Source organism: Variovorax xiamenensis (assembly GCF_050916385.1).
Lineage (GTDB): Bacteria > Pseudomonadota > Gammaproteobacteria > Burkholderiales > Burkholderiaceae_C > Variovorax.
Genome location: NZ_CP139038.1, coordinates 6,532,363 through 6,977,264 on the forward strand (window position 1 = coordinate 6,532,363; position 444,902 = coordinate 6,977,264).

The 444,902-nt window shown below is 68.1% G+C and carries 447 protein-coding genes and 2 tRNA genes (2 of these 449 only partly in view); 179 read left to right on the forward strand and 270 right to left on the reverse strand.

The window, feature by feature from the left end; translation table 11 throughout:
• The 11 genes from SFB74_RS29925 to SFB74_RS29975 all read right to left on the reverse strand — a co-directional run.
• Positions 1–315: the 5' portion of a DUF4129 domain-containing protein gene (locus SFB74_RS29925; RefSeq protein ID WP_432728029.1), read on the reverse strand. Its footprint begins 489 nt before the window's first position; 315 of the gene's 804 nt are visible here — the first part of the coding sequence; its start codon is at positions 313–315; the stop codon falls past the left edge of the window.
• Positions 302–1,033: a hypothetical protein gene (locus SFB74_RS29930; RefSeq protein ID WP_432728030.1), complete on the reverse strand. Its 732-nt coding sequence runs from the start codon at positions 1,031–1,033 to the stop codon at positions 302–304. Before SFB74_RS29930 ends, SFB74_RS29925 begins: the two co-directional genes overlap by 14 nt.
• A complete protein-coding gene (locus SFB74_RS29935; protein WP_432728031.1) occupies positions 1,023–2,012 on the reverse strand; it encodes a stage II sporulation protein M in 990 nt (329 codons plus the stop codon). The genes SFB74_RS29930 and SFB74_RS29935 overlap by 11 nt, the downstream gene beginning before the upstream one ends.
• Positions 2,009–2,737: an RDD family protein gene (locus SFB74_RS29940; protein ID WP_432728032.1), complete on the reverse strand. Its 729-nt coding sequence runs from the start codon at positions 2,735–2,737 to the stop codon at positions 2,009–2,011. Before SFB74_RS29940 ends, SFB74_RS29935 begins: the two co-directional genes overlap by 4 nt.
• Before the next feature lie 16 nt (positions 2,738–2,753).
• Positions 2,754–3,272: an RDD family protein gene (locus SFB74_RS29945; protein ID WP_432728033.1), complete on the reverse strand. Its 519-nt coding sequence runs from the start codon at positions 3,270–3,272 to the stop codon at positions 2,754–2,756.
• A 73-nt stretch (positions 3,273–3,345) separates the two neighbouring features.
• Positions 3,346–4,359 carry an FUSC family protein gene (locus tag SFB74_RS29950; protein WP_432728034.1) on the reverse strand — a complete coding sequence of 338 codons (1,014 nt, stop codon included), beginning with the start codon at positions 4,357–4,359 and terminating at the stop codon, positions 3,346–3,348.
• Positions 4,356–4,826, reverse strand: coding sequence for a MarR family winged helix-turn-helix transcriptional regulator (locus tag SFB74_RS29955; RefSeq protein ID WP_432728035.1), 471 nt, complete (start codon positions 4,824–4,826; stop codon positions 4,356–4,358). The genes SFB74_RS29950 and SFB74_RS29955 overlap by 4 nt, the downstream gene beginning before the upstream one ends.
• Positions 4,827–4,869: 43 nt before the next feature.
• On the reverse strand, positions 4,870–5,580 hold the full coding sequence (locus SFB74_RS29960; RefSeq protein WP_432728036.1) for a DUF2242 domain-containing protein: 711 nt from the start codon (positions 5,578–5,580) through the stop codon (positions 4,870–4,872).
• A gap of 86 nt (positions 5,581–5,666) precedes the next feature.
• Positions 5,667–6,326 (reverse strand): nucleoside/nucleotide kinase family protein, encoded by a 660-nt coding sequence (locus SFB74_RS29965; protein WP_432732021.1) that lies wholly within the window; start codon positions 6,324–6,326, stop codon positions 5,667–5,669.
• A 37-nt stretch (positions 6,327–6,363) separates the two neighbouring features.
• Positions 6,364–6,888, reverse strand: coding sequence for an alpha-ketoglutarate-dependent dioxygenase AlkB family protein (locus tag SFB74_RS29970; RefSeq protein ID WP_432728037.1), 525 nt, complete (start codon positions 6,886–6,888; stop codon positions 6,364–6,366).
• A gap of 34 nt (positions 6,889–6,922) precedes the next feature.
• On the reverse strand, positions 6,923–8,197 hold the full coding sequence (locus SFB74_RS29975) for a Glu/Leu/Phe/Val family dehydrogenase (protein ID WP_432728038.1): 1,275 nt from the start codon (positions 8,195–8,197) through the stop codon (positions 6,923–6,925).
• Positions 8,198–8,429: 232 nt separating this feature from the next.
• Between SFB74_RS29975 and SFB74_RS29980 the strand changes: the two genes are divergently transcribed.
• The 3 genes from SFB74_RS29980 (at position 8,430) to SFB74_RS29990 (ending at position 9,958) form a co-directional block, all read left to right on the forward strand.
• Entirely contained in the window at positions 8,430–8,756 is a 327-nt protein-coding gene (locus SFB74_RS29980) for a DUF4148 domain-containing protein (RefSeq protein ID WP_432728039.1), read from the forward strand.
• Positions 8,757–8,893: 137 nt separating this feature from the next.
• Complete coding sequence (locus SFB74_RS29985) at positions 8,894–9,352, forward strand: hypothetical protein (RefSeq protein WP_432728040.1); 459 nt, start codon at positions 8,894–8,896, stop codon at positions 9,350–9,352.
• A gap of 138 nt (positions 9,353–9,490) precedes the next feature.
• Positions 9,491–9,958, forward strand: coding sequence for an Lrp/AsnC ligand binding domain-containing protein (locus SFB74_RS29990; RefSeq protein WP_019657564.1), 468 nt, complete (start codon positions 9,491–9,493; stop codon positions 9,956–9,958).
• 14 nt (positions 9,959–9,972) lie between these two features.
• Here SFB74_RS29990 and SFB74_RS29995 read toward each other — a convergent pair whose 3' ends face one another.
• Positions 9,973–10,677, reverse strand: coding sequence for a YggS family pyridoxal phosphate-dependent enzyme (locus SFB74_RS29995; protein ID WP_432732022.1), 705 nt, complete (start codon positions 10,675–10,677; stop codon positions 9,973–9,975).
• Between the two features lie 51 nt (positions 10,678–10,728).
• Between SFB74_RS29995 and SFB74_RS30000 the strand changes: the two genes are divergently transcribed.
• Together SFB74_RS30000 and SFB74_RS30005 are read left to right on the forward strand one after the other, a co-directional pair.
• The gene (locus tag SFB74_RS30000) at positions 10,729–11,772 is read left to right on the forward strand and encodes a type IV pilus twitching motility protein PilT (protein WP_093206426.1); all 1,044 of its coding nucleotides are present in this window, start codon (positions 10,729–10,731) and stop codon (positions 11,770–11,772) included.
• Positions 11,773–11,799: 27 nt separating this feature from the next.
• The gene (locus SFB74_RS30005) at positions 11,800–12,936 is read left to right on the forward strand and encodes a PilT/PilU family type 4a pilus ATPase (protein WP_093206425.1); all 1,137 of its coding nucleotides are present in this window, start codon (positions 11,800–11,802) and stop codon (positions 12,934–12,936) included.
• Between the two features lie 5 nt (positions 12,937–12,941).
• Here SFB74_RS30005 and SFB74_RS30010 read toward each other — a convergent pair whose 3' ends face one another.
• Both SFB74_RS30010 and SFB74_RS30015 read right to left on the reverse strand, forming a co-directional pair.
• Positions 12,942–14,495: an MFS transporter gene (locus SFB74_RS30010; protein WP_432728041.1), complete on the reverse strand. Its 1,554-nt coding sequence runs from the start codon at positions 14,493–14,495 to the stop codon at positions 12,942–12,944.
• Entirely contained in the window at positions 14,492–14,974 is a 483-nt protein-coding gene (locus tag SFB74_RS30015) for a MerR family transcriptional regulator (protein WP_432728042.1), read from the reverse strand. The genes SFB74_RS30010 and SFB74_RS30015 overlap by 4 nt, the downstream gene beginning before the upstream one ends.
• Positions 14,975–15,061: 87 nt before the next feature.
• On the opposite strand from SFB74_RS30015, the gene SFB74_RS30020 reads away from it, so the two are divergent.
• On the forward strand, positions 15,062–15,970 hold the full coding sequence (locus tag SFB74_RS30020) for an NAD(P)-dependent oxidoreductase (protein ID WP_125952207.1): 909 nt from the start codon (positions 15,062–15,064) through the stop codon (positions 15,968–15,970).
• A gap of 61 nt (positions 15,971–16,031) precedes the next feature.
• On the opposite strand, the gene SFB74_RS30025 is transcribed toward SFB74_RS30020, so the two are convergent.
• The 3 genes from SFB74_RS30025 to SFB74_RS30035 all read right to left on the reverse strand — a co-directional run bounded on the left by SFB74_RS30025 (position 16,032) and on the right by SFB74_RS30035 (position 17,931).
• Positions 16,032–16,859, reverse strand: coding sequence for a BON domain-containing protein (locus tag SFB74_RS30025; protein ID WP_432728043.1), 828 nt, complete (start codon positions 16,857–16,859; stop codon positions 16,032–16,034).
• On the reverse strand, positions 16,856–17,467 hold the full coding sequence (locus tag SFB74_RS30030) for an SIS domain-containing protein (protein ID WP_432728044.1): 612 nt from the start codon (positions 17,465–17,467) through the stop codon (positions 16,856–16,858). Before SFB74_RS30030 ends, SFB74_RS30025 begins: the two co-directional genes overlap by 4 nt.
• Before the next feature lie 86 nt (positions 17,468–17,553).
• Positions 17,554–17,931 carry a YraN family protein gene (locus SFB74_RS30035; protein WP_432728045.1) on the reverse strand — a complete coding sequence of 126 codons (378 nt, stop codon included), beginning with the start codon at positions 17,929–17,931 and terminating at the stop codon, positions 17,554–17,556.
• A 70-nt stretch (positions 17,932–18,001) separates the two neighbouring features.
• Here SFB74_RS30035 and rsmI point away from each other — a divergent pair, with 70 nt between their 5' ends.
• Entirely contained in the window at positions 18,002–18,955 is a 954-nt protein-coding gene (gene rsmI / locus SFB74_RS30040) for a 16S rRNA (cytidine(1402)-2'-O)-methyltransferase (protein WP_432728046.1), read from the forward strand.
• Here the strand turns inward: rsmI and SFB74_RS30045 are convergent.
• Together SFB74_RS30045 and SFB74_RS30050 are read right to left on the reverse strand one after the other, a co-directional pair.
• Positions 18,952–19,497, reverse strand: coding sequence for an RNA 2'-phosphotransferase (locus tag SFB74_RS30045; protein WP_432728047.1), 546 nt, complete (start codon positions 19,495–19,497; stop codon positions 18,952–18,954). The genes rsmI and SFB74_RS30045 overlap by 4 nt on opposite strands.
• On the reverse strand, positions 19,494–20,387 hold the full coding sequence (locus tag SFB74_RS30050; RefSeq protein WP_432728048.1) for a LysR family transcriptional regulator: 894 nt from the start codon (positions 20,385–20,387) through the stop codon (positions 19,494–19,496). Before SFB74_RS30050 ends, SFB74_RS30045 begins: the two co-directional genes overlap by 4 nt.
• A 105-nt stretch (positions 20,388–20,492) precedes the next feature.
• Between SFB74_RS30050 and SFB74_RS30055 the strand changes: the two genes are divergently transcribed.
• The gene (locus SFB74_RS30055; RefSeq protein ID WP_432728049.1) at positions 20,493–20,996 is read left to right on the forward strand and encodes a hypothetical protein; all 504 of its coding nucleotides are present in this window, start codon (positions 20,493–20,495) and stop codon (positions 20,994–20,996) included.
• Between the two features lie 37 nt (positions 20,997–21,033).
• Here the strand turns inward: SFB74_RS30055 and SFB74_RS30060 are convergent, their stop codons facing one another.
• The 11 genes from SFB74_RS30060 to SFB74_RS30110 form a co-directional block, all read right to left on the reverse strand.
• Positions 21,034–21,762 carry a glutathione S-transferase gene (locus SFB74_RS30060; protein ID WP_432728050.1) on the reverse strand — a complete coding sequence of 243 codons (729 nt, stop codon included), beginning with the start codon at positions 21,760–21,762 and terminating at the stop codon, positions 21,034–21,036.
• Between the two features lie 107 nt (positions 21,763–21,869).
• Positions 21,870–22,406: a hypothetical protein gene (locus SFB74_RS30065; RefSeq protein WP_432728051.1), complete on the reverse strand. Its 537-nt coding sequence runs from the start codon at positions 22,404–22,406 to the stop codon at positions 21,870–21,872.
• A 12-nt stretch (positions 22,407–22,418) separates the two neighbouring features.
• Entirely contained in the window at positions 22,419–24,287 is a 1,869-nt protein-coding gene (locus SFB74_RS30070; protein ID WP_432728052.1) for a LysM peptidoglycan-binding domain-containing protein, read from the reverse strand.
• Between the two features lie 18 nt (positions 24,288–24,305).
• On the reverse strand, positions 24,306–27,053 hold the full coding sequence (locus tag SFB74_RS30075; RefSeq protein ID WP_432728053.1) for a type VI secretion system Vgr family protein: 2,748 nt from the start codon (positions 27,051–27,053) through the stop codon (positions 24,306–24,308).
• Between the two features lie 288 nt (positions 27,054–27,341).
• Complete coding sequence (locus SFB74_RS30080; protein ID WP_432728054.1) at positions 27,342–28,469, reverse strand: FAD-dependent monooxygenase; 1,128 nt, start codon at positions 28,467–28,469, stop codon at positions 27,342–27,344.
• Positions 28,470–28,494: 25 nt separating this feature from the next.
• Positions 28,495–29,592 carry an ABC transporter substrate-binding protein gene (locus SFB74_RS30085; protein WP_432728055.1) on the reverse strand — a complete coding sequence of 366 codons (1,098 nt, stop codon included), beginning with the start codon at positions 29,590–29,592 and terminating at the stop codon, positions 28,495–28,497.
• Positions 29,593–29,641: 49 nt separating this feature from the next.
• A complete protein-coding gene (locus tag SFB74_RS30090; RefSeq protein ID WP_432728056.1) occupies positions 29,642–30,532 on the reverse strand; it encodes an ABC transporter permease in 891 nt (296 codons plus the stop codon).
• A gap of 13 nt (positions 30,533–30,545) precedes the next feature.
• On the reverse strand, positions 30,546–31,352 hold the full coding sequence (locus SFB74_RS30095) for an ABC transporter ATP-binding protein (protein WP_432728057.1): 807 nt from the start codon (positions 31,350–31,352) through the stop codon (positions 30,546–30,548).
• Positions 31,353–31,371: 19 nt separating this feature from the next.
• On the reverse strand, positions 31,372–32,148 hold the full coding sequence (locus SFB74_RS30100; RefSeq protein ID WP_432728058.1) for an alpha/beta fold hydrolase: 777 nt from the start codon (positions 32,146–32,148) through the stop codon (positions 31,372–31,374).
• Complete coding sequence (locus SFB74_RS30105) at positions 32,145–32,552, reverse strand: VOC family protein (protein ID WP_432728059.1); 408 nt, start codon at positions 32,550–32,552, stop codon at positions 32,145–32,147. The genes SFB74_RS30100 and SFB74_RS30105 overlap by 4 nt, the downstream gene beginning before the upstream one ends.
• Entirely contained in the window at positions 32,543–33,106 is a 564-nt protein-coding gene (locus tag SFB74_RS30110) for a GAF domain-containing protein (RefSeq protein ID WP_432728060.1), read from the reverse strand. The genes SFB74_RS30105 and SFB74_RS30110 overlap by 10 nt, the downstream gene beginning before the upstream one ends.
• Positions 33,107–33,181: 75 nt before the next feature.
• On the opposite strand from SFB74_RS30110, the gene SFB74_RS30115 reads away from it, so the two are divergent.
• On the forward strand, positions 33,182–34,153 hold the full coding sequence (locus SFB74_RS30115) for a LysR family transcriptional regulator (protein WP_432728061.1): 972 nt from the start codon (positions 33,182–33,184) through the stop codon (positions 34,151–34,153).
• A gap of 300 nt (positions 34,154–34,453) precedes the next feature.
• Here the strand turns inward: SFB74_RS30115 and SFB74_RS30120 are convergent, their stop codons facing one another.
• From SFB74_RS30120 to SFB74_RS30130, 3 genes are all read right to left on the reverse strand, one after another.
• Positions 34,454–35,305 (reverse strand): inositol monophosphatase family protein, encoded by an 852-nt coding sequence (locus SFB74_RS30120; protein ID WP_432728062.1) that lies wholly within the window; start codon positions 35,303–35,305, stop codon positions 34,454–34,456.
• Between the two features lie 257 nt (positions 35,306–35,562).
• Positions 35,563–35,637, reverse strand: a tRNA-Arg gene (locus SFB74_RS30125).
• Between the two features lie 42 nt (positions 35,638–35,679).
• Positions 35,680–36,354 (reverse strand): TetR family transcriptional regulator, encoded by a 675-nt coding sequence (locus SFB74_RS30130; RefSeq protein ID WP_432728063.1) that lies wholly within the window; start codon positions 36,352–36,354, stop codon positions 35,680–35,682.
• Between the two features lie 179 nt (positions 36,355–36,533).
• Between SFB74_RS30130 and SFB74_RS30135 the strand changes: the two genes are divergently transcribed.
• The 4 genes from SFB74_RS30135 (at position 36,534) to SFB74_RS30150 (ending at position 43,378) form a co-directional block, all read left to right on the forward strand.
• Entirely contained in the window at positions 36,534–37,829 is a 1,296-nt protein-coding gene (locus tag SFB74_RS30135) for an efflux RND transporter periplasmic adaptor subunit (RefSeq protein WP_432728064.1), read from the forward strand.
• A gap of 18 nt (positions 37,830–37,847) precedes the next feature.
• Positions 37,848–41,015: an efflux RND transporter permease subunit gene (locus SFB74_RS30140; protein ID WP_432728065.1), complete on the forward strand. Its 3,168-nt coding sequence runs from the start codon at positions 37,848–37,850 to the stop codon at positions 41,013–41,015.
• A gap of 156 nt (positions 41,016–41,171) precedes the next feature.
• Positions 41,172–42,602: an efflux transporter outer membrane subunit gene (locus SFB74_RS30145; protein WP_432732023.1), complete on the forward strand. Its 1,431-nt coding sequence runs from the start codon at positions 41,172–41,174 to the stop codon at positions 42,600–42,602.
• Between the two features lie 152 nt (positions 42,603–42,754).
• On the forward strand, positions 42,755–43,378 hold the full coding sequence (locus SFB74_RS30150; RefSeq protein WP_432728066.1) for a c-type cytochrome: 624 nt from the start codon (positions 42,755–42,757) through the stop codon (positions 43,376–43,378).
• Positions 43,379–43,449: 71 nt separating this feature from the next.
• Here the strand turns inward: SFB74_RS30150 and SFB74_RS30155 are convergent, their stop codons facing one another.
• The 3 genes from SFB74_RS30155 to SFB74_RS30165 all read right to left on the reverse strand — a co-directional run bounded on the left by SFB74_RS30155 (position 43,450) and on the right by SFB74_RS30165 (position 45,578).
• Entirely contained in the window at positions 43,450–44,010 is a 561-nt protein-coding gene (locus tag SFB74_RS30155; protein WP_432728067.1) for a DUF2946 family protein, read from the reverse strand.
• Positions 44,011–44,014: 4 nt separating this feature from the next.
• Positions 44,015–45,040, reverse strand: a complete 1,026-nt coding sequence (locus SFB74_RS30160) for a YheT family hydrolase (RefSeq protein ID WP_432732024.1) — start codon at positions 45,038–45,040, stop codon at positions 44,015–44,017.
• Positions 45,041–45,125: 85 nt separating this feature from the next.
• Complete coding sequence (locus SFB74_RS30165) at positions 45,126–45,578, reverse strand: YybH family protein (protein WP_432728068.1); 453 nt, start codon at positions 45,576–45,578, stop codon at positions 45,126–45,128.
• A gap of 218 nt (positions 45,579–45,796) precedes the next feature.
• Between SFB74_RS30165 and rutA the strand changes: the two genes are divergently transcribed.
• Genes rutA through rutF form a run of 6 tightly spaced genes read left to right on the forward strand, consistent with a single transcriptional unit; the run spans position 45,797 to position 50,104 of the window.
• Positions 45,797–46,909, forward strand: coding sequence for a pyrimidine utilization protein A (rutA, locus tag SFB74_RS30170; RefSeq protein WP_432728069.1), 1,113 nt, complete (start codon positions 45,797–45,799; stop codon positions 46,907–46,909).
• A gap of 16 nt (positions 46,910–46,925) precedes the next feature.
• On the forward strand, positions 46,926–47,717 hold the full coding sequence (gene rutB, locus SFB74_RS30175; RefSeq protein WP_432728070.1) for a pyrimidine utilization protein B: 792 nt from the start codon (positions 46,926–46,928) through the stop codon (positions 47,715–47,717).
• Between the two features lie 26 nt (positions 47,718–47,743).
• Complete coding sequence (gene rutC, locus SFB74_RS30180; RefSeq protein ID WP_019657601.1) at positions 47,744–48,136, forward strand: pyrimidine utilization protein C; 393 nt, start codon at positions 47,744–47,746, stop codon at positions 48,134–48,136.
• Positions 48,137–48,141: 5 nt separating this feature from the next.
• The gene (rutD, locus tag SFB74_RS30185) at positions 48,142–48,948 is read left to right on the forward strand and encodes a pyrimidine utilization protein D (RefSeq protein ID WP_432728071.1); all 807 of its coding nucleotides are present in this window, start codon (positions 48,142–48,144) and stop codon (positions 48,946–48,948) included.
• Complete coding sequence (locus SFB74_RS30190; RefSeq protein WP_432728072.1) at positions 48,945–49,541, forward strand: malonic semialdehyde reductase; 597 nt, start codon at positions 48,945–48,947, stop codon at positions 49,539–49,541. The genes rutD and SFB74_RS30190 overlap by 4 nt, the downstream gene beginning before the upstream one ends.
• A 14-nt stretch (positions 49,542–49,555) precedes the next feature.
• Positions 49,556–50,104 (forward strand): NADH-dependent FMN reductase RutF, encoded by a 549-nt coding sequence (rutF, locus tag SFB74_RS30195; protein WP_432728073.1) that lies wholly within the window; start codon positions 49,556–49,558, stop codon positions 50,102–50,104.
• A gap of 15 nt (positions 50,105–50,119) precedes the next feature.
• Here rutF and rutR read toward each other — a convergent pair whose 3' ends face one another.
• The gene (rutR, locus tag SFB74_RS30200) at positions 50,120–50,842 is read right to left on the reverse strand and encodes an HTH-type transcriptional regulator RutR (RefSeq protein WP_432728074.1); all 723 of its coding nucleotides are present in this window, start codon (positions 50,840–50,842) and stop codon (positions 50,120–50,122) included.
• A gap of 219 nt (positions 50,843–51,061) precedes the next feature.
• On the opposite strand from rutR, the gene SFB74_RS30205 reads away from it, so the two are divergent.
• From SFB74_RS30205 to SFB74_RS30235, 7 genes are all read left to right on the forward strand, one after another.
• A complete protein-coding gene (locus SFB74_RS30205; protein ID WP_432728075.1) occupies positions 51,062–52,063 on the forward strand; it encodes an isopenicillin N synthase family dioxygenase in 1,002 nt (333 codons plus the stop codon).
• A 4-nt stretch (positions 52,064–52,067) separates the two neighbouring features.
• Positions 52,068–52,454, forward strand: coding sequence for a VOC family protein (locus SFB74_RS30210; RefSeq protein ID WP_432728076.1), 387 nt, complete (start codon positions 52,068–52,070; stop codon positions 52,452–52,454).
• A 79-nt stretch (positions 52,455–52,533) separates the two neighbouring features.
• Positions 52,534–53,643 carry a BMP family ABC transporter substrate-binding protein gene (locus SFB74_RS30215; protein ID WP_432728077.1) on the forward strand — a complete coding sequence of 370 codons (1,110 nt, stop codon included), beginning with the start codon at positions 52,534–52,536 and terminating at the stop codon, positions 53,641–53,643.
• 15 nt (positions 53,644–53,658) lie between these two features.
• Complete coding sequence (locus tag SFB74_RS30220) at positions 53,659–55,185, forward strand: ABC transporter ATP-binding protein (RefSeq protein WP_432728078.1); 1,527 nt, start codon at positions 53,659–53,661, stop codon at positions 55,183–55,185.
• The gene (locus SFB74_RS30225) at positions 55,178–56,341 is read left to right on the forward strand and encodes an ABC transporter permease (RefSeq protein WP_432728079.1); all 1,164 of its coding nucleotides are present in this window, start codon (positions 55,178–55,180) and stop codon (positions 56,339–56,341) included. Before SFB74_RS30220 ends, SFB74_RS30225 begins: the two co-directional genes overlap by 8 nt.
• 61 nt (positions 56,342–56,402) lie before the next feature.
• Positions 56,403–57,335, forward strand: a complete 933-nt coding sequence (locus SFB74_RS30230; RefSeq protein ID WP_432728080.1) for an ABC transporter permease — start codon at positions 56,403–56,405, stop codon at positions 57,333–57,335.
• Positions 57,332–58,006 carry a cysteine hydrolase family protein gene (locus SFB74_RS30235; protein WP_432728081.1) on the forward strand — a complete coding sequence of 225 codons (675 nt, stop codon included), beginning with the start codon at positions 57,332–57,334 and terminating at the stop codon, positions 58,004–58,006. Before SFB74_RS30230 ends, SFB74_RS30235 begins: the two co-directional genes overlap by 4 nt.
• Before the next feature lie 6 nt (positions 58,007–58,012).
• Here SFB74_RS30235 and SFB74_RS30240 read toward each other — a convergent pair whose 3' ends face one another.
• The gene (locus SFB74_RS30240; RefSeq protein WP_432728082.1) at positions 58,013–58,771 is read right to left on the reverse strand and encodes a hypothetical protein; all 759 of its coding nucleotides are present in this window, start codon (positions 58,769–58,771) and stop codon (positions 58,013–58,015) included.
• A gap of 46 nt (positions 58,772–58,817) precedes the next feature.
• Here SFB74_RS30240 and SFB74_RS30245 point away from each other — a divergent pair, with 46 nt between their 5' ends.
• From SFB74_RS30245 to SFB74_RS30255, 3 genes are read left to right on the forward strand one after another with little or no spacing between them, the layout of a single operon-like run.
• Positions 58,818–59,417 carry a LemA family protein gene (locus SFB74_RS30245; protein WP_432728083.1) on the forward strand — a complete coding sequence of 200 codons (600 nt, stop codon included), beginning with the start codon at positions 58,818–58,820 and terminating at the stop codon, positions 59,415–59,417.
• Between the two features lie 12 nt (positions 59,418–59,429).
• Positions 59,430–60,344, forward strand: a complete 915-nt coding sequence (locus SFB74_RS30250; RefSeq protein WP_432728084.1) for a TPM domain-containing protein — start codon at positions 59,430–59,432, stop codon at positions 60,342–60,344.
• A 5-nt stretch (positions 60,345–60,349) separates the two neighbouring features.
• The gene (locus SFB74_RS30255; protein ID WP_432728085.1) at positions 60,350–60,895 is read left to right on the forward strand and encodes a TPM domain-containing protein; all 546 of its coding nucleotides are present in this window, start codon (positions 60,350–60,352) and stop codon (positions 60,893–60,895) included.
• A 1-nt stretch (position 60,896) separates the two neighbouring features.
• Here the strand turns inward: SFB74_RS30255 and pdeM are convergent, their stop codons facing one another.
• Positions 60,897–61,580 (reverse strand): ligase-associated DNA damage response endonuclease PdeM, encoded by a 684-nt coding sequence (pdeM, locus tag SFB74_RS30260; protein ID WP_432728086.1) that lies wholly within the window; start codon positions 61,578–61,580, stop codon positions 60,897–60,899.
• A 65-nt stretch (positions 61,581–61,645) separates the two neighbouring features.
• On the opposite strand from pdeM, the gene trxC reads away from it, so the two are divergent.
• Positions 61,646–62,095 carry a thioredoxin TrxC gene (gene trxC / locus SFB74_RS30265; protein WP_093206391.1) on the forward strand — a complete coding sequence of 150 codons (450 nt, stop codon included), beginning with the start codon at positions 61,646–61,648 and terminating at the stop codon, positions 62,093–62,095.
• Between the two features lie 4 nt (positions 62,096–62,099).
• Here trxC and SFB74_RS30270 read toward each other — a convergent pair whose 3' ends face one another.
• The 20 genes from SFB74_RS30270 to SFB74_RS30365 form a co-directional block, all read right to left on the reverse strand.
• Positions 62,100–64,730: a ligase-associated DNA damage response DEXH box helicase gene (locus SFB74_RS30270; RefSeq protein ID WP_432728087.1), complete on the reverse strand. Its 2,631-nt coding sequence runs from the start codon at positions 64,728–64,730 to the stop codon at positions 62,100–62,102.
• Positions 64,727–66,382: an ATP-dependent DNA ligase gene (locus tag SFB74_RS30275; protein WP_432728088.1), complete on the reverse strand. Its 1,656-nt coding sequence runs from the start codon at positions 66,380–66,382 to the stop codon at positions 64,727–64,729. Before SFB74_RS30275 ends, SFB74_RS30270 begins: the two co-directional genes overlap by 4 nt.
• Before the next feature lies 1 nt (position 66,383).
• Entirely contained in the window at positions 66,384–67,415 is a 1,032-nt protein-coding gene (locus tag SFB74_RS30280) for a ligase-associated DNA damage response exonuclease (protein ID WP_432728089.1), read from the reverse strand.
• A gap of 77 nt (positions 67,416–67,492) precedes the next feature.
• The gene (locus SFB74_RS30285) at positions 67,493–68,050 is read right to left on the reverse strand and encodes a DUF3617 domain-containing protein (protein ID WP_432728090.1); all 558 of its coding nucleotides are present in this window, start codon (positions 68,048–68,050) and stop codon (positions 67,493–67,495) included.
• 77 nt (positions 68,051–68,127) lie between these two features.
• Positions 68,128–68,835, reverse strand: coding sequence for a phosphatase PAP2 family protein (locus SFB74_RS30290; RefSeq protein ID WP_432728091.1), 708 nt, complete (start codon positions 68,833–68,835; stop codon positions 68,128–68,130).
• Positions 68,836–68,860: 25 nt separating this feature from the next.
• Positions 68,861–70,027 (reverse strand): Gfo/Idh/MocA family protein, encoded by a 1,167-nt coding sequence (locus tag SFB74_RS30295; protein ID WP_432728092.1) that lies wholly within the window; start codon positions 70,025–70,027, stop codon positions 68,861–68,863.
• 166 nt (positions 70,028–70,193) lie between these two features.
• Positions 70,194–71,156, reverse strand: a complete 963-nt coding sequence (locus SFB74_RS30300) for a substrate-binding domain-containing protein (protein ID WP_432728093.1) — start codon at positions 71,154–71,156, stop codon at positions 70,194–70,196.
• A gap of 43 nt (positions 71,157–71,199) precedes the next feature.
• A complete protein-coding gene (locus SFB74_RS30305; protein WP_432728094.1) occupies positions 71,200–72,210 on the reverse strand; it encodes an ABC transporter permease in 1,011 nt (336 codons plus the stop codon).
• A 162-nt stretch (positions 72,211–72,372) separates the two neighbouring features.
• The gene (locus SFB74_RS30310) at positions 72,373–73,893 is read right to left on the reverse strand and encodes a sugar ABC transporter ATP-binding protein (RefSeq protein WP_432728095.1); all 1,521 of its coding nucleotides are present in this window, start codon (positions 73,891–73,893) and stop codon (positions 72,373–72,375) included.
• On the reverse strand, positions 73,890–75,059 hold the full coding sequence (locus tag SFB74_RS30315; protein WP_432732025.1) for an ROK family protein: 1,170 nt from the start codon (positions 75,057–75,059) through the stop codon (positions 73,890–73,892). Before SFB74_RS30315 ends, SFB74_RS30310 begins: the two co-directional genes overlap by 4 nt.
• A 246-nt stretch (positions 75,060–75,305) precedes the next feature.
• Positions 75,306–75,725, reverse strand: coding sequence for a F0F1 ATP synthase subunit epsilon (locus tag SFB74_RS30320; protein WP_019657634.1), 420 nt, complete (start codon positions 75,723–75,725; stop codon positions 75,306–75,308).
• A 12-nt stretch (positions 75,726–75,737) separates the two neighbouring features.
• Positions 75,738–77,138 (reverse strand): F0F1 ATP synthase subunit beta, encoded by a 1,401-nt coding sequence (atpD, locus tag SFB74_RS30325; RefSeq protein ID WP_432728096.1) that lies wholly within the window; start codon positions 77,136–77,138, stop codon positions 75,738–75,740.
• 149 nt (positions 77,139–77,287) lie between these two features.
• Complete coding sequence (locus tag SFB74_RS30330) at positions 77,288–77,680, reverse strand: hypothetical protein (protein WP_432728097.1); 393 nt, start codon at positions 77,678–77,680, stop codon at positions 77,288–77,290.
• 88 nt (positions 77,681–77,768) lie between these two features.
• Entirely contained in the window at positions 77,769–78,644 is an 876-nt protein-coding gene (atpG, locus tag SFB74_RS30335; RefSeq protein ID WP_432728098.1) for a F0F1 ATP synthase subunit gamma, read from the reverse strand.
• A gap of 33 nt (positions 78,645–78,677) precedes the next feature.
• Entirely contained in the window at positions 78,678–80,231 is a 1,554-nt protein-coding gene (atpA, locus tag SFB74_RS30340) for a F0F1 ATP synthase subunit alpha (protein ID WP_432728099.1), read from the reverse strand.
• Positions 80,232–80,269: 38 nt separating this feature from the next.
• Positions 80,270–80,800 (reverse strand): F0F1 ATP synthase subunit delta, encoded by a 531-nt coding sequence (locus SFB74_RS30345; protein WP_432728100.1) that lies wholly within the window; start codon positions 80,798–80,800, stop codon positions 80,270–80,272.
• Positions 80,801–80,808: 8 nt separating this feature from the next.
• A complete protein-coding gene (locus SFB74_RS30350) occupies positions 80,809–81,279 on the reverse strand; it encodes a F0F1 ATP synthase subunit B (RefSeq protein ID WP_093206376.1) in 471 nt (156 codons plus the stop codon).
• A gap of 81 nt (positions 81,280–81,360) precedes the next feature.
• Positions 81,361–81,624 (reverse strand): F0F1 ATP synthase subunit C, encoded by a 264-nt coding sequence (gene atpE / locus SFB74_RS30355; RefSeq protein ID WP_019657641.1) that lies wholly within the window; start codon positions 81,622–81,624, stop codon positions 81,361–81,363.
• 59 nt (positions 81,625–81,683) lie between these two features.
• A complete protein-coding gene (gene atpB, locus SFB74_RS30360; protein ID WP_093206375.1) occupies positions 81,684–82,553 on the reverse strand; it encodes a F0F1 ATP synthase subunit A in 870 nt (289 codons plus the stop codon).
• 4 nt (positions 82,554–82,557) lie between these two features.
• The gene (locus SFB74_RS30365; RefSeq protein ID WP_432728101.1) at positions 82,558–83,043 is read right to left on the reverse strand and encodes an ATP synthase subunit I; all 486 of its coding nucleotides are present in this window, start codon (positions 83,041–83,043) and stop codon (positions 82,558–82,560) included.
• A gap of 157 nt (positions 83,044–83,200) precedes the next feature.
• Between SFB74_RS30365 and SFB74_RS30370 the strand changes: the two genes are divergently transcribed.
• Genes SFB74_RS30370 through SFB74_RS30405 form a run of 8 tightly spaced genes read left to right on the forward strand, consistent with a single transcriptional unit; the run spans position 83,201 to position 90,447 of the window.
• Positions 83,201–84,103: a D-amino acid aminotransferase gene (locus SFB74_RS30370; protein WP_432728102.1), complete on the forward strand. Its 903-nt coding sequence runs from the start codon at positions 83,201–83,203 to the stop codon at positions 84,101–84,103.
• Positions 84,100–84,411 carry a YbeD family protein gene (locus SFB74_RS30375; protein WP_432728103.1) on the forward strand — a complete coding sequence of 104 codons (312 nt, stop codon included), beginning with the start codon at positions 84,100–84,102 and terminating at the stop codon, positions 84,409–84,411. The genes SFB74_RS30370 and SFB74_RS30375 overlap by 4 nt, the downstream gene beginning before the upstream one ends.
• Before the next feature lie 31 nt (positions 84,412–84,442).
• A complete protein-coding gene (gene lipB / locus SFB74_RS30380) occupies positions 84,443–85,144 on the forward strand; it encodes a lipoyl(octanoyl) transferase LipB (RefSeq protein ID WP_432728104.1) in 702 nt (233 codons plus the stop codon).
• Between the two features lie 7 nt (positions 85,145–85,151).
• Positions 85,152–86,153, forward strand: coding sequence for a lipoyl synthase (lipA, locus tag SFB74_RS30385; RefSeq protein ID WP_432728105.1), 1,002 nt, complete (start codon positions 85,152–85,154; stop codon positions 86,151–86,153).
• Positions 86,150–87,571 carry a glycosyltransferase gene (locus SFB74_RS30390; RefSeq protein ID WP_432728106.1) on the forward strand — a complete coding sequence of 474 codons (1,422 nt, stop codon included), beginning with the start codon at positions 86,150–86,152 and terminating at the stop codon, positions 87,569–87,571. The genes lipA and SFB74_RS30390 overlap by 4 nt, the downstream gene beginning before the upstream one ends.
• The gene (locus SFB74_RS30395; RefSeq protein WP_432728107.1) at positions 87,568–88,344 is read left to right on the forward strand and encodes a hypothetical protein; all 777 of its coding nucleotides are present in this window, start codon (positions 87,568–87,570) and stop codon (positions 88,342–88,344) included. Before SFB74_RS30390 ends, SFB74_RS30395 begins: the two co-directional genes overlap by 4 nt.
• A gap of 28 nt (positions 88,345–88,372) precedes the next feature.
• Complete coding sequence (locus tag SFB74_RS30400; RefSeq protein WP_432728108.1) at positions 88,373–89,326, forward strand: Gfo/Idh/MocA family protein; 954 nt, start codon at positions 88,373–88,375, stop codon at positions 89,324–89,326.
• The gene (locus tag SFB74_RS30405; RefSeq protein WP_432728109.1) at positions 89,323–90,447 is read left to right on the forward strand and encodes a DegT/DnrJ/EryC1/StrS family aminotransferase; all 1,125 of its coding nucleotides are present in this window, start codon (positions 89,323–89,325) and stop codon (positions 90,445–90,447) included. The genes SFB74_RS30400 and SFB74_RS30405 overlap by 4 nt, the downstream gene beginning before the upstream one ends.
• Positions 90,448–90,460: 13 nt before the next feature.
• Here SFB74_RS30405 and SFB74_RS30410 read toward each other — a convergent pair whose 3' ends face one another.
• Positions 90,461–91,165 (reverse strand): response regulator, encoded by a 705-nt coding sequence (locus SFB74_RS30410; RefSeq protein WP_432728110.1) that lies wholly within the window; start codon positions 91,163–91,165, stop codon positions 90,461–90,463.
• Between the two features lie 16 nt (positions 91,166–91,181).
• Positions 91,182–92,570, reverse strand: coding sequence for a sensor histidine kinase efflux regulator BaeS (gene baeS / locus SFB74_RS30415; protein WP_432728111.1), 1,389 nt, complete (start codon positions 92,568–92,570; stop codon positions 91,182–91,184).
• A gap of 135 nt (positions 92,571–92,705) precedes the next feature.
• Between baeS and SFB74_RS30420 the strand changes: the two genes are divergently transcribed.
• From SFB74_RS30420 to SFB74_RS30430, 3 genes are read left to right on the forward strand one after another with little or no spacing between them, the layout of a single operon-like run.
• Entirely contained in the window at positions 92,706–93,977 is a 1,272-nt protein-coding gene (locus SFB74_RS30420; RefSeq protein ID WP_432728112.1) for an efflux RND transporter periplasmic adaptor subunit, read from the forward strand.
• Between the two features lie 12 nt (positions 93,978–93,989).
• Entirely contained in the window at positions 93,990–97,130 is a 3,141-nt protein-coding gene (locus SFB74_RS30425; protein ID WP_432728113.1) for an efflux RND transporter permease subunit, read from the forward strand.
• Between the two features lie 5 nt (positions 97,131–97,135).
• A complete protein-coding gene (locus SFB74_RS30430; protein WP_432728114.1) occupies positions 97,136–98,587 on the forward strand; it encodes an efflux transporter outer membrane subunit in 1,452 nt (483 codons plus the stop codon).
• Positions 98,588–98,593: 6 nt separating this feature from the next.
• On the opposite strand, the gene SFB74_RS30435 is transcribed toward SFB74_RS30430, so the two are convergent.
• Positions 98,594–99,085 carry a hypothetical protein gene (locus tag SFB74_RS30435; protein WP_432728115.1) on the reverse strand — a complete coding sequence of 164 codons (492 nt, stop codon included), beginning with the start codon at positions 99,083–99,085 and terminating at the stop codon, positions 98,594–98,596.
• A 32-nt stretch (positions 99,086–99,117) separates the two neighbouring features.
• On the reverse strand, positions 99,118–99,360 hold the full coding sequence (locus SFB74_RS30440; protein WP_093206317.1) for a GlsB/YeaQ/YmgE family stress response membrane protein: 243 nt from the start codon (positions 99,358–99,360) through the stop codon (positions 99,118–99,120).
• A gap of 221 nt (positions 99,361–99,581) precedes the next feature.
• Here SFB74_RS30440 and SFB74_RS30445 point away from each other — a divergent pair, with 221 nt between their 5' ends.
• The 5 genes from SFB74_RS30445 to SFB74_RS30465 all read left to right on the forward strand — a co-directional run bounded on the left by SFB74_RS30445 (position 99,582) and on the right by SFB74_RS30465 (position 104,310).
• A complete protein-coding gene (locus SFB74_RS30445) occupies positions 99,582–101,114 on the forward strand; it encodes a class I adenylate-forming enzyme family protein (RefSeq protein ID WP_432728116.1) in 1,533 nt (510 codons plus the stop codon).
• Complete coding sequence (locus SFB74_RS30450; RefSeq protein ID WP_432728117.1) at positions 101,095–102,225, forward strand: SLC13 family permease; 1,131 nt, start codon at positions 101,095–101,097, stop codon at positions 102,223–102,225. Before SFB74_RS30445 ends, SFB74_RS30450 begins: the two co-directional genes overlap by 20 nt.
• A 52-nt stretch (positions 102,226–102,277) precedes the next feature.
• Complete coding sequence (locus SFB74_RS30455; RefSeq protein ID WP_432728118.1) at positions 102,278–102,973, forward strand: AraC family transcriptional regulator; 696 nt, start codon at positions 102,278–102,280, stop codon at positions 102,971–102,973.
• An 89-nt stretch (positions 102,974–103,062) separates the two neighbouring features.
• Positions 103,063–103,902, forward strand: coding sequence for a DMT family transporter (locus SFB74_RS30460; protein ID WP_432728119.1), 840 nt, complete (start codon positions 103,063–103,065; stop codon positions 103,900–103,902).
• Between the two features lie 90 nt (positions 103,903–103,992).
• Positions 103,993–104,310: a hypothetical protein gene (locus tag SFB74_RS30465; protein ID WP_432728120.1), complete on the forward strand. Its 318-nt coding sequence runs from the start codon at positions 103,993–103,995 to the stop codon at positions 104,308–104,310.
• 36 nt (positions 104,311–104,346) lie between these two features.
• On the opposite strand, the gene SFB74_RS30470 is transcribed toward SFB74_RS30465, so the two are convergent.
• The 15 genes from SFB74_RS30470 to SFB74_RS30540 all read right to left on the reverse strand — a co-directional run bounded on the left by SFB74_RS30470 (position 104,347) and on the right by SFB74_RS30540 (position 118,286).
• The gene (locus tag SFB74_RS30470; RefSeq protein ID WP_432728121.1) at positions 104,347–105,366 is read right to left on the reverse strand and encodes a fimbrial protein; all 1,020 of its coding nucleotides are present in this window, start codon (positions 105,364–105,366) and stop codon (positions 104,347–104,349) included.
• Positions 105,363–108,026, reverse strand: coding sequence for a fimbria/pilus outer membrane usher protein (locus SFB74_RS30475; protein WP_432728122.1), 2,664 nt, complete (start codon positions 108,024–108,026; stop codon positions 105,363–105,365). Before SFB74_RS30475 ends, SFB74_RS30470 begins: the two co-directional genes overlap by 4 nt.
• A gap of 11 nt (positions 108,027–108,037) precedes the next feature.
• Positions 108,038–108,817: a fimbrial biogenesis chaperone gene (locus SFB74_RS30480; protein ID WP_432728123.1), complete on the reverse strand. Its 780-nt coding sequence runs from the start codon at positions 108,815–108,817 to the stop codon at positions 108,038–108,040.
• Between the two features lie 220 nt (positions 108,818–109,037).
• The gene (locus tag SFB74_RS30485) at positions 109,038–109,595 is read right to left on the reverse strand and encodes a fimbrial protein (RefSeq protein ID WP_432728124.1); all 558 of its coding nucleotides are present in this window, start codon (positions 109,593–109,595) and stop codon (positions 109,038–109,040) included.
• A gap of 172 nt (positions 109,596–109,767) precedes the next feature.
• Positions 109,768–110,811, reverse strand: a complete 1,044-nt coding sequence (locus SFB74_RS30490; RefSeq protein ID WP_432728125.1) for an NADP-dependent oxidoreductase — start codon at positions 110,809–110,811, stop codon at positions 109,768–109,770.
• Positions 110,812–110,930: 119 nt separating this feature from the next.
• A complete protein-coding gene (locus tag SFB74_RS30495; RefSeq protein ID WP_432728126.1) occupies positions 110,931–112,280 on the reverse strand; it encodes an ATP-binding protein in 1,350 nt (449 codons plus the stop codon).
• Between the two features lie 62 nt (positions 112,281–112,342).
• Positions 112,343–113,038, reverse strand: coding sequence for a response regulator transcription factor (locus SFB74_RS30500; RefSeq protein WP_432728127.1), 696 nt, complete (start codon positions 113,036–113,038; stop codon positions 112,343–112,345).
• A gap of 50 nt (positions 113,039–113,088) precedes the next feature.
• Positions 113,089–113,478: a hypothetical protein gene (locus SFB74_RS30505; RefSeq protein WP_432728128.1), complete on the reverse strand. Its 390-nt coding sequence runs from the start codon at positions 113,476–113,478 to the stop codon at positions 113,089–113,091.
• 5 nt (positions 113,479–113,483) lie between these two features.
• Complete coding sequence (locus SFB74_RS30510) at positions 113,484–113,960, reverse strand: DUF4260 domain-containing protein (protein ID WP_432728129.1); 477 nt, start codon at positions 113,958–113,960, stop codon at positions 113,484–113,486.
• Positions 113,953–114,417 carry a Spy/CpxP family protein refolding chaperone gene (locus SFB74_RS30515; protein WP_432728130.1) on the reverse strand — a complete coding sequence of 155 codons (465 nt, stop codon included), beginning with the start codon at positions 114,415–114,417 and terminating at the stop codon, positions 113,953–113,955. The genes SFB74_RS30510 and SFB74_RS30515 overlap by 8 nt, the downstream gene beginning before the upstream one ends.
• Before the next feature lie 134 nt (positions 114,418–114,551).
• Positions 114,552–114,926: a DUF4148 domain-containing protein gene (locus SFB74_RS30520; protein WP_432728131.1), complete on the reverse strand. Its 375-nt coding sequence runs from the start codon at positions 114,924–114,926 to the stop codon at positions 114,552–114,554.
• 144 nt (positions 114,927–115,070) lie between these two features.
• Positions 115,071–116,873 carry a phosphoenolpyruvate--protein phosphotransferase gene (gene ptsP / locus SFB74_RS30525; protein ID WP_432728132.1) on the reverse strand — a complete coding sequence of 601 codons (1,803 nt, stop codon included), beginning with the start codon at positions 116,871–116,873 and terminating at the stop codon, positions 115,071–115,073.
• A 10-nt stretch (positions 116,874–116,883) separates the two neighbouring features.
• Positions 116,884–117,153, reverse strand: a complete 270-nt coding sequence (locus tag SFB74_RS30530; RefSeq protein WP_093247284.1) for an HPr family phosphocarrier protein — start codon at positions 117,151–117,153, stop codon at positions 116,884–116,886.
• Positions 117,122–117,577, reverse strand: a complete 456-nt coding sequence (locus SFB74_RS30535; RefSeq protein WP_432728133.1) for a PTS sugar transporter subunit IIA — start codon at positions 117,575–117,577, stop codon at positions 117,122–117,124. The genes SFB74_RS30530 and SFB74_RS30535 overlap by 32 nt, the downstream gene beginning before the upstream one ends.
• A gap of 166 nt (positions 117,578–117,743) precedes the next feature.
• On the reverse strand, positions 117,744–118,286 hold the full coding sequence (locus SFB74_RS30540; protein WP_432728134.1) for a hypothetical protein: 543 nt from the start codon (positions 118,284–118,286) through the stop codon (positions 117,744–117,746).
• A 99-nt stretch (positions 118,287–118,385) separates the two neighbouring features.
• On the opposite strand from SFB74_RS30540, the gene SFB74_RS30545 reads away from it, so the two are divergent.
• Positions 118,386–118,883, forward strand: a complete 498-nt coding sequence (locus tag SFB74_RS30545) for a TlpA disulfide reductase family protein (RefSeq protein WP_019657670.1) — start codon at positions 118,386–118,388, stop codon at positions 118,881–118,883.
• Between the two features lie 76 nt (positions 118,884–118,959).
• On the opposite strand, the gene SFB74_RS30550 is transcribed toward SFB74_RS30545, so the two are convergent.
• Positions 118,960–119,406: a c-type cytochrome gene (locus SFB74_RS30550; RefSeq protein ID WP_432728135.1), complete on the reverse strand. Its 447-nt coding sequence runs from the start codon at positions 119,404–119,406 to the stop codon at positions 118,960–118,962.
• A gap of 161 nt (positions 119,407–119,567) precedes the next feature.
• Here SFB74_RS30550 and SFB74_RS30555 point away from each other — a divergent pair, with 161 nt between their 5' ends.
• Complete coding sequence (locus SFB74_RS30555; RefSeq protein WP_432728136.1) at positions 119,568–120,278, forward strand: cytochrome b/b6 domain-containing protein; 711 nt, start codon at positions 119,568–119,570, stop codon at positions 120,276–120,278.
• A complete protein-coding gene (locus SFB74_RS30560) occupies positions 120,275–120,862 on the forward strand; it encodes a GNAT family N-acetyltransferase (protein ID WP_432728137.1) in 588 nt (195 codons plus the stop codon). Before SFB74_RS30555 ends, SFB74_RS30560 begins: the two co-directional genes overlap by 4 nt.
• Positions 120,863–120,876: 14 nt before the next feature.
• Here SFB74_RS30560 and SFB74_RS30565 read toward each other — a convergent pair whose 3' ends face one another.
• From SFB74_RS30565 to SFB74_RS30675, 23 genes are all read right to left on the reverse strand, one after another.
• Entirely contained in the window at positions 120,877–121,383 is a 507-nt protein-coding gene (locus SFB74_RS30565) for a peroxiredoxin (protein WP_432728138.1), read from the reverse strand.
• Between the two features lie 82 nt (positions 121,384–121,465).
• Complete coding sequence (gene rpsQ / locus SFB74_RS30570; protein ID WP_015867662.1) at positions 121,466–121,735, reverse strand: 30S ribosomal protein S17; 270 nt, start codon at positions 121,733–121,735, stop codon at positions 121,466–121,468.
• Between the two features lie 9 nt (positions 121,736–121,744).
• Positions 121,745–121,954, reverse strand: a complete 210-nt coding sequence (gene rpmC, locus SFB74_RS30575; protein ID WP_026284221.1) for a 50S ribosomal protein L29 — start codon at positions 121,952–121,954, stop codon at positions 121,745–121,747.
• A 55-nt stretch (positions 121,955–122,009) separates the two neighbouring features.
• Positions 122,010–122,426 (reverse strand): 50S ribosomal protein L16, encoded by a 417-nt coding sequence (gene rplP, locus SFB74_RS30580; RefSeq protein WP_007838137.1) that lies wholly within the window; start codon positions 122,424–122,426, stop codon positions 122,010–122,012.
• 52 nt (positions 122,427–122,478) lie between these two features.
• Positions 122,479–123,393, reverse strand: coding sequence for a 30S ribosomal protein S3 (rpsC, locus tag SFB74_RS30585; RefSeq protein WP_019657677.1), 915 nt, complete (start codon positions 123,391–123,393; stop codon positions 122,479–122,481).
• 17 nt (positions 123,394–123,410) lie between these two features.
• Entirely contained in the window at positions 123,411–123,743 is a 333-nt protein-coding gene (rplV, locus tag SFB74_RS30590) for a 50S ribosomal protein L22 (protein ID WP_019657678.1), read from the reverse strand.
• A gap of 9 nt (positions 123,744–123,752) precedes the next feature.
• Positions 123,753–124,031 carry a 30S ribosomal protein S19 gene (gene rpsS, locus SFB74_RS30595; protein WP_007838132.1) on the reverse strand — a complete coding sequence of 93 codons (279 nt, stop codon included), beginning with the start codon at positions 124,029–124,031 and terminating at the stop codon, positions 123,753–123,755.
• Positions 124,032–124,041: 10 nt separating this feature from the next.
• On the reverse strand, positions 124,042–124,866 hold the full coding sequence (rplB, locus tag SFB74_RS30600) for a 50S ribosomal protein L2 (protein ID WP_176669033.1): 825 nt from the start codon (positions 124,864–124,866) through the stop codon (positions 124,042–124,044).
• 2 nt (positions 124,867–124,868) lie between these two features.
• On the reverse strand, positions 124,869–125,204 hold the full coding sequence (gene rplW / locus SFB74_RS30605; protein ID WP_093206293.1) for a 50S ribosomal protein L23: 336 nt from the start codon (positions 125,202–125,204) through the stop codon (positions 124,869–124,871).
• On the reverse strand, positions 125,201–125,821 hold the full coding sequence (rplD, locus tag SFB74_RS30610; protein WP_019657681.1) for a 50S ribosomal protein L4: 621 nt from the start codon (positions 125,819–125,821) through the stop codon (positions 125,201–125,203). Before rplD ends, rplW begins: the two co-directional genes overlap by 4 nt.
• The gene (gene rplC / locus SFB74_RS30615; protein WP_125952641.1) at positions 125,821–126,501 is read right to left on the reverse strand and encodes a 50S ribosomal protein L3; all 681 of its coding nucleotides are present in this window, start codon (positions 126,499–126,501) and stop codon (positions 125,821–125,823) included. Before rplC ends, rplD begins: the two co-directional genes overlap by 1 nt.
• 236 nt (positions 126,502–126,737) lie before the next feature.
• Positions 126,738–127,280, reverse strand: coding sequence for a hypothetical protein (locus tag SFB74_RS30620; RefSeq protein WP_432728139.1), 543 nt, complete (start codon positions 127,278–127,280; stop codon positions 126,738–126,740).
• Positions 127,281–127,305: 25 nt separating this feature from the next.
• A complete protein-coding gene (locus tag SFB74_RS30625; RefSeq protein ID WP_432728140.1) occupies positions 127,306–128,898 on the reverse strand; it encodes a hypothetical protein in 1,593 nt (530 codons plus the stop codon).
• Between the two features lie 152 nt (positions 128,899–129,050).
• Positions 129,051–129,365, reverse strand: coding sequence for a 30S ribosomal protein S10 (rpsJ, locus tag SFB74_RS30630; protein WP_007838118.1), 315 nt, complete (start codon positions 129,363–129,365; stop codon positions 129,051–129,053).
• 24 nt (positions 129,366–129,389) lie between these two features.
• Positions 129,390–130,583, reverse strand: coding sequence for an elongation factor Tu (gene tuf / locus SFB74_RS30635; RefSeq protein ID WP_093210122.1), 1,194 nt, complete (start codon positions 130,581–130,583; stop codon positions 129,390–129,392).
• A gap of 141 nt (positions 130,584–130,724) precedes the next feature.
• Positions 130,725–132,824, reverse strand: a complete 2,100-nt coding sequence (gene fusA, locus SFB74_RS30640; RefSeq protein WP_093208510.1) for an elongation factor G — start codon at positions 132,822–132,824, stop codon at positions 130,725–130,727.
• A gap of 96 nt (positions 132,825–132,920) precedes the next feature.
• Entirely contained in the window at positions 132,921–133,394 is a 474-nt protein-coding gene (gene rpsG / locus SFB74_RS30645; RefSeq protein WP_007829591.1) for a 30S ribosomal protein S7, read from the reverse strand.
• Positions 133,395–133,543: 149 nt separating this feature from the next.
• A complete protein-coding gene (gene rpsL, locus SFB74_RS30650) occupies positions 133,544–133,921 on the reverse strand; it encodes a 30S ribosomal protein S12 (RefSeq protein WP_013543948.1) in 378 nt (125 codons plus the stop codon).
• A 213-nt stretch (positions 133,922–134,134) separates the two neighbouring features.
• The gene (locus SFB74_RS30655; RefSeq protein ID WP_432728142.1) at positions 134,135–135,304 is read right to left on the reverse strand and encodes a D-alanyl-D-alanine carboxypeptidase family protein; all 1,170 of its coding nucleotides are present in this window, start codon (positions 135,302–135,304) and stop codon (positions 134,135–134,137) included.
• A gap of 40 nt (positions 135,305–135,344) precedes the next feature.
• Positions 135,345–135,977, reverse strand: coding sequence for an alpha/beta hydrolase (locus SFB74_RS30660; RefSeq protein WP_432728143.1), 633 nt, complete (start codon positions 135,975–135,977; stop codon positions 135,345–135,347).
• A 35-nt stretch (positions 135,978–136,012) separates the two neighbouring features.
• Positions 136,013–136,366, reverse strand: a complete 354-nt coding sequence (locus tag SFB74_RS30665; protein WP_093208502.1) for a (2Fe-2S) ferredoxin domain-containing protein — start codon at positions 136,364–136,366, stop codon at positions 136,013–136,015.
• Between the two features lie 57 nt (positions 136,367–136,423).
• Complete coding sequence (locus tag SFB74_RS30670) at positions 136,424–137,563, reverse strand: VanZ family protein (protein WP_432728144.1); 1,140 nt, start codon at positions 137,561–137,563, stop codon at positions 136,424–136,426.
• Positions 137,564–137,574: 11 nt separating this feature from the next.
• The gene (locus SFB74_RS30675; protein WP_176664998.1) at positions 137,575–138,003 is read right to left on the reverse strand and encodes a CopD family protein; all 429 of its coding nucleotides are present in this window, start codon (positions 138,001–138,003) and stop codon (positions 137,575–137,577) included.
• Positions 138,004–138,347: 344 nt separating this feature from the next.
• On the opposite strand from SFB74_RS30675, the gene hemB reads away from it, so the two are divergent.
• A complete protein-coding gene (gene hemB / locus SFB74_RS30680) occupies positions 138,348–139,361 on the forward strand; it encodes a porphobilinogen synthase (protein WP_432728145.1) in 1,014 nt (337 codons plus the stop codon).
• A gap of 20 nt (positions 139,362–139,381) precedes the next feature.
• The gene (locus SFB74_RS30685) at positions 139,382–140,563 is read left to right on the forward strand and encodes a magnesium transporter CorA family protein (RefSeq protein WP_432728146.1); all 1,182 of its coding nucleotides are present in this window, start codon (positions 139,382–139,384) and stop codon (positions 140,561–140,563) included.
• Positions 140,564–140,645: 82 nt separating this feature from the next.
• On the opposite strand, the gene SFB74_RS30690 is transcribed toward SFB74_RS30685, so the two are convergent.
• A complete protein-coding gene (locus tag SFB74_RS30690) occupies positions 140,646–141,014 on the reverse strand; it encodes a DUF4148 domain-containing protein (RefSeq protein WP_432728147.1) in 369 nt (122 codons plus the stop codon).
• Between the two features lie 220 nt (positions 141,015–141,234).
• Positions 141,235–141,561 carry an alpha/beta hydrolase gene (locus tag SFB74_RS30695; RefSeq protein ID WP_432728149.1) on the reverse strand — a complete coding sequence of 109 codons (327 nt, stop codon included), beginning with the start codon at positions 141,559–141,561 and terminating at the stop codon, positions 141,235–141,237.
• Between the two features lie 133 nt (positions 141,562–141,694).
• Between SFB74_RS30695 and SFB74_RS30700 the strand changes: the two genes are divergently transcribed.
• Positions 141,695–142,609, forward strand: a complete 915-nt coding sequence (locus tag SFB74_RS30700) for a LysR family transcriptional regulator (RefSeq protein ID WP_432728150.1) — start codon at positions 141,695–141,697, stop codon at positions 142,607–142,609.
• Between the two features lie 52 nt (positions 142,610–142,661).
• On the opposite strand, the gene SFB74_RS30705 is transcribed toward SFB74_RS30700, so the two are convergent.
• Positions 142,662–143,345, reverse strand: a complete 684-nt coding sequence (locus SFB74_RS30705; RefSeq protein ID WP_432728151.1) for a dienelactone hydrolase family protein — start codon at positions 143,343–143,345, stop codon at positions 142,662–142,664.
• Between the two features lie 48 nt (positions 143,346–143,393).
• Positions 143,394–143,999 carry a 2-hydroxychromene-2-carboxylate isomerase gene (locus tag SFB74_RS30710; RefSeq protein ID WP_432728152.1) on the reverse strand — a complete coding sequence of 202 codons (606 nt, stop codon included), beginning with the start codon at positions 143,997–143,999 and terminating at the stop codon, positions 143,394–143,396.
• Between the two features lie 133 nt (positions 144,000–144,132).
• On the opposite strand from SFB74_RS30710, the gene SFB74_RS30715 reads away from it, so the two are divergent.
• Together SFB74_RS30715 and SFB74_RS30720 are read left to right on the forward strand one after the other, a co-directional pair.
• Entirely contained in the window at positions 144,133–144,879 is a 747-nt protein-coding gene (locus SFB74_RS30715) for an SDR family oxidoreductase (protein ID WP_432728153.1), read from the forward strand.
• 3 nt (positions 144,880–144,882) lie between these two features.
• Positions 144,883–145,536 (forward strand): MarC family protein, encoded by a 654-nt coding sequence (locus SFB74_RS30720; protein ID WP_019657800.1) that lies wholly within the window; start codon positions 144,883–144,885, stop codon positions 145,534–145,536.
• Between the two features lie 22 nt (positions 145,537–145,558).
• Here SFB74_RS30720 and SFB74_RS30725 read toward each other — a convergent pair whose 3' ends face one another.
• The 10 genes from SFB74_RS30725 to purT form a co-directional block, all read right to left on the reverse strand.
• A complete protein-coding gene (locus tag SFB74_RS30725) occupies positions 145,559–146,020 on the reverse strand; it encodes an EVE domain-containing protein (RefSeq protein WP_432728154.1) in 462 nt (153 codons plus the stop codon).
• Between the two features lie 164 nt (positions 146,021–146,184).
• Positions 146,185–147,348, reverse strand: coding sequence for an ABC transporter substrate-binding protein (locus tag SFB74_RS30730; protein ID WP_432728155.1), 1,164 nt, complete (start codon positions 147,346–147,348; stop codon positions 146,185–146,187).
• A 34-nt stretch (positions 147,349–147,382) separates the two neighbouring features.
• Positions 147,383–149,242: an AMP-dependent synthetase/ligase gene (locus tag SFB74_RS30735; RefSeq protein ID WP_432728156.1), complete on the reverse strand. Its 1,860-nt coding sequence runs from the start codon at positions 149,240–149,242 to the stop codon at positions 147,383–147,385.
• Between the two features lie 5 nt (positions 149,243–149,247).
• Positions 149,248–150,021: an ABC transporter ATP-binding protein gene (locus SFB74_RS30740; protein ID WP_093307289.1), complete on the reverse strand. Its 774-nt coding sequence runs from the start codon at positions 150,019–150,021 to the stop codon at positions 149,248–149,250.
• 238 nt (positions 150,022–150,259) lie between these two features.
• Positions 150,260–151,081 (reverse strand): ABC transporter ATP-binding protein, encoded by an 822-nt coding sequence (locus SFB74_RS30745; protein ID WP_432728157.1) that lies wholly within the window; start codon positions 151,079–151,081, stop codon positions 150,260–150,262.
• Positions 151,078–152,154 (reverse strand): branched-chain amino acid ABC transporter permease, encoded by a 1,077-nt coding sequence (locus tag SFB74_RS30750; protein WP_432728158.1) that lies wholly within the window; start codon positions 152,152–152,154, stop codon positions 151,078–151,080. The genes SFB74_RS30745 and SFB74_RS30750 overlap by 4 nt, the downstream gene beginning before the upstream one ends.
• Positions 152,155–152,161: 7 nt before the next feature.
• On the reverse strand, positions 152,162–153,037 hold the full coding sequence (locus SFB74_RS30755; protein ID WP_432728159.1) for a branched-chain amino acid ABC transporter permease: 876 nt from the start codon (positions 153,035–153,037) through the stop codon (positions 152,162–152,164).
• A 19-nt stretch (positions 153,038–153,056) separates the two neighbouring features.
• Positions 153,057–153,899: a helix-turn-helix domain-containing protein gene (locus tag SFB74_RS30760; protein ID WP_432728160.1), complete on the reverse strand. Its 843-nt coding sequence runs from the start codon at positions 153,897–153,899 to the stop codon at positions 153,057–153,059.
• 121 nt (positions 153,900–154,020) lie between these two features.
• Positions 154,021–154,962, reverse strand: a complete 942-nt coding sequence (locus tag SFB74_RS30765; RefSeq protein ID WP_432728161.1) for an alpha/beta hydrolase — start codon at positions 154,960–154,962, stop codon at positions 154,021–154,023.
• 141 nt (positions 154,963–155,103) lie between these two features.
• Positions 155,104–156,306 carry a formate-dependent phosphoribosylglycinamide formyltransferase gene (gene purT / locus SFB74_RS30770; RefSeq protein WP_432728162.1) on the reverse strand — a complete coding sequence of 401 codons (1,203 nt, stop codon included), beginning with the start codon at positions 156,304–156,306 and terminating at the stop codon, positions 155,104–155,106.
• A 169-nt stretch (positions 156,307–156,475) separates the two neighbouring features.
• Between purT and SFB74_RS30775 the strand changes: the two genes are divergently transcribed.
• From SFB74_RS30775 to SFB74_RS30785, 3 genes are read left to right on the forward strand one after another with little or no spacing between them, the layout of a single operon-like run.
• Positions 156,476–157,324, forward strand: coding sequence for a 3-hydroxybutyryl-CoA dehydrogenase (locus SFB74_RS30775; protein WP_125952385.1), 849 nt, complete (start codon positions 156,476–156,478; stop codon positions 157,322–157,324).
• A 37-nt stretch (positions 157,325–157,361) separates the two neighbouring features.
• Positions 157,362–158,177, forward strand: a complete 816-nt coding sequence (locus tag SFB74_RS30780; protein ID WP_093208455.1) for a crotonase/enoyl-CoA hydratase family protein — start codon at positions 157,362–157,364, stop codon at positions 158,175–158,177.
• A 26-nt stretch (positions 158,178–158,203) separates the two neighbouring features.
• On the forward strand, positions 158,204–159,532 hold the full coding sequence (locus tag SFB74_RS30785) for a serine hydrolase domain-containing protein (protein WP_432728163.1): 1,329 nt from the start codon (positions 158,204–158,206) through the stop codon (positions 159,530–159,532).
• Between the two features lie 10 nt (positions 159,533–159,542).
• Here the strand turns inward: SFB74_RS30785 and SFB74_RS30790 are convergent, their stop codons facing one another.
• A complete protein-coding gene (locus tag SFB74_RS30790) occupies positions 159,543–160,331 on the reverse strand; it encodes a type III pantothenate kinase (protein WP_432728164.1) in 789 nt (262 codons plus the stop codon).
• A gap of 134 nt (positions 160,332–160,465) precedes the next feature.
• On the opposite strand from SFB74_RS30790, the gene lysM reads away from it, so the two are divergent.
• The gene (gene lysM / locus SFB74_RS30795) at positions 160,466–160,927 is read left to right on the forward strand and encodes a peptidoglycan-binding protein LysM (RefSeq protein ID WP_184639759.1); all 462 of its coding nucleotides are present in this window, start codon (positions 160,466–160,468) and stop codon (positions 160,925–160,927) included.
• A gap of 18 nt (positions 160,928–160,945) precedes the next feature.
• On the opposite strand, the gene SFB74_RS30800 is transcribed toward lysM, so the two are convergent.
• Complete coding sequence (locus SFB74_RS30800) at positions 160,946–161,899, reverse strand: AraC family transcriptional regulator (RefSeq protein WP_432728165.1); 954 nt, start codon at positions 161,897–161,899, stop codon at positions 160,946–160,948.
• Positions 161,900–162,036: 137 nt separating this feature from the next.
• Here SFB74_RS30800 and SFB74_RS30805 point away from each other — a divergent pair, with 137 nt between their 5' ends.
• Positions 162,037–162,309 carry a DUF4242 domain-containing protein gene (locus SFB74_RS30805; RefSeq protein WP_432728166.1) on the forward strand — a complete coding sequence of 91 codons (273 nt, stop codon included), beginning with the start codon at positions 162,037–162,039 and terminating at the stop codon, positions 162,307–162,309.
• Positions 162,310–162,333: 24 nt separating this feature from the next.
• On the opposite strand, the gene SFB74_RS30810 is transcribed toward SFB74_RS30805, so the two are convergent.
• Positions 162,334–162,744, reverse strand: a complete 411-nt coding sequence (locus SFB74_RS30810; protein ID WP_432728167.1) for a rhodanese-like domain-containing protein — start codon at positions 162,742–162,744, stop codon at positions 162,334–162,336.
• 177 nt (positions 162,745–162,921) lie between these two features.
• Here SFB74_RS30810 and SFB74_RS30815 point away from each other — a divergent pair, with 177 nt between their 5' ends.
• The 5 genes from SFB74_RS30815 (at position 162,922) to SFB74_RS30835 (ending at position 168,032) form a co-directional block, all read left to right on the forward strand.
• A complete protein-coding gene (locus SFB74_RS30815) occupies positions 162,922–164,037 on the forward strand; it encodes a TRAP transporter substrate-binding protein (protein WP_432728168.1) in 1,116 nt (371 codons plus the stop codon).
• 104 nt (positions 164,038–164,141) lie between these two features.
• Positions 164,142–164,762, forward strand: coding sequence for a TRAP transporter small permease subunit (locus SFB74_RS30820; RefSeq protein ID WP_432728169.1), 621 nt, complete (start codon positions 164,142–164,144; stop codon positions 164,760–164,762).
• On the forward strand, positions 164,759–166,717 hold the full coding sequence (locus SFB74_RS30825; RefSeq protein ID WP_432728170.1) for a TRAP transporter large permease: 1,959 nt from the start codon (positions 164,759–164,761) through the stop codon (positions 166,715–166,717). Before SFB74_RS30820 ends, SFB74_RS30825 begins: the two co-directional genes overlap by 4 nt.
• Before the next feature lie 287 nt (positions 166,718–167,004).
• On the forward strand, positions 167,005–167,712 hold the full coding sequence (locus SFB74_RS30830; RefSeq protein ID WP_432728171.1) for a hypothetical protein: 708 nt from the start codon (positions 167,005–167,007) through the stop codon (positions 167,710–167,712).
• A 2-nt stretch (positions 167,713–167,714) separates the two neighbouring features.
• The gene (locus SFB74_RS30835) at positions 167,715–168,032 is read left to right on the forward strand and encodes a DUF2645 family protein (RefSeq protein ID WP_432728172.1); all 318 of its coding nucleotides are present in this window, start codon (positions 167,715–167,717) and stop codon (positions 168,030–168,032) included.
• A 36-nt stretch (positions 168,033–168,068) separates the two neighbouring features.
• On the opposite strand, the gene SFB74_RS30840 is transcribed toward SFB74_RS30835, so the two are convergent.
• Positions 168,069–170,114 carry a PEP/pyruvate-binding domain-containing protein gene (locus SFB74_RS30840; protein WP_432728173.1) on the reverse strand — a complete coding sequence of 682 codons (2,046 nt, stop codon included), beginning with the start codon at positions 170,112–170,114 and terminating at the stop codon, positions 168,069–168,071.
• A 153-nt stretch (positions 170,115–170,267) separates the two neighbouring features.
• Between SFB74_RS30840 and SFB74_RS30845 the strand changes: the two genes are divergently transcribed.
• On the forward strand, positions 170,268–171,578 hold the full coding sequence (locus SFB74_RS30845; RefSeq protein ID WP_432728174.1) for a hypothetical protein: 1,311 nt from the start codon (positions 170,268–170,270) through the stop codon (positions 171,576–171,578).
• A 15-nt stretch (positions 171,579–171,593) separates the two neighbouring features.
• Here SFB74_RS30845 and SFB74_RS30850 read toward each other — a convergent pair whose 3' ends face one another.
• The gene (locus SFB74_RS30850; RefSeq protein ID WP_432728175.1) at positions 171,594–171,896 is read right to left on the reverse strand and encodes a double zinc ribbon domain-containing protein; all 303 of its coding nucleotides are present in this window, start codon (positions 171,894–171,896) and stop codon (positions 171,594–171,596) included.
• Positions 171,897–172,070: 174 nt separating this feature from the next.
• Between SFB74_RS30850 and gorA the strand changes: the two genes are divergently transcribed.
• Positions 172,071–173,429, forward strand: coding sequence for a glutathione-disulfide reductase (gorA, locus tag SFB74_RS30855; protein WP_432728176.1), 1,359 nt, complete (start codon positions 172,071–172,073; stop codon positions 173,427–173,429).
• Between the two features lie 109 nt (positions 173,430–173,538).
• Here gorA and SFB74_RS30860 read toward each other — a convergent pair whose 3' ends face one another.
• The gene (locus tag SFB74_RS30860; protein ID WP_432728177.1) at positions 173,539–174,441 is read right to left on the reverse strand and encodes a ketopantoate reductase family protein; all 903 of its coding nucleotides are present in this window, start codon (positions 174,439–174,441) and stop codon (positions 173,539–173,541) included.
• A gap of 55 nt (positions 174,442–174,496) precedes the next feature.
• Entirely contained in the window at positions 174,497–175,411 is a 915-nt protein-coding gene (locus SFB74_RS30865) for a LysR substrate-binding domain-containing protein (protein ID WP_093307307.1), read from the reverse strand.
• A gap of 185 nt (positions 175,412–175,596) precedes the next feature.
• Between SFB74_RS30865 and SFB74_RS30870 the strand changes: the two genes are divergently transcribed.
• The 8 genes from SFB74_RS30870 to SFB74_RS30905 all read left to right on the forward strand — a co-directional run bounded on the left by SFB74_RS30870 (position 175,597) and on the right by SFB74_RS30905 (position 183,695).
• Entirely contained in the window at positions 175,597–176,364 is a 768-nt protein-coding gene (locus tag SFB74_RS30870) for an ABC transporter permease (RefSeq protein ID WP_432728178.1), read from the forward strand.
• 19 nt (positions 176,365–176,383) lie between these two features.
• Positions 176,384–177,412 carry an ABC transporter ATP-binding protein gene (locus SFB74_RS30875; RefSeq protein ID WP_432728179.1) on the forward strand — a complete coding sequence of 343 codons (1,029 nt, stop codon included), beginning with the start codon at positions 176,384–176,386 and terminating at the stop codon, positions 177,410–177,412.
• 34 nt (positions 177,413–177,446) lie between these two features.
• The gene (locus tag SFB74_RS30880; RefSeq protein ID WP_432728180.1) at positions 177,447–178,526 is read left to right on the forward strand and encodes an extracellular solute-binding protein; all 1,080 of its coding nucleotides are present in this window, start codon (positions 177,447–177,449) and stop codon (positions 178,524–178,526) included.
• Between the two features lie 6 nt (positions 178,527–178,532).
• Positions 178,533–179,357, forward strand: a complete 825-nt coding sequence (locus SFB74_RS30885) for an ABC transporter permease (RefSeq protein ID WP_432728181.1) — start codon at positions 178,533–178,535, stop codon at positions 179,355–179,357.
• Positions 179,305–179,856: a TIGR00725 family protein gene (locus tag SFB74_RS30890; RefSeq protein ID WP_432728182.1), complete on the forward strand. Its 552-nt coding sequence runs from the start codon at positions 179,305–179,307 to the stop codon at positions 179,854–179,856. Before SFB74_RS30885 ends, SFB74_RS30890 begins: the two co-directional genes overlap by 53 nt.
• 50 nt (positions 179,857–179,906) lie before the next feature.
• Positions 179,907–181,424 carry an AMP nucleosidase gene (locus SFB74_RS30895; RefSeq protein WP_432728183.1) on the forward strand — a complete coding sequence of 506 codons (1,518 nt, stop codon included), beginning with the start codon at positions 179,907–179,909 and terminating at the stop codon, positions 181,422–181,424.
• A gap of 125 nt (positions 181,425–181,549) precedes the next feature.
• The gene (locus SFB74_RS30900) at positions 181,550–182,563 is read left to right on the forward strand and encodes a Bug family tripartite tricarboxylate transporter substrate binding protein (protein ID WP_432728184.1); all 1,014 of its coding nucleotides are present in this window, start codon (positions 181,550–181,552) and stop codon (positions 182,561–182,563) included.
• Positions 182,564–182,738: 175 nt separating this feature from the next.
• Positions 182,739–183,695: a Bug family tripartite tricarboxylate transporter substrate binding protein gene (locus tag SFB74_RS30905; RefSeq protein ID WP_432732026.1), complete on the forward strand. Its 957-nt coding sequence runs from the start codon at positions 182,739–182,741 to the stop codon at positions 183,693–183,695.
• 153 nt (positions 183,696–183,848) lie between these two features.
• Here the strand turns inward: SFB74_RS30905 and SFB74_RS30910 are convergent, their stop codons facing one another.
• Positions 183,849–184,553 carry an ArsR/SmtB family transcription factor gene (locus SFB74_RS30910; RefSeq protein ID WP_432728185.1) on the reverse strand — a complete coding sequence of 235 codons (705 nt, stop codon included), beginning with the start codon at positions 184,551–184,553 and terminating at the stop codon, positions 183,849–183,851.
• A 112-nt stretch (positions 184,554–184,665) separates the two neighbouring features.
• On the opposite strand from SFB74_RS30910, the gene SFB74_RS30915 reads away from it, so the two are divergent.
• A complete protein-coding gene (locus SFB74_RS30915; RefSeq protein WP_432732027.1) occupies positions 184,666–185,811 on the forward strand; it encodes a cytochrome P450 in 1,146 nt (381 codons plus the stop codon).
• Here SFB74_RS30915 and SFB74_RS30920 read toward each other — a convergent pair.
• Together SFB74_RS30920 and SFB74_RS30925 are read right to left on the reverse strand one after the other, a co-directional pair.
• Positions 185,769–186,758, reverse strand: coding sequence for a pyridoxamine 5'-phosphate oxidase family protein (locus SFB74_RS30920; protein WP_432728186.1), 990 nt, complete (start codon positions 186,756–186,758; stop codon positions 185,769–185,771). The two genes, SFB74_RS30915 and SFB74_RS30920, sit on opposite strands and share 43 nt — an antisense overlap.
• A complete protein-coding gene (locus tag SFB74_RS30925) occupies positions 186,755–187,423 on the reverse strand; it encodes a glutathione S-transferase family protein (protein ID WP_432728187.1) in 669 nt (222 codons plus the stop codon). The genes SFB74_RS30920 and SFB74_RS30925 overlap by 4 nt, the downstream gene beginning before the upstream one ends.
• Before the next feature lie 118 nt (positions 187,424–187,541).
• On the opposite strand from SFB74_RS30925, the gene SFB74_RS30930 reads away from it, so the two are divergent.
• On the forward strand, positions 187,542–188,432 hold the full coding sequence (locus tag SFB74_RS30930; protein WP_432728188.1) for a LysR family transcriptional regulator: 891 nt from the start codon (positions 187,542–187,544) through the stop codon (positions 188,430–188,432).
• Here the strand turns inward: SFB74_RS30930 and SFB74_RS30935 are convergent.
• The 5 genes from SFB74_RS30935 to SFB74_RS30955 form a co-directional block, all read right to left on the reverse strand.
• Positions 188,422–189,435 carry a nucleotidyl transferase AbiEii/AbiGii toxin family protein gene (locus SFB74_RS30935; protein WP_432728189.1) on the reverse strand — a complete coding sequence of 338 codons (1,014 nt, stop codon included), beginning with the start codon at positions 189,433–189,435 and terminating at the stop codon, positions 188,422–188,424. The two genes, SFB74_RS30930 and SFB74_RS30935, sit on opposite strands and share 11 nt — an antisense overlap.
• On the reverse strand, positions 189,432–190,034 hold the full coding sequence (locus tag SFB74_RS30940) for a hypothetical protein (protein ID WP_432728190.1): 603 nt from the start codon (positions 190,032–190,034) through the stop codon (positions 189,432–189,434). The genes SFB74_RS30935 and SFB74_RS30940 overlap by 4 nt, the downstream gene beginning before the upstream one ends.
• The gene (locus SFB74_RS30945) at positions 190,031–190,720 is read right to left on the reverse strand and encodes a hypothetical protein (RefSeq protein WP_432728191.1); all 690 of its coding nucleotides are present in this window, start codon (positions 190,718–190,720) and stop codon (positions 190,031–190,033) included. Before SFB74_RS30945 ends, SFB74_RS30940 begins: the two co-directional genes overlap by 4 nt.
• The gene (locus SFB74_RS30950) at positions 190,717–191,559 is read right to left on the reverse strand and encodes a hypothetical protein (RefSeq protein WP_432728192.1); all 843 of its coding nucleotides are present in this window, start codon (positions 191,557–191,559) and stop codon (positions 190,717–190,719) included. The genes SFB74_RS30945 and SFB74_RS30950 overlap by 4 nt, the downstream gene beginning before the upstream one ends.
• A gap of 101 nt (positions 191,560–191,660) precedes the next feature.
• Positions 191,661–192,026: a hypothetical protein gene (locus tag SFB74_RS30955; RefSeq protein WP_432728193.1), complete on the reverse strand. Its 366-nt coding sequence runs from the start codon at positions 192,024–192,026 to the stop codon at positions 191,661–191,663.
• Positions 192,027–192,052: 26 nt separating this feature from the next.
• Between SFB74_RS30955 and SFB74_RS30960 the strand changes: the two genes are divergently transcribed.
• Both SFB74_RS30960 and SFB74_RS30965 read left to right on the forward strand, forming a co-directional pair.
• Positions 192,053–193,039: an ATP-binding cassette domain-containing protein gene (locus SFB74_RS30960; RefSeq protein ID WP_432728194.1), complete on the forward strand. Its 987-nt coding sequence runs from the start codon at positions 192,053–192,055 to the stop codon at positions 193,037–193,039.
• A gap of 3 nt (positions 193,040–193,042) precedes the next feature.
• On the forward strand, positions 193,043–193,873 hold the full coding sequence (locus SFB74_RS30965; protein WP_432728195.1) for an ABC transporter permease: 831 nt from the start codon (positions 193,043–193,045) through the stop codon (positions 193,871–193,873).
• On the opposite strand, the gene SFB74_RS30970 is transcribed toward SFB74_RS30965, so the two are convergent.
• Positions 193,863–194,918 carry a MerR family transcriptional regulator gene (locus tag SFB74_RS30970; protein WP_432728196.1) on the reverse strand — a complete coding sequence of 352 codons (1,056 nt, stop codon included), beginning with the start codon at positions 194,916–194,918 and terminating at the stop codon, positions 193,863–193,865. The two genes, SFB74_RS30965 and SFB74_RS30970, sit on opposite strands and share 11 nt — an antisense overlap.
• A 165-nt stretch (positions 194,919–195,083) precedes the next feature.
• Between SFB74_RS30970 and SFB74_RS30975 the strand changes: the two genes are divergently transcribed.
• The 4 genes from SFB74_RS30975 to SFB74_RS30990 all read left to right on the forward strand — a co-directional run bounded on the left by SFB74_RS30975 (position 195,084) and on the right by SFB74_RS30990 (position 198,423).
• Positions 195,084–195,539, forward strand: coding sequence for a MarR family winged helix-turn-helix transcriptional regulator (locus tag SFB74_RS30975; protein WP_432728197.1), 456 nt, complete (start codon positions 195,084–195,086; stop codon positions 195,537–195,539).
• A gap of 105 nt (positions 195,540–195,644) precedes the next feature.
• Positions 195,645–196,070: an organic hydroperoxide resistance protein gene (locus SFB74_RS30980; RefSeq protein WP_019657755.1), complete on the forward strand. Its 426-nt coding sequence runs from the start codon at positions 195,645–195,647 to the stop codon at positions 196,068–196,070.
• A gap of 165 nt (positions 196,071–196,235) precedes the next feature.
• Entirely contained in the window at positions 196,236–197,351 is a 1,116-nt protein-coding gene (locus SFB74_RS30985; protein WP_432728198.1) for a DUF2855 family protein, read from the forward strand.
• A gap of 37 nt (positions 197,352–197,388) precedes the next feature.
• The gene (locus SFB74_RS30990; protein ID WP_432728199.1) at positions 197,389–198,423 is read left to right on the forward strand and encodes a serine/threonine protein kinase; all 1,035 of its coding nucleotides are present in this window, start codon (positions 197,389–197,391) and stop codon (positions 198,421–198,423) included.
• On the opposite strand, the gene SFB74_RS30995 is transcribed toward SFB74_RS30990, so the two are convergent.
• Entirely contained in the window at positions 198,414–199,322 is a 909-nt protein-coding gene (locus SFB74_RS30995) for a LysR family transcriptional regulator (protein ID WP_093208520.1), read from the reverse strand. The genes SFB74_RS30990 and SFB74_RS30995 overlap by 10 nt on opposite strands.
• A 100-nt stretch (positions 199,323–199,422) precedes the next feature.
• Between SFB74_RS30995 and SFB74_RS31000 the strand changes: the two genes are divergently transcribed.
• From SFB74_RS31000 to SFB74_RS31010, 3 genes are all read left to right on the forward strand, one after another.
• The gene (locus SFB74_RS31000; protein WP_432728200.1) at positions 199,423–201,114 is read left to right on the forward strand and encodes an acyl-CoA dehydrogenase family protein; all 1,692 of its coding nucleotides are present in this window, start codon (positions 199,423–199,425) and stop codon (positions 201,112–201,114) included.
• Positions 201,115–201,152: 38 nt separating this feature from the next.
• Positions 201,153–202,130: a Bug family tripartite tricarboxylate transporter substrate binding protein gene (locus tag SFB74_RS31005; protein WP_432728201.1), complete on the forward strand. Its 978-nt coding sequence runs from the start codon at positions 201,153–201,155 to the stop codon at positions 202,128–202,130.
• A 286-nt stretch (positions 202,131–202,416) separates the two neighbouring features.
• Complete coding sequence (locus SFB74_RS31010; protein WP_432728202.1) at positions 202,417–203,559, forward strand: CaiB/BaiF CoA transferase family protein; 1,143 nt, start codon at positions 202,417–202,419, stop codon at positions 203,557–203,559.
• Here the strand turns inward: SFB74_RS31010 and SFB74_RS31015 are convergent.
• Positions 203,545–204,891, reverse strand: coding sequence for a UDP-glucose dehydrogenase family protein (locus SFB74_RS31015; protein WP_432728203.1), 1,347 nt, complete (start codon positions 204,889–204,891; stop codon positions 203,545–203,547). The two genes, SFB74_RS31010 and SFB74_RS31015, sit on opposite strands and share 15 nt — an antisense overlap.
• 96 nt (positions 204,892–204,987) lie before the next feature.
• On the opposite strand from SFB74_RS31015, the gene SFB74_RS31020 reads away from it, so the two are divergent.
• The 4 genes from SFB74_RS31020 to SFB74_RS31035 are packed head-to-tail and all read left to right on the forward strand — an operon-like array spanning position 204,988 to position 208,970.
• Entirely contained in the window at positions 204,988–206,016 is a 1,029-nt protein-coding gene (locus SFB74_RS31020; protein ID WP_432728204.1) for a glycosyltransferase, read from the forward strand.
• 46 nt (positions 206,017–206,062) lie between these two features.
• Positions 206,063–207,073, forward strand: coding sequence for a hypothetical protein (locus SFB74_RS31025; protein ID WP_432728205.1), 1,011 nt, complete (start codon positions 206,063–206,065; stop codon positions 207,071–207,073).
• Entirely contained in the window at positions 207,063–207,821 is a 759-nt protein-coding gene (locus SFB74_RS31030; RefSeq protein ID WP_432728206.1) for a hypothetical protein, read from the forward strand. Before SFB74_RS31025 ends, SFB74_RS31030 begins: the two co-directional genes overlap by 11 nt.
• Before the next feature lie 3 nt (positions 207,822–207,824).
• Positions 207,825–208,970, forward strand: coding sequence for a hypothetical protein (locus tag SFB74_RS31035; RefSeq protein ID WP_432728207.1), 1,146 nt, complete (start codon positions 207,825–207,827; stop codon positions 208,968–208,970).
• A 40-nt stretch (positions 208,971–209,010) separates the two neighbouring features.
• Here the strand turns inward: SFB74_RS31035 and SFB74_RS31040 are convergent, their stop codons facing one another.
• The 5 genes from SFB74_RS31040 to htpG form a co-directional block, all read right to left on the reverse strand.
• Entirely contained in the window at positions 209,011–209,376 is a 366-nt protein-coding gene (locus SFB74_RS31040) for a nuclear transport factor 2 family protein (protein ID WP_432728208.1), read from the reverse strand.
• Between the two features lie 172 nt (positions 209,377–209,548).
• Positions 209,549–211,240, reverse strand: coding sequence for a hypothetical protein (locus tag SFB74_RS31045; RefSeq protein ID WP_432728209.1), 1,692 nt, complete (start codon positions 211,238–211,240; stop codon positions 209,549–209,551).
• 85 nt (positions 211,241–211,325) lie between these two features.
• Entirely contained in the window at positions 211,326–212,318 is a 993-nt protein-coding gene (locus SFB74_RS31050; RefSeq protein ID WP_432728210.1) for a Bug family tripartite tricarboxylate transporter substrate binding protein, read from the reverse strand.
• 99 nt (positions 212,319–212,417) lie between these two features.
• On the reverse strand, positions 212,418–213,113 hold the full coding sequence (locus tag SFB74_RS31055) for a hypothetical protein (protein ID WP_432728211.1): 696 nt from the start codon (positions 213,111–213,113) through the stop codon (positions 212,418–212,420).
• Positions 213,110–215,146 carry a molecular chaperone HtpG gene (gene htpG, locus SFB74_RS31060; RefSeq protein WP_432728212.1) on the reverse strand — a complete coding sequence of 679 codons (2,037 nt, stop codon included), beginning with the start codon at positions 215,144–215,146 and terminating at the stop codon, positions 213,110–213,112. The genes SFB74_RS31055 and htpG overlap by 4 nt, the downstream gene beginning before the upstream one ends.
• A 362-nt stretch (positions 215,147–215,508) precedes the next feature.
• Here htpG and SFB74_RS31065 point away from each other — a divergent pair, with 362 nt between their 5' ends.
• The 7 genes from SFB74_RS31065 (at position 215,509) to SFB74_RS31095 (ending at position 221,838) form a co-directional block, all read left to right on the forward strand.
• Positions 215,509–217,800 carry an SdrD B-like domain-containing protein gene (locus tag SFB74_RS31065; protein WP_432728213.1) on the forward strand — a complete coding sequence of 764 codons (2,292 nt, stop codon included), beginning with the start codon at positions 215,509–215,511 and terminating at the stop codon, positions 217,798–217,800.
• Between the two features lie 58 nt (positions 217,801–217,858).
• Complete coding sequence (locus SFB74_RS31070; RefSeq protein ID WP_432728214.1) at positions 217,859–218,464, forward strand: hypothetical protein; 606 nt, start codon at positions 217,859–217,861, stop codon at positions 218,462–218,464.
• Positions 218,464–219,087, forward strand: coding sequence for a hypothetical protein (locus tag SFB74_RS31075; RefSeq protein ID WP_432728215.1), 624 nt, complete (start codon positions 218,464–218,466; stop codon positions 219,085–219,087). Before SFB74_RS31070 ends, SFB74_RS31075 begins: the two co-directional genes overlap by 1 nt.
• Positions 219,084–219,581: a hypothetical protein gene (locus SFB74_RS31080; protein ID WP_432728216.1), complete on the forward strand. Its 498-nt coding sequence runs from the start codon at positions 219,084–219,086 to the stop codon at positions 219,579–219,581. Before SFB74_RS31075 ends, SFB74_RS31080 begins: the two co-directional genes overlap by 4 nt.
• Before the next feature lie 143 nt (positions 219,582–219,724).
• Positions 219,725–220,537, forward strand: coding sequence for a COG1470 family protein (locus SFB74_RS31085; RefSeq protein ID WP_432728217.1), 813 nt, complete (start codon positions 219,725–219,727; stop codon positions 220,535–220,537).
• Entirely contained in the window at positions 220,534–221,196 is a 663-nt protein-coding gene (locus tag SFB74_RS31090) for a hypothetical protein (RefSeq protein ID WP_432728218.1), read from the forward strand. Before SFB74_RS31085 ends, SFB74_RS31090 begins: the two co-directional genes overlap by 4 nt.
• A gap of 147 nt (positions 221,197–221,343) precedes the next feature.
• Positions 221,344–221,838: a DUF3761 domain-containing protein gene (locus SFB74_RS31095; RefSeq protein ID WP_432728219.1), complete on the forward strand. Its 495-nt coding sequence runs from the start codon at positions 221,344–221,346 to the stop codon at positions 221,836–221,838.
• Positions 221,839–221,956: 118 nt separating this feature from the next.
• Here the strand turns inward: SFB74_RS31095 and SFB74_RS31100 are convergent, their stop codons facing one another.
• Entirely contained in the window at positions 221,957–223,003 is a 1,047-nt protein-coding gene (locus SFB74_RS31100; RefSeq protein ID WP_432728220.1) for an ABC transporter substrate-binding protein, read from the reverse strand.
• A gap of 54 nt (positions 223,004–223,057) precedes the next feature.
• A complete protein-coding gene (locus SFB74_RS31105; protein WP_432728221.1) occupies positions 223,058–223,966 on the reverse strand; it encodes a LysR family transcriptional regulator in 909 nt (302 codons plus the stop codon).
• A 101-nt stretch (positions 223,967–224,067) separates the two neighbouring features.
• Between SFB74_RS31105 and SFB74_RS31110 the strand changes: the two genes are divergently transcribed.
• Both SFB74_RS31110 and aqpZ read left to right on the forward strand, forming a co-directional pair.
• A complete protein-coding gene (locus SFB74_RS31110) occupies positions 224,068–225,081 on the forward strand; it encodes a zinc-dependent alcohol dehydrogenase family protein (protein ID WP_432728222.1) in 1,014 nt (337 codons plus the stop codon).
• Positions 225,082–225,267: 186 nt separating this feature from the next.
• A complete protein-coding gene (aqpZ, locus tag SFB74_RS31115; RefSeq protein WP_432728223.1) occupies positions 225,268–225,975 on the forward strand; it encodes an aquaporin Z in 708 nt (235 codons plus the stop codon).
• 40 nt (positions 225,976–226,015) lie between these two features.
• On the opposite strand, the gene SFB74_RS31120 is transcribed toward aqpZ, so the two are convergent.
• The 5 genes from SFB74_RS31120 to SFB74_RS31140 form a co-directional block, all read right to left on the reverse strand.
• Positions 226,016–226,354 carry a hypothetical protein gene (locus SFB74_RS31120; RefSeq protein WP_432728224.1) on the reverse strand — a complete coding sequence of 113 codons (339 nt, stop codon included), beginning with the start codon at positions 226,352–226,354 and terminating at the stop codon, positions 226,016–226,018.
• Between the two features lie 175 nt (positions 226,355–226,529).
• Positions 226,530–227,909 (reverse strand): sensor histidine kinase, encoded by a 1,380-nt coding sequence (locus tag SFB74_RS31125; protein ID WP_432728225.1) that lies wholly within the window; start codon positions 227,907–227,909, stop codon positions 226,530–226,532.
• Positions 227,906–228,562, reverse strand: coding sequence for a response regulator (locus SFB74_RS31130; protein WP_019657727.1), 657 nt, complete (start codon positions 228,560–228,562; stop codon positions 227,906–227,908). Before SFB74_RS31130 ends, SFB74_RS31125 begins: the two co-directional genes overlap by 4 nt.
• A gap of 144 nt (positions 228,563–228,706) precedes the next feature.
• A complete protein-coding gene (locus tag SFB74_RS31135; RefSeq protein ID WP_432728226.1) occupies positions 228,707–229,831 on the reverse strand; it encodes a winged helix DNA-binding domain-containing protein in 1,125 nt (374 codons plus the stop codon).
• Positions 229,798–230,631, reverse strand: coding sequence for a pseudouridine synthase (locus SFB74_RS31140; RefSeq protein WP_432728227.1), 834 nt, complete (start codon positions 230,629–230,631; stop codon positions 229,798–229,800). The genes SFB74_RS31135 and SFB74_RS31140 overlap by 34 nt, the downstream gene beginning before the upstream one ends.
• Positions 230,632–230,713: 82 nt before the next feature.
• On the opposite strand from SFB74_RS31140, the gene SFB74_RS31145 reads away from it, so the two are divergent.
• The 6 genes from SFB74_RS31145 to SFB74_RS31170 all read left to right on the forward strand — a co-directional run bounded on the left by SFB74_RS31145 (position 230,714) and on the right by SFB74_RS31170 (position 236,817).
• Entirely contained in the window at positions 230,714–231,784 is a 1,071-nt protein-coding gene (locus SFB74_RS31145) for a bifunctional nicotinamide-nucleotide adenylyltransferase/Nudix hydroxylase (RefSeq protein WP_432728228.1), read from the forward strand.
• Between the two features lie 61 nt (positions 231,785–231,845).
• The gene (locus SFB74_RS31150; protein WP_432728229.1) at positions 231,846–233,291 is read left to right on the forward strand and encodes a nicotinate phosphoribosyltransferase; all 1,446 of its coding nucleotides are present in this window, start codon (positions 231,846–231,848) and stop codon (positions 233,289–233,291) included.
• Between the two features lie 89 nt (positions 233,292–233,380).
• A complete protein-coding gene (locus SFB74_RS31155) occupies positions 233,381–234,535 on the forward strand; it encodes an MGDG synthase family glycosyltransferase (RefSeq protein ID WP_432728230.1) in 1,155 nt (384 codons plus the stop codon).
• The gene (locus SFB74_RS31160; RefSeq protein WP_432728231.1) at positions 234,532–235,029 is read left to right on the forward strand and encodes a hypothetical protein; all 498 of its coding nucleotides are present in this window, start codon (positions 234,532–234,534) and stop codon (positions 235,027–235,029) included. Before SFB74_RS31155 ends, SFB74_RS31160 begins: the two co-directional genes overlap by 4 nt.
• Positions 235,026–235,598 carry a dual specificity protein phosphatase family protein gene (locus SFB74_RS31165; RefSeq protein WP_432728232.1) on the forward strand — a complete coding sequence of 191 codons (573 nt, stop codon included), beginning with the start codon at positions 235,026–235,028 and terminating at the stop codon, positions 235,596–235,598. The genes SFB74_RS31160 and SFB74_RS31165 overlap by 4 nt, the downstream gene beginning before the upstream one ends.
• A gap of 88 nt (positions 235,599–235,686) precedes the next feature.
• Positions 235,687–236,817 carry a zinc-binding dehydrogenase gene (locus tag SFB74_RS31170; protein ID WP_432728233.1) on the forward strand — a complete coding sequence of 377 codons (1,131 nt, stop codon included), beginning with the start codon at positions 235,687–235,689 and terminating at the stop codon, positions 236,815–236,817.
• A gap of 43 nt (positions 236,818–236,860) precedes the next feature.
• Here the strand turns inward: SFB74_RS31170 and fusA (SFB74_RS31175) are convergent, their stop codons facing one another.
• The 12 genes from fusA (SFB74_RS31175) to SFB74_RS31230 form a co-directional block, all read right to left on the reverse strand.
• Positions 236,861–238,879 (reverse strand): elongation factor G, encoded by a 2,019-nt coding sequence (fusA, locus tag SFB74_RS31175; RefSeq protein ID WP_432728234.1) that lies wholly within the window; start codon positions 238,877–238,879, stop codon positions 236,861–236,863.
• A 481-nt stretch (positions 238,880–239,360) separates the two neighbouring features.
• A complete protein-coding gene (kdpE, locus tag SFB74_RS31180; protein WP_432728235.1) occupies positions 239,361–240,056 on the reverse strand; it encodes a two-component system response regulator KdpE in 696 nt (231 codons plus the stop codon).
• 4 nt (positions 240,057–240,060) lie between these two features.
• On the reverse strand, positions 240,061–242,817 hold the full coding sequence (locus tag SFB74_RS31185) for a DUF4118 domain-containing protein (protein WP_432728236.1): 2,757 nt from the start codon (positions 242,815–242,817) through the stop codon (positions 240,061–240,063).
• Between the two features lie 12 nt (positions 242,818–242,829).
• Positions 242,830–242,973 carry a hypothetical protein gene (locus tag SFB74_RS31190; RefSeq protein WP_432728237.1) on the reverse strand — a complete coding sequence of 48 codons (144 nt, stop codon included), beginning with the start codon at positions 242,971–242,973 and terminating at the stop codon, positions 242,830–242,832.
• Entirely contained in the window at positions 242,963–243,283 is a 321-nt protein-coding gene (locus SFB74_RS31195; RefSeq protein WP_432728238.1) for a hypothetical protein, read from the reverse strand. The genes SFB74_RS31190 and SFB74_RS31195 overlap by 11 nt, the downstream gene beginning before the upstream one ends.
• A 67-nt stretch (positions 243,284–243,350) precedes the next feature.
• On the reverse strand, positions 243,351–243,995 hold the full coding sequence (gene kdpC, locus SFB74_RS31200) for a potassium-transporting ATPase subunit KdpC (RefSeq protein ID WP_432728239.1): 645 nt from the start codon (positions 243,993–243,995) through the stop codon (positions 243,351–243,353).
• Between the two features lie 13 nt (positions 243,996–244,008).
• Positions 244,009–246,111 carry a potassium-transporting ATPase subunit KdpB gene (gene kdpB, locus SFB74_RS31205; RefSeq protein ID WP_432728240.1) on the reverse strand — a complete coding sequence of 701 codons (2,103 nt, stop codon included), beginning with the start codon at positions 246,109–246,111 and terminating at the stop codon, positions 244,009–244,011.
• A gap of 13 nt (positions 246,112–246,124) precedes the next feature.
• Entirely contained in the window at positions 246,125–247,924 is a 1,800-nt protein-coding gene (gene kdpA, locus SFB74_RS31210; protein WP_432728241.1) for a potassium-transporting ATPase subunit KdpA, read from the reverse strand.
• 1 nt (position 247,925) lies between these two features.
• Positions 247,926–248,024: a K(+)-transporting ATPase subunit F gene (gene kdpF, locus SFB74_RS31215; protein WP_019657711.1), complete on the reverse strand. Its 99-nt coding sequence runs from the start codon at positions 248,022–248,024 to the stop codon at positions 247,926–247,928.
• Positions 248,021–248,164 carry a hypothetical protein gene (locus SFB74_RS31220; RefSeq protein ID WP_432728242.1) on the reverse strand — a complete coding sequence of 48 codons (144 nt, stop codon included), beginning with the start codon at positions 248,162–248,164 and terminating at the stop codon, positions 248,021–248,023. Before SFB74_RS31220 ends, kdpF begins: the two co-directional genes overlap by 4 nt.
• A gap of 120 nt (positions 248,165–248,284) precedes the next feature.
• Positions 248,285–248,698, reverse strand: coding sequence for a hypothetical protein (locus tag SFB74_RS31225; RefSeq protein ID WP_432728243.1), 414 nt, complete (start codon positions 248,696–248,698; stop codon positions 248,285–248,287).
• 19 nt (positions 248,699–248,717) lie between these two features.
• Positions 248,718–249,710: a M35 family metallo-endopeptidase gene (locus tag SFB74_RS31230; RefSeq protein WP_432728244.1), complete on the reverse strand. Its 993-nt coding sequence runs from the start codon at positions 249,708–249,710 to the stop codon at positions 248,718–248,720.
• Positions 249,711–250,030: 320 nt separating this feature from the next.
• Here SFB74_RS31230 and SFB74_RS31235 point away from each other — a divergent pair, with 320 nt between their 5' ends.
• The 5 genes from SFB74_RS31235 to SFB74_RS31255 are packed head-to-tail and all read left to right on the forward strand — an operon-like array spanning position 250,031 to position 256,983.
• The gene (locus SFB74_RS31235) at positions 250,031–251,143 is read left to right on the forward strand and encodes an efflux RND transporter periplasmic adaptor subunit (protein ID WP_432728245.1); all 1,113 of its coding nucleotides are present in this window, start codon (positions 250,031–250,033) and stop codon (positions 251,141–251,143) included.
• The gene (locus SFB74_RS31240) at positions 251,140–254,220 is read left to right on the forward strand and encodes a MexW/MexI family multidrug efflux RND transporter permease subunit (RefSeq protein WP_432728246.1); all 3,081 of its coding nucleotides are present in this window, start codon (positions 251,140–251,142) and stop codon (positions 254,218–254,220) included. The genes SFB74_RS31235 and SFB74_RS31240 overlap by 4 nt, the downstream gene beginning before the upstream one ends.
• Positions 254,217–255,656, forward strand: coding sequence for an efflux transporter outer membrane subunit (locus SFB74_RS31245; protein ID WP_432728247.1), 1,440 nt, complete (start codon positions 254,217–254,219; stop codon positions 255,654–255,656). The genes SFB74_RS31240 and SFB74_RS31245 overlap by 4 nt, the downstream gene beginning before the upstream one ends.
• A 35-nt stretch (positions 255,657–255,691) precedes the next feature.
• Positions 255,692–256,360 carry a helix-turn-helix transcriptional regulator gene (locus SFB74_RS31250; RefSeq protein ID WP_432732028.1) on the forward strand — a complete coding sequence of 223 codons (669 nt, stop codon included), beginning with the start codon at positions 255,692–255,694 and terminating at the stop codon, positions 256,358–256,360.
• 41 nt (positions 256,361–256,401) lie between these two features.
• Positions 256,402–256,983, forward strand: a complete 582-nt coding sequence (locus SFB74_RS31255) for a superoxide dismutase (protein ID WP_432728248.1) — start codon at positions 256,402–256,404, stop codon at positions 256,981–256,983.
• Positions 256,984–256,999: 16 nt separating this feature from the next.
• On the opposite strand, the gene SFB74_RS31260 is transcribed toward SFB74_RS31255, so the two are convergent.
• Positions 257,000–257,377, reverse strand: a complete 378-nt coding sequence (locus SFB74_RS31260) for a VOC family protein (protein WP_432728249.1) — start codon at positions 257,375–257,377, stop codon at positions 257,000–257,002.
• Between the two features lie 252 nt (positions 257,378–257,629).
• Here SFB74_RS31260 and SFB74_RS31265 point away from each other — a divergent pair, with 252 nt between their 5' ends.
• The gene (locus SFB74_RS31265) at positions 257,630–258,625 is read left to right on the forward strand and encodes a Bug family tripartite tricarboxylate transporter substrate binding protein (RefSeq protein WP_432728250.1); all 996 of its coding nucleotides are present in this window, start codon (positions 257,630–257,632) and stop codon (positions 258,623–258,625) included.
• Positions 258,626–258,685: 60 nt separating this feature from the next.
• Positions 258,686–259,708, forward strand: coding sequence for an MBL fold metallo-hydrolase (locus SFB74_RS31270; protein WP_432728251.1), 1,023 nt, complete (start codon positions 258,686–258,688; stop codon positions 259,706–259,708).
• Positions 259,709–259,721: 13 nt separating this feature from the next.
• Here SFB74_RS31270 and SFB74_RS31275 read toward each other — a convergent pair whose 3' ends face one another.
• Both SFB74_RS31275 and SFB74_RS31280 read right to left on the reverse strand, forming a co-directional pair.
• Complete coding sequence (locus SFB74_RS31275) at positions 259,722–259,979, reverse strand: hypothetical protein (RefSeq protein ID WP_432728252.1); 258 nt, start codon at positions 259,977–259,979, stop codon at positions 259,722–259,724.
• A 21-nt stretch (positions 259,980–260,000) separates the two neighbouring features.
• Positions 260,001–260,765, reverse strand: a complete 765-nt coding sequence (locus SFB74_RS31280) for an SDR family NAD(P)-dependent oxidoreductase (RefSeq protein ID WP_432728253.1) — start codon at positions 260,763–260,765, stop codon at positions 260,001–260,003.
• A 176-nt stretch (positions 260,766–260,941) separates the two neighbouring features.
• On the opposite strand from SFB74_RS31280, the gene SFB74_RS31285 reads away from it, so the two are divergent.
• Together SFB74_RS31285 and SFB74_RS31290 are read left to right on the forward strand one after the other, a co-directional pair.
• Complete coding sequence (locus tag SFB74_RS31285) at positions 260,942–261,214, forward strand: helix-turn-helix domain-containing protein (protein WP_432728254.1); 273 nt, start codon at positions 260,942–260,944, stop codon at positions 261,212–261,214.
• Entirely contained in the window at positions 261,204–262,424 is a 1,221-nt protein-coding gene (locus tag SFB74_RS31290) for a type II toxin-antitoxin system HipA family toxin (protein ID WP_432728255.1), read from the forward strand. The genes SFB74_RS31285 and SFB74_RS31290 overlap by 11 nt, the downstream gene beginning before the upstream one ends.
• Positions 262,425–262,457: 33 nt before the next feature.
• On the opposite strand, the gene SFB74_RS31295 is transcribed toward SFB74_RS31290, so the two are convergent.
• Together SFB74_RS31295 and SFB74_RS31300 are read right to left on the reverse strand one after the other, a co-directional pair.
• Complete coding sequence (locus SFB74_RS31295) at positions 262,458–262,925, reverse strand: hypothetical protein (protein WP_432728256.1); 468 nt, start codon at positions 262,923–262,925, stop codon at positions 262,458–262,460.
• Positions 262,922–263,701, reverse strand: a complete 780-nt coding sequence (locus SFB74_RS31300; protein ID WP_432728257.1) for a Crp/Fnr family transcriptional regulator — start codon at positions 263,699–263,701, stop codon at positions 262,922–262,924. Before SFB74_RS31300 ends, SFB74_RS31295 begins: the two co-directional genes overlap by 4 nt.
• Before the next feature lie 84 nt (positions 263,702–263,785).
• On the opposite strand from SFB74_RS31300, the gene SFB74_RS31305 reads away from it, so the two are divergent.
• The 7 genes from SFB74_RS31305 to SFB74_RS31335 all read left to right on the forward strand — a co-directional run bounded on the left by SFB74_RS31305 (position 263,786) and on the right by SFB74_RS31335 (position 272,499).
• Entirely contained in the window at positions 263,786–265,741 is a 1,956-nt protein-coding gene (locus SFB74_RS31305) for an AMP-dependent synthetase/ligase (RefSeq protein ID WP_432728258.1), read from the forward strand.
• Positions 265,738–266,571, forward strand: coding sequence for an ABC transporter ATP-binding protein (locus SFB74_RS31310; RefSeq protein ID WP_176665110.1), 834 nt, complete (start codon positions 265,738–265,740; stop codon positions 266,569–266,571). Before SFB74_RS31305 ends, SFB74_RS31310 begins: the two co-directional genes overlap by 4 nt.
• A gap of 2 nt (positions 266,572–266,573) precedes the next feature.
• Positions 266,574–267,503: a branched-chain amino acid ABC transporter permease gene (locus SFB74_RS31315; RefSeq protein ID WP_432728259.1), complete on the forward strand. Its 930-nt coding sequence runs from the start codon at positions 266,574–266,576 to the stop codon at positions 267,501–267,503.
• Positions 267,504–267,597: 94 nt separating this feature from the next.
• On the forward strand, positions 267,598–268,662 hold the full coding sequence (locus tag SFB74_RS31320) for a branched-chain amino acid ABC transporter permease (RefSeq protein ID WP_432728260.1): 1,065 nt from the start codon (positions 267,598–267,600) through the stop codon (positions 268,660–268,662).
• Between the two features lie 54 nt (positions 268,663–268,716).
• Positions 268,717–270,048: an ABC transporter substrate-binding protein gene (locus SFB74_RS31325; protein ID WP_432728261.1), complete on the forward strand. Its 1,332-nt coding sequence runs from the start codon at positions 268,717–268,719 to the stop codon at positions 270,046–270,048.
• Between the two features lie 171 nt (positions 270,049–270,219).
• The gene (locus SFB74_RS31330) at positions 270,220–271,032 is read left to right on the forward strand and encodes an ABC transporter ATP-binding protein (RefSeq protein ID WP_432728262.1); all 813 of its coding nucleotides are present in this window, start codon (positions 270,220–270,222) and stop codon (positions 271,030–271,032) included.
• A gap of 216 nt (positions 271,033–271,248) precedes the next feature.
• Positions 271,249–272,499, forward strand: coding sequence for a phenylacetate--CoA ligase family protein (locus tag SFB74_RS31335; RefSeq protein ID WP_432728263.1), 1,251 nt, complete (start codon positions 271,249–271,251; stop codon positions 272,497–272,499).
• On the opposite strand, the gene SFB74_RS31340 is transcribed toward SFB74_RS31335, so the two are convergent.
• On the reverse strand, positions 272,490–273,503 hold the full coding sequence (locus SFB74_RS31340; protein ID WP_432728264.1) for a hypothetical protein: 1,014 nt from the start codon (positions 273,501–273,503) through the stop codon (positions 272,490–272,492). The two genes, SFB74_RS31335 and SFB74_RS31340, sit on opposite strands and share 10 nt — an antisense overlap.
• 102 nt (positions 273,504–273,605) lie before the next feature.
• The gene (locus SFB74_RS31345; RefSeq protein WP_432728265.1) at positions 273,606–274,736 is read right to left on the reverse strand and encodes a citrate synthase/methylcitrate synthase; all 1,131 of its coding nucleotides are present in this window, start codon (positions 274,734–274,736) and stop codon (positions 273,606–273,608) included.
• A gap of 82 nt (positions 274,737–274,818) precedes the next feature.
• Here SFB74_RS31345 and SFB74_RS31350 point away from each other — a divergent pair, with 82 nt between their 5' ends.
• The gene (locus SFB74_RS31350) at positions 274,819–276,060 is read left to right on the forward strand and encodes a citrate synthase (RefSeq protein ID WP_432728266.1); all 1,242 of its coding nucleotides are present in this window, start codon (positions 274,819–274,821) and stop codon (positions 276,058–276,060) included.
• On the opposite strand, the gene SFB74_RS31355 is transcribed toward SFB74_RS31350, so the two are convergent.
• The 11 genes from SFB74_RS31355 to SFB74_RS31405 all read right to left on the reverse strand — a co-directional run bounded on the left by SFB74_RS31355 (position 276,005) and on the right by SFB74_RS31405 (position 287,567).
• A complete protein-coding gene (locus tag SFB74_RS31355; protein ID WP_432728267.1) occupies positions 276,005–276,580 on the reverse strand; it encodes a type 1 glutamine amidotransferase domain-containing protein in 576 nt (191 codons plus the stop codon). The genes SFB74_RS31350 and SFB74_RS31355 overlap by 56 nt on opposite strands.
• Positions 276,581–276,721: 141 nt before the next feature.
• Positions 276,722–278,185: an NAD-dependent succinate-semialdehyde dehydrogenase gene (locus tag SFB74_RS31360; RefSeq protein WP_432728268.1), complete on the reverse strand. Its 1,464-nt coding sequence runs from the start codon at positions 278,183–278,185 to the stop codon at positions 276,722–276,724.
• A 19-nt stretch (positions 278,186–278,204) separates the two neighbouring features.
• Complete coding sequence (gabT, locus tag SFB74_RS31365) at positions 278,205–279,467, reverse strand: 4-aminobutyrate--2-oxoglutarate transaminase (protein ID WP_432732029.1); 1,263 nt, start codon at positions 279,465–279,467, stop codon at positions 278,205–278,207.
• Between the two features lie 44 nt (positions 279,468–279,511).
• The gene (locus SFB74_RS31370; protein ID WP_432728269.1) at positions 279,512–280,558 is read right to left on the reverse strand and encodes an ABC transporter permease; all 1,047 of its coding nucleotides are present in this window, start codon (positions 280,556–280,558) and stop codon (positions 279,512–279,514) included.
• Positions 280,555–282,063, reverse strand: a complete 1,509-nt coding sequence (locus tag SFB74_RS31375; protein WP_432728270.1) for a sugar ABC transporter ATP-binding protein — start codon at positions 282,061–282,063, stop codon at positions 280,555–280,557. The genes SFB74_RS31370 and SFB74_RS31375 overlap by 4 nt, the downstream gene beginning before the upstream one ends.
• Before the next feature lie 11 nt (positions 282,064–282,074).
• Positions 282,075–283,160 carry a TMAO reductase system periplasmic protein TorT gene (gene torT, locus SFB74_RS31380; protein ID WP_432728271.1) on the reverse strand — a complete coding sequence of 362 codons (1,086 nt, stop codon included), beginning with the start codon at positions 283,158–283,160 and terminating at the stop codon, positions 282,075–282,077.
• A gap of 51 nt (positions 283,161–283,211) precedes the next feature.
• Positions 283,212–284,189, reverse strand: coding sequence for a biotin-dependent carboxyltransferase family protein (locus SFB74_RS31385; RefSeq protein WP_432728272.1), 978 nt, complete (start codon positions 284,187–284,189; stop codon positions 283,212–283,214).
• Complete coding sequence (locus SFB74_RS31390; RefSeq protein WP_432728273.1) at positions 284,179–285,078, reverse strand: 5-oxoprolinase subunit B family protein; 900 nt, start codon at positions 285,076–285,078, stop codon at positions 284,179–284,181. The genes SFB74_RS31385 and SFB74_RS31390 overlap by 11 nt, the downstream gene beginning before the upstream one ends.
• On the reverse strand, positions 285,075–286,484 hold the full coding sequence (locus tag SFB74_RS31395) for an acetyl-CoA carboxylase biotin carboxylase subunit (protein ID WP_432728274.1): 1,410 nt from the start codon (positions 286,482–286,484) through the stop codon (positions 285,075–285,077). The genes SFB74_RS31390 and SFB74_RS31395 overlap by 4 nt, the downstream gene beginning before the upstream one ends.
• A gap of 11 nt (positions 286,485–286,495) precedes the next feature.
• Positions 286,496–286,744, reverse strand: a complete 249-nt coding sequence (locus SFB74_RS31400) for an acetyl-CoA carboxylase (protein WP_416490674.1) — start codon at positions 286,742–286,744, stop codon at positions 286,496–286,498.
• Positions 286,745–286,787: 43 nt separating this feature from the next.
• The gene (locus SFB74_RS31405) at positions 286,788–287,567 is read right to left on the reverse strand and encodes a 5-oxoprolinase subunit PxpA (RefSeq protein WP_432728275.1); all 780 of its coding nucleotides are present in this window, start codon (positions 287,565–287,567) and stop codon (positions 286,788–286,790) included.
• Positions 287,568–287,807: 240 nt separating this feature from the next.
• Between SFB74_RS31405 and SFB74_RS31410 the strand changes: the two genes are divergently transcribed.
• The 4 genes from SFB74_RS31410 (at position 287,808) to SFB74_RS31425 (ending at position 293,128) form a co-directional block, all read left to right on the forward strand.
• Positions 287,808–288,734 carry a LysR family transcriptional regulator gene (locus SFB74_RS31410; RefSeq protein WP_416490676.1) on the forward strand — a complete coding sequence of 309 codons (927 nt, stop codon included), beginning with the start codon at positions 287,808–287,810 and terminating at the stop codon, positions 288,732–288,734.
• Positions 288,735–288,882: 148 nt separating this feature from the next.
• A complete protein-coding gene (locus SFB74_RS31415; protein WP_432728276.1) occupies positions 288,883–289,857 on the forward strand; it encodes a tripartite tricarboxylate transporter substrate-binding protein in 975 nt (324 codons plus the stop codon).
• Positions 289,858–289,967: 110 nt separating this feature from the next.
• Positions 289,968–290,708, forward strand: a complete 741-nt coding sequence (locus tag SFB74_RS31420) for a hypothetical protein (protein ID WP_432728277.1) — start codon at positions 289,968–289,970, stop codon at positions 290,706–290,708.
• Entirely contained in the window at positions 290,705–293,128 is a 2,424-nt protein-coding gene (locus tag SFB74_RS31425; protein WP_432728278.1) for a hypothetical protein, read from the forward strand. Before SFB74_RS31420 ends, SFB74_RS31425 begins: the two co-directional genes overlap by 4 nt.
• A 12-nt stretch (positions 293,129–293,140) precedes the next feature.
• Here SFB74_RS31425 and SFB74_RS31430 read toward each other — a convergent pair whose 3' ends face one another.
• Positions 293,141–295,255 carry a PQQ-dependent dehydrogenase, methanol/ethanol family gene (locus tag SFB74_RS31430; protein WP_432728279.1) on the reverse strand — a complete coding sequence of 705 codons (2,115 nt, stop codon included), beginning with the start codon at positions 295,253–295,255 and terminating at the stop codon, positions 293,141–293,143.
• A 131-nt stretch (positions 295,256–295,386) separates the two neighbouring features.
• Between SFB74_RS31430 and SFB74_RS31435 the strand changes: the two genes are divergently transcribed.
• Complete coding sequence (locus SFB74_RS31435; protein WP_432728280.1) at positions 295,387–296,670, forward strand: helix-turn-helix domain-containing protein; 1,284 nt, start codon at positions 295,387–295,389, stop codon at positions 296,668–296,670.
• Here the strand turns inward: SFB74_RS31435 and SFB74_RS31440 are convergent, their stop codons facing one another.
• From SFB74_RS31440 to xylF, 4 genes are all read right to left on the reverse strand, one after another.
• Complete coding sequence (locus SFB74_RS31440) at positions 296,671–297,834, reverse strand: ROK family transcriptional regulator (RefSeq protein ID WP_432728281.1); 1,164 nt, start codon at positions 297,832–297,834, stop codon at positions 296,671–296,673.
• Positions 297,835–297,858: 24 nt separating this feature from the next.
• Entirely contained in the window at positions 297,859–298,659 is an 801-nt protein-coding gene (locus SFB74_RS31445; protein ID WP_432728282.1) for an ATP-binding cassette domain-containing protein, read from the reverse strand.
• 1 nt (position 298,660) lies between these two features.
• Positions 298,661–299,860 carry a sugar ABC transporter permease gene (locus tag SFB74_RS31450; RefSeq protein ID WP_432728283.1) on the reverse strand — a complete coding sequence of 400 codons (1,200 nt, stop codon included), beginning with the start codon at positions 299,858–299,860 and terminating at the stop codon, positions 298,661–298,663.
• Between the two features lie 154 nt (positions 299,861–300,014).
• Positions 300,015–301,037 (reverse strand): D-xylose ABC transporter substrate-binding protein, encoded by a 1,023-nt coding sequence (gene xylF, locus SFB74_RS31455; RefSeq protein WP_432728284.1) that lies wholly within the window; start codon positions 301,035–301,037, stop codon positions 300,015–300,017.
• Positions 301,038–301,636: 599 nt separating this feature from the next.
• Here xylF and SFB74_RS31460 point away from each other — a divergent pair.
• The gene (locus SFB74_RS31460) at positions 301,637–303,091 is read left to right on the forward strand and encodes a hypothetical protein (protein ID WP_432728285.1); all 1,455 of its coding nucleotides are present in this window, start codon (positions 301,637–301,639) and stop codon (positions 303,089–303,091) included.
• Between the two features lie 161 nt (positions 303,092–303,252).
• Here the strand turns inward: SFB74_RS31460 and SFB74_RS31465 are convergent, their stop codons facing one another.
• Positions 303,253–303,951, reverse strand: coding sequence for an alpha/beta hydrolase family protein (locus tag SFB74_RS31465; protein WP_432728286.1), 699 nt, complete (start codon positions 303,949–303,951; stop codon positions 303,253–303,255).
• Positions 303,948–304,580, reverse strand: coding sequence for a response regulator (locus SFB74_RS31470; protein ID WP_432728287.1), 633 nt, complete (start codon positions 304,578–304,580; stop codon positions 303,948–303,950). The genes SFB74_RS31465 and SFB74_RS31470 overlap by 4 nt, the downstream gene beginning before the upstream one ends.
• 399 nt (positions 304,581–304,979) lie before the next feature.
• Here SFB74_RS31470 and SFB74_RS31475 point away from each other — a divergent pair, with 399 nt between their 5' ends.
• The 7 genes from SFB74_RS31475 (at position 304,980) to SFB74_RS31505 (ending at position 312,673) form a co-directional block, all read left to right on the forward strand.
• The gene (locus SFB74_RS31475) at positions 304,980–305,972 is read left to right on the forward strand and encodes an AraC family transcriptional regulator (protein WP_432728288.1); all 993 of its coding nucleotides are present in this window, start codon (positions 304,980–304,982) and stop codon (positions 305,970–305,972) included.
• 315 nt (positions 305,973–306,287) lie between these two features.
• On the forward strand, positions 306,288–306,947 hold the full coding sequence (gene paoA, locus SFB74_RS31480) for an aldehyde dehydrogenase iron-sulfur subunit PaoA (RefSeq protein ID WP_432728289.1): 660 nt from the start codon (positions 306,288–306,290) through the stop codon (positions 306,945–306,947).
• Entirely contained in the window at positions 306,944–307,894 is a 951-nt protein-coding gene (locus SFB74_RS31485) for an FAD binding domain-containing protein (protein WP_432728290.1), read from the forward strand. Before paoA ends, SFB74_RS31485 begins: the two co-directional genes overlap by 4 nt.
• A gap of 2 nt (positions 307,895–307,896) precedes the next feature.
• Positions 307,897–310,107, forward strand: a complete 2,211-nt coding sequence (gene paoC / locus SFB74_RS31490; RefSeq protein WP_432728291.1) for an aldehyde oxidoreductase molybdenum-binding subunit PaoC — start codon at positions 307,897–307,899, stop codon at positions 310,105–310,107.
• Between the two features lie 106 nt (positions 310,108–310,213).
• On the forward strand, positions 310,214–311,248 hold the full coding sequence (locus SFB74_RS31495; protein ID WP_432728292.1) for a thiamine pyrophosphate-dependent dehydrogenase E1 component subunit alpha: 1,035 nt from the start codon (positions 310,214–310,216) through the stop codon (positions 311,246–311,248).
• A complete protein-coding gene (locus tag SFB74_RS31500; protein WP_432728293.1) occupies positions 311,239–312,204 on the forward strand; it encodes an alpha-ketoacid dehydrogenase subunit beta in 966 nt (321 codons plus the stop codon). Before SFB74_RS31495 ends, SFB74_RS31500 begins: the two co-directional genes overlap by 10 nt.
• Positions 312,205–312,217: 13 nt before the next feature.
• A complete protein-coding gene (locus tag SFB74_RS31505) occupies positions 312,218–312,673 on the forward strand; it encodes a MarR family winged helix-turn-helix transcriptional regulator (RefSeq protein WP_432728294.1) in 456 nt (151 codons plus the stop codon).
• Here the strand turns inward: SFB74_RS31505 and SFB74_RS31510 are convergent.
• The gene (locus tag SFB74_RS31510; RefSeq protein WP_432728295.1) at positions 312,661–313,425 is read right to left on the reverse strand and encodes an SDR family oxidoreductase; all 765 of its coding nucleotides are present in this window, start codon (positions 313,423–313,425) and stop codon (positions 312,661–312,663) included. The genes SFB74_RS31505 and SFB74_RS31510 overlap by 13 nt on opposite strands.
• 11 nt (positions 313,426–313,436) lie before the next feature.
• Entirely contained in the window at positions 313,437–314,222 is a 786-nt protein-coding gene (locus tag SFB74_RS31515; protein ID WP_432728296.1) for an SDR family oxidoreductase, read from the reverse strand.
• A gap of 123 nt (positions 314,223–314,345) precedes the next feature.
• Between SFB74_RS31515 and SFB74_RS31520 the strand changes: the two genes are divergently transcribed.
• Together SFB74_RS31520 and SFB74_RS31525 are read left to right on the forward strand one after the other, a co-directional pair.
• The gene (locus tag SFB74_RS31520) at positions 314,346–315,284 is read left to right on the forward strand and encodes a LysR family transcriptional regulator (RefSeq protein WP_432728297.1); all 939 of its coding nucleotides are present in this window, start codon (positions 314,346–314,348) and stop codon (positions 315,282–315,284) included.
• Positions 315,285–315,366: 82 nt separating this feature from the next.
• The gene (locus tag SFB74_RS31525; RefSeq protein WP_432728298.1) at positions 315,367–316,404 is read left to right on the forward strand and encodes a Bug family tripartite tricarboxylate transporter substrate binding protein; all 1,038 of its coding nucleotides are present in this window, start codon (positions 315,367–315,369) and stop codon (positions 316,402–316,404) included.
• A 116-nt stretch (positions 316,405–316,520) separates the two neighbouring features.
• Here the strand turns inward: SFB74_RS31525 and SFB74_RS31530 are convergent, their stop codons facing one another.
• Together SFB74_RS31530 and SFB74_RS31535 are read right to left on the reverse strand one after the other, a co-directional pair.
• Positions 316,521–316,844: a DUF1840 domain-containing protein gene (locus tag SFB74_RS31530; protein ID WP_432728299.1), complete on the reverse strand. Its 324-nt coding sequence runs from the start codon at positions 316,842–316,844 to the stop codon at positions 316,521–316,523.
• Between the two features lie 11 nt (positions 316,845–316,855).
• A complete protein-coding gene (locus SFB74_RS31535; protein WP_432728300.1) occupies positions 316,856–318,124 on the reverse strand; it encodes a class I SAM-dependent methyltransferase in 1,269 nt (422 codons plus the stop codon).
• Positions 318,125–318,255: 131 nt separating this feature from the next.
• Here SFB74_RS31535 and SFB74_RS31540 point away from each other — a divergent pair, with 131 nt between their 5' ends.
• Genes SFB74_RS31540 through SFB74_RS31565 form a run of 6 tightly spaced genes read left to right on the forward strand, consistent with a single transcriptional unit; the run spans position 318,256 to position 325,199 of the window.
• Complete coding sequence (locus SFB74_RS31540; protein ID WP_432728301.1) at positions 318,256–320,640, forward strand: bifunctional salicylyl-CoA 5-hydroxylase/oxidoreductase; 2,385 nt, start codon at positions 318,256–318,258, stop codon at positions 320,638–320,640.
• Position 320,641: 1 nt separating this feature from the next.
• Entirely contained in the window at positions 320,642–321,127 is a 486-nt protein-coding gene (locus tag SFB74_RS31545; RefSeq protein ID WP_432728302.1) for a MarR family winged helix-turn-helix transcriptional regulator, read from the forward strand.
• On the forward strand, positions 321,124–321,978 hold the full coding sequence (locus SFB74_RS31550) for an enoyl-CoA hydratase family protein (protein ID WP_432728303.1): 855 nt from the start codon (positions 321,124–321,126) through the stop codon (positions 321,976–321,978). The genes SFB74_RS31545 and SFB74_RS31550 overlap by 4 nt, the downstream gene beginning before the upstream one ends.
• 4 nt (positions 321,979–321,982) lie before the next feature.
• Entirely contained in the window at positions 321,983–323,176 is a 1,194-nt protein-coding gene (locus SFB74_RS31555) for an acyl-CoA dehydrogenase family protein (protein ID WP_432728304.1), read from the forward strand.
• A gap of 5 nt (positions 323,177–323,181) precedes the next feature.
• Positions 323,182–324,804: an AMP-binding protein gene (locus SFB74_RS31560; RefSeq protein WP_432728305.1), complete on the forward strand. Its 1,623-nt coding sequence runs from the start codon at positions 323,182–323,184 to the stop codon at positions 324,802–324,804.
• A complete protein-coding gene (locus tag SFB74_RS31565) occupies positions 324,801–325,199 on the forward strand; it encodes a RidA family protein (RefSeq protein ID WP_093196106.1) in 399 nt (132 codons plus the stop codon). The genes SFB74_RS31560 and SFB74_RS31565 overlap by 4 nt, the downstream gene beginning before the upstream one ends.
• A 131-nt stretch (positions 325,200–325,330) precedes the next feature.
• Here SFB74_RS31565 and SFB74_RS31570 read toward each other — a convergent pair.
• The 18 genes from SFB74_RS31570 to rplN form a co-directional block, all read right to left on the reverse strand.
• A tRNA-Met gene (locus SFB74_RS31570) sits at positions 325,331–325,407 on the reverse strand.
• 18 nt (positions 325,408–325,425) lie between these two features.
• Positions 325,426–325,824 carry a 50S ribosomal protein L17 gene (gene rplQ, locus SFB74_RS31575; RefSeq protein ID WP_432728306.1) on the reverse strand — a complete coding sequence of 133 codons (399 nt, stop codon included), beginning with the start codon at positions 325,822–325,824 and terminating at the stop codon, positions 325,426–325,428.
• A gap of 96 nt (positions 325,825–325,920) precedes the next feature.
• Positions 325,921–326,910: a DNA-directed RNA polymerase subunit alpha gene (locus tag SFB74_RS31580; protein WP_009124827.1), complete on the reverse strand. Its 990-nt coding sequence runs from the start codon at positions 326,908–326,910 to the stop codon at positions 325,921–325,923.
• A 142-nt stretch (positions 326,911–327,052) separates the two neighbouring features.
• Positions 327,053–327,676: a 30S ribosomal protein S4 gene (gene rpsD, locus SFB74_RS31585; RefSeq protein ID WP_093196104.1), complete on the reverse strand. Its 624-nt coding sequence runs from the start codon at positions 327,674–327,676 to the stop codon at positions 327,053–327,055.
• Between the two features lie 131 nt (positions 327,677–327,807).
• Positions 327,808–328,212 (reverse strand): 30S ribosomal protein S11, encoded by a 405-nt coding sequence (gene rpsK / locus SFB74_RS31590; protein ID WP_009124825.1) that lies wholly within the window; start codon positions 328,210–328,212, stop codon positions 327,808–327,810.
• Positions 328,213–328,224: 12 nt separating this feature from the next.
• Positions 328,225–328,590 carry a 30S ribosomal protein S13 gene (rpsM, locus tag SFB74_RS31595; RefSeq protein ID WP_013544105.1) on the reverse strand — a complete coding sequence of 122 codons (366 nt, stop codon included), beginning with the start codon at positions 328,588–328,590 and terminating at the stop codon, positions 328,225–328,227.
• A gap of 23 nt (positions 328,591–328,613) precedes the next feature.
• The gene (rpmJ, locus tag SFB74_RS31600) at positions 328,614–328,727 is read right to left on the reverse strand and encodes a 50S ribosomal protein L36 (protein ID WP_013544106.1); all 114 of its coding nucleotides are present in this window, start codon (positions 328,725–328,727) and stop codon (positions 328,614–328,616) included.
• Positions 328,728–328,791: 64 nt separating this feature from the next.
• On the reverse strand, positions 328,792–330,105 hold the full coding sequence (gene secY / locus SFB74_RS31605; protein WP_432728307.1) for a preprotein translocase subunit SecY: 1,314 nt from the start codon (positions 330,103–330,105) through the stop codon (positions 328,792–328,794).
• Positions 330,106–330,132: 27 nt separating this feature from the next.
• Positions 330,133–330,564 carry a 50S ribosomal protein L15 gene (rplO, locus tag SFB74_RS31610; protein WP_019653975.1) on the reverse strand — a complete coding sequence of 144 codons (432 nt, stop codon included), beginning with the start codon at positions 330,562–330,564 and terminating at the stop codon, positions 330,133–330,135.
• An 11-nt stretch (positions 330,565–330,575) separates the two neighbouring features.
• Positions 330,576–330,758 (reverse strand): 50S ribosomal protein L30, encoded by a 183-nt coding sequence (gene rpmD, locus SFB74_RS31615; RefSeq protein ID WP_019653974.1) that lies wholly within the window; start codon positions 330,756–330,758, stop codon positions 330,576–330,578.
• A gap of 35 nt (positions 330,759–330,793) precedes the next feature.
• Entirely contained in the window at positions 330,794–331,312 is a 519-nt protein-coding gene (gene rpsE, locus SFB74_RS31620; protein WP_125950502.1) for a 30S ribosomal protein S5, read from the reverse strand.
• A gap of 18 nt (positions 331,313–331,330) precedes the next feature.
• A complete protein-coding gene (gene rplR, locus SFB74_RS31625) occupies positions 331,331–331,696 on the reverse strand; it encodes a 50S ribosomal protein L18 (protein WP_026346312.1) in 366 nt (121 codons plus the stop codon).
• A 14-nt stretch (positions 331,697–331,710) separates the two neighbouring features.
• The gene (rplF, locus tag SFB74_RS31630) at positions 331,711–332,244 is read right to left on the reverse strand and encodes a 50S ribosomal protein L6 (protein WP_093196102.1); all 534 of its coding nucleotides are present in this window, start codon (positions 332,242–332,244) and stop codon (positions 331,711–331,713) included.
• 24 nt (positions 332,245–332,268) lie between these two features.
• Positions 332,269–332,664 (reverse strand): 30S ribosomal protein S8, encoded by a 396-nt coding sequence (rpsH, locus tag SFB74_RS31635; RefSeq protein ID WP_081267428.1) that lies wholly within the window; start codon positions 332,662–332,664, stop codon positions 332,269–332,271.
• Positions 332,665–332,684: 20 nt separating this feature from the next.
• Positions 332,685–332,990 (reverse strand): 30S ribosomal protein S14, encoded by a 306-nt coding sequence (gene rpsN, locus SFB74_RS31640; protein WP_019653969.1) that lies wholly within the window; start codon positions 332,988–332,990, stop codon positions 332,685–332,687.
• An 8-nt stretch (positions 332,991–332,998) separates the two neighbouring features.
• Entirely contained in the window at positions 332,999–333,538 is a 540-nt protein-coding gene (rplE, locus tag SFB74_RS31645) for a 50S ribosomal protein L5 (RefSeq protein ID WP_093196100.1), read from the reverse strand.
• An 11-nt stretch (positions 333,539–333,549) separates the two neighbouring features.
• Positions 333,550–333,882 carry a 50S ribosomal protein L24 gene (gene rplX, locus SFB74_RS31650; RefSeq protein WP_093196099.1) on the reverse strand — a complete coding sequence of 111 codons (333 nt, stop codon included), beginning with the start codon at positions 333,880–333,882 and terminating at the stop codon, positions 333,550–333,552.
• A 12-nt stretch (positions 333,883–333,894) separates the two neighbouring features.
• Complete coding sequence (rplN, locus tag SFB74_RS31655) at positions 333,895–334,263, reverse strand: 50S ribosomal protein L14 (protein WP_009124801.1); 369 nt, start codon at positions 334,261–334,263, stop codon at positions 333,895–333,897.
• A 214-nt stretch (positions 334,264–334,477) separates the two neighbouring features.
• On the opposite strand from rplN, the gene SFB74_RS31660 reads away from it, so the two are divergent.
• Both SFB74_RS31660 and proC read left to right on the forward strand, forming a co-directional pair.
• Entirely contained in the window at positions 334,478–335,665 is a 1,188-nt protein-coding gene (locus tag SFB74_RS31660) for an esterase-like activity of phytase family protein (RefSeq protein ID WP_432728308.1), read from the forward strand.
• Positions 335,662–336,519 carry a pyrroline-5-carboxylate reductase gene (proC, locus tag SFB74_RS31665; RefSeq protein WP_432728310.1) on the forward strand — a complete coding sequence of 286 codons (858 nt, stop codon included), beginning with the start codon at positions 335,662–335,664 and terminating at the stop codon, positions 336,517–336,519. Before SFB74_RS31660 ends, proC begins: the two co-directional genes overlap by 4 nt.
• Positions 336,520–336,521: 2 nt before the next feature.
• On the opposite strand, the gene SFB74_RS31670 is transcribed toward proC, so the two are convergent.
• The 15 genes from SFB74_RS31670 to SFB74_RS31740 all read right to left on the reverse strand — a co-directional run bounded on the left by SFB74_RS31670 (position 336,522) and on the right by SFB74_RS31740 (position 357,994).
• Positions 336,522–337,001, reverse strand: a complete 480-nt coding sequence (locus SFB74_RS31670) for a MaoC/PaaZ C-terminal domain-containing protein (RefSeq protein WP_432728312.1) — start codon at positions 336,999–337,001, stop codon at positions 336,522–336,524.
• An 8-nt stretch (positions 337,002–337,009) separates the two neighbouring features.
• The gene (gene ubiA, locus SFB74_RS31675; RefSeq protein ID WP_432728313.1) at positions 337,010–337,909 is read right to left on the reverse strand and encodes a 4-hydroxybenzoate octaprenyltransferase; all 900 of its coding nucleotides are present in this window, start codon (positions 337,907–337,909) and stop codon (positions 337,010–337,012) included.
• Positions 337,899–338,474, reverse strand: coding sequence for a Dps family protein (locus SFB74_RS31680; protein WP_432728314.1), 576 nt, complete (start codon positions 338,472–338,474; stop codon positions 337,899–337,901). The genes ubiA and SFB74_RS31680 overlap by 11 nt, the downstream gene beginning before the upstream one ends.
• Before the next feature lie 148 nt (positions 338,475–338,622).
• Positions 338,623–339,588, reverse strand: a complete 966-nt coding sequence (locus tag SFB74_RS31685) for a LysR substrate-binding domain-containing protein (RefSeq protein ID WP_432728315.1) — start codon at positions 339,586–339,588, stop codon at positions 338,623–338,625.
• Positions 339,589–339,664: 76 nt separating this feature from the next.
• Positions 339,665–340,903, reverse strand: coding sequence for an acyltransferase family protein (locus SFB74_RS31690; RefSeq protein ID WP_432728317.1), 1,239 nt, complete (start codon positions 340,901–340,903; stop codon positions 339,665–339,667).
• 166 nt (positions 340,904–341,069) lie between these two features.
• Complete coding sequence (locus SFB74_RS31695) at positions 341,070–341,291, reverse strand: MbtH family protein (protein ID WP_432728319.1); 222 nt, start codon at positions 341,289–341,291, stop codon at positions 341,070–341,072.
• A 38-nt stretch (positions 341,292–341,329) separates the two neighbouring features.
• A complete protein-coding gene (locus SFB74_RS31700) occupies positions 341,330–342,652 on the reverse strand; it encodes a glycosyltransferase (protein WP_432728321.1) in 1,323 nt (440 codons plus the stop codon).
• Position 342,653: 1 nt separating this feature from the next.
• Complete coding sequence (locus SFB74_RS31705) at positions 342,654–350,186, reverse strand: amino acid adenylation domain-containing protein (RefSeq protein WP_432728322.1); 7,533 nt, start codon at positions 350,184–350,186, stop codon at positions 342,654–342,656.
• 294 nt (positions 350,187–350,480) lie between these two features.
• Entirely contained in the window at positions 350,481–351,479 is a 999-nt protein-coding gene (locus tag SFB74_RS31710) for a TRAP transporter substrate-binding protein (RefSeq protein WP_432728324.1), read from the reverse strand.
• An 11-nt stretch (positions 351,480–351,490) separates the two neighbouring features.
• On the reverse strand, positions 351,491–353,221 hold the full coding sequence (locus tag SFB74_RS31715) for an acetyl/propionyl/methylcrotonyl-CoA carboxylase subunit alpha (RefSeq protein WP_432728325.1): 1,731 nt from the start codon (positions 353,219–353,221) through the stop codon (positions 351,491–351,493).
• A 10-nt stretch (positions 353,222–353,231) separates the two neighbouring features.
• Positions 353,232–354,800: a 5-oxoprolinase/urea amidolyase family protein gene (locus tag SFB74_RS31720; RefSeq protein ID WP_432732030.1), complete on the reverse strand. Its 1,569-nt coding sequence runs from the start codon at positions 354,798–354,800 to the stop codon at positions 353,232–353,234.
• A gap of 2 nt (positions 354,801–354,802) precedes the next feature.
• The gene (locus tag SFB74_RS31725) at positions 354,803–355,567 is read right to left on the reverse strand and encodes a LamB/YcsF family protein (RefSeq protein ID WP_432728326.1); all 765 of its coding nucleotides are present in this window, start codon (positions 355,565–355,567) and stop codon (positions 354,803–354,805) included.
• A gap of 18 nt (positions 355,568–355,585) precedes the next feature.
• A complete protein-coding gene (gene pcp, locus SFB74_RS31730) occupies positions 355,586–356,281 on the reverse strand; it encodes a pyroglutamyl-peptidase I (RefSeq protein ID WP_432728328.1) in 696 nt (231 codons plus the stop codon).
• A 10-nt stretch (positions 356,282–356,291) separates the two neighbouring features.
• Positions 356,292–357,248, reverse strand: a complete 957-nt coding sequence (locus SFB74_RS31735; RefSeq protein ID WP_432728329.1) for a DUF979 domain-containing protein — start codon at positions 357,246–357,248, stop codon at positions 356,292–356,294.
• 5 nt (positions 357,249–357,253) lie between these two features.
• Positions 357,254–357,994, reverse strand: a complete 741-nt coding sequence (locus SFB74_RS31740) for a DUF969 domain-containing protein (RefSeq protein WP_432728330.1) — start codon at positions 357,992–357,994, stop codon at positions 357,254–357,256.
• A gap of 302 nt (positions 357,995–358,296) precedes the next feature.
• Between SFB74_RS31740 and SFB74_RS31745 the strand changes: the two genes are divergently transcribed.
• Positions 358,297–359,004 (forward strand): GntR family transcriptional regulator, encoded by a 708-nt coding sequence (locus tag SFB74_RS31745; RefSeq protein WP_432728331.1) that lies wholly within the window; start codon positions 358,297–358,299, stop codon positions 359,002–359,004.
• 13 nt (positions 359,005–359,017) lie between these two features.
• A complete protein-coding gene (locus tag SFB74_RS31750; RefSeq protein WP_432728333.1) occupies positions 359,018–359,827 on the forward strand; it encodes an aminoglycoside phosphotransferase family protein in 810 nt (269 codons plus the stop codon).
• A 10-nt stretch (positions 359,828–359,837) separates the two neighbouring features.
• Here the strand turns inward: SFB74_RS31750 and SFB74_RS31755 are convergent, their stop codons facing one another.
• On the reverse strand, positions 359,838–360,326 hold the full coding sequence (locus tag SFB74_RS31755; RefSeq protein WP_432728335.1) for a GNAT family N-acetyltransferase: 489 nt from the start codon (positions 360,324–360,326) through the stop codon (positions 359,838–359,840).
• Positions 360,327–360,391: 65 nt separating this feature from the next.
• Between SFB74_RS31755 and SFB74_RS31760 the strand changes: the two genes are divergently transcribed.
• Positions 360,392–361,024: a LysE family translocator gene (locus tag SFB74_RS31760; protein WP_432728337.1), complete on the forward strand. Its 633-nt coding sequence runs from the start codon at positions 360,392–360,394 to the stop codon at positions 361,022–361,024.
• Positions 361,025–361,030: 6 nt separating this feature from the next.
• Here SFB74_RS31760 and recG read toward each other — a convergent pair whose 3' ends face one another.
• Genes recG through SFB74_RS31775 form a run of 3 tightly spaced genes read right to left on the reverse strand, consistent with a single transcriptional unit; the run spans position 361,031 to position 365,342 of the window.
• Entirely contained in the window at positions 361,031–363,166 is a 2,136-nt protein-coding gene (gene recG / locus SFB74_RS31765; protein WP_432728339.1) for an ATP-dependent DNA helicase RecG, read from the reverse strand.
• 11 nt (positions 363,167–363,177) lie between these two features.
• Complete coding sequence (locus SFB74_RS31770; RefSeq protein WP_432728341.1) at positions 363,178–364,668, reverse strand: TIGR01777 family oxidoreductase; 1,491 nt, start codon at positions 364,666–364,668, stop codon at positions 363,178–363,180.
• A complete protein-coding gene (locus tag SFB74_RS31775; RefSeq protein ID WP_432728342.1) occupies positions 364,665–365,342 on the reverse strand; it encodes a DUF4166 domain-containing protein in 678 nt (225 codons plus the stop codon). The genes SFB74_RS31770 and SFB74_RS31775 overlap by 4 nt, the downstream gene beginning before the upstream one ends.
• Before the next feature lie 121 nt (positions 365,343–365,463).
• Here SFB74_RS31775 and queA point away from each other — a divergent pair, with 121 nt between their 5' ends.
• Together queA and tgt are read left to right on the forward strand one after the other, a co-directional pair.
• Entirely contained in the window at positions 365,464–366,507 is a 1,044-nt protein-coding gene (queA, locus tag SFB74_RS31780) for a tRNA preQ1(34) S-adenosylmethionine ribosyltransferase-isomerase QueA (protein WP_432728344.1), read from the forward strand.
• Positions 366,508–366,512: 5 nt separating this feature from the next.
• The gene (gene tgt / locus SFB74_RS31785; RefSeq protein WP_432728346.1) at positions 366,513–367,685 is read left to right on the forward strand and encodes a tRNA guanosine(34) transglycosylase Tgt; all 1,173 of its coding nucleotides are present in this window, start codon (positions 366,513–366,515) and stop codon (positions 367,683–367,685) included.
• Positions 367,686–367,694: 9 nt separating this feature from the next.
• Here tgt and SFB74_RS31790 read toward each other — a convergent pair whose 3' ends face one another.
• Positions 367,695–368,072 carry a hypothetical protein gene (locus tag SFB74_RS31790; protein WP_432728347.1) on the reverse strand — a complete coding sequence of 126 codons (378 nt, stop codon included), beginning with the start codon at positions 368,070–368,072 and terminating at the stop codon, positions 367,695–367,697.
• Between the two features lie 113 nt (positions 368,073–368,185).
• Between SFB74_RS31790 and SFB74_RS31795 the strand changes: the two genes are divergently transcribed.
• Positions 368,186–368,968, forward strand: coding sequence for an SDR family NAD(P)-dependent oxidoreductase (locus SFB74_RS31795; RefSeq protein ID WP_432728348.1), 783 nt, complete (start codon positions 368,186–368,188; stop codon positions 368,966–368,968).
• A 69-nt stretch (positions 368,969–369,037) separates the two neighbouring features.
• On the opposite strand, the gene SFB74_RS31800 is transcribed toward SFB74_RS31795, so the two are convergent.
• The 7 genes from SFB74_RS31800 to SFB74_RS31830 all read right to left on the reverse strand — a co-directional run bounded on the left by SFB74_RS31800 (position 369,038) and on the right by SFB74_RS31830 (position 375,416).
• Positions 369,038–369,427 (reverse strand): DUF3597 domain-containing protein, encoded by a 390-nt coding sequence (locus tag SFB74_RS31800; protein WP_432728349.1) that lies wholly within the window; start codon positions 369,425–369,427, stop codon positions 369,038–369,040.
• A 137-nt stretch (positions 369,428–369,564) separates the two neighbouring features.
• Positions 369,565–370,641 carry a serine endopeptidase gene (locus SFB74_RS31805; protein ID WP_432728350.1) on the reverse strand — a complete coding sequence of 359 codons (1,077 nt, stop codon included), beginning with the start codon at positions 370,639–370,641 and terminating at the stop codon, positions 369,565–369,567.
• 22 nt (positions 370,642–370,663) lie between these two features.
• Entirely contained in the window at positions 370,664–371,464 is an 801-nt protein-coding gene (locus SFB74_RS31810) for a DUF2145 domain-containing protein (protein WP_432728351.1), read from the reverse strand.
• Positions 371,461–371,919, reverse strand: coding sequence for a hypothetical protein (locus SFB74_RS31815; RefSeq protein ID WP_432728352.1), 459 nt, complete (start codon positions 371,917–371,919; stop codon positions 371,461–371,463). The genes SFB74_RS31810 and SFB74_RS31815 overlap by 4 nt, the downstream gene beginning before the upstream one ends.
• Before the next feature lie 27 nt (positions 371,920–371,946).
• Positions 371,947–372,459 (reverse strand): YiaA/YiaB family inner membrane protein, encoded by a 513-nt coding sequence (locus SFB74_RS31820; protein ID WP_432728353.1) that lies wholly within the window; start codon positions 372,457–372,459, stop codon positions 371,947–371,949.
• 126 nt (positions 372,460–372,585) lie between these two features.
• Positions 372,586–374,547: an MFS transporter gene (locus SFB74_RS31825; protein WP_432728355.1), complete on the reverse strand. Its 1,962-nt coding sequence runs from the start codon at positions 374,545–374,547 to the stop codon at positions 372,586–372,588.
• Positions 374,548–374,561: 14 nt separating this feature from the next.
• Positions 374,562–375,416: a hypothetical protein gene (locus SFB74_RS31830; protein WP_432728357.1), complete on the reverse strand. Its 855-nt coding sequence runs from the start codon at positions 375,414–375,416 to the stop codon at positions 374,562–374,564.
• A gap of 146 nt (positions 375,417–375,562) precedes the next feature.
• Here SFB74_RS31830 and SFB74_RS31835 point away from each other — a divergent pair, with 146 nt between their 5' ends.
• The gene (locus SFB74_RS31835) at positions 375,563–376,297 is read left to right on the forward strand and encodes a helix-turn-helix domain-containing protein (protein ID WP_019653935.1); all 735 of its coding nucleotides are present in this window, start codon (positions 375,563–375,565) and stop codon (positions 376,295–376,297) included.
• Positions 376,298–376,404: 107 nt separating this feature from the next.
• On the opposite strand, the gene pyrF is transcribed toward SFB74_RS31835, so the two are convergent.
• The 5 genes from pyrF to SFB74_RS31860 are packed head-to-tail and all read right to left on the reverse strand — an operon-like array spanning position 376,405 to position 380,154.
• Positions 376,405–377,226 carry an orotidine-5'-phosphate decarboxylase gene (gene pyrF / locus SFB74_RS31840; RefSeq protein WP_432728359.1) on the reverse strand — a complete coding sequence of 274 codons (822 nt, stop codon included), beginning with the start codon at positions 377,224–377,226 and terminating at the stop codon, positions 376,405–376,407.
• 33 nt (positions 377,227–377,259) lie between these two features.
• Entirely contained in the window at positions 377,260–378,063 is an 804-nt protein-coding gene (locus SFB74_RS31845; protein ID WP_432728360.1) for a uracil-DNA glycosylase family protein, read from the reverse strand.
• A complete protein-coding gene (gene rimI / locus SFB74_RS31850) occupies positions 378,060–378,602 on the reverse strand; it encodes a ribosomal protein S18-alanine N-acetyltransferase (protein ID WP_432728361.1) in 543 nt (180 codons plus the stop codon). Before rimI ends, SFB74_RS31845 begins: the two co-directional genes overlap by 4 nt.
• Positions 378,599–379,324 carry a tRNA (adenosine(37)-N6)-threonylcarbamoyltransferase complex dimerization subunit type 1 TsaB gene (gene tsaB / locus SFB74_RS31855; RefSeq protein ID WP_432728362.1) on the reverse strand — a complete coding sequence of 242 codons (726 nt, stop codon included), beginning with the start codon at positions 379,322–379,324 and terminating at the stop codon, positions 378,599–378,601. Before tsaB ends, rimI begins: the two co-directional genes overlap by 4 nt.
• 8 nt (positions 379,325–379,332) lie before the next feature.
• Entirely contained in the window at positions 379,333–380,154 is an 822-nt protein-coding gene (locus SFB74_RS31860; RefSeq protein ID WP_432728363.1) for a DeoR/GlpR family DNA-binding transcription regulator, read from the reverse strand.
• A gap of 79 nt (positions 380,155–380,233) precedes the next feature.
• Between SFB74_RS31860 and SFB74_RS31865 the strand changes: the two genes are divergently transcribed.
• From SFB74_RS31865 to SFB74_RS31875, 3 genes are all read left to right on the forward strand, one after another.
• On the forward strand, positions 380,234–380,821 hold the full coding sequence (locus tag SFB74_RS31865) for a GDP-mannose pyrophosphatase (RefSeq protein WP_432728364.1): 588 nt from the start codon (positions 380,234–380,236) through the stop codon (positions 380,819–380,821).
• A gap of 7 nt (positions 380,822–380,828) precedes the next feature.
• Positions 380,829–382,262: a D-alanyl-D-alanine carboxypeptidase/D-alanyl-D-alanine endopeptidase gene (gene dacB, locus SFB74_RS31870; protein WP_432728365.1), complete on the forward strand. Its 1,434-nt coding sequence runs from the start codon at positions 380,829–380,831 to the stop codon at positions 382,260–382,262.
• Positions 382,263–382,426: 164 nt separating this feature from the next.
• On the forward strand, positions 382,427–384,031 hold the full coding sequence (locus tag SFB74_RS31875) for an alpha/beta hydrolase family protein (protein ID WP_432728366.1): 1,605 nt from the start codon (positions 382,427–382,429) through the stop codon (positions 384,029–384,031).
• A 115-nt stretch (positions 384,032–384,146) separates the two neighbouring features.
• On the opposite strand, the gene SFB74_RS31880 is transcribed toward SFB74_RS31875, so the two are convergent.
• Genes SFB74_RS31880 through purE form a run of 3 tightly spaced genes read right to left on the reverse strand, consistent with a single transcriptional unit; the run spans position 384,147 to position 386,901 of the window.
• Positions 384,147–385,148 carry an L-threonylcarbamoyladenylate synthase gene (locus SFB74_RS31880; protein ID WP_432728367.1) on the reverse strand — a complete coding sequence of 334 codons (1,002 nt, stop codon included), beginning with the start codon at positions 385,146–385,148 and terminating at the stop codon, positions 384,147–384,149.
• Entirely contained in the window at positions 385,145–386,353 is a 1,209-nt protein-coding gene (locus tag SFB74_RS31885; RefSeq protein ID WP_432728368.1) for a 5-(carboxyamino)imidazole ribonucleotide synthase, read from the reverse strand. Before SFB74_RS31885 ends, SFB74_RS31880 begins: the two co-directional genes overlap by 4 nt.
• A complete protein-coding gene (gene purE / locus SFB74_RS31890; RefSeq protein ID WP_093196053.1) occupies positions 386,350–386,901 on the reverse strand; it encodes a 5-(carboxyamino)imidazole ribonucleotide mutase in 552 nt (183 codons plus the stop codon). The genes SFB74_RS31885 and purE overlap by 4 nt, the downstream gene beginning before the upstream one ends.
• 36 nt (positions 386,902–386,937) lie before the next feature.
• Here purE and SFB74_RS31895 point away from each other — a divergent pair, with 36 nt between their 5' ends.
• Positions 386,938–387,858 (forward strand): tetratricopeptide repeat protein, encoded by a 921-nt coding sequence (locus tag SFB74_RS31895; protein WP_432728370.1) that lies wholly within the window; start codon positions 386,938–386,940, stop codon positions 387,856–387,858.
• Between the two features lie 147 nt (positions 387,859–388,005).
• Positions 388,006–388,455 carry an META domain-containing protein gene (locus SFB74_RS31900; RefSeq protein ID WP_432728372.1) on the forward strand — a complete coding sequence of 150 codons (450 nt, stop codon included), beginning with the start codon at positions 388,006–388,008 and terminating at the stop codon, positions 388,453–388,455.
• 29 nt (positions 388,456–388,484) lie between these two features.
• Here the strand turns inward: SFB74_RS31900 and SFB74_RS31905 are convergent, their stop codons facing one another.
• The 5 genes from SFB74_RS31905 to SFB74_RS31925 form a co-directional block, all read right to left on the reverse strand.
• On the reverse strand, positions 388,485–390,083 hold the full coding sequence (locus SFB74_RS31905) for a hypothetical protein (protein WP_432728374.1): 1,599 nt from the start codon (positions 390,081–390,083) through the stop codon (positions 388,485–388,487).
• Positions 390,084–390,147: 64 nt separating this feature from the next.
• Positions 390,148–391,053, reverse strand: coding sequence for a phosphoribosylaminoimidazolesuccinocarboxamide synthase (locus tag SFB74_RS31910; RefSeq protein ID WP_432728375.1), 906 nt, complete (start codon positions 391,051–391,053; stop codon positions 390,148–390,150).
• 104 nt (positions 391,054–391,157) lie between these two features.
• Positions 391,158–392,222 carry a class II fructose-bisphosphate aldolase gene (fba, locus tag SFB74_RS31915; protein WP_093196048.1) on the reverse strand — a complete coding sequence of 355 codons (1,065 nt, stop codon included), beginning with the start codon at positions 392,220–392,222 and terminating at the stop codon, positions 391,158–391,160.
• Between the two features lie 64 nt (positions 392,223–392,286).
• A complete protein-coding gene (locus SFB74_RS31920; RefSeq protein ID WP_432728376.1) occupies positions 392,287–393,219 on the reverse strand; it encodes an alpha/beta hydrolase in 933 nt (310 codons plus the stop codon).
• Between the two features lie 35 nt (positions 393,220–393,254).
• Complete coding sequence (locus SFB74_RS31925; RefSeq protein ID WP_432728377.1) at positions 393,255–393,740, reverse strand: Lrp/AsnC family transcriptional regulator; 486 nt, start codon at positions 393,738–393,740, stop codon at positions 393,255–393,257.
• Positions 393,741–393,888: 148 nt separating this feature from the next.
• Between SFB74_RS31925 and SFB74_RS31930 the strand changes: the two genes are divergently transcribed.
• Complete coding sequence (locus SFB74_RS31930) at positions 393,889–394,905, forward strand: 1-aminocyclopropane-1-carboxylate deaminase (RefSeq protein ID WP_432728378.1); 1,017 nt, start codon at positions 393,889–393,891, stop codon at positions 394,903–394,905.
• Positions 394,906–394,925: 20 nt separating this feature from the next.
• Here the strand turns inward: SFB74_RS31930 and pyk are convergent, their stop codons facing one another.
• The 3 genes from pyk to SFB74_RS31945 form a co-directional block, all read right to left on the reverse strand.
• The gene (pyk, locus tag SFB74_RS31935) at positions 394,926–396,374 is read right to left on the reverse strand and encodes a pyruvate kinase (RefSeq protein ID WP_432728380.1); all 1,449 of its coding nucleotides are present in this window, start codon (positions 396,372–396,374) and stop codon (positions 394,926–394,928) included.
• An 89-nt stretch (positions 396,375–396,463) separates the two neighbouring features.
• The gene (locus SFB74_RS31940) at positions 396,464–397,657 is read right to left on the reverse strand and encodes a phosphoglycerate kinase (RefSeq protein WP_432728381.1); all 1,194 of its coding nucleotides are present in this window, start codon (positions 397,655–397,657) and stop codon (positions 396,464–396,466) included.
• A 103-nt stretch (positions 397,658–397,760) separates the two neighbouring features.
• Complete coding sequence (locus SFB74_RS31945) at positions 397,761–398,669, reverse strand: LysR family transcriptional regulator (protein ID WP_432728382.1); 909 nt, start codon at positions 398,667–398,669, stop codon at positions 397,761–397,763.
• 93 nt (positions 398,670–398,762) lie between these two features.
• On the opposite strand from SFB74_RS31945, the gene SFB74_RS31950 reads away from it, so the two are divergent.
• The 6 genes from SFB74_RS31950 to SFB74_RS31975 are packed head-to-tail and all read left to right on the forward strand — an operon-like array spanning position 398,763 to position 404,269.
• Positions 398,763–399,302 (forward strand): VOC family protein, encoded by a 540-nt coding sequence (locus SFB74_RS31950; RefSeq protein WP_432728383.1) that lies wholly within the window; start codon positions 398,763–398,765, stop codon positions 399,300–399,302.
• Positions 399,295–400,416, forward strand: a complete 1,122-nt coding sequence (locus SFB74_RS31955) for an alpha/beta hydrolase family protein (RefSeq protein ID WP_432728384.1) — start codon at positions 399,295–399,297, stop codon at positions 400,414–400,416. The genes SFB74_RS31950 and SFB74_RS31955 overlap by 8 nt, the downstream gene beginning before the upstream one ends.
• A 7-nt stretch (positions 400,417–400,423) precedes the next feature.
• Complete coding sequence (locus tag SFB74_RS31960) at positions 400,424–402,076, forward strand: FAD-dependent oxidoreductase (RefSeq protein WP_432728385.1); 1,653 nt, start codon at positions 400,424–400,426, stop codon at positions 402,074–402,076.
• Positions 402,073–402,288: a DUF2783 domain-containing protein gene (locus tag SFB74_RS31965; RefSeq protein WP_432728386.1), complete on the forward strand. Its 216-nt coding sequence runs from the start codon at positions 402,073–402,075 to the stop codon at positions 402,286–402,288. Before SFB74_RS31960 ends, SFB74_RS31965 begins: the two co-directional genes overlap by 4 nt.
• Positions 402,285–403,247: an MBL fold metallo-hydrolase gene (locus SFB74_RS31970; RefSeq protein WP_432728387.1), complete on the forward strand. Its 963-nt coding sequence runs from the start codon at positions 402,285–402,287 to the stop codon at positions 403,245–403,247. Before SFB74_RS31965 ends, SFB74_RS31970 begins: the two co-directional genes overlap by 4 nt.
• A gap of 47 nt (positions 403,248–403,294) precedes the next feature.
• Positions 403,295–404,269: a Bug family tripartite tricarboxylate transporter substrate binding protein gene (locus tag SFB74_RS31975; RefSeq protein ID WP_432728388.1), complete on the forward strand. Its 975-nt coding sequence runs from the start codon at positions 403,295–403,297 to the stop codon at positions 404,267–404,269.
• 25 nt (positions 404,270–404,294) lie between these two features.
• Here SFB74_RS31975 and SFB74_RS31980 read toward each other — a convergent pair whose 3' ends face one another.
• From SFB74_RS31980 to def, 5 genes are read right to left on the reverse strand one after another with little or no spacing between them, the layout of a single operon-like run.
• Positions 404,295–404,606, reverse strand: coding sequence for an AzlD domain-containing protein (locus tag SFB74_RS31980; RefSeq protein ID WP_432732031.1), 312 nt, complete (start codon positions 404,604–404,606; stop codon positions 404,295–404,297).
• Positions 404,607–404,638: 32 nt separating this feature from the next.
• Positions 404,639–405,379 carry an AzlC family ABC transporter permease gene (locus SFB74_RS31985; RefSeq protein WP_432728390.1) on the reverse strand — a complete coding sequence of 247 codons (741 nt, stop codon included), beginning with the start codon at positions 405,377–405,379 and terminating at the stop codon, positions 404,639–404,641.
• On the reverse strand, positions 405,379–406,338 hold the full coding sequence (fmt, locus tag SFB74_RS31990; RefSeq protein WP_432728392.1) for a methionyl-tRNA formyltransferase: 960 nt from the start codon (positions 406,336–406,338) through the stop codon (positions 405,379–405,381). The genes SFB74_RS31985 and fmt overlap by 1 nt, the downstream gene beginning before the upstream one ends.
• Entirely contained in the window at positions 406,335–406,850 is a 516-nt protein-coding gene (locus SFB74_RS31995; protein ID WP_432728393.1) for a hypothetical protein, read from the reverse strand. Before SFB74_RS31995 ends, fmt begins: the two co-directional genes overlap by 4 nt.
• Before the next feature lie 5 nt (positions 406,851–406,855).
• Positions 406,856–407,374, reverse strand: coding sequence for a peptide deformylase (def, locus tag SFB74_RS32000; RefSeq protein ID WP_432728394.1), 519 nt, complete (start codon positions 407,372–407,374; stop codon positions 406,856–406,858).
• Positions 407,375–407,532: 158 nt separating this feature from the next.
• Between def and SFB74_RS32005 the strand changes: the two genes are divergently transcribed.
• From SFB74_RS32005 to SFB74_RS32015, 3 genes are read left to right on the forward strand one after another with little or no spacing between them, the layout of a single operon-like run.
• The gene (locus SFB74_RS32005; RefSeq protein WP_432728395.1) at positions 407,533–408,750 is read left to right on the forward strand and encodes a LysM peptidoglycan-binding domain-containing protein; all 1,218 of its coding nucleotides are present in this window, start codon (positions 407,533–407,535) and stop codon (positions 408,748–408,750) included.
• A gap of 34 nt (positions 408,751–408,784) precedes the next feature.
• On the forward strand, positions 408,785–409,930 hold the full coding sequence (gene dprA / locus SFB74_RS32010; protein WP_432728396.1) for a DNA-processing protein DprA: 1,146 nt from the start codon (positions 408,785–408,787) through the stop codon (positions 409,928–409,930).
• A 34-nt stretch (positions 409,931–409,964) separates the two neighbouring features.
• Positions 409,965–410,483: a DUF494 family protein gene (locus tag SFB74_RS32015; protein WP_432728397.1), complete on the forward strand. Its 519-nt coding sequence runs from the start codon at positions 409,965–409,967 to the stop codon at positions 410,481–410,483.
• A 123-nt stretch (positions 410,484–410,606) separates the two neighbouring features.
• On the opposite strand, the gene SFB74_RS32020 is transcribed toward SFB74_RS32015, so the two are convergent.
• The 5 genes from SFB74_RS32020 to SFB74_RS32040 form a co-directional block, all read right to left on the reverse strand.
• Complete coding sequence (locus tag SFB74_RS32020; protein ID WP_432728399.1) at positions 410,607–413,030, reverse strand: DUF1631 family protein; 2,424 nt, start codon at positions 413,028–413,030, stop codon at positions 410,607–410,609.
• Between the two features lie 165 nt (positions 413,031–413,195).
• Positions 413,196–414,149 carry a protein translocase subunit SecF gene (gene secF, locus SFB74_RS32025; RefSeq protein WP_432728401.1) on the reverse strand — a complete coding sequence of 318 codons (954 nt, stop codon included), beginning with the start codon at positions 414,147–414,149 and terminating at the stop codon, positions 413,196–413,198.
• 24 nt (positions 414,150–414,173) lie between these two features.
• Positions 414,174–416,057, reverse strand: a complete 1,884-nt coding sequence (gene secD / locus SFB74_RS32030) for a protein translocase subunit SecD (protein WP_432728402.1) — start codon at positions 416,055–416,057, stop codon at positions 414,174–414,176.
• A 78-nt stretch (positions 416,058–416,135) separates the two neighbouring features.
• Complete coding sequence (yajC, locus tag SFB74_RS32035) at positions 416,136–416,465, reverse strand: preprotein translocase subunit YajC (RefSeq protein WP_432728404.1); 330 nt, start codon at positions 416,463–416,465, stop codon at positions 416,136–416,138.
• 288 nt (positions 416,466–416,753) lie between these two features.
• Positions 416,754–420,365 carry an indolepyruvate ferredoxin oxidoreductase family protein gene (locus tag SFB74_RS32040; protein WP_432728406.1) on the reverse strand — a complete coding sequence of 1,204 codons (3,612 nt, stop codon included), beginning with the start codon at positions 420,363–420,365 and terminating at the stop codon, positions 416,754–416,756.
• Positions 420,366–420,540: 175 nt separating this feature from the next.
• Here SFB74_RS32040 and SFB74_RS32045 point away from each other — a divergent pair, with 175 nt between their 5' ends.
• Positions 420,541–421,038, forward strand: a complete 498-nt coding sequence (locus SFB74_RS32045; RefSeq protein WP_432728408.1) for an Lrp/AsnC family transcriptional regulator — start codon at positions 420,541–420,543, stop codon at positions 421,036–421,038.
• Between the two features lie 20 nt (positions 421,039–421,058).
• On the opposite strand, the gene SFB74_RS32050 is transcribed toward SFB74_RS32045, so the two are convergent.
• The 5 genes from SFB74_RS32050 to SFB74_RS32070 form a co-directional block, all read right to left on the reverse strand.
• Positions 421,059–422,750 carry a M28 family metallopeptidase gene (locus SFB74_RS32050; RefSeq protein WP_432728409.1) on the reverse strand — a complete coding sequence of 564 codons (1,692 nt, stop codon included), beginning with the start codon at positions 422,748–422,750 and terminating at the stop codon, positions 421,059–421,061.
• A 193-nt stretch (positions 422,751–422,943) separates the two neighbouring features.
• Positions 422,944–423,303: a hypothetical protein gene (locus SFB74_RS32055; RefSeq protein ID WP_432728410.1), complete on the reverse strand. Its 360-nt coding sequence runs from the start codon at positions 423,301–423,303 to the stop codon at positions 422,944–422,946.
• A gap of 118 nt (positions 423,304–423,421) precedes the next feature.
• Positions 423,422–423,805, reverse strand: a complete 384-nt coding sequence (locus SFB74_RS32060) for a roadblock/LC7 domain-containing protein (RefSeq protein ID WP_432728411.1) — start codon at positions 423,803–423,805, stop codon at positions 423,422–423,424.
• Entirely contained in the window at positions 423,802–424,344 is a 543-nt protein-coding gene (locus tag SFB74_RS32065) for a GTP-binding protein (protein ID WP_432728412.1), read from the reverse strand. The genes SFB74_RS32060 and SFB74_RS32065 overlap by 4 nt, the downstream gene beginning before the upstream one ends.
• Before the next feature lie 10 nt (positions 424,345–424,354).
• Positions 424,355–424,927: a hypothetical protein gene (locus SFB74_RS32070; protein ID WP_432728413.1), complete on the reverse strand. Its 573-nt coding sequence runs from the start codon at positions 424,925–424,927 to the stop codon at positions 424,355–424,357.
• Positions 424,928–425,251: 324 nt separating this feature from the next.
• Between SFB74_RS32070 and SFB74_RS32075 the strand changes: the two genes are divergently transcribed.
• From SFB74_RS32075 to SFB74_RS32130, 12 genes are all read left to right on the forward strand, one after another.
• Positions 425,252–426,016 carry a basic amino acid ABC transporter substrate-binding protein gene (locus SFB74_RS32075; RefSeq protein WP_432728414.1) on the forward strand — a complete coding sequence of 255 codons (765 nt, stop codon included), beginning with the start codon at positions 425,252–425,254 and terminating at the stop codon, positions 426,014–426,016.
• A gap of 84 nt (positions 426,017–426,100) precedes the next feature.
• Positions 426,101–426,871, forward strand: a complete 771-nt coding sequence (locus SFB74_RS32080; RefSeq protein WP_432728415.1) for an amino acid ABC transporter permease — start codon at positions 426,101–426,103, stop codon at positions 426,869–426,871.
• 148 nt (positions 426,872–427,019) lie between these two features.
• Positions 427,020–428,645, forward strand: coding sequence for an MFS transporter (locus tag SFB74_RS32085; RefSeq protein ID WP_432728416.1), 1,626 nt, complete (start codon positions 427,020–427,022; stop codon positions 428,643–428,645).
• A 121-nt stretch (positions 428,646–428,766) separates the two neighbouring features.
• Complete coding sequence (locus tag SFB74_RS32090) at positions 428,767–431,388, forward strand: autotransporter outer membrane beta-barrel domain-containing protein (protein WP_432728417.1); 2,622 nt, start codon at positions 428,767–428,769, stop codon at positions 431,386–431,388.
• 172 nt (positions 431,389–431,560) lie between these two features.
• A complete protein-coding gene (locus tag SFB74_RS32095; protein ID WP_432728418.1) occupies positions 431,561–432,382 on the forward strand; it encodes a creatininase family protein in 822 nt (273 codons plus the stop codon).
• Positions 432,379–433,191: an ABC transporter ATP-binding protein gene (locus SFB74_RS32100; protein WP_432728419.1), complete on the forward strand. Its 813-nt coding sequence runs from the start codon at positions 432,379–432,381 to the stop codon at positions 433,189–433,191. The genes SFB74_RS32095 and SFB74_RS32100 overlap by 4 nt, the downstream gene beginning before the upstream one ends.
• Positions 433,169–434,059 (forward strand): ABC transporter permease, encoded by an 891-nt coding sequence (locus SFB74_RS32105; protein WP_432728420.1) that lies wholly within the window; start codon positions 433,169–433,171, stop codon positions 434,057–434,059. Before SFB74_RS32100 ends, SFB74_RS32105 begins: the two co-directional genes overlap by 23 nt.
• Complete coding sequence (locus tag SFB74_RS32110; protein ID WP_432728422.1) at positions 434,049–435,434, forward strand: FAD-binding oxidoreductase; 1,386 nt, start codon at positions 434,049–434,051, stop codon at positions 435,432–435,434. Before SFB74_RS32105 ends, SFB74_RS32110 begins: the two co-directional genes overlap by 11 nt.
• Positions 435,435–435,493: 59 nt before the next feature.
• Complete coding sequence (locus SFB74_RS32115) at positions 435,494–436,522, forward strand: ABC transporter substrate-binding protein (protein WP_432728423.1); 1,029 nt, start codon at positions 435,494–435,496, stop codon at positions 436,520–436,522.
• A gap of 167 nt (positions 436,523–436,689) precedes the next feature.
• Positions 436,690–437,280 carry an NAD(P)H-dependent oxidoreductase gene (locus tag SFB74_RS32120; RefSeq protein ID WP_432728424.1) on the forward strand — a complete coding sequence of 197 codons (591 nt, stop codon included), beginning with the start codon at positions 436,690–436,692 and terminating at the stop codon, positions 437,278–437,280.
• Positions 437,281–437,317: 37 nt separating this feature from the next.
• The gene (locus SFB74_RS32125; protein WP_432728425.1) at positions 437,318–438,283 is read left to right on the forward strand and encodes a PDR/VanB family oxidoreductase; all 966 of its coding nucleotides are present in this window, start codon (positions 437,318–437,320) and stop codon (positions 438,281–438,283) included.
• Positions 438,280–438,948, forward strand: coding sequence for a TetR family transcriptional regulator C-terminal domain-containing protein (locus SFB74_RS32130; protein WP_432728426.1), 669 nt, complete (start codon positions 438,280–438,282; stop codon positions 438,946–438,948). Before SFB74_RS32125 ends, SFB74_RS32130 begins: the two co-directional genes overlap by 4 nt.
• On the opposite strand, the gene SFB74_RS32135 is transcribed toward SFB74_RS32130, so the two are convergent.
• The 7 genes in view from SFB74_RS32135 to SFB74_RS32165 are tightly spaced (at most 25 nt apart) and all read right to left on the reverse strand, a layout consistent with a single transcriptional unit that may run on beyond the window.
• Complete coding sequence (locus tag SFB74_RS32135; protein WP_432728427.1) at positions 438,941–439,426, reverse strand: RidA family protein; 486 nt, start codon at positions 439,424–439,426, stop codon at positions 438,941–438,943. The two genes, SFB74_RS32130 and SFB74_RS32135, sit on opposite strands and share 8 nt — an antisense overlap.
• Positions 439,423–440,622: an amidohydrolase family protein gene (locus SFB74_RS32140; RefSeq protein WP_432728428.1), complete on the reverse strand. Its 1,200-nt coding sequence runs from the start codon at positions 440,620–440,622 to the stop codon at positions 439,423–439,425. The genes SFB74_RS32135 and SFB74_RS32140 overlap by 4 nt, the downstream gene beginning before the upstream one ends.
• Complete coding sequence (gene otnI / locus SFB74_RS32145) at positions 440,619–441,440, reverse strand: 2-oxo-tetronate isomerase (RefSeq protein WP_432728429.1); 822 nt, start codon at positions 441,438–441,440, stop codon at positions 440,619–440,621. The genes SFB74_RS32140 and otnI overlap by 4 nt, the downstream gene beginning before the upstream one ends.
• A 12-nt stretch (positions 441,441–441,452) precedes the next feature.
• Complete coding sequence (locus tag SFB74_RS32150) at positions 441,453–442,121, reverse strand: aldolase (protein ID WP_432728430.1); 669 nt, start codon at positions 442,119–442,121, stop codon at positions 441,453–441,455.
• A complete protein-coding gene (gene otnK, locus SFB74_RS32155) occupies positions 442,118–443,389 on the reverse strand; it encodes a 3-oxo-tetronate kinase (RefSeq protein ID WP_432728431.1) in 1,272 nt (423 codons plus the stop codon). The genes SFB74_RS32150 and otnK overlap by 4 nt, the downstream gene beginning before the upstream one ends.
• Positions 443,390–443,395: 6 nt before the next feature.
• Positions 443,396–444,412 carry a D-erythronate dehydrogenase gene (gene denD / locus SFB74_RS32160; RefSeq protein WP_432728433.1) on the reverse strand — a complete coding sequence of 339 codons (1,017 nt, stop codon included), beginning with the start codon at positions 444,410–444,412 and terminating at the stop codon, positions 443,396–443,398.
• A 25-nt stretch (positions 444,413–444,437) separates the two neighbouring features.
• On the reverse strand, positions 444,438–444,902 hold the 3' portion of the coding sequence (locus tag SFB74_RS32165; RefSeq protein ID WP_432728434.1) for an alpha/beta fold hydrolase. Its footprint extends 432 nt past the window's final position; only the last 465 of its 897 coding nucleotides appear in the window; its start codon lies off the right edge, out of view; its stop codon occupies positions 444,438–444,440.

Genomic DNA, 444,902 nt, shown 5'->3' on the forward strand with positions numbered 1-444,902 from the left:
CCCCCAGATGAGCCAGCGCGCGCCCTCGGCCACGGCCCGCACGAAGTCGCGCAACCAGTCCAGGCTGTCGGGCTTCTTCTCGGGCTCTTCCTCGTCCTCCTCGCGCTCCTTGAAGCGCAGCTTCTTCTCGGTCCGCGTGCCGGGCATGTTCGGATCAGCCCGGACCTTGTCGGCCGCGGCCTTGACCTGCTCGCGCGTCAGAGGCGTCTCGGCGGCGGCAGCGGCAACCGATGGCAGCATCGCGCCGGCCACCGCGACCCACGCGGCCAGCGCTGCTGCCGCAACGCGAAGCCCGGGGGTGTCACCTGAACCCACGACGGAACTCCTGTTCGATGTCCCAGGCTTCCAGCTCTACCCGGCGGTTGAGGTACATCGCGAAGCCCGCCGCCACGTAGAACGGCTCCAGCACGCCGACGACCAGCGCGTACGCGCCCGCCGTCAGCAGGCTCTGCACCAGCGAGTCCGATTGCGTGAGCCAGTTGAAGAGGTCGCGGGAGCTGCCTTCGGGCGCGAACCAGAACAGCAGCGACAGCAGGCAGATGTCGAGCGCCATCTCCACGTTGGCGAACACCAGCTGCATGCCCGTGGCCGAGCCGCGCCGTCCGCGCAGCAGCTGCGTGCGCCGCTTGCGCCGGGCGCTGCCGCGCTGGCCCTCGAGCTGCTCGATGGCCTGGGTGAACGAGCGCCAGGGCGAGAAGCGCCGCCACAGCAGCGTGCGCAACAGCTGACCGCCCCACACGGCACGGCGGTTGGCCCACAGGTCGGACCAGCGCGTTTCCTGCCCGAACACGGCGCGCGAATGGACGAAGAGCAGGCTGCGGTCGAGCCAGGGCTTGAGCCAGAAGATCAGGAGGCTGGGCAGCCAGCCGGCGATCTCGACCGTGCTGAGGGCCAGCAGCACCGTCACGATGTAGACCGGCAGGAAGGTGCGCCACACCGAGCGCGCGTGGCTGCGCACCAGCTGCGCGCCCAGGTCGGCCGCCTCGGCCATGGGCCTGGGCCGCAGCGCGATGGCGAGGCCGTCAACCTGCATGGTCTTCCCCCGGTCCGGCGGCGGCGCGCGGACGTCCCTGCCAGCCCAGGTAGGCCAGCACCACCAGCCAGCAGGCGCCGCCCACGCCGTACTTCACGCCCGGCGCGATCCAGCGCGCCGAAGACCAGAAGGCTTCGACCGCCGCGGCGACGAGCAGCAGGCCGATGACGCCGTAGACGATCACCACCGCATGGCGCGCGGCCAGGCGCAGCGCCTCGAGCCGCGTGTGGCGCCCCGGTGCCACCCACGAGTAGCCGAGCCGCAGGCCCGCCGCGCCGGCCAGCACGATGGCGGTGAGCTCGAAGGACGAATGCGTGACGACGAAGGACAGGAAGTTCTCGGCATGTCCCGCCGCGATGAGGTAGCCGCCCACGGCCCCGATCTGCACGCCGTTGAACACCACCACCGCGGCGCTGCCCACGCCGGCGAAGATGCCGGCCGCGAAGCAGCGGAACCCGATGCCGATGTTGTTCATGATGTAGTAGCCGAACATCTGCCAGTCGTCCCCCGCGCTACGCGTGCGGCCCAGCGACTCGGCGCCGTCGCCGTACATGGAATCGAACTGCTGCACCGAGCTGGCGTCGAGCAGGTGCAGGATGAAGCCCGGGTCGCGCCACGCCGCCCAGCCCGACGCCAGCAGCGGCAGCACGAACATCAGCGCCGACACCAGCAGGTAGATGCGATGCGCGCGCACCGCCTCGGGAAAGTCGACCAGCGCGAGCCGCGCGAAGCGCGCGAGGCCGTAGTCGTGGCGACGGTAGATCAGCCGGTGTGCGCTCTGCGTGAGACCTTCGAGCCTCTGCGTGAGATGGATCGGATAGGCGCGCGCCTGCGCCAATGCCAGGTGCTCGCACACGCGCCGGTAGAGCGTCGCGAGCCGGGCGCCGTCGAACTTGCGCTTGGTTTCGGCCGTGCGGATGACGGCTTCGAGCTCGGCCCACAGGGGCGCGTAGGCGGTTTCGAAATCGAGCGGGGTCATGGCCCGGCCCTTCCCTGCGCGTCGGCACCTGCGCCGGTGCGCCGGCCCAGCACCCACTGCGCCACGCCGAGCAGCCGCTGCGAGGCGGAGGCGCCGGTGTTGTCGGGGCCGAGCACCGGCTCGGCGACGCGGGCGAGTTCGTCGAAGCGCTCGGGCGTGAGGCGGGTGGCGCGCCCGGCCCACGAGACGATGGCCATCTGCTCGCGCGCCGACAGCGGCCGCGCGGGCGCCTGCGGCTCGGCCGGGGGCAGGCTGCCGTGCAGGCTCACCTGGTCGCTGAACACCACCAGCGTGCCGGCGGCGAGGTCGCCCAGTCGCTTGCTGTCGTGCCGCCACAGCATCGACACGATGCCGGCACCGTAGAAGGAAGGAACGAAATCGGCCGCGCGCAGCAGGTTGCGCGTGAGCGCGGCGGCGGGCGTGACGGGCAGGCCGGAATCCATCACCACCCGCAGGCCCATCACGCGCTTGCCGGGCGTGGCGGCCGCGCGCGTGAGCTCGAACACCACCGGATAGAACCACTCGAGGCAAAAATACGCGATGAGCAGGATGCCGAAGCCCATCTTGCCCATCATGCCGACGCCGATGGAGATGGCGACGAAGATGCCGAGCCGGATCGCGAAGTCGATGAGATACGCCAGCCCGCGCGCGACCAGTCCGGCCGGGCGCAGCGAGAGCGCGATGCCTTCCGGGGTCTCGGCGGTGTAGAGCGTGTCGAGGCGCACTGGCGTCGAGCCCGGCTCAGGCCTGCAGCACGACGGTGTCGGCGATCTGGTCGTGCAGGCAGCGGCGCGACGCGCGGAAGATGAAGAGGCTGTCGATCAGCACGTAGATCGGGCCGAGCAGCGGCCAGATGGTCGTGAAGAACGCCGGGCCGTCGCGCAGGGCCAGGATGCGCCCGATCTGCGCGCGCGAGCCGTCGGGCCGCGCGATGCGGATCTTGAACAGTGCCTTGCCGATGGTCTGCCCGCGCGTGGCCAGCAGGTAGCCGTGCAGGACGAGGTAGAGGACGACGCCGGAGGCCGCGCTGGAGATGCGTGGCTCCCAGAGCCCGAGGCCGTCGTCTTCCCAGAGATTGATGGGCGTGAACTTCGCGAGGAGCCAGATCGCGGCGATGGAGATGCCGGCGTCGAGCATCGCGGCGAGGAAGCGCGTGCCGCGCGACGCGAGCTCTCCCGACTGTGCTCCGCCCGGCTGCACCACGTCTTCCACATGGGATTGCGGAGGCGCGTAGCGCGCGTCCTGCGACTGGTCTTCCATGCCCGTCCCTCTCCGAAACGAATGAATTTTCGGAAGATTCTAGGGTGAATCGATGTCCGCCCCGGCCGGCGGACTACCCCGGCGGGCGCATTGCGAGGGCGCCTTGCAGGCGGCGCAGGTCGTCGAGCAGCAGGTTCAGCGGCGCGGCCAGCAGCGCGCTCGATGCGCTGTCTTGCGAGGAAGCGTGTGCGGCGCAGCGGCCGAGTTCGCCGAGGTCGGGCGGAGCGGCCTTGCCCGCGAGCGCGTCGGCCATGCCTGCAATGGCCGCGCCGGCGGCCTGCGCGGCATCGGCCTGCATGCCGGGCGCCAGGCGGAGCACGCGGTCGAGCATCGTGGCGTCCTGGAAGATGCGCGCCGCCAGCCGGGCCTTGTCGCGATAGCTGCCTCCGGTGGCGCCTGCGACGACGCCGCGGCGCCACCATCGCGCCTCCAGGTCGGCGCTGCCGGCCAGTGCGCTCAAGCGGGCCAGCGCGGCGCGGGTGCCGGCCTGGATGCGCTCGATCTCCACTGCGTCGACTGGCCGTTTCGTGGCCGACATGCGCTTGGCGATGCCGCGCAAAAGCGCGGCGCAGCCTTCGTCGAAGCGCACACCCGCGTGGTACTCCGACATCACCGTCGAGACCGCCAGCGCGACGCCCACGCCGATGCCGATCTGCACCATGCGCAGCAGCGCCACCTGCAGCGGCGTGTGGCCGGGAATGCCGCCTGCCGAGAGGATGATCAACGCGGCCACCGGCGCGCTGCGCATGCCCGGGACGGACGCGCTGGCGAACGCGAGCAGCACGACGAGGGCCAGCGTGGTCGCGAGCGCCGGCGCGCCATGGTGCTGCAGATAGACGCCCGCCAGGCCGACCAGCGCTCCGGCCGCGGTGCCGCGCACGCGGTCCCAGCCGGCGTCGAGCGTGGAGCCGGCGCTCGGACGCATGACGATCAGCACGCTCATCACGGCCCAGAAGCTCTCGGGCAGGTGCAGCGCGGTGGCGACGCACCAGGCGATGGCCACCGCCGCCGCGAGCTGCACACCGGGGCGCCAGCGGCCGTTGCGCCAGGGGCCCGCGAGACGTTGCAGTGCGCGCGCGCCGCTCATGGCCTGGGCGCCTTCGCGTTGCTGCCGAGCGTGGCGGCGATGCCGTCGATCAGCTCGCAGGCTTCGAGCAGCAGGGCGCGCTGGTCTTCGCTCAACGTGGCGCCTATCGCCTCGGCCAGCGCGGCCTCGCGCGTGCGCATGATCGCCTTCAGCCGCCGCGTGCCCTCGGGAGTGAGCGAGAGCAGCCATTGGCGGCCGTCGGTGGGATGCGCCGAGCGGCCGATCCAGCCTTCGGCCTCGAGTTCAGCCAGCAGCCGGGTCAGCGACTGGAGCTTGACGCGCTCCAACCCGGCCAGCACCGTGGGCGTGCACGGCCCGTGCTGGTGAAGCTGGCCCAGCACGCTGAGCTTGGCAACGCTGGGAGCATCCGGCGTGGTGCTGCCGCTGCGCAACTGGCGCGCGAGCAGCGACACCGATGCACGAAGACGCGAGGCGCACTGCGCCGGATCCGGGATGGTGGAGGCCATGCCCAGATTGTAAGACGCATCTTGCTATTTCGAGCTTCCGGCTTCAGCCCCGGTTGGGCGACGAAGTCACGGGATAGGTGACGGCCGGTGCCGGATCGGATGCCGGGGCGGCGGCTGGCGCAGGCGCCGCGGCCGGCGATGCGACCGGCGTTTCCTCGGGCTTCGTCGCGGCTTCGTCCTCCGCCTCAGGCCCTTCGAGGTAGCGGTCGAGCAGCGAGAAGAAGCGGTCGTAGAAGCGCTCGTCGGTCAGCGTCTCGCTCGCCACCTTCACCATCGCGTCGTCGCTGCCCGAGAACGGCAGCGAGAGCGAGCCGATCGCGCCCACGCCAAGGCTCGCCGAGTTGTTGACCTTCTTGAGCCCGTAGCGGTCCTGCAGCGCGGTGGCGAAGGCCACGGTGCTTTTGCTCGCCTTGCCGCTCCGGGTGCTTTCCCGCGCGCAGACCACGCGGAACTCGACCTCCACATGCACCTCGGCCGCCGGCTGGAAGCTCTTGCGGCCGGTGACGAGATCGGAGTTGGCGGCCGTGATCATGTAGCCCTGGCTCAGCAGCGCACGGCGCGCGGCCTCGCAGGTCTGGGCCTCGGTCGCCTCGTAGTCGCGGGTGTGGGTGGTGGTGGAACCGAAGGCCTCGGGCTCATAGTTGACCCGGCGGGAGGTACTGCCGCAACCGGCGAGCACGAGGGCGGAAAGCAGGCCGATGACGACGGCCCGGGCGTGGACGACAGGAAGAAAAGAGGAGTGCATGGACGGCATGAAGCGGCGAATGCTAACCGGCGGCCTTGCCGGCAAGCCTTCGAGCGCGCCCGTGCAGGCGCGTTCCCGCCACGCGGTCGAAATTTTCAGGACCAGGGCAGCACGTGATGCGCCCGCACCCGCGTCGCCGCGATCAGCCGCGCGTTCGGCGCGTCGGTGCTCGCTACCCAGGCGCGCGCTTCATCGGCGCTGCGGCCGAACTGCTGGTGGCGGCGCACCAGGCGCTCCTCCCGCAGGGCATCGTCGATGTCCACGTACCAGACCTCGTCGAGCATCGCGGCCGCGCCGGCCCACGGACCGACGTCGTGCAGCAGGTAGTTGCCCTCGGTGATGACGAGCTGCGTCGAAGGCAGCACGGCGATCGCGCCGGCGATCGGCTCCTCGATCTCGCGGCGAAATTCGGGCGCATAGACGATGTCGCCGTCGGGCCGCTGCTCGCGCAGACGCTGCAGCAGCGCAACGTAGCCGGCGCTGTCGAAGGTGTCGGGAGCGCCCTTGCGACCGGCACGGCCGAGCCGTTGCAGCTCGACATTGGCAAGGTGGAAGCCGTCCATGGGAACGACCTGCGCGCGGTCGGCACCCACCGCCTGCAAAAGCGCCGCCGCGAGCGTGGACTTGCCCGCGCCGGGCGCGCCGACGAGCCCCAGCAGCCGACGCTGCCCGCTGGCCATGAGGGCCTGCAGGCGGGCGGTGCTTTCGGGGGGAAGAGAAGGAAGCGGGAGGCTCTGCGCGGGGGTGGTGGTCATCCCCCTGAGCGTAGCTTCTTCGGACGTCAAGAAATCATCAGCTGATCAGGATCGCGCGAAACGTCAGACTGATGCGCTCCCCGACGCCCTCGGCCTTGGGAATGGCATGGAGCCAGTCCCGCTGCACGGCGTCCGACATGTAGAGCAGCGAGCCGTGAGGCAACGGGTATTCGAAGCGCAAATTCCTGTCAGCTTTGCTGCGGTATGCAATCGACCGTGTGGCTCCGATCGAAACGATCGCGACGCCCGTACCGGGCGCCAGTGCCGTGACGTCGTCCGAGTGGAAGCCCATTGACGACACGCCGTCGGCATAGTGGTTCAACAGGCAATTGTTGGGACGAAAGTCGAGCTCGGCTTCGATCCTGTCGCACAGAACCTCCAACTCCGAGGGCATCGGCACTGGCTCATAGGCAATCTGCGAATAGTCGTACGGCACGCCGAAGCTTGCAGTCTTGCGTGCGCGCATGCGCTCGTCCCACTTCACCGCGGACCGAAGCCATTCGAGAAGGGCATCGGGCGACGCGATGAACGCGGGATCGAGGTGGATGGGCGGGCCGCTCATGGGCCCGCAGGATACAGGGACCGTCGCTTCCAGATCAGGGATACAGACCGCGTTCTTGGCGAGCCATCAGGATGCGCTCGCAGGCCACCGCGTACGTCGCCGTGCGCAGGGTGATCTTGTGCTTGTCCGCCGTGTCCCAGATGTGGTTGAGCGCGTTCATCATGATGCGGTCGAGGCGCACGTTGATCTCGTCCTCGTCCCAGAAGAAGGACGAGAAGTCCTGCACCCATTCGAAGTAGCTCACGGTCACGCCGCCGGCGTTGCAGATCACGTCGGGCACCACCAGCACGCCGCGCTCGGCGAGGATGTCGTCGGCCTGCGGCACGGTGGGGCCGTTGGCGCCTTCGAGCACCAGCTTGGCGGTGGTCTTCTGCGCGCGCTCGGCGGTGAGCTGGCCTTCGAGGGCGGCCGGGATCAGGATGTCGCAGGGCGTGTTCCAGAAGTCCTCGTTCGGCACGATGTCGCCGCCGGCCTTGAAGCCGATCACGCCGTCGGTGCGCGAGATGGGCACGAGCTTGGCGAGGTCGAGGCCGTTGCTGTTGACGATGGTGCCGGTGTGGTCCTGCACAGCGACGATCTTGGCGCCCGCTTCGGCGAAGAGCTCGGCCGCGACGGAGCCCACGTTGCCGAAGCCCTGCACGGCGATGCGCGCGCCGCGCAGGTCGAGGCCGAGGCGGCGCGCCGCTTCGCGACCGGTGACGAACACGCCGCGGCCGGTGGCCTTCACGCGGCCCAGCGAGCCGCCCAGGTGCAGCGGCTTGCCGGTGACGACGCCGGTGGCGGTGCCGCCGACGTTCATGGAGTAGGTGTCCATCATCCACGCCATGATCTGGGCGTTGGTGTTGACGTCGGGCGCGGGGATGTCGGTGTGCGGGCCGATGATGATGCCGATCTCGCTGGTGTAGCGGCGGGTGACTTTCTCGAGCTCCTGCAGCGAGAGTTTCTTCGGGTCGACGCGGATGCCGCCCTTGGCGCCGCCGTATGGCAGGTTGACGGCCGCCGTCTTGACGGTCATCCAGGCCGACAGGGCCATCACTTCTTCGAGCGTGACGTCGGGGTGGAAGCGGATGCCGCCCTTGCCCGGGCCGCGGCTCATGTTGTGCTGCACGCGGTAGCCCTCGAAGTGGGCGATGGTGCCGTCGTCCATTTCGATGGGCACGTCGACGATGAGCGCGCGCTTGGGGCGCTTGAGGGTTTCGACCCAGCGGGCCAGCGGGCCGAGGTACGGCACGACGCGATCGACCTGCGAGAGATATGTGCCCCACGGGCTGTTGGCTGTAGGACTGACGAAGGAGAGTTGTTCGCTCATATGAGTTCCCTTGCTTGGTTTGTTAGGGTGGCCGCAACGATAGACCTCCGCCGCGCGTTGCGCCATGGCTTATGCGCGCCGCGGAGGCGGTTATGCAAGAGAGGTTGGTGGCGCCGCGGCGCGCACATTGCGCCGATGTAATCGCGGCGTGCGGAGGCTGACGGCCTCGCTTCCTAGATTGGCACGGTCGGCGCCATTTCCGGCGACGGCGAACAACCAGGAGACACCGACCATGCCGCATCGCACGCTTCTTCTTTCTTCTTCCCTTCTCGCCGCCGCCGCGCTGGCACCGCTGGCCGCGTCCGCCGCCGGCGAGTACCACTTCGCGCCCACCGAGGCCGGCGTGACGCGCTACCCCGATCACGCGAAGCAGGACCCCTCGCGCGACAGGGTCGTCGCCGAACTGGCCACCGCGCAGAAGCAGCCCGCCTGGAACAGCGTGAGCCGCGGCGCGCCCTGGCCCGCCGCACGCGCCGGCCAGCCCGCCACGCGCGAGGCGGTGGAGGCCGATGCCATCAAGGCCATGCGGGCGGGAACGATCCCGTCGGGCGAGCGATAGGCACGCACGAACCCGTAGATGACAGAAACGTCATCGACGGGTTATCGACCTCGCGGATCCGCTTCGTAGAGTTGGCTTCACCAACCAGGGCAACCCAAGCAATCAACCAACCAACGTCACACATCAAGGAGTAACGAATGAGCAAGCAAGCTTCCGCCACCCGACTGATCGGCACCGCCGCCCTCGCCGCCCTGCTGGGCACGATCGCCGCGCCGAGCTTCGCCGGCAACTACGCCGAGGGCGATCCGCGTCCCGCGCCGCTGGCCTCGTCGACCACGCGCGCCGCGGTGACCGCCGACGCGGTGCAGTGGCTGAAGACCGCGCCCACGCAGGGCTACACCAGCGGCTACCAGCAGGAGCCGCTGGTGGTCTCGGCCAACAGCCGCGCCGCCGTGGCGGCCGACACGCGTCTCTGGATCCAGTCGGGCCTGGCGGCCCAGCAGGCCAGCGAAGCCGGCGCCGATTCGATGAAGCCGGGCTACCGCGAAGCTGCCGCCGAATACGCCAAGCTGCGCGCAAGCCCGGCCTACGGCGCCCTGGTCGACCAGCTCAAGAACCAGCAGGCGGCCGCGCAGTCGCAAACGCAGGTTCGCTGACGGCACGCGGAACGCGCGGTGCCCCCTTGGGTAATCCAGGGTAGGCCGCCGGCAGTTCCTTGGTTCTATCTCCTACGGCATGAGGTCATAGACCGCATCTTTTGCCACGAATCGATGCCTGAGCCGGATAATCCTCCGATGCTCGACCTGGACCGCATCGATCTGCGTCTTCTGAAGATCCTTCAGGAGGACGGCCGCATCACCAACCTCAAGCTGGCCGAGGCGGTGGCGCTCTCGCCCACCGCGGTGCTGGCGCGGGTGCAGCGGCTCACGCGCGACGGCTTCATCCAGGGCTACGAGGCGCGGCTCGATCCGCACAAGCTCGGCCGCGGCTTCACCGTCTTCGTCGAAGTGCTGCTCGATCGCACCACGCCCAACGTGTTCGACCAGTTCAAGGCGGCCGTGCAGGTGCGCGACGAGATCATGGAATGCCACATGGTCGCGGGCGGCTTCGACTACCTGCTCAAGACCCGCATGGCCGACATGGCCGCCTACCGCGAGTTCGCGGGCACCGTGCTGTGGCAGCTGCCCGGCGTGCGCGAAACGCGGACCTATGCGGTGATGGAAGAAGTGAAGAACAGCGCGCGGCTGCCGCTGGGAGTCTGACGAGCAAGGAGCAGTCAGGCCGGCTTGGCGTAGGTCCGCCCGCCGAAGATCGCCGTACCCACGCGCACCATGGTGCTGCCTGCGCTGATGGCGGCCTCGAGGTCCGCGCTCATGCCCAGCGACAGCGTGTCCAGCGCGATGCCCGCGTCGCGGATCGACTGGTACACCGCGTGCGCGCGCAGGCACAACTCGCGCTGCGCTTCGAAGCCGGCGGCCGGCTCCGGAATCGCCATAAGCCCGCGCAGCCGAAGTTGTGGCAAAGCCGCCACAGCGCGCGCCAGCGCAAGCGCCTCTTCAGGAGGCACGCCGGACTTGTTGGCGCCGCCGTCCACATTAACCTGAAGGCATACATCCAGCGGCGGCAGGTGCACCGGCCGCTGGGCCGAAAGACGCTCGGCGATCTTCAATCTGTCGATGCTGTGGACCCAGTCGAAGTGCTCGGCCACGGGCCGCGTCTTGTTGCTCTGAAGCGGCCCGATGCAGTGCCATTCGAGGGAAGAACGCAGGTCGGCGAGGGCTTCGATCTTGTCCAGCCCCTCCTGCACATAGTTCTCGCCGAAGGCCGACTGGCCCGCCGCGTGCGCCTCGCGCACCGCATCCGGTCCGAAGGTCTTGGACACCGCCAGCAACCGCACTTGCGCGGGGTCGCGGCCGGCCGTTACACATGCCTTCGCGATCCGGTTGTTTACTTGCTGGAGGTCGTCGCCAATCATCGTCATAATCGTCCAAAATCGTATCAAAACGTCACGAAACCCGAGCCGAGGAGCCCCGTGGACATCACCCAACTGCTGGCGTTCAGCGTCAAGAACAAAGCCTCCGACCTGCACCTTTCCGCGGGCCTGCCGCCCATGATCCGCGTGAACGGCGACGTGCGCCGCATCAACGTCGACGCGCTCGACCACAAGGGCGTGCACGCCATGGTGTACGACATCATGAGCGACACGCACCGCAAGCACTACGAAGAGTTCCTGGAGGTCGACTTCTCGTTCGAGATCGACGGCCTCGCGCGCTTCCGCGTGAACGCCTTCAACCAGGCGCGCGGCGCGGCCGCGGTGTTCCGGACCATTCCTTCGAAGATCCTCACGCTCGAACAGCTCAATGCACCGAAGATTTTCGGCGAACTGGCGCTCAAGCCGCGCGGGCTGGTGCTGGTGACGGGCCCCACGGGCTCGGGCAAGTCGACCACGCTGGCCGCGATGATCAACTACCTCAACGAGAACGAGTACGGCCACATCCTCACGGTGGAAGACCCGATCGAGTTCGTGCACGAGTCGAAGAAGTGCCTGATCAACCAGCGCGAAGTGGGGCCGATGACGCTGTCGTTCTCCAATGCCCTGCGCTCCGCGCTGCGCGAAGACCCCGACGCCATCCTGGTGGGCGAGCTGCGCGACTTGGAAACCATCCGCCTGGCCATGACCGCCGCCGAAACGGGCCACCTGGTGTTCGGCACGCTGCACACCTCGTCGGCCGCCAAGACCATCGACCGGATCATCGACGTGTTCCCCGGCGAAGAGAAGGAAATGATCCGCGCGATGCTCTCGGAGTCGCTGCAGGCCGTGATCTCGCAGACGCTGTGCAAGACCAAGGATGGCCAGGGCCGCGTGGCGGCGCACGAGATCATGCTGGGCACGCCGGCCATCCGGAACCTGATCCGCGAGGCCAAGGTGGCGCAGATGTACTCCACCATCCAGACCGGCCAGGGCTCGGGCATGCAGACGCTGGACCAGAACCTGACGGAACTGGTGCGCCGCAATACCATCTCGGCAGCAGAGGCCCGCGGCAAGGCCAAGATCCCCGAAAACTTCCCCGGCTGATCCACAGCCCTTCGGAGCACCGACATCATGGAACGCGATCAAGCCAGCCAGTTCATCAACGACCTGCTCAAGCTCATGGTGAGCCGCAACGGCAGCGACCTGTTCATCACGGCCGACTTCCCGCCGGCGATCAAGGTCGACGGCAAGGTCACCAAGGTCTCGCAGCAGGCGCTGGGCGCGCCGCACACGCTGGCGCTCACCCGCTCGATCATGAACGACCGCCAGACGGCCGAATTCGAGCGCACCAAGGAATGCAACTTCGCGATCTCGCCGACCGGCATCGGCCGCTTCCGCGTGAACGCCTTCGTGCAGCAGGGCAAGGTCGGCATGGTGCTGCGGACCATTCCGGCCAAGCTGCCGACCATCGACGGCCTGGGCATGCCGCAGGTGCTCAAGGACGTGTCGATGACCAAGCGCGGCCTGTGCATCCTGGTGGGCGCCACCGGCTCGGGCAAGTCGACCACGCTGGCCGCGATGATCGACTGGCGCAACGAGAACTCGTTCGGCCACATCGTGACGGTGGAAGACCCGGTCGAATTCGTGCACCCGCACAAGAACTGCGTGGTGACGCAGCGCGAAGTGGGCATCGATACCGACAGCTGGGAGGCCGCACTGAAGAACACGCTGCGCCAGGCACCCGACGTGATCCTGATGGGCGAAATCCGCGACCGCGAGACCATGGAGCACGCCGTGGCCTTCGCTGAAACGGGCCACCTGTGCATGGCAACGCTGCACGCCAACAGCGCCAACCAGGCGCTGGACCGGATCATCAACTTCTTCCCCGAAGAGCGCCGCGCCCAGCTGCTGATGGACCTGTCGCTGAACCTGCGTTCGCTGGTGTCGCAGCGGCTGGTGCCGACGGAAGACGGCCTGGGCCGCGTGGCCGCAGTGGAAGTGCTGCTGAACACGCCGCTGATTTCCGACCTGATCTTCAAGGGCGAGGTGGGCGAGATCAAGGAGATCATGCGCAAGAGCCGCAACCTGGGCATGCAGACCTTCGACCAGGCGCTGTTCGACCTTTTCGAGAGCCACTCGATCAGCTTCGAAGACGCCATCCGCAACGCCGACTCTGCCAACGACCTGCGCCTGCAGATCAAGCTCAACAGCCAGCGTGCGCGCAGCACCGACCTGGCCGCGGGCACGGAGCACTTCGCGATCGTCTGATCGGATCAGTCGATCGTCCGCTGCCACGCGGCGAACACGCCGGCAGCCAGCGCAATCACAGCCATCGCGGTGAAGCCGTCGAGCGAGGCCATGAACGTGGCCTGCTGCTCCAGCGTGCGCCACAGCGTGCCGAGCGCCATCGCATGCGCCTCGCCGGCCGCATGGCCCGCCGCGGCGAAGCTGCGGGTCAATGAATCCAGCGCCTGCATGAAGCTCGCGTTCGCGGCATTGGCCGATTCGCTCAGCCGCACCTCGTGCAGCGCCAGCCGGTGCTGCTGGAGCGCGATCACGGTCGAGGTCGCGAACGAGATCGCCAGCTGGCGCACGAGATTCTTCAGGCGATAGCCGTGCGCGAACTCCTCCGCCGCGAAAGGCTTGAAGGTGAGGTTGGCGACCGGCAGCACGACGAACAGCATCAGCAGCCCACGCAGCAGCAGCGGCACCAGCAGGGCCTCGCGCCCGGCCTGCGGCGTGACGCGCGACAGCAGCCACGCCGCCAGCGCCGCGATGCCGAAACCGACGACGATCAGCCACTTCTTGCGCGCCAGCCGCGCCGAGTACTTCAGGTAGACGAACACCAGCAGCCCGGTCGCGAACGAAGCCGCTCCCGTGAAGTAGCCGGTGTTGCCCACGGTGAAGCCCAGGCCGCCTTCCATCATGCGCGGCAGCAGGTAGCTGAAGCCCGTCGAGAGGTAGTAGTAGACGACGTAGAGCGCCAGCCCGACGCGGAACGACGCATTGCGCAGCGCATGCAGCCGCACCAGCGGTGCCGGGTGCCTCCACTGCTGCCAGCCGAACCATGCGAGCCCCGCCACGCCCGCGATGGTGAGGCCGATGAGCGCGGGCGAGCCGGCGAAGAGTTCGAAGTGCGAGCGTGTCAGCACCACCTGCAGCGCGGCCTGCGCGAGCGCGAACACCACGTAGGCGACGTAGTGCGGCTCGGTGCGCTCGTGCGGCTCGACGTCGCCGATGTCGGGCAGCGTCCAGAGCACGAGCAGGCCGATCAGCGCCGCGGCCGGCGCGGTACTCGCGAACAGCCAGCGCCAGTCGAAATTGGCGACCAGAAAAGCGCCCGCGATGGGCGCCAGCGCGCCGCCGAAGACGATCAGCACCATGAAGGCCTTCAGCGCCTTGGCGCGGCGCGCGGGCGGAATGCCGATCTGGATCAGGATGCGGCAGGCGCCCAGCATCGGCCCGACGAAGTAGCCCTGCAGGGCCCGCGCGGCCGTGAGCTGCATCGAGCTGTCGCACAGCGCCGCACCCACGCCGCCCGCGGCGAAGGCGAACATGCTGACGGCCAGGTAGCGCCGGTAGCCCAGCCGCTCGATCCACGCGTGCTGCTGCAGGATGCCGAGCACCGCGCCCAGCGCGTAGGCGCTCGAGGCCCACACGAGCTCGTCGGGCGAGGCGTTCACGCCGCCGGCGATGTAGCTGGCGAAGAAGGCGAAGAGCGCGTTGTCGAAATAGTCGATGGCCGTGACGAGGCCGATGGCCCAAGGCAGCAGCGCGACCGCGGCACTGCTGCCGCGCGAAGGCCATGCCAAGGCCGTCGTGCTCATGATGCAGGCCGTTCCTTGCGGCGCTGTTCGAGCGCCTCTTCCACCGGCTCGCCGCCAAGGCGGCGCTCCACGTAGTCGAGATCGCGCCTGAGCTGCGCCTGCAGCGCCGCGGCTTCCTTGAGCTCGCGGCGGACTTGCGCCACGCGCGCGTCGAGCGTCGCCAGCTGCCCGGTGAGGGTTTCGCGCAGCGTCTTGAGCGAGGCATTCGACAGCCGCGGACGCCCGCCTTCGGCCGGCGCCTCCATCGGCTGCTGAAGCATCGCGGTGATGGCCGTGAGCGAGAAACCCAGCGAGCGCATGCGCAGCACGCGTGCCAGCTTGTCGAGATCGGCCTGCTCGTAGAGGCGGTAGCCGCCCTCGCTGCGCACCGGCACCACGATGCCAAGTTCCTCGTAGTACTTGAGCGTGCGCGGCGTAACGTCGAGCCGGGCCGCGGCATCGCGCACGGTGATGGTCCTGGCGGGGTTCTGGTCGGTCATGATGGGGCGATTCTACCAAAACCTGCACGTTCACGTACATGTTAGGCGCATCCCACCTGTCGTGGAATGGCTTTAAGCTGTGCCCCCATGAGCAGCATCAACCCCCGCACCTACGAATCCATCCCCGCACAGACAGTGGCCTTCCTCGGCCTCGGCGTCATGGGCGGCCCGATGGCCGGCCACCTGGCCAAGGCCGGCCACAGCGTCACGGTCTACAACCGCACCCCCGCCAAGGCACAGGCCTGGGCCGCCGAATTCGGCCCGCCCGGACGCCACGCCGCCACCCCGCGCGAAGCGGCCGCCGGTGCCGACATCGTGTTCTGCTGCGTCGGCAACGACGACGACCTGCGCTCGGTGGTGCTGGGCGACGACGGCGCCTTCGCCGGCATGAAGAAGGGCGCGGCGCTGGTCGACCACACCACCGCCTCGGCCGACGTGGCGCGCGAACTCTCGAAGGCAGCGCAGGCGCTGGGCCTGCACTTCATCGACGCGCCCGTCTCGGGCGGCCAGGCCGGCGCGCAGAACGGCGCGCTCACGGTGATGTGCGGCGGCGACGCGGCGGTGTTCGAACGCATCAAGCCGGTGGCCATGGCGTTCTCGCGCGCGGTCACGCTGCTTGGCGAGAGCGGTGCCGGCCAGCTCGCGAAGATGGTGAACCAGATCGCCATTGCGGGGCTGGTGCAGGGCCTGTCCGAGGCCATCGCCTTCGGCCAGCGCGCCGGCCTCGACATGGAAGCCGTGCTGGGCGTCATCAGCAAGGGCGCGGCCCAGAGCTGGCAGATGGAAAACCGCGGCAAGACCATGATCGAAGGCAAGTTCGACTACGGCTTCGCGGTCGACTGGATGCGCAAGGACCTGGGCCTCGTGCTCGACGAGGCCAAGCGCAACGGCGCGCGCGTGCCGGTGACGGCGCTGGTCGACCAGTTCTATGCCGACGTGCAGCAGGCCGGTGGCCAGCGCTGGGATACCTCGAGCCTGATCACCCGGCTCAAGTAGAAAGGTGCCGAGATAAAAAAAGCCCGCATCAGCGGGCTTTTTGTTCTGGCTCGGCAGCGCCTCAGCGCACCGGCGAGGTCGTCACCCCGCTCGAGGACGGCGTCGACGAGGACGAGCCCGAAGCGGGCAGCGGCTCCATCGGCGGCAGCGGCACGCGCGAGGTGGAAGAGGATGAAGGCGACGAAGGCGTGGAGGGCGTTGCCGAGGTCACCGGCGCCGGCCCCGTGCCGCCGCGCTGCGCCGCGGCCTGGTTCGCCGCCTGGCTGGCCGCCAGATCGGCCTCGCTCACGACCTCGACCACGCGCACGACCTTGACCACGCCCGACACGCCGCGCGTGATCTCGGTGGCGCGATCGGTCTCGCGCCGCGTGGCGATGCCCATCAGGTAGACCACGCCGCGCTCGGTCACCACCTTGAAGGAATTGGCGAAGATGTCCTTGGCGTCGAGCAGCGAGGCCTTCACCTTGCCGGTGATGTAGAGGTCGTTCGAGCGGTCCTGGAAGGTGCTGGAGGAACCGACGGTCAGCTCGTTGACCACCGAGCGCACGTTCACGATGCGGCCCACTTCATCCTCGACGCGGCGGCGATCGGCATCGCTGCCGACGGCGCCGGTCAGCAGCACCTGGCGGTTGTAGCTGGTGACGCTCACGTACATCTGGTCGTTGGCAATGTCGCGCACGCGGGCCGCGGCGCGCAACTCGATGCCCTGGTCGTCCAGTTGCGCGCCCGAGCTGCGGCGGTCGGTGGCCACCATGCCCACGCCCACCACGGCCGCGCCGCCCACGACGAGCGGCACGCAGGCGGAAAGTCCGGCCACCATTGCGGCGCCCAGTGTCAGGGCAAGGGCGAAACGTTGGGTCGATGTCGTCGTCATGGTCGTCAAGGTCATGAGGAAGCTTCCTGTTCTCCGAGTAACTGGGCGTCCACGCCGTCGCACAGGCAATGCAGCGCGATCTGGTGGATCTCGTGGATGCGCGCCGCACGCTCGTGCGGCACGCTGATCTGAACGTCGGTCTCGCGCAGCGCGCGGCCGATGGCGCCGCCGGCGCCCGATGCCGCGTTGCCCAGCAGCGCGACCACGGTCATGTCACGCTCGTGCGCCGCGGTCACCGCGGCCAGCACCGATGCCGACTGGCCGCTGACGCTCAACGCGAGCAGCACGTCGCCGGCCTGGCCGAGCGCGCGCACCTGCCGGGCGAAGCGGTCGGCATCCGTGGCCTCGGCGCTGTCCGCTGCGGGGTCTGTGGCATCGCCGGGCAGCGCGATGGCGCCAAGCTCGGGCCGTTCGCGCTCGAAGCGGCCCACGAACTGCGCGGCGAACTGGGCCGCGAGCAGTCCCGAGACGCCTGCGCCGCAGGCGAGCACCTTGCCGCCGCTGGTCACGCAGGCGAGGATGGCCTGCATCGCTTGGGAGATGGGTTTGCTGAGTACCGGCCCGGTCTGGTACTTGAGGTCGGCACTGTCGATGAAGTGCTGCTGAATCCGTTGCTCGAGCATGGGGCGGGATGATAACTGGGGGCTGTGAAACAAGACGTTCGAGTTGTGGAGCCTCCTGCGAGGCTTCAGTTCCCTTGCGGGGCGCTTCAGCCGGCGTCGAAGGCGGCCTGCAGCCACGTGATTTTCTCTTCGACCAGCACCACGTCGAAGCGGCACGGCGGCAATGTGCGCAGCCGGCTCAGGTAGTGCTGCGCGGCGAACACGATGCGCCGCTGCTTCAGCCCCGTGATGCTGCCGCCCGCGCCGCCATGCGCGCCGGTGCTGCGCTGGCGCACCTCCACGAACACCAGCGTGCCCATGGGCGACGGGCGCGGATCGCGCATGATCAGGTCGATCTCGCCGCCGCCGCGTCCGGGCGTCCGATAATTGCGGGCAAGCAGCACGAGGCCGGCGTACCGCAGGTGGTCGAGCGCGGCGTCTTCCGCCGCATCGCCGCGATGCTTCGTTGTGGTGTCGGTCTTCATGGCCCTCCCTGCCCGACTGCAAAAGGTCTTCTTTTTTCTTGCTGCCTGTTCGTTCCGACGGAGAAACCCCTTGGCTTCACTCGCCCCCGCTTCCTTTGGCGCCGCCCTCGCGGCCGCCCACGATGCCGCGGGTGCGCAGCATTATCCGCAGGGCACGCTCTACGTCGTCGCCACGCCCATCGGCAACCTGGCCGACATCACGCTGCGCGCATTGCACGTGCTGCAACTCGTGGACGCCATCGCCTGCGAGGACACGCGACACACGCAGACCCTGCTGCGTGCCTACGGCATCGACCGCCCCGGCTCCCGGCTGCTGGCGGTGCACCAGCACAACGAGGCCGAAGCCTCTCAGGCCGTGGTCGCGCGGCTCGCCCAAGGTGAGCGCATCGCCTACGTCAGCGATGCGGGCACGCCCGGCGTGAGCGACCCCGGCGCGCGGCTCGCGGCCGCCGTGCGCGCGGCCGGGCAGCGCGTGCTGCCGCTGCCGGGCGCCAGCAGCGTGACCACGCTGATCGGCGCAGCCGGGCTGGTGGCCGACGGTGGCGACGGCAATGCCAGCAGCAGCGCCTTCGTCTTCGCGGGCTTCCTGCCGAGCAAGGCGGGCGAGCGCGACACGGCCGTGCAGGCGCTGTCGCAGGAGCCGCGCGCGGTGGTGCTGCTCGAGGCACCGCACCGCATCGAGAGCCTTGCGCGCGCACTGGCCACGTTGGGCGGGCGCCGCGTCACCGTGGGCCGCGAACTCACAAAGCAGTTCGAGGAAATCGCCACCGTCGCGGCCAGCGCCCTGCCGGACTGGTTCGGCGCCGACCGCGACCGCACGCGCGGCGAATTCGCGCTGGTGCTGCACCCCGTGGCCGTGAGCGGCGACGGCGGCGCGGAAGGCGAGCGCGTGCTGCGCCTGCTGCTGGCCGAGCTGCCCGTGAAGACGGCCGTGAAGCTCGCGGCCGAAATCAGCGGCGCGCCGCGCAACACGCTCTACGACACCGCCCTGCGCATCCGCAACGAGGCGGAGCAGCAGGACTAGTCCGCCGGCGGAAGCAGAAACTCCGGCGGCACAGCTGCCGTCAGCCAGACGCCGTTCTCCGCGCGATGGAAGACGCGGCCCAGCGCATGCATGCGGCCCGCATCGACGGTGAGCACATGCGCCTTGCCGTGGCGCTGCCCGACCTGCACCGCCGTGGCTTCGTCCGCGGACAGATGCACGTGCTGCCGCGAACCCGGCAGCAGTCCCTGGGCGCGGATGGACGCCAGGAAGCGCGTGGCCGTGCCGTGGAAAAGAAGCGGCGGCGGTGCAACCGCCTCGAAACTGCGGCTGACCTGCGGCGTCGAATGCCCTTGCAGCGCGCGGATGCGCAGCCCGTCGGCCGACAGCTCATACCGCTTCTTCGTGCCCGAGTCGATGGCCAGCAGGACATCCGCCGTCGCCAGGTCGCGCCCTGTAGCCACGGCCCCGGCCACCAGCGCCTCGATGACGGCCCAGCCCTGCGTATCGAGCCGCAGGCCGATGGACTCCGGCGCGTGCCGCAGCACGTAGGCGATGAACTTGCTGGCGTCTTCGGGCGTCATCGGGTCTTCCAGTGGTCGCCGTGCGCCAGCAGCGCGTCCATCAGCCGCTGCACGTGCGCGGTCGGTGGCCGGTCGGCTGCATGGAACACGTGGTAATCGAGCGACGGATAGCCCTGCAGCGGAATCGCCGCCAGGCCATTGGGAATGTGGCAACAGGCATTCACCACCGTCAGGCCGAAGCCCAGCTGGGCGAAACGCAGCATCAGCTCCCAGCCATTGGCTTCGAGCGATGGCTGCCACTGCACCGACTCGGCCTGCAGCAGCCGGCCCAGCAGCTCGCGATGCGGCCGCCCCGCCGGCGGCACGATCAGCTGCGCGCCCTTGAGATCGCGCAAGCGCACCGACTTGCGCGAGGCCAACGGATGCGCACGCGGCACGACCAGCACCTGCCCCACGGCGGTCAGCCGCACGGCACGCAGGTCGGCAGGCACCGTGCCGAGCGGCGCGATGCCGAGATGCGCCTGCCCCGAACGCACCGCCTGGATCGACTCGTCTCGACCGCGCGTGAGCAACTGCAGGTGCGGCGATGCCCCCGCGCCCGAGAAGCGCGACAGCGCCTTGCCGAGCAGGTAGAGGTATGCGCCCTCGCCGGCCGCCAGCGTGACCACCGGGGCGTCCTGCCCCTGGGCCAGCCCCTTCACGAAGCGCTGGTTGAAGGCGAGCAGCTCGCGCGCATGCCGCGCAACCTGCTCGCCTGTTGCCGTGAGCTCGAGGGCTCCGCCCACCCGCACGTAGAGCTTCGCGTCGATCTGCTCCGACAGCTTGCGCACCTTGGCGTGCAGCGCCGGCTGGCTGATGTGCAGGAGGCGCGCCGACTCGCTGAAGTTCAGCGTATCGGCGAAGACGGCGAACGACTGCAGCGCGTCGAGGTTGGTGCGGGGGATGTCCATGTGGCTATCCATTTTATGGATAGCACATCCAATATCAGTAGTTCCTGATGATGGGCTTCATTTCTACGATCCGCCTGCTTCAACACACAAGAGGAACAGGAAGAAATGAAGAACACATCCGCACCCGCACTTCCGCGTCTCGGCATCGACATCGGCCGCGTGCTCATCGCGGCCGAAGGCGCCGACGGAGCGGACACTTCGTTCATCGGCGGCTCGCTGGAAGACGCGCTGAACACCCCGCCCTACGAAGGCATGTTCGACGCGGTGGCGCCGCTGGTCGAGAAGTTCGAAGGCCGTGTCTGGCTGGTATCGAAATGCGGCCCGAGCGTGCAGGCCAAGAGCCGCGCATGGCTGGGCCATCACCGCTTTTTCGAGCGCACCGGTATTCCGTCCGCGAACCTGCGCTTCTGCCTGCAACGCCCGCAGAAGGCCGATCACTGCCGCGAATTGCGCGTCACGCATTTCATCGACGACCGCAGCGATGTGCTGCGCCACCTGGAAGGCATCGTGCCGAACCGGTATCTGTTCGGCCCGCAGCGCAAGCCGGTGACGGTGGAGGGGCTGGTGTTGCTGCCAGCCTGGAAGGACGCGGCCGCGCTCGTCGGCTGACTGAGTCTGGCGGCGGAACTCGGCGGCCGAGATCCGGCTAGCCGTCCAGCTCGGCGTAACGCCTGAAGATGCCGTCCTCGTTGAACGCGATACGGCGCGGGCTCTGCAGATAGGCCTGCACGCGCTGGCGGCGCCGGACATTGGCGTGCAGCTTCTCGACCGCGGGCGTCGCGGCCAGTGCGCGGGCCGTGGCCTTCGGAAACGCATAGCGCAAGCCGTCCACCAGCTGGAACAGCGACAGGTCCGCGTAGGTCAGCGTGTCGCCCACCAGGTGCAGGCTGCCCGCGGGGTTGCGCTGCAGCACCCGCTCGAACCAGTTGAGGAATTTCGGGATGCGCTCATCGCGAAAGGCCCGCGCGCGCATCACCGCCGCATCGCGCTGGTCTTCATAGTAGGCGCCGACCGAGATCGGATGGTGCGTGTCGTGCGCCTCGGCCACCGCGTCGGCGATGGTGAGCTGCAGCTGGTGCGTCCACAACCCGTCGGACTCGCCCACGCCCGACAGGCCAAGCCGCGGCCCAAGGTACAGCAGGATCGCGGCGGTTTGCCCGACCACGATGTCGCCGTCGACGAGAAATGGCGGCGCAAAGGCGGGACGAGCGCTATCGGGATCGCCCAGCCGCTCGCCAAGAGCGGATTCGCCCCCGCCTTCGGCCTCGGGCAACCGCGCTACATCGACATAGTCCGCACCGGCGGCCTCGAGCGCGAGCCGAACGAATTCACCGCGGCCCTGGATGGTGGGCCAGTAATGGAGTTGGTAGGGCATGGAGGATGGTGGCACGAGTTCGACGCTCACCGCAACGGCGCGGAGCAGACGCTAGCAAGAAAGCGCGCGGACGCAATTTATTGAAAGACAAATAACTGGGCGTGCATCTAAGGAGCCCGCGTAACGGGCGGCAAAAGAACACAAAACGCTTCTTCAATTTCTCGAATCGTTGGATCTGACTTATCCGATGTCATTTTGTAGGTTTTTATTTTCTTTCCGCCAACTACAAAATTCATCATTCGAGGGTATTTTTTTCCAGCATACACCACGACTCCGTCCAGCCCTTCATCCACTCCGTTCTCAGAGTCTCGAAATGTCCTCAGAAGTCGATCTAACTTATCGAGTGAGGCTTTATTCTTCTCAAGAAAAACCTCTTTAATCAGATCATTCGTTATCCCAGCGGGGCGTTTTTTCATGTACAACGCGGAGCCCCAAGCTGCCCAGTCAACACCACACTCCTTGTCAATTCTGCCAGAGCGTATAAATTCTCGAATTGTGGAACTCACATCCAACCCGCCTGACCCTTCATCAAGATTGACCCACATTACCAATCGATCATCTCTATACCCAGCAAGTGACGTAAAAGGAAGAGAAGAAAAGGCGAGCAACACAACGATATAAATAAAAAATTTCTTAAAAAACATTGATCACTCCATTCATAAAGTATTTTCTTTTGGCTGCACCCCCCGTTTAGCCGGCTTATCAGGGGGTATTCCCAACATCAAGTTCAAGGACACAATGTTCATTTTTTCAATGCCTGGAGCCCCCAGATCCTTTTTCGCTTGCTCATAATAAGCAACAGGAACAAAATATTTCAAATAACTTGAACTTCCGGCATTCTCAACCTCCACCCTTCCATCTTTTCCTCTGACCTTCACAGGAGCTCGCAGCCTTTTCGAAAAAGGAGAAAACCTAATCTGGCTGCGTTGATTTCCTCCGAGCAAAATCAATTTTTCCTCATCATTCTCGGCATAGACAAATCCGACATGATTACCATGTCCTACCTTGGATGTAACCATTGCAATGGCACCATATATCGGTCTCTCCAGCTCGACAAATAATGGATTTCTGATTTTTGGTGTCGTTTTTTCTGCTTTCTCCTTTGGTCCATCGACCTCGTAGAACCCATGCGCACGGGCTTTCGCCACCTTGCGATTGGGAAAACCAGCGTTTTCGATTGGATATTTCGCCTGCATCAGGCACCAGTTAACAAAGGCGGCACACCACGCATTGCTGTTGCCGTACATGGCCTTGAGTCCGTCGTCTACCTCGACGTGGTAATTGATCTTGTCTTGGAGGGTGAGCTCGAGTTCTCCCTGCCTGAGCTTCGCTTCCGCAATGGCAATGGGCATCCAGGGAACACGCCCTGGCACCGGATTGATCAGCGCCAGAACCTTCCCCGTCCCCTCCTTCGATCGCTCCGAATCCGATGACCTGATTCCGGAAGGAATGGGCGGCGGTGGAGGAGAAACCGCTTTTCGCCTCGACGGCACTGTCGGTGCCTCCGAGGTCGATGGCTTGGCGGCAGCTGCGGCAGGAGGAGCAATCGAAGGCCTGTGATCCGGCCTTGCCTTGCCGCTCCCTGTGATCCGCAACACCTCACCGGGATAGATCCTGTCGTGCTCCAGCTCGTTGTCATCCCTGATGGCTTCCACGCTGGTGCGATACAGCTTCGCGATCTTCCAGAGGCTGTCGCCAGGCTGCACCACGTAGCTCATGGACTTCTTCTGGCCCGGAGTCGAGCTGTTGATCTTTTCCGAGCCGGCAACGCCCTTCCATCTCTTGAATTTCGCCAGAAGGTTGAAGTCCTGTCCGACGTCACCCTGGATGGTTCCGACCGCCACGGCCTCCTTGCTCTTCGGATCCGTCACCTTGACGTGCACGGCCGATTTGTCGGCGGGATGAATCACGGGAGGGAAGCGCCCGGCGGCATCGGACCTGACCGTTTCCTCCCTGCCGCCTCTTTGCAGAATGATCTCCGTGTCGGGCAACGGCTGGCTGCCATCGGTCGCGTTGATCCTGCTCACGGCAACCCAGGTTTCCTTTCGCGTGTCGGCGTTCGCGTGGTAGCCCTCGATCTCGGCGATGCTGCTCACGATCTTCTCGAGTTCGGCGTCGCTGCATTCGCCGATCTTTCTGCCGGCCGGAATGCCGCTGGTCCTGAGCAGGTCGCGCACATACTTTTCCGTGTCGTTCTCCTTCTTCGGGGCGTAGACGGGAATGGCCTCGGAGATCGTCCTGTCGCCGTGCAGGCGCTTCAGGTTCGCCTTCAGTTCTTCACGGCCGGCGCTTTCATCGGGAAAGATCAGAAAGGTCCTGCCAGATCGGGTCGTGGCGAAGCCGATGTAGCCCTTTGCCTTTCTGGGCGAAGGCACGCCGTCGACCACCCGGGCGGTCACGTCGCCGGGGTTGTTGATCCGCCATGGCAGTGTTCCGCCCGAGCGCAGCAGGTGCCGGCCGTCTTCGCAGATGAATTCGGCGACTTCGATGTTGGGGTGGTAGGTTGCAGATATCAGTCTGGGCATGGCTGTGTATCCGTGTGCTCAGGCCAGCCCGCTCAGGTGGGCTTCGACGGCCGACTCGGGAAGAAAGTGGCCTTGATCGAAAGCGCTTCCCGGCCGGGCATACCTGGAGCCCTCCGCATCCGGCGACCCGGGTTCATCGTCATCGTCGATGGCAGCGCCTTCGTCGCTTTCCGGCTCGTCGTGCGTCGCACGCATCGTCGGAACGGAGGTCCAGTCCCACGCCTCTTCGCCCACGATCAGCACCGCCTCGTCCGGCGTTTCGAAGCCGACCCTGGGCAGACGGCCGTCTTCCGGGATGACTCCCTCGGCCATGGTTTCCCGCTTCTCGCCCAGGATCCTGTAGGGCAGCCCTGCCATTCCCACGTGCTTGAAGATCTCGTCGCTGCCGAGGGGCGCGAAGCGGACGCTGTACCTGTCGTCATGGCTCACGCCTTCCATGCGCAGGCGCTTGGCCATGTCCATCGGCCCCGCGTAGCTGTGGGTGGCCGCATGCTCGCGCCACAGGCCCTGGGTGCCGTGGACGATGCCCGAGGCGCTCCACCTCGAGAAGCTGCCGCCGCCGTTGACGACGATTTCTTCCCTGGCGGTGATGCTGATCCTGTCGGACTCCAGCTTGATGTCGAGCTTCGCCAGAAGCTTGATGCTGTTCTGCAGGGCGACGATGTCGATGCCGGCTGTCGCCGCAGTCAGGCGGATCGCCTTGTACGCGAAGAGTCGCGCGGCCTCCTTCACGCTCACCAGGAAGCTCCTGCCCGCGCTGATGCTGGTGTGCCCGCCGCTGCTCAATGCGTTGTGCGTGATGCTGGCGATATGGGTGGCACCCGCCGCTGTGCTCTGGATGCCGGCAGCGCTGGCGAGCACGAGGTGCGGCTCGCCTAGTTCCAGGAACGCGCCCTGCCGTGAACCGACGCCTGCGTCGGACCTGCCCTTGATGGCGTCGTTCTGCTCCTTGAGGACTTGCGTGACCGCATCCTGGTCTCCTGCCTCGTGCGCCTTCGCTTCCAGTGCGGTCTGGCTCTGGCGCTCATGCAGGTCGCGCGCGGCGGTCAGGCGCGCGACGGTTTCTCCGAGATCGGTGACATGCGCCTGAGCATCGGGTCGCGGCTCGGTGGTGAGCAGCAAGCCCCTTGCGGCACGCACGGCGGCATGACCGTCGGTGCGCAACTCGGCGCCCTCGCCCCGGTCGTCCTTGCGGCCCGCAGTGTCATCGATGCGCCCGATATGGCCGAGGCTCAGGCTGCTGCTGAGATGGTCGCTCCTGAGTTGAGCCTGGATCTTTCGCGGATGGTCGTCCAGCACCAGATGGTTGCCCCGCGATCCGCCCACCCCCAACTCGCGGCTGCGAATGCCCGACAGATTCTTCTGGTCGGGCAGGCGCCATGCAGGCATGTTCTCGGCGTTGAACACGCGCCCGGTGATGATCGGGCAGTCAGGGTCGCCGCTCAGAAAATCGACGATCACTTCCTGGCCGATGCGCGGCAACGCGGCCGCACCGAAAGTCTCGCCGGCCCAGGCCATGGACACGCGCACCCAGCAGCTGGAGTTTTCATCGCGCTGCCCCCATCGATCCCAGTGGAACTGGACCTTGACGCGACCGTACTGGTCGACCCAGATTTCCTCGTTCTTCGGCCCGACCACGATGGCGGTCTGAGGACCACGGGTACGTGGCTTCGGCGTGATGCGCGGCGGCCGCCACGCATGGCCGGCGGGCTGCGCCTCGAAGCCGAAGCGCTGGACGGAGCCCTCGCCGGCACTGGCGCCTTCGGTGGCCTGGAGGTTCTCCCGCAGGTCGTAGTCGACGCTGGTCAGAAGATATTTCTGGTTCTGGTCGTCCCTCGGGTGTCCCGCCAGCAGGAAGGTGCGGCCCGGCGCGAGTTCGCGCCTGTTGGAACGGCCGCGCGCAACGCAGCGGCCGCTCAGCTGCTCCTCGGTCCGGATGCGCGCGCAGGTTTCGCCGTCGTCGTACTGCCTGTAGCCGCCGGGCCATTCGTAGAGCTCGAAGTCGTCGTGCGCGTGGCCTGCTCGCAGCTCCCGCCGGCAGGAGAGGTCCGCCCTCGGCTTGAGAGGGTCGAACTCGTCGGTGAAGTGCAGGCCGGAGCGGATTTCTTCGCTCGCGCTCCACTCGTGGATGCGCTCGTTCGGCCCCTGGCCGCCTCCGGTCATGCCTGCCTGTTCCAGCGGGTGGAAGCGCACGGTGTCGCCTCCCGGCAGCGGATCGTGCGAGCTCGCGATGTCGTCCGCGAACACCAGCACGTGCCGCTGCGCCTCGTGCCTGAAGTAGTAATAGATGCCTTCCAGTTCGCACAACCGCGAGACGAACGAGAAGTCGCTCTCGTGGTATTGCACGCAGTAGTCCCGCACGCGGTACTCGCGGGCCAGCCGTTTCTCCACCGGATGGCCATAGCCCTGGAGCACATCGGCCACGACGTCCGGCACGGTCTTGCCCTGGAAGATGCGGAAGTCGCTGCGCATGGTTGCAAGCCACAGCCACGGACGCAGCCGCATTCGGTAGAAGCTGTGCCGGGCATCCTCTTCGCTCAGGCCGAAGGATGCGATGACGCCGCCCAGGTAGCGAGGCGCTCCGCTCTCCGTTTTCATCGCCACGGTGGCGGGCCTGCCGAGCAGCCTCTTCGGATCGATGCTGTTGCTGCTGCCCAGCAGATCGACCTCGAAGTCATGGAGCTGGCTCAGCGCCTCGCGGCCCGTCAGCCGCCGGAACTGCAGTTCCTCCCCGAGTGGGGTCTGAATGGAAACCCGCCGCGTCATCGCACCGCCGAAGACGCAGGAAAAAAGACGCACGACACCGGGCGCAAATGCCGGTGCGTGCCATCGAAGATGGACATGGATCCTCCCTGAAATCATTGCCGCTCTGGTCGGCGGCGTGTTTCGTCGGAGTATCCGAGCGCGTGGCGTCTTCCATTCGACACCTGCGAATACGGCGGCGGATTCGTGAACGAATTCGCGCGGCTTCAGCGACGCGCATCCCAGCGCGAAAGCACTGGTGTCGAATGTTCACAAGCCGGGTGGCCCGGCATGCAACGACCGACTGGTCGATCAGTTCACTTTCGCGAACCTCTCCGCGTACGCACGGAACATCGCGTTGCGTTCGTCGAGCGCACCCTGCGTCGCGGGCACCATGATCGGCGCGCCTTCGTGGGCAAATGCCTGGCACTGATCCACATAGGGCCGCAAGCGCTCGTGATAGACCGGAGATGCCTTCTTCATGTCGCCCCCGTGCTCGGTCCACGCATTCGCGAGCAGCTCGGCGGACACCATCGCCAGCGTCGTGCCCATGCCCGACAGCAGCGCGGCGCAGTGGCCCGCGTCGCCGATGACCGCGACGTTGCCGTTGATCCAGCCCGGCATGCGGGTCTGGCTGACCGAGTCGAAGTAGAAGCCCCGCGCATCGGGATCGGTGAACGCCGCGCGCATCGCGGGCACCTGCCATGCGTCGACGCGGGAGAGGAACCCGTCGATCAATCTGCGCTGCGCATCGAGATCGCGGTAGTCGTAGTCGATCTCGGGACTGGCGACGATCATCATCCCCTGCGGCCCGTCGCCCGCATCGCGTATCGCGATGGTGAGGCCGGGCACGTTGAGCATCGCGCGGTGCCACTCACGTCCGGCCGGAAGATCGACGAGCGCGACGTAATGGCCGAAGTGCCTCACGTAGTCCTTCTCCGGACCGAATGCCAGCCTGCGCACGTTGGAGTGCAGGCCGTCGGCGCCGACCAGGAGGTCGTAGCGGCCCCGCAGCCCGTCGGCGAAAGCAACCTCCACGCCGCCCGCACCGTCGTCGATCGACACGATCGAAGTCCTGAAGCGGAACTCGACGCCTTCAGGTATGGCGCCCAACAGGATCCGGTTGAGCCGGTCCCGCGTGATCTCGATGTCCTCGTCGGTCTCGTTGGCGAACCAGCGCAGGTCCAGGGTCGCGACCTGCGCTCCCGTACCGTCCAGAACCGGCGCCGGCTCGACGATGGCGACCTTCTCGTCGGCGATCTTCTCCAGGATGCCCATGCGTTGCGCCGTCGAGAGCGCGCGCCCGCGAACATCGATGGGCGCGCCACCCGGGCGCAGCCCGTCGGCCCGCTCGACGACGGTGACCCGATGCCCGAGGCGGGCGAACCAGCAGGCCGCCGAAAGGCCGGCCATGCTGGCGCCGGAGATGAGAACGTCCATGGCGTGTTCCTTTTCCACCTGCCGCCTACAGCTTGAATTCCCTGGCCATCTGGATCACCGCCTGCTTGTCGAAGGCGTTGATCTCGTCGATGAGCTCGTTGGTGTACAGCCGGCTCGGGTCGCCGAGCTCGCTGGCGAGCCTGGGGTTCTTCGTGCTCTCGGCGGTCATCTCGATGTTCGCCTTCCACTCGGCCGGCGACGAGGCGCCCATGCGCTGGTCCGGATCGTCGGGCCGGCGCATCCAGCTGCTTTTGCGGTCCTTGAGGATGAAAGCCAGCTCCTTGCGCGCCTCGTCCTCGCTGCGGCCCTTGGGGCGGCTCTCGGGGTAGGTCGCCCAGTGCAGGTCGATCGCCGCGTCGAGGTTGGCGTTCGAGAACAGGGTCGACTTCGCGACGCCGCGAAACAGCGCCACCAGCGACTTGCGCTCTTCCTTCAACAGCTTGCGCGGCACGCACAGCCAGCCCGATCCCACCTGCGCGAACTTCGGCGTGAGCGGCACGTAGCGCAGCCTGGTCCCCACCAGCTCGATGCGGGCGGCGGCGGTGTCGAAGGCCACCATGGCGTCCACGCGGTCGTTATCGATCGCCGCGCCGGCCGGCGCGCCGTCGCCGATGGCGATGTACTCGCAGCCGTCGTCCTTCAGCCCCAGCTCGGCCAGCATGGTCTTCGTGACGACGATGCCGGTGTCGCCCTGGCTGCGCACGCCGATGCGCTTGCCCGCGAGGTCGGCGGCCGACTTGATCGGGCTGCCGGGCTTCACCACGATGACGTTCGCATTGCGCGGCAGCCACTTGTAGACGCTCACCAGGTCGAGCGACCGGTCCTTCGCCATCGCCGGCAGCAGGATGCCGGGCACCGCCGGCCCGAAGTCCACGTGACCCGCGCGCAGGCTCTGCAGCGCCTGCGTCATGCTCGACATGTTGACGTACTCGACGTCCACGCCGTCCGGCTTGTAGAAGTTGAGCCTCGGGTGCTGGCCGGCGGTGCAGAAGCACTGCTGCGGGTCGTTCACCGCCGCGGTGTTCGCCACCTTCATCACCCGCACACTCTGCGCCAGCGCCGGCAGGCCGGCGGCCAGGCCCAGGGCGCCGAGGCCCAGGCCGAAATCACGTCGCGTCAACATGGCTCGCTCCTTCGATGGAAAAACGGGAATGGCACGTGCGGCGGCGGACTCAGACATTCACCGTCCGCTGCGAGGCGTCGGCCGGCATCCAGTGCAGCACGCGGCGCTGGATGCGGCGCAGCAGATCGGTCAGCACGATGCCTATCACCGAGAGCACCACGCACACCGCGAAGCTGCCGCCGGTGTCGGCCTGCGCCTCCATCTGCAGGATGAGCACGCCGAGCCCGGCCTGCGCGCCGACGAACTCGCCGACCACCGCGCCGACCACGCTGAAGGCCGCGGCCATGTTCAGCCCCGCGAAGATGTACGGCAGCGCGCTCGGAAACTTCGCCTTGCGGAAGATCTGCCACTGCGTGGCCGAGAGCGATCGCAGCAGGTCGATGCGGTCGGGGTCCACCGCCTTGAAGCCCGCGATGCTGGTCACCAGCACCGGGAAGAAGGTGAGCAGGCAGATGATCATCACCTTCGAGCCGATGCCGAAGCCCAGCCACACCACGATGATCGGCGCGACCGCCACCTTGGGCACGCTCTGCAGCGCGGCGACGTAGGGCTCCAGCAGCGCCTCGACCCTCGGCATCTGCGACACCACGATGCCGATCGCGAGGCCGACGCCGCTGCCGATGAGAAAGCCCAGAAGAATCTCGGTCACCGTCACGCCGCCGTGATACCAGAAGCCGTCCTTCGCGAGCGGCCCGGTGGCGAGGCCGCGCCACAGCGCGACCATGATGTCGCTCACCGGCGGCACCAGGTGCCCCGGCACCTTGAAGACCCGCACCGCGGCCTCCCACGAGCCGAGCAGCGTGGCGAGCAGCAGGATCGACTGCACCCGCGTCGACGCGAGGGGATTGGCGCGGCGCTTCGGCTTCTGCCTTGCCGGAGTGGGGGCACGATCCTCCGGCGGCGCGGCGGAACTGGTCTTGGCGAGCATGGCGGTGGTCATCTGCGGTCCTCTGTCAATCGAACGAAGCGGCATGCGAGAAGCGTTCGCGGATCGATGCGGACGCGGCGGCGAAGGCGGGATGCGACATCACGTCCATCGACCGCGGACGCGGCAGGTCGACCGGCAGCACGCGCTCCAGCGTGCCGGGGCGCGGCGACATCACGAACACCCTGTCGCCGAGGAACACCGCCTCGGGAATGGAGTGCGTGATCAGCACCACCGTCTTGCCGCTTTCCATCCAGATGCGCTGCAGCTCCAGGTTCATGCGCTCGCGCGTCATGGCGTCGAGCGCACCGAAGGGCTCGTCCATCAGCAGGATCTTGGGGTCGTGCAGCAGCGCCCGCGCGATCGAGGCGCGCTGCTGCATGCCGCCGCTGAGCTGGCGCGGCAGCTTGTGCTCGAAGCCGTCGAGGCGGACCATGTGAAGCAGCTGCATCGCGCGCTCGCGCGCCTGCTTCGCGGGGATACCCAGCACCTCGGCCGGCAGCATCACGTTCTCGAGGATGGTGCGCCAGGGCAGCAGGATCGAGCTCTGGAACACCACGCCAACGTCGCGCCGCGTGCCGCGTATCGGCTGGCCGTCGAGCACCACGCGGCCGATGTCGTAGTCGAGCAGGCCCGCGAGGATGCGCAGCAGCGTGCTCTTGCCGCAGCCGCTCGGCCCTACGATGGTCACGAAGCTGCCCTGCTCGATGCTGCAGTCGATGTCCTTCAGCGCGAGCACGCCCTCGCCGCCGTCGCCGAAATGCTTGGTGAGCCCTTCGATGCGGATGTAGTCGGGGCGGCCGTTCACCCGCGCGCGGTCGTGGTTCGTGCTCATGGCTTGGTTCCTTCGGGTTTCAGTTCTTCAGGAAGCGGACGATGTGCTGCGCCAGCATCTGCGGCGCCTGCATCGCGGTGACATGTCCGATGCCGGGCAGCAGCACCGCATCGGCACCGCGGATGCGGCCCGCCATCGAAAGGGTCACGCTCGCAGGCACCACGCGGTCGAGTTCGCCGGCCAGCACCAGTGTGGGCGCGACGATGTCGGCCACGCCTCTTTCGAGCGAGGTCTGCACCGTCGCCAGCCGCCGCGAGGAACGCGCGGAGCCGGGCCGGGCGTTCGCGAACACGCGCCGCAGCTCCGGCCGCTGCGCGAGGAAGGCTTCCGGAAAGAACCATGTCGCCAGTTCTTCCGCGCTGGCCGGCAGGGCGCTGCGCAGCCCGGCCAGGCGCTTCGCATCCGGGCACAGCTCTTCATAGGGCCTCGGCAGCGGCCAGGTGCTGCCCAGCACGAGGTGATCGACCGAGCGCGGATGGAGCAGCGCCAGCGCCTGCGCAACGCGGCCGCCGAAAGACGAGCCGAACACATGCGCGCGCCTGAACCCCAGTGCCTTGACGAGCTGCTGCGCGTCGTCCGCGAGATCCGCGAGCGTCGACGGGCGCTCCGGTCCTTCGGTCTCGCCGCAGTCGCGCTGGTCGTAGGCGATCACGGCGAAGTGCTTCGACAGGTGCGGCACCAGCGCCGCGAACATCTGGCGCGAGGCTTCCGCGCCGTGCATGAGCAGCAGCGGGGGGCCCTCGCCCTCGCGCTCGAAGGCGATGCGCAACTCGCCGGCCTGGACGAAGCTGGTCATGGCGCGCCGCCTTCTTCCTGATCCATCCAGAAAGTCATTTCGATCTTGAGGCCGCGCGGGTCGTGCAGAAAGAGCTGGTGGATCGCCCAGCCGGGAATCGGCGCCTCGGCGAACGGAATGCCCAGCGCGCGCAGGTGCCCGCGCATCTCGGCGAGCCCGTGGGAGCGGAACGAGATGTGGTCGACGTGGCCCGTGACGGGCTCGGCTGGTTCGTCCGGCGTCGACAGATGCGCATAGAGGTGCACGATCGGCTGGCCGTCGGCATACAGCCATGCGCCGGGCGCGGGAATCTCCGGCCGCGCGCCGACCGTGAGGCGCATCACGCGCGTGTAGAAATCGACCAGCGGCGGCAGTTCTTGCGGCGCGCAGCGGATCGTGAAGTGGTGCAGGGCGGTCACAGGCATGGCGTCCCCTCGAGGCTGTAGGCGAGCCCGGTCACGGAAGGCACCCAGCGCGCGGCGGCGAGCGCCAGCAGGCGGATGCCCAGGAGCTCCTCCGGCAGCCAGCGCTCGCGGATGCCGAAGACGTTGAAGGTGGCGTAGCAGAGGTTTCCCTGCATCAGCGGCACGTTGATCACGCTGCGCAGACGGTAGTCGCGCATCTGCTCGAAGTCGTCGAAGTTCCGCGCGAGCACGTGCTCGCCCTCGCCGACGAACACGCGTCCGCGCACGAAGAGGCATTCGCTCCACGGCGTATGCGTCTTGCGCTTGGCGCCGTTGACCGGAAAGGTCGCCGCTTCCGACGAGTAGAAGCGGCGCAGCAATACCTCGCCGGCCGCATCGCGCCCGGTCGTCACGTTCTGCTGGATGCTGAAGATGCTGCCCGGCGCAAGCTGCAGGCGGCGCTGGTCGATCAGCCGCAGCGCCTCGCCGGCGTCCCGCGCCTCGGCCAGCGAGTCCAGGAAGCCGGCTGTGATGGCAGTGTCGGCGGTGGTTGTCGAAGCGGTGATCGGGTCCATGGGGAAAAGTCTAGGACTCGCAATTCACCAAAATGAAATAATTTCTGATAGCCCGATAACTGTGGAGTTATGGCCTTGCCGACTGCCCGCGACCCCGCCGCCGAACTGCAGCGCGCGCTGCTTTCCCGCCTCAAGCTGCGCCAGCTCTCGCTGCTGCAGGCCATCGACCGCCATCGCACGCTCGGCCGCGTCGCCGCCGAGATGCAGCTCAGCCAGCCCGCGATCACCAAGGCGCTGCACGAGGTCGAGGACATCTTCGGCAACACCCTCTTCGACCGGACCAGCAGGGGGCTGGTGCCGACCGCCGCGGGCGACGCGGTGCTGCACTACGCGCGGCGCTGGCTCGCCGAACTCGAGGCGACCACGCGCGTGCTCACCTCGCTCGAAGCGGGCCGCGCCGGCCGCCTGCGGCTGGGCTTCACGCAGCAGGTGCCGCAGCAGCTCATGTCGGCCGCGCTCAGGCATCTGCTCGACCGCTCGCCGCGCATTTCGGTGATGGCGCGCGAAGGCACGACGGACGAGCTGGTCGCGGGCCTCATCGCGCGCGAGCTCGACTGCGCCATCGGCCGCTCCTACGACGGCGACGCGAGCGGGCTGGTGCAGGAGGCGATCCACGAGCAGGAGCCCTGCCTGGTGGTCGGCGCAAAGAACGTGAAGCGGCTCTCGCGCGGGCCGCTGGACTGGGCCAGGCTCGCCCAGCTCGACTGGATCCTGCCGCCGCCCAACACGCCCATGCGCAGGACCTACAACGCGATCTTCGTCGGCGCGGGCGTCCAGCCGCCGCTGCCCATCCTGGAGACCACCTCGATCCGCAGCATCGAGACCCTGCTGCGCCAGGAACCCAACGCGATCACCATCTTCGCGCGCGACGTCGTGGCCGGAATGGAAAGCGCGGGCCACTGGGCGCCGCTGCCCTACCGGCTGAACTGGAACCTGCCGCCGGTGAGCTTCTTCACGCTGAAGGAACTCGAAGCGCACCCGACGGTGCGGTCGCTGCGCGACGTGGTGGTCGAGACGGCGCGGCGCATGAAGCAGCCGGCCGGCTGAGCCGTCCGCTACCGGACGCCGGAATCGCCTGCAGGCACGCGGACTTGCTTCAACTTCTTAATTACTTACTTTCTTTATTTAAAGATAGTAGTAGTAGATAAGGGTAAACCCGCGCTGTGGACAGCAGCATTTTTTCCTTGCGCGACAAGGACTTGCGGCTCCCGTGCTGCTGTGTGTGTGCCTGCTTCCGAACTGCATCCGGAAATGGAACAACATCCTGGAAGTTGTTCCGGCTGTGGATAACGCAGCACTTGTGCCGAAACTGTCCCCAGAGTTGTTTGCAGACGTTTCCTCGCGCGCTCAGCTCCTTGGCGCCGCCGGGGCATCGAGCAGGGCCGAGCGGACCAGCGCCCACGACTGCGCATCGGTGGCACAGATGAGCCCGCCGGAGGTGTGGGTCGGCAGGTAGGGGCTTCCGTCGAAGTGCGCGCTGTAGCCGCCGGCCTCGCGATGCAGCAGCCAGCCCGCCGCATGGTCCCAGGGCATCAGCTTGTTGTAGACCAGCACATGGCAGTGCCCGGCGGCGGCCAGCCTGTATTCGTGAGCGGCGCAGCGCAGCCAGAAGTTCAGGGAGATGCGCGAGAGGTTCCCCGCCACGGTCGAACGCAGGGGTTCGGGCAGGAAGTTGGTGCCGGCCACGGCCTGGATCTGGTCCAGAGGCACGGGATCGGCCACTCTCAGGTCGGCACGAGGCCGCCCTCCGCCCTGCCTCCATGCGCCCTCTCCCCGGACCGCGACGGCGGTGTCGCCGCACACGGGGTCATGGATGGCGCCGAAGACGACTTCGCCGCGCACGGTTGCCGCGACCATCACGCCGAAAAGAGGGACGCCCGATGCGAAATTCCTGGTGCCGTCGATCGGGTCGATGATGAAGGCCAGGTCCGCCGTGGCGATCTGCGCCAGCAGCGAGGCATCGCGGAAGACGGCCTCCTCGCCGATGAGGGCCGCGCCCGGGAACTCGGCGCGCAACTGCGCGGAGATCCGCAGTTCGGCCGCCTCGTCCGCTTCGGTCACGATGTCGAAGGCCGTCGTCTTCTGCGTCGTCCTGTTCGGCATCGCGCCCGAGAACCTGGGCATGATTTCCTGGGCGGCGGCGCTGGCCATGATGTCGACGACGGTGTCTGCATGGCGAAGGCTGAATGGCTTGGTCATGCGGGTCGGAGGATTCCTGGTCGAGGAGTCTTCGGCGGGCCGGGTGGCTGCGCGGGTTGCCGTGAGCGAAGAATACCGGCGACAAGCTCGGTACGCATCGTCGAAGCGGATGGTGCTTCGCCAGGAGCCCGAACGACGTGGCGGCCGTCGAGACTTGCACGACGCATGAAGCTGCCGGCTTGCCTGGCCGGCGCTCGTCGAGGCGGAAAACAAAAAAGCCGGACACATTGGAATGTGTCCGGCTTTGTCTTGGTGTCTGGTCCCGCCGCCAGGAATCGAACCTGGATCTCAGCCTTCGGAGGGCCGAATTCTATCCGTTGAAATACAGCGAGGAATCGGGTCCGGTTTGCACCGGAGTCCGACATTATCGCCTATCAGGCGGCGACGGTTTCCGCTTCGGCCGCGACCGCGGCTCCCGGCTGCGGCCGGACGAACCCGAGCCCCGCCAGATAGACCCTGAACGTGCGCCTTCCGGTGGGCACGAGGTCGAAGGCCTCGGGGTCGAGCAGCCAGTTCTGGATGAGCCCGCTGATCAGCGCGTGCAGCCCCTGCGCCGCCACGTGGCCCGGCACCGGCAGCTTGATGCGGCCGCGGCGCGCGGCCATGCGCAGGGCCTTCTCGAAATCGGCCACGCAGGCGTTGCGGGCATCCAGGTGGCGCTGCTGCACGGAGGCCATGTCATGCGTGTACTCGACCTTGTGGGTCGCGATGTCGAACACGCGGCGCACCTGCGGGTCGGTGGTCATGAGGGTGAGCGCATGGACCATGCCCTCCTCGATCTCGGCCAGCGGGTCCTCGACCGTGGGAGCGGTGGCCGCCGCCCTCGGCGTGGCCTCCAGCGGCAGGATGACGCGCTCCATCATCGCGTTGAAGAGATCGGCCTTGTCCTTGAAGTGCCAATAGATGGCGCCACGCGTCGCGCCGGCCTGCTGCGCGATCTGCTGCAGCGTGGTCTGCGAGACGCCTTGCGCCTGAAACAACAGCTCCGCGGCATCGAGCAACCGATGCCGCGTGGCCAATGCTTCTTCCTTCGTACGACGTGCCACCAAGTCTCCTGATTTGTAAAGGCAACGCCCTCTATGTATCGTGGGGCCATTGCTCGGCCTGTCACTATACATCCATGAATGTATGTAAACTAGCCGGCTTCCCCGATGGCCCACCTGGCCGTACAGGTTTCCGGTTCGCCCCGCGAACGCGCCATCTCCTGTCTTCGCTTCAAAGGAATCGCATGCCTCTCTTGCATGTCTCGCGCCAATCATCCTTTTCGCCGCGTCTCGCGACCGTGGCCGCCGTCGTCCTGCTGGTCCTCGCGGGCTGCGGCAAGAGCGATGCGCCCGGAGGCCCGGGCGGCGCAGGCGGTGGCGGTGGTCACCCCGCCCCCGAAGTCGGCGTGGTCGTGGCCGCGCCGACCGACGTCGGACTTGTTACCGAACTGCCCGGCCGCCTCGAGGCCTCCCGCATCGCCCAGGTCCGCGCCCGCGCATCGGGCATCCTGCTGAAGCGTGAATTCCGCGAAGGCAGCGACGTGAAGGCCGGCCAGCTGCTGTTCCGCATCGACCCCGCGCCGCTGGTGGCAGCCGCCCAGAACGCCCAGGCCACGCTGGCCCGTGCCGAAGCCAACGCCGTGCAGGCCAAGGCCCTGGCCGACCGCTACAAGCCGCTGGTCGAGGCCAATGCGGTGAGCAAACAGGAATACGCAACCGCCGTCGCATCGCAGAAGACCGCCGAAGCCGACGTGGTCGCGGGCCGCGCCGCGGTGCAGACCGCCAAGATCAACCTCGGCTATGCCGACGTGACCTCGCCCATCGCCGGCCGCATCGGCCGCGCCCTCGTCACCGAAGGCGCGCTGGTGGGCCAGGGCGACGCCACCGAGCTCGCCGTGGTGCAGCAGATCAACCCGCTGTACGTGAACTTCACGCAGTCGGCCTCCGACGTGCTGAAGCTGCGCCGCGCGGTGGCCGACGGCCAGTACAAGCGCGCGAGCGGAGAAGAAGCCGCGAGCATCCGCGTGGTGCTCGAGGACGGCACCGACTACCCGCTCGAAGGCAAGCTGCTGTTCTCCGACCTCACGGTCGACTCCACCACCGGCCAGGTCACGCTGCGCGCCGAAGTGCCCAACCCCAAGGGCGAGCTGCTGCCCGGCCTGTACGTGCGGGTGAAGCTCGAGCAGGCCCAGGCCACCAACGCGATCACGCTGCCGCAACAAGCCGTCACGCGCACCCAGCAGGGCGACACGGTGTCGGTGGTCGACAAGGACGGCAAGATCAGCAAGCGCACCGTGAAGATCAGCGCCGCCAAGGACAACCAGTGGGTGGTGCTCGATGGCCTGAAGGCCGGCGAGCAGGTGATGGTCGACGGCTTCCAGAAGCTGCAGATGATGCCGCCCGGCACGCCGGTGAAGGCGGTTCCGTGGACCAAGCCGAACCCGAACGGCGGCGGTGCTGCCGCCAAGCCGGCCGCCGAAGGCGCCGCGCCTGCCGCGGCGCCCGCCGCGGCCGACAAGGCCCCGGCCGAGAAGAAGTAATCAGGAGCGCCCCCTCAAATGGCCAAGTTTTTCATCGACCGACCGATCTTCGCCTGGGTGATCGCACTGTTCATCCTGGTGGTGGGCGGCGTGTCAATCACCCAGCTGCCGATCTCGCAGTACCCGCCGGTGGCGCCGCCCGCCATCGTCATCAACGTCGCCTACCCCGGCGCCTCGGCCCAGACGCTCGAGGACAGCGTGCTGTCCGTCATCGAGCGTGAAATGAACGGCTCGCCGGGCCTGATCTACATGGAATCGGTGGCCCAGGCGGACGGCACCGGCTCCATCACGATCAGCTTCGAGCCCGGCACCAACGACGACCTCGCGCAGGTGGACGTGCAGAACCGGCTGTCGCGCGCGACGCCGCGCCTGCCCTCCGCCGTGACGCAGCAGGGCGTGCGCGTGGACAAGTCGCGCAACAACTTCCTGATGTTCGTGATGCTGTCCTCGGACAACCCGAACTTCGACCCGGTGGCGCTCGGCGACTACGCCGCGCGCAACGTCGTGCCCGAGCTGCAGCGCGTGGTCGGCGTGGGCCAGGCGCAGCTCTTCGGCTCCGAGAACGCGATGCGCGTGTGGATCGATCCGGCCAAGCTGCAGGGCTTCAACCTGTCGGCGACCGACGTCAACAACGCCATCCGCGCGCAGAACGCGCAGGTGTCCTCGGGCACGCTGGGCGACCTGCCCAACATTCCTGGCCAGGCCATCGCGGCCACGGTGACGGTGAACGGCCAGCTGGTCAATGTCGAACAGTTCAAGAACATCGTGCTGCGCGCCAACACCGACGGCTCGACCGTGCGGCTGAAGGACGTGGCCCGTGTCGAACTCGGCGGCCAGTCGTACGCCACCTCGGCGCGCCTGAACGGCGTGCCCGCGGTCGGCGTCGGCGTGCAGCCCACGCCCAACGGCAACGCGCTGCAGTCGGCCAAGGCGATCCGCGCCAAGATGGCCGAGCTCGAGCGCTACTTCCCGCAGGGCGTGAAGTGGGCCATTCCGTACGACAGCTCGCGCTTCGTGCAGATCTCGATCACCGAAGTGGTCAAGACGCTGCTGGAAGCCGTGGCGCTGGTGTTCGTCGTGATGTTCCTGTTCCTGCAGAACTGGCGCTACACGATCATCCCGACCATCGTGGTGCCGATCGCGCTGCTGGGTACCTTCGCTTCGCTGCTGGCGCTGGGCTTCTCGATCAACGTGCTGACCATGTTCGGCATGGTGCTTGTGATCGGTATCGTGGTGGACGACGCCATCGTGGTGGTGGAGAACGTCGAGCGCATCATGAGCGAGGAGGGGCTGTCGCCGCTCGAAGCCACGCGCAAGGCCATGAGGCAGATCTCCGGCGCCATCATCGGCGTGACGGTGGTGCTGATCTCGGTGTTCGTGCCGCTGGCCTTCTTCGCGGGCTCCACCGGCAACATCTACCGCCAGTTCTCGGCGGTGATGGTGGCCTCGATCGCCTTCTCGGCCTTCATGGCGCTGTCGCTCACGCCGGCGCTGTGCGCCACGCTGCTCAAGCCCGTCGAGGCGGGCCACCACCACGAGAAGACCGGCTTCTTCGGCTGGTTCAACCGCGGCTTCTCCCGCACGGCCAAGGGCTATGAGAGCGTGGTCGCGCGCATCCTGCGCCGCGCCGCCCGCTACCTCGTGATCTACATCGCGATCATCGGCGCGGTGGTGTTCACCTACACCCGCCTGCCCAGCTCGTTCCTGCCGCAGGAAGACCAGGGCAACATCATCGTGAACGTGCAGCTGCCGCCGGGTGCGACGCAGGAACGCGCGCTGTCCGTCATGCAGCAGGTCGAGGGCTTCATCCTGAAGCAGCCCGAAGTGCAGAGCATGGTCGGCGTGATGGGCTTCAGCTTCTCCGGCCAGGGCCAGAACGCGGGCCTCGCCTTCGTGACGCTGAAGGACTGGGAAGAACGCAAGGACCCGGCCCACTCGGCCAGCGCGCTGGCCGGCCGTGCCTTCGGTGCGCTCTCGGGCATCCGCGACGCCTTCATCTACCCGCTGAGCCCGCCGCCCATTCCCGAACTGGGCAACGCCAGCGGTTTCAGCTTCCGCCTGCAGGACCGCTCCGGCGCAGGCCACGAGGCGCTGATCAACGCGCGCAACCAGCTGCTGGGCATGGCCTCGCAGAGCAAGGTGCTGGCCCAGGTCCGTCCCGACGGCCTGGAAGACGCGCCGCAGCTGCAGATCGACATCGACCGCGACAAGGCGAACGCGCTGGGCGTGAGCTTCGACGCGATCAACGCGACGCTGTCGACCGCGCTGGGTTCGAGCTACATCAACGACTTCCCGAACCGCGGCCGCCTGCAGCGCGTGGTGGTGCAGGCCGACGCTCCGGCGCGGATGCAGCCCGACGACCTGCTCAAGCTGAACGCCAGCAATACCCAGGGCCAGCCGGTGCCGCTGGCGTCCTTCGCGTCCACCAAGTGGGTGACGGGCGCCACGCAGACGGTGCGCTACAACGGCTATCCGGCGATCCGCATCAGCGGCGACGCCGCTCCGGGCTACAGCACGGGCGCGGCGATGGCCGAGATGGAAAAGCTCGCCTCGCAGCTGCCGGCCGGCTTCGGCTACGAATGGACGGGCCAGTCGCGTGAAGAAAAGCTCGCGGGCTCGCAGGCCATCATCCTGTACGGCTTCGCGATCCTGGCGGTGTTCCTCTGCCTGGCCGCGCTGTACGAGAGCTGGTCGATCCCGCTGTCGGTGATCCTGGTGGTGCCGCTGGGCGTGCTGGGCGTGCTGGTGGCGACGATGCTGCGCGCCTATTCGAACGACGTGTACTTCCAGGTGGGCCTGATAACGATCATCGGCCTGTCGGCGAAGAACGCGATTCTGATCATCGAGTTCGCGAAGGACCTGCAGGCGCAGGGCAAGGGCGTCATCGAATCGGCACTCGAAGCCGCCCACCTGCGGTTCCGCCCGATCGTCATGACCTCGCTGGCCTTCGGCCTCGGCGTGGTGCCGCTCGTGATCGCCTCGGGCGCGGGCTCCGCCAGCCAGCGCGCCATCGGCACCGGCGTGCTCGGCGGCATGGTGACGGGCACCGCCCTGGCCGTGATCTTCGTGCCGGTGTTCTTCGTGGTGGTGCGCAGCCTCTTCAAGGGCAGCGCGCGCCAGCATGAAGCCGACAAGCGCCATGCAGAAGCCGCCGGCATCGCACCGGAGGAAACCAAACATGACTGAACCCGGGCACACCCCCAGGCTTCGCGCACTGCGTGTCGCTGCGCCCACCCCCTTGCAGGGGGCAACACCAGCGGCCCGGCGGAGCCGGTTCCGCGGTGTTTCCCGAACAGGCCGCGCCGTGAATGCGGCGCGAGCGGCCATGGAGTCGATATGACAATGACGAAATTCATTCCCACAGCCCTGGCCGCCGCGATGCTGCTGGCCGGCTGCTCGCTGATCCCGACCTACGAGCGCCCCGCGGCGCCGGTGCCGACCACCTACCCGGGCGACCCGTCGCAGCCGCCGGGCCAGGCGGCCGCCAACCTGCCCTGGCAGGACTTCTTCACCGATCCGAGGCTCGCGGGCCTGATCCGGACTTCGCTCGCGAACAACCGCGACCTGCGGGTGTCGGTGCTCAACATCGAGCAGGCGCGCGCGCAGTTCCAGATCGAGCGCTCGAACCTGTTCCCCGCGCTCGGCCTGACGGGCACGGGCTCGCGCTCGAGCCCCAACGCCTACCAGGCGATCGACCCGAGCCAGGGCAGCGTGGCCTCTTCGTACAGCGTCAACTTCGGCTTCACGGCCTGGGAGCTGGACTTCTTCGGCCGCATCCGCGCACTGAAGGACCAGGCGCTGGCGCAGTACCTCGCCACAGACGAGACCCGCAAGGCCGTGCAGATCAGCCTGATCGCCTCGGTTGCCAACGGCTGGCTCACGCTGCTGGCCGATGACGAGCTGCTGGAGATCACGCGCCAGACGATGGTCACGCGCGAGGAGTCGGTGCGCCTCACGAAGCTGCGCTTCGACAACGGCGTGTCGTCGGAGCTCGACTTCCAGGCCGCGAACTCGCTGCTGGAAACCGCGCGCGCAGCCTATGCGCAGCAACAGCGCACCCGCGCGCAGGACGAGAACGCCCTCGCCCTGCTGCTGGGCGCGCCGGTGCCGGCGGAAGCCACGGCGGGCGGAGCCAAGGGCCTGGACGGCATCAAGCCGATGCCCGACGTGCCGGCCGGCCTGCCCTCCGACCTGCTGGCGGAACGGCCCGACATCCGTTCGGCGGAGCAGCAGCTGATTGCGGCCAACGCCAACATCGGCGCGGCGCGTGCGAACTTCTTCCCGCGTGTGTCGCTGACGAGTTCCATCGGGACCGCGAGCAGCGAGTTCTCGGGCCTGTTCGACCGCGGCTCCAAGGCCTGGTCGTTCGCACCGACGGTGACGCTGCCGATCTTCGATGCCGGGCGCAACTTCGCGACCCTCGACTCGGCCAAGGCCGGGCGCGAGATCGCGGTGGCGCAGTACGAGAAGTCGATCCAGACCGCGTTCCGCGAAGTGGCCGACGCGCTCGCGGGCCGCGCCACGCTGGGCGAGCAGGTGCGCGCGCAGCGTGCGCAGGCCGATGCTGAAGCCGTGCGCTTCAAGCTCTCCGACCTGCGTTATCGCAACGGCATCGCCAGCGCGCTAGACCTGCTCGACGCGCAGCGCTCACTGTTCACGGCGCAGCAGTCGGCGGTGACGACGCGCCTGCAGCAGCTGCAGAACCAGGTCACGCTGTACAAGACGCTGGGCGGCGGCTGGGCCACGCGCGACGGCGGCGCCGACAAGGGCTGAGCCTCCGGGGCGTCTCGCAGTCCCGACAGGGGCCGAGACGCCTAGGCGTCCCATAAGGGTGCTCCCTTGCCCCTGCCGGCAAGGGCTCTCTCTATAATCGCCGGTTGGTTAGGAAAAGCCCCCCGACGAGCCCCCGATAATTGAGGACGCGAATGAGCGCAGACCCGCATTACCAGGCCACAGAAGAAGCCCACACCGGGCCGATCAAGAACCCGAAGCAACTGCTGCTCGCGGTATTTTTTTCCTTCATTGCCCCGATCCTGATCATCGTGGGCCTTGTCTCCTACGTGGTCTCGGGCAACAAGCCCGCCGGCACCGCCGAGGGCGACAACATGGCGCTCTACGGCGTGACCAAGGAAGCCCGCGACCGTGAAGTGGCCGAGCGCCTCAAGAAGGTCGGCAGCATCGAGATCCGCGACGCCAACCGCCCGCTCGCAGCCGGCGAGGCCGTGTTCAAGGCCCAGTGCGTCGCCTGCCACGGCGCGCCCGGCATCCCCGGCGCCCCCCACCTGAACGACGCCGCAGCCTGGGGCCCGCGCATCGGCCAGGGATATGCAACGCTCCTCGAACATGCCCTGAAGGGCAAGGGTGCCATGCCTCCGCAGGGCGGCGGCGACTTCGAAGATCTCGAAGTGGGCCGTGCCGTGGTCTACATGGCCAACGCCGGCGGCGCCAAGTTCCCGGTGCCGGATCGCCCCGCCGCAGCCGCGACAGCGCCTGCCGAAGGTGCCTCTGGCGCGGCTCCCGCCGCACCGGCGAGCGCGCCAGCCAAGTAAGCGTTTTCCCTGATCAACCAAGAAAAAAGCCGGCCAAGCGCCGGCTTTTTTCTTGGTGGCATTTCATTCGTTCAGGCGTGCGGCGCAGCGGCCACGGCGGCGTGGCGTTCGGCGGGGCTCAGCACATGGCCGAAGCGCGCCGGAAGTTCGCCGGCCTGCACTGCCTCCGGCGTCCAGATGCCCCGCTCGACGGCCTCGGCCGCGATGCCCACGTCCTGCGTGTGCACCAGCCCCAGCCCCAGCGGCGAGGCCAGATAGAGCCGTCCGTCCTCGTCGAGCAGGCAGCCCGACACCGTTGCCGCCGCGCCCGTATGGGCAGCGACGGCGAAGCCGCCGTTCGCATCTTCGGCAACGCGCCACACCAGCGGCGCGGCCTCCAGTTCCACGTACACGCGCTGCGGGCCGTTCTGGAAGAACCACTGCCCCTCGTCGTCGTGCTCGTAGTTGCGGTGGATGAATTCGATCAGCTTGTCGTGCCGCAGCATCGAGCCCTTGGCCGAGCGGAACGGGCCCATGGCCTGGGTGCGGTCGTCGCGCATGTACCAGTTGCCCCGCGCGTCCAGGCCCAGCCAGCCGTAGCAATGCGGCACGTTGGGCCACTTGGCGAGCGCCTGCTTGACTATGTCGTCCATCGCGTCATTCTCTTCCCGGCGGCAGGCCCGCGGCGTCAGCCGAGGCGCCGCCGTGAAGCTGCAGCCAGCCGCCGACGCGCTCGGGCATGCCCCGCACGTGCCCCGGCGGCAGCCCCATGGGGAAGCCGACGTGCCCGCCATGCTCGGGCTGCCACAGCGTGACGTGCGAGCCGACCTCGCCGGGCTTCGGCAGGCTGTGGGCCGGAATGAACGGATCGTTGCGCGCATTCACCACCAGCGCCGGCACGCGGATCGAGGCCAGGTGCGGCTTGGCCGAGCCCCGGGCCCAGTAGTCGTCCGCATCGCGAAAGCCGTGCAGCGGCGCGGTGAAGATGTTGTCGAATTCGTAGAGGTTGCGCGACGACACCAGCCGCTCGCGGTCGAACAGGCCCGGAAACTGCGCCAGCTTGGCCAGTGCCTTGGGCTTCATGGTCGAGAGGAACATGCGCGTGTAGACCAGCTTGTTGAAGCCCCTGCCGATGGCTTCGCCGCCCGCCGCGAGGTCCAGCGGCGCGCAGACCGAGGCCACCGCGCTCACCACGCCCGAGGCGGTTTCGCCCGCTTCGCAAGCCCACCGCATCAGCGCATTGCCGCCCAGCGACACGCCAGCGGCCAGCACCGGCCCGCCGCCCTTTTGCACGTGCTGCTCGCGCATGCGCGCGAGGATCCAGCCGATCTCCTCGAAGTCGCCCGAGTGGTAGGCGCGCGGGGCGAGGTTCATCTCTCCGCTGCAGCCGCGGAAATGGGGCACCGCGAAGGCCATGCCGCGCGACGCCGCGAAGGCGGCGAAGGCCTCGGCGTAGTGGCTGCGCGACGAGCCTTCGAGCCCGTGGAACAGCACCAGCAGCGGCCTCGCGCCGGGCTCCGGCGCATCGATGAAGTCGACGTCGATGAAGTCGGTGCCGTCCGGCGTCGACCAGCGCTCGCGCCGGTAGACCGGGGCCGGCCCGTCGAAACGCCGGGCATAGAGCGCGGCCCAGATGGTCTGCAGGTTGCCGCCGGGCAGCCAGGGCGGCGCGGCGTAGTCCATCGACTGGAGCGAAGTCGCGGCGGCGGGAGAAAAGGAAGCGACGGGAGAAAGCATCGACCGGTCAATCAGGCAATCTAGCAATCAATCAATGCAGGACCTGGGGCGGATCGTTCGCGTCGTCCGGCTCCCGCGCGCTGCCGGGGCTCGCATGGTGCGCCACCATGCGCCATCCCTGCGCGGTCTTGTGATAGACGTTGGTGGCCAGCACGAAGGCATGGCGCGGGCCCTCGGCGGTGAGCACCTCGATGCGCTCCAGCACGTTGTGCACCGCGCTCGCGAGCGAGTCGATCTTGCGCACCCGCGCCGGCATGGCGTGGATCGCGCCGTTGCCGAACATCTGCTCGAAGGCCGCGCGGATCGCCACGGCCCCCACCAGCCTCGGGCCGCCGGGGTGCACGCAGAAAACCTCGTCCTCGTCGGCCCAGCAGGCCATCAGCGCGTCGATGTCGCCGCGCTGCAGTGCTTCGTAGAAAGCCGCCTCGACGTCGTCGGCAGTGCCGCCGATGGCCGCGGCGGCGCGGAGTGGGGTCTTGGGCATGGCGTGATTTTGCCGCGTGCTCCGTGACGCAGGCACTGCACCGCTTTGGTCCGGATCGCACCGCGTTGCCGCAGCCCTGGCGGAGCTTATGCTCCGTTTTGGACCAAATGGTCAAACAAAAAGCACCGAATTTCCACAAGTCATTGATTTGAAAGGACTTATCCAACTGGCACGGCGCATGCAAGGAGCCTCCCGAACCCGCAACAGGAGCCCTTCCAATGAACGTCGGCATCTTCATTCCCATCGGAAACAACGGCTGGCTGCTTTCCGAGAACGCACCGCAGTACAAGCCCAGCTTCGAGCTCAACAAGCAGATCACGCTGAAGGCCGAGCACTACGGCGTGGACTTCGCGCTGTCCATGATCAAGCTGCGCGGCTTCGGCGGCAAGACGGAATTCTGGGACCACAACCTGGAGTCGTTCACGCTCATGGCCGGCCTCGCGGCCGTCACCAGCAGGATCAAGCTCTTCGCCACCGCCGCCTCGCTGGTGATGCCGCCGGCCATCGTGGCGCGCATGTCGTCCACCATCGACTCGATCTCCAACGGCCGCTTCGGCCTCAACCTCGTCACCGGCTGGCAGCGGCCCGAGTACTCGCAGATGGGCATGTGGCCCGGCGACCAGTTCTTCGGCACGCGCTACCAGTACCTGTCCGAATACATCCAGGTGCTGCGCGACCTCTGGGGCAAGGGCTCGTCCGACTTCAAGGGCGACCACTTCAGGATGGACGACTGCCGCCTGAGCCCGCAGCCGCAGGCCGACATGAAGGTGATCTGCGCCGGCCAGAGCGACGCGGGCATGGAGTTCTCCGCCAAATACGCCGACTACAACTTCTGCTTCGGCAAGGGCGTGAACACGCCCAAGGCCTTCGCGCCCGCGGCCGAGAAGCTCATCGAGGCCACCGCGAAGACCGGTCGCAAGGTCACCACCTACGTACTGATGATGGTGATCGCCGACGAGACCGACGAGGCCGCGCGCGCCAAGTGGGAGCACTACAAGGCCGGCGCCGACCACGAGGCCATCGCATGGCTGGGCCAGCAGGGCGCGGCCGACACGAAGTCGGGCGCCGACACCAACGTGCGCCAGATGGCCGATCCGACCTCCGCCGTGAACATCAACATGGGCACGCTCGTAGGCTCGTACGAGAACGTCGCGCGCATGCTCGACGAGGTGGCCGAAGTGCCCGGCACCGAAGGCGTGCTGCTGACCTTCGACGACTTCGTGCAGGGCGTCGAGGCCTTCGGCGAGCGCATCCAGCCGCTGATGAAGAGCCGCGCGCACGTGCCGAGTCCCGTGCCCTCGCAGGTCGAGCCTGAGCGCCTCGCGGCCTGAGAGGAAGGAGCGCCACATGACCACTCCCGCACGCAACACTACCCTCACATCGAACACGCCCGTCGGCGCACCGCGCGCACCCGGTGCACCGGCGCCGCTGATACTTCCCGCGCGCCCCGAGCCGCTCGCGCTGCACGCGAGCGACTCCGCACTGATCGTCGTCGACATGCAGAACGCCTATGCCTCCATCGGCGGGTATGTCGACTCGGCCGGCTTCGACATCTCCGGTGCGCAGGGCACCATCGCCGGCATCGTGCGCGCCATCGCGGCGGCGCGCGCCGCCGGCATGCTGGTCGTGTTCCTGCAGAACGGCTGGGACGCAGGCTATGTCGAGGCCGGCGGCCCCGGCTCGCCGAACTGGCACAAGTCGAACGCGCTCAAGACCATGCGCGCCAGGCCCGAGCTGCAGGGCAAGTTCCTCGCCAAGGGAGGCTGGGACTACGAACTCATCGAGCAGATGAAGCCCCAGCCCGGCGACATCGTCGTGCCGAAGACGCGCTACAGCGGCTTCTTCAACAGCACGCTCGACAGCACGCTGCGCGCGCGCGGCATCCGCCACCTGGTGTTCACCGGCATCGCCACCAACGTGTGCGTCGAATCGACGCTGCGCGACGCCTTTCACCTCGAGTACTTCGCCGTGATGCTCGAAGACGCCACGCACGAACTCGGCGGGGCCGCGATCCAGAAGGCATCGGTCTACAACGTGGAGACCTTCTTCGGATGGGTCTCCACTGTGGACCACTTCTGCAGCGTCTTCGCGCCCGCCTCCGCTACCCGACCCGCACCGGCCGAAGCGGCCATCGCCTGATTTCTCTTCACCAGCAAGGAGTCTCCATGCCCAAGCAAGCCATCATCCCGCCCGGCACCGGTGTGCCGATCGCCCCCTTCGTTCCCGGCACGCTCGCCGACGGCGTGCTCTACGTGTCGGGCACGCTGCCTTTCGACAAGGACAACAACGTGGTGCACGTGGGCGACGCCAGCGCGCAGGCGCGCCACGTGCTCACCACCATCAAGGGCGTGGTCGAGGCCGCCGGCGGCACCATGGACGACGTGACCTTCAACCAGATCATGCTCAAGGACTGGGCCGACTACGCGAAGATCAACGCGGTGTATGCCGAGTTCTTCCCCGGCACCAAGCCCGCGCGCTACTGCATCCAGTGCGGCCTGGTGAAACCCGATGCGCTGGTCGAGATCGCCTCGATTGCACACGTCGGCAAGAAGGCCTGATCTCCATGAGCGCCCTGCACTACGAGGTGCACGGACCGTCCGATGCCGCAGCCACGGTGCTGCTGTCGTCAGGCCTCGGCGGCTCGGCCGGGTTCTGGCAGCCGCAGCTCGGCGCGCTGATCGTCGCCGGGTATCGCGTCATCGCCTACGACCAGCGCGGCACGGGCCGCAGCCCCGCCGCATTGCCGGCGGCGTATGCCATCGAAGACATGGCGCAGGACGTGCTCCAGATCCTCGACGCAACGAACACCTCGCAGTGCCACTTCGCCGGCCATGCGCTCGGCGGCCTCGTGGGCCTGCAGCTCGCGCTCGATGCACCTTCGCGCGTCGCGAGCCTCGTGCTCGTCAACGCGTGGTCCAAACCCAATGCGCATTCGGCCCGCTGCTTCGATGCACGACTCGCACTGCTGGGCGCATGCGGACCGCGCGCGTACGTGGAAGCGCAGCCGATCTTCCTCTACCCCGCCGCCTGGGCCGCGGAGAACGCGCAGCGCGTGGCCGACGAAGTCGATCACGCCTTCGCGCACTTTCCGGGCGAAGCCAACATGCGGGCGCGCATCGCCGCCCTGCGTGCCTTCGACATCGATGCCCGCCTCGCCGACATCGCCGCACCCGCGTTGATCGCAGCCGCCAGGGACGACACGCTGGTGCCCTGGACCTGCTCACAGCGCCTGGCCGATGGCCTGCGCGACGTCACGCTCGACTTCGTGCCGCATGGCGGCCATGCCCACAGCGTGACCGAGGCCGAAGCCTTCAACCGCAGCCTGCTCGACTTTCTTTCGCGGGTCAGCGCACCCGCCGTTCCAGCATGACTTCCATCAACACTCTCGACGACGCCGCGCTGTCGCTGCTCTTCACCGGCGCGCGCACCCACAACGGCTGGACCGGCGAGCCCGTCACCGACGCGCAGCTGAAGCAGATCTACGCACTCGCGAGCCTCGGCCCCACCTCGGCCAACTGCTCGCCCGCGCGCTTCGTCTTCGTGCGCACGCCCGAAGGCAAGCAGCGCCTCGCACCCGCACTCTCCAAGGGCAACCTCGACAAGACCATGGCGGCGCCCGTCACGGTCATCGCCGCGTGGGACCGCAAGTTCTACGACCGGCTGCCCACCCTGTTCCCGCATGCCGACGCGCGCAGCTGGTTCACCGGCAGCCCCGAGGCCGCGCACGAAACCGCCTTCCGCAACGCCAGCCTGCAGGCGGGCTACCTTCTGCTCGCGGCGCGCGCGATCGGCCTCGACGCGGGCCCGATGTCCGGCTTCGACAAGGCGAAGGTCGACGCGGCCTTCTTCGAGGGCACCGACTGGACCGTCAACTTCCTCATCAACCTCGGCCACGGCGACGCGTCGAAGGTTTTCGGCCGCCTGCCGCGGCTGGCCTTCGACGAGGCCTGCGTGCTGGCCTGAAGGAGCCGCGCGACATGCTGCACAACGTCATGGCCTCGAACCCCGTCTCCCCATCGGCATCGATTCCCCCCGGCCTGCAGAAGGCCGATTTTCGCAATGCGATGGCGCGGCTGGGTGCTGCGGTGAACATCATCACCACCGACGGTCCCGCGGGCCGTGCCGGCTTCACAGCATCGGCCGTCTGCAGCGTGACCGACGAGCCGCCGACGCTGCTGGTGTGCCTGAACCGTTCGGCCTCGGTGTACCCGGCGTTCAAGGCGAATGGCGTGCTGTGCGTCAACGTGCTCGCCGCGGGGCATCAGACCTTGTCCGCCCTCTTCGGGGGCAAGACGCCGATGGACGAACGCTTCGCCGCAGCCCGCTGGAGCAGCAAGACCACCGGTTCGCCGATGCTCGACGATGCGGCCGTGTCCTTCGATTGCCGCGTGGTGCATGCCACCAGCGCGGGCACGCACGACGTTCTGTTCTGCGAGGCCGTCTCCATCGCCATCGGCGGTGCGGCGCAGGGCCTCATCTACTTCGACCGGCAGTACCACGAGATCGCGGCACCGCAGCAGCACTGACCGCAGTCAGTGCTGTCAGCGCGGCGCGATGCCCTGGAGGACGATGCGCTGCACGTTCTCCACCGCGCGCTCGAAGAATCCTTCGTCTTCCAGCGTGTGTCCCGACAGCGCCTGCACCTGCACGCCGAAGTCCGCGTAGTGCTGCGTCACGGCCCACAGCGCGAAGATGAGGTGATGCGGATCGACCGGCGCCAGCTTGCCCGCATCGACCCACGCGCGGATCACTTCGGATTTCTTCTCCACCAGCTCGCGCAGTTCGCGGTCGAGTTCGTCGCGCAGCAGCGGCGCGCCCTGAATCATCTCCAGGCAGAAGAGCCGCGACGCATCGGGCCGGTCGCGCGAGATCACCAGCTTGCGGCGGATGTAGTCGCCGATGGCCTGGGCCGGGTCCTGCTCGGCGCTGAAGCCGCGCAGCGGTTCGAGCCACAGCGCGAGCAGGTCGCGCAGCACGTTGACGTACAGCTCTTCCTTGTTCGCGAAGTAGTAGAGCAGGTTGCTCTTCGACACGTCGGCGCGCGCAGCCACCTGGTCGATGGACGTGCCATGCAGGCCGAAGCGCGAGAACAGCCCCAGCGCCGCGCCGAGGATCGCGCTGCGCTTGTCCTCGATCTGGCGCAGCCTGCGGTTCACCGAAGAGGCACTGCGCACCGCGCGCTTGCGCGCAGGGCTCTTTTCCTTGTCCTTTTCCTGCTTGGTCTGCTTGCTGGCCGCTGCGGCCAGCGCCTTGGTCTTCGGCATCTTCCCTCGCTCTCCTGCGTGTTCCTGTCCGGTTCCGGCATCCGTGTTGCGCACCACTGTAAGGCCACGGTGCATCGCCTTGCGCCATGACCGTGTTCGCATGCCACCGCGAAGGCCTCGCGGCGCACCATGCTGACGCGACGGACGCTGTTTGTCCATTTGGTCCAACTGGCACAGACGTTGCATGGCGAAAGGCATGCCAAGCATGAGGAAACTGCCATGACCCTGCTGTCCGTTCCCATCATCGATCTAGCGCCCTACTTCGCCGGCACCGCCGAAGGCAAGGCGGAGGTCGCGAAGAAAGTCGACGAAGCCTGCCGCAGCATCGGCTTCCTCGTCATCACCAACCACGGCATTTCGCCCGAGCTGATATCGCGCGTGTCCTCGCTCTCGCGCAGGTTCTTCGACATGCCGCTGGGCGAGAAGCGCAAGGTCGATCGTCCGCGCGAGGACGCGGTGCGCGGCTACAGCGCGGTGGGCGAGGAAGGCCTCTCCTACAGCCTCGAGGAGGCGGCGCCGGGCGACCTGAAGGAATCGTTCTCCATCGGCCCCTCGAACGTGCCGGACGACGACTACCACCGCGGGCCTGCCGCAGGCCCGCACTTCGAGCCCAACAGCTGGCCGCCCATCGACGGCTTCCGCGAAGCCTACGAAGGCTACTTCGAGGCAATGAGCGATCTCTCGCGCTCGCTGATGCGCGTCTTCGCGCTCGGCCTGTCGCTGCCCGAATTCTTCTTCGACGACAAGATCGACAAACACATCAGCATGTTCCGCGTGCTGAGCTATCCGCCCCAGCGCGAGCAGCCGCTGCCCGGCCAACTGCGCGCGGGCGCGCACAGCGACTACGGCAGCCTCACGATCGTGCTGCCCGACGACAAGGGCCTGCAGGTGTTCAACAAGGCCGGCCAGTGGGTCGACGTGCCGCAGGTCGAGGGCGGCCTGGTGGTCAACATCGCCGACCTCATGATGCAGTGGACCAACGATCAGTGGGTGTCCACGCTGCACCGCGTGATCAACCCGCCCTTCGAAGTGGCGAGCACCAACCGTCGCCAGTCGCTGGTGTTCTTCCACCAGCCCAACTACGACGCGATGGTCGAATGCCTGCCGAGCTGCCTCGCGCCGGGCGAGCAGGCGAAGTACGCGCCCATTTCCTCGGGCGACCACCTCACCTCGAAGTTCGTCAAGCAGACGACCTTCGGCGGCACCAAAGTGGCGGCCTGAACGCATGGCTCACCTGTCCTACGTCAACGTCTTCGCGAAGGACGTGGTCGCGCTCAGCGGCTTCTACCAGCGCGTCTTCGGCTTTCCGGAGATCGAGGCGATCCGCTCGCCCATCTTCCGCGGGCTCGATACCGGCAAGTCGAGCCTTGGTTTCAATGCCCTCGATGCCTACGAGCTGCTGCACCTGGGCGAGTTCTCCGACACGCGCGGCGTGAAGTTCCTGCTGAACATCGACGTCGACAGCCAGGCCGACGTCGACCGCATGGTGCCCGTTGCGCTCGAAGCCGGCGCCACGCTCGTGAAGCCGCCATACGTCACCTACTACAACTGGTACCAGTCGGTGCTGCTCGATCCCGAGGGCAACGTGTTCCGCATCAACTTCATGATGTGACGCGCCTCTGCGTTCCCCTCCCCGCTTTTGCCTCCCTTCCTTCAACGCTTCTTCAACGCCTCTTCTCAAAGGTAGTTCCATGCAGCAGCTGCGCACCCTCACTCCCGGCCTGGGCCTAGCGATGACCATCGCGGCCGGCGGCGCGTTCTTCACCACGCTGCCCGCCGCGGCCGCCGACGGCTTCACGCTCAAGGACAAGCCGAAGATCGCGATGCTCTACTTCGGCCCCAAGAACGACGGCGGCTGGACGCAGGCCTTCGACGAGGCCCGCGTGAAGATCGAAAAGGAGATCGGCCAGAAGATCCAGTTCGTGGAGAACGTGCCCGAGGACGCGTCGGCCATCAAGCCGGCGGCCGAGAAGTTCATCCAGCGCGGCGCCAACATCGTGATCGGCACCGCCTTCGGCTACTCCGACAGCTTCAAGGACCTGGCCGCCAAGTACCCCGACGTGGCCTTCCTCAACGGCTCGGGCACCACCAACGGCAGCAACCTCGAATCGTTCTACGGCCGCACCTACGAGAGCCAGTACCTGTGCGGCATGGCCGCGGGCGCGGCCTCGAAGACCGGCAAGCTCGGCTTCGTCGCGGCCAACCCTTTCGGCGTGGTGAACTGGACCATCAACGCCTTCGCGCTCGGCGCGCAGAAGATGAACCCGAACGCCACCGTCAACGTGATCTACACCGGCGCGTGGAACGACCCGGTGAAGGAGCGCGCTGCCGCTGCCGCACTCATCGACCAGGGCGCCGACGTGATCGGCCAGCACGTCGACAGCCCCACGCCGCAGATCGTCGCGCAGGAGCGCGGCGTTTACGGCACCGGCCACCACCGCGACCTGCGCCAGTTCGCGCCCAAGGCCACGCTGTGCTCCTCCGTGTGGGTGTGGGACCGCTTCCTGACGCCGGAGCTCAAGAAGATCATCGCCGGCGGCTGGAAGCCCGCGCAGTACGGCGCCTTCATCGAGATGAAGGACGGCGGCACCGACATCGCCGGCTTCGGCCCGGCCGTGCCCAAGGACAAGGCCGCGCTCATCACTGCCGAGCGCGACGCGATCATGAAGGGCAAGCAGATCTACGCCGGCCCGCTCGCCGACCGCGACGGCAAGGAGCGCGTGGCCAAGGGCGCCGTGCTGTCGGACGCCGACCTCTGGAAGATGGACTGGTTCGTCAAGGGCGTGGTCACGCAGAAGTAAGCCGAAGGCCAGGCCATGCCCAATGCGCTCGAACTCACCGGCATCCGCAAGTCCTTCGACGGCTTCGCGGCCCTGACCGACGCCCACTTCGCAGCGCGCTGGGGCGAAGTGCACGCACTGCTGGGCGAGAACGGCGCGGGCAAGTCGTCGCTGATGAACATCGCGGCCGGGCTCTATGCGCCCGAGGCCGGGCAGCTGCTGGTGGACGACAACGCGGTGCGCTTCACCGGCCCGCGCGACGCGGCGAAGCACCGCATCGGCATGGTCCACCAGCATTTCAAGCTGGTGCGGCCGTTCACGGTGGCGCAGAACATCCTGCTCACCGCACCGCCGCCGGCCGAGTTCCAGAGCCATGGCGAGCGGCTGCGCGAGATCACGCGCGACATCCGCAACAAGGCCGCGGAACTGGGCTTCGACATCGATCCGTCGAAGCGCGTCGACGCGCTGTCGATCGCCGAGCAGCAGCGCGTGGAAATCCTCAAGGTGCTTCTGGCCGGCGCGCGCATCCTGATCCTCGACGAGCCCACGGCCGTGCTGACCGACCAGGAGGCCGCGCGCCTGCTTCAGACGGTGCAGGGGCTGGCGCGCAAGGGCGCCGCCGTGGTGCTGGTCACGCACAAGATGGCCGACGTGAAGACGTATGCCGACCGCGTGACGGTGATGCGCGGCGGACGCACGGTGGCCACGCTGAAGCCGGAAGAAGCGTCGGTGGCCGAGCTGGTGAAGCTCACGGTGGGCGATTCGATCGCCACGCAGGGATTCCAGCCTTCAGCCGCATCGCGCGGCCCCGTGCGCCTCTCGGTGCGCGGACTTCGCACGCCCGCCTCGCCCGAGGGCCGGCGCGTGCTCGACGGCGTGGACCTCGAACTGCACGCGGGCGAGATCTACGGCCTTGCCGGCGTCGGCGGCAACGGCCAGGGCGAGCTGGCGGGCGCGATCATGGGCCTGCCGGGCGAAGCCACCGAAGGCGAGATCCGGCTCGAGGGCCACGGCGACCTGAAGACCATGGCCGCATCGGCGCGCCGCGGCATCGGCATCGCCGCCATTCCGGCCGACCGCTACGGGCTCGCGCTCGCAGGAGGCCTCTCGGTGGCGGAGAACTACGCCATCGGCCGGGTGCACACCGGCCGCTACGGTCCCGTGTGGCGCCTGCGCCGCAACCGCATCCAGAGCGACACGCAGGAAGCGGTACGGGCCTTCGACGTGCAGGGCGTGCGCTCTGTCGCGCAGAAGGCCGCGCTGCTCTCGGGCGGCAACGCGCAGAAGCTGGTGCTCGCACGCGAGTTCGGCAAGTCGCCCACGCTGGTGCTGGCGCACAGCCCGAGCCGAGGGCTCGACGTGCGCGCCAGCGCCGAGGTGCATGCCCGCCTGCGTGCCGCGCGCGACAGCGGCGCCGCGGTGCTGCTCATCAGCGAGGACCTCGACGAGGTTCTGCAGCTCGCCGACCGCGTGGGCGTGATGACGCGCGGGCGCATCGCCGGCGAATTCGCCCAGCCCGCCGACCGGCAGGCCATCGGACAGGCGATGGTGGACCATGGCTGACGCATCCCTCATGGCCGACATGGCAGCGCCCTCTTCCAAGACTCCTTCTCCCATCGCCCACGAGACACCGCGCGCGACGCAGCCGCTGGCCCGCCGCCGCTACGCGCTCGAGGTCCGCCAGCACATGCCATGGCGCTGGCAGGCGCTGATCCTTGCGGCCGCCTTGCTCGCGGGCTTCGCCATCTCCGCCGCGATCCTCGTGGCCGCGGGCGTGCCTGCCGACGAACTCGCCAACGAGTTCGTGATGCAGACCTTCTTCGACGGCCAGAACTTCCGCGCCGTGCTGTTCCAGGCCGCGCCGATGATCCTCGTCGGCCTCGCCGGCTCCATCGCGTTCCGCGCGCGCTTCTGGAACCTCGGGCTCGAGGGCCAGATGATCTGGGGCGCCATCGGCGCGACCACCATCTCGATGTGGCAGATCGGCCCCGAGAACCTGCGCCTGCCGCTGATGTTCGTCGCGGCCGTCGGCTGCGGCCTGCTGTGGGTGCTGGGGCCCGCATGGCTCAAGCTGAAGCTCGGCGTGAACGAGATCATCTCGACGCTGATGCTCAACTACATGGCGGCCAACTTCCTGCTGCACCTGGTCTACGGCAGCTGGAAGGACCCGAAGGACAACTTCCCCTACTCGCCGCAGTTCCGCGCCTTCGAGCGCCTGCCCGAGCTGGGTGCAGGCATCGGCAGCTCCATCCTGCTCGCGGGCGTCGTCGCGCTGCTGGCGTGGTGGCTGGTGAGCGTGAGCCGCGTGGGGCTCTACCTGCGCTTCGTCGATGCGAATCCGCGCGTGGCGCATGCCAACGGCGTGCCGGTGCGGCGCACGATCTACGGCGCGGTGCTGCTGTCGGGCGCGATGGCCGGGCTGGCAGGCTTCGCGGTGGCCGCGGGGCAGGAAGGACGGCTCACGCAGGCCTTCTACCAGGGCTACGGCTTCTCGGGCATCCTCATCGCCTTCCTCGCGCGCAACAACCCCCTTGCGGCCACGGTGGTCGCGCTGCTGGTGGCGGCTCTCTTTGTCACAGGGCGCAGCCTGCAGGTGTTCTACCAGGTGCCATTCTCGATGGTGCAGCTCATACAGGCGGTGATCGTGGTGTGCGTGGCGTCGAGCGACTTCTTCATCCGCCACCGGCTGCGCCGCGTGGGCGGGGAGGCTTCGGCATGAGCGCCGCGCCGGGCCGCCCCAAGCAAGCTCGCGCCGCAGCGCGAAGCGCGGAGGCTTATCGATGAGCGGTGGCATCGTCCTAAACTGGCTGGCGAGCACGCCGGACTTCGCTGTGCCTTATGCATTGGCAGCGCTCGGACTCATCATCTGCGAGCGCGCGGGCGTGCTCGCGCTCGGCGCAGAAGGCCTGATGCTGGTCGGCGCGCTGGCCGGCATCGGCGCACAGATCGTCATCGGCCAGCCGGCCGTGTCGCTGGTGCTCGCGATGCTTGCAGCCAGCGTGGTCTCGGTGCTGTTCGCGGTGATGGTGATCTGGCTGCGCGTGAACCAGGTGATCGCCGGGCTCGCGCTGGTGTTCTTCTGCCAGGGGCTCACCGCGCTGGTCGGCTCGATGGCCGAGTGGACCAACCATGCCACCGAAGGCATCGGCGCGATGGGCCTGTGGCCGTTGTCGCTGCTGCCGGGCGTGGGCAGGCTCTTCGAGCAGAACGCGATGGTGTGGCTCACGCTGCCGATCTTCGGCGCGGTGGCGTGGTTCTTCGCGCGCACCTCCACCGGCCTGCGGCTGCGCGCGGTGGGCGAGAACCCGCAGGCGGCCGACGCAGCGGGCATCCGCGTGACGGCATGGCGCTTCGCGGCGGTGCTCGCAGGCTCCGCGCTGGTGGGGCTGGCGGGCGCCTACATCTCGGTGGTGAGCACCAAGCTGTGGATCGCGGGCATGACCGGCGGACGCGGCTGGATCGCCGTGGGCCTCGTGATCTTCGCGCGCTGGTCGCCTTGGAAGGCGCTGGTGGGCGCGCTGCTCTTCGGCTGCATCGAGGCACTGATCCCGCAACTGGCGGCCGCTGGCGTGCAGCTGCCGCAGTACTTCGTGATGATGACGCCGTATGCGGTGACGCTCGGCGTGATGGTGTGGGTCGCGCTCTCGCGGCGCGGCGCCGATGAAGAGCCCGGTGCGCTGGGCCAACCCTATGTGCGGGAAGAACGCCGATGAAGGCCTGGGTCTACGACGAGGAGCGCGAGCTCGACACGGCGAAGTTCGCCGACTACCTGAATCCCGCCACCACCGCGGTCGTCTCCATCGACATGCACCGAGGCCATCTCGACGACAGCCCCGACTGCCCCTGCCCCGCGCCTCGCGCACGCGACGTGGTGGCGCCCATCGACGGCTTCCATGACGCGGTGCGGGCGCTGGGCGTGCGCATCGTGCACGTCAGGTCGGTGCTTCGGCCCGGCGGGGTGGACGACATCAACGGCATTCCGTCCGCATGGCGGCGCACCTTTCCGCTGCACGTGGGCGAGATTCCGAATGCCGACGCGCATGCCATCGAAGGCTCGAAGTGGACCGAATGGGTCACGCGCGTGGAGCCGGGCGACATGCGCGTGGACGGTAAGCGCCGCCTCTCGGCCTTCTACCCGACCGACCTCGACTTTCTTCTTCGCAACCAGCGCATCGAAACGGTGGTGCTCGACGGCGGCTTCACCGACTGCTGCGTGCTCAACACGGCCTTCGACGCCAGCAACCGCAACTACCGCGTGATCGTGCTGCGCGACCTGGTGCGCGGCACCGATGCGCACCTGGAAGGCGCGGCGCTGGCGATGGTGTCGCTGCACCTCGGGCTGGTGGTCGACTCGGAGCAACTGCTGCGCCAGTGGCGCGGCTGAACCTCGTCAGCCCGGCACACCCAGCCAGCGTGCGGCCACGGCCTGCATCTCGCCCTGGGCGGACTCCCACACCAGCTCCGGCGCCGCCACATGCACGCCGGGCGGCGCGATGCGCAGCGCCACGTCGACCAGCTCGGCCACCTTCGCCGCACGCACCGGCTGCTCGCTGCTGGGCACCATGAAGCGCACGACCGACAGCATCCACGCGGCCACCCGCTCGAAGGGGTTGGCGAGCTTCGCGTTCGCCGGCTTGCGCGCCGATCGCACGAGGATCACGCGCTCGAAGCCGCAGGCCACCACCGCCTGCTCGTCGAGGCTGGCGAGCCCGCGCTTGAGCGCCTCGGGCAGCTTGCCCTGGTCGTGCGGCTGCACGATGGCCAGCGTCTGCACGCCGCAGGCACGCAGCCAGCGGGCCAGCTCGGGCAGGTCCGAAGGCTCGGGCACCCACAGCGCGCGTTCGCGGTCGTGGTACAGGCGCGGCGGGTCGAAGGCAATGATGGCGGTGTGGGCCGAGGTCGGCGGCCACTGCCCGATGGGCAGCTCCGGGCTCAGGTAGGTCTCGACGCCGCGCAGCCCGTCGCGGATCGGCTCTTTCGCCAGCACGCGCGTGTGCGCATGACGGTGGCTGCCCGCCAATCGTCGCAGCAGCTCTGCGCCCAATGCGCCGGTCGCGCCCGCGATCAGCAGCGTTCCGAAGGCGGAAGAGGCAACGGGCAATACCGCACGATTGGCGGCCTGCAGGGCTTGTAGAGGATCGACGGGCATGGAGCCGTCTATGCTACCTTCCGCATCTTCTGCGGAGGTAATGCAAATGATGATGAAGCGCTGGCTCTTGATTCTCGCGGCTGTCGTGTCCCTGAGCGGCTGCGGCTACAACCAGTTCCAGTCCCTCGACGAGGCCAGCAAGTCGGCCTGGAGCGAGGTCCTCAACCAGTACCAGCGGCGCGCCGACCTCGTGCCGAACATCGTGGCCACCGTCAAGGGCGAGGCCAGCTTCGAGCAGGACACGCTCACCAAGGTGATCGAGGCGCGCGCCAAGGCCACCTCGATCCAGGTGACGCCCGAGACGCTCAACAACCCCGAGGCGTTCAACAAGTTCCAGCAGGCGCAGGGCGAGCTTTCTTCAGCTCTGTCGCGGCTGATGGTGGTGTCGGAGCGCTACCCCGACCTCAAGGCCAACCAGTCGTTCCGCGACCTGCGCGTGACGCTCGAAGGCACCGAGAACCGCATCACCGTGGCGCGCAACCGCTATATCGAGAGCGTGCAGGAGTACAACGTGCTCGCGCGCAGCTTCCCGACCAACATCACGGCCAAGGTCTTCGGGTACGCGACCAAGCCGAACTTCTCGGTGCAGAACGAGGCGCAGATCTCGACCCCGCCGACGGTCGATTTCGGTACTCCGAAGAAGTAAGAGCCCGGACCGATGGCAGCCGCCGCACTGCTCCGCCGCGCGCTGGCCGCCGTCGTTCTCGTAACCCTGGCCGGCGTCGCGCTGGCCCAGGGCCTGCTTCCGATCCCCACGCTCACCGCGCGCGTGATCGACCAGACCGGCACGCTCGACAGCGCGCAGCGCAATGGCCTCGAGACCAAGCTCGCCGCCTTCGAGCAGCGCAAGGGCTCGCAGATCGTTGTGCTGATGGTGCCGACCACCGCGCCCGAAGACATCGCCGCCTACACGCAGCGCCTGGGCGATGCCTGGAAGATCGGCCGCAAGGACGTCGGCGACGGCCTGCTGGTGGTGGTGGCCAAGGACGACCGCAAGATGCGCATCGCCACGGCCAAGACGCTCGAAGGCGCGGTGCCTGACCTCGCGGCGAGCCGCATCATCGACGAGGAGATGAAGCCGCGCTTTCGCAACGGCGACTTCGCGGGCGGTCTGAACGCGGCGGTGGACCGGCTCATCGGGCTGGTCGACGGCGAGCCGCTGCCCGAGCCCTCGCGCAACACGGGCAGCAGCAACAACGGCGGCAACGACGGCTTCGACTGGGAGAACCTCGCGATCTTCCTGTTCGTCGGCGTCTTCGTCGGCGCGCCGATCGCGCGCGCCATCCTCGGCAAGAAGCTGGGCACGATGGTCGTGGGTGGCGGCGTGGGCGTGGTGGTGTTCTTCATCACCACCAGCATCGCCATCGCGGTGATCGCAGGCCTCGTGGCTCTGATCGTTTCGCTGGTCGCAGGCACGGGCAGGCCCGGCGGCGGAGGTGGTGGCGGCTGGAGTTCCGGCGGCGGCGGTTGGGGCGGTGGTGGCGGCGGCTTCAGTGGCGGCGGCGGGGGCGGCGGTTTCAGCTCCGGCGGCGGCGGCAATTTCGGCGGCGGCGGCGCGTCGGGGGACTGGTGAAAACGATGCAGACCACGAACACGAAGCCGGCCGACGCGGGCCTCTTCACGAAACTGGGCCGCATCTGGCGCCATCGCTGGATCGACGAATCCGAGGTTCGCCGCGCGATTCCTCCGGCCGCGCTGGAGCGCCTCGCCGGTCGCGTGACTGCGAGCGAGCGGCGCCACAGCGGCGAGATCCGCATCTGCGTCGAAGCCGGCCTGCCGATGTCGTACCTGTGGCGCCATGCGCCGCCGCGCGAGCGTGCCGTCACGCTGTTCGGCAAGCTGCGCGTGTGGGACACGGCGCACAACAACGGCGTGCTCATCTACCTGCTGCTGGCCGAGCACGCCATCGAGATCGTGGCCGACCGGGGTATCGACGCGCACGTCGACGATGCTGAATGGGCCGCGATGGCGCAGCGGATGAGCGCGGCCTTTCGCGAAGGCCGCTTCGAGGACGGGCTCACGCAGGCGCTGGAAGAAATCTCCGCCTTGCTGGTCGAGCACTTTCCGCTGGCCGAGGGTGAGCTCGACGTGAACGAACTGCCCGACGAGCCTGTGGTTCTCTGAGCTAGTTGCCTTCGCGCGGCGGCACCGCCCACACGGCCGAGCCGCCCACCGCATGAAAGCGCCGCCCCGGCGCCGATTCCATCAGCCACCCGCCCGTGAACTCGCCGAAGGCCGGCAGCACGGCCTGCTGCTCGTCGCTCGCGAAGCACGGCAGCCGCACGCTGTCGCGGCCCCGCCCCTGGAGCCTGCAGACGGGATGCAGATGCCCTGCGAGCACAAAGTGCGTCGCATGCGTCTGCGGATGGTGGCAGCAGGCGAAAGGCCCCAGCAGGAAGGGTTCGTCGACCACCTCGATGCGGAGCGCCTCGGGCGGGTCGCCCGCGCGGCTGTCGTGGTTGCCGCGCACCAGCGTCATGGCGATGGCCGCATGGCGTACGCGCCAGGCCTCGACCACTGCGAGCACCGTGCGCGCCTGGGCCGCATGCAGGAAATCGCCGAGGAACACGATGCGCCGCGGCTCATGCCTTTCGATCAGCGCATCGAGCCGCGCCAGATTCTCCTGCGTGGTGCCGCCCGGCACCGGCTGGCCGAGCGCGCGGTAGGCCGCGGCCTTGCCCAGGTGCAGGTCGGCCACGAACAGCACACGCTGCCCCGGCCACCAGAGCGCGCGCTCGGGCAGCAGGTGCAGCAGCTCGCCCGCCCAGTGGACGGCGAGCGGCGATGCGGATGTATCGGGGGAAGTCACGCAGCCAGTGTCGCAAAACCGGCGACCGCCTTGCAAAGGCCCTCCAGAGCCCCCATTTGCGTGCAATGACCGAATCGCCACCGCTGCACATCGTCTGCCCGCACTGCCACACGACCAACCGCGTCCGCACGGCGCAGCTGGGCAGCGCGCCAGACTGCGGAAGCTGCCATCGCCCGCTGTTCACCGGCCATTCCACCGCGCTGGCGGATGCAGCCACCTTCGACCGGCATATCTCCCGCAACGAGATTCCGGTGCTGGTCGATTTCTGGGCGCCCTGGTGCGGCCCCTGCCGGCAGATGGCGCCGGCCTACGAGCAGGCCGCCGCGCAACTGGAGCCCTACGTGCGGCTCGCCAAGGTCGACACCGAGGCGGTGCCCGCACTGGGCGCGCGCTTCAACATCCGCAGCATCCCGACGCTGGCGCTGTTCCGCGGCGGACGCGAAGTGGCGCGGCAGGCCGGCGCGATGGGCGCGGCCGACATCGTGCGCTGGGTGAAGGCGCACGGCGCGGGCTGAGGGCTCAAAGCGGCGGCAACGGCCGTGAGGGCCGCGACGGCCGCCTGCGGTCGCGCCGCTGGCTCACCGGCTTCGGCGGCTTGCCCGGCCCTTCCTGCCCGAAGGCCAGCGTCCCCTTCACGCGCTCCACGCCGCCGGCCGTGACCGCGCCGCCCGCGGCTTTTTCGAGTTGCTCGACCATGCGCGCGATGCGGTCGGCCACGTTCTCGTTCGACAGCTTCTCGCGGAACAGCTCGACCATCAGCGGAAACGAGAAAGGCGTCGGCCGCGCGAGCGGCTTCAGCACCAGCTGCTGCGTGGCGATTCGCTCCAGGCTGGCGCGCAGTCGGCCGATCTCCAGCTCCTGCGAGAGCAGTTCCTGCTCGGCCTGCTGCAGCAGCCTGTTGCCGGGGTCGTACTTGCGAAACACCTCCCAGAACAGCGACGACGAAGCCTGCAGCTGCTTGCTGCTGCGCTTCTCGCCCGGATAGCCCTGGTAGATGAGGCCCGAGACGCGCGCGATCTCGCGGAAGCGCCGCTGCGCAAGCTCGCTGGCGTTGAGCGAGGCCAGCACCTCGTGCAGCAGCAGCGCATGCGCATCCTCCCCCTGCGGCAGCGCCAGCACCTGCGGCAGCAGTGCCGGCCAGTCGACCTCCGTCGCACTCAGCAGCTCGAAGCCGTAGTCGTTGACCGCGATCGAGAAAGTGCGCGCCTCGTGCTGCGCGATGCGCCAGGCCAGCAGGTTCGCGAGCCCGAGATGCACGTGCCGGCCCGCGAAGGGATAGAGGAACAGGTGCGAGCCCTCGCGCGTGCTCAGCGTTTCGGCCAGCAGCGTCCGCGGCGTGGGCAGCGCCGACCACTGCTGCTGTATTTCGAGCAGCGGGCGCACGCACTGCAGCTCGGGCGAGTCGTAGCGCCCCTCGCCGGCCTGCGCGAGCTGCTGCACCACCGCATCGGCCAGCGTGTTCGACAGCGGCATGCGCCCGCCGCCCCATCGCGGCACCGCGGCCCGCTTGCCGCTCGCGCGCCGCACCCAGGCCGTCATGTCGTGGATGCGCACGAGTTCGAGCATGCGGCCGCCGAACAGGAAGCAGTCGCCCGCCTTCATGCGGGCGACGAAGCTTTCCTCCACGTTGCCGATCTTCGAGCCGCCGAGGTACTGCACCGAGATGCTCGCGTCGCTCACAATGGTGCCGATGTTCATGCGGTGCCGCCGCGCGAGCCGCGCATCGGGTACGCGCCAGATGCCCTCGGCATCGGGCACCACGCGCTTGTAGTCGGGGTAGGCCGCAAGCGACGGCCCGCCCTGCGCCACGAACTCCAGGCACCACTGCCAGTTCTCGCGCGAGAGGCCTTCGTAGGCGGCGGTGCCGCGCACTTCCTCGTACAGACCGTCAGGCACGAAGCCGCCGCCCAGTGCCACCGTCACCAGGTGCTGCACCAGCACGTCGAGGGGCTGCTCGGGCGAGTGGCGCGCCTCGATGTGCCCCGCCGCGATGGCAGTGCGCGCAGCCGAGCCTTCCACCATCTCGACGCTGTGCGTGGGCACGAGCGTGATGCGCGAAGGCCGCCCCGGCGCATGGCCCGATCGGCCCGCGCGCTGCAGCAACCGCGCCACGCCCTTCGGCGAGCCGATCTGCAGCACGCGCTCCACGGGCAGGAAGTCCACGCCAAGGTCGAGGCTTGAAGTGCAGACCACCGCCTTCAGCTCGCCGCTCTTAAGGCCGAGCTCCACCCATTCGCGCACCTCGCGGTCGAGCGAGCCGTGATGCAGCGCGATGAGCCCGGCCCACTCCGGCCTGGCCTCCAGCATCGCCTGGTACCAGATCTCTGCCTGCGATCGCGTGTTGGTGAAGACCAGCGTGGTGCTGCTCGCGGCGATCTCCTCGATCACCTGCGGCAGCATCGTGAGGCCGAGGTGCCCTCCCCACGGAAAGCGCTCCGCGACGCCGGGCAAGAGCGAATCGATGACGAGCTTCTTCGGCACCTGGCCCTGAACGAGCACGCCGTCTCCATGGCCCAGCAGCGCATACATCGCCTCGTGCAGGTTGCCCAGCGTGGCCGACATTCCCCAGATCGCGAGGCCCGGGTTCCAACGCTTCAGCCGCGCGAGCGCGAGCTGCACCTGCACCCCGCGCTTGTTGCCCAGCAGCTCGTGCCATTCGTCGACCACCGCCATGCGAACGTGCCCGAGCACCTCGCGCGCGTCGGCACGCGCGAGCATCAGCGAAAGGCTCTCTGGCGTGGTGACGAGCACCGTCGGCAGGCGCTGGTTCTGCGCATTGCGCTCGGCCGAGGTGGTGTCGCCGCTGCGCGCACCGGCACTCCATGGATGCACTTCGGCACCGAGGGCTTCGAGCGCCTGCTGCAGCGCGCGCAGGGTGTCGGCTGCCAATGCGCGCATCGGCGTGAGCCACAGCACGGTGAGCGGCTCGGCAACGGGCCGTGCGTTTGCAGTCGTCTTGCGCGCCCGTGCGAAGGCCTGCAGCGCACCGAGCCACACGGCATACGTCTTGCCCGCGCCGGTGGTCGCATGCAGCAGGCCCGACCTGCCATCGGCAATGGCCTTCCATACCTCGCGCTGGAACTTGAAAGGCTTCCGTCCGCGCGCGGCGAACCACGCATCGAGCGCTGTCCTGACGATCCTGCTGCTCATGCGGGCAACAACGCCGCCAGCGTCTGCAGGGTGTCGGCCTCTTCCACCGGCTTGTCCTCGCGCCAGCGCAGCATGCGCGGAAAGCGCACCGCGATGCCGCTCTTGTGCCGCGTGCTGCGCGCGATGCCTTCGAAGCCGAGCTCGAACACCAGCGTGGGCCTGACGCTTTTCACCGGACCGAAGCTTTCCACCGTGGTCTTGCGGATGACGGCGTCCACGCGCGCCATCTCGGCATCGGTCAGGCCGGAGTAGGCCTTGGCGAAGGGCACGAGCTTGCGGTCTTCCTGCCCGGGCGGGCCGTCCCACACCGCGAAGGTGTAGTCGCTGAAGAGGCTCGCGCGCCGGCCATGGCCGCGCTGCGCGTAGATCAGCACCGCGTCGATGCTCAGCGGATCGATCTTCCACTTCCACCACACACCCACGTCCTTGGTGCGGCCCACGCCGTACTGCGCGTCGCGGCGCTTGAGCATCATGCCTTCCACGCCCATGGCGCGCGCCGCTTCGCGCTGGCGCGCCAGGTCGGGCCAGTCGGGTCCGGTGAGCATCGGGCTGGGCAGCAGCGAGGGGTGCCGCATGCGCTCGACCAGTTCGTCGAGCAGCGCGCGGCGCTCCGACTGGGGCCGCGCGCGCAGGTCGCGCCCTTCCCATTCGAGGATGTCGTAGGCCAGCAGCACCACCGGTATGTCGCGCAGCAGCTTCGCACCAAGCGTCTTGCGGCCGATGCGCTTCTGCAGCTCGGCGAAGGGCTGCACGCGGTCTTCGCGCCAGACGACGATCTCGCCGTCGAGCACGGTGCCGTCGGGCAGCGCCTCGCCGAGCGCGGCGAGTTCGGGGAAGCGCTCGGTCACCAGCTCCTCGCCGCGCGACCACACCCACGCCGTGCCCGCGCGCTTGATCAACTGCGCGCGGATGCCGTCCCACTTCCATTCGACGATCCAGTCCTGCGGCGGACCCAGCACCGCGTCGAACTGCTCTAGCGGCAGATTGAATGGATGCGCGAGGAAGAAGGGATACGGCTGGCCACTGGTCTTCTGTTCCTGCTCCGCGCCCGACTCGGGCGCGACGAGCGCCTGGTAGTCGACGGCCCGAGGCCGCCCGCCGATGTGCGTGTAGCCCATGAGGCGCTGCGCGACGCGCTTGGCGTCGATGCCTCCTACAGCCGCCAGCGCCTGCGTGACCTGCAGCTTCGACACGCCGACGCGGAAGGCGCCGGTGATGAGCTTGAAGTACACCAGCCGTTCCTCGGGTGCGAGCTGCCGCCATTGCGCGCGCAGGCGGTCGGCAAGTTCGTCGGGCGCGTTCTTCGCGGCATCGCGCAGCGGCAGCAGGTGCTGTTCGACCCAGCCTGCGAGGCCGAGATCGTGCGCCTCGCTGGGCGGCGGCAGCAGCAGCGCGATGGTTTCGGCGAGATCGCCCACCGCGTCGTAGCTCTCGTCGAAAAGCCATTCGGGCAGGCCCGCCGCCTCCTGCGCGAGCAGGCGCAGCAGCTTGACCGGCACCAGCTGGCGCGGCTTGCCGCCGGCGAGGAAGTAGACGGCCCAGGCGGCATCCGCCGCATCGGCCTCGCGCAGGTAGCGCTGCAATGCCGCCTGCTTGGCGAGGCTCGAGGTGCTGGCGTCGAGCTCGTGGTACAGCGCGGCGAAGTCTTTCATCTCACGCCTGCGCCCCCTGGTCGTCCTCGTCGCCGTACTCTGTCTTGAAGGCCTGGGCGTCGAGGCCGTTCTCGCCGAGCCAACGCACCATCACCTGCACGCTGCCGTGCGTGACGAACACGCGCTCGGCGCCGGTGCCGGCGATGGCCTGCTGCAGGCCGGGCCAGTCGGCATGGTCGGACATCACGAAGCCGCGGTCCACGCCGCGCCGCCTGCGTGTGCCGCGCAACTGCATCCAGCCGCTAGCGAAGGCGTCGGCATAGTTGCCGAAGCGGCGCATCCACGGCGAGCCCTGCGCGGAGGGCGGCGCAAGCACCAGCGATCGCTTCAGCAGCGCGGCATCGACGCCCGCGTCGTCGGCGCGCAGAGTGGGCGGCAGCGCCACGCCGGCGGCCCGGTACACGGCGTTGAGCGGTTCCACCGCACCGTGCACGACGATAGGCCCGATGCTCACGTCCACGCCGTGCAGGATGCGCTGCGCCTTGCCGAAGGCATAGCAGAAGAGCACCGACGCGCGCCCCGCCTCTGCATTCGCGCGCCACCATGCGTCGATCTGCGCGAACAGTTCGGCCTGCCGGGGCCAGCGGTAGATGGGCAGGCCGAAGGTCGACTCGGTGATGAAGGTGTCGCAGGGCACCGGCTCGAAGGGCGCGCAGGTGCCGTCGGGCTCGGTCTTGTAGTCGCCCGAGGCCACCCACACGCGCCCGCCGTGCTCGAGCCGAACCTGGGCGGAGCCCAGCACGTGTCCCGCCGGATGCAGCGAGACGCGCACCCCGTGGTGCTCGATCGCCTCGCCATAGGGCAGCGTCTGCAAAGGGATGTCCTGGCCGAGGCGCGCGCGCAGCGTGCCGGCGCTGTCGGTATGGGCCAGGTAGTGCGCATGCCCCGGACGGGCGTGGTCGGAATGCGCGTGCGTGATGACGGCACGCGCCACCGGCCGCCACGGGTCGATGTAGAAATCGCCGGGCGGGCAGTACAGGCCTTCGGGCCTTGCGACGACGAGGAGGTCTTCTTCCTGCTTTGCGAGAGGCATGGCACGCCATCGTAGGCGCTGCCGGGTTTTCTCGCCGCCGAACGGCGGGCGCAAAGCGCTGTGGGCTGGCTCCTACCCTACGGACGCTTCGGGCGGTTCTTCATCATGTCGAGCACGTTCATCTTCATGCCGTTGGGCATGACCATGTCGCCCGGCTTCTGGTCGGCCTTGCAGGGGCCGATCCAGCGTGCTTCCATGGCGCTCGTGCCTTCGGCCCGGCCCATCAGCGGCGGGCTGTAGGTCGACTTGCTTTCCATGCGGTAGGCGGAGTTGAAGTCGCCGCTGATGACGGCATGCGAGGTGGCCACCGTGTTGCCGATCTTGCAGACCGAGTCCATGACCAGCTTGCCGCCGTCGGTGCGCAGCTCCTGCTTCGAGCACAGGTCCTTGCCCATGCCCTGGCCCATGTCTCGCAGGGCCTTGTCGGTGGCGGCGTCGATGCACTGCTGCATGGTGTGGGTGCCGCCCGTGCCGCCCGCTCCGGCGGCGGTGCCCTTGCCGCCCGCGGCTTCCCCGGTCTGCGTCTGGATCTCCCAGAGGCCGGGCTTGCGGGAGGGGAGGTCGAGCGCGAACGCAGGGCTCGCGACGGCGCCGGCCGCGATGCATGCGATGACGGCGGACAGGCGAATCTTCATGGCGGGCTCCCGCTCCTTCTGATGGCGAAGCCCGGGTTGTACCGTGCGCGCCGCCATGCGGGAATACCGCGATCGGCCTACGCCGCCGTGTTGCGTTGCCGCGTGGCGACGCCGAACGCCAGGCCCAGCACGAAGCCGCCCAGCACGTCGATCAGCACATGCTGGCGCACCGCCATCGTCGAATAGACGATGCCCGCTGCCCACACCACGTTGGCGACGCGCAGCCAGGCCGGCGCCCCCACCGCACGAAGCTGCCGCGCCAGCGCGACGCAGGTGAACACCGAGAACGAGACATGCAGCGAGGGAAAGGCATTGCCGGCCGAGTCGACCATCTTGAGGAACTGCAGCGAAGTGCCCGGCGTGGTCTCGACCACGAAGTTGGGAATCGCCGTGGGCATGAACCAGAACACGAGCAGCGCCAGCAGCGTCATGCAGGCGCAGCCCAGCGAGAAGCCTTGCAGCTCGCGCATGTCCCTGGCCAGCAGCACCGGCAGGGCGATGTAGCCCCAGAGCGAGAGATACACCGGCAGAAGCCACGGCCAGAAGGCGATCAGCCGGTCGATGGGCGTGAGCGGCAGCACCCAGGCCTGGCCCGCGTTCTTCATGATCCAGAAGTACAGCGGGAAGAAGCCGAGCGTGGCGACGGTGTTGCCGACCAGCTTCAGGGGGAACAGCGTGATGCTCCGCTTCCACAGGGCCGCAAGCCACGACGGCACCCTCGACGAAGACGATGCGGAAGAGGACGACGGAGAAGAAGATGTGACGTCGGACGCGGGAGGTGTCATGGAGGCCCGGGCAACGCGCCGCGCGCTACCAGGGCGTCCACTTTAATTCGCTTTTCGCCGAAGCCACCGTGCGTTCGATGAAGCGCACGCCGCGCGCGCCGTCCTCCACGCGCGGGTAGTCGGCAGCCAGCGGATCGGCCGGCTGGCCAGCGAGCCTGGCGCGGATGTCCGCTGCCAAGCCCGCATACACGTTCGCGAAGGCCTCGATGAAGCCTTCCGGATGCCCCGCCGGCAGCCGGCTCGCGCGCTTCGCCGACTCGCACAGCCAGGGCGCGCCGCGCGTGAGCACCTGCAAGGGCCCGTCGTGCGGCAGATGCACCAGCCGGCTCGGCTGCTCCTGGTGCCACTCGAGCGTGCCCAGCGTGCCCGACACGCGCAGGCGCAGGTCGTTCTCCAGCCCGGTATTGATCTGCGAGGCGATGAGCACGCCGCGCGCGCCGCCTTCGAAGCGCAGCAGCAGGCTCCCGTCGTCGTCGAGCATGCGGCCCGGCACCAGCGCGCCGAGGTCGGCGCACAGGCTTTCGATGCGCAGCCCGGTGACGGTGGCCACGAGGTTCTCGGCATGCGAGCCGATGTCCCCGATGGCGCCCGCCGCGCCGCTGCGCGCGGGGTCGGTGCGCCAGTCGGCCTGCTTGTTGCCGCCGCTGCCCTCGACATGACTCGCGAGCCAGCCCTGGTTGTATTCGACGACAACCTTGCGCACTTCGCCGATCAGGCCCGAGCGCACCATCTCGCGCGCCTGACGCACCATCGGATAGCCGGTGTAGTTGTAGGTGACGCCGAACACCGTGCCCTTCTTCGCGACGGTGGCGACCAGTGCGTCGGCCTGTTCGCGCGTGTGCACCAGCGGCTTGTCGCACACCACGTGGAAGCCCGCTTCGGCGAAGGCCTGCGCCACCGGAAAGTGCACGTGGTTGGGCGTGACGATCGACACGAAGTCGATGCGCTCGCCCTCCGGGCGCTTCAGCTCGTCGGCCAGAAGCGCCTGCCAGTCGCCGTGGTTGCGCCCGTCGGTCAGGCCGAGGTCGCGGCCCGAGGCGCGCGCCTTGTCCGGGCTCGACGACAGCGCGCCGGCAACGAGCTCGATCTGCCCGTCGAGCGCCATGGCCTTGCGGTGCACGGCGCCGATGAAGGCGTCGCGGCCGCCGCCGACCATGGCATAGCGCAGTTTGCGAGGAGGTGTGTCTGTCATCGATCGTCTCGGCGTTTCCGGAAACTGTTCCCTCTCCCCTTGGGGAGAGGGCTAGGTGAGGGTGGCGGCACTTGCGCACGCACCGTTTTCGCCGGCGCCACTGGCCCTCACCCCAACCCTCTCCCCAGGGGGAGAGGGAGCAAAGCGGGCCTGCCGCTTCAGAACATCAGAACGGCGAATTGGGGTGGTAGAAGTCCTTCGCGTTTTCCTTGGTGATCAGCACCGAAGGAATGATCGTGGTCGCGGGCAGCTTCTCGCCCTTCAGGCGCGCCTCGGCCGTGAGCTTGATCGCGTCGTAGATGAACTTGGGCGAGTAGCTCACGTCGGCCGTGATGCGCTTGTCCTTGCCGTCCATGATGGTCTTGACCATGTCCTTGGCACCCGCGCCGCCGAACACGATCTTGATGTCGTCGCGCTTGGCCTGAGAGATGGCCTTGAGCACGCCCACGGCCATGTCGTCGTCGGCCGCCCAGATGGCGTCGATGTTCTTGAAGCGCGTCAGGTAGTCCTGCGTGACCTTGAAGGCGTCGTCGCGGTTCCAGTTGGCGTACTTGGCGTCGAGCAGCTTGATGTCGGGGCTGCCCTTGAGCACGGCGTTGAAGGCGTCCATGCGCTCGTTGTCCAGCGTGGTCGCGATGCCGCGCAGCGCCACCACGTTGCCCTTGCCGTTCAGCTGCTTGACGATGTACTCGGCCGGGATCTTGCCGAAGGCCGTGTTGTCGCCTGCCACATAAGCGTCTTGTGCGCTGGTATCGGTGAGGCCGCGGTCGACCACGGTGACGTAGGCGCCCTTGGCCTTGACCTGCGCCACGGGCTTGGTCAGCGCCGCCGACTCGAAGGGGAACACGACCAGCGCGTTGATCTTGGTGACCGTCGAGAGGTCCTGCAGCTGGTTGGCCTGCTCGGGCGCGTTGGCGGCCGTCTTGATGGTGATCTTCAGGTCCTTGTGTTCCTTCTCCAGGTCCTTCTTCGCCTGGTTGGCCCAGTAGTTGATGCCGCCCATGAAGCTGTGCGTGGCCGCGGGAATCGAAACGCCGAGGTTGACCTTCTCCGCGGCAAGCGCGGGCAGGCTGGCGAACGCTGCGGCGGCAACCGCCGTGAGTGCGAGGCGTCGGGTGAAAGTCGTCATGCTGGATGTCTCCTCTTGGTTGATGGAACGGAACGGGAAAGAACTAGCGCCGGCCGCGTTGAAGGAACGCGACGATGATGATCACGAAGCCCTGCACCGCCGCGTTGAGGTACACGCTGATGATGCTGGTGAGGTTCAGGATGTTGCTGATGACCGAGAGCAGGATCGCACCCACCACCGTGCCGGTGATGCTGCCCGCGCCGCCCTTGAGCGCCGTGCCGCCGACGATCACCGCGGCGATGGCTTCCAGCTCCCACAGCAGGCCGGTGGTCGGCGAGGCCGAGCCCAGGCGCGGCACGTACAGCAGCGTCGCGATGCCCACGCACACGCCGAGCAGCACATAAGTGAGGATCTTCACGCGGTCGACGTCCACGGCCGCGTAGCGCGCCACCTGCTCGTTGGAGCCGATGGCCTGCACGTAGCGGCCGTAGGCCGTGCGGTTGAGGATGAGGCCGCCGACGATGGCGACGATCACGAACACCCACACCGGCACCGGAATGCCCGCGAGGCTCGCGTAGTACACGGGCGCGTAGAGGTCCGACAGCTCGTTGTCGAGCGTGAGCGCGCCGCCGTCGGCGAAGTACGTGAGGTAGGCGCGGAAGATGCCCAGCGTGCCCAGCGTCACGATGAAGGGCTCGATGCGGCCCTTGGTGATGAGCAGGCCGTGCGCAAGGCCGAACACCGCGCCGAGCACCACGGCCAGCACGGCGCCCATCACCACCGCCAGCAGCGGCGAGCCAGAAGCCGGCCCGGCCCAGTTGATGAACATGATCACGCTGCCCGCGATGAGCGCGGCCATCGAGCCCACCGACAGGTCGATGCCGCCCGAGATGATCACGAAACACATGCCCACCGCGATGATGCCGATGAAGGCCGTGCGCGTAAGCACGTTCATCGCGTTGTCGAGCGTGGCGAAGTCGCCGTTCAGCAGCGTGCCGGCGATGCACAGCAGCACCAGGCCGATGACCGGGCCGAGGCCGTGCAGGCGCTCGGTCCAGCGCGGCTTCGCCTCGCTGCGGTGCATGGTTTCGGCGGAATCGGTAGGGGAAGCCATGTCTTTTATCGATTCGTCAGGGCATGTAAATTCGACTTGGCAGCGAGCGCAGCGAAGCTCGTTCGGGGAACACCGCGGAACCGGCTTTGCCGGGCCGCAGGTGTTGCCCCCTGCAAGGGGGTGGGCGAAGCGACACGAAGTGCGCGCAGCCTGGGGGTTGGCTCATCTCGTTCCGGTGGCATGAGCGATGAGCTCCTCTTCTGTCAGATGGTCGGCGTCGAGCGTGGCGACGATGCGGCCCGCGCGCATCACCGCGACGCGGTGGCACAGGCCGATCAGCTCCATCAGCTCCGACGAGACGACGATCACCGCGAGCCCTTCGCGGGCGAGTCGCTGGATCAGGAAATAGATGTCGCGCTTGGCGCCCACGTCGACGCCGCGCGTGGGCTCGTCGAGCACCACCACCTTCGGCCGCGGCTGCAGCACCTTGGCGAGCGCGAGCTTCTGCTGGTTGCCGCCCGACAGCGACGAGGCCTTCACGTCGAGCGAGCCGGTGCGGATGCCGTAGTCCTTCACCGCTTCGGTCAGCGCCCCACGCTCGGCCTCGGGCTTGAGCCAGGGCTGGGCGTAGCGCTCGAGCGCCATCAGCGTGAGGTTCTGGCGCAGGCCGAAGTTGACGTGCAGGCCCTTGCCCTTGCGGTCTTCGCTCAGATACGTGAGGCCGTCCCTTGCCGCGTCACGCGGATTGCGCCAGCCCTTGCCGTGCGGCACGGGCTTGCCGAGCATCTCGACGCTGCCACCGCTCGCGGGTCGCAGGCCCAGTAGTCCTTCGAAGAGCTCGGTGCGGCCCGCGCCGACGAGGCCCGCGAAGCCGAGGATCTCGCCTGGGCGCACCTCGAAGCTCGCGTCCTGCGCCCAGCCGGGCACGCTGAAGCCTTGCACGCGCATGGCGGGGACGCCGGTCGCGGCGACCGCATCGCGCGGCGGATAGAGGTCGGCCAGCTCGCGGCCCACCATCAGGTTGGCCATCTGCTGGCGCGTGACGTCGGCCGTCGGGGCACGCGCGACGAAGCGGCCGTCGCGCATGACGATGACTTCGTCCGTCACCTGTTCCACCTCGTCGAGCTTGTGCGAGATGTAGACGATGGTGACGCCGTCGGCGCGCAGCTGCGCGATGAGCTTGAACAGGCGCTCGGTCTCGCCGGGCGTGAGCGTGGCGGTGGGCTCGTCCATGACGAGCAGGCGCGCGCGGCGGGCGATGGCCTTCGCGATCTCGACGAGCTGCTTCTCGGCGACGATCAGCTTGCGTACCTTGGTGCGCGGGTCGATGTTCAGGCCGACAGCCGCGAGCGCGGAGGCGGCGTCGCGCTCCATGGCGGCGTCGTCGAGCAGCCAGCCTTTCTTCTTTTCGTGGCCGAGGAAGATGTTCTGCGCCACGTTGAGGTCTTCGGCGAGATTGAACTCCTGGTGGATCAGCACGATGCCCAGCGCCTCGGCGTCGCGCGAGCTCGCGAACTGCTGCGGCTGTCCGTTGATCTTGAGCGTGCCGCCGGTGGCCGACTCGTAGCCCGACAGGATCTTCATCAGCGTGGACTTGCCTGCGCCGTTCTCGCCGAGCAGGCCGTACACGCGGCCGGGCGCGAGCGCGAAGCTCACGCCGTGCAGCACCTGGACGGGGCCGAAGGCCTTCACGATGCCGTCGAACTCGACGGCAACGCTGCCCTTGATTTCGGCGGCGCTCATGGTGCCACCCCGCGGGCCTTCAGCGTTTCCTGCATCGCGAGCACGCCGGCGCCGATGACGCCGCCCTGCATGCCCAGCGGCGTGTACTGGATCTCCAGGTGCCGCGTGGAAAGCGCCAGCGAGCGTTGGTACACGCTCTGCCGCACGGCCGCGAGAAACAGCGGCCCGATGCGCGTGATGCCGCCGCCGATGAACACGTGCGACGGATTGAAGAAGTTGACCACCGAGGCGAGCATCTGCCCGATCAGGCTGCCGGCGCGCTGGATGATCGCGTTGGCGGCCGTGTCGCCGCCGCGGCTGGCTTGGCCCACGTCGACGGCATCGATGCGGCCATGCAGGCGCAGGACTTCGGCCAGAGTGGCGCTTTCGCCGACCTCGGCGGCCTGCACCGCCATGCGCGTGATCGCCGGGCCGGCGGCCATGGCTTCCACGCAGCCGAGGTTGCCGCAGTGGCAGCGCGGGCCTTCCTGGTCGACGCAGATGTGGCCCACGTCGCCGGCCGAACCGGCGGCGCCGCGGTACACCTCGCCGTGGCAGACGATGCCGCAGCCGATGCCGGTGCCGATCTTGATGACGAGGAAGTTGGTCAGCGAACGCTTGAGGCGCCAGAGCTCGCCGAGCGCCATCAGGTTCACGTCGTTGTCGACGAAGACCGGCGCCGCGTAGTCCTCGCGCAGGTAGTCGCGGATCGAGAAACTGTCCCACGCGGGCATCAGCGGCGGATTCACGAGCTGGCCGATCTCGAAGTTGACCGGGCCGGGCACGCCGATGCCGATGCCGAGTACGTCCTTGGGGCCATGGCCGCAACGCGCCAGCAGCTCGCGCATCAGCACGCGCACGCGCGCCAGCACCACGGCCGGGCCCTCGCGCACGTCGGCGGGTTCGTCGTGCTGCGCGAGCACGCTGAGGTCGGGGCGCAGCACGGCCACGTCGAGGCTGGTGGCGCCGATGTCGACGCCGACGAGCACGCCGAGTCCGGAATGAAGCTGGAGGTTTTCGGGGCGGCGTCCGCCCGAGGAACGCTGCAGGCCGGCTTCGGCGAGCAGGCCCTGGTCGACGAGGCCGGCGATCAGCCCGTTGGCCTTGCTCTTGGAGAAGCCGAGCTGCTCGGCCATGGCATGGCGAGAGCCGCCGGCCGACCAGAAGGTCGTTTCCAGCAGCCGCATTTCGTCCGCAGTGATGCCACTCCAGGGTGCCACGCGTCTTGTCTCCGGTGTTCTTTGTCCTGGCCCGGCAGCGGCAGCCGCCGGACGAAGGCGAATACTAGGTGGCGGGCTTCAGCCGGACAAGGCCTAACTTCGACCTTGTTCAGACCAAAGATCGCCAGCCCGAAGATGAATGGACGAAAAAAAGCCGCCTGGGAGGCGGCTTTCTTCTTCGTTGCTCGACGACGGGCCTGGAGCCCGACTCGATTACTTTTTCTGGCGGTACTTGCGCAGCGCCGCGATCTGGGCGGCCATCACGGCCAGCTCCGACTGCGCCATCGCGATGTCGATGTCGCTCTTCGCGTTCTTCAGCGCTTCTTCAGCTGCTGCCTTGGCCTGGTTGGCCTTCTCGTCGTCGAGGTCCTTACCGCGGATCGCGGTGTCCGACAGCACGGTGACGGCGTTGGGCTGCACTTCGAGAATGCCGCCGGCCACGAAGACGAACTCTTCCTTGCCGTCGGCGGTTTCGATGCGCACGGCGCCGGGGCGAATGCGCGTGATCAGCGGGGTGTGGCGCGGGAAGATGCCGAGCTCACCGGCTTCACCGGGCAGCGCGACGAACTTGGCTTCGCCCGAGAAGATCGACTCTTCCGCGCTGACCACGTCCACATGAATGGTGCCTGCCATGGTGATTCCTTCTTAAGCGACCTTCTTGGCCTTCTCGAACGCTTCGTCGATGCTGCCCACCATGTAGAACGCCTGTTCGGGCAGGTGGTCGGCTTCGCCGTTCACGATCATCTTGAAACCACGGATGGTTTCGGCCAGCGGCACGTACTTGCCGGGCGAGCCCGTGAACACTTCGGCCACGTGGAACGGCTGCGACAGGAAACGCTGGATCTTGCGAGCGCGGGCCACGGCCAGCTTGTCTTCGGGAGCCAGTTCGTCCATGCCCAGAATGGCGATGATGTCGCGCAGTTCCTTGTAGCGCTGCAGCGTGCCTTGCACGGCGCGGGCCACGTTGTAGTGCTCTTCGCCGACCACGTTCGGGTCGAGCTGGCGCGAGGTCGAGTCCAGCGGGTCCACGGCAGGGTAGATGCCGAGCGAAGCGATGTCACGCGACAGCACCACGGTCGAGTCCAGGTGGGCGAAGGTCGTGGCGGGCGACGGGTCGGTCAAGTCGTCGGCAGGGACGTACACGGCCTGGATCGAGGTGATCGAGCCGACCTTGGTCGACGTGATCCGCTCCTGCAGGCGGCCCATTTCTTCTGCCAGCGTCGGCTGGTAGCCCACGGCGGAAGGCATGCGGCCCAGCAGAGCCGACACTTCGGTACCGGCCAGCGTGTAGCGGTAGATGTTGTCCACGAAGAACAGAACGTCACGGCCTTCGTCGCGGAACGACTCGGCGATGGTCAGGCCGGTCAGCGCCACGCGCAGACGGTTGCCCGGGGGTTCGTTCATCTGGCCGTAGACCATGGACACCTTCGAGTCCTCGAGCTTCTCGAGGTTCACGACGCCGGAGTCGGCCATCTCGTGATAGAAGTCGTTGCCTTCACGGGTACGTTCGCCCACGCCTGCGAACACCGACAGACCCGAGTGAGCCTTGGCGATGTTGTTGATGAGTTCCATCATGTTCACGGTCTTGCCCACGCCGGCGCCACCGAACAGACCCACCTTGCCGCCCTTGGCGAACGGGCACACCAGGTCGATCACCTTGATGCCGGTTTCCAGCAGGTCTTGCGAAGGCGACAGTTCGTCATACGCGGGAGCCTTGCGGTGGATGGAAGCGGTGAGCTCCTGACCCACGTCGCCGCGTTCGTCGATCGGACGGCCGAGCACGTCCATGATGCGGCCGAGGGTGGCCTTGCCGACCGGCACGGTAATGGGAGCGCCGGTGTTGGTCACGATCAGGCCGCGACGCAGGCCGTCGGACGAGCCCAGTGCAATCGTGCGCACCACGCCGTCGCCGAGCTGCTGCTGAACTTCGAGGGTCAGCCCGCCGCCTTCGAATTTCAAGGCGTCGTACACCTTGGGCATCTGGTCACGCGGGAACTCCACGTCGACCACGGCGCCGATACATTGGACAATTTTTCCTTCAGCCATGGCGTTTCCTTCTGGATGGATCTCAATAAATTTGCGACAGGTTCTTGCAGAAGCGTCCTGCTGCCAAGACGGGCCGCTTTTGCAAGAAGGCCGGACGGGCCGGCATCCTTGAATTTCTCTTTGCTGTCTCGCTGTCCGTCAGTTCCCGATCAGCACTTCATGGCCGTCGCCTGTGCGGCGAAAGCGTCCGAAGCAGCCTTGCAGGCCTGACCCAGCGCAGCCTTGTCGGCGCCCATCGAAGCCCAGGTGGCCTTCGTCTGGTCGAGGCTTGCCTTCATGGCGTCGGCAGCAGCACCGCTTTGCGCAGCAACGCAGGTCTGCACCTTGGCCAGGTAGTCGTTGCATTCCTGCGGCAGATCGGCGGCGGATGCCGTCGGAGCTGCGGCGGGAGCAGCCGCCGGCGCTGCTGCAGGAGCGGGCGCGGGAGCCGGAGCAGCAGGTGCCGCAGCGGGAGCTGCCGGTGCAGGCGCGGGCGCCTCTTCCTTCTTCGAGCAGGCGGTCAGAGCGGCAGCAACAGCCACCAGAGCAAGCATCTTCTTCATTTTGCGCAGAGTCCCCTAAAAAAGGCCTTGGGTTACCGGGGGCGCGGAACGCCCCCGATCAGCAACGCGGCCTGTTGCATTGCCTCAATCAAACGCCAGCGGCAGCGGCCGCGCCGGACACGATTTCCGACAGTTCCTTCGTGATGCCGGCCTGGCGGGTCTTGTTGTAGACCAGCTTCAGCTCGTTGATCACGTTGCCTGCGTTGTCGGTCGCGGCCTTCATGGCCACCATGCGCGCCGAGTGCTCGGACGCCATGTTCTCGGCCACGGCCTGGTACACCAGGGATTCCACGTAGCGCACCAGCAGCTCGTCGATCACGCTTTGCGCGTCGGGCTCGTAGATGTAGTCCCACGAGTGATGACCCGACTCGGTCTGCAGCGTCTCGGCCTTCAGCGGCAGGAGCTGTTCCACCATCGGCTCTTGCTTGATGGTGTTGATGAACTTCGTGTAGCACAGGTACACGGCCGACAGCTTGCCTTCGGCGTAGGCGTCCAGCAGCGTCTTGACTGGCCCGATGAGCTTGTCCAGATGCGGCGTGTCGCCCAGCTGCGTCACATGGGCCACCACGCGGGCGCCGATGCGGTTCAGGAAACCCAGGCCCTTGTTGCCGATGGCGACCGACTCGACCACGTTGCCCGCCGACTGCGCTTCGCGCAGCTTGCTGGTGACAGCACGCAGCAGGTTGGTGTTCAAGCCGCCGCACAGGCCCTTGTCGCTGGTCACGATGATGAAGCCGACGCCCTTGGCGTCGCTCGTCTTCATGAAAGCGTGGGTGTACTCCGGGTTCGCCTTGCCGAGGTTGGCTGCGATGTTGCGGATCTTTTCGCTGTAGGGGCGAGCGGCGCGCATGCGTTCCTGCGCCTTGCGCATCTTGGAAACCGAGACCATTTCCATGGCCTTGGTGATCTTCTTGGTGTTTTCCACCGATTTGATCTTGCCGCGGATTTCCTTACCAGCTGCCATGAGAGCTCCTTCTTGCGTCGATCAAGGGGTCGATCAGGCGAACGACTTCTTGAACGAGGTGACGGCGGCCAGCAGTTCGGCTTCCGATTCCTTGTCCAGAGCCTTGGCCTTCTCGATCTTGTCGAGCAGCGCGGCGTGGCTGGACTTCAGGAACTGGTGCAGGCCGTGCTCGAAAGGCAGCACCTGCTTGATTTCGAGGTCGTCCATGAAGCCCTTGTTCACTGCGAACAGCGACGCGCCCATCAGCGAGATCGACAGCGGGCTGTATTGCGGCTGCTTCAGCAGTTCGGTCACGCGGGCACCGCGGTCGAGCTGCTTGCGGGTGGCTTCGTCGAGGTCGGAAGCGAACTGCGCGAACGCAGCCAGTTCACGGTACTGGGCCAGGTCGGTACGGATACCGCCGGACAGGCCCTTGATGATCTTCGTCTGGGCCGACGAACCCACGCGCGACACCGAGATACCGGCGTTGATGGCGGGGCGGATACCTGCGTTGAACAGGTTGGTTTCCAGGAAGATCTGGCCGTCGGTGATCGAGATCACGTTGGTCGGAACGAAGGCGGACACGTCGCCGGCTTGCGTTTCGATGATCGGCAGTGCGGTCAGCGAACCGGTCTTGCCCTTGACTTCACCCTTGGTGAAGGCTTCGACGTAGTCGGCGTTCACGCGGGCTGCGCGCTCGAGCAGACGGCTGTGGAGATAGAACACGTCGCCAGGGTAGGCTTCGCGGCCCGGGGGACGGCGCAGCAGCAGCGACACCTGACGGTAGGCAACAGCCTGCTTGGACAGGTCGTCATAGACGATCAGGGCGTCTTCGCCGCGGTCGCGGAAGTATTCGCCCATCGTGCAGCCCGAGTAGGCCGCGACGTATTGCATTGCCGCCGATTCAGAGGCGGAGGCCGCGACCACGATCGTGTAGTCCATGGCGCCGGCTTGTTCCAGGGCGCGCACCACGTTCTTGATCGACGAAGCCTTCTGGCCGATCGCAACGTAGACGCAAGTCATGTTCTGACCCTTCTGGTTGATGATCGCGTCGATCGCCACGGCGGTCTTGCCGGTCTGGCGGTCGCCGATGATCAGCTCGCGCTGGCCGCGACCGACGGGCACCATCGAGTCGATCGACTTCAGGCCGGTCTGCATCGGCTGGTCGACGGACTTCCGTGCGATCACGCCGGGAGCGACCTTCTCGATCACGTCGGTCATCTTGGCGTTGATCGGACCCTTGCCGTCGATCGGCTGGCCCAGGGCGTTCACCACGCGGCCGATAAGCTCGGGGCCCACCGGCACTTCCAGGATGCGGCCCGTGCACTTGACGGTGTCGCCTTCGGAGATGTGCTCGTACTCGCCCAGAATCACGGCGCCGACCGAGTCGCGCTCGAGGTTCAGGGCCAGACCGAACGACGGCACGCCGTCAGCCGTGGGCGGGAACTCCAGCATTTCGCCCTGCATCGCGTCGGACAGGCCGTGCACGCGCACGATGCCGTCCGTCACCGACACCACGGTGCCTTCGTTGCGGATGTTGGCGCTGACCCCGAGGCCCTCGATGCGGCTCTTGATCAGTTCGGAAATTTCTGCGGGATTGAGTTGCATGACTCTTTCCTTCTTTCTTTGTAAGGGGCTGGAAACCGTCAGGCCGCCAGCGCAACTTTCATTTGTTCAAGGCGCGCTTTGACGGAGGTGTCGAGCACCTCGTCGCCGACCACCACACGGATGCCGCCGATCAGATCCGGCTCTTGCTGGACCGTGACCTGGAGCTTGCGACCGAAACGCTTCTCGAGCGCGGCCGACACGTTGGCCAGTGCCGCAGCTTCGATCGGGAAGGCGCTGTAGACCACGGCGTCGGACGAACCGCTCTTCGCGTTGGCGAGTGCCCGGAACTGCTTCGCAATTTCCGGCAGCACCGAAAAGCGCCCGTTCTCGAGGAGCGCGGACAGGAAGTTCTGGGCAGGAGCGGCCAGCGGTGCACCGAATGCACCGGCGACCACGCCGACCACCTGTTCGGCCGTAGCCTTGGGGTTGTCGGCGAACTGCTGGAGCTCCGGATTGGCCGCGATGGCGGCAATCTTTTCGAGCCAGGCGCTGGTTCCGGCGACGTCGGACGACGACGCCTTGAAGAGCGCCTCGGCGTAGGGGCGTGCAATGGTGGCGAGTTCTGCCATGGCTTCTATCAGAGTTCGGTCTGCAGACGGGCGAGCAAATCGGCGTGAACGCCCGCATTCACTTCCTTGCGCAGAATCTGCTCTGCGCCCTTGACTGCCAGTGCCGCAACCTGCTCGCGCAGGGCTTCACGGGCCTTCAGTGCCTGCTGTTCGGCTTCGGCGCGTGCGGCTGCAACGATCTTGTTGCCTTCCTCGGTCGCGCGGGCCTTGGCCTCTTCAACGATGGCCTGGGCGCGACGTTCGGCGTCGGCAAGACGTTGCGCGGACTCGTTGCGCGCCTGACCCAGTTCGGCTTCCACGCGCTTGTTGGCGGCGGACAGCTCGGACTTGGCCTTGTCGGCGGCAGCGAGGCCTTCGGCGATCTTCGCGGCGCGGTCGTCCAGCGCCTTCGCGATCGGCGGCCACACGTACTTCATCGTGAACCCGACCAGGATCAGGAACACGATCATCTGAACGATCAGGGTACCGGTAATGCTCACTTTTCACCCTCTCTATGGGATTGAATCGAAGCCATTCGCTAGCAGGCTAGAGAACGACGACGCAGGTCCGACGAGAAAGACTTACTTCGGCAGGTTGGCGATTTGCGACAGGAACGGGTTGGCCGTTGCGAACCACAGGGCGATACCGGTGCCGATAATGAACGCGGCGTCGATCAGACCAGCCAGCAGGAACATCTTGGTTTGGAGTTCACCCATGAGTTCGGGCTGACGTGCGGCCGACTCGAGGTACTTGCTGCCCATGATGCCGATGCCGATACATGCGCCCACAGCGCCCAGACCGATGATCAGGCCGGCGGCCAGTGCAACAAAGCTAATAACTTCCATGATGACTCCTAGAGGACTTTGGTTGAAGAGAAAACAAAAACAAGAACGAAAACTGATGATCAGTGGTGATCGTGGGCCTGGCCGATGTAGACCAGCGTCAGCATCATGAACACGAAGGCTTGCAGCGTGATGATCAGGATGTGGAAGATGGCCCAGGCCGTGCCCGCGATGATGTGGCCGATGGCCAGGCCGATGCCGGTGGCCGACATGGACCAGGCACCACCCATCAGGGCGATCAGCAGGAAGATCAGTTCGCCGGCATACATGTTGCCGAACAACCGCATGCCGTGCGAGACCGTCTTGGCGACGAACTCGATCATCTGCATGGCGAAGTTGAAGGGGTACAGGGCCCAGTGATTGCCGAAGGGCGCGGTGAACAGCTCGTGGACCCAGCCGCCGGCACCCTTGATCTTGATGTTGTAGTAGATGCAGATCAGCAGCACGGCCACCGACATGCCCATGGTCACCGACAGGTCGGCGGTGGGCACGACGCGCAGGTAGGCGTGGTGCGGGTCTTCGCCGGCGATGTGGAAGATCTTGGCCCAGATCGCCGGGAACAAATCGACCGGGAACAGGTCCATTGCGTTCAGCAGGAAGATCCAGACGAAGATGGTCAGGGCCAGCGGAGCGACGAACTTGCGGCTCGTGGCGTTGTGGACGATGCCCTTGGCCTGCTGGTCGACCATTTCGACGAGCAGTTCGACAGCCGCTTGAAAACGGCCGGGAACACCCGAAGTGGCCTTGCGGGCAGCCAGCCAGAGCAGCCAGCAACCCAGGATACCGAGCGTGATCGAGAAGAAAAGAGAGTCGAAGTTGAAAACCGAGAAGTCGGCCACACCTCCAGGCTTGGAGCTTTGCAGGTGCGTCAAGTGGTGAACGATGTATTCACCAGCGGTCTGACCATGTTCCGCAGCGTTTTCAGCAGCCATTCGGTTACTCGTCTCTCAGTTTCCGGCGCCGGGGCGAGAACATCACCGCCAACCAGGCCGCCTTCATTGTCACCACCAGGCCGACCAGCATTGCTGGCCAGCTCAGCGCCGTAATCAGCCTTGGCGCAGCGATCAGCATCGCCACCGACAAGGCCATCTTGACCATTTCCCACAGGAAGAATCCGAACACCGCAGTGCCCGGATTCAGGGAGGAAAACCGACCGGTCAGCCCGCGCGCGAAGACCGCCGATGGAACAACCACCGCGATCGCGCCATAAGCGGCGGACCAGCCCAGATTTTGCCTCCCCGTCAGTCCCCAGGCGGCCAAAGCCACCACCAGACCGACAACCAACTGACCCGCGATCACCCGCCAGGGGGAGATCGATGGGTTCTTTGCTCGCAGTTCACGCGCCTCATCGGCGGTCAACGGCTTGAATTCCGTGTCGAGGCCTTCAGGGGCCTCCGAGTCATGACGGGCGATTGTTTTCATTTCGAATGAAGCCCGGATGACGACCCAGAATTTCTACAAAGCCATTGATTATAAGTAAAAACCCAGCCTGTCCCGCCACCCGTGCTGTCGCGCATGCAAATCGGCGCCGCATTCCCTGACGAGAGCCCGACGTGGCGCACGCAACCATAATTCCTTCATGCACCCTATCACCGACGCCCTGCCCGCCACGCTTTGTTACCTCGACGGCGAATACACCGCCCTGCGCGACGCGAAGATCAGCGTCCTCGATCGCGGCTTCATTTTCGGCGATGGTGTTTACGAATACGTCCCCGTCTACTTCGGCCAGCCCTTCTGCTTCGAGGAGCACATGGCCCGCCTCGACCGCTCGCTCACCGAGCTTCAGATCGAGAACCCGCTCTCGCTCGCACAGTGGCGCGAGATCGTGATGCGCCTCGTCGCTCCCGCGGGCGACGCACCGCAATCGGTGTACTTTCAGGTGACACGCGGCGTGGCACCGCGCGACCATGCGATGGTGCGCGGCCTTCGCCCCACGGTGTTCGTGATGGTGAACCCACTGCCGCCGATCTCCGAAGCCATCCGCACCAAAGGCGTTGCATGCGTCACCGCTGCCGACTTCCGCTGGCAGAAGGCGCACATCAAGAGCACCAGCCTGCTGGGCGCAGTGCTCGCACGGCAGATCAGCGTGGAGGCCGGCGCGGCCGAGACCATCATGTTCCGCGACGACTGGCTCAGCGAAGCATCGTCGAGCAACGTGTGGATCGTGAAGGACGGCACGCTGACCGGCCCGCCCAGGAGCAACCTCGTGCTCACCGGCATCCGCTACGGCCTCTTCGAGCGCCTCTGCAAGACGCTGGACATCCCCTTCGCGCTGCGCCCCGTCTCGCGCGAGGAAGTGTTCGCCGCCGACGAGGTGCTGATCTCCTCGGCCAGCAAGGAACTGCTGCCGGTCGTCACGCTCGACGGCAAGCCTATTGGCAACGGCCGCCCTGGCCCCATCTATGAGGGCTTGTACAAGGCCTACCAGGAGGCCAAGGTCCTCAACGCACAGAAGCAGCAGAAGCACGGAGTCACGGCATGACCGACAACAACACGACCACCACCGAAACCACCTCGATCCCCGATCCGCGCAAGGAATCGCTGATCGAGTACCCCTCGCAGTTCCCGATCAAGGTGATGGGCGCCAAGGCCGACGGTTTCGTGCACGCCATCACGCAGATCGCCGAGCGCTTCGATCCCACCTTCGACGCCAGCACCGTCGAGCTGCGCGACAGCAAGGCCGGCAACTATCTCGGCGTGACCATTACCGTCACGGCCACCAGCCGCGAGCAGCTCGACGACCTCTATCGCGCGCTGTCCTCGCACCCGATGGTCAAGGTCGTGCTTTGAGCGGCGAGCTGCCCGCGCAGCAGGCCATGCAATGACGGACACCGCAGCCATCGCCGCCCCCGCCATCGAACTGCGCCCGCTGGGCCGAGTCGACTACGCCGACACCTTTGCGGCGATGAAGCAGTTCACGCTCGAGCGCACGCCCGACACGCCCGATGCGCTATGGATTTGCGAGCACGCACCGGTGTTCACGCAAGGCATCGCGGGCAGGCAGGACCACATCCTGAACCCCGGCGCGATCCCCGTCGTACAAACCGACCGTGGCGGCCAGGTCACCTTCCACGGCCCCGGCCAGGTGGTGGCCTATCCGCTGATCGACCTGCGGCGCGCGGGCTATTTCGTCAAGGAATACGTCTATCGCATCGAGGAATCGGTGCTGCGCACGCTGGCCCATTTCGGCGTCACGGGCCATCGCGTGGCGGGCGCGCCGGGCATCTACGTGCGGCTGGACGACCCGTTCTCCCATGCCGCGCTCACCGGCCCGATGCCCGCTGCCGACCCGTTCCGAGGGCTCGGCAAGATCGCCGCGCTGGGCATCAAGGTGAGCCGCCACGCCACTTATCACGGCGTGGCGCTCAACGTGCGGATGGACCTCGAACCCTTCTCGCGCATCAACCCTTGCGGCTATGCAGGGCTGCAGACGGTCGATCTTTCTACAATCGGCATCCAAACCACATGGGAAGAAGCCGCCGCGGTGCTGAGCCAGAAGCTCTCCACCTTCCTGGCGCCTTGACACACCAATGAGCACCACAGAAGTCGTCCGCGACGCGCAGAGCGCCGAAACCTACAACCCCCTGGCCAAGCAGAAGGCGGCAGCCAAGCTGTCGCGCATTCCCGTCAAGGTGGTGCAAAACGGCGAAGTGCTCAAGAAGCCCGACTGGATCCGCGTCAAGGCCGGCAGCCCCACCACGCGCTTCTACGAGATCAAGCAGATCCTGCGCGAGAGCAACCTGCACACCGTCTGCGAAGAGGCTTCGTGCCCGAACATCGGCGAATGTTTCGGCAACGGCACGGCCACCTTCATGATCATGGGCGACAAGTGCACGCGCCGCTGCCCCTTCTGCGACGTGGGCCACGGCCGCCCCGATCCGCTCGACAAGGACGAGCCGCTCAACCTCGCGAAGACCATCGCCAAGCTGCGCCTGAAGTACGTGGTGATCACCAGCGTCGACCGCGACGACCTGCGCGACGGCGGCAGCCAGCACTTCGTCGACTGCATCAAAAATATCCGCGAGCTCTCGCCCACGACGCAGATCGAGATCCTCGTGCCCGACTTCCGCGGCCGCGACGACCGCGCCCTCGAGATCCTCAAGGCCGCACCGCCGGACGTGATGAACCACAACCTCGAGACCGCACCGCGCCTCTACAAGGAAGCGCGCCCCGGCAGCGACTACCAGTTCAGCCTGAACCTGCTCAAGAAGTTCAAGGCGCTGCACCCCGACGTGCCGACCAAGAGCGGCATCATGGTCGGCCTGGGCGAGACCGACGAAGAAATCCTGCAGGTCATGCGCGACATGCGCGCCCACGACATCGACATGCTGACCATCGGCCAGTACCTGTCGCCCTCGGGCTCGCACCTGCCGGTGCGCCGCTACGTGCACCCCGACACCTTCAAGATGTTCGAGGAAGAGGCCTACAAGATGGGCTTCAGCCACGCGGCGGTGGGCGCGATGGTGCGTTCGAGCTACCACGCGGACCAGCAGGCAGGACACGTTCTGGCCGGCGCGCCGGCGCTCGATTGACCCTCCCGGAGGCCGCCTCCACTCCGGACTCCGCGCAGTCCGGCAAGCCCCTGCACATCCTGCTGGCGATGTGCTACCTGTTGCACCGCACGGGTGCCGAGATGTTCACGCGCGACCTGGCGATGTGGCTGCGCCGCCGCGGACACGCCGTCACGATCTTCGCGACAGCATTCGGCGACATGGCGAACGAACTGCGCTTCGCCTCCATCGCCTGCGTCACGGACCTCGCCGACGTGGCGGCACGACCGGACGTGATCGTCGGCAACACGCACCAGGAAACGGTGCGCGCCCTGCTCCACTTCCACGACGTGCCGGTCCTCACGATCTGCCACGACCGCAGCGACGACCACGGACGCCCGGCGCAGTTCGCGCAGGTCGTGCGCCATGTGGCGGTCGACGAGAACTGCGCGGAACGGCTGGTGCACGAGTTCGGCATCGGGCGCGAGCGCATCGAACTGATCCAGAACGGGGTCGACCTCGCGCGCTTTCCCCGCCGGGGTGAGCTGCCGCCGCGCGCCCGTACCGCGCTGCTCTTCAGCAACTACGCCTCGCACAACGCGCAGCTCGAGGAAATCCGCGCCGCCTGCGTGCAGCGCGGGTTCTCGCTGGACGTGATCGGCAGCGGCACGGGCAACCACCTGCCTGATCCGGCAGAGGCGCTCGGGCGCTACGACATCGTCTTCGGCAAGGGCCGCTGCGCCACCGAGGCGCTGTGCACGGGCAATGCGGTCGTGGTGCTCGATCCGGTCTGGGGCATGGGCGAAATGGTGACCGCCGCGAACGTGGCTCACTCGCGGCGCTGGAATTTCGGCCGGGCATTGCTGGTGCGCCCCGTCACGCGTGAGAACGTGGGAGCCGAACTCGACCGCTACGACGCCGGAGACGCAGCCAAGGCTGCCGACTGGATGCGCGCCACCGGCGGGCTGGACGTCACGCTCGGTGCGTTCGAAGACTGCGTGCGGCGCGCGGTGCAAGAGCACCCGGTGATCGAAGTGCCTGCGAGCCGGCGGGCGGACGAGGCCTCGCGCTACGTCGGCGACTGGGTCCGCCGCGGCTACCCGTCGGCGGCGCACGTGAACATCGCGTCGCTGCATCAGCATGTCGCGGGGCTGCAGCAGTCCTTCAACGAGCATCAGCGCATGTACCAGACGCGGATCGAACAGCTCCAGGCTGAAGCCGTCCGACAGCAGGCAGAAACTGCGCAGTGGCAAGTCGAGACCCGGCGGCAGATCGAGCAGTCGTGCGCCGACGCGGATGCGCGCACTGCCGAAGCCGAGCACCAGACCCGTCAGGCGCGGGCCGAACTCGCGCAGCTTCAAGCCAAATTGCATGAGGTCTACGCCAGCCGCTCATGGCGCGTGACCAAGCCGCTGCGCCGGATCTACACCCTCGTGCAGTCCAACGCCCCCCGCCCATGAAATCGCTGGTGATCGCCGCCCATTCGGGCCACGAGCTGCTGCTGTGGAAATGGCTGCGCAACGAGCGGCCCGACTTCGTGGTGCTGACCAATGGCGCCGGCTCGACCGGCGTGCCGCGGCTCGAGCCCACGGTCGACAACCTCACGCGCGCGGGCGCCAACTGGATCCCCGGCGTGGTGCAGCCCGTGGCGGATGCCGACATCTACCGTTCGCTGCTCGAAGGCGACACCGGCATGTTCACGCACTGGGTCGAGGCGTTGACCGCGCACGTCGTCGAGCAAGGCATCGAATGCGTCGTCGCTGACGAAGCCGAGGACTACAACCCGTCGCACGACCTGTGCCGCCTGCTGGCCAACCAGGTCATCGCGCACGCGGCGGCGCGCGGCCGAGTGGTGACCTCGTTCGGCTATCCCACTGTGGGGCATCCGAGTCCGCCGGCCCGGCTGGCCTCCGAGCGCCACGTCATGGTCGAGCTCGACGAGCTCGAGCTGCAGGCCAAGCTCGACGACATGCACGGCTACGCACGCAGCTTCGGCGGCCAACTCGAAAAAGAGCTGGCCGGCTTCATCGCCGAGTTCGGCGCCCAGGCCTATGGTCGCGAATGCCTGTTCGCCGCGCAGCCCACGCGCTACGAGCAATCGGAGCCGCCCGCGAGCAAGCCGGCCTTCGAGATCTTCGGCGAGCAGCGCGTGGCCGCCGGCGTCTACAAGCACGTGATCCGGGGCGCCCACCTTCAGGCCGTGGCTGACCGGCTGCGCGACAAGGCGCACTGACCCGGCAGCAGCAACCGCCACCGCATCGATGAGCTTCACGACGCTTGCCAGCGACGACAGCGCCACGGCCATCGCCGCCGATCCGGCAGCTGCGCTCGCGCTCGACGACGCCACGCTGACCCACGCGGTGGTCGGCCTTGGCCGCTTCGGCGGCGTACACGCGCGAAAGCTGCTGGCAATCGAAGGCTTCCGGCTGCGCGCCCTGGTGGACTGCTCGTCCCCGGCCAGCATTGCAGACGAACTCGCGCTGCTGCCGCTGCTGTCCAGCCTGGACGAACTGCCATCCGGCATCGAGTCGGCCACCATCGCCGCCAGCGACGATGCGCACGCCAGCCTTGCGCTCGCGCTGATGCGCCGCGGCTGCCACGTGCTGGTCGAGAAGCCGCTTTGCGTGGACCGGCACGACGGCCCGCTGATGATCCGGACGGCGCTTCAGTGCGGCGTCACGCTGGCCACGGGGCACATCGAGCGCTTCAACCCGGTGTTCGATGCCGCGATGGTCGACCAGCTGCGCCATGCGGTGACGAATCACCGCCAGGGCTCGCGCCCGTTCATGCGCTTTCGCCGCTACTCGACCCGCGCCGCGACGGCTGCCGACAGCGTGCTCGACCTGATGGTGCACGACCTGGACCTGTTCGCCTGGCTGTGCGCCATCCCCCCTGAAACGCCGCTGGAGGTGCTCGAGCGGCACGTCGGCGAGCAGAACGTGCGTGCGCGCGTGCGGCTGGGCACGCTGGTTGCCGACTTCGAAAGCGGATACGCCAACGCGGCGAGCGCCCGGCTGCAGTTTCTCGACGGTGGCCGGGAGCATCTGCTCGACCTGCGCGGCGACGTGCAATCGCCGCAGGCGAACGGCGACGACGCCCTCGCGCGGCAGTACCAGGGCTTCAGGCACGCCATCCTGGGCCGGCCCAGCCGCATCGCCTCGGGCGCCGACGGTCTCGCGGCAGTGACGCGGGCCTGCCAGGTGCTGCGCGCATGAAGATCCCGCTGTTCCGGCCCCCCGCATCCTGCGAGCCCAAGGCAACGCGGCTGTCGGAAGCACTGGCTGCGGTACTGCGCAGCGGCACCTACATCCTGGGCCCGCAGGTCAAGGCCTTCGAGGCCCGCCTTTCGGGCCTGCTCGACGGCCGCGAGACTGTGGCGGTGGGGTCGGGCTCGGAGGCCCTGCTGCTGGCCTTCAAGAGCCTGGGCGTCGGAAGCGCGGGCGGAGGCGACGCGCTCGACGAGGTGCTGCTGCCCGCCTACACCTTCGTCGCATGCGCGGAAGCGGTGATCGCCGCCGGCGCGCGGCCTGTCTTCGTCGACAGCGCGCCTGGCGACTTCCTGCCTGCGCTCGCCGACTTCCGCAATGCCCGCACTCCACGCACGCGCGCGATCCTCGCGGTCGGCCTCTTCGGCGACGCAAGCGGCCTGCCCGAGCTGGCCGCCTATTGCCGCGACGAGAGCCTGCTGCTGGTCGAGGACGTGGCGCAATGCCTCGGTGCCCATGCCTCCGACGGCACGCGCACCGGCAACGCCGGCACCTGGGGCGATGTCGCGGCGATGAGCTTCTATCCGACCAAGACCCTGGGCGCCGCCGGCGACGCCGGTGCGATGGCCTTCAGGAATCCGGCACACGCGCGCAAGGCACGGCTGCTGCGCAACCACGGCTACGACGACGGCCTGCACCACTGCCTGGGCCACAACAGCCGCATGGACGAGCTCCAGGCCTGCCTGCTCAACGCCGCGCTGGACGACTTCGCACCACACATCGAGCGGCGGCGCGACATCGCCGCACGTTATCTCGCGGCCTGGGCGGACCTGCCGATCCGGCTGCCGCGGGCCTCGGTGGGCCACGCGTGGAACTACTTCGTCGTCGGCTTCGAGGATCCGCGCGAGCGCGAAGCCTTCGCCGCGCGACTGGCCGAGGCCGGCGTCGCGAGCCGCGTCTACTACCAGCAGTCGCTTCACCGCCACGAAGCGCTGCGGCCCTGGCACGAGGCCGACAGCCTGCCGCACAGCGAGAAGCTGGCGGCCCGTTCGATCGCCTTGCCTCTCTACCCGATGCTCGGCGACGACGAGGTCGATTACGTGATCAGCGCGGTGCGGCAAGCCGCCTGAGCCGTACCCCGGCTCAGGGCAGATCCAGCCTGTACCCCACCCCGTAGATCGACCGTATCAGTTCCTGCCCCCGGCTCGCCGCGTCGAGCTTGCGGCGCAGGTTCTTGACGTGGCTGTCGACCGCGCGATCGGTCACGGCGCGCTGGTCGGCGTGCACGTGGTCCAGCAGCTTGTCGCGCGACAGCACGCGGCCGCGCGCGTCGGCCAGGGCCTTCAGCAGGCGGAACTCGATGGGCGTCAGCCCCAGCGGGGTGCCGTGCAGCGAGGCCTTGTAGGTCTGCTCGTCGATCTGCAGGGGCGAGGCTTCGCGCGCCGCATAGCCGCTTCGCCGCAGCAGCGCCTTCACGCGCGCCACGACCTCGCGCGGGCTGAAGGGGGTCTTGCAGATGTAGTCGTCGGCGCCGAGCTCCAGCCCCATCAGGCGGTCGGCCTCCTCGACGCGCGCGGTGAGCATGATGACGGGCACCTCGCTGAACAGCCGCAGCTCGCGGCACACGCTCATGCCGTCCTGGCCGGGCAGCATGACGTCGAGCAGCACCAGGTCGGGCCGGCGGGCCTTCACCGCCGGCACCGCCTCCAGGCCGTTGGCGAGCCACTGCGAGCTGTAGCCCGAGGCCTGCAGGTAGTCCGCGAGCAGGGCCGCCATGCGCGGCTCGTCCTCGACGATCAGGATGTGGGCCATCGCCGCCGGCGCATCGTTCGTCGTTGCTGTCGTCATCGTCTTCCCCTCCTCCTCATGCCCTCGGCAGGCGGATCGCGATCCACACGCCGCCCAGCGGCGAGGCCTTGGCCTCGATGGTTCCGTCGTGCGCCTCCACGATGCTGCGGCAGATGGCCAGCCCGAGCCCCGCGCCGCCGCTGGCGCGGTTGCGCGAGCCCTCGCCGCGGAAGAAGCGTTCGAAGAGGCGCGGCAGCAGCGCGTCGTCGATGCCCGGTGCGGAATCCATGAGGTCTATCGTGATCGCGTCGCCGTCCTCTCGCGCCTCGATGCGCAGCACGCCGCCGGCGTCGGTGTAGCGGCAGGTGTTGAGCACGAGATTGCTGAAGAGCTGCTGCATGCGCCGCTCGTCGGCGAACACCACGAGCGGCTGCGCGGGCAGTGCCAGCTCCAGCCTCAGCCCGGCCGAGGCCAGCCGTTCGCGGAACGCGTCCACGCACGGCTCCAGCAGGTCGCGCACGTCCACGTCGGCCTTGCGGTACGCGAGCGCGCCCACGTCGGCCATCGAGAGGTCGTAGAGGTCGGTCACCAGCTGGTTGAGCATGCCGACCTCGTGCTGCAGCGAGCGCACGGCCTGCGCGTCGAGACGGCGCACGCCGTCTTCCATGGCCTCGAGTTCGCCGTGCAGCACGCCCAGCGGCGTGCGCAGCTCGTGCGACACGTCGGCCATGAATTCGCGGCGCATCTGCTCGTTGCGCTGCAGCGTGTTGGCGAGCGAATTGAAGTCGCGCGCCAGTTGCCCCACCTCGTCGTGCGAGGCCACGGCCACGCGGCTCGCGTAGTCGCCCGCCGCCAGCCGGTGCGTGGCCGCCGCCACGCGCTTCACGGGCGCGAGCAGCACCCGCGCGATCCACCATGCGATGCCCGCGGCCAGCAGCACGCAGAGGCTGCCGATGACCCAGCTCGCGCGCAGCTGGTTCTTCTGGAAGCGCTGGTCGCCGGCCTCGCTCACGCTCTGGAAGGGCATCATGACGACCCAGCCCACGGTCTTGCCGTCGACCACCACCGCACGCTCGACGGCGCCCTTGCCCACCTCCCTGAAGCCGATGATGAGCCGCCGGTCGGAGTCGAGCAGCGAGATGCGCAGCACGGCGCCCGTCAGGTCCGACACCAACGCCGGCGAACGCCCCGGCTCGAAGTGATTGCCCAGGACGGAAGGCGCGGGCCGCATGATCTCGAACCAGGGACGGGGGTTGTCCCGCAGGAAGTCCCAGTTGCCGTGCTCGCGGTAGGCCGCAACCGCGTTGGGCACCACGGCATCGAGCCGCTCCACGCCCTGTTCGTTGAGATAGCCGACGAAGCCGCGCTCGAAGTTCCAGCGCGAGGCGGCGCCCATCGCGACCACGGCCAGCACGGCGGTGGCCAGCACGGCGAGAAAGAGCTTGGTGGTGATGCTGATCTTCATGAAGGGCCACAAGATAAGCCAGATGAGGCCCGCGCGGTGCATCCCCGCCCCATGGCCGTGCGGGCCGCGGGGACCTCCACATTCGCTCCACATTCCCTGAAGACCATGGGTTCCAACCTGATTGGAAACCCGAACATGATGTCTTCCCGCTTCAACCGCACCGGCCTCGCGTGCGCCCTGGCCATCGGCCTGCTGGGCGCTGTCGCGGGATGCTCCGGCTCTTCTTCTGCCCCGTCCGGCCCTTCTTCTCCTTCCGGTCCTCCCGGCCTCTCCGCAGGGCCTCAGGGCGCTTCCGCCACGCAGGTCAGCGTGGTGACGGTGCAGCCCGAGAACCAGTCGGTCACCACCGAGCTTTCGGGCCGCACGCGCGCCCGCCTGAGCGCCGAGATCCGCCCCCAGGTGGGCGGCATCGTGCAGCAGCGCCTCTTCGAGGAAGGCGCGCTGGTGAAGGCCGGGCAGGTGCTCTACCAGCTCGACCCCGCCAGCTACAAGGCGGCCTACGCGAGTGCGCAGGCCAGCGTCGCCAAGTCGGAAGCCACGGTCAACGCAGCGAAGGTCACGGCGCGCCGAAACGCGGAGCTCGCGAAGATCGAAGCCGTGAGCCAGCAGACCAGCGAAGACAGCCAGGCCACGCTGCAGCAGGCCGAGGCGGATCTCGGCGTGGCCCGCGCCGCGCTGGACACCGCGCGCATCAACCTCGGCTTCACGCGCATCACGGCGCCCATCGCGGGGCGCATCGAAGCCTCCACGGTCACGCCGGGCGCGCTGGTCACGGCCAGCCAGACCACGGCGCTCACCACGGTGCAGCAGCTCGACCCGATCCACGTCGACGTGACGCAATCGACCACCGAGCTGCTGCGGCTGCAACGCGAACTGGCGGCCGGCACGCTCAAGGGCAGCGGCGAGAAGGGCGAAGCTTCGGTGAAGCTGCTGCTGGAAGACGGCAGCACCTACGCCCACGCGGGGCGGCTGCAGTTCTCCAGCGTCACCGTGAGCGAAGGCACCGGCGCGGTCACGCTGCGCATCCTGGTGCCGAACCCCGAGCGCACGCTGCTGCCCGGCATGTACGTGCGCGCGGTGCTCGAGGAGGGCGTGGCCGAGCAGGCGCTGCTGGTGCCGCAGCAGGGCGTGACGCGCACGGCCAGCGGCGATGCCTCGGCGCTGGTGGTCGCAGCCGGCGACAAGGTCGAGAAGCGCGCGCTGAAGGTGTCGCGCGCGGTCGGCAACCGCTGGCAGGTGACCGAGGGGCTGAAGGCCGGCGATCGCGTGATCGTCGAGGGCTCGCTCAAGGTGAAACCGGGCGACACGGTGAAGCCGGTCGCGGCCGATGCCACCACCGTGGCCAGCGCGGGCGGCGCGAGCAGTGCGGGCAGTGCGGGCAGTGCGGCAATGGCCGCCACCCGCTGAGGAGCAACGCGCATGGCACGCTTTTTCATAGACCGGCCCATCTTCGCGTGGGTCATCGCCATCGTCATCATGCTGGCCGGGGCGATGTCCATCGGCACTCTGTCGCTGGAGCAGTACCCCGACATCGCGCCCACCAAGGTCAGCATCAACGCGACCTACACGGGCGCCTCGGCCAAGACCATCGAGGACTCGGTCACGCAGGTGATCGAGCAGAAGATGAAGGGCCTCGACCGGCTGGTGTCGATGTCCTCCAGCAGCACCTCGTCGGGCACCGCGCGCATCGAGCTCACCTTCGAGGCCGGCACCAACGCCGACGTGGCGCAGATGCAGGTGCAGAACAAGCTGCAGCAGGCCGAGTCGCAGCTGCCGCAGTCGGTGCAGAGCCAGGGCGTGACGGTCACCAAGTCGGGCACCGACTTCCTCATGATCGTCTCGCTGATCTCCGAAGACGGCAGCGCCTCGGCCACCGACATCGGCGACTACATCTCCAGCAGCCTGCTCGACGTGATCAGCCGCATCGACGGCGTGGGCGACGTGCAGACGCTGGGCTCGGGCTACGCGATGCGCATCTGGCTCGATCCGGCGAAGCTGCAGAAGTACTCGCTGATGCCATCGGACGTGACCAGCGCGCTCACCAGCCAGAACACCGAGGTGTCGGCCGGCCAGCTCGGCGCGCTGCCTGCGGCCTCGGGCCAGCGCCTGACCGCGACCATCACCGCGCGCAGCAAGCTGCGCACCGCCGACCAGTTCCGCGAGGTGATCGTCAAGTCGGACGCCAGCAGCGGTGCCATCGTGCGCCTGGGCGACGTGGCGCGCATCGAACTCGGCAGCGAGAGCTACACCATCAGCTCGCGCTTCGACGGCAAGCCCTCGGCCGCCATGGGCGTGAAGCTGGCCACCGGCGCCAACGCGCTCACCGTGTCGAACGCGGTGAAGGCCAAGCTCGCGGAGCTTGGGCCCTTCTTTCCCAACCAGATGAAGGCCGTGGTCGGCTACGACACCACGCCCTTCGTGCGCATCTCCATCGAGGAAGTGGCCAAGACGCTGGTCGAGGCGATGGTGCTGGTCGTGCTGATCATGTACCTCTTCCTGCAGAACCTGCGCGCCACGCTGGTGCCCGCCATCGCGGTGCCGGTGGTGCTGCTGGGCACCTTCGGCGTGCTGGCGCTGATGGGCTATTCGATCAACACGCTCACGATGTTCGGCATGGTGCTGGCCATCGGCCTGCTGGTGGACGACGCCATCGTGGTGGTGGAGAACGTCGAGCGGCTGATGACCGAGGAAGGGCTCTCGCCCAAGGAGGCCACGCGCAAGTCGATGCGCGAGATCACCGGCGCGCTGGTGGGCATCGCGCTGGTGCTGTCGGCGGTGTTCATCCCGATGGCCTTCTTCGGCGGCTCGACGGGCGTGATCTACCGGCAGTTCTCGGTGACCATCGTGGCGTCGATGCTGCTGTCGGTGCTGGTGGCGCTCACGCTGTCGCCGGCGCTGTGCGCCACGCTGCTCAAGCCCGTGCAGGCCGGCCATCACGAGGAAAAGCGCGGCTTCTTCGGCTGGTTCAACCGCAACTTCGAGCGCAACGCCGACCGCTACCGCTCGGGCGTCGGTGGCCTGCTGCGGCGCGGCAAGCGCAGCCTGCTGACCTACGCGCTGCTGGTGGCCGTGCTCGGCGTGGTCTTCATGCGCCTGCCGACCTCCTTCTTGCCCGACGAAGACCAGGGCACGCTGATGGCGCAGGTGAAGCTGCCCGCCAGCGCCACCGACGAGCAGCTGCAGCAGACCATGAAGAGCTTCGAGGCCTACCTGGGCTCGCAGAAGGAAGTGGCCCACTTCATCACGCTGACCGGCCTGAGCGGCGACCAGGCCACGGGCAACGCCTTCATCACGCTGAAGGACTGGGGCGAGCGCGGCGGCAAGGCGCAGGACGCCGCCTCGCTGGCGCGCCGCTTCACCATGGACATGGCATCGCGGGCCGCCAACGCCAACGTGTTCGTGATGCTGCCGCCGGCCGTGCGCGGCCTGGGCTCGAACGCCGGCTTCGACGTGCAGCTGCAGGACCTGGGCGGCATCGGCCACGAGGCGCTGGTGCAGGCGCGCGAGCAGTTCCTCTCGCTGGCGCGCAAGGACCCGGCGCTGAGCCAGGTGCGCAGCAACAACCTGGACGACACGCCGCAGTTCGCCATCGACATCGACGACCGCAAGGCCGCGGCGCTGGGCCTGTCGACCTCGGACATCAACGACACGCTCTCCAGCGCGATGGGCGGCAGCTACGTGAACGACTTCATCAACAACGGCCGCGTGAAGAAGGTCTACGTGCAGGCCGACGCGCCCTTCCGCATGCAGCCCGACAGCATCGACAGCTGGCACGTGCGCAACGGCAGCAGCGAGATGGTGCCCTTCTCGGCCTTCGCCAGCAGCCGCTGGACGTATGGCTCGCCGCAGCTGTCGCGCTACAACGGCATGTCGTCCTTCGAGCTGATCGGCGACCCGGCCGCGGGCGTGAGCTCGGGCACGGCGATGGACGCTGTGGAGCGCATCATGAAGCAGCTGCCGCAGGGCATCGGCTACGAATGGGCGGGCAGCTCCTACCAGGAGCGGCTGTCGGGCTCGCAGGCGCCGCTGCTGTACGCGGTGTCGATCCTGTTCGTGTTCCTGTGCCTGGCGGCCCTGTACGAGAGCTGGTCGGTGCCGTTCTCGGTGATGCTGGTGGTGCCTCTGGGCGTGCTGGGCGCGGTGCTGGCGACCAAGCTGGCGGGGCTGTCGAACGACGTGTACTTCCAGGTGGGGCTGCTCACCACCGTGGGCCTGTCGGCGAAGAACGCGATTCTCATCGTGGAGTTCGCCAAGCAGTTGCAGGACGAGGGCATGGCGCTGGTCGAGGCCACGCTGCAGGCGGTGCGCCTGCGGCTGCGGCCCATCCTGATGACCTCGCTGGCCTTCATGTTCGGCGTGCTGCCGCTGGCGCTGAGCACCGGCGCCGGCTCGGGCAGCCGCCGCGCCATCGGCGTGGGCGTGCTCGGCGGCGTGGCAACGGCCACCGCGCTGGGCATCTTCTTCGTGCCGCTGTTCTTCGTCGTGATCCGGCGCTTCTTCGCGCAAAAGAAAAAGCCCGAGGCGGCGGCTCCCTCGTTGACCGCACAGCCGGAGGCATGAAAGCCATGACACCCGTTCGTTTCAGACTCCGTTCCCTCGTCCTTGCCCTGCCCCTCGCCGCGCTGATGGCCGGCTGCGTCAACCTCGCGCCGACCTATTCGCGGCCCGAGGCACCCATTCCCTCGAAGTGGCCCGTCGCCTCCGGGGCGAAAGCCGGAGGGACGAGTACCGTCTCCGCCGGCACAGACTGGCAAGGCTTCATCACCGACGAGCGCCTGCGCCGCACCATGGCGCTCGCGCTGGCCAACAACCGCGACCTGCGCGTGGCGTTGCAGAACATCGAGAAGGCGCGCGCTCAGTACGGCGTGCAACGCGCCGAGCTGTTCCCCAGCATCTCGGCCACGGCCGGCGGCACGCGCCAGCGCACCTCGGCGGCCACGAGCAGCAGCGGCGAATCGTCCCTCGGCAACACCTACACCGCCTCGCTTGGCTTCAGCAGCTACGAGCTCGACCTGTTCGGCCGCGTGCGCAACCTCAACGAGGCTGCCCTGCAAAGTTACCTCTCGACCGAGGCCACGACCCGCAGCACGCAGATCAGCCTGGTGGCCGAGGTCGCCTCGGCCTGGCTCACGCTGGCCGCCGACAACGAGCGGCTGAAGCTCGCGCAGGACACGCTCGCGAGCCAGCAACGCTCCTACGAGCTGACCGGCCGCACGAAGGCGCTGGGCGCCAGCACTGCCCTGGCGCTGGCCCAGGCGCAGACCACGGTGGAATCGGCGCGCGTGGACGTGGCCGGCTACACCGCGCAGGTGGCGCAGGACCGCAATGCGCTCGACCTGCTGGCCGGCACCACCGTGCCCGACGAACTGTTGCCGCCCGCCGGCATGAGCACCGCCAGCGCGCTGGTCGACGTGCCCGCCGGCATGCCCTCCACGCTCCTGCAGCAGCGCCCCGACGTGCTGGCCGCCGAGCACACGCTGCAGGCGTCGAACGCCGACATCGGCGCGGCGCGCGCGGCCTTCTTCCCGACCATCTCGCTGACCGCGAGCTCGGGCTCGTCGAGCACCGCGCTCTCGGGCCTGTTCAAGGGCGGCAACAGCACATGGAGCTTCGCGCCCTCCATCAGCCTGCCGATCTTCAACGCCGGCAGCAATCGCGCCAGCCTCGATTCGGCGAAGGCGCAGCGCGAGATCGATCTCGCCACCTACGAGAAGACGGTGCAGACCGCGTTCAGGGAAGTGGCCGACGCGCTGGCCGTGCGCGGCTCGCTGGGCGAGAAGCTGGCGGCGCAGCAGTCGCTGGTCGATGCGACGCAGAAGAGCTTCACGCTGTCGGAGGCGCTCTACCGCAATGGCAGCTACAGCTACCTGGAAGTGCTGGACGCGCAGCGTTCGCTCTACACCGCGCAGCAGACGCTGATCACGCTGCGCCTGTCGGAGCAGAGCAACCGCATCACGCTCTACAAGGTGATGGGCGGCGGTGGAGACGGCAAGGCTCAGCCGGCTTCCGCCGATTGAACCGGCTCAGCCGCGCGTTGCGTTCTCTTTCATCTTCGCCAGCGCGATGGCGATGGCCGCGCCGCCCAGGGTCTTGATGAGGCCCGAGTGCTGCGCATAGAACTGGCTCACCTCGTCGATCACGCCGGCATGCTGTTCCTCGGCATGCGCGGCGATCTCGGTCACCTGCGCGGGCGAGAGCTGCGAGGCCTGGTCGGGCGTGATCTGCGTCTGGCCCGGCTGCAGCATGCGCCCGAGCACGCCGCCGGCCAGCGCCGAGGCGGCCGCCGGCCCGAGCGTGGCCAGGATCTGGTTGAGCACGCCGGCCTGCTGCGCCGGCGAGGACTGGCCGAAGAGCTGGCCCACCGTGTCGCCGAAAGGCGGCGTCTGATCGGAGCGCATCGCGGCGGCGAGCCCCGCGCCCAGCTCGCCGGGAGAAGCGTGCTGCGCGACCTGGTCGAGATGGGCTTCGGCGTTGTTGTTGCCGATGGCCTGCTGGAGGATGTCGAGTAAACCCATGGCGAGCTCCTTGGTGATCGGATCAGTTGGCGTCAGCGGGTCACGAGGTGCCAGACCCCGAGCAGCACCGCGGCGCCGACCACCGAGGCGATGAAGCCGGCGCCCGCGCCCGCGGCATACCAGCCCATGGCCTGCCCGGCATAGGTCGCGACCAGCGAGCCGGCGATGCCGAGCACCGCGGTGAGGATGAACCCCATCGAGTTGTTACCCGGCAGCACGGCGCGGGCCAGGAGCCCGGCGATGAAGCCGATCAGAATCGTCCAGATGATGTGCACGGAAACTCCCTGTCCTTGGTGACAACAAGCGCCGCCGCTTTGTTGCGAAAGGCGCCCGGGCATCGTCGTCCCGCCTTCCTGAGCGGCAACTGACGGCGTGCCGTCCCGCAGCCTGGCGGTCGCCAAGGCGCTGGCCGAAAGCGGGAGCATTTCGCTATCCTGCCGGTTGGCCAAGAAGAAGGAAGATGACTTTGCAAACGCACCCTGCCGTCCAAGCCGCCATGGAACGCAGTTTCGGCGCCATTGCCGATCTGGTCCGCCTCCACGCGCAACACACCCCCGACCACGCCGCCCTGGCGGATGCCACCCGCACGCTGGACTACCGCGCGCTCGACGCGCTGATGGACCGCATCGCGGCCAGCCTGCAGCGCGACGGGCTCAAGGCCGGCGACGCCATCGCCATCTGCGCCTCGTCGTCGGTGAACTACGCAGCCGTGTTCCTGGGCGCGCTGCGCGCGGGCATCGCGGTGGCACCGCTGGCGCCCGGCTCCACGCCCGCCAGCCTGGCCCGCATGATCGAGGACGCCGACGCGCGCATCCTGTTCAGCGACGCATCGGCCGCGGAAGTGATCGGCCCCGCGAAGGAAGGCGGCATCCCGCGCGTGGCGCTCGACGGCTCGCAGGTCGGCCGCGGCATCGACGAATGGCTCGCGCCGGCGGGCGCACGGCCCGAGGCCGTCGAGGTGCAGCCCGGCTGGGCCTTCAACATCATCTATTCGTCGGGCACCACGGGCGAGCCCAAGGGCATCGTGCAGGGCCACGGCATGCGCTGGGCCCACGTGCAGCGCGGCGCCAAGTACGAGTACGGCCCCGACACGGTCACGCTGCTGTCGACGCCGCTGTACTCCAACACCACGCTGGTGGTGTTCTTCCCCACGCTGGCCTTCGGCGGCTGCGTGGTGCTGATGCCCAAGTTCGACGCGCTGGGCTACCTGCAGCTGGCGCAGCAGCGCCGCGTGACGCACACCATGCTCGTGCCGGTGCAGTACCAGCGGCTGATGGCGCACCCGCGCTTCGACGAGCACGACCTGTCCTCGTACAGGCACAAGTTCAGCACCAGCGCGCCCTTCGGCGCGGCGCTGAAGGCCGACGTGCTCAAGCGCTGGCCCGGCGGGCTGGTCGAGTTCTACGGCATGACCGAGGGCGGCGGCACCTGCATCCTGGAAGCGCACCTGAATCCCACCAAGCTGCACACCGTCGGCCGCCCGGCCGAGGGCAGCGACATCCGCCTGATCGACGAAGAGGGCAACGAGCTGCCCAGCGGCAACACCGAGGTGGCCGGCGAGGTGGTTGGCCACTCGGCCGGCATGATGACCGGCTACCACCGCCAGCCCGCGAAGACGCGCGAGGCCGAGTGGTTCGACGCCACCGGCAAGCGTTTCATACGCACCGGCGACGTGGGCCGCTTCGACGCCGACGGCTTCCTCACGCTGTTCGACCGCAAGAAGGACATGATCATCAGCGGCGGCTTCAACATCTACCCGAGCGACCTGGAAGCCGTGCTGCGCGGCCACGCGGCGGTGGCCGACGTGGCGGTGGTGGGCGTGCCTTCCGAGCAGTGGGGCGAGACGCCGGCCGCCTTCGTGGTGCGCCGCGACGGCGACGCCACCAGCGAAGACGAGCTGCTGCAGTGGACCAACGCCCAGCTCGGCAAGACCCAGCGCCTGGCGCGCCTCGCCTTCATCGACGAGCTGCCGCGCAGCGCGATCGGCAAGGTGCTCAAGCGCGAACTGCGTGAACTCGTCGGCCGCTGACACCGGCGCGGCGGCGCCCGACCACGAGGGCGGCGGCAACGGCCTGCTGTGGGTGCTGGTCGCCGTCGCGGTATTGTTCGCGTTCCTGCGCCCGCGCGCGCCGATGGACTGGCTGAGGCTGGTCGACTGGCAGACGGTGGGCGCGCTCGCGGGGCTGCTGGCCATCACGCAGGGCGTGGAGCGCAGCGGCATGCTGCAGTCCGCCGCGCAGCGCCTGCTGGCCCGCACGCACAACCAGCGCAGCTTGGCAATGCTGCTGACGGCCAGCGCGGCATTTCTCTCGGCGCTGGTCACCAACGACGTGAGCCTCTTCTTGCTGGTGCCGCTCACGCGCGTGCTCGCCACGCAGGCGCACCTGCCGCTGGCGCGGCTGGTGGTGCTGCAGGCGCTGGCGGTGAATGCGGGCTCTGCCCTCACGCCCATCGGCAATCCGCAGAACCTGTATCTGTGGCATCGCTCGGGCGAGGGCTTCGTCGCCTTCATGGGGATGATGGGGCCGACGGTGGCGGTGATGCTGTTCTGGGTCTTCGTCGCGGTGTGGCTGCTGGTGCCGCGCACGCCCATCGAGCTGAAGCCGGAAGCCGAAGCCGCGCCGGTGCAGCCGCGCATGCTGGCGCTGTCGGCGCTGCTCTTCGTCGGCTTCGTGGTCGCGCTCGACCGGCACTGGCTGCTGGCGGGGCTGGGCGTGGTGTTCGGCGTGTTCCTGGTGGCCTATCCGCGCGTGCTGCGCGGCATCGACTGGGCGCTGCTCGCGATCATCGCGCTGATGTTCGTGGACCTGCGGCAGCTCGCGGAGCTGCCCGCCGTGGTGGCGCTTCTGGGCCACTGGCCGATCACCGAGGGCTGGCGCGCGTACCTCGCGGCCATCGTCACCTCGCAGTTCATCAGCAACGTGCCGGCCGCCATCCTGCTGGACGGCCACGTGCGCGACCTGCCGGCGCTGGCGGCCGGCGTGAGCGTGGGCGGTTTCGGCTGCGTGCTGGGCTCGCTGGCCAACCTGATCGCGCTGCGGCTCGCCAAGCTGCCGAACGGGCTGCGCGAGTTCCACCGCATCAGCATTCCGTTCCTGCTGGTGTGCGCGGCCTCGGCGCTGCTGCTGCGGCTGGGATGACAGCGGCGGATAGGCGTCGGACAATCGCGTCCTCCCTTCCCCGCCCCTTCCCATGCACACGCCCGCCACGCATACCCTGGCCCTGCGCGACTACGGCCACTCTCACGGCAGCCATGCGCACGAGCATTTCCAGGTGCTGATCGGCCTGGACGGCGTGCTCGAGATCGAGGTGGAAGGCCGCGGCGCCGGCATCGCCGCCGGCGAGGCGCAGGTGGTCGCGCCGGGCGACCGGCACGACTTCAGCGCGCGCAGGCACGGTGCCGTGTGCCTGGTGCTCGACACCACCCATGCGGGCTGGGCCCGCTGCGCCGAACGCGCATCTCCCGATTCGCCCCAGCTGCACACCCTGGCGCGCTACCTTGCGCAATGCATGAAGCAGCCGGAGGCCTCGGCGCTGGCCCTGCAGCACGGCCCCGCGCTGCTGCTGGAGGCATGGAATCCGGCACCGGCATCCTCATCGGATTCGCGCCGCCGCCGCATCGACTGGCGCCTGCTCGCCGACTGGGCCCGCTCCCGCTGGCATGAGCCGCTGTCCGTGGCCGACCTCGCCGAAGTCACCTGCCTGAGCCCCAGCCAGTTCGCGCAGCGCTGCCGCGACGAGCAGGGCATGGGCGCGATGCAGTGGCTGCGCTCGCTGCGGCTGGCGCATGCGCGCGAACTGCGACTCGGCGGCATGAGCGTGGCGGAGACGGCGCGCCGCACGGGCTACCGCTCGCCGTCGGCGCTCACGGCCGCCCTCCGACGCTGAGGCGCTGAAGCTCCTGCGGCCGGAAGACCGTCGTTTCGCGACGACGGACCGGCGTTGCGCGACGACCACATCGCGTAGCCTCGCCGTCCATGCCATCGACCGCCTACGCCCTGATCGCCATCGCCCTGTGGACCACGCTCGCCTCGCTGGGCACGGCCCTGTCGCCTCTGCCGCCCTTCCTGCTCACGGGCCTGGCGCTCATCGTCGGCAGCGTGCCGAGCTGGCCGCTGGTGCTGCGCGACCGCGCCGCCTGGAAGGTGCCGCCGCGCACGCTGGCGCTGGGGATCTACGGGCTCTTCGGCTATCACTTCCTGCTGTTCATCGCGCTGCGCTACGCGCCGCCGGTCGAGGCCAACCTGGTCAACTACCTGTGGCCGTTGCTGATGGTGGTGCTGGCACCGGTGCTGCTGCCGGGCGTGTCGCTGCGGCCGCTGCACCTGGTGGCGGGGGTGCTGGGCTTCGCGGGGGCCGCGGCGGCGATCCTCGGGGCGGGCGGCGGCAATGCGTCCTTCTCGGGCTACCGGGGCTTCCTGCCGGCGCTGGCCTCGGCCTTCGTCTGGGCCAGCTATTCGCTGTGGACGAAGCGCGTGCCGGCCTTCCCGACCTCGGCGATCGGCCTGTTCGGGCTGGTCTCGGGCGCGCTCTCGCTGGCCTGCCACGCGGTGCTGGAGCCCTCGGTGGCGCTGTCGGGCCGCGACTGGCTGCTGCTGGTGCTCTGCGGCCTCGGCCCGCTGGGCGCGGCGTTCTTCGTGTGGGACATGGCGCTCAAGCGCGGCGACGCGCGGCAGATCGGCATCCTGAGCTACATCACGCCGCTGGGCTCGACGGCGCTGCTGCTGCTCGTGACCGGGCGTCCGCTGACCTGGACCATCGTGCTCGCGGCCTGGCTGATCATCTCGGCGGCGATCATGGGCACGCGCGCGCGGTGATGCGTGCGTGCTGAATCAGGCTGTATCCGACGGGGCGGCTTCATTTTTTGTGGCTAGAGTGGAGGCTCAGGAAAAAAGGAGCCAACCCACATGGACGACAAGAACAGGGATTTCGAGATCACGCCCAAGCTGGTGTTCGACCTGAACCTGGCGCTGTACCTCGACCTGGTGGCCGCGCTGGAGGGCGCGGGCGCCGTCACCTACCGCCAGATGGCGGCCCGGGTGCTCAACATCAGCATGGATGCGCGCAGCGACGGCGAAACCGGCCTGTCGACGGTGCTCGAGGGCATCGCCCGGGGCTTCGCGGGCCACGGCGACGGCCTGTCGATCGAACTGCTGAAGGCCGCGCGCGGACTGCGCGAGGACGATGCGCTGGGCGACATCCCGCTGCGGCCCGACCTGGGCTGAGCGCCGGCCCCGCCACCCGGGCCCGGGCTATCGGGGCTACTTGTAGTCGAGGGTGAAGGTGGCGGTGCCGTCCGCGCGTCCCGGCGTCACCTTGTCGGCGGTCTGGTAGTAGCGCGCGGTGTAGGGCAGCACGTAGTCGCCGTCCTTCGACGGCCCGACCAGCGCCTCGTCGCCGAACTTGACCGGCTGGCTCTGGTTGTCCACCACCTGGATGCCCACGCCGGTCGCGGTGCCCGTGCCGCCCTGGGTGATCTTCAGCACCCCCTGCACGTTCGACGGGTCCGGCGTGGCGTCCATGCGCAGGTAGACGGTGTTCTGCGCGTTCTGCCCGGCCTTGCAGTTGAGCCTGATGTCGAATTTGCGGTCACCCGTGGTCGTGCCCTTGCCCTTGAAGTTGTTCTGGGGCACCTTGCCGAAATCCACCGTGATGTTGCGCGAGCCCAGGTCCACCGAGCACGAGGGCGTGATGATGGTGATGCCCTCGCCCAGCAGGTTCGTCGTGAGCACCGACTTGTTGTCCGCCACGCTGTAGTACTGCGTGTAGGTGCCCTGGGCCAGCGGGCCGTTGCCGGTCACGGCCGCGATCTTGAACAGCTCCACCTGGAAGCGGGAAGCCGCGTTGAAGTCGCCGAAATCCGTGGTGGTCGAGCGATCGTGCGGGTAGTAGTTGACCGAGGTCTGGTCGAAGTAGCGCGACAGCCGGATGCCGACGCCGGGCACGTTGGTGGTGTACACGTGGTCGTAGCCCGCCACGGGGGAGCCCTGCAGCATGACGCCCTTCACGTTGCCGCCGCCCGAGCAGGTCCACGGCTTGTTGGTGGTGCCCGACAGAGGCAGCGGGAAGAGCTGGCTCTTGAACATGGTGCCGACCGCGGCGTCGTTCGGAATGACGACCCGGCCCATCGCCATGTTGACGGTCTTCTCGATGTAGCCCGGCGTCACGTAGCAGGCGGCGCGCGCGGCCTGCGCGCCGAACAGCACAGCAAGGGCCCCGAGGGTCGGAATGGCGAGGCGCGCGATCTTCATCGCGCCGGATGGATGGCTGCTGCGGCTCATTCCGCTCCCTTCGGTTGCACGGCGTCCGGCCCGGTGGCGGCGCACTGGCCGTTCAGCTCGCGGATCGGCGGCGGGTTCTTTTCGTCGGGCAGACTGTAGGGCACGACGCACTGGTCGGCCTGGCCCTGGCCCCATCGCACGGTCAGCCGCCCGCTGTCGGCCGCGCCGGTCACGAAGGACTGGCCGTCGGGCCCGACGATGCCGACCTCCTGGCCCGCCTCGTTCTCGATCTTCGAGCCCAGCGGCAGGGCCCGGCCCTTGCTGTCGGTGAGCACCATCAGCAGGCGGAAGCCCACCGAGGTCTCGAATTTCGCGACCACCACGGCGCCGCGGGTGGGCACCAGTTCGGTCGCGGCGTTCTTCACTTCCACGGTGTCGCCGAGGTCGCTCGTGCGCACGGCCAGCCGGTTCAGCCGGTACGGCGTGAGGTTGGGAATGACCGCGTTGCCGGCCCGGTCGGTCGCCACGCCGGGCTGCGACTCGAAGCCCACGCCCTGCGCCTTGGGCGCCTGCACCAGCGCCACCGTCTCGCCCAGCGGCTGCGACGCCGTGACGCCGCCGCCGTGGAACAGCAGGCCGCCGGCCACGCCGACGGTGCTCTGGCCGTAGCCGCGGCCCTGCGAGTAACCCAGGTCGAGCCGGCCCACGGACGACAGGTAGCTGGCGCTCGCGCTGGCGCTGCTGCCGCTGTCCTGGTTCGCATGGCTGGCCGTGACGTTGTAGGTCAGGCGGCTGTCGTCGAAGGCCGAGCCGTAGACGCTGGCCTGCTGGTTGAGGCGGCCGGTGCTGTCGCGGTTGACGGCGTACTGCGCGGTGGCGCGGGTGTCGCCCAGCGGAATGCTCAGCGTGAACATCAGCTGGCGCACCGGCGCCCGGTTCAGGCTGGTGGTGTAGTTGTAGTAGACGCTGTAGCCGAACTGCCTGTAGTTGCCCGAGTAGCCGACCTGCACCAGCCTGTCCTTCGCGCTGGTGCCCCAGTAGCTCTGCTGGCGGGCCGAGGCGAAGACGCTGCCCCAGTCCTTGATCTGCTGCGAGACCTCGAAGCGGATCTCGTTGCGTCGGCTGTTGAAGGACTCGAAGGGCAGCAGGTCCTGCATCTGCACCGCTTCCTGGAAGGTGCGGAAGCCGCTGGTCGAGTAGCGGTAGCCCGCCACGCGGAAATTGGTGCCCGACGAGAGGATGGCCTTCGAGTAGAGGAAGCGCAGCGACTGCCCGTTGAAGTTGCGCTCGCCGTTGACCGGCGTGCGGTCGGTGGTGCGCGCGGCCGAGAGGTCGACCGAGACCGCGCCGAAGTCCTTCATGTTCTTGCCCACGCCCACCAGCACCGACTGGTAGATGTTGGCCGCCAGCAGGCCGCCGTAGAGCGTGAACTCGTTGCCGAGGCCGCGCGCCAGCGTCGCCTGCACGAAGGCGGGCTGCGTCAGCGTGGGACGGCTCCCGGTGCTCGTCGTGCCGGAGTAGTTGTTGCGGTACTTGCCCACGGTGGCCGAGTAGCGCCAGGTGCCTTCGCGCAGCAGCGTGGGCACGGCGGAGAAGGCCTGCGTGTACTTGATCTCGCGGCCGTCGGCCTCGGTGATGGTCACCTCGATGTCGCCGCTCGATGCGGTCGGGTAGAGGTCGTCGATCACGAACGGGCCCGGCGCCACGAAGGTGCTGTAGATCACGTAGCCGTTCTGCCGGACCGTGACGCGCGCGTTGGTCTGCGCCACCCCGCGCACGGTGGGCGCGTAGCCCTGCTGGCTGTCGGGCAGCATCGCGTCGTCCGACGAGAGCTGCACGCCGCGGAACGGCACGCTGTCGAAGAAGTTGCCGGGCGTGTTGCCGTCGCCGATCAGCAGCTGCCCGTTGATCGAGGCGATGTCGCGCTGCGCGTAGGTGTTGATGCCCTGCCAGCGGCTCTGGCCGTCGATGCCGCGGTTGTAGGTGGAGAAGTGGCGAAAGCGCCAGTCCTCGTAGTTGAAGCCGGCGCGCAGGCCCGCGAACAGCGTGTTGCGCTGCAGGGTCTTGCCGGTCTGGGCGAAGGGATTTCCGTCGAACACGCTCTGCGGCGTGGCGAACGGATTGACGTCGTTGCGGTACTTGTCGCCGCTGTAGCGCGCGAAGTTGAGCTGGTAGTCCAGCATGCCGGCGGTGACGCCCTTGTCCCACTTCTCGGGGCCGACCGCGCCGCGCGCCGAGCGCTTCAGCGCCGCCTGCGGGATGCTGACGTACAGGCGCTGCTTGCCGGCGTCGTAGCTGTACCTGGCCTCGGGGCTGATGGCGGACAGGTCGACGCAGGCGTCTTCCGCCAGGTTCGCGAGCGCCGCGAACACCGCCACGTTGACACCCCAGTCGTCGAGCATGCCGCGCGTGATGCAGGCCTCGGCGTCGTTCTTGCCTTCCTTCGGGACGAAGCGGATTCCGGCCTGGCCGGTCGAGCGGTCGTTGAGCGTCACGTCGACCGTGTACGTGCCCGCGAGCACGCGGTTGCCGAAGGAGAAGAGCGAAAGGTCCGCGTGGGGCTGGTCGCCGCCGATGTTCAGGAATTCCTCGTTGAAGCTGGAGGCGGCCAGTTGTTGCTGCGGTTGCTCCTGCGCGTGGCCGGTCGCGCCGAGTGCGCCGAACAGGGCGGCGCACAGGGTCAGCCGGAACGGCGCGCAAGGAGCAGGCAGGCAGCGCATGGCGGTTCGTCTCAGCGCCTGGCGCCGTCGGCGGGCGGCGGGGGAACGACCTCGACCGTCACCGTCGCGGGCTCGGCGGCCGCCGGCACCTGGACGCGCTCCTCGGGCGTCTCGCCGCCGTAGTCGTTGAGCGTGGTGTAGCCGACCTGCACCGCCTGCGGCGCCTTCACCGCGCTCAGCGGGTAGCTGCTCTCGCCGAAGGGCGGGACCATGTCGGCGTTGATGAGCTGCTGGCCATTGTTGACGTTCAGCGCGGTGAAGGTCACGTGATAGGCCGTGGGATTGGCGATGCGCAGCACGGCGCCCTGCCCCTGCGCGCCGGCGCTCACTGCCCACTTGAGCTGGCCGCGCGACTGGTCGGACTTGCCCTGCAGATTCGACGGCCGGTAGAACACCTTGATGCGGCTGCGCACCGCGATCTGGAGCACGTTCTCCTCCTTCGACTTCTCGGGAATCTCCTTGACGTTGAGCCAGAACACCGACTCGCGGTCCGACGGCAGTTCGCCGGCCGTGCGCATGATGCGCAGGATGTTCTCCATGCCCGGGTCGAGCCGCGACAGCGGCGGCGTGACGAGCAGCGGCGTCTTGTTCCGGCCCTCGCCGGCGTCGATCCAGGCCTGGACCACGTAGGGCGAGACGCCGGTGTTCTTCACCGGAATCGAGGCCTCGCGGTCCTTCTCGCCGAGGATCACGCGGGTGCCGCCGAGCATCACGCCCGCACCGGCCGGCCACTGCAGGCCCAGCGTCAGCAGGATGGCGAGAGCCCATCGGAAGCGGTTGTTGCTGCTCATAGGAAAGAAGAGAGAAGAAATCCCCGGCCCGGGCGAAACGCATGGGGCACGCGAACCCCGGCACGGCGGCGCATGCCGGAGCACCGTCGGAAAAATGCGGGAGAGAAAGAAAGAAGGGATGCCGGCGCCGGCGGGACATGGAGTCCGGGCGCGGCGCCTGGCATGGGCGGCATCGCCGGCCGGCGCGAAGCGGCAGGCCGTGGATGCCGCGGGAAGCTGCTTACTTGTAGGCGACGGTGAACTGCGCGACCGAGTTGGCCGGACCGACCGTCACGGCCGTCTTGGTGGCAACGTAGGCAGCCTGGAAGTTCAGCGAGTTGTCGCCGAGGCCCAGGACGTACTGGCCCGATTCCGAACCCAGCGGGATCTTGGTGCCGGCCGAGTCGCCGAGTTCGATGGCCACGCCCGAAGCCGAGCCCACGCCGACCTGGCCGGCATTGGCGATGCGCAGGTTGGTGGCGTCGTCGAGGTCTGCCGTGCCCGAGAAGGTCACGGTCGCGCCCTTGGCGGTCGCGCCGCAGCCGAGCAGGTCGATCTTGAACTTGGAGGGGGTGGCCTTCTTGCCGACCACTGCCGTGCCGGCGGTGGCGCCGTCGAACGCAGTGCGCGAAACCTTGCCCAGGGGCACGGTCATGTTCTGGCTGTTGGGCGAAATCGAGCAGGGTGCGTCGACGATCTCACCGGTGAAATTGATGGTGCCGTCGGCGGCGAAAGCACCTTGCGACAGCACGCCGGCGGCTGCCAAAGCTGCGAACCTGGCGAATACGAACTTCTTCATTTCTTGCGTTCCCTGGGGGTTGATTGACTGGACTGCGACCTGCTGCTGCAAGGCAGGCGCGCAGTCTATGCAGACAATGACGCAAGATGACGGTTCATTACCGCCAATTAACTGTAGTTAACAGTGTTGTTTGAATGTGCGTGAAATTAACACGCGAGTTAACAACTCGACACTACATTTCCGCAACCTGCAGCACCAGCTTGCCGAAGTTCTCGCCCGCGAAGAGCTTGTTGAGCGACTCGGGGAAGGTATCGAGCCCCTTCACGATGTCTTCCTTGCTCTTCATGCGCCCATCCTTCAGGTAGCCGGCCATTTCCGCGATGGCGATGTGGTACCGGTCGGCATAGTCGAACACCACGATGCCTTCCATGCGGGCGCGGTTCACCAGCAGGCTCAGGTAGTTCTTCGGACCGGCGGCCGGCATGCTGTTGGCGTTGTTGTACTGGCTGATGGCGCCGCAGATGATGATGCGGGCCTTGCGCGCGAGTCGCGCCAGCACCATGTCGAGGATCTCGCCGCCGACGTTGTCGAAGTAGATGTCCACGCCCTTCGGGCAGTGCGTCTTGAGGCCCTCGCGCACCGCGGCGGCGCCGGCCTTGTAGTCGATGCAGGCGTCGAAGCCCAGCTCCTTCACCACCCAGTCGCACTTGGCCTCGCCGCCGGCGATGCCGACCACGCGGCAGCCCTTGATCTTGGCCAGCTGGCCCACGGTCTGGCCGACCGCGCCGGCCGCGCCGGAGACCACCACGGTCTCGCCCGGCTTGGGCATGCCCACGTCCATCAGGCCGAAGTAGCCGGTCATGCCGGGCATGCCCAGCACGTTGAGCCACTGGGTGATGGTGCCCACGCGCAGGTCGATCTTCACCAGGCCGTTGCGCTTGATCTGGTCTTCGGGGATCAGGATGTATTCCTGCACGCCCAGCGTGCCGTAGACGGTGTCGCCCACCGCGAACTGCGGGTTCTTCGAGGCGATGACGCGGCCGACGCCGCCGGCGCGCATCACTTCGTCGATGCCCACGGGCGGGATGTAGCTCTTGGCGTCGTTGAGCCAGCCGCGCATGGCGGGGTCGAGCGACAGCGACAGCGTCTTGACGAGCACGCCGCCCTCGGCCGGCTCGCCGACGGGCTCGGTGGTGAATTTCCAATTCTCGCGGGTGGCCGTGCCCTCGGGGCGCTTGGCGAGGCGGACCTGGTGGTTGGTGAGGGGGCTGCTCATGGTGTCTCCTTGACCGTGAATGACAGGCGCTGGCGCGCGGGCGCCTGCATCGTAGTCGCGGGTCGGGACCGGGCTGGTAGCGCAGGTGACAGGCGCCCCGGCCCCGCCCTGCCGGCTTCTCAGGCCAGCCTGACGACGATCCGCAACCCCGGCTGCGCGTTGCCGACCGTCAGCTTGCCGCCGTGCGCCTCGGCGATCAACCGGCACAGGTACATGCCGAGGCCGACGCCGCCGGTGGCGCGCGCCCGGGCGCCGTCGGTGCGGTAGAAGGGTTCGGTCAGGCGCTCGAGCTGTTCGTCGTCCACGCCGGGGCCGTGGTCGCGCACCTCGATCTCCACGCCCTGCCGGCTGCCCTCGAGCACCGCGCGCAGCGACACGCACGGCGGCCGGGGCGCGTCGGCGCTGTAGCGCAGCGCGTTGTCCAGCAGGTTGCGCACCAGCAGGCGGATGCGCATGCGGTCCACGCCGTGCGCAGGCAGGCCCTCGGCCAGGTCGAGGTGCACGTGCTCCGCGCCAGGCATCTCGGCCACGATCTCGCGGATCAGCGACGCCAGGTCGACCGGCTCGCGCTGCAGGGCCACGTGCGGGCTCGCGAGGCGCTCGCTTTCGAGCAGGTCGCTGATGAGGTCGCGCATCTCGTTGAGGTCGCGCAGCAGCGCGTCGCGCTCGGCCTGCCCTTCGGGCGTGGCCGGCAGCAGCTCGGCGTTGAGCCGGGCGCGCGTGAGCGGCGAGCGCAGCTCGTGGCTCAGCGCCAGCAGCAGCCCGCGCTTGGCGTCGAGCATGGCCTGGATGTCCTCGGCCATGGTGTTGATGCGCTCGGCCAGGTCGCCGAGGTCGTCGTTGCGGCGCACCGGAATGGGCTGTGTGAACTCGCCGCGGCCGAAGCGCTGCGCGCCCTCGCGGATGTCGATCAGCGGCCGCAGCAGTCGGCTCACGTAGGCGTATGCCAGCAGCACGCACGACAGCAGCAGGCCGAGCGTGGCCCAGCCGATGACGCGCGGCGCCAGCTGCCAGAGCTTGGGCGACCAGCCGAAGATCACGCGGTGGCCGTCGGCCGTGGGGCGGATGAACCACTTGTCGCCGCCGAACACGTCTTCGCGGTCGTGCATCCAGCCGCCGGGGCCGTTCGCGCCGCCGGGGTTGGAATCCCAGTTGACCTTGGGGCCGACGATGCGGATGGTGATCGGCAATCGCGCCACCAGCGCCTGCGCACGCGACACGTCGGGCGGCGTGCCGATCTCGGCCACGAGGCGGTCGGCGTAGTCGGTCAGCATCGGCTTGGCGGCCTCGGCCCAGCCGGTGGAGAACGACTTCTTCATGCCGCCCATGAACACCGCCGCCATCACCAGCGCGAGCATCACGAACATCAGCACCAGCCGCACGCGCAGCGAACGGCGCCAGCGGCGCTTGCCCTGCACCTTTTCGTTCCAGCGCGCGTGCCACTTGGCGTGCCAGTCGCCGCGCGTCATCTCGTCGCGGCATTCTTCGCCGCGCCACCGCATCCTGCGGGACTCCCTGCTTCGGCCGAAATTCATGCAGGCTCGCTACGGGCCACCGCCAGCGCATAGCCCGCGTTGCGCAGCGTCTTGATGCAGTCCAGCGGCTCCAGCTTCTTGCGCAGGCGGCTCACGACGATGTCGACGGCGCGCGTGTAGAGCTCGGCCTCGTGGCCGCGCAGGCGGTTGAGGATGTCGTCGCGGCTGAACACCTTGCCGGGCTCGGCCGCCAGCAGCGCGAGCAGCTCGAACTCGGTGCCGGTGAGCTCCACCCGCTCGCCGTGGCGCAGCACCTGGCGCCGGTCGAGGTCGATCGACAGGCCGTCGAACACGCGGTGCTGCGTGCCGTTGGCCGCAGCCTGCGGCGTGCTGCGCTGGCGGCGCAGGATGGTCTGCACGCGCGCCACCAGTTCGCGCGGCTCGAAGGGCTTGGGCACGTAGTCGTCGGCGCCGAGCTCGAGGCCGACCACGCGGTCCATCACTTCGCCGCGGGCGGTGAGCATCACGATGGGAATGTCGCTTTCCTTGCGGATCTCGCGGCACAGCGCGAAGCCGTCCATCTCGGGCAGCATGACGTCGAGGATGGCCGCGTCGTAGGTGCCTGCGCGCAGCTTGGCCAGGCCGTCGCTCGGGCGCACGGCGCTCTCGAGCGTGCAGCCGAAGCGTGCGAAGTAGGTGGTCAGCGGCGCGGCGAGGTGTTCGTCGTCGTCGATCAGCAGGATGCGCGGCATGGCGGGATTGTGCCTCCGGACAAGAAATTGGCGGATGACTTCGCTGACCATCAGACCCGCCGGCATCGCACCGCCCAGGTCAGGCCCGTCACGAGAACGGAAAGCAGCAGCGCGTGGTAGACCACGTCGGGCACGGTGCGCGGACCGATGCCCGCGATGATGGTGCCGAGCCCGACCAGCGTGCCCAGCAGCGCGAAGCCCTGGCCGAAGATGGCGGCGCGGCGCGCGTGGTGCGGCCGCAGCCAGGTCTCGACCGAGGCCAGCACGAGCACGGTGGCGATCACCGCCTCGGCGGTTCGGGCCGCCGTGTGCGCGTAGCCGGGCACGAGGAGCCCCGCGTGCACCATCGACGCGATGCCCAGCGTGAGCGCCTCCGTCAGCATCCATGCGCGCGCGGCCGGCGCGTGCACGGCATGGGAAGCGGTGGGGTCGCGGCTCATGCGGCTCACCATGGATCTGCCTTGCCGATGCGGCCCAGGTGCGTGGCGGCGAAACCCGTCGCGTACTTGAGCCCGTAGCCGAGCGCGTGGTCCATGCCGATGTGGGCGAGCCAGATCAGGCTGCCGGCCACCGCCCACGGCATGGCCGCGAGCACGCCGAGCGCCAGCAGCAGCACCGGGCCGACGTACGAGTGCGCCGCGTTGTAGAGCACCGCGCCTGTGCGGGGGCCCGCGAGGTAGCCCAGCAGCGACAGGTCGGGCGCGAGCAGCCAGAGCGCGAACACGCCCCAGCCCGCGCCGAACTGGGCATACGCGGCGAGCGCCACGCCCAGCACCACGGCGCCTTCGAGTTGAAGCAGCGCGCGCACCCCGCCCGTGACCGCCGTCGAGCCCTCTTCAGAGGACACCGCGGAACCGGCCCCGCCGGCCCACGCGTCTAGCCCCCGCAGAAGCGGCAGGCGGAACGACGGGAGCTCAACCACGATGGCTCCAGCGGCGGCCGCCACGCTCCATGAAGTCGCGCACCTTCTGCTGCTGCGCGGCGTTCAGGTTGTCGTAGAAGTCGGCGGCGGCGGCAATGATCTCGGGACTGCCGTTGCGCACGGCCGTGGTCTTCTCGTCGATCAGGCGGGCGGCGCCGGCCTGGTCGAGCTTGTTGCCAGCGAAGAGCGCCTTGAACTGCGAGCGCGGATCGCCCGAGCCGCCCGCACCGCGCATGGCCTCGCGCTGTGCCTGCAGCTTCTCGGCCAGCACCGTGAGCTTCTGTTTCTGGTTGGCGTCGAGTTCGAGCTTGCTGCCCACGCGCTCGACCATCTTCGCGCGGAACTCGGCGCTGTCGCCACCCCAGCCGTGGCGATAGCTGCTGCAGCCGGCGATGCTGCCCGCGACCATGGCGGCGCCTGCAAAACCGAAGAGAGTGCGCTTGATCCAGTGTTTCATGGTGATTCCTTGTGTTCCTGGTGTTGTGTTGAGGAGGAAGCTCCATGGTGCGATCTGCACCGGGCCAAGTCCTCTCGCCGCGGTTGCGGCGTGTTTCGTTTTATTGCGACGGGTGTGGCGGCAAGCCGGGTGGCTTACAGGCGGCTGCTCTTGGCGTTGGCGGCAGCGGCGCGCGCGTCGACGGGGTTGGGCATCGTCGAGATGACCTGGCTGTTCACGCGCGAGCTGGCCGACACGTTCTGGTCGGGCGCGGCAGTTGCGCGCACGGCTTCGGCGACGATGCGCGCGCGCTCGGTCGACACGGCCATGGTCTCGGCGCCGCGCGAACCGCGCACCACGTTCTGGTCGGGTGCCGACGCGGTGCGCATGGCTTCGGCGTTGACATCGGCACGGCTCTTGGCCGACACGGCGGGCTGCACGCCCTCGTAGCTCTCGGCCTTCGCGCCGGCTGCGGCGAGCATGGCGAAGGATGCGACGGCGACGATCTGGGTGAAGGAGACGGACTTCATTTCAGGCCTTTCTTGCAGTGGTTGAAGAGAAGGCCTGATGGTGCTTGCGGGGTCTGCGCAAGTCCTTTCGCCGCAGTTTCGGCGTGTTTCGTTTCTTTTCACTCACCCGCCAGGGTGAGTGCAAAGTACGCTCAGTTCATGGTGTCAGCCAGCCATCGCGGCGGCAGGGTCGTCGGATTCGAGCACGCCCTTGGCCCAGGCCTCGAGCTTGCCGGTGTCGGCGCGCAGCACTTCCTGCTTGACCGCGAGGATGCGCGAGGGATGCATCGAGAAGCTGCGCAGGCCCAGCCCCAGCAGCAAGCGCGTGAAGGCCACGTCGCCCGCCATTTCGCCGCATACGGCCACGCCCTTGCCCTGGCGGCGGCACTCGGCGATGGTGTCTGCCACCAGGCGCAGCACGGCCGGGTGCGCAGGGTCGTACAGATGCGCCACCGACTCGTCGGCACGGTCGATGGCCAGCGTGTACTGGATCAGGTCGTTGGTGCCGATCGACAGGAAGTCGAAGTGCTTGAGGAAGATGCGCAGCGTGAGCGCGGCAGCCGGAATCTCGATCATCGCGCCGAGCTTCACGTGGCCGTACACCGCGCCGCGGTTGTCGAGTTCGGCGCGGGCGAAGTCGATCAGCGAAAGCGTCTGGCGGATCTCGCTCGCGTGCGCGAGCATGGGAATGAGCAGATGGATCTCGCCGTGCGCCGCCGCGCGCAGGATGGCGCGCAGCTGCGTGAGGAACATCGCCGGGTCGGCCAGGCTCCAGCGGATGGCGCGCAGGCCGAGCGCGGGGTTCAGGTGCTCCTGCTTGTTGGCCGAGATGCTGTCCAGCGGCTTGTCGGCGCCCACGTCGATGGTGCGGATGGTGACCGGCATGCCCTGCATGCCCTCGACCGCGCGCTTGTAGGCCTGGTACTGCTCTTCCTCGTCGGGCAGGCGGGTCTGGCGCGTGCTGGTGTCGCGGCCCATGAAGAGGAACTCGCTGCGGAACAGGCCCACGCCCACCGCGCCCGCCTTGACGGCACCTGCGGTGTCTTCCGGCATCTCGATGTTGGCGAGCAGCTCCACGCGCTGGCCGTCGAGCGTGACGGCGGGCTTGTGTCGCAGCCGCGCGAGCCGGCCGCGCTCGAGGTCGCCCTGGCGCTGCTTGAAGCCGTACTCGGCCAGGATGATCGGCGACGGATCGACGATCACCACGCCCGCGTCGCCGTCAATGATGACCCAGTCGTCCTGCCGCACCAGTTGGCTCGCGGTGCGCGCGCCGACCACCGCCGGGATGTCCATGCTGCGCGCGACGATGGCGGTGTGCGAGGTGCGCCCGCCCACGTCGGTGACGAAGCCGGCGAACACGCTCTTCTTGAACTGCAGCATGTCGGCCGGCGAGAGGTCGTGCGCGATCAGCACCAGCGGCACGTCGATGCCGTCACCCGCGGTGGGGTCGTCGTTGTCGTCGTCAGCGGAGGCGGCGCGCTTGCGGCGCGGCGGGCTCGGCGCCAGCACGGCGGCCGTGCCCTTCATGCGGTGCAGCAGGCGCTCGACCACCTGCTCGAGGTCGGCCTTGCGCTCGCGCAGGTATGGGTCTTCCATCTCGTCGAACTGGCGCGCGATGATCTCGAGCTGCGTGGTCAGCGCCCACTCGGCGTTGTAGAGCCGCTCGCTGATCCAGTGCTTGACGCCACCGCTCAGGGCCTCGTCCTGCAGTAGCATCTGGTGCACCTCGAGCAGCGCCGCGAGCTCATGCGGCGCGTCGTTGGGCCCCATCTGCGCGACGTTGGCCTGCAGCTTGGCCAGCTCGTCGGCCACCGCGTTGCGCGCGGTGCGCACGCGGTCGATCTCGGTCTCGATCTCTTCGGGCTTGATGAAGTAGTGGGCGACGTCGATGCGGCTCGACACCACCAGCACGGCGCGCCCGATGGCAATGCCACGGGCGACAGGGAGGCCGTGGACTGCGAAAGTCATGGGACTGTCCTTATTCGCCTTCGCCGAACTTGTCGTCCATGAGCTGGACGATGGCGCTCATCGCTTCTTCTTCCTGCGGGCCGTTGGTTTCGAGCTCGACAGTGGAGCCCAGGCCGGCGGCCAGCATCATGACGCCCATGATGCTCTTGGCGTTGATGCGGCGGTCACCGCGGGAGAGCCACACCTCGCAGGGAAAGCTGCCTGCGAGCTTGGTCAGCTTGGCCGATGCGCGTGCGTGCAGGCCCAGCTTATTGCTGATGGTCACGGATTTCTTGATCACTGTGCTTTCTTTTCGCCTGGTTCTGGGGAGCCGCCACCGCCACCTGCATGACGCCCGCGGTGCCGCCCGCGAGGGCGCGCTGCACCAGCGTCTCCAGGGGTTCGTGCCGGTAGGTGACGGCGCGCAGCAGCATCGGAAGGTTGACCCCCGCCACCAGCCGCGACCGGACGCCGTCCACCAGCTTCTGAGCCACGTTGCAGGGCGTGGCGCCGAACACGTCGGCCAGCACCAGCACCTGCGAGCGCGGCGTGTGCAGCTGCTGCGCAAGCGTGATACGCGCGGCGGCCAGCGTTTCTTCGGGCGACACGTTGGGCAGCACGTCGAGCGCGGCGATGGCCTGCTCGCAGTCGGGAAACACATGCAGCGCGCACTGCCGCATCGCATGAGCGAACGGTGAGTGGGCGATGATGAGGATGCTGTTCATGCGGAAGGAAGGACGACGCGTCGATTATGCGGGGGCGCCCAGGGGAAGTAGATATGCGACATAACGCAGCAGCCTCAGAAATGGGACAGTACCGTGCGAAACGAGCCGGACCGGCCAGCTATCGGAACCATAGCAGGCAGCGTCGGTCCGGCGGGCTCGCCGCCCTTCATGGAAGCCTCAAGCCCTCGAAGAAGGTTTTCGGCGCCTCGGCGGAGGAAGGCTGGCCCAGCACCGTGGCCTGGTAGAGAGCCACCGAGCCGTCTTTCTGCGACTGGGCGAACCACAGCACCTGCAGCGGCGTGGTCGCTCCTTGTTGTTGCGTTTCCAGGCGCTGCGGCGCAGGCACGGCCGTCGCGCGCGGCACGCTGGCGGAGGATTCCGTCACCTGCGCCTCGCCCAACTGGCCGCGCGTGGCCGTGTGCCATGCACGCAGCCAGGCTTCGGCCTGCTCGGGACTGCTTGCGGAAGCATGCGCGATGGCGAAGGTCGCGCCGCCGGCTTCGCAGCCCGTCATGTCGACCTGCACCGATTCGGTGCCCAGCGGCAGCGCGCGGGTCGCGCGGTCGGCCTTGCAGGGCAGCATCGCGACCAGGCCGGCCCCGGCGATCGGCACCTCGCGCCAGTTGAAGGCGGGGCTGCAGGCTGCGAGCAGGGCTGCCGCGGCCGGCACGAGCCGGGAGCAGAAAGTGGCAAGAGACGACGACGGCATGGGGCAGCGATTATCGAACCGCGCGGGAGGGGCGGGATGTCGCCAGCACGATCCGGCTCCCGGAACTAAAATCGCGCCGCCCTTGTCTTGCACGAAGCCATGAAGAAATACCTCGCCGCAGCAGCCGTCGTCGTCGCCCTGGCCACCGGCGTGGGCGTGTACCTCGGCTCCGGCGCCACCGCCGCCCCCGCCTCCACCTTCGTGCTGCTGGACGGCACGCAGAAGAGCACGGCGGACCTGAAGGGCAAGGTCACCCTGGTCAACTTCTGGGCCACGAGCTGCGTGACCTGCGTCGGCGAGATGCCCAAGGTCATCGCCACCTACGACAAGTACAAGGCCCAGGGCTACGACACCCTGGCAGTGGCCATGAGCTACGACCCGCCGAGCTACGTCGTCAACTTCGCCCAGACGCGCAAGCTGCCCTTCAAGGTGGCGATCGACAACACCGGCAGCGTGGCGCAGGCCTGGGGCGACGTGAAGCTCACGCCGACCACCTACCTGGTCAACAAGCGCGGCGAGATCGTGAAGCGCTATGTGGGCGAACCGGACTTCGCCGAGCTGCACAAGCTCATCGAAAAGCTGCTGGCCGAGGCCTGATCCCTCAACCATCCCCAAAATAGAAAAGGCGCCTCGAAAGGGCGCCTTTTGCTTTTGTCTTCCTGCAATCCGCTGCTTACTGCGCGCGGAAGCTGTCGTGGCAGGCCTTGCAGCTCGCGGCGGTCGGGCCGAACTGGGCCTTGAGCGCGTCGAGGTTGCCAGCCTTGGCGGCGGTCACCAGCTTGCCGGTTTCCTCGATCAGCTTCTGCTGGCGTTCCTTGAACTTGGCGTCTTCCTTCCAGATCTCGGGCTTGGCCTTGCCGCCTTCGGTGCCGGCGGCGAAGCCTGCCCAGGGCAGCTTCGCCATGTCGGCGACCACTTCGGCGTTGGCTGCGGCAGCCGCGGCATCGTAGGGAGCGCGGCCGTTGGCCATGGCACCGAGGCGGCTGAAATGCTGGCCCATCACGAACAACGCGCTCTGGCGGTACTTGATGGCGTCTTCGGGCTTGGCGAACTGGGCCGCCGCTGGAAGGGACATGGCAGCGCAGGCGGCTGCAAGGGCGAACGAAGCAAATCGGGTCATCGTGGGTCCTCGTTGTGGGAGAAAAACGCCGTCGTGCGCAGCGCTGCGGGCGAGTGTAGGGGCGGGTCGTGTCCGGCGCATAGCAACAACCCGAAGCGGGCTGGGGCCCGGACTTTGCTAATCTGCGCCTTCCGCAGCATTGCGCCCCCGCGCCTTTCTCGATGACCGACTCCTCCGTGGCCGCATTTCGCGCGGCCTCCGGCCCCGGCGCCCGCACCCGGGTCTGGGACCTGCCGACGCGCCTTTTCCACTGGGCGCTGGCCATCGCCGTCATCGGCATGATCGGCACCGGCCTGAACGGGGCCATGGAATGGCACTTCCGCGTCGGCTACACGGTTCTGGCGCTGCTGCTGTTCAGGCTGCTCTGGGGCTTCGTCGGCGGGCGCTGGTCGCGCTTCGCGGCCTTCGTCTACGGACCCGGCTCGCTCGCGGCCTACCTGCGCGGACGGGCGCATCCGGATCACCTGATCGGACACACGCCGCTGGGCGCCCTGTCGGTGTTCGCGGTGCTGGCCATCCTGGTGCTGCAGGTCGCGACCGGGCTGATGGCCGACGACGAAATCTCCGCCTCCGGGCCGCTCACGCGCTTCGTATCCGGCGAGATCGTGAGCCTGGCCACCGGCTGGCACAAGGCGCAGGGCAAATGGATCGTGATCGCGCTCGTGAGCCTGCATGTGCTGGCGGTGCTGTTCTACGTGCTCGTCAAGCGGCATCGCCTGGTGCGGCCGATGGTGACGGGCGACAAGCTGGTCTCCTCCGAGAGCGGCCAGGTGGCGCCGAGCCGCGACGATGCGGCCTCGCGCTGGCTGGCGCTGGTGCTGTTCGCGCTGTGCGCGGGCGTGGCCTGGTGGGTTTCCTCGCTGCGCGTATGAGCTTCTCCATTTCACGCCCCCTGCCGCTGTCGGCCATGCCGGCGGTGGTGCTGCTCACGCCCGACGCAGCGCACGAGATCGAAGCCACTCGCGCGATCTTCCGCGACTATGCAGGCTCGCTGGGCATCGATCTGGACTTCCAGGATTTCGACGGCGAACTGGCGCAGCTGCCGGGCGAATATGCCGAGCCGCGGGGCATGCTGCTGCTCGCGCTGGTGGATCCGGCCAATGTCAAGGAAGAAGCCGGGCGTCAGACGCCGACGCTGAAACGCGCCGACGGCACGCTGGCGCATGTTGCCGGATGCTGCGCGCTGCGGCCTCTCGACAGCGCGGACTACGTGAACGCGGCGGAAATGAAGCGCCTGTACGTGCGCCCCGGCTTCCGCGGCCTTGGGTTGGGCCGCCAACTGGCCGAGGCGATCCTCGATGCAGCACGCAACGCGGGTTACGGCTGCGTGCTGCTCGACACCCTCGACGACATGGAGTCGGCGCGGGCACTCTACGAAGACCTGGGCTTCGTGGAAGTGCCGCCCTACTATCACAACCCCGTCGCCGGGGCCCACTATCTGAAAGTGGATCTCTGAGCTGACCGGCCGGATCAGCCGCGGGCCTGGGCCAGCAGCGTGTCGGCGTCGCTCACTTCGAACTTGCCCGGCGCCTCGACATTCAGCGTCGCGACCTTGCCGTCCTTCACGAGCATCGAATAGCGATTGCTGCGCAGGCCCATGCCGCGGCCGGTCAGGTCGAGCGTAAGGCCGGTGGCCTTCGCGAAGTCGGCGCTGCCGTCGGCCAGCATGCGCACCTTGGCTCCGGTCTTCTGGTCGCGTGCCCAGGCGCCCATCACGAAGGCATCGTTCACGCTCACGCACCAGATCTCGTCCACGCCGGCAGCCTTGAAGTCGTCGAAGTGCTGCACGTAGCCCGGCACGTGCTTGGCCGAGCAGGTGGGGGTGAAGGCACCGGGCAGCGCGAACAGCGCGATGGTCTTGCCCGACGAGGCCTTGGTCACGTCCACGGGGTTCGGACCGATGCTGCAGCCTTCGCCCTCGACTTCGGAGTATTCCTGCAGGGTGGCCGAGGGAAGGGTGTCGCCGACTTTGATCATTGAATGTGCTCCTGAAAAAGAAAAACGGCCCACATTGTGGGCCGTTTCCGGATCGGATGCCCCTGGGGGCTCCAATGATTGATCAGACCAGGACGGCCTTCTCGACCAGACGGGTCACAACCCAGTTCTTGGTCTTCGAGATCGGACGGCTTTCCGTGATCTCGATGGTGTCGCCCAGCTTGTACTCGCCCTTTTCGTCATGGGCGTGGTACTTGCTCGTCTTGGCCACGATCTTGCCGTAGAGCTCGTGCTTCACACGGCGCTCGACCAGCACGGTCACGGTCTTGGCACGCTTGTCGCTGACCACCTTGCCGATCAAGGTGCGCTTGAGGGATTTTTTAGCTTCCGTCATGTTCACTCCTTACTTGGCGGCTTGGGTTTCTTGCTGCTTCTGGGCAAGAATGGTCTTGGCGCGCGCGATGTCGCGACGGGTCACGCGCAGCGTCGAGGTGTTCGACAGCTGTTGCGTGGCCTTCTGCATGCGCAGGCCGAAATGGGCCTTCTGCAGATCCTTGATTTCGGCTTGCAGGCCTGCGACGTCCTTCGTGCGCAGGGTTGCGGCCTTCGTCACCTTGGCCGGAGCCGCGGTTTCTTTCTTCTTACGGGTTGCCATCAGTGTTCTCCTCTCAGGCGCCGAGCTGGCGAGCGACGAACGTCGTGCGCAGCGGAAGCTTGGCGGCGGCCAGGCGGAACGCTTCGCGAGCGAGTTCTTCGGGCACGCCGACGATCTCGAACACGATCTTGCCAGGCTGGATCTCGGCAACGTAGTACTCGGGGTTGCCCTTACCGTTACCCATCCGCACTTCAGCGGGCTTGGTAGAGATCGGCTTGTCCGGGAACACGCGGATCCAGATACGGCCACCGCGCTTCACGTGACGCGAAATCGCGCGGCGAGCGGCTTCGATCTGGCGCGCCGTGAGGCGGCCGCGGTCGGTGCATTTGAGACCGAAGTCACCGAACGCAACCGAGTTACCCGTGGTTGCGATGCCGGTGTTGCGGCCCTTTTGTTCCTTGCGGAACTTTCTGCGTGCAGGTTGCAGCATGTTTTGTTACTCCGTGAGGGCCCCGGGCACTTGCGTGCCCGGGAGCGACCGATTACTCGGTCTTGGCACCGTCCGCTGCTGCAGCGGGCGCGGCTTTGCGGACGCGCTTAACGGCGGGTTTCGAGTCTGCACCGGCACCGCCGGTTGCTTCTGCGGGCTTGTCGCTGCCATCGGCGGGAGCGGTGTTGCCACCGATCGGGCCACGGGCACCGGCGCGGGGGCCGGGGCCACGACGGTCGCTGCCCGGACGGTCGCCACCGGGGCGGCCATCACGGCGGGGACCGCGCGGACGACGTTCTTCTTCAGGACGCGGCGTCTCGACGGCCGGCAGGTCGTTACGACCCAGCGTGTCGCCCTTGTAGACCCAGACCTTGACGCCGATGACGCCGTAGGTGGTCTTGGCTTCCGAGGTGCCGTAGTCGATGTCGGCGCGCAGGGTGTGCAGCGGCACGCGGCCTTCGCGGTACCACTCGGTACGTGCGATTTCGATGCCGTTCAGGCGGCCAGCCGACATGATCTTGATGCCCAGGGCACCCAGACGCATGGCGTTCTGCATGGCGCGCTTCATGGCGCGGCGGAACATGATCCGCTTTTCGAGCTGCTGCGTGATGCTGTCGGCGATCAGCTGCGCATCGATTTCGGGCTTGCGCACTTCTTCGATGTTGACCGCAACCGGCACGCCGAGCTGCTTGCCCAGTTCGCGCTTGAGGTTCTCGATGTCTTCGCCCTTCTTGCCGATCACGACGCCCGGACGAGCCGAGAAGATCGTGATGCGTGCGTTCTTGGCGGGACGCTCGATCATGACGCGCGAAACCGAAGCGTTCTTCAGCTTCTTCTTCAGGTATTCGCGAACCTTGATGTCTTCGGCCAGCATGCCCGCGAAATCGCGGTCGCTTGCGTACCAACGGCTGGACCAGTTACGGGTGACCGCAAGGCGGAACCCGGTTGGGTGGATTTTCTGTCCCATATTTCTTCCAGGCCTTCTTAGTTGCCAACCGTCACGTACACATGGCACGTGGGCTTGCTGATGCGATTGCCGCGACCCTTGGCCCGCGCCGTGAAGCGCTTGAGCGTTGCACCTTGCTCGACGTAGATGGTCTTGACCTTCAGCTCGTCGATGTCGGCACCGTCGTTGTGCTCGGCGTTGGCGATAGCCGACTCCAGCACCTTCTTCACGATCACAGCGGCCTTCTTCTGCGTGAATTGCAGGATGTTGAGCGCTTGATCGACCTTCTTGCCGCGGATCAGGTCAGCGACCAGACGGCCCTTGTCGACCGACAGGCGGACACCGCGGAGGACTGCACGTGTTTCAGACATGGTCGTTCCTTACTTCTTCTGGACTTTCTTGTCCGCGGGGTGCCCCTTGAACGTGCGCGTGAGCGCAAATTCGCCGAGCTTGTGGCCGACCATCTGGTCGGTGATGTACACAGGCACGTGTTGCTTGCCGTTGTGCACGGCGATGGTCAGACCGATGAACTCGGGCAGAACCATCGAGCGGCGCGACCAGGTCTTGATCGGCTTCTTGTCCTTGGTCGTCACGGCCTTGTCGGCCTTGGCCACGAGGTGGTGGTCGACGAACGGACCCTTCTTGAGAGAGCGAGTCATTGGCTATCCCTTACTTCTTGCGACGCGACACGATGAAGACCTGCGTGCGCTTGTTGTTACGGGTGCGATAGCCCTTGGTCAGATTGCCCCACGGGTCGACAGGATGGCGGCCTTCGCCAGTCTTGCCTTCGCCACCACCGTGCGGGTGGTCGACCGGGTTCATCACCACGCCGCGAACGGTCGGGCGGATACCCATGTGACGCTTCACACCGGCCTTGCCGAGCTGGCGCAGGCTGTGCTCTTCGTTGGCAACTTCACCGATGGTCGCGCGGCATTCGATGTGAATGCGGCGGACTTCGCCCGAGCGCATGCGGACCTGGGCGTAGACGCCTTCACGGGCCAGCAGCGTGGCCGAGGTACCGGCCGAACGGGCGATCTGCGCACCCTTGCCGGGCTGCAGTTCGATGCAGTGGATCGTCGAACCCACCGGAATGTTGCGGATCGGCAGAGTGTTGCCGGCGCGGATCGGGGCTTCGGCGCCCGACAGCAGCGTTGCACCAGCTTCCAGACCGCGCGGGGCGATGATGTAGCGGCGCTCGCCGTCGGCGTAGCAGACCAGAGCGATGTGGGCGGTACGGTTCGGGTCGTATTCGATGCGTTCGACCTTGGCCGGAATGCCGTCCTTGTTGCGCACGAAGTCGACAACGCGGTAGTGGTGCTTGGCACCGCCGCCACGATGACGGATCGTGATGTGGCCGTTGTTGTTGCGGCCGGCCTTCTGGAACTGGGGTTCCAGCAGGGCTGCGTGAGGAGCACCCTTGTACAGGTGGTCACGCGAGATCTTCACCGCGCCGCGTTGGCCCGGCGAAGTGGGTTTCATCTTGATGACGGCCATGATTAAGCGCCTTCCCCGACGAGGTTGAGCTCTTGACCGGCCTTCAGCGTCACATAAGCCTTGCGAACGTTGTCGCGGCGGCCGACGGACTTGCCGAAGCGCTTGGTCTTGCCCTTGGTGTTGAGCACCGACACGCCCTTGACCTCGACCTTGAACATCAGTTCGACAGCGGCCTTGATTTCGGGCTTGGTGGCGTCTTGCAGCACCTTGAAAGTGACAGCGTTCGACTTCTCGCCGACCATCGTGGCCTTTTCGGACACGATCGGGGCGACCAGCACCGCCATCAGGCGGCCTTCTTCGAACGTACGTTCAGCGGCGGTAGGGTTCACGCGGCTCATGCGAACATCTCCTTGAGCTTGTCGACGGCACCCTTGGTGACCAGCACCTTCTTGTAGTGAACCAGCGACACCGGATCGGCGTAACGGGGTTCGACCACGAGAACGTTGACCAGATTGCGCGAGGCAAGGTACAGGTTTTCGTCGACTTCTTCGGCGATCACGAGCACGGACTCGAGATTCATCGCCTTGAAACGGGCTGCCAGCGGCTTGGTCTTGGGCGAGTCGACCTTGATCGAGTCGACCACGGCCAGACGGCCTTCGCGAGCGAGCTGCGAGAAGATGGACGCCATGCCGGCGCGGTACATCTTCTTGTTGATCTTCTGCGAGAAGTTTTCGTCAGGCATGTTCGGGAAGATCCGGCCGCCCCCGCGCCACAGCGGCGAGGAAGTCATACCGGCACGGGCGCGGCCCGTTCCCTTTTGCTTGAAAGGCTTCTTGGTCGAGTGCTTGACCTGTTCGCGGTCCTTCTGGGCGCGCGTGCCTTGGCGTGCGTTGGCCTGGAACGCAACGACGATCTGGTGGACCAGGTCTTCGTTGTAGTCACGGCCGAACACGGTCTCGGGAGCGTCGTACTTCGACGCGGCCTGGCCTTGTTCGTTCAGGAGTTCGAGTTCCATTACTTCGCTCCTTGGGCAGCCTGCGGCTTGGCCTTGATGGCGGGACGCACGGTGACGAAGCCACCCTTCGAACCCGGAATCGCGCCCTTGATGAGCAGCAGTTGGCGTGCTTCGTCGATGCGGAACACGTCGAGGTTTTGCGTGGTGCGGGTGACGTCGCCGAGGTGGCCCGTCATGCGCTTGCCGGGGAACACGCGGCCGGGATCCTGCGCCATACCGATCGAGCCGGGCACGTTGTGCGAACGGCTGTTACCGTGCGACGCGCGCTGCGAACTCATGTTGTGACGCTTGATCGTGCCAGCGTAGCCCTTGCCGATGGAAGTGCCCTGCACGTCCACCTTCTGGCCCACGGAGAAGACGCTTGCCACCGGGATCACGCCGCCAGCCTTGTGCTGACCTGCGGTATCGGCGGTAACGCGGAATTCCTGGATGATTTCACCAGCTTCGACACCCGCCTTGGCGAGGTGGCCGGCTTCGGGCTTGGTCACGCGCGATGCCTTGCGCGAACCGAACGTCACCTGCAGGGCGACGTAGCCATCGGTCTCTTGGGACTTGATCTGGGTCACGCGGTTGTTGGACACATCCACCACCGTGACAGGAACTGCGTCCCCGTCATCGGTGAAGAGACGCATCATCCCCACCTTGCGGCCCAGCAACCCGAGGGAGTTGCTCAGACTCATTTGTTTTCTCCAAAAATGGAAGCTTCCTTCGCCGCTGCCACTTCAATTGGCGACAGCGTTTGCCGGGTTTCCCCGAACAGCGGAAGAAGGTTGATAAATCTCTGCCCGCATAGCACCCATGCGGACGCAACAAGGGCAGAGCCAGCGATTATAGCCCGCACCGCGGGCATAGCGCAAGCGCCATCATTTGCGGCGCTTTCAGGCCATGGAGGCCTGTTTTCGGGGCGGTTTTCCGCCTATTTCGGCTCTTTGGCCGGCATCGAGATGATTTTCTCGCCCTCGGCCGACGACTTCATCTCGCCCGCTGCCTTCATGGCGGGGGCACTCGATCCGGTCTGGATCGGGATGGCGACGATGCTCATGGCGCCGTTCTGCGTGACGAAGACGTTCAGGTAGGCAAGGCCCTCGCGGTCGCTGGTTACCGTTGCAGTCGCGGTAGTGCTCTGGCCGGCGGGCAGGGTCAAGTTGCTGCTCGTGGTCAAGGTCAGTCCGGCATCGACCGTCAGCCGCGCAGTGGCGCCAGCCGCATCGCTCACCCCGTCGAATTGCAGTACGACCGAAATCGACCGGCCGACCTTGGCCGCGCCCTCGACCCGATATTGAATCGCGACGCCGGAATCGTTGGGCTTGCGCGCCGCAGCCGTCATGGGCGCAGCATGGCTGGACGAAGCCGTGCCCTTGGCGGTGCGCGGCGTCGACGCGTTGTCCGCACACGCGGATGCGGCAACAAGCGCCAAGCATGCTGTTGCGGCGATCATCGAGCTGGAACGGAGGTTCATGGCGGACTTCCTCGCTGCTATCCGTTTATTGAATCAGCACGCCGAAGCACGTGCTCGCGGCGGCGTTGTTGACATCGTTGACGACCAGAACATAGTCGCCAGCCGACAGGCTGACCGAATTGGTATTCCGGCTCACGACTCCGCCCCGGTAGATCACGAAGTTGGGGCTGGCGCCTGCAGGCGGGCTGATCGTGAACTGGTAGCTGCGGTTGGCAGGCGCTGTGAAGCGCAGATAGGAGAAGCTGCCAAGCTTGTTTCCGTCGCGCTGAGGGTCCGCGGCGTTGGTCACGCAGGCCGAGGTGGCCGTGCCGACCGTCGCCTGGTTGTACATCGGCAGCACGTAGTTCACCGTCGGCGAGCCGCCGTTGTTGCCTTCCTGCACACCGTAGGCGTCGTTGGCGGCCGTGCTGATGCTCTGGCCCGAAAGCAGCGTTGCCAGTGCCGACGCACTGTTCGGCGCCGCCACGTTGAACGCCGCCGTGAACGGATGAATCGAGGTGACCGGAGCGCCGCCCCTGAACAGCACACTGGTCATCGTGTCGTGAATGGGCTTGAACCCGACCTGCTGGTTCAGATTCCAGAAGATCGACTGGATCGAGGATTCGCGGAACCAGCCGGGGTTGGTGGCAGGCCCTCTCGTGAGGTCGAGGTTGCCGCCCTGCGCCTGGCCCGGGCCGCCCGAGTCGACATAGTTGTTGCGCCCCAGTGCGATGCCCGACCAGCCATTGCCCCATCCTTCGGAGAACGCCAGCCGGCGATCGACGCGCTCGCTCGTGGAGTGCGCGCCGCCGGTCGAGTCATCGCGGCTGAAGGATGCCTGGTAATAGTGCCCCCACTCGTGCGCGATCACCGGCGCGTCGAACTCGTCGGTATCCACGTCTTCCTTGCCGAGCACGTAGATTTCAGCGCCCGAACTCCTGCCGATGAAGAACGTGGTGCCGATCTGCCCCTGCGCGATGCTGCCGCTGGCATTCGTGTTGTTGACGCTCCAGAACACCTTCAGCGAGGGAAACGCCGTCGCCGGCGCGGCCGTCAGCACCTTCTGCATCGCCGTGTAGACCGTGTCCATGATGGCGAACGGCCCCGACACGCGCTGGCTCGTGTAGCTCGATCCGCCCCAGCCGCTGGCGGCACGCAGGTCGCGGGTGAGCGCCGCGCCGCCCGTGGAGAACACCGAGGACTGCATGGAATAGATCGCGCTCGACTGCGTGTTGTCACGAACAGTGACATCCCAGCTCGGAAGCGCGCCGGTGCGAGTCAATTGGGCACGCACGCGGACGATGACATTCGTATTTCCTGGAACGCTCGCTGAATAGGCACCGTTGTCGTCGGTGGAAGTGGTCGCCAGCTGATTGCCGCTGGCAGCGTCGAGCACCTCGACGAAGGCCCCGCGCACCGGCTTGACCGCGGTATCGGCATACACAAGGCGGCCATTGAGATTGGGCACCGATTCGTAGGTAGCCGTGCCGCTCAGCGCGACCGGCGTCGTCGGGACTATAGGCAACAGCGGGATGCCACCGCCGCCGCCTCCTCCTCCGCCACCACCGCAGGCGGTCAGCAGCGTTGCTGCTGCGATGCAAGCCACAAGGCTCGAAGCAAAGGAGATGCGGTGTCTCATGGTTGTGCTGCCCTCGTTTCAGCTACCCGGCGCTTCGATGATTGACGGCGGCCGGCACGGGAGGATGCCACATCCGCGTGACATAAAACACAAAACCCGCCTGCATTTCTGCAGGCGGGTTTCTCAGCAGTTGCGGCGCGAAGCCGAATGGATTACTGCAGCTTGATCTCGACGTCCACGCCGGCCGGCAGGTCGAGCTTCATCAGCGCGTCCACGGTCTTGTCGGTCGGGTCGACGATGTCCATCAGGCGCTGGTGCGTGCGGATTTCCAGCTGGTCGCGCGACGTCTTGTTGACGTGCGGCGAACGCAGGATGTCGAAACGCTTCATGCGGGTCGGCAGGGGCACGGGGCCCTTGACGATCGCGCCGGTGCGCTTCGCGGTGTCCACGATTTCAGCGGCCGACTGGTCGATCAGCTTGTAGTCGAATGCCTTCAGGCGGATGCGGATCTTTTGCTTGGTAGCCATGGTGATTCCTTTGCTCCCGTCTTCTTACAGGTCGAGGATCTTCGCCACGACGCCCGAGCCCACGGTACGGCCGCCTTCGCGGATAGCGAAGCGCAGACCTTCTTCCATGGCGATCGGAGCGATCAGCTTCACGGTGATGCTGACGTTGTCGCCGGGCATGACCATTTCCTTGTCCTTGGGCAGCTCGATCGCGCCGGTCACGTCCGTCGTGCGGAAGTAGAACTGCGGACGGTAGTTGTTGAAGAACGGCGTGTGACGGCCGCCTTCGTCCTTCGACAGAACGTACACCTCGGCGGTGAAGTGCGTGTGCGGCTTGATCGAGCCGGGCTTGCACAGCACCTGGCCGCGCTCGACTTCTTCGCGCTTCGTGCCGCGCAGCAGCACGCCCACGTTGTCGCCGGCTTGACCCTGGTCCAGCAGCTTGCGGAACATTTCCACGCCGGTGCAGGTGGTCTTGACCGTCGGGCGGATGCCCACGATTTCGATTTCTTCACCGACCTTGATCACGCCGCGCTCGACGGCGCCGGTCACCACGGTGCCGCGACCCGAGATCGAGAACACGTCTTCCACGGGCATCAGGAACGTGCCGTCCACGGCGCGCTCGGGCGTCGGGATGTACGTGTCCAGGGCTTCGGCCAGCTTCATGATCGAGCCTTCGCCGAGTTCACCCTTGTCGCCTTCCAGGGCCAGCTTGGCCGAGCCGTGGATGATGGGGGTGTCGTCGCCGGGGAATTCGTACTTGTCGAGGAGTTCGCGAACTTCCATTTCGACCAGCTCGAGCAGTTCCTTGTCGTCGACCATGTCGCACTTGTTCAGGAACACGATGATGTAGCCCACGCCCACCTGGCGAGCCAGCAGGATGTGCTCACGGGTCTGGGGCATCGGGCCGTCGGCGGCCGAGCACACCAGGATGGCGCCGTCCATCTGGGCGGCGCCGGTGATCATGTTCTTCACGTAGTCGGCGTGACCGGGGCAGTCGACGTGTGCGTAGTGACGGTTGGCCGTTTCGTACTCGACGTGCGCGGTGTTGATCGTGATGCCGCGGGCCTTTTCTTCAGGCGCAGCGTCGATCTGGTCGTAGGCCTTGGCTTCGCCGCCGAACTTCGACGACAGCACCGTTGCGATCGCAGCCGTCAGCGTGGTCTTGCCGTGGTCGACGTGACCGATCGTGCCCACGTTCACGTGCGGCTTGGTGCGGGTGAATTTACCTTTTGCCATTTTTCAATCCTTGAAAGAGCAGCCCCGTGTATTGGTTTTATGTCTGCATCCGGTTGCTGGTTCGCCCCGCACGGGAACAGGGCGGCACCGGATCGCAGACAGGAAGGGCCGCGCACTGCGCGGCCCCTGGTTCAGAAAAGCTTACTTGGCGCGAGCGGCCACGATGGCCTCGGCGACGTTACGGGGAGCTTCGGCGTAGTGCTTGAACTCCATCGTGTACGTGGCGCGGCCTTGCGACATCGAGCGCAGCGTGGTCGAGTAGCCGAACATTTCCGACAGCGGCACTTCTGCCTTGATGGCCTTGCCGCCACCGACCATGTCGTCCATGCCCTGCACCATGCCGCGGCGGGACGACAGATCGCCCATCACGTTGCCGGCGTAGTCTTCAGGCGTCTCGACTTCCACGGCCATCATCGGCTCGAGGATCACGGGGTTGGCCTTGCGGGCACCTTCCTTGAAGCCGAAGATGGCGGCCATCTTGAACGCCATTTCGTTCGAGTCCACGTCGTGGTACGAACCGAAGTGCAGCGTGACCTTGACGTCCACGACGGGGTAGCCCGCCAGCACGCCTTGCGTCAGTGCTTCCACGACGCCCTTTTCCACTGCGGGGATGTATTCGCGAGGAACCACACCGCCCTTGATGGCGTCGACGAACTCGAAGCCCTTGCCGGCTTCCTGGGGTTCGATCTTGAGCACAACGTGACCGTACTGGCCCTTGCCGCCCGACTGACGAACGAACTTGCCTTCGGCCTCTTCGACGGTCTTGCGGATCGTTTCGCGGTAGGCCACTTGCGGCTTGCCCACGTTGGCTTCCACGCCGAATTCGCGCTTCATGCGGTCCACGATGATTTCGAGGTGGAGCTCGCCCATGCCCGAGATGATGGTCTGGCCCGATTCCTCGTCGGTCTTGACGCGGAACGACGGGTCTTCCTGCGCCAGGCGCTGCAGGGCGATGCCCATCTTTTCCTGGTCGGCCTTGGTCTTGGGCTCGACGGCCTGCGAGATCACCGACTCGGGGAACACCATGCGCTCCAGGGTCACGACGGAATCCGGATCGCACAGGGTTTCGCCCGTGGTCACTTCCTTCAGGCCTACGCAAGCGGCGATGTCGCCGGCGCGGATTTCGCTGACTTCTTCGCGATTGTTGGCGTGCATCTGCACGATACGGCCGATGCGTTCCTTCTTGCCGCGCACCGGGTTGTAGACGCTGTCACCCTTGGAGAGCACGCCCGAGTACACGCGCACGAAGGTCAGCTGGCCGACGAAGGGGTCGGTCATCAGCTTGAACGCGAGCGCCGAGAACTTCTCTTCGTCGTCGGCCTGGCGCACCACCGGTGCTTCGCTTTCGTCGGTGCCAGCCACCGGAGGAATGTCCGTCGGAGCGGGCATGTACTCGATCACGGCGTCGAGCATGGCCTGCACGCCCTTGTTCTTGAAGGCCGAGCCGCAAAGCATCGGCTGGATTTCGCCGGCGATGGTGCGCTGGCGCAGAGCCTTCTTGATTTCCTCTTCGGAGAGCTTTTCGCCTTCGAGGTACTTGTTCATGAGGTCTTCGCTCGATTCGGCGGCGGCCTCGACCAGCTTCTCGTGGTATTCGTTGCAGACATCGACCAGGTCGGCCGGGATCTCACCGTAGGTGAAGGTCACGCCCTTGTCTTCGTCCCAGATGATGGCCTTCATCTTCACGAGGTCGACGATGCCCTGGAACTTGTCCTCGGCGCCGATCGGGATCTGGATCACGACCGGGTTGGCCTTCAGGCGGTCGATCATCATCTGGCGAACACGCAGGAAGTTCGCGCCGGTACGGTCCATCTTGTTGACGAACGCAAGACGGGGCACCTTGTACTTGTTGGCCTGGCGCCAGACGGTTTCCGACTGGGGCTGCACGCCGCCGACGGCGTCATAGACCATCACGGCACCGTCCAGCACGCGCATGGAGCGCTCCACCTCGATGGTGAAGTCCACGTGGCCGGGGGTGTCGATGATGTTGATGCGGTGCTCGGGGAAATTCTGGGCCATGCCCTTCCAGAAGCAGGTGGTGGCAGCCGAGGTGATCGTGATACCGCGCTCTTGCTCTTGCTCCATCCAGTCCATCGTGGCGGCACCGTCGTGCACTTCACCGATCTTGTGGTTCACACCGGTGTAGAACAGGATACGTTCGGTCGTCGTGGTCTTGCCAGCGTCGATGTGCGCGGAGATGCCGATGTTGCGGTAGCGCTCGATGGGGGTCTTGCGGGACATGATTTACTTTCGGGTTGAAATGCGTTGAGCGCTGGGCCCCGGGCACGGGCACAACGCCCGAAACCCGACACCCAACGCCCAAGCGAAGTTTGATTTTTAGAAGCGGAAGTGGCTGAACGCCCGGTTGGCTTCTGCCATGCGGTGCACTTCGTCGCGCTTCTTCATGGCACCGCCACGGCCTTCCGTGGCTTCCATCAGTTCGTTGGCCAGACGCAGGGCCATCGACTTCTCACCGCGCTTGCGGGCAGCTTCCTTGATCCAGCGCATCGACAGGGCGAGACGGCGGACGGGACGGACTTCGACCGGCACCTGGTAGTTCGCACCGCCGACGCGGCGCGACTTCACTTCGACCATCGGCTTCACGTTGTTGATGGCAACGGTGAACGCCTCGAGGGGGTCCTTGTCCGGGTTCTTCTTCTCGATGAAGTCGAGGGCACCGTAGATGATGCGCTCGGCAACAGCCTTCTTGCCGCCTTCCATGATCACGTTCATGAATTTGGACAGCTCGACATTGCCGTACTTGGGATCCGGCAGGATTTCACGTTTGGGGACTTCGCGACGACGTGGCATTTTTCTAACCTCTTTGCTTCAGTTGGCACCGCTTCCGGGGCCGCGAGAGCCAGTCAGGACTCTCACTTACTCGACCCGACAGTGGGTCACTTCGTTCGATCTACCCGCCAAGGTAACCGAACACCATTTGTTTTTGACGACAGGAAGGCTTAAGCCTTCTTGGGACGCTTCGCGCCGTACTTGGAACGCGACTGCTTGCGGTCTTTCACGCCTTGCAGGTCGAGCGAACCGCGAACGATGTGGTAACGCACACCGGGCAAGTCCTTGACACGACCGCCGCGAACCAGCACGACGCTGTGTTCCTGGAGGTTGTGGCCTTCGCCGCCGATGTAGGAAATGACTTCGAAGCCGTTGGTCAGACGGACCTTGGCAACTTTACGAAGCGCCGAGTTCGGCTTCTTCGGCGTCGTGGTGTAGACGCGGGTGCAGACACCGCGACGTTGCGGCGAGTTCTGCATGGCAGGGCTCTTCGAATTGATCTTTTCGACCGTTCGACCCTGACGCACCAGTTGATTGATGGTTGGCATGAATTAAAAAGTCCCCAAAACGAGAAACGCCCCGGCCCTGGCTGTGAAACCACCCTTGTCGTGACTCAAGGAGGCCGGGAATGACGAAAACGTGAAACCCTTCGGAAAATTCCGAAAAGCCCACGAGTATAGCAAACGAGCCTGAAACGGCAAGGTCGGCCGCCGCGGATGTCCTTCGGCGGCCCTTTCCGTTCCTTTTTTTCTGCCTCCGGCTTACTTGATCCAGAGACGCAGCGCGTCCCAGGCGCGGCCGAGAACGCCGGCCTGCTCGACCGGCTCCAGGGCCACGAGCGGCACGTCGGCCAGGGGCTGGTCGTCCAGCGTGACCTTGAGCGAGCCGACCGCCTGGTACTTGGTGAACGGCGCCACCAGCGGGTCGGGGCGCGACACCTGGGTCTTGATCTTGTTGGCCATGCCCGTCGGCACCGCCACAACGATCGGCTCCGGACGGCCCAGCTTCAGGACGTTGGCCTTGCCCTTCCAGACCGCCGGGGTGGCGGCCGGCTGGCCACCGTCGAACAGGCGAACAGCGTCGTAGGCCGTGTAGCCCCAGTTCAGCAGCTTCTGCGATTCGTTGGCGCGCACGGTTTCGCCCGTGGTGCCCAGAACGATCGACAGCAGCCGGCGTCCGCCCGTCAGGTTGGGAAAGTCGCGCTTGGCGGTGGCGATCATGCAGTAGCCGGCCGCTTCCGTGTGGCCGGTCTTCAGGCCGTCGACGGTCGGATCGCGGAACAGCAGCAGGTTGCGATTGGTGTCGTTGGTCGACGGGGTGCCCGGGTAGCGGTACTTCTTGATCGCGTAGTACTTGGCCTCCTCGGGGAAGTCGCGCACCAGGCGGGTCGCCAGGATGCTCAGGTCGCGGGCCGTGGTGGTGTGGCCGGGCGCCGTCAGGCCCTCGGGATTCTTGTAGGTGGTGTTCTTCATGCCCAGCGCCTTGGCCTGGGCGTTCATCATCTCGACGAAGTGCTCCACCGTGCCGCCCACGCCCTCGGCCAGCGCGACCGTGGCGTCGTTGCCCGACTGCACGATGAGGCCCTTGATCAGGTCTTCCACCGGCACCTGCATCTTGGGGTCGATGAACATGCGCGAGCCGGGCATCTTCCAGGCGCGCGGGCTGACCGGCAGGGTCTGGGTCAGCGTGATCTTCTTGGCCCGCAGCGCGTCGAACACGACGTAGGCGGACATCAGCTTGGTGAGCGAGGCCGGCTCGACCGGGCTGTCGATGTCCTTCTGGGCCAGGATCTGGTTCGCCGTCACGTCCAGCAGCAGATAGCTGCGCGCGGCAATTTCAGGCGGCGCCGGCATCTGGGCGGCGGCGATCAGGCTGAAGGAGGCGGCGGCGGTAAAGACCAGCGCGCGGAGCGCGCCAAGAAAACGATTCATTGGGAGTTCGGAAAGAGACGAAAACAAGCCCGGGAGGCTTTCAAGCGATGTCCGCGCGCAGATGGCGGACGACCAGACCCTTGAGGAGCGGCAATTGTCCGTGAAAGAAATGACCGCCCCCGGGGATGACTGTGACAGGAAGTGACTGCGGCCGCGCCCAGTCCATCACGGCGGACAGGGCAACGGTGTCGTCGGCTTCGCCATGAACCACCAGCGTGCGCTCGTGCGCCTCGACGGGCAGCGTCGCGACGTTGTTGCGCGCCGCGGCCGTGCCGACCAGCACGATCTGCCGGATCTCGCGCTCGCCCCAGAGCCCGGCGACGGCGCCGCTCGCGACGAAGGCACCGAAGGAAAAGCCGGCGATCGCCAGCGGCCCCTCGGGCGCGAGCTGCCCGACGACGTTCAGCATGTCTTCCAGCTCGCCGCGCCCCTCGTCGTGCACGCCTTCGCTGGCGCCCACGCCGCGGAAGTTGAAGCGCACCGTGGTCCAGCCGGAGGCGATGAAGGCGCGCGCGAGCGTCTGCACAACCTTGTTGTCCATCGTTCCGCCGAACAGCGGATGCGGATGGGCGATGACGGCGATGCCACGCGGAGTGCCCGCAGGCTGGTCGCGCTGCACCTCGATCGCGCCGGCGGCGCCCTGGAGGCTGATCTTTTCTGTCTGGGAGTTCATTGGCGCAGGTACGAGCAGAGGGCCGGCGTAAAAGTTCAGCGTCCGACGTTCGGGGGCAGCAGCAGCCGCTCGACGACCTGGCCGTTCTTCAGGTGCGACTCGACGATCTCGTCGATGTCCTCGCTGTCGACGAAGGTGTACCAGACGGCCTCGGGGTACACCACGGCCACCGGCCCGCCCGCGCAGCGGTCGAGGCAGCCTGCCTTGTTGACGCGCACCTTGCCCGGCCCCGATAGCCCCTCTTCCTTGACCTTCGCCTTGCAGCGGTCGAAGCCTTCCTGAGCGTTGTGCATGGCGCAGGAGTCCTCGCCGTTCTTGCGCTCGTTCAGGCAGAAGAAGATATGGCGGCCGTAGTAGCCGGACGGAGCGGCTGGGGTGGAGCTGGGCATCGGCGGATTTTAGTGACCACCCTCTTCACCCTCGCTCCAGCCGAGCAATCCGGCCCCTCAGGCCGTCGTGGCCGAGCCGGGCCGCCCGCGACGAGACACGGCCACCACCACATAGACCAGCACCGCGTAGGGCCACACCCAGCCCAGCCACTGCGCCAGCCCGTGGAAGCGGATGAAGCGCCCCTGCTCCCAGGTGGCCAGGGTCTGCGCGAAGTACGCGCTCTCGGGGGCCTGGTTCAGCAGGCTCAGCTGCAGCACCAGCCCCATCAGCAGCAGCGCCGCGCACAGGCGGCGCGGCGCGAACAGCAGCAGCACGCCGGCGAAGAAAGCCGCAGCCATGCCGACCTGTACCGGCAGCCCCAGCCACGCCCAGGCGTGCTCCGGCCCGTAGCTCAGCGCCGCCGACAGCGCCGAGGCCGCGATGCCGGCCAGCAGCGTCAGCGGCAGCAGCACCGCGCGCTGGACCACCGAGCGCGCGACGAGATAACCCAGCAGGCACGGCACCAGAGCCCCCAGCATCACGCACAGCAGTTCCACCGCCGGCACCAGCGGCTCGAGTTCGAACTGGCGCAGCGGCAGCCAGTCGATGAAAGGCGTGTCGAGCAGCCATTCGGAAATCGCCACCTCGAGCCGCTCGAACACTTGCCCCAGCCCGAAGGTGACTGCCGCCGGAAAAAGCAGTGCGAAAGGCCACAGCGCCAGCAACACCAGCGCGCCGCGCGAGTCCTCGGCGAACCACTGCGAGCGCGCGCGACTCCAGTGCGCGACCGCCCCCAGCCGCTCGAGCCCCGCCGCCAGCACGGCACCGACCAGGGTGCCCGCCGTATTGAGCCCCAGGTCCACGTTCGACGGGATGCGCGCGGGCAGGTAGCTCTGCAGCGTCTCCATGGTGAAGGAAACCGCCGCTCCCGCCACGGTGGCGCGCAGTACCGCATGCCGGACGCCCGCGGCCCGCCCCGTCCGCAGCACCGCCAGGGCGCACAGGAAGCCGAAGGGAACGTAGCCCGCGACGTTGACCGCGAAATCGAAGCCCGTCCAGTACTTGGGCCAGGGCGCCCACAGGTACGCCCAGGGCGCGATCCCCTGGTCGCGCCAGTCGGCGAACGGATAGAGGCTGGCGTAGACGATCAGCGCCCCGTACGCGAGCGCCAGCGGGAGCGCGGCGGACTTGTGCTGCGGCCGATCCACCGTGGACACCGGTGCGCGGCTCAGAACGGCTTGACGACCACCAGGATCACGATGCCCAGCAGCAGCAGCACCGGCAGTTCGTTGAACCAGCGGAACCAGCGGTCGTTGCGGCGGTTCTCGCCGGCCGCGAAGCGGCGCAGCAGCACGGCGCAGCCGTGGTGATAGCCGATCACCACCAGCACCAGCGCCAGCTTGGCGTGCATCCACCCGTTGCCCGGGCCGCGCCCGATGCCGTATCCCAGCCAGAGCCACAGGCCGAAGCCGATCGCCGGAACCGCCAGGAAAGTCGTGAACCTCAGGAGCTTGCGTGCCATGAGCAGCAGGCGCTCGCGCTCCGCTACCGATTCGGGTGGAACCATCGCCAGGTTGACGAATATCCGCGGCAGGTAGAACAGCCCCGCGAACCAGCTTGCGATGAAGACGATGTGGAGAGATTTGACCCAGAGCATGGCGGCAGTTTAGTGGCGCCCTCTCTGCGGCATGGCCCTGTTTTGGGGCGGCCTACTCGTATGACAGGCAAAAAAAAGCCCGACGTCTTCACGTCGGGCTGGGAAGCCCTTTTGCTGTCACACATCAAGGCACCCGCTCAGGGAGGAAAAGCGGGGAGCGGCAAGCCGCCCGCTTCAGAATTTAACAAAGACGAAACAAGGTTTCAAGCGACTGGGGCACTTTCTTTGACATTTAAAGCAAAAAACTGAGAACCTTGGTTCTACGAATTTCCGTAGTTGTCCGACAACCGAACGCCCGTGCCAAGGAGCCTGTAAACAACCGCTTGGGGCACAATTTTGGATATATGACGTCATCATCTTCCCCCCTGGCCATGTTCCCCGCCGGGCGGCCGCGGCGCCTGCGCCGCGACGCTTTCACCCGCAACCTGGTGCGAGAGCACTCACTGACGGTCAATGACCTGATCTACCCGGTATTCGTCCAAGAAGGCGAGAAACGCCGCGATGCCGTCTCCTCGATGCCCGGCGTCGACCGCCTGAGCCTCGACCTGCTCCTGCCCGTGGCCGAGCAGTGCGTGACGGCCGGCATCCCGGTGATGGCCCTGTTCCCGGTGATCGACGCCAGCCTCAAGACGCCCGACGGCCGCGAAGCCTTCAACCCCGACGGGCTGATTCCCCGCGTGGTGGCCGCCCTCAAGGCGCGCTTTCCCGAATTGGGCGTGATGACCGACGTCGCCCTCGACCCCTACACCAGCCACGGCCAGGACGGCCTGCTCGACGACACCGGCTACATCCTGAACGACGCGACCGTCGAGGTGCTGGTGAAGCAGGCGCTCGCCCAGTCGCAGGCCGGCGTAGACATCGTCGCCCCTAGCGACATGATGGACGGCCGCATCGGCGCCATCCGCAACGCGCTGGAGGCCTGCGGCGACATCCACACGCGCATCATGGCCTACAGCGCCAAGTACGCCAGCGCCTTCTACGGCCCCTTCCGCGACGCCGTGGGCTCCGCCGCCACGCTCGGCAAGAGCAACAAGAAGGTCTACCAGATGGATCCGGGCAACAGCGACGAGGCCCTGCGCGAAGTCGCCATCGACATCGCCGAGGGCGCCGACATGGTGATGGTGAAGCCCGGCATGCCCTACCTCGACATCGTGCGCCGGGTGAAGGACCAGTTCCACGTGCCCACCTTCGCCTACCAGGTGAGCGGCGAATACGCCATGCTCAAGGCCGCCGCCCAGAACGGCTGGCTCGACCACGATGCCGTGGTGCTCGAAAGCCTGCTGGCCTTCAAGCGCGCCGGCGCCGACGGCGTGCTGACGTACTTCGCGCTCGACGCCGCGCGCCTGCTGCAGAAGTAACAGCGCGCCGGCAACCGGGCATGCGCATCTTCGAAATCAACCGTTCGCAGGTCAGCGAACACGCCGCGCTGGCGCCGCTGGCCGTACCGGGCGCCTGCGGCGCCAGCGGCTATCTCTGGATCTCGCTCACGCGGGAGGAATTCCGGGCCTCGCTGGCCGAAGTTCAGCAGATCCTGCAGACGCTGTGCATGACGCAGCTGGTCGACCTGCACGTGGCCGACCTGCTCAACGACCAGCTGCCCTCGCACTACGACTACACCTCGCTGTACGACGTGCTGGTGTTCCGGCGGCTGGCCAACGGCCAGGGCCAGGCGGCGCTGGGCAACGGCAAGGGCAACACCAACGAGGCGCCCCCGCCGGCACCAGCCCCGGCCACACCTCCTCGCCAGCCCCGCAGCGGCCCGCCCGTGCTGCGCCGTGTCGACACTCGGCCGGTCGGCTTCGCGGTGTTCGACCGCGTGCTGCTGTCGGTGCACCCCGAAGATGGCGCGGTGCGCGACGCCTTCGCCGCGCGGCTGCTGGCTGCCGCCTCGAGCGACGACCGCGGAGCCCCGGCGCTCGACGTGCGCGCCACCTCGGCCCGCCTGCCTACCAGCCCTTCGGACCTGATGCTGCGCGTCATCAACCAGATCGTTGACGGGTATCTAGACCTGCGGCGCGAGCTCACCAAGCAGCTCGACCACTGGCAGACCGAGCTGATCGACCCGCGCAGCCGCTTCACCAACTGGGGCGCGCTGATGGAGGCGCGCCAGTCGCTGCACCACCTGGACGAGATCTGCGAAGACCAGCGCGCCGCCATGCAGGACTGGATCGACTCGCTGGAAACACTCCCCGTGCCCAAGGGCGAGACGGAGCAGCGCGAGCGGGAACTCATCATGATCCGCAGCCGCGACGTGCTCGAGCACATCGAGCGCGTGGTGCACCACGTGCACCGGCTGGAGCAGAACGCCGAGACCGCCGTGCAGATGCATTTCAGCGTCCAGGGCCACCGCGCCAACGACATCATGCGGGTGCTGACGGTGCTCACCGCCGTGTTCCTGCCGCTGAACCTCATCGCGGGCATCTTCGGCATGAACTTCGAGTTCATCCCGCTGGTGCACAAGGCCGACGGCTTCTGGATCGCGATGACGTCGATGCTGGTCATCGCCGTGCTGCTGGTCGTGATCTTCTGGCGCAAGCGCTACCTCGCTCGCACACGCTGAATACGTCGCGCCAAGGAAAAAGGGCCACGCTTTCGCGTGGCCCTTTTCGATTTCGACGACCCCGATGGGGCCGCTTCTTCTATTACTTGGCGACGGCGCCCGAACCTTGCTGGGCCTGAACGCGAGCGTCCATCGGGTGCGGCATGGTCGAGATGACCTTGCTGTTCACGCGCGAACCCGAGGTCACGTTCTGGTCGGGAGCGTAGGCGGTGCGAACGGCTTCGGCTTCGACGATCGAACGGTCCTTCGACACGGCGACCGTTTCCGGGCCGCGCGAACCGCGGGTAACGTTCTGGTTCGGAGCCGATGCGGTGCGCACGGCTTCGGCGTTCACTTCTTCGCGGCTCTTGGTCGAGACGGCGGTGTTCACGCCTTGGTAGGTTTCAGCCTGGGCGCCGGTGGCGGCGAGCAGGGTCAGGGCGGCGGCTGCGAGGATTTGCGAGGTCTTCATATTCAGTTCTCCTAGGGTGTTCGTTGGATGGTTCGTCCACCAGGCCTGCTGGTTCGCGAGCCTGTGCGGCGAGTTTCCGGGGGAACGGCGTTGCCAGAACACCCTGTTCAGAGACACCGTGTTTCCTCTATTGAAACAATGGCGACATGAAGGCATGCAAAGCAAAAAGCCGAGCCCGGTTCGCACCGGCCCGGCCTTGTTCGAGGGGAAAACTTCCGGCCTAGCGCCCGGGGCCCTGGAACTGCGGCGGCACTTCGCTGTTGACGAAGGCGCGGCGGTCCAGGTTCTGGTTCGGCGCATGGGCGGCAGCCACGGCCTGGGCGCGGACCGAGGCCCGGTCGAGCGAACTCGGCCGCGAGGTCAGGGGAGCGGCCACCACGTCGCCATAAGGATTCCCGTCGCGCGCCGCGGCGCGCGCCTCGGCAGCCACCTCGCCGCGGCTGGTGACGGCCTTCAGCGGCTGCACCGGCTCGAAACCCTGCGCCAGCGCGCCGGAGGCGGCAAGCAACGACAGGGCGGCGGCAGCGATGATGTTCGGGGTGTTCATTCCAGTTCCTTCCAACGGCCCAGCCGGGCTGGCGACGTCGGCGCGTAACGCAAGTGTCGCCCAAACCAGTTAGGAAAAACCCGGGAGAATCGAACCATCGCGTTCCCAAAACGGAAACAATGGACCCATCCACATGGACAGTCTCGATCTGATCAGAACCTTCCGGGAGGTCGCCTCGCACGGCAGCTTCTCCCAGGCAGCCAAGAGGCTGGATATGTCGAAGGCCACCGTCAGCAAGTATGTGGCCGAGCTGGAAACCCGCTTCGGGGTGCGCCTTCTGAACCGCTCCACGCGTTCCGTGAGCCTCACCGACGCCGGCCAGTTGCTGCTGGAGCGCAGCACCCCGGTGCTCGAAATGGTCGAGCTCACCCAGTCCGAACTGCAGGACCGCGCCAGCCAGCCCGGCGGCCGGCTGCGCATCTCGGCCCCGCACGGCATGGGCAACGGCGAGTTCCCGAACCTGCTGGCCGACTTCATGCGCTATTACCCCGACGTGAGCATCAGCCTGCAGCTGACCAACCGCACCGTCGACCTCGCCGAGGAAGGCATCGACGTCGACATCCGCAGCGGCCCGGTGGAAGACGCCAACCTCATCGTGCGCAAGCTCCGGCTCATGCAGATGGTGGTCTGCGCCTCTCCCATCTACTGGAAGAAGCACGGCAAGCCCGAGCACCCGCGCGACCTGGCCAATCACGAGGCCCTCACCCACTCCCTGCTCGGCGCGCAGCCGGTCTGGCGCTTCGACGACGGCGGCCAGCCGCTGGACGTGCACGTCAAGAGCCGGATGGACTGCACCGAGGGCGCCCCGTTGATCCGCGTCGCGATGCGCGGCTTCGGCGTGATCTACCTGCCGTCGATCCTCGTTCAGTCGCACATCGAGCACGGCGAGTTGGTGCCGGTGCTGCAGGACTACACGCGCAAGGACATGTGGCTCTCGGCCGCGTACCTCCAGCGCCGCCACAACAGCGCCGCGCTGCGTGCGCTGCTCGACTTCCTGCAGACCCGCGTGGGCGACGGGCCAGGCCTCAAGCGGAAACCGGCGCCATGAAAAAAGCCCGGCATGCCGGGCTTTTTCTTTTTCCCTTGTTCGCCGGGAAGCGTCAGCCGACGTGCTTCGCGAAGAACGCCAGCGTACGCTCGCGCGCCAGCTTGGCCGCGTCGGCATCGTACGAACCGCGCTGGTCGCAGTTGAAGCCGTGGCCCACCGGGTAGACGTGCACTTCCACCTCCGGATGCGCCTTCTTGAAGGCCTCGATGCTGTCCAGCGGAATCCAGTGGTCCTGGTTGCCGAAGTGCGCGAGCACCGGCACCTTGGGCTGGCGCGCCGTTTCCTCCGGCGAGGTCATGCCGCCGCCGTAATAAGGCGCCGCAGCCGCCAGGCCCGGCAGCAGCGCGGCCGCGCGCCACGTCAGGAGGCCGCCCCAGCAGTAGCCGACGATGCCGACCTTGCCGGCCTTCGATGCGTAGGCGATCGCAGCCTCGATGTCCTGCAGCACGCCCGGCGCCGGCAGCGCCTCGACCGCGGTCTTCAGGCCGAAGCCGTTCTTCATGTCGTCTTCCGAGTAGCCCAGTTCCACGCCCGGCTTGACGCGCTGGAAGGTGGAAGGCGCCACCGCCAGGTAGCCCTCGGCCGCGTAGCCGTCGGCCACCGAGCGGATGTGCGAGTTCACGCCGAAGATTTCCTGCACCACGACCGCCGCGCCGCGCGGCTTGCCCGACGGCTCGGCCACGTACGCGGGGAAGGTGAAGCCGTCCTTGGCCTTGAGATCGATGAATTGACCCATGTTGTCTTGCTCCTTGATGGCATCCGAAGAAAGGAAGGAATGCCGGGGTTACGGGCGCAGCGCCCGCTCGACGAAGTCGAGCCGGTCCTGCCCCCAGAAAATTTCGCCATCGATCACGTAGCTCGGCGCGCCGAAGACCTGGATGCCGATGGCCTCCTGCGTGTAGGCCTCGTAGCGCTCCTGAACCGCCTGGCTCTGCGACTGCTCGCCGCGCTTGGGTGAGAGCCCGCATTCGACGACCAGCGAGTCGAGCACCTTCGGGTCGCCGATGTTGCGCTCCTGCACCCACACGGCCTGGAACACCGCAGCGCACATGCGCATGGCGGCCTCTGTGCCGTCGTGCATGTCGACCGCGATGATGACGCGCGCCGCGTCGTCGCTGGCCACCGGAAAGAACTTCGGCTTGACGTTCAGCGGCAGGCCCAGGTGGCTCGAATAGCGCGCCAGGTCGACCAGCCGGTAGGCCTGGCGCTGCGGCGCCCGCTTGCCCAGCGGCAGCCCGCCCGACACCGGGAACACGCTGCCCATGTCGATGGGCCGCACCCGCACCGTGGCGCCCGCGGCCGCGGCAATCGCCGCAAAGCGGGAATGCCCCAAGTAGGTCCACGGACTCTGGGGTGCAAAGTAGTAGTCGATGGTCTTGCCGGTGTGCATCAGTAACCTCCGTGCTCCGCACCACGGTGCGAGCTTGCCTGGGGCGTGCGCGCGGTGCTCGCGCGCCGCCCCGATGATGTAATCCAAGCCAGTCGTTTTAACTGACACGCAGTTTCTCTGCAGGAGGTAGGTTTTGGACCAGGTGCTATTGATCACGGGCGGAGGCCGCGGCATCGGTGCCGCCACCGCCCTGCTCGCGGCCAGCCGCGGCTACGCCGTGGCCGTCAACTACGCCACCAATTCGCTGGCCGCCGACGAGGTGGTGCGCACCATCCGCGACAACGGCGGCAACGCCATGTCCGTGCAGGCCGATGTGGGGGACGAGGCGCAGGTCATCGCCATGTTCCAGAAGGTCGACGCCCGCTTCGGCCGGCTCACCGCGCTGGTCAACAACGCCGGCGTGGTCGACCTGACGGCGCGCGTCGACGAGATGAGCGTGGCACGGCTGGAGCGAATGTTCCGCATCAACGTGATCGGCAGCTTCGTCTGTGCGCGCGAGGCCGTGCGGCGCATGAGCACGCGCTACGGCGGCTCGGGCGGCGCCATCGTCAACATCTCCAGCGGCGCCGCGCGGCTGGGTTCGCCGGGGCAATACGTCGACTACGCCGCCAGCAAGGGCGCGATCGACACCTTCACCATCGGCCTGGCCAAGGAAGTGGCCGAGGAAGGCATCCGCGTCAACGCGGTGCGCCCCGGCCTGATCGACACCGAGATCCACGCCTCCGGCGGCCTGCCCGACCGCGCCTTCGAGCTCGCGCCCACCGTGCCCATGAAGCGCACCGGCAGCGCCGAGGAAATCGCCGGCGCCATCATGTGGCTGCTGTCGCCCGAGGCCAGCTACACCACCATGGCCCTGCTCGACGTCACCGGAGGCCGCTGATCCATGAGCACATCGATGGACCTGATCAAGCCGCTGGTGACGCTGGTGGCCATCGTCAACCCGCTGGCCATCGTGCCTTTCTTCATCCACTACACGCAGGGCTACAGCGACGCGCAGCGCCGCCACACGGTGCGCATGTCGGCCTTCAGCGCCTTCGTGGTCATCGCCGTCAGCGCGCTGCTGGGGCTGCAGCTGCTGTCCTTCTTCGGCATTTCCATCGCGAGCTTCCAGGTCGGCGGCGGGCTGCTGCTGCTCATGAGCTCGCTGTCGATGCTCAACGCGAAGCCGGCCGAGAGCAAGACCAACGTGGAGGAGCTTCGCGCCACCGAGGTGAAGGCGTCGATGGGCGCGTCGATCGCGGTGGTGCCGCTCACCATTCCGCTGCTCACCGGGCCGGCCACCATCTCCACGGTGGTGATCTACGCCGACAAGGCGCAGCACCTGTGGGAACTCGCGATTTTGGTGGGCTACGGCGTGGTGGTGGCGCTGGCCACCGCCCTGGCCTTCTCGCTCGCGCAGCCGATCGCGCGCGTGCTGGGCAAGACCGGCATCAACATCATGACGCGGCTGATGGGGCTGATCCTTGCCGCGCTCGCTGTCGAGGTGATGGCCGACGGGCTCGGCAAGCTGTTCCCCATACTGAACAAGCTCGGCTGAGTGCTGAACTCGGCCGGGTGGCTCAGGCCAGCATCTTCTCGATGACCTTCCAGTGCGCGGGCTCCACCGGCGTGATCGACAGCCGGTTGCCCTTGCGCAGCACGACCAGATCGGCCAGCTCCGGCTTCGCGCGCAGCTCGGGCAGCGCCAGCAGGCGCGTCTTGCGCAGCGCCTGCACGTCGACCAGCAGCCAGCGCGGATCGTCCTTCTTCGAAGCCGCGTCGTAATAGGGCGACTTCGCGTCGAACTGCGTCGGATCGGGCTTGATGCCCGAGGCCACCCGCGCGATGCCGGCGATGCCCGGCTCCGGGCAGCTCGAGTGATAGAACAGCACGCCGTCGCCGACCTTCATGCCGTCGCGCATGAAGTTGCGTGCCTGATAGTTGCGCACGCCGGTCCACGCCACGGTGGCGTCGGGCGCGGCGAGCGCATCGTCGATCGAGACCTCGTCGGGCTCGGATTTCATCAACCAGTACTGTGGCATTGCGGGCTCGTTACCAGAGTTGGCCGCAAATATAAACCCGCGCCAGCCTGCGCGCCTTCATCGAGGAACACCGCGGAACCGGCTTTGCCGGGCCGCTGGTGTTGCCCCCGGCGAGGGGGTGTGCGTAGCGACACGAAGTGCGCGAAGCATGGGGGAGTGCCGGATCACGGTGTCACATAGTCCGAAACCACGACCCACTTGCCGTCTTTGATCTGGGAAAGACGCGACTGGTCATTGCCCAGGCGCTTGGTGGCCGTGTACGTGCTCTTCGGGCTGCCGAACATGTCGGGCTCGAAGGTCATGCTGTCCATGGCCTTGATGAAGCTGTCGGTCGTGAGGTTCGGGCCGGCCTTGGTCGCGGCCTTGATGAACGAGTCGATGATCACGTAGCCGTACACCGAGAACACCGTCGGGTCCTCGTTGAACTTGGTCTTGTACTTGTTGGCCCAGAAGCGCAGCGGCTGCGACTGTTCGTCGGTGTAGGGGTTCTGCACCGTCATGGTGGCGTAGACGCCGTCCATCGCCTTGCCGCCGAGCTTGTGGATCAGGTCGGTGTAGGCCGCGCTCGAGCCCAGGAAGGTCGGGTTGAAGCCGGTCTTGCGCGCCTCGCCCACGGTGCCGATGGTCTCGCGGATGATGGTGCCGAGCACCACGAGGTCGCAGTTGGCGGCCTTCATCTTCGCGACCTGCGAGCTGAAGTCGGTGGCGCCGCGCTTGAACGAGGTCTTCTCGGCCAGCTCCATGCCCGCGGCCTTCAGGCCCGCCTCGGCGCCGCGCTGCACCTCCAGGCCGAACTCGTCGTCCTGGTAGATGGTGCAGACCTTCTTGGCGCCCTTGTCCTTGATCATCTTCGGCAGCGCCAGCCTGATCTGGTCGTAGTAGGTGGCCGCGAACGAATACTTCAGCCGGTTCAGCGGCTCGTACATTTCGCGCGCCGCGGTGATGGGCATGTAGTTGATGACGTTCTTGTCGAACTGCACCGGCATCGCCGCCATGTTCTGCGCCGTGCCGATATGGCCGGCCATGATGAAGATCTTTTCCTGGTTCACCAGCTTCTGCGCCGCCAGCACGGCCTTCTTCGGGTCGTAGCCCGAGTCCTCCACGAACAGCTTGAGCTTGCGTCCGTTGACGTTGCCCTGCTCGTTGAGTTCGTCCACGCGCAGCTGCATGCCGTTGCGCGCCTGCTTGCCGAAGCCCGCGAGCGGGCCCGACAGATCCTGGATGGTGCCGATGCGGATCTCGTCCTTGGTCACGCCCTGCTGCTGCGCGGACGCGAGCGTCGCGATCAGTCCCAGCACGGCCAGCGTCGTCAGTGTCTTGAGCTTCATGCGGTTGTCTCCTCGGGTTGACGAAAAAAACGGATCAGCTGTACATGGCCTCGATGCGCGCCGCGTACTTGGCCTGGACCAGCTTGCGCTTGAGCTTCATCGTCGGTGTGAGCTCCTCGTCCTCGGCGCTGAGCTGCGTCTCCAGCAGAAAGAATTTCTTGATCTGCTCCACGCGGGCGAACTTGGCGTTGACGCGATCGATCTCGCCCTGGATCAGGTCCTGCACTTCCTTGGCGCGCGTCAGGCTCTCGTAGTTGCTGAACGGCACGTCGTTGTCCTGCGCAAACTTCTCGACGTTCTCCTGGTCGATCATGACGATCACCGTGAGGTAGGGCTTCCTGTCGCCGATGACCACGGCATCGGTGATGTAGAGGCTGAACTTGAGTTCGTTCTCCAGCTCGCTCGGCGTCACGTTCTTCCCACCCGCCGTGATGATGATGTCTTTCATGCGGTCGGTGATGCGGAAATACCCGTCCTCGTCCATCACCCCCACGTCGCCGGTATGCAACCAGCCGTCGGCGTCGATGGTCTCGGCCGTCTTCTCCGGCAGGTTGAGGTAACCCATGAAGACATTGGGGCCGCGCACCAGGATCTCGCCGGTGGCGGGGTCGACGCGCACCTCGTTGTAGCTGGTGGCCGGCCCGATCGAGCCCGGCTTGATGCGCGCGGCCGGCACCGCGGTGGAAGCCCCGCACGACTCCGTCATGCCCCACACCTCCAGCATCGGCACGCCCAGCGCCAGGTACCACTTCACCAGTTCGGGCGAGATGGGCGCGGCGCCCGTCACCAGGAAACGCGAGCGATGGATGCCGATGAGCTTGCGCGCGTTGTCCAGCGCGAGCACGCGCGCCAGCCTGAACTTGAGCTTCAGCGCGGCGCCCACGGGCTGGCCCGCCAGCACGCGGTCGGCGATCTGCCCGCCCACGCCGATGCTCCACTTGTAGGCGGCCTGCTGAAGCGGACCGGCCTCCTTCAGCGCGATCATCACGCCCGAATAGAACTTCTCCCACACGCGCGGCACCGCCGTGAAAACGGTGGGCGCAATCTCGCGCACGTTCTCGGGCACCGTCTCCGGGTTCTCGACGAAGTTGAGGATGGAGCCGGTGTACATCGCGAAGTACTCGCCGCCCATACGCTCAGCGATGTGGCACAGCGGCAGGAAGCACATGCGCTCGTCCTTGTCGTCCTGCGCCACGAGGGTGTTGTAGCCGCGCGCGGTGTACACGAGCCCGGCGTGGCTGTGCATCGCGCCCTTGGGCTTGCCGGTGGTGCCCGAGGTGTAGACCAGGATCGCCAGGTCTTCCGGACGGCAGGCCGCGACCGTGCGCTCCACCGTTTGCGGGTCGGCCGACAGGCGCTCGCGGCCGAGGGCGCGCAGCGCGTCGAGGCTCATCACGCCCGCGTCGTCGAGTTCGCGCAGGCCTTCCATGTCGAACACGATCACGCGGCGCAGCCCCGGCAGGCCGGCGCGCACCTCGAGCGCCTTGTCGAGCTGCTCGTCGTCCTCCACGAAGAGCACGGTGGTGCGCGAGTCCTCGCACAGGTAGTGCACCTGCGAGGCCGCATCGGTCGGATAGATGCCGTTGGAAACGCCGCCGCAGCTGAGCACCGCGAGGTCGGCGAGCACCCATTCGATGACGGTGTTCGACAGGATCGATGCGCACTCGCCCGGCGCGAAGCCGATGGCCTGCAGCCCCGCCGCGATCTCGCGCACCGCGTCGGCCGTCTGGTGCCAGCTCCAGCTGCGCCAGATGCCCAGCTCCTTCTGCCGCATCCAGATGTTGTCGCCGCGCTGCTTCACGGCGTTCCAGAACATCGCGGGGATGGTCTCGCCGGGCACGACGATGTCGAGCTTCGGCGCGAAGGTGTTCAGGTCCCAGAGTCCTTGCTGCATGGCTGCTACCTCCAGGTCTTCTTCTTTTTCCAGCGCCGCTCGCCGCGCACGCCGTCGTCCTTCATGCCGAGGTAGAACTCCTTGATGTCTTCCTTCTCCCTCAGGCGTTCGCAGGAGTCTTCCATCACGATGCGGCCGTTCTCCAGCACGTAGCCGTGGTCGGCCGCGTTGAGCGCCATGTTGGCGTTCTGCTCCACCAGCAGGATCGTGGTGCCGCGCTCGCGGTTGATGCGCACCACGATCTCGAAGATCTCCTTCGTCAGCTTCGGGCTCAGGCCGAGGCTGGGCTCGTCCAGCAGGATCAGATGCGGTGCCGCCATGATCGCGCGCGAGATCGCCAGCATCTGCTGCTGCCCGCCCGAAAGCAGGCCGGCATCCTGCGCGGCGCGCTCGCGCAGGATCGGGAAGTAGCCGTAGACCGTCTCGATGTCGCGCGCCACGCCGTCGCGGTCCTTGCGGGTGTAGGCGCCCATCAGCAGGTTGTCCTTCACCGACAGCAGCGGGAACACCTCGCGGCCCTCGGGCACGTGGCTCAGCCCCTGCTGCACGATGAAGGCTGGGTCCTTCGCGGTGATGTCCTTGCCCTGGAATTCGATGCTGCCCTTGCGCGGGTCGATGATCCCGGAGATGGTCTTGAGAATGGTCGTCTTGCCCGCGCCGTTGGAGCCGAGCACCGTCACGATCTCGCCCTGCCGCACTCGCAGGCTCACGCCCCTGATGGCCTTGATGGGGCCATAGGCGCTCTCGACGTTCATGAGCTGGAGGACTGCGTCGCTCATGGCCGCCCTCCACCACCCAGCCAAGCCCGGCGTGCGGTGCGGTGCGGGCGCCCCCTCTGTGCCGCCGAGGAGCGCAGCGTTTCGCGGATCAGGGCTCGCAGCTGTTTGAGCGAAGCGAGTTCTGCGAGACCCCGCGAAACGCGAGCACCGCAGGGGAGCCGCGAAGCGGCCGGCATAGTGGGGGCGACCGCGCCGTGCCGCATGCCGGGCGTCCCCAGATAGATAGCGAAGAAGGCGCTCATGCCGCCACCCTCCTCAGGCTGCTCACGTCGTCCACGGTCCCGAGATACGCCTCGATGACGCGCGCATCGGCCTGCACCTCCGCCGGAGACCCGGTCGCCAGCACCTCGCCCTGGTTCATCGCGAGCACCCGGTTCGACACCTTGGAGACGAGCGACATGTCGTGCTCGACCATCAGCACCGACACGCCCAGCTCGTGCTGGATGTCCTGGATCCAGAAGGCCATGTCGGCGGTCTCCTCCACGTTGAGGCCGGACGAAGGCTCATCGAGCAGCAGCAGCTTCGGCTCGGTGCACAGCGCGCGTGCCAGCTCCACCACCTTGCGAACGCCGTAGGGCAGCCCCGCCACCATCGAGTCGCGATGGTGCTGCAGGTCCAGCAGGTCGATCACCTGCTCCGCCTTCTCGCGCGCGGCGATCTCGGCGCGCCGCGTGGCCGGCGTGAAGAACACCTCGCTCCAGAAGCCCGTCTGCCGGTGCGTGTGGCGGCCGATCAGCAGGTTGTGCAGCACGGTCGCGTGCTCGAACAGCTCGATGTTCTGGAAGGTGCGCGCGATGCCCAGGGCCGCGATGGCATGCGGCGCCTGCTGCGTCAGCGCAAGCGGCCCGCCCGCCTCGCCGTGCCATTCGATCGCGCCGGTGGTCGGCGTGTAGATGCGGCTGATCAGGTTGAACACCGTCGTCTTGCCAGCGCCGTTCGGGCCGATGAGCGTGAACACCTCGCCGCGACGCACGTCGAAGCTCACCTTGTTGACCGCGAGCACGCCGCCGAAGCGAACGCTCAGCTCCCGCGCGGAAAGAAGGATGTCGCCGCCGCTCATCTCAGCCGGTCCGACTTGGTGAAGGACTTCTGCCGCTTGAACAGGCCCTTGCGGTAGAACGGGAAGAGTTGCAGCCAAGTGCGGATCTTCAGCCAGCGGCCGTACAGGCCCAGCGGTTCGAACAGCACGAACGCGATCAGCACCAGGCCGTACACCAGCCCCTGCAGCCCCGGCGCCTGCCCGATGGCCTCCGGCAGCCAGTCCTTGCCGATGGAAATCAGCTGCGGCATCGCGATCAGGAAGATCGCGCCAAGGAAGGCACCATGCACCGAACCCAGCCCGCCGATCACCACCATCAGCAGCAGGTCGATCGACTGCAGGATGCTGAACTGGTCGGGCGAGATGAAGCTCAGCTTGTGCGCGTACAGCGCTCCGCCCAGGCCCGCCAGCGCGGCCGAGATCGCGAACGACATCGTCTTGTAGCGCGCCAGATGAATGCCCATGCTCTGCGCCGAGATCTCCGAATCGCGGATCGCGACGAAGGCCCGCCCCGTCGGCGAGCGCAGCAGGTTCAGGATGCCCAGCGTCGCCAGCACGGCCACCACCAGGCACAGGAAGTAGAAGCCCTCGCCCGAGCCCAGCGACCAGCCGAAGAGCTGCGGCGACTTCACGTGCAGGCCGGCATTGCCGCCGGTCACGCTCTCCCAGCGCGCGAACACTTCCTCGACGATGAAGCCGAACGACAGCGTCGCGATGCCGAGGTAGATGCCCTTCACCCGCAATGCCGGCAACGCGACCACCACGCCGACGGCCGCCGACAACGCAGCCGCCGCAATCAACGCGATCGGAAACGGCACGCCGAGATTCGTCAACACGCCCTGCGTGTACGCCCCCGCGCCGAGGAAAGCTGCATGCCCGATGGAGAACTGCCCCGTGAAGCCGGCCAGCAGCATCAGCCCGAGGCCGACGATGCCGTAGATCAGCACGAAGGTCAGCTGAGCGAGCCAGTACTCGTCGATGATCCACGGCGCCGCCAGCAGGAAGGCCACCAGCAGGCCGTACCAGAACACGTGCCCGCCGTGCTTGGCGAGGCGGACGTCCTGGTCGTAGGTCGTTTTGAAGATGAAGCGCATACGAGACTTACACCTTCTTGCGCAGCTTTTCGCCGAACAAACCGTTCGGCTTGATCATCAGCATCAGCAGCACCACGATGTACGGCGCCGTGTCCTTGAACCCGTCGGGCAGGTAGAAGCCCGCGAACGACTCGACGATGCCGATCACCAGCCCGCCGACGATCGCCCCCGGCAGGCTGCCGAAGCCGCCCACCACTGCAGCCGGAAAGGCCTTGAGCCCGATGAAGCCCATGTTGGCGTGCACGAAGGTGATGGGCGCGAGCAGCATGCCCGCGATGGCCGCCACCGCTGCCGCCAAGCCCCACACCAGCCCGTTGAGCCGCTTCACCGGAATGCCCATGTAGTAGGCCGCCAGCTGGTTCTGCGACGAGGCCTGCATCGCGATGCCCAGCTTGCTGTAGCGGAACATCGCGAACAGCAGGCCGCACAGGATGGCCGTGGCCACGATGATGACGAACTGCTCCAGGTTCACCACCAGCTCGCCCAGCTTCCAGATCTGGTCCTTGTAGGGCACGGCCAGCGTATGCGTCTCGGTGCCGATGCCCGGCACCATGGTGACCAGCCCGCGCGCCACGTAGGCGATGCCGATGGTCAGCATCACGATGGAGAACTGCGGCTGCCCGAGGATGGGCCGTATCACCACCAGCTCCAGCAGCACGCCGAAGGCCGCCATCGCCACCACCGCGAGGACGGCCGCGAGCCAGAACGGCATGCCGAACAGCGACATGCCCGCGAATGCACCGAAGGCCCCGAGCATCATCAGGTCGCCCTGCGCGAAGCTCACCGTCTCGGTGGCCTTGTAGATGAGCACGAAGCCCAGCGCGATCAGGCCGTAGATGCAGCCTTGCGCGATGCCCGACAGCAGCAGCTGAAGAATCTGCATGGCCTGTGTTCCGCCGTGCTCATTGCCGGGTGAAGCCACCGCCGCCGGCCGCGTCGTGCAGCGCGAGGCGGCGCGAGCCGGCCACGATGTCGCTGGGCTTGAGGCCGTAGACCTGGCGGATCGAATGGCTGAAGTGCGTCGAATCGGGGTAGCCGGTGTCGAGCGCGATGTCGGTCAGCGTGCTGCTCTGGCGCACGTAGCGCAGCAGGCTGCGCGCGCGCTTCCAGGCGCGGAAGGCGCGAAAGGCCATGCCGGTCTCCTGCTTGAACAGGTGCAGGAAGCGCGAGAACGACAGGTGCACCGAGGCCGCCCATTCCTCCGCCGACGCCGGCGCGGCCGGATCGGCGTTGATGGCATCGGCCACCTTGCGGATGCGCGGGTCGAGCACGCGCGGCGCGAGCGGCTCGCCGAAGAACGTCGCGTCGAAGTCGAAGCCCTCGAAGTCCGTGCCACGTGCCGAAGCCGCGAGCAGATGTGCATGGGCATCGCGCACGCGTTGCACGAAGGCCGGCGCGTCGACCGGGCCGCAGTGCTGCAGGAAGGCCGGCATGCGCGCGGGGTCGACCGATTCCGATTCGATGATCAGGCTGAGGATCAACGGGTGCGCGCTCTCGACCTGGTGCGGCACATGCGGCGGCACGACGATGAGTTCACCGCTTTGCCACGCGCCGCCACCGATGCGGATGCGGATAGGCGGCGCGCCGGCGGGCGACACGCACACGCCGTGTCCACCCATCGTGCGCTCGGCGGCGGCACCGAGCAGGCCGGCGTAGAACACGCGATGCGGCGTGAGCCACATCAGGCGCTCTCCTTGCCTCTCGGCGCCGCGCCCGGGCGGCGGCGTCGTCCTCGTTCGCTGCATGGTGCTTGTCTCCTGCATCGGTGGATCGCCACTGCGTGGTGGCGTCCTTTGTTGGCTGGATCGTAGCGGCGAGGGCCGCTGCGGCGATATCGATTTGCGGCGATTTGCGCGGGGACTTTCCCTAGGCCCTGGCGAAGGCCCGGCGCAGCTCGGCGGCGCACAGCGCGACCGCCGCATTGGCCTCGTCGATCACCTTGCCCATGGGCACGAAGCCGTGGATCTGCCGCTCGAAGCACACGTAGACCGCGCTGTTGCCGGCGGCGGTGAGCGCCTCCGCATACGCGGCGCCTTCGTCGCGCAGCGGGTCGTAGCCGGCGGTGAGCACCAGTGCCGGAGGCAGCTTCGAAAGATCCGGATGCAGCAGCGGCGAGGCGCGCCAGTCGAGGTCGTGCTTCGCATCGGTGATGTAGTGGTCGTGGAAGTAGCGGATGGTGTCCGCCGTCAGCAGGTAGCCCTGCCCGTTGGCCTGGTGCGATGGGTGGCCGCGCCGCATGTCGGTGGCCGGGTAGATCAGCAGCTGGTAGACGATGGGCAGGTCGCCGGCGTCGCGCGCCGCGATCGACACCACCGCAGCGAGGTTGCCGCCGGCGCTGTCGCCGCCCACGGCCAGGCGATTCGCGTCGAGCCCCAGCGCGGCGGCCTCGCGGCGCACCCAGCGGGTGGCGGCCAGCACGTCGTCGACGGCGGCGGGAAAGCGGTGCTCGGGGCCCATGCGGTAGTCGACCGCGACCACCGCGCAGCCCGCGCCGTTGGCCAGCTCGCGGCACAGCACGTCGTGCGTGTCGAGGTCGCCGATGACCCAGCCGCCGCCGTGGTAGTACACCAGCACGGGCAGCGGACCCACGCCGGAGCCCATCGGACGGTAAAGGCGCACCGGGATGGTGCCGTGCGGTCCGTCGGCGGCGAGGTCGCGCACCTCGGCCACTTCGGGCGGCAGCGGCTGCGTGGCGGTGCGGCGCTCGCGGTAGAAGGCCCGCGCGTCGGCGGGCGACAGGGTGTGCGTCGGCGGAATGCCGCGCGCCTCGATGAAGTCCAGCAGGGCGCGCGCCTGGGGATGCAGCATGGTGTCTCCGGTGGATCGTTGCGAGCTTCCAGTGTGGAAGGCAACGGGGCCGCGCGGTATCCGCACGCACCCGCACCCGACCGGGCCCGGCAAGCCCCAGCACCATGCCCGCGCCCTTGCGGCGCGGCTTGCGGAAACTGGCTACGCCTTGCGGGGTTTCACGCGCGAGGCGGCTTCCTTGGCGAGCTTGCGGGCCGTGTCAGTGTCGGCCGCGTGCACCAGCGCCACGCCCATGCGGCGCTTGGTGAAGCTCTCGGGCTTGCCGAACAGGCGGATGTCGCTGCCGGGCACCTGCAGCGCCTCGGCCACACCGTCGAAGGCAATGCCGGTGGCGTCCACGCCGCCGTAGATCACCGCGCTGGCGCCCGGGCTCTTGAGCGATGTATCCACCGGCAGGCCGAGGATGGCGCGCGCGTGCAGCTCGAACTCGTTCTGCCACTGGGTGGCCATGGTGACCATGCCGGTGTCGTGCGGACGCGGGCTGACTTCGCTGAACCAGACCTCGTCGCCCTTCACGAAGAGCTCGACGCCGAAGAGGCCCTGGCCGCCCAGATCGGCCGTGACGGCCTGCGCGATCTGCTGCGCCTTGGCCAGCGCGGCGGGCGCCATGGGGTGCGGCTGCCAGCTTTCCACGTAGTCGCCGCTCACCTGCACGTGCCCGATGGGGTCGCAGAACTGGGTCTGCACGGAGCCGCTGGCGTCCTTGGCACGCACGGTCAGCAGGGTGATCTCGTAGTCGAAGTCGATGAAGCCTTCGACGATGACGCGGCCATGGCTCACGCGGCCGCCGGCCATGGCGTAGTCCCAGGCCTTCTGCACGTCGGCGGGGCCGTCGATCTTGCTCTGGCCCTTGCCGGAGCTGCTCATCACGGGCTTCACGATGCAGGGGTAGCCGATGCCCCCGTCGATGGCCGCCTGCAGCTCGGCCAGCGAGTCGCAGAACTTGTAGGGGCTGGTGGGCACGCCCAGCGTCTCGGCGGCCAGGCGGCGGATGCCCTCGCGGTCCATCGTGAGGCGGGCGGCGCGGGCCGTGGGGATCACGCGCACGGTGCCGGCTTCTTCCAGCTCCTGCAGCATGGGCGTGGCGATGGCCTCGATCTCGGGCACCACCAGCGCGGGCTTCTCGGCCTCGATCAGCGCCTTCAGCTGCGCCGGGTCGCTCATGGTGATGGTGCGGGCATGGTGCGCCACCTGCTGGCCGGGGGCGTTCTCGTAGCGGTCGACGGCGATGGTCTCGACGCCGAGGCGCTGCAGGGCGATCAGCACCTCCTTGCCGAGTTCGCCGGAGCCCAGGAGCATCACGCGGGTTGCGGAGGGGGAAAGGGGGGTGCCGAGGGTGGTCATGGTCGGAAGTCGAAAAGAGCGGGAAAAAGCAACCGCAGGACTGTAAGCCACCGGCGGGCCAGGGTGTCGCACGCGGCAACGGGCCGGGCGCAGGGCTGCTTCACAATCGATGTCTTTGCCGTGGCGCGGGCCACGCGCACCCCCTTTGTTTTCTTCAAGGAGTTCTCTCATGGCTATCCAGACTGTCGGCATCATCGGCGCCGGAACGATGGGCAACGGCATCGCGCAGGCCTGCGCGGTGTCCGGCGTGAATGTGGTGATGGTCGACATCGCCCAGGCGGCGGTCGACAAGGGCCTGGCCACGGTGTCGGGCAGCCTCGACCGCCTGATCAAGAAGGAAAAGCTCACGGCCGAGCAGAAGACCGCCGCGCTGGCGCTCATCAAGGGCTCGACCAACTACGAAGACCTGAAGAGCGCCCAGCTGGTCATCGAGGCCGCCACCGAGAACCACGCGCTCAAGCTGAAGATCCTGAAGCAGGTCGACGACATGCTGGCGCCCGAGGTCATCATCGCGTCGAACACCTCGTCGATCTCGATCACGCAACTGGCGGCCGCCACCTCGCGCGCCGACCGCTTCATCGGCATGCACTTCTTCAACCCGGTGCCGATGATGGCGCTGGTGGAGCTCATTCGCGGCTACCTCACGAGCGACGCCACGCACGACACGGTGAAGGAACTGGCCGAGCGCCTGGGCAAGTCGCCGATCACGGTGAAGAACGCCCCGGGCTTCGTGGTCAACCGCATCCTGGTGCCGATGATCAACGAGGCCTTCTTCGTGCTGTCCGAGGGCATCGCCACGGCGGAAGACATCGACGCCGGCATGAAGCTGGGCTGCAACCAGCCCATCGGCCCGCTGGCGCTGGCCGACATGATCGGCCTGGACGTGTGCCTGGCCGTGATGGAGGTCTACCTCGAGCAGTTCGGCGACTCCAAATACCGTCCCTGCCCGCTGCTGAAGGAAATGGTCGCCGCCGGCCAACTCGGCCGCAAGACGGGCCGCGGCGTCTACACGTACTGAGCCGCGCAGCCATAACAACAACACGGAGACAAGACCGATGACTGCGACCCCCACCACCCCACCGGCAGAAGGCTGCATCGACACCCAGGTGCTCGACCACGTGCTGCTGATCGGCATCAACCGCCCTGCCAAGCGCAACGGCTGGACGCCGCCGATGTTCAAACAGCTTGCCGAGGCCTACACCCGGCTCGACGACGACCCGAACCTGCGCGTGGGCGTGCTGCATGCCTTCGGCGACCACTTCACGGCGGGCCTGGACCTGCCGGCGGTCACCGAATACATGAAGCGCGGCGAGAAGGCGATTCCCGCCGGGCTGGTGGAGCCGCACGACTTCGGCCTGCCCGACTACCGCCGCCGCACCAAGCCGATGGTGGTGGCAGTCAAGGGCATCTGCTTCACGGTCGGCATCGAGCTGATGCTGGGCGCCGACATCGTGGTGGCGGCCGACAACTGCCGCTTCTCGCAGATGGAAGTGCAGCGCGGCATCATGGCCACGGGCGGCGCCACGCTGCGCATGGCCGAGCGCGCGGGCGTGGGCAACGCGATGCTGCACCTGCTCACGGCCGACGAGTTCGACAGCGCCGAGGCCTACCGCCTCAACTTCGTGCAGAAGGTGGTGCCCGCCGGCCAGGAGCTCGACGCGGCGCTGGCCATCGCGCAGCGCATCGCCGCGCAGGCTCCGCTGGCGGTGGTGGCAACGCGGCTGAACGTGATCAAGGCCGTGGAGCAGGGGCCGCTGGCCGCGGTGTCGGAATTCATCGAGACGCAGAAGCGCCTGTCGAACAGCGAGGATGCCGCCGAGGGCGTGCGCTCCTTCATCGAACGCCGTCCGGCGCGCTTCAGCGGCCGTTGATTCCTTTCACCGAGAACACAACAAACATGCCTCTTTTCATCCGCACGGCGCTCGCCGCCGCATTCACCCTGCTCGCCGTGAACACCACCTCCGCACAGACGCCCACACCCGCCGCGCTGCCGGACCCCGCAGCCACCTCGGTCGACGCGCTGGGCTGGATGAAGGGCTTCCCGCCCCCGCCAGACAAGCTCATCACCTTCGACAACCCCGCGGGCGGCGTCTTCCCGCGCACGCGCTGGAGCTTCTCGCATGTGCGCGAGACGGTGCCCACCGCCAACGTGTGGCGTGGCGCAGGCGCGGCCAGCCCGCTGCCTTCGGGCACTTCGCCGGTGCAGATCGAGGCCGTCACGTTCAAGCCCCTGGGCAGCGACCAGACGCTGAACTTCGCCCAGATGATCTCCGGCACCTACACCGACGGCATCCTCGTGATGCACCGCGGCAAGGTGGTCTACGAGAAGTACTTCGGCGCGCTCACGCCCGAGCGGCCGCACATCGCGATGTCGGTCACCAAGTCCTTCGTGGGCACGCTGGCGGCCATCCTCGTGGACGAAGGCAAGCTCGACCCGGCGGCGCCTGTCACCAAGTACCTCCCCGAGCTCAAGGACACGGCATACGGCGACGCCACCGTGCGCCAGGTGATGGACATGACCGTGGGCGTGCGCTACTCCGAGAACTATGCCGACCCCAAGGCCGAGATCTGGGACTACGCCCGCGCCGGCGGCATGCTCACCCAGGGCCAGAACTACACCGGCCCGAAGTCGTTCTACGAGTTCCTCGTCACGCTGAAGAAGGAAGGCGAGCACGGCGACGCCTTCGCCTACAAGACGGTCAATGCAGAGGTGCTGGCCTGGATCGTGCGCCGCGCCAGTAACCAGTCGCTGGCCGACCTGCTGAGCGAGAAGATCTGGCGCCGCATCGGCGCCGAGCAGGACGCGTACTTCATGGTCGACCGCATCGGCACCGAATCGGGCGGCGGCGGCCTGAACACCGTGCTGCGCGACCTCGCGCGCTTCGGCGAGACCATGCGCAATGGCGGGCGTGCCTCCAACGGGCAGCAGGCCATTCCGAAGGCGGTGGTGGAAGACATCCAGCGCGGCGGCGACCCGGCCAAGTTCGTGAAGGCCGGCTACCCGCTGCTCAAGGGCTGGTCGTACCGCGACATGTGGTGGGTGTCGCATAACCCGCACGGTGCATACATGGCGCGCGGCATCCACGGCCAGAGCATCTACGTGGACCCGAAGGCCGAGATGGTGATCGTGCGCTACGCGGCGCACCCGGTGGCGGCCAACGGCGCGAACGATCCGCTCACGCTGCCGGCCTTCCAGGCGATGGCAGAGGCGCTGATGCGCCCCTGACGGAGCCTTCTCAGTTCGAAGCCCGCTCGCGGGCAATCACCAGGAGCCCGTCCATGATCAGGCTCTCGACCAGCTCGAAGTGCCCGTTCATCACGGGCGCCATCTTCCAGCCCGCGCCGCCGGTCATGTAGCAGGCCGGCTCGGCGCCGCAGTGCGAGCGCACGTGCTGCACCATGCGCTCCACCGCGCCGGCGATGGCGTAGGTGCCGCCGCTGGTCAGCGCGTCGCTGGTGTTGGTGGGGAATTCGCGCACCTCGCCGGTGGGCACGTGCAGCCCGGCCGTGCCCGACTCGAGCGCGCGCAGCATGATGCCGTGGCCCGGCAGGATCAGGCCGCCCAGGAACTTGCCGTCGGCGTCGATGGCCTCGACCGTCACGGCCGTGCCGATCAGCACCACCACCATCGGCCGCGGCGGCTGCCCCGGCTTCGCGGCGGCCAGCATGCGGTGGCGCGCGCCGATCATCGCCACGAAGCGGTCGGCGCCCAGGCGCGTGGGGTGGTCGTAGCCGTTGACGATGCCGGCCTCGCCCGCGCTCGACATCACCCAGCGCGGCGTGCAGTCGAAGCGCTCGACGATCTGCTCCTCGGCGCGGCGGCGCACCGCATCGCCTGCCACCACGCAGCCCAGCATGGAGCCCGGCGAAGGCAGCTCGGCCCACGGGCCGTCGGCCAGCCGTTCGATGTGGTCGAGGAATTCGGCGCCCTGCGCCTGCAACGCGGCACCGGGGCGGGCCGAGTCGTAGAGCGCCCACTTGAGGCGGGTGTTGCCGATGTCGATGGCGAGGAAGGGGGATGACATGCGCGGGATTATTGCGACTTTGTGGTTATTTCCGCTGGCACGTCGTTGACACACGCGGCATGGGCCTACGCCCGCGCGTGGAGTTCCACCCCTACATTCGCCAGTTCCATTCACCACCGCACAAGGAGAAAGCCATGGGATTGCTGAGTTTCATCAAGGAGGCTGGCGAGAAACTGTTCGGCGGATCGTCGGCCCAGGCCGCCACACCTGACGCCAACCAGGCGGCCGCTGCCGCCATCAAGACCTACATCGAGACGCAGAACCTCGGTCTCACCGGGCTGGAGGTGACCTACACCGCCAGCACCGGGGTGGTCACCCTCGCGGGCCAGGCACCATCGCAGGAGGCCAGCGAGAAGGCGTCGCTCGCCGCGGGCAACGTGGCGAACGTGACCAGCGTGGAGAACAACCTCGTCGCACCGGCCGCGCCGCCCGCGCAATACCACGACGTGGTGCGCGGCGACACGCTCTCGGCCATCTCGAAGAAGTACTACGGCGACGCCAACAAGTACAACGTGATCTTCGAGGCCAACAAGCCGATGCTGACGCACCCGGACAAGATCTATCCGGGGCAGAAGCTGCGCATTCCGGCGCTCTGAACTTTCTGCGGCACGCGGCTACGCGCCGTTGTGCCGCCAGGCCCCCGGCGACACGCCGTACTCGCGCTTGAACGCGCGGTTGAAGGCGGCCTCCGATTCGTAGCCCACGCCCTCGGCAATGCGCGCGAGGTTGCACCGGTCGCTACGCAACATGCCGGCGGCCAGGATCATGCGCCAGCGCGCCAGGTAGTGCATGGGCGGCACGCCCACCAGTTCGGCGAAGCGGTCCGCCAGCACGCTGCGCGAAGTGTGCGTCTCGTGTGCCAATGCATCGACCGTCCAGTTGCGCGCGGGCTCCGCGTGCATCAGCGCCAGGCAGCGGCTCACGTGGGGGTCGCGCAGGCCGGCGAGCCAGCCGGGGCTGCTGGCGGGCGCGGATTCGATATAGCCGCGCAGCACTTCGGCGAACAGCACTTCCGCCACCTTGGCCGCGACCATCTCCGAACCGGGCGAGCGCGAAGCCGCATCGCCCAGCACGAAGTTGACCGACTGCTCGATCCACGGACCCGCCGGCCTGCTGCGCAACGCCGTGGTGAAGAGGCGCGGAATGTTCGCCATGACAGGGTTGGGCGCGTCGCCTTCGTACGCGAACCAGCTGCACACCAGCAGGGTGCGGTCGCCCTCGCCGCCGTAGCGGACGCGCTCGAGCTCGGGTGCGCGTGGGCTCACCACATGCCTCATGTCGACTGCCGCGTGATGCAGTCCGCTGCCCAGCACATGCGGATCGCCATGCGGCACCGCGATCACTTCGCCGGCGCATGCGCGGATCGGTTCGGCGCCGTCGACCTGGGCCCAGCATTCGCCCAGCAGCACCAGGTGGCAGATGGCCAGCCGCTGCACGCCGGGCCTGAGCATCCGGGCGATGTCCTCTCCCCTGGGTACCTTGAAACACCAGGGTGCATACATGTCGCCGTTCAGGAAGAGCGCCCCCTCCAGGCGGATGGTCCGCAGCACGTCCGACAAGACATCCATGGTCACCTCCCGGGCAAGCGAGGGCGGGGTTTCGGTCAATAAGTCAGGCGAGGCGGGCAAGACGCGAGGCCTCCGCCCCGGCACCATGGGTGCTGGTCGCCTTCGACCGATTCTGACAGCCAGACAGGAGTACCACCATGCCCAAATTCGTCATCGAGCGAGACATCCCCGGCGCCGGCAAGTTCACCCCGTCGGACCTGAAGGCCATCTCGCAGAAGTCCTGCGGCGTGCTCAGCAGCATGGGCACCGACATCCAGTGGATCCACAGCTACGTGACCGGCGACCGGGTCTACTGCGTCTACCAGGCCACCGACGAAGCGCTGGTGCGCCGGCACGCGGAGCTCGGCGGCTTCCCGGCCAACCGCGTGGACCGGGTGTACAGCGTGATCGACCCGGCCACGGCCGAGTGAGGCGAGCGGGGTGAGCGGTTCGCTCTAGTTCTGCCGCCAGGGCAGCCCGCGCTTGCGCCAGCCGCCGATCAGCCCGCGGTGGCCGTTCTCGTCCGGATTGCCCTCGAAGCCTTCGAGGATGTTGTAGGCCTCAACGCCCAGCTCGGTCGCGCGTTTCGCGGCGGCGATCGAGCGCACGCCGCTGCGGCACAGCAGCACCACCTTCTTGCCGCCCTCCGCGGCGGCACGCACGCCTTCGTCGAAGGCCGGGTTCATCGCCATGCCGGGCCACTGCTTCCAGGCCAGCGGCACGGCGCCCGGCACGTAGCCGACCCATTCGCGCTCGGCGTCGGTGCGCACGTCGACCAGCACGGCTTCGCCGCTGGTGGTCCACTGCGCGGCCTGCTCGGGCGTCACGTCGCCGGCGTAGCCCTTGTTCTCGACGGGTTCTGTCATCTCTCTCGTGTCCTTGCGATGCGGGTTTTCATTCCCCGGAATTTTTCACCGGTTCGTGAAAACCCTGTTTGTTGCGTGCTCCCTCGCGCCAAAGATGGCGCCTTGGGCCTGTCGAACCATAACTCCAAGACGGACAGCCTGGGTTTTCCCAAGTCAGAACCGTTTGGAGAGAGACAAATGACAGACAGCAAGATGCCCCGCCGCCGCGGGCTGCTCAAGGGCGCCGCCGTGGCTGCGGGCGCCATGTCCGTGCCGATGGTCAGCATGGCCCAGACCACCACCCTTCGCTTCCAGAGCACCTGGCCCGCGAAGGACATCTTCCACGAGTACGCGCAGGACTACGCGAAGAAGGTCAACGAGATGGCGGGCAACCGCCTGAAGATCGAAGTGCTGCCTGCCGGCTCGGTGGTGCCCGCGTTCCAGCTGCTCGACGCGGTGGCCAAGGGCACGCTCGACGGCGGCCACGGCGTGGTCGCGTACTGGTACGGCAAGAACTCCGCGCTCGCGCTGTGGGGCTCCGGCCCGGGCTACGGCATGGACGCCAACATGGTGCTGGCCTGGCACACCTACGGCGGCGGCAAGGCGCTGATGGAGGAGATCTACAAGGGCTTGAACCTCGACGTGGCCTCCTATCTCTACGGCCCGATGCCCACGCAGCCTCTGGGCTGGTTCAAGAAGCCGGTGGCCAAGGCCGAGGACATGAAGGGCCTGAAGTTCCGCACCGTGGGCCTGGCGGTGGACGTGTTCACCGACATGGGCGCGGCCGTGAACCCGCTGCCTGGCGGCGAGATCGTGCCCGCGCTGGACCGCGGCCTGATCGACGCGGCCGAGTTCAACAACGCATCGAGCGACCGCGTGCTGGGCTTTCCCGACGTGGCCAAGAACTGCATGCTGCAGAGCTTTCACCAGAGCGGCGAACAGTTCGAGGTGCTGTTCAACGGCAGCAAGCTCAAGGCGCTTCCGCCCGAACTCAAGTCGATCATCGAGTACGCCACGCAGGCCGCGAGCGCCGAGATGAGCTGGAAGGCCATCGACCGCAACTCGAAGGACTACGAGGAGCTGAAGAAGTCCGGCATCAAGTTCTACAAGACGCCCGACGCGGTGCTGCGCGCGCAGCTCGCCTCGTGGGACAAGACCATCGCGAAGAAGTCGGCCGAGAACCCGATGTTCAAGAAGGTGCTCGACTCGCAGCGCGCCTTCGCCGAGCGCGCGGGCCAGTGGCAGAACGACTACTCGGTCGATTTCAAGATGGCCTACAACCACTACTTCGGACGGCAGGCGAAGAAGACCTGATCCGACGGGATCGATGCGACGCGAGGGCACCCGGGCGGTGCCCTCTTTTCACGCCTGCGCTCAAGCTGCCGCGCGAAGGATGACGCGGCGAGGAGTTCGTTCCGATGCAATCTTTCCTGCTGGCGGTCGACCGGTTCTCCACATGGATCGGCAAGACCTTCGCCTGGTGCGCCCTGCTGCTCACGCTGCTGATCAGCTGGGAGGTGTTCTCGCGCTACGCCCTCAACAAGCCCCACGCCTGGGTGCTGGACGCGCAGATCATGCTGTACGGCACCATGTTCATGACCGCGGGCGCCTACACGCTCTCGAAGAACGGCCACGTGCGCGGCGACGTGCTCTACGGTTTCTTCCGCCCGCGCACGCAGGCGCTGGTGGACCTGGTGCTCTACATCGTCTTCTTCCTGCCCGGCATCGTCGCGCTGACGTGGGCCGGATGGGTCTACGCGGGCGAGTCGCTCGCCATCCGCGAGCAGACCTTCTCGGCGGAACCGCTGCCGCTGTACCCGTTCAAGTTCGTCATTCCGCTTGCCGGCTTCACGCTGCTGCTGCAGGGGCTGGTGGAGATCATCCGCTGCGTGCGCTGCATCCGCGAGGGCGCCTGGCCTTCGCGCGAGCAGGACGTGGAGGAAGTCGACGTCGAGAAGCTCAAGGAGATGGTGCACGTGAAGGACGAGGACATCGCCGCGCTCGACCGCGTGGTCACTTCCAGGGAGGCCGCGCGATGATCCGCCGCGAACTCTGGTTCGGTCTCTCGTTCATGGCGCTGATCGTGATCGGCGCCGTCGCGGTGCTGGCGAACGCGCCCACCATCACCAACGGCCACCTCGGCCTGCTGATGCTCTCGCTGGTGGTGGTGGCCATCATGCTGGGCTTTCCCACCGCGTTCACGCTGATGGGCATGGGCATGCTCTTCACCTGGCTGGCCTACGACCGCGACTGGCACCGCACGCTCGACCTGATGGTGCAGTCGGCCTTCAAGACCATGGCCAACGACGTGCTCATCGCGGTGCCGCTGTTCGTGTTCATGGGCTACCTGGTGGAGCGTGCGAACCTCATCGAGTCGCTCTTCAGGAGCCTGCACCTGGCGCTCGCGCGGCTGCCCGGCGCGCTCGCGGTGGCGACGCTGGTCACATGCACCATCTTCGCCACGGCCACCGGCATCGTGGGCGCGGTGGTCACGCTGATGGGACTGCTGGCGCTGCCGGCCATGCTGCGCGCGGGCTACAGCGTGCCGCTGGCCGCGGGCGCCATCACCGCCGGCGGCTGCCTGGGCATCCTGATTCCGCCATCGGTGCTGCTGATCGTGTACGGCGCGACGGCGGGCGTCTCGGTGGTGCAGCTGTACGCGGGCGCCTTCTTTCCGGGGCTGATGCTCGCGTCGCTCTACGTGCTGTACGTGATCATCATCGCGTGGCTCAAGCCGCAGTGGGCGCCGCCGCTGTCGCAGGCCGAGCGGGTGGTGCCGCTGCCGCCTCTGTCGCAACGACTGGCCGACAGCCCCGCGGCGCATGCGCTGGTCGGGCTGCTGAAAGGCCGGCGCAATGCCGACGTACCGTTCTCGCATGTGCTGAAGCAGTTGGGCATCGTCGCGATGCCGGGCGTACTCTTCCTCGTGCTGGCCGCCTTCAGCTACAAGGCGGTGACGACGGTGCAAGTGCAGGAGCGCTACGAGGTCGAGGAGATCGGGGCGGTGCGAAGCAGCAGCGAGCAGGCGTCGGGCGGCCTTCAGGAGCCACCGGCCGAAGGCGGGCTGCAGGAGCCACCGCAGGAAGGAGGGCTCCAGGAGCCTCCCTCCGACGAGCCGCCGGCCGCCGCCACGGGCAGTTCCGGCTCGCTGGCCGAACCTCCGGGCGCGCCGACCGCGCCACCGGCAGCCGCAAGCGGCACGGAGTCCGCCGAAGCCGCGAGCCAGGCCGCCACCGAACGCCCCGCGCCGACCTGGTGGTGGGTCACCTTCGCCATCTTCGGCGCCATCGTCACGCTCTTCTACCTGTTCCTGAGCTTCGCGCGGCTCGAGATCTTCAAGATGCTGCTGGCGTCGTTCTTCCCGCTGGTGCTGCTGATCCTCTCTGTACTCGGCTCGATCGTGCTGGGCCTCGCCACACCCACCGAGGCGGCCGCCATGGGCGCACTCGGCGGCATGCTGCTGGCGGCGGCCTACCGGCGGCTCAACCTCGCGGTGCTGAAGGAGTCGGTGTTCCTCACGGCCAAGACATCGGCCATGGTGTGCTGGCTCTTCGTGGGCTCGGCCATCTTCTCGGCCGCGTTCGCGCTGCTCGGCGGCCAGGCGCTGGTGGAGGAGTGGGTGCTCGGCATGAACCTCACGAAGGTGGAGTTCCTGATCCTGAGCCAGGTCATCATCTTCCTGCTGGGATGGCCGCTGGAGTGGACCGAGATCATCGTGATCTTCATGCCCATCTTCATCCCGTTGCTGGACAACTTCGGCGTCGACCCGCTGTTCTTCGGGCTGCTGGTGGCGCTGAACCTGCAGACCGCGTTCCTCTCGCCCCCGGTGGCGATGGCCGCCTTCTACCTGAAGGGCGTGAGCCCGCCGCACGTCACGCTGAACCAGATCTTCCTGGGCATGCTGCCCTTCATGGGCATCCAGGTGCTTGCGATCGTGCTGCTGTACATGTGGCCGCAGATCGGGTTGTGGTTGCCGCAGTTGCTGTACAAGTAAAAGCGCGTCGAGTGCGAGCACGGCAATGCCGTGCCCGCTCATTCAGCCGCATGCGACGCTTGGCGTACGGGCAGTAAAGGGCCCGATCAGCCCTTGCGGTTTACAGCCGCCTGAACCCCCGAAACTAGCGCCTTTTCGGAGTCGAATGCTCTCGGCAGGCTGCGTATTGCTCGGCGCGCCGTGCACCCTGAATAAATATATATTCAAGCGTGCAGAATTTCGCAGGCTGCCACTCAATGAAATATTCGCTCTCACTATGATGCCTGGATTCAAAAAGGGAGCGACACATGAGCGGCAGGGAGTTTTGCGCGCCAGATAATTCCAATTATCCAAAATGGAATAGTTGGGATATCTTCAAATGGCGCGCACTATCGGAAAAAATGGGCGGCGGCCGGGCGTATTTGGAAGCCTACAAAGATGGCTGGGTTGTTTACAATAAATTTCGCATCAAAGATGCAGCGGAGCAGCATCGAATCCCTCCAGTTCTGCTCGCCTGCGTTGCCTGGGCCGAGGTGGGCGGCAAGCCTGACGGCATAAAAAGACCCGCATTTCGGGCGCGCACGTTGCAGCGAACGCTAGCGGGAAGACCTGTCAAGTTTGGCAAGCCGCCCGAAGAAACTTCGGTTGGCGCAGTAAGCATTCAACTGCGGGTTGCCTCGAAGGAGCTCGGGATTCCGGTTGAACTGCTGTCGTACCTGGACCGAATGAACTTGATTACGTGCCTTGAGACCGACGCATTCAATTTGAACATCGTTGCTCGGCACCTGAAAAATCTCATCCTGTTCGACTACCCGGGGATCGATACTTCAAATCTCACGGACGAACAATTCATCGTTGCCGGTTCTCGTTATAACCGAGGCATCGAGCGCGCACTGGGTGATTTCGCAAATTCCATCAAACTCCCTCCGGGCAGTCAAGGCAGGCAGTTTTCGGAGTATGGGCGCAGGATGCTGGAGCATCGCGACCACGTTCTAACTCTTCTGGATAAAGTCTGACGATGAAAAAAATAGGTGTGGCACTGGCGTCGGCATATGCTTTCTTTTGCATTGCCTTCATGCTTCTCATGCCAATGAACAAGTATGAATGGATGCTGGACGAACCAAGTGCAAAATCCGAGGGGCTGACATTTTGCGGACTTCCGCTTGACGACGATATCAGCGTCAGGTTCTTTTCTTTCGCCTTTTTAATTCCGCTCCTGGTTTTGGCAGCCACCCAGTCGATTCGAAAGAAAAAAACACATTACTCCCTCTGGATAGCTGTTGCCTTGCTGGCTGTCTGGGGGTGGCGGTTTTTCATCTACTACCCGCTGTGCTGAACTGGCGGTCGCAGGTTGAAGGCCCGCGGCCCCGTCTCAGCGCCGCCGCTCCACGTACGGCCGCGCCTGCAGCAGCACGACGCGATCGCCCACCGTCGCCCATTCGATGTCCTGGTCGACGGCGTTGAAGGTGCGCTTCACCGCCGCGCCCACGTTGGCCAGGCGCACCACCAGCTCGTCGGTCAGCACGTTGCGTCCGGCCTCCACCGGCACTTCCTTCACGCCGCCGTCCTTGTCGAGCTGCAGCGCCGTGTCTTCGGCCGAGCGGCTCAGCACCTGGATGGCCTTGGACCAGCTCGAGTACATCACCTGCTCGGCCACGCGCCGGCCCTCGACCACGCGGATGCCGATGCCGCGCTTGGCCGAGATGTAGGTGATGTGCGGATGCCCCGCGTCGAAGGGGTCGCGGGTGATCATCACGCCGGCATTGGTCGAGTCGATGGCGGTCTGCACGAACACGCCCATCAGCACCGACTCTGCGCCGAAGCCCGCCGCGCTGCGAGCCTCCCAGGCCTCGGGGTTGAACACCGAGGCCCAGACCTTCTTCACGGCCACCTCGAGCGCGTCGCCGGTCTTGACGTTGGGCACGGTGGTGTAGAGCCCCGCGCCGCTGAAGCCGGGCAGGTCTTCCGAGTTGGACGAGCTGCGCACGAACACGCCTCCGCCGCCGAGCTGCGACTGCCATGCCGCGCGCCAGCCGGCCGCGGTGGCAGCATCGACCGGCCATTGCACGATCTCGTCGCGCAGCTGTGCCAGCGCCTTCTGGCGGACCTTCGGATCGCTCGCGAAGCCCGGCTGCTGCTGCATGCGCGCGATGCGATCGGCCAGGCCGTTGGCGCGCATGAAGCGGTCGTAGTGCGCGAAGGGAATGCAGAAGCCGTCGGGCACCGAGGTGCCCGGGATGTGCGCGGCCTGCATGGCGCCGAGGTTCGCGGCCTTGACGCCGCACTGCGCGCTGTTGCGCGCGCGCAGCGAGGCCAGCGGCAGCAGCCGGCTTTCGCGCAGGTCGGGCTTGATGGCGCGCGAGCTGCCGGGCACGGCTCCCGTGGCGGCGGTGCGCACGGCGCGCGGCGGCAGCGCGGCGATCTCTTCCGGCGTGAGCCGTCGCACCTGGTAGCCCGAGGCCGCCACCTTCAGCGCCACCCACTGGCCGGCATGCTCCTTCAGCACGGAGGCGGCGTCGCGCACGTAGGCATTGGGAATGCCCCAGCCCTTGGCCAGCAGGTTGACGTGCGAGAGCGCGGTCGATGGCCGCTCGGTCAGCACGGCCGCCACCGGCGGCAGGCCGATGGGCACCTGCCGCAGCACGGCGATGTCGTCGGGCAGCAGTGCGTTGATGCCTGCCTCGTCGTCCACGATGCGTACGCGGCCGGTGGCGGTGCCGAGGTTCATCGGCAGGAAGGGCTGCTCGCGGATCAGCGCCTCCTGGCTCACGAAATCGATGCCGGTCTCCTTCGCCACGCGCTCGTGCAGCGTCGAGTTGGTCTTGAACTTCACAGGCGCGAAGAAGCTGGCCTTGACCTGCTGGTCGGCCTGCCGCAGCAGCGGCGCGGTGAGCTTGTCGCCTTCCCAGAATTCGTAGGTGAAGCTGCCGATGTTCTGCTGCCAGCTCAGCGTGCCGAACAGGAAGCGGCGGTCGGGCGCGAGGTAGTTGCGGTCGATCTCGCGCTTGATGGTGTTGGGCACGAGCCGGGTGTCGCGCAGGAAGCGCACGTGCAGCTGGTAGCGCGGCGTGTCGATGTAGTACATGCGCGGCGGCTTCGCCTGCCTGTCGATGGCGAACAGCACATGGGCGAGCTGCATCGGCGTGCCGGCATCGTAGACGCGCGCCATCTGGTCGAAGTCGCCCTGGCTGCGCAACGCGGGCAGCGACGACGGCACCGAGGGGCGCGGCACGAGCTGCGCGGCCGGCCCTTCGGGCTGCGGCTGGTTCTGCTGCTGGTAATACGAGGGCTTGCGCGCCAGCTGGGCTGCGGCGGGCAGCGCCGCCAGCAGCATTGCAGCCGCGGCGCAGGCGATGACCGCGCTACTGTTTTGGAAGCACGACTTGCCCGCTGGCCGTGCGCTTTTCTGGTTTTTCATGTGGTGTCCCTCCTTACAGCCGGTTTCCGATTGCACGCGCGCTTCACCAAGCAGGGGTCGCGCGGTGACAGCGGCAGCGGATTCTCGCGCGTTACAAACAGCGTCATCAGAACAGCACCATCGCTTCGTCCATCCGGGGATCAGAGAAACCACATGAATCGCACCACAAGCCTTTCGGCCTTTCAACGACCGCTGCGCCGCTGGCTGCTCGGGCTGGCGCTGGTGTGCGCCGGCTTCGCGGCCAGCGCGCAGCAGGTGCCCATCGCGCGCCTGAACCTGCAGCAGGGAACCGTGAGCGTCTCCTCCGCCGGCGACGACCGCTGGTCCGCCGCCCGGCCGGGCCGCCAGCTCGCCGTCGGCGATCGCATCTGGACCGACCGCAACGCACGCGCCGAGGTCTACATCGGCCCGGCCGCGCTGCGCCTGGACGGCGGGACATCCGTGGAGTTCTCCGGCATCGACGAGGACACCGTGCGCATCGACGCGGGCCGGGGCAACCTGCAGCTGAGCGTGCGCGACATGGCTTCGGGCCAGCGCATCAGCATCGTCACCCCCAATGCCTCGGTGGCGATCGGTGCGCCGGGCGAATACCGCATCGCCATCGACGAGGCCGACACCACGACCACCTGGGCGGCGGTGGCCTCGGGCCATCTCACGCTGCATGGCCAGAACGGCATCTCGCAGCTGCTGACCGCGCGCCAGCAGACCACGGTGTCGGGCCGCAACCTCACGACCGTGCGCACCACGCGATCGCAGAACAGCAGCTTCGACACCTGGGTTGCAGAACGCGGCCGCTTCGAGGGCCAGCCAGGCTCCGCACGCTACGCCCAGCCCGCCGTGGTGGTGCCGCCGGCGGCGCTGATCGCGCGGCAGCAGCAGATCGAGTACGAGCAGGCGCAGCAACAGGAGCAGTGGATGCAGCAGCAGCGCGCCGCGCAGGCCGCCCAGCAGCAGATGGACTGGCAGCGCGAACAGGACTGGCGCCAGCAGGAGGAGTGGCGTCGGCAGGAAGACTGGCGCCAGCAACGCGAGTGGCAGCAGCGGCGCGACTGGCGCCAGCGCGCCGAGCAGGACCGCTGGCAGCAACAGCAGCAACAACAGCAGTTGCAGCTCCAACTCCAGCAGCAGCAACAGCAGGCCTTGCGCCAGCAGCAGGAAATGCAGCAGCGCGCCGCGCAGGCGCAAGCCATGCAGCAGCAACAGCAGTTGCTCCAACAGCAACAGGCACAGCAGATGCGCGCGGCCCAGCAGCAGGCACAGGCGCAGCAGCAGATGCTTCGCCAGCAACAGGAGATGCAGCAGCGCGCCGCGCAGATGCAGCAGCAGGCGCAGGCTCAGCAACAGGCCCTGCAGCAAGCCCAGTTGCGCGCGTTGCAACAGCAACGCGGCATCCCGCCGCAGCCGAACCAGCCCGCCGGCGATGACCCGCGTCGGCTCTGGACTTCCCCGGACTCGCGCCAGTAGGCAGGCTGCAGCGCTTCAGCCGCGCGGCGCGGCTTCCGAAGGCTGGCCGCACTGGGCGCAGAACCTCGCGCCGGCCTGCATCGCGGTGCCGCACTGCCTGCAGGCGGCCGGTTGCATCGAGCCGCCGCATTGCTGGCAGAAGCGCGCGCCCGGCGCATTGGTGGCGCGGCACGACGGGCACGCGCCGCCGCCCGCCGGCGGCGCGCCGTTGCCGTAGCCATGGCCGCCTCTGGAACCATGATGGCCGCCGCCGCCGCCACCACCGCCGCCATGCCGCGATCCGCCGTGGCCTCCGAAAAGCCTTTCGAGCATTCCCATGTGTTTCTCCCTGAGAGCTGACGGCCCGCTGGAGCGTCGCCGACGGCGATGAACTCCCGCAGGGCCTGCGGACAGTGGAATCCCTGAAGCAGCTTCAGAGTCAAGCAAGCCCCGCTTGAAGCGCCGTCTTCACCCCGCCGCTACAGTCGGCGGCCAAAGGAGCCAAGCTTTCTCATGCCCACATTCGACTTCGATCTCTTCGTCATCGGCGGCGGCAGCGGTGGCGTTCGCGCCGCGCGCATGGCGGCGCAGACCGGCGCCCGCGTCGCCCTGGCCGAGGCCGCCGAACTCGGCGGCACCTGCGTCAACGTGGGCTGCATTCCCAAGAAGCTCTACAGCTACGCGGCCGGCTATGCCGAATCCTTCGAGGAGGCCGCGGGCTACGGCTGGAAGCTGCCCGAGGCGCCGCAATTCGACTGGGCACACCTGAAGGCCCAGCGCGCGAAGGAGATCACGCGGCTCAACGGCATCTACGCCTCGCTGCTGAAGAACGCGGGCGTCACGCTCGTCACCGGATGGGCCCAGCTGGTCGACCCGCACACGGTGGAGATCGGCGGCAAGCGCCACACCGCCCGCCACCTGCTCGTGGCCACCGGCGGCACGCCCTTCGTGCCCGACATCCAGGGCCGCGAGCACATCGTGACCTCCGACGCGATGTTCGATCTCGACCCGTTCCCCAAGCGCCTGCTGGTGGTGGGCGGCGGCTACATCGCCTGCGAGTTCGCATCGATCTTCAACGGGCTGGGCTCCAAGGTCACGCAGTTGCACCGCCGCGCGCACCTGCTCACCGGCTTCGACGACGACGTGCGGCAGTTCCTCGCGAACGAGATGGGCAAGGCCGGCGTCGACGTACGGCTGAACTGCGAGGCCGCCTCGGTCACGCGTGGCCCAGACGGCCTCACGGTCACGCTCGCGCGCGGCCAGCAGATCGAGGCCGACACCGTGCTCTTCGCCACCGGCCGCGTACCCAACACGCAGGGGCTGGGCCTGGAGGCGGCGGGCGTGAAGCTCGACGAGCGCGGCGCGATCGCGGTCGACGCGCACTACCGCAGCTCGGTGCCGTCGATCTACGCGGTGGGCGACGTGTCCACGCGCGTGCAGCTCACGCCGGTGGCGCTGGCCGAGGCGATGGTGGTGGTCGACGAACTCTTCGGCAAGGGAAAACGACGGCTCGACTACGAGTTCATTCCCACCGCCGTGTTCACGCATCCGAACATCGGCACCTGCGGCTACACCGAACTCGACGCGCGCGCGAAGTTCGGCGAGGTCACGGTGTTCTCCAGCGAATTCAAGTCGCTGCGCCACACGCTCTCTGGCCGCAGCGAGCGCACCTTCATGAAGCTGGTGGTCGAGAAGGCCACCGACCGCGTGGTGGGCCTGCACATGGTGGGCGCCGACGCGGGCGAGATCGTGCAGGGCTTCGCTGTGGCGATGCGCGCGGGCGCGACGAAGGCGATCTTCGACGGCACGGTGGGCATCCACCCCACCGCCGCCGAAGAGTTCGTGACGATGCGCGAGCCGATGCCGGGGTAAGGGCTCGCCCCCAGGCTGCGCGCACCTCGTGTCGCGCACGCCTTCCCCCCGGGGGCAACACCTGCGGCCCGGCAAAACCGGTTCCGCGGTGTTCCCCGCCAGATCGGGGTCAACTCGAGCGTTGCTTGCCCTCGAGCAGCTTCACCAGCACGAACAGCACGCGATTCGCCGGCGTGGGCACGCCCAGCGCCTCGCCGCGCCGCACGATGAGGCCGTTGAGGTGGTCGATCTCGGTGGGCTTGTCGCGCGCGAGATCCTGCGCGGTCGACGAGTATTGCGAGGGCATGGTCTGCGCGATGGCGCGAACCGCGGCGTCGGTGTCGCCCACCACTTCCACGCCCTCTGCCTTCGCGACCGCGAGGCATTCGGCCACCACGTCGCGGATCACGTCTGCAACTCCGGTTCCCTTCACGATCACGCCGTAGGGCAACTGCGTGACGGCGGAGAGCGCGTTGTAGGCGCAGTTGAGGATCAGCTTGGCCCATAGCGACCCGCGCACGTTGGCGGATATCTGCGTGGGCACGCCGGCGGCCTCGAGGTGCCGCGCCACTTCCTCGCTGCGGCCCGAGGGCGCGATCACCAGTTCGCCGCGCCCGTGGTGCTTCACATGGCCCGGCCCGGCCATCTCAGTCGCCACGTAGACGACGGCGGCCGCCACCTCGTTGGACGGCAGCACCGAGCGCACGCGCTCGTCGTTGTCCACGCCGTTCTGCAGCGTGAGCACCAGCGCGCCGGGAGCGAGATGCGGCTTGATCTGTTCGGCGGCCGATTCGGTGTCGGTGGATTTCACGCAGAACAGCACGAGGTCGGCGCCCTGCACCGCCGAGGCCTGCGTGCTCGCGGCAACGCGCACGCGCTCGTCGAACGCCTTGGTCTCAAGACGCAGGCCCTTGGCATTGACAGCCTCCACGTGCGAGGGCCGGCCGACCAGCACCACTTCGTGCCCGGCGCGCGCGAGCATCGCCCCGTAGTAGCAGCCGACCGCGCCGGCGCCCATCACTGCGACTTTCATCGATTCGTTTCCTTGCTTGTCTGTCCGGAAAAAGAGCCTGACCAGGACGGCGGCTTCATGCCTCGGTTTCCACTCCGCGCGACTTCAGCCCCTCGTCCAGCAGCCATTCACGGAACGCCGCGAAGGCCGGCAGGTCGAGGCGGTCGGGCCGGTAGCAGAGGTAGTGTCCCTGGTTCACGCTGACCGGTGTGCCGCAGGGGCTCAGCAGCGCGCCTTCGGCCAGCTCTTCCTGCACCAGCAGCTTGGGCACCAGGCCGATGCCCAGGCCGTTGAGCGCCGCCTGGATCAGCGCCGAATACTGCGCGAAGCGCGGGCCCGCCACAATCTGCACCTCGGGCACGCCGTGCTGCACGGCCCACAGGCGCCACGCGGTGGGCGCTCCCTCGTGGTGCAGCAGCGTGTGGCCGACGATGTCGGCGGGCTGCGCGATGCGGTGGCGCCCTTCCACCAGCGAACGCGCCACGATCAGCACGAACTCGCGCCCCGCGATGTATTCGGACACCACGCCGGGCCAGCCGTCGGGGCCGTAGCGGATGGCGGCGTCCACGCCGGCCGGGATGCCGTCGCTGGGCTCCAGGTGGCGGCTGAAGCTCAGCATGACGTGCCGGCTCTTCTGGCTGAAGGCGGGCAGGCGCGGAATGAGCCATTTGGTGAGGAAGGTGGGCACGCTGGCCAGCGTGAGCAGGCCGGCGCCAGCGTCGCCCGAGCGCGCCTCGAAGGTCGCGGTCTCGATGGCGCGCAGGCCGCCGGAGATCTTCTGCCAGTACACGCGGCCCTGAGGCGTGAGCTGCACGCCGCGCCCGTTCTTCTGCAGCAGCTCGCGGCCCAGGAAGGCCTCGAGCCCGGCGATCTGCTTGCTGACGGCGCTCACGGTGATGCACAGCGCCCCGGCCGCGAGCGTGATGCTCTGGTGCCGCGCCACCGCGTCGAAGGCCAGCAGCTCCTGGATGGTCGGGCAGTCGCGCTTCATGCTTCGCTCCGCTTCATGAAAGCCGCGTGAAAAACGCTTTCCGATTGCTCAAGTGTCGTCATCCAACTTTCACCCATAAGTACGCACGCGATTCCTAGAATTCGAGGCAACGCGGCGGTTCGCTCGCCGCGAACAGTAGCGCATCCGGAAAGTATGCCGGGCGCCAATGACATTCGGAGGCAAGCTTGGTTCGCGTCATCTCGCTCATCTACGGCCTGTACCTGCTGCTGCCCATCGCGCTGCTGCTGGTCGGCAGCGTGGGCGGCAACTGGACCAACACGCTGCTGCCCACGGGCATCACGGGGCAGTGGTATCTCGACCTCTGGCTCGACACATCCTTCCGCAAGGCCTTCGTGAGCAGCCTCGTGGTGGCGTTGGCGGCCTGCGCCATCAACACCGTGCTGGCGCTGCCGCTGGCCTACGCGCTCTATCACGGCGCGCGGCGCGGCGGCAGCCTGGCGGCGCGCATCGTGAGCGCCACGCCGGTGGCGGTGCCCGCGATCACGCTGGCCTTCGGCTACATGATCGTGTTCAACACCGACCTCGCGCCCTGGCTGGGTTCGATGCCGCTGCTGATCGCGGCGCACGCGATCCTCACGCTGCCCTATCTCACCAACACGCTGCTCACCGACCTGCGCCACCTCGACCTGGGCCGGCTCGAGCAGGCCGCCGCCACGCTCGGCGCCTCGGGCTGGCAGCAGTTCACCGGCATCGTGCTGCCCAGCCTGCGCCAGAGCCTGATCAGCGGGCTGGTGATGGTGGCGGCCATCTCGGTGGGCGAGTTCGGCGTGTCGAACCTGCTCACGAGTTTCCAGAACCGCACCTATCCAGTGGTGCTGCTGCAGGCCTTCTACGGCGCGACGGGTTTTGCCTGCGCGGCCACGGTGATCCTGCTGGTGCTGGCGAGCGCGTCGGCGCTTCTTTCCTCTTCCCTCGTGAAGCAACGCGCATAAGCGGCAGAACCGATACGCCATGAGCCTCCTCCTCGACAACGTCAGCTACAACTACCCCGGCAGCACGCACGGACTGCATGACGTGTCGCTCGACGTGCGCACCGGCGAACTGGTTGCGGTGATCGGGCCCAGCGGCTCGGGCAAGTCGACGCTGCTGAAGCTGGTGTCTGGGCTGGAGACGGGCCACACCGGCCGCATCGCGCTCGACGGCGAAGACATGTCGCGCACGCCGGTGCACCAGCGCCACATCGGCATGGTGTTCCAGAGCTACGCGCTCTTTCCGCACCTGAGCGTGCTCGACAACGTGGCCTACGGCCTCAAGCTGCGCAAGGTGGCGACCGCCGAGCGGCGCCAGCGCGCGCAGGAACTGCTCGACATCGTCGGGCTGGGCGAGTTCTCGCAGCGCGCCGTGGCGCAGCTCTCGGGCGGGCAGCAGCAGCGCGTGGCGCTGGCCCGCGCACTGGCCATCGACCCGCGCGCCCTGCTGCTCGACGAGCCGCTCTCGGCCCTCGACGCCAGCGTGCGCGGCCACCTGCGCGACCAGATCCGCGCCATCCAGCAGCGCTTCAACGCCACCACGCTGCTGGTCACGCACGACCAGGAAGAAGCGCTGGCCATGGCCGACCGCGTCGCCATGCTCAAGGACGGCCGGCTGCTGCAGATCGCCACGCCGCGCGACATCTACGAGAACCCCGCGAGCCGCGCGGTGGCGGAGTTCGTCGGGCTCTCGACGATCCTGCCCGCGAAGGTGGCCGCACCCGGCCGGCTGGACATGGGCTTCGCCGAACTCTTCGCCGACACCGGGCAGCGCGCCTTCGGCACCGCGGTGCACGTGCTGGTGCGGCCCGAGCACATCCGGACCGACCCGGCGACCGACGCCGTGAACCGCCTCGCGGGCCGCACCGGCGCGCAGCGCTACCTGGGCGCGCTCACGCGCTACGACTTCGAAGTGCCGGGCGCTGGCAAGCCCTTCCTCGCCGAATCGGCGATGCCGGCGGCGGAAGCCATCGCCATCGCGCCGGAGCACCTGCGCCTGCTCGACAACTGAATAGACCACTGAAACCTTCCTCCAAGGAGCCACCATGCAACGCAGACATCTGATCCAGGCCGCCGGCGCACTGCCCCTGGCCACCCTCGCGGCACGCACCGCATTCGCCTTCGACGGCCCCGAGCTCTACGCGGGCGAGAAGGCGCTGTACGCCGAGGCGCAGAAGGAAGGCCTGTGCGTCTCCTTCGACACCGGCCCCGAATGGGCCAACTGGAAATCGCTGTTCCGCGACTTCAAGAAGCGCTATCCCGAGATCGAGCTGACCTACAACGACATCGGCTCCGCCGCCACCGTGGTCGCGCTCGAGAAGACCAAGCGCCGCCCGCAGGCCGACACCGCCTACTACTTCGCCGCCTCCGCCGTCGACGCCGCGAAGAAGGACGTGGTCGCCCCCTTCAAGCCCGTCAACTTCGACAAGCTGCCGGCCGTGTTCCGCGAGGCCGAGGGCCGCTGGTTCACCATCCACACGCTCAACATCGCCTTCCTGGTCAACAAGAAGCTGGTGAAGAACGTGCCCACCGGCTGGGCCGATCTGCTCAAGCCCGAGTTCAAGAACACGGTGGTCTACCTCGACCCGCGCTCCACCGGCATCGGCCAGGTTCTGACCTTCGCGGCGGCGTATGCCAACGGCGGCAGCGTCGACAACGTGCAGCCCGGCACCGACTACCTCGGCAAGCTGCATGCGGCCGGCAACGTGCTGCGCGTGGAAGGCACCACGCCCTATGCCAAGTTCCTCAAGGGCGAGATCCCGGTGTGGATCAGCTACGAGAACGACGGCCTCAAGGCCAAGCACGTCGACGGCATGGGCGACGCGGTGGAAGTCGTGATTCCGAAGGAAGCCAGCGTGGCCGCGCCCTACGCCATCAGCCTCGTGAAGAACGGCCCGAACCCGAACGCCGGCAAGCTTTGGCTCAACTTCATCATGAGCGAGGCCGGCCAGTCGCTATTCGCCCAAGGCTTCGTGCGTCCTGCAGTTCCGGGTACGCCTCTCGCCGCCGACGTGGCCGCCAAGATGCCGGCCGCGCCGCAGATCAAGCCGCTCGACGTGGTGAAGGCCTCGGAGCGCAAGGCCGAGATCGACAAGCTCTGGGCGCAGGCCGCGCTGGGCAAGTAAGCAGCCATGCGACGCTTTGGCGCCTGGCCCGCATGGGCCTTCATGGCGCTGTTCTTCGCGGTGCCGCTGGCGGCGCTGCTGCCCGAGGCCTTCGGCGAGGGCGGCAGCGCCTTCGGCCGGCTGTTCGGCAACCCGCTTTTCTTCGGGGCACTGCGCAACACGCTGGCGCTGGGGCTCGCGGCGGGTGCGATGTCGGCGGTCGTGGGCACCTGCATCGCGATCGAACTGGCTCGCCAGCCGGAAGGCCGGCGCCGATGGATGATGACCTTGCTGGGCCTGCCGCTGGCTTTCTCGGGGCTGGTGATCGCCTACGGCTTCATCCTGGCCTTCGGCCGGGCCGGCTTCGTGACGCAGCTGCTCGCGGGCCTGGGAGCCGACCCGGCCGCCATCGGCAGCTGGATCTACAGCGTGTCGGGCCTGGGTTTTGCGTATGCCTACTACCTGATTCCGCGTGTGGCGCTGTCGCTCTACCCGGTGTTCGCGAACCTCGACATGCGCCCGGCACAGGCCGCGCGCACGCTGGGCGCATCGCGCTCGCGCGCTTTCTGGGACACGGTGGTGCCCGAGGTGCTGCCCTCGGTGCTGTCGAACGCCTGCATGGTGGCTGCCATTGCGATGGGCACCTACGGCACGGCGCTGGCGCTGGTGGGTACGCAGCTCAACATCCTGCCGCTGATGCTGCTGGCGCAGGTGGGCGACGGCGGTTCCGATTTCGCGGTGGCGGCGGCCCTGTCGCTGGTGCTGATGGTTGTGTGTGTGATCGTGATGGGAGTGGGCGATGTCTTTACGCGAAGGCGCGAGCGCGGTGGCGCTGCCGGCGCAGGTCACTGAGGCGCTCGCGCGCCTCGCGCAGAAGCAGCGGGGGCCGCAGCGCCACCGGCAGCCGGTGGCCATCATCGGCCCCGGCGACGGCGGCCCGGCCGAATGCGAGGCGGCGCACGCGGTGGCGCATGCGCTGGCCGGCGCGGGCATGTCGGTGGTCTGCGGCGGGCGCGGCGGCGTGATGGCCGCAGCGTCGCGCGGCGCCGTGGAAGCCGGCGGCATCGCCGTGGGCATCCTGCCCGAGGACGACGACCGCAACGCCAACGAGTGGCTCAGCGTGGCCATTCCCACGGGCATGGGCGAGATGCGCAACGGCATCGTCGCGCGCAGCGGCGTGTGCCTGGTCGCCATCGGCGGCAACATGGGCACGCTGTCGGAAATGGCGCTGGGGCTCAAGTGGGGCAAGCCGGTGTTCGTGATGCACGGCGACGTGGCGCTGCCCGGCGCGGTGCAGGCTTCGGACGTGAACGACATGCTGGCGAAGGTGCTGGCCTGCCTCCTGGCCTAGCCCAGCCTGGCGACACAGCGGCCGCCACGGCCGCATTGCACAATGCCGGCATGCCCTACATGCCAACCTTCGTCGCTCCCACCCGCTTCACCGACGCCGCCGCCGCACTCGAGCAGGTCAAGCTCATCTACCAGGGCGGCCTCGCGCACCTGCGTGAATCGATGCTGCGCTTCGTCGCCGGCGAGGAACTGCCGGGGCGGGTGCGGGCCTGCTACCCCTTCGTGCGGGTGCACACCCACACCGTCTCGCGCCACACGCCGCCGGCCAACGCCGGCCTGAGCTACGGCTTCGTGGCCGGCCCCGGCCGCTACGAGACCACGCTCACGCGCCCCGACCTGTTCGCGCGCTACTACCTCGACCAGTTCCGCCTGCTGCTCGAAAACCACCAGGTCGAGCTCGAGGTCGGCACCAGCACGCAGCCCATTCCGATCCACTTCTCCTTCGCCGAGAACGACCACATCGAAGGCACCATGAGCGCCGAGCGCCGCGCCCTCATGCGCGACGTGTTCGACCTGCCCGACCTGGGCGTGATGGACGACGGCATCGCCAACGGCACCTTCGAGGCGCGCGACGGCGAGGCGCAGCCGCTGTCGCTCTTCACGGCCGCGCGCGTGGACTACTCGCTGCACCGCCTGCGCCACTACTCGGGCACGGCACCCGAGTGGTTCCAGAACTTCGTGCTCTTCACCAACTACCAGTTCTACATCGACGAGTTCGTGCGCCTGGGCCACGAGGCCATGGCCGACGAGAACAGCGAGTACGTCGCCTTCATCGAGCCCGGCAACGTGGTCACGCGCCGTCGCGGGCTGCCCGCGGGCTCGAGCGCCACCTACGGCCACCTGCTCGACGGCAGCCAGGGCACCGCGCCGCCGCGCCTGCCGCAGATGCCGGCCTACCACCTGGTGCGCGAAGACTGCAGCGGCACCACCATGGTCAACATCGGCGTCGGCCCGGCCAACGCCAAGACCATCACCGACCACATCGCGGTGCTGCGCCCGCATGCCTGGATGATGCTGGGCCACTGCGCAGGCCTGCGCAACACGCAGCAGCTCGGCGACTACGTGCTGGCCCACGCCTACGTGCGCGAGGACCACGTGCTCGACGAAGAGCTGCCGCTGTGGGTGCCCATCCCGGCGCTGTCGGAGATCCAGCTCGCGCTGGAAAAAGCCGTGGCCGACGTCACGCGCTACGAAGGCCCCGACCTGAAGAAGATCATGCGCACCGGCACCGTGGCCAGCACCGACAACCGCAACTGGGAGCTGCTGCCGGGCAACCAGCCGCAGCGCCGCTTCAGCCAGAGCCGCGCGGTGGCGCTGGACATGGAAAGCGCGACCATCGCGGCCAACGGCTTCCGCTTCCGCGTGCCCTACGGCACCCTGCTGTGCGTGAGCGACAAGCCGCTGCACGGCGAGATCAAGCTGCCCGGCATGGCCAACCACTTCTACCGCGAGCGCGTGGAGCAGCACCTGCGCATCGGCATGCGGGCCATCGACATCCTGCGCGCCGAGGGCTCGACCCGGCTGCACAGCCGCAAGCTGCGCAGCTTCGCCGAAGTGGCGTTCCAGTAAGAAGAACGGCTCCAGCAGGGGCCTCGCGAAGGCCCGGGCCTCAGGGTTTGTCCTGCCCGCGGCCGCGCGGGAATGGCGCGTTTCGCGGACATCATCCGGTCTATCCCACGACAACCGGAAAGAAGATGACCCAGTCGCGCTCCGTTTCCTCCCTCTCCCGTCGCAGTTTCTCTGCATGGATCGCGGCCTCGGCCGCAGCAGTTGGCGGGGGGCATGCCGCCCTGTGGCCGCGCCAGGCTCATGCCGCCGATGCACCGCTGAGCAACAGGCTGCGCATCGTGATTCCCGCCAGCGAAGGCGGCGGCTGGGACCAGACGGGCCGTGCGCTGGGCGCCGCCATGCTGGCGTCGGGCGCGGTCGGCAACGTGGTGTACGAGAACATCGGCGGCAAGGGCGGCACCATCGGCCTTGCGAAGTACGTCGAGAAATTCGACGCCGACCCCGACACGCTGCTGATGAGCGGCATGGTCATGGTCGGCGCGGTGGCCCTGCAGAAGCCCACGGTCACCATGGCCAACATGGCGCCCATCGCCCGCCTCACCAGCGACTACGAGGTGATCGCGGTGAAGGCCGACTCCCCCATCAAGACGCCCAAGGACCTGATCGCCCAACTGCGCACGGACGCGGCCGGCACCGTCATCGCGGGCGGCTCCGCCGGCGGCGTGGACCACATGTACGCCGGCATGCTGGCGCGCGTGGCGGATGCCTCGCAGTCGCTGGTCTACCAGGCACACCCCGGCGGCGCGGAAGTGGTCGAGGCGCTCGAGGCCGGCAAGGCCGCGGCGGGCATCTCCGGCTACAGCGAGTTCGCCGAGAGCATCGCCAGCGGCAAGCTGCGCGCCATCGGCGTCTCGTCGAAGCGGCCGTTCCAGGGCATCGCCTCGGTGCGCGAGCAGGGCGTGGACGCCGACCTCGCCAACTGGCGCGGCGTGCTCACCGGCCGCAAGGTGCCGCCATACCGCAAGGCGGCGCTGCTGACGGTGGTGAAGCGCGCCACCGCCACCGAGGCATGGCAGAAAGCCATCAAGCAGAACAACTGGGACCCGTTCTGGCTCGAGGGCAAGGAGTTCGAGAACTTCCTCGAGACCGACACGGCGATGGCCGGCCCGCTGATCTACCTGCTGAAGCTCAAAGCCTGAACTGCCGGTTCGCTCGCCCGGGGTCTTGTTCGGGTTTTCCCTGAGCAAATGACACTAATGTCTGACACGATTTTCGTTAATCATTCGGTTACTTTTATAGGGAGCCGGAAACAAAATGACGCATTTCGTGCCAACTGTGCCCACGGGCCTGTCTCGCCGCAGCTTCGCCGCGTGGATGGCATCGGCCGCCGCCGCGGGCGTGGCGCCGGCTTCGCTCTGGCCCTCGGTGGCCGGCGCGGCTGACGCCCAGCTGGCGCCCAAGCTGCGCATCGTCATTCCCGCCAACGAAGGCGGCGGCTGGGACCAGACCGGTCGCGCGCTCGGCGCGGCGATGGTCGCCTCGGGTGCCGTGGGCGACATCAGCTACGAGAACATCGGCGGCAAGGGCGGCACCATCGGCCTGGCCAAATACGTCGAGAAGTACGACGCCGACCCCGACACGCTGCTGATGAGCGGCATGGTCATGGTCGGTGCGGTCGCGCTGCAGAAGCCCGCCATCACGATGGCGCAGGTCGCGCCGGTGGCGCGGCTCACCAGCGACTACGAAGTGGTGGCCGTGAAGGCCGACTCCCCCATCAAGACCCCGAAGGACCTGATCGCGCAGTTGCGCGCCGATGCCGCGAAGACGGTCATCGCGGGCGGTTCCGCCGGCGGCGTGGACCACATGTACGCCGGCATGCTGGCACGCGTGGCCGGCAACGCGGGCGCGCTGGTCTACCAGCCGCACCCGGGCGGCGCGCAGGTGGTCGAGGCGCTCGAAACGGGCAAGGCGGCAGCCGGCATCTCGGGCTACAGCGAATTCAGCGACCACCTGGCCAACGGCAAGCTGCGCGCCATCGGCGTGTCGGCCAAGCGACCGTTCCTCGGCATTCCCTCGGTGCGCGAACAGGGCGTGGACGCCGACCTCGCCAACTGGCGCGGCGTGCTCACCGGCAAGAAGGTCGCGGCCGAACGCAAGGGCGTGCTGCTCGAAGCCGTGCGCCGCGCCACCATGGCCGACGTCTGGCAGAAGACCATCAAGCGCAACAACTGGGACCCGTACTGGATGGCGGGCAAGGATTTCGAGAGCTTCCTCGATCTCGATACGGCGATGGCCGGGCCGCTGATCTACCTGCTCAAGCTGAAAGCCTAGAACAGGTTCACCCCCAGGCTTCGCGCACTTCGTGTCGCTGCTCCACCCCCCTTCCGGGGGCGACACCTGCGGCCCGGCAAAGCCGGTTCCGTGGTGTCCCCGGCCTTGGGCCCCGATATTGCAAAGCCTTGCAGCGAACTCGACCCCGCTCGATCAGGCGAAGAGCTCCGGCATCTCCCGCAGCGCCTTCGGCGTCAGCGTGAGCGCCCGCCCGTCGAGCTCCTGCCGGACCCATCCGCGCTTCAGCGACAGCTGCAGCCACGCCGCGCCGAGCGCGCCGCCGAGGTGCGGGCGGCGCTCGCTCCAGTCGAGGCAGGCGCAGGCGAAGCGGCGGCGCGAACGGCGCACTTCATCGATCCCGACACCCAGGCTCTCCAGCGCGATCGCGCCTTCGGTAGTGAGCTCGTAGGAGCCGCTCTGGAGGCCGCTGAGCCAGCCTTGCGCATGCAGCCGGTCGTGCAGCGCGACGCCGGCCGTACCCGCCATGTGGTCGTAGCAGGTGCGCGCGCTGCGCAGGCGGCTCGGCGTGTTGGGTTTGAACTCGGGCGCGGATGGCGTACGGGGCGTGCCGGCCACCACCATCAGGCTTTCGAGCGCGGAAGCGACGTCGTCGTTGGCGAGGCGGAAGTAGCGGTGCTTGCCCTGCACCAGCATGTCGACCAGCCGCTCTTCCTTCAGGCGCGCGAGGTGCGCACTGGCGGTGGAGGCGGCCACCTCGGCGACGGTCGCGAGCTCGGTGGCGGTGCGCGCATGGCCGTCCATCAGGCAGCTCAGCATGCGGGCCCGTGCCGGCTCGGCGATCGCGCCGGCCAGGCGGGCGAGCTGGAAGTCGGCGGATGAGGAAAGGGTGTCGTCCATGCGCCCATCCTAAGACGGCGGCGCACGCCACACTTCGTTCGCGGCCGAAGTGTGGCGGCAGTTTCGATCGCACACTGGCGCCATGACGAATCCAAGCCCCACGCTCTCCACCATGCCCGCAGATCCGGTCGCGGCCGCCACGCACGCGGCCCCCTATCCGTACTACGCCACCCTTCGCGACGGGCCGCCGCTCGTGTGGAACGAGAAGCTGCGTCTGTGGGTCGCGAGCCGCGCGGACGTGATCGAGCAGGTGCTGCGGGCCCACGGCGCCCTGCGCGTGCGACCGGCCGCCGAACCCGTGCCGCGCGCCATCGTGGGCAGCCCGGCCGGCGAGGTGTTCGGCCACCTGGTTCGCATGAACGACGGCGTGGCCCATCAGGCACACCGGCCCGCGCTGCAACGCGCACTCGCCGGGCTCGACCTGAACGCGGCGTACGCGTCCGCCCTGCAGGTGGCGCAGCGCGTGCCGCAACAGCAGCCGCTTTCCGACACGCTGTTCTCGATGCCCGTGCAGTCCGTCGCACACCTGCTCGGCTTTTCCGACGAGGCGCTGCCGCAGGTGGACGGATGGATGCGCGACTTCGTGGCCTGCCTCTCGCCGCTCTCCACCCCCGAACAGCTTCAGCGCGCAAGCACCGCCGCGGGCGAACTGATGACTCGCTTCGAGTCCTTGGCCGCCGGCACGCCGCCCCGGAACGGCACGCTGCTGGCAGCGGTACTGGCGGAGAGCGCAGGCGATGCGCCGCTGTCGCGCTCGCTGCTCGCGAACGTCGTGGGCCTGTTGTCTCAGACATGCGATGCCACGGCCGGGCTGGTCGGCAACAGTCTCATCGCGCTGATGCGCGAGCCTTCGCTGCTGCCGTCGACGCGCACGCGCGACGGCCTCCAGGCCATCGTCGAGGAAACAGCGCGCCACGATCCATCGGTGCACAACACGCGGCGCTTCGCAGCCGAAGCAGTCACCATCGCCGGCACCACGATTGCAGCGGGCGATACGGTGCTGGTGCTGCTCGCCTCGGCCAATCGCGACCCGGCGTTCAACCCGGAGCCAGACCGCTTCATGCCCGTGCGCGCCCGCCGCCGCATGCTCGGCTTCGGCCACGGCATGCACGCATGCCCTGGACAGGCGCTGGCCTGCACGCTGGCGGCGGCCAGCCTGCACGCGCTGCTGCATCGCGGCCTCGACCTCGACGCGCAGCGCCAGCGCGGCTGGGGCTACCGGCCGTCGGTCAACGGGCGCATCCCCGTATTCCACTGACCCGTGCCCGCAAGGTGCGGCGACAGCTGCGCGTCGCCCCAGCGCAGCGGCAGCGCTCCCGGGCGGCGCAGCGCGTGCTCGACGTGAAAGCGCACCAGCCGCTCGGCGCCCTCGAACGCGGCCACCTCGGGCCCGTTCCACACGATCTCCGCGGTGGCTGCCACATGCAGCAGGTCGCCGCTGTCGAAGTCGACGAACAGCAGCCCCGCGCGCGGGTGCACCGACAGGTTGCCCAGCGTGTTGAAGAAGCGGTTGCCGTTGAAGTCCGGCAGCACGAGCGTGTCGTCGCCGTCGATGCGCATGAAGCCCGGGCGGCCGCCGCGATGCGATACGTCGACGCCGTGCGAACTCGCATCGGCCTCGTCGCCCGTCGCGGCCTCGTCCGGATAGGCGGTGGCGATGAACAGCGTGTCGGCACTGCCGATGAGCCTGTGCGCCGCGAGATCGAGCCTGTCGAGCCATTGCGCGGGTGTCACGTTGCCGCGCGGCGCGACGAACTCCGGCTCGCGCGCCTGGATGTAGCGCGGGCAGTTGCCGAAGCTCTGCTGCACCGCGACCATGAAGCCCGCGGCGTCGAGCGACTCCACCGTGCCGTTCATGCGGTTGCGCCGCCGCGTGTGCGGCTGGATGCCGAGCAGGCCCAGAGTGGCGCCCTGCTTCAGCTGGCCGACGAGCGGATCGCCCGCCGTCGGCAGCGCATCCACGCGCAGGTGCGTGGCATCGGGCGAGTGCACGAAGCCGATGGGCGCGGCGAGCACGCTGGCCCAGGGCTGCAGGTCGGCGTCGAGACTGCCGGCCACGATGAAGGGCAGCAGCGAGAAGAACTCGCGGTGCTGGTCGGGCATGTAGTCGCGGATCACGCGGGGGCCGGCGACCTCCATCTGCTCGCGCGAGCCTGCCAGCGCCTGCAGCGCGCGTTCACCGGCATGGAATGGCGCGGCGATCATGAGCTGGCCTCCGTTGCAGGGTTTGCGGGCGTGCGCACCATCGGCACGAAGCCCGGCAGGGCCTCCACCCGAACCAGCCATTCGCGCACGTTCGGATAGCCGTCGAGCGACACGCTGCCTTCGGGCGCGCGCGCTACATACGCATAGTTCGCGATGTCGGCCAGCGTGGCGGACGGGCCCGCGAGAAAGGGTTGCTGCTCCAGGTGCATCTCCATCACCGACAGCAGCGCGTGCGAACGCTTGACGATCTCGGTCGGGTCGGCCGAATGGCCGAACAGCGCGATGATCCGCGCCGCCGCCGGGCCGTACGCCAGCGGACCGGCCGCCACCGAGAACCAGCGCTGCACGCGCGCCGCGCCGACCGCATCGCGCGGCATCCAGCGCGAAGGATCGGGCGCATAGCGCTCGTTGAGGTAGACCAGGATGGCGTTCGAATCGGCCAGCGTGAGATCGCCGTCCTCGATCACCGGCACCTGGCCGAAAGGGTTGCGCGCGAGAAACTCCGGCGTGCGGTTCTCGCGCTTGCGCATGTCGAGCTCGATGCTCTCGAAGGGCAGTCCGAGCATCGTGAGGAACAGGCGCACGCGATGCACATGGCCCGAGATGGGGGAGCCGTAGAGCTTGATGGGCTGGGCGGGCTGAGCGGAGCGAGCGGCGGCGGTCATGGGCGATTCCTTTTCTGCGCAGATGTGGGGCATGGGCTGGATTCTTCTCTCTTGCTCCGAATGAATGAATAGCCTTTCCTGTATTTGACTGCTGCGTTTTCCGGTTTAATCACCCGCCATGGATCGCTTCAAGGCCATGCAGACCTTCGTGCAGATTGCCGACCAGGGCAGCCTGACCCGCGCCGCCGAGGCGCTAGGCACATCGCTGCCCGCGGTGGTGCGCGCGCTCGCCGCGCTGGAGGCGCACCTGGGCGTGCGCCTCTTCCACCGCACCACGCGCCGCCTCTCGCTCACCGAGGAGGGACGCAGCTACCTGCCGAGCGCGCGCGAAGTGCTGCTAGCGGCCGACGCCGCAGACCTCGCGCTGAAAGCCGAGGCACGCGAGCCCGCGGGCCAGCTCACCATCACCGCGCCGGTGCTCTTCGGCCACATGTACGTGGCGCCGGCCATCGTGCGCTTCATGAAGCGCTACGAAAAAGTGCGCTGCAGCGTGCGGCTGTACGACCGCACGGTGAACCTTCTCGAGGAAGGCATCGACGTGGGCATCCGCATCAGCCCGCTGGAAGACTCCTCGCTCGTGGCACAGACCATGGGCACCATCCGCCGCGTGCTGGTCGCGAGCCCCGACTTCCTGGAACGGCACGGCACGCCGACGCATCCGCGCGAGCTGAACGGCGCGCCCTGCGTGCGCGGACGGGTGGATGCGCCCGCGCAATGGCAGTTCTACGAGGCCGGGAAGGCGATCAGCGTGATGCCCGACAACCGGCTGGAGTTCAACCACCTCGCGCCCGCCATCGAATCGTGCGCGGCGGGCATGGGCTTCGGCACCTTCTTCTCGTACCAGGTCATGCCGCACGTGGCGCAGGGAAGGCTGAAGCTGGTGCTCGAAGACTTCGAGCCGCCGCCCCGGCCGGTGAGCGTGATCTATCCGAACGCGAGGCTGCTGCCGGCGCGCACGCGGGCGTTCATCGAATGGATGAAGGCGGAGTTCTGCGGGCTCAGGCTTTGAGGAAGACGTCTCGTCGCGGCGATGCCTCGGGCAACAGCGCCGTAACCAGGTCGTGCAAGGCCTCGTGCAGTTGCGCGAGAAATTCCTCGAGCTGTTCGGGCAGGGCATCGACTCGCGACACGCAGACGCTGGCCGGCTCGCCGATGTGGACCGCAACCTGCCACTGTCCCATCTTGTTGGCCATGCGTCCGTGGCGCCAGTACTCCCAGGCCTGTGCCGTCGTCTTCACGGCACGCTGGCCGGGAAACTCGGGGTGCCGTGGCATGTCGCCGTTCAACAGGTAGCGCAGCCTCCCCATGTCGGCCTTGTCCTGAGCACACTCGGCGCGCAGTGCGCGGCCCACCGCGTCGGCATCGACAGGGTTGTGCGGCACCAGCCACATCAGATCGAGCAGATCCTTGAAGCGCGGCCGCACCAGGCACTGGTGCAGCTTCCACGCGATCTGCAGGTCGAGCGCGCAGGTACTCGGCAGATGGAACGCCTCGCCGAGACACGGTGCGTAGTGCAGCGGAACGGGCGGAGGATCAAGCTTGAGGTTGAAGCTCACATCCAGCCGGAAACGGTGCAACGGAGTCTGCGGGTCGCCGTCGAGCACGCAGCCGTCGATGTCCGTGCTGACGGTGGGAAAGTCGTCGTCCATCGCGTAGTCGATCATTCGCCAGAACGCGTTCTCGATGAACGGACGGAAGTGCAGGCCATCGTCGAGGTAAACCGTGGTCACGGACTGCGCCCACGTATTCAGCTGCCGCGCGCTGCGCTCGCGGTCGAAGGGCTCGGTGCACACCCAGTCGATGTCGCGCGACAAGCGTTCGTTGTCCTGCTCCGGCCCGCCCAGGTACTGGCGCGTGACGAGGCTGCCCTTGAGCATGAAGGGACCACCGACCCATGCGGCCCTGCGCATGAAGCCTTCAAGCAGAACGAGTTCCCGGACCTGCTCGACCGACGCGCCGGTGCGCCGGGCCTCGCTCTCGATGCCGGCCTGCGTCACGCGTGCGGCCGTCATGCCGCCGCTTCCAGCCATCCAGCGTCGAGCGACTCCCGGCTGTCGAGCAGGCACATCTCCGTCTCCTGCTTCAGCAGCGGCCAACCCTGGCGCTCCAGCTGGGCGGCCAATGCCGCGACGCGCGCCTTGAATCCGGCCAGCGGTTCGCGGCTGCGCAGGGTGACGAAGCGCACGTCCGTCTCGCCCTTCAGGCTGTTGCGCGAGAGGCGCGCTCCGTGCGTCTCGCACAGGTGCTGCAACGCGGAGGCGTCGTGCAGGCGCAGCTTGCCGTGCCATTCGAAGTATTCGTCGGGCCGGCTCAGGCTCTCGTGGCCCTGGATGGGCGCCTCGACCTTCACCCGCAGCACGGCCATGCCCGCGCGCGCCAGCCACTGTGCCAGCGCCACGGCTTCGGCCTTCGCTTCGGCCAGGTCGCCGCGCAGCCAGGTGGTGGCCATGGGCTGCTGCTTCTGCGCGCCATGGGCGAGGTCGATCAGCAGCGGCTTGAGGCCCACCTGCTCGCACACCTCGACGAAGGAGGGGATCTGCGCGGCATGGAGCGCGCCGCAGGTCAGGTGCAGTTCGAGCCTGCTCTTGAGTTGCCGCGGGATGGTCTTCATGGCGCAGCCACCTTCGCGGGCAGCGGCTTGCCGTCGCACAGCGCGGCCGCATCGCCGACCATGCCGCGCACCGCTTCCTCCATGCCCAGGTTCAGCACGGACATGAACTCGCTGTTGCCGCTGGCCCAGTTGGTGCGCGTGCCCATGCCGTGGTACTGGCGCACCACGGCTTCGGCGCCCGGCATGCGGTAGGTGGCCTGCAGCACGACATGCGAGACGAGGTTCAGGCCGGCCGACCACGAATGCGCGAGGCGCAGCGCCACGTCGGCCGTGACCTGCCGCGCGCTGCCGGGCGCGGGCAGCGCGGCGGTCACGACCTGCAGTCCGTAGCGGCTCGCGGACTGCAGCGCGCCGCGCGTCCATGCACCGGCGTCACCGCCGCCCTGAATGGACTGCACCGCCACCGGCGTGGCGTGCAGCGTCGGCATCATGACGGTCAGGTTGCCGACGTTGGCCTTGTTGAGGCGCATGTCGTCGATCTTCGGCAGGTACAGCGTGCAGCCGCTGGCCACGCGCAACACCGGGGCCGGCGTGCTGTTGGGCCGCTCGGCCGGTTCGGGCGCCTGCTCGTAGACCATGGGCAGCGGCTCGGTCTCGGTGAGCGCGTGCGACAGGCCCGGCATGGCGCCGAGCATGCACAGGGCACAGAGGGCGCCCGCCTTTCGTGCGTGCTTCGGACGCATCATGGCGCGGCGCTCCTGACCGAATAGAGCGCGCCGTCCTGGTCGCGGAACAGCACTCGACCGGGCCGCTCGTCGAAGCTCGGGCCGGCCAGCGTCACCCATGAGCCGTTGACGTTGAAGCGCGCGGTCTTCACCGCGCCCGAACGTGCGCCTGCGATGTCCAGCGCCACCGCATGCAGCGTCTGCGTCATCGACTCACGCATCACGCCGCGCAGCACCTGCCCGTCGTCGGCCGTGAGGCGTCGGATGACGGTGGCGCGCGCGACGCCGCCCACCGGTGTCTGGAAGATGGCGGCGGCGCGGTAGCTGGGCTCGCTCCTGCCGTCCTGCCAGAGGAGTGCGGATGTGCGCGTGGTGAAGGCGCCCAGCCCGGGCTCCAGCGCGTACTGCAGCAACAGCACCATGTAGGCGGGGCCGCCCTTGGTGGCGGCGATGCGGGCCTCCTGCTCGGACTTGACCGGCATGGCCGCGAGCAATTGCGCGGAGCGGATCTTCAGCGGGAACGAAGAAGGCTCGCCAAGCTGCGCCTCGAGCGCCCGGGCCGCCTCGGCGCGGTAGTCGTAGTCGAGCAGCGGGCCGACGATGGCCTGCACTTCGGCGCTCATCTCCTTCTGGCGCGACTGCTGCACCGACGAATCGATGAGCGCGCCGATCAGCCCGCCGCCCGTGGCGGCGCTCACGCCGGGCGACTGCGCGGAGAACATGAAGCTCTCCTGCGCGACGACGACGCGCAGATCGACTTCCTGGACTTTGTTGCGGTCCGCGGCCGCCAGGGGCCGGTGAAAAGGCGCGCAGGCGCCGAGCAGCAGCAAGGCTGTCAGCGCCAGCCAGAAACGCAGCATCTTTGGGTTCCCTCCCGTGCAATGCCATGGACTCATCCGCCCGCCGGTCGATCGGCGGGTGCAGCGATTTTGCCGCCGCCGGGAGCCCGATCCGCCCCGGGTTATCGAGGGCCCATGGTGCCGGTCGTCTTCAGGCGGCTGTCGAGCATCCAGCCCATGGTGTCCTCGCCGGTCTTCGGGTGGATGAACATGACCTGAACCCACTCCTTGTACGGCGTGTAGACGGTGACGCGGTCCTTGGGAATCAGGAACTTGCCGCTGTCGCAGGCGGCGTCGGGAGCGGTGTAGAGGCGCGCCCGCCCGGTGCCGACCACGACCGCGCCGTAGCGCGGAACGAAGCCAGGGCTCGCATTCGCGACCGCATGAAGCTCCTCGCACTGCCTGCCATCGGAGGGTGCCGCCGCCACGGCCTGCGCGGCCGCTGCGGCAAGGCACAGCGCGCACCATGATGAAATTGCTCTGGACATCGGCGGATTGTCCATCGATTGAAGCGATGGCCACGCCCGCCGCCCGGCTGCGTCAGAATGGCCGCGTGCCGCCTACACCCTCCTCCGCCCCGCCTCCCCTCTTCCACGTCAGCCATCTGCACAAGCGCTATGGCGACACCACGGTCGTGAACGACCTGTCGTTCGAGATCGCGCCCGGCGAATGCCTGGGCGTGATCGGCCCGAACGGCGCGGGCAAGACCACCACCATCCGCATGTGCCTGGGCCTCACCGCACCCGACGGCGGAGAAATCTCGGCGCTAGGGCTGCAGATGCCGCGCGATGCGCTGGCGATCAAGGCGCAGCTCGGCGTGGTGTCGCAGTTCGACACGCTCGACCCCGACTTCAGCTGCGCCGAGAACCTCGTGGTGTACGGCCGCTACTTCGGCTTCAGCAAGGCGCAGGTGCGCGCGCGCGTGCCGCAGCTGCTGGAGTTCGCGGCGCTCTCGCACAAGGCCGATGCGAAGCCGGGCGAGCTCTCGGGCGGCATGCGGCGGCGGCTGTCGCTGGCGCGCGCGCTGGTCAACGACCCGAAGCTGCTGCTGCTCGACGAGCCCACCACCGGGCTCGACCCGCAGGCGCGGCACCTGATGTGGGAGCGGCTGCAGGTGCTGCTGCAGCAGGGCAAGTCGATCCTGCTGACCACGCACTTCATGGACGAGGCCGAGCGCCTGTGCTCGCGCCTGCTGGTGCTGGACCACGGCCGCAAGATCGCCGAGGGCCGCCCGCGCGACCTGATCGCCGAGCACCTGGAGCCCGACGTGGTCGAGGTGTACGGCAACGGCGCGCTGTCGCTGGCCGAGTCGGCCGAGCTGAAGGCGATGGCGGCGCGCGTGGAGGTCAGCGGCGAGACGGTGTTCTTCTACACGCAGGACGCGCGGCGGCTGCTCGACGCGCTGACGCGGCACAGCGGACTGCGCACATTCCATCGGCCCGCGAACCTGGAAGACCTTTTCCTGAAGCTCACGGGCCGACAGATCCGCGAGGACGGCTAGACCATGAACACCACGACTGCAACAACGACCGCGCCCCCTTCGCCTTCACCGTGGCGCCCGCCCGAACTCTCGCTGCGCTGGTGGCCCGTGTTCCTGCGCAACCTGCTGGTGTGGCGCAAGCTCGCGATTCCCAGCCTGATCGGCAACATCGCCGAGCCGCTGATCTGGCTCGTGGCCTTCGGCTACGGCATGGGCGCGCTGGTGGGACAGGTGTCGGTCGACGGCGTGAAGGTGCCGTACATCCTGTTCCTCGCGAGCGGTTCGATCTGCATGAGCGCGATGAACGCAGCGAGCTTCGAGGCCCTGTACTCGGCCTTCTCGCGCATGCACGTGCAGAAGACCTGGGACGGCATCATGAACGCGCCCGTCGGGCTCGACGACATCGTGCTGGCCGAGATGCTGTGGGCGGCGTTCAAGTCGATCTTCACCGTGACGGCGATCCTGTTCGTGATGCTCGGCTTGGGCATCAGCCACAGCCCGAAGCTCGTCGTCGCGTGGATGGTCCTGATCGGCGCGGGCATCACCTTCTCTTCGATCGCACTGATCTTCAACGCGCTGGCGAAGGGCTACGACTTCTTCACCTACTACTTCACGCTGTTCATGACGCCGATGATGTTCCTGAGCGGCGTGTTCTTTCCGTTGGAGCAACTGCCCACCGCCGTGCAGGCCGTGGCGGCGTGGCTGCCGCTGACGAACGCGGTGGCGCTGGTGAGGCCGCTCTTCATGGACCAGTGGCCCACCGGCTGGTGGGTGCATGCGGTGGTGCTGGCGGTGTATGCGGTGGTGGCGTTCTGGGTTGCGCTGGCGTTGACGCGCAAGCGGTTCAAGGCATAGCGGGCTCGAGGCTGCCGGGCGGCCGCCACGCGATGACTCCCGCCGTACGGGCGCGGACCTCGGGCGAAGCCAGGCAGGTAGCGACGGATTCGTAGCCGGGTGCGCCGGGATGCGGCGCAACCAGCATCGGCGGGCTGTGGTTGGCGGGGCAGAGGATGATGGTCTCGTCGGGCCCGACGTCGGAAAGATCGAGGATCGCGCACGAGCGCGTCAGCATGAAGATGGGCCGGTCTCCTGAGCCTCTTCTGCGCAGCCAGGCGATCAGTGCTTCCTGTGTCGGCTGGTCGAGGCCTTGCTCGATCATGTCGACGATCAGGGTGGTTGAGCCTTCGGCTTCGAGCGCGGCGAGCAGCACCAGCAAGGCGTCCGATGGCGTGGCACCGTCTTCCACGAGCCAGGCCGTGGCTTCGTCTACTTTCGACTGCAGCCTGCGGTCGGCATGCAGCTGTGCTTTCGCTTCCGCCATTCCGGCTTCCTCGAGCCTCTGCAGCCCCAGGAAGGCTGCATCGGGCAGCGCCTCTGCGAGGCTGTGCGCCAGCCGGGTCTTGCCGCTGCCGAGCGGGCCGATGATGTAGTTCAGCGCGCGGATGTCGCGCAGTTCGAAAAGCTCGCCGCCCCATGGCCACGGGAGTTCGAATGCAGCGCGGACCTCGGCGGCCGGGGCGCGCAGGCCCGCAAGTTCGCCGATGGTCGGCGTCCGGCCTTGCAGCAGGTCGCTTCGCAGGCCGCGGATTTTCTCGACCGTGCCTGCCAGCCGATGCAACTGCGTCTCCAGCGCTGCCTGATGGGTCGCCAGTGTCTGCTCCAGGCCTTGCGGGTCGCCTTGAAGCACCCGCCCCACCTGGGCAAGGCTGAAACCTAGCGCGCGAAGAGCGACGATTTCGGCGGCACGGGCCATCTCGCCGGGGCCGTAGGCGCGCCAGCCGGCGGCGGTCCGCTCGGGCTCCACGAGCCCGCGCTGCTCATAGAGCCGCAAGGCCTTGGCCGACACGCCGAGTCGCCTTGCGGCTTCGGACGGACTGAGAAATCGGGTGCTGGATCGCATGGTGAATACCTTTTACGGCAAGTTTCTTCTTTTGTAAGGGCTGTCCCTGGGGCCGGGTCAACAGGCGGACACGAAAACCGTGTTTCATGTGCTCTTCCTCCGGCCAGATACCGACACTTTCAAATTACATTGCACACAATCTAATTGCTCGCTACAATTCAGCCCATGCGCTCCACTCCAGTCAACGCCGACGAAATGCTCAAGCTGGACAACCAGCTTTGTTTCGCCGTCTATTCCGCTTCGCTGGCCATGACCCGGCTGTACAAGCCGGTGCTGGAAAAGCTGCAGCTCACCTACCCGCAATACCTCGTGATGCTCGCCCTCTGGGAGCAGGACGGCCTCATGGTCTCCGAGCTCGGCGAGCGGCTCTCGCTCGATTCGGGCACGCTCACGCCGCTGCTCAAGCGCCTGGAGGCCAACGGTTATGTGGCCCGCGTGCGCGACGTGGCGGACGAACGCCGCGTGCACATCACGCTGACCGCTGCCGGCCGCAGGCTCAAGAGCCGCGCCTCCAACGTGCCGGCCTGCCTGATGGCCGCCGCCGAGTGCTCGGTGCCCGAGCTGATCTCGCTCACCCAGCAGATCCAGACGCTGCGCGACCGCATCAAGAAGGCCGCCTGACGCAACGCAACACGTTTCTCCCGCTCCGGTCGGCCTCCGCAAGGAGAAAGAACGAAGCCTTTTCACCACCCTCCCTTCAACTTCATCACCACCAAAGGAATCACCATGACCACCAAGCTCGACAAAGTGCTCTACACCGCAGAAGCCCACACGGTCGGCGGCCGTGACGGCGCAGGCAAGTCCAGCGACGGCGCCATCGACGTCAAGCTGAGCTCGCCCGGTTCCGGCAAGCCCGGTACCAACCCCGAGCAGCTGTTCGCGGTCGGCTATGCCGCCTGCTTCATCGGCGCGATGAAGGCCGTCGGCCCGAAGATCGGCGTGAAGGTGCCGGAAGACGTCGCCATCGACTCCAGCGTTTCCCTCGGCCCGACGAACGGCGGCGCCGCCTACGGCATCGCCGTGAAGCTGGCGATCACGCTGCCCGGCCTCGATGCTGAAGCCAAGCAGAAGCTGGTCGACACGGCCCACCAGGTCTGCCCGTACTCGAACGCGACCCGCGGCAACATCGACGTCGAACTGACGATTGCCTGAGCCTCCACGGCGCATACGCAGAACAAGCGGTCCGGCCACAAGCCGGGCCGCTTTTTTCATGCCCGCCGATGTCTCACGGGTGACGCCGAAAGCCGCTTCGCGATGGCGCCTTTCATCAAGCTTGGCTAACGTTGGCGAACCTCACAACCGCCAGGAGCCACGCTCATGAGCACCACCAGCCTCCTCATCCGCAAAGACCAGCTCGCCACCACGCGCCTTCACACCGCCACCGACGAAGCGCTCGCCGACGGCCAGGTGCGCGTGCGCATCGACAGCTTCGCGCTCACCTCCAACAACATCACGTATGCCGCCTTCGGTGACGCGATGAGCTACTGGCAGTTCTTCCCGAGCGGCGAGGAGGGCTGGGGCAGCATCCCCGTGTGGGGCTTCGCGAGCGTGGTGCAGTCGCTGCACCCCGGCGTGCCGGTGGGCGAGCGGCTCTACGGCTACTGGCCGATGGCCTCCGGCGCGGTGCTGAGCCCCGGACGGCTCTCGCCCGAGCGCTTCACCGACGTGGCGCCGCACCGCGCGGAACTTCCCGCCGTCTACAACCAGTACTTCCGCTGCGCGAGCGACCCGCTCTACACAGCAGACACCGAGGACATCCAGGCGCTGCTGCGCCCGCTGTTCATCACCTCGTGGCTGATCGACGACTTCATGACCGACAACGATTTCTTCGGCGCCAACACCATGCTGCTTTCGAGCGCGTCCAGCAAGACGGCCTACGGCACCGCCTTCCAGCTGCACAAGCGCGAAGGCATCGAAGTGATCGGCCTGACCTCGCCCGCCAACGTGGCCTTCTGCGAGAGCCTCGGCTGCTACGACCGCGTGGTGACCTACGACGCGCTCGACACCATCGCGGCCGGCACGCCCTGCGTGTACGTCGACTTCGCCGGCAACGGCGAGTTGCGCAACGCCATCCACGAGCGCTTCGCCAACCTGAAGTACAGCAGCTCCATCGGCGGCACGCACGTCGAGCAGCTCGCCAGCAAGGGCGCGGGCAAGAGCCTCTCGGGCCCTCGCGCCACGCTGTTCTTCGCGCCCGCGCAGATCAAGAAGCGCACCACCGAATGGGGCCCCGAGGAGTTCGGCCGCCGCATGGTCGCGGCCTGGCACGACTTCATGGCCACGGTCACCGACGCGAAGGCGCCCTGGCTGCATGCCGAGCACCACGACGGCGGCGAGGCGGTGCAGGCCGCCTACGCCCAGGTGCTCGCGGGCAAGGGCGATCCGCGCACCGGCCACATCCTTTCCCTTTACAAACAGGCCGCGAAGTCCTGACGGCCCCGGGGCGCCGCGCGGCGACGACAATCGCCGTATGACCCTTTCTTCCGCGGCGCCCGCGAACACACATCCTTATGAGAGCCTCACGCCCGACGTGGTGCTCGACGCGCTCGCGACGCTCGGCCTGCACGGCGACGGCCGGCTCACCGGCCTGAACTCCTACGAGAACCGCGTCTACCAGGTCTACCTGGAGGGTCGCAGTGCAGTGGTGGTCAAGTTCTACCGCCCCGGCCGCTGGAGCGAGGCCGAGATCCTCGAGGAGCACGGCTTCTCGCTCGAACTGGCCGCCGGCGAAGTGCCGGCCGTGCCGCCGCTGGCCTTCGACCGCAAGACGCTGCACCACCACGCCGGCTTCGCCTTCAGCGTGAGCCCCTACCGCGGCGGCCGCGCGCCCGAGCTCGACGACTTCGAAGTGCTCGAGTGGGTGGGCCGCTTCCTAGCGCGCATCCACACCGTGGGCAGCGCAAGGCCTTTCGAGGCCCGGCCCGCGCTCGACCTGCAGACCTTCGGCATCGCATCGCGCGACTGGCTGCTCGCCAACGACAAGATCCCGCTCGACGTGCAGCGCGACTGGGAAAAGACCTGCAACGAAGCGCTGGACATGATCGGCGCCACCGCCCTCGCGGCCAACCCGCCATCGGCCGACTTCCAGCCCCGCAAGCTGCGCCTGCACGGCGACGTGCACCCCGGCAACATCCTGTGGACGCCCACCGACCGCCCCGGCGGCGGCCCGCACTTCGTCGACCTGGACGACGCGCGCACCGGCTTCGCGGTGCAGGACCTCTGGATGCTGCTGTCGGGCGACCGCGCGCAGCGCACCGCCCAACTGTCGGGCCTGCTCGACGGCTACGAACAGTTCCGCGAGTTCGACCGGCGCGAGCTGGCGCTGATCGAGCCGCTGCGCACGCTGCGGCTCATCCACTACAGCGCGTGGCTCGCGCGACGCTGGGAAGACCCGATCTTCCCGATCAACTTCCCGTGGTTCGGCTCCAGCGACTACTGGAAGGGGCAGATCCTCATGCTCGAGGAGCAGTGCGAGCAGATGGCGGAAGAGCCGCTCTACGCCTGAGCCTGGTCTTCCTGCGCCGCTGCAAGGCTGTCCGCCACGCCCTGCAGCAGCCGCTCGACCAGCACGTTGGCCGGCCCGTTGCGCCAGATGCCATAGGCCTCCGACTGCGCCACGGCCCTGTCGAGCGGCCTGAACACCGCGCCGCGCAGGGCCGAATGCCGCATCGCCTGCGGCACCAGCGCCACGCCCAGGCCCTGCGACACCCACGAGACCACCGCCAGCCAGTGGCGCACCTCGTGCCGCACCTCGGGCAGGAAGCCCGCGTCGGCGCAGATGGTCAGGATGCGCTCGTGGTAGTCCGGCGAAACCTCGCGCGAGAACAGCACGAAAGGCTGCTCGCGCAGGTCGGCCGGCGCCAGCACGCGCTTGCGCGCAAGCGCGTGGCCGGAGGGCAGGCAGGCCACGAAGGGTTCGGACAGCAGCAACCGGTGCTGCAACTCGGGCGGCACGCGGTGCGTGTGGGCGAAGCCCAGGTCGAGCCGGTCGTTCATCAGCTCGGCGATCTGCATACCCGAATTCAGCTCGCTCAGCGTGATGCGCACCGCCGGGTGCTTCGCCTGGAAGGCTCGCAGCGCCTGCGGCAGGCCCCGGTACAGCATCGCGCCGACGAAGCCGATGCGCAGCCGCCCGGCCGAACCCAGCGCCACGTCGCGCGCTTCGATTGCGGCTTCTTCCGCCTGCAGCAGCACGCGCCGCGCCGAAATGCGCAGTGCCTCGCCCGCAGGCGTGAGCCGCACCTCCTTGCTGTTGCGTTCGAAGAGGCGCGCGCCCACGTTGTCCTCGAGCTGCCGTATCGCCACCGACAGCGGCGGCTGAGAGATCGACAGCCGCCGTGCCGCCCGCCCGAAGTGCAGCTCCTCGGCGAGCACGGAGAAGTAGCGCAGGTGCCGCAGTTCCATGGATAGTCAGATCGAATCGAACAAGACCAAATCGATATTAGACACGGATCGTCGCCGCTTCAACAATGCGCCAAACCAAGGAACCATGGAGACAACGCGCATGCCAGAGCACGCCCATCCGATCCCCGACCGCCACGGCCAGAACCTCTTCACCACCGACGCCGAGCTCCACGCCCTGCTCGCGCTCTACCTGCCCGAAGACCTGCGCCGCCACATGCAGCCGCACTTCGAGCGCCTGGGCGGCCTCGCTGGCGGCCTGATCGACGAGCTGGCCGGCACGGCCGACCGCAACCCGCCCGTGCTGAAGCAGCGCACGCGCACCGGCCTCGACGAGCAGAAGATCCTCAAGCACCCCGCCTACGTTGAGATGGAACGCCTCGCGCTCGCCGAGTTCGGCCTGGCCGCCATCTCGCACCGCGACGACACGCTGGGCTGGAAGGGCAAGATGCCGCCGCTGGTCAAGTACGTGCTGACCTATCTGTTCGTGCAGGCGGAGTTCGGCCTGTGCTGCCCGGTGTCGATGACCGACTCGCTCACGCGCACGCTGAAGAAGTTCGGCAGTCCCGAGCTGGTCGCGAAGTACCTGCCGCGCCTCACCTCGCTGGACTTCGACGAACTCGCGCAGGGCGCGATGTTCATGACCGAGCAGGCCGCCGGCTCCGACATCGCAGCCACCGCCACGCTGGCGCACCGCGAGGCCGATGGCAGCTGGCGCCTCACGGGCGACAAGTGGTTCTGCTCCAACCCCGACGCCGACTTCGCGATGGTGCTCGCGCGCGCTGACGATGGTATGGCCGGCATGAAGGGCGTGTCGCTGTTCCTGCTGCCGCGCCAGCTCGACGACGACAGCCTCAACAGCTACCGCATCATCCGGCTGAAGGACAAGCTGGGCACGCGCTCGATGGCCAGCGGCGAGATCCGCCTCGAAGGCGCCGCCGCCTGGCTGGTGGGCGAGGAAGGCCGCGGCTTCGTGCAGATGGCCGACATGGTCAACAACTCGCGCCTGTCCAACGGCGTGCGCGCCGCCGGCCTGATGCGCCGCGCGGTGGCCGAGGCCGAGTTCATCGCATCCGAGCGCCGCGCCTTCGGCCGCACGCTGGAACAGATGCCGCTGATGCAGCGCCAGCTCGACAAGCTGCGCCTGCCCGCCGAGCAGGCCCGCACCATGGTGTGCCAGACGGCCCTCGCGCTCGCGCGCTCGGATGCCGGCGAGCCCGATGCGTATGCGCTGTTGCGCATCCTCACGCCGCTCATCAAGTTCCGCGCCTGCCGCGATGCGCGCAAGGTCACGGGCGATGCGATGGAAGTGCGCGGCGGCTGCGGCTACATCGAGGAATGGAGCGACGCGCGCCTCGTGCGCGACGCGCACCTGGGCTCGATCTGGGAAGGCACGAGCAACATCGTGGCGCTGGACGTGATCCGCGCGGTGAAGCGCGAAGGTTCGCTGCCGGTGCTGCGCGCGCACTGCCAGAAGCTGCTCGACGACGCGGCGCTAGCTCCCGCGTTCGCCAAGTCGCTGCGCGACGCGCTGGACCGCGCCGCCGCGCTGACCGAAACCGCCGCGCGCGAAGGCGGTGACGTGCTCGCACGCCAGGCCGCCTCTGCGCTCTACCACTGCACCAGCGCCATCGCGATGGCATGGGAGGCCTCACGCGGTGGCTCCCAGGCGCGCCTGCGCTGGGCGCAGCTGGTGCTGCTGCACCGCGTGCTGCCGCGCGATCCGCTCTCGCCCGACGCGATGCCGGCGGACTGGAACGCCACGACCACCTCGTCCACGGCCGTGCCCGCCTGAGCTTTTTTTCCTTTCATTCAAAAAGACGGAGACATCCCTTGAAACGCTTCACCTTCCTGCTGGCCGCCTGCGCCACGCTGATGACGGCCATGCCCGCCGTGCAAGCGGCCGACGCCTTCCCCTCCAAACCCCTGATGCTGGTCGTTCCCTTCCCGCCCGGCGGCCCCACCGACGCGATGGCACGCACGCTCGCCGCCGAGATGAAGGACCGTCTCGGCCAGCCCATGATCGTGGAGAACCGCGCGGGCGCCGGCGGCAACATCGGCGCCGAGTACGTGGCACGCGCCGAGGCCGACGGCCACACGCTGCTGTTCGGCACCTCGGGCCCGCTGGCCATCAACTCGAGCCTGTACCGCAAGATCAACTACGACCCGGTGAAGAGCTTCGCGCCGGTGATCCAGGTGGGCTACCTGCCGAACATCCTGGTGGTGAACCCCGCCCTGCCCGTGAAGAACGTGCAGGAACTGGTGGCCTACGCCAAGGCCAACCCCGGCAAGCTCAGCTATGCCTCTTCGGGCAACGGCGCCTCGTCGCACCTCGCGGGCGTGCTCTTCAACTCGGTGGCGGGCACCGACCTCCAGCACATTCCCTACAAGGGCACGGGCCCCGCGCTCAACGACCTGCTGGGCAACCAGGTCAGCATGACCTTCACCGACATCCTCACCGCGCTGCCCTACGTCAAGGCCGGCAAGCTGCGCGCTCTGGGCGTGGCCACTGTCGCGCGCTCGCAGGCGCTGCCCGATGTGCCGACGATCTCGGAGCAGGGCTACAAGGGCTATGACGTGAGCGTGTTCTTCGGCATCGTCGCGCCGGCCGGCACGCCCGCCGATCGCGTGAACAAGCTCAACCATGCGTTCACTGAAGTGCTGAATTCGCCCAAGGTGAAGCAGATGTTCGCCGCCCAGGGTCTTGAAGTGCCTGCCGACACTTCGCCGCAGAAGCTCGGGCAGTTCATTGCTGGCGAGTCCGTGAAGTGGAAGGACGTGGTGAAGAAGTCGGGGGCGCAGCTCGATTGATGCAGCCATCCGGGGCGCGATCACGCCGACGGGGTACCTTGCTCCGCGAATGTCCCCCGGGCCTGCGGCCCTCCTCCTTTATTTCGCTGCGCAAGGCACCCCATCGTCGTGATCGACGAGCGCAGCGCTGATGCGGCCGGCACCAGCAGAGCTTCCCTGTGCACAGGGCGTCGGGTACTCCCCGCAGCGAAATAAAGGAGGAGGCCGAAGGCCGGGGGACATTCGCGGAGGGGAGTACCCGGCGGCCTGTGCACGCGCCATGAAAAGCAAAACACAGGAACAAGAAATGACACAAGTCCCACAAGGCGCCCTCGCAGGCATCCGAGTCCTCGACATCTCCCGCATCCTCGGCGGCCCCTACTGCGGCCAGATCCTCGGCGACCACGGTGCCGACGTGCTCAAGGTCGAGCCGCCGCAGGGCGACGACACGCGCACCTGGGGCCCGCCCTTCAGGGAAGGCGTGGCTTCGTACTACCACGGGCTCAACCGCAACAAGCGCGTGCAGCACCTGGACTTCTCGACCGAAGAAGGCCGCGAGGCACTGCTCGCACTGGTGGCCGAGGCCGACGTGCTGATCGAGAACTTCAAGACCGGCACCATGGAACGCTGGGGCATCGGCTACGAAGAGCTGTCGAAGCGCTTCCCGCGCCTGGTGTGGTGCCGAGTCTCGGGCTTCGGCGCCGACGGCCCGCTGGGCGCGCTGCCCGGCTACGACGCCGCCGTGCAGGCCATGACCGGCATCATGAGCATCAACGGCGAAGCCGACGGCGGACCGCTGCGCGTGGGCCTGCCGGTGGTCGACATGGTGACCGGCCTCAACGCGATGATCGGCGTGCTGCTCGCGCTGCAGGAGCGCAACCGCAGCGGCCGCGGCCAGTTCGTGGAGGCGGCGCTGTACGACAGCGGCCTCTCGCTGCTGCATCCGCACGCCGCCAACTGGTTCATGGACGGCACCGAGCCCCGCCGCACGGGCAATGCGCATCCGAACATCTATCCCTACGACGCGCTGGCCACCGGCACCGACCCGGTGTTCGTGGCGGTGGGCAACGACCGGCAGTTCGCGAGCCTGTGCCGCTGCATCGGCCTGCCCGAGCTGGCGGACGACCCGCTCTTCCGCACGGCCGGTGCGCGCTCGGTGCACCGCGGCCAGCTCAAGCAGCGGCTCGAAACGGCGATGGCGGCCTTCGACGGCCGGGCGCTGGTCGATCAGCTGATGGCCGCCGGCGTGCCCGCCGCGCCGGTACTGCCGGTCGACGCCGCGCTGCAGCATCCGCACACGCTGCATCGCGAGATGGTGGTGGAGATGCCCGGCGGCTACCGCGGCATCGGTGCGCCGGTGAAGCTCAGCCGCACGCCGGCAAGCTACCGGCATGCGCCGCTCACGCCGGGGAACGCGTTCCTGCCCCCGGAAGACTCAGCGCAGCATTGACGACCGGCCCCGGCCGATGCCGTAGTACGCGATGCCTGCGGACTCGACCTGCGCGGCGTCGTAGAGATTGCGCCCGTCGAAGATGGCGGGCGGCGCATTCAGCTCATTGGCGATGAGCGCGAAGTCGGGCCGGCGGAACTCCGCCCACTCGGTGACCACGGCCAGCGCGTCCGCACCCCGCAGCGCCTCCTGCGCGGTAGCGCACCAGTGCATGTCGTCGCGCTCGCCGACAAGGGCGCGCGCATTCGGCACCGCCGCAGGGTCGTAGGCCCGCACGCGCGCGCCGGCGGCCCACAGGCGCTCCAGCAGCACGAGGCTGGGCGCGTCGCGCATGTCGTCGGTATCGGCCTTGAAGGCCAGGCCCCACACGGCGATGGTCTTGCCCGCCAGACTGCCGCCGAAGTGCCGCGACATCAGCTCGAACAGCCGGCCCTTCTGCTCGTGGTTGGTGACTGCCACCGCCGGGAGGATGCGCAGCGCATGGCCGTCGCGTTCGGCCGCATGCGTCAGCGCCCGCACGTCCTTCGCGAGGCATGAGCCGCCATAGCCCACGCCGGCCTGCAGGAAGTCGGGCCCGATGCGCCTGTCGGCACCGATGCCACGCCGCACCGCCTCGATGTCGGCGCCCGCCTGCTCGGCCACGCGCGCCATCTCGTTCATGAAGCTGATGCGGGTGGCGAGCATCGCGTTGGCCGCGTACTTGGTGAGCTCGGCCGAGCGGCGGTCCATCACGAGCAACTGCCTTTGCGGGTCGCTGATGAAGGGCGCGTAGAGCCGGGCCAGCTGGTCGACGGCCCACGGGTCTTCGCTGCCGATCACCACGCGGTCGGGCTGGCGGCAGTCGCGCACGGCCGAACCTTCGCGCAGGAACTCGGGGTTCACCGCCACCGCGATGCGGTGCCGCGCGCCACGCTGCGAAAGCTCGCCGCCCAGCATCGCCTCGACCTGCGCGGCCGTGCCCACGGGCGCGGTCGACTTGCAGACCACCAGCGCATCGCGGTCGCGGTGCCGGCCGATACCGGCGGCCACCGCGATCACGTGCCGCAGGTCGACCCGGCCTTCGGCATCGGCCGGCGTGTTCACCACGATGAAGAGCAGGTCTCCGTGCCGGCAGGCCTCGCGCTCGTCGGCCGTGAAGCGCAGCGTGCCGGCGGCGACGCCGGAAGCCACCAGCGCTTCCAGGCCCGGTTCATGCAACGGCATCCGGCCGCCCTGCAGGCCCTCGATGCGGGCCGGGTCGGCGTCCGCGCACAACACCTCGTGGCCTGCCTCGGCCAGGCAGGCGGCGAAGCTCAGGCCCACGTAGCCCGCGCCGAAGATGGTCACTTTCATGAGCGGCCCCATGGCGTGCGGCACTGGTGGCCGGCGCGGTTGTGCGATAAAAGCAGGATGCAAGCCTTCAAAACGATGTCTGGACAGGAAAATTCGATGATGCCCGATCAAGTTGCCGCGCGTTGCGCGCTGGTCCTGGAGACCAACAACCTGCGTGGCGGAGCCGATGCCGAGGCCAGGGCGGGTGCCAGCCTGCAGCGCCTCGTCGCCCTGCTGGCGAAACAGAAATTGCCTCTGAGCGCGCTCGCGCAGGTGGTCATCACGCACGACGGGCTGGGCGCCGCCACCTGCGAGGCCGTGAGCGCGCTCGCAGGCCGCCCGGTCGACTTCGTGCGCATCGACACGAGCACCGGCTACTACGACGCCAAGAACGCCGGCTTCGCGGCCACCGACGCACGGCGCTGCACGCACGTGGTGTTCGCCGACGCCGACTGCCTGCCCGACGACGACTGGCTGCTTCAGATGCTGCTGCCCTTCACCAAGGGAGCCGACGCGCCCGTCGTGGCGGCCGGCCGCACCAGCTACGCGGCCAACGTGGTGGGCACCGCGCTCACCACCATCGACTTCATGTACTTCCCCAACGCGGACCACGCGGGGGCCACGAGCAACTTCTACGCGAACAACGTCGCCTTCCGCCGCGACGTGTTCGAGGCGCACAGCTACCAGGCGCTCGACGGCGTTTACCGCGCGCACTGCCAGGTGCTGGGCATGCGCCTAAAGGCGGCGGGCGTGCCCATCCACTACGCGGCCGCAGCCCACACCGAGCACCGCCTGCCCGACACGCGCGCCGAGGCGCTGAAGCTGCGCTGGATGCGCGGACAGGACACCTATTCGCTCACGCCGCATCTGCTGCGCAGCTATGTGTCGCCGCGCTGGCAATGGCTCGCGAAGAGCGGGCCGATCGGGCCGCTGGCGGTGCTGTTCACGCGGCTGGGCTTCAGCATGAAGGCTCTGAACCATCAAGACCTGCCGCCGCTGCGCGGACTGCGCTGGCTCGCGGGCGTGATGCTCATCCTGGGCTTCTCCGCCGTCGACATGCTGGGCGCGTTCGCCCGCGGCATCGGCTGGCACACGACCGGGCGCAACAATGCCGACGCGCAGGCGCTGTCGTATCACCGACCCTGACCGGGCCTTCGGCCTGCTCTCCCAGAAAAACAAAAAGACAGAAACCATGTCCATCCGCTCTTCGTTCACCGCCCGCCGGCTGGCGCTCGGCATTGCGCTCGCGGGCGCTTTCACGCTGGCCGGTGCCGCCGACTTCGCTGGCCGCGGCGTCTTCAACTTCAAGTCCGACGCCGGCTGTCCTTTCGCCGCGCTCGCGGGCTCAGGCAGCGAGTGCAACCGCCTCGCGCTCGACGACGCCGACACCCACGCCGCGCTCGACCCCGCGGCACACACCATCCGCTTCGCCAGCACCCGCAGCTACCCAGAGAAGACCATCGTCGGCGACGTGCTGCTGCAGGGCTCGGGCCGCGCGCGCGACGGCCAGCGCGTGCCGCTGACCTTCCATGCGCTGCTGAGCCGGTCGGGCAATGAATGGTCGGTGAGCAGCCATGCGCACTCGCCGGTGAGCGGCGAGTTCGACGACATCCGCATCGACCCGTACAAGGTGACGGTGAACGAGCCCGGCACCGAGCGTGTGATGCTCACGGCCGAGCAGATCGTCGAGGCGCTGGCCAAGCCCTCGCTGGCCGCGCGGCTGGCCAACGTGCTGGTGCAGGTGGACGACAACCGCGCCGAGGGCGCGAAGGACGCCGACATCACCATCGGCCTCGGCCTGAGCAGGGCATCGAAGTCGGTGGCGCGCGCGCGTTTCCGCGCGCCGGGCGCCAAGGGGCGCGACCTGGCCGAGGCGATGCAGCAGGGCAACTGGACGCTGGAGCTGCAGGCGCTCAGCGGCAAGATCCCGCGCCAGGTGGTGCAGCGCGACCTCTTCCTCTACGGGCTCGAATCGCAGTCGCTGCTGCAGCCCCTGCTGCAGCGTGGCTTCCACAAGAACGAGAAGCTGCTGCTCGGCGCCGCCAACGGCAAGGGCTACATCCGCTACGACGGCCAGCAGCGCGAGTTCGCCGGCGCCGACGCGGCCGCCCGCGCCTTCCTGCAGGACAGCTTCATCGGGCTGGTGCTGGGCTGGCAGCAGCAACAACCTCAGCCGGTTAAGACCAAGGCCGATGGCCGCTGACTTCGCCCCTGGCTTCGACTGCCTCTCGCCGCCCCGGCTGCGCGGCTGGCCCGCGCTGCAGGCCTGGCTGGTGCATCACGTCAAGCGCGCCGCGCTGCGCCAGCTGCATGCGAGCAACGATGGCGAGATGCTGCTGCTGCGCTTCTACCTTGTGGGCGAGGAATCTTCCGAGCAGGCGCTTCAGCGCGAGTTGCGCGTCGCGCCGCCCGAGTGGCTCGCGCGCCAGCTCGACCAGCACCTGGCCGACGAGCAGCTGCATGCGCGCCTGTTCGCGCAGGCCATCGTCGAGCGCGGCGGCAGCGCGCAGGCCGCCGCGTCGCCCGAGGAGGCGCCCCGGCCCGACTGGTTCAGCCGCCGCAAGCTCGCACGCTGGCAGGCGCTCATCCGCCGCCACGCGCCGCACTTCGCGCAAGGCGGGCTGGTGCCGGCCTACGCCATCGGCCTCGCGGCCGAGCAGATGGCCTCGCGCATCCTGCAGCGCCACTGCGCGCTGATCGGGCCACGGCACGCGCTGCATCCGCTGCTGTCGCGCGTGATGGCCGACGAAGACCGCCACATCCGCCTGTGCACCCGCACGCTGCAGCGCTGCGTGGCGCCGCACGAAGAGGCGCGGCTCTCGCAGCTGATGCGCGAGGTGCGCGACACCGAGCGCGGCTTCGGTGTCACCGGCGCGCTCGGCATGTGGTTCGCCGGCGCGGCGCTGCGGCTGCGCCCCGGCGCCGCGCGGCCGGTGCGGCACCACGCCTGAGCGATGCCGCAGCGCATCCTCTACCTCGCGACCGCGGACGCGCGCGGCCACCTGATGCGCGCGCAGCTGCTCACGCATGCGCTGCGCGAAGCGGGTGCGCAGGTGCGCATGTTCACCACCTCGGACGAGGGCGCGCGCTTTCTCGCCGGCTTCGGCATCGACGCGCCGGTGCTCTCGCGCCACTACGCGGTGCAGTTCGACGCGCAGCAGAACATGCTGCGCCACGAGACCGATCGCAACGTGGCGCAGTACATGTTCAGGCCCGGACGCATGCTGCGCGACGTGTGGCGGCTGCGCGCGCATTTCCGCGATGCCGACCTGGTGGTGAACGACTCCTTCCACCCCGCGCTGCTGCTGATGGGCTGGCTGCCCTTCTGGCGGAGCAAGGTGGTGCACGTGTACGGCGCGAGCTTGCGGCACGCGCTGGAAACCAACTTCAGCGGACGCATGCCGGGCTTCGTCGCCCGGCTGTTCGGCGGCATCGTGGCCTGGCAGATCGACCGCAGCCTCGCGCGCATCGAGCACGACTTCGCCTACGGCGAGCCGCAGCACGACGGCCACGGCCGCCACCGGCTGGCCACGCCGGTGGCGGTGGTCGATGCGGTGGACAGGGGCGACGCAACGCAGCAGCGGGTCGCGGCCGTCTATCTCAATCCGCATTTCCGGGAGCCGGCGCTCGCCGACGGGCTGGAACAAGGCCTCGCCGATGCCGGCGTGCCGGCGCACCTCGTCGGCGAGGGCTACGCGCACCGCCCGCACTGGCACGCGCGCGACGAGCACTGGATCGAGGCGGCCGCGCACAGCGCGTTCATCGTCTCGGCGCCGGGCATGGCGGCGCTCTCGATCGCGTCGGTCTACCGCAAGCCGATCCTGCTGCTGCTCACCGACCAGCCCGAGCAGGCGATCAACGCTGGCCGCGCGGCGCAGCTCGGATTGAAGCACCGCGTGGTGGTGTGGCGCGGCGATGCGCCGAAGTTCGCGCGGGCCGTGGCTGCAGCGGCAGGGGAACTGCTTGCGGCATCGGCAGACGACGCGGCGCGCGCCGCCGAGGGCCGGCAGGCGGCCATCGGCCGGCTCCAGCATTGGGTCGCGCTGCTATCGAGGCTTGCGGCGACGAACGCGCAGCGCGGTCGGCCCGCGCCTCATTGAAAGACGCGCCACCAAGGCCAGGGTACGTGCGGGCCGGGCTTCAGCCCCCGGCCTCCGGTCGAGCTTCGACGACGAAGGCCTGCAGCTCGGCCATCAGGCCATCTCGAAAGCGCCAGACATCGCAGTACGCATGGCGGGTCGCCTTGCCGGTTTCGTCCTTCAGCGTGATCTCGCCGAGGGCCGCGAGAAAGTCGCCGTCGGCGATCAGGCGATGCACCTCGAACCTGGGCGGCTCCTTGTAGGCGGTCGCCATCCATTCGCGAACGGCCTGCTTGCCGCCGAGGACTCTGTCGCCGACGAAGGTCCACTTCGTGTCGTCGGTGCAGAACGCGAGAAATCCTTCGTAGTCGCCCTGGGTGATGGCGGCATTGGCCTTTTCGAGAATTGCCTTGTGGGTCTCGGACATCCGGAGCTCTCCTGTGTTCGTGCGGCGCGTGCGAAGGCACGCGAGCCAGCGAACGCCAATGTCCGCCAGTCCGGCCTTGCCGGTTGCCGGCCCGCCCGCAACGACGGCGTCAGCTTTTGGCTCGTCGGCTCCTGCTGCTCAAACAGGAACGCGCGGGGGAAGGATCTTCGCGTCAGCCCGCGATTCCGCGCGCCGAATCGACCAGCGCGCGAAATATCCGGGTCATTGCACGCACCGGATGCATCTCGGACCACCGCGCCGCCTTCGCCTTCGGCGGCGCCGAGATCACGCCCCGGCCCATGCGCAGCGAGACCTGCAGCGTCCTGATCGTGAAGCCCGGGCGCGCCGCGCGCCTGCGGATCACGCCGCGACCAGTGTCAGCCACGACGAACTGCAGCACCAGGCACTTGCGGCCCGCGGCCGGCTCGACCTCGAACACCAGGCTGCGCCGCCGCGCGCCGGTCACGCGCTGGCCGGGCAGCACCATGCCGTCGAACATCGCGTGGACGCTGGTGGCTTTGGCATGGGCCCGATAGTCCACGCGCACCTCCACGCGGTAAGGCTGCTGATGCGACAGCGACTGCACGAAGGCCTGCGACGGCGCCGACAGCGCGGGCAACGGCACCACGAGGCAGGCCAGCTCGCCCTCGCTGCGCGCGCCCTCGCCGTCGAAGCCCGACCAGCCGTGGCTCAGCCAGCCCGTCGCGGGGCTTCCGGGGTGGAACAGGTAGGGGCGTCCCAATTGCAGCTCGGCCACCTCGGGCAGGCCGGCGGTCTGGTCGTCGAGACCCCAGCGCGTGAGGAAGGCGCGGTCGATGGCCGTGGCGGGCCAGGCGGCGAAGCTGCGCGCGGCATCGGTGCCGGTGCTCTCGTCGTCCATCCCGCAAGCGGCGGCCATGAAATCCTTCGACCCCAGTTCCGCGCCCACCGGTATCCAGCCCGAGCAGGTGGAGGGCAGCAGCTCGCCCGCATTGCGGTCGGCGCGGATCAGCGCGTGGGCGGGCTTGCGAAAGTAGCGCGCCTCGGTCAGCACGCTCGACGAAAGGCTGGCGGCGAAATGCACGTTGCCCGCCGACAGCAGCGCGTAGGTGTTCTCGCGCGTCCACGCCACGTTGGGAATGGCGCGCGCGATGGGCGCCAGGTCGTGCAGCGCGCTCTCGTAGGGATGCGGCTTGACGACCAGCAGGTCCACGCCCTTGGCCAGTTCGCGCAGCGGTGCGATCACGCTGGCCGGGTGCATGGTGCGCCCGCCGCTGACGAGCGACAGGTCCACCAGGCTCTGGCCGAAGAAGATTCCCACGCGCAGCCTCGGGTCGAACAACGAGCCCGTGCCGTGCCGCGCGAAGCGGCCCTTGAGCGCGCTCGCGTGGTTCCAGAAGAGCTCCTCGTCCACCCGGCGCGCCAGCAGCGCGGCCTCGATGGCGGGGTCGTTGGTGCGCGCGCAGAAGTGCAGGTGCTCGGTGAAGCGGCGCGGGTCGATCTCGATGTCGAGATAGCTCGCGCCCCAAAGGTCGATGCAGCGCTGCTGCGCGGGCGTGAGGCCCCAGCCGATCACGAGGCATCCGGGGCCGAAGGCCGGCATGCCGTCGCGCCCGGCCAGCGGCGCGAGGTCGGCGATGCAGGCGCGCGCCCAGCCGGCCAGCGTGCATGGCAGCTCCAGCCGGTCCATGAGGCGCGCGACGTCGATGCGCCCGCCCTCGGACATCGGCGCGACCTCGCTCGCGGGCAGGCCCAGGCGGCCCAGGGCCGAATCGAAGAAGCCGCGGAGGAACCGCCGGTTGGCGACGTGGTACTGGAGCCCGTTGGCGGGGGAACGAAAGAAATCGTCCGCGAAGACGACGTGATGGAACCGGCGGGTGGTCATGGGCACCGCCAATCTAGGCAGCCACTCTTAGCCCGGAATGAGAAAAACGTGGCGCCTCGGCAAAGTTGCCGTAAAGGACGAGGGCCTAGTCCAACGAAAGATTCAGGTCGCGGATCAGCGGATGCCAGCGCGCCGATTCGCCCTGCAGCAGCGCGGCGAAGCGCGAGGGCGTGTCGCCCGCGGGCTCCACGCCGAACTCGGAAAGCCTGCGCTGCACCGCGGGGTTGTAGATGGCGCTGGCCACCGACTGCTGCAGCCGCGACACGATCTCGCCCGGCGTGTTGGCGGGCACGACCAAGCCCAGGAGCGCGGCGACCTCCACGCGCGGCAGGCCGATCTCGGCGAAGGTGGGCACGCGCGGCAGTTGCGCGAGGCGCGCGGGGTGCGCCACCGCGAGCGGACGCAGCCTGCCGCTCTGGATGAAGCGTCGCGATGCGGCCAGGTCGGACATCATCACCGGCAGCTGGCCGCCGGCCACGTCGGCCACCGCGGCCGCGGCGCTGCGATACGGCACGTGCACCATCTCCAGGCCGGCCTCGCGTTCGAGCAGCTCCATCGCCAGGTGCTGCGGGCTGCCCGTGCCGGCCGATGCGAAGCTGACCTTGCCGGGAAAGGCGCGCGCGTCGTCGATGAAGGCGCGCGCGTCCTTCACGCCGCTGGCCGGGCCGACCAGCAGCACCAGCGGCAGCCGCCCCAGCAGGGTGACAGGGGCGAAGTCGCGCGAGGGGTTGTAGCTGAGGTTGCGGTAGAGCGCCGGGTTGAACACCAGCGTGCCGCTGTCGGCCGACAGCAGCGTGTAGCCGTCGGCTGGCGCGCGCGCCGCCTCGATGGCGCCGAGCGCGGTGTTGCCGCCCGCGCGGTTCTCGATGATCACCTGCTGGCCCGAATCGATGGAGAGCTGGGCGCCGATGGTGCGCGCGACGATGTCGGTGCCAGCGCCGGCCTGGTAGGGCACGATCCAGCGGATGGGCTTGGAGGGATAGGCAAATTGCGCCTTCGCCGCGCGCGGCGGCCATGCCGTCGCCGCGAGGGCGGCCATGGCCAGGAGTTGCTGCAGAAGCGGGCGACGGCGTGTCATGGGCGGAGAACAAGTCCTGCGCCATGGTAGTGGCATCGCCATGCGCCGCGCGGCTCGGGGCGCGCGAGGCCACAAGGGCCGAGCGGGATCAGGCGGGGATCAGGGTGCGACCGGATTGCCCGGCGTGCCGGCTTCGCGGGCCGAAGCCGCGGCGGCGGCCACGGCCGGCGTGCGGTAGGTGACGTTCACGGCAGGCGCCGCGGGAGCCACGGGCTCCGGGGGCGGACGCGTGATCTTGACCAGCGGCGCTCTCCGGGCCGGAGCAGCCGCCGAAGCGCTGGCGGGCGCGGCGGCCACCGGAGTCGGCGGAATGACGGGGCCCACGGGCGTGAATGGCGCCGCGGGCGTGGAGTAGTACTGGACAGGAGCGGGCGCGGCGGCCGCCCCCGCAGGAGTGATGGGGGCAACGGGAGCGACAGGAGCAGCGGAAGGAGCCACGGTTGCGGCGGAGGCCACCGCCCCGTCCGCCGCGGCCGGTGCCACCGGCGCGGCCTTCGGGTCGTAGAGCATGGCGCCCTTGCTCACGCCGGTGCGCACCGGCCCCACGCCGACACCCACGCCGGCCGAGCCCGACACCTGCCCGCCGTTGTTGACGGCCACGCCCGCGCCGAGCGGGCCGAAGCCGGTGTTCAGGCCCACCGAGAAATTGCCGTCCTTGGTGGCGCCGAGCCCCAGCGAGAGCCCCGGCACCAGCGGAATGCCGACGTGATAGTGCGAACAGCCGCCCGTCAGTAGCAACAGCAGCGCCGCCGGAACGACGGCTGCTGCACGAGTGACGCGCGGCCGGGCGTTCACACCAGCAGCGCGTTGACGCGCCTTACGTAGGCCGCCGGGTCCGCCGGCAGGCCACCTTCGGCCAGCAGCGCCTGGTCGAACAGGATGTTGGCCAGGTCGTCGAAGTGCGACGAGCCCTCGAGCTTCTTCACCAGCGGATGCTCGGCGTTGACTTCGAGCACCGGCTTCAGCTCGGGCGCGGGCTGGCCGGCCTGCTTGAGCATGCGCGCGAGCTGCGTGCTCATGCCGCCGTCCTGCACCACGAGGCAGGCGGGCGAATCGACGAGACGCGTGGTCACGCGCACGTCTTCCGCCTTGTCCTTCAGAGCCGTCTTGAGCTTCTCGAGCAGGGGCTTGAACGACTCGGCGGCCTCTTCGGCGGCCTTCTTCTCGGCCTCGTCCTGCAGCTTGCCCAGGTCGACGGCGCCCTTGGCCACGCTTTGCAGCGGGGTGCCGTCGAACTCGTTGAGGTAGTTCAGCGCCCACTCGTCGACGCGGTCGGTCATGAGCAGCACCTCGATGCCCTTCTTCTTGAAGACTTCGAGCTGCGGGCTGTTCTTGGCGGCGGCGAGCGTGTCGGCCGTGATGTAGTAGATCGCGTCCTGGCCTTCCTTCATGCGGGCCTTGTAGTCAGCGAAGCTCACGCTCACCGAGTCGGTGGTGGTGGATGCGTAGCGCAGCAGCTTGGCGATGCGCTCGCGGTTGCCGAAGTCCTCGCCCAGGCCTTCCTTGAGCACCGCGCCGAACTCGGCGTAGAACTTGGCGTACTTGCCCGATTCGTCGGCGGCGGCAGCGGCGGTTTCCGCGGCGGTGGGCGCGTTCTTGTCGACCACGTCGGTCACGCCTTCGGTCGGCTCGGGGGCCGGCACCGATTCGCCCGAGCCCACGTCGATTCGGCCCTCGCCGCTCTCGGGCGCGGTCTTCTGCTTCTTCGCCAGGTCTTCCAGCATGCCGAGCACGCGCTTGGTGCTGCCTTCGCGGATCGCCTTCACGTCGCGGCTTTCCTGCAGCAGCTCGCGGCTCACGTTCAGCGGCAGGTCGGCCGAGTCGATCACGCCCTTGACGAAGCGCAGGTAGCTGGGCATCAGCGCCTCGGCGTCGTCCATGATGAAGACGCGCTTCACGTAGAGCTTCACGCCCGCGCTCTTCTCGCGGTTCCACAGGTCGAAAGGCGCCTTCGCCGGGATGTAGAGCAGCTGCGTGTACTCGGTGCTGCCTTCCACGCGGTTGTGGCTCCAGGCGAGCGGGGCCTCGAAGTCGTGGCTGATGCTCTTGTAGAACTCTTCGTACTGCTCGGTGGTGATGTCCTTCTTGGGGCGGCTCCACAGGGCGTTGGCCTTGTTGACGGTTTCCCATTCGCCGGTCTTCACCATGTCGCCGGGCTGGTCGTTCTCGCCGTCCTTCCACTCTTCCTTTTCCATGAGGATGGGCAGGGAGATGTGGTCGGAGTACTTGCCGACGATCTGCTTGAGCTTCCAGGCGTTGAGGAACTCGTCGGCATCCTCGCGCAGGTGCAGCGTGATGCTGGTGCCGCGCTCGGCGCGCGTGATGTCGGTCACCTCGAAGTCGCCGGCGCCGCCGCTCACCCAGCGCACGCCCTGGTCGGCCGGAAGGCCCGCGCGGCGCGACTCGACCGTGATCTTGTCGGCCACGATGAAGCCCGAATAGAAGCCCACGCCGAACTGGCCGATGAGCTGCGCGTCGGCCTTCTGGTCGCCGCTCAGCTTGCTCATGAAATCCTTGGTGCCGCTCTTGGCGATGGTGCCGAGGTTGTCGATGGCCTCCTGGCGCGACAGGCCGATGCCCTTGTCGGTGATGGTGATGGTGCGCGCGGCCTTGTCGAAGCTCAGGCGCACGTCGAGATCGGACTGGCCTTCGTACAGCTCGGGATGGTCGAGCGCCTCGAAGCGCAGCTTGTCGCACGCGTCCGACGCGTTCGAGATCAGCTCGCGCAGGAAGATTTCCTTGTTCGAGTAGAGCGCATGCGTGACGAGGTGCAGCAGCTGCGCGACTTCGGCCTGGAACGGGAGTTTGGTTTTGGAGGAATCAGCCATGGAAAGAGAAATATCGAAGCCAAAAAATTCTAAGTCGGGAGAGCTCCCCTGCTGTGAAGCCGCGCCGACTTCTTCATATGAGAGGTCTTTCGGATTCATCAAGCGGGGCAGGCCCATCGGGCGACCCGATATGCCTCATTTGGCCCTTCGCGGCCGATGAAGTCTAAAGAATCCATTTTTCATGATTCTGAAGATCTGGTTACCAGGTTCTCCTCTGGAAGGCCCTCCATCCGTCTAAATATTGGCGCCAGTTAACAGTTCTGAAATATCCTGACGACTGACTAGAAATAGCAGAAACAGGGGCGCGGCCCCGGGGAACGAGACAGGGATGACGTCTGATGATTCGCACGACGCCACGGGCCATGTCCGGCCCACCCGGAGCCTCGCGGCGTCCGGTGGCCGCTCTCGCGTGGCTCGAGTGCACTACCGCCCTCGCGTGGCTGTCCTGCGTGCAGGCACAGGCGGAGCCTCTGCGGCCCCCCCAGGCGACGGCCCCGGCCGCTCCTGTCGTGGCTGACGCGCGCATCGAAACCCTCGACCGCGCGCAGGCGGAGCAGGCGCGGCTGAAGGCGCTCATGGAATCCGCACCCAAGGCCTATGAAGACCGCTTCATGACGCCCGACACGGCCCCCTCCGACAAGGCTTCCGCCGACGAGACGCTCGAGGCCGCCCAGCCCGAGGGCTACCGCGCCTGGCTGGTGGAAAGCCGCATCGGCTTCGGCGAGGCCACGACCACCGGCTACGGCCGCCAACGCGCGACCGAGTTCGGCCAGCGCATCGAATACCGCCGCGAGACCCTCAACTACGGCGAGTTCGTGCTGCAGGCCGACGGCCGCCACCTGGGCGGCGACAACACCACCAGCAGCCTGGGCATCGGCTCGCTGGGCTATGCGCGCGAGAACACCAGCGGCCGCTTCACGCTGCGCAACATCGGCCTGCCGCTGACCACGCAGACTTTTGCCGACACCACCGTGGGCGACACCTTCAGCGAACTGACCGACGGCCTTTCGCGCAACTACAGGCTCTCGCTGGGCTCGACCACGGTGCGCGGCGCCTCCACGCGCATCTACGGCAACGGGCTCGACGTGCGCGCCGGCTTCGGCCAGCGCGGCAACCTCACGGGCGGGCCGTATCCGGGCTTCGAGAAGAGCCAGGGCACGCTGGGCTGGCTCGGGGCCACGCTGCGGCTGGACGAGCGGTGGTTCACCTCGTTCCAGCTCGACCAGGCGCGCAACGTCGCCGCCTACTACTACGACCCGCTGACCGCGCAGGGCTACGGCCGCAAGGACGTCACGAGCTGGGCCACCTCGCTGGGCTACGGCCGCGAGGTGGTGCGCGACGGCGACTTCAAGGCGCGCGCCACGCTGGTGGGCAGCCGCGTGAACTCGCCCACGCCGGGCGTGGCCACCGGCGGCTCGCACGGCCTCTTCGTCGAGGCGAGCGCGCGCACCGGCCTGTACCGCCACGAATTCGGGGCCTACGCCGCGCGGCCCAACCTGTACTTCGGCGACTACGCACTGGCCACCGGCACGCGCGGCGCCTACTGGCGGGTGGACCGCAATACCAGCCGCATGAGCTGGGGCGCCGGCCTGGACTACGAACGCGCGGAGGCCGACGCCAGCTTCCGCCTCTCGGGCTACCGGCGCGTGGGCGCCAACGGCAACTTCCAGTACCTCTTCGACCGCTACAGCTCCGTCGGCGGCAGCCTGAGCGCCTACCGCACGCGCTACGAGGCCTATCCGGACGGCAGCCTCCCCGGCACCTCCACCGGCACCTTCACCGGCAGCAGCGACGGCCGCAGCCTCTACGGCAGCGCCTTCTACCAGACCCGCTTCTTCGACTGGCCGCGCAGCCGCTTCACGCTGACGGTGCGGCGCAACGAGCTGATCGTGCTCGGCGACTCCGCCGCCACCGGCCAGGAAGTGCAGTGGGAGCAGGACTGGATCGGCGGGCGCTACGAGACGATGCGCCCCGAGCTCACCACCACCATCGGCCATGCGCGCGACCGCAGCGGCGGCAACGCCCGCAGCTACCCGACGGCCGGCCTGCAGTTCCGCTACTGGTTCGACAGCGGCTTCAACGTGGGCGGCAACCTGCGCTACACCTCGCAAAGCGGCGGCCTCTACACCAGCCGCGGCCTGTCGGGCTCGCTCACGGCCGAGAAGGACCTGGGCTCGGGCTGGAAGATGGGCGTCGTGGCCAACTTCAACCAGGCGCGGGCATCGCTGCTGCCGACTTCGTGGTCGGCGCCCAACCTGTACCGCAGCAACGAGAAGACGGCCTACGTCTACCTGCGCTGGGAAGGCAGCGCCGGCACGGGCTACCGGGCGGCCGGCATGCCCAGCGAAGGGCCGGGCGGCGGCAGCGTGTCGGGCCGCGTGTTCTACGACGCCAACCGCGACGGCGAGGCGCAGTCGGGCGAAGGCGGCGTCTCGGGCGTCGAGGTGCTGCTCGACGGCCGCTACCGCGCCGTCACCGACCGCGACGGCCGCTTCGAATTTCCGCTGGTGACCACCGGCCGCCATCAACTGACGCTCAGGCTCGAAAGCGTGCCGCTGCCATGGGGCGCGGCCGGCGAGAACGGGGTGAGCGTGAACGTTCCGCTGCGCGGCCATGCGAGCGCGGCGATCCCTGTCGTGAAGGTGGGCGAATGAACCGCGCCGGCCTGACGCCTCTTTACCCACCCCCGTGCATTCAACCCAAGGAGACTCCATGAACAGAGCACCCATCTCCCGCAACATGCAGGCCCTCTGCCTCGCAGGCCTCGCGCTGGCCGCCGGCAGCGCCCTGGCCGAGAGCCAGTACGGCTCCGGCACGGGCACGATCACGGCGCAGGCCAGGGTGAACCTGAGCGTGACGGTGCCCAAGCTGATCCTGCTGCGCGTGGGTTCGACCAACACCACCATCGACACGGTGACCTGGGCCTCCACCCTCAGCATTCCGCCCGTGCCCACCACGCCGGTCACCGGCAACAACACCAACGTGGACTGGAACGGGGCGGCCCCCACCGTCACGCCCGCGTCGACCACGAACACGCTCAACGTGTACGCCTGGACCAACGCGGGCGCCGGCACCATCAACTGTGCCATGGGCACCTGGGCGCCCGCGGCCGGCGGCCCGGCGAACGCGGACTTCACCGTCGTGACCACGGGCACACTGCCGCACCCCGGGGCCAACCTCGGCGCCTGCGCCTCGACCTCGTTCCCCTCGAACGCGGTCGCCTCCGGCACCTGGGCCTACACGCTCGGCGGCACGCCCGCGGGCTGGGTCGCGGGCACCTACACGAACACCATCACGTACACGGCCCAGGGCATCTGATGCCTGCGCGTGCGGCGATCGCTGCTGTTGCGGCGGCGGCGGCCTTGCTCGCCGCCACGCCCGCGCGCGCCGTCATCACCACGGTCACCGACACCGGCAGCACCTACAGCCTGACCCTTCGAGTCGGCAGTGCCGGCGCGACCGTCGACACAGTGGCCTTCAACGTGACCGGCGCCAACGCGGGGCTGACGCCCACGGCCGTGACAGGCACGCCGACCATCGACGTCTGGGTGATGCCGGTTCGCCCCGTGGCCAGCACCACCGTCGCGCGGCCGGTGACGCTGCGCGTCGATTCGTCCGCTGCCCTCACGTGCCAGTCTGGCGGCTGCGGCACCACCGCCATTCCCTTCAGCAAGATCAGCTGGGTGGCCACGAACAACAGCAACGCGGCCTCGGGCGACATCCAGAACGGCCGCTTCACTGCCAGCGCCAGCCAGTCGATCGCGAGCTATGACGCCAACGCCTCCTTCTGCTCCGGGCTGCTGTGCCCGCTGATCGGCACCTGGACCTACCAGTCGCGCAACCTGACGGCCACGCGGCTGCAGTTCAGCTACGACAACGACGTCGTCTACCCGGGCGGCAACTACAAGGGCACCGTGCGCTTCACGGCCTCGATGGAATGAAGCCGCAGCGCCTTCGCCCCTGGCTTGCCGCCATCGCCGTGCTGCTTGGCTGCATGGCGTGCGCCCCGGCCGGAGCCGCGATCGCACGGCTGGACGATTCGGCCTCGCCCCGCGCGCAGGTGCGCACCGATTTCGGCAACGCGCAGGGCATGGACGGCAACATGCTGGTGCTGCCCTTCGGGCGCATCGAATACCGGCTGGCCACCGCCCCGCACGTGGGCCGTCGTGCGCGCATCTTCTACGTGATTCCGGCGATGGTCGCGGGCCTGCGCTCGCCGGCCGGGATGCTGGTGCAGTGGCGCGGCAACGGTGCGTTCGCCAGCGGCAGCGGCCGCCCCGGCGACCGGGTGCAGGTGTGGAACGGCGTGGTCCAGTCGCCATGGATGAACGAGACCTTCGAGCTGACGCTGCGCATCGATCCGCGCGAGCTGCGCATGCCGTCGGGCTCGGCGCTGAGCTTCGAGTCGTTCTTCGAGATCGAGACCTTGCCATGAAACACCCCCTGAGTCGCTTCGCGCCTTCCCCCTCTCCTTCGGGAGGGGGACGCCCCCGTGGCCAGGCGAAGCCGGTTCCACGGGTGCCCGCGCATCTGCTGCGTCCGTTTCATGGGCTGCGCACGGCGCGATGGACAACTGACATGAAAGCAACCGCCTTCCTCCCGTCCTTCTTCCTCGCGCTGCTCGCGGCTACCGGCCTGGCGAAGGCCGCGCCTTTCGAGCTGGCCGTCACCCCGTCGCGCTTCGAACTCGCGAGCAAGCCCGGCGCGCGGGTCGGGCAGTCGCTCGACATCCACAACCTGGCCTCGAACGCCACCGAGGTGACGATGCGCACCATCGACTGGAGCTACTCCGCCGAAGGCAACATCGGCTATCACGACGAGCTGCTGCCCGGAAGCTGCAGGCCGTGGGTGGTGCTGGAGCGGCGCAGCCTCTCGGTGCCCGCGCGCAGCAAGCGGGCGTTCCGCTTCCAAGTGGAGCCGCCGGCGGATGCACCGCGCGGCGAATGCCGCTTCATGATCGCCATCGAGGGCACGGAGCCGGCGCAGCAGACGGTCATCCGCAACGGCGGCGCCAGCCTGAGCCTGCCGGTCACCGGCCGCATCGCGGTGGCGGTGTACGTCATGCTCGACGGCGCGGAGCCCCGGCTCGAGATCAAGCAGATCGCCAGCGGAGAGGCCGGCGGCGCGCGCCGCGCGGTGGTGACCGTGGCCAACACCGGCGACGCGCATGGCCGCCTCGAAGGCAGCCTGGATGCCACCGACAGCAAGGGCCTCGCGTTCGAACTGGTGCCCGAGGGCACGCCGATCCTGCCGGGCCAGACGCGCACGCTGGCGCTGGTGCCCAAGGGCGAAGGCGGACAGCCCCCGCCGCAGCCCGCCTACCCGGTCAAGGCCAGCGGCAGGCTCGACTGGGACAAGGGCAGCTTCAAGGTGGACGTGGAGCTGAAATGACGCTGCGCGCGCTGCATGGCGCCGGCACGCTCGCCCTGGCCAGCGTGCTCGCCGCTGCGCTGGGCATGGGCGTGACGGCCGCGCAGGCCGCGTCCAGCACCGCCGGCCCCAGCCTCACGGTGCCGCTGAACACGGGCGTGAACCTGGACTTCACCATCGCCATCGACAAGTTCATCTTCTTCCGCATCGGCGACGGCGCATGGCCCACGCCGGGCGGCACCACGAGCACGGTGAGCTTCGTGCTCACGCCGTCGATCCCGCCCGTGCCCACCGCGCCGGTCGCGGGCAACAACAGGTCGGTGAACTGGAGCGGCGCGGCGCCGGGCTTCGGCGTCACGCCCTCGGGCAACGCGCTGCCGGTGGAGGTGCGCAGCAACGCGGGGCAGGTCACGCTGCGGGCCACGGCGACGACGCCGCTGGCGAACGGCGCCAGCACGATTCCGCTGTCGGAAATCACCATCGCCAGCAGCGACGCCAACCTGCCCGCGCCGCAGATCCCGAACACCGGCACGGGCACTGCGGTGAATGTGGTGGGCACCGCCTTCGCCAACCTCGTCACCCAGCGCACCGCGACCTGGACTTTCTCCTATGCCAACCTGGCCAGCCGCACCGCCGGCACCTACACCGGCCTGGTCACCTTCACCGCCAGTTCGCCCTGAGCCTGCCCGGATCGGGGAGTCGTTCACGACGCGCGGACAAGGTGGTCCGCCAAGTCAGGTGGTGCTGGGATCGGCCGCCAAAGCTCCGAAGCGGATTCTTCCGCTTCCGACCTGTCTCACGTCGCACACATTCTTCAGGAGCTTTGCATGAACAAGAAAACCCGCATGCTGTCGGCCGCCGCCTTCCTAGGCCTCGTCGCGCTGGGCGCGCAGGCACAGGTGCCGGCGGACGCGCCGGCCGGCACCACCGTGCAGTGCAAGGACGGCAGCTACGCCTCGCCCGATACGAAGTCGGGCGCCTGCCGCGGTCACAAGGGCATCCAGACCTGGTACGGCAAGACGGCCGATGCCGGCAAGGCCGCGCCTGCGGCTGCGGCAGCCCCCGCGGCTCCCGCAGCCGGCGCCGCGCCCGCTGCCGCCGCAGCCCCTGCCGCCACCGCCAAGCCCGTCGCGCCCGACCCCTCGAAGATGGCTGCCGCCCCCGGCGGCGGCGCGGGCAAGGTGTGGGCCAACGAGCAGACCAAGGTCTACCACTGCATGGGCGACCGCTACTACGGCAAGACCAAGAAGGGCGAGTACATGAGCGAAGCCGATGCCAAGGCCAAGGGCATGCACGCCTCGCACAACAAGGCTTGTGCATAGGCTCCTCCCCCAGGCTTCGCGCACTTCGTGTCGCTACGCCAACCCCCTCGCCGGGGGCGACACCTGAGGCCCGGCAAAGCCGGTTCCTCGGTGTTTCGCGAAAAGGGGCGCGAGCCGTCTACCTCGGCAGGGACTCGACTTCCTTCGTCCAGCGGTCGATGAGCCGCTTGCGCTCGGCCGCCTTGCCGTACTTCTCGAAGTCGTACTTGATGAGCTTCACGTCGGCCATCGACGGGATGCGCGGGTCGGGCTTGAAGGTCTTGTTGGCCGGCGACTGCAGGCTGCCCGACTTGCCGCCGATGGCCTGCCCCGCGGGGCTCATCAGCCAGTCGTAGTAGCGCTTCGCGTTCTCCCTGTTGCGCGCACCCTTCACGAGGGCGATGCCGCCGATCTCGTAGCCGGTGCCTTCGCAGGGCGCGGCGGTCTTCACCGGAAATTTGTCGTAGCGCCAGCGCTCGAAGCCGAAGATGAAGCTCACGCCGATGGCGACCTCGCCCTTGGCCACGTTGGGCGCCTGCGCCTGGCCGCTGCGGGTGTAGCTGGTGACGTTGCGGTGCAGCTTCTTCAGGTACTCGAAAGCCGCCTCCTCGCCCATCTGCTGCACCAGTCCCGCGATGATGGTGTAGGCCGTGCCGCTGGTGGCCGGGTGCGAGATCTCGATCTCGCCCTTGTATTCAGGCTTGACCAGGTCGGCCCAGCACTTGGGCTCGGGGAGCTTCTTCTTTTTGAGCACGTCAGTGTTGAAGCCGAAGCCGATGGCGCTGGTGTAGAAGCCGCCCACCATGTTCTGCGACAGCGCGTACTGCCGCACCGCCCAGTCGTGCAGGTCGTTGATGTAGGCCGGTCGGTAGGGCTCCAGCAGCCCTTGCTCGGCCGCCTGCAGGAAGGGATCGCCGGTGCCGCCCCACCAGATGTCGGTCTTGGGGTTGGCGGCCTCGGCGCGCAGCTGGGCGCCGATCTCGCCGGTGCCCTTGTGGGCCTGCTGCACCTTGATGCCGGTCTCGCGCGTGAAGGCCGTGGCGGCCGCCTCGCACCAGCCGGCGTCGGTGCTGCACAGCGCGTTGACGGTGCCTTGCGCCGCGGCGCCCGGGGCTCCAAGAAGGGCTGCCGCGGCAATGCTGGCGGCAGCGGCGATGTGCCGGATGGCGATGGCGGATGGGCGCATGCGCGTGTCTCCTCTTTGTCATTGCTGGAAGAAGGCGCAGGATAGCGCCGCCGCTCAGCGCGCGGCCAGCAGCGGCGGCAGGTGCTCGGCCAGCCAGTCAGTCACCACGCGCGTCTTCAGCGGCAGGTAGCGGCTGCGCGCGCGGATCACGTTGAGAGCGAAGCCGAAGGGCCTGGGCTCGTCGAACACGCGCACCAGCGTGCCGGTGGCGAGCGCGTCGGCCGCGAGCCATGCCGGCAGCCGCGCGAGGCCCATGCCGCCGATGGCCGCCTCGAGCAGCACCTCGGCGCTGTCGCAGCGCAGCCGTGACGGCGGCGTCACCTCGACGAGGCGGCCTTCGGCGTCATGGAAGCGCCACGACGACACCTGGCCGTCGCGCGCATAGAGCACGGCCTCGTGCGCCTTCAGTCCGTCGATGCCGGCGGGATGCCCGTGCGCGGCGAGGTAGGCGGGCGAGGCGCACAGCACCATCCACTGCATGCCGACCGGGCGCGCGACCAGCTCGGCGCTGTCGGCGAGCTCGCCGCTGCGGATGGCGAGGTCGAGCCCCTCCTCGACGAGGTCGACGCGCCGGTCGTTGAACGAGAGCTCCAGCGAAAGCTGCGGATGGTGCCGCGCCAGCGCCAGCAGCAGCGGGCCGACCTTCAGCCGGCCCAGCATCGCCGGCATGCTCAGGCGCACGAGGCCCGAGGCGGTGCTGCGCGCCACGTCGGCGATGGCCTCGGCCGCTTCGAGTTCGGCCAGCGCGCGGCGGCACCGTTCGTAGTAGCCGTGGCCCTCCTCCGTGAGGCTCTGGCTGCGCGTGGTGCGCAGGAAAAGCCGCGTGTCCAGCCGCAACTCCAGCCGCGCGATGCTCTTGGCCACGGCCGAGCGCGTGACGTGCAGGCGCTGCGCAGCCAGCGCGAAGCTGCCCGCTTCCACCGCGGCGACGAATTCCTCGATACCCTGCAGACGCTGGCTCATTGGATACTTTCAGGCGCCATTGAAAGGAAAATTATCCACCACCGGGTATCTCTACTCGTCAATAGCATGAAGGCTTCCTGTATTCACCTTGGAGCCCCTTCATGCAAGAACCCCGAACGCTGCGCCGCTGGCAGCTTCCCGAATTCGGCCGCGCCCATCTCGAACGGGCCGATGCGCCACTGCCCCAGCCGGGCCCGAACCAGATCCTCGTGAAGGTCGGTGCCGTGTCGCTCAATTACCGCGACCTGCTGATGATTCGCGACGGCATGGGCATGGCGCTCGACCTGCCTTTCGTGCCCGGCTCCGACATGGCCGGCACCGTGGAGGCGGTCGGCCCCGGCGTGGCGCGCTTCGCCGTCGGCGACCGCGTCGTCAACACCTTCTGGGGCGGCTGGATCGACAGCCACTGGCACGCCGGCACCACGCTGCTGGGCGGGCCCGGCCCCGGCATGCTGGCCTCGCACGTGCTGATCGATGCCGACTGGGCCGTGGCCGCGCCCGAAACACTGAGCCTGGCCGAAGCCAGCACGCTGCCATGCGCGGGCCTCACCGCATGGTTCGCGCTGGCCGAGACCGGCGCGCTGCGCGCGGGCGAGACGGTGCTGATCCACGGCACCGGCGGCGTCGCGCTCTTCGGACTGCAGATCGCGCGACTGCATGGCGCGCGAGCCATCGTGGTGACGGGCGGCGACGACGGCAAGCGTGCGCAGGCGCTCGCGCTCGGCGCCACCCACGTGCTCGCACGCGACGGCGACTGGCCCGCCGAAGTGCGGCGCCTCACGCAGGGACGCGGCGCCGACCATGTGCTCGAGCTCGCGAGCGGGCCGAATCTCGACCGCTCGCTGCAGGCCGTGAAGCAGGGCGGACGCGTGTCGATCATCGGCATGCTCGGCGGCGAGACGCTGAGCGCGTCGTTCTATGCAATGGTGCTGGGCCGCGTGACGGTGCAGGGCATCGGCGTGGGCCACCGGCGCGCGCTCGAAGAGCTTGTGCGCGCCGTCGACGTGAATGCGCTCAAGCCCGTGATCGCCGCGCAATACGGCTTCGACGAACTGCCCGCCGCGCTCGATCACCTCGAACGCGGCGCGTTCGGAAAGATCGTCGTGACGATGTAAAAGATCACGAAACGCGCTGGTGCCGCAGATGCAACGCAGTTGCGGCAATGCACAAAAGCGGCGCCATCCGTGAACAGGTTCCGTTAGTGCCAACGACTTGCTCGACGCTCCTTGTTTGCGTTCCTAGAATCCGGCCGCGCATCGCCTCGCGGCCTGCGCGCCTTCTCAACTTCAGGATGGAGCGTTATGGAACACAGTACCTATAAAAAGTGGTCTGCCGAGTTCATTGGTACTTTCTGGCTCACGCTCGGAGGCTGCGGAAGCGCAGTTCTGGCGGCGGCCTTTCCAAATGTCGGCATCGGCCTGCTCGGCGTCTCGCTGGCCTTCGGTCTCACGGTGGTGACGGGGGCATACGCACTGGGCCCGATCTCGGGCGGGCACTTCAATCCGGCGGTGTCCATCGGCCTCGCGGCCGCGGGCCGCTTCAAGGCCTCGCAGCTCGCGGGCTACATCGTGGCGCAGGTGCTCGGCGCCATCGCTGCGGCGGGCATCCTGTACCTCATCGCCACCGGCAAGCCGGGCGCGGACATCGGCGGCTTCGCCACCAACGGCTATGGCGAGCACTCGCCCGGCAAGTACGGCCTGACGGCCGCATTGCTGTGCGAAGTGGTGATGACGGCCGTGTTCCTGATCGTGATCCTCGGAGCCACCGCCAGGCGCGCGGCCGGCGGCTTCGCGGGGCTGGCCATCGGCCTGTGCCTCACGCTGATCCACCTGATCTCGATTCCCGTGACCAACACCTCGGTCAACCCGGCGCGCAGCACAGGCCCGGCCCTGTTCGGGCCGTCCTATGCAGTGTCGGAACTGTGGCTCTTCTGGGCGGCGCCCATCGCGGGCGCCATCATCGGCGCGGTGATCTACCGCGCACTGCTGAGCAACGGCAGCGACGACTGATCGCAGTCGTCACCGGTGGCGGCGGCTGGCCTTTTTCGGATCAGCTGCCGCTGCCCGACTTCACCATCGGCAGTGAAGTCGATTGCCCGATCGGCTCGGTGCCGCTCGGGTGCGACGCCGCATAGGCGCCTGCCTGGATGTCGGCCACCGGCATCGTCGAGTTCATCGCGGGCGCGCTGGTCGACTGGCCGACGGGCTCGGTGCCGCTAGGACGTGCAGCGGCCATCGCGCCGGCCTGGACCTCGGGCTTCTCGGGCGAATTCATCTGAAGCGGATGGAAGTCCGAACCATCGGTGGTTTCGGCCGATGCGTTGACGGCGCCCATCGCTGCCAGCGCAGCGAAGGAACCGACGGCGAGAAGCTTGAAGGAAGTGCGCATGGTGTGTTCTCCTGATTGATTGCAGGTTGTCTCCGGTCACGTGCCATCGCGCGAACTGCGCGTGGCAGGACCTGAGTGCACTCTAGGCACGCTGACTGAGTTGGATGTGAGCGAAGAGTTAGGCGCGTGTGAGCGCCGCTCTTTTTCCTAAAGCTTTGGACCGCAGTAAAGCGGACTAGGCGGACGGCGCGGGCAGGTGCACGCGCGCCATCAACCCCGGCCCGTCGGTGCGATTGCGCAACTCGATGCGCAGGCCATGCCGCTCCGCCGCCGTGCGGGCAATCGCCAGGCCCAGCCCGCTGCCGCCGGCGGCAGCGCCCGGCACACGGAAGAAGCGATCGAACACGCGACCGATGGCGGCCTGCGGAATGCCGGGGCCGTTGTCGAGCACGTCGACCACCGCATGGCCTTCGACACGGTGCAGCTTCACGTCGACCACGCCGCCTTCGGGCGCATAGCGCAGCGCGTTGTCGATCAGGTTGTCGAACACGCTGCGCAGCTCGGCCGCGGGCGCGACCACCACCGCGGCGATGCCGCCCTCGAAGCCGATGTCCACGCGCCGCGCATCAGCCAGCACCATCAGCTGGCTCACGCTGTCGCGCAGCAGCACCTCGATGTCGACGCGCTCGCTCGCGCCGCCCACGCGCGGCGCATCCTGCCGCGAAAGATGCAGCAGCTGCTCGATCAGATGCTGCGCGCGCGTGACGCCCGCTTCGAGCTGGTTGAAGCGCTCGGTGGCTTCGCCGGCCGGCACGTGCGCGCGCAGGTTCTCGATCTGCAGGCCGATGGCGGCCATCGGCGTGCGCAGCTCATGGGCCGCGTCCTGCACGAAGCGCCGCTGCGTGGCGAAGGCGCTGCGCACGCGCGACAGCAGGTTGTTGAAGGCGCCCACCAGAGGCGCGATCTCGTCGGGCACGCGGGCGAGCGACAGCTCGGTGGGACTGCGCTCGTCCTGCGAGGCCACGTCGCGCGCCACCGCGCGCAGCGAGCGCGATGCGGCCGACACGATGACCCACAGGATCAGCAGCGCCAGCGGCAGCAGCAGCGTGATCGGCAGGCCTTCGAGCAGCGCGCGGCGCAGGGCGCGGCGGCGGCGGTAGTCCTCGTTCTGCAGCACCTGCACGCGCGGCTGATCGGCACGCGAGCCGGGCTCGGCGGTGAACACGCGCCACGCGGAGCCCGAATGCGCGCCGGTGTTCACGTCGCTGAAGCCCGGATGGGCCTGCAGAGGCACCGTGAGCACCGGCCACGAGGTGGCGCGAAGCGTGCTGCCGTCGGCGCTCCATATCTGCACGATGAAGGCGCCGCGCGAGAAGGCGGCCTCGCCGTCCATGGGGTGCGGCAGCTTCTGCGGATCGCTGCCCGCGTACGACTCGGCCACCAGTCGCATCTGGTCGTCCAGCGCGTTGTGCACGAGGTTGCCGTACGCGACGAACGAGAACCACGCCGTGAGCACGGCCGCGCCGAGGTGCAGCGTGATGAGCCACAGCAGCAGCTGCGTGCGCAGCGATCGCGGCCGCCACCAGCGGCCCATCCCGCGCGCCGCACCGTTCATGCCGCGACGCGCCAGCCCAAACCGCGCACGTTGCGGATCGCGTCGGCGCCGAGCTTTCTGCGCATGCCGTGGATCAGCACGTCGATCGCGTTGCTGGTGACTTCCTCGCCCCAGCCGTAGATGCGGTTCTCGAGTTGCTCGCGCGAGAGGATGGCGCCGGGCCGCTCCAGCAGCGCGTGCAGCAGCGCGAACTCGCGCGCGGTGAGTGCCTCGCGCGCGCCGTTGACCACGACTTCGCGCGTGGTGAGGTCGAGCTGCAGCGCGCCGCTGCCGACCAACGAGTGCGCGGCGCCGTCGCGGCGGCGCACCACGGCGCGCATGCGAGCGAGCAGTTCGCGGAATTCGAAGGGCTTGAGCAGGTAGTCGTCGGCGCCCAGGTCGAGGCTGTGGATGCGGTCGTCGAGGCCGTCGCGCGCGGTGAGCACCAGCACCGGGGTGGCGTCGCCGCGTTCGCGGGCGCGGCGCAGCACTTCGGTGCCGTCCTGCTTCGGCAGGCCCAGGTCGAGCAGCACGCAGGTGTAGCCGCCGTCGCCCAGCGCGCTCTGCGCCAGCTCGCCGTCGCGCACCCAGTCCGCGGACCAACCCGCGCCCTCGAGCGCCTGCTTCAGGCTGCGCCCGATCATTTCATCGTCTTCCACCAACAGCACGCGCATCGCGGCGACTCCTTCGGCCGCAAGGTAGCACGCGACCGGGATGATCGGAAGAGCCTGCGCCGTGGCGCAGAGTAGGTACGAATACTTAGAGCACGCTTAGGCGGCGGGCGCGGCGCGGGGTCAATGGCCAGGGTCGCGGCGGGGTCAGGCCACGCGCACGGCGTGGCGTTCGCCCTCGTCGTCCGAAGCGAAGGCCAGCAGGTCGAGGGCCTCCTTCTCCACGCCGGCGCGGTCCGCCTTCGACCAGCGACCGAAGGGCTCCAGCACCACGGTGGCGACGTTCATCTTCCCGCGCTCGATCTTCCAGACGCCCGCCACGAAGCCGTCGAGCAGCACCGTGCCGCGAACGATGCCGTTGACGGTGAACACGCGGGCGCGGTGCGACTCGCTCAGCACGCGGCTGCGGTCGGCATGGGAGAGCAGCAGGTTGTCCCACTCGGCCACCAGGCGCGGCGGCGCGGGCGTGTCGGGATCGGGGCGCGGCGCCCGGGGCAGGTCGAAGAACTCCTGGCCGTCTTCGCCCGCGAACACGCGCAGCCGGGGCCGCAGGCGTTCGGCAACCGCCTTCCAGCCGGTGAGGCCCGACCATGCGCCGGCATCGGCCAGCGTTGCGGGTCCGAAGGCGGCGAGGTAGCGCAGAAGCAGGTCGTCCTGCGTGGCCGGGGGAGCGTCCGCGGCTTCCCCGAGCCAGTCGCCCAAAGGCTGCAGCACCGCGTTCTGATGCGAGTTCCAGGTACCGGCAGGCGGCAGGTGCACGAGCGGCAGGTTGTTGCGGATCAGTGCGGCGAGCGATGCGGCCTCCCTGCCCGTCCATTTCAGGCCGAGGGCCTGTCCGAGCTCCGCGCCGGTGCGCGGCCTCTCGCCGAGCAGCGCGAGCCCCGCGGCGATCACCGCTGCGCGATCGAGCCCTTCGAGTTCCTTCTTGTGGTTGCTGCCCAGCAGGCCGCGCTGATGTACCGGCTCCAGCAGCGGGCGCCAGGCCAGCGCGTCCTGCGCGGTCATCAGGTGCAGGGTGGCGCGCAGGGTCGACATGCGCACGACGCGGCGCTTGCGCAGGGCCTCGGTGAGCTGCTCGCGCCGGAAGCCTTCGATGCGGCTCCAGAGGCCGACATAAGGCGGATTGGGCGCCTGCGCCTGCAGCCCCGCCAGCCGCTCGATGGCCTGCGATGGAGTGAACCTGCGCCGCTCCAGCAGCATCTGCCGCGCCAGCGTGGCGCGGTTCAGCGCGCGCAGGCTCAGAACTTCTCGTGCGGCGCGAGGTATCGCCATTGCCCCAGCGGCAGGTTGCCGAGCATCACCTTGCCGATGCGCACGCGCTTGAGCCCGACCACCTTCAGGCCGACCAGCTCGCACATGCGGCGGATCTGGCGCTTCTTGCCCTCGGTGAGCACGAAGCGCAGCTGCTCGGGGTTCTGCCATTCGACGCGCGCGGGCTTCAGCGCCTGGCCGTCGAGGCTCAGGCCGTGGCGCAGCTTCGCGAGCATGGCCTTCGGGAAGACCGCCTGCACGTTGGTGGTGACGGGGTCGTCGTCGTCCATGCGCACCAGCTGGCCGGTGGGCGCGGGCTGACCCAGGCCGTGGTAGGCCACGCGCACCAGGTATTCCTTCTCCATCGTCGAGTCCTCGCCGATGAGCTGGCGCGCGATGCGGCCGTCCTGCGTCATCACGAGCAGGCCGATGGAGTCGATGTCGAGCCGGCCGCAGGGCGCCAGGCCGCGCAGCTGCTTCGGGCTGAAGAAGAAACGCGCGTTGTCGTCGGCCCATCGGTTCTGCGGCGTGAAAAGCGTGACCGCGGGCTCGTGGCCGTCCTCGGCCTGCCCGCTCACGTAGCCGATGGGCTTGTTGATGAGGATGGTGACCTGGTTCGCCTGCTGGCCCTTGGCGGCCTTGTCGACCTCGATGCGGTCGGCGGGCGTGACCTTCACGCCCATCTCGGCCGGCCTGCCGTTGACTTTGACCCAGCCGTTGGCGATCCACTCGTCGGCTTCGCGGCGCGAGCACAGCTTGAGATCGGCCATGCGCTTGTTCAGGCGCACGGCATCGGCGGGGGGAGTGGAGGGCTCGGTCATCGCAGGCTTGATCAATGGGCGGCACCGATGCTATCCTGAACCCAGACGCGAGTTGATCGCGTCCTTTTTGGGGGATTCCCAAGTGAGCACACGCAAGTACCAGTACGCCATCGTCATCGGGCGTTTCCAGCCCGTTCATTTCGGACATCAACGACTCATCGAGGAAGGCCTTCGTGCCGCCGAACGGGTCATCGTGGTGGTCGGCTCCGACCGGCAGCCACGCAGCGTCAAGAACCCCTTCACCTTCGACGAACGCGAACGCATGGTGCGCGCCTGCCTGCGCGGCACCGAGCAGATGCGCGTGAGCGTGGTCGGCGTGGGCGACTCGCCCTACAACGACCAGATCTGGATCGCGTCGATCCAGTCCGCGGTCGAGCGGCTCATCGCGCAGGACGGCCATGCGCCCGCCAAGGCCAGGGTGGCGCTGGTGGGGCACCTGAAGGACGCGTCGAGCTACTACCTCAAGCTTTTCCCGCACTGGGAGTTCGTCGGCCAGAACAGCGTGGAAAGCCTCAACGCCACCGACGTGCGCAGCCTCTACTTCGACCCCGAGAACCGCGGCCAGCTCGCGCGCGCCGACCTGCCCGACGGCACAGCGGCCTTTCTCGACCAGTTCACCCGCACGGCCGACTACGCCGAGCTCTGCGAGGAGCGCGCGTTCCTCGTCGACTACCGCGACAAGTACCGCTATGCCGGCAGCGAGTTTCCGCCGATCTACACCACGGTCGATGCCGTGGTCGTCGAGGCCGGCCACATCCTGCTGGTGCAGCGCAAGTTCCACCCCGGCAAGGGCACCTGGGCGCTGCCCGGCGGCTTCGTCGGCCAGCACGAACGGCTGCAGGACGCGGCCATCCGCGAGCTGAAGGAAGAAACCCGCCTGAAGGTGCCCGTGCCCGTGCTCAACGGCAGCATGAAGGCCAGCCAAGTGTTCGATGCGCCCGACCGCTCGCAGCGCGGCCGCACCATCACGCACGGCTTCTTCTTCGAGCTGGCGCACAACCAGTGGACGGGCCTGTCGGAAGTGCGCGCCGACGACGACGCGGCCGAAGTGCGCTGGGTGCCCATTGCCGAGTTCCTCGACATGCAGGAACGCATCTACGAAGACCACTTCTTCATCGCGAATCATTTTTTGGGTGGCCTGGGAAAGAACTGACCCCGGGCTTGTCAGCAAGAACGGCCCCGGTTGACGGGGCCAACGTGAAAGGAGCTTTCACATGAACCGCAATCTCGCCTCCACGCCCCTGGGCAACAACCTGCTGCTTCGCACCGACTCCTACAAGGTGTCGCACTGGATGCAGTACCCGCCCGGCACGCAGACGGTGTACAGCTACATCGAGTCTCGCGGTGGCATCTTCAGCCATTCCCTCTTCTTCGGGCTGCAGGCCTACCTGCGCGAATACCTGCAGACGCCGGTAACGCGCGACGACGTGGAGGAAGCCGCGGCGCTCATGGCCGCGCACGGCGAGCCCTTCAACCGCGAAGGCTGGCTGCGGCTGATCGAGAAGCACGGCGGGCTGATGCCGGTGCGCATCCGCGCCGTGCCCGAAGGCAGCGTGACGCCGGTGCACAACGTGCTCGCGACCATCGAGAACACCGACCCCGAGTTCTTCTGGGTCACGAGCTTCCTGGAGACCGAGCTGCTGCGCGCCATCTGGTATCCCACCACGGTGGCCACGCTCTCGGCCGCGGCGCGCACCACGCTGCTGCGTTATCTGGAAGCGACCTGCGACGACCCGCAAGGGCAGATCGCCTTCAGGCTGCACGACTTCGGCGCGCGAGGCGTGTCGAGCCTCGAATCGGCCGCGCTCGGCGGCATGGCCCATCTTGTGAACTTCATGGGCACCGACACGCTGGCTGCGCTGGTAGCAGCGCGCCGGTATTACGACTGCGACGTGGCGGGCTTCTCGATTCCCGCGGCCGAGCACAGCACCATCACCGGCTGGGGCCGCGACCACGAGGCCGATGCCTACGGCAACATGGTCGACCAGTTCGGCAAGCCCGGCGCGACCTTCGCCGTGGTGAGCGACAGCTACGACATCTTCAATGCCTGCGCCCGCATCTGGGGCGAGGAGCTGAAGGCGAAGGTGGTGGCCTCGGGCGCCACGCTGGTGGTGCGGCCCGACTCGGGCGACCCGGCCGAAACCACGCTGAAGGTGGCGCGCATCCTGGCCGACCGCTTCGGCACCACCACCAACGCCAAGGGCTACCGCGTGCTGAACAACGTGCGCATCATCCAGGGCGACGGCGTGACGCTCGACTCGCTGCGGCTGTGCCTGTCGAACTTCTATCACAACGGTTTCTCGACGGAGAACATCTCCTTCGGCATGGGCGGCGGGCTGCTGCAGCAGGTCAACCGCGACACCATGCAGTGGGCGATGAAGTGCTCGGCCATGCAGGTGAACGGCGAGTGGCGCGACGTGTACAAGTCGCCGGTGGGCGACCTGGGCAAGGCCTCGAAGAAGGGGCGGCTCGCGCTGGTGCGCGGCGAAGGCGGCGACGTGCGCACGCTGCGCGAGGAAACGCTCGGACCGGGGCAGGCCGACCTGCTCCAGACCGTGTTCGAGAACGGGCGCATCGTGGAGAGCACGAGCTTCGAAGCTGTGCGCGAGCGGGCCGCGGCCGGCGTCGGCCAGCTGATCACCTCGCGCGCGCCGCTCTGAGCCTTCGGGGCAGTGGGCCCAACGGACCGGGAGTGCGCGGAACCGGCTGCCACATGGCATCGCCATAATCCGCGCAACTCCCGGATTTCATGACCAAACTCCTGATCCTCAGCGTGAGTGCCGGCAACGGCCACGTGCGTGCAGCACAGGCGCTTGCCGCCACCGCCCAGTCCCTCGCTCCGCCCTGCACGGCGGTCCACATCGACGCGATGGCCCACGTGGCCGCGGGGTTCCGCAAGGTCTACACCGACTGGTACATCCAGCTCGTGAATCGCGCGCCGGAGCTGTGGTCTTACCTGCACCAGCGCACCGACGTCACGCCGCATCACGCGCCCTCGCAGCGCCTGCGCCGCGGCATCGAGCGGCTGAGCACCGGCGCACTGGTGCGCGAGATCCGCCGCGAGAAGCCCGACGCGGTGATCTGCACGCACTTCCTGCCTGCGGAGCTTCTGATGCGCGAGCGCAACCGCGGCCGCATCGACTACCCCGTGTGGCTGCAGATCACCGACTACGACCTGCACAACATGTGGCTGGTGCCGGGCATGACGGGCTACCTCGCGGCGACGGAAGAAGTCGCCTTCCGCCTGCGGGCGCGCGGCATTCCGCCCGAGCGCATCCACGTCACCGGCATTCCGGTGATGCCCGCGTTCTCCGAGCCCGATGCGCCCGCGCTGGCGCGCGATGCCTGCGTGGCGGGCCTCGGCCTCGATCCTTCGCGCCCGGTGCTGCTGATGGTGTCGGGCGGCGCCGGCGTCGGCGACCTGTCGAGCATGGTCGAGCGCGTGCTCGGCATGGGCGGGCCCGATGGCAAGCCGAACGATTTCCAGGTGATCGCCGTCGCAGGCCGCAATGCGGAGGCGCACGGCAAGCTGGAAGCGCTGGCCAAGCGGCACCCGGGCCGCGTGGCGGCCATCGGCTTCACCAACGAGATGCACAGGATGATGGCCGCTTCCGACCTGGTGGTGACCAAGCCCGGCGGCCTCACGGTGTCGGAGTGCCTGGCGCTGGGCAAGCCGATGCTGCTGATCTCGCCCATTCCGGGGCAGGAAGAACACAACGCCGGCTTCCTGATGGAGGAAGGCGCGGCCTGGCTCGCCTACGACGCCATCGGCCTCGACTACAAGGTGGCGCGCCTGATGGCCGACCCCGCCAAGCTCGCGAGCATGGCCACTCGCAGCCGCGCGCTGGGCAAGCCACAGGCCGCACGCTCCGTGCTTCGACACGTACTGGGTACCGCGGCATGAGCGGCGCAGTCGAAAAGACGAGCGTGGCCCGCACGCTCGGTTATCTCGCCTGGGTCATCGTCATGGCCTTCCTCTTCGCCAACGCCGAGATCCAGATCGAGGGCGGCGCCGGCTGGGCCACGTCGCTGCCGACCTGGCGCATCGAGAACAACATCTGGCTCGACATCTTCTGGGGCGGCCGCGCGATGACGGGCTACCACGCCTGGGTCTTCACCTTCATGGCGCTGGTGTTCTTCTCGCCGCTGGCCTTCAACGGGCGCTGGACCTGGCGCGACGTGGGGCTGGCCGTGGCTGGCCTCATCGTGTTCTGGGTCTGCGAGGACTTCAGCTGGTTCCTCATCAACCCGGCCTTCGGCTGGGAGCGCTTCAATCCGGTGGACGCTTTCTGGCACAAGCACTGGATGTGGGGCGCGCCGGTCGACTACTGGGGCGGGCTGGCGGCGGCGGCGATCATCCTGGTGACGCGGCACTGGCGGCGCAAGGACAGCCGATGAGCAGCGGCAGAAGACACAAGGAAGGCCGGCAGCAGCACATCGCCGAGGCACCGCGCCCCGGCCACTGGGCCGATCCGCTGGACGCGCTGGGCGTGGAGAACCTGCACCGCATCACGCCCACGCTGTACCGCAGCGCCCAGCCCCGGCGCGCCAACCTCGCCGCGCTGCAGTCGCTGGGCATCCGAACCGTGGTGAGCCTGCGTTCCTTCAACGACGACCGGAAAGTGTTCGCCGGCAGCGGCATCCGGCTGGTGCGCGTGCCGATCAACACCTGGTCCATCGACGACGCCAAGGTGCTGCGCGCGCTGCAGGCCATCCGCGCGGCCGAGAGGCAAGGGCCGGTGCTCATCCACTGCATGCACGGCGCCGACCGCACCGGCGTGGTCGCGGCGGTGTACCGCATGGCGATGCAGGAATGGGACAAGGAAAGCGCCCGCCACGAGATGCTGCGCGGCGGCTACGGCTACCACACGCTGTGGCGCAACATCCCGCGCTACATCGAGCGGCTCGACCCGGCCAGGATGCGCGACGCGCTGGCCCATGGCCAGGCGATTCCGGTGGTGTCCTGAAGGCGCCAGCGGCTTTCCGAACCCGCTCCTATACTGGCCGCCCCGTGGCCCCGGGGCCATCCGCGAACCTTCATCAAGAGGTACTTCCATGGCGCTGCAGATCCGCTCCCTCATCCGTTCCAGCGGCGAACTCGAACTCTCGCTGCACGACGACCCCATTCCCGAACCGCAGGCCCACGAAGTGGTGATCCGCGTCGAGGCGTCGCCGCTCAATCCATCCGACCTGGGCCTGCTGTTCGGTGCGGCCGACATGAGCACCGCCAAGGCCTCCGGCACCGCCGATCGCCCCGTCGTCACCGCCACCGTGCCCGAGCGCGTGCTTCCCGCCATGAAGGCACGGCTCGACGAGTCGATGCCGGTCGGCAACGAAGGCGCCGGCGTGGTGGTGAAGGCCGGCTCGTCGCCGGCCGCGCAGGCGCTGCTGGGCAAGACCGTGGCGGCCATCGGCGGCGCGATGTACTCGCAGTACCGCTGCCTCGCCGTGGCCCAGTGCCTGGAACTGCCGGCGGGCACCACGGCGGCCGAGGGCGCGTCGTGCTTCGTCAACCCGCTCACCTCGCTGAGCATGGTCGAGACCATGCGCATGGAAGGCCACAAGGCGCTGGTGCATACCGCCGCAGCGTCCAACCTCGGGCAGATGCTCAACAAGATCTGCCAGAAGGACGGCATCGCGCTCGTCAACATCGTGCGCAAGCAGGATCAGGAAGACCTGCTGCGCGGCCTAGGCGCCAGGTATGTGTGCAATTCGAGTTCGCCCACCTTCATCGAGGACCTGACGCAGGCCCTGGCCGAAACCGGCGCCACGCTGGCCTTCGACGCCATCGGCGGCGGCAAGCTCGCCGGCCAGATCCTCGGCTGCATGGAAGCAGCCATCAACCGCAACGCCAAGGAATACAGCCGCTACGGCTCCAACACGCACAAGCAGGTCTACATCTACGGCGGCCTCGACCGCGGCCCGACGGAAGTGGTTCGCAACTTCGGCATGACCTGGGGCATGGGCGGATGGCTGCTGTTCCCGTTCCTGCAGCGGCTGGGCGACGCGGGCACGCAGCGCCTGAGGGCACGCGTGGTCGCCGAGCTGAAGACGACCTTCGCGAGCCACTACACCCGCGAGGTGTCGCTGGTGGAGATGCTGCAGCTCGATGCGATCGGCGTGTATGGCAAGCAGGCTACCGGCGAGAAGTTCCTGCTGAATCCGAGCAAGGGCGTCGCGGCCTGAAAGGAAAAAAGGGCGGTCCTCGAGGACCGCCCTTCCAAGGCCATCAGCTCTTCACGAGCGTGGCTGTTTCGTTCGCAGGCGCCACTGCGTAGTGGTCGAACTGCATCGTGTACTGCGCACGGCCCGAGGACAGCGCACGCAGGTTGCCGATGTAGCCGAACATCTCCTTCAGCGGCACATGCGCCTCGACGACCGCGGCATTGCCGCGCATCGACTGGCCGCGAACCATGCCGCGTCGCCGGTTCAGGTCACCGATGCAGTCGCCGAGGTAGTCGGCCGGCGTGATGACCTCCACGGCCATCACCGGCTCCAGCACCACCGCCCCGGCTTTCGCGGCCGCCTCGCGGAATGCCGCGGCTGCAGCCAGTTCGAACGCCATCGCCGACGAATCGCGCTCATGGTGGCTGCCGTCCACCAGCGTGGCCATGAAGTCCACGCAGGGGAAGCCTGCCACCACGCCCGATTGCGCGGCACGGCGGATGCCGGCCTCGACCGCGGGAATGAATTCGCGCGGAATGGCGCCACCCACCACCTGGCTCTCGAACACGATGCCTTCGCCTCGCGCCAGCGGCGCAAGGCGCAGCCTCAGCTCGGCGAACTGTCCGGGACCGCCGGTCTGTTTCCTGTGCACATGGTGCACCTCCGTTTCTCTCGATACCGTTTCCCGGCAGGCGACCTGCGGCCGTCCCACCGACACTTCGACGCCGTACTTCGCGCGCAGCTTCTCGATGGACACGTCGAGCTGCAGCTCGCCCATGCCCGACAGGATCGTCTGGCCCGATTCGGCGTCATGCCGCAGTTGCAGGCTGGGGTCTTCCCGCAGCATGGCCTGCAGCGCCTTCGACAGCGACTGCTGATCGGCCTGCGCCTTCGGCTCGATCGCGACATGGATCACGGGCTCGGGCACGCTGATCTCCTCCAGATGCACCGGATGATTCCGGTCGCACAGCGTGTGGCCGGTCAGCGTGTCCTTCAGCCCGACGATGGCCGCGATGTCGCCGGCCACGAGCTCGTCGCGCTCGATGCGGTCGTCCGCATGCACCTCGTACAGCCGCGCCGCGCGTTCGATGCGCCCCGTCGCGGCATTCAGCACCGTGTCGCCACGCTTGAGCCTGCCGCTGTAGACACGCACGAACACCATCGCGCCGTGGTCGTCGCTGGCGATCTTGAACGCGAGCGCCGCGAACGGCGCCTGCGGATCGCTGGCCGAGGCCACTTCGCCAGGCTTCGGCAGCCAGTCGACCACGGCATCGAGCAGCGGCTCGACACCGCGGTTGCGGTACGCCGAGCCCGCCAGCACGGGCACGAAGGCACCGGCCAGCACGCCCTTGCGCATGCACTCGCGCAGCACGTCGGCCGAAGGCTCCTTGCCGTACAGGTAGGCGACCATCGCCGCTTCGTCCTGCTCGACAGCGAGCTCCACGAGCCGCGCCCGGTGGCTCTTCGCCACCGCCAGCATTTCGGCCGGCACGTCGATCACGCGGTACGGCTGGCTCGCATCGTCCTTGTCCCAGACGAGCGCGCGCATGCCGACGAGATCGATCACGCCGCGGAAGTCACCTTCCGCGCCGATGGGCAACTGCACGGGCACGGCCTTCACGCCCAGGCGTTCTTCCATCATCGCGACCACGCGCAGGAAGTCGGCACCCAGACGGTCGAGCTTGTTGACGAAGGCGATGCGCGGCACGCGATACCTGTCGGCAAGACGCCAGTTCGTCTCGGTCTGCGGCTCCACGCCCGCCACGCCGTCGAACACGACGACCGCGCCATCGAGCACGCGCAGCGAACGGTTCACTTCGATGTTGAAGTCGATGTGGCCGGGCGTGTCGATCAGGTTGATCTGCGCGCCATTCCAGTGGACGGTGATGGCCGCGCTGCTGATGGTGATGCCGCGCTTCTGCTCCTGCGGATCGAAGTCCATGCGGGCCGTGCCGCGGCTCACGTCGCCGATGCGATGGCTCTCTCCCGCGTAGAACAGGATGCGCTCGGTGGTCGTGGTCTTGCCCGCGTCGACGTGGGCAATGATGCCGATGTTGCGGAGGTTTCTGGGTTTCGGGTTCATGACGAATCTTTCTTTTCATTGGATCGAAGCGCGCATTGCGACGCTGCGCTTCGAAGGCCTGGTTGGCACGCGCCAGCTCCAGGCAAGAAAAATTCGCCTGGGGGCTAGCGACGAACGGTGTCGTGCTGGGTAGCGATGCGGTGGCCGGAGTCCGGGCGCACGAGGTCCACGCTCCGGCGGAGGCGAATCGTGGCGATCAGCTTGTCGTAGGTACGCATGGCGTCTTGAGGATGAAGGTGCAAAAAAACAAAACCCCGGAAGGACGAGCCTGCCGGGGTTTCTTCAATACCGGAAGGCGCACCGCCTTCCGAACGCGATCGAGGGCGATGTCAGGTGGCGATGAACGCCTCGATGGCTTGAGTGAATTTCATGGTGGGCGGGATTGTGGGGATCTCTGTTAACAAAGGCAAGCACCGCGATGCGCGGTGTTGGCCGGAAGTCACGGTAATGAATATGCGGCCTGCATCAAGTCCTGCAAGCCCTAGACCACCAGCCGATACCCCACGGCCGTTTCCGTGAGCAGGTGCCTCGGCTGCGCCGGATCGGCCTCCAGCTTCTGCCTCAGATGCCCCATGTAGATCCGCAGGTAGTGGCTCTGGTCGGTGTATGACGGCCCCCACACCTCGCGCAGCAGCTGTCGTTGCGTCAGCACGCGCCCCGCGTTCGCGACCAGCACCGACAGCAGCCGGTACTCGGTCGGCGTCAGGTGCACTTCGACGCCCGCGCGGCGCACGAGGCGCGCTGCGCGGTCGAGTTCGATCTCGCCGAAGCGGAACAGCGCCTCGGGCGTCGCTTCCTCCGTGCTCGCCGTGCGCGGGCGCCGCAGGTTGGCGCGCACGCGGGCCAGCAGTTCGCCGGTGCCGAAGGGCTTGGTGAGGTAGTCGTCGGCGCCGGCGTCCAGCGCGGCGATCTTGTCGGCTTCGTCGGTGCGCGCCGACAGCACGATGATCGGCACGGCCGACCAGCCGCGCACGTCGCGGATCAGCGAAACGCCGTCGCCGTCGGGCAGGCCGAGGTCGAGCACGAGCAGGTCGGGCTGTCGCGTGCCGGCGGCCGCCAGCCCGTCGCGCAGGGTGCCGGCCTCGTGCACAGCCCAGCCCTCGGCTTCGAGCGCGCCGCGCACGAAGCGGCGGATTTGCGGCTCGTCTTCGATCACGATGGCGGTAGGCGATGGCATGGGGTCAGATCTGGGCTTCGGCGGGTTCGGGCGGCTCGCGGCGCGGCAGCGTGACCGTGAATTCTGCACCGCCGTCGCGCGCGTTCTCGGCAGTGATCTCGCCGCCGTGCGCGCTCACCACGGCCTTGCAGATCGCAAGGCCCAGGCCCACACCCGGCGTGGCCGACTCGGCCTCTCCGCGCGTGAACTTGTCGAAGAGCTTCTGCTCGTGCCCGAGCAGCGCTGCCGGGAGACCTGGGCCGTGATCGCGCACAGTCAGCACCAGCGCACCGGGTTCCGCGCGCGCGCCGACCACGATGGGCGGCGCGCCGTACTTGGTGGCGTTCTCCAGCAGGTTGACCAGCACGCGCTCGATGAGCACCGCGTCGAACTCGACCAGCGGCAGCTCGGGGTCGAGCGCGGTCTGCACCACGGTGCTGCCCAGAGACGTTCGCGCCGCGCGGATGGCCGAGCCCACCACCTCTTCCACCGACTGCCAGTCTCGCCGCAGGTTCACCGCGCCGCCGGCGATGCCGCTTTCGAGCCGCGCCATGTCGAGCAGGTTGCTCACCAGCGCATGCAGCTCGTGCGCCTGCGCGACGATGGCGCGCGCGGCGTTGGCGTGCTCCCCGAGTGGCAATGTCTGCAGCGACTCGGCCAGCGCGATGAGCGCGGTGAGCGGCGTGCGCACATCGTGCGAGATGGCGCCCAGCAGCGCGTTGCGCAGTCGTTCCGATTCCATCTCGACCACGGCCTGCTGGGCCACCTCGACGTAGTGCACCCGCTCCAGCGCGATGGCGATCTGCCGCGCCAGCGTGTCGAGCTGCTGCGCCTGCTCGGGAATGAGCAGCCAGCGCGGCTGCGCGGGCGACAGCGCGAGCACGCCGCGCACGCGCATCGGCGCGCGCAGCGGAACGTAGTGCCAGGGCTGGGCCGCGAGCGTGGCGGTGGCGAGGCCGGCGCTCTGGCCGTGGCGGAAGGCCCAGTCGGCCACCTGCGGATCGAAGCCCTCGGGCGCATCGGCGGGCATCACGAGCTGGTCGGCCGCGTCGGTCACGAGCACCAGCGCATCGCCGCCGAAGTGGCCGCGCACGGCGGCGGTGCCGAGCGTGACGACCTGCGAGGCCTCGAGCGCGGCCGACAGCTCGCGCGTGAGCTCGAACAGCGAGCGGGCGCGCCGCTCGCGGCTGGTCGACACGCCCGCCGCGAAGCGCAGCCCCGCCGTGAGCTGCCCCACCAGCAGGCCGACGCCGAGCATGATCGCGAAGGTCAGCACGTACTGCACGTCGCTCACCGCGAACGACAGGCGCGGCGGCACGAAGAAATAGTCGAAGGCCGCGACGTTGAGCAAGGCCGCCAGCGCCGAGGGTCCGCGCCCGAAGCGCATCGCCACGCCCACCACGCCGAGCAGGAACAGCATCACGATGTTCGACAGCTCCAGCACGCTGGCCAGTGGCGTGCACACCAGCGTGAGCGCGACGCTGGTGGCCGTCGCCCATGCGTAGGCGGGCCAGTGGATGGGCGCCTTCTCGTGGTCGTCGCTGTCGAGGCGCGCGCCCTGCAGCGACGTGCGCGACAGGCGGCGTGCGCTGTCGACGGGCGCGACTTCCATGATGTCGAGCGCCGGCGCGCGTTGTGCCAATGCGCGAGCGAGCGGGACCGCCCTTGCGGGCCACCAGCGCCGCCAGCCGGTCTCGGGCTGCGAGCGACCCAGCACCAGCGTCGCGCAGTTGAGCCGCCGCGCCTGCTCGGCCAGTTGCTCGGCCACGTCGGAGCCCGTGAGCACGGCCGTGGCCGCGCCCAGCTCTTCCGCCAGCTTGAGCACCGCGAGGATGCGGTCGCGCTCCGCCGCGGCCAGGCGCTGCAGCCGGGGCGTCTCGACGTACACCGCATGCCATCGCACGTTGAGCTGGCCCGCAAGGCGCGCCGCCGTGCGCACGGTCTGCGCCGCGCCTTCGTGCGGGCCGACGCACGCGAGGATCGCGCCCGACGTGTTCCAGGCCTGCAGGCCGGGGCCCTTGCCGTTTCCGCCCGCGCCGCCCGGGCCCGACTGCTCCACGCGCCAGCCGCGCACGTCGTCTTCCACGTGCTCGGCCGTGCGCCGCAATGCGATCTCGCGCAAGGCGATCAGGTTGCCCTTGCGGAAGAAGTTCTGCGCCGCGCGCTCGGCCTGCTGCGGCAGGTAGACCTTGCCGGCCGCGAGCCGCGCGGTGAGCTCGTCGGGTGTGACGTCGACCAGCACCACTTCGTCGGCTTCGTCGAGCACGGTGTCGGGCACGGTCTCGTGCACGCGCACGCCGGTGATGGCGCCGACCGTGCCGTTGAGGCTTTCGAGGTGCTGGACATTGAGCGCCGACCAGACCTCGATGCCCGCGGCCAGCAGCTCCTGCACGTCCTGCCAGCGCTTGGCGTGGCGCGAACCGGGGGCGTTGGTGTGGGCCAGCTCGTCGACCAGCAGCACGGCGGGCTTGCGCTTCAGCGCGGCGTCGAGATCGAACTCGGCCAGGGTTCGGCCACGGTACGCCAGCTCGCGCAGCGGCAGTGCGTCGAGCCCCGCGAGCAGCGCGGCGGTTTCGCTGCGGCCGTGGGTCTCGACCACGCCGATCAGCACGTCGCGCCCGGCGGCATGCTCGCGCTGCGCGGCGCTGAGCATGGCCCATGTCTTGCCGACGCCCGCGCTGGCGCCGAAGTAGATGCGCAGCTTGCCGCGCTGGGCACGCGCCTCGTCGCTGCGCAGCTGCGCGAGCAGCGCGTCGGGGTCGGGGCGGAGCACTTCGTTCATCGGCGGCACAGGTTAGCGCATCGGGCGGTCCTTGCGTCGTCCCGCATGCCGGCCCGCGTGGCGCCGCGCCGTGCGCGACAGCACCAACCAGGCGAAGCCCAGCGGCACGAACAGCGCCGCCATGGCCAGCAGCGCGAGAAGCAGGTCAGTGACCATGGCGCAGGCCGCAGCGCGCGAGGTGCTCGCGCCAGCTCACGAGCCGGCCGATCTCGCCCGAGGGCACGCACTCGATCAGCCGGTGCAGCACGTCGGCATAGCGCGCCAGCGGCAGGCGGATCATCAGGCGCACGCAGGGCGCGTCGCTTTCCTGCGAGCTGCAGGCGTGCAGCAGCGGCTCGCAGCGCACCACGCCCGCCTCGGGGCAGCCGGCGATGCTGCGGCGCACGCGCAGGGCGTCGGCGCAGCAGACGGTCACGTCGAGCACGTAGAACGGGCTGTTGTTGCCCCCGTTGCCTTGCGTGCTCATGGGAGCGTGCGTTCTCGGCACGCCGGGGTGTTCTCGGTAAGCGGCATAAGCCATGGTTGGTTTCTCCTCAACGCGAAGTCGACGGACTGAATGAACCCGAAGCGGCATCGAGCGCGATGTTCAACGCCAGCACGTTGACCCGCGGCTCGCCCAGGAAGCCCAGCAGGGGCTTCTGCGTATTCCTGTCGATCAGCGACTGGACTTGTGACAGCGGCATGCCGCGCACGCGCGCCACCCGCGCCGCCTGGTACTGCGCGGCGGCCGGGCTGATGTCGGGGTCGAGCCCGCTGGCCGAGGCCGTGACCAGGTCGACGGGCACCGGCGCGGTGTTGTCCGGATCGGCCGCGCGCAGCGCCTCCACGCGCGCCTTCACCGCATCGGTGAGCGCGGGGTTCAGCGGCCCCTGGTTCGAGCCGCCCGAGGCGCTCGCGTTGTAGGGCTGCGGCGCGGTGGCCGACGGGCGGCCCCAGAAGTGCTTCGGGTCGCTGAAGTTCTGGCCGATGAGCTTCGAGCCCACCGTGGTGCCGTCGAGCACGATCAGGCTGCCGTCCGCTTGCGTGGGGAATGCCGTCTTCGCGACGCCGGTGACGGCCATCGGATAGATCAGGCCGGTGAGCGCGCTCAGCAGCACGAAGAGCACGAGCGCGGGGCGGACGATGCCGCCCTCGCTGCCATTGCTGTTGCCATTGCCATTGACGGTGTTGTTGTTCATGACGGAATACTCCTCAGACGAGATGGACGGCCACCAGCAGCCAATCGATCAGCTTGATGCCGATGAAGGGCACCAGCAGGCCGCCCAGGCCGTAGATGGCCAGGTTGCGGCGCAGCAGCGCGGCGGCGCCCACCGGCCGGTAGCGCACGCCCTTGAGCGCCAGCGGAATCAGGAACACGATCACCAGCGCGTTGAAGATCACCGCGCTCAGGATCGCCGACGACGGGCTCGCCAGCCGCATCACGTTGAGCGCGCCCAGCTGTGGGTAGGTCGAGATGAAGATCGCCGGGATGATGGCGAAGTACTTCGCCACGTCGTTCGCGATCGAGAAGGTGGTGAGCGAGCCGCGCGTCATCAGCAGCGCCTTGCCGGTCTCCACCACCTCGAGCAGCTTGGTCGGGTTGGAGTCGAGGTCGACCATGTTGCCGGCCTCCTTGGCGGCCTGCGTGCCGCTGCCCATGGCCACGGCCACGTCGGCCTGCGCGAGCGCGGGGGCGTCGTTGGTGCCGTCGCCGGTCATGGCCACAAGGCGGCCTTCGGACTGGTACTGGCGGATCAGCGCGAGCTTGTCCTCGGGCGTGGCCTCGGCCAGGAAGTCGTCCACGCCGGCCTCGGCGGCGATGGCCGCGGCCGTGAGCTTGTTGTCGCCGGTGATCATCACCGTCTTGATGCCCATGCGGCGCAGCTCGGCAAAACGCTCCTTGATGTCGGTCTTGACGATGTCCTTGAGCTCGACCATGCCGAGCACGCGGTTGCCCTCGGCCACCGCCAGCGGCGTGCTGCCGCGGCGGGCGGCTTCCTCGGCCGCGCGCAGCACTTCGGGTGCCACCGTGCCGCCGATCGCCTCGACGTGGCGGCGCACCGCGTCGACCGCGCCCTTGCGCAGCAGCACGGGGTCGGTGTCCAGGCTGTTGGGCGCGGCCGGCAGGTCGGCGCCGCTCATGCGCGTCTGGGCGGTGAAGGCGACGAAGCGCGCGCCTTCCACCGGCGTGGGCTCCAGTCCTTCGCGGCGCGCGAGGTCGACGATGCTGCGGCCCTCGGGTGTCTCGTCGGCCAGCGAGGCCATCATGGCGGCGCGCGCGAGGCGCGCCTTGGTCACGCCCGGCGCGGGCAGGAAGGCGCTGGCCTGGCGGTTGCCGTGCGTGATGGTGCCGGTCTTGTCGAGCAGCAGCACGTCGACGTCGCCGGCGGCTTCCACCGCGCGGCCCGAGGTGGCGATCACGTTGGCCTGCATCATGCGGCTCATGCCGGCCACGCCCACGGCCGACAGCAGGCCGCCGATGGTGGTCGGGATCAGGCACACCAGCAGCGCGACCAGCGCGGTGAGCGACACCACCGTGCCGGCGCCCGCGGCTTCCACGCTGAAGATCGAGAACGGCAGCAGCGTGACCGTGACCACCAGGAACACGATGGTCAGCGCCACCAGCAGGATGGTCAGTGCGATCTCGTTGGGCGTCTTCTGGCGCTTGGCGGCCTCGACCATGCCGATCATGCGGTCGAGGAAAGATTCGCCCGGGTTCACCGAGATGCGCACCACCAGCCAGTCGGACAGCACACGGGTGCCGCCCGTCACGGCCGAGAAGTCGCCGCCCGACTCGCGCACCACGGGTGCCGATTCGCCGGTGATGGCGCTCTCGTCGACCGAGGCCACGCCTTCGATCACTTCGCCGTCGAGCGGGATCACGTCGCCGGTCTCGACCAGCACCACGTCGCCCTTGCGCAGGTTGGGCGCCTGCTCGGGAAGCCACTGCCCGCCGTGATGCGGCTCCTGCAGCTTCTTGGCCCAGGTGTCCTTGCGAAGACCGCGCAGCGAGGCGGCCTGCGCCTTGCTGCGACCCTCGGCCAGCGCTTCGGCGAAGTTGGCGAACAGCACGGTGAACCACAGCCAGATGGTCACGGCCAGCACGAAGGCGGGCTTCATGCCGGTGTCGCCCGGGAAGCTCAGCGCATGTACCCAGAGCACCGTCGTGAGGATGCTCCCGATGTAGACGATGAACATCACCGGGTTGCGCCACTGGACGCGCGGGTTGAGCTTGGCGAAGGCGGCCCACAGCGCGGGCTTGACCAGCGCCGCGTCGAACAGCGAAAGAGATGTCTTGGTATTGGCAGTAGTCATGTTGCGCTCCTTCTCATTTCCAGAGCACGAGGTGTTCGACGATGGGCCCCAGGGCCAATGCCGGCACGTAGTTGAGCAGGCCGACCAGCAGCACCGTGCCGATCAGCAACGAGACGAACAGCGGGCCGTGCGTGGGCAGCGTGCCGCTGGTGACGGGCAGGCGCTTTTTGGCGGCCAGCGCGCCGGCCACGGCGAGCACCGGCACGATCATCGCGAAGCGGCCGAGCCACATGGCGAGCGCGAGCAGGCCGTTGTAGAAGGGCGTATTGGCCGACAGGCCCGCGAAGGCGCTGCCGTTGTTGTTGGCGGCCGAGGTCAGCGCGTACAGGATCTCCGAGAAGCCGTGCGCGCCGGGGTTGGCGATGCCGGCCTTGCCGGCGTCCGCGATCACCGCCACCGCTGTGCCGGCCAGCACCAGGATCGGCGTGACCAGGATGGCGATGGAGATCAGCTTCATCTCGCGCACCTCGATCTTCTTGCCGAGGTACTCGGGCGTGCGGCCGATCATCAGCCCGGCGATGAACACCGCGAGCATCGCGAAGATCAGCATGCCGTAAAGACCCGCGCCCACGCCGCCGAACACCACCTCGCCGAGCTGCATCAGTACCAGCGGCACCATGCCGCCCAGCGGGGTGAGCGAGTCGTGCATGCCGTTGACCGCGCCACACGAGGCGGCTGTGGTGATGGCCGCGAAGAGCGAGGAGGCATCGATGCCGAAGCGCACCTCCTTGCCTTCCATGTTGCCGCCGGCCTGCAGCGCGCCCTGCATCTGGTCGACGCCCAGGGAGGTCAACAGCGGGTTGCCGGCCTGTTCGGCGGGCGTGATGACCATCACGGCAACGACGAACATGACCGTCATCGCGGCGAGCACGGCCCAGCCCTGTCGCATGTCGCCCACCACATGGCCGAAGGTGAAGCACAGCGCGGCCGGGATCAGGAAGATCGCGAGCATCTGCAGCAGGTTCACCAGCGCCGTCGGGTTCTCGTACGGATGCGCCGAGTTGGCGTTGAAGAAGCCGCCGCCGTTGGTGCCGAGCATCTTGATGGCTTCCTGCGAAGCGACCGGGCCCATGGCGAGCGTCTGCGTCTTGGTGGTGGCGTCTTCCATCACCGGCTGGCCCTTTTCGTCCTTCAGGGGCTGGCCGTCGGCGCCGTTCTTCGGCTGCTGGAAGGCGGTGGTCTCCAGCGTGCTCACTTCCTTGTAGGCGTCGAAGTTCTGGATCACGCCCTGGCCGGCGAAAACGACGGCGAGCACGAACGAGATCGGCACCAGCACCCACAGCGTGACGCGCGTGATGTCGGCCCAGAAGTTGCCCACCAGCCCCTTGCCATCGCCGCGCCGCGCGAAGCCACGCACCAGCGCGAAGGCCACGGCGATGCCGGTGGCGGCCGACAGGAAGTTCTGCACCGTGAGGCCGAGCATCTGCGTGAGATAGCTCATGGTGGATTCACCGGCATAGCCCTGCCAGTTGGTGTTGGCCACGAAGCTCACCGCGGTGTTGAAGGCCGAGTCGGGCGACACGGCCGCCATGCCGGCGGGGTTGAGCGGCAGCCAGCCCTGCAGCCGTTGCAGCGCGTAGACGAAGATCGCGCCGATGGCATTGAAGGCCAGCAGCGCGAAGGCATAGCGCAGCCAGTGCATCGACTGCCCGGGCTTCGTGCCCGCGAGCCTGTAGAGCGGCGCCTCGACGCGCTGCATCCAGCGCGGCACGCGCTCGTTGCACAGCGCGGCGAGGAACTTGCCCACCGGCCACGCGAGCAGGCCCAGCAGGACCAGGAAAAGGGCCAGCAGGCCCCAGGCGGAGGAAGTCATTTCAGAATTCCTCCGCGCAGATCAGCGCGAACACCAGGTACGCGAAAAGAACCACGGCGATCAATGCGCCGAAGCCATAGAGAACTTCGAGGCTGATCACGATGACGCTCCATCGGCGGCGGCGACGTTCGACGCCTTCTTGTTCGATGGTTTCGGCGCATCGAGCCTTTCCAGCCCGACCACCATGGCCCCCACCACGGCCCACAGCGCCAGCAAGGCGCCCATCCAGACGATGTCCATGCATCACTCCTGCAAACGAGAAAGATGGGAGTCAGTCTCGGCAGTCGGGCGTCAAAACGGGGGAAAGAGTGGTGGGGTGGGCGTAAAGAAAGCGTAAAAACGCCGGGCGCGGGGGTCGTTTCAGCGCTTGAAGGCGGGAACCTGGACCGATGCGCAGGGCGATGTGTCCTCCGTCGACAGAATCACGTCGAAGGCGGCGTAGTTGCCGTCATTCATGGACCATTCCGGCGGATACACGTTCGACGAAACGTGCAGCTCCACTCCGTCAAAAAGCGTTCTCACCGCATGCGCCACCTCGGCGGCCCGGCGCTGCGCCAACTGCTTCGCCCCCGGCGCGGTGTTGCGCGCCACACCTTCGATGTCCACCTCGTTCGCGTGCGGATACAGGCGGCGGAAGTGATCCAGCCGGGTGGCGATCAACGCGATCTGGTCACGATCGAGTGTCGCGGAGCCCTCGGCGAAGACAACGACGGTCGAAACTGCGGGCTTGCATGCCTGCACCGCGCTGCAAGTGCTCAGTCCGATCAGGACCACAAGGAAGAGATGGAAGCCTCTACTCGGCATAAAGCACATACCCCACGATGCTGTCCGCGTTCACTCTTGCCTCACTCGGCTTCGATGCCATCAGCTTCAGACTCTGCTGCATCTGATAGACCGTATCGTTCGACGAGAACACGTCGTCGAAATGGGTCACCTCGTGAATGATCGTTGCCAGCTTCGAATCGATTCTGTAGGAGATATCGGGAAGCTCACAGAATGCGATCCCTATCCCGATCGTGCGCGTCTCGAGGTCAGGCTTGCACACTTCGGCGGCAAGACGATCGCCATTGCCTGAAGGAACGCAGCCGAGGCTGCGCATCAAGGCCTCCGAGTAGCGCACGAAATTGGCTTCCGTCAGGTCTTGCAGCACACGGATGCAGGATCTCAAACCGGCGTCCAGATAGTGGCGCAAGTCCTGGTCACTCTGGCCGAACCATTTGGCCACGCGTTCACGCTCAGGTTTGCCCCATTCAGCCAAGTCCTTGATGCGCTTCTCGATCAGGCCAACTGCCAGATCTCGCAGTCCGAGTACCTTCGTGGCGAACTCCTTGTTCGTCATGTTGGGACAGATGTTCTCTGTCTGCTCGGCTTCGGGCGGATGCTCCACCATGCCATCAACGAGCTTCTTGCTTGCGGCAACAGTCGCGGCGTCGCTCGTGAACCATCCCGGCACCGCCGTGAAGCGCGGCTCGAATTCATCCGCAGCCCAGGCCATTTCATCGTCGTAAGTCGGCGCATATCGCAGCCTGGAAACAAGCGGCGGCGGCACCGGGCAGTGGCACACCACCACGTCGCCTTCGAGAGCTATCTCGGCGCCGTGGAAACATCCCCTGCGAGGCCCGCCGGCCTTGGCAATGATGCCGACGCTGTTGCAGCCCTCGCAGTAGGCCCGCCCGCCGACGAGCGCGAAGCGGCTTTCGAAGACATCCGACATGTGGCCGTCATAGGGCAGTACTGCGCCGCCCGGCGCCGGTGGATCACCCACCACGATCACCTTCCGCATCATTTCCGTGAATCTCCAGGTTGAGGACAGCAACTTGTAGAGAGCCCGGGTTACGCCGCCACCAATCGCCGCGGGCAATTGCCGGCGGAGCGACTTTTTTCACGGCACCTGGTCGGCACGACTGGATGAGAGGACTGTCACAACCCGGCTGCCTCGCACGTCTTTGGTCTGCGGTATTTCCCGCTCAACCCCTGGAGACCCAGACATGCACTGCCTTGCGCAAATAGCCCCGGCCTATGACGGCCATTGCGATGCCTTCATCGACAGGCAACCGGCATCAACAAATAATCAAAGCACTTTCTTTGATTAATAATGGACGTCGTATGAACAAGCAATCAAGGGCCTGGCTGGGTGCCGGCCTCGCGACATTGGTATTGGGAGGCGCCGGCTTCGGGCTCGCCACGAAGCTCAGGCCGGCACATGCGGAGGGTGGAGGCGGCATGCCGCCCGCCAAGGTGGCGGTGGCCGCCGCGCAGAAGACGGAAGTGGCGCGCTTCCTCGGCGGCATCGGCACGCTGGAGGCCAACCGGCAGGTGGAGGTGCCGGCCGAGGTCGAAGGACGCATCGCGAAGATCCTCTTCACGCCCGGCGCCGAGGTGCGCGCTGGTCAGGTGCTGGTGCAACTCAACGACGCGCCCGAGCAGGGCGACCTGGAGCGACTGACGGCCCAGCGCGCCAATTCGAAGGCAGTGCTGGAGCGCACCCGCCGGCTGGTGCCGCAGCAGGCCGCCACGCAGGAGCAGCTCGAGCAGGCGCAGGCCGCGTTCGACCAGGCCAGCGGCGAGCTGCGCCGCGTGCAGGCGCTGCTCGACCAGAAGCGCATCAAGGCGCCCTTCGACGGCGTGCTCGGCATCCGCCGCGTCAACCTCGGCCAGTTCGTGCGGGCCGGCGACGCGCTGGTCTCGCTCACCGACAGCCGCACGCTGTTCGCCAACCTCACGCTGCCCGAAACCGCCCTGCCCGTGCTCAAGCGCAACCAGCAAGTGGCGCTTTCGGTCGATGCGTATCCGGGCCGCGTGTTCCAGGCCAGGCTGAGCACCATCGAGCCGCAGATCGGCAGCGACACGCGCACGGTGCGCCTTCAGGCCACGGTCGACAACGCCGACGGCGCGCTCGCGCCGGGCATGTTCGTCAACGGCCGGGTCGCGCTGCCGGCGCGCGCCGACGCGATCACCGTGCCCGAGACCGCCATCACCTACAGCACGCACGGCGACTCGGTGTTCATCGTGCTTCCCGCCGAGAAGGGCGGCGGCTTCTCCGCGAAGCAGGTCTTCGTGAAGGCCGGCGAGCGGCAGGACGGGCTGGTGGTGATCGAGAAGGGCCTCTCGCCCGGCGACAAGGTCGTCACCTCGGGCCAGCTGCGCCTGTACACCGGCGCGGCCGTCGCGCCCAGCGACAAGGACACGCTGTCGCTCACGCAGGAATCGAAGTCATGAAGTTCACCGACCTCTTCGTGCGCCGGCCCGTGCTGGCGCTGGTGGTGAGCACGCTCATCCTGCTGCTGGGCGCGCGCGCCCTGGGCGACCTGCCGGTGCGGCAGTACCCGCTGACCGAGAGCACCACGCTCACCATCACCACGCAGTACCCCGGCGCCTCGCCGGAGCTGATGCAGGGCTTCGTGACGCAGCCGATCGCGCAGGCGGTGGCGACCATCGAGAACGTCGACTACCTCTCGTCCTCGTCCACGCTGGGCCGCAGCGTGATCAGCGTGCGCATGAAGCTCAACGCCGACGCCAACCAGGCGCTCACGCAGGCGATGGCACAGGTCAGCCAGGTGAAGTACCGGCTGCCGGCCGAGGCCTTCGACCCGGTGATCCTGAAGTCGTCGGGCGAGGCGACGGCCGTGGCCTACGTGGGCTTCTCCAGCAAGACGATGCCGATGCCGGCGCTCACCGACTATCTCTCGCGCGTGGTGCAGCCGCAGTTCGCCTCCATCACGGGCGTCTCGGGCGTGGAAGTATCGGGCGGGCAGACGCTGGCGATGCGCGTGTGGCTCGACCCCAACCGCATGGCCGCGCGCGGCATCTCGGCCGGCGAGCTGGCCGACGCGCTGCGCCAGAACAACGTGCAGGCCGCGCCCGGGCAGGTGAAGGGCCTGTACGTGGTGTCGAACATCCGTGTGAACACCGACCTGGTGAACGTGGCTGAGTTCCGCGACATGGTCGTCAAGCGCGAGGGTGACGCCATCGTGCGCCTGGGCGACGTGGCCACCGTGGAACTCGGCGCGGCCAGCGCCGACAGCAGCGCGACCATGGACGGCGTGCCCGCCATCTACCTCGGCCTGCAGGCCGCACCCAACGGCAACCCGCTGGTGATCGTGAAGCGCATCCGCGAACTGCTGCCCGGCATCAAGCAGAACCTGCCGCCTGGCGTGGAGGTGCAACTGCCCTTCGAGCTGGCCCGCTTCATCGAGGCTTCCATCGACGAGGTGCGCCACACGCTGCTCGAAGCCATCGCCATCGTGGTGATCGTGATCTTCCTGTGCCTGGGCTCGGTGCGCGCGGTGCTGATTCCGGTGGTGACCATTCCGCTGTCGATGCTGGGCGCCGCCGCGCTGATGCTGCTGTTCGGCTTCAGCATCAACCTGCTGACCTTGCTGGCGATGGTGCTGGCCATCGGGCTGGTGGTGGACGACGCCATCGTGGTGGTGGAGAACGTGCACCGCCACATCGAGGAAGGCAAGTCGCGCGTGCAGGCCGCATTGATCGGCGCGCGCGAGGTGGCCGGCCCGGTGATCGCGATGACGCTCACGCTGGCCGCGGTGTACGCACCCATCGGCCTCATGGGCGGGCTCACGGGTTCGCTCTTCAAGGAGTTCGCCTTCACGCTGGCGGGCGCGGTGGTGGTGTCGGGCGTGATCGCGCTCACGCTGTCGCCGGTGATGAGCTCGTTCCTGCTGCCGCAGGACGCAACGGGCAGCCGCATGGCGCGCGCCGCCGAGAGCTTCTTCCACCGCCTGGCCACGGGCTACGGCAAGCTGCTGGACGTGTCGCTGCACCACCGCTGGGCGACCGGCATCTTCGCGGCGCTGGTGCTGGCGAGCCTGCCCTTCCTCTACAACGCGGCGCAGCGCGAGCTGGCGCCCGGCGAGGACCAGGCCATGGTGCTCACGGCCATCAAGTCGCCGCAGCACGCCAACATCGACTACGTCGAGAAGTTCGGCAAGAAGTGGGACGACGTGTTCGCCTCGCTGCCCGAGAACACCGGCCGCTGGCTCATCAACGGCTCCGACGGCGTCTCCAACAGCATCGGCGGCGTGCAGCTGTCCGACTGGAAGGACCGCAAGCGCAATGCCGACCAGATCCAGGGCGACACGCAGGGCCGCATGAACGAGGTGGAAGGCAGCAGCGTCTTCGCCTTCCAGCTGCCCTCGCTGCCGGGCTCGACCGGCGGGCTGCCGGTGCAGATGGTGATCCGCAGCGCGGGCGACCACCGCACCGTGTTCGAGGCCATGGAGGCACTGAAGAAGTCGGCGCGCGACAGCGGCAAGTTCATCGTGGTCGACAGCGACCTGGAGTTCAACAACCCCACGGTCGAGATCCGCGTGGACCGCGCCAAGGCCAACAGCATGGGCGTGACGATGAAGTCCATCGGCGACACGCTGGCGGTGCTGGTGGGCGAGAACTACGTCAACCGCTTCGGCATGGACGGCCGCTCGTACGACGTGATCCCGCAGTCGCCGCGCGAGCAGCGGCTGACGGCCGAGGCGCTCTCGCGCTACTTCGTGAAGAGCGCGAGCGGCCAGCCGGTGCCGCTGGCCAACCTGGTGCAGCTGTCGACCAGCGTGGGGCCCAACAAGCTCACGCAGTTCAACCAGCTCAACGCGGCCACCTTCCAGGCCATTCCGGCGCCGGGCGTGACCATGGGCGACGCGGTGGCCTTCCTGAGCGAGGAGGCGAAGAAGCTGCCGGCCGGCTTCAGCTACGACTGGCAATCGGATGCGCGGCAGTTCACGCAGGAAGGCTCGGCGCTGGTGATGGCCTTCGTGTTCGCCATCGTCGTCATCTACCTGGTGCTGGCGGCGCAGTACGAGAGCCTGCGCGACCCGCTGATCATCCTGATCAGCGTGCCGATGTCGATCTGCGGCGCGCTGGTGCCGCTGGCACTGGGCTTCGGCACCATCAACATCTACACGCAGATCGGGCTGGTGACGCTGATCGGGCTCATCAGCAAGCACGGCATCCTGATGGTGGAGTTCGCCAACGAGATCCAGATGAACAAGGGCCTCGACCGGCGCTCGTCCATCGAGGAAGCCGCGCGCATCCGGCTGCGCCCCATCCTGATGACCACGGCCGCGATGGTGGTGGGCCTGGTGCCGCTGCTGTTCGCGAGCGGCGCGGGTGCCAACAGCCGTTTCAGCATCGGCCTGGTGATCGTGGTCGGCATGCTGGTGGGAACGCTGTTCACGCTGTTTGTGCTGCCCACCATGTACACGCTGCTGGCGCGCGACCACCGCGCGGAGGGCCGCTCGCAGCGCGCGGCCGAGCTCGAGGCGCTGTCCGAAGGAGCATGACCATGAGACGACTCTTTTCCTACACGGCTCCCTTCGCCTTGAGCCTGCTGGTGCTCGCCGGCTGTGCCGTCGGGCCCGAGTACAAGGCCCCGGCCGACGCGCCGGTGGCCATCCGGGCGCCCGAGCGCTCGCTCTTCGCGAACGACGCGGTGCAGCGCGACTGGTGGAGCCAGCTCGACGATCCGCAGCTCGATGCGCTGGTCGACCGCGCCCTGGCCGAGAACCACGACATCCGCATCGCGCAGGCCCGGCTGCTGGAGGCACGCGCCGTACAGACCGAGGCCGAGCTCGACCGCCTGCCCGTCGTCACCGCGAGCGCGAGCAAGACGCGCAGCATCGCGCAGGGCAACAGCGGCGCGCGGCCCGATGTGCGTTCGCTGTCGCAGAGCAGCCGTGCCGGCTTCGACGCCTCGTGGGAGATCGACCTGTTCGGCCGCCTGAAGCGGCTCGACGAGGCCGCCACCGCGCGCGCCGAGGCCAGCGCGGCCGACCTCGAGCAGGTGCGCATCGTCGCGGTGGCCGAACTGGCACGCAACTACTACGAGATGCGCGGCGCCGAGCAACGCATCGCCGTGACGCGCCGCACCCTCGACAGCCTGCGCCAGAGCCTGCGCGTGACCGAAGCGCAGGTGCAGACCGGGCGCGGCCTCGAAGGCGACCTCGCGAGCGCGCAGGCCAACCTGGCGACCACCGAGAGCCAGTTGCCCGCGCTGGAGACCACGCGCCGCCAGTCGGCCTACCGCGTCGCGGTGCTGGCCGGCCTGCGACCCGGCGAGCTCGAACCGATGCTGCAGCCGCGCCCGCTGCGCGTGCTCGACAAGCGCCTGCCGATCGGCGATCTGGCCGAGCTGCTGCGCCGCCGCCCCGACGTGCTGCGCGCCGAGCGCGGCCTCGCGGCCAGCACGGCCGACGTGGGCGCGGTCACGGCCGAGCTGTATCCGCGCTTCGACATCGGCGGCTTCCTGGGCTTCATCGCCCTGCGCGGCTCCGACCTCGGCAGCTCGTCGAGCCGCGCCTTCAGCGTGACGCCGGGCGTGAGCTGGCCGGCCCTGCGGCTGGGCTCGGTGAAGGCCCGCGTGCGCGGCGCCGAAGCACGCGCCGAGGGCGATCGCGCGCTCTACGAGCAGACCGTGCTGCGCGCCATCGAGGACGTGGAAGGTGCCCTCACCGGCTACGGCCAGAACCAGCTGCGCCTGCAGCGACTGGTGGAGGCCTCGGCCCGCAGCAGCCGTGCCGCCGAGCTGGCCGAGGTGCGCTACCGCGAGGGCGCCGCGCCCTACCTGAGCGTGCTCGACGCGCAGCGCACCCTGTTGCGCGCGCAGGACGCCGTGGCCGAGGCCGAAACCGCCTCGTACACCAGCCTCGTCGCGCTTTACAAGGCACTGGGCGGCGGCTGGCAAGCACCCGCGGTGGCAGGGGGAGCGCCAACCACCTGACAATGGTGCTGTTTTCCATGTCCGAAGCCGCCGCCATGTCCGCCCCCGATGCAAAGCCAACCTGGATGCCGCACCAGCCGGCAGACCGCATCCTCTCGACGCTCAAGACCCGCGGCGCGCTCGGCATTCCCGACATCGCCAAGGTGCTCAACGTCACGGTGGAGGCGGTGCGCCAGCAGATGGCCAAGCTGGAGGCCGAGGGGCTGGTCGACTCCGAGAGCCGCTCCAGCGGCCGGGGCCGGCCCACGCAGATCTGGCGGCTCACCGGGGAAGGCCACAAGCGCTTTCCCGATACGCATGCCGAGATGACGGTGCAGATGATCAGCGCCGTCATCAGCGTGTTCGGGCAGAAGGGCATGGACCAGCTCATCACGGCGCGCGAATCGACCATGCGCGCCAACTACACCGAGGCCATGCGCGGCGCGCGCAGCCTCAAGACGAGGCTGGAGCGGCTGGCCGAGATCCGCAGCCGCGAGGGCTACATGGCCGAGTTCCGGCCCGACGAAGAAGGCAGTGGCTTCCTGTTCATCGAGAACCACTGCCCCATCTGCACCGCCGCACAGGCCTGCACGGGCTTCTGCCGCAGCGAACTGCAACTCTTCGACGAAGTGCTGGGGCCCGACGTGAGCGTCAGCCGCGTCGAGCATGTGCTGGCGGGCGCGCGACGATGCGCCTACCGGGTCGAACCCAAGGCGAACGCCTGAATCCTTTTTCTTTTTTCACAACCACCCACGAGGAAATCACGATGGAACACAAGCTCCCACCCCTGCCCTACGCGCTCGACGCACTGGCACCCGAGTATTCGAAGGAAACCCTCGAGTACCACTACGGCAAGCACCACAACGCCTACGTGGTGAACCTCAACAACCTGCAGAAGGGCACCGAGTTCGAGTCGATGACGCTCGAGGAGATCGTCAAGAAGTCCAGCGGCGGCATCTACAACAACGCCGCCCAGATCTGGAACCACACCTTCTTCTGGAGCTGCATGAAGCCCCAAGGCGGCGGCGCTCCCACCGGCGCGCTGGCCAAGGCCATCGAAGCCAAGTGGGGCAGCTACGACGCCTTCAAGGAAGCCTTCGTGAAGTCGGCCGTGGGCAACTTCGGTTCCGGCTGGACCTGGCTGGTGAAGAAGGCCGACGGCTCGGTGGACATCGTGAACACGGGCGCCGCCGGCACGCCGCTGACCACCGCCGACACCGCGCTGCTGACGGTGGACGTCTGGGAGCACGCCTACTACATCGACTATCGCAACCTGCGCCCGAAGTTCGTCGAGACCTTCCTGGCCAAGCTGGTCAACTGGGACTTCGCTGCCAAGAACTTCGGCTGATCGTTCGCCGGATCGATCAGTCGTTGATCAGGTTCAGGATGTTCCCGTCCGGGTCCTTGAACCACGCGACCTTCATGTCGCCCATGACATGGAGGTCGCCCACCAGCTTCGTGTCGGGCATGTCGTAGTGCTCGAAGCGCACGCCCCGGGACTTCAGCGCATCCACGATGCGCTCGATGTCGCCGTCGACGGACCACGTCACGGCCGTCGCCTGGTTGGTGCCCGCGAACTGCGAGCGGTACACGTTGATGCGCGTGTTGCCGCTGCGGTAGACGATGACCTCGTCTCCCTCCGCATCGACCTGCGACAGGCCCAGCGTGTCTTCGTAGAAGCGGCGGGCCGTGGCGAGGTCTTTCACCGCCAGGTTGGCCACCGCGTTGATGTTTCCGAGCATGCGAGTCTCCTTCCAGGCCCGGTGCGCCGCGGAAGGGCGTCGGGCTTGCCAAAAATACTCAACCATGCGGTGCAGTATTTGCGTCGGACGGGGCGCTGTCAAGGCATCGGAAAATGGGCCCCCGCAAGTCGATACGTGCCCCATCGCGAATGAAGAAATCCTTCTTACGCGGCTTCCGGCACACTGCACCCCCGGTGCAGTGACGACGGCAACGACTGCAACCCCGAATCGACTCCGACAAAGAGACAACCCATGATCCGCAGACACCTCGGCAAGCTGGCCACCTCGCTGGCCTTTTCGCTGGCACTCCCGCTGGCCTTCACGGCCACCGCCCACGCACAGGCCACGGCCTACCCCGCCAAGCCCATCCGCATGGTCGTGCCCTTCCCGCCCGGCGGCGGCACCGACATCCTCGCGCGCCTGGTGGCCCAGAAGCTCACCGAGGTGAAGCACTGGACCGTGGTGCCCGACAACCGCGCGGGTGCCGGCGGCACCATCGGCATCGCCGAGGCTGCGCGCGCCGCGCCCACGGGCTACGACATCGTGATGGGCCAGAAGGACAACATGGTCGTCGCGCCCTGGCTCTACAAGAACCTGAGCTACAACCCGGTGAAGGACCTCACGGCCGTGGCCCACGTGGCCTACACGCCGGTGGTGATCGTCACGCAGGTCAACTCCAAGTTCAAGACGCTCGACGACGTGGTGAAGGCCGCGCGCGCCGCCCCCGACACCGTCACCTACGGCTCGCCCGGCAACGGCACCACCATCCACCTGGCTGGCGAGATCTTCAACAGCGCCGCCAAGATCAAGATGCGCCACGTGCCCTACAAGGGCTCCAACGCGGCCATGATGGACGTGCTCGCGGGCAACGTCGACCTGATGGTGTCGTCGGTGCCATCGGCCATGGCGCAGATCAAGGCCGGCAAGCTGCGTCCGCTGGCAGTCACCTCGGCCAAGCGCAGCACCTCGCTGCCCGACACGCCCACCGTGGCCGAGCTGGGCTACAAGGACTTCGACGTGAGCACCTGGTACGGCCTCTTCGTGCCGGCCGGCACACCGAAGGACGTGGTGACGGCACTGAATACCGAAGTCAACAAGCTGCTGGCCACGCCCGAGATGAAGGCGGCCATCATCGCCCAGGGTGCGGAGCCGCAGAGCATGACGCCCGAGCAGTTCGGCGCGCTGCTGAAGACCGACTACGAGAAGTGGAAGGGCATCGTGCAAGCCTCGGGCGCGACAATCGAATAAGGCCACGCGCCGCAGAATGGTGTCTCCAGAACAGGCCGCAACGCCGGCACGGAGACACCGATGGTTCCTTCCCTTCCCCTGAAGACGGCCGCCCTCGCGGCGGTCGTCGCTCTCTTCCAGGGCTGCGCCCAGACGCCCAGGCAGACGTCCGCGCAGAAACCTTCAGACGCCACCGTCGCCGCCCACGTCGCGGCAGCCACGAAGGCCGCGGGCACCGACCTCGGGCCGCTGCTGTCGCTGTGCAAGCCCGCTCCCGCCACGCGCCCGCCGCAGGAAGAGCTAGACAAGGGCCTCCCGCTGCTCATCAACAAGCCAGCGCCGCCGCCCGGCAAGGCCTTCGACAACCTGTACTTCGTGGGCGCCGACTGGGTCAGCGCCTGGGCCATCAAGACCTCGGACGGCATCATCCTCATCGATGCGCTCAACAACCAGGTGGAAGCGGCCGCGCTCATCGAAGGCGGCATGCGCAAGCTGGGCCTGGACCCGGCGCAGATCAGGTACGTGATCGTCACGCACGGCCACGGCGACCACTACGGCGGTGCGCCGTACCTCGCGCAGAAGTACCGCGCGCGCGTGGTGATGAGCGAGCCCGACTGGACGATGACCGAGACCAAGCTCGAATTCGCCACGCCCATCTGGGGCGCGCCTCCGAAGCGCGACATCTCGGTGAAGGACGGCGACCGCGTCACGCTGGGCGACACCACCGTCACGCTCTACCTCACGCCGGGCCACACCATGGGCACGCTCTCGCCGGTGTTCGACGTGAGCGAGAAGGGCCGCAAGCACCGCGCCATGCTCTGGGGCGGCACCGGCTTCAACTTCGGCAAGGACGTGCCGCGGCTGGACAGCTACATCGCGTCCACGAAGCGCATGGACTCGATCGTGAAGACTCAGAACATCGACGTGATGCTGTCGAACCACTCGAACGTCGACAGCTCGCAGGCCAAGCTGGCCGCGCTGCGCCAGCAGCCCGCGGGCTCGGCAGCCAACCCCTTCGTGATGGGCACGCCCACGGTGGAGCGTGCGCTGAACGTGATGGGCGAGTGCGCGCAGGCGCAGCGCGACAGGTTCGCGATGCAGTGAGCGGGCGCCGGGCTCAGTCCGGCGTGAACTTCGCGTTGAAGATGGCGACGTCGGGCTCCAGTTCGAAGGTCGCCACCTGCCCCATCTTCCCGTCGCTCATGCGGCAGGCCGAGAACAGGCTGTAGCGCCCCTTGAAGCCGAACTCGTTCATCACGATCAGCGCGTAAGGGTGCGGCACGAACACCTGGTGCTCGAACACGATGCGGTGCACGTTGCGCGGCGAGGGAAAGAGCTTGTACTCGCCGGTGTCGATGGCCTGGGCCGTTGCCATGGAATCGCTCTCCTTTTCCGCTCAGTCGGGGTCGCGCACGTCGGCCACGGGCTTCGCACCGAAGTCCGCGCGCGCCAGGTACTTCAGCACCTTGGCCGCGGCCGTGGCGGGGCTATCGAGCATGCCTTCGTTCTTCATCTTCTCGAAGCGCGTGCGGTCCGGGAACTTCTCTGCCGATGCGCCGCGCAGCTGCACCTGCATGTCGGTGTCGATCACGCCGGGCGCGAGCGAGACGATGCGCGCGCCATTCGGCGCGTTGGCCTCTTCCAGCGCCACGGAGCGCGAGAAGTGGTCCATGCCGGCCTTCGCCGCGCAGTAGGGCGCCTGGCTGCCCATGGCGTTGCGGCCCAGGCCCGAGGAGATGTTCAGCACCTTGCGCGCGCCGCGCCATTCGCGCGTGGCGCCGAGGAAGGCCGCCGTCAGCAGCATCGGCGCTTCCAGGCCGATGCGCAGGGCCAGCGACAGCTCGGACTCCACCGCGCGCGACAGCGGCGCCGGATTGCCGACCGTGCCGGCGTTGTTGATGAGCGTGACGCTGTCGAAGCGCTGCGCGTCGACGGTCTTGAGCCAGGCCGACAGGCGTTCGGCTGCGGCCACGGGATCGGACAGGTCCTGCTCCCATTGCGTGAGCTCGGCGCCGCCGGCCTTGGCAGCTTCGGCCAGCGCGGGCGACTGCTTGCGCGAAATGCCGATCACCGTATGGCCGGCCTGCAGCAGCTGTTCGGCCATGGCCTGGCCCAGGCCGCGCGAGGCGCCGGTGATGATGGTGAGATGGGAGGTGGACATGGAGATTGGGTTGGGAACAGGAATAAACCCATGAGCTTAGGCGATGACAAGAAGTTCGGTGGAGCCGGCGGTTGAACCAGCCTTCCCCGAGCGGAGTCCTGCAGCAGCAGCCAGTGAACTTGCATGAATGTCCTCTTTGATGGACATTTTTTCCTTCCCACCACAAAATGTGGCGTATGCAGGACAAAATCAGGCTTCCCATCGAGCTTGGACAGGCAATCAAGCGCGCGCGAAAAGAAAACCGCCTGAAGGCGACCGACATCGCTTCACGCTCAGGCCGCGCGCGCAACGTCCTCTACCGCCTGGAACGAGGGGAAGACATCACCCTCGCCTCGCTTTTCGACATCCTGCGCGCCATGGATCTCACGATCCGCCTGGAACGCCTGGGCATGCCGACGCTGGAGGAAGTCACGCAGCGCTTCGGACAGGATGACGACGATGCTTCCTGAAAAGATCAAGCAGCTCGACGTGGAGATCGCCGGCGCGTCGGCCGGGCAGTTGCTCAGGCACTCGGTCTACGAGTTCCGGTATCTCGACGGCCGCCCGGATCAGCCCGCTGTCGCGCTGCTCATGCCGCCGGCGCGGCCGACATATCAGGATGGCGACCTCTTCGCCGTCATGGACCAGAACCTGCCCGAAGGCGACCTGTACCTGCGCCTGCGCGCGATGTTCCCCAAGCAGCAGCTCACGCCGATGCACCTGCTCGCGGTGATCGGGTCCAACGGTATCGGGCGGCTGGGCTTCCGGCTGCCGGGGGCCCAGCCGCTAGCAGCGCCCCGGATCATCGACCGCAAGACCTTGCTAGGGACCCGCTACACGCCCGAGGTGTTCGACGAACTGGTAAGGGCGTACCTGAGCACGGGTGCCGGCATTGCCGGCATGCAGCCGAAGATCATGGTGCCGGACCGGGTCACCCTCCCTGTGCCCACGATCATCGTGAAGGCCGCCGCACCGTCCTATCCGGGCCTGTCGGCCAACGAGTTCATGTGCCTGACGGCCGCGGGCCACGCCGGGATCGAGACGCCCACGTTCGACCTCTCGGACGATGGGCAACTGCTGCTGGTCGACCGGTTCGACATCGCGGCGGATGGGTCTCGCATCGGTTTCGAAGACATCGCGGCGTTGATGAACCTTCGGGTGCGTGACATCCAATCCGACCGGAAGTACCAAGGGAGCTACCAGCGCATCGCCGAGCTGATGCAATACCTCCAGCTGCCCAGCGAGAACCTCGAGCGCTTCTTCGAGCAGGTGGCATTCAGCGTCATGGTGCGCAACGGCGACGGCCACCTCAAGAACTACGGCCTGCTGTACACCTCGCCGACGGACTGCCGCCTGGCACCGATGTTCGACGTGGTGACCACCGCGATCTACAGGTACACGCGCTATGAAGGCGGTCCCGAACTGGAAGACCGCACACTGGCGCTGAAGCTCTTCGCCGGCAAAGGCCGAACGAAAGCCTATCCGACGACCGAGGAACTGCTGCTGTTCGGCAGCAAGGTATGCGGGGTCGCAAAGCCTGCTGTCGTTCTCGAGCGAATCGCCGACGGAATGCGAAAGACGTTGGACCAGGCGCGCGGCGACCAGCGAATCCCGAAAGACCTGCTGCTGAAGATGCGAGACACGTGGACCGACGGGATGATCCACGCCAGGGCGCGGTAGCCGCCGAGACCATCCGTTCGCGGGCTCCAGCTCCTAGCGGAACTGTTTTCTCAGGAAGTTGCGATGCCGCGCGATGTGCTGCATCTGCGCCGGCGCGATGGTGCCGCCGAGGTCGACCTCGTCCGCCCCGTTGAGCACCGCGTTGGCATTGGCCATGGCGCGCGCCACGACTTCCTCCTCGCTCACGCCGAGCTGCGCCGCGAGGTCGAGCGCCACGCGGCGCATCGCGCGTTGCGAGAGCATCCACATCGCGCCGAAGCGGTCCCATGCGAGCGCTGCCTCCTCGGCCTTTTCGCGGTCCGCGAGGATCTCGTTGAGCGGTTTGGCCAGCACCGCGTCGAGCGCCTCGATCTTCTCGGCGAGGGCCTCGTTGCGTGCGATCGCCTCTTCCAGCGTGGGGCCTGCGTCTTCGGTCTTCGCCTTGGGCGGCTCCGGTGGCGGAATTAACGCGGCCTCCGCGTTCGCGGGCACGATCTGCAGCTTGTCGGACAGGTTGGTCATGATTTCTTTTCCGTTGGCGTTGGCTGGCTCTTCCTGTTCGACATCGCGGTCGCGCGCAGGCCTGGCAGGTCGAGCACGCGCAGCCCGCCGTACTCCACGCGGATCAGCCCCTGCGCCGACAGGGCGTTCAGCGCCTCGTTGACCCGCTGGCGCGAGAGGCCGACCAGGTAGGCCAGCTCCTGCTGCGTGATTCGCAGGACTTCGCCCACGCCCGGGTACAGCACCGGGTTGAAGAGCGACACGAGATTGCGCGCCACGCGCGCGTCGGGGTTGTTGAGCCGGTCGATTTCCAGTGCCGCGATGAACTGGCCGAGCCGTTCGTTGAGCTGGTTCATCACGAAGCGGTTGAAGCCGATCGAGTGGTCGAGCAGCCAGTGAAAGCTCTCGATCGGCAGGCCGGCGATCAGGCTGCGCCGCAGCGCCTGGATGTTGTAGCGGTAGGGCTCGCGCTTCATCACCGTGCCTTCGCCGAACCAGCCACCGGGCGGCACGCCGGTGTAGGTGACGGAGCCGCCGTCGGCGTTGTCGTTGCTCATCTTGAGCAGTCCTTCCACCACGCCGAACCAGTAGGTGGGCGAGCGCCCGACGCGGCACACCAGGTCGCCGGGCTCGGCCTCGCCGACCACTAGGGCCGCTTCGGCGCGGCGCCGCTCGGCGGGCGTGAGCGTGGGCAGCCACGGGATGCCCTCGAGCTCCTGCGCATTGGCCGGGCGCACCCGGTCCCTGATGGTCGAACCGCCGAGCGCACTGTTGTGGTTGGGATTGCCGTGAGGCATCGGGAAACTCCGGGGAGTAGTGTCCCTAGGATTGTCGTTGGAACGACAAGCGGGCGTCAAAGTGAGACCTACGATCCGCCCACTGTGCAAACACCCGCCCCTACCTTTCCCCGTCTGCTGCTCGCGCACGCCGAGGCCCAACCCGAGGCGCCGGCGATGCGCGAGAAGGACCTCGGCATCTGGCAAACCTGGAGCTGGAGCGCCGTGGCGCAGGAAGTCCGCGAGACCGCCTGCGGCCTCGCGAGCCTGGGCTTCAGGCCCTTCGACAACCTGGCCATCGTCGGCGCCAACCGGCCTCACCTGTACATGGCGGCGGTCGCGGCGCAGAGCCTGCGCGGCGTGCCGGTGCCGCTGTACCAGGACGCGGTGGCCGGCGAGATGGTCTTCATGCTGCAGGACGCCGGCATCGAGTTCGTGATCGTCGAAGACCAGGAGCAGGTCGACAAGCTGCTCGAGTGCCGCGAGATGCAGCAGGGCAAGCAGCCGGGCATCCGCTACATCATCTACGACGACCCCAAGGGCCTGCGCCACTACGACCAGCCCGGCCTCATGAGCCACGAGCAGCTGCGCGCGCTGGGCCGCGAGTTCGACAAGAGCAACGTCGGCTACTACGACCGCGCGGTGGCCAGCGGCGAAGCCACCGACGTGGGCGTGATCCTCTACACCTCCGGCACCACCGGCCGGCCCAAGGGCGTGTGCCAGACGCACGCGAGCTTCATCGCGGCGGGCCGCGGCGGCGTGGAGACCGACAGGCTGGGCCCCGGCGACAACATCATGAGCTACCTGCCGATGGCGTGGGTGGGCGACCACCTGTTCTCTGTGGCGCAATGGCTGGTGGGTGGCTTCACGCTCAACTGCCCCGAGTCGAGCGAGACGGTGATGAACGACATGCGCGAGATCGGCCCGAGCTACTACTTCGGCCCGCCGCGCACCTTCGAAGGGCTGCTCACGGCCGTGTCGATCCGCATGGAAGACGCGGCCGCGCCCAAGCGCTGGCTGTACGCGAAGTTCATGGCGCTGGCGCAGCGCGTGGGCGCGGACATCCTCAACGGTGCGCCGGTGAGCACGAGCGACCGCCTGATGTACCGCCTGGGCGACCTGCTGATCTACGGCCCGCTGCGCAACGTGCTGGGCATGAGCCGCATCCGCGTGGCCTACACCGCGGGCGCGGCCATCGGGCCCGACCTGTTCCGCTTTTACCGCTCCATCGGCGTCAACCTGAAGCAGTTCTACGGCCAGACCGAAACCTGCGCCTACGTGTGCCTGCAGCAGGACGGCAAGGTCAAGCTGCAGACCGTGGGCACGGCCGCGCCGGGCATCGAGCTGAAGATCGCCGAAGACGGCGAGGTGCTGGTGCGCGGCGTGTCGGTGCTCAAGGAGTACTACAAGCGCCCCGACGCCACCGCCGAGGTGCTGGACGCGAACGGCTACTTCCACACCGGCGACGCGGGCGTGCTCGACAGCGAGGGGCACCTGCGCATCATCGACCGCGCCAAGGACGTGGGCCGGCTCGTGAGCGGCGCGATCTTCGCGCCCAACTACATCGAGAACAAGCTCAAGTTCTTCCCGCAGATCAAGGAGGCCGTGTGCTTCGGCAACGGCCGCAACGAGGTCTGCGCCGCCATCAACATCGACTACGAGGCCGTGGGCAACTGGGCCGAGCGCCGGGGCCTGGCCTACGGCGGCTACGTGGACCTGGCCGGCAAGGCCGACGTGCTCGCGCTGGTGGCCGAGTGCATCGCCAAGGTGAACGCCGACCTCGCCGCGGAAGACGGCATGGGCGAGACGCAGATCGCGCGCTTCCTCGTGCTGCACAAGGAACTCGACCCCGACGACGACGAGCTCACCCGCACGCGCAAGGTGCGCCGCGGCTTCATCGCGGACAAGTACGCGGTGCTGGTCGACGCGCTCTACGGCGGCAAGGCCGAGCAGTTCATCGAGACCCAGGTCAAGTTCGAGGACGGACGCACGGGCTCGGTGAGTGCCACGCTGAAGATCGTCGACGCGAAGCGCTTTCCGTTGATCAAGGCGGCCGCATGAACGCGCACAACCTCACCGAGGCATCCATGCTTGCAACAACGACTCGAGGCGGCCGCAAAGATGGCGAGGTCATCCTCGATGTGCAGAACATCAGCTTGAGCTTCGGCGGCGTGAAGGCGCTGACGGACATCAGCTTCAACGTGCGCGAGCACGAGGTGCGGGCCATCATCGGGCCGAACGGCGCGGGCAAGAGCTCGATGCTGAACTGCATCAACGGCGTCTACTGGCCGCAGCAGGGCTCCATCACCTTCCGCGGCAAGACCTTCAAGCACATGAACTCGCGCCAAGTGGCCGAGATGGGCGTGGCGCGCACCTTCCAGAACCTCGCGCTCTTCAAGGGCATGAGCGTGCTCGACAACATCATGACGGGCCGCAACCTCAAGATGAAGAGCGGCCTGTTCGCGCAGGCGCTGCGCTGGGGCCCGGCCGAGCGCGAGGAGCTCGCGCACCGCGAGTTCGTCGAGCACATCATCGACTTCCTCGAGATCCAGGCGCATCGCAAGACGCCCGTGGGCCGCCTGCCCTACGGCCTGCAGAAGCGCGTGGACCTCGGCCGCGCGCTCGCGATGGAGCCGCAGGTGCTGCTGCTGGACGAACCCATGGCCGGCATGAACGTGGAAGAGAAGCAGGACATGAGCCGCTTCATCCTCGACGTGAACGACGAGTTCGGCGCGACCATCGTGCTGATCGAGCACGACATGGGCGTGGTGATGGACATCTCCGACCGCGTGGTGGTGCTGGACTACGGCAAGAAGATCGGCGACGGCACGCCCGACGAGGTGCGCAACAACGAAGACGTGATCCGGGCATACCTCGGCGTGGAACATTGATCATGGGCTTTTTCCTCGAAACCCTCTTCGGCGGCCTCATGGTGGGCATGCTGTATTCGCTGATCGCCATCGGCTTCGTGCTGATCTACAAGGCCTCGGGCGTCTTCAACTTCGCGCAGGGCGCGATGGTGCTGTTCGCGGCGCTGGCGATGGCGCGTTTCGCCGAATGGTTCCCGCAGTGGTTCGGCTTCGAAAGCCAGATCCTCGCGAACATCCTGGCCTTCGTTGCGGCCATGGCGGTGATGGTCGTCGTCGCCTGGCTGATCGAGCGGCTCGCGCTCAGCAAGCTGGTGAACCAGGAGGGCATCACGCTGCTGATGGCCACGCTGGGCATCGCCTACTTCCTCGACGGCGTGGGCCAGACCATCTTCGGCAACGACATCTACAAGATCGACGTGGGCATGCCCAAGGAACCGCTGATGGTGCTGGAGAACACCTTCCAGGGCGGGCTGCTGCTGAGCCAGGAAGACCTGATCGCCGCGCTGGTGGCGGCGGGCCTGGTGGTGGTGCTCGCCATCTTCTTCCAGAAGACCGCCACCGGCCGCGCACTGCGCGCGGTGGCCGACGACCACCAGGCCGCGCAGTCCATTGGCATTCCGCTGAAGCGCATCTGGGTGATCGTGTGGTCGGTGGCCGGCTTCTCGGCGCTGGTGGCCGGGATCATCTGGGGGTCGAAGCTGGGCGTGCAGTTCTCGCTGTCGCTGGTGGCGCTGAAGGCGCTGCCGGTGGTGATCCTCGGCGGTCTCACCTCGATCCCGGGCGCCATCATCGGCGGCCTGCTGATCGGCGTGGGCGAGAAGCTCTCCGAGATCTATCTCGGGCCGATGTTCGGTGGCGGCATCGAGATCTGGTTCGCCTACGTTCTCGCGCTGGTGTTCCTGCTGGTCCGTCCGCAAGGACTCTTCGGCGAAAAAATTATTGATCGCGTATGAAATACGAGATCAACAATTTTTCGGTGCAGGCTAACTTGCGAAGCAAGTCAAGCGAAGCGGGCCGGAGCCAAAAGATCATCGATCGGGTCTGAAAATGTTCTACAGAGAAAACGGCCAATTCAAGTCGAGCTACCGCGCCGACCAGCAGATCTTCCCGATCGCGCAGGACCGCATCGCGATCCTCGTGCTCCTGCTGGTGGCTTTCGTGGTGGTGCCGCTGGGCGTGTCCGACTACTGGATGCGCGCCATCCTCACGCCCTTCCTGATCCTGTCGCTCGCGGCGCTGGGCCTCAACATCCTCGTGGGCTACTGCGGCCAGATCTCGCTGGGCACGGGCGCCTTCATGGCGGTGGGTGCCTATGCGGCCTACAACTTCCAGGTGCGCATCGAGGGCATGCCGCTCATCGCATCGCTGCTGCTGGGCGGCCTGTGCGCCACGGTAATCGGCGTGCTGTTCGGCATTCCGAGCCTGCGCATCAAGGGGCTGTACCTCGCGGTGGCCACGCTGGCGGCGCAGTTCTTCACCGACTGGGCCTTCCTGCGCATCCAGTGGTTCACCAACAATTCTTCTTCCGGCTCGGTGAGCGTGGCGGGGCTCAACGTGTTCGGCGTGCCCATCGAATCGCCGGCACAGAAGTACCTGTTCTGCCTGATCTTCGTGTCGGTGTTCGCGCTGCTGGCGAAGAACCTGGTGCGCAGCGCCATCGGCCGCGAATGGATGGCGATGCGCGACATGGACGTGGCGGCCGCGGTGATCGGCATCCGCCCGGTGTACGCCAAGCTCACGGCCTTCGCAGTGAGCAGCTTCATCGTCGGCGTGGCCGGCGCGCTGTGGGGCTTCGTGCACCTGGGCGCGTGGGAGCCGGCGGCCTTCAGCATCGACCGTTCGTTCCAGCTGCTGTTCATGGTGATCATCGGCGGGCTCGGCTCGATCATGGGCAGCTTCTTCGGCGCCGCCTTCATCGTGCTGCTGCCGCTGCTGCTCAACCAGCTGCCGGGCTGGCTGGGCTTCTCGATCTCCACCGCGTTGGCCTCGCACCTGGAGACCATGATCTTCGGCGCGCTGATCGTGTTCTTCCTGATCGTCGAGCCGCACGGCCTCGCGCGGCTGTGGTCCACGGCCAAGGAGAAGCTGCGGCTGTGGCCCTTCCCTCATTGATGAGTTCCCGTTCGTAGAAAACCCGGCACCGAGGTGCCCACAAAGGAGACAGGCATGAAACTGAAATCGCTCGCTCTGACCGCCGCCCTGGTGGCCGGCACCCTCGGCGCGGCGCTTGCGCCATCGATGGCCAGCGCGCAGGCCAAGGAGCAGTTCTTCCCGCTGCTGGTGTATCGCACCGGCCCCTACGCGCCCAACGGCACGCCCTGGGCCAACGGCAAGCAGGACTACATCAAGCTGGTCAATGCCACCGGCGGCATCAACGGCGTGAAGATCTCGTACGAGGAGTGCGAGACCGGCTACGCCACCGACAAGGGCGTGGAGTGCTACGAACGCCTGAAGGGCCGCCCGGGCGTCGCGCTCTTCGACCCGCAGGCCACCGGCATCACCTTCGCGCTGACCGACAAGGTGCCCACCGACAAGATTCCGCTCATCACGCTGGGCTACGGCCTGGCCGCCTCGCAGGACGGCGGCGTCTTCAAGTGGAACTTCCCGCTGATGGGCTCCTACTGGACCGCGGCCGACATCCTGATCCAGCACATCGGGAAGAAGGAAGGCGGCATGGACAAGCTCAAGGGCAAGAAGATCGCCCTCGTCTACCACGACTCGCCCTTCGGCAAGGAGCCGATTCCGCTGCTGCAGGAGCGCGCGAAGCAGAACGGCTTCGAGCTCTCGCTGATTCCGGTGACCGCGCCGGGCGTGGAGCAGAAGTCGGCGTGGCTGCAGGTGCGCCAGCAGCGCCCCGATTTCGTGCTGCTGTGGGGCTGGGGCGTGATGAACTCCACCGCCCTGAAGGAGGCCGTGGCCACCGGCTACCCGCGCGAGAAGATGTACGGCGTGTGGTGGGCCGGCGCCGAGCCCGACGTGAAGGACGTGGGCGCCAATGCCAAGGGCTATCACGCGCTGGCGCTGAACACCTCGGGCACCCAGCCCAAGGTGATCCAGGACATCCTCAAGCAGGTGCACGACAAGGGCCAGGGCACCGGTCCGAAGGATGAAGTGGGCTCGGTGCTCTACACGCGCGGCGTGATCATCCAGATGCTGACCGTCGAGGCCGTGAAGCGTGCGCAGGAGCGCTTCGGCAAGGGCAAGGTCATGACCGGCGAGCAGGTGCGCTGGGGCATGGAGAACCTCGCGCTCGACCAGAAGAAGCTGGACGCGCTGGGCTTCTCGGGCGTGATGCGCCCGGTGAGCACCTCGTGCCAGGACCACATGGGCTCGACCTGGGCGCGCGTGCATACCTGGGACGGCGCGAAGTGGGGCGACATGTCCGACTGGTACCAGGCCGACGAGCAGATCATCAAGCCGATGGTGAAGGCAGCGGCCGACAAGTATGCGGGCGAGAAGAAGCTGACACGCCGCGAAGCAGCGGATTGCCAATCTTGAGCTAACCCCCCAGGCTGCGCGCACTTCGTGTCGCTTCGCCCACCCCCTTGCAGGGGGCAACACCTGCGGCCCGGCAAAGCCGGTTCCGCGGTGTTCCCCGAAGGGCGGCGGGCCAAGCGGGCATCTGAAAGAACGATGTTCTTGTTTTTTTCAAATGCTTCGGACCACACCATGAGCGAACCCAACATCCTCCTCAACGTCAACGGCATCGAGGTCATCTACAACCACGTGATCCTGGTGCTCAAGGGCGTGTCGCTGACAGTGCCCGACGGCGGCATCGTGGCGCTGCTCGGCGGCAACGGCGCGGGCAAGACGACCACGCTGCGCGCGGTGAGCAACCTGCTCGCTGGCGAGCGCGGCGCGGTCACCAAGGGCACCATCGAGCTGCGCGGCGAGCGCATCGAGGCGCTGTCGCCGGCCGAGCTGGTCAAGCGCGGGCTGATCCAGGTGATGGAAGGCCGCCACTGCTTCGCCCACCTGACCATCGAGGAGAACCTGATGACCGGCGCCTACACGCGCACCGACGGCAAGGCCGCGGTGCAGCAGACGCTGGAGAAGGTCTATGCGTATTTCCCGCGCCTGAAGACGCGGCGCACCTCGCAGGCCGCCTACACATCGGGCGGCGAGCAGCAGATGTGCGCCATCGGCCGCGCGCTGATGGCCAACCCGACGATGGTGCTGCTCGACGAACCCTCGATGGGCCTCGCGCCGCAGATCGTCGAGGAAGTGTTCGAGATCGTGAAGGACCTCAACGCCAAGGAGCGCGTGACCTTCCTGCTGGCCGAGCAGAACACCAACATGGCGCTGCGCTACGCCGACTACGGCTACATCCTGGAGAACGGCCGCATCGTGATGGACGGCGAGGCGAAGAGCCTGCGAGAGAACGAGGACGTGAAGGAGTTCTACCTCGGCGTCGGCGGCGCGGACCGCAAGAGCTTCCGCGACGTCAAGAGCTACAAGCGGCGCAAGAGGTGGCTGGCTTGATTCTCCTGACGTTTTCGCTGCGTTGCCGTTCAGGGCGCGATCACGCCGACGGGGTACCTTGCTCCGCGAATGTCCCCCGGCCTGCGGCCTCCTCCTTTATTTCGCTGCGCAAGGCACCCCATCGTCGTGATCGATGGACGCAGCGGTCGAACCGCCGGCACATGCCCCGAACGCATCGGCAGTGAAGAACTGAACCAAAACACGAAGGGTACGGACATGACCGACCACTACGACAAGCTCGAGATCCGAGACCCCGCCGAACGCGAACGCGACCTGCTGGCCGAGCTGCCGAAACAGATCGCGCAGGCGCAGACGGCTGCCCCTGCCTTCGCGAAGATCCTCGACGGCGTGAAGCCCGCCGACGTCACCACGCGCGAGGCGCTCGCGAAACTACCGGTCACGCGCAAATCGGAATTGCTCGACCTGCAGAAGGCGCGCCGCGCGGACGATCCCTTCGGCGGCTTCTCGTCGATCGTGCGCGGCCCGCGCATGCCGCGCGTGTTCGCGAGCCCCGGCACCATCTACGAGCCCGAGGGCGAGGCGCGCGACTACTGGCGCACCGCGCGTGCACTGCACGCGGCGGGGTTCCGAAGCGGCGAGCTGATCCACAACAGCTTCAGCTACCACATGACGCCCGCGGGCTCGATCATGGAAAGCGGCGCGCGCGCCATGGGCTGCACCGTGTTCGCGGGCGGCACCGGCCAGACCGAGCAGCAGCTCGAGGCCATGGTCGACCTCAAGCCCGAAGGCTATGCGGGCACGCCGAGCTTCCTCAAGATCCTGCTGGAGAAGGCCGAGGAGAAAGGCCTGAAGCTGCCCTCGCTCACCAAGGCGCTCGTCTCCGGCGAGGCTTTTCCGCCGAGCCTGCACGACTGGATCGCCGCGCGCGGCGTGAAGGGCACGCAGTGCTATGCCACCGCCGACCTCGGCCTCATCGCCTACGAGACCAGCGCGCGCGAAGGCCTGGTGCTCGACGAGGGCGTGCTGGTCGAGATCGTGCGGCCCGGTACCGGCGACCCGGTGCCCGACGGCGAGGTCGGCGAGATCGTCGTCACCACCTTCAACCCCGACTACCCGCTGGTGCGCTTCGGCACCGGCGACCTCTCGGCCGTGCTCGCGGGCACATGTCCCACGGGGCGCACCAACAAGCGCATCAAGGGCTGGCTCGGCCGCGCCGACCAGACCACCAAGGTGCGCGGCATGTTCGTGCACCCTTCGCAGGTGGCGGAGATCGCGCGGCGCTTTCCGGAGGTGCAGCGCGCACGGCTGGTCGTCGCGGGCGAGATGGGCGACGACAAGATGACGCTGCAGCTCGAATGCGCGGGCGCCGCGCCCGAGGGGCTGGAGGCGCGCGTGAGCGCCGTCATCCGCGAGGTGACCAAGCTGCGCGGCGAGGTCTCCGTGGTGGGCGCGGGCTCGCTGCCCAACGACGGCAAGGTGATCGAGGACGCGCGCAGCTACAAGTAACGGCGGTACAGCCCGCGCGCGGTGGCGCGCGTGAGCACCACCGTGAGCAGTGTGTAGACCAGCACGAGCGCCAGCGCGAAGCCGACGAGGCTGCCCGCGCTGTTGAAGCCGTGCAGCCACACCGCCAGCGCCAGCCACGCCAGCGCGATGGCGATGCAGAGCACCTGCACCAGCGCGAAAGCCAGCACCGAAGCCCCCACGGCCCTGAAGGGCCGCACCCTCGAAAGGCCGGCCGTCGCGCCCAGCCAGCCGCCCCAGAAGGCGAGCGCGAAGGCCGCCAGCGGCGGAACCACCCACGCGACCAGCAGCCCGGCGTCGTCCAGGCCGTGCGACATGGAGCTCCAGCGGCTCACGGCCGCGCCGCTCCACATCTGCAGCGACGCGAACACCGAAGCACCGACCAGTGCCACCGCGCGGCGCGGCGAGGCGCCGACCGCCGGAACTTCGCCGCCCTGCGATCCGGAGGGCTCGGCACGGCCGGCCCTCAGCGCGACCCAGGCCGCCAGCCAAACGCCCAGCACCAGCACGATCAACTGGGCCACCGACTGCAGGAACATGAACACCGGCATCGCCGCGCGCATGGAGGTGTAGCCGAGCACCTCATGCAGGCGACCGCCCGGCATGAAGAGCAGCTGCAGGTCGTACAGCAGCGGGCTCAGCGCATAGAAGTTCAGCAGCAGCACCACGACGTATGCCGCACCGTAGCGGATGCGCGGCCGGGGCAGCAGCGCGACGCTGTCCACGCCGCGCTTCTCGAGCGCATTTCGCCCGTGGCTCCAGGCCAGCGCGGCCGCGAGCACCCAGGCCATGCCGATGCTGAACACCATCGGGATCCACACGCCCGGCAGCGCATAGGTGCTGCGCAGCTGCTCGCTGTCGGGCGAGTCGGGCCAGAGCTGGATGGCCATGTTGAGCAGCACCATCACGGCATCGATGGCCACGGTGATGAGCGCGAGGTCGCGCGGCAGGCGCAGTGCCTGCGAGTGGGAAGAGGTCGCCGTCATGGAGGAATACTTTCGCCTTTCACGACGCATGACGCGGCCGGCGCGGCCATGGCATGCGGAAAAGGCGAGCGTATCGGATGACGGCGAGCGCCCCCTGTAGGCTCAGTGCGCGAGTGCGGGCTCGCCGGATTCCTCGGGCGCCTGCGGCGAGGGCCCGACATAGACCGACTGCGGGCGGATCAGCCGCCCCTTCTTCACCTGCTCGCGCGCATGCGCCACCCATCCGCCCACGCGCCCCGCTGCGAACACGCAGGTGAAGCTCTCGCGGCCGAAGCCCAGCGCCTCCAGCAGCAGCGCGGTGTAGAACTCGACGTTGGTCTCCAGCGCGCGGCCCGGCTTCTTCTCGCGCAGGATTACCAGCGCTGCCTGCTCCGCCGCCTCCGCCAGCGCGAAGCGCGCGGCGTTCACGCTGCCCTCCTGGCCGAGCCGGGCGAGCGCGCTCTTGAGCGCGTCGGCGCGCGGATCGCGCACGCGGTAGATGCGATGGCCGAAGCCCATGAGGCGCTGGCCGCTGGCCACGGCCTCCTCGAGCCAGGCGCGGGCATTGGCGGCGGTACCGATGGCATCGAGCGCATCCAGCACCGGGCCTGGCGCGCCGCCGTGCAGCGGCCCCTTCAGCGCACTGATGCCCGCGAGCACGGCCGACGCAAGGCCCGCGCCGGTCGACGCGACCACGCGCGCCGCGAAGGTCGATGCATTGAGGCCGTGGTCGCACACGGTGACGAGGTAGGTATCGAGCGCTGCACCCTGCGCGGGCGTGGGCATGCGGCCGTGCAGCATCCGCAGCATGTCGGCGGCGTGCGGCAATGCATCGTCGGGCGCGAGCGCAGGCACGCCAAGGCGCCAGCGCATCACGGCGGCCGTGTAGACCGCCGGCGCGGCCACGAGGCGCAGCGCCGTCGGCAGGTCGTCGCCATCGGGCAGGCGCGCCATCAGCGCGCGCACGGCCTCGATGGGCGGCATGCGGCGCAGCAGGGCATCGTCGTTCGGCTGCAGCAGCTCGAAGGCCTCGCGGCGCGCACGACCGACGGCCCGGCGCAGGGCCGAAGCGGAAGGCAGCGTGTCGAAGAAGCCCTCGAACAGCAGGCCCACCACGTCTTCATAGCGCCAGCTCTGCGCGATCTCGTCGAGCTCGTGGCCACGGATCACCAGCCGGCCGGCCTCGCCGTCCACCTCGGACAGCACGGTATGCGCGGCCACCACGCCTTCGAGGCTGCCATCGTCCTTGTTCATCGCTCTTTGCTCCATGGTTGTCACGATGACATTGATTCTGGGCCGCTGAATATTGACGTCAATCTTGATCTATTCTGTCAACATGACAACGAAGAAGACCGCCCCTCTGTGGCTTCCGGCCGCGGACGCCCTCGAGCTGATGCAGGTACGCCCGCAGACGCTCTACGCGAGCGTGAGCCGGGGCCGCATCCGCGCCAAGCCCGATGCGGCGGACCCGCGCCGCAGCCTCTATCACCGCGACGACGTGCAGCGCATCGCGGCCCGCGCGCGGGGCCGGCGCAGCGTCGAGACGGTGGCGAGCGAGGCGATCCAGTGGGGCGAGCCGGTGCTGGCCTCGGCGGTCTCGACGGTGGCCGAGGGGCGGTTGCTCTATCGGGGGCAGGACGCCTGCGTGCTGGCGGAGCAGGCCACGCTGGAGGATGTGGCGGGGCTGCTGTGGGAGAGCCCGCCGCCGCGTTTCGCGGCTTCGTCCGCCCTGACCTTGCCCGGCGGCACGCAGGCAGCGCCTCTTCAGGCCGGCCTGCTCGCCCTGGCGTCGCGCGCTGCCACCGACCTCCCATCGCGCGGCCGCTCGCGCAGCGTGCTGCAGGCCGAAGCTGCGGACGTGATCGGCGCGCTGGCCGATGCCATGCTGGGCACCGCACCTGCCGCACGCGAGATGCCGCTGCACATGCGGCTGGTCACGGCATGGCGCCGGCCCCGCGCCGCCGACGACCTGCGCCGCGCGCTGGTGCTGCTGGCCGACCACGAGCTCAATGCCTCGACCTTCGCCGCGCGCGTGACGGCATCGACCGGTGCATCGGTGGCCGCCTGCCTGCTCACGGGCCTTTCCACATTGACCGGACCGCTGCATGGCGGCGCATCGGCAGCGGTGCAGGCGCTGATGCGCCATGCGTCGGACATCGGCCCCGAGGCCGCGGTGCGCGAATGGCTCGCGCACGACCGGCCGCTGGCGGCTTTCGGACATCCGCTCTATCCGGGTGGCGACGCGCGCTGCGGCGCCCTGCTCGCGAACATCGAACTGCCGCCCGCCTTCGAGGAATTGCGCGGCATCGGCGAGAGACTGCTGGGCGAGGCTGCGAACATCGATTTCGCGCTGGCAGCCCTCGCTGCCGTGCACAAGCTGCCACCGGGCGCGCCGCTCACGCTCTTCGCGCTCTCGCGCACGGTCGGCTGGACTGCGCACGTGCTGGAGCAGCAGACCGCCGGGCAGTTGATCCGTCCGAGGGCCCGCTACACGGGCCCCATGCCCGGCACGGCCGAAGCGATCAGTGAGTCGCGGTTTCCCGCGCGTGCGCGAAGGCCTTCGTCATCTCGCGGTTGAAGGCAGGCAGGTCGTCCGGCTTGCGGCTGGTGACGAGGCCGCGGTCGACCACGACTTCCGAGTCGCTCCAATGCGCGCCCGCGTTCTCCAGGTCGGCATGCAGCGAGGGCCACGAGGTCATCTTGCGGCCCTCGACGCCGCCGGCGTCGATCAGCGTCCAGGGCCCGTGGCAGATCGCCGCGATGGGCTTGCCAGCCTCGACGAAGGCGCGCACGAACGCGACCGCCTTCTCGTCGATGCGCAGCGCGTCCGGGTTCACGACGCCGCCGGGCAGCAGCAGTGCGTCGAAGTCGCCGGGCCTCGCATTCTTCAGCGGCACGTCGACGGGGAAGCTGTCTGCCGGGTCGTGATGGTTCCAGCCGCGCACGCGCCCGACGGGCGAGACGATCCGCGTCTGCGCGCCGGCGAGATCGAGCGCCTTGCGCGGCTCGGTCATCTCGACCTGCTCGAAGCCGTCTGACACGAGGATGGCGACCTTCATTCCATCCAGCGAGGATGACGATGTGGTGGTCTTGGGCATGGGTGAAATCTCCTTGAAAGCCCTTCACCCTAGGTCCGGCATGCGCCGGCCGCATCGTCCGGCGCCGGCTCCGCCTGTCGGACAGTTCGACGGCCGGCAAACTTCATTCACGAAGAATGTGCAGCCGCCAGCCGCGAGCCGCTACTTGTCGAGCCCCGCGAGGCAGACGTACTTCACCTCGAGGAAATCGTCGAGCCCGTACTTCGAGCCCTCGCGCCCGAGGCCCGACTGCTTCACGCCGCCGAAGGGCGCCTCGGCGGTGGACACCAGCCCGGTGTTCACGCCCACGATGCCCGATTCCAGCGCCTCGGCCACGCGCATGATGCGGCCGATGTCGCGCGCATAGAAGTAAGAGGCCAGACCGAACTCGGTGTCGTTCGCGGCGGCGATGGCCTCCTCCTCGGTGTCGAACGCGAAGACCGGTGCCAAGGGCCCGAAGGTCTCCTCGCGCGCGAACAGCATGTCGGCCGTGGCGCCGCCGATCACGGTGGGCTCGTAGAAGAGGCCGCCCAGCTTGTGGCGCTTGCCGCCGGTGAGCACCTTGCCGCCCTTGGCCACCGCATCGGCCACGTGCTCCTCGATCTTCTCGACCGCCTTGGCGTCGATCAGCGGGCCCTGCGTGACGCCGGGCTCGGTGCCGTCGCCCACCTTCAGCGCCTCGACCTTGGCCACGAGCTTGCGCGTGAAGGCCTCGAGCACGCCGCGCTGCACGTAGATGCGGTTGGCGCACACGCAGGTCTGGCCGGTGTTGCGGTACTTGGAGACCATCGCGCCTTCGACGGCCGCATCCACGTCGGCGTCGTCGAACACGATGAAGGGCGCATTGCCGCCGAGTTCGAGCGACAGCTTCTTGATGGTGTCGGCCGACTGCTTCATCAGCGTGCGGCCCACTTCGGTGGAGCCGGTGAAGGTGAGCTTGCGCACGACGGGGCTGCGCGTCATCTCGCCGCCGATCTTGCTGGCCGAGCCGGTGAGCACCGACAGCAGGCCCTTGGGCACGCCCGCGCGTTCGGCCAGCTCCGCAAAGGCCAAAGCGGAGAACGGCGTCTGCGTGGCGGGCTTCACCACCATCGCGCAGCCGGCCGCGAGCGCGGGGCCGGCCTTGCGCGTCAACATGGCGGTCGGGAAGTTCCACGGCGTGATGGCGGCCGTCACACCCACGGGCTGCTTGAGCGCGAGGATGCGGCGGTCGGCCTGCGGCGCGGGAATGGTGTCGCCGTACACGCGGCGCGCCTCCTCGGCGAACCATTCGATGAACGAGGCGGCGTAGGCGATCTCGCCACGGCTCTCGGCCATGGGCTTGCCCTGCTCGGTGGTCATGATGAGCGCGAGGTCGTCCACGTTGGCGAGCATCAGGTCGTTGAGCCTGCGCAGCACGGCAGAGCGCTCCTTCGCCGGCACCTTCGCCCACGCGCGCTGCGCGACTTCGGCGGCGGCGATCGCGCGCGCGGTCTCATCGGTGCCGCACATCGGCACGGTGCCGATCTGCCGGCCGTTGGCGGGGTTGGTCACGGCGACGGTGGTGCCGTCGTCCGCATTCACCCAGGCGCCGGCGATGTAGGCCTGCTGGCGCAGCAGGGTCGGGTCTTTGAGTTGGATGGGCATGAGGTGATGGATCGGGTGGTCAGGTCTGCAGGGCAGCGGCAAGGATGTCGAGGCCTTCTTCGAGCACGGCATCCTCGATGGTCAGGGGAAACAGGAAGCGGATCACATTGCCATGCACGCCGCAAGTCAGCAACAGCAAACCCGCGTCGCGGGCCCGGGCTTGCACCTGCTTCGCGAACTCGGGGTCGGGCGCGCCGCCGGCACCTGCGAACTCGACGGCCACCATCGCGCCCAGGCCGCGAACGTCGGATATCTGCGGCACCTTTGCGCGCAGCCCCTCGAGGCGCGCCTTGAGCCGGTCGCCCAGCACCTGCGCGCGCTCGCACAGCCTTTCTTCCTCGATCACGTCCAGCACCGCATGCGCCGCGGCGATGGCGAGCGCATTGGCCGCATAGGTGCCGCCGAGCCCGCCGGGTGCGGGAGCGTCCATCACCCCGGCACTGCCGCAGACCGCCGACAGGGGCGTGCCGCCGGCAAGGCTCTTGGCCATGGTCATGAGGTCGGGCACCACGTCGTGATGCTCCATGGCGAACCACTTGCCCGTGCGGGCGAAGCCGGTCTGGATCTCGTCGGCGATCAGCAGGATGCCGTAGCTGTCGCAGATCCGGCGCAGCGCGCGCACGAATTCCCTCGGCGCGGCGTAGAAGCCGCCCTCGCCCTGCACCGGCTCCAGGATGATCGCGGCCACCTGCTCCGGCTCGATGTCGGCCTTGAACAGCCGCTCGATGGCGCGCAGCGAATCCTCGACCGACACGCCGTGCAGCGCCACCGGCGCGGGCACGTGGAAGATGCTGCCGGGGAAAGGCCCGAAGCCGGTCTTGTAGGGCGCGACCTTGCCGGTCAGGGCCATGCCCATGAAGGTGCGGCCATGGAAGCCGCCGCCCAGTGCGATCACGCCGGGCCGGCGGGTGGCCGCGCGCGCGATCTTGATGGCGTTCTCGACGGCTTCTGCGCCGGTGGTGAAGAAGGCAGTCTTCTTGGCGTGGGTGCCGGGCGTCAGCCTGTTGATGCGCTCGGCCAGCGCGACGGTGCTTTCGTACGGCACCACCTGGTAGGCGGTGTGGGTGAAGCGGTCGAGCTGGGCGCGGATCGCCTCGACCACGCGCGGATGCCGGTGGCCGGTGTTGAGCACCGCGATGCCCGAGCCGAAGTCGATGTAGCGGCGGCCTTCCACGTCCCACAGCTCGGCGTTGAGCGCGCGGTCCGCGTAGATGGGAAAGCCGATGCCTATGCCGCGCGGCGTGGCGGCGATGCGGCGCGCGTCGATGGCGGCGTTGGTCATGAGGGTCATGCGTGTTTCCTTCCTTCTGTCTTTTCTGTCGAGGTTCAATGGCCGCCCGGGGCGACCATGCGGTGGCGGATCTGGTCGGCGACCACGGCCACGATCAGCAGCGCGCCCAGCACCACCATCTGCAGGTACGAGCCGACGCTGGCCAGGTTCATGCCGTTCTGCACGAGGCCGATGAAGATCGCGCCCATCACCACGTTCGGCACCCGGCCGATGCCGCCGCGCAGGCTCACGCCGGCGATCACGCAGGCAGCGATGGATTCGAGCGCGACGGTGCCGCCGAGGTTGGCTTCGCCGGTCTCGACGCGCGCCGTCAGCAGCAGGCCGCTCACGGCCGCCAGGCCGGCGCACAGCAGGTAGGCCATCAGCAGCACGCGGCGGGTCTCGATGCCCGAGAGCGCGGCCGCCTTGGCGTTGCCGCCGACAGCCAGCAGGTGCGTGCCGGTCGGCATGCGGGCCATGAGCACGCCCATGCCCGCGACGCACACGGCCGTGACCAGGATCGGTATCGGGATGCCGAGCAGCGTGCCGAAGCCGAACAGCTCGCTGAACTCGCCCGGCATGCCCGACACCGGCACGCCGCCCGTGAGGAACAGCGCGAATCCGAAGCCGATGGACTGCACACCCAGCGTGACGATGAAGGGCGAGACGCCGATGAAGGCCACGCCGATGCCGTTGATCAGCCCCACCGTCAGGCCGGCAAGCAGCCCGCAGGCGCAGCCCGCGACGATCACGACCCAGGTCGCGTCGGGCAGGGCAGCGCCGAAGTACTGCATCGCCAGCGCGGAGACCACCGAGGTGATGGCCATCACTGTGCCGACCGAAAGATCGAAGCCGCCGGTCACCAGCGCCAGCATCTGGCCCAGCGACACCAGGATCAGGTAGACCGACTGGCGCAGCAGGTTCACGAGGTTCTGCACCGTGAGGAACTGGTCGGACAGCATGCTGAACACCGCGAAGGCGATCACCAGCATGAAGGGCAGCACGCCCAGGCGCAGGAACAGGCCGCGCAGCAGCCCGAGGAGACGGCCGCCGGGGCCGATGGCAGGTGCCGCGCTGGCGGTCACGGTGGAGGACGAAGTCATGACTCTCTTTCGCTGGAATCGAAGAACAGGTTGAGTACGCGGGCCTCGCCGATCGCATCGCCCTGCAGCTCGCCGGCGATCTCGCCGCGGCGCATCACGTAGACGCGATGGCTCAGGTGCAGCACCTCGGGCAGGTCGGACGAGATCACGACCACCGCCGCGCCGCTTTCGCAGAGCTTGCGGATCACCTCGTAGAGCGCGCTGCGGGTGCCGATGTCCACGCCGACCGTGGGCTCGTCGAATACATAGAGCGCGGCATCGCGCGTCATGCCCTTGCCGAAGAGCACCTTCTGCTGGTTGCCGCCCGAAAGCAGTGCCACCGGCCTCTCGAGGTTGCGCGGCGCGAGCTCCACGCGTTCGGCCGCCGCCGTGGAAAGCCGGCGGCCAAGGCGCTTGCGCAACCAGCCGCCGTGCCCGCGCAACGGTCCGTGCACCAGCGGCAGCGTGATGTTGGCGCGCGAGGTGAAGCCGAGCACCAGCCCCTCGCCCTTGCGGTCGGGAGGCAGGTAGAAGAGGCCCTCGTCGAGCATCCGGCGCACCTTCGCGCCGGTGCGCGGCTGGCCCTTGAACAGCACGCGGCCCGAGGTCACGGGGTCGAGCCCGCAGATCGCGCGGAACAGTTCCGACTTGCCGCAGCCCACCAGCCCCGCCAGCCCGACCACTTCGCCGCGCCGCACCGTGAGGCTCGCGCCGCGCACGCCGTTGGGCGAGACCAGCCCTTCGACCTGCAGCACCACCTCGCCGGGGTTGGACGCGATGCGGGGGTAGATCTGCTCGATCGCACGGCCGCTCATCAGCTCGATCAGCCTGTCGGCGCTGGCCGCTCCGGCTTCCACGGTCGTGACCTTGCGGCCGTCGCGCAGCACCGTGATGCGGTCGGCGATCTGCGCGATCTCCTGCATGCGGTGCGAGATGTAGACGATGCCCACGCCGCGCGCCTTGAGCCGCGCCACCAGTTCGAACAGGCGCTGCGCCTCGGTGTCGGTCAGCGAGGCGGTGGGCTCGTCGAGGATGAGCACCGATACGTCGCCGCGCAGGCCCTTGGCGATTTCCACCATCTGCTGCTGCGCGCGCGTGAGGCCCGAGACCGGCGCGTCGACATCGATCCCGAAGCCCAGGTCGTCCAGCATCGCGCGGGCCCGCTCGCGCACCGCCGCGCGGTCGAGCATGCCGGCCTTGCGCGGCTCCTCGCCCAGGCTCAGGTTCTGCGCGACGGAGAGCGTGGGAATCAGCGAGAACTCCTGGAACACCGCGCTGATACCGCAGCGCCTCGCGTCGTGCACGCTCGCGAATCTCACGGGCCCGCCCCGCATTCGGATCTCGCCCGCCGACGGTACGTTGGCGCCTGCCAGCAGCGAGATCAGGGTGGACTTGCCGGCCCCGTTCTCGCCGAACAGCACGTGCACTTCTCCGGCGCGCAGCTCGAAGTCCATCGCGTCGAGGGCCAGCACGCCGGGATAACGCTTGCCGAGGCCGACGGTCTGCAACAGGAGGGCGGAGGACATCGAATGCGGCCTTACTTGACCTCGAACACCGGCTTGAAGCCCGGCGGCGGCAGGATGTCGTCGAGCTTCACGCCCTTGATGTTGCTGCCGTCGACCACGAAGATCTTCGGGCCGACGTGCTTCACCACGTCCTTGTTCTCGAGCAGGCGCACCGCCTGGTCGACCGCGATGCGGCCCTGGATCACCATCGAGTCGGCCGGCGACGCCACGATGCGGCCCTTCTGGATGCCCTCGTACACGCCCGGCGTCATGTAGAAGGACAGCACCTGCACCTTCTTGTCGAGGCCGCGCGAACGCAGGATGCCGGTGGCCGCCTCGGCCGTGACCGCGGTGCCGGCCACATAGGCGATGTCGGGGTTGCCCTGCAGCACGTCCTCGACCAGCTTGGCCTGCGCCTCCTTGCCCGTGTCGCCGTACTTCGGGTCGAGCGCCACCACGGCGCTGCCCTTGATCGCGTCCATGAAGCCCTTGTGCGCGGCCTCGACCCAGCCCGCTCCGGCCGGGCCCGGGAACCAGCCCAGCTTGACGGGCGGCGAACCGGCCGGATGCTTCTTCGCGAGGTACTCGCCCGTCGAATGGCCCATCGTGTAGAACGACACCAGCGACTTGGCCGACAGGTCGGGCGAGCTGATGCCGTTGACCAGGTCGATCACCGGCACCTTCTTCGCGGCCGTGGCCTTGATCACGTTGTTGAGCCCGTCGCCCGAGATCGCGCCGATGATCACCGCGTTGGCGCCACGCGCCACGCAGTCCTCGATCTGCGAGACCTGCTTGCTCAGGTTGGTGTAGCCGCCCGCGTCGGCCACCTGCAGCTTCACGCCCTGGCGCCTGGCTTCCTCGATGACGCCGTAGTCCACGCCGAGCCAGTAGGCGTCCTTCATGTGCGGGAACGACACGCAGATGTCCCACTTCTTCGAGGCCTTGGCCAGGGGCGTGTAGTCGATGGGCTTCTTCGTGCCCTCGGCCGAGAAGGCAGGCTCGGTGGCCTCCGCCTTGTAGGGAAACCAGTCGGCGGCCAGGGCCGCGCCGTGCCACAGCAGGCCGGTGGCGGCGAACGAAGCGGCGATCAATGAAACGCGCAGGGGCGAGCTGTTCATGAAGAACTCCTTGGGTGACAGCGGTGAAAAAAGAAGGAAGGGAGCCGCGGCTCAGGCCGCGAGCGAAGCGCGCAGGCGGTCGATCCGTCGTCGCCGTTCGGCGCGGGCTTCCAGCGCCCGGGCCATGTCGACCTCGACGAAGCGGGCCTTGTGGTTCGGCTGCATCTGGGCGATCAGGTCCATGTCGGCGCTGATCACGGTGCCCACCATCGCGTAGCCGCCGCCGGAGACCGCATCGCGGTGCAGGATGATCGGCTCGCGTCCGCCCGGCACCTGGATCGAGCCGTAGGGATAGCCCGCGTCGACGATGTTCGACGGATCGTCGCCCGCGCCGAAAGGCGGCTTGCGGTCGATGAACTGCAGCGGCGTGCCGTTCTTGTAGCGGTAGCCGATGCGGTCGGCCTCCGAGCCGACGGACCAGGTGTCGGCGAAGAAGCTGCGCACCGACACCTCCTGCAGCCGGTGGAAATAGATGCCGGGCAGCACGCGCAGCTCCACTTCCTTCGCCAGCACCGGCAGCAGCTCGACAGGCACGCCACGGCCCGGCCGCGCACGCGGAGACGGCGTGCCGACCGGCAGCCTGTCGCCGGCCAGGAGCTTGCGGCCGTTGAAGCCGCCGAACGCGCCGAGCCCATAGGTCGAACGGCTTCCAAGCACCACCGGCACGTCGATGCCGCCGGCCACCGCGATGCACATGCGCGCGCCGAGCTTCATGAAATCGAACCCCAGCACGTCGCCGGCCTGCACCGCGAAGGATTCGTTGCGCGGCATCTCGTTGCCGTTGAGCTTGACCTTGGCGTCGGCGCCGGTCACCGCCACCAGCGCGGGCGCGTCGAACCGCAGCTCGGGGCCCAGCAGCGTGGTTTCGATGACCGCCGCGCCTTCGTCGTTGCCCACCAGCAGGTTCGCGAACACCAGGCTTTGCTGGTCGAGCGCACCCGACAGCGGGATGCCGAGGTTGTAGTAGCCGGGGCGGCCTGCGTCCTGCACGCTGGTCGCGAGGCCGGGCTTGAGCACTTCAATCGCCATGGAGCACCTTCAGGAGCTGTTGGTTGTAGCCGTCCGGGTCGGCCAGGAATTCCTTGAGCGAGAACGACACCGGCGCGATGCGCAGCGTGAAGGTGCCGGCCTCGACCTCGGCGATCTGCCTGTCGTACTCGGCGCGGTCGATGGGCTTCCACTTGACGATGTCGCCGGGCTGGAAGAACACCATCAGGTCCTTCAGGTAGGACAGGCGCTGGGCCGGGTCGAAGATGGGCGCCGGCGTGACGCCGAACATCTGGTAGCCGCCCGCGCCGCGCACCGAGTAGATGCAGCTGAAGCAGCCGCCGTGGCCCAGCGTGAGTTTCGGCGTGTCAGTGCGTGGGCTCAGGTACTTGGGCACCTGGATCTGCCGTTCGCGATCGACCATCTGGAAGAGAAAGGGCAGGCCTGCCACGAAGCCGACCATCGACACGAACCACGGCGCCGAGGAATGGGCTTCGATGAAGGCCTCGACCGAGGCGTGCCCGTTGATGCGCGCGGCGTATTCGATGTCGGTGCTCGACGGGTCCTGGTGGCGTTCGCGAAAACGCATGAGCGTCTCGTGCGTCCACGGGTCGTTGTAGAGCACCGGTATCTCGACGATGCGGGTCTGCATCTGCAGGTCGGCCTCGCCGAGACCGGCCTCGATCTCCTCGAGCGTGGCGAGCAGCGCGTCGGGCGCGATCACGTCGGGGTCGAAGCGCACGAGGTAGGCCGCATTGGCCGGGCAGATCTCCGTGACGCCAGGCAGGGCGCGGCGGCGCAGCTCGTTGCAGATGGCCATGCCCTTGAAGAAAGCGGGCAGCGACATCTCCTCGCTGATCTCGACGAAAAGGTGCTCGTCGCCGCCGAAGCTGTAGCGGGCCCGTGCGGGCAGGGTGGTTGCAGCAGTCATGCGGGCACCTTCACTGGAGGGACAGAGACGGGGACAGCGGCATCGGCGAGCGGCCTGGCCGCCAGCCATGTTTCGAGAAAGCCGGTGTGGAAGGCGGCCCCGGCCACGTCGGCGTCGTCGCACAGCGCGCGATGCAGCGGGATCGTGGTGTGGATGCCCTCGACCCTGAGTTCGCCCAGCGCCCGCCGCATGCGGCTCAACGCACCGGCACGGTCGGTGTCGTGCACGATCAGCTTGCCGAGCAGCGAATCGTAGTACGCGGGCACGTTGCAGCCCGGGAACAGCATGGTGTCGAAGCGCACGCCCGGTCCGCCCGGCACGACGAGCTGCGACACCAGGCCCGGGCTGGGCATGAAGTTCTTCGCCGCGTTCTCGGCATTCACGCGCACCTCGATGGCCGCGCCGGTCAGCCGGATGTCCTCCTGCCTCAGCCGCAGCGGCTGGCCGAGCGCGATGCGCAGCATCTCCTTCACGAGATCGACGCCGGTGATCATCTCGGTGATCGGGTGTTCGACCTGGATGCGGGTGTTCATCTCGATGAAGAAGAACTCGCGCGTGTCGTCGTCGTACAGGTACTCGAGCGTGCCGGCGCCGCGGTAGGCCACGGCATTGGCGAGCCGCAGCGCCGACTCGCACAGCGCGGCGCGCGTGGCTTCGCCGATGGCGGCCGAGGGCGCTTCTTCCCACACCTTCTGGCGGCGGCGCTGCAGGGAGCACTCGCGCTCGAAGCAATGCACCACGCGCTGGCCGTCGCCGAGGATCTGCACCTCGATGTGGCGCGCCTTGCGGATGAAGCGCTCCAAGTAGACCTCGCCGTTGCCGAAGGCCGCCAGCGCCTCGGCCGTGGCGGTGGCGAACTGCTGGCGCAGCTCGGCCTCGTCGTGCGCCACGCGGATGCCGCGCCCGCCGCCACCGGCGGAAGCCTTGATCATGATCGGATAGCCGATGTCCTTCGCGACCTCGACGGCGGTATCGGGATCGGTCACCACGCCCGCGCTGCCGGGCACCGTGGGCACGCCCGCCTTCATGGCGGCAGCGCGCGCCGCGGCCTTGTCGCCCATGGTGCGGATCGCATGCGGCGTCGGGCCCACGAACACGAGGCCCGCGGACTCGACGCGCTCGGCGAAGTCGGCGTTTTCCGAGAGGAAGCCGTAGCCGGGATGCACCGCGCCGGCGCCGCTTTCGGCGGCCGCCTGCAGGACGGCATTGACGCTCAGGTAGCTCCTGGTGGCATGCGCCGGCCCGATGCGCACGGCTTCGTCGGCCATCTGCACGGCGAGGCTCTGCGCGTCGGCGTCGCTGAAGACGGCGACCGTCTTCAGCCCCAGTTCTTTCGCGGCGCGGATGATGCGCACCGCGATCTCGCCCCGGTTGGCGATCAGCAGCTTGTCGAATGCAGCGTTCATGGGCAGCGGTCTCACGTCGTTTCGATGACGGCCAGCACCTGGCCCGGATCGACAGGCTCGCCGTTCTCCACCGCAAAGCGCTGCAGGCGACCGGCCGCGTCGGCGGTGACTTCGCTGAACTGCTTCATCACTTCGACCAGGCCCAGCACGTCGCCCACGGCCACCACGTCGCCTTCGGCCTTGAAGGGCGGCGCGTCGGGCGCCGAACGGCGATAGAAGGTGCCCGGCAGCGGGCTCAGGACTTCATGGGTAGCGGGCATCGATGCACTCCTGGAATAAGAACGACGGAAAGAAAAAGCGCGGTCAGGCCCCGGCCCGTGCGGCAAGGCCGGCAACGCGGATGCCGTGGTCGGCCAGAGCGCGCCGCGTGGCCTGCACCAGCGCGAGCGCACCGGGCGTGTCGCTGTGGATGCAGACCGAGTCGAAGCCGATAGCAACATCCTTGCCTTCGACCGTGCGCACCAGGCCCTCGGTGCAGGCGCGCACCACCTTGGCCGCCACGGCGTCGGGCTCCAGCGCACCGACGCGCCGCGTGAAGACGATGGAGCCGCTCAGGTCGTAGTCGCGGTCGGCATAGAACTCGCGCACCACCGGCTGGCCAAGCTCGCGGGCCACCCGGTACGTGACGGACGCTTCCATGCAGAACAGGCGCAGCGTGGGTTCGATCTGCTGCAGCGCCGCGACCAGCGCGCGCGACAGGGCCTCGTCGCGCGCCGCATGCATGTAGAGCGCGCCGTGCGGCTTGATGTGCTGCAGCTCCATGCCGGCGAGCCGTGCGAACTCGCGCAGCGCGCCCAGCTGGTAGACCATGTCGTTCACCAGTTCGTCGGCCGGTGCGGCGATGTGGCGGCGGCCGAACCCCACCAGGTCGCGAAAGCCGGGATGCGCCCCGATGCCCACGCCGTGCTCGCGGGCCAGCAGCACCATCCTGCGCATGATGTTCGGGTCCCCCGCATGGAAGCCGGTGGCGATGTTGGCCGAGCTGATCAGCGGCATGAGTTGCTCGTCGACACCATCGCCGATGGTCCAGGGGCCGAAGCCTTCGCCCATGTCGGAATTCAGATCGATCAGCGTCTTCTTCACGTCTCGCAGCCTTTGTTCAGTGGCATCGCCGAAAAGCGGCAATGCAGGACAGGGCGAAGATTAGTGAGCGGTCGAAAGACCGAAAAGCATTGTTTTCGAGTGACCCGATATCTGAAAAACAGATTCGTCTGCGGCGCGGATTGGGCGCTACGCTGGAGGGAATCGTTTCTCCGGTATCGGGTTTGCGCCTTCGGGAGCCCGCTGCGAACGCATCCGGAAATACCCTGAGGAAGCCTCGCCATGTCCCTGACCCTTCGCCAGCTCAAGTACTTCTCCGCCGTGGCCGAGGTGGGGCGCATCTCGCATGCGGCGCTCCAGCTCAACATCTCGCAGTCGGCCGTGACCACCGCGATCAGGGAGCTGGAGGAGCTGATGGGGCAGCAGCTGTTCGAGCGGCACCCCCACGGCGTCGAGCTCACCAAGGCGGGACGGCGCTTCCTGAGCCATGCCTATGCGGTGCTATCGGCGGCGGACGAGGCGATCCGCATGCCGCACGAGGGAGAGAACGTCGAGGGCTCGCTGACCATCGCGGCGAGCTACACGGTGCTGGGCTACTTCCTGCCGCACCACCTGCAGCGCTTCGAGCAGCTGCATCCGCAGGTCACGGTCAAGGTGCACGAGGTCGCGCGCGAGGCCATCGAGGAGGGCCTGATCACGCAGCGCTACGACATCGGCGTGGTGCTCACCTCCAACGTCGTGCTGCGCGAGCTTTCGCTGGAGACCTTCTTCGGCTCGCAGCGCAGGCTGTGGGTGCCGGCAAAGCATCCGCTGCTCGACAAGGCCGAGGTGACGCTGGCCGACGTCGCGGCCGAGCCCTACATCATGCTCACGGTGGACGAGGCCGCGGCCACCGCGCTGAAGTACTGGAGCAAGACGCCGCACCAGCCCAAGGTGCGGCTGCGCACCAGTTCGGTGGAGGCGGTGCGCAGCACAGTGGCCAACGGGCTGGGCGTGACGGTGCTGTCGGACATGGTCTACCGCCCCTGGTCGCTGGAGGGAAAGCGCATCGAGACCATCAACCTGCGCGACGCGGTGCCGACGATGAACATCGGCCTGGGGTGGAAGCAGGGCGTCGAGTTCTCGCCGGCCATGACGGCGTTTCGCGAATACTTCCGGCAGCTCTTCCTGGAGCCTGCTTCCGCACGGGCCGGGCGAAGCCGGCTCTGAGCACCGCGAAGCGGCATTCTTGCGGCTCTCCCGAGGGTCCTGAAAGGCCGCTATGACGACGCGAGCCTAAGGGCTATTCGGTATAGGTCAGGCCGCAGTCAGCCCTTAAGATCGCGGCGTTTTTATTCCCCCCTTTTCCGGAGACGACATGAAGAAACTGTTCGCCCTCGCGGCGATTGCCGCCGCGGCCGTCGGTGCACAAGCCCAGGATTTCCCCGCGGGCAAGACCGTGACCCTGGTGGTGCCTTTCGCCGCCGGCGGCCCGACCGACCGCGTCGCGCGCGACCTGGCCGAAGCCATGCAGAAGACGCTGGGCACCACGATCGTGGTCGACAACACCGCCGGCGCGGGCAGTTCCATCGGCACCGCCAAGGTGGCGCGCGCCAACCCCGACGGCTACACGCTGCTCTTGAACCACATCGGCATGTCGACGATGCCGGCGCTCTACCGCAAGCTGCCCTTCAACGTCGAGACCGACTTCGAATACCTCGGCATGGTCAACGAAGTGCCGATGACGCTGATCGGCAAGCCCGGCCTGCCGGCCAACAACTACAAGGAACTGACGAGCTGGATCGCCGCCAACAAGGGCAAGATCAACCTGGGCAACGCCGGCCTGGGCGCCGCATCGCACCTGTGCGGCCTGCTGTTCCAGAGCGCGCTGAAGGTCGAGATGACGCCGGTTCCCTACAAGGGCACCGCACCTGCCATCGCCGACCTGCTGGGCGGCCAGATCGACCTGCTGTGCGACCAGACGACCAACACCACGTCGCAGATCGAGGCCAAGAAGGTCAAGGCCTATGCCGTGACCACGAGCAAGCGCCTGACCACGCCCGCGCTGAAGGACCTGCCCACGCTGGACGAGTCGGGCCTGAAGGGCTTCGAAGTGACGATCTGGCACGGCGTGTACGCCCCCAAGGGCACGCCCGCGCCGGTGCTGAAGAAGCTCAATGAAGCCATCACGGCCGCGATGAAGGACCCGGGCTTCATCAAGCGCGAAGAAGCGCTGGGCGCGGTGATCACCACCGACAAGCGCACCGAGCCTGCCGAGCACAAGAAGTTCGTCTCGGCCGAGATCGCGAAGTGGGGCCCGATCATCAAGGCCGCCGGCGTGTACGCCGACTGACCGATCCGCCGCAGCGACAAGCAGCCGCAAAGGCCGCCTGAGCCCCCTGGGCCAGGCGGCTTTTTCGTTATGCTGGCCGGGATTTTTCTTCCTCACTCCTGCCCTTCCCCATGCGTTTGCGCGGCGCGGCCTTTTCCGTCTTTCTGGCCCTGCTGGCGCAGGAGGGCGCGGCCCAGCCGCAAACGCTGCTGTGGGTGTGGGACCGGCCCCAGCTCTTCTCCACGCTGCCCGACGGCACCGGCGTGGCCTACCTGCACGCCACGGTGCTGCTGAGCGGAGAACGCAGCCGCACCACGTGGCGCCAGTGGCCGCTGCGCATCGCGCCCGGTGCCACGGTGATGCCGGTGATCCATGTCACGCTCGACAACCTCGCGCCCTCGCCCCTCGACGATGCGCAGCAGCAGGCGATCGCCGCCGCGGTCGAGCATGCCGCGAAGCAGGGCAACCGCTCGGGCTGGGTGCAGCTCGACTTCGAGGCGCGGCACAGCCAGCGCGAGGCCTACGTCGCGCTGCTGCGGCGGCTGCAGCCCCTGCGTGAAGGCGGCACGCGGATCTCCGCCACGGCGCTCGCATCGTGGTGCATGGGCGATCCGTGGCTGCCCGAGGGCCTGCTCGACGAGATCGTTCCGATGTACTTCCGCATGGGAGCGGAGGCTGCGCGCATCCGCCAGCGGCTCGGCGCGACGGGTGCGGCCACGGTGCCGGCCTGCCGCAGTGCAGCCGGCCTGATGCTCGGCGAAGACTGGCCCGCGCTGCGCGACGTGAAGCGGCGCTATGTGTTTCATGCGGGCTCGTGGAAGAAGGAAGATTTCGAAAAACTGCAGACCGGAAACAGGGAAACGTACAAATGACTCTTTCGAAAACGGGAGGCGCGAGGCTGCTCGCCATCGCCGCGTTGGCCGGCGCCACCCTGCTCGGCGCGACGGCGACGCACGCCAGCGGCGGCGGCGACCCCGAGGACCTGTTCTTCGCGAGCACCCGGCCCGACCAGCCGGTGCGCGAGTTCGTCGAGCGGCCCGCGGGCTACTACACCGGCTATCTCGTGCCCTACCAGGTACTCTGGTACTGGCGCCTGCACGGCCAGGCCTTTTCTCCCGACGCGGTGCGCGCCTTCACCGACCTGCTGGAGAAGCTGCCGCGCGAGGACAACGGCATGGCCGAAACCGACGACGCCTGGACCGAATGGCGCAAGGCGCGCGACGAGGCCCTGGCGAAGCTCGATCCGAAATCGTCCCGGGACAAGTCCACCGTACCGCCACCATCTCAACAGCAGCCGAACTGGAACGCCGCAACCCTGCAGGCCGACCCGAACTGCTTCTACGGCGACGCCTTCCGCAGCGCCACGAAGACGCTGGCCCAGCGCATGACGCGTACGGCCGGCGACAGGTCGGCCGGCCCCTTCGTGCTGCACTGGCTGAAGACGCAGGACGCGGTTTTCGACACCTGCAACAAGGAGCCCGGCACCGTCCCCGAACTGCCGCCGGCCGCGCCCGCTTGGCTGCAGGCCGACCATGCCTACCAGCTGGCCGCGCAGCGCTTCTATGCCGGCGACTTCGACGAGGCCGATGCCGCGTTCACCGCCATCGCGGCCGACAAGGCCAGCCCCTGGCGCGATCTCGCGGCCTACATGCGGCTGCGCGTGCTGGCGCGGCAGAACCCGGGCGATGCGCCCTCGGAAGGCTCGGAGAACAGGAAGGAAAGCGCCGAGGCGCTGAAGAAGCAGGCCGAGCTCGACAGGCAGGTCGACGCCATCGCATCGCCGCTTCTGAAGAACCCGCGCCTGAAGGCGCTGCATCCTTCGGTGCACCGGCTGGCCGAGGCACTGCGCATCCGCTACCTGTTGCCCGCCACGCGCATGCAGCGCCTCGCCGACGGCCTGAAGACCATCGGGCAGCCCGACGCCGCCGCCGCGAAGCTGCTGCTGCTGAACCACGAGTTCCGCGCCTGCGGCTTCTTCGGCGGCTGCACCTACGTCGGCCCGGGGCAGACTTCGGAGCTCGTGCAGTGGCTCAGCACCGTGCGCGGCTTCGACGGTCCGGGCGGCAGCGGCGAACCCGCCGGCAAGTGGCGCGAAACGCTGAGCTGGAGCCGCTACCAGCGCACGCACGACCTTGCCTGGCTGATGGCCGCAGCAAGCCTTGCGCCGGTGGCCGCCACGGCCGACGACAGGCGCGAGGCCGAACTGCAGACGGCGCTCGCCGCCGTGCCCGAAGACCATCCCGCCCGCTTCGCCGCCACGCAGCTGCGCGCGCAGCGCATGTTCGCGCAGGGCCGCTACAAGGAGGTGCGCGAACTCGTGGCTTCCTCGGCCGATTCGCCGCTGATCGCGCACAGCCCCTCGGGCCAGAACCTCGTGAAGGCATTGCTGCTGCCGACCGCCGCGTCGGAAGAGGAATGGCGCCGCCTCGCCATCCGCCCCGTGGTCGCGCGCCGCGATCCCGAGGCGATGGAAGCCAGGCCGAACGCGGTGCCGCTGGCCAGCGCCTTCGACGAGGACGTGGTGCGCTTCCTCAACACGCGCGCGCCGCTGGCCATGTGGCTGCGCCTTGCCGCCGACCCGGCCCTGGCGCCGGCGCTGCGCGACAACCTGCTCGAAACGGCGTGGACCCGCGCCGTGCTCGCCGGGGACTACGCCACCGCCCGCAGCGCGGCACAGATGCGCATCGCCTCGCCGCCGCAGGCGGGCGCGGCGAAGGGGGCCGACACGATCGCCGGCATGCGGCGTTCGATCTCGCTGCAGGAGACGGACGGCACCGCGTGGCGCCGCCTGCTGCTGGAGCGCATGTCGAGCACCACCGACGTGCTGCAGCCTCCGCACTGGCCGGGCGCCGACGGCATCCGGCCCACGCCGCTCAAGCTCGGGTTCACGGTGGACGACCGCAGCGGCGTGGCTGTCGGCAGCTACGGCAAGTGGTGCCGCCCGCTGGGCGTTGCCATCTCCGGGCCGCAGGCGGCAACGGCGGCCGACTTCGAGATGCCCGCGTTCCTGCCGCAGGAAGAACGCGCGCGGCAGGCCGCGCTGGTCGAGAAGCTGCGCGTCATTCCGCCCGACTCGGTCTACTTCACGCAGGAAAGCCTGGCGCTGATGCAGCGCGACCGTGCCGATCCGCTGGTGCCGCAGGCGCTGTCGGTCGCGGTGAAGATGGCCCGCTACACCTGCCAGGACAAGCTGGTGGGCGACTGGTCGCGCAAGGGCCTGCAGACCCTGCACGCGAACTATCCGAAGTCGGGCTGGGCCGCCAGCACCCAGTACTGGTACGGCGGCCGGTAAGGGGCACGGTCCCTACTTCGGGCGGATGGCGTCGGCCGTCCCCTGGATGAATGCCTTGATGCTCTCGATGTCGTCGCTGGAGAGCTTGCCGGTGAAGTCCGGCATGCCGCGCGACATGGCCGGGCCCTTGAGCACGAACTTGTCGAGGTTCTCGATGTAGGCCGCGTCCATGTAGCCGAGGTTGGGGATGTTGCCGCCGCGGTCCACGCCCGGCACGCCGTGGCAGAAGACGCAGTTGCTCACGTAGAGCATGGTGCCGGCCTGGACCTTGGCGGGGTCGTACTTCACGCCCTGCACCAGCTTGTCCATGCGGTACTGCACGAAGTCGGGCATCTTGGCGGTGCCGCCCACGGCGAAGGTGTAGACCGTGCCCGGCCCCTGCCGCTCGGTGGCGCGCTGCGCGAGGCCGTACACGCCGCCCCAGCCCACCGCGACCGACACGTACTGCTTGCCGTCCACCATGTAGGTCGACGGTGCCGCGACCACGCCGGTGCCGGTGGGCGTTTCCCACAGCTTCTCGCCGGTCTTCGCGTTGTAGGCCAGCAGGCGCCCGTCGGCCGTGCCCTGGAACACGAGGTTGCCGGCGGTGGTGAGGGTGCCGCCGTTCCACGGCGATGCGTAGTCCACGCCCCAGGCTTCCTTCTGCGCCACCGGGTCCCAGGCCACGAGGCGGCCGAAGGGCTTGCTCTTGGGCGGCTCGGCATTGGCGAACTTGGCGAGGTTCCAGCCCAGGCCCGCATGCGGGCGGCCGGGCACGTCCTCGTTGAACTTCCAGTCCTTGTCGTCCATGAGGTTGATCGGCACGTGCTGCGCGGGCAGGTAGGCGAAGCCGGTCTGCGGGTTGAACGACATCGGGTGCCAGTTGTGCGCACCGAAGGGACCGGGGATGCTGTCGCCGGGCTTGGTGCCGTCGCGCGCGGCGGCGATCTCGATGGGGCGGCCGTTCTTGTCGTAGCCGGTGGCCCAGTTGACCTCGACGAAGTTCTTCGCCGAAATGAACCTGCCGTTGGTGCGGTCGATGACGAAGAAGAAGCCGTTCTTCGGCGCATGCAGCAGCACCTTGCGCGACTTGCCCGCGATCTTCACGTTGGCCAGGATCATCGACTGCGTGGAGGTGTAGTCCCAGTTGTCGCCGGGCGTCTCCTGGTAGTGCCACACGTACTTGCCGGTGTCGGGGTTGAGCGCCACCACCGAGCCCAGGTAGAGGTTGTCGCCACCCTTGGGGCTGCGCGCCTTGTGCGACCACGGCGAGCCGTTGCCGGTGCCCACGTACATCAGGTTGAGCTCGGGGTCGAAGGCGAAGCTGTCCCACGCGGTGCCGCCGCCACCGGCCTCCCAGTACTTGCCGCTGGGGTCCCAGGTCTTGGCGGCGCGCGCCATCGACTCGTCCTCGAAGGGCTTGCCCGGGTCGCCCGGCACCACGAACCAGCGCCATTTCTGGTCGCCGGTCTTCGCGTCGTAGGCGGTGACGAAGCCGCGCACGCCGTACTCCGCGCCGCCGTTGCCGATGATGACCTTGCCCTTGAACACGCGCGGCGCGCCGGTGATGGTGTAGCTGCCTTTCTGGCCCTCGATGGTGTTCTTCTCCCAGACCTTCTGGCCGGTGGCGGCGTCGAGCGCGATGAGGCGCCCGTCATAGGCCGCCACGTAGACCTTGCCCTCGTAGATTGCGACGCCCCGGTTCACCACGTCGCAGCAGCCCCTGAAGCCTTTGGACTTATCGACCTGCGGATCGAAGGTCCACAGCTTCTGCCCGGTGCGCGTGTCGACGGCATGCACCACGCTCCAGGAAGCGGTGATGTACATGATGCCGTCCACCACCAGCGGCGTGGCTTCCACCCCGCGCGTGGACTCGAGGTTGTACGACCAGACCAGCCCCAGGTCCTTCACGTTGCCGGCGTTCACCTGGTCGAGCTGGCTGAAGCGCGATTCCGAATAGTCCAGGCCCACGCTGGGCCAGTCGGGCGTTTTCTTCTGCGCCGCGTTGGCGCGGATGAAGCTGCCGTCGACGCGTTTGGTGGCGGCTGCCGCGCGGTCCTGTGCGTTCTGGGCCGTGGCTGCGGTAGTGGCTCCCAGGCACAGCAATGCGCCGGCGAGCACGAGCAGCCCGGAGTATGTTTTTTTCATCGCAGGTCTCCTTTGTGCCTCAAGAATCGTCGGGACCGGCCCGGGCTTCATCTTCGGGATTTCCCCAGTCCGGCGCTGTTCCATTGCGGAACACATTCGACGCTGGTCCTGAACCGGGAGGCAGCGAACCCATGGCCCTCGACAGAAGCCTTGTTGGAAGAATCGGTACGTCGGACGCCCCGCGCCAGCTCTTCGCCAGCACGCCCGCTCAGCGGGTGGCGCTCGCGCGGCGGCAGTTCTTCGAGGAGGGCGTGCGCCCCTCGGGCCTGGTCGGCGAGGCGGTGATCCAGTCGTGGATGCGCTGCAGCCGCACGCACACCGACCGCCAGCGCATCGTGCCCTTCGACGCGGTCACGCCCAGCCGCCTGCACGCAACGCTCGCGCGCAACCGCGAGCTGCTCGAGGTTGCGCGCCAGGAGCTGGTGCAGATGGAGCACGCGCTCGCGGGCACCGACTGCCGCGTGATCCTCACCGACCGCGAGGGCGTGGTGGTGCACGTCACGCAGCAGCCCGCCGCCGCGCACCAGCCGGTGCTGCGCAAGACGGCGCGCGTGGGCGTGAACATCGCGGAGCACATCGTCGGCACCACGGCGCCCGGCATCGTGGCGAGTACCGGGCAGGCCTGCACGGTCGATGGCGCCGAGCACTATTTCGACGTGCTGTGCCACATGCAGTGCGCGGCCGCACCGATCCGCGACGTGACGGGGCAGCTCGCGGGCGTGCTCGACCTCACGGTGGAGGCGCGGCGCTTCGGCTTCGACGCTGCATCGATGGTGTCGCTCTACGCCACCACCATCGAGAACAGGCTGCTGCAGGCGCAGTCGCGCGACCACCTGATCCTTCGCTTCCAGGCCAGCCCGACGCTGCTGGGCACGCCGTTGGAGGCACTGGCCGGCATCGCGCCCGACGGCACCATCGCCTGGCTCAACAACGCGGGCGCGCGGCTGCTGGGCCGGCTGCCCGAGGCGGCGGACGAGCGCGACGTCGAATTTCTTCTGGGACACGACCTCGCGAGCCTGCTGCGGCTGGGGCGACGCGAGTCCGCGCAGCCGCTGCGGCTGGCGAGCGGCCTCGGCGTATGGGTGCAGGCGCAGTTGAAGGGCGGTGCGGATGGCGCCGACTTCCGGCATGCGGTGGCGATGCCGGGCGAAGCTGCCCCCTTGGCCATCGAGCGGCACGATGCGATGCCAGCAGCACAGGCCAGCGAGCGGGCGGGCGGCGATGCAGAAGCAGCACCGCACGCCGAGACCACGCTGCGCGAGCACAGCCGCAAGCTGATCGAAGAAACGCTCGCCGCGCACGGCGGCAACGTGTCGCAGGCGGCGCGGCAATTGCGCGTGTCGCGCGGCACGCTCTACCGGCGGCTGCGCGGCTGGCGCGACGCGGGCGAAGAAAAGGAAGACGCGGCCGGCTGATCAGGCGGCCGCGCGGGCCAGCGCACGCGCCCGGCGCGCCTTCGCATCGGGCTGCAGAGGCCTCAGGTATTCGTGCAGCGCGAGCGCGGCCGCGCCCACCGCGGGCGCCAGCGCGCCGTAGCGTGCGACGCGCAGGTCGGGTGCCGGCATGCCGGCGTCTTCCGCATGGCGCCTCATGCGCTCGAAGGCCGACTGCGCAAAGCCCTGGTGATCGGCACAGGACTTGCCGCCGAGCACGATGGCGCGCGGGTTGAAGGTGACCCACAGGTTCTGCAGCAGCACGCCGAAGAAGGCAGCCGCGCGCGGCAGGTCGGCGCCCTCGCGCTCCAGCACGCGCGAGCCGAAGAAGGCTTCGGCGCAGCCGCGGCGGCCGCACGAGCACAGCGGGCCGTCGAGCTGCAGGATGGTGTGGCCGATCTCGCCGGCCATGCCCTGCGCGCCGGTGAAGAGCCGGTCGTTCAGCACCACGCCCGCACCCACGCCCACGTCGCAATTGACGAAGATCAGCGGGTCTTCGCCCTCCTGGCCCACGCTGGCCGCGAACTCGTATTCGCCGAGCGCGGCGGCATCGGCGTCGTTCTGCAGCTGCACGGTGACGCCCGGCAGGCCGACAGCGGCGAAGGCTTTCTCCAGCGCGGGCAGCAGGCTCACGTTGCGCCAGCCGAGGTTGGGCGCGAAGCGGACCACGCCGGTGCAGTCGTCCACCGCGCCGGGCACGCACACGCCGATGCTCGACAGGCTCAGGCCGAGCTGCTGCAGCCTCGCGTGCGCAGCGCCCGCCATGCGCCCGACCTGCGCGCACACGCCGGCGGGCGATCCGTCGGTCAGGTCATGGCTCTCCGAATAGAGCACCTCGCCCTGCAGCGACATGCACACGAGGCGCACCGTTTCCACCGCGATCTCCACGCCCATCAGCGCGCGCACGCCCACGTCGATCTGCAGCGGCGTGGAAGGACGCCCCAGCCCGTCGGCCACGGTCGCGCCGGCCTCGCTGAGCCAGCCCTCGTCGATCAGCTCGCGCACCAGCAGGCTCACGGTCGACTTGGTGAGGCCGCTCTCGCCGGCCAGCCGCGCGCGCGAGAGGCCGGGCTGCGCGCGCAGCAGCCGCAGCAATACGCTGCGGTTCATGCGCTTGACGAGCTGCTGGTCGGCCGTGGTGGTCACGTCGGGTCTCTGTCGAGTTTCTGGTCAGGCAGGGGCTGCGGCGGTATCGGCGTGGTGGGCCTGCTCTTTGCCCTCGGGACGCTTGCCGGCAATGATCATCCCGAGCACTTCGTCCTCGGTCACGTCGGCTGTGCGGTAGGTGCCGACCAGCTTGCCGTTCTTCATCACCGCGAGGCGGTCGCTCAGCGAGAACACGTCGGGCATGTCGTGGGTGATGAGGAAGATACCCACGCCGTCGGCCTTGAGCTGCTTCACCAGGCCGCCGACCATCGCGGTCTCTTCGGGGCCCAGCGCGGCGCAGGGCTCGTCCATGATGAGGATGCGCGCGTTGAAGTACAGCGCGCGCGAGATCGCCACCACCTGCCGCTGCCCGCCCGAGAGCCGGCGCACCGGCACGCGGATGTTGGTGAAGTTTCTGTTCAGGCGCTGGAACACCTTGCGCGCCTGCACTTCCATGAAGTGGTCGTCGAGCGTGTTCCAGGGCGTCATCTTCTCGCGGCCGAGGAAAAGGTTGGCCACCGAGTCGAGGTTGTCGGCCAGCGCGAGCGTCTGGTAGATGGTCTCGATGCCCTGCGCCTGCGCCTCGGCGGGCGTGCGGATGTGGACCTTCTCGCCCGCGATCAGCGTGTCGCCGGAGTCGATGGGGTAGGCGCCCGCGAGCATCTTCATCAGCGTGGACTTGCCCGCGCCGTTGTGGCCCAGCAGCGCGACCACCTCGCCGGGGTAGAGGTTCACGCTCACGCCGTCCACGGCCTTCACGCCGCCGAAGGCCTTTCGGATCTCGCGCAGTTCGACGAGAGGCTTGGAAGTGTCGATGTCGGCCATTTCAGTTCTCTCCGAATTTGCGGCGATACAGCACGTCGAACACCACCGCCACGATCAGCACCTGGCCGATGATCACCATGCGCTTGCCGATGGGCACATCCAGCAGCAGCATGCCGCTGTCGAGCGACTGCATGATGAGCGCGCCCAGCACCGAGCCGAAGATGGAGCCGCTGCCGCCCGCCAGCGCCGTGCCGCCGATGACCGCCGCCGCGATCACGTACAGCTCCATGCCCGTGCCGAGCGAGTTGGTGCCCGCGTTGAGCCGCGCGATCGACACGATGGCCGCGACGGTGACCAGCACCGCCAGCAGCGCGAACAGCATCAGCGTGACGCGCTTGACCGGAATGCCCACCAGCGCCGCCGCGTCGGGGTTGCCGCCCATCGCGAACACGTAGCGACCGAAACGCGTGCGGTGCACGATGAACGACAGCACGATGGCCACCACGGCCCAGATCAGCACCGGGATCGGAATGCCCTGCGGCTCGTTCTTGGACGAGATCTGGTAGCTGTTCATCACCCACGCGAAGCCGAACACCACGGCCACGGGCACGGCGGTGATGAGCACGTCGAGCCACAGCGCCTCGGTCGGCATGTCGTAGCGCTGGCGCGCGCGGCGCTTCTGCACCATGCGCACGAACAGCACCACCGCCACCAGCGCCGCGAGCACCCAGCTCGCGGTGACGCCGATGCCGCCGTCGTAGCCGCCGCCCAGGCGCTGGAAGAATTCGTCGTTCACCGGCTGCGTCTTGCCGTCGGCCACCAGGAAGGCCGCGCCGCGGAAGGACATGAGGCCGCCCAGCGTGACCACGAAGGAGGGCACGCCCAGCACCGCCGTGAGCCAGCCCTGGTAGATGGAAACCAGCAGCGCCACCGCGAGCCCCGCGAGGCAGGCCGTGGGCCACGACCAGCCCGAGGTGTACTGCAGGTAGGCGATGAGCACGCCGACGAAGCCCATCACCGAGCCCACCGACAGGTCGATGTGGCGCGCCACGATGATGAGCACCATCACGGTGGAGACGATGCCCACCACCGCCGTCTGCTGCGCGACGTTGTAGAGGTTCTCGGGCGAGAGGAACACGCCGCCGGACATGACGCTGAACGCCACGGCCATGATGACCAGCAGCACGCACATCAGGATGAGCCGCAGGTCGACGCCCGTGCGGCGCCACCAGCCCGGTGTTGATGACGATGGGTTGCTCATGTTTCAGACCCCCTTGGGACTACGGAGAGATGCGCAAGCACTCGCCGGCCGGGCCCGTGAGGGCCGGCAGCTGGTGCGTTGCATGGGAAGGAGAAAAAAGGCCGGCGCGCTTTCCGCGGATGGCGCCGGCGGGTTGCCCGTCTGTCGTGCCGCTTTACTTGCAGGCCGCGGGCGCGCTGGCGCCCGAGACGCCCTTGCAGAGCTCGTCCTTCTTGATCCAGCCGGCCTTGACCACGACGTCGAGGTTGTCGCGCGTCACGGGCACGGGCGTCAGCAGGCGCGATTGCAGCGCGACCTTCTTGGGGCCCGAGTTCCACGGCGCGGCCTTGTCGACCGGCTTGCCCTGCGACAGCGCGATGGCCGCGAGGGCGGCCTCGCGGCCGAGCTCGCGCGAGTCCTTCCAGATGGTGGCGGTCTGCGTGCCCAGCGCGATGCGGTTGAGCGCCGCGAAGTCGGCGTCCTGGCCCGACACCGGAATGCCGCGGATGCCCTTGGCCGTGAGCGCGGCCACCGCGCCGCCGGCCGTGCCGTCGTTGGCGGCCACCACCGCGTCGACCTTGTTGCCGGCCTTGGTGAGGATCTGCTCCATGTTCTTCTGCGCGACCTCGGGCTTCCAGCCTTCGGTGTATTCGTCGCCGACGATCTTGATGTCGCCCTTCTTGATGGCGGCGTCCAGCACTTCCTGCTGGCCCGCGCGCAGGAAGTCGGCGTTCGGGTCGCTGGGCGAGCCCTTGATGATCACGTAGTTGCCCTTGGGCTTGACCTTGAAGACCTCGCGCGCCTCCATGCGGCCGACCTCGACGTTGTCGAAGGTGATGTAGAACACGCCCGGCGCCTCGATGAGACGGTCGTAGGCCACCACGGGCACCTTCTGGCGCGTGGCCTTGGTGACGGCGGGCAGGATGGCGTCCTTGTCCATCGCCAGCACGATGAGCGCCTTCGCGCCCTTCGACATCAGGCCCTCGATGTCGCCCAGCTGCTTCTCGGGCGAGCCGCCCGCATCGGCACTGATGTACTTGGCGCCGAGCTTTTCCAGCTCGGCCTTGATCGCGGCCTCGTCGGTCTTCCAGCGCTCTTCCTGGAAATTGGACCAGCTCACGCCGACCACGGTCTGCGCCATCGCGCCCACGGCCGTGAGACCGAAGGCCATGGCGGCCAGGGTGTGTTTCAGTTGCATCGATGTCTCTCCTTAGTTGATTCGCCTGCAGGCGTCAGCCGTGTAAGAAATTAGTTAGTTTGAAGGGCGAACTAACTATCCCATCGAGGCGGGACCATGGGCATCCGGGAATTCCCGGAGCGCGGAGCGCCCATCGACGCCTGACAAGACTCGAATCAACTGGTGAGTCAACGTTGCTGTCGTTCCCGCTCCGTGAGGCATGTCTGCCAAGAGAAGTACCGCGGTAAATCAACGTCCCTAAGCGTCGGGGCTCGCAATGCCCTCCTGCTGACGATCCCAAGCCAAGGCCCATACGGGCGGCCGACCATCAAGCGGTATCTCGCGGAGCTGCTTTCGAGTTACCCAGCACCCACGCGACCGCTGCGATACCTAATTTCGGTGATGGACTGGTCTTTGTCGTCCTTTTAATATTGTTAGTAACAAATTAATACAAAAGATCTACGACGGAGCTTTCCAACGATTTGAAACAGGAGTAATCGATGGTCTGGTGGAAATGCATTCCCTGCGCTCGAGTAGGAAGGAGTGGATGGCACGAACTTGTCGAATATTCCATCAGCACTCGTTGCCCAGTTTGCTTTGCCTATATGCAGGGACCCTTTATGGAGGCTAACGACAATCATGTCCTTGGCCTCGTACCGACTGCACCAAGGCGCCCATCAATTGAGCAAATAAATCTATTTTTCGAAAAAACCCATAGTCCCAAAGGCCCGATTGATATTCACACCGTCAACTTCCAGATGTTGAACGATAATCTGGTGATATGGCGAAAAGAATTTGTTGAGCGCGTCCAAGCTCTAAAAAGCTCCATCCGCGAATCAGAAGCTGAGAGCCTCTGGGATTTGATGGTGGAGTGTTTTGTCGAGAAAAAAATAGAAAAAGCCTATGCTTTTTTGCAGCGCGCCAAAGATCTGGGATTGAAACCATTGGAAGCCGAGAGTCCGCGTTTGTTCTGGTCAGGCGCGGAGAGCCGTAAGAAGGCTTATGCGATTTCCCAGCCACCACCTGATGCTACCGCTTTGGAAAAAACAGATATAGGACAGCTTCTCGACAAACTTTCACTGTTCAAGGCCGTCCCATGGGAGCTTTCAACGCTTCTGTGGGCATTGGTTTCGCGGTACTTTGGCATGGGAGCCAGTGGCGACATACACGTCTATATTGATGATGGTTTTGCATTGGGCAATGTCTTTTGGAACGACGAACTCCCAGTTCTTCGCCTTATGCAGCGCTACGGCGCTGTTCGATCCATATTCATTCACATTTGGCACCCTGAAGATCACCGATGGATGCCTGAATTTTCAATTGATTCAGACCAGCTGCTGCTGGTTTTTGATAAATCTCGGCGAATCCCAGCCCCAACCCTCGAAAACCCGGAGCGAACCCGAAGTTTCCGCTTTGAGAAGCCTTACAACCTGGCAAATTTTCATCGACTCTTTGTGCAAGCATTGCAACGGGCCGACAGGCTTCATCCTCTGGTCCTTTACAACTTTCGCAGAGAAACCGGTGTTTATGCCAGATTGATTCGAACGGCCAACGGCGTTGTAATTTCGCTGTTTGAATATGGATCGGAAGAGTGCAAGTTGGTCAAGGTCTTCGCCTCGAACAGCCAGCATGCCATTGGCCGCATGATGAGCATTGAAGCCTTCTTGATGGCAAATTACACTGCCTACGTACAGATTCCTTCCGAATTGATCTGCTTCCCGGAAGCATTCGTCGACGGATCGGGAAAGCGGCAGAAAATTCTGGCAGTCAAATTCGGCACCGTAGCAAGCTGGCGATACCGCCACGCCTTGATTGCACGCTTCCCCGAATCCGAGGGTCGGGGGTTGTTCACCACAGTGAGGGAATACTTGCCTGCTATCGCGTGGAAATACGCCACTGGAGACATGAATCTGCTCAAGAGCCGGAGGCTGCTGGAAGAACTGTTTGATGGAGAGGCAGGCAAGATCGACCTCAGTCGGCGTTTGCAGTGCCTGAGGGTCTGTTTCGGAGGGGGAACTGCGTCACCACCATCCGATTCCGGGCTTCCGAACCTGCAGGGTCTTGCCAAGCTTTAAGCACTGAATGGTGAGGCGAGTCAGCCCTCCTCTTGGGGCAAGAGATTTTCGTTGCGGTCGCCGGCCTTGGAATTTCGGCCAGATTCGCGCGTATCTCGTGCAGCGGGGGTGTACACGCCCAAGGCTACAAGTTCTGCTCGTAGGCGAAGGACGCCTCCGCTTCAGCCGATGCGCCAGGCCTGCGTCCACACGGCGATGCCGTCGAGCAGTTCGTCGAGCGCCTCGGCATCGGTGCGGCCGGAGCGCCGCAGGACGCTGAAGGAGTGGTCTGCGCCGTCGATCTCGAGCACGCTGGCCATCGGGGCCAGCGAACGAGTGACCTCGTCGAACCCGCGCGGCTCGGCCAGCGTGTCGCGCGGGCCGTGCGCGAAGAGCATCGGCACGTCGACATCGTGCAGGTGTTCCGCGCGCGTGGTCGATGGCGCGCCCGAAGGATGCAGCGGAAAGCCCAGGAAGATCAGCCCCTCCACGCGCGGCAACGGTTCCAGCGCCTGGGCCTGCGAAGTCATGCGCCCGCCGAAGGACTTGCCGCCGGCGAAGAGCCGCAGCCCGCCGAAATGCGCCGCCGCGCAGTCGACCGCCGCGCGCACGGTGGCGTGCGCGAGGGCCGGCGCGTCGGTGCGCTTGCTGCCTCGCTCCATGTAGGGGAACTGGTAGCGCAGCGTGGCGATGCGCCGCTGCGCGAGCCCTTCGGCCACCGACTCCATGAACGGATGCGTCATGCCGGCACCGGCGCCGTGGGCCAGCACGTAGCAGGCCTCGGGCTCGGGCGGCGACACCGCGAGCGCGGACACGGCGAGCTCCGGTGTCACCGGAACGCGCAGTTGCCTGGTCGTGGTCGTCGCGGAAGTCGTCGTCAATCGATGAGCTGTGTCTTGATGGCGTAGTAGGTCAGGTCGCTGTTGGTGGAGAGATTCATCTTCTCCATCAGCCGCGTGCGGTAGGTGCTGATGGTCTTCACCGAGAGCGACAGCGCCTCGCCGATGGCGCCCACCGATTCTCCCTTGGCCAGCTTCAGGAACACCTGGAACTCGCGCTCCGACAGGTGTTCGTGCGGCGGCGCGTTGTCCTTGCGCTCCAGCTGGCCCGCGAGCAGCTCGGCCACCGAGGGCGAGATGTAGCGCCGGCCCAGCGCGATCGTGCGGATCGCCTTGGCGATTTCCTCCGGCTCGCATTCCTTGTTGAGGTAGCCCGAGGCACCCTGGCGGATCAGGTTCACCGCGTAGTGCTCTTCCGGGTAGCCGCTGAGGATGAGCACGCCGAGCTCGGGCGCCTTGGCGCGCACCATCGCGAGCGCGTCGATGCCGCTCTGGCCGGGCATGGAAAGGTCCATCACCAGCACGTCGAGGTCGGCCGTGCGCACCAGGTCGATGGCCTCCCGGCCGGTGCCGGCCTCGCCGACCACCCGGAAGTCGACGAAGGTGGAGAAGAACGACTTCAGGCCTGTGCGGACGACCGCGTGGTCGTCGACGATACCGATCTTGATCATGTTGATGTGCCTCCTGTGCTGTGGTGGATGAACGGCCGCGAGCGGGCAGGCACGACAGGCGAGCGAGCAGGCGGAAGGAGTGCATCACGATGCCACATGCGCCCACGGATCGGAGCGCGTCGAGGCGGGTCGGGCATTTGTCCTGCACGCGTTCGCAGAAACGTCTCGCAACGATGTAGGAGCGCAGGCAGTTCGCCCGCCCGCGGACGACGGGCAGCACGACCGGAAGGACGATGAGGCGGACTCCGCCGGATGTCCGGATGCGCGTTTTCGCGGAGCGCTCGTCCGATCGGTTGCTCGATCCGCTGGATTTGTTGCCCGATCCTGTCGGGAGGGGTCTCTTTCGTGGATGGAGGAGCGCCCGGCAGGTAGAGTCTTCGGCACAAGGCCCGAAGCAGGATGGCACCCACACAGGACAAGGACAAGGACACGGCGGCCCGTTGCAGGGCCTTGCAGGAAGCGATGGCGCGGATCATCGGCACCTGCGCGCCGCAGCCGGGCGACTACGAGACGCCCGTCCCCGGCCTCGGCCTCTTCAGGCGCGAGTCTCCCGCCCCGCCCGTCGTCTGCATGGTCGAGCCGAGCATCGTGCTCGTCGCGCAGGGGGCCAAGCAGATGTGGGTCGGAGGCGAGGCCTATCCGTACGACAGCTCGCGATTCCTCGTCACATCGCTGGACATGCCCGCCAACTCGGAGGTGAAGACGGCGAGCCCGCGGCAGCCCTGCCTCGGCCTGGTGCTGAAGCTCGACGTGCGCGTGCTGGCCGAGCTCATCGCGCAGGGCAGCCTGCCGCCGCATCGCGAGCGTCCGATAGGGGTCGGCGTGGGAATCGGCGAGGCGACGCCCGCCATGCTGGCGCCGCTCGGCCGGCTGGTGGAGCTGCTGGACGAGCCCGAGGCCATTCCCGTCCTCGCCCCGATGATCCATCGGGAGATCCACTACCGGCTGCTGCTGAGCGACCAGGCGGGCAAGCTGCGACAGATCGCCTCGGTCGACGGGCAGGGCCACCGGATCGCGAGAGCCATCGACTGGCTGAAGCTGAACTACGCATCCCCGTTTCGCATCGACGAGCTCGCCGCCCGCGTGCAGATGAGCGCGCCGACCTTCCATCACCATTTCCGCCAGCTCACCGCGATGAGCCCTCTGCAGTACCAGAAGTGGCTGCGGTTGAATGAAGCGAGGCGGCTGATGCTGAACGAGCACTTCGACGCGGCGAGCGCCGCCTTCGAGGTCGGCTACGAAAGCCCGTCCCAGTTCAGCCGCGAGTACAGCCGGCTGTTCGGCGCTCCGCCCAAGCGGGACATCGAGGTACTGCGGGGAGGCGCCCGGGGCGCCGGCGCCGCTGGGGCACAGCCGGACCAGCCGGGCGCCACGCCGCACATGGCCGGTTGATGCTGCCCGCCAACTGGCGGGGCCCTTCCATGTCATCGGATCGGGCAAGAAACGAAGAGGATTGCTCTATCGATCCCCGGGCAGCTTCAGAAGAATGAGCGTTCATGCCCCGCCTCCGGGCGGGGGCCCGATGTCGGGAAATCGACCACTCTGTCCTTTCGACCCGCCGCCTTGAGAACCAATTTCCGAAGCCGCAGGCCTCACGAGCCACGGTCAGGGGACAACAGCAGCCGTTTTCCTACTGCCGCCGCTCATCGCCCGCGATATCAGCGGTGATCGCCACCCCACCCGAACCCCGAAACAGCAGGAGCTGACATGAACAGTCCCACGACCCAACTGATCTCGCGACGCGACGCGCTCATCGTCGGCGCCGCCACCGCCGCGGCGGTCTCCGCATCGGCCGCGCCCGCCGCACCGGCGCAGGCCGCGCCCCCGCCAACGGCCACCCCCATGGCGGCCGGCTCCCACATGAAGCTGTCGCTGAACGTCAACGGCAAGGCCCACTCGCTCGACCTGGACACGCGCACGACCCTGCTCGATGCATTGCGCGAGCACCTGCACCTGAGCGGCACCAAGAAGGGCTGCGACCACGGCCAGTGCGGCGCCTGCACGGTCATCGTCGACGGAAGGCGGATCAACTCCTGCCTGACGCTCGCCGTCATGCACGAGGGCGCGCAGGTCACGACCATCGAAGGACTCGGCACGCCGCAGAACATGCACCCCATGCAGGCCGCATTCGTCAGGCACGACGGCTACCAGTGCGGCTACTGCACGCCCGGCCAGATCTGCTCGGCCGTGGCCGTGATCGACGAGGTCAGGCGCGGTGTTCCGAGCCACGTGAGCGCCGACCTCACCGCCCGCCCCGTTCTCTCGGCCGAGGAGCTGCGCGAGCGCATGAGCGGCAACATCTGCCGCTGCGGTGCCTACTCCAACATCGTCGATGCCATCACCGAAGTGGCGGGGAGCCGGGCATGAAGGCGTTCACCTACGAGCGAGCCGCTTCGCCTGCTCAGGCGGCATCCGCCGTGGCCGGCAGGCCCGGCGCGAAGTTCATCGCCGGCGGCACCAACCTGCTGGACCTCATGAAGCTGCAGATCGAGGCGCCGGTGCACCTGGTCGACGTGAATGGCCTGGCGCTGGACCGCATCGAGCCCACGCCCGAGGGCGGCCTGCGCATCGGCGCCCTGGTGCGCAACACCGACCTGGCCGCCGACGAGCGCGTGCGCCGCGACTACGGCGTGCTTTCGCGCGCGCTGCTGGCCGGCGCGTCGGGCCAGTTGCGCAACAAGGCGACGACGGCGGGCAACCTGCTGCAGCGCACTCGCTGCCCGTACTTCTACGACACCGACCAGCCATGCAACAAGCGCCGCCCCGGCAGCGGCTGCAGCGCCATCGGCGGCGTGACGCGGCAGCTTGCGGTCATCGGCGGCAGCAAGGCCTGCATCGCGACGAATCCAAGCGACATGGCCGTCGCGATGCGCGTGCTGGACGCGGCCGTCGAGACCGTGCGGCCCGACGGCCGCACCCGCGTGATTCCGATTGCCGATTTCCATCGCCTGCCCGGCGACACGCCGCATGTCGAGACGACGCTGGAACGCGACGAACTCATCACCGGCGTCACGCTGCCGAAGCCCGTCGGCGGCACGCACATCTACCGCAAGATCCGCGACCGCGCCTCCTACGCCTTCGCGCTGGTGTCCGTCGCGGCGATCGTGCAGCGGGACGGCTCGGGTCGCGTGGCGCTCGGCGGCGTCGCGCACAAGCCGTGGCGCGTGGAAGCTGCCGAAGCGGCGATGCCGCAAGGCGCGAAGGCCGTGACCGCGCGGCTGCTCGCCGACGCGCAGCCCACCCACGAGAACGCATTCAAGCTGCAGCTCGCCGAGCGCGCGCTGGCCGCCGCCATCACGCAAGCGAGGAGCTGACCATGAGATTCGACACCCCCGCCACGACCAACCCCATCGACCAGCTGAAGATCATCGGCAGGCCGACGGACCGCATCGACGGCCCGATGAAGACCACCGGCTTCGCGCGCTACGCGTACGAGCGCAACGTCGAAGCGCCGAATGCCGCCTATGGCTACGTCGTGGGAGCCGGCATCGCGAAGGGCCGCATCGCGTCGATGGACCTGGCCGCCGCCCGCGCGGCACCGGGCGTGCTGGCCGTCGTCACCGCGCGCAATGCCGGCAAGCTCGGCAAGGGCGACTTCAATACCGCCAGGCTCCTGGGCGGCCCGGAGATCGACCACTACCACCAGGCGGTGGCACTCGTCGTGGCCGACACCTTCGAGCAGGCGCGCGCCGCGGCGCAGCTGGTGCGCATCGAGTACGAGCGCACGCCGGGCCGCTTCGACCTGGCCGCGGAGAAGGACTCGGCGCAGTTGCCCGCGCCCAACCCCTTCGCGGGAGAGCCGCAGACGAAGACGGGAGATTTCGCCGGCGCCTACGCCGTTGCCCCCGTGCAGCTCGACGCGACCTACACCACGCCCGACGAGTCGCACGCCATGATGGAGCCGCACGCCTCCATCGCGCAATGGCAGGGCGAGAAGCTCACCGTCTGGACCTCGAACCAGATGATCGCCTGGGGCGCCGGCGACGTCGCCAAGACGCTGGGCATCCCGAAGGCGAACGTGCGGCTGATCTCTCCCTTCATCGGCGGCGGCTTCGGCGGCAAGCTGTTCGTGCGGGCCGATGCGCTGCTCGCGGCGCTGGGCGCGCGCGCCGCCCGGCGGCCCGTGAAGGTGGCGCTGCCGCGCCCGCTGATGGCGAACAACACCACGCACCGGCCGGCGACCATCCAGCGCATCCGCATCGGCGCCTCGACGGACGGCAGGATCACCGCCATCGCGCACGAAGGCTGGTCGGGCGACCTGCCCGGCGGGGGACCGGAGACGGCGGTCAACCAGACCCGGCTGCTGTACGCCGGCGCGAACCGCCTGACGACCACGCGCCTGGCCGTGCTGGACCTGCCCGAGGGCAATGCGATGCGCGCGCCCGGCGAGGCGCCGGGCCTGATGGCGCTGGAGATCGCCATGGACGAGATGGCCGAGAAGCTGAAGCTCGACCCGATCGAGTTCCGCGTGCTCAACGACACGCAGGTCGACCCAGAGAAGCCGCAGCGGCCCTACTCCCAGCGCAAGCTGATCGAATGCCTGCGCACCGGCGCCGAGCGCTTCGGCTGGAGCAGGCGCAGCACGGCGCCGGGGCAGCAGCGCGACGGCCGCTGGCTGGTGGGAATGGGCGTGGCCGCCGCGTTCCGCAACAACCTCGTGATGAAGTCGGCCGCGCGCGTGCGCCTGGACAACCGGGGCATGGTCACGGTCGAGACCGACATGACCGACATCGGCACGGGGACGTACACCATCATCGCGCAGACCGCCGCCGAGACCATGGGCGTGCCGCTCGACAGGATCCTCGTGCGCCTGGGCGACTCGTCGTATCCGGTCTCGGCCGGCTCCGGCGGGCAATGGGGGGCCAACAGCTCGACCTCGGGCGTCTTCGCGGCATGCATGAAGCTGCGCGAAGCCGTGGCGGGCAAGCTCGGCTTCGCGGCGGCCGAGGCGGAGTTCTCCGACGGCATGGTGCGCGCCGGCGGACGCGCCGTGCCGCTCGCCGAAGCGGCGGGGGCGCAGGGGCTGGTGGCCGAGGACGGCATCGAGTTCGGCGACCTCGACAAGAAGTACCAGCAGTCGACCTTCGGCGCGCATTTCGTGGAAGTGGGCGTCGATGCCGCGACCGGCGAGATTCGCGTGCGGCGCATGCTCGCGGTCTGCGCCGCGGGGCGCATCCTGAATCCCAAGTCCGCGCGCAGCCAGGTGATCGGCGCGATGACGATGGGCGTCGGCGGAGCGCTGATGGAAGAGCTGGCGCTCGACAAGCGGCACGGCTTCTTCGTCAACCACGACCTCGCAGGCTACGAGGTGCCGGTGCATGCGGACATTCCGCATCAGGACGTCGTCTTCCTGGACGAGACGGACCCGATCTCCTCGCCGATGAAAGCAAAGGGCGTCGGCGAACTCGGCATGTGCGGCGTCGCCGCGGCGGTGGCGAACGCCGTCTACAACGCGACGGGCGTGCGGGTGCGCGACTACCCGATCACGCTCGACAAGCTGCTGGATCGCCTGCCGCCGGTGGCATAGGCAGTTTGGGCGACCCGGGCAGCGGCGGGTAAGCCCGGTGCCGCGAGTCCGTCTCGCTTGATACGATTTTTTCCGGAACGCCCATCCCCAGGGCGCCGGAGACAAGATGGACTCGAGCATTTCCAGCGGCGGCAGCCATGCCGCCGGCGAGGCGCTGTACCGCGTCATGGTGCGGATCAGGGCCTTCGAGAACGCGGCGGAGACCGCCAGCCAGGGCGGTGTGAGCGCCTACGGCCAGCAGGCGGCGGGCGCAGCCAAGGTGCGCGGCCCGCTGCACCTGTCGACCGGGCAGGAGGCGGTGCCTGCCGGCGTCTGCGCCCACCTGCGCACAGGCGACTACCTCACCTCCACCCACCGCGGCCACGGCCACACGCTGGCCAAGGGGGCCGACCTCGCGCGGATGATGTGCGAGCTGTTCGGCAAGGCCACCGGCTTCAACGGCGGCAAGGGCGGCTCGATGCACATCGCGGACTTCTCGGTCGGCATGCTGGGCGCCAACGGCGTGGTGGCGGCGGGGCTGCCTATCGCGGTGGGCGCGGCGCACGCGCAGAAGCTGTTGAAGAAGGCCGACGACATCACGGTCTGCTTCTTCGGCGACGGCGCGATCAACCGCGGCCCCTTTCTCGAAGCGCTGAACTGGGCGCGGGTGTACGAGCTGCCGGTGCTCTTCGTCTGCGAGGACAACCGCTGGAGCGCGACCACCGCGAGCGGGCCGATGACGGCGGGAGAAGGCGCCTCGGCGCGCGCCGAGGCGCTCGGCATCGCGGCCACGCAGGTCGACGGCAACGACGTGTTCGCGGTGCACGCGGCCGCCGCGAAGCTGGTGGCCGAAGTGCGCGCCGGCAGCGGGCCGCGCCTGCTGCATGCGCTGACCTACCGCGTGAAGGGACACGTGTCGGTGGACGTCGCGGCATACCGCGATCCGGCCGAGCTGGCCGCGGCGCTGGAGACCGATCCGATCGCGCGGGCGCGCGGCCATCTGCTTTCGGCCGGCGTTGCCGCCACGACGCTCGACGCCATCGAGAACGCCGCGCGCGACGAGGTCGACACCGGGCTCGCGGTGGCCGACGCGGCGCCCTGGCCCGAGCCCGGCGCCGCCTTCACCGATGTACAGACCGTCGGGGAGGGCCAATGGCGATGAAGCAGCAACTGAGCTATTCGGAAGCCGCCCTGCTGGCCCTGCGGAGCGAGATGGAAGCCGACCCGCGCGTGGTGGTGCTCGGCGAGGACGTGGGCCGCGGCGGCATCTTCGGGCAGTACAAGGGGCTGCAGCAGCACTTCGGCGACGGGCGCGTGATCGACACGCCGATCAGCGAGGCCGCGATCATGGGCGCCGGCGTGGGCATGGCGCTCGCGGGCCTGCGGCCTGTGGTCGAGATGCGCGTGGTCGACTTCGCGCTGTGCGGCATGGACGAGCTGGTGAACCAGGCCGCCAAGAACCGCTTCATGTTCGGCGGCCAGGGCCGCGTGCCGCTGGTGGCGCGCATGCCCGGTGGCATCTGGGACGCCTCGGCGGCGCAGCATTCGCAATCGCTCGAAGCCTGGTTCGCGCATTTGCCGGGCGTGGTGGTGGTGTGCCCCTCGACGCCGCAGGACAACCACGGCCTGCTGCGCGCCGCCCTGCAATGCGGCGACCCCGTGGTCTACATCGAGCACAAGACGCTGTGGGGCACGACCGGCGAAGTCGACGAGAGCGTCGCCGTGCCGCTGGGCAAGGCCGCGCGCGTGCGCGAGGGCAATGCACTCACGCTGGTGAGCTGGAGCCGGCAGATGCAGGCCTGCGCGGCGGCCTGCGATGCGCTGGCCGCCGAAGGCATCGCGGTGGACCTGATCGACCTGCGCACGCTGTGGCCCTGGGACCGCGAGACGGTGCTGTCGTCGTGCGCGCGCACCGGCCGGCTGCTGGTGGTGCACGAGGCGGTGCAGGCGGCGGGCTTCGGCGCGGAGATCGCGGCCAGCGCGGCGGAGGCCACGGACTGCCGCGTGGCGCGGCTGGGCGCGCCGCGCATTCCGGTCGGCTATGCGCCGGTGCTGGAGGCGCAGTCGCGCGTCGGCACGCAAGCCATCGTGGCCGCGGCGAAAAGGCTCGCCGACTGAGGCACGACCGGCGATGGACCCGCTCTTCTTCAAGCTGGTGCGGGTCGTGAATCTCACAGCGCGGCCCTTTCACGAACGCGTGGGCAGCGAGCACCGGCTCACGCTCAACGAATGGCGCACGATGGCCGTGCTCGCCGCGCAGCCGGGGCTCAACGCCACGCAGGTGGCCGACCAGACCGGCCTCGACAAGATGGCGGTGAGCCGCGCGCTCGCCGGCCTGCGGGGCCACAAGCGCGTGCAGCGCCACGACGACCCGACCGACCGGCGCAGCAGCCGGCTCTACCTCACCACCGCCGGCAAGGCGCTGCATGAAACGGTGGGCGCGCTCGGCCGGCAGCGCGAGGCCGAACTCTTCGCCGGCATCGAGGCCGGCGAACTGGCGCGCATGGAAGCCACGCTCGACAAGCTGATCCTTACCGTGTCGGGCGGCAATGACGGTGCGCCCGCGCCGGACGCTCAGGCCGTGTAGCCGCCGTCCACGCTCAGGCTGGCGCCGGTGACGAAGCCGCCCTCGGGCCCAGCGAGGTACGCGACCATGCCGGCGATCTCGTCGGCGCGGCCGTGGCGCGGCAGGGCCATGAGGCCGTGCATGAAGCCGGCGCGCGGTCCGGCGGCGGGGTTCATGTCGGTGTCGGTCGGGCCGGGCTGCACGTTGTTGACCGTGATGCCTCGCGGGCCGAGGTCGCGCGCCAAGCCGCGCGTGAGGCCGACGATCGCGGCCTTGCTCATCGCATAGACGCTGGCGCCCGCAGCCGGCACGCGCTCGGCATTGATGCTGCCGATGTTGACGATCCGCCCGCCCTCGCCCATGCGGCGCGCTGCCGCCTTGGCGGCCACGAAGACGGCGCGCACGTTGACGTTCACGGTGCGGTCGAAGTCCTCGAGCGTGAAGCTGTCGAGCTCGCCGCGCAGGTAGACACCGGCGTTGTTCACCAGGATGTCGAGCCGTCCGAAGGTCTTCGCGGCCTGCTCGACGGCGGCGTTGAGCGCCTCGGCGTCGCCGGCATCGGCGCGAAGGGCGAGAGCGCGGCCGCCGGCGGCGCGGATCTCGCCGGCCAGCGCGTCAGCCTCGGCCTGGGCGCTCACGAAGGTGAAGGCCACGGCGGCACCGTCGCGCGCCAGCCGGCGCACGATGGCCGCGCCGATGCCGCGCGAGCCGCCGGTGACGAAGGCAGCCTTGCCGGCCAGGGCAGGCTGGGGAGCCGGGTGCGTCGTCGTCATGGCGTCCGGGCTCAGGCCGCGAAGCCGCCGTCGATGTTGAGGCTCGCGCCCGTCACGAAACCGGCTTCGGGGCTGGCCAGGTAGCCGACCATGCCGGCGATTTCTTCAGGATGGGCGTGGCGGGCCAGCGCCATCAGGCCGTGCATGGCGGCGGCGTTCGGGCCGTCCACCGGGTTCATGTCGGTGTTGACCGGGCCGGGCTGCACGTTGTTGACCGTGATGCCGCGCGGGCCGAGGTCGCGCGACAGGCCCTGCACCAGGCCGACCAGCGCCGACTTGCTCATGGCGTAGGCGCTGCCGCCGGGCCAGGGCATGCGCACGGCGTTGGTGCTGCCGATGTTGATGATGCGGCCGCCTTCGCCCATGTGGCGCGAGGCGGCCTTGGCGGCGACGAAGACGGCGCGCACGTTGATGTCCAGCGTCTTGTCGAAGTCTTCCAGCGAGAACTCGTCGAGGGTGCCGCCGAGGAACACGCCGGCGTTGTTCACGAGGATGTCGATCTTGCCGAAGGTGCGGGCGGCTTCGTCGATGCCGGCGGTGAGGGCCGCGGCGTCGGCGCTGTCGATCTTCAGCGCGAGGGCGCGGCCGCCTTCGGACTGGATGCTGCGCACCAGCTCGTCGGCAGGGGCGGCCGAGCTGGCGTAGCTGAAGGCCACGGCGGCGCCGTCGCGCACCAGCCGGCGCACGATGGCCGCGCCGATGCCGCGCGAGCCGCCGGTGACGAAGGCGACCTTGCCGGCCAGGACTGGCGAAGACGAAGAGGAGGAAGAAGACGAGGAAGCAGTGTTGGAGGCCATGATTTTTTCCGTTGAGGTGGAGGAAGAAGGCCTCAGTTTGGGCGCTTCATTCCTTCTTCGGTAGCCATCAATCGGGTCAATCAAATTCAACCAACGGTTGAAGATGAGCGACACAATGCGGCCATGGAACCGCTCAATCACCTCGAATCCTTCGTGCAGAGCGCGGAGGGCGGCAGCTTTTCGGAGGCCGCCCGGCGCCTGGGACTGACGCCGGCGGCCGTCAGCAAGAACGTGGCGCGGCTGGAGGCGCGGCTGGGCGTGCGGCTGTTCCAGCGCAGCACGCGCCGCCTGACGCTGACCGAGGGCGGCGAACGCTTCCTGGCGCAGGTCGGCCCCGCGCTGGCCACGCTGCAGGAGGCCGTGGCCGGCGTCGACACGGACGACGGCCAGCCCTCCGGCACGCTGAAGGTGAGCATGGGCCAGGCCTTCGGGCGCGAGCACGTGCTGCCGCTGATGGGCGACTTCCTGGCGCGCTACCCGGCCATCGTGCCGGACTGGCACTTCGACAACCAGCAGGTCGACCTGGTGGGCGAGGGCTTCGACGCGGCCATCGGCGGCGGCATCGAACTGCCGGCCGGGCTGGTTGCACGCGAGCTGGCGCCCATCCACGTGGTGGCGGTGGCGTCGCCCGCCTACATGGAGGGGCGCAGGCTGCCCCGGCACCCGTCGGAGCTGGCGGCCCTCGATACGCTGATGCGCCGTTCGTCGCCCACCGGCCGGGTGCGCAGCTGGACGCTGCGGCGCGCGCGCGCGGGCGCCGGCGAAGGAGAGGTCAGCGTCGAGCTGCCCCGGCCGCGCGCGATCTTCAACGACCCCGAGGCGATCGCGCATGCCGCGCTGATGGGGCTGGGCGCGGCGATGCTGCCCATGCCCTTCGTGGAACGCGGGCTGCGCAGCGGCGACCTGCTGCGGCTGCTGCCCGAGTGGTACCAGGACGCCGGCACGGTGTGGATCTATTACCCGAGCAAGAAGCTGCTGCCGCCGAAGACGCGGGTGTTCATCGACTTCGTGCTCGAGCGCTTCCGCGTGGAGCGGTTCGCGCAGCGGATGCAGGTGGCCTGAGCGCGAACTCCCTCACGGGCTGAAGGGGCTCACGGGGTTTTCACCCGCGACGGTCGCAGCGCGCACCTGTACAAACGCGCGCATGACCAATCCGACTTTCTTCTCCTTCTCCTCCTCTTCCCCGAATCGCCGCGCCGCGCTGGCCGCGTCGGTCGCCGCCGCGCTGACTTTGATGACGGCCCCCTCGTGGGCCCAGGGCACCTGGCCGACCAAGCCGGTGCGCATCGTCGTGCCCTTCGCGGCCGGCGGCACCACCGACATCCTGGCGCGCGCCGTGGCGCCCGAGCTCTCGAAGGCCTTCGGCCAGCAGTTCATCGTGGACAACCGCGCGGGCGCGGGCGGCAACGTGGGCGCCGAGATCGTGGCGCGCGCGCCGAACGACGGCTACACGCTGCTGATGGGCACGGTCGGCACGCACGGCATCAACCGCGCGCTGTACCCCAAGCTGCCCTTCGACCCCATCAAGGACTTCGCGCCGATCACGCTGGTGGCCGCCGTGCCTAACGTGATGGAGATGAACGCCGAGAAGGCGAAGACCCTGAACATCCACAACGTGCAGGACTTCATCAAGTACGCCAAGGCCAACCCGGGCAAGCTGAACATGGCTTCCAGCGGCAGCGGCACCTCGATCCACCTGGCGGGCGAGCTGTTCAAGAGCATGACGGGCACCTTCATGGCCCACATCCCGTACAAGGGTTCGGGCCCTGCGCTGCTGGACATGGTGGGCGGCAACGCCGACGTGATGTTCGACAACCTGCCCTCGTCGATGGCGCAGATCAAGGCCGGCAAGCTCACGGCGCTGGCCGTGACGAGCGCGCAGCGTTCGCCGGCGCTGCCGGACATTCCGACGGTGGAGGAAGTGGGCGGCCCGTCGCTCAAGGGCTTCGAGGCGAGCTCGTGGTTCGGGCTGCTGGCGCCGGCTGGCACCTCGCCCGAGATCGTGAACCGCATCCAGCAGGAAGTGGCCAAGGCGCTGGGTACGCCGGCCATGAAGGAGAAGATGCTGGCTCAGGGCGCGATCCCGAGCGGGAATTCGCCTGCGGACTTCACGAAGCTCATTGCGAGCGAGCATGTGAAATGGGCGAAGGTGGTCAAGGACTCCGGCGCGAAAGTCGACTAACCCCCAGGCTGCGCGCACTTCGTGCGCTTCGCCAACCCCCTTGCAGGGGGCAACGCCTGCGGCCCGGCAGAGCCGGTTCCGCGGCGTTTCGCGACTGAAGCCGTCGATCTATTCGATCAGGTCTTCCAGGTCACGTCTTTCTTTTCGGCCAGCGAATCCTTGAGCATGTGCAGCAGGGGGATCGCACGCTGGTGCAGGCCCACGTGCTGCTTCTCGGCCTCGTTGGCGTGGCCTTCGACGGCGTAGTCGTCGTTGTTGTGGGAATTGGAGGCCTCGCGTGCGAGCGCTGCCTCGATGGCCGCGATGGCGCCCGGGATCTGCTCGACGGTGATGATGCCCTGCGGGGCGGCCGACTTGCCGACGATCTCGAGCAACTGGCGGGCGTGCACTTCGAGCATCACGAAATCAGGGGAAGCGCGGGACTGGAATCGATAGAGCATGGTGTTCTCACTCACTTGTAGATGTAGTCACGTGCAAAAGGGTACACCGATTGCGCGCCGCGCAGAACGCCGTGATCGACCTTGCCGTCGGGCTTGGTGGAAAGCATCTGGTGCAGCGAGATCCAGCCCTGCTCGAAGCTCATGGCCGAGCCCGCGAGGTAGAGGCGATAGGCCCGCAGGATGCGCTCGGCGTTGTCGCTCTGGCGGCCGCCGCTTCGTTGCAAGACCTCGCGCGCGGTGTCGAGCTGCGCCTCCAGCGCGTCCGACCAGGCCCACAGCGTGCGCGCGTAGTGCGGGCGCAGGCTCTCGGTGTCGACCATCTCCAGGCCCGCCGCGGCGGTCTCGCGCAGCACGTGCGTCACGTGCAGCAGCTCGCCGCCGGGGAAGATGTATTTCTCGATGAAGTCGCCCATGCCGGCACCGAGCTGGCGGTAGTTGAGCTCGCCGGAGGTGATGCCGTGGTTCATCACCAGGCCGCCGGGCTTGAGCAGCGAATGGATCTTGCGGAAGTAGGTCGGCATGTTGGCCGCGCCCACGTGCTCGAACATGCCGACGGAGGAGATCTTGTCGAAGGGCTTGTCGGTAGGCACTTCGCGGTAGTCGCGCAGTTCGACGCGCACGCGGCCCTGCAGGCCTTTTTCTTCGATGAGCCGCTGCACGTGAGCATGCTGGTTCTTCGACAGCGTGATGCCGGTGGCGTCCACGCCGTAATGCTCGGCTGCCCACAGCAGCAGCGCGCCCCAGCCCGAGCCGATGTCGAGGTAGCGCTCGCCGGGCTGCAGCATGAGCTTGCGGCAGATGTGGTCGAGCTTGGCTTCCTGCGCCTGCGCCAGCGTGAGGTCGGGCGTGCGGAAGTAGGCGCATGAATACACGCGGCGCGGGTCGAGCCACAGCGCGTAGAAGTCGTCGGAAACGTCGTAGTGGAACTCGATCTGGGCCGCGTCCTTGCGCAGCGAATGCGAGCCGTGCGACTTGGCCCGGCGCTGCAGGCGGCTCCACCAGCCGGTGTCGGTCTGCGCCGGGTTGCCTGGGAGCATGCCGACCGTGGCGTCGATCAGGTCGCGCATGGCGCCTTCGATCTGCACCTTGCCTTCGACGTATGCCTCGCCGATGGCTCCCACCTGTCGTGCCGCCAGCTTGGCGAGCACTGCCCATTCCTTGAAGGCCAGGGTGACGCGGGCTCCCGCCTGGGCTACGCGCCGGCCATCCGGCAGCTCCAGCGCGATGGGGACAGGCAGCGAAGCCAGCTGCGACTCGATCTTGGGTATCAAGTGTTGCATGGGGCCATGGTATTGATTTTTCCAAGCTTTTGCATGACTTCCCGTGTCGGCGCAAGCCGCAATCTGCGGGGCTGCAGGCCCGGCGCGAACCCGGATTGACAACAAATCGTTTATGCCTAAACTATTTAGCCATGAACAGCCTCAGCCCGACCCGGTCCGCTCCCGCCTCGGACCTCCAACGCATCCTGTGCATCGGCGGCGGGCCGGCAGGCCTGTACTTCGCCCTGTTGATGAAGGCGCGCAACCCCGCGCTGCAGATCACCGTGGTGGAACGCAACCGCCCCTTCGACACCTTCGGCTGGGGCGTGGTGCTGAGCGACCAGACGCTCGCCAACCTGCGCGCGGCCGATGCGCCGACGGCGGCGCTCATCGGCAACGAGTTCCATCACTGGGACGACATCCAGGTCTTCTTCAAGGGCCGCCAGGTGCGCTCGGGCGGCCACGGCTTCTGCGGCATCGGCCGCAAGCGGCTGCTGAACATCCTGCAGGAACGCTGCCTCGAACTGGGCGTCGAGCTGGTGTTCGAGACCGACGTCGCCGACGACCAGGCGATCGCCGCCAAGTACAAGGCCGACCTGGTGATCGCCAGCGACGGCCTCAACAGCCGCATCCGCCAGCGCTACGCCGACGTCTTCAGGCCTGACGTCGACCTGCGCAACTGCCGCTTCGTCTGGCTGGGCACGCACCAGACCTTCGACGCCTTCACCTTCGCCTTCGAACAGACCGAGCACGGCTGGTTTCAGGCGCACGCCTACCAGTTCGACGACAAGACTTCGACCTTCATCGTCGAGACGCCCGAGGCCGTGTGGAAGGCCCACGGGCTCGACCAGATGGAGCAGCCCGAGGCCATCGCCTTTTGCGAGAAGCTCTTCGCCAAGTACCTGGGTGGCCACTCGCTCATCAGCAATGCCACGCACCTGCGCGGCTCGGCCAACTGGATCCGCTTTCCGCGCGTGGTGTGCGAGCGCTGGACGCATCGCATCGACGTCGAAGGCCGCTCCGTGCCCGTGGTGCTGATGGGCGACGCGGCGCACACGGCGCACTTCTCCATCGGCTCGGGCACCAAGCTGGCGCTGGAAGACGCGATCGACCTGGCCAACGAGTTCGCCCAGGGCGGCACGGTCGACCACGTGCTCGAAGGCTACGAGGCACGCCGCAGCGTCGAGGTGCTGAAGATCCAGAACGCCGCGCGCAACTCCACCGAATGGTTCGAGAACGTGCCGCGCTACACGGGCATGCAGATCGAGCAGTTCGCGTACTCGCTGCTCACCCGCTCGCAGCGCATCAGCCACGAGAACCTGCGCCTGCGCGACACCCAATGGCTGAGTGGCTACGAGCAGTGGCTCGCAGGCGGCAAGGCGCTGCCGCCGATGCTCATGCCCTACAAGGTGCGCGGGCTCACGCTGAAGAACCGCATCCTCGTTTCGCCGATGGCCACCTACAGCGCGGTCGACGGCGTGCCGCAAGACTTCCTTCTGGTGCACCTGGGCGCACGCGCACTCGGTGGCGCGGCCATGGTATTCGTCGAGATGACGAGCCCGACGCCCGAGGGCCGCATCACGCCCGGCTGCACGGGCCTCTACAACGACGAGCAGCAGGCCGCGTTCAAGCGCATCGTCGATTTCGTGCACACGCAGTCGAGCGCGAAGATCGCGATGCAGCTCGGCCACAGCGGCCCCAAGGGCTCCACACGCGTGGGCTGGGAAGGCACCGACGAGCCGCTCGAAAACGGCAACTGGCCACTGCTGGGCGCGAGTGCGCTGCCCTACGGTGAACAGAACCAGCTGCCCGCCGCGATCACGCGCGCCGAGATGGACACGCTGCGCGACCAGTTCGTCGACTCGACCCGCCGCGCGGCCGAATGCGGCTTCGACTGGCTCGAGCTGCACTGCGCGCACGGATATCTGCTTTCGGCCTTCATCAGCCCGCTCACCAACCTGCGCACCGACGAGTACGGCGGAGACATCGAGGCGCGCTGCCGCTATCCGCTCGAAGTGTTCCGCGCCATGCGCGCCGTGTGGCCCGCCGACAGGCCGATGAGCGTGCGCATCTCGGCCCACGACTGGGCGCCCGGCGGCAACACGGATGCCGACGCCATCGTGGTCGCGCGGCTCTTCAAGGAGGCCGGTGCCGACTTCATCGACGTGTCCTCCGGCCAGACCACGCGCGCCGCGAAGCCGGTGTACGGGCGCATGTACCAGACGCCGTTCTCGGACCGCATCCGCAACGAGGTCGGCATCTCGACCATCGCGGTGGGCGCGATCACCGACGCCGACCAGGCCAACAGCATCATCGCGGCTGGCCGCGCCGACCTGTGCGCCATTGCGCGTCCGCACCTGGCCGACCCGGCATGGACGCTGCACGAGGCGGCCAAGCTCCAGAGCCGCGACGTCGAGTGGCCTGTGCAATACCTGAGCGGGCGCGATCAGATGTACCGCGAGATCGCCAAGCAACAGCAGCTCGCAGCAGCAGCCAATGCCGCGATGGCCGCGCAGAACAGCGAGGAGACGCACTGACATGGACCTCGAAGCGCGCGCGCACAGCGAACATCCCGAAGCCTTGCGGCTCTGGCTGCGGCTGCTCACCTGCACGCAGCTGATCGAGAAGCAGGTGCGCAACGAGCTGCGCTCGCAGTTCGCCACCACGCTGCCGCGCTTCGACCTGATGTCGCAACTCGAGCGCTCGCCCGAGGGCCTCAAGATGAACGAGCTCTCGCGCCGCATGATGGTGACGGGCGGCAACGTGACAGGCATCACCGACCAGCTCGTGTCCGAAGGGCTGGTGGAGCGCATCAACGTCGAGGGCGACCGCCGCGCATGGCGCGTGCGCCTCACGCCGCGCGGGCGCAAGCTCTTCAACGAAATGGCGCAGCAGCACGAAGACTGGATCGTCGAGGCCTTCTCGGGCCTCAACGCGAAGGAGATCGCGCAACTGCACAAGCTGCTGGGCAAGGTCAAGCAGCACTCGCACAACCAACTACTGATGATGGCGGAGACCGAATGAAGCACTACATCGGCGCAGGCAACCCCATGCGCGCGCAATTCGAACCCAAGGCAGCCTACAAGGCCGAGCACTTCGCATGGAGCTACGAAGCCGGCGTGGGCACCATCACGCTGAACCGGCCGGATCGCAAGAACCCGCTGACCTTCGACTCGTACGCCGAGCTGCGCGACCTGTTCCGCGCGCTGACCTATGCCACCGACGTGAAGACGATCGTCGTGACCGGCGCGGGCGGCAATTTCTGCTCGGGCGGCGACGTGCACGAGATCATCGGCCCGCTGACCGGCATGCGCATGCCCGAGCTGCTGGAGTTCACGCGCATGACGGGCGACCTGGTGAAGGCGATGCGCGCCTGCCCGCAGCCCATCGTCGGCGCGATCGACGGAGTGTGCGCAGGTGCCGGCGCGATGATCGCGCTGGCCTGCGACCTGCGCTACGGCTCGCCGGCCACGCGCACTGCTTTCCTCTTCACGCGCGTGGGCCTCGCCGGTGCGGACATGGGCGCCTGCGCGCTGCTGCCGCGCGTGATCGGCCAGGGGCGCGCTTCGGAACTGCTCTTCACCGGCCGCGCAATGACCGCGCAGGAAGGCCAGGCCTGGGGCTTCTTCAACGCGCTGCACGAAAGCGACGCACTGCTCGAGGCCGCAACGAAGGTTGCGCGCGACCTCGCCGAAGGTCCGACCTTCGCGCACGGAATGACGAAGACGATGCTGTCTCAGGAATGGTCGATGACCATCGACCAGGCCATCGAGGCCGAGGCACAGGCACAGGCGATCTGCATGCAGACCGAAGATTTCAAACGCGCCTACGAGGCCTTCGCGGCCAAGCGCAAGCCGGTGTTCGGCGGGGACTGACGCGATGATGACCAAGGCTCCCGCCCCACCATCGACGGCGCACCTCGCGCTGCCCTTCTTCGACGACGCGCACCGCGCGCTGGCCGACGGCCTCCTGCCGTGGGCCGAGGCGCAGGAAGTCGACGAGCACGACGACCGCGCGGCGTGCCGCGACTGGGTCCAGCGGCTCGGCGCCGGCGGCTGGCTGCGCTACTGCGTGCCGGGCAGTTCCGGCGGCGCGCTCGAACGGCTCGATTCGCGCGCTCTCGTGCTGCTGCGCGAGACGCTCGCCTTTCATTCGCCGCTCGCCGACTTCGCGTTCGCGATGCAGGGCCTGGGTAGCGGCGCGATCACGCTGGCGGGTACGCCGCAGCAGCACGCCGACTACCTGACGGCCGTGGCCAAGGGCAGCAAGATCGCGGCCTTCGCGCTCAGCGAGCCCGAAGCCGGCTCCGACGTGGGTGCGATGGCGATGCGCGCGGAGGAGACCGCCGATGGCTGGAAGCTCAACGGCGAGAAGACCTGGATCAGCAACGGCGGCATCGCCGACTTCTACTGCGTTTTCGCGAAGACCGACCCCGCTGGCGGTACGCGCGGCATCACGGCCTTCATCGTCGACGCGAAGACGCCGGGCCTCGACACCTCCGCGCACATCGACGTGATGGCGCCACACCCGCTGGCCACGCTGCGCTTCGAGAACTGCGTCGTGCCGCGCACCGCGCAGCTGGGCGAGCTCAACGGCGGTTTCAAGCTCGCGATGCGCACGCTCGACATCTTCCGCGCTTCGGTGGCCGCAGCCGCTCTCGGCATGGGGCGCCGCGCGCTGGCGGAAGCGATCGCGCATTCGAAGAAGCGCCGGATGTTCGGCCAGACGCTCGCCGACTTCCAGCTCACGCAGGCCAAGCTCGGCGAGATGGCCGCGTTGATCGACAGCGCCGCGCTGCTCACATACCGCGCGGCGTGGATGCGCGACGACGCCGAACGCCGCGGCGCGCCCGCCGTTGGCGACGTGTCGGCCGCCGCGGCCATGGCCAAGATGTGCGCCACCGAGAACGCGAGCCGCGTGATCGACATGGCGCTGCAGATGCATGGCGGCCTCGGCGTGAAGGTCGGCACCAAGATCGAGAGCCTCTATCGCGACATCCGCTCGCTGCGCATCTACGAAGGCGCGACGGAAGTACAGCAACTGATCATCGGCAAATCCGTTCTGCGGGGATAAACACCGTGTCTGCCCAAGTCGATCGCTTCGTTCACGACCGCCTGCCGCCTGCGGCGCAGCTGCCCGTCTTTCGCTACGACCTGCCCGAGTTGCGGCTGCCCGACCAGCTCAACCTGGTCGAGGAACTGCTCGACAAGGCCGCGGCGAAGGGCTTCGGCGACAAGCCGATGCTGCGTTCGCCGCAGGGCACGCTGACCTATGCGCAGGCGGCCGTGGAGGTCAACCGCATCGCGCAGGTGCTGGTCGAGGATCTCGGGCTGGTGCCGGGCAACCGGGTGCTGCTGCGCGGCGGCAATTCGGTGGCCATGGCGCTTGCGTGGCTGGCGGTGGTGAAGGCCGGGCTGATCGCCGTGGCGACGATGCCGCTGCTGCGCGCGAAGGAGCTGGGCGACATCATCGAGAAGTCGCAGCCCGTGGCCGCGCTGTGCGATGGCCGGCTGCTCGACGAGTTGGTGCTCGCGCAGCAGGCCCACCCGGTGCTCGCAACGGTGATCGCATTCAACAAGCCCGATGTGGAAGACTCGCTGTCGGCGCGTGCGGCGAAGAAGAGCGGCGTGTTCAAGGCCTGCCCTACGGCGTCCGACGACATCGCACTGCTGGCCTTCACATCAGGCACTACCGGCAAGCCGAAAGCGCCCGTCACCACGCACCGCGACGTGCTCGCGATGTGCGAGACATGGCCGCGCCATGTGCTGCGCGCGCGCAGCGACGACATCGTGGTGGGCTCGCCACCGCTGGCCTTCACCTTCGGGTTGGGCGGGCTGCTGGTGTTTCCGATGTGGGCCGGGGCTTCGGTCTACTTTCCCGATGCGCCGTTCACGCCCGAGGGGCTGGTGAAGCTGATCAACGAGGTCGGCGCGACCATCTGCTACACGGCGCCCACGTTCTACCGCCAGATGGCGCCGTTCGTGAAGCAGCACGGCATGCCGAGCCTGCGCATCAGCGTGAGCGCGGGCGAAGCTTTGCCGGACGCCACGCGGCAGCTGTGGAAGGAAGCTTCCGGCATCGAGATGCTCGACGGCATCGGCGGCACCGAGGTGTTCCACATCTACATCTCCGCCGCGGGAGGCGAAGTGCGCCGAGGGGCGGTCGGCAAGGCAGTGCCGGGCTTCACCGCGAAGGTCGTGGACGACCAGGGCAGCGAAGTGCCGCGCGGCACGGTCGGCAAGCTCGCGCTGCAGGGGCCTGTGGGGTGCCGCTATCTCGACGATCCGCGCCAGGCCGACTATGTGAAGAACGGCTGGAACTATCCGGGCGATTCGTTCGTTCAGGACGACGACGGCTACTTCTTCTATCAAGCGCGCGCCGACGACATGATCATCACGGCCGGCTACAACGTCGGCGGCCCGGAGGTCGAGGACGCGCTCCTCAAGCACCCCGCTGTGGCCGAGTGCGGCGTGATCGGCAAGCCCGACGCAGAGCGGGGAATGATCGTGAAGGCCTTCTGCGTGCTCAAGCCCGGCAACGAGGGCGACGCGGCCCTCGTGAAGGCGCTGCAAGACCATGTGAAGGCCACCATTGCGCCATTCAAATACCCAAGGGAGATCGAATTCGTGCCGGCGCTGCCGCGCACCGAAACCGGCAAGCTCCAACGATTCAAACTGAGACAACTCAACACGACATCATGATCAACAAACTCCTGCAACCCGAAGGCTGGCTGCCTCCCAAGGGCTATGCGAACGGCGTCGCCGCTCGTGGAACGATGCTGTTCGTCGGCGGCCAGATCGGCTGGAATGCCCAGCAGCAATTCGAATCGGACGATTTCATCGACCAATGCGGCCTGGCGCTGCGCAACATCGTCGAGGTGCTGCGTGCGGGAGGTGCGGGGCCCGAGCACATGGTGCGCATGACCTGGTACGTGACGGACCGCGACGAATACAGTCGCCGGCTCGCTGAACTCGGTCCGGTCTACCGGGACGCGATGGGGCGCAACTTTCCGGCCATGACCTGCGTGCAGGTGGCGGCGCTGGTGGAGCATCGCGCCAAGGTCGAGATCGAGGTGACAGCAGTCATTCCCGACTGAGTTGCCGCGCTGGCCAAAATAAAAATGCCCTCTTTGCGAGGGCATTTCTTTTTGCCATTCACCGGCAATTGATGGGTAAAAAGATCGGCAAAAGAAAAAGGCCCTTTGATTTCTCAAAGGGCCTTTCAATTTGGTTGCGCGAGCAAGATTTGAACTTGCGACCTTTGGGTTATGAGCCCAACGAGCTACCAGGCTGCTCCATCGCGCGGCAGACTTAGATTATAGCTTATTCAGCAGCGTTTTGCTCGGCTGCGTCTTCTTTAATTTCAGGACGGTCAACCAGTTCGACGAGTGCCATCGGGGCGTTGTCGCCCACGCGGAAGCCCATCTTCAGGATGCGGGTGTAGCCGCCCGGACGCGCTGCGAAACGCGGGCCGAGGTCTCCAAAGAGCTTCACGACGCTGTCGCGGTTGCGCAGGCGGTCGAAGGCCAGGCGCTTGTTGGCCAGCGTGGGGTTCTTGGAGAGCGTGATCATCGGCTCGATGACGCGGCGCAGTTCCTTGGCCTTGGGGACCGTGGTCTTGATGACTTCGTGCTCGATGAGCGAATTCATCATGTTCTGCAGCATCGCGAGGCGGTGCGAGCTGGTGCGGTTGAGTTTGCGGAGTCCGTGTCCGTGACGCATGGTGCTTTCCTTTACTTTATAAAAACAGGCAGCCGTGTCAGGTACTGCCCGGTGCACTGGCCCTTTTCAGGGGGCCTCTTTCAAAAATTCAAATAATCAACGCTTGTCGAGACCGGCCGGCGGCCAGCTTTCGAGCTTCATGCCCAAGGTCAGGCCGCGGGAGGCGAGCACTTCCTTGATTTCGTTGAGCGACTTGCGACCCAGGTTCGGGGTCTTGAGCAGCTCGTTCTCGGTGCGCTGGATCAGGTCACCGATGTAGTAGATGTTTTCGGCCTTCAGGCAGTTGGCCGAACGCACCGTCAGTTCGAGTTCGTCGACAGGGCGCAGCAGGATCGGATCGAACTGCTGTGCGCTACGCGGAGCCGGAGCATCGAACGCAGCGAGTTCGCCGCCTTCGAGCTGCGCGAACACGGCGAGCTGCTCAACCAGGATTTTAGCCGATGCGCGGACTGCGTCTTCGGCGGTGATCGCACCGTTGGTTTCGATTTCGACCAGCAGCTTGTCCAGGTCGGTACGCTGCTCCACACGGGCGCTTTCGACCGTGTAGCTCACGCGCTTCACGGGCGAGAACGAAGCGTCGAGGACGATGCGGCCGATCGACTTGGTCGGCTCGTCCGCATAGCGGCGCATCGTGCCGGGCACGTAGCCGCGGCCCTTCTCGACCTTGATCTGCATGTCGAGCTTGCCGCCTTGCGACAGGTGGGCGATCACGTGGTCGGGATTGATGATCTCGACGTCGTGCGGGGTCTGGATGTCCGAGGCCAGCACCGGGCCTTCGCCGTCCTTGCGCAGGCTCAGCGTGACTTCGTCGCGGTTGTGGAGCTTGAACACCACGCCCTTGAGGTTCAGCAGGATGTTGACGACATCTTCCTGCACGCCGTCGATCGACGAGTACTCATGCAGAACGCCAGCGATCGTGACTTCGGTGGCCGAGTAGCCAACCATGGACGACAGCAGAACGCGACGCAGCGCGTTGCCGAGCGTGTGGCCATAGCCGCGCTCGAAAGGCTCGAGCGTCACCTTGGCCTTGTTGGCGGCAAGTTGCTCGACCTGGATGGTCTTGGGTTTCAGCAGGGTGGTTTGCATGCAGACTTCCTCTCAATACCCCCGGCTCGTTACACCGGTAAGGCTGGTGAAGCACCTGAGCCGCGACGAGGCGCGGAACAGGAACGTGAACAACAAAAACAATCTCCCGCTCGCGCCGAATGGCGGGTGCGGGTAGAAGAAATCAACGCGAATACAGTTCGACGATCAGCGATTCGTTGATGTCGGCTGCGAATTCGTCGCGATCGGGCACCTTCTTGAACGTGCCTTCGGCCTTGTCGGCATTCACGTCGACCCATGCCGGAATACCGACTTGCTGGGCGAGTTGCAGCGCTTCGACAACGCGGGTCTGCTTCTTCGACTTGTCGCGCACGGCGATCACGTCGCCGGTCTTGACCAGGTACGACGGGATGTTGACCGACTGACCGTTCACCGTGATCGCCTTGTGCGACACGAGCTGGCGCGCTTCGGCGCGGGTCGAGCCGAAGCCCATGCGGTAGACGACGTTGTCCAGGCGCGATTCGAGAATGAACAGCAGGTTGGCGCCGGTGTTGCCACGACGGCGGTCGGCTTCTTCGAAGTAGCGGCGGAATTGCTTCTCGAGCACACCGTACATACGCTTGACCTTCTGCTTCTCGCGCAGCTGCAGGCCGTAGTCGGAGGTGCGCTGACCCGAGGTGCGACCATGCTGGCCGGGCTTGGAGTCGAACTTGGCCTTGTCCTGGATCGAGCGGCGAGCGCTCTTCAGGAACAGGTCGGTGCCTTCACGGCGGGAAAGTTTGGCCTTGGGGCCGAGGTAACGTGCCACGATTTTTCCTTTGTGTCATCTGCCGCAGTTGCCTGCGGGAGCCATCGGCGAAACGCTGATGGCGGTGGGCTTAGTAAAAAAACAAATGCGCAGCCGCTCTTGAAAGCCGGCTGCGCCTTGCTGACCGACGATCAGATGCGGCGACGCTTCTGGGGGCGGCAGCCGTTGTGCGGAACGGGCGTCACGTCGGCAATGGAATTGATCCGGATGCCGAGCGCAGCCAGTGCGCGCACCGACGATTCGCGACCGGGGCCGGGGCCCTTGATCTCGACGTCGAGGTTCTTGATGCCTTGCTCGACAGCAGCACGGCCGGCAACTTCCGAAGCGACCTGCGCAGCGAACGGGGTCGACTTGCGCGAGCCCTTGAAGCCCTGGCCACCCGACGAAGCCCACGACAGGGCATTGCCCTGGCGATCGGTGATCGTGATGATGGTGTTGTTGAACGAAGCGTGCACGTGAGCGATACCGTCCGCGACGTTCTTGCGAACCTTCTTGCGAACGCGCTGTGCGGCGTTGTTTGCAGGTGCTTTAGCCATGCTGTTCTATCCTTATTTCTTCAGGGACTGCGCAGCCTTGCGCGGACCCTTGCGGGTGCGGGCGTTGGTGCGCGTGCGCTGGCCGCGCATCGGCAGGCCGCGACGGTGACGGAAGCCGCGGTAGCAGCCGATGTCCATCAGGCGCTTGATGTTCATCGTCGTCTCGCGACGCAGGTCGCCTTCGATCGTGAACAGGGCGATCTGGTCGCGGATCTTCTCGAGATCGGCGTCGGTCAGATCCTTGATCTTCTTCGAATACTCGATGCCGCTCGCTTCGCAGATCTGACGGGCGCGGGTGCGACCGATGCCGAAGATGGCGGTCAGGCCGATTTCAGCGTGCTTGTGCGGCGGGATGTTGATGCCAGCAATACGTGCCATGTGCGTCCTCTAATACTCTTCAATCAACCCTGGCGCTGCTTGTGGCGCGGGTCGGTGCAGATCACGCGCACCACACCCTTGCGGCGGATGACCTTGCAATTACGGCAGATGGTTTTGACCGAAGCCGAAACTCTCATTTCACTCTCCTAAAACTGTTTAACGTGGCGGTCTACCGCCCGGACTCAATACTGAAACACAGCCCTACGATGTCTTGAAGTTCGCCTTCTTCAGCAGCGATTCGTACTGCTGGGACATCATGTAGTTTTGCACCTGGGCCATGAAGTCCATCGTGACGACCACGATGATCAGCAGGGAGGTACCACCGAAGTAGAACGGCACGTTGTACTTCAGGATCAGGAACTCCGGCAGCAGGCAGACGAAGGTGATGTACACCGCGCCAGCCAGCGTCAGTCGAACCAGAATCTTGTCGATGTAGCGAGCGGTCTGGTCACCTGGGCGGATACCCGGAATGAATGCGCCACTCTTCTTCAGGTTGTCCGCCGTTTCCTTGCTGTTGAACACGAGCGCCGTGTAGAAGAAGCAGAAGAAAACGATGGCAGCGGCATACAGCAGCACGTAGATCGGCTCGCCCGGGCGCAGTGCGCTGGCAACGTCCTTGATCCAGCGGAAGCCGCCATCGCCGGTGCTGAACCAGCCGACCACCGTTGCCGGCAGCAGGATGATCGACGAAGCGAAGATCGGCGGAATCACGCCAGCCATGTTCAGCTTCAGCGGCAGGTGCGACGACTGACCGCCATACACCTTGTTGCCGACCTGGCGCCGCGCATAGTTCACGAGGATCTTGCGCTGGCCGCGTTCGACGAACACCACGAAGTAGGTGACCAGCACCACCACGGCGACGATGAAGAGCGCGACGATCACGTTCATGGCGCCGGTACGCACCAACTCCAGCAGGCCGCCGATGGCGTTGGGCAGACCGGCCGCGATACCCGCGAAGATCAGGATCGAGATGCCGTTGCCGAGGCCACGTTCGGTGATCTGCTCGCCGAGCCACATCAGGAACATCGAACCTGCCGTCAAGCTCACCATGGCGGTCAGGCGGAAGCCGAAACCGGGCGAAATCACCAGGCCAGCCGACGACTCGAGAGCCACCGCGATGCTGAACGACTGGAACAGGGCCAGACCCAGCGCGCCATAACGCGTGTACTGCGTGATCTTGCGGCGTCCGGCCTCACCTTCCTTCTTCAATTGCTCGAAGGTCGGAAGCACGTAGGTCATCAGCTGCATGATGATCGACGCCGAGATGTACGGCATGATCCCCAACGCGAACACGGTGAAGCGCGACAGCGCACCGCCCGAGAACATGTTGAACAGGCTCAGAATGCCGCCCTGCTGGCCCTGGAACAGCGCAGCCAGCTGGTCCGGGTTGATACCCGGCACAGGAATGTGCGCGCCAATCCGATAGACCACGAGCGCGAGCAGCAAGAAGACCAGCCGGCGACGGAGGTCGCCGAACTTGCCTGTCTTTGCGATCGTTGCCGCGTTAGTTGCCACGAAGAACTTCTTTCAGTCCGATGATGATCAGGCGATGCTACCGCCAGCCGCTTCGATCGCAGCCTTGGCGCCAGCCGTTGCGCCCACGCCCGTCAGCTTGACGGCTTTGGTGAGCTCACCGGTCTTCACGACCTTGACGACCTTGGCGAGCTGGCCCACGAGGCCGGCTTGCTTCAGCGCCAGGATGTCCACTTCGGCCAGGCCGAGCTGCTCGAGAGCGGTCAGCGTGACTTCGGCGTTGAACTTCAGCAGGTGCGACTTGAAGCCACGCTTCGGCAGACGACGCTGCAGCGGCATTTGACCGCCTTCGAAGCCGACCTTGTGGAAACCGCCTGCACGCGACTTCTGGCCCTTGTGGCCACGACCCGAGGTCTTGCCCAGGCCGGAACCGATACCGCGGCCGACACGGCGCTTGGCGTGCTTGGCGCCATCCGCCGGCTTGATGCCATTGAGTTCCATATCAGTCTCTCTTACAGGACTTTGACCAGATAACTGATCTTGTTGATCATGCCGCGCACAGCGGGCGTGTCTTGCAGCTCGCTCACGCTGTTGAGCTTGCGCAGGCCGAGGCCACGCACGGTCGCGCGATGCGATTCCTTGGTGCCGATCGGGCTCTTGACCAGCTGCACCTTGAGGGTTTGTTGTTGCGTCATTTGAATGCTTCCTTGAGGCTTGCGACGGCCTGCGCTCAGGCGAAGATTTCTTCGACGGTCAGGCCGCGCTTGGCAGCCACTTCGCTGGCGGTCGTCGAGTTCTTCAACCCGTCGAGCGTGGCGCGAACCATGTTGTAGGGGTTCGACGAACCATGGCTCTTGGCCACGATGTCGGTGATACCCATCACTTCGAACACGGCGCGCATCGGGCCGCCGGCGATGATGCCGGTACCCTTGGGGGCCGGGTACATCACGACCGTCGAAGCGCCATGATGGCCTTGCACCTGGTGGTGCAGCGTGCCGTTCTTGATCGAAACCTTCAGCAGGTTGCGACGCGCTTCTTCCATTGCCTTCTGCACTGCAGCGGGCACTTCCTTCGACTTGCCCTTGCCCATGCCGACGCGGCCATCGCCGTCACCGACCACGGTGAGTGCTGCGAAACCGAGGATACGACCACCCTTCACCACCTTGGTGACGCGGTTGATCGCGATCATCTTCTCGCGCAAACCGTCCTCAGGGCCTTCGTTCTGAGCTCTTGCCTGAATCTTTGCCATTTTGAATCTCGTGTCCGATTAGAACTGCAGGCCGGCTTCGCGGGCGGCTTCGGCCAGCGCCTTGACGCGGCCGTGGTATGCGAAACCTGCGCGGTCGAAAGCGACCTTCTCGATGCCGGCTGCCTTCGCCTTTTCAGCGATGCGCTTGCCGACTGCGGTGGCTGCGGCGGCATTGCCGCCCTTGCCCGAACCGCCGAGCGAGGTACGCACTTCGGCTTCTGCCGTCGATGCGGTTGCAATCACCTTGGCGCCGTCGCCGGAGATGACGGTGGCGTAGATGTGCAGGTTGGTGCGATTCACCGTCAGACGGGCCACGCCCTGCGTCGCGATGCGGATGCGGGTTTGGCGCGAGCGGCGGAGACGCTGTGCTTTTTTGGTCAACATCATTTTGCTGCCCCTTACTTCTTCTTGGTCTCTTTGATCACGATCTTCTCGTCCGCATAGCGGATGCCCTTGCCCTTGTAGGGCTCTGGCGGACGAACAGCGCGGATCTCAGCAGCGATTTGACCAACGCGCTGACGGTCAGCACCCTTGATCACGATTTCAGTCGGGGTCGCGGTAGCCACCGTGATGCCTTGCGGCATGTCGATGTTGACCGGGTGCGAATAGCCGACTTGGAGGTTCAGCTTCGTGCCCTGGGCTGCGGCCTTGTAGCCGACGCCGATCAGGCTGAGCTTCTTCTCGAAGCCCTTGGTCACACCGACCACCATGTTGTTCACGAGCTGGCGAACCGTGCCGCTCATCGCGTTGGCTTCACGCGAATCGTTGGCGGGCTCGAAGCTCAGCTTGCCGTCCTTGCTGACGACGTTGACCAGCACGTTGCGTGCAAGGGCGAGCGTACCGCCCGTGCCCTTGACGCTGATCTGGTCTTCCTTGATCGACACATCCACGCCTGCGGGGATGGTGATCGGCATTTTTCCTACTCGGGACATTTCAGTTACTCCTCGATGTCTCGGTTAGGCGACGTAGCACAGAACTTCACCGCCGACACCGGAGGCGCGAGCCTTGCGGTCGGTCATCACACCCTTGGGGGTCGTGACGATCGCAACGCCGAGGCCGTTCTGGACTTGCGGAATGGAAGCGCTGGCCTTGTAGACACGCAGGCCAGGGCGGCTCACTCGCTCGATGCGCTCGATGACCGGACGGCCAGCGTAGTACTTCAGCGAGATTTCCAGTTCGCTCTTGCCGGCTTCGGTCTTGACCTGGAAACCGTCGATATAGCCCTCGTCCTTCAGGACTTGTGCGATCGCGATCTTCACCTTGGAAGACGGGACCGACACGGTGGGCTTCGCCACCATCTGCGCGTTGCGGATACGCGTCAGCAGGTCGGCAATGGGATCACTCATGCTCATGTTGTTTGCTCCTGCCTGGCTTACCAGCTGGCCTTGGTGACACCGGGGATGTCGCCGTTGAAAGCCAGTTCGCGGATCTTGGCGCGGGCCAGACCGAATTGACGGAAGGTGCCACGGGGGCGACCGGTGATTTCGCAACGGTTGCGCTGACGCGTGGGGTTCGCGTTGCGCGGCAGCTTCTGCAGCGCCAGGCGTGCAGCAGCGCGCTCTTCTTCGGTCTTCTTCAGGTCGTTGGAGGCAGCCTTCAGTTCGGCGTGCTTCGCTGCGAACTTGGCAACCAGCTTGTCGCGCTTGAGTTCGCGCTGGATCAAAGATGCTTTAGCCACAGGTCACCTCAGTTCTTGAACGGGAAACGGAAGCCAGCGAGAAGCGCCTTGGCTTCTTCGTCGGTCTTGGCCGTCGTCGTGATGCTGATATTGAGACCGCGCAGGGCATCGACCTTGTCGTATTCGATCTCGGGGAAAATGATCTGTTCCTTGACGCCGATGTTGTAGTTGCCACGGCCATCGAAAGCACGGCCGGAGATACCACGGAAGTCGCGAACGCGCGGCAGCGCGATGGTCACGAAGCGATCCAGGAATTCGTACATGTGCACGCCACGCAGCGTGACCATGCAGCCGATCGGCTGGTTTTCGCGGATCTTGAAACCAGCGATAGCCTTCTTGGACTTGGTGACCACGGGCTTCTGGCCAGCGATCTTGGTCAGGTCGGCGACTGCGTTGTCGAGAACCTTCTTGTCGGCGACTGCTTCACCCACACCCATGTTGAGCGTGATCTTGGTGAGGCGCGGAACCTGCATCGGCGACGTGTAGCCGAACTTTTCCGTCAGGTCTTTCGCGATCTTTTCGCGATAGTGTTGTTGGAGACGTGCCATGTGAGTACCTCTTAGGCGAACTTGATTTCTTCGCCGCTCGACTTGAACACGCGAACAGCCACGCGCTTGCCGTCAGCATCCTGGGTGACCTTGACGCCCACGCGATCGGCCTTGCCGGTCGCGGCGTTGAAGATCGCCACGTTGGACTGGTGAATCGGCATGGCCTTCTCGACGATGCCACCGGTCGTACCCTTCAGGGGGTTCGGCTTGGTGTGCTTCTTGACGAGGTTGATGCCTTCGATGACCACGTGCGAGTCATCCTTGCGCAGCGAGACGGTGCCCCGCTTGCCCTTGTCGCGGCCGGCCAACACGATGACCTGGTCGCCCTTGCGAATCTTGTTCATGGCGTTGTGTCCTTAGAGAACTTCGGGTGCCAGCGACACGATCTTCATGAACTTCTCGGTGCGCAGTTCGCGCGTGACCGGTCCGAAGATGCGGGTGCCGATGGGCTCCAGCTTGGCGTTGAGCAACACTGCTGCGTTGCCGTCGAATTTCACGAGCGAGCCGTCGGCGCGACGGATGCCCTTGGCGGTGCGGACCACCACTGCGCTGTAGATCTCGCCCTTCTTGACGCGACCACGCGGAGCGGCTTCCTTGATGCTGACCTTGATGACGTCGCCCACGCTGGCGTAACGCCGCTTGGAGCCACCGAGCACCTTGATACACAGGACGGATTTCGCGCCCGTGTTGTCGGCCACTTCGAGCCGGGATTCAGTTTGGATCATTTCTTGATATTCCCAACTTGTACCGATGTGCATCCAGGAGGGAGGCAAATCAGTCAGTCTTGGGCCCGTCGTCCATACCCCGAACCACTCGGGGCACTTCCGCTTTGGGCTGAAAGCTCCGCCTTTTGAAAGCGAAGCCCGCGATTGTTGCACGCAAGAAGCCGGAAGTCAACAACCCTGCTTGCCGGCGGGCAGTGCCACTAGACTCCGGGGCGTGCGTACGCCCGAAAAGTCCGAAAAAACCATTCTTTCGACCTCATTGCTGCAGCGTCGTCGCCGCCTGCTGCTGGCTGGCGGAGCCGGCCTGGCGGGGCTGGCGCTGGCCGGCTGCAAGGGCGGCGCGACGCCGAATCCGGACCCGGGCCGGCTGCGCCTGATTGCCGAGGCCCGATGGACGCACCGTCGCCATATAGAAGGAACCACGGCCGGCGGCCTCTCGGGCATCGACTACGACCCGATCCGAGGTGAGTACCTGCTCATCAGCGATGATCGATCAGACTTGGGCCCCGTCCGCTACTACACCGCCCGCTGGCCTTCCCCGCAAGCTGCGGCGCCCGAGCCGACAGGCGTGGTGCAGCTGCAACGCCCCGGCGGGGGGGCTTGGCCCAACCGGCGCAACGCGGTCGACGGACTCCCGGTCCCCGACCCCGAAGCGCTGCGGCTGCGCCCCGCCACCAACACCCTGCTTTGGACCAGCGAAGGCGACGTCGCCCGCGGCTTCGGCCCGGCGCTGTACGAATCGGCCCGCGACGGCCGCTTCCTGCGCGAATTCCGGATGCCGGCGATGTTCCAGCCCGATCCGGCCCAGCGCCGCGGCCCACGCGACAACCTGACTTTCGAGGGCGTCAGCCTCACGCCGGACGGCCGCTTCGCCTGGCTGGCGATGGAAAACGCCCTGATCCAGGACGGCCCCGAGCCAACCACCAGCGCCCCCGGCGGCCCCTGCCGCTTCACCCGGATCGACCTCGAGACCGGCCAGGCCGACCGCCAGATCGCCTACACCCCCGACGCCATCCCGCTGCGCCCGCTCGTTCCCGGCAGCTACGCCGACAACGGCGTGAGCGAGATCCTGATGCTCGACGCCGACCGCATGCTGGTTCTGGAGCGCGCCTACGCCACCGGCCGCGGCAATTCGCTGCGCCTGTATGAAATAGACACCCGCGCGGCCAGCGACGTGCTCGCCGTCGACGCGCTGGCGCCCGGCAACCACCGGCCGGCGGCCAAGACGCTGGTGGCCGACTTCGCCGCGCTGGGCCTGTCCCGGCTCGACAACACCGAAGGCATGTGCTGGGGCCCGCCCCTGCCCGGCGGCAAGCGCATGCTGGTGGTCGTGAGCGACGACAATTTCAATCCGCTTCAAATCACCCAGTTCGCCGCCTTCGAATACGCCGACCGACCATGACCATCGCCGTGACCTTCCTGCCCCGCACCGGCCCCGCGCCGCTGCCCCCCGTCGCCTTCATCGGGGGCGGCAACATGGCCAGCGCCATCATCGGCGGCCTGATCCAGCAAGGTACCCCGGCGGATGCCTTCGAGGTGGTCGAGCCCTTCGAGGAGGCGCGCGCGAAGCTGGCCCAGTCCTTCGGCGTCGTCGCGAAGGCCGAGGCGAGCGAGGCGCTGGCGCGCTGCGGCGTGGTGGTCTGGGCGGTCAAGCCCCAGACGTTCGCCGAAGCCGCCCGGCCGGTGCGCCCCTTTGCGGAAGACGCCCTGCACCTGAGCGTCGCAGCCGGCATTCCATCCGACAGCATCGCCCGCTGGCTCGGCACCGAGCGCGTGGTGCGCGCCATGCCCAACACGCCTGCGCTGGTAGGCAAGGGCATGACCGGCCTGTTCGCCCGGCCCGGCGTCGACAGCTCCGATCGCTCGATGGTCGGGCAGCTGCTGGCGCCCACCGGCGAGCTGCTCTGGGTCGACGCCGAACCGGCGCTCGACGCCGTGACCGCCATGTCGGGCTCGGGCCCGGCCTATGTGTTCTATTTCATCGAGGCGATGACCGAGGTCGGCGTCGAGATGGGCCTCACGCCCGAACAAGCGCTGCGGCTGTCCGTCGGCACCTTCACCGGCGCCTCGGCGCTGGCGCACAGCGCGACCGAGCCGCCCTCGGTGCTGCGCGAGCGCGTGACCTCCAAGGGCGGCACGACCTACGCGGCCATCACCTCGCTGCAGGCGGCCGACGTGAAGTCCCAGTTCAAGACGGCGATCCGCGCCGCACAGAAACGCGCCGCGGAGCTGGGCGAGGAATTCGGCCGAGGCTGATTTCAGGCCTCGGGCAACGCACCCGGCCCGAGCAGGAAGAGCCATTCGGCAGCCAGCGTGACGGTGCCGTCCTCCAGCTCCAGCCAGACTTCTTCCTTCAGCAGATAGCTGTCGCCCGGCCTGGCCGTCACGTCCGCGATGCGTATGCGCGCCCGGAAGCGCGCGCCCACCGGCATCGGCCGCACGAAGCGCAGGCGGTCGAAGCCGTAGTTGAGCGCATGGTTCGAGTCGAAGGGCAACAGCGTGCGCATGGCCTCCCCGGTCAGCCGGATCAGGTGCGACACCTGGAAGAAGCCCTGCACGATGGTGCCGCCGTAATCGGCCTCGCGCGCCGCGCGCTCGGGGTCGAGGTGGATCCACTCCCCTTCGCCGTCGCCCGACAGCTCGGAGTAGCGCTCGACCATCTCCTGCGTGATGCGATGCCAGCCGGAGTGGCCCTCCTGCCCGACCTTCTGCCTTAGCCGCTCCAGCACACCGGACATGGTGATGCTCAGCGCAGCGCGTAGCCGGCCACGACGCCCGCGAACACGGTGAAACCCAGCCAGTGGTTCAGGCGAAAGGCCTTGAAGCAGCCTTCGCGCGTGCGATCGTGGATCAGGCGCCAGTGCCACAGCGCCTGCGCCGCGGCCACAGCTATGCCGACGTAGAACAGCACGCCCAGCGAACGGCTCGCGCCGGCCCAGGTCCAGACCGCGAGGAAGAGCGCATAGCTCGTCATCACCGCCGCCACGTCGAGGCGGCCGAAGGTGATGGCCGATGTCTTCATGCCGATCTTGAGGTCGTCGTCGCGGTCGACCATCGCGTACTCGGTGTCGTAGGCCAGCACCCAGAACAGGTTGCCCGCCAGCAGCGCCGCGGCGAAGAGCGGCACGGTGGACTGCACCGCCGCGAAGGCCATCGGAATGCCGAAGCTGAAGGCGATGCCCAGCACCGCCTGCGGCACCGAGACGAAACGCTTGGCGAAGGGGTAGATCAGCGTGATGGCCAATGCCGCGAACGACCACAGCACCGTCGTGCGGTTGGTCGTGAGCACCAGCCCGAAGGACACCAGCGCCAGCACCACACCCAGCCCCAGCGCCTCCTTGACAGACAGCTCGCCGCTGGTCACGGGCCGCTGCGCCGTGCGCTTCACGTGGCGATCGAAGTCGCGGTCGGCCACGTCGTTGACGCAACAGCCCGCACTGCGCATGAGGAAGGTGCCGAGCGTGAACACGACCAGCAGGTGCCAGCCCGGCCAGCCACCCGCCGCGAACCACAGCGCGCCCAGCGTGGGCCACAGCAGCAGCAGCCAGCCCGCCGGGCGGTTCCAGCGGATCAGGTCGAGATACAACGCAAAACGCCCGCGGCGAACCGCGGGCGCAGTGATGGGAGGAGCGGAATCAGTCTTCAAGGAGGGAACGCAGCATCCAGGCCGTCTGATCGTGCACCGTGCAGCGCGCGGTCAGCATGTCGGCCGTCGGGTCGTCGCCGGCTTCTTCGGCGACAGGAATGAATTCGCGCGCGATGCGCGACACGGTCTCGTGGCCCTTCACTAGGATGCGCACCATCTCCATCGCCTTGGGCGGGTTCTGCGGCACGTCGGGCACGGTGGCGATCTTGCTGAACTCGGCGTACGAGCCCGGTGCGTAGTGGCCCAGTGCGCGGATGCGCTCGGCGAGCACGTCGGTGGCGCCCCACAGTTCGGTGTACTGGCCCATGAACATGGCGTGCAGCGAGTTGAAGTGCGGGCCCGTCACGTTCCAATGGAAGTTGTGCGTGGTGAGGTACAGCGTGTAGGTGTCGGCCAGCACGCGGCTCAGGCCTTCGGCGATGGCGGCGCGGTCCTGGCGCTCGATGCCGATGTTGATGATGGGCGCGTTGCGGCTGCCCGACTCCTGCGCGACCTGCTTGCCGCCCTTCTTGGGCACCTTGCCGGCGGAAGCGGCGGACGACGATTTCTTCGAGTCTTTGGCCATGGCGCGAGATCCTTTTCTTCGATCGAGTTTTGGGAGGTGTTGAGCTGGATTCTGGAAGCCGGCGCGCGGCTTCGCAACAGCGCCACTCTATCTCAGCGATCAACGATTCAAAACAGCACCCGCGTAGGCCAAGTTCGCGAATTGCGAGCTACGAAAGGCGCTTCACGCCCGGCAGCTCGCAGGCATAGATCGCGTTGCGCAGCGCGGCGATGGCCTCATAGCGCGTGAAGGTGCGACGCCATGCGAGCACCACGCGGCGCGTGGGCGGATCGCGGTCCTGCGCGTCGCGCACCGGCAGGTAGCGCACCATCTGCTCGGGCTCCTTGCGGCCCTTGACCTTGGGCTTGATCGCATCGGCCGGCACCGACAGGCGCGGCACCAGCGTCACGCCCATGCCCGAGGCCACCATGTGCTTGATGGTCTCCAGCGACGAGCCCTCGAAGCTCTTGCGGATGCCCTCGGCGTTGCTCGAGAAGCGCGCGAACTCCGGGCACACCTCCAGCACGTGGTCGCGGAAGCAATGGCCGGTGCCCAGCAGCAGCATGGTCTCGCTCTGCAGTTCCTCGGACGTGATCGACTCGCGGTCGGCGAACTTGTGCTTGTTGGGCAGCGCCGCCATGAAGGGCTCGTCGTACAGCGGCGCCATCGCGAGGCCGGTGTCGGGGAAGGGCTCGGCCATGATGGCGCAATCGATCTCGCCGGCGCGCAGCATTTCGAGCAGCTTGGCGGTGAAGTTCTCCTGCAGCACCAGCGGCATCTGCGGCGTGCGCACGATCACCTGGCGCACGAGGTCGGGCAGCAGGTACGGGCCGATGGTGTAGATCACGCCCAGGTTCAGCGGGCCGGCCAGCGGGTCCTTGCCGCGCTTGGCGATTTCCTTGATGCTGGCCGCCTGGTCGAGCACGCTCTGGGCCTGCTGCACGATCTGCTCGCCCAGCGGCGTGACGGTCACTTCGCCGGCGCTGCGCTCGAAGAGCTTGACTTCGAGCTCGTCCTCGAGCTTCTTGATGGCGACGGAGAGGGTCGGCTGCGAAACGTAGCAGGCCTCGGCCGCCTTGCCGAAGTGCCGTTCGCGGGCCACTGCGACGATGTATTTGAGTTCGGTGAGAGTCATAGCTTGCGTCAATTATGCGCAAGGGTGTGTCACGAGGATGGCTTGGGGTCTTGAAGGGCGGGCCGCCCCGCCCCGTTCAAGGCCCGGCGGCTTGCGCGGCAGGCATCCGTCGCGGGCCGGATCGCAGGCGCCGGCCCCGCGCGATGCCCGGCTTCTCGACCAGCCGGTAGCTCACGACCGAGGCCGCCACGAGCACCAGCGCGCAGGCTGTGCCCACCAGCCAGTACCGCATCGCCCCGGCCATCGCGAACTCCCGCACCGGCTGCACGGCAAACGCCAGGGTCAGCACCAGCCCCTGCAGCAGGTAGATGCTGTAGCTCACCGTGCTCATGCGCCGGGCCGCCCGCATGGCCAGCAGGCCGAAAAGCGTGCTGCCCGTGCACACAAGATGAAAGAACACCCACAGCAGCAGGACCTGCACCGGACCGACCATGTGCCCGAACCCGAGGAACACGCCCGCGAGGCAGGCCAGCGCCAGCAAAGAAGCCGCCCATTCCGGCAGCCGCGGCCCTTCGCGCCGGACCAGCCACGCCGACAGCATGCCCATGAGGAACGACGCCAGCACCCAGGCCAGCGCGCCGATCACCAGCGCGACCGTCGGACGCGAAGGCGAGGCGCCCGGCGACAGCGCCGCGAAGCACAGCAGCGGCAGGCACAGCAGCAACATGACGCCGACGACGAAGCGCGGCGTGCGAGCGCCGCGAGCCAGTGGCGCCATCGGCCGCAGCGCCCCGTAGAACAGCCACTCCACGAAGACCGTCCACGTCACGCCCGCGAGGATCAGCGTCGTGCCTGCATAGCCGTTGATGTCCGGCTGCAGCGGCCAGATGCCGAGGGCCAGCCACTGCAGCATCGCGCCCAGCACCGACCACGCCGGCTCCCTGAGCTCGAAGCCGGTGCGCCACGCGACGACGAGGAACATCAGCCCCACCGCCAGCAGGTAGGTCGGCCCGATGCGCCAGAGCCGGCCGACGTACAGGCCCTTCCAATCGGGCCGCCCCTTCGCGTCGAGCAGCTTCCCCCAGAACAGGAAGCCGGTGATCATGAAGAAGACGCCCACGCCCGCCTGCCCCAGCAGCGTGTGGAATCCCGAGGGCGGAAAAGTCCATTCGCCGCGCTCGATGTAGCCGTGGGTCACCATCAGGTGGTGCACGAACACGCTCAGCGCGAGAAAGCCGCGCAGCCCGTCGAGCGTTGCCGTGCGGTGGTCGCGCGGATTGCCCGGCTCGTCGGCCGCGCGGAACACCGGCAGTGCCATCGCGCCAAGCACCACCAGCACGAGCATGAAGTACGGCCAGGCGGAGAAAACGCTCATCGCCGGCGCGGCCTGCCTTGCTGCCGCGGTCTTTCCTGCGTTCCTTCCGCCGGCCCGGCGCGCTCCTTCCGCTCGCCGGGGGCGATGCTCACCTCACCGGCCGCGGGCGCACGGAACCGCGACGCGTACGCCCAGGCGGCGCCGCGCCGGTGCAGCGCGAACACCCTCATGCGCCAGCGGCATCGAGATCCTTGGCCGCCAGCGACCGCGGGCGCATGTCGGTCCAGTTCGCCTCGATATAGGCGCTGCAGGCCGCCCTGTCGGTGGAGGGCAGCGCCACCTTCCAGCCGGCGGGCACGTCGATGAACGCCGGCCACAGCGAGTGCTGGCCTTCGTCGTTCACCAGCACCAGGAAGGTGCCGTTCTTGTCGTCAAACGGGTTGCTCATCGTCGATTTCCTTGCAGGGGTTCGTCTTCAGTCTTCAATCAGGCCATTTCCACCGATTCGGGTGCGGCGGCCTCGCGCAGCGCTTCGAGAGCCGCCGCGACCTCGGTGAGCGCGTGGTGGCGCGCGAAGTCGTCGCGCAGCACGCCCGCGCGCTGGCGGTAGCCGGGGTCGTTCAGCAGCCTGCGCACCGCGTCGCCGATCTGGCGCGCCGAGGGTTGCCCATTGCCCAAGTTGATGCCGGCGCCCGACCAGGCGACGCGCGCGGCGATCTCTGGCTTTTCCTCGGTGGCACCGGCCACCACCAGCGGCACGCCGAGGCTCAGCGCATGGTTGACCGAGCCGTACCCGCCGTTGGTCACCATCGCGTGCACCTTCGGCAGCAGCCGGTCGTAGGGCAGGAAGGGCAGCACGCGCGCGTTCGCGGGCACGGCCATGTTCAGCGCCTCGGGCTGCGGACCGCCGGTGGTGGCGATGACCTGGATGTCGCTCGCGCCGGCCAGCCCCTGCAGCGTCGGCCCGATCAACTGGGCCGGGTTCTGGTTGGCCAGCGTGCCCTGCGTGACCAGCACGACGGAGCGCCCGTCGTCGAGCTCGTGCCACCAGTCGGGCTCCGCGAAGTCGCGGCTGGCCGGCGCGAGCAGCGGGCCGACGAAGCGCACCGAGGCCGGCAGGTCGCTGCGCGGGTACTCGAAGGACTCGGAGGTGAGCTGCAGGTACAGGTCCGGCAGCTTCACCATCGCGTCGATGAAGAACTCCGGCAGCGGCGGCAGGCCCGCGCAGGTCAGCAGCGCGTCGAAGTAGCGCTGCACCTCGCCGAACATCGCCTGCCTGAGGTTGGTGTTCATCGCGCGGTTGCGCACGCGCCCTTCCGGCGTGGACGACGGCGCCAGCGCCGTACCGAAGAAGGCCGTGTCGCAGCTCGACAGCGGCAGCGCCGAGATGCCGATGGCCACCACGGCCGGGCGCTGCGCGCGCGGGCCCAGCAGCAGCGGGAAGGTGCCGCAGAACATGGTGTCGACCACGATCGCGTCGGCCGCGAAGTCGCGCAGGATCGCCTCCAGCCCCGCGCGCTGCGCAGCCATGGCGTCGGCGAAGAAGTGCTTCAGCCCGAAGCACAGCTGCGCATGCGCCGAGGGCAGGCGCTGGCGCTGCGGAAAGCGCTGGTCGAGCTCGCGGTGGTCGAAGTCGATCGATGCGTCGAAGGCGGTGAAGCTTGCGCCGGTGGCCTCCGCCTGCGCACGGAAGCGGCTCGCGGTGTGCACCCGCACCTCGTGCCCGAGGCCCACCAGATGCTGGGCGATGGCCAGCATCGGCAGCACGTGTCCCGGCAACGCGGTTGCCGCGATGAGATAGCGCGCCATCTCAGGCCACCTGCGATGCGCCGGCTTCGACCGCCGGGCGGCGCGCCTTGGTGTCGATGCCGAGATCGACGAAGTAGCGCTGCAGCAGGTCTCGGTCCACCGGGCGGATCGCGGCGCCGATGGCTTGGAGCTGCGCGTGCGTGGCCTCGCCGCTCACCTTCGGCGGCGTGGCCGAGGTGTCGTAGCGGTCGAGGATCGCCAGCACCGCCGCCAGGTCGCGGTCCTGCCCCACGGCGAGCCGCGCATGCGCGCGCTGCAGCCAGGGCTCGAGCCCCACCGGCTCGAGCCGCATGCCGAGCCGCTCGAACACGGCCGGGATGTCGCGCACCCGCAGCGCCTCCTGGCTGGTCAGGTGGAACACCTGGCCCCACGACGACTGCAGCGCCGCCAGGCCGAGGATGGCGCGCGCCACGTCGTCCACCGGCGTGAGGTTCAGCGGCAGGTCCATGTCGGGAATGGCTTCCAGGTCGGCATAGAGATGCGCCACGCGCCAGATCAGGTCGTCGGCATTGCAGATCGCGTGCGTGTGGTCGCCGGTGACCGCGCCCAGCCGGTAGATCGCCACCGGCATGCCGCGCGCCTGCGCCTCGCGCGCCAGCGCGTCGCCGACCCACTTGCTCTGGCTGTAGCCGTCGACCAGCCCGCTCCAGGAAGCCAGCGCCGACTGCTCGGTGACGGTGCCGTCCTTGCCGTTGTTCTGGTCGATCACCGCCAGCGTCGAGACGTAGTGCATGCTCTTCGGCCGACCCTGCGCGGTCCATTCGAGCAGCGTGACCACGCTGTCGACGTTGGCCGGCTTCAGGCTGGCGTAGGGATGCAAAAAGTCCACCTGCGCCGCGCAGTGGTAGATGGCGTCGCAGCCCTCGCGCACCAGCTCCGCCGCGCCGTCGTCGAGGCCCAGGCGCGGCTTGCCGAGGTCGCCGGTCACGACCTTGATGCGCGCGTCGTCCCAGATGGCGCCCAGCTGGCGCTGCGCCAGCGTGAGCTGCAGGCGGCGCCGGCCGGCATCCTCGTCGGCGGCGCGCACATGGCAGACCACGCAGGCCGTCGTGTCGCGCAGCAGCGCGGCCAGCAGGTGGCTGCCGACGAAGCCGCTGGCGCCGGTCAGGAACACGCGCTTCGCGGCCAGCGGCGGCGCGACGTCCTGCCTGCGGATGTGCGCGGGAAGGTCGAGCTCGCGCGACAGGTCCAGCGCCCGGGCGCCCGCCGTGTTGTCGTCCAGCCATGAGGCCAGCGCCTCGATGGTCGGGCGGTTGTAGACCTCGGCGTGCGGGAAGTCCGCGCGCACCTGCTGGCGGATGCGCATGCCGAGCTGGATCGCCATCAGCGAATGCCCGCCGAGCTCGAAGAAGTTGTCGTGGATGCCCACGCGCTCCAGGTGCAGCGTCTCGGCCCACAGCGCGGCGAGCTGCCTTTCGGTGGCGGTGCGCGGCTCGGCGTAGGCCTCCGCGGCCTGCGGCCCGGGCGCCGGCAGCGTCCTGCGGTCGAGCTTGCCGCTTTGCGTGAGCGGCAGGAACGGCAGGTGCACGAAGGCCGAAGGCACCATGTAGTCGGGCAGCGACTGCGCCATGTGGGCGCGCAGCTCCGTCGGCTGCGGATCGGACGACGCCACCACGTAGGCCACGAGGCGCTTCTCGCCGGGCACGTCCTCGCGCGCGATCACGGCCGCCTGCGTCACCTGCGGATGCCGCAGCAGCACCGACTCGATCTCGCCGGGCTCGATGCGGTAGCCGCGGATCTTCACCTGCTGGTCGGCGCGGCCCAGGAAGTCGAGGCTGCCGTCGTTGCGCCAGCGCACCAGGTCGCCGCTGCGGTACATGCGGCTGCCCGGCTCGCCATGCGGATCGGCGACGAAGCGCTCGGCGCTCAGCAGCGCCCGGCCGAGATAGCCGCGCGCGACACCGCTGCCGGCGATGTAGAGCTCGCCCGCCACGCCCGGCGGCACCGGCTGCAGCGCGTCGTCGAGCACGTACACGCGCGTGTTCCACACCGGCGTGCCGATGGCGGGCGGCTCCTCGCCATTCATCGGCGCGCTCGTGCTCGCGCAGATGGTGATCTCGGTCGGGCCGTAGGCGTTGATCATGCGGCGGCCCCTGGACCAGCGCGATGCCAGCTCGGCGGAGCAGGCGTCGCCGCCCACCACCACCGTCTGCAGGTACGGGTACTCGCCTTCAGGCAGCGTCGCGAGCGCGGCCGGCGGGATCAGCGCGTGGCTCACGGCCAGCCGGTCGATCAGCGCGCCCAGCTCCGCCCCCAGCACCTGCTGCGCCGAAGGCACCACCAGCGCGGCGCCGGCGTGGAAGGCCATCAGCAGGTCCATCACCGAGGCGTCGAAGCCGCTGGAAGAGAACTGCAGCACGCGCGAGTCGTGGTCGATGGCGAAGCGCTGCGCCATCGAGGCGCCCAGGCTGCCCAGGCCCTGGTGCGGCACCACCACGCCCTTGGGCACGCCGGTGGAGCCCGAGGTGTAGATGACGTAGGCAGCGTCGCGCGGATCGACCGCACGCGGCTGCGCCACGAGCCCGTCGGACTGGATCGCCAGTGCGGCGACGCTCTCGTCGCTGTCGAGCGCCAGGCAGTGCGGAATGCCCGCCAGCTCCGGCAGCAGCGATGCGTGCGTCAGCACCGCGGCGGGCGCCGCTTCCTCGAACACGAAGGCGCTGCGCCCGGCCATGTGGTTCGGATCGATGGGCAGGTAGGCCGCGCCGGCCTTCACGATGGCCAGGTGCGCCACCACGAGGTCCAGCGAGCGTGGCAGCACGGTGGCCACGATGTGGCCCGCGCCGACGCCCCGCCCGCGCAGCAGGTGCGCGAGCCTGTTGGCGCACACGTCGAGCGCTGCATAGCTGACGACCGATGCGTCGTCGAGCACCACCGCCGCCGCATGCGGGCGCGCGGCGGCGTGCGACTCCACCATGGCCGCGAGCGACTGCGGCGCGATGTCGCCGCGCGTGCCGGTGCTGCGGCCGCTCCAGTCGTGCAGCAGACGGCGGCGCTCCTCGTCGCCCAGGATGTCGAGGCTGCCCAGCGCCGCATCGGGCGTGTCGCAGGCCTGCTCCAGCAGCCGCACCAGCCGCTGGCCGATGGCCTCGACGGTGCCGCGGTCGAAGAGGTCGGTGCTGTACTGGATGCCGCCGGCGATGCCGCCCGGCAGGCCGTCGGCGCCGCGCTGCTCGTCGAGGATGAAGGACAGGTCGAACTTGGCCGTGTCCACCTCCACCGGCTGCGGCGTGATCGACAGGCCCGGCAGCCCGAAGGAAAGCCGGTTGTTGCCGCTCTGGAAGCCCAGCATGACCTGGAACAGCGGCAGGTTCGCGCCGCCGCGCTGCGGCCGCAGCAGCTCCACGATGCGGTCGTACGGGAACTCCTGGTTCGCATAGGCCGCGAGGTTGGTGGCGCGCACCCGCGAAACCAGCTCGCGCAGGCTGGGTTGCCCCGCCACGTCGGTGCGCAGCACCAGCGCGTTGACGAAGCAGCCGATGAGCTCGTCCAGCGCGTGGTCGGTGCGGCCCGCCACCGGCGTTCCGATGACGATGTCGTCGCCCGCGCCCAGCCGGTTGAGCAGCCCTGCCAGCGCCGCCTGCAGCACCATGAAGACGCTGGCCTGGCCGTCGCGCGCCAGCTGCAGCATGCGCTCGTGCACCTGTGGAGGGATCTGCAGCGGCACCACGTCTCCGCGGTAGCTGGGCACGTTCGGATGCGGCCGGTCGACCGGCAGGCTCAGGCGCTCGGGCAGGTCGCGCAAGGTCTCGCGCCAGAACTCGCGCTGGCGGCCGGCCATGCTCTCGGGGTCGTCCTCGCTGCCCAGCAGCTCCTGCTGCCACAGCGCGTAGTCGGCGTACTGCAGCGGCAGCGGCGCCCAGCCCGGTGCCTGGCCTTCGCTGCGCGCGGCATACGCGACGCTCAGGTCGCGCGCCAGCGGCAGCAGCGAAGCGCCGTCGCCCACGATGTGGTGCGTGAGCAGCAGCAGCACGTGCTCGTCGGCGGCCAGCCTGAAGAGGTGCGGCCGCAGCGGCGCCGTGGTGCCGAGGTCGAAGCCGCCGCGGGCCGCGGCGTGCAGTTGCGCGGCGATCTCTTCCTCGCTGCTGTCGGCCTCGATCAGCAGCGCGCGGGCCTGTTCGCCTTCCAGGATGTGCTGGTACGGCAGCCCGTCCTCGCTCGGATAGATGGTGCGCAGGCTCTCGTGGCGCTGCATCAGGTCGTCGAGCGCCGACTGCAGCGCAGCGCGGTCGAGCACGCCCGACAGGCGCAGCGCCAGCGGCATGTTGTAGGCGGGGTTCGCGTTCTCCAGCTGGTTCATCAACCACAGGCGGCGCTGCGCGAACGAAAGCGGAATGCGCGCCGGCCTCGGCATCGGCACGAGGCTCGGCCCCGCCTGCGAGGCCTGGTCCAGCAGCTCGGCGAGGCCGGCGATGGTGGAGACCTGGAACAGCGTGTCCAGTGGCAGGTCGATCATGAACTGCTGGCGGATCATCGAGATCAGCTGCACGATCATCAGCGAGTGCCCGCCGAGCTCGAAGAAGTTGTCCTCGATGCCCACGCGCGGCAGGTGCAGCGTCTCGGCCCAGAGGCCGGCGAGGATCTTCTCGGTGTGCGTGCGCGGCGCCACGTAGGGCGTGGCGGCCTGCATCTCCGGCGCGGGCAGCGCCCTGCGGTCGAGCTTGCCGCTGGGGCCCAGCGGCAGTGCCGGCACGCCGACGAAGGCCGAGGGCACCATGTACTCGGGCAGCGACTGCGCAAGGAATGTGCGCAGGTCGGCCGGCTGCGGATCGACCCCATCGGTGGCATCGACTGTCGTCACGACGTAGGCCACCAGGCGCTTCTCGCCCGGCACGTCTTCGCGCGCGATCACCGCCGCCTGCGCGACCTGCGGGTGCTGCAGCAGCGCCAACTCGATCTCGCCAGGCTCGATGCGCAGGCCGCGAATCTTCACCTGCTGGTCTGCGCGGCCGAGAAAGTCGAGGCTGCCGTCCTCGCGCCAGCGCGCGAGGTCGCCGCTTCGGTACATGCGGCTGCCGGGCTCGCCATAGGGATTGGCCACGAAGCGCTCGGCGCTCAGCAGCGGACGTTCGAGATAGCCGCGCGCGAGGCCGATGCCCGCGATGTACAGCTCGCCGGTGGTGCCGGGCGGCACGGGCTGCAGGCCGCTGTCGAGCACGTGCATCTGCGTGTTCCAGATCGGCTGGCCGATGGGAACGCTGCTCCCCGAAGACCTCCCGTCTCCAGCCTCGCGCGGGCACTCCCACGAGGTGACGTCGACGGCAGCCTCGGTCGGCCCGTAGAGGTTGTGCAGTTCGCACGACAGCTGCTGCTGGAACTGCGACACCAGCGCGGGCGACAGGGCCTCGCCGCTGCAGATCACGCGCCGCAGCGAGGCGCACTCGCGTGCGGTGGGCTCCAGCAGGAACACTTCCAGCATCGACGGCACGAAGTGCGCCGTGGTGATGCCCTCGGAGGCGATCAGGCCCGCGAGGTAGGCCGCGTCCCTGTGTCCGCCGGGCTTCGCGAGCACCAGCGTGGCGCCGTCGATCAGCGGCCAGAAGAACTCCCACACCGACACGTCGAAGCTCGAGGGCGTCTTCTGCAGCACGCGGTCGTCGGCCCCGATGCGGTAGCGGTCCTGCATCCACTGCAGGCGATTGACGATGGCGCGGTGCGACACCACCGCGCCCTTGGGCTTGCCGGTGGAGCCGGAGGTGTAGATCACATAGGCCGGGTGCGCGGGGTCGACGGCCGCCGCGGGTGCGGTGTCTTCGCTATTCGCCAGGTCAGCAAACGTTTGCGCTACATCGAGCAGCAGTTTCGGGGCATCTGCCGGCAGCGACTCCGCAAGCGCCGCGGTGGTGACAAGGCACACGGGCCGCGCGTCGGCGAGCATGAAGGCGATGCGGTCCTGCGGAAAGTCCGGGTCCACCGGCAGGTAGGCGGCGCCGGTCTTCAGCGTGGCGAGCAGCGCCACCATCAGGTCGAAGGAACGCGGAATCGCCAGCGCCACCGTGCGCTCCGGGCCCGCGCCGCGCGCGCGCAGCAGATGCGCGAGGCGGTTGGCGCGGCGGTCCAGCTCGTCGTTGCGCATCGCCTCGCCATCGAAGCGCAGCGCGATGCCTTGCGGATTGGTCGCGAGCTGCGCCTCGATGAGCGCGACGAGGTTCGTGTCGGGCACGGCATGGGTCGTGTCGTTCCACGTCACCAGCAGCCGTTCGCGCTCGGCGGCATCGAGCAGGTCGACGTGGCCGATGCTTTGTTCGGGCTGGCGGATCACCGCCGTCATGAAGGCCAGCAGCCGGCGCTGGTGGTCGGCCAGCGACTGCGCGGTGTGCACCGCGGGGTTGGCATCGAAGTCGATCTGCAGGTCCTGCCCGTTGCCGCGCTCGTACAGGAAGATGCCCAGGTCCTCGGCCGTGCCGTTGGACAGGTTGCGCGGCCTCGCGGGATGGCCGGCGAAGCGGAAGTCGTAGTCGAAGGGCTCGACGTTGACCACCGTGGTGAAGAGCTGCCGGTTGTTCACCAGCATGTTGAGGTCGCTGCGCAGGTGCTCGTAGCGGTACGACTGGTGCCGCAGCACCTGCCGCATCTGCCGCCCCACCTCGGCGATCAGCTCGGCCACAGGCAGGTCGGCGCGCATCGCCAGGCGCAGCGGCAGCGCGTTCGCCACCATCGCGGGCACGCGGCGCATGCGGTCGTTGTGGCGCGCGGTGACGGGGATGCCGATCACCATGTCCTCGACGCCGGTGGCGCGGTACAGGTAGGCCGCGGTGGTCGCGATCAGGATCTGCGGCAGCGTGGCGCCGAGCTGCTGCGCGATGTCGGCCAGGGCGCGCACGCTCCCGGCCGGCAGGTGCGCGGTCTGGCGCAGCAGGCCGCCGACGTTGACCGAGCGGTGCGAGGCCAGGCTCAGCGGATCGGGGGCGTCGGCGAAGCGTTCGATCCAGTACTGGCGATCGCGCGGGAAGCGGCCCGACTCGCGGTAGGCCTTGTCTTCCTCCGCCAGCTGCGAGATGGGCGCGAGGCGCGAAGCCTCGGGCACTTCGGTGCCGGCGATGCAGGCGCTGTAGACGTCGGCGAAGCGGCGCGCGATGAGCCCGCCGCCGAAGCCGTCGAGCACGATGTGATGGCTGCGGTGGTACCAGACGTGGTGGTCGTCCGCGAGGCGGATCAGTGCGGACATCCACAGCTGGTCGCGCGCGAGGTCGTCGCCGCGGCTGAAGTCGGCCTGCATCCACGCCTGCGCGGCGGCCGCCGGGTCTGCCTCGCCGCTGAAGTCCAGGAAGGGCATCTCGCGCGTGAAGGCGGGCGCAACCACCTGTCGCGGGCCCTGCGCGGTGTCGACGAAGCTCAGGCGCGTGGCCTCGGCCTCTTCCGTGACCTGGCGCATCGCCGCCATGAAGACGTCGGGATCGATCCAGCCCTCGATCTCGATGGCTTCGGCGAGGTTGAAGTTGGTGTCGGGCGAGGCGAACTTCGCGCCGAGCCACATCGCCATCTGGCCTGAAGTGAGGACCGATGCGGCGCCCAGGGGATCGACCGTGCTCATGAACTTCTCCACGTCTTGAATTGAATCGGCTGCGACCGTCTCCCTCAGGAAACAATTGCAAACTCCGAATCAATGTACAAGCTGTTTCAACAATTTCAACGACAGGTTCTCGGGTGAAAACATTTCACGTGAAGCGTTGAGAGAGAAAGATTTCATCGGGAAGTGGTCACCCGATTCGCGGCCGAAAAATCCGATGGCTTTCGTGGTAACCGCAAGCACAAGCGCGGGAAATGGAATGTTGCAACGCAACAACTTCATCTCCTGGGCGTAGGGTTTTCCCGCCGCCGGGGGGCCTCAGCGCTTCTCGAAATACGGAATGAAGATGCCGTTGGCGGCGGTACCGACCTGCTTGACCCAGTTCAGCGAAAAGTTCTCGCCGAGGCGCTGCAGGTCGCGCCCGAGCAGGAAGGGAACCGGCTCGACCTTCATGCCGTTGCGGCGCAATTCGTCCGCGGAGCGGGCCGCGGCTTCCGCGCTGCGGGCCCATCCGCGCGTCTCGGCGACCGCGCAGGCGGCGGCCAGCGAATTGCGCGAGGACGGGGCGAGTTCGTCCCAGGCCTTGGCGTTGACGAACACGAGGTTCTTCGGAAACCACGCGTTGATCTCGTAGAAGTAGCGCATCGACTGCCACACGCGGCTCTCCACGCCGGTCACGGCGGAGGTCATCATGCAGTCGATGCGGCCTTCGGCCAGCGCCTTGTCGAGCCCGGTGGCCGGAACGTCGACGGGCACCGCGCCCATCAGCGTCGCGATGCGCACGGTGGTGTCGTTGTAGGCACGCATGCGCATGCCGCGCAGGTCGCCCGCGCCGCCGAGCGGCCGGTTCGAGTAAAGGCCCTGCGGCGGCCATGCCACCGCATAGAGCACGCGCATGCCCCGCTGCGCGAAGGCCTGCTCGATCAGCGGGCGCTGGATGCCCCACAGCAGTTGCGCATCGGCATAGCTGCGCGTGATGAAGGGAACGGAATCGGCGCCCGCCAGCGGCACGTCGGCGGCGAGGCTGCTCATGATGGCTTCGCCGGCCTCGACCTTGCCCTCCTGCACCGCCGCGCGGATGGCATTCAGCGCGAAGAGCGTGTTGCCCGGATGAACCTCGATGCGAAGCTGCCCGCCGGTCGCGGCCTCCACGTCCTTCGCCATCGCCAGCAGGTTGGCGGTGTGGAAGTTCTCCGCCGGATAGCCGGTGGCCAGCCGCCACACGACGGCCTGCGCCGACCACGCGGCCGGCGGCAGGACGCCGGCCCCGCACGCCAGCCATGCGAAGCCGCGCCGCGTGATGCTGCCGCCGTTCATGTCGCGGCCTCTCAGCCGATGGTCGCGATGGCGGCGCCGACCGTCACGTAGCCGCCCGCGGCCACCGAGATGGCGACCCGCCCCGCGCGATGCGCGAGCACCTGCATTTCCATCTTCATCGCTTCCATCACGGCAATGACGGCACCCTCGGCGACCTCGTCGCCATCGGCCACCTTCCACGCCTGCACCGTGCCGGAGACGGGCGCGGCCACGGCGGCGGCATCGACTGCAGACGCCTGCGCTGCGGGCGCTGCGACAGCGCCTCCCGCAGCCGACGAAAGTCCGCTGAGCAACACCGCCGGCAAGCCCAGCGCCATGCGCCGCCCGTCGACCTCGATCGCCGTGCGCAGCAGCGCGGCGTCGGGCAGCGGATCGGGGCGCAGGGCCGGCGTCTCGCCGTTGGCGAAGTCGGTCTCGATCCAGCGCGTGTGCACCTTGAAGGCATCGCCCGAGACGAAGTCCGGGTGCGTCATCACCGCGCGATGGAAGGGCAGCACGGTGGGCAGGCCCTCGATGCGGAACTCCTTCAGCGCGCGCCGTGCGCGCACGATGGCCTGCTCGCGCGTGGCACCGGTGACGATGAGCTTGGCCATCAGCGAGTCGAAGGTGCCCGGCACCTGCGAGCCCGACTCCACGCCGGCATCGACGCGCACGCCCGGACCCGAGGGCGCGTCGAACACCTTCACCGGACCCGGCGAGGGCAGGAAGCCGCGCCCCACGTCTTCGGCATTGATGCGGAACTCGAAGGCATGGCCGCGCGGCGCAGGCGTCTGCTTGACCTGCAGCGGCAGGCCTTCGGCAATGCGCAGCTGCTCGATCACGAGGTCGATGCCCGTGGTCTCCTCCGTCACCGGATGCTCCACCTGCAGCCGCGTGTTCACTTCGAGGAAGGAGATCGCGCCGGTCGTGCTCAGCATGAACTCGACCGTGCCTGCTCCCGTGTAGCCGGCCTCCGCGCAGATGTCGCGCGCGGCCTGGTGGATGCGCTCGCGCTGCGCGTCGCTCAGGAAGGGCGCGGGCGCCTCCTCCACCAGCTTCTGGTTGCGCCGCTGCAGCGAGCAGTCGCGCGTGCCGAGCACCACCACGTTGCCGTGCGTGTCGGCCAGCACCTGCGCCTCGACGTGGCGCGGGCGGTCGAGGAACTGCTCCACGTAGCACTCGCCGCGCCCGAAGGCCGTCACCGCTTCGCGCACCGCCGATTCGTACAGGCCCTCGACCTCGTCGAGCCGCCACGCCACCTTGATGCCGCGCCCGCCGCCGCCGAAGGCCGCCTTGATCGCGACCGGCAGCCCGTGCTTCTCGGCGAAGGCAAGCACCTCGCCCGCGTTCTTCACCGGATCGGCCGTGCCCGCCACCAGCGGCGCACCGACCTTCATCGCGAGCTTGCGGGCCTGCACCTTGTCGCCCAGCATCGCGATGGCGGCCGGCGGCGGGCCGACCCAGGTGAGGCCGGCGTCGATGACGGCCTGCGCGAAGGCCGCGCTCTCCGACAGGAAGCCGTAGCCCGGATGCACCGCGTCGGCGCCGCTGCGCGCGGCCACGTCGAGCAGCTTGGCGATGTTCAGGTAGGTGTCGGCGGGCTTGTTGCCGTCGAGCCCGTAGGCCTCGTCGGCCATGCGCGCATGCAGTGCATTCAGGTCGGCGTCCGCATAGACGGCGACGGACTGCACGCCGTGGTCGGCGCAGGCGCGCGCGATGCGCACGGCGATTTCGCCGCGGTTGGCGATCAGTACTTTCTTCATGGGGAGGCTTTCACTGGGCCATGGGCCTGAATCGGACGCGCGCGTTCACGGGGATCTGCCCCGCGCGGTCCAGGTGATGGGTGGCGACGGAGGCGATCACGGGATAGCCGCCGGTCAGCGGATGGTCGGCCAGGAACAGCACGGGCTGGCCGCTCGCGGGCACCTGGATCGAGCCGCGCGTCGTGCCCTCGCTGGGCAGCTCGGCGTGGTTGGAACGCTCCAGCGCCTGCTGTCCCGCGAGGCGCACGCCCACGCGGTTGGATTGCGGCGTGACGGTCCACGCCTGAGCGCACAGCAGATCGACCGCGTCGGGCGTGAACCAGTCGGTGCGCGGGCCGAGCACGATGTCGAGCACGACTTCTTCCTGGACGGTGGGCAGGTCCGTGGGCGGAGCTTCGGGCTCGCCGACGAGGGCGCCCGCGGACACCGCGCGCAAGGGCAGCACGTCGCCCGTTGCAATGGCGTTCGGGCCGACGCGCGCGAGCGTGTCGGTCGAGAGGCTGCCGAGCACGGGCGCGATGTCGAAGCCGCCGCGCACCGCGATGTAGCTGCGGATGCCGGCGCCCGGTTCGCCCAGCGCGAGCACGTCGCCATCGGCCAGCGCGACGGGTTGGTAGCGCGGCAGCGGCCACTGCGCACCATCGGCGCGGGTCAGCGTGACGGGCCCTTCTGCGCCGGTGACAGCCACCACCGCATCGCCGCGGCAGGCAAGCTGCAAGCCGCCATACGCGACTTCGATGCAGGCCGCGTCGGAGGCATTGCCGACGAGCCTGTTGGCCGCCTGCATCGAGCGCCGGTCCATCGCGCCGGAAGCCGACACGCCCTGCTTCGCTTGGCCATGGCGGCCGCCGTCCTGCAGCAGCGCCTGAAGGCCCGCCGCACGGATCTCGAAGGCACTGCCGCCGTTGTTCATTGCCGCCGGTTGCGACGGCGCAGGCGCGGTGGCCTGCGCTTCCGCGCGCGGCTGCCCGGTCACGTCCACGAATCGCACCGTATCGCCCGGCTGCAGCAGCGCGGGCGTCTCGCGCGAGAGGTCCCACATCGGCGCATCGGTGATGCCGAGGATCTGCCAGCCGCCCGGGCTCGCCTGCGGATAGACGCCGCTGAAGCTGCCCGCGAGGCCCACAGCCCCGGCAGGAATGCGCGTGCGCGGCACCTTGCGGCGCGGCACGTTCAGGCTCGGGTGCCCGCCAGAGAGATACGCGAAGCCCGGCGCGAAGCCGGTGAAAGCGACCGTGTAGTCGCTGCCGGTGTGGCGGTGCACCACTTCCTCGGGCGTGATGCCGAGCAGGCCGGCCACCTCGGCCAGGTCCTCGCCGTCGTAGCGCACGGGAATCTCGATTCGCCGCTCGATGCGGGTCTCGCGCGCGTCGAGGCTGCGCGCGCCGACCTGCCGCGCGAGTTCGTCGGCCGCGATCGCGGCCGGGCGGAAGGTGATCAGCAGCGTGCGCGCGGCGGGCACCAGCTCCTCGATGCCCGCGATGGGTTCCGCGCGCAGCGAAGCCAGCAGCGCGAGGGTCTGCGGCAAGTCGTCGAGCTCGACCAGCACCGCATTCAGGTTGACGGGCAGGAAGCGCATCGTCATGCGGCATCCACGAAGGAGCGGATCGCCACGCCCGACTGCTCCAGCAGCGCGCGCACCCGGCGTGCCATCTCCACCGCGCCGGGGCTGTCGCCGTGCACGCAGACCGACTCGGCCTCGATGCGCACCGTGCTGCCGTCGATGGCCGTGACCACGCCCTCGGAGGCCAGCCGCAGCATGCGCGCGGCCACTTCTTCCGCGTCGTGCAGCACCGCGCCGGGTTCGCGACGCGACACCAGCGTGCCCTTGGGCGTGTAGGCGCGGTCGGCGAAGGCCTCGGCCACCACGCGCAGGCCCGCGTCGCGCGCCCAGCCCAGCAGCGGCGAACCGGCCAGTGCCACCAGGACGAGGCTCGCGTCGATCTCGCGGATGGCGGCGATCACGTCGCGCGCCTGGCGCTCGTCGTGGGCGATGGTGTTGTAGAGCGCGCCGTGCGGCTTCACGTAGCGCACGGTGGTGCCGGCGGCGGCGGCCAGTCCTTTGAGCGCGCCGATCTGGTAGATGACGTCGGCGCGCAGGTCGGCGCTTTCCACGTCCATGTTGCGGCGCCCGAACCCCACGAGGTCGCGGTAGGCCACATGGGCGCCGATGACGACGCCACGCTCCTTCGCCTGCCGCAGCGTGCGAAGGATGCCGGCCGGGTCGCCCGCATGGAAGCCGCAGGCCACGTTGGCGCTGCTCACGAGGGAAAGCATGGAGGCGTCGTCGCCCATGCGCCATGCGCCGAGGCTCTCGCCGAGGTCGCTGTTCAGGTCGATGTTCATCGTTCGGTCTTCAGTCGGTCAGTGCAGGCGGCCGGCGGTCTCGCGCACGTCGTCGCGCACGAGCAGCGCGGTGCGGATCGCCACGCGGAAGGCTTCCACCTGCGTCTGCAGCGCCATGCTCGCCACGCCCGGCTTGGACGCGGCCTGTTCCGGCAGGTAGGGCACGTGCACGAAGCCGCCGCGCGTGTGCGCGAGCGCGGGCCAGGTCGCGATGCGGTGCATCAGCGCGTAGAAGATGTGGTTGCACACGAAGGTGCCGGCGCTGTTGGACACCGCCGCCGGCAGCCCCGCGGCGCGCATGTCGCGCACCATGGCCTTGACGGGCAGCGTCGTGAAGTACGCGGCCGGACCGCCGGGCTCGACCTCGATGTCGATGGGCTGGTAGCCGGCGTTGTCGGGAATGCGCGCGTCGTCCACGTTGAGCGCGGCTCGCTCCAGCGAGATCTCGGTGCGCCCGCCCGCGGCGCCGATGCACAGCACCAGCGGCAGCGGCGCCCGGTCGGCCTGGATGCCGGCCAGCGCCGCTTCCAGCGTGCGGATCGAGCGGCCGAACACGCAGGGCAGCTGCAGCGCCTGCACCACCGCGCCCTCGCAGGTCCAGCCGTCGAGCGAGCGCGCGATCTCCCAGGCCGGGTTGACGGGGTCGTTCTCGAAGGGCTCGAAGCCGGCGAGCAGCACGCGCGGCGCGGCGCCACTGGCCGTTGTCTTTGTCATGGGCACGGCCTCAGCGGAACATCAGGAAGTACATCAGGAAGATGTTGACCACCAGCAGCGCGGCCGCCGTCGGTATCTGCACGCGGATCACGGCGTTCTTGTCGGGCAGCTCCAGCAGCGCCGCCGGCACGATATTGAAGTTGGCCGCCATCGGCGTCATCAGCGTCCCGCAGTAGCCCGAGAACATGCCGATGGCCGCCATCACCGCCGGGTCGCCGTGGTACACGCCCACCAGCACCGGAACGCCCACGCCGCCCGTCATCACCGGGAAGGCCGCGAAGCCGTTGCCCATGATGATGGTGAAGAGCGCCATGCCCAGCACGTAGACCGCGACCGCGACGAAGCGGATGTCCATGTTGATGTAGCTGGTGGTGATGTACGCCACCGCCTTGCCCACGCCCGCGTCGGAGAACACGAGGCCCAGCATGCCCAGCATCTGCGGCAGCACCACGGCCCAGCCCAGCGCGTCGGTCAGGCGGCGCGACTCGCGCATGCCCTGCACCGGCGATTCGCGCGTCAGCCAGCAGGCCAGCGCCAGCGCCGCCACGCAGCCCACGCCCAGGCTCACCAGCGTGGTGTTCTTGGGGTCGAGCAGGAAGGCGTCGCCGATCTTCACCTTGCTCATCAGCACGGTGCCGATGACGGTGACCAGCGGGATCGCCAGCGCCGGCATGAAGAGCTTGTTGCCCAGGCGCTTCGCGCTGGCTTCGTACTGGGCCGGCGTCGGCTCGTTGTGCTTGCCCGCGCCCACGCCGCGCATGCCGGCGATGACGGCCATGGCGATGGCGCCCACGCCGACCACGGCCGGCGGCAGCTTGTCGCCGACCAGGAAGACCAGCGAATAGAGGCCCCAGAAGAGCGCGCTGGTGTAGCGCTTGGGATGCTGGCGGTCGGCCAGCGTCATGACCGCCGTGATCGCGAGGATCAGGCCGACCAGGATGTAGAGGTGCTGGATCGAGAGGATCATGATGCTCAGCGTCCTTCCTGCGTGGCGGGAACGGCGGGCACGTCGGACGCCGGAGCGCCGTCGAGTTCACGCGCCAGCGCCTGGTCGAGCCGGCGCAGGCGCCAGGCGTGGATGATGAAGGCGGCGATCGCCGTCGGGATGCCCCACATCGCGACGTGCAGCGGCTCCACGTCGATGCCGGCCTCGTGCAGGAAGGTGGTCATCAGCACGATGGCGCCGAAGGCCACGAAGATGTCCTCGCCGAAGAACAGGCCCACGTTGTCGGTGGCGGCCGCATAGGCGCGCAGCTTGTGGCGGATGCGGTCGGGCAGCTTGCCGTAGCGCGTCTCGGTGGCGCCCTCGGCCATCGGCGCGAGCAGCGGGCGCACCATCTGCGGATGGCCACCCAGGCTGGTGAGGCCCATGGCAGCGGTGAGTTCGCGCGCCGCCAGGTAGACGATCAGCAGGCGCCCGGCGGTGGCCGACTTGATGCGGCTGATCCAGTTCTGCGCGTGCTGGCGCAGGCCGTGGCGCTCGAGCAGGCCGATCACCGCCAGCGGCAGAAGAATGATCAGCGGCAGGTTGCGCGTCTTGATGAAGCCGGTGCCGATGGCCGTGAGGATCGCCATCGGGCCGAAGCCCGCGGCAATCGCAGTGGCGATGGCGGTGACGATCACCACCAGCATCGGATTGAAGCGCAGGACGAAGCCCGCAATGATCACGGCGACGCCGATCAGCGGCCAGAGGTGAGGGATGTCAGGAGTCATGTTGGTCTTTCGTTCGGGTGATTCGGAGACACCTTGCGCCGGGGTTCCGGCAGGCCGCTTCTTGCAAGCCGCGTGCCAATGAATGAGCAATTCATTTCACCTGAATCACTCATTTCAAATAAATTGTTGAACAATTTGTATGAGTGTGCCCAACAACAGTGCCTATCCGACTCCATGAAAACCCTGAGCGCGCCGCCGTCTGGTGCGTCCGGCGATGCCCCTCCTTGCGCGGCCCAGCGGGGAAAACCTGCTAAAAACGCCCGGGTTCACAGCACCTCCCACACCCGCCTTTCCCACTCGGAATGAACCCACCGGCCTCCACGACCCCAACCGCCCCGCCGGCCGCCGCCGGCGCACAGACGCTCAACGACCGGGTCGCGGAGCTGATCCGCCAGAAGATCGTGAAGGGCGAGTTCTCGCCGGGACAGCGGCTGTCGGAGGCCGCGCTGGCCGACAGCTTCGAGATTTCGCGCAACACCCTGCGCGAGGTGTTCCGCACGCTGACCAAGGAAGGGCTGCTCAAGCACGCGCCGAACCGCGGCGTGTTCGTGGCGGTGCCGAGCATCGCGTCGATCATCGACATCTACCGCGTGCGCCGCCTCATCGAATGCCAGGCGCTGGCGCAGGCCTACCCGCGCCATCCGGCCAAGAAGCACATGCGCGACGCGGTGGAGATGGCGCTGAAGTGCCGCGAGGCCGGCGACTGGCTGGGCGTGGGCACGGCCAACATGGAGTTCCACATGGCCATCGTGGAGCTGGCCGACAGCGAACGGCTGAACAACCTGTTCGCGCACATCCTGGTCGAATTGCGGCTGGCCTTCGGCCTGCTCAAGGACCCGGAGTTCCTGCACGCGCCCTACGTCGACATGAACACCAAGCTGCTCGAACTCATCGAGGCCGGCAAGTTCGCCGAGGGCGCGACCGCCCTCAACGACTACCTGATCCACTCCGAGCGCATCGTGCTCGCGGTCTACGCGCGGCGCATGCCCGAGGGCGGCGTCGACAACTAGCCGGCCGGGCCGCATGTTCGAGCCGTATCTCGAGCGCTGGAACCTGAGCGCCGACGGCGACGCCTTCGCCTCTCTGAGCGGACATCTCCTGCCCGTGCGCCGGCACGCCATGCCCGCCATCCCCGCCATGCTCAAGATCTCGCGGGAGCCCGAGGAACAGGCGGGCGCCCTGCTGATGGCCTGGTGGAACGGCGACGGCGCGGCGCCGGTGCTCGCCCACGACGGCGAGGCCCTGCTCATGGTGCGCGCGCAGGGAACGGATTCGCTCGTGCGGATGGTCGAACGCGGCCAGGACGACGAAGCCACGCGCATCCTCTGTGCAGCCGCCGCGCGCCTGCACGCACCGCGCGACAAGCCGCTGCCGCCGCTGGCTCCCCTCATCGAATGGTTCCGGTCGCTATGGGCCGGGGCCGCCACGCACGGCGGAGTCTTCGGGCACAGCGCAAGCACCGCGCGCGAACTGCTGGCGGCGCCTCGCGATGTCGCCGTGCTGCACGGCGACATCCACCACGGCAACGTGCTCGACTTCGGCGCCTCGGGCTGGCTGGCCATCGACCCGAAGGGCCTGCATGGCGAGCGGGGTTTCGACTACGCCAACATCCTGTGCAACCCCGACGGCGAAAACGCCCTGGTGCCGGGCCGGTTCGCGCGCCGCATCGACCTCATCGCGCAGGCATCGGGCATCGAGCGCCGGCGGCTGCTGCAGTGGGTGCTGGCGTGGGCGGGCCTGTCGGCGGTCTGGATGCTCGAGGACGGCGAAGCGCCCGGGAGCACCCTCGAGGTGGCGAAGCTGGCGGCGTCGGCGCTCGGCCTCGCCGGCTGAGCAGGGCCGCTCAGGCGAGTTCGAGCTTCATGCCCTCGTGCGTGGCCTCGAAGCCCAGCCGCTCGTAGAAGCGGTGCGCGTCGCCGCGGCGCTTGTCGGTGGTGAGCTGCACGAGGCGGCATCCCGCGGCACGGGCGGTATCGATCGCGAATTCGATCATGCGCTCGCCGATTTCCTGCCCCCGGTGCGTCGACGCCACGCGCACGCCCTCGATCTGAGCCCGAAGCGCGCCCTGCCGGGCCAGCCCCGGGATGAGGATGAGCTGCACGCAACCGACCACCGCGCCGGACAGCTCGGCCACCAGCACGTCGTTGCCGTCCTGTGCCTCGATCTGCCGCCACGCAGTCTCATAGATCGCGGCATCGTCGGGACGCTCGCGCGACGCGCCGAGCAGGTCGTCGGCCAGCATCGCGACGATGGCGGGGAGATCGGCCCACACGGCCTTGCGAATCTTCAGAAGGGTGTCCGGTGGTGTCATGGGGTTCGTCAACTTCGGCATCGGCTTTCCAGGGGCGGGCTGAAATAATGACAGCCCCACAACGGCCCCGTGATGGACACCACGCCATGACCCTGTCTGCCTACCTGCTCTTCCTGCCGGCCTGCTTCGCCATCAACATGGCATTCGGCCCCAACAACCTGCTGTCGGTGACCAACGGCGCGAAGCACGGCGTCTCGCCCGCGGTCATCGCGGCCAGCGGCCGGCTCGTGGCCTTCGCGATCATGATCGCCATCGCGGGGCTGGGCATGGGCGCGGTGCTGGTGGCCTCGGAGCTGGCCTTCGACGTCATCAAGTACATCGGCGCGGCATACCTCGTGTGGATCGGCATCCGCCTGCTGCGCGCGCCGGCGCCCACGGCCGAGGTGCAGGCGCGCGACGCGTCCGCGCCGCCTTCGATGCGCGCGCTGGTGCGGCAGGAGTTCACCGTGGCGGCGGGCAACCCGAAGGCGATCCTGGTGTTCACCGCCTTCTTCCCGCAGTTCGTGGTGCCCGGCGCCTACGCCTCCAGCTACGTGCTGCTGGGCCTGACCTTCCTGGTGTTCGAGCTGGTGGCGATCGCGCTCTATGCGCTGCTCGGCGCGCGCATGCGCCGGCTGGCCAACGGGAGCCGCGCGATGCGGTGGTTCAACCGCATCAGCGGCAGCATGATGGTCGGCTTCGGGCTGATCCTGGCGCTCACGCGTCGCCCTGCGGCCTGATCACGCTCAAGCCTTCAGGTACTCGGCCTTGGTGCCCAGCCAGCGGTCGATGTGCCGCTGCGCCAGGTCGGGGTGCTTGCGCAGCATGACCGGCGCGAGTTCGCGGGCCCAGTCGAGCAGCAGCGTGTCGGTCGTGAGGTCGGCAAAACGCAGCAGCGGGGCGCCCGACTGGCGCGCGCCGAGGAACTCGCCGGGGCCGCGTATCTCGAGGTCGCGCCGCGCGATCTCGAAGCCGTCGCCGGTCTCGGCCATCGCCTTGAGCCGCGCACGCGCCGCCTCGCCGACGCGGCCGCTGTCGCCCGGCGCGTAAAGCAGCACGCAGGCCGAGGCCGCCGCGCCGCGCCCCACGCGGCCGCGCAGCTGGTGCAGCTGCGAGAGGCCGAAGCGCTCGGCATGCTCGATGACCATGAGCGAGGCATTCGGTACGTCGACGCCCACTTCGATCACCGTGGTGCTCACCAGCACCTGGATCTCGTTGGCGGTGAACGCGGCCATCACCGCCTGCTTCTCTGCCGTGGGCATGCGCGAATGCAGCAGGCCGACCTGGATGGGCTCGCCCAGCGTCCCGGCGAGCTCGTCGCGCGTCTCGGTGGCGTTGCGCAGGTCGACGGCCTCGCTCTCCTCGATCAGCGGGCACACCCAGTACACCTGCCGGCCCTGCGCGATCTGCGAATGGATGCGGTCGATGACCTCGTCGCGCCGGTGGTCGGCCACCAGCTTCGTGATGATGGGCGTGCGCCCCGGCGGCAGCTCGTCGAGCGTGGAGACGTCGAGGTCGGCGTAGTAGCTCATCGCGAGCGTGCGCGGGATGGGCGTGGCGCTCATCATCAGCAGGTGCGGCTCGAGATGCCCCTCGGCTTTGCCGCGCAGGGCCAGCCGCTGCGCGACGCCGAAGCGGTGCTGCTCGTCGATGATCGCCAGCGCGAGGCTCTTGAAGCGCACCTTCTCCGAGATGACCGCGTGCGTGCCGATGACCAGCGCGGCCTCGCCGCTTTCCACCGCGGCCGACATCTCGTCGCGCTCCTTCTTCTTCTGGCTGCCGGTGAGCCATGCCACGCGCTGGCCGCGCGCCGCCAGCAACGGATCGAGCCAGCCGACCAGCTTGCCGAAGTGCTGGGCGGCGAGGATCTCGGTGGGCGCCATCAGCGCGCACTGGAAGCCCGCGTCGATGCAGCGCGCCGCCGCGAGCGCCGCCACCACTGTCTTGCCCGAACCGACGTCGCCCTGCAGCAGGCGGTGCATCGGGATCTCGCGGCCCAGGTCGCGCGTGATCTCCTCGCCGACGCGCTGCTGCGCGCCCGTGAGACCGAAGGGCAGCACGGCGAGCAACTGCGAATGCAGCGAGGCCGCGTCGGGCTCGGGTGGCAGGGGCGGCAGCACCGGAGCGCGCTGCGCCGCGCGCTCCAGCCGCGCCTGCAACTGCGAAAGCTGCTGCGCCAGCAGCTCCTCGGCCTTGATGCGCTGCCATGCCGGATGGCTGTGGTCCTCCAGCGTGGCGATCGCCACGTCGGGCGTCGGGTAGTGCAGGAAGCTCAGCGAGGCGCGCAGGTCCCACGCGCCGCGAAAGCCGATCTGCACGGGAATGGTCTCGTCGAGCACCGCGCGCGCGAGGCCCGAGCGCACCTCGCGCCGCAGCACCGGCTGCGCGAGCCCGGCCACCGTCGAATACACCGGCGTGAGCGCATTCGGCAAGGCGGTGCCTGCCGCCTTCACCGTCGGATGCATGATCTGCCGCCCCACGAAGCCGCCTCGCACCTCGCCGCGCACGCGCACCTTCGCGCCGACCGCAAGCTGCTTCTGCTGCGAGGGATAGAAGTTGAAGAAGCGAAGCTGGCAGGTTTCGCTGCCGTCGTCGATGGTCGCCAGCAGCTGGCGATGCGGCCTGTAGACCACCTCGCACTCGGTGACCACGCCCTCTACCTGCGCCATGTCGCCGTCGCGCGTGTCGGCGATGCGCACGATGCGCGTCTCGTCCTCGTAGCGCATCGGCAGGTAGAGCGCGAAGTCGATGTCGCGCACCAGGCCGAGCTTGCGCAGCGCGCGCTGGACCTGGCTCAGGCCGGCGCCCGGCTGCGAAGGCGCTGCTGCTGCTGCTGCGGCGTTCGCTTCGGGTGGAGGAGTCGGGGCTTTCTTGGCGGGCACGGACAAGGCTTCTAGCGCGGGCGGCAAAGGTCCGTCAAGGCGCTGCGGGCATCGGGGAACATGAACCGGAAACCGGACTGCAGCAGGCGCGCCGGCACCACGCGCTGGCCTTCGAGCAGCAGGTCGGCCTGTTCGCCGAGCAGCAGCCTGACGGGCGCGGCGGGCGTCGGCATCCAGCAGGGCCGGTGCAGCACGCCGGCGGCGACGCGGGTGAACTCTTCCTGGCTCAGGGCGCCGGGCGCGGTGAAGTTGAATGCCTGCGCGGCCGGCGGCGCTTCGGCCCTTTGCACCTCGGTCCAGACATGCGCCATGGCGCGGATCAGGTCGTGCACGTGCACCCACGACAGCCACTGCCGCCCGCTGCCCAGGCGTCCGCCCATGCCCAGCGAGATCGGCAACAGCAGCTGCGGCAGCGAACCCTGGTGGCCCAGCACGAATCCGAAGCGCATGCAGGCCACGTGCACGCCGTGGGCCACGGCTGCCTGCGCCGCCTGTTCCCAGCGCTGGCACAGCTGCGACATGAAGATCGCCTGCGGCGGGGCGTTCTCGTCGAGTTCGGCCGTGTCGCCTTGCGGCTGCACGCCGTAGTAGCCGATGGCGGAGCCGGAAAGCAGCAGCCACGGTTTCCGCGGGCGCGCCGCGATCCATGCGACCAGCTGCCGGGTCAGTCCTTCGCGGCTTTGCAGCAGCTGCGCCCGGCGCCGCTCGCTCCAGCGCATGCCCAGGATGCGCGCGCCCGCGAGATTGACGACCACGTCGACATCGTCGGCCGCCGGTATCTGGTCGAGCGTCCGCACACAGCGCACCGCGCCGCCGAAGCCCCAGGCGGCCGATCGCGCGTCGCGCGTCCAGACTGTCACGGCATGCCCGTCGGCCACCAGGTGGCGCACGAGCAACTGTCCGATGAAGCCCGTGCCGCCCGTCACCAGCACGCGCTGCGGCTTCGAGCCGAAGCGCACCGGCGCCTCGGCCGCGCGCGCCTGCTCCTGTGCGCCGCGCCTGAACAGGGCACGCGCCGCGAAGGCATCGCGCAGGCCCGACAGGCCGACGCCCACGCCGCACAGCGCCAGGAACGCGCCGAGCCAGCCCTGCGGCTGCCACACCATCGCGGTCGGCTGCGCGGCCCAGCCCGTCGCGCTCATGGCGAGCAGCGCGATGAAGGCGCCCGCGTTGATGGCCAGCACCGTGTGCGTCACGCGCTCGGTGGGCGGCAGCAGGCGGCTGCCGTCTTCCACCACGAAGTCCCACAGCGTGAGCACGATCTCGACGCCGAATACCGCCAGCAGCACCCACGCCCACGCGCCGTGCCAGGCCCATGACGACAGCCCGATGAACAGCGCGCAATAGATCGACGAGCGCGTCGCGTGTATCGCCAGCTCGCGGCCCGCGGTGCCGCGCCGCGGCAGCGCCTCGGTGCCCTCGTGGTGATAGAGCGTGTCGAAGGCGCCCAGCGCGCCCTGCGCCGCCATGAGCTGCAAGGCCAGCAGATGCGTGTCGATCATGCGGGCGTCGCCTTCGGCTCGGCGATCTCCTCGAACACGCCGACCTGGGTGAAGGTCGTGCCCATGAGTCGATGGCGGATCTCGATGCGGATGTTGAAGCGCTCGGGCGTCTCGTTGTGATGCCAGAGGAAAGTCTTGCCCGGCGTGAACACGCCCGGCAGCGGAATGCGCCAGCCGAACAGGTCCCAGAAATAGCCGTCGCTCTGGAAATGCAGGCTGCCGTTCTCCACACTCAGCACCAGCTTCATGCCCAGGCCCATGCCCACGTACTCCAGCACCTCGCCACGCTCGCTCTCGCGCATGAAGCTGGTGAACTGGATCGGCTTGCGACTATGCAGGCGGTAGATGCGCTGCTTGTAGATCGCCGGGTCTTGCGGCTTCGCATAGACCTGGATCTCCACCGGGAAGTTGGCGTCGCTGTAGGGAATCAGCGCGCCCTGGATCATCGGCTGCGTGATGTGGCCCAGCAGCTTGCCGAAGCGCGAGCAGCGCAGTTCGCTGAGCGAGCCCAGGTAGTGCAGCGCCTTGCCCGGCGACGGGTTCTTGTCGAAGCGGCGGCGGATGTCGGGGTGCAGGCCCTGCCAGGCGCTGCCGAGGATCTTCTTGAAGAGTTCGCCTTCGGAGGGGCCGGGCGACGAGCCCGACGGAACACGCGCAGCTTGTGAATCGACCATCCGCCGATTCTGCCTCGACAGCCCCTCGAAAACGGGCGGCTTTCGCGGCATGGGACAATCCGGGTCGCATCCCCCCGTCTTCCCGTCTTTCTTGGAACGGGCCCGTCCGGCCCTCAAGCACATGCGCGCTTTCACGCTCTCCGATTTCGATTTCGCCTTGCCGCCCGAGCTGGTGGCGCAACACCCGGCCACCGAACGCACCTCCTCCCGCCTGCTCGACGGCACGGGGCCCGCACCGGTCGATCGCATCTTCAAGAATTTGCCCTCGCTGCTGCGCGAGGGCGACCTGCTGGTCTTCAACGACACCCGCGTGGTCAAGGCCCGCCTCTTCGGCGAGAAGCCCACCGGCGGCAAGCTCGAGCTGCTGGTCGAGCGCGTGCTGCAGGGCCAGGAAGCGGTCGCGCACATGAAGGTCAGCAAGAAGCCGCCCGTGGGCACCACGCTGGAGATGGTCGGCGGCTTCCGCGCCACGCTGCTGGGCCGCTGGCCCGACGAGAACGGCGCGCTGTTCCGCTTCGCCTTCGAGAGCGACACCGGCGAGAACCCCTACATGCTGATGGAGCGCTGCGGCCATGTGCCGCTGCCGCCCTACATCACGCACACCGATTCGGCCGAGGACGAGAGCCGCTACCAGACCGTGTTCGCGCGCGTGCCCGGCGCGGTAGCCGCGCCCACCGCCGCGCTGCACTTCGACGAGGGCCTCCTGGCCGAACTCGAGGCGAACGGCGTGCGGCGCGCCAACGTCACGCTGCACGTGGGCGCCGGCACCTTCCAGCCGGTGAAGACCGAGAACATCGCCGAACACACGATGCACGCCGAGCGCTACGAGGTGCCCGAGGCCACCCAGCGCGCCATTGCCGAGTGCAAGGCGCGCGGCGGCCGCATCGTGGCGGTGGGCACGACCACCGTGCGCACGCTCGAGTCGTGGGCCAAGAGCGGCGAAGCCTCGGGCGACACGCGCATCTTCATCACGCCGGGCTTCGCCTTCGAGCACGTCGACCTGCTGGTGACGAACTTCCATCTGCCGAAGAGCACGCTGATGATGCTGGTCTCGGCCTTCGCGGGCTACGAGCGGGTGATGGCGCTCTATGCCCATGCCATCGCGGAGCGCTATCGCTTCTTCAGCTATGGCGACTCCATGCTGCTCGCACGCACCCAGGACTGAACGACATGCTGAACTTCGAACTCCTCAAGACCGACCCCGACAGCCACGCGCGCCGCGCCACGCTCACGCTCAACCACGGCAAGGTGCAGACGCCGATCTTCATGCCGGTGGGCACCTACGGCACGGTCAAGGGCGTGATGCCACGCAGCCTGGAAGAGATGGGCGCGCAGATCATCCTGGGCAACACCTTCCACCTGTGGATGCGCCCCGGCCTCGACGTGATGGCGAGCTTCGGCGGGCTGCACCAGTTCGAGAAGTGGAACAAGCCCATCCTCACCGACTCGGGCGGCTTCCAGGTGTGGTCGCTGGGCGCGATGCGCAAGATCAGCGAGGAAGGCGTGAAGTTCGCCTCGCCGGTCAACGGCGACAAGCTGTTCCTCACGCCGGAGGTCTCGATGCAGATCCAGACCATCCTCAACAGCGACATCGTGATGCAGTTCGACGAATGCACGCCCTACGACACCAAGGGCCACATCACGACCGAGGCCGAGGCGCGCATCTCGATGGAGCTGAGCCTGCGCTGGGCGAAGCGCTGCCAGGCGGAATTCACTCGCCTGCAGAACCCGAACGCGCTCTTCGGCATCGTGCAGGGCGGCATGTACGAGAACCTGCGCGAAGAATCGCTCGCGGCGCTGGTCGACATGGACTTTCCCGGCTACGCCATCGGCGGCGTGAGCGTGGGCGAGCCCAAGGAAGAGATGCTGCACATCATGGGCCACACGCCGCACCGGCTGCCCGCGAACAAGCCGCGCTACCTGATGGGCGTGGGCACGCCTGAAGACCTGGTGCAGGGCGTGGCCGACGGCGTGGATATGTTCGACTGCGTGATGCCCACGCGCAATGCGCGCAACGGCACGCTCTTCACCCGCTTCGGCGACCTGAAGATGCGCAACGCGCGCCACAAGAGCGACCCGCAGCCCATCGACCCGAGCTGCACCTGCCATGCCTGCGCCGGCACCTCGGGCGTGAGCTGGAACGACGGCGGGCGCGAAGGCTTCAGCCGCGCCTACCTGCATCACCTGGACCGCTGCGGCGAGATGCTCGGGCCGATGCTCACGACCATCCACAACCTGCACTACTACCTGAACCTGATGCGCGAGATCCGCGAGGCGCTCGACGCGGGCACGTTTACGGAGTTCCGTGCGCGTTTCAAGTCGGAGCGGGCGCGAGGCGTCTGAGGCTTCGTCTTACTTCAGCGGCTGGATCGGCAGCGGCGAGGCATAGGGCTCGATGCGCAGCGCATCGTTCTTGAAGACCACGATCTGCTTGAGCGGCGCCTGCACCAGCGCGCCGCCCGCGTCCTTGCTCGAGGCGTACTGCCACAGCGTGAGCTGACCCTTGGCGGCGAGCTGCGTTGCGAGCCGCTCCACCGCAGGACCCGATCCTGCACCGAGCATCGCGGCATCGGCGCCGACGATCACCTCGTCGCGCGCCGAGACCACCTTGAAGAGCTGAACGCCACCCGCGGCGCCTTGGGCGCGCACGGAGCGCACCGCCAGCGCGGCGGGAACGAGCATCGCGAATGCAATGAGGGTGCGGCGGCGGGGAAGTGTCTTCGTCTTCATGGGAGCAAGCGTAGCCACGCACGCGCGCGTCGCCCATTCGCCGGAAGCCATACACCGGCCGGCCGCTATCCGCTACGCTTGCCGTCCGTCCTCACTGCCGTTGCCGCATCTCCATGACCGACGCATCACAACTTTCGCCCTACACCGCCCGCTATCCCTCGCTGGCCGGGCGCACCGTGTTCATCTCCGGCGGGGCCAGCGGCATCGGCGAGGCGCTGGTGCGGGCCTTTCATGCGCAGGGCGCGAAGGTCGGCTTCTGCGACCTCGACACCGCCGCCGGCAACGCGCTCGCCGGGCAACTGCAGGGCGAGCATCCCGCACTCTTCCTGCCCTGCGACGTCACCGACACGGCCGCCCTCGCGGCCACCATCGACGCGGTGCGCCAGCGCTTCGGGCCGGTCTCGGTGCTGCTGAACAACGCGGCCAACGACCGCCGACATGAGATGGCCGACGTGACCGACGAGGACTTCGACCGTCTCGTGGCCGTCAACTTCAAGCACCAGTTCTTCGCCGCGCAGGCGGTGGCCGACGACATGCGCGCACTGGGCGGCGGCTCGATCGTCAACTTCGGCTCCATCAGCTGGATGATCAAGGGCAAGGGCTACCCGGTGTACCAGGCCTGCAAGGCGGCCGCTCGCGGCCTCACGCGCTCGCTGGCGCGCGACCTGGGCAAGCAGAACATCCGCGTGAACTCGATCGTGCCGGGCTGGGTGATGACCGAGCGGCAGATCAAGCTGTGGGTCAAGCCGGAGTCGGGCGCGGAGATCGATGCGGCGCAATGCCTGCCGGGACGCGTGATGGCCGAGGACATCGCGGCGATGGCACTCTTCCTGGCTGCGGACGATTCGCGCATGTGTACCGCGCAGGACTACGTAGTGGACGCCGGCTGGACCTGAAGCCTTTCGCCCTCCTCACAAAGCAGAAAGTCCGGCATGCCGGGCTTTCCTGCCTGCGCTGCGAGCGGATCAGTCGCGGAGTTCCGCCGGAACCGTACCGCCGTTGGCGGCCAGCTTGGTCATGACCTGGCGGTGCAGCCAGATGTTCATCTTGGCGCTGTCGCTGGTGTCTTCGCCGTAGCTCAGCTCGGCGGCCAGCTGCTTGCGCGCGTCGAGGCTGCTGTCCAGGCCCAGCAGCTTCATCAGGTCGACGATGGAGGTGCGCCAGTTCAGGCTGCCCGCGCCGGGCATGGCGTCGAGCACGGCGGCCACGTCGCCCAGCGGAATGGCGGGCGGCGGCGCTGCCACGGCGGGTGCGGGTGCATCGGCTGGCGCCGCGGCGGCGGGGGCAGGCGCGGGGGCCTCAGCGGCTTTGGCGCCCGGGAAGATCTTGGAAAGGATGCTGCCGAAAATGCTCATGCGAGTGCTCCGTTGAAGAGGTGACTGGGAAGGCTGCGGCAACATTTGTGTCGCAGCGGGCGGTTGTAGCACGACCGTGCGGCGCGCCCGCTACACGGTGTGTCGATCGTTCCGCCGGCCGTGACCGAATTCGCAGACTACGCCTCGGCTGTCCCAGTCCCCAGGGGCGGCAGCACGCGCGGCGCGGCCGAGGTGCCGCACGAGTGGCAGAACTTCGAGAACGCGCTCTTGCGCGTATTGCACTTGCCGCAGTGGTCGAACAGGCCGATGCCGCAGTGCGGGCAGAAGTCGATCTCGTTGTTCTTCAGGTCCACCGGCCGCTCGCAGCCTGGGCACACGCTCTTGGCCAGGCGCGCGAGCGCCGTGTCGTAGCTCAGCTCCTCGCGGCGCACCTGGTCGGGCTGCTGCTCGGCCAGCTTCTGCCGCGCGAGGTAGCGGTTGAGCGCGACGATGGCGTAGCGCCCCACCAGCACCGTGAGCACGATGCCCACCACGTAGCGCACATAGCCGCCGTAGCTCGGCAGGTAGGGCACCAGCTCGACGAAGAAGGCGAACAGCGCGAAGAAGATGAAGCCCCACACGAACGGCCAGTAGGTGCTCTTGCGCTTCTTCGCGAAGAGCCAGCCGGCCACCACCAGCAGCGGCAGCGTGAGCGCCAGCCGGTAGGCGAACACGCGCAGCTCGATGCGGCGGTATTCGGCATCGAGCTTGAGCTGCGCCTCGTACTCCAGCGCCGACAGCGCCGTGCGCGCGCCCTGCTCGGCCTGGCGCGCGTCGAGCGCGATCTGCTGCTGCGCATTGACCTTGCGCTGCAGCTCCTCTTCCTTCTGCTTGAAGGCGTCGAGCGCCTTGGTGCGCGCGATGAGCTCGGTGTCCTGGTCGGGCTGCGCGGTGGCGCGCCGCGTGGCGAGCCAGTTGGAGAAGGTCTCGCGCGCATTGAGGCTGGCCTGCTGCGCGGCGTTGAGCTGCAGGCGGATCTGGTCGAGGTCGCGCGCGGCCTGCAGCTCGGCAGCTTCCGAAGCCTTGATGGTGGCGCGCAGCGGCTCGGCTTTGGGCTTGTCGATGAAGTCGTCGAGTTGGCGCACCCGCTCGACCTGCGGCAGGTCGCTCACCACGGTGCTGCCGAGCCCGATGAGGAAGCTCGCGAACACCAGCGCCACCAGCCAGAGGCCGCGGCGGAACCATTTTTCGGAAAGTCTCAGGGACTTGCTCATGTTGTTTTCTCCTTGTTCCTTCTCACTGGAGCTTCAGCGTCACAGGCGCCGCGCCCAACCCGGCGCGCGGCATCCAGGCGAACACCGAATCGACCGTCACCGTCTCGATGCGGTCCGAAAAGCGCTTGTCGTTCGGATGATCGTCGAAAGCCACGTTGGCCGAGCCCACGCGCCCGCCCAGCCGCGTGAGCGGCCCCAGCTTCAGCGTGGTGGGCTCGTAGCCCTTGAACTGCATCCATGCCTGTGCCTGCGCGCGGTTGGCGATGGTGGCGGGCTCCATGGCGGCGGCGAGCGTCTCCATGGCCCACTGGTTCGACTGCTGGTACTTGCGGCCCCACACGTAGCTCACGATGCTGTAGGGCTCGACATGCAGCCGCACGATGCGCGCGGGCGATTCGTTGAGCGCGGCCAGCAGTTGCGCCTGCACCTCGGGCGTGGGCACCACCCACGCGGCCTCGTAGCGCCACGGGTCGTCGAGGAAGAACTCGCCGAGCCCCTGCCGGTAGACCTCGGCGATGGCGGTGCCGCACTGGTTGAGCTTGTGCACCACGCGCCACGGGCCGGCCTCGGTTTTGTAGGCGAAGCCGAGATGCGAATAGCGCAGGCCGTACTTGCTCAGGTCCTGCCCGGCGCGCGCCAGGATCACCACGCGCGCGCCGCTCGCGTCGAGCGCCTGCGACGTGCGCTCGGCCATCCGCATGCCCTTGACGATCACGTCGGGCGTGGGCCTGACCTGCTCGCAGGAGCGACCGGCCTGCGCCTGCACGGGCAGCAAGGCCGCCGCGACCGCCAGCGCGAGCAGCGGCGCCAGCACGCGGTTCACGACAACCTCTCGTTGTGCAGCAGCGCGCGACCGATGGCGTTGGGCACGAAGGCCAGAACCTCGCCGGCGGCCGACAGCACGACGCCCGAACCGATCACGGTGACGAGGACGCTGGTTCCCACCGCCTTCGCCGAGCCTTCGGCCACGCGGCCCGAGACCCTGATGCTGGCGCGCGCGCCGTCGGAGGCGCGTTCGAGCAGGTAGACCGTGCCGTCGACCGATGCCTCGACGGCGACCACCGTGAGCACCGAGCCGCCCACCGACAGCGCGGCGGGCAGCGCGACCGCCGTGGTGGCCGAAGCCCCGACGGCAGAGGCGCCAGCCACCACCGATGCCACCGGCATCAGCGACAGGGCTGCGGAAGCCTCGCTCTGGGCCTGGGCGTGAAGGGGAGCCGAGATGCCCGCGAAGGCGGTGCAGGCGGCGACGAGAACGGCGGCGATCGACTTCTTCATGATGGGCTTTCGTTGATGGAACACGGATCACTCGGCGGCAGTTGCAGCAGCAGCGGCTTCGGCGCGCGCCATGCGGCGGCCCTGCATGCGGGCTTCGGCCAGGTCGGCTTCGTGGCGGTCGCGCAGCGTCTTGGCCAGCGTGAAGGCGGAGCTGATGAGAAACAGCCAGCTCACGCCCAGGAAGGCCTTGTAGGCCTCGTTGATCTCCATGCGCACGAGGCCCCAGCCGGTCAGGCCCATCGCAATGAAGAAGCTGCCCCAGACGACCAGCTTCCACATCGGCACGTCGCGCGACGCTTCAGTGCCGCGCTCGGCGGCCTGCTGGCTGTCGCGCACGAACTTCGACAGCATGAAGGCGGTGCTCAGGCAGAACACGTAGCCCATCACCATGAACGCCCGGTCCAGCGCCTCGCCCGGCAGCCAGCTCAGGCCGGTGGCGCACAGGAAGACGGCGATCGCGAACGAAGCCCAGGCCTGGAACTGCCAGGCCCGCGTGTCGCGCTGGATGAAGACGGTCGTGGTCGATGAGAGGGGTTGCATGTGTGCCTCGCGGCGTAGTGAAGGTGAGCGAATGATGGTTCGCTCCCGCACCGCGAGACTCGAATGCTTGCACCAGTTGCGGTTTTCGGCTCCGCCGGTATCCGCAAGAGATACTTTTGGGGTAGTTCAGGAGGCCAGCAGGGCGCTCACGCGCTGGCGCAGCGCGTCGGGCTGCACCTCGGCCGGCGGCACCGGGGCGCCGACGTTCAGGCCCACGCGGCTGAAGAAGCCGCGGCGGAAAGGCTTGGCCATGGCCACGCGCTCGCCGCCACGCAGTTCGATGCGGCTGAAGTACGAGCCCCAGAGATTCGTCAGCGCCATCGGGATCACCGGCGGCTCGATGCCCTGGGCGCGCGCGCCTTCGAGGATCTTCATCACGCCGCCCTTGAAGGGCTGCAGCTCGCCGTCGCGCGTGATCGCACCTTCGGGGAAGATGGCGAGCAGGTCGCCCTCGCGCAGCACCTCCTGCGCCTTGGCGAAGGCCGCCTCGTAGGCTGCCGGGTCTTCCTTCTGCGACGCGATGGGAATGGCCTTGGCCAGCTTGAAGAGCCAGCCCAGCACCGGCACCTTGAAGATGCGGTGATCCATGATGAAGCGGATCGGCCGCGGGCTCGCCGCCATCAGCAGCACCGCGTCGATGAAGCTCACGTGGTTGCACACCAGCACGGCCGCGCCCTCGGTGGGAATGTGCGTCTCGCCCTTGATGTCGAAGCGATAGACGAAGCGCGACAGCACCCAGGCCACGAAGCGCAGCAGGTACTCGGGCACCAGCATGAAGATGTAGAACGCCACCACCGCGTTGGCGATGCCGGTGAACAAAAAGATCTGCGGAATGGTGAAGCCCGCGCCCAGCAGCGCGCCCGCGATGACCGAGCTGCCGATCATGAAGAGCGCGTTGAGGATGTTGTTCGCCGCGATGATCCGCGCGCGGTGCGTGGGCTGGCTGCGCAGCTGGATCAGCGCGTACATCGGCACGCTGTAGAGCCCCGCGAACAGCGACAGCAGCGCCAGATCGGCCATCACGCGCCAGTGCGCGGCCTGGTGCACGAAGGCGCCGATGCCCATGTCGTGCGTGGCGGGCGCGAGGCCGCGCGAAGCGAAGTACAGGTCGATGGCGAACACGCTCATGCCGATAGCGCCCAGCGGCACCAGGCCGATCTCCACCTGCCGACGGCTGAGCGTCTCGCACAGGAGCGAGCCGACGCCGATGCCCACCGAGAACACCACCAGCAGCAGCGAGGCCACCTGCTCGTCGCCGTGCAGCACTTCCTTGGCGAAACTCGGGAACTGGCTCAGGAACACCGCGCCGAAGAACCACATCCACGAGATGCCCAGCAGCGAGCGGAACACCACCACGTTCTCGTTCGCGAGCTTCAGGTTTCGCCAGGTCTCGCTGATGGGATTCCAGTTGATGACCAGCCCCGGGTCGGTGGCCGGCGCGCGCGGAATGGCCTGCGCCACGCCCCGGCCGACCAGCGCCAGCAGCACGCAGCCCACGGCCACGCTCGTGTGGCCGACCTGCGGCAGGGCCACCAGCAGCCCGCCGGCCACCTGCCCGAGCAGGATGGCGACGAAGGTGCCCATCTCGACCATGCCGTTGCCGCCGGTGAGCTCGCGCGCGTCGAGCACCTGCGGCAGGTAGGCGAACTTGACCGGGCCGAACAGCGTGGAGTGCAGCCCCATGAGGAACACGCAGCCCAGCAGCACCACCGCGTTGGCGGTGACGAAGCCCCAGGCGGCGATCAGCATGATCACGATCTCGAGATCCTTGACGAAGCGGATCATCTTCGTCTTGTCGAACTTGTCGGTGAGCTGGCCGGAGGTGGCCGAGAACAGCAGGAACGGCAGGATGAACAGTGCGCCGATCACCAGGCCCGCCATCGAAGGCGGCATCCAGCTCAGCTGGAGCTGGTAGGTCACCATCACGGTGAAGGCGAACTTGAAGAGGTTGTCGTTCGCCGCGCCGGCGAACTGCGTCCAGAAGAAAGGCGCGAAGCGCCGCTGCCCGAGGAGCGCGAACTGGTTGGCGTGGGCGTTCTCCTCGTGAGCCACGGGCGTGGCCGGGGCTGCGGCGGCGGGATTTGTCATTCGAAGAGTGCTCCTCATGCGGCCACGGCGGCGGCGCCCGGATTGTGCCGCAGCGCGGCTTCCCAGCGCATCTCCAGCTTGCGCAGCGCGAACACCACGGGCAGTCCGGCGAGCGAGGCCGTCAGGTGCTTGAGCGTATGGCCCGACACCGTGTGCCGCGTGAACTCGTAGATCTGTTGGTCGGCCATCTCGAAGCCCTTGGCCAGCACGTAGAAGAAGATGACCCAGCCCAGCTTCAGCCCTACCGACTTGCGCATCGGCGTGGAGAGCGCCAGCGTCAGCACCAGCGCCATGCCGCCGAACTGCACCAGCGCCCAGGGCATGACGTTGCCCGTTTCCTGGAACACCTCGGCCGAGAGCAGGCCGGCAGTCAGCACGAACCAGGCTGCGGGCCAGCCGGCGCGCTGGCTCACCCGTTCGCAGACCGCCACCCCGATCAGCCCGGCGAAGGCCACCGCCATGCCGGCGCGGTCCGCCGCGAGCCGGGGGCCGTCGGGCATGAGGTGATAGAAGGCCGATCCGGCGGCGGTGGCGATCAGGCCGGCGAAGAAGAGCCAGGCGCAGTCCAGCGTGTTGTCCGGCGGGTCGCTGGCCGGCGGGGCCAGCGGGAACTGCGACAGCGCCTCCTGGTGCGAACGGTCGATGCGGTTGAGCCGGTACAGGCCCCACAGGCCGATCACCACGAAGGGGATGTTGCTCAGCACGTCCATGGCGTTGGGCAGCCCGTGCCAGGCGCGGTTGTCGGCGAACACCGAGGCGATGGCCACGTCGGCAGCCGGCAGCTCGGGGCCGAAGAAGCCGATCAGCGCGAGCAGCAGGAAGGTGAAAAGCAACCCGCGTTCGCGGCGGCTGAGAGAGGGCAGAAGCATGGCGGTCCTCGGTGGTGGTCTGAACGTGGGGCGGAATTTAGGGTCCGGACCCCTCCAGAGGCATCGAGAATCGATACGAGGCACTAATTCACACCCGGTGGTATCTCCAATTGATACTTGCCGACGCCCGTGTACGCTTCCCGCCCATGAGTACCACCGTCGATCTCGTCCAAGCCCTCAAGAACGAACTCAAGAACGCCCGCATGACCTACGCCGACCTGGCGCGGTCGCTCGACATGGCCGAATCCAGCGTCAAGCGGATGCTGGCCAAGAGCGACATGCCGCTGTCGCGCGTGGACGCCATCTGCCGGGCGCTGAAGATCGATTTCGCCGAACTGGCGCGCCGCGTGGCCGACGCCCAGCCGCTCTTGAAGGAGCTGACGCACGAGCAGGAAAAGGCGGTGGTCAAGGACAAGAAGCTGCTGCTGGTGGCCATCAGCGTGCTGAGCCAGTGGACGCTGGAGCAGATCGTGGCGGCCTACCGCGTGAGCGAGGCCGAGTGCATCGGCTTCCTGGCGCAGCTGGACCGCATCGGCATCATCGAGCTGCGCCCGCTCAACCGGTATCGCCTGAAGCTCGCCAAGACCTTCCGCTGGCGGCCGCACGGCCCGGTGATGGAGTTCTTCCGCGAGAACGTGGTGCTCGACTACTACAAGGGCGGCTTCGACGGCCCGGCCGAGGGCCTGCTGCTGGTGCACGGCCAGATCAGCCGCTCCCTGGCGCCCGCCTTCCTGGAACGCCTGCAGCGCGTGGCGCAGGACTTCGCCCAGCAGCACCAGACCGACCAGAAGCTGGCCGCCAAGGACCGCGAGGGCTACACGCTGCTGCTGGGGATGCGGAACTGGGAGTTCGAGGCGTTCACCAGACTCCGTAGAGCCTGAGGCTTAATCCAGGAACACCGAGGAACCGGCTTTGCCGGGCCTCAGGTGTTGCCCCCGGTAGGGGGTTGGCGAAGCGACACGAAGTGCGCGCAGCCTGGGGGCGAGCCCTATTTGGCGGCTTCCAGGGTGTCGCGCATGGCGCGCGCCGCGGTCTTGGCCGCCTCGGCGAAATCGTCGCCCGACGAGGCGTAGATGATCGCCCGCGACGAGTTCACGACGATCGGCGCATCGGCGCGCCAGCCGGCGCGCACCGTGGCGACCGCGTCGCCGCCCTGGGCACCGACGCCCGGGATCAACAGCGGCACTGTGGGCGCGAGTTCGCGCACGCGCTCGATCTCGGCGGGGTAGGTCGCCCCCACCACCAGCCCGAGCTGGCCATTCAGGTTCCACGGCCCCTGCGCCAGCCTGGCGACGTGCTCGTACAGGAAGGGCTGGCCCTCGACGTCCGCCAGCCGCTGGCCCTGCAGGTCGGAGCCGCCCGGGTTGCTGGTGCGGCACAGCAGGAAGGCGCCCTTGCCCTCGTGCTTGAGATACGGAGCGACCGAGTCGAAGCCCATGAAGGGCGACAGCGTCACCGCGTCGGCGCCGTAGCGCTCGAAGGCTTCCAGGGCGTACTGCTCGGCGGTGGAGCCGATGTCGCCGCGCTTGGCGTCGAGGATCACGGGCACGTCGGGCGTGTTGCGGCGCATGTGCTCCATGAGCTTTTCGAGCTGGGCTTCGGCGCGGTGGGCGGCGAAGTAGGCGATCTGCGGCTTGAAGGCGATGACCAGGTCGGCCGTCGCGTCGACGATGCGGGCGCAGAAGTCATAGATGCGGCTCGCGTCGCCCTTGAACTGCCCCGGGAACCTGGCTGGCTCCGGATCGAGCCCCACGCAAAGCAATGAACCGTTTTTTTGCTGTGCGGCGGCCAGCTTGTCGAGGAAAGTCATGGGCCGTGATTTTAATTGGCCCGCCATGGAGGCTCAGTTCGGGCCGGGCGAGTGCTGTTCCGCGGCCAGGCAGAGGTCTGCCCAGGCGCGGGCCTTGTCCGCGGGATTTCGCAGCAGGTAGGCCGGGTGGTAGGTGGCGACCACGGAGGCGCCATCGACGGAATCCAGCGGCACGGCGCGGCCGCGCAGCTTGCCCAGCGGGTCGCCGCTGCGCATCAGGCTCTGGGCGGCCAGCGGGCCCATGGCCAGCACGACGCGCGGGGCGATGGCCGTCGCGTGCTCGCCGAAGGCCTCGTCCATGGCGCGCGGGCTCCCCGGCTGGCCGGAGGCCACGCCGCGGTGGGTGCGCATGAGGTGCACCGGCGTGCCGCCGTCGTGCAGCTTCAGGGCGCGCAGCATGTTGTCGAGCAGGCGGCCTGAATCGCCAGCGAAGGGGTCGCCATGGCGGCCGTCGGCCTCGGGCGGCATGTCGGCGACGATCAGCCAGCCGCCCTGCGCGGCATCGGCCACTCCGGCGTCGGCATAGAGACGGCACGGTGCTTCGACCAAAACGGCCGCCCCCTGGCTGACCGGCGCGGTGGCACGGGGAGCGAGCGCGGGAGCCTGCACCGGCGCGGCGGCGGGCCGGGCCGCAGGCGGAGGCGGTGCGGCCACCGGCATCTCGGCTTCCTGGCGCTCGTCGACGACAGCCACTTCCTCATCGACCGGCGCGGGAGCTTCGGGCGCGGCAGCCACCTCGACCGCCTCGGGCACCGGCCACCAGACCTTCACACCCATCTCGTCGAGCATCGCGCGCTGGCGGGCGTCGAGCCTCAGTGTCTGCACCGCGGCGCTCATCGCAGGCCTCCCCAGGCGGTGGAGCTCTCGTTCAGGCGCAGGCTCATGACGACCGCGTCCTCGCGCTTGCCGTCGTGCGCCGGGTAGTAGCCCTTGCGCACGCCGACGCTGCGAAAGCCCTGGCGCAGGTAGATGTCGAGCGCGCGCTGGTTGCTCTGGCGCACTTCGAGCCAGAGCCACTGCGCGCCCTCGGCGCGCGACCAGCCGCCCAGCGCCTCGAGCATGAGCGGCGCCCAGCCCTGGCGCTGGAATGCCGGCGCCACGGTGATGTTCAGCAGGTGCACCTCGTCGACGCCCTTCATGGCGACGAAGTAGCCGATCAGCGTCTCGCCCAGCTGCGTGACCGGCGAGTTCACGCCCGGCGCGATGCCGGGGGCCAGCAGGCACTGGCAGTGGTAGCCCACGGCCATGGAATCGGTGAAGTTGGCGCGCGTCCAGGGGTGGCTGTAGGCCGTCTGCTCGACCGCGCAGACGGCATCGATCCGCTCGACGGTGAGCGGTTCGAGGCGGGCTTCGACGGGCTGGAGGACTGCGCTCATGCGAGGGGCTGGCGGGCAGCGGCCGCCTTGATGGCGGCGCGCTCTTCTGTGGTTTGCGCCACTTTATCGCGAACGTAGAGCGGCCAGGCCTGCGCGGCCGGCACGGTACGCCCGGCGGCGAGCAGTGCGGGCGCCAGCCGCAGCATGGCGGCGGCCGTCGGCAGCGCCTCGTGGCGGGCGGAGGCCGGGGCCAGGCGCTCGCCGTAGGCGGCGAAGGCATTGCCGGCGAGGGGCCAGCCGGCGGGCACGTCGAGCTCCTCGGGCGACAGCAGCAAGGGCTCCTCGCCGCCTTCGGGCTGGCCGAACGGACCATGGGCCGCGAAGTCGTAGCGCGCGGCGTAGACCTGGTCCATGCGGGCGTCGAGCACGGCCACCACCTGTTGCGCGCCGAAGGCATGACGCGCTTCCTCGGCCACCGCGAGCAGGGTGTCGACCGGCAGCAGCGGCACCTTGGCGCCGAAGGCCAGGCCCTGGGCCACCGAGCAGGCGGTGCGCAGCCCGGTGAAGGAGCCGGGGCCGCGGCCGAAGGCGATGGCGTCGAGTTCGGCCAGCGCGAGGCCGGCTTCGCCCAGCAGTTGCCGGATCAGCGGAAGAAGGGTGCTGGAGGCCTGCGCGCCGCCGGCACCGTCGTGCGCCAGCAGCCTGTCGCCGTGCAGCACGGCCACGGACAGGTGTTCGGTGCTGGTATCGAAGGCGAGCAGCTTGGGCGGGACGGAAGGCATCCCCGCGATTATCGAGGGCCGGGCAATCCCGAAGCGCGGCCTGCGATATCGGCGGATCTGTCGCCGTCGGCATCGTCGCTGCGCAGGATCGCCAGCCCGGCCCGACGCAGCGGCACCAGCGCTGCGGACGGCGCTTCCGGCGAAACCAGCAGCGTGCCGGCAGACGCCACCGGGTTGACCACCCAGGCCGACGCCGCGCCGATCTTTTCCGACGAGGCCATCACCACCGTCTCGGCCGCCGAGGCCATCAGCGCGCGCTTGATCTCGGCCTCCTCCAGGTCGCCGGTGGTCAGCCCGGCCTCGGCGTGCACGCCGGTGACGCCCATGAAGTACGTATCGGCATGGATGCGCGAGATGGCAGCCATCGCCGCCGAGCCCACCGCCACCATCGAGTGCCTGAAGAGCCGACCGCCGATCAGCACCACCTCGACGCCCGCGTGCGAGGCCAGCTCCACCGCCACCGACGGGCTGTGCGTGACCACCGTAGCCCGCAGGTTCGCCGGCAGGTGGCGCGCAAGCTGCACGGCGGTGGTGCCGCCGTCGATGAACACCACCTGCCCCGGCTTCACCAGGCGCGCGGCGGCGCGGCCGATGGCGATCTTCTCGTCGGGCGCGAGCTGCTGGCGGCCAGCGAAGTCGGCCTCGGCCGCCGCCAGCGGCAGGGCGCCGCCGTGCACGCGCAGCAGCAGTCCCTCGGCCGCCAGTTCGCGCAGGTCGCGGCGGATGGTGTCTTCCGACAGGCCCAGCTCTTCGCTGAGCGACTTGGCGACGACATTGCCGTCGCGCCGCAGGACCGAGAGGATGTGTTGCTTGCGCTGGCTGGTGAGCATGCGGCGATGGTATCGGCTGGCGCAGCCTTTCGCACGATTTTTCTTGTTATTGCACGAACATGCACATATGCTCGGCGCCATGACCATCCACGACCGCGTCCGGGTGCACGAAGTCACCCTGCTTTCCGACAACTGGTACACGCTGCGCACCACAGCCTTCGACTGGCGCCGCAACGACGGCCAGTGGCAGCGCATGCACCGCGAGACCTACGACCGCGGCAACGGCGCCACGCTGCTGCCCTACAACCTGGAGCGGCGCACCGTGCTGCTCACGCGGCAGTTCCGCTATCCGGCCTTCGTCAACGGCCACGACGACCTGCTGATCGAGGCCGCCGCCGGCCTGCTCGACGACGCGGCGCCAGAGGAGCGCATCCGCGCAGAGGTGGAGGAAGAACTCGGCTACCGGCTGGGCGAGGTGCGCAAGGTCTTCGAGTGCTTCATGAGCCCGGGCTCGGTCACCGAGAAGCTGCATTTCTTCGTCGCGCCCTACGAGCCGTCGATGCGCATCGGCGCCGGCGGCGGGCTGGCAGAGGAAGGCGAGGACATCGAGGTGCTGGAGCCCGGCATCGACGAGGCCCTGGCCATGGTGGCCGACGGCCGCATCGCGGACGCCAAGACGGTGATGCTGCTCTATCACGCGAAGCTGCACGTTTTCCCGCCGGGATAATGGGCGGATGCCTTTCGTCTTTCGTCGTGTCCCCCGTGCGCTCGCCTGCGCGCTGACTCTCGCAACGCTGGCTCCGTCCGGCGTGTTCGCCCAGCAAGCCCTTCCCACCCAGGTCGAAGCCGCCCTCGCCCGCGCCAAGGTGCCGCGCGAGTCGGTGACCATGCTGGTCGCCGAGGCCGACGGCACGCGCCAGCCGCGCCTGGCATGGCGCACGCAGGCGCCGGTGAACCCGGCGTCGATCATGAAGCTGGTGACCACCTACGCCGCGCTCGACCTGCTCGGCGCGGCCTACAACTGGACCACGCCGGTCTACGTCGACGGCACGGTGAACAACGGCGTGCTCAACGGCAACCTCTACATCAAGGGCCAGGGCGATCCGAAGCTGGTGCTGGAGCGCGTGTGGCTGCTGCTGCGCCACGTGCAGGGGCTGGGCATCACCACGGTGAGCGGCGACATCATCCTCGACCGCAGCGCCTTCGAGACCACGGTGGAAAGCGACCCCGCCGCCTTCGACGGCGAGCCGCTGCGCCCCTACAACGCCTCGCCCGACGCGCTGCTGGTGAACTTCAAGTCGGTCAACATGACCTTCGCGCCCGACCGCGCCGGCCAGATCGCGCGGGTGAGCTACGAGCCCCCCCTCGCGAGCGTGGCCATGCCGCAGACCGTGGCGCTGGTGCCCGGCGAATGCGGCGACTGGCGCGGCACGCTGCGCGCCGACTTCAGCGACGTGAACCGCATCCGCTTCAACGGCGGCTTCCCCAGCGGCTGCGGCGAGAAGAGCTGGGCCGTGGCCTACGGCGACCCGCGCACCTACGCCATGCGCGCCATCGGCGGCATGTGGGCCGAGATGGGCGGGCGCGTGGGCGGCCAGATGCGCGAGGGGCGCGTGCCGGCGGGGCTGAAGCCGGCCTTCGAGTTCGAGTCGCCGCCGCTGGCGGAGGTGATCCGCGACGTCAACAAGTACAGCAACAACGTGATGGCGCAGCAGCTGTTCCTCACGATAGGCCTGGCGCAGAAGAACCGCGGCACCTTCGAGGCCTCGCGCGCGGCCATGGGCCAGTGGTGGCGCGAGCGCATCGGCACGGGCGAGGCGCAGCCGGTGTTCGAGAACGGCTCGGGCCTGTCGCGCGACGAGCGCATCAGCGCCGCCGCGCTCGGCAAGATGCTGCAGGTGGCTTGGCGCTCGCCGGTGATGCCGGAGCTGATGTCCTCGCTGCCAGCCATGGGCGTGGACGGCACGCTGAAGAAGCGCACGCTGCGCTCGGGCGGCTCGGCGCACCTGAAGACGGGCACGCTGCGCGACGCCTCGGGCGTGGCCGGCTACGTGGACGGCGCGAGCGGGCGCCGCTACGTGCTCGTGGCCATCGCCAACGGCGAGAACGCCGGGGCCGCGCGCGCGGCCTTCGACGCGCTGGTCGACTGGGCCTCGCAGGACAACTGAGGCCCGAAGGCCGCCTGCACGGCCGGCGGCTGGCCGGATTGCAGCGCTGTGTACTGAAGTTTTCTGAGGGCAAACGCCCGCTTGCGCGCGGCCATGGCGCTGCACAGAATCGGACGGTCGTTCGATTCCATACAAGCCAAGCGCACCAGCGCAGGAGACATCACGTGAACCAGCCTCATCCCCAGTCCTCGAGATCCCTGCGCAAGACCGGCGCCTTCACGGCCGTCGCGAGCGCCGCGACCCTGCTGCTGCTCGCCGCCTGCGGCGGAGGTGGCGGGGGCGGAGGAGGCATCGGCATCGGGGTGGGCGTTCCGCCGCCCGCGGTCGACAACGGCCGGGGCTCGGTGGTCACCGACCCGCCCGAGAAGACGGCCGCGCTGACGGCCACCCAGTTCACCGCCAGCCTGCAGGCCAGCGACCAGGGCAAGGCCCTGCTGCAGGTGGCGGGTACGCCCAAGTGCGGCGTGGACCTGCGCTACCTCGAGTACCGCACCATCGGCGCGAAGAACGAGGCCACCAACGCCACCGCCGCGATCATGGTGCCCACCGGCTCCGACGTGGCCTGCAGCGGCCAGCGCCCGGTGGTGCTCTATGCCCACGGCACCACCGCCGCCAAGGCCTACAACCTGGCGAAGTGGACAGACAGCACGCAGGCCGCCGCCGGCGAGGGCCTGATGGTCGCCGCCATGTTCGCGGCGCAGGGCTACATCGTGGTGGCGCCCAACTACGCGGGCTACGACAAGTCGACGCTGCCCTACCACCCGTACCTCAACGGCGACCAGCAGGGCAAGGACATGGTCGACGCGCTCACCGCGGCGCGCAAGACCTTCTCGGGCATCGGCGCGAACGACGCCGGCTCGCTCTTCATCACCGGCTACTCGCAGGGCGGCTATGTGGCGATGGCGGCGCACCGCGAGATGCAGGCCAACGGCAAGGCGGTGACGGCATCGGCGCCGCTGTCGGCGCCCTCGGCCATCAGCCTGCTGACCGACTACACCTACCTGGGCTGGCCGGCGCTGGGCGCCACGCTGTTCGTGCCGCTGCTGTCGACCAGCTGGCAGCAGCAGTTCGGCAACGTCTACGGCTCCACCAGCGACGTATATGAAGCCCAGTACGCCAGCGGCATCGACACCCTGCTGCCGAGCACTTCGCCCGGCACGCTGTTCTCCAGCGGCAAGCTGCCGCAGCTCGCGCTGTTCCCGGCCAACGCCACGCCGGGTCCGGTGAGCCCCGAGCTGTCGATCTTCTACGGCGCCAACAACCTCATCAAGCAGAGCTTCCTGACGCAGGCGGCCGGCGACATCCAGGGCAACCCCTGCCCCGGCAACGCGCTGCCGGCCACGTCTGCTTCGCTGAGCACGACCTCGCCGCTGGACTGCAAGCCCTCCACGGGCTTTCGCAAGGCGGCCATCGCCAACGACCTGCGCAACTGGGTGCCAACCCGGCCTGTGCTGATGTGCGGCGGCGCCAACGACCCGACGGTGAACTTCGTGAGCACCCGCGCCACCTCGGGCTACTTCCGCGCCAAGGGCATGCCGTCCAGCCTGCTGTCGGTGGTGGACCTGGAGGATTCGGCGGCGATCGACGCCTATTCGACCGCCCGCGCCGGCTTCGCGCAGGCCAAGGCACTGCTGGCGCAGAACACGTCGGGCAGTGCATCGGACAAGGCCCAGGCCGTCACGCTGGCGTACCACGGCACCCTGGCGCCGCCGTTCTGCCTGGCCTCCGCGCGAGGCTTCTTCCAGGGCGTGCTCGCAGCCGGAGGCTGAACGAAGAGCCCATTCCAGGAACACCGCGGAACCGGCTTTGCCGGGCCGCTGGTGTTGCCCCCTGCAAGGGGGTGGGCGGCCACACGAAGTGGGCAAGCCTGGGGGTTAGCCAGGTTCAAGCGGCCGACGCTCTTTGGAGGCGGTCTTTCACGCCTTCCCACTCGTGCGTGTCGGGCGGCGTCTCGACCCAGATCAGCTTGACGCCCTGCGCGTCGAACTCGCGCAGCACCGCGAACAGCAGCTGCGCGCTCGCCGCCGCGTCGTCGGGCATGCGTCGCAGCAGCACGCGCTGCGAGCGGCTGCGCACCGCCGTGCGCGACCACACGGCGATGTGGGCGGCGTTCGCGCCCAGCACGTCGAGGCCGGTCTGGATCGACTTGGCGTCCATCAGCCGCACCTTGGCGTTCGGCGCGTAGTGCGCCTCGAGCGTGCCCGAGGCGCGCGGGTCGGGCGTTTCGAGCACTTCGCGGTCGGCGAGCTTCTCGCCGCAGGCTGCCTCGATCTGCGCGCGCGTGATGAGACCGGGGCGCAGCAGCACGGGCGCGCCGCGGCTGCAGTCGACGATGGTCGACTCGATGCCCACGTCGCAGGCGCCGCCGTCGATCACGAGCAGTTCGTCGCCGAACTCGTCGTGCACGTGCTGCGCGGTGGTCGGGCTCACGCGGCCGAAGCGGTTGGCGCTGGGCCCCGCGAGGCCGGGCACGCCCTGCTCGGCGCAGGCCTCGAGCAGCACCTGCGCCACCGGATGCGAAGGGCAGCGCAGGCCGATGGTGTCCTGCCCGCCGGCAGCCGCGGCGCCCACTCCGGGCTGGCGCGTGACGATCAGCGTGAGCGGGCCGGGCCAGAAGGCCTGCACCAGCTTCTGCGCGAAGGGCGGCAGCGGCTGGGCGAAGCGCGAGAGCGACTCCGTGCCCTTGGTGCCGGCCGCCACGTGGACGATCAGCGGATGGTCGGAGGGCCGCCCCTTGGCCTCGAAGATGCCGGCCACGGCGGTGTCGCTGCTCGCGTCCGCACCAAGGCCGTAGACGGTCTCGGTCGGGAAGGCCACCAGCCCGCCCGCGCGCAGCACGCGCGCCGCCTCGGCGATGGCTTCGGGGGTGCGGCCGTCGAGGATCATGCGAGGTCGGCGGTGCTCACCGCCGGCAGGCCCAGCAGCAGAGCGGCCTGCGAGGCCGTGGCGCGCACCGCTTCGAGCGTGGCGCCGGTGAGCGTGAGGTGGCCCATCTTGCGGCCCTTGCGCGGCTCCATCTTTCCGTAGAGGTGCAGGTGCGCGCCGGGCAGCGCGAGCACCTCGCTCCAGCGCGGCGACACCGGCTTGTCGGCCTTGCCGTCGGCGCCGGCGGGAAACCACAGGTCGCCCAGCAGGTTGAGCATGATCGCGGGGCTGTGCTGGCGCGGCGCGGCCAGCGGCAGGCCGGCGAGGGTGCGCACCTGGAGCTCGAACTGCGACACGTCGCAGGCTTCCATCGTGTAGTGGCCGCTGTTGTGCGGACGCGGCGCCATCTCGTTGACGACCAGCGAGCCGTCGGCCAGCGCGAAGAACTCGACGCACAGCACGCCCACGTAGCCCAGGCCATTGGCGATGCTCTTGGCCGAGTTGACGGCGCCCTGCGCCACCGTCTTGGGCATGTTCTGCGGGTGCACCTCGGTCACGGCCAGGATGCCGTCGCGGTGCAGGTTGCGCTGAGGCGGGAAGTGCACGATCTGGCCGTCGCGGCCGCGCGCCAGGATGACCGAGCACTCGAACTCGAGCGGCAGCATCTTCTCGAGCACGCAGGGCACGCAGCCCGTGGCCTGCCAGGCGTCGACCAGCTCGGCGCGGGTCTTCACGCGCTGTTGGCCCTTGCCGTCGTAGCCCAGGCGCGCGGTCTTGAGGATGCCGGGCAGCAGGTTGTCGTCGACGGCGGCGAGCTGGGCGGCGGTCTCGACGACCGCGTAGGGCGCGCAGGGCACGCCGCAGCGGGTGAAGTGCGCCTTCTCGGCGATGCGGTCCTGCGCGATGGCGATGGCCGGCGCGGCGGGCGACACCGGGCGCGCCACCGCGAGGTGCTCCAGCGAGGGCGCGGGCACGTTCTCGAATTCGGTGGTCACCGCGTCGGCCAGGCCAGCCAGGCGGGCCAGGCCGTCGACATCGTCGTAGTCGGTGTGGATGTGGTGATGGCTCACGCGGCCGGCGGGGCTGTCGGTGTCGGGGTCGAGCACCGCCGTGAAGTAGCCCATGCGCTGGGCGGCGTGGGCGAACATGCGCCCCAGCTGTCCGCCGCCGAGCACGCCGAGCGTGGCGCCCGGAAGGATGGGCAGGTCGCCGTTCTTGCTGCTCACAGGGCACCTCCGCCTTGCGGCGAGAAAGGAGACACGGGGGGAGCCTCGCCAGCGGGGGCCGGGGGCAGGGTCATGGCCTCGGCGGCGGCCGTCTGCGCGGCGCGGAAGGCGTCGAGCTTCGCGCGCAGCGCCGGGTTGTTCACCGCCAGCATCGACACCGCGAACAGCGCCGCGTTGGCAGCGCCGGCGTTGCCGATGGCGAAGGTGGCGACCGGCACGCCCTTGGGCATCTGCACGATGCTGTAGAGCGAGTCGACGCCCTGCAGGTGGCGGCTGGCCACCGGCACGCCGAGCACCGGCACCGTGGTCTTGGAGGCCAGCATGCCCGGCAGGTGGGCCGCGCCGCCCGCGCCGGCGATGATCGCGGCCAGCCCGCGCCCGGCTGCGCTTTCGGCGTATTCGAAGAGCGTGTCGGGCATCCGGTGGGCCGAGACCACCCTGGCTTCGTGGCCGATTCCGAATTGCTGGAGAATCTCGACCGCGTTGCGCATCGTCTCCCAATCGGAGTTGGAGCCCATCACTACACCGACCTGAATGGTTTCGTTCATGGTTTCAATTTTACGTTTCACCCTCAGTTGGTTCCGATGATCGACATCACTCTCGAAAATTTCCAGGCCGAACTGATCGAAGCCTCGGTCGCCGCGCCGGTGCTGCTGGACATCTGGGCCGAATGGTGCGGCCCCTGCAAGCAGCTGGGCCCGGTGCTCGAAAAGCTCGAAGTCGAGTACGGCGGGCGCTTCACCCTGGCCAAGCTCGACGCCGACAAGGTGCCGCAGATTTCCTCGCAGCTGTCGGAAATGTTCGGCGTGCGCAGCATCCCGTTCTGCGTGATGTTCAAGGACGGCCAGCCGGTGGACGGCTTCGTCGGCGCCATCCCGGCCGAGAAGATCCGCGAATTCCTCAATAAGCACGTGCCTGGCGCCGACGAGGCCGAGGCCGCCTCGCAGGAAGCCGCCGCCCAGGAGGCGCTGGCCGGCGGCGACACCGAGGGTGCGCTCGAGAAGCTGCAGCACGCGGTGGCCACCGACCCGGCCAACGACGACGCCCGCTTCGACTACGTGAAGCTGCTGCTGCAGGAAGGCCGCATCGACGACGCCAAGGTGGCCTTCGCCCCGGTGATCGCCAAGACCTCGGTGGTGCGCCGCTTCGACGCGCTGCAGCGCTGGATGGACGCTATCGATTTCGCAGCACCGGTGGCAGGCGCAGCGCCTGCTGTCGCCGATTTCGACGCGAAGATCGCCGCCAACAAGCGTGACTTCGACGCCCGCTTCGGCCGCGCCCGCCTGCTGATGGCCGCGCAGCGCTGGACCGACGCCATGGACGAGCTGCTCGACATCCTGATGCGCGACAAGACCTGGAGCGAGGACCTCGCCCGCAAGACCTACATCGCCATCCTGGACATCATCGAGCCGCCGAAGGTGAAGGTGGCCGACGGGCAGATCCCGCCGGACGATCCGGTGGTGGCGAGCTACCGCCGCCGGCTCAGCAGCATCGTGCTGAGCTGATCTCCTTCCCCCTTTCCACGAAAGCGACCTCCGGGTCGCTTTTTTCATGGCCTAACGACACGGAACCGCGGAATTGGCGAGCCCCGCGCCGTCGCATACGATCACGCCCGATTCAACTTGTTGCAGTTCGAAAAAGGAACACTGGCCATGCGCTCCTTCGCCCGCCGCACCGCGCTTTTCCCCGCCCTTGCCGCCACGGCGTTATTGGCCACGCTGGCCGGTTGCGGCAGCGGCATCAGCCTCGACGAGCCGATCGAGGGCCCGGCCTGGCAACTGGCCCAGCTGGGCGACGAGCCGGTCCCGCCGGGCAGCGGCGCACAGGTGCAGTTCGACCGCAGCAGCGGGCGCGTGAGCGGCTCGGGCGGCTGCAACCGCATCTCCGGCACCTTCACGCGCACCGGGGTCGCGCTGAAGATCGGCCAGCTGGCCTCGACCCGCATGGCTTGCCTCGACCCGAACCGCAGCGCCAACGAGGCCCAGTTCATTTCCGCGCTGCAGAGCGCCGCGAGCTACCGGCTGGCCGGACCGACCCGGCTGGCGCTGCTGGATGCCAGCGGGCGGACGGTGGCGCTGCTGAACAGCGGCGGGGCGCGCTGAGGCGCCGCCTCCCCGTCTGCGTCCTTTTTCTACTTGGCGGCTGGCGTAGCGACGGTCAGCTGGACTTCCTCGGTCGCCAGGCCCCGGTCGGAGATGGTGACCTCCACCGTGCCCTTGGCATCGGCCGCAACCTTGACGCGCACCACGTACTGGTTCACCCCCGGGCCGACCAGGATCTCGAAGCTCGCCGGGCCTTTCACCGAAACCTGCGGCGCAGCGGTCACGCCGCTCACGGTGATCTCGCGGGCCTCGCCCGGGGCGACCTTGGCATCGTCGGCCGGCGAGATGCTCATGGCGCTGGCACCGCCCACGCAGCTGCCGTTGCGTTCGACGGACTTGCGCTGTTCGGCGAAGCTGAGAAGACGGTTGCTCAGGGGGCGGCGGGCGGCATAGAGGTCGGCGGTTTCGCTGGCCAGCCTGCGGGCCGTCGTTGCCTCGGTCGCTTTGGGCTTTTGGCCCTTTGCTTCTGCCTCGAGCCTGTCTTCGCGCGTTCTCTGTGCCTCTTTCACGGCGGCGGCGGTCTGCTGTTTCTGCAGGGCGGCGACCTGTGCGAGCAGCTCCTGCATGCTGGCGCTTCCCAGTGACTTCGATGCTGCCGCAGTGGAGCCAGAAGATGCCGAGCTGCTCGTCGCACTGCCGCCGCCCACCGCCGGCGGGGCTGCCGGCGTTCCGCTTCCGCCGCCACCGCCTGGATCGCTTTCGCTAGGCACATCGATCTTCACCGCCCTGAACTTGCCGATCATCCCGGCCGCTTCGCCGGCCATGACGTCCGGTGAGGTGATGGGTTTGCTGGCTGCGTTGATCCGCGCAGCCACGCGGGCAAAGACGAGATCGCCCTCTCGCATCAGGATGACGCCGCTGTTGTTGAGCTGGTCGGCCAGCTGTTCACTGGAGGCCAGGGTCTTGCGGGCACGTACCAGCGCGCTTCTCGCCTCCACCCGGACCTGCGCCCAGGCCAGCTTGCTGTCGCGGCCATAGCGCTCGGTGGCCTCGGCTTCCAGCAGGCTCTTGTCGAGCTTGTTGATGGCCTTCGCAAGATCCTCCCGCTCCTGCCTCATCTGCGAGAACTGGACCGCGCTCATGCGCAGCGGCTCGATGTTCATCATCGCGCAGGTCAGCTCGCGCATGCCTTCGACATACGCCTGCTCCTGGGCGGGATTGACGAACCAGGTGCTGCCCGAATAGGCCGCGAAGCCGGCCGCGCCGGCCAGCGCCAGGCGCTTCTTGTCGTGGTCGCTCGTCACGCCCGACTTCAGGCCGCTGTAGAGCGCCGCGGCGGTCACGCCCAGCAGCCCGAGCTGGGTGAGGGCGCGAACGCGCGACTGCGTGGAAAGCGAGTCGTACCACTCGCGCCGCTGGTCCTTGAGCACGGCGAGCGCGCCGTGCAGGTTGCCAGCCAGCCTTTCGGCATGGGCATAGCGCACTTCCTCCCGGCCGAGCTGGCTGATGGGCCGGTCGACGCGCGCGCTGCGCTGGTAGGGATTGGTGCTGCTGCACCCCGCGATCGCAACGGCAAGGCCCGCGGCCACGCAGCGATGCCAGCGCTGGACTCTTCCTGCTCCGGTTTCCATATTCCCGCCCCTCATGTTCTTGGCGCACATGATGGCGAGGCGGGGACGTTCGGACATCCCCTGTTCCCGTGGCGACAAGGCGCCCGGGATGGACTACCCGGCCAGGCGGGCAGTCATTGCTTCAGCCGGTGAGTCGCTCCAGCGCCTCGCGGTACTTGGCGGCCGTCTTCTCGATGACTTCGGCCGGCAGGCGCGGCGCCGGGGGCGTCTTGTCCCAGGGCTTGCCGTTGATCTTGGTGGCTTCGAGCCAGTCGCGCACGAACTGCTTGTCGTAGCTCGGCGGATTGGCGCCGGCGGCCAGCGCGGCCTGGTAGCCCTCGACCGGCCAGTAGCGCGAGCTGTCGGGGGTGAGCACTTCGTCCATCAGCACCAGCGTGCCGTTCTCGTCGAGGCCGAACTCGAACTTGGTGTCGGCAATGATCATTCCCTTGGCCAGGGCGATCTGCGCGGCGGTCTCGTAGATGGCGATGCTGGTCTCGCGGATCTGCTGCGCGAGCTTGGGGCCGACGATCTCGACCACGCGCTCGTAGCTGATGTTCTCGTCGTGCTCGCCGGCCGCGGCCTTGGCGGCGGGGGTGAAGATGGGGCGCGGCAGCTTGCTGGCGTTGGTCAGGCCCTCGGGCAGCGGCACGCCGCAGACCGAGCGGCTTTCCTGGTATTCCTTCCAGCCGCTGCCGGCCAGGTAGCCGCGCACCACGGCCTCGACCGGGATCGGCTTCAGGCGCTTGACCAGCATCGAGCGGCCGGTGACCTGCGGCACCTCGGCTTCGGTGACCACGCTCTCGGGCGCGTCGCCGGTCAGGTGGTTGGGGCAGATCTGGCCCAGCCGGTCGAACCACCACAGCGCCATCTTCGTAAGGATCTCGCCCTTGCCCGGAATGGGCTCGCCCATGATCACGTCGAAGGCGCTCAGGCGGTCGCTCGCGACCATCAGGATGCGGTCCTCGCCGACGGCGTAGTTGTCGCGCACCTTGCCGCGCGCAAGCAGGGGCAGGCTCTGGATGGAGGAGGTGTGGACGGTGGTCATGGGAGCAACAGCAAATGCGGTGGGAAACGTGGGGACGGTGAAAGCGGATTGTGCGCGCAGAAAAAAGCCACCGCGAACGGTGGCCTTCGAGCAGCGGGGAGGTTTTAGATGACTTCCTGGGCCAACTCGCCCTTGGCGTACTTGGTGGCGACCACTTGGAGCGTGTCGCCCTTGATCTTGGCGCCCTGGCCTTCGCAGCCGAATTCGATGTAGCGCTGCTTGCAGATCTGCTTGGCGGCTTCGCGCGCGGGCTTGAGCCATTCGCGGGCGTCGAACTTCTCGGGGTTCTCGGCCATGAACTTGCGCACCGCGCCGGTCATCGCCAGGCGGATGTCGGTGTCGATGTTGATCTTGCGCACGCCGTACTTGATGGCTTCCTGGATTTCCTCGACGGGCACGCCGTAGGTTTCCTTCATGTTGCCGCCGAACTTGCGGATGATTTCCAGCAGGTCTTGCGGCACCGACGACGAGCCGTGCATCACCAGGTGGGTGTTGGGCAGGCGGGCGTGGATTTCCTTCACGCGCTGGATCGACAGGATGTCGCCGGTGGGCTTACGGGTGAACTTGTAGGCGCCGTGGCTGGTGCCGATGGCGATGGCCAGCGCGTCGAGCTGCGTGGCCTTGACGAACTGGGCGGCTTCCTCGGGGTCGGTCAGCAGCGCGGAGTGGTCGAGCACGCCTTCGGCGCCGATGCCGTCTTCCTCGCCGGCCATGCCGGTCTCGAGCGAGCCCAGGCAGCCCAGCTCGCCTTCGACGGTCACGCCGACCTTGTGCGCCAGCTGCACGACCTTGCGGGTCACGTCGACGTTGTAGTCGAAGGAGGCGGGCGTCTTGCCGTCTTCATGCAAGGAGCCGTCCATCATGACGGAGGAGAAGCCGAGGTCGATGGCGCCCTGGCAGATGGCCGGGCTCTGGCCGTGGTCCTGGTGCATGACCAGCGGGATGTTCGGATACTGCTCGATCGCGGCCTGGATCAGGTGCTTGATGAAGGCCTCGCCGGCGTATTTGCGGGCGCCTGCGCTGGCCTGCAGGATGACGGGCGCGCCGGTTTCCTTGGCGGCCTCCATGACGGCCTGGACCTGTTCGAGGTTGTTGACGTTGAAGGCCGGAATGCCGTAGCCATTGGCTGCGGCATGGTCGAGCAGTTCGCGCATCGAGACGAGTGCCATGGGAAATACCTCGCGGGAATTAGGAAAAGAAGAAGACTGAAAGGCGGGAAAAACTGCCGTAATTCTACCGAGCCCCCTTGTGGGACAGGACCGACGCCAGCCCGAGGAAATCCATGACAGGCGGCAGCACCGGCCCGCCCAGCCACTGGATCGGCCTGGCGAAGGCGCCGATCAGCGTCACATGGCTCAGGTCGTCGAACAGCCTGACCTCCACCGGCACGCCCGCCGCGCGCAGCGCCGCGGCCATCTGCCCCGTGTTCCGGTCGGGGTAGACCAGGTCGTCCTTCGACGCCGCCATGAGCAGGGCACGCGGCGACTCGGACGTGACGTGCGCCAGCGGCTGCGAGTCGCGCGGCGTGTCGGGCCAGTTGAAGGCGACCCGCGCCTGCGGGTCGATGATGGGCAGGAAGTCGTAGGGGCCGGCCAGGCCGATCCAGCCCGCGAGCTGCTTCGGGCTGGCGCCCAGTTCCCCGAGCCAGCGCCCGTCGAGCGCGACCATCGCGGCGTTGTAGCCGCCCGAGCTGTGGCCCATCACGAACACCTGCTTCGGGTCGGCGCCCAGCCGGGCCGCGTTGTCGAGCGCCCATTTGACGGCCAGCGCGCTGTCGCGCACGAAGGCCGGATAGGTGAAGGCCGGCGAGAGCCCGTAGTCGGGCACCACCACCACGGCGCCCCGCGCGGCCAGCGCCTCGCCGACGAACCTGTAGCTGGCGCGGTCGCCGGTCGTCCAGGTGCCGCCGTAGAAGAACACCACCAGCGGCCGCGCCCCCGGCGCCGGCTGCGTGGCCGGCAACGGCTGGTACACGTCGAGCAACTGATGCGGCGCCCGGCCGTAGGCGATGCCGCCCTGGAGCCGGTAGGTGTCGGTAGGCACCAGCCCGTTGAGCACCTTGACCGGAGAGCAGGCCGAAAGCACGGCGGCGGCGATGACCGAAAAGGCGACGAGGAAAGCGCCGCGGCGCCGGCGGAGTGAGGCGAAGGTCGGAAGAAGGCTCATCGCGACAGTACGCACGCCGCCGGGCGCCGGTTTCGTCAGACCGGCAGCTGCGTGGTCGACAGCACCTGCTTGAGCACGACGAAGGTGCGGATCTGCCGCACCCCCGGCAGGTACAGCAGCTGCTCGGCGTGCAGGCGGTTGAAGCTGTCGTTGTCGCGGGTGCGCACCAGCATGAAGTAGTCGAACTCGCCCGTGACCACGTGGCATTCGAGGCAACCCGAAACCTTCTGCGCGGCCTTCTCGAAGTCGGCGAAGGAATCGGGCGTGGAGCGGTCGAGCACCACGCCGATCATCACGAGCATGCCCACCTCGAGCGCGTCGGGGTCGAGCAGCGCGACGATGCCCTTGATGAGGCCCGCCGCCTTGAGCCGCTCGACGCGGCGCAGGCAGGCGGCGGGGCTGAGATTGACCTTCGCGGCCAGCGCCACGTTCGACAGCGAGGCGTCGCGCTGCATGGCGCGCAGGATGGCGCGGTCGGTGCGATCGAGCTCCGGCGTGTCACGCAACTTTGTTGTGCCCATTAACTTCTCTTCAAGACAAAGATATTCGATCTTGCGATCCTGCATCTTTTTCTCCATCAAAGCCAGAAAACTTCGCAAGCACGTTGCGTGGCATTTTTTCTACGATGAAGGCCTCAACCCCCTCACCCTCCTTCCTGGAACCGCTGCGATGAACCTCAAGAAGTTTCCCCGTCACTCGCTGACCTTCGGCCCCACGCCGATCCAACCGCTGAAGCGGCTGAGCGCGCACCTGGGCGGCAAGGTCGACCTCTACGCCAAGCGCGAGGACTGCAACAGCGGCCTGGCCTTCGGCGGCAACAAGACGCGCAAGCTCGAGTACCTGATCCCCGAGGCGATCGAAGGCGGCTACGACACGCTGGTGTCCATCGGCGGCATCCAGTCGAACCAGACGCGTCAGGTCGCAGCCGTGGCGGCGCACCTCGGCATGAAGTGCGTGCTGGTGCAGGAGAACTGGGTCAACTATTCCGACGCGGTGTACGACCGGGTCGGCAACATCGAGATGTCACGCATCATGGGCGCCGACGTGCGCCTGGACGCAGCCGGCTTCGACATCGGCATCCGCAAGAGCTGGGAAGACGCCATGGAGAGCGTCCGCAAGGCCGGCGGCAAGCCGTTCCCGATCCCGGCGGGCTGCTCCGAGCATCCGCGCGGCGGCCTGGGCTTCGTCGGCTTCGCCGAGGAAGTGCGCCAGCAGGAGGCCGAGCTGGGCTTCAAGTTCGACTACATCGTGGTCTGCTCGGTGACGGGCAGCACGCAGGCCGGCATGGTGGTGGGCTTCGCGGCCGACGGCCGGGCCGACCGCGTGATCGGCATCGACGCCTCGGCCAAGCCGCAGCAGACCTTCGACCAGATCCTTCGCATCGCGAAAAACACGGCCGAGCTGGTGGAGCTGGGCCGCGACATCACCGAGAAGGACATCGTGCTCGATCGCCGCTTCGGCGGCCCCGAGTACGGCCTGCCGAACGAAGGCACGCTGGAGGCCATCCGCCTGAGCGCGCGCTTCGAAGCCATGCTGACCGACCCCGTGTACGAGGGCAAGTCGATGCACGGGATGATCGAGAAGGTGCGGCTGGGTGAATTCCCGGCGGGTTCGAAGGTGCTGTATGCGCACCTGGGCGGAGTGCCCGCCCTGAACGCCTACAGCTTCCTCTTCCGCAACGGCTGAGCAGGCTCAGCCGGGCGGGTTCAGCTCGCCCTGCAGATCTTGAGCATGTTGGTGCCCCCCGGGGCACCCATCGGCTCGCCGCAGGTGATCGCGTAGACGTCGCCGCTTTGCACGATGCCGCGCTTCTTCAGGTGGTTCTCGGCCTGCAGCAGCGCGGTGTCGCGGTCGCTTTCCGAGTCCATCAGCAGCGGGCGCACATTGCGGTAGAGCGCCATCTTGCGCTGCGTGGCCAGGCGCGAGGTCAGCGCGTACATGGGAATGTGCGCACGGTGACGGCTCATCCACAGCGGGGTGGAGCCCGACTCGGTGAGCGCGACGATGGCCTTGGCGCCCAGGTGGTGGGCGGTGAAGAGCGCGCCCATCGCGATCGACTGGTCGATGCGGCTGTAGTTCTGGCCGCTGAAGTCGGCGTCGAGCTGCTTGTCTTCGGCAGCTTCGGCGGCTTCGCAGATGCGGCTCATCTCCTGCACGGTCTCGAGCGGGTAGCGGCCCGAGGCTGTTTCGGCGGAGAGCATCACGGCGTCGGTGCCGTCGAGCACGGCGTTGGCCACGTCGCTCACCTCGGCGCGGGTGGGCACGGGGTTGGTGATCATCGACTCCATCATCTGGGTCGCGGTGATGACCACCTTGTCCATCTCGCGGGCCATGCGGATCATCTTCTTCTGCAGAGCGGGCACCGCCGCGTTGCCCACCTCGACCGCGAGGTCGCCGCGCGCGACCATGATGCCGTCGCTGGCGCGCAGGATCTCTTCGAGCTTCGGAATGGCCTCGGCACGTTCGATCTTGGCGATCATGCCGGGCTTGTGGCCGTACTCGGCGGCCGCCACGTTGCACAGCTGGCGCGCCATTTCCATGTCGGTCGCGTTCTTGGGGAAGCTCACGGCCACGTAGTCGGCCTGGAAGCTCATCGCGGTCTTGATGTCTTCCATGTCCTTGGCCGTCAGCGCGGGGGCCGTGAGGCCGCCGCCCTGCTTGTTGATGCCCTTGTTGTTCGACAGCTCGCCGCCGAGCTTGACGGTGGTATGCACGGCCTCGCCCCTGACGGCATCGACGGTCAGCACGATGAGGCCGTCGTTCAGCAGCAGGCGGTCGCCGGGCTTCACGTCGCGCGGCAGGTCCTTGTAGTCGAGGCCGACGGCATCGGCGTCGCCGGGCTCGGTGCGCGAGGCGTCGAGCACGAACTTGGCGCCGGCCTCCAGCCAGACCTTGCCCTGCGCGAACTTGCCGACGCGGATCTTCGGGCCCTGCAGGTCGGCCATGATGGCCACCTCGCGCCCGGCCTTGCGGGCGGCTTCGCGCACCATGGCGGCGCGGTCGATGTGGTCCTGCGCGGTACCGTGGCTGAAATTCAGCCGGACCACGCTGACCTTGGCCAGGATCATCTTTTCCAGCAGTTCCGGCGTGTTGGACGCCGGGCCGAGGGTGGCGACGATCTTGGTGGCGTGGCGGGGGATGCGGTCCGAGCTCATGAGGGTGGTCTCCGTTTTGTATTCGCTACTGTATACAGTTTGTGTGTCGAACGGAAGTCACCCGTGGGTTTTCCCGCGCCGGCTTTCGCTCAACCGGCAGCGCGCTTCGACAGGATCTCGAAGGCCGGCAGGGTCTTGCCCTCCAGCACTTCCAGGAAGGCACCGCCGCCGGTCGAGATGTAGCCGACCTGCTTCTCGATGCCGTACTTGGCGATGGCCGCCAGCGTGTCGCCGCCGCCGGCGATCGAGAACGCGCTGCTCTCGGCGATGGCCTGCGCGATGGCCTTGGTGCCGCCCGCGAAGGCGTCGAACTCGAACACGCCCACAGGGCCGTTCCAGACGATGGTGCCGGCTTCGCGCAGCTGCGCGGCGAGCTGGGCGGCCGTCTTGGGGCCGATGTCGAGGATCAGGTCGTCGTCGGCCACGTCGCTCGCGTCCTTGACGGTGGCGGCCGCGTCGGCCGCGAAGGTCTTGGCCGTGACCACGTCCACCGGGATCGGCACGTCGGCGCCGCGCGCGCGCATGGCGTCGATCACCGCCTTGGCCTGCTCGACCAGGTCGGGCTCGGCCAGCGACTTGCCGATCTTCAGCCCGGCGGCCAGCATGAAGGTGTTGGCGATGCCGCCGCCCACGATGAGCTGGTCGACGTTGGCCGACAGGCTCTTCAGGATGGTCAGCTTGGTGCTGACCTTCGAGCCCGCCACGATGGCCACGAGCGGACGCTTGGGCTGCGCCAGCGCCTTGGTGATGGCATCGATCTCGGCCGCCAGCAGCGGGCCGGCGGCCGCCACCTTGGCGAACTGCGCGATGCCGTAGGTGGTGGCCTCGGCGCGGTGCGCGGTGCCGAAGGCGTCGTTCACGTAGATGTCGGTGAGGGCGGCCAGCTTGCGGGCCAGGCCTTCGTCGTTCTTCTTCTCGCCCTTGTTGACGCGGCAGTTCTCGAGCAGCACGACCTGGCCCGGCTTGACGTCGACGCCGTCGACCCAGTTGGAGACCAGCGGCACTTCACGGCCGAGCAGCTCGCCCAGGCGCTTGGCAACAGGAGCCAGCGAGTCTTCGGGCTTGAACTCGCCCTCGGTCGGGCGGCCCAGGTGCGAGGTGACCATCACGGCAGCGCCGGCATCCAGCGCCAGCTTGATGCAGGGCACCGAAGCGCGGATGCGCGTGTCTTCGGTGATGTTGCCGGCGTCGTCCTGCGGCACGTTGAGGTCGGCACGGATGAAGACGCGCTGGCCGGCGGCCTTGCCCTGCGCGCAGAGGTCGGTGAAGCGAATGACGTTCATGGGGGGAATCCGGAGAAGATGGAAGACAAGACGGAGATCGGCCTGCATTGTAGTTTTGGCCCCATCGCCGCTCTACGCGCCTCTTGCCGCGCGCCGATGCTTTTCAGCCCTTTTGCTGCTGTTCGCGCGCGAAGCCTTCCAGCACCTCGACGAAGCTCGCGGCCGCCGGCGACAGCGAGCGCCGCGCCGCGCTGTAGACGCACACCTCGCGATGGAAGTCGGGCGACTCCAGCCGCACCATCTGCAGGCCGTGCGCACGCACCAGCGGCGCCGAATAGGTCGGGCACACCGTGAGCCCCAGCCCCGAGGCCACCATGCCCAGCGCGGTGGTCATGTACGACACCTCCTGCGTGCCGGGGCGCAGCATGTACTCGCGCTCGGCGGGCGCCAGCTCGGGCAGCACGCGCTGGCGGAAGTCGCGCGTGGGCGCGATGAAGGTGTAGGGCTCGAGCTCGTGCCAGCGCACCTTGCGGCGGTTGGCGAAGGCATGGCCCGGCGGGCAGATCAGCCAGTGCCGGTCGCGCAGCAGCGTACGGCGCTCGATGGCGTCGTCGACGGCCACGTCCTGCCCCACGGCCAGTTCCACGTCGCCCGCCGCAACGCCCGCCAGCAGGTGCTCGGGCAGGGTGTCGGCCAGGCGCACGTCCACGTCGGGGTACTGCTCGCGGTAGAGCGCGATCACGCGCGGCATCAGCGTGCAGGCCATGAGCTGCGGCGCGGCAAGCCGTAGCAAGCCTTTCTTCTTGTCACGCAAATCCGTGACGCCGGCCACCGCGCCGGCCAGGTCGCCCAGCAGCCGGTGCACCGAGGGCAGGAACTCGCGCCCCGCCTCCGACAGCTGCACGCGGCGCGTGTTGCGGTCGAGCAGCTGCACGCCCATCTCGCGCTCCAGCTCGCGCACGAGCACGCTGAGCGCCGACTGCGTGAGGTGCAGCCGCTGCGCCGCGGCGGTGAAGCTGCCGGTCCCGGCCACGGCGGCGAAGGCGCGCAGCTGGCGCAGGGTGAGGTTCATATATACGTTTATTTCATCAATCGATGAATTAATTTCGATTGCATCATAAGACCCGGCATCGCCCAATACCGGCTCACCGGAGACATACGAGCCATGCCGACCCCACCACCGCCCGTGCGCGGGCTGCACCACTTCGCCTGGCGCTGCCGCGACAGCGAGGAAACCCGCCGCTTCTACGAAGACCTGCTCGGCCTGCCGCTGGCCCACGTGATCAAGAGCGACCATGTGCCGAGCACCGGCGAGTACTGCCCCTACGTTCACATCTTCTTCCAGATGCGCGACGGCTCGTACATCGCCTTTTTCGACCTGGGCGACGACGTCGCCGCGCTGCCCTCGCCCAACACGCCTTCGTGGGTGAACCACATCGCGCTGCGCGTGGATTCGGTGGCCGACCTGCTGGCCGCCAAGGCGCGGCTCGAAGGCGCCGGCGTCGAGGTGCTGGGCGTGACCGACCACCACATCATCGAATCGATCTACTTCTTCGACCCCAACGGCATCCGCGTGGAGCTGACCACGCCGACCGTGCCGCAATCGGAGATGGACGAACACGCACTGCGTGCCAGGGCAGACCTCGACGCATGGACCGTGCGCAAGGCCGAACTGCGTGCGGCAAGGAGCGCGTCGAATGCCTGAGCTGCAACTCGCCGTCATCGACGTGAAGCCCGGCGCGGCCATGGAGAGCCAGTCGGGCCTCCAGTTGCTGCGCCCGCGCATCTACGGCGCTTTCCGCGCGCCGCAGGGCCCGAAGAAGATCGCGGCCATCGTGATGCATCCCACGAGCAACTTCATGGGCCATTACCTGATCGGCCCGCTGGCCGAGCGCGGTATCTGCTGCATGGGCCTGAACTCCCGCTTCGTGGGCAACGACACGGTGCTGCTGATGGAGCGCGCCATCCAGGACCTGGGCGCCGGCGTGCAGTACCTGCGCTCGGCCGGCTACGAGAAGGTGTTCCTCGTCGGCAACTCCGGCGGCGCCGCGCTCTCGGCCTTCTACCAGGCGCAGGCCGAGAAGCTCACCGCCACGCACCTGCCCGACGGCGACCCCACGCACCTGCACGCGAGCGACCTTCCGCCCGTGGACGGCATCGCGCTGTGCGCCGCGCACCTGGGCCGCACACGGCTCATGCGCGACTGGATCGACCCTTCCGTCACCGACGAGCACGACCCGCTCTCGGTCGACCCCGAGCTCGACATGTACGACGCGCGCCATCACGTGCCCTACGACAGCGACTTCCTCTCGCGCTTCAGCGCCGCGCAGAAGGCACGGCTCGGCCGCATCGAGCAGTGGTGCCTCGACCGCCTCGCGCTGCTGCGCGACACGAAGGGCGCACCGCGCGACCAGACCTTCGTCGTCTACCGCACGCACGCCGATCCACGTTGCGTGGACCTCTCGCTCGACCCCAACGACCGGCTGCCCGGCAGCGTGTGGGGCGACGCGCGACAGGTGAACTACTCGGCCAACGCGATGGGCCGCACCACCTCGCTCACGGCGTTCCTGTCGCAGTGGTCGTCGCGCTCGCAGGCCGACGGGCCGACCAACCTCGCACGCACCACGGTGCCCAAGCTGCTGCTGACCTACACGGGCGACCAGTCGACCTTCCCGAGCACGCGCGACGCGTGGATGGCGGCGGGCGGATCGCGCATCCGCAACGTCGACATCGTCGGCGGCAACCACTATCTCGCGGGGCAGCCGGAGCTGATCCCCAAGGCGGCGGATGCCATCGCCGAGTTCGCACACGCGCTGTAGAAGAGCCATGGAAAACTTCGCCTTCGCACCGGCTTACGAGCTGCCGGCCTGGCCCTTCACGCCGCCGCCCGAACTGGGCAGCAAGACCATCGCGCGCCACCCCATCGTGATCGTCGGCGCCGGCCCTTCGGGCCTCACGCTGGCCTGCGATCTCGCGCAACGCGGCGTGCGCGCCGTGCTGCTGGACGAGGACGACACCGTCGGCGTGCGCGGCGCCTCCTCACGCGGCATCTGCTACGCGCAGAAGAGCCTGGAGATCTTCGAGCGCCTTGGCATCTACGAGCGCATCGCGGCCAAGGGCATCACATGGTCGTTCGGGCGCACCTTCTCGGGCGAGCAGGAGGTCTACAACTTCAACCTGCAGGCCAACAGCGTCTCTAGGCAGCCGCCCTTCATCAACCTGCAGCAGTTCTACGTCGAGTGGTTCCTGGTCGACCGCATCCTCGAAATCGGGCTCACCGACGTGCGCTGGAAGAGCCGCGTCACGCGCGTGGAGCAGCTGGCCGACGGCGTGCGCCTCGAAGTGGAAACGCCCGCAGGCAGCTACACCATCGAGGCCGACCGGCTGATCGACGCCACCGGCGCCAACAGTGCGATCCGCACGCAGCTCGGCATCGACGCGCACTCCTCGCGCAGCACCGACCGCTGGTGCATCAGCGACGTGCGCTTCAGGAAGCCGCTGCCCACCGAGCGCTGGACCTGGGTGGACGCGCCCTTCAACGAAGGCCGCGGCGTGTGGCAGCACCTGATGGCCGACGGCGTGTGGCGCATCGACTACCAGATGCCCGAGGACTGCGACACGGCCTACATCAGCAAGCCCGAAGTGGCGGGCGCGCGGCTGCGCGAGCAGCTCGGGCCGGACGTGGAGTTCGAGTTCGTCTGGATCGGCCCCTACGGCTACCGCGATCACCTGCTCGACAGCTTCCGCCACGGCCGCGTGTTCTTCATCGGCGACGCGGCGCACGTGGTGAGCCCCTTCGGCGCGCGCGGCGGCAACAGCGGCATCCAGGACGCGGCCAACCTCGGCTGGAAGCTCGCGCTCGTCGCGCAGGGCAAGGCCGGCGACGCGCTGCTCGACAGCTACGACGCGGAGCGGCAACCCGCCGCGAAGCAGAACCTGCAGGTGACTAGCCGCTCGGCGCGCTTCCTCGCGCCGCGTTCGCCCGCCGAGCACACGCTGCGCCGCGCCGTGGTGGCGCTGGCGGCGCGCCATCCCTTCGCACGGGCGCTGGTGAACACCGGCCGCATGTCGGTGGCCAACGACTATCCGCCCGCTCCGCTGCTGCCCGAGGGCGCGCGCTCGGTGCAGAACCTGTCGCTGCGCTGGACCGACGGCCGTGAGACGTCGCTGATGCAGCTGCTGTCCGAGGGCACCGAGTGCATCGGCCTGTGGTGCGCGCCGACACGCGAGCAGGCGCGGGCGGCGCTCGATGCGATGGCTTCACTGCCGCTGCGCCTGCTGGCCGTGGGCGGCGACAGCGGCCTGCCCACGCTGCAGGCCGACGACAGGTTCGCGAGCCATCTTGGCGCCGGCGATGCAGGCAGCTTCGTCCTCGTGCGCCCCGACGCCTATCGCGCCGCCGTGCTGGCGAACGCCACGCCCGAAGCCATCGCCTCCGCAGTGCGCACCGCACTGGCCGCCAACGAACGCAACCCATGATCACCGAGCCCCGCATCCCCGACCCCGACGGCTTCTACGCGGCGCTGCTCGCCGCGCACGAGGGCCGCACCGAAGCGCAGAGCGCCGACCTCAACGCGCGCCTCGTATTGCTGCTGGCCAACCAGTGCGCCGACCAGGACGTGCTGCTCGCCTGCATCCGCGCGGCGGCCGAAGAAGAAGACCCCACGACGACGAACGAGAAGGCCCCATGACCACGACCGTTTCCTTCGCATCCGCCTCCGACACCCGCGAGCAGAAGCCCCGGCTGCAGGAGCTCGCGCCCGGCGCGTACGGCTACATCAGCGACTTCGATCCCAACTGCGGCTTCGTCGTCGGCGACGAGCACGTCGTGCTGATCGACACGCGTCCCACGCCGCGCATGGCTCGCGACTTCCTCGCGGCCATCCGCACGGTGACCGACAAGCCGATCCGCACCATCGTGCTCACGCACTACCACGCGGTGCGCGTGATGGGCGCGAGCGCCTTCGACGAGGTGCGCGACATCGTCGCGAGCGCCGGTACGCTCTACTGGATCCGCACGCGCGGGCAGGCCGACTTCGACTCGGAAGTCGGCCGCTTTCCGCGCCTCTTCGCGGGCGTGGAGGAAATTCCGGGCCTGACCATCCCCACAACGGTCTTCGAGCGCGAGATGACGCTGCCGCTCGGCGGCGGCCGCGAGCTGCGGCTGATGGCGCTGGGCCGCGGCCATTCGAGCGGCGACACCGTCGCATGGCTGCCCGACAGCGGCGTGCTGTTCTCGGGCGACGTGGTCGAGAACCACTGCGGCGTGTACGCGGGCGACGCCTACATCGGCGACTGGGCCCGCACGCTCGACGCGGTGACGGCGCTGAAGCCGCACGTGCTGGTGCCCGGGCGCGGCGCGGTGCTGCAGGACGAGGCCGCCTGCGCCGAGGCCATCGGGCTCACCAAGGCATTTCTCTCGACGCTGCTGGAAAGCGTGAAGGCCGGCATCGCGGCCGGCGACACGCTCAAGGGCTGCTTCGCGCGCACCGAGGCGGCGATGACGCCGCGCTTCGGCGATTGGCCCGTGTTCCAGCACGTGCTGCCCTTCGATGTCTCGCGCGCCTACGACGAGCTGCGCGGCATCGAGCACCCGGTGGTGTGGACCGCCGAGCGCGACCGCGAGCTGTGGCAGACATTGCGCGGCTAGCAAGCCGGCCGGACTGATTTCAAGACGAGCAACGGAGACAAGAGACGATGAAGCGATTCCTTTCCATGCTGGCCGCGGCCCTCGCGCTGGCCACTTCCCCCTTCGCATCGGCCCAGCCGGCGACCTACCCCACCCAGCCGATCAAATGGATCGTGCCCTACGTGGCCGGCGGCGGCACCGACAACCTCGCGCGCACGCTGGCCGAGGCGATGCAGCCGTCGCTGGGGCAGCCGCTCATCATCGACAACCGGCCGGGCGCCTCCACCAACATCGGCGTGGGCGTGATGATGCAGGCCAAGCCCGACGGCTACACGATCATGCAGGCCGAGAACGCCGCGCTGCTCTTCAACGAGCACATGTTCGCCAAGCTGCCGTACAAGCCCGCGAGCGACTTCACCTACATCGGCACCATCGGCCGCTTTCCCGTGGCGCTGGTGGTGCACCCCGACTTTCCTGCGAAGAACGTGGCGGAGTTCGTGCGCTACGTGAAGGCAAACCCCGACAAGGTGAGCTACGCCTCGCCCGGCAACGGCTCGCCGCATCACATGGCGATGGAGCTCTTCAAGCAGAAGGCCGGACTGACGATCACGCACGTGCCCTACAAGGGCGCGGCGCCCGCCATGACCGACGTGATGGGCGGCCAGGTGCCGACGATGATGCTGGACCTGGCCTCGGGCCTGCCGATCATCAAGTCGGGCAAGGTGCGGGTGCTGGCCATCGCGCTGCCGCAGCGCGCGAGCGCCCTGCCGGACGTGCCGACCTTCGTCGAGGCCGGCTTCAGCGACGTCAACGCCTACGCCTTCCATGGCCTGATCGGCCCGGCCGGCATGCCGCCCGAAGCGGTGGCGCGGCTCAACGCCGAACTGCACAAGGCAATGAAGGCGCCGAAGGTGGTGAAGCTGTTCGCGGACTTCGGCTTCGAGGCGCTGCCCGGGACGCCGCAGGACTTCTACAAGCTCTCGCGAACCGAGAGCGAGCGCTGGGGCAACATCATCAAGACCGCGGGCGTGAAGCTCGATTGAGCCTGCAGCTGCCGCCAGCCGCTGCCTACCAGCCCAGACCGAGGTGCAGCGGCAGGTACACCGCCATGCCCGCGAGCATCGTGCCCAGCACGCCTCGCCGCCAGTAGAAGTACGCGGCGCCGACCACCGCCGCGTAGAGGCGCGCGTCGTGCAGCGTGGTGATGAGGTGGCCCTGCGTCATGACGATCTCGGGCGCGATCACGCCCGCAAGCGCGGCGGCCGGTGCGTAGTGCAGCGCGCGGTGCGCCCACTCGGGCAGGCCCCAGGGCCGGCCGAGGATGAAGAAGAAGCAGCGCGTGAGCACGGTGACCAGGGCCAGGCCGACGATCACGCCCATGGTCCACCAGTCGGTGGTCGCGCCAGCGGTGCTCACTTGTCGTCCTCCGCGTCAGGGTCGAGTCCGAGCTGCTTCTCGAGCCAGAAGCACAGCAGCACCGCCACGCCGATGGCGACCACGATGTTGAGTTTCAGCGGCAGCGCATAAGCCGCCACCGCCGTCGCGCCGGCGACCAGCGCGGCCAGCACGCGCAGGCGCGTCGTCGCCATCGAGCAGACGATGGCGACCAGGCTCAGCACGCCGGCGAAGCTCAGGCCCCAGCTCTGGGGAATGAAGTTGGCCAGCGCGATGCCCAGCAGGCTCATGCCCATCCAGGCGCACCAGGTGACGAAGTAGTTGCCCGTGAGGTAGGCCTCCTGCGCCTGCTGCTCGGCAACAGTCAGCGGCGGCTTCGGGTACTTCTTCGTGAAGAGCGCGTAGCTCATGTCGGCCGTGAGGTAGCCGTGCAGCATGCGGCGCCAACGCGGCATGTGCATGAGGTAGGGACGCAGGTGCAGGCTGAACACCACGAAGCGCAGGTTGACGCAGAAGCCCGTGGCCAGGATCACCCAGGCCGGCGCGCCGGCGAAGAGCAGCGGAATGGCCGCGAGCTGCGAACTGCCCGCGTAGACCAGCAGCGTCATCGCCACCGCCTCGACCAGGCTCATGTTCGACTTGACCATGGCCACGCCGGTCATCAGCCCCCAGGCACCGATGCCCAGTGCCACAGGAGACATGTCGCGCACGCCGGTACGGAATTCGGGGCGGCTGCGGATGCTTTGCGAGAGGAACATCAGCCGAAGGCCTGCCCGGGCTTCAGGTCGAAGCCGCGCAGGAAATCGGCCACGGCCAGGCGTTTGCCGCCCGGCCGCTGCAGTTCGGTGACGACGAGGGCCGAGCCGGCCCCGGCGGCCACGGTCACGCCCGTTTCGCTCACGGCGAGGATGGTGCCCGGCGCGGCCTGTTCAGCCGATGTCGCCACATGGCCCGCCCAAAGCTTGACGGTTTCGCCGTCGAGCGGGCTGTTGGCTCCCGGGAACGGATCGAAGGCCAGCACGCGGCGCACGATGGCGTCGGCGGGCTGGGTCCAGTCGACCAGCGCCTCGTGCTTCTCGACCTTGCTGGCGTAGGTGACGCCCTCGGCCGGCTGCGGCGTGCGCTCGAGCGTGCCGATGCGGGCCAAGGCCTCGACGATCATCTTTCCGCCGAGTTCGGCCAGGCGGTCGTGCAGGCGGGCGGTGTTGTCGTCGCGGCCGATGTCGACGGCTTCGCGCAGCAGCATGTCGCCGGTGTCGAGGCCGGCGTCCATCTGCATGATGGTGATGCCGGTCTGCGCGTCGCCCGCCTCGATGGCGCGGTGGATCGGCGCGGCCCCGCGCCAGCGCGGCAGCAGGCTCGCGTGGATGTTCAGGCAGCCGTGCACCGGCAGGTCGAGCACCCATTGCGGCAGGATCAGGCCGTAGGCGGCGACCACCATCACGTCGGGCTTCGCGGCCAGCAGGGTGTCGCGCGCGGCCGAAGCCTCGTCGGGGTACTTGCCGTCCAGGCGCAGGCTGCGCGGCTGGGCCACGGGCCAGTCGTTGGCGACGGCGCATTGCTTGACGGGCGAGGCCTGCAGCTTCATGCCGCGGCCGGCGGGGCGGTCGGGCTGGCTCATCACCAGCACGACCTCATGGCCGGCGGCGGCGATGGCTTCGAGCGCGACGCGCGCGAACTCGGGCGTGCCCGCGAAAACGACTCTGAGGCGGCTCAATCCCGGATCCGATCGAAATCGAGATCGTCCCCCGTGTGATAGCGCCGGACCACGCCGGTCGGATCTATGTAGATGTACAGCATGCGGCGCTCGTTCACGGCCTTGTAGCGCCAGGTCCAGACGACGCCGTCGAAGGAGCTGACGCGGGTGATCTCATAGGGCCGGCCGTAGAAGGCCATCACGTCGTTCTGGCGCCACTGGTTGACCTTGATGTCCTGGCCGAAGCGCGCCTCGCTGAGCACCTGCGTCACCGAGACGACCTTGCCGGAGGCGTCGACGTCGATGTCGATGACTTCGAAGCCGGCCGGCATGCGCGAGTACTGCAGCCGCTCGCCGCCGCCCGTGAGCGGGTAGCGGCCGGTGGGCGCGCCCAGGCGCTGCATGGTTTCGGCGGCGCTGGTGCCGGGCTGGATGCGGGTGGGCTCGCTGGCGCAGCCGGCAAGAAGCCCGAGGCCCGCGGCCGCGAAGAGAGCCAGCGCTGCGAGGGAGGCGGAGCGGCGGCCTGCGTTCATGGGGCTCAAGCCCGCTCCCGCGTTTCTTCGCGCTGCTGCTTCAGCAGCTTGCTCTTGATGCGGTTGCGCTTCAGGGGGGAGAGATATTCGACGAACACCTTGCCCAGCAGGTGGTCGAGTTCGTGCTGGATGCACACGGCCAGCAGGCCTTCGGCCTCGATGGTGCGCATCTCGCCGTTCTCGTCGAGGGCCTGCACCTTCACCGAGGTGGAACGCAACACGCCGTCGTAGATGCCGGGCACCGAGAGGCAGCCCTCTTCGTTCACGACCTTTTCCTCGCTGGCCCAGGTGATCTCGGGGTTGATCAGCACGATCGGCTGGTTACGCTCCTCGGACACGTCGATGACGACGAGGCGCTCGTGCACGTCGATCTGCGTCGCAGCAAGGCCGATGCCGTTGGCGTCGTACATGGTTTCCAGCATGTCGGCAACCAGCGCCTTGATGCGCGCGTCGACGCCCTGCACCGGCTTGGCCACGGTGTGCAGGCGCTTGTCCGGGTAACTCAGAATGTTTCGTTTGGCCATGAAATCGGGGGAAAGTTGTGGCTATTTTCGCCAATTCCGCGACGACACGCGCCTCTGGAGGCCGAAAACGTTGCCCTCCCAAGGGCTTCAGCGCAGAATTCGTAGCAAATTGTGAGATTCGTATGCGCAGCGATACGTCGCGCGCTCACCCATCAGACATGAAAAAGCTCAGACTCACCGACCGCCGGCGCCCCTCCTTCCTTGCCACGCTGACAGCCCTGGCGGTGATCGGCAGTTGCGGCGCCACGACGGCCTGGGCTCAGAACTACCCCATCACGCCGCAGCAGCGCGCCACCGCCCAGCAGACCGCCCAGGCCGGCGTGCCGCTGAGCGAGCTGTCGCCCAAGGCGCCCGACGAATACACCGTGAAGTCGGGCGACACGCTCTGGGCCATCTCCCGCCTCTACCTGCTGCGCCCCTGGCGCTGGCCGGAACTCTGGGGCATGAACATCAATGAAATCGCCAACCCGCACCGGATCTATCCCGGCCAGGTGCTCTACCTGGACAAGAGCGGCGGCCGCGCCCGCCTGACCACCCGCCGCGGCGGCGCGAGCGGCGACGGCGGCACCATCAAGCTGTCACCCCGCACCCGTTTCGATTCGCTGGCCGGCATGGCCCTGCCCACGCTCAACCCGAGCATCATCGAGCCCTTCCTGAGCGAACCCATCGTGGTGGACGCCGGCACGCTGGAGGCCGCGCCGCGCATCGTGGCCGGCAACGACAGCCGCGTGCTGCTGTCGCGCGGCGACCGGGCCTATGCCCGCGGCACCGCCGAGGCGCCGCTGGTCGAGGTTCCGGGCCCGGTGCAGAACTTCCGCATCTTCCGCAACGCCACGCCGCTGAAGGACCCGGGCACGGGCGAAATCCTCGGCTACGAGGCGCAGTACCTGGGCAAGGCCCGCCTGCAGCGCGGCGAGTCGACCACCGTCGAGACGGTCGAGGACAAGGACATCATCACGGTCGTGCCCGCCAGCATCGACATCATTGCCTCGCGCGAGGAAATGCGCGCCGGCGACCGCCTGCTGCCCGAGCCGCCGCGCCAGCTGCTGAGCTACGTGCCGCGCGCGCCGTCCACGCAGGTCGACGGCCGCATCATCTCGGTCTACGGCAACGCGGTGCAGTTCGCCGCGCAGAACCAGGTGGTGGCCATCAACAAGGGCACGCGCGACGGCATCGACAACGGCCACGTGCTGGCGATCCTGAAGAACGGCGAGACCATCCTCGACCGTACCGGCGCCCGCAAGGAAACCATCAAGCTGCCCAACGAACGCATCGGCCTGCTGATGGTGTTCCGCACCTTCGAGAAGGTTTCGTACGCGCTGGTGCTCGAAATCAACGACACTCCGCGCGCCGGCGACTTCCTCGTCAATCCCTGACCCGCGACTCCGGCCTTACCTCTCGCACACTCGTTTGGAACGCGCAGAACTCGCAGGCTGGCTGCGGCTTTCGCTGACGCCCGGCATCGGCGACGGGGCCGCGCGCCGCCTGCTCGCGGCCTTCGGGCTGCCCGAGCGAATCTTCACCCAGTCCGATGCCGCGCTGCGCGAGGTCGTCTCGCACGCGCAGGCCGAGGCGCTGATGCAGCCTCCCACGGGCCTGCAGGCGCAGATCGATCTGACCTGGCAATGGCTGCAGGCAGGCGACGACAAGGTCTCCCGCCGCGTCGTCACGCTCGGCGACGCCGGCTACCCGGCCTCCCTGCTCGAAATGGCCGATCCGCCGCTGATGCTCTACGTGCTCGGCGCCACAGGCTTCGACCTCACGCAGCTCGGCCACAGCATCGCCGTGGTCGGCAGCCGCAACCCGACGCCGCAGGGCACTACCAACGCACGCAGCTTCGGGCGCGCGCTCGGCGAAGCGGGGCTGCCCGTGGTGTCGGGGCTGGCGCTGGGCGTGGACGGCGCGGCGCACCAGGGCGCGCTCGATGCAGCAGGCGATACGCCCAGGCTCGCGACGGTGGCCGTGGTGGGCACAGGGCTCGACCGCGTCTACCCCGCGCGGCATCGCGACCTTGCTCACCGCATCACGCTGCAGGGGCTGATCGTGAGCGAGCTGCCGCTGGGCACGCCGCCTCTCACGCAGAATTTTCCGAAGCGCAACCGCCTCATCGCCGGGCTCGCGCGCGGCACGCTGGTGGTCGAGGCCGCACTGCAGTCCGGCTCGCTGATCACCGCGCGGCTCACGTCGGAACAGGGCAAGGAAGTGTTCGCGATTCCGGGCTCCATCCATTCGCCGCAATCGCGCGGCTGCCATGCATTGATTCGCCAGGGCGCGAAGCTCGTGGAATCGGTGAGCGACATCCTCGAGGAGTTGCCGCCCCTGCAGGCGCCGCGTGCTGCCGCGGCTGCGCCCGTCTCCAACAACTCGGGCACGGCGTCATCGCAGGAAGACCCGCTGCTGGAGGCTCTCGGCTTCGAGCCGGCGAGCCTCGATGCCCTCAGCGCGCGCACCGGCTGGGGCGCGGCCACGCTGCAGGCGAAGATGCTCGAACTCGAGCTGGACGGACATATCTCGCGCTTGCCCGGCGGACTGTTCCAGCGGGTGGCTTCCACCTAGTTGGCGTTGCACGAACGTCGGCTATATTGAGCCCATGTTCGAAGTGCTTGTTTTTGTCTACGAAAACTACTGGCGCGGCGACGCCTGCCCCGAACCCGAGCAACTGGGCCGCAAGCTCAGTGCCCATGGCTTCGAGGCAGAGGAGATCCGCGAAGCCCTTCACTGGCTCGACGGCCTGAGCCTTGCAACGCAAGGCCTGCAGATCGAACGCAGCGCCGACGACGAGGCCAGCGCCACCGTCGTCCTTCGGGGCAAACCCGAAGCGGCGCTGCCGCAATCGGGCAACGCGATGCGCATCTACTCGCAGGCCGAGCAGGACCATCTCGGCGCCGAGTGCCTCGGCTTCATCCGCTTTCTCGAATCGTCGAACGTGCTGCCCTGCGGGCTGCGCGAGATCGTCGTCGAGCGCGCGATGGCCGCGCCGGGCGATCCGGTCGCGCTCGACGAGCTGAAGATCATCGTGCTGATGGTGCACTGGAGCACCGGCATCGAGCCCGATGCATTGGTGCTCGACGAACTGTGCGAGAGCCGCGAAGGCCGCACGGCGCATTAGCCAGGCTCACCCCAGGCTGCGCGCACTTCGTGTCGCTACGCCAACCCCCTTCCGGGGGCAACACCTGAGGCCCGGCAAAGCCGGTTCCTCGGTGTTCCTTGAAAAGAGCAGAAGCCCGGTCTGCTAGTTCAGCAGGCGCTCTGGATTGGCGTCGAGCTTCGCCAGCGCTTCGCGCGTGGCGCGCACGGTGAGCGTTTCTTCTTCCGCCGGCACCAGCAGGCCGGCCTGCAGATAGCTCGCCAGCCGCCCGGCCTGGATCAGGAAGCTGCGCCCGTCCCCCGATGCGAACAGGTGCAATTGCTTGCGATCGCTGCGCCAGACGAACTGCACCTGGCTCACGCGGTCGTTGTGGTCGAGCATGAACCAGTTGCCCACCTGCAGCTCGTGCGCCCAGGCGATCATGTCGTCGGGCACCTTGGCGCCGGCGGTGTCGGGAATGACCTCGATCGATGCCGCGTCCACACCCAGCAGCAGTTCGATGCTGTGCGCGTCCAGCGGCAGGTCGGCCGTACCGCCCACGTCGCTCACGAAGTCTTCCAGGTGCGCCAGCCGCTCGGCCATGGCCTCGATCTTGGCCTGCGGGATCGCCTCGGTCTTCGACATGAAGGCATCCGACAGCGTGGCGCCGATGGTCTTGATGTGCGCTTCCTGCGGCTCGTCGACGATGCCCAGCAGCGCCATGCCCTGGCGCAGGCGCTGCAGCAGTTGCGGCAGGTCCTGGATCACGCGGGCGCGGTCGGTGCGGTTGGGCTTGGCGCTCGCGGCCCACACCAGCTCGGAGGCCACGCGCTTGAGCATCACGGTCTGCTCGCCCTGCGCGCCATAGCGCAGCGCGGCGATGGCGAGCACCTCGGCCCAGATCTTGAAGAGGAACTCCCGGATCTCGTCGCGCACCGGCATGTCGTTCAACATCTTGCGCAGCTCGATCGTGTACTGGATCGCCATCGTCTCCTTCTGCTCGACCTGCTGCGCCACGCTCATCACGCGCTGCGTGGTGTCGCTCTGCGTCAGGTAGCGGTTGAGGAAGGCGACGAATTCGTCGAACACCAGCTTGAACACGCGCTGGCCGGTCTCGGGGTATTGCTCGATGACCTGCACCACGCGGCGGATCTCGCCTTCGAGCGCGCTGCCGCTGATGGCGGCCGCGTCGAAGCCCATCACGCACGATCCCATGCGGTCGATCAGCATGCGCGCGGGGTGCTGCAGGGTGCCGAAGAACTCGGGCTCGGCGATGGCCACGCGCAGCACCGGCATCTGCAGGCGCGCGAACCACACGCGCGCCGAGAAGGGAATGCGCTCCTCGGCGAGGATGGCCTGGAACATCAGCGCGACGATCTCGACCGTGGCCTTGTCGGCGGTGGTCGGCGCACGCTTCTTGAGCTCGGCGGTGCGGCGGCGCAGGTCGACGGCCGTCTGCTGCATCACCGTGGCCTGTTCGGCCGCGCCTTCCATGTACTGCGTGGCGGCCATCCGGTAGGCGGCCTCGGCTTCGGCGATGGCGCCGGCGAAAGTCCTGGAGAACGCGCGCGGCGCCGGGCTGACGCCGCCACCGCCCTGGCCGCCCGGCTGGCTGCTGCCCGGGCTCGTGGTGCGGCTTTCCGCGCCGGCGGCCTGGAATGCGCCTCCGGCAGCGCCCGGGTCGCCGCCGATGCGGGCGGTCACGAAACGCTTGAGGCTCAGCAGCGCCGTCTGCGCGCGCTGCCGCGCGATCGTCAACGGCGAGCCGCCGGTGGTCGTGGTGGGTGCCGGGGCGGCCGGCACGGACACCTGCTGCTGCTGGCCTTCGAATCCGAAGCCGGGCCGCTGCACGCCCTGTGGGTGCGGACCGCCGGACATGCCGCTGTCCATCGGCACGGCACCCGATCCGCCGCTGCCGCCACCTCCCGCGCCCCCCGCGTTGCCCGTGCGCCGGACAAAGCTCTTGAGGTCGATCTCCTGCATCACGCCATTGGCGATCAGATGGGCATTGGCGCTCTCGTAGGCCTTGACGATCACCTCGACCAGCCCCTGCTGCACAGTGTCCTGCACGCGGGTCCAGAGGGTGCGGCTCAGGCCGGCCGCGAGCCATTGCTCGACCAGCAGCTTGGCCAGCGTCTCGGGCTTGAGCACATCCTTGGAGTCGAGCTCGGTGGTGCCCTCGAGGTGCTGGATGCGCAGGCGCAGGTCGCTGAGCTCGAAGCTGGCCTTGTCGTGGATGAGCTGCGCGAGGCGCGAGGAGAGGATGTTGCTTTCCACCACCTCGTCGCCGATCAGCTCGAGACGCAGCGCCGAAGGCAAGGTGCCCGCGCCGCCGGAGCTGGCGGCCAGCGCCTTGCGCCAGCCGGCCTGGGTGAGCGTGACCCACTGGGTAGCCTGCCCCTGGAACGCGACGAAGTCGTCGCGGTTCTCCTGCATGGAGCGGGCGGTGCCGGCCTCGGTTGCCAGCGTGGTCAGCCGGTCCCGGATCGCGCGTGCCAGCGGGGCGATGGCGCCTTCCGTGGCCAAGACGAAACGCTCACGCGTCTCGCGTGCGAGCTGCAGGGAAGAAGCGGACCGCGCAATGCTCATTGAAAGGTCGGAAGGGCCAGGGTAGTCGATTCGTTGGCGACAACCGGAGCTTGCATCGGGACGGGCTGGCGCACAAGTGTGGAGATTGCCCGGCGTTGCATGCGAACCGCGGCGACGGTTGTCGCCGCCGCGGGTGCCCTGGGTTGCCGAACCCTGGAGTATCCGTCAGACGACGGCGCCGGCGTTCGGGTCGTCCTCGGAGCCGCCGTCGCGCTTGGCCGGGCCGCCCTTGACCAAGTCCTCGCGCTTCACGCCCAGCCACATGGCGATCGCCGCCGCCACGAAGGCCGACGAGTAGATGCCGAAGCAGATGCCGATGGTCAGCGCCAGGGCGAAGTAGTGCAGGGTCGGGCCGCCGAAGAAGAACATCGACAGCACCACCAGCTGGGTGGAACCGTGGGTGATGATGGTCCGGCTGATGGTCGAGGTGATCGCGTTGTCGATGATCTCGGTGGTCGACATCTTGCGGTAGCGGCGGAAGTTCTCGCGGATCCGGTCGAAGATCACGACCGACTCGTTCACCGAGTAGCCCAGCACCGCCAGCACCGCCGCCAGCACCGCCAGCGAGAACTCCCACTGGAAGAAGGCGAAGAAGCCCAGGATGATCACCACGTCGTGCAGGTTGGCCAGAACGGTAGCCAGCGCAAACTTCCACTCGAAGCGGAACGCCAGGTAGATCATGATGCCGACGACCACCATCGCCAGCGCCTTCAGGCCGTTGGTGGTGAGCTCGTCGCCGACCTGCGGGCCGACGAACTCGTTGCTGCGCAGCTCCACCGAGGGTTCGGCCGCCTTCAGCGCGGTCATCACCTCGGCGCTCTGCTGGGCGGAGGTCACGCCCTTCTTCACCGGCAGGCGGATCTGCACCGACTTGCCGAAGCTCTGGACCTGCACTTCGGTGTAGCCGAGCGTGCCGACGATCTCTCGGACCTTGCCGACGTCAGCCGACTGGTTGTAGGCGACTTCCATCACCGTGCCGCCGGTGAACTCCACCGACAGGTGCAGCCCGCGGTGGAACAGGAAGAACACCGCCAGCGCGAAGGTGACGACGGAAACGATGTTCAGCACCAGCGCGTGGCGCATGAACGGGATGGTCTTGTGGATGCGGAAGAATTCCATGGCTGTGCGTCCTTCTTCTGCCGCTTACTTGGTTTCGGCCGCGGCCGTGCCGTCGGTCGCAGGGCGCCACACCGTACCGATGGACACCGACTTGAGCTTCTTCTTCTGGCCGTACCAGAAGTTCACGAGGCCGCGCGAGAAGAACACGGCCGAGAACATCGAGGTGACGATGCCGATGCAGTGCACCACCGCGAAGCCGCGCACCGGGCCCGAGCCGAAGGCCAGCAGCGCGATGCCCGCGATCAGCGTGGTCACGTTGGAGTCCAGGATGGTGCCCCAGGCGCGTTCGTAGCCCGCATGGATCGCCGCCTGCGGCGATGCCCCGTTGCGCAGCTCCTCGCGCACCCGCTCGTTGATCAGCACGTTGGAGTCGATCGCCACGCCGATGGCCAGCGCCATGGCCGCGATGCCGGGCAGCGTGAGCGTGGCCTGCAGGATGGAGAGGATGGCCACCAGCAGCAGCAGGTTGACGGCCAGCGCGATCGACGAGAACAGGCCGAACAGCGCGTAGTAGATGCACATGAACACCATGATCGCGGCGAAGCCGTACATCACGCTGTCGAAGCCCTTCTTGATGTTCTCGGCACCCTGCGTCGGGCCGATGGTGCGCTCCTGGATGATTTCCATGGGCGCCGCCAGCGAGCCGGCGCGCAGCAGCAGCGCGAGGTCGTTCGCCTCGGCCACGCTCATCGAGCCCGAGACCTGGAAGCGGTTGCCCAGTTCGCCGTTGATCGAGGGAGCCGTGAGCACTTCGCCCTTGCCCTTCTCGAAGATCAGCATGGCCATGCGCTTCTTGTAGTTCTCGCGGCTGACGTCACGCATGATGGTGCCGCCCTTGGAGTCCATGGTCAGGTCGACCTTGGGCTGGTTGCTCTGCTGGTCGAAGCCGGGCTGCGCGTCGGTGAGGTTCTCGCCGGTGACGAGCACCTGCTTCTTCACGATCACCGGGCGGCCCTGGCGGTCGAGGAATTTCTCGGAGCCGAAGGGCACCGGGCCGCCGCTCAGTTCGGCCGAGCGGCCTTCAGCGCTTTCGTCCACCAGGCGCATTTCGAGCGTGGCGGTGCGGCCGATGATCCGCTTGGCCTGTGCCGGGTCCTGCATGCCGGGCAGCTGCACGACGATGCGGTCGATGCCCTGCTGCTGGATCACCGGCTCGGCCACGCCGAGTTCGTTGATCCGGTTGTGCAGCGTGGTCACGTTCTGCTTGAGAGCCGCGTCCTGGAAGCGGCGCGCGGCCTCGGGCTTGATGCTCGCCACGATGCGCCATTCGCTGCCCTGCTGGGTCTCGACGGTGCTCAGGTCGGGCATCTGGTCCTGGATCAGGCGCCGGGCGATCTCGACGCTGTCGGCGTCGCGCAGCGTGATCTCGACGCTCTGGCCGTTGCGGTTCACGGCACTGCCGCGCACCTTCTTCTCGCGCAGGCCCATGCGGATGTCGCCGGCGAAGGATTCGGCCTTCTTGTCGAGCACGCCGCGCATGTCGACCTGCAGCAGGAAGTCGACGCCGCCGCGCAGGTCGAGGCCCAGGTACATCGGGAATGCGTGCAGCGCGGTCAGCCACGAGGGCGAGCGCGACACAAGGTTCAGCGCCACCGTGTAGGAGGCGTCGTCGACGTCGGGCACCAGCGCCTGCTGGAGCGTGTCGCGCGCCTTGATCTGGTCGTCGGGGGTCGCGAAGCGGGCCCGCACCGCCGTGGGCTCGAGGGTCAGCAGGTCGGGCGTGAGGCCAGCCGTCTTGAGCAGCTCCTGCACCCTAGCCTGGGTCGACGCGTCGATCTTGACGGTGGACTTCGCCGCCGACACCTGCACCGCAGGCGCTTCACCGAAGAAATTGGGAAGGGCGTAGATGAGCCCCACGAGCAGCACGACCACGATGATCGCGTACTTCCAGACCGGGTAACGGTTCATGAGAAAGCGCTTTTTCTGAAACGGAACACGGCGTGAATTGGGGCCCCGCGCCCGAAGGCGCAAGGTCAGCTCACGCTTTTATTTGACGGAGCCCTTGGGCAGGACCTGCACCACGGCGCTGCGCTGGATCTTGATCTCGACGCCGTTGGCGATCTCGAGGCCCAGGTACTGGTCGTTCAGCGAGGTGATCTTGCCGAGCACGCCGCCGGCGGTAGCGACTTCGTCGCCCTTGGCCAGGGCTTCGATCATGGCGCGGGCTTCCTTCTGGCGCTTCATCTGGGGCCGGATCATGACGAAGTACAGCACCACGAACATCAGCACGAGGGGCAGCATGCTGCCGAGCGAGGACATCATGTCGCCGCCGCCTGCAGCGGGCGCGGTCTGGGCGAAAGCAGAGGAAATGAACAAGAGAGTCTCCAGCAGAGGGAAGAGAAAGAAAACGCAGGGGAGCGGGCCCTGCCCGCAGTTCCTTGGGCTTCGCGGCCACGCGGGATGCGGGCTGCGCAAAGTCAAAGCGCGGCGGTGCCTGGCCGCGCACAGCACCGGGCATTGTATTCGGCGCGGATGGCCGCCCGGAGCGCTTATCCGGCGCGGTGGGGAGGGCTTTCCAGCGGTCCGGAAAGCCGGCGAGACGCTATCGATTCAATAGCAAAGGGCGCCCACGGGCGCCCTTTGCATGATCGGCCGGCCTGGCAATCAGGCGGCCGCGCGCTGCCCCTGCGGGTTGCGCCACCTGGCCATGAGCTCGCTCCAGCGGGTGCGGGCGGCCACCAGGTTGCGGTCCTTCACGTGGCCGTAGCCGCGGATCTGCTCGGGCAGGGTCGCGATCTCCAGCGCCAGTGCGTGGTTGTCGGCACGCAGGGCGCCAATAACTTCCTCGATGCTGGCGCGGTATTCGCCGATCAGCGCGCGCTCGGTCCTGCGTTCTTCCGTGCGGCCGAAGACGTCGAGCGCCGTGCCGCGCAGGCCCTTGAGCTTCGCGAGGAACCTGAAGCCGGTCAGCATCCACGGGCCGAACTTCTGCTTCTGCAGCTGCCCCTTGGAGTTCTTTTTCGCGATGATCGGCGGAGCCAGGTGGTAGTTGAGCTTGTAGTCCCCCTCGAACATGCCCTCGACGCGGTCGAGGAAAGTCCGGTCGGTGTGCAGGCGGGCGACTTCGTACTCGTCCTTGTAGGCCATCAGCTTGAACAGGTAGCGCGCGACAGCCTCGGTCAGCGCCGTGCTCTTGCCGGCGGCCGATTCGGCCTGCTGCACCTTGCCCACGAACTGCCGGTATTCCTCGGCGTAGGCCGCGTTCTGGTAGCCCGTCAGGAACTCCACGCGGCGCGCGACGATGCTCTCGACCGACTCGCGCTTCTTGAACTCGATGACCTGCCCCGGGCGCACACGCTTCTGCAGCTCTTCGGGACGCACCGCCGCCTGGCGCCCCCACTCGAAGGCCGCCTTGTTGTTCTCGACGGCCACGGCGTTCAGCTCGATGGCGCGCATCAGCGACTCGTGCGCCAGCGGGATCCAGCCCTTCTGCCACGCGTAGCCCAGGATCATCGGGTTGACGTAGATGGTGTCGCCCATCAGCGTGGTCGCGGCGGCATCGGCATCGAAGGTGCCCATGCCGTCGATGCCCACGGCGCGCGCGATCTCGGCGGCGCAGGCTTCTTCCGGGTTCTTCCAGTTGGCGTTGCGCACGAAGGCGGCCGTCGGCGAGCTGTGGCTGTTGAGCGCCACGTGCGTGCGCCCTTCGCGCATGCGCGCCATGGTCTCGGCGTTCACCGTGACCAGCGGGTCGCAGGCCAGGATCAGGTCGGCCGCCGCCGTGCCCACGCGCGTGGTGCGGATGTCATCCTGCGTGTCGCCGATGAGCACGTGGCTCCAGGTGGCGCCGCCCTTTTGCGCAAGGCCGGCCGCGTCCTGCGTGACGATGCCCTTGGCCTCGATGTGCGCCGCCATGCCCAGCAGCTGGCCGATGGTGATGACGCCGGTGCCGCCGACGCCCGCCACCACCACGCCCCAGACCCTGCCGCCGGCCAGCGACGGGATCGAGGGCTCGGGCAGCAGGCCGAACTCGGCCGGCGTGCCTGCCTTGTTCTTGCCCTTCTTCTTGAGCTGGCCGCCCTCGACGGTCACGAAGCTGGGGCAGAAGCCCTTCAGGCAGCTCATGTCCTTGTTGCAGCTGCTCTGGTTGATGGTGCGCTTGCGGCCGAACTCGGTCTCCAGCGGCTCCACGCTCAGGCAGTTGCTCTGCACGCTGCAGTCGCCGCAGCCTTCGCAGACCAGCTCGTTGATGACCACGCGCCTGGCCGGATCGACGGCCGTGCCGCGCTTGCGGCGGCGGCGCTTCTCGGTCGCGCAGGTCTGGTCGTAGATGATGGCCGTGGTGCCCGGGATGGCGCGGAACTCGCGCTGCACCTCGTCGAGCAGGTCGCGGTGCTTCACCTGCACGTGCTCGCCGGGGATGCTCACGCCCTCGTACTTCTCGGGCTCGTCGGTGACGATGACGACCTTCTTGGCGCCCTCGGCATGCAGGCTCTCGGCAATCTGCAGCACCGAGTGGCCCTCGGGGCGCTCGCCGACCTGCTGGCCGCCGGTCATGGCGACCGCGTCGTTGTAGAGGATCTTGTAGGTGATGTTCACGCCCGCCGCGATGCTCTGGCGGATGGCGAGCAGGCCGCTGTGGAAGTAGGTGCCGTCGCCCAGGTTCGCGAAGATGTGCTGGTCGGTCGTGAAGGGCTGCTGGCCCACCCACGGCACGCCCTCGCCGCCCATCTGCGTGAAGCCGATGGTGGAGCGGTCCATCCAGGTCGCCATGAAGTGGCAGCCGATGCCGCCCATGGCGCGCGAGCCCTCGGGCACGACGGTGCTGGTGTTGTGCGGGCAGCCCGAGCAGAACCAGGGCTGGCGCGTGGCGTCGGCCACGCCGGTGGAGGCCTGCTGCAGCGCCATCGAGCGCTCCTTGGCCTCGAGGATGGCGAGCTGCGCGTCGATGCGCGCGGCCATGTCGGCGCCGGCGGCCGCCAGCAGGCCGGTCTTCTTCAGGCGCGTGGCGATGGCCTTGGCGATGAGCGCCGGGTTCAGGTCGGCGTTGGCGCGCAGCAGCGTGTGCGAGGTCGGGTTGGGCATCGACCACTCGCCGCCCGAGTAGCCCTCGGCCGCGTGCACCTCGCCCTCGTCGAACTTGCCGACCACGTTGGGCCGCACGTCGGGGCGCCAGTTGTAGAGCTCTTCCTTGAGCTGGTATTCGATGACCTGGCGCTTCTCTTCGACCACCAGGATTTCCTGCAGGCCGGTGGCGAACTGGCGCGTGAGCTGCGCCTCCAGCGGCCACACCACGCCCACCTTGTGCAGGCGGATGCCGAGCTGGCGGCAGGCCGCGTCGTCCAGGCCCAGGTCGATGAGCGCCTGGCGGGTGTCGTTGTAGGCCTTGCCGCTGGCCATGATGCCGAAGCGGTCGTTCGGGCCCTCGATCACGTTGTGGTTGAGACGGTTGGCGCGGATGTAGGCCAGCGCGGCATACCACTTGTAGTGCATGAGCCGGGCTTCCTGCTCCAGCGCATGGTCGGGCCAGCGGATGTGCAGGCCGCCGGGCGGCATCTCGAAGTCGGTGGGGATGACGATCTCGACGCGGTCGGGGTCGATCATCGCCGTGGCGCTCGACTCGACGATCTCCTGGATCGTCTTCATGCCCGACCACACGCCCGAGAAGCGGCTCAGCGCGAAGGCGTGGATGCCCAGGTCGAGGATCTCCTGCACGTTCGCCGGAAAGAACACCGGCGTGCCGCAGGCCTTGAAGATGTGGTCGCTCTGGTGCGCGGCGGTGGAGCTCTTGGAGATGTGGTCGTCGCCCGCCACCGCGATCACGCCGCCGTACTCGGTGGTGCCGGCCATGTTGGCGTGCTTGAAGACGTCGGAGCAGCGGTCCACGCCCGGGCCCTTGCCGTACCAGATGCCGAAGACGCCGTCGAACTTGTTGGTGCCCTGCGGCGAGAAGCCCAGCTGCTGGGTGCCCCAGAGCGCGGTGGCCGCGAGCTCCTCGTTCACGCCGGGCTGGAAGACGATGTTCTGTTCCTTGAGGAACTTGCTGGCCTTCCACAGCGCCTGGTCGTAGCCGCCGAGCGGGGAGCCGCGGTAGCCGCTGATGAAGCCGGCGGTGTTCTTGCCGGCCTGCTGGTCGCGCAGGCGCTGCAGCATGGGCAGCTTCACGAGGGCCTGCACGCCGCTCATGAATGCGCGGCCGTAGTCGAGGGAGTATTTGTCGTCGAGCGTGACGGTTTCTAGGGCCTTGCGAATGTGCGCGGGTAGCGGTGCATTCATGTCGTCTGTCTCCGTTTGGCAGGGCCTCGTGGGCCTGGCTGTTTCTGGGTCTGTGCCCGGGTAGGGCACGAGCCCATCATCACGCAAAGTGTATGCCGGGGTCCGCGACAGGTGTTTGCGTTCTTTGCCTGGAAAAACGCGCTTCCAGAAAGAATCTTGCTTAACATCGGCATCCATGGAAAGTATCGACAAGTTCGACCTCGCAATCCTGCAAGAACTGCAGGCAGATGGCCGCCTCACCAATGCCGAGCTTGCGCAGCGCGTGGGCCTGTCGGCCGCGCCCTGCTGGCGCCGGGTGCGGGCGCTGGAAGAGGCCGGCTTCATCAAGGGCTATCACGCGGAGATCGACCGCCACAAGATCGGCCTGGGCGTGCTCGCCTTCGTGCGGGTGGACACCGAGCGCGTCACCCACGAGGCCACCCGCCGGCTGGAGGACGCGATCCGCAAGCTGCCCGACGTGATCGCCTGCCACTACATCAGCGGCACCGGCACCTTCGAGCTGCAGGTGGTGGCGCAGGACCTCGACAGCTTCTCGGCCTTCGCGCGCCAGCACCTGATGAACCTGCCGAACGTGAAGGATCTGCACACCAGCTTCTCGCTGGGCGAGGTGAAGGCCAGCAGCGCGCTGCCGCTGGCGCACCTGGGCGGCGGCGCCCGGTCGCGCGGGTCCTAGCGTCCTGGTCCGGGGAGGGATCAGCGCCGCTCGGCGCGGCTGGCCTCGCGGATCGCGCGGAATTCCGACGACTGCCCCCACTCGGGCCAGCGCCGGCTGTTGGCCAGCGTCTCGCCCACGCGATAGAGCAGCGGCAGGTCGTGCGCCATGCCGGTGAAGGACCAGTCGGCGCGCCATTCGTCGGCCGGCTGGTGGTAGCGATCGGCGGTGTAGGCCTTGCTCGCCGCTTCGCCGGCCGCGAGGCCGCCGTCCACCAGGTCGTTGCCCGACGCGAAGGACAGCGCGGGCACGCCGCGCTTGGCGAAGGAGAAATGGTCGGAGCGGAAGAAGTAGCCGGCCTCGGGATGCGGGTCGGGCGCGTAGGCCAGCCCGAAGCCCCGGGCCTGCTCGACCAGCAGGTCCTGCAGCTGCGACACCGCGCTGCCCGAGGTGCTGAAGTTGCGCGCCGGGCCCTCGGGGCTGAGCGCGTCCATGTTGATGACGGCCACGGTCTTCGCCAGCGGATAGAGCGGCCTGGCGCCGTAGAACTCCGAGCCGAGCAGGCCGCGCTCCTCGGCCGTCACCGCCAGGAAGACCACCGATCGCTCCGGCCTGTGGCGCGCGCTCGCGAAGGCGCGGCCCATCTCGACCAGCGCGGCCAGGCCGGTGCCGTTGTCGACGGCGCCGTTGTAGATGCGGTCGCCCTTGGCGTCGGGCGCGCCGACGCCGAGGTGGTCCCAGTGGGCGCTGTAGATCACCGTCTCGCCCGGGTGCTTGCGGCCTTCGACGCGGCCCACCACGTTCTTCGAGACGATCACCTGCCGGTCGATCGCGTACTCGGCCGACAGGCTCGCGTCCTTCAGCACCTGCGGCTGGAACTCGCGCGTCTGCGCGAGCTTCTTCTGCGCCTCGAAGTCCAGGCCCGCGCGGCGCAGCAGCTCAACCGCCACGTCGCGCTGGATCCAGCCCTCCAGCTTCGGATGCACCGACGCGGGCTGCTCGCGCTCGATGTCGAGCATGGTCGCGGTGTTGGAGTTCTTGACCGTGGCCCAGCCGTAGGCCGCCGGCGCGGTCTCGTGCACGATCAGCACGCCGAGCGCGCCGCGGCGCGCGGCCTCTTCGAACTTGTAGGTCCAACGGCCGTAGTAGGTCATGGCCTTGCCGCCGAAGTCGCCGCTGCCCGTTTCGAAATCCGGGTCGTTCACCAGCACCACGGCGATCTTGCCCTTCAGGTCGACGCCCTTGTAGTCGTCCCAGCGCCGCTCGGGCGCGCTGACGCCGTAGCCCACGAAGACCAGCGGCGCCTGCTGGATCGAAACCGCGGTCGAGCCGTCGAGCGCCGCGCGCACCGCGATCTGCTCGCCCTGCGCCAGCGCGTCGCGCTGCGAGCCCACCTGCAGCGTGATCTGCGGCGCGCCGCGGAACTCGGTCTTCACCAGCGGCACCGACTGCGTCCACGTGCGCCGGCCGCCTTCGAGATCGCCGCCCGGCGCGAGGCCGGCCGCCTTGAACTGCGCGACGAGGTAGTCGACCGTCTTCGCCTCCGCCGGCGTGGCCGGCGCGCGGCCCTCGAAGTCGTCGCCGGAGACCGTCTTCACGATCTGCGAGAGCCGCTGCGGATCGAAGCGCGGCCCCGGCGGATCGGCAGCCAGCGCACCGGTGGTGCCCGCCGCGAGACCGATGCCGCAGAGGAGAAGATGAAGGGAAAGGGAAGCTGGCCGCCGGGTCGTCATGCAAGGCTCCTGGTCCGCAAAGCTCCGGATGCTAGCCAGCGGGGCACGCCTGTTCGCCGATGCCCTTCATCCCGCGCCGAGAACCTTGGTTAGCCCGCCAGCGCGCCGGCAGCAGGATGGAATGAAAAAGGCCGGCTCCCGCGAGGAAGCCGGCCCGGCGATCCGCCCCGGGGGCGGATGCGTGCATCGCTGCTCAGAAGCTCATTTCCTTCTCGACGTCCTGCAGCTTGCGGCGGGCCAGCGCCAGGTTCGACTTGGCCTTGTCCAGCACGAAGTAGATGAACACGCCTTCCTTCTGCGCCATCGGGCGCAACAGGTGGTACTGCTTGCCGAGGGTGATGAGGATGTCCTCGATGGAGTCGTTCAGGCCGAGCGCGCGCATGGTCTTGAGCTTGGCGCGCACCACTTCGGTATTGCCGGCAGCCGCCACTTCGAGATCGACGCCGGTGCCGATGGCGCCCAGCATCATGCCGCTGGCGGAATCGACCACGGCGGCGCACAGGGCGCCGTCGGCGGTCAGGAGGTTTTCGAGGCTGTTCTGGATCGAGGCCATTTCAATGGTTTCCTGTGGTTCGGTTCATGTCATGCGAATAAAGGATGAAGCGGGGGCGTCGCATGCAACCCGTCCCCGCCGGTTGTGTCGTTCGCTGCGTCGACCGGGGGCCGGCGGATCAGGGCGCCTCGAGCGCCCGCACGCAGGCCGCGGTCCGGTACATCACCTGGGCGAGCACCGCATTGGCGTCGGCGATGACGTTCACCACCAGCTCGGTCTCGCCGTTGCGCACGGGGCTGACGAGCGCGAAGCCCTTGTCGGTGGCCACCGTGATGCAGGTGCAGCGGCCCAGGCGCGCCTCCTGCGACACGACGGCGCCGATGGCGGAGATCGAACTCGCCATCGCGGCGATGCGCGCGGGCTCGAAGTGGCGCTGGCTGGCGCTGGCGATCTCGAAGCCGTCGGGCGTGGCGATCACCACCGAGGCGATGCCGTTCACGTCCTCGAGCACGCGCAGCACCTCGTTTGCCGCGCGCAGCTTGATGGCATGGGGAATCCTCATGGCGCGACCTCTTCGTCGAGCACCTCGATCTGCATCAGCAGCGTCTCGATCAGCGAGACCACGTCGTCCCTGCGGCGCGGATCGATCTCCAGCACCGGCAGCACCAGCCCGCGCGCCGCCAGCGCATGCGCGTAGTCGTCGAGCGTGGGCGAGGGATGCAGGGGAAGCCGGCTGATGCCGAGCGCGCAGGGCATCTTCTCGAGCGCGCCCGCGAAGCCGTCGAGGTAGGCCGCCAGGTCGGCAAGCGGGTCGGGCCGGCTGTTGTCGATGAGGATGGCGAAGCCCAGCGCGTCGCGCACCAGGATCTTCCACATGAAGTCGAAGCGGGCCTGCCCCGGCGTGCCGTACAGGCGCAGCCGGTCGCCGTTGTCCAGCGTCACCTGGCCGAAGTCGAGCCCGACGGTGGTGGTGGCCTTGGCGACCGAGGCGTCGGCGTTCGCGACATCGGTGCTGACCGGCGGTGTTTCGCTGATGGCGGCGATGGCCGTGGTCTTGCCCACGCCCATCGGGCCCGTGAAGACGAGCTTGTAGTCCCTCATGCGGCCTCCCTCAGGCCAGCCCGAGGCGTTGGCGGATGCGCGAGAGCAGGCCCTGCTTGCGCCGCACGGCATCGCCGCCGGACGGCGCGCGAGGCGACGCGGGGGCCTCCTCGGCCCAGGCCAGCGCGCCTTCGCCGTCGAGCAGGCCGAGGAAGGTGCTGCACACCTCGACGTCGACGCGGCCGATCACGCTGAGGCTTTCCGCCGACTGCGTGCTCCTGGACAGCGCCGCCGCCAGCCGGACGAAGGCCGGGTGGCGCCGCAGGGTCGCCTGCGAGGGCCAGCGCACCAGCGAGGCACGCGTGCCGGCCGGGCGCGCCGCGGCATGCGCGACATTGGCGGACGAGGTGCCGGGCCCGACCTGGTTGAGCAGCTCGACCAGCTCCTCGGCATAGATGGGCCGGGCAAGCGCACGGCTGGCGCTCGCGGCGGCGGCATCGCCGCGGCTCACCATGGGCACCACGAAGCGCGCCCTGAGCGCCTGCCATTCGGAGGCGGGGAAATCGCCGTCCATCAGCAGCAGATCGCAGGATCGCGATTCGCTGACGGTCCAGCGCGAACGGAGATTGGAGCTGAGGCGCACGATGATTCTGAGGAGCTCGACCTCAACCTGAGGGAGCCCCATGACGCCCAGAACGAGAGACATACCTTCTTCCCTGACTACTTGTTTTCAAAGGTTTGCCATTGTTATTCCTGTTAACTATTGGTGTATTTCAAATCGGCCCGAAGCCCGAAATTGCGGCCAGCAACGAGAAGAAATCCACAGCGTTTGTTAACAGGAAGGGCGTCGGCGCCACATCCGCGCAGGCCGCGACGCAACCGGGGGCCCGCGGCCGGGAGCCTAAAATCCCGCTCCTTTGCCCTTTTTCGGGCGGCCTTAGCCATCACTTCCCGGGAGATACACCCCATGAACCGCATCCGGCGCGCCCTGTCGCTCGTTCTTCTTTCCGCCACCGCGGCCTTCTCGATCGGCGCCCAGGCCCAGAACCGCGAGCTGATCGTGGCCTCCAGCGCCACCTACGCGCCCTTCGCCTTCGAGAACAAGGACAAGCAGATCGTCGGCTTCGACATCGACATCATCAACGCCATCGCCAAGCAGCAGGGCCTGAAGATCAAGATCGTCAACACGCCCTTCACCGGCATCTTCGGCGCGCTGAACAACGGCGACGTCGACCTCGTGATCTCGGGCGTCACCATCAACGAGAAGCGCAAGCAGAGCTACGACTTCACGCCGCCCTACTTCGCGGCCCGCCAGCTGATCGCGCTGCCGAAGAACAGCAAGGTCGCCTCGCTGAAGGACCTGGCCGGCAAGAAGATCGCCGTGGTCAGCGCCTCCACCGCCGACGACATCGCCTCGCGCGAGTTCGGCAAGACCAGCCCCGACATCCGCCGCTTCGAGAGCACGCCGCTCATCATTTCCGAGCTGGCCGGCGGCGGCGTCGATGCCGCCATGGGCGACAACGGCGTGATCGCCTACCGCGTGGCGCAGAACCCCGAGCTGAAGACGCTGGACGACAAGTCCTTCCCCGAAGAGGGCTTCGGCATCGTCGTGAAGAAGGGCGACAAGGCCCTGCTCGACAAGCTCACCGCCGGCCTCGCGGCCATCCGCGCCGACGGCAGCTACGTGACGATCTACAAGAAGTGGTTCAACAAGGACCCGAACGTGCGCTGAGCCGCACGGCATTTCACCGAACACGGCCGCCCCAACGCGGCCGTTTCGTTTTCCGTTGATTGATGAGAGTTTGAGGACGCAAGCATGGAACAACCAGTGCTGCTTTTCGGATGGTTCCGCTGGGACATCCTCGTGGAATACAAGGACCTGTTCTGGCAGGGCGCGTGGATGACGCTGCGCATGACGGTGGTCTGCGTGCTGCTGGGCGCGAGCTGGGGGCTGTGCCTCGCGCTCGCGCGGCTGGCGCATCCGCGCCACGCGCCGTGGACCTGGGTCGCGCGCTTCTTCCTGCGCTGGCCGGCCACGGTGTACGTGAGCTTCTTCCGGGGCACGCCGCTGTTCGTGCAGATCCTCCTGATCCACTTCGCGGTGATGCCGGTGTTCATCCACCCGACCTCGGGCCTGCTGATCGACGGCGAGCTCGCGCGCACGCTCAAGCAGGAGCACGGCGCGCTCATCTCGGGCGTGGTGGCGCTCACGCTGAACTCGGCGGCCTACATCTCGGAAGTGTTCCGCGCCGGCATCCAGTCGATCTCGCGCGGGCAGTTCGACGCGGGCCGCTCGCTGGGCTTCTCCCCCGCGCAGGTGATGCGCTACGTGGTGCTGCCGCAGGCCTTCCGCCGCATGCTGCCGCCGCTGGGCAACAACGCCATCGCGCTGCTGAAAGACACGTCGCTGGTCTCCGCCATCGGACTGGCCGAGCTGGCCTACGCCGCGCGCACCGTGGCCGGCGCCTATGCGCGCTACTGGGAGCCGTACCTTGCGATCTCGGTGATCTACTGGGTGATGACGCTGATCCTCACGACGCTTCTTCGCCGCCTCGAACACCGCCTCGCGCGCAGCGACAGGGCCTAGGCACACCCCCAGGCTTCGCGCACTTCGTGTCGCTTCGCCAACCCCCTTGCAGGGGGCAACACCTGAGGCCCGGCAAAGCCGGTTCCTCGGTGTTCGCGGAAGGACCAGATGGCCAAGCCCGCAGGCGCCGGGGCCAAAATAGCGCCACATGCCCCCCATATCCCCCGAAGAAACGCCCATCCCCGCCGCGAGGCCGCAGCCGACGAAGTTCGCGGCGCTCGTGCCCCTGAAGATTCCGGTGTTCCGCATGCTGTGGAGCACCTGGCTCGTCGCCAACATCTGCATGTGGATGAACGACGTGGCCGCCGCGTGGATGATGACCACGCTGACCTCCTCGCCGATCTGGGTGGCGCTGGTGCAGTCGGCCTCCACGCTGCCGGTGTTCCTGCTGGGCCTGCCCAGCGGCGCACTGGCCGACATCCTCGACCGCAGGCGCTGGCTGGTGGCCACGCAGTTCTGGCTGGCCGGCACCGCCATCGTTCTGTGCGCCGCGCTGGCGCTCGACCTCATGACCGCGCCGCTGCTGCTGGCGCTCACCTTCGCCAACGGCATCGGGCTGGCGCTGCGCTGGCCGGTGTTCGCGGCCATCGTGCCCGAGCTGGTGCCGCGCACGCAGCTGCCGGCCGCGCTCGGGCTGAACGGCATCGCAATGAACGCATCGCGCATCGTGGGCCCGCTCACCGCCGGCATGCTGATCGCCAGCACGGGCAGCATCTGGGTGTTCGCGCTGAACGCGGTGCTGTCGGTGGCCTCGGGCTTCGTGGTGCTGCGCTGGCGGCGCGAGCACACGCCCAATCCGCTGGGCCGCGAGAAGCTCATCAGCGCGATGCGCGTGGGCGTGCAGTTCGTGCGCCAGTCGCAGCGCATGCGCGCGGTGCTCACGCGCATCTCGATCTTCTTCTTCCACTCGACCGCGCTGCTGGCGCTGCTTCCGCTGCTGGCGCGCAACCTGCAGGACGGCGGCGCGGGCACCTTCACGCTGCTGCTGGCGGCCATGGGCGCGGGCGCGATCGTCGCAGTGCTGTTCCTGCCGCGGCTGCGCCAGGCGATGGGGCGCGACCAGCTGGTGCTGCGCGGCACGCTGCTGCAGTCGGGCGCCACGGCGGTGATGGCCTTCGCGCCCAATGCATGGGTCGCTGTGCTGGCGATGTTCTTCGGCGGCATGGCGTGGATCACGGTGGCCAACTCGCTGTCGGTGTCGGCCCAGCTCGCGCTGCCCGACTGGGTGCGCGCGCGCGGCATGTCGATGTACCAGATGGCGATCATGGGCGCGAGCGCGATCGGCGCGGCCATCTGGGGGCAGGTGGCCACCGTCACCTCGCTCGTCGCGAGCCTCAGCGTGGCTGCCGTCAGCGGCACGCTGCTGATGCTCGCGGCGCTGCGCTGGGTGACCGACGTGAGCGGCGAGGACGACACCAGCCCCGCGCAGGCCGGCTGGGCCGTCGGCCCGCCCGCGGAAGCCCCGGAGGAAAACGGCCGGGTGGTGATCACCGTCGAGTACCTCATCGATCCGGCACGCGCCGCGGCCTTCCACCTCGTGATGCAGCAGACGCGCCGCGCGCGCCTGAGCCAGGGTGCCATCGGCTGGGAGCTGCTGCACGACATCGCGCAGCCCGAGCGCTACGTGGAGCAGATCGTCGACGAGTCGTGGACCGACCACCTGCGCCGCTTCAACCGCGCCACCGCCAGCGACATGGCGCTGCGCGAACGGCGGCTCGCCTTCCACATCGGCGAGGCGGGACCGGTCATCACGCGGTACATCGTGCGGCGCTGAACCGGCATCCGGTCGGACCCTGTGATACGGAAGTTCGATTGTTTCCTCATTGTTAAATGCCCTGAATAATGGGCCGCGCCGGGCCCCTCGGCCTTGCGAACAACAAGAAGGAGCAAGAGCCATGCGTCTGGAGCAACGCGACAGGTCCCTTCGCCGCAACGCGGCCTTCACGGTGTCTCCTCTTCCATGGCTCGCAGCCGCCCTTGCAGGGCTGGCGGGCGGCGCGGCGAACGCCGCCTGCGGCCCAACCGCCACGCCAGGCACCGGCGATACCGTGGTCTGCAGCGGCACGACCACCGGCTCGGACAGCGTGATCGCCACGCCGGGCAGCACCGGCGTGAGCATCACGGTGGACAACGGCGCCACGCTGACCACCAACGCCACGCAGGCCCTGCTGGTGCGCGACGCCAGCACCATCACGAACAACGGCGCCATCACCGTCTCGGGCGGTTCGGGCTCGGCGCGCGCGGCGATGGTGGCCACGGGCAACGACAACACCATGACCAACAACGGCACGATCCGCACGACGAGCAGCGGCACCTCGGGCATCCTGGTCACGTCGAACAGCAGCACGCGCACGCTCATCACCAACAACGGCAGCATTTCCACCACGGGCGGCAGCTCGCACGGCATCTCGACGCTGGGGCCGGGCAACACCGTCGTCAACAACGGCAGCATCTCGACCAGCGGCAACTCGGCCAAGGGCGTCTACCTGCAGGGCGGCAACCTCGTGACCAACCTGCTGGTGAACACCGGCAGCATCGCCACCACCGGCGCCAACTCGCCCTCGGGCGGGGCGGATGCGGTGCATGCGAACACGCTGGGCACGAGCTTCTTCTCGCGCGTGGAGAACCGCGCCGGCGCCACGCTGTCGAGCGCCAACGGCTACGGCTATCGCGGACAGAACGGCAACGACACACTGGTCAACGCCGGCACCATCGAGGGACACGGCGGCGCCGACAACACCGACGCGATCTACATGGGCGCGCTCGGCCTCGGCACGCTGATCCTGCAAACGGGATCGGTCATACGCGGCGCTGCCGACGGCGGCATCGGCAAGACCGCCAGCACCTTCCTCGAGGGCAGCGGCACGGTCGACAACGCGTTCCGCAACTTCCAGAACCTCACGATGCGCGGCACCGCGTGGTCGTGGCTGACCGACGCGAACTTCTCCGACTCTGTGCGCGTGGAGTCCGGGCGCTTCAACCTTCCGGCCACGCTCACGAGTCCCGTCATCACCGTGCTGCCGGGCGCCACGGTGGCCGGCACCGGCACCTTCGCGGGCAACGTGACCAACCAGGGCACGCTGCTGCCCGGCCCGAACGACGGCACGAACTTCGGCGCCTTCACCGTGCGCGGCAACTACTTCGGCGGCAGCGGCGCACTGATGCAGGTCAACACCGTGCTGGCGGGCGACAACTCGCCGTCCGACAGGCTGGTGATCGACGGCGGCACCGCCTCCGGCGCCACCAGCCTGCGCGTGATCAACCGCGGCGGCATGGGCGCGCCCACGCTGGCCGACGGCATCCTGGTGGTGCAGGCCGTGAACGGCGCCACCACGGCCGACAACGCCTTCTCGCTGACCCAGGCGTTGGAAGCCGGTGCCTACAGCTACCGTCTCTTCCGCGGCGGCGCGACCGGCGGCAACTCCAACAACTGGTACCTGCGCAACAACGGCTACCTGGTCGACGGCCATGTGGTGGGCTCGCTGGAAGAAGCCATCGAGGAGGCCGAGGCCACGGGCAGGCCGATGCCGGTGGAGCAGGTCAAGCTCTACCGCCCCGAGATCCCGCTGTACAGCGCGCTGCCGATCGCGGTGCGCCGCCTCGGGCTGGCGCAGCTGGGCACCTTCCACGACCGGCAGGGCGACCAGCAACTGCTCGCGAACGACGCGGGGGACACCGGCAGCGAAGGCCGGCAGGCCTCGTGGGGCCGCGTGTTCGGCGAGAGCACGCGCCAGCGCCTGCGCGGCGATGCGAACCCGCAGTTCGACGGCAGCGTCAGCGGCCTGCAGCTGGGCCACGACTTCCTGGCCGCCACCGACGCATCGGGCGGACGCCATCGCGTCGGCGTGCTGGGCGGCTACACGCGCGCCAGCGGCAACGCGAGCGGCATCGCCGACGGCGCCACCAACGAGGCGGCCGGCCGCATCACCGTCGAGGGCTACAGCCTGGGCGCGTACTGGACCCGCATCGCGAGCAGCGGCTGGTACAGCGACGCCGTGCTGCTGGCCACCCGCTACAAGGCCGATGCACGCTCCACGCTGGGGCGCGGCGGCCGTCCGCACGGCACCAGCGTCACCGCGTCGATCGAGGCCGGCTACCCGCTGGCGCTCAGCGACAGCGTCACGCTGCAGCCGCAGGTGCAGCTGATCTGGCAGCGCAGCTCGCTCGACAGCTTCGACGACGGCATCTCCTCCGTGCGCTTCCAGCGCGACAACGTCGTCACCGGCCGTCTGGGCGCTCGGATCGAAGGCCGATTCGAGGCCGGCGGCGGCGTGTGGAAGCCGTACCTCAAGCTCAACCTGTGGCACACCTTCAGCGGCAGCAACGCGATCTACCTCGGGCCCACCGACCAGGTCGTCAACCGCCGCAATTCGGGCGCGCTCGAGGCGGGCGGCGGCATCGTGGGGCAGCTGAACAGGAAGCTGGCGGTCTACGGCGGCCTGGCCTACACCAGCGCCGTGGGCAACACCCAGCAGACCGGCTGGCAGGGGCAGGTCGGGATGCGCCTGCGCTGGTGAAGGCGGGCGGCGGCCTGCCCGGAAACAGCCATTTCTTGACCACTTGGGTGAATTTGATGGCACGCGGCTTGCATGAGCGAAAATTGCCGGGTATCCACGGATAGCCTGCCTTTTTTGACCGTATGGATAATTTAAGCCACCGCCACACCCGGCGCCACGAGGTACACCCGCGATGAATCCGCCGCCCCTGCGCAGCCGCTTCTGGTCCGACCTGACCAGCGAAGAGTTCTCCCGCCTCGACCGCGAACGGCTCATCGCCGTGCTGCCGGTGGGAGCCACCGAGCAGCACGGTCCGCATCTGCCGATGTCGACCGACACCGCCACCATCGACGGCATGGTGCGAGCCACGCTGCCGTACCTGCCCGACGACCTGCCGGTGCTGTTCCTGCCCACCGTGCCCTACGGCAAGAGCAACGAGCACTCGCGCTACCCGGGCACGCTCACCGTGTCGGCGAACACGCTGATCTCGATGTGGAAGGACATCGGCTCCTGCGTCGCCAAGGCCGGCGTGCGCAAGCTGGTGCTCTACAACAGCCACGGCGGCCAGATGAGCGTGATGGACATCGTCGCGCGCGACCTGCGCGAGGAGCACGACATGATGGTCGTGGCCGCCAACTGGTACACGCTGGGCCTGCCCGAGGGCCTCTTCACCGCGCACGAGGGCAAGCACGGCATCCACGCCGGCGATCTCGAAAGCTCCGTGATGCTGCACCTCACGCCCGACTATGTGCGCCAGGACCAGTTCCAGAACTTCGGCTCCATGACCGAGCAGCTGGCCGCGGAGAACAAGTTCCTCTCGATCACCCCCAGCGGCAAGCTCGGCTGGCAGATGCACGACATCAACCCTGCGGGCGCCGCAGGCGACGCCACGCGCGCCACCGCCGAGAAGGGCGCCGCCGTGCTCGACCACGTGGGCCGCCGCTTCGTCGAGCTGCTGCAGGAAATCGACCGCTTCCCGCTCTCGCGCCTGGCCAACCAGCCCGCATGGAAATGAGCGCCGACGCCACCACCGCCGCCAGCGTGCCGCTGGTCAGCCTGCGCAACGTCAGCAAGCGTTTCGCCAACGGCACGCTCGCGCTGCAGGGCATGTCGCTGGACATCGGCGAGCACGACTTCATCAGCTTCCTCGGCCCCTCGGGCTGCGGCAAGAGCACGGCGCTGCGCCTCATCGCGGGGCTCACGCGCCTGAGTTCGGGCGACATGCACTGGTCCGGTGCCAGCACCGCCAGCAAGAACGGCAAGACAGACCGCGACCTGGGCTTCGTGTTCCAGGAACCCACGCTCATGCCCTGGGCCAAGGTGTTCGACAACGTCTGGCTGCCGCTGAAGCTGGCCGGCACCAGCCGCGACGCCGCCGCGCCGGTGGTGAAGCAGGCGCTGGAGATGGTCGGCCTCTCGCGCTTCGCCGACGTGTACCCGCGCGAGCTCTCCGGCGGCATGAAGATGCGCGTGTCGATCGCCCGCGCGCTGGTCACGCACCCGCGCCTGCTGCTGATGGACGAGCCCTTCGCCGCGCTCGACGAGATGACGCGCATCAAGCTCAACAACGACCTGCTGGCCATCTGGCGCGAGCACCGCTTCTCGGTGGTGTTCGTCACGCACAGCGTGTACGAGTCGGTGTATCTGTCGAACCGCATCGTGGTGATGGCGGCGCGGCCCGGCCGCGTGATCGACGAGATCCGCATCGACGAGCCCTACCCGCGCGGAGAAGACTTCCGCACCTCGACCCGCTACAACGCGCACTGCACCGCGGTGTCGCAATCCCTGCACGGAGCCCTGCATGGCGTCGACATCGATCACTGAACCCGCCCAGTCCGCCCCTCTCGCGGATGCCGGCGCGGCGCCCTCCGAGGCCTCGCTGCGCGCGCACGAGGACCGGCTGCGCCGGCGCGAGTCGATGCTGCGCATCGTGGTGCCCGCGGCCATCGTCGCGCTGCTGCTGCTGGCGTGGGAATGGACCGTGCGCGCCAACAACATCCCGCACTACATCCTGCCCGCGCCCTCGCTCATCATCCGCACGCTGTTCGACAACTGGGATTCGCTGTCGAGTGCGCTGTGGTTCACGGTGAAGCTCACGCTGCTGGCGCTGGTCGCGGCCATCGTGGGCGGCGTGCTGCTGGCCATTGCCTTCGCGCTCTTCAAGTGGGTGGAGATCGGCCTCTTCCCGATCGCGGTGATCCTGCAGGTCACGCCGATCATCGCGATCGCGCCGCTGATCCTGATCTACGTGTCGAGCACCACGGCGGCGCTCTTGCTGTGCGCATGGATCGTAGCCTTCTTCCCGATCCTGTCGAACACGGTCATCGGGCTGAAGAGCGCCGACAGCAACCTGCGCGACCTGTTCCAGCTCTACAAGGCCTCGCCCTGGCAGACCTTCCGCTACCTGCTCGCACCGAGTGCGCTGCCTTACTTCATGGCGGGCCTGAAGATCGCGGGCGGCCTGAGCCTGATCGGCGCGGTGGTGGCCGAGTTCACCGCCGGCACTGCGGGCAAGGAGACGGGGCTGGCCTCGCGCATCCTCGAATCGAGCTTCCGCACCGAGATCCCGATGATGTTCGCGGCGTTGCTGCTGGTGTCCCTGCTGGGCATCGTGATCTTCATCGTGTTCGCCGCACTGTCGCGCCTGGTGCTCGGCCACTGGCACGAAAGCGAGATGCGCCGTGAACGCTAGAACCCCGACTCCTGCGCCGGCCGTCGACTGGGACGCCGTGCGCGAGGACCTGCGCGGCCTCAACGTGATCACCGCGCCCGGGCAGCGCAAGCAGCTGTCGAAGGACTTCTACTGGTACAGCCCCATCCTCACCGCGCAGCTCGCGGGCTGCGTGGCCGACCTCGTGGTGAAGGTCGGCACCGAGGACGACGTGCGCCAGGCCGCGGCCGTGGCCGCGAAGTGGAAGCTGCCGCTCACGGTGCGCGCAGGCGGCACCGGCAACTACGGCCAGTGCGTGCCGCTCGAAGGCGGCATCGTGCTCGACGTGACGCAGATGTGCCGCGTGCTCGACATCCGCCCGGGCAGCATCCGCGTGGAGGCCGGCGCGCGCATGCACGACATCGATCTCGCCGCGCGCGAGACCGGGCAGGCGCTGCGCATGTGGCCCTCGACCTGGCATGTGGCGTCCATCGGCGGTTTCATCGCGGGCGGTTTCGGCGGCATCGGCTCGTTCCGCCACGGCATCCTGCGCGACCCCGGCAACCTGCTGCGCGCGCGCGTGATGACGGTGGAGCGCGAGCCGCGCGTCATCGAGCTGCACGGCGACGAGATCCAGCAGGTGCACCACGCCTACGGCACCAACGGCGTGATCCTCGACGTGGAAGTGGCGCTGAGCCCCGCCGTCGACTGGGTGCACTGCACGGTGCTCTTCGACACGTATCGCGGCGCGCTCGACTTCGGCATCGCCGCGCAGGCGCCTTCGCTCGACATCTTCCTGCTGTCGACGGTGGAGGCGCGCTTCTCGCCCTACTACACGGCCATGCGCGACCGCTTCCCGGCCGACCGGCACGCGGTGTTCGCGATGGTCTCGCCCGAATCGATGGCGGACTTCCGCGCGCTCGCCGCGGCGCAGGGCGGCACCATCTCGGTGGCCGGCACCGAGGCCGAGCTGCTCGCCGACGGCCTGCCGCCGGCGTACGAGTGCGCCTTCAACCACACCACGCTGCAGGCGCTGAAGGCCGACCGCAGCTGGACCTACCTGCAGGTGGCCTACGCCCAGCCCTTCGACCCGGCCGTGGTGGAGCGGCACCTGAAGATCTTCGGCGACGACGTGCTGCAGCACCAGGACTTCGCACGCGCCAACGGCGAGTGCGGCACCTTCGGCATCCTGCTGGTGCGCTGGAAGGGCGAGGCGCACCAGTACGAGGTGATCCGCGAGATCGAATCGCAGGGCGGCTGCGTGATCTTCAACCCGCACGTCGTGACCATCGAGGACGGCGGCATGAAGACCATCGACACGCAGCAGATCGAGTTCAAGAAGCGCAGCGACCCGATGGGCCTGATGAACCCCGGAAAAACGCGCGGATGGCGCCCCGACATGGCCGTCGGGCGCTGAAAAGCCTTAGTCTCCGCATCCCGTACTTTTCAACGAAACCTCCACAGGAGCACGTTCCCATGCGCATCCCCGCTTTCGATCTCCGCCCGCTTGTCTTCGGCCTGGCCCTCGCGGGCGCCGCCTTCGCCGTGCAGGCGCAGGAAAAGGTGGTGTTCGCCACCAACTGGAAGGCGCAGGCCGGCCACGGCGGCTTCTACCAGGCGCTGGTGGACGGCACGTACAAGAAGTACGGCCTCGACGTCGACATCCAGCAGGGCGGCCCGATGGTCAACAACCGGCCGATGCTGCCGGCCGGCAAGGTCGACTTCCTCATGACCGGCAACCTGCTGCAGTCCTTCGACAACGTGAAGAACGGCGTGCCCACCGTGGTGGTGGCGGCCTTCTTCCAGAAAGACCCGCAGGCCATGTTCGCCCACCCGGGCCAGGGCTTCGACACCTTCAAGGACATGACCAAGGCGCCGGTGGCCTTCATCGGCAAGGACGGCCAGTTCAGCTTCTGGCAGTGGATGAAGTCGGAGCACGGCTTCAAGGACTCGCAGCTCAAGCCCTACACCTTCAACGTGGGCCCGTTCCTGGCCGACAAGAAGTCCATTCAACAGGGCTATGCCATCTCGGAGCCGCTGTCGATCAAGGCGCAGGCCGGCTTCGACCCGGTGGTGCAGCTGCTGGCCGACAACGGCTTCTCGACCTACTCGACCACCATCGAGACGCGCGCCGACCTGGTGAAGACCAAGCCCGAGACGGTGCGCAAGTTCATCGAGGCATCGATCATCGGCTGGAACAACTACCTCTACGGCGACAACAAGGCCGCCAACGAGCTCATCGCCAAGACCAACCCCGACTCGCCCATCGCCACGCTGCAGGGCTCCATCGAGCTGATGAAGAAGATGGGCATCGTCGACAGCGGCGAATCGCTCACCAAGGGCATCGGCGCGATGGACGAGGCCCGCGTGAAGGACTTCTACGACAAGATGGTCAAGGCGGGCCTCTACAAGCCCGGCGAGGTCGACCTGTCGAAGGTGGTCACCACGCAGTTCGTGAACAAGGGCGTCGGTGTCGACGTCCGCAAGAAGCTCACGGGCAAGTAAGCACGCAGACAGGTACACCGATTTTTTCCCGTGGGTCGCGCGGGGCTTGCGCCGGGGTCAGATGCCGGCGCCTGGGTTGCCATAAGGCACCGCGCGGCCTTTCATTCCCTGGGCTCTGACCCCGTCTCGCCAGCCATCGCATGTGCTGAGCGAACCGGCCCTCAACCATGAAAACGCTAGTCGTCCACTGCCATCCGAACCCTGACAGCTTCAACCACGCGCTTTACCGCACCGCCCTCGAGGCGCTCGAGCCGCGACATCCCGTCAAGGCCATCGACCTGTACGCCGAGGGCTTCGACCCCACGCTGACATGCGAAGAGCGCATCGCCTACCTCGACAACCCCGACCTGATACGCGAACGTGTGAAACCCCACGTCGAAGCGCTGCTGTGGGCCGAGCACCTGGTGTTCGTGTTTCCCACCTGGTTCCACGGGCCGCCGTCGATGCTCAAGGGCTGGCTCGAACGGGTCTGGCTGCCCGGCGTGGCCTTCCTGCCGGCGGAACGCAAGGGGCAGCTCGCGAAGTCGGGCATGCGGCACATCAGGCGGCTTACGGTGGTGACCACCGGCGGCTCGCCGCGCTGGTTCGTGATGGTCATCGGCGACCCGGGCAGGCGGCTCTTCACGCGGGCGCTGCGCGCGCTCTTCGCGTGGCGCTGCAAGGTGACATGGCTGCAGCTGCACGACATGAACGCCGTCACCGAGAACGACCGCACCCACTTCATCGAACGCGTCTCGCGCAAGCTGAGCAGCATCTAGCAGTAGAGCCACAGACTCCAGAGGGAGACACGACACCATGAGCCTCGAACGCACGCTCACCGTCCGCGTCGAACGCATCTCGCGCCAGACGCCGGAAATCCTGGCCTTCGAGCTGGCCCACCCGTGGGGCCGGCCGCTGCCTTCCTACGAGGCCGGCGCGCACATCGACGTGCACATGCCCGGCGGCTTCTCGCGCCAGTACTCGCTGGCGCGGGCGCCGTCGGCCGCCAACGCTGGCCGCTACATGATCGGCGTGAAGCGCGAGCTTTCCAGCCGCGGCGGCTCGGCCTCGATGCACGAGCGCGTGCGCGAGGGCGACCTGCTGCCGATCAGCGCGCCGCGCAACACCTTCCCGTTGCGCGATGACGCCACGCACCACCTGCTGCTGGCCGGCGGCATCGGCATGACGCCGCTGCTGGCAATGGCGCAGGCGCTTGCGGCTCGCGGCGCGGCATTCACGCTGTGCGTGTTCGCGCGCAGCGAGGAACACCTGGCTTTCGCCGATGCGCTGCATGCGCCGTCCCTCGCACCGCACCTGCGCCTGCACCTGGACCAGGGCGACGCATCGCAGCGCATCGACCTGCGTTCGCTGCTGGCCGAGCGCGCGAGCGGCACGCATCTCTACGTGTGCGGCCCCGGCGGCTTCATGCAGGCGGTGCGCGAAGCCGCCGCGCACTGGCCCGAGGACGCGCTGCACGCCGAATACTTCGCGGCGCCCACCGACGCGGGCGCCACAGCCGGCCTGCCCTTCACGCTGAAGCTCGCGCGGCGCGGCATCACGGTGCCGGTGGCAGCGGACCAGACCGCCGTCGACGCGCTGCACGAGGTCGGCATCGACATTCCGGTGTCGTGCCAGCAGGGCCTGTGCGGCACCTGCGTGGTCGAGGGCGACGGCGAAGGTGCCGAGCACCGCGACTTCTGCCTCACGGGCAGCGAGCGCCGCCACAAGGTGGCGCTGTGCTGCTCGCGCGCCAAGGGGCTGGAACTGGAATTGCAGCTGTGAGTGCGCGGCCTGCTTCCATCAACGAAGAGAGCGACGCAGAAGCGCCCGCCACGCGGGGCCGTTCGCGCAAGTACACGCAGGTGCTCGGCCTCATCAACCAGGCCGCCATCGAGGTGTTCGCGAGCGAAGGGCTGGCCGGCGCATCGACGCAGGCCATCGCCGACAAGGCGGGTCTGTCGAAGGCGCAGCTGCACTACTACATCGACAGCAAGGAGGCGCTGTACCGGCAGGTGCTGCAGGACATCCTCAACGACTGGATCGTGGTGTTCGGCTTCAGCGACGAGGCCTTCGGCCCGCGCAAGGTGCTGGGCGACCTGATCCGCCGCAAGATGATGTTCTCGTTCGAGCACCCGCTGCGATCGCGCATCTTCACCGCCGAGATGATGCGCGGCGCGCCGGTGCTCAACAGCATGATGGACACGAGCAAGCAGCGCACCGACCAGGCCGCCGCCGTGATCCGCAACTGGATGAACCAGGGCCTGATGGACGAGGCCGACCCGATGCTGGTGCTGTTCCACATCTGGGCCGTGACGCAGTTCTACGCCGACCACGCCACGCAGGCCGCCTATTTCCGCGACACCGCGCAGCAAGGCGACGACAAGGACCGGCGCTACCTGATCGAGCAGGTCACGGAATTCCTGCTCAAGGGCGCCGGCGTCAGGTAGAAGACGGCGAAGAAGAAAAGGCGGTGCGGGGCAGGTACATGGTGGCTTCCACCTCCACCAGCACCTCGTCGCCCGGCAGGAAGCGCGAGACCTCCACCACCGTGCTGACCGGCGGCTCACCCGGATAGAACAGGCCGCGCACGCGGTTGTAGAAGGCGTAGTGCGGCAGGTGGCGGAAGTACTGCACCAGCTTCACCACGTCTTCCATCGTGCCGCCATGCTCGGCGGCGATCTGGCGGATGCGCTCCAGCACGAACCAGCTCTGCGCGACGATGGGCGCCTCGAACACGTCCACCGACATCTGGCCGGTGGCGTAGCCCACGCCCTGCAGCGCGGTGCGCGCTTCTTCCGGAATGGCGTCGTAGCCGGCGACCGCGCGGCGCGTGGCCGGATCGACGGCGACCACGCCGCTCATGAAGACGAAATCGCCCACGCGCTTGGCGGCCGCGTAGTTGGCCATCGGCTTGCCCATGCTCATCGTTCGTTGCTCTCCAGTGGTTGGCCGGCGCGGATGACGGTGCGTTGCCGCCCGCGCGGGCCGATGAGTTCGTGTTCCCCGGTGGCCGACAGTACCAGCAGGTCGGCCGGGCAGCCCGGCGCGATGCGCCCGTCCCATGCGAGCCCCAGCGCCTTCGCGGGATTCACGGTGACGGTGTCGAGCCAGTCGGATGCGGGCGCGAGGTGCGCCGCCTGCACGCCGAGGCCGAAGGTCTCCAGCAGGTCGTAGCTGCCGTAGGGATAGAAGGCGTCCTGCACGTTGTCGGTTGCCAGGCTCGCACGCAAGCCTCGTGCCGCCGCCTCGCGGATGCGCGTGATGCCGCGCTGCACCGGCGTGCGGTCCCACGCGCCCTGCAGGTAGAGATTGGTGGTGGGCAGCGCGACGAGGTGGATGCCGGCGCCGGCGCACAGCGCGAGCGTTTCGGCGGCAACTGCGTCTTCCTGCACCGAGAGCGAGCAGGCATGGCCGCAGACCACGCCCAGCCTGAAGTCGCGCGCACGCACCAGCTGGGCGATGCTGCGCAGGCCGGTGGCCTCGATGTCCAGGCCCTCGTCGACGTGGAAGTCGAGCGCCAGTCCGTGCTGCTGCGCGAGGTCGAACACTCGACCCAGCTTGTGGACGATGCCCTCGTTGCGATAGACGAATGCGCCGAGCACGCCGCCCGCGCGCTTCACATCGCGCGCGATGCGCTCGCCCGCGGCAATGTCGGCGAACAGGTCGAGCGGCGTGAGCGAGACGAACTGCAGCTCGACGCGGCCGCGCCATTCCTCGCGCAGCGCCTCGAACACCGCCAGCGCGGCCGGCGGCTCGGGCTGCACCCAATCGAGGTGCGTGCGCAGCGCACGCGTGCCCGATCGCCATGCGTCTTGCAGCGCGCGCTCCATGCGCAGCCGCAGCGATTCGCCGGTCCAGCTCTCGCGGTGCCGGTTCATGCGCTCGATGGCCACGAAGAGGTTGCCCTCGGCCGCACCCACGTCCTGCACGGTGTAGTTCTTGTCGATGTGCGCGTGGGCCTCGACGAGTGCGCTCAGCAGCGTGCCCTTCGCGTGCTGCTGCTGTGCGCTGGGCACGATGGAGGCGACCTTGTCGCCGGCCAGCACGATGTCGAACAGCTGCGCATCGCCCGCCGCGAATGCACGCAGCGGCACCGGTATGCGCAGCGCTTCGAGCTTCATGCGTGCTGCTGCCGCCAGGTGCGCAGCCAGCCGAGTCCGGCCGAGGTGCCGCCGGGCTCCGCGCCGCGCTTCGGCCGGTATTCGCAGCCGACCCAGCCCTGCCAGCCGCACTGCGCCGACACCTCGTCGAGCACGTCGAAGAGGTACGGGTAGTTCTGCTCGCCGATGTCGGGCTCGTTGCGGTCGGGCACGCCCGCGATCTGGATGTGGCCGACGCGGCCGGTGGGCAGGTACTTGCGGATCTTCATCGCCACGTCGCCCTCGACGATCTGGCAGTGGTAGAGGTCCATCTGCACCTTGAGGTTGGGCGCGCCCACCGTCTCGACGATCTCGTGCGCATGGTCCTGCCGGTTGAGGAAGAAGCCCGGAATGTCGCGCGTGTTGATCGGCTCGATCAGCACGTCGCGGCCCGCCTTGGCGGCCTCGGCCGCGGCCCAGCGCAGGTTGTCGACGTACGCCGGCTGCAGCGCGTCGCGCTGCTGTCCCGCGGGGACGAGGCCGGCCATGACGTGGATGCGTGGGCAGTCGAGCGCCACTGCGTAGTCGATGGCCTTGGCGATGCCTTCGCGGAACTCGGCTTCGCGCCCCGGCAGGCAGGCCAGGCCGCGCTCGCCGCCGTTCCAGTCGCCCGGCGGACCGTTGAACAGCACCTGCTGCAGGCCGTTGTGCTTCAGCCTGGCGACGATTTCTTCTTTGGCGAGGTCGTAGGGGAAGAGGTATTCCACGGCCTTGAAGCCGTCTTTCGCGGCGGCGTCGAAGCGGTCGAGGAAGGCGAGCTCCGGATAGAGCATCGAGAGATTGGCTGCGAATTGGGGCATGGGGTGTTTTTACTACCAGCGCGCGCCGAAAGTGCGGCGCAGTTCATCGATCTGACCGGCATCCAGCGGCGCGGGCCTTGCGGCCTGCGCGAGCTGCTGGAGCCGTGCGGTTTCTTCGAGCTCTTCGAGCACGACCATGGCGGCGGCCGGTGTGTCGTGCCACACGTTGGGACCGAGGCGCGCGAGCATCACGGCGCGGATCGGCGTGCCGGCGGCACCGAAGCGCCCGATGGCCTGCGCCACCTGCTCGGCCGCTTCGGGCGCGCCCGGGCGGTGGTACGGAATGACCGGCACATGGCCGACCTTCATCACGAAGTAGGGTGTGAGCGCGGGCAGCAGCTCGTCGCCGGGAGCCTGCAGCGTGAGCGCCACGCAGTGCGTGCTGTGCGTGTGGATCACGCAGGCGGTATTCGCATCGAACTCGCGCGCAGCGGCATAGATGCGCGTGTGAAGCGCGATGGTCTTGCTGGCGCGGTCGCCGCCGGTCTGCTTGCCCTGCGCGTCTAGCCTTGCCAGCCGTGCCGGGTCGAGAAAGCCGAGGCAGGCGTCGGTGGGCGTGATGAGGAAGCCGCCGTCGTCCAGCCGCACGCTGATGTTGCCGGCCGTGGCGTGCACGTAGCCGCGCTCGAACAGGCTGCGGCCGACGCGACAGATTTCCTCGCGGGCTTCGTTCTCGGTCATGCGAGCACTGTAAATGCCTTGGTGAAGAAATCGTCGCTTCCGAAGTTGCCGGACTTCAGCGCGATATGCAGGCCGGCCTCGGGTGCGGCTTCGGAGCGCGCATGGCACCACGGCACGCCGGGGTCGATCTGCGGACCGATCTGCATCTGCGCGATGCCCAGCGCCTGCACGCAGGCGCCCGAGGTCTCGCCGCCGGCCACCACCAGCTGGCGCACGCCGCGCTCGACCAGGCCGCGCGCGATGGCGGCGATGGTGCGCTCGACCATCGCGCCGGCTTCTTCCACGCCGAGACGGCCCTGCACCGACTTCACTGCGCCGGCCTCGGCGGTCGAGTAGACGAGTACGGGGCCCTTGTCGATCAGCGGAGCGGCCCACGCCAGAGCCTCGGCGGCGACATCCACGCCCGCCGCGATGCGCAGCGGATCGATGGCCATCGCCGCGCCGCCGCGCTGGATGAAGTCGAGCACCTGGCGGTTGGTGGCCAGCGAGCAGCTGCCCGAGACCACCGCCGTCCTGCCGCCAGCCTTGGGCAGTGCGCTGGCTTGCGACGACGGAGCGAGGCCGAAGTTGGCCGGCAGGCCGATGGCCACGCCCGAGCCCGCCGTGAGCAGCGGCATCTTCGCGAGCGCCGGGCCCATGCGCAGCAGGTCGTCGTTCGAGACCGCGTCGACGATGGCGATGGAGACGCCCTCGGACTTCAGTTGCTCGATGCGCTCCCCGATGGCAGCCGCGCCGCGCGCCACCACCGCGTAGTCGACGAGCCCCACCTTGCGCTTGCACTGCGCCTGCAGCACGCGCACGAGGTTCGGGTCGGTCATTGGCGTGAGCGGGTGGTTCTGCATGCCGCTCTCGTTGAGCAGCACGTCGCCCGCGAACAGGTAGCCCTTGAACACGGTGCGCTTGTTGTCGGGAAAGGCGGGCGTGGCGATGGTGAAGTCGCACTGCAGCGCGGCCATCAGCGCCTCGGTCACGGGGCCGATGTTGCCCTGCGGCGTGCTGTCGAAGGTCGAGCAGTACTTGAAGTAGATCTGCTGCGCGCCCTGTGCCTGCAGCCAGCGCAATGCATCGAGCGACTGGGCGATGGCTTCTGCCGGCGCGATGGTGCGCGACTTGAGCGCGACGACGACCGCATCGACGTCGGCATCGAGCGGCCCTTCAGGCACGCCGATGGCCTGCACCACGCGCATGCCGGCGCGCACGAGGTTGTTGGCGAGGTCGGTGGCGCCGGTGAAATCGTCGGCGATGCAGCCGAGCATGAGCTTTGCCATGGCTCTTCAGTCCTTCGCGATGGGCAGCTTCACGGCCTGCGCGTTCTCGCGCACGTAGTCGCGCAGGATCGCGTCGAAGCTCGTGTCGGCCTTCAGGCCCAGCGCCTCGGCGCGCGCGGCGTGGATGCGGCTGGGCCAGCTGGTGACGATCTTCGCGATGGCGGCATCGGGCTCCCAGTCGATCAGGCCGGTGGCTTCCTTGCCCGCGATGCGCTCCAGCGCCTGCGCCATCTCGCTCACGGTGGTGGTCAGCGCGGGCAGGTTGATGGCGGTGCGCGCACCCCACTCGGCGGCGCCGGCGGTGGCCGCGCGCACGATGCCCGCGACAGTGTTGCCGGGCGAGGCCAGCGCGACGGGCGTGTCGGGCGATACGGGGCAGCGCGCGCGTTCGCCCGCCAGCGGCTCGCGCAGCATCCCGCTGAGGAAGCTGGAGGCCGCGCCGTTGGGCCGGCCGGGGCGCACCGACACCGTCATGAGCCGCACGTTGCGGCCCTGCACGAATCCCTTGCGCGTGAAGTCGGCCACCAGCTGCTCGCCGATGAACTTCTGGATGCCGTAGCTGTTCTGCGGCGTCGGCAGCGTGGTGTCTTCGATGACGGCCGGCAGGCGCTGCTCGGGCGAATCGCCGAACACCGCCACCGAGCTGGAGAACACGAACACCGGCGAATGGCCCGCGCGGCGCGCCGCTTCGAGCAGGCCGCGCGTGGCGTCGAGGTTGCTGCGCATGCCGAGATCGAAGTCGGCCTCGCATTCGCCGCTGACCGCGGCGGCGAGGTGGAAGACGAGCTGCGTGTCGGCGATGGGCAGCGCGCCGCTTGCGAGCTGCTCCAGCAGGTCGCCCTGCACGAACTGCACGCGCGCGTCGGCCGCCAGGTCGGCGGGCGGCGGCACGCGGTCGGCCAGGGTGATGCGCGAGACGGGCTGCGCGGCGCCGCCGGCCAGCGCGAGATTGCCGCCGGCGAGCAGCGTGCGTGCGAGGCGGGCGCCGAGAAAGCCGCAGCCGCCGGTGATGAGGATGTTCATGGTCGTCTTGTCTTTCGTACTTTTTCTAGAGCGCGGGCAGGAAGCGCAGCAGCGCGTCCGCCACCGCCTGCGGCGCCTCGCGCTGCGGGAAGTGGCCCACGCCGTCGAGCAGCTCGCGGCAGTAGGGGCCGCTGAAGAAGCGCTCCTTGCCGGCCGAGGTGTCGGGATGATTGCAGGAATCGGCCGCGCCGTGCAGCACCAGCGTGGGTACCGACAGCACGGGCGCGGGGCTGAGCGCGCCGTCGTCGGCCGCGTAGTGCGGATCGCCCGGCACATGGCCCCAGCGATGGCGGTACGAATGCACCACCACACGCGCCCAGTCATCGCCCTCGAAGGCGGCGGCGGTGGCCTCGAACTCGGCGGGCTGGTACCAGCCGGCCGGTGCCCAGGTGTCCCACATCATCCGGGTGAAGGCGATGCGGTCTTCGTGCACGGTGCGTTCGCCGCGCGGAGTGGCCATGTACCAGTGGTACCAGTAGTTGCGCGCCTG

Bases quoted from the DNA above. Each gene is read 5' to 3' on its own strand.
- lipA (WP_432728105.1), top strand. From the start codon at position 85,152: ATGAGCACCACAGAAGTCGTCCGCGACGCGCAGAGCGCCGAAACCTAC.
- atpA (WP_432728099.1), bottom strand. From the start codon at position 80,231: ATGCAACTCAATCCCGCAGAAATTTCCGAACTGATCAAGAGCCGCATC.
- SFB74_RS30880 (WP_432728180.1), top strand. From the start codon at position 177,447: ATGCAACGCAGACATCTGATCCAGGCCGCCGGCGCACTGCCCCTGGCC.
- SFB74_RS30060 (WP_432728050.1), bottom strand. From the start codon at position 21,762: ATGCCCTACCAACTCCATTACTGGCCCACCATCCAGGGCCGCGGTGAA.
- rpsS (WP_007838132.1), bottom strand. From the start codon at position 124,031: ATGACTCGCTCTCTCAAGAAGGGTCCGTTCGTCGACCACCACCTCGTG.
- SFB74_RS30140 (WP_432728065.1), top strand. From the start codon at position 37,848: ATGGCCAAGTTTTTCATCGACCGACCGATCTTCGCCTGGGTGATCGCA.
- SFB74_RS30915 (WP_432732027.1), top strand. From the start codon at position 184,666: ATGCCCGCAGATCCGGTCGCGGCCGCCACGCACGCGGCCCCCTATCCG.
- SFB74_RS32050 (WP_432728409.1), bottom strand. From the start codon at position 422,750: ATGACGACCCGGCGGCCAGCTTCCCTTTCCCTTCATCTTCTCCTCTGC.
- rutF (WP_432728073.1), top strand. From the start codon at position 49,556: ATGCTGCACAACGTCATGGCCTCGAACCCCGTCTCCCCATCGGCATCG.
- rplF (WP_093196102.1), bottom strand. From the start codon at position 332,244: ATGTCCCGAGTAGGAAAAATGCCGATCACCATCCCCGCAGGCGTGGAT.
- SFB74_RS31395 (WP_432728274.1), bottom strand. From the start codon at position 286,484: ATGAACGCTGCATTCGACAAGCTGCTGATCGCCAACCGGGGCGAGATC.
- rplP (WP_007838137.1), bottom strand. From the start codon at position 122,426: ATGCTGCAACCTGCACGCAGAAAGTTCCGCAAGGAACAAAAGGGCCGC.
- rplX (WP_093196099.1), bottom strand. From the start codon at position 333,882: ATGAACAAGATTCGCAAGGGCGACCAGGTCATCGTGTTGGCCGGCCGC.
- SFB74_RS31315 (WP_432728259.1), top strand. From the start codon at position 266,574: ATGGGCTTTTTCCTCGAAACCCTCTTCGGCGGCCTCATGGTGGGCATG.
- SFB74_RS30930 (WP_432728188.1), top strand. From the start codon at position 187,542: ATGGATCGCTTCAAGGCCATGCAGACCTTCGTGCAGATTGCCGACCAG.
- SFB74_RS30235 (WP_432728081.1), top strand. From the start codon at position 57,332: ATGAAGGCCTGGGTCTACGACGAGGAGCGCGAGCTCGACACGGCGAAG.
- def (WP_432728394.1), bottom strand. From the start codon at position 407,374: ATGGCCAAACGAAACATTCTGAGTTACCCGGACAAGCGCCTGCACACC.
- SFB74_RS31795 (WP_432728348.1), top strand. From the start codon at position 368,186: ATGACCGACGCATCACAACTTTCGCCCTACACCGCCCGCTATCCCTCG.
- SFB74_RS30900 (WP_432728184.1), top strand. From the start codon at position 181,550: ATGACCCAGTCGCGCTCCGTTTCCTCCCTCTCCCGTCGCAGTTTCTCT.
- rpsM (WP_013544105.1), bottom strand. From the start codon at position 328,590: ATGGCACGTATTGCTGGCATCAACATCCCGCCGCACAAGCACGCTGAA.
- SFB74_RS32045 (WP_432728408.1), top strand. From the start codon at position 420,541: ATGGAAAGTATCGACAAGTTCGACCTCGCAATCCTGCAAGAACTGCAG.
- SFB74_RS29985 (WP_432728040.1), top strand. From the start codon at position 8,894: ATGAGCAAGCAAGCTTCCGCCACCCGACTGATCGGCACCGCCGCCCTC.
- SFB74_RS30045 (WP_432728047.1), bottom strand. From the start codon at position 19,497: ATGACGCCCGAAGACGCCAGCAAGTTCATCGCCTACGTGCTGCGGCAC.
- SFB74_RS31065 (WP_432728213.1), top strand. From the start codon at position 215,509: ATGTCCGGCCCACCCGGAGCCTCGCGGCGTCCGGTGGCCGCTCTCGCG.
- SFB74_RS30700 (WP_432728150.1), top strand. From the start codon at position 141,695: ATGGACAGTCTCGATCTGATCAGAACCTTCCGGGAGGTCGCCTCGCAC.
- SFB74_RS31415 (WP_432728276.1), top strand. From the start codon at position 288,883: ATGAAGAAACTGTTCGCCCTCGCGGCGATTGCCGCCGCGGCCGTCGGT.
- otnK (WP_432728431.1), bottom strand. From the start codon at position 443,389: ATGGCAAAGCTCATGCTCGGCTGCATCGCCGACGATTTCACCGGCGCC.
- SFB74_RS31185 (WP_432728236.1), bottom strand. From the start codon at position 242,817: ATGAACGAAGTGCTCCGCCCCGACCCCGACGCGCTGCTCGCGCAGCTG.
- SFB74_RS31995 (WP_432728393.1), bottom strand. From the start codon at position 406,850: ATGAACGCAGGCCGCCGCTCCGCCTCCCTCGCAGCGCTGGCTCTCTTC.
- SFB74_RS31550 (WP_432728303.1), top strand. From the start codon at position 321,124: ATGAAGCACTACATCGGCGCAGGCAACCCCATGCGCGCGCAATTCGAA.
- rplC (WP_125952641.1), bottom strand. From the start codon at position 126,501: ATGAGTCTGAGCAACTCCCTCGGGTTGCTGGGCCGCAAGGTGGGGATG.
- SFB74_RS31130 (WP_019657727.1), bottom strand. From the start codon at position 228,562: ATGCGCGTGCTGTTGGTGGAAGACGATGAAATGATCGGGCGCAGCCTG.
- SFB74_RS31835 (WP_019653935.1), top strand. From the start codon at position 375,563: ATGAGTACCACCGTCGATCTCGTCCAAGCCCTCAAGAACGAACTCAAG.
- SFB74_RS30675 (WP_176664998.1), bottom strand. From the start codon at position 138,003: ATGCTCTGGGTCAAATCTCTCCACATCGTCTTCATCGCAAGCTGGTTC.
- SFB74_RS30155 (WP_432728067.1), bottom strand. From the start codon at position 44,010: ATGGACGACATAGTCAAGCAGGCGCTCGCCAAGTGGCCCAACGTGCCG.
- SFB74_RS32005 (WP_432728395.1), top strand. From the start codon at position 407,533: ATGAAAAAGCTCAGACTCACCGACCGCCGGCGCCCCTCCTTCCTTGCC.
- SFB74_RS30745 (WP_432728157.1), bottom strand. From the start codon at position 151,081: ATGAGCGGCGGCGACATCCTTCTTTCCGCGCGGGAGCTGAGCGTTCGC.
- SFB74_RS30850 (WP_432728175.1), bottom strand. From the start codon at position 171,896: ATGGGAATGCTCGAAAGGCTTTTCGGAGGCCACGGCGGATCGCGGCAT.
- rpsC (WP_019657677.1), bottom strand. From the start codon at position 123,393: ATGGGACAGAAAATCCACCCAACCGGGTTCCGCCTTGCGGTCACCCGT.
- SFB74_RS30460 (WP_432728119.1), top strand. From the start codon at position 103,063: ATGCCATCGACCGCCTACGCCCTGATCGCCATCGCCCTGTGGACCACG.
- SFB74_RS31190 (WP_432728237.1), bottom strand. From the start codon at position 242,973: ATGGTCACTGACCTGCTTCTCGCGCTGCTGGCCATGGCGGCGCTGTTC.
- SFB74_RS30330 (WP_432728097.1), bottom strand. From the start codon at position 77,680: ATGAAGAAGATGCTTGCTCTGGTGGCTGTTGCTGCCGCTCTGACCGCC.
- SFB74_RS30760 (WP_432728160.1), bottom strand. From the start codon at position 153,899: ATGCAGCGAACGAGGACGACGCCGCCGCCCGGGCGCGGCGCCGAGAGG.
- SFB74_RS31245 (WP_432728247.1), top strand. From the start codon at position 254,217: ATGACCATGAGACGACTCTTTTCCTACACGGCTCCCTTCGCCTTGAGC.
- SFB74_RS30395 (WP_432728107.1), top strand. From the start codon at position 87,568: ATGAAATCGCTGGTGATCGCCGCCCATTCGGGCCACGAGCTGCTGCTG.
- SFB74_RS31095 (WP_432728219.1), top strand. From the start codon at position 221,344: ATGAACAAGAAAACCCGCATGCTGTCGGCCGCCGCCTTCCTAGGCCTC.
- SFB74_RS30480 (WP_432728123.1), bottom strand. From the start codon at position 108,817: ATGAGCAGCAACAACCGCTTCCGATGGGCTCTCGCCATCCTGCTGACG.
- lipB (WP_432728104.1), top strand. From the start codon at position 84,443: ATGACGGACACCGCAGCCATCGCCGCCCCCGCCATCGAACTGCGCCCG.
- SFB74_RS29965 (WP_432732021.1), bottom strand. From the start codon at position 6,326: ATGACCACCACCCCCGCGCAGAGCCTCCCGCTTCCTTCTCTTCCCCCC.
- SFB74_RS29935 (WP_432728031.1), bottom strand. From the start codon at position 2,012: ATGACCCCGCTCGATTTCGAAACCGCCTACGCGCCCCTGTGGGCCGAG.
- torT (WP_432728271.1), bottom strand. From the start codon at position 283,160: ATGAACAGCTCGCCCCTGCGCGTTTCATTGATCGCCGCTTCGTTCGCC.
- rplV (WP_019657678.1), bottom strand. From the start codon at position 123,743: ATGTCTGAAACACGTGCAGTCCTCCGCGGTGTCCGCCTGTCGGTCGAC.
- SFB74_RS31925 (WP_432728377.1), bottom strand. From the start codon at position 393,740: ATGGGCACAACAAAGTTGCGTGACACGCCGGAGCTCGATCGCACCGAC.
- SFB74_RS31505 (WP_432728294.1), top strand. From the start codon at position 312,218: ATGGACCCGCTCTTCTTCAAGCTGGTGCGGGTCGTGAATCTCACAGCG.
- SFB74_RS30105 (WP_432728059.1), bottom strand. From the start codon at position 32,552: ATGCCTGTGACCGCCCTGCACCACTTCACGATCCGCTGCGCGCCGCAA.
- SFB74_RS31020 (WP_432728204.1), top strand. From the start codon at position 204,988: ATGATGCCCGATCAAGTTGCCGCGCGTTGCGCGCTGGTCCTGGAGACC.
- kdpA (WP_432728241.1), bottom strand. From the start codon at position 247,924: ATGACTTCCTCCGCCTGGGGCCTGCTGGCCCTTTTCCTGGTCCTGCTG.
- SFB74_RS31410 (WP_416490676.1), top strand. From the start codon at position 287,808: ATGTCCCTGACCCTTCGCCAGCTCAAGTACTTCTCCGCCGTGGCCGAG.
- SFB74_RS31880 (WP_432728367.1), bottom strand. From the start codon at position 385,148: ATGATCCTCGACGGCCGCACCCCCGAAGCCATCGCCGAGGCGGCGCGC.
- SFB74_RS30685 (WP_432728146.1), top strand. From the start codon at position 139,382: ATGCGCATCTTCGAAATCAACCGTTCGCAGGTCAGCGAACACGCCGCG.
- SFB74_RS29960 (WP_432728036.1), bottom strand. From the start codon at position 5,580: ATGCCGTCCATGCACTCCTCTTTTCTTCCTGTCGTCCACGCCCGGGCC.
- rutD (WP_432728071.1), top strand. From the start codon at position 48,142: ATGAGCGCCCTGCACTACGAGGTGCACGGACCGTCCGATGCCGCAGCC.
- SFB74_RS31510 (WP_432728295.1), bottom strand. From the start codon at position 313,425: ATGACGACGACGCACCCGGCTCCCCAGCCTGCCCTGGCCGGCAAGGCT.
- SFB74_RS31775 (WP_432728342.1), bottom strand. From the start codon at position 365,342: ATGGTCGATTCACAAGCTGCGCGTGTTCCGTCGGGCTCGTCGCCCGGC.
- SFB74_RS31530 (WP_432728299.1), bottom strand. From the start codon at position 316,844: ATGCTCTATCGATTCCAGTCCCGCGCTTCCCCTGATTTCGTGATGCTC.
- rplB (WP_176669033.1), bottom strand. From the start codon at position 124,866: ATGGCCGTCATCAAGATGAAACCCACTTCGCCGGGCCAACGCGGCGCG.
- SFB74_RS30370 (WP_432728102.1), top strand. From the start codon at position 83,201: ATGCACCCTATCACCGACGCCCTGCCCGCCACGCTTTGTTACCTCGAC.
- SFB74_RS30160 (WP_432732024.1), bottom strand. From the start codon at position 45,040: ATGGACTACGCCGCGCCGCCCTGGCTGCCCGGCGGCAACCTGCAGACC.
- SFB74_RS31770 (WP_432728341.1), bottom strand. From the start codon at position 364,668: ATGATCGACACGCATCTGCTGGCCTTGCAGCTCATGGCGGCGCAGGGC.
- SFB74_RS32020 (WP_432728399.1), bottom strand. From the start codon at position 413,030: ATGAGCATTGCGCGGTCCGCTTCTTCCCTGCAGCTCGCACGCGAGACG.
- SFB74_RS30255 (WP_432728085.1), top strand. From the start codon at position 60,350: ATGCAGACCACGAACACGAAGCCGGCCGACGCGGGCCTCTTCACGAAA.
- SFB74_RS31140 (WP_432728227.1), bottom strand. From the start codon at position 230,631: ATGACCGAGCCCTCCACTCCCCCCGCCGATGCCGTGCGCCTGAACAAG.
- SFB74_RS31330 (WP_432728262.1), top strand. From the start codon at position 270,220: ATGAGCGAACCCAACATCCTCCTCAACGTCAACGGCATCGAGGTCATC.
- SFB74_RS30990 (WP_432728199.1), top strand. From the start codon at position 197,389: ATGACCCTTTCTTCCGCGGCGCCCGCGAACACACATCCTTATGAGAGC.
- SFB74_RS31950 (WP_432728383.1), top strand. From the start codon at position 398,763: ATGCCGACCCCACCACCGCCCGTGCGCGGGCTGCACCACTTCGCCTGG.
- SFB74_RS31280 (WP_432728253.1), bottom strand. From the start codon at position 260,765: ATGTCCACCTCCCATCTCACCATCATCACCGGCGCCTCGCGCGGCCTG.
- SFB74_RS31080 (WP_432728216.1), top strand. From the start codon at position 219,084: ATGAAGCCGCAGCGCCTTCGCCCCTGGCTTGCCGCCATCGCCGTGCTG.
- SFB74_RS30735 (WP_432728156.1), bottom strand. From the start codon at position 149,242: ATGCAGCAAGGACTCTGGGACCTGAACACCTTCGCGCCGAAGCTCGAC.
- SFB74_RS30950 (WP_432728192.1), bottom strand. From the start codon at position 191,559: ATGCTGCGTTTCTGGCTGGCGCTGACAGCCTTGCTGCTGCTCGGCGCC.
- SFB74_RS31230 (WP_432728244.1), bottom strand. From the start codon at position 249,710: ATGATGCGGAAGGTGATCGTGGTGGGTGATCCACCGGCGCCGGGCGGC.
- SFB74_RS31220 (WP_432728242.1), bottom strand. From the start codon at position 248,164: ATGGACATCGTCTGGATGGGCGCCTTGCTGGCGCTGTGGGCCGTGGTG.
- SFB74_RS31520 (WP_432728297.1), top strand. From the start codon at position 314,346: ATGGAACCGCTCAATCACCTCGAATCCTTCGTGCAGAGCGCGGAGGGC.
- SFB74_RS30560 (WP_432728137.1), top strand. From the start codon at position 120,275: ATGAGCTTCTCCATTTCACGCCCCCTGCCGCTGTCGGCCATGCCGGCG.
- SFB74_RS31320 (WP_432728260.1), top strand. From the start codon at position 267,598: ATGTTCTACAGAGAAAACGGCCAATTCAAGTCGAGCTACCGCGCCGAC.
- SFB74_RS30100 (WP_432728058.1), bottom strand. From the start codon at position 32,148: ATGACCAGCTTCGTCCAGGCCGGCGAGTTGCGCATCGCCTTCGAGCGC.
- SFB74_RS32065 (WP_432728412.1), bottom strand. From the start codon at position 424,344: ATGAGGGACTACAAGCTCGTCTTCACGGGCCCGATGGGCGTGGGCAAG.
- SFB74_RS30005 (WP_093206425.1), top strand. From the start codon at position 11,800: ATGGAACGCGATCAAGCCAGCCAGTTCATCAACGACCTGCTCAAGCTC.
- SFB74_RS30865 (WP_093307307.1), bottom strand. From the start codon at position 175,411: ATGAAGCGCGACTGCCCGACCATCCAGGAGCTGCTGGCCTTCGACGCG.
- SFB74_RS30550 (WP_432728135.1), bottom strand. From the start codon at position 119,406: ATGACCCGATTTGCTTCGTTCGCCCTTGCAGCCGCCTGCGCTGCCATG.
- SFB74_RS30910 (WP_432728185.1), bottom strand. From the start codon at position 184,553: ATGGACGACACCCTTTCCTCATCCGCCGACTTCCAGCTCGCCCGCCTG.
- SFB74_RS31390 (WP_432728273.1), bottom strand. From the start codon at position 285,078: ATGACTGCTGCAACCACCCTGCCCGCACGGGCCCGCTACAGCTTCGGC.
- SFB74_RS30055 (WP_432728049.1), top strand. From the start codon at position 20,493: ATGAAGAACACATCCGCACCCGCACTTCCGCGTCTCGGCATCGACATC.
- SFB74_RS30025 (WP_432728043.1), bottom strand. From the start codon at position 16,859: ATGACCTTGACGACCATGACGACGACATCGACCCAACGTTTCGCCCTT.
- dacB (WP_432728365.1), top strand. From the start codon at position 380,829: ATGCCTTTCGTCTTTCGTCGTGTCCCCCGTGCGCTCGCCTGCGCGCTG.
- SFB74_RS31035 (WP_432728207.1), top strand. From the start codon at position 207,825: ATGCCGCAGCGCATCCTCTACCTCGCGACCGCGGACGCGCGCGGCCAC.
- SFB74_RS31450 (WP_432728283.1), bottom strand. From the start codon at position 299,860: ATGAGCAACCCATCGTCATCAACACCGGGCTGGTGGCGCCGCACGGGC.
- SFB74_RS30070 (WP_432728052.1), bottom strand. From the start codon at position 24,287: ATGCCCAGACTGATATCTGCAACCTACCACCCCAACATCGAAGTCGCC.
- SFB74_RS31460 (WP_432728285.1), top strand. From the start codon at position 301,637: ATGGAGGCTAACGACAATCATGTCCTTGGCCTCGTACCGACTGCACCA.
- paoA (WP_432728289.1), top strand. From the start codon at position 306,288: ATGAACAGTCCCACGACCCAACTGATCTCGCGACGCGACGCGCTCATC.
- rutC (WP_019657601.1), top strand. From the start codon at position 47,744: ATGCCCAAGCAAGCCATCATCCCGCCCGGCACCGGTGTGCCGATCGCC.
- rpmD (WP_019653974.1), bottom strand. From the start codon at position 330,758: ATGACGCAACAACAAACCCTCAAGGTGCAGCTGGTCAAGAGCCCGATC.
- SFB74_RS31980 (WP_432732031.1), bottom strand. From the start codon at position 404,606: ATGGGCGTGATCGTCGGCCTGGCCCTGGTCACCGTGCTCACGCGCTGC.
- SFB74_RS30215 (WP_432728077.1), top strand. From the start codon at position 52,534: ATGCAGCAGCTGCGCACCCTCACTCCCGGCCTGGGCCTAGCGATGACC.
- SFB74_RS30230 (WP_432728080.1), top strand. From the start codon at position 56,403: ATGAGCGGTGGCATCGTCCTAAACTGGCTGGCGAGCACGCCGGACTTC.
- SFB74_RS30805 (WP_432728166.1), top strand. From the start codon at position 162,037: ATGCCCAAATTCGTCATCGAGCGAGACATCCCCGGCGCCGGCAAGTTC.
- SFB74_RS31565 (WP_093196106.1), top strand. From the start codon at position 324,801: ATGATCAACAAACTCCTGCAACCCGAAGGCTGGCTGCCTCCCAAGGGC.
- SFB74_RS31070 (WP_432728214.1), top strand. From the start codon at position 217,859: ATGAACAGAGCACCCATCTCCCGCAACATGCAGGCCCTCTGCCTCGCA.
- paoC (WP_432728291.1), top strand. From the start codon at position 307,897: ATGAGATTCGACACCCCCGCCACGACCAACCCCATCGACCAGCTGAAG.
- SFB74_RS31820 (WP_432728353.1), bottom strand. From the start codon at position 372,459: ATGCAACCCCTCTCATCGACCACGACCGTCTTCATCCAGCGCGACACG.
- SFB74_RS31830 (WP_432728357.1), bottom strand. From the start codon at position 375,416: ATGCTTCTGCCCTCTCTCAGCCGCCGCGAACGCGGGTTGCTTTTCACC.
- SFB74_RS31740 (WP_432728330.1), bottom strand. From the start codon at position 357,994: ATGACTCCTGACATCCCTCACCTCTGGCCGCTGATCGGCGTCGCCGTG.
- SFB74_RS30925 (WP_432728187.1), bottom strand. From the start codon at position 187,423: ATGACCGCCGCCGCTCGCTCCGCTCAGCCCGCCCAGCCCATCAAGCTC.
- SFB74_RS30290 (WP_432728091.1), bottom strand. From the start codon at position 68,835: ATGACACCTCCCGCGTCCGACGTCACATCTTCTTCTCCGTCGTCCTCT.
- SFB74_RS30120 (WP_432728062.1), bottom strand. From the start codon at position 35,305: ATGACCAAGCCATTCAGCCTTCGCCATGCAGACACCGTCGTCGACATC.
- SFB74_RS30970 (WP_432728196.1), bottom strand. From the start codon at position 194,918: ATGCGATCCAGCACCCGATTTCTCAGTCCGTCCGAAGCCGCAAGGCGA.
- SFB74_RS30285 (WP_432728090.1), bottom strand. From the start codon at position 68,050: ATGAAGATTCGCCTGTCCGCCGTCATCGCATGCATCGCGGCCGGCGCC.
- SFB74_RS31960 (WP_432728385.1), top strand. From the start codon at position 400,424: ATGGAAAACTTCGCCTTCGCACCGGCTTACGAGCTGCCGGCCTGGCCC.
- SFB74_RS32090 (WP_432728417.1), top strand. From the start codon at position 428,767: ATGCGTCTGGAGCAACGCGACAGGTCCCTTCGCCGCAACGCGGCCTTC.
- SFB74_RS30250 (WP_432728084.1), top strand. From the start codon at position 59,430: ATGGCAGCCGCCGCACTGCTCCGCCGCGCGCTGGCCGCCGTCGTTCTC.
- SFB74_RS32075 (WP_432728414.1), top strand. From the start codon at position 425,252: ATGAACCGCATCCGGCGCGCCCTGTCGCTCGTTCTTCTTTCCGCCACC.
- SFB74_RS29980 (WP_432728039.1), top strand. From the start codon at position 8,430: ATGCCGCATCGCACGCTTCTTCTTTCTTCTTCCCTTCTCGCCGCCGCC.
- rimI (WP_432728361.1), bottom strand. From the start codon at position 378,602: ATGAGCGCAGTCCTCCAGCCCGTCGAAGCCCGCCTCGAACCGCTCACC.
- SFB74_RS30895 (WP_432728183.1), top strand. From the start codon at position 179,907: ATGCCCTACATGCCAACCTTCGTCGCTCCCACCCGCTTCACCGACGCC.
- SFB74_RS30245 (WP_432728083.1), top strand. From the start codon at position 58,818: ATGATGATGAAGCGCTGGCTCTTGATTCTCGCGGCTGTCGTGTCCCTG.
- SFB74_RS32095 (WP_432728418.1), top strand. From the start codon at position 431,561: ATGAATCCGCCGCCCCTGCGCAGCCGCTTCTGGTCCGACCTGACCAGC.
- SFB74_RS31425 (WP_432728278.1), top strand. From the start codon at position 290,705: ATGACTCTTTCGAAAACGGGAGGCGCGAGGCTGCTCGCCATCGCCGCG.
- SFB74_RS32060 (WP_432728411.1), bottom strand. From the start codon at position 423,805: ATGAGGATTCCCCATGCCATCAAGCTGCGCGCGGCAAACGAGGTGCTG.
- SFB74_RS30455 (WP_432728118.1), top strand. From the start codon at position 102,278: ATGCACACGCCCGCCACGCATACCCTGGCCCTGCGCGACTACGGCCAC.
- SFB74_RS30425 (WP_432728113.1), top strand. From the start codon at position 93,990: ATGGCACGCTTTTTCATAGACCGGCCCATCTTCGCGTGGGTCATCGCC.
- SFB74_RS30840 (WP_432728173.1), bottom strand. From the start codon at position 170,114: ATGAAAAACCAGAAAAGCGCACGGCCAGCGGGCAAGTCGTGCTTCCAA.
- SFB74_RS31260 (WP_432728249.1), bottom strand. From the start codon at position 257,377: ATGCTCGGAAACATCAACGCGGTGGCCAACCTGGCGGTGAAAGACCTC.
- SFB74_RS32055 (WP_432728410.1), bottom strand. From the start codon at position 423,303: ATGGCCTCGATCCAGAACAGCCTCGAAAACCTCCTGACCGCCGACGGC.
- SFB74_RS31535 (WP_432728300.1), bottom strand. From the start codon at position 318,124: ATGCAACACTTGATACCCAAGATCGAGTCGCAGCTGGCTTCGCTGCCT.
- SFB74_RS31540 (WP_432728301.1), top strand. From the start codon at position 318,256: ATGAACAGCCTCAGCCCGACCCGGTCCGCTCCCGCCTCGGACCTCCAA.
- SFB74_RS31485 (WP_432728290.1), top strand. From the start codon at position 306,944: ATGAAGGCGTTCACCTACGAGCGAGCCGCTTCGCCTGCTCAGGCGGCA.
- SFB74_RS30710 (WP_432728152.1), bottom strand. From the start codon at position 143,999: ATGCACACCGGCAAGACCATCGACTACTACTTTGCACCCCAGAGTCCG.
- SFB74_RS30075 (WP_432728053.1), bottom strand. From the start codon at position 27,053: ATGACGCGGCGGGTTTCCATTCAGACCCCACTCGGGGAGGAACTGCAG.
- rplD (WP_019657681.1), bottom strand. From the start codon at position 125,821: ATGGAACTCGAACTCCTGAACGAACAAGGCCAGGCCGCGTCGAAGTAC.
- SFB74_RS32105 (WP_432728420.1), top strand. From the start codon at position 433,169: ATGGCGTCGACATCGATCACTGAACCCGCCCAGTCCGCCCCTCTCGCG.
- SFB74_RS30475 (WP_432728122.1), bottom strand. From the start codon at position 108,026: ATGCGCTGCCTGCCTGCTCCTTGCGCGCCGTTCCGGCTGACCCTGTGC.
- SFB74_RS30305 (WP_432728094.1), bottom strand. From the start codon at position 72,210: ATGGCTTCCCCTACCGATTCCGCCGAAACCATGCACCGCAGCGAGGCG.
- SFB74_RS30545 (WP_019657670.1), top strand. From the start codon at position 118,386: ATGAAGAAATACCTCGCCGCAGCAGCCGTCGTCGTCGCCCTGGCCACC.
- SFB74_RS32150 (WP_432728430.1), bottom strand. From the start codon at position 442,121: ATGACCGAGAACGAAGCCCGCGAGGAAATCTGTCGCGTCGGCCGCAGC.
- SFB74_RS31955 (WP_432728384.1), top strand. From the start codon at position 399,295: ATGCCTGAGCTGCAACTCGCCGTCATCGACGTGAAGCCCGGCGCGGCC.
- SFB74_RS31075 (WP_432728215.1), top strand. From the start codon at position 218,464: ATGCCTGCGCGTGCGGCGATCGCTGCTGTTGCGGCGGCGGCGGCCTTG.
- SFB74_RS31790 (WP_432728347.1), bottom strand. From the start codon at position 368,072: ATGAAGACGAAGACACTTCCCCGCCGCCGCACCCTCATTGCATTCGCG.
- SFB74_RS30935 (WP_432728189.1), bottom strand. From the start codon at position 189,435: ATGACGGCCGCACGCGTGACGCAGGCCGGCATCGAGAGCGAGGCCCGG.
- rpsG (WP_007829591.1), bottom strand. From the start codon at position 133,394: ATGCCACGTCGTCGCGAAGTCCCCAAACGTGAAATCCTGCCGGATCCC.
- baeS (WP_432728111.1), bottom strand. From the start codon at position 92,570: ATGAAGATCAGCATCACCACCAAGCTCTTTCTCGCCGTGCTGGCCACC.
- SFB74_RS30275 (WP_432728088.1), bottom strand. From the start codon at position 66,382: ATGAAAGACTTCGCCGCGCTGTACCACGAGCTCGACGCCAGCACCTCG.
- SFB74_RS31735 (WP_432728329.1), bottom strand. From the start codon at position 357,248: ATGATCCTCTCGATCCAGCACCTCTACATCCTGGTCGGCCTGATCCTC.
- SFB74_RS31135 (WP_432728226.1), bottom strand. From the start codon at position 229,831: ATGGCGATACCTCGCGCCGCACGAGAAGTTCTGAGCCTGCGCGCGCTG.
- SFB74_RS31865 (WP_432728364.1), top strand. From the start codon at position 380,234: ATGACCATCCACGACCGCGTCCGGGTGCACGAAGTCACCCTGCTTTCC.
- SFB74_RS31195 (WP_432728238.1), bottom strand. From the start codon at position 243,283: ATGAGCACGCAAGGCAACGGGGGCAACAACAGCCCGTTCTACGTGCTC.
- SFB74_RS30240 (WP_432728082.1), bottom strand. From the start codon at position 58,771: ATGCCCGTCGATCCTCTACAAGCCCTGCAGGCCGCCAATCGTGCGGTA.
- xylF (WP_432728284.1), bottom strand. From the start codon at position 301,037: ATGCAACTGAAACACACCCTGGCCGCCATGGCCTTCGGTCTCACGGCC.
- SFB74_RS30945 (WP_432728191.1), bottom strand. From the start codon at position 190,720: ATGATGCGTCCGAAGCACGCACGAAAGGCGGGCGCCCTCTGTGCCCTG.
- SFB74_RS31360 (WP_432728268.1), bottom strand. From the start codon at position 278,185: ATGCCCATCCAACTCAAAGACCCGACCCTGCTGCGCCAGCAGGCCTAC.
- SFB74_RS30165 (WP_432728068.1), bottom strand. From the start codon at position 45,578: ATGCCCAAGACCCCACTCCGCGCCGCCGCGGCCATCGGCGGCACTGCC.
- SFB74_RS30420 (WP_432728112.1), top strand. From the start codon at position 92,706: ATGATGTCTTCCCGCTTCAACCGCACCGGCCTCGCGTGCGCCCTGGCC.
- tsaB (WP_432728362.1), bottom strand. From the start codon at position 379,324: ATGCCTTCCGTCCCGCCCAAGCTGCTCGCCTTCGATACCAGCACCGAA.
- SFB74_RS30785 (WP_432728163.1), top strand. From the start codon at position 158,204: ATGCCTCTTTTCATCCGCACGGCGCTCGCCGCCGCATTCACCCTGCTC.
- SFB74_RS31420 (WP_432728277.1), top strand. From the start codon at position 289,968: ATGCGTTTGCGCGGCGCGGCCTTTTCCGTCTTTCTGGCCCTGCTGGCG.
- SFB74_RS30495 (WP_432728126.1), bottom strand. From the start codon at position 112,280: ATGACGCGCGGCGACTGGCACGCCAAGTGGCACGCGCGCTGGAACGAA.
- rpmJ (WP_013544106.1), bottom strand. From the start codon at position 328,727: ATGAGAGTTTCGGCTTCGGTCAAAACCATCTGCCGTAATTGCAAGGTC.
- SFB74_RS30655 (WP_432728142.1), bottom strand. From the start codon at position 135,304: ATGAATCGTTTTCTTGGCGCGCTCCGCGCGCTGGTCTTTACCGCCGCC.
- SFB74_RS31045 (WP_432728209.1), bottom strand. From the start codon at position 211,240: ATGACCACCCGCCGGTTCCATCACGTCGTCTTCGCGGACGATTTCTTT.
- fusA (WP_093208510.1), bottom strand. From the start codon at position 132,824: ATGTCCCGCAAGACCCCCATCGAGCGCTACCGCAACATCGGCATCTCC.
- SFB74_RS31545 (WP_432728302.1), top strand. From the start codon at position 320,642: ATGGACCTCGAAGCGCGCGCGCACAGCGAACATCCCGAAGCCTTGCGG.
- SFB74_RS30885 (WP_432728181.1), top strand. From the start codon at position 178,533: ATGCGACGCTTTGGCGCCTGGCCCGCATGGGCCTTCATGGCGCTGTTC.
- kdpC (WP_432728239.1), bottom strand. From the start codon at position 243,995: ATGAACAACAACACCGTCAATGGCAATGGCAACAGCAATGGCAGCGAG.
- SFB74_RS30345 (WP_432728100.1), bottom strand. From the start codon at position 80,800: ATGGCAGAACTCGCCACCATTGCACGCCCCTACGCCGAGGCGCTCTTC.
- SFB74_RS31940 (WP_432728381.1), bottom strand. From the start codon at position 397,657: ATGAACGTCATTCGCTTCACCGACCTCTGCGCGCAGGGCAAGGCCGCC.
- SFB74_RS29955 (WP_432728035.1), bottom strand. From the start codon at position 4,826: ATGGCCTCCACCATCCCGGATCCGGCGCAGTGCGCCTCGCGTCTTCGT.
- SFB74_RS30620 (WP_432728139.1), bottom strand. From the start codon at position 127,280: ATGAACCTCCGTTCCAGCTCGATGATCGCCGCAACAGCATGCTTGGCG.
- SFB74_RS30995 (WP_093208520.1), bottom strand. From the start codon at position 199,322: ATGGAACTGCGGCACCTGCGCTACTTCTCCGTGCTCGCCGAGGAGCTG.
- SFB74_RS30540 (WP_432728134.1), bottom strand. From the start codon at position 118,286: ATGCCGTCGTCGTCTCTTGCCACTTTCTGCTCCCGGCTCGTGCCGGCC.
- SFB74_RS31945 (WP_432728382.1), bottom strand. From the start codon at position 398,669: ATGAACCTCACCCTGCGCCAGCTGCGCGCCTTCGCCGCCGTGGCCGGG.
- SFB74_RS31860 (WP_432728363.1), bottom strand. From the start codon at position 380,154: ATGCTCACCAGCCAGCGCAAGCAACACATCCTCTCGGTCCTGCGGCGC.
- rpsL (WP_013543948.1), bottom strand. From the start codon at position 133,921: ATGCCAACCATCAATCAACTGGTGCGTCAGGGTCGAACGGTCGAAAAG.
- SFB74_RS30035 (WP_432728045.1), bottom strand. From the start codon at position 17,931: ATGAAGACCGACACCACAACGAAGCATCGCGGCGATGCGGCGGAAGAC.
- SFB74_RS29975 (WP_432728038.1), bottom strand. From the start codon at position 8,197: ATGAGCGAACAACTCTCCTTCGTCAGTCCTACAGCCAACAGCCCGTGG.
- SFB74_RS30110 (WP_432728060.1), bottom strand. From the start codon at position 33,106: ATGGACCCGATCACCGCTTCGACAACCACCGCCGACACTGCCATCACA.
- kdpB (WP_432728240.1), bottom strand. From the start codon at position 246,111: ATGACTACTGCCAATACCAAGACATCTCTTTCGCTGTTCGACGCGGCG.
- SFB74_RS31120 (WP_432728224.1), bottom strand. From the start codon at position 226,354: ATGCGCACTTCCTTCAAGCTTCTCGCCGTCGGTTCCTTCGCTGCGCTG.
- SFB74_RS31085 (WP_432728217.1), top strand. From the start codon at position 219,725: ATGAAAGCAACCGCCTTCCTCCCGTCCTTCTTCCTCGCGCTGCTCGCG.
- rplE (WP_093196100.1), bottom strand. From the start codon at position 333,538: ATGGCACGTCTCCAACAACACTATCGCGAAAAGATCGCGAAAGACCTG.
- SFB74_RS30660 (WP_432728143.1), bottom strand. From the start codon at position 135,977: ATGAACTCCCAGACAGAAAAGATCAGCCTCCAGGGCGCCGCCGGCGCG.
- SFB74_RS31720 (WP_432732030.1), bottom strand. From the start codon at position 354,800: ATGCGCTTCCTGCCCGTCAACCTGAATGCGGTGCTGGTCGAGCTCGAC.
- SFB74_RS30020 (WP_125952207.1), top strand. From the start codon at position 15,062: ATGAGCAGCATCAACCCCCGCACCTACGAATCCATCCCCGCACAGACA.
- SFB74_RS31725 (WP_432728326.1), bottom strand. From the start codon at position 355,567: ATGAACATCGACCTGAACAGCGACCTCGGCGAGAGCCTCGGCGCATGG.
- SFB74_RS31580 (WP_009124827.1), bottom strand. From the start codon at position 326,910: ATGCAAACCACCCTGCTGAAACCCAAGACCATCCAGGTCGAGCAACTT.
- otnI (WP_432728429.1), bottom strand. From the start codon at position 441,440: ATGCCCCAATTCGCAGCCAATCTCTCGATGCTCTATCCGGAGCTCGCC.
- rutA (WP_432728069.1), top strand. From the start codon at position 45,797: ATGAACGTCGGCATCTTCATTCCCATCGGAAACAACGGCTGGCTGCTT.
- SFB74_RS30485 (WP_432728124.1), bottom strand. From the start codon at position 109,595: ATGAAGAAGTTCGTATTCGCCAGGTTCGCAGCTTTGGCAGCCGCCGGC.
- SFB74_RS31150 (WP_432728229.1), top strand. From the start codon at position 231,846: ATGAACCGCAATCTCGCCTCCACGCCCCTGGGCAACAACCTGCTGCTT.
- SFB74_RS30410 (WP_432728110.1), bottom strand. From the start codon at position 91,165: ATGACGACAGCAACGACGAACGATGCGCCGGCGGCGATGGCCCACATC.
- rpsH (WP_081267428.1), bottom strand. From the start codon at position 332,664: ATGAGCATGAGTGATCCCATTGCCGACCTGCTGACGCGTATCCGCAAC.
- SFB74_RS30210 (WP_432728076.1), top strand. From the start codon at position 52,068: ATGGCTCACCTGTCCTACGTCAACGTCTTCGCGAAGGACGTGGTCGCG.
- fusA (WP_432728234.1), bottom strand. From the start codon at position 238,879: ATGAACCCGAAACCCAGAAACCTCCGCAACATCGGCATCATTGCCCAC.
- SFB74_RS30010 (WP_432728041.1), bottom strand. From the start codon at position 14,495: ATGAGCACGACGGCCTTGGCATGGCCTTCGCGCGGCAGCAGTGCCGCG.
- rplR (WP_026346312.1), bottom strand. From the start codon at position 331,696: ATGTTGACCAAAAAAGCACAGCGTCTCCGCCGCTCGCGCCAAACCCGC.
- SFB74_RS31700 (WP_432728321.1), bottom strand. From the start codon at position 342,652: ATGGCGCGCTATCTCATCGCGGCAACCGCGTTGCCGGGACACGTGCTG.
- pcp (WP_432728328.1), bottom strand. From the start codon at position 356,281: ATGACAAAGACAACGGCCAGTGGCGCCGCGCCGCGCGTGCTGCTCGCC.
- SFB74_RS31435 (WP_432728280.1), top strand. From the start codon at position 295,387: ATGGCCCTCGACAGAAGCCTTGTTGGAAGAATCGGTACGTCGGACGCC.
- SFB74_RS29970 (WP_432728037.1), bottom strand. From the start codon at position 6,888: ATGAGCGGCCCGCCCATCCACCTCGATCCCGCGTTCATCGCGTCGCCC.
- SFB74_RS30705 (WP_432728151.1), bottom strand. From the start codon at position 143,345: ATGGGTCAATTCATCGATCTCAAGGCCAAGGACGGCTTCACCTTCCCC.
- pyk (WP_432728380.1), bottom strand. From the start codon at position 396,374: ATGAGCTCGGACCGCATCCCCCGCCACGCCACCAAGATCGTCGCCACC.
- SFB74_RS31090 (WP_432728218.1), top strand. From the start codon at position 220,534: ATGACGCTGCGCGCGCTGCATGGCGCCGGCACGCTCGCCCTGGCCAGC.
- SFB74_RS31690 (WP_432728317.1), bottom strand. From the start codon at position 340,903: ATGAGCGTTTTCTCCGCCTGGCCGTACTTCATGCTCGTGCTGGTGGTG.
- SFB74_RS29930 (WP_432728030.1), bottom strand. From the start codon at position 1,033: ATGCAGGTTGACGGCCTCGCCATCGCGCTGCGGCCCAGGCCCATGGCC.
- SFB74_RS32120 (WP_432728424.1), top strand. From the start codon at position 436,690: ATGAAAACGCTAGTCGTCCACTGCCATCCGAACCCTGACAGCTTCAAC.
- SFB74_RS30835 (WP_432728172.1), top strand. From the start codon at position 167,715: ATGAAAAAAATAGGTGTGGCACTGGCGTCGGCATATGCTTTCTTTTGC.
- SFB74_RS31555 (WP_432728304.1), top strand. From the start codon at position 321,983: ATGATGACCAAGGCTCCCGCCCCACCATCGACGGCGCACCTCGCGCTG.
- SFB74_RS31170 (WP_432728233.1), top strand. From the start codon at position 235,687: ATGGCGCTGCAGATCCGCTCCCTCATCCGTTCCAGCGGCGAACTCGAA.
- SFB74_RS31350 (WP_432728266.1), top strand. From the start codon at position 274,819: ATGACAACGAAGAAGACCGCCCCTCTGTGGCTTCCGGCCGCGGACGCC.
- SFB74_RS31845 (WP_432728360.1), bottom strand. From the start codon at position 378,063: ATGAGCGCCGCGGTGCAGACACTGAGGCTCGACGCCCGCCAGCGCGCG.
- SFB74_RS31965 (WP_432728386.1), top strand. From the start codon at position 402,073: ATGATCACCGAGCCCCGCATCCCCGACCCCGACGGCTTCTACGCGGCG.
- SFB74_RS31100 (WP_432728220.1), bottom strand. From the start codon at position 223,003: ATGCGCCCATCCGCCATCGCCATCCGGCACATCGCCGCTGCCGCCAGC.
- purE (WP_093196053.1), bottom strand. From the start codon at position 386,901: ATGAACGAAACCATTCAGGTCGGTGTAGTGATGGGCTCCAACTCCGAT.
- SFB74_RS31010 (WP_432728202.1), top strand. From the start codon at position 202,417: ATGACACAAGTCCCACAAGGCGCCCTCGCAGGCATCCGAGTCCTCGAC.
- SFB74_RS30750 (WP_432728158.1), bottom strand. From the start codon at position 152,154: ATGCGCTTCATCTTCAAAACGACCTACGACCAGGACGTCCGCCTCGCC.
- SFB74_RS31975 (WP_432728388.1), top strand. From the start codon at position 403,295: ATGAAGCGATTCCTTTCCATGCTGGCCGCGGCCCTCGCGCTGGCCACT.
- SFB74_RS30690 (WP_432728147.1), bottom strand. From the start codon at position 141,014: ATGAAGACCTCGCAAATCCTCGCAGCCGCCGCCCTGACCCTGCTCGCC.
- SFB74_RS30500 (WP_432728127.1), bottom strand. From the start codon at position 113,038: ATGCCGCGCATCCTGCTGATCGACGACGACGAACACCTCGCCGCGCCG.
- rplN (WP_009124801.1), bottom strand. From the start codon at position 334,263: ATGATCCAAACTGAATCCCGGCTCGAAGTGGCCGACAACACGGGCGCG.
- SFB74_RS30720 (WP_019657800.1), top strand. From the start codon at position 144,883: ATGAGCACATCGATGGACCTGATCAAGCCGCTGGTGACGCTGGTGGCC.
- SFB74_RS31905 (WP_432728374.1), bottom strand. From the start codon at position 390,083: ATGTCCGAACGTCCCCGCCTCGCCATCATGTGCGCCAAGAACATGAGG.
- SFB74_RS30725 (WP_432728154.1), bottom strand. From the start codon at position 146,020: ATGCCACAGTACTGGTTGATGAAATCCGAGCCCGACGAGGTCTCGATC.
- SFB74_RS30190 (WP_432728072.1), top strand. From the start codon at position 48,945: ATGACTTCCATCAACACTCTCGACGACGCCGCGCTGTCGCTGCTCTTC.
- denD (WP_432728433.1), bottom strand. From the start codon at position 444,412: ATGAACATCCTCATCACCGGCGGCTGCGGCTTTCTCGGCGCCCGCCTC.
- SFB74_RS31805 (WP_432728350.1), bottom strand. From the start codon at position 370,641: ATGAGCAAGTCCCTGAGACTTTCCGAAAAATGGTTCCGCCGCGGCCTC.
- SFB74_RS30505 (WP_432728128.1), bottom strand. From the start codon at position 113,478: ATGAGCCGCGACCCCACCGCTTCCCATGCCGTGCACGCGCCGGCCGCG.
- lysM (WP_184639759.1), top strand. From the start codon at position 160,466: ATGGGATTGCTGAGTTTCATCAAGGAGGCTGGCGAGAAACTGTTCGGC.
- SFB74_RS30830 (WP_432728171.1), top strand. From the start codon at position 167,005: ATGAGCGGCAGGGAGTTTTGCGCGCCAGATAATTCCAATTATCCAAAA.
- SFB74_RS30515 (WP_432728130.1), bottom strand. From the start codon at position 114,417: ATGAAACACTGGATCAAGCGCACTCTCTTCGGTTTTGCAGGCGCCGCC.
- atpB (WP_093206375.1), bottom strand. From the start codon at position 82,553: ATGGCTGCTGAAAACGCTGCGGAACATGGTCAGACCGCTGGTGAATAC.
- SFB74_RS30445 (WP_432728116.1), top strand. From the start codon at position 99,582: ATGGAACGCAGTTTCGGCGCCATTGCCGATCTGGTCCGCCTCCACGCG.
- rpsQ (WP_015867662.1), bottom strand. From the start codon at position 121,735: ATGACGGAAGCTAAAAAATCCCTCAAGCGCACCTTGATCGGCAAGGTG.
- rpsJ (WP_007838118.1), bottom strand. From the start codon at position 129,365: ATGGCTACCAAGCAAAAGATCCGCATCCGCCTGAAGGCATTCGACTAC.
- SFB74_RS31815 (WP_432728352.1), bottom strand. From the start codon at position 371,919: ATGAAGAAGTCGATCGCCGCCGTTCTCGTCGCCGCCTGCACCGCCTTC.
- SFB74_RS31345 (WP_432728265.1), bottom strand. From the start codon at position 274,736: ATGAACAAGGACGATGGCAGCCTCGAAGGCGTGGTGGCCGCGCATACC.
- SFB74_RS30920 (WP_432728186.1), bottom strand. From the start codon at position 186,758: ATGATCGCCGCGCCATTCCATGCCGGTGAACGCGCGCTGCAGGCGCTG.
- SFB74_RS30270 (WP_432728087.1), bottom strand. From the start codon at position 64,730: ATGAGCAGCAGGATCGTCAGGACAGCGCTCGATGCGTGGTTCGCCGCG.
- SFB74_RS31235 (WP_432728245.1), top strand. From the start codon at position 250,031: ATGAACAAGCAATCAAGGGCCTGGCTGGGTGCCGGCCTCGCGACATTG.
- SFB74_RS30095 (WP_432728057.1), bottom strand. From the start codon at position 31,352: ATGAGCACGAACCACGACCGCGCGCGGGTGAACGGCCGCCCCGACTAC.
- SFB74_RS31335 (WP_432728263.1), top strand. From the start codon at position 271,249: ATGACCGACCACTACGACAAGCTCGAGATCCGAGACCCCGCCGAACGC.
- SFB74_RS30490 (WP_432728125.1), bottom strand. From the start codon at position 110,811: ATGAGCAGCCCCCTCACCAACCACCAGGTCCGCCTCGCCAAGCGCCCC.
- SFB74_RS31000 (WP_432728200.1), top strand. From the start codon at position 199,423: ATGCCAGAGCACGCCCATCCGATCCCCGACCGCCACGGCCAGAACCTC.
- SFB74_RS30845 (WP_432728174.1), top strand. From the start codon at position 170,268: ATGAATCGCACCACAAGCCTTTCGGCCTTTCAACGACCGCTGCGCCGC.
- SFB74_RS31270 (WP_432728251.1), top strand. From the start codon at position 258,686: ATGGTTCCTTCCCTTCCCCTGAAGACGGCCGCCCTCGCGGCGGTCGTC.
- SFB74_RS31800 (WP_432728349.1), bottom strand. From the start codon at position 369,427: ATGAGCATTTTCGGCAGCATCCTTTCCAAGATCTTCCCGGGCGCCAAA.
- rpsK (WP_009124825.1), bottom strand. From the start codon at position 328,212: ATGGCTAAAGCACCTGCAAACAACGCCGCACAGCGCGTTCGCAAGAAG.
- SFB74_RS30320 (WP_019657634.1), bottom strand. From the start codon at position 75,725: ATGGCAGGCACCATTCATGTGGACGTGGTCAGCGCGGAAGAGTCGATC.
- SFB74_RS30030 (WP_432728044.1), bottom strand. From the start codon at position 17,467: ATGCTCGAGCAACGGATTCAGCAGCACTTCATCGACAGTGCCGACCTC.
- aqpZ (WP_432728223.1), top strand. From the start codon at position 225,268: ATGGAACACAGTACCTATAAAAAGTGGTCTGCCGAGTTCATTGGTACT.
- SFB74_RS32015 (WP_432728397.1), top strand. From the start codon at position 409,965: ATGTTCGAAGTGCTTGTTTTTGTCTACGAAAACTACTGGCGCGGCGAC.
- SFB74_RS31385 (WP_432728272.1), bottom strand. From the start codon at position 284,189: ATGGCGATTGAAGTGCTCAAGCCCGGCCTCGCGACCAGCGTGCAGGAC.
- SFB74_RS31015 (WP_432728203.1), bottom strand. From the start codon at position 204,891: ATGAAAGTGACCATCTTCGGCGCGGGCTACGTGGGCCTGAGCTTCGCC.
- SFB74_RS31375 (WP_432728270.1), bottom strand. From the start codon at position 282,063: ATGTCCTCCGCCCTCCTGTTGCAGACCGTCGGCCTCGGCAAGCGTTAT.
- atpD (WP_432728096.1), bottom strand. From the start codon at position 77,138: ATGGCTGAAGGAAAAATTGTCCAATGTATCGGCGCCGTGGTCGACGTG.
- SFB74_RS31445 (WP_432728282.1), bottom strand. From the start codon at position 298,659: ATGGCCGACATCGACACTTCCAAGCCTCTCGTCGAACTGCGCGAGATC.
- SFB74_RS30555 (WP_432728136.1), top strand. From the start codon at position 119,568: ATGACCGACTCCTCCGTGGCCGCATTTCGCGCGGCCTCCGGCCCCGGC.
- SFB74_RS31515 (WP_432728296.1), bottom strand. From the start codon at position 314,222: ATGGCCTCCAACACTGCTTCCTCGTCTTCTTCCTCCTCTTCGTCTTCG.
- SFB74_RS30905 (WP_432732026.1), top strand. From the start codon at position 182,739: ATGGCATCGGCCGCCGCCGCGGGCGTGGCGCCGGCTTCGCTCTGGCCC.
- SFB74_RS30295 (WP_432728092.1), bottom strand. From the start codon at position 70,027: ATGACAGACACACCTCCTCGCAAACTGCGCTATGCCATGGTCGGCGGC.
- SFB74_RS30205 (WP_432728075.1), top strand. From the start codon at position 51,062: ATGACCCTGCTGTCCGTTCCCATCATCGATCTAGCGCCCTACTTCGCC.
- SFB74_RS32100 (WP_432728419.1), top strand. From the start codon at position 432,379: ATGAGCGCCGACGCCACCACCGCCGCCAGCGTGCCGCTGGTCAGCCTG.
- ptsP (WP_432728132.1), bottom strand. From the start codon at position 116,873: ATGACTTTCGCAGTCCACGGCCTCCCTGTCGCCCGTGGCATTGCCATC.
- SFB74_RS30820 (WP_432728169.1), top strand. From the start codon at position 164,142: ATGCAATCTTTCCTGCTGGCGGTCGACCGGTTCTCCACATGGATCGGC.
- queA (WP_432728344.1), top strand. From the start codon at position 365,464: ATGCGCGCTTTCACGCTCTCCGATTTCGATTTCGCCTTGCCGCCCGAG.
- SFB74_RS30375 (WP_432728103.1), top strand. From the start codon at position 84,100: ATGACCGACAACAACACGACCACCACCGAAACCACCTCGATCCCCGAT.
- SFB74_RS30810 (WP_432728167.1), bottom strand. From the start codon at position 162,744: ATGACAGAACCCGTCGAGAACAAGGGCTACGCCGGCGACGTGACGCCC.
- SFB74_RS31500 (WP_432728293.1), top strand. From the start codon at position 311,239: ATGGCGATGAAGCAGCAACTGAGCTATTCGGAAGCCGCCCTGCTGGCC.
- SFB74_RS30625 (WP_432728140.1), bottom strand. From the start codon at position 128,898: ATGAGACACCGCATCTCCTTTGCTTCGAGCCTTGTGGCTTGCATCGCA.
- SFB74_RS31470 (WP_432728287.1), bottom strand. From the start codon at position 304,580: ATGATCAAGATCGGTATCGTCGACGACCACGCGGTCGTCCGCACAGGC.
- SFB74_RS30300 (WP_432728093.1), bottom strand. From the start codon at position 71,156: ATGACGACTTTCACCCGACGCCTCGCACTCACGGCGGTTGCCGCCGCA.
- SFB74_RS30150 (WP_432728066.1), top strand. From the start codon at position 42,755: ATGAGCGCAGACCCGCATTACCAGGCCACAGAAGAAGCCCACACCGGG.
- pyrF (WP_432728359.1), bottom strand. From the start codon at position 377,226: ATGACTTTCCTCGACAAGCTGGCCGCCGCACAGCAAAAAAACGGTTCA.
- SFB74_RS31475 (WP_432728288.1), top strand. From the start codon at position 304,980: ATGGCACCCACACAGGACAAGGACAAGGACACGGCGGCCCGTTGCAGG.
- SFB74_RS31910 (WP_432728375.1), bottom strand. From the start codon at position 391,053: ATGACCACCGTCCACACCTCCTCCATCCAGAGCCTGCCCCTGCTTGCG.
- SFB74_RS30145 (WP_432732023.1), top strand. From the start codon at position 41,172: ATGACGAAATTCATTCCCACAGCCCTGGCCGCCGCGATGCTGCTGGCC.
- SFB74_RS32140 (WP_432728428.1), bottom strand. From the start codon at position 440,622: ATGAAGCTCGAAGCGCTGCGCATACCGGTGCCGCTGCGTGCATTCGCG.
- SFB74_RS30780 (WP_093208455.1), top strand. From the start codon at position 157,362: ATGACTGCGACCCCCACCACCCCACCGGCAGAAGGCTGCATCGACACC.
- SFB74_RS32080 (WP_432728415.1), top strand. From the start codon at position 426,101: ATGGAACAACCAGTGCTGCTTTTCGGATGGTTCCGCTGGGACATCCTC.
- SFB74_RS30790 (WP_432728164.1), bottom strand. From the start codon at position 160,331: ATGTCATCCCCCTTCCTCGCCATCGACATCGGCAACACCCGCCTCAAG.
- SFB74_RS30435 (WP_432728115.1), bottom strand. From the start codon at position 99,085: ATGGGTTTACTCGACATCCTCCAGCAGGCCATCGGCAACAACAACGCC.
- SFB74_RS29950 (WP_432728034.1), bottom strand. From the start codon at position 4,359: ATGAGCGGCGCGCGCGCACTGCAACGTCTCGCGGGCCCCTGGCGCAAC.
- SFB74_RS30940 (WP_432728190.1), bottom strand. From the start codon at position 190,034: ATGAAGACCATCCCGCGGCAACTCAAGAGCAGGCTCGAACTGCACCTG.
- SFB74_RS31760 (WP_432728337.1), top strand. From the start codon at position 360,392: ATGACCCTGTCTGCCTACCTGCTCTTCCTGCCGGCCTGCTTCGCCATC.
- SFB74_RS30960 (WP_432728194.1), top strand. From the start codon at position 192,053: ATGGCCACGCCCGCCGCCCGGCTGCGTCAGAATGGCCGCGTGCCGCCT.
- secD (WP_432728402.1), bottom strand. From the start codon at position 416,057: ATGAACCGTTACCCGGTCTGGAAGTACGCGATCATCGTGGTCGTGCTG.
- SFB74_RS31255 (WP_432728248.1), top strand. From the start codon at position 256,402: ATGGAACACAAGCTCCCACCCCTGCCCTACGCGCTCGACGCACTGGCA.
- SFB74_RS30315 (WP_432732025.1), bottom strand. From the start codon at position 75,059: ATGCGGCTGCTGGAAACGACCTTCTGGTCGGCCGGCGGCTCTCGCCAT.
- SFB74_RS31525 (WP_432728298.1), top strand. From the start codon at position 315,367: ATGACCAATCCGACTTTCTTCTCCTTCTCCTCCTCTTCCCCGAATCGC.
- atpE (WP_019657641.1), bottom strand. From the start codon at position 81,624: ATGGAAGTTATTAGCTTTGTTGCACTGGCCGCCGGCCTGATCATCGGT.
- SFB74_RS30080 (WP_432728054.1), bottom strand. From the start codon at position 28,469: ATGGACGTTCTCATCTCCGGCGCCAGCATGGCCGGCCTTTCGGCGGCC.
- SFB74_RS30965 (WP_432728195.1), top strand. From the start codon at position 193,043: ATGAACACCACGACTGCAACAACGACCGCGCCCCCTTCGCCTTCACCG.
- secF (WP_432728401.1), bottom strand. From the start codon at position 414,149: ATGGAATTCTTCCGCATCCACAAGACCATCCCGTTCATGCGCCACGCG.
- SFB74_RS31900 (WP_432728372.1), top strand. From the start codon at position 388,006: ATGCGCTCCTTCGCCCGCCGCACCGCGCTTTTCCCCGCCCTTGCCGCC.
- SFB74_RS31685 (WP_432728315.1), bottom strand. From the start codon at position 339,588: ATGACTCTCACCGAACTCAAATACATCGTCGCAGTGGCCCGCGAACGG.
- kdpE (WP_432728235.1), bottom strand. From the start codon at position 240,056: ATGCCATCGCCTACCGCCATCGTGATCGAAGACGAGCCGCAAATCCGC.
- SFB74_RS30085 (WP_432728055.1), bottom strand. From the start codon at position 29,592: ATGTTGACGCGACGTGATTTCGGCCTGGGCCTCGGCGCCCTGGGCCTG.
- proC (WP_432728310.1), top strand. From the start codon at position 335,662: ATGACCATCGCCGTGACCTTCCTGCCCCGCACCGGCCCCGCGCCGCTG.
- SFB74_RS32125 (WP_432728425.1), top strand. From the start codon at position 437,318: ATGAGCCTCGAACGCACGCTCACCGTCCGCGTCGAACGCATCTCGCGC.
- SFB74_RS30815 (WP_432728168.1), top strand. From the start codon at position 162,922: ATGACAGACAGCAAGATGCCCCGCCGCCGCGGGCTGCTCAAGGGCGCC.
- SFB74_RS30800 (WP_432728165.1), bottom strand. From the start codon at position 161,899: ATGGATGTCTTGTCGGACGTGCTGCGGACCATCCGCCTGGAGGGGGCG.
- SFB74_RS32085 (WP_432728416.1), top strand. From the start codon at position 427,020: ATGCCCCCCATATCCCCCGAAGAAACGCCCATCCCCGCCGCGAGGCCG.
- SFB74_RS31265 (WP_432728250.1), top strand. From the start codon at position 257,630: ATGATCCGCAGACACCTCGGCAAGCTGGCCACCTCGCTGGCCTTTTCG.
- SFB74_RS30225 (WP_432728079.1), top strand. From the start codon at position 55,178: ATGGCTGACGCATCCCTCATGGCCGACATGGCAGCGCCCTCTTCCAAG.
- SFB74_RS31105 (WP_432728221.1), bottom strand. From the start codon at position 223,966: ATGAGCCAGCGTCTGCAGGGTATCGAGGAATTCGTCGCCGCGGTGGAA.
- SFB74_RS30280 (WP_432728089.1), bottom strand. From the start codon at position 67,415: ATGCCTCTCGCAAAGCAGGAAGAAGACCTCCTCGTCGTCGCAAGGCCC.
- SFB74_RS31155 (WP_432728230.1), top strand. From the start codon at position 233,381: ATGACCAAACTCCTGATCCTCAGCGTGAGTGCCGGCAACGGCCACGTG.
- rutB (WP_432728070.1), top strand. From the start codon at position 46,926: ATGACCACTCCCGCACGCAACACTACCCTCACATCGAACACGCCCGTC.
- SFB74_RS30470 (WP_432728121.1), bottom strand. From the start codon at position 105,366: ATGAGCCGCAGCAGCCATCCATCCGGCGCGATGAAGATCGCGCGCCTC.
- SFB74_RS31110 (WP_432728222.1), top strand. From the start codon at position 224,068: ATGCAAGAACCCCGAACGCTGCGCCGCTGGCAGCTTCCCGAATTCGGC.
- SFB74_RS31370 (WP_432728269.1), bottom strand. From the start codon at position 280,558: ATGACTTCGTCCTCCACCGTGACCGCCAGCGCGGCACCTGCCATCGGC.
- purT (WP_432728162.1), bottom strand. From the start codon at position 156,306: ATGACCACCCTCGGCACCCCCCTTTCCCCCTCCGCAACCCGCGTGATG.
- SFB74_RS31325 (WP_432728261.1), top strand. From the start codon at position 268,717: ATGAAACTGAAATCGCTCGCTCTGACCGCCGCCCTGGTGGCCGGCACC.
- gabT (WP_432732029.1), bottom strand. From the start codon at position 279,467: ATGACCAACGCCGCCATCGACGCGCGCCGCATCGCCGCCACGCCGCGC.
- SFB74_RS31750 (WP_432728333.1), top strand. From the start codon at position 359,018: ATGTTCGAGCCGTATCTCGAGCGCTGGAACCTGAGCGCCGACGGCGAC.
- SFB74_RS30695 (WP_432728149.1), bottom strand. From the start codon at position 141,561: ATGAACACCCCGAACATCATCGCTGCCGCCGCCCTGTCGTTGCTTGCC.
- SFB74_RS31745 (WP_432728331.1), top strand. From the start codon at position 358,297: ATGAACCCACCGGCCTCCACGACCCCAACCGCCCCGCCGGCCGCCGCC.
- SFB74_RS31680 (WP_432728314.1), bottom strand. From the start codon at position 338,474: ATGGCCAAAGACTCGAAGAAATCGTCGTCCGCCGCTTCCGCCGGCAAG.
- rutR (WP_432728074.1), bottom strand. From the start codon at position 50,842: ATGCCGAAGACCAAGGCGCTGGCCGCAGCGGCCAGCAAGCAGACCAAG.
- SFB74_RS30980 (WP_019657755.1), top strand. From the start codon at position 195,645: ATGACCACCAAGCTCGACAAAGTGCTCTACACCGCAGAAGCCCACACG.
- SFB74_RS29990 (WP_019657564.1), top strand. From the start codon at position 9,491: ATGCTCGACCTGGACCGCATCGATCTGCGTCTTCTGAAGATCCTTCAG.
- SFB74_RS31165 (WP_432728232.1), top strand. From the start codon at position 235,026: ATGAGCAGCGGCAGAAGACACAAGGAAGGCCGGCAGCAGCACATCGCC.
- SFB74_RS31920 (WP_432728376.1), bottom strand. From the start codon at position 393,219: ATGAGCCTTCTTCCGACCTTCGCCTCACTCCGCCGGCGCCGCGGCGCT.
- SFB74_RS32040 (WP_432728406.1), bottom strand. From the start codon at position 420,365: ATGAATGCACCGCTACCCGCGCACATTCGCAAGGCCCTAGAAACCGTC.
- SFB74_RS31290 (WP_432728255.1), top strand. From the start codon at position 261,204: ATGCTTCCTGAAAAGATCAAGCAGCTCGACGTGGAGATCGCCGGCGCG.
- SFB74_RS30875 (WP_432728179.1), top strand. From the start codon at position 176,384: ATGAGCCTCCTCCTCGACAACGTCAGCTACAACTACCCCGGCAGCACG.
- SFB74_RS31025 (WP_432728205.1), top strand. From the start codon at position 206,063: ATGTCCATCCGCTCTTCGTTCACCGCCCGCCGGCTGGCGCTCGGCATT.
- SFB74_RS30065 (WP_432728051.1), bottom strand. From the start codon at position 22,406: ATGTTTTTTAAGAAATTTTTTATTTATATCGTTGTGTTGCTCGCCTTT.
- SFB74_RS30465 (WP_432728120.1), top strand. From the start codon at position 103,993: ATGGACGACAAGAACAGGGATTTCGAGATCACGCCCAAGCTGGTGTTC.
- SFB74_RS30050 (WP_432728048.1), bottom strand. From the start codon at position 20,387: ATGGACATCCCCCGCACCAACCTCGACGCGCTGCAGTCGTTCGCCGTC.
- SFB74_RS31340 (WP_432728264.1), bottom strand. From the start codon at position 273,503: ATGACGGCGACCTCTTCCCACTCGCAGGCACTGCGCCTGCCGCGCGAC.
- SFB74_RS30665 (WP_093208502.1), bottom strand. From the start codon at position 136,366: ATGCCCAGCTCCACCCCAGCCGCTCCGTCCGGCTACTACGGCCGCCAT.
- SFB74_RS30825 (WP_432728170.1), top strand. From the start codon at position 164,759: ATGATCCGCCGCGAACTCTGGTTCGGTCTCTCGTTCATGGCGCTGATC.
- SFB74_RS30135 (WP_432728064.1), top strand. From the start codon at position 36,534: ATGCCTCTCTTGCATGTCTCGCGCCAATCATCCTTTTCGCCGCGTCTC.
- SFB74_RS31930 (WP_432728378.1), top strand. From the start codon at position 393,889: ATGAACCTCAAGAAGTTTCCCCGTCACTCGCTGACCTTCGGCCCCACG.
- SFB74_RS29995 (WP_432732022.1), bottom strand. From the start codon at position 10,677: ATGACGATGATTGGCGACGACCTCCAGCAAGTAAACAACCGGATCGCG.
- SFB74_RS31355 (WP_432728267.1), bottom strand. From the start codon at position 276,580: ATGCCCAAGACCACCACATCGTCATCCTCGCTGGATGGAATGAAGGTC.
- SFB74_RS30565 (WP_432728138.1), bottom strand. From the start codon at position 121,383: ATGATCAAAGTCGGCGACACCCTTCCCTCGGCCACCCTGCAGGAATAC.
- SFB74_RS31030 (WP_432728206.1), top strand. From the start codon at position 207,063: ATGGCCGCTGACTTCGCCCCTGGCTTCGACTGCCTCTCGCCGCCCCGG.
- SFB74_RS31705 (WP_432728322.1), bottom strand. From the start codon at position 350,186: ATGAGCACGGTCGATCCCCTGGGCGCCGCATCGGTCCTCACTTCAGGC.
- SFB74_RS30985 (WP_432728198.1), top strand. From the start codon at position 196,236: ATGAGCACCACCAGCCTCCTCATCCGCAAAGACCAGCTCGCCACCACG.
- trxC (WP_093206391.1), top strand. From the start codon at position 61,646: ATGACCGAATCGCCACCGCTGCACATCGTCTGCCCGCACTGCCACACG.
- SFB74_RS30740 (WP_093307289.1), bottom strand. From the start codon at position 150,021: ATGAGCGACGCAGTCCTCCAGCTCATGAACGTCGAGAGCGCCTATGGC.
- SFB74_RS30405 (WP_432728109.1), top strand. From the start codon at position 89,323: ATGAAGATCCCGCTGTTCCGGCCCCCCGCATCCTGCGAGCCCAAGGCA.
- SFB74_RS30975 (WP_432728197.1), top strand. From the start codon at position 195,084: ATGCGCTCCACTCCAGTCAACGCCGACGAAATGCTCAAGCTGGACAAC.
- SFB74_RS31985 (WP_432728390.1), bottom strand. From the start codon at position 405,379: ATGTTCCTCTCGCAAAGCATCCGCAGCCGCCCCGAATTCCGTACCGGC.
- SFB74_RS30400 (WP_432728108.1), top strand. From the start codon at position 88,373: ATGAGCTTCACGACGCTTGCCAGCGACGACAGCGCCACGGCCATCGCC.
- SFB74_RS31160 (WP_432728231.1), top strand. From the start codon at position 234,532: ATGAGCGGCGCAGTCGAAAAGACGAGCGTGGCCCGCACGCTCGGTTAT.
- SFB74_RS31240 (WP_432728246.1), top strand. From the start codon at position 251,140: ATGAAGTTCACCGACCTCTTCGTGCGCCGGCCCGTGCTGGCGCTGGTG.
- SFB74_RS30535 (WP_432728133.1), bottom strand. From the start codon at position 117,577: ATGAACAGCATCCTCATCATCGCCCACTCACCGTTCGCTCATGCGATG.
- SFB74_RS31310 (WP_176665110.1), top strand. From the start codon at position 265,738: ATGAACGCGCACAACCTCACCGAGGCATCCATGCTTGCAACAACGACT.
- SFB74_RS31125 (WP_432728225.1), bottom strand. From the start codon at position 227,909: ATGAACGGTGCGGCGCGCGGGATGGGCCGCTGGTGGCGGCCGCGATCG.
- SFB74_RS31695 (WP_432728319.1), bottom strand. From the start codon at position 341,291: ATGAGCAACCCGTTTGACGACAAGAACGGCACCTTCCTGGTGCTGGTG.
- SFB74_RS31755 (WP_432728335.1), bottom strand. From the start codon at position 360,326: ATGCCGAAGTTGACGAACCCCATGACACCACCGGACACCCTTCTGAAG.
- SFB74_RS31710 (WP_432728324.1), bottom strand. From the start codon at position 351,479: ATGAACGGCGGCAGCATCACGCGGCGCGGCTTCGCATGGCTGGCGTGC.
- SFB74_RS30860 (WP_432728177.1), bottom strand. From the start codon at position 174,441: ATGAAAGTCGCAGTGATGGGCGCCGGCGCGGTCGGCTGCTACTACGGG.
- rplW (WP_093206293.1), bottom strand. From the start codon at position 125,204: ATGAGCCGCGTGAACCCTACCGCCGCTGAACGTACGTTCGAAGAAGGC.
- SFB74_RS31895 (WP_432728370.1), top strand. From the start codon at position 386,938: ATGATCGACATCACTCTCGAAAATTTCCAGGCCGAACTGATCGAAGCC.
- htpG (WP_432728212.1), bottom strand. From the start codon at position 215,146: ATGGCTGATTCCTCCAAAACCAAACTCCCGTTCCAGGCCGAAGTCGCG.
- SFB74_RS30890 (WP_432728182.1), top strand. From the start codon at position 179,305: ATGTCTTTACGCGAAGGCGCGAGCGCGGTGGCGCTGCCGGCGCAGGTC.
- SFB74_RS31670 (WP_432728312.1), bottom strand. From the start codon at position 337,001: ATGTCCGGTGTGCTGGAGCGGCTAAGGCAGAAGGTCGGGCAGGAGGGC.
- SFB74_RS31295 (WP_432728256.1), bottom strand. From the start codon at position 262,925: ATGACCAACCTGTCCGACAAGCTGCAGATCGTGCCCGCGAACGCGGAG.
- SFB74_RS30730 (WP_432728155.1), bottom strand. From the start codon at position 147,348: ATGAAGCTCAAGACACTGACGACGCTGGCCGTGCTGGGACTGATCGCG.
- SFB74_RS30955 (WP_432728193.1), bottom strand. From the start codon at position 192,026: ATGTCCAGAGCAATTTCATCATGGTGCGCGCTGTGCCTTGCCGCAGCG.
- SFB74_RS30520 (WP_432728131.1), bottom strand. From the start codon at position 114,926: ATGAAGTCCGTCTCCTTCACCCAGATCGTCGCCGTCGCATCCTTCGCC.
- SFB74_RS32135 (WP_432728427.1), bottom strand. From the start codon at position 439,426: ATGAGCATGGGCAAGCCGATGGCCAACTACGCGGCCGCCAAGCGCGTG.
- SFB74_RS30015 (WP_432728042.1), bottom strand. From the start codon at position 14,974: ATGACCGACCAGAACCCCGCCAGGACCATCACCGTGCGCGATGCCGCG.
- rpsE (WP_125950502.1), bottom strand. From the start codon at position 331,312: ATGGCAAAGATTCAGGCAAGAGCTCAGAACGAAGGCCCTGAGGACGGT.
- tgt (WP_432728346.1), top strand. From the start codon at position 366,513: ATGCTGAACTTCGAACTCCTCAAGACCGACCCCGACAGCCACGCGCGC.
- rplO (WP_019653975.1), bottom strand. From the start codon at position 330,564: ATGGAACTCAATGGCATCAAGCCGGCGGATGGCGCCAAGCACGCCAAG.
- SFB74_RS31970 (WP_432728387.1), top strand. From the start codon at position 402,285: ATGACCACGACCGTTTCCTTCGCATCCGCCTCCGACACCCGCGAGCAG.
- hemB (WP_432728145.1), top strand. From the start codon at position 138,348: ATGACGTCATCATCTTCCCCCCTGGCCATGTTCCCCGCCGGGCGGCCG.
- SFB74_RS30775 (WP_125952385.1), top strand. From the start codon at position 156,476: ATGGCTATCCAGACTGTCGGCATCATCGGCGCCGGAACGATGGGCAAC.
- SFB74_RS30430 (WP_432728114.1), top strand. From the start codon at position 97,136: ATGACACCCGTTCGTTTCAGACTCCGTTCCCTCGTCCTTGCCCTGCCC.
- SFB74_RS31050 (WP_432728210.1), bottom strand. From the start codon at position 212,318: ATGACACGCCGTCGCCCGCTTCTGCAGCAACTCCTGGCCATGGCCGCC.
- SFB74_RS31275 (WP_432728252.1), bottom strand. From the start codon at position 259,979: ATGGCAACGGCCCAGGCCATCGACACCGGCGAGTACAAGCTCTTTCCC.
- SFB74_RS29945 (WP_432728033.1), bottom strand. From the start codon at position 3,272: ATGGAAGACCAGTCGCAGGACGCGCGCTACGCGCCTCCGCAATCCCAT.
- tuf (WP_093210122.1), bottom strand. From the start codon at position 130,583: ATGGCAAAAGGTAAATTCACCCGCACCAAGCCGCACGTGAACGTGGGC.
- SFB74_RS30765 (WP_432728161.1), bottom strand. From the start codon at position 154,962: ATGCTGCATCCCCAGGCGCGCGCCCTGCTGGACTTCATCGAGGCGCGC.
- SFB74_RS31040 (WP_432728208.1), bottom strand. From the start codon at position 209,376: ATGTCCGAGACCCACAAGGCAATTCTCGAAAAGGCCAATGCCGCCATC.
- SFB74_RS31285 (WP_432728254.1), top strand. From the start codon at position 260,942: ATGCAGGACAAAATCAGGCTTCCCATCGAGCTTGGACAGGCAATCAAG.
- SFB74_RS30090 (WP_432728056.1), bottom strand. From the start codon at position 30,532: ATGACCACCGCCATGCTCGCCAAGACCAGTTCCGCCGCGCCGCCGGAG.
- SFB74_RS30310 (WP_432728095.1), bottom strand. From the start codon at position 73,893: ATGAGCGCCGCCGAAATCAAGGGCAGCGTTGCCGTCGAGTTCGACGGC.
- SFB74_RS31250 (WP_432732028.1), top strand. From the start codon at position 255,692: ATGTCCGCCCCCGATGCAAAGCCAACCTGGATGCCGCACCAGCCGGCA.
- SFB74_RS30220 (WP_432728078.1), top strand. From the start codon at position 53,659: ATGCCCAATGCGCTCGAACTCACCGGCATCCGCAAGTCCTTCGACGGC.
- SFB74_RS31825 (WP_432728355.1), bottom strand. From the start codon at position 374,547: ATGACAAATCCCGCCGCCGCAGCCCCGGCCACGCCCGTGGCTCACGAG.
- SFB74_RS31300 (WP_432728257.1), bottom strand. From the start codon at position 263,701: ATGCCTCACGGCAATCCCAACCACAACAGTGCGCTCGGCGGTTCGACC.
- SFB74_RS31495 (WP_432728292.1), top strand. From the start codon at position 310,214: ATGGACTCGAGCATTTCCAGCGGCGGCAGCCATGCCGCCGGCGAGGCG.
- gorA (WP_432728176.1), top strand. From the start codon at position 172,071: ATGCCCACATTCGACTTCGATCTCTTCGTCATCGGCGGCGGCAGCGGT.
- atpG (WP_432728098.1), bottom strand. From the start codon at position 78,644: ATGGCAGCTGGTAAGGAAATCCGCGGCAAGATCAAATCGGTGGAAAAC.
- SFB74_RS30755 (WP_432728159.1), bottom strand. From the start codon at position 153,037: ATGCAGATTCTTCAGCTGCTGCTGTCGGGCATCGCGCAAGGCTGCATC.
- SFB74_RS31400 (WP_416490674.1), bottom strand. From the start codon at position 286,744: ATGCCCGCTACCCATGAAGTCCTGAGCCCGCTGCCGGGCACCTTCTAT.
- fba (WP_093196048.1), bottom strand. From the start codon at position 392,222: ATGGCACTCGTCTCGATGCGCGAACTGCTCGACCATGCCGCAGCCAAT.
- SFB74_RS31430 (WP_432728279.1), bottom strand. From the start codon at position 295,255: ATGAAAAAAACATACTCCGGGCTGCTCGTGCTCGCCGGCGCATTGCTG.
- SFB74_RS30365 (WP_432728101.1), bottom strand. From the start codon at position 83,043: ATGAAAACAATCGCCCGTCATGACTCGGAGGCCCCTGAAGGCCTCGAC.
- rplQ (WP_432728306.1), bottom strand. From the start codon at position 325,824: ATGCGTCACGGACACGGACTCCGCAAACTCAACCGCACCAGCTCGCAC.
- SFB74_RS31715 (WP_432728325.1), bottom strand. From the start codon at position 353,221: ATGAAGAAAGTACTGATCGCCAACCGCGGCGAAATCGCCGTGCGCATC.
- SFB74_RS32115 (WP_432728423.1), top strand. From the start codon at position 435,494: ATGCGCATCCCCGCTTTCGATCTCCGCCCGCTTGTCTTCGGCCTGGCC.